At 59.8% G+C, this 461,373-nt stretch carries 412 protein-coding genes, 6 tRNA genes, 1 other RNA gene, 1 pseudogene and 1 riboswitch (1 of these 421 only partly in view); of the genes and pseudogenes, 181 read left to right on the top strand and 239 right to left on the bottom strand.

Annotated elements, in window-relative coordinates:
* Positions 1 to 247: 247 nt before the first annotated feature.
* Positions 248 to 2,524, bottom strand: a complete 2,277-nt coding sequence (locus tag NF685_RS02545) for a TonB-dependent receptor (protein ID WP_252848801.1) — start codon at positions 2,522 to 2,524, stop codon at positions 248 to 250.
* 1,029 nt (positions 2,525 to 3,553) lie between these two features.
* Positions 3,554 to 3,627: transfer RNA gene (locus NF685_RS02550), tRNA-Gln, on the bottom strand.
* Between the two features lie 203 nt (positions 3,628 to 3,830).
* Between NF685_RS02550 and NF685_RS02555 the strand changes: the two genes are divergently transcribed.
* Positions 3,831 to 4,976, top strand: coding sequence for a Ppx/GppA phosphatase family protein (locus NF685_RS02555; RefSeq protein ID WP_252848488.1), 1,146 nt, complete (start codon positions 3,831 to 3,833; stop codon positions 4,974 to 4,976).
* On the top strand, positions 4,973 to 5,770 hold the full coding sequence (locus tag NF685_RS02560; protein ID WP_252848489.1) for an RlmE family RNA methyltransferase: 798 nt from the start codon (positions 4,973 to 4,975) through the stop codon (positions 5,768 to 5,770). The genes NF685_RS02555 and NF685_RS02560 overlap by 4 nt, the downstream gene beginning before the upstream one ends.
* Before the next feature lie 30 nt (positions 5,771 to 5,800).
* Here the strand turns inward: NF685_RS02560 and NF685_RS02565 are convergent, their stop codons facing one another.
* Positions 5,801 to 6,736: an ROK family protein gene (locus NF685_RS02565; protein WP_252848490.1), complete on the bottom strand. Its 936-nt coding sequence runs from the start codon at positions 6,734 to 6,736 to the stop codon at positions 5,801 to 5,803.
* A 132-nt stretch (positions 6,737 to 6,868) separates the two neighbouring features.
* On the opposite strand from NF685_RS02565, the gene NF685_RS02570 reads away from it, so the two are divergent.
* The 9 genes from NF685_RS02570 (at position 6,869) to NF685_RS02610 (ending at position 14,833) form a co-directional block, all read left to right on the top strand.
* On the top strand, positions 6,869 to 7,138 hold the full coding sequence (locus tag NF685_RS02570) for a sulfurtransferase TusA family protein (protein ID WP_252848491.1): 270 nt from the start codon (positions 6,869 to 6,871) through the stop codon (positions 7,136 to 7,138).
* A 121-nt stretch (positions 7,139 to 7,259) separates the two neighbouring features.
* Positions 7,260 to 7,520: an exodeoxyribonuclease VII small subunit gene (locus tag NF685_RS02575; RefSeq protein WP_222547666.1), complete on the top strand. Its 261-nt coding sequence runs from the start codon at positions 7,260 to 7,262 to the stop codon at positions 7,518 to 7,520.
* Between the two features lie 80 nt (positions 7,521 to 7,600).
* Positions 7,601 to 8,437: a polyprenyl synthetase family protein gene (locus tag NF685_RS02580; protein WP_252848802.1), complete on the top strand. Its 837-nt coding sequence runs from the start codon at positions 7,601 to 7,603 to the stop codon at positions 8,435 to 8,437.
* Between the two features lie 4 nt (positions 8,438 to 8,441).
* Complete coding sequence (gene dxs, locus NF685_RS02585) at positions 8,442 to 10,436, top strand: 1-deoxy-D-xylulose-5-phosphate synthase (RefSeq protein WP_222547668.1); 1,995 nt, start codon at positions 8,442 to 8,444, stop codon at positions 10,434 to 10,436.
* Positions 10,436 to 11,173 carry a TlyA family RNA methyltransferase gene (locus NF685_RS02590; protein WP_252848492.1) on the top strand — a complete coding sequence of 246 codons (738 nt, stop codon included), beginning with the start codon at positions 10,436 to 10,438 and terminating at the stop codon, positions 11,171 to 11,173. The genes dxs and NF685_RS02590 overlap by 1 nt, the downstream gene beginning before the upstream one ends.
* A 162-nt stretch (positions 11,174 to 11,335) precedes the next feature.
* Positions 11,336 to 12,529, top strand: a complete 1,194-nt coding sequence (gene rlmN / locus NF685_RS02595; RefSeq protein WP_222547670.1) for a 23S rRNA (adenine(2503)-C(2))-methyltransferase RlmN — start codon at positions 11,336 to 11,338, stop codon at positions 12,527 to 12,529.
* Between the two features lie 96 nt (positions 12,530 to 12,625).
* Complete coding sequence (locus NF685_RS02600) at positions 12,626 to 13,855, top strand: argininosuccinate synthase (RefSeq protein WP_252848493.1); 1,230 nt, start codon at positions 12,626 to 12,628, stop codon at positions 13,853 to 13,855.
* A gap of 23 nt (positions 13,856 to 13,878) precedes the next feature.
* Positions 13,879 to 14,367 (top strand): FKBP-type peptidyl-prolyl cis-trans isomerase, encoded by a 489-nt coding sequence (locus tag NF685_RS02605; RefSeq protein WP_222547672.1) that lies wholly within the window; start codon positions 13,879 to 13,881, stop codon positions 14,365 to 14,367.
* 10 nt (positions 14,368 to 14,377) lie between these two features.
* Positions 14,378 to 14,833: a c-type cytochrome gene (locus tag NF685_RS02610; RefSeq protein ID WP_252848494.1), complete on the top strand. Its 456-nt coding sequence runs from the start codon at positions 14,378 to 14,380 to the stop codon at positions 14,831 to 14,833.
* Positions 14,834 to 14,934: 101 nt separating this feature from the next.
* Here NF685_RS02610 and NF685_RS02615 read toward each other — a convergent pair whose 3' ends face one another.
* Positions 14,935 to 15,468: a thymidine kinase gene (locus NF685_RS02615; protein ID WP_252848495.1), complete on the bottom strand. Its 534-nt coding sequence runs from the start codon at positions 15,466 to 15,468 to the stop codon at positions 14,935 to 14,937.
* A gap of 123 nt (positions 15,469 to 15,591) precedes the next feature.
* Between NF685_RS02615 and trpS the strand changes: the two genes are divergently transcribed.
* Both trpS and NF685_RS02625 read left to right on the top strand, forming a co-directional pair.
* A complete protein-coding gene (gene trpS, locus NF685_RS02620) occupies positions 15,592 to 16,587 on the top strand; it encodes a tryptophan--tRNA ligase (RefSeq protein WP_252848496.1) in 996 nt (331 codons plus the stop codon).
* A 67-nt stretch (positions 16,588 to 16,654) separates the two neighbouring features.
* Complete coding sequence (locus tag NF685_RS02625) at positions 16,655 to 17,071, top strand: secondary thiamine-phosphate synthase enzyme YjbQ (RefSeq protein WP_222547675.1); 417 nt, start codon at positions 16,655 to 16,657, stop codon at positions 17,069 to 17,071.
* A gap of 114 nt (positions 17,072 to 17,185) precedes the next feature.
* On the opposite strand, the gene NF685_RS02630 is transcribed toward NF685_RS02625, so the two are convergent.
* From NF685_RS02630 to NF685_RS02640, 3 genes are read right to left on the bottom strand one after another with little or no spacing between them, the layout of a single operon-like run.
* Positions 17,186 to 17,923, bottom strand: coding sequence for a ribonuclease T2 family protein (locus NF685_RS02630; RefSeq protein WP_252848497.1), 738 nt, complete (start codon positions 17,921 to 17,923; stop codon positions 17,186 to 17,188).
* Positions 17,920 to 18,786 carry an S-formylglutathione hydrolase gene (fghA, locus tag NF685_RS02635; protein ID WP_289847355.1) on the bottom strand — a complete coding sequence of 289 codons (867 nt, stop codon included), beginning with the start codon at positions 18,784 to 18,786 and terminating at the stop codon, positions 17,920 to 17,922. Before fghA ends, NF685_RS02630 begins: the two co-directional genes overlap by 4 nt.
* Positions 18,783 to 19,904, bottom strand: a complete 1,122-nt coding sequence (locus NF685_RS02640; protein WP_222547678.1) for an S-(hydroxymethyl)glutathione dehydrogenase/class III alcohol dehydrogenase — start codon at positions 19,902 to 19,904, stop codon at positions 18,783 to 18,785. Before NF685_RS02640 ends, fghA begins: the two co-directional genes overlap by 4 nt.
* 133 nt (positions 19,905 to 20,037) lie before the next feature.
* Here NF685_RS02640 and NF685_RS02645 point away from each other — a divergent pair, with 133 nt between their 5' ends.
* The 6 genes from NF685_RS02645 to NF685_RS02670 all read left to right on the top strand — a co-directional run bounded on the left by NF685_RS02645 (position 20,038) and on the right by NF685_RS02670 (position 25,027).
* Positions 20,038 to 20,913 carry a bestrophin family protein gene (locus tag NF685_RS02645; RefSeq protein ID WP_252848498.1) on the top strand — a complete coding sequence of 292 codons (876 nt, stop codon included), beginning with the start codon at positions 20,038 to 20,040 and terminating at the stop codon, positions 20,911 to 20,913.
* 89 nt (positions 20,914 to 21,002) lie between these two features.
* Positions 21,003 to 21,593 (top strand): CarD family transcriptional regulator, encoded by a 591-nt coding sequence (locus NF685_RS02650; protein WP_222547680.1) that lies wholly within the window; start codon positions 21,003 to 21,005, stop codon positions 21,591 to 21,593.
* A 99-nt stretch (positions 21,594 to 21,692) separates the two neighbouring features.
* Positions 21,693 to 22,493 carry a glucose 1-dehydrogenase gene (locus tag NF685_RS02655; RefSeq protein WP_222547681.1) on the top strand — a complete coding sequence of 267 codons (801 nt, stop codon included), beginning with the start codon at positions 21,693 to 21,695 and terminating at the stop codon, positions 22,491 to 22,493.
* Between the two features lie 20 nt (positions 22,494 to 22,513).
* Positions 22,514 to 22,876: a response regulator gene (locus tag NF685_RS02660; RefSeq protein WP_222547682.1), complete on the top strand. Its 363-nt coding sequence runs from the start codon at positions 22,514 to 22,516 to the stop codon at positions 22,874 to 22,876.
* 34 nt (positions 22,877 to 22,910) lie between these two features.
* Positions 22,911 to 24,392, top strand: coding sequence for a tetratricopeptide repeat protein (locus tag NF685_RS02665; protein ID WP_252848499.1), 1,482 nt, complete (start codon positions 22,911 to 22,913; stop codon positions 24,390 to 24,392).
* Positions 24,389 to 25,027: a nucleoside/nucleotide kinase family protein gene (locus tag NF685_RS02670; protein WP_252848500.1), complete on the top strand. Its 639-nt coding sequence runs from the start codon at positions 24,389 to 24,391 to the stop codon at positions 25,025 to 25,027. Before NF685_RS02665 ends, NF685_RS02670 begins: the two co-directional genes overlap by 4 nt.
* Positions 25,028 to 25,101: 74 nt before the next feature.
* Here NF685_RS02670 and NF685_RS02675 read toward each other — a convergent pair whose 3' ends face one another.
* Both NF685_RS02675 and NF685_RS02680 read right to left on the bottom strand, forming a co-directional pair.
* A complete protein-coding gene (locus NF685_RS02675; RefSeq protein WP_252848501.1) occupies positions 25,102 to 29,334 on the bottom strand; it encodes a translocation/assembly module TamB domain-containing protein in 4,233 nt (1,410 codons plus the stop codon).
* The gene (locus NF685_RS02680; RefSeq protein WP_252848502.1) at positions 29,334 to 31,550 is read right to left on the bottom strand and encodes a BamA/TamA family outer membrane protein; all 2,217 of its coding nucleotides are present in this window, start codon (positions 31,548 to 31,550) and stop codon (positions 29,334 to 29,336) included. The genes NF685_RS02675 and NF685_RS02680 overlap by 1 nt, the downstream gene beginning before the upstream one ends.
* A gap of 325 nt (positions 31,551 to 31,875) precedes the next feature.
* Between NF685_RS02680 and NF685_RS02685 the strand changes: the two genes are divergently transcribed.
* The 11 genes from NF685_RS02685 to NF685_RS02735 all read left to right on the top strand — a co-directional run bounded on the left by NF685_RS02685 (position 31,876) and on the right by NF685_RS02735 (position 45,459).
* Positions 31,876 to 32,820, top strand: a complete 945-nt coding sequence (locus NF685_RS02685) for a lysophospholipid acyltransferase family protein (RefSeq protein ID WP_252848503.1) — start codon at positions 31,876 to 31,878, stop codon at positions 32,818 to 32,820.
* Positions 32,821 to 33,057: 237 nt separating this feature from the next.
* Positions 33,058 to 34,446, top strand: a complete 1,389-nt coding sequence (miaB, locus tag NF685_RS02690; RefSeq protein WP_252848804.1) for a tRNA (N6-isopentenyl adenosine(37)-C2)-methylthiotransferase MiaB — start codon at positions 33,058 to 33,060, stop codon at positions 34,444 to 34,446.
* 131 nt (positions 34,447 to 34,577) lie between these two features.
* Positions 34,578 to 35,627: a PhoH family protein gene (locus NF685_RS02695; RefSeq protein ID WP_252848805.1), complete on the top strand. Its 1,050-nt coding sequence runs from the start codon at positions 34,578 to 34,580 to the stop codon at positions 35,625 to 35,627.
* Position 35,628: 1 nt separating this feature from the next.
* Positions 35,629 to 36,138: an rRNA maturation RNase YbeY gene (gene ybeY, locus NF685_RS02700; RefSeq protein ID WP_252848504.1), complete on the top strand. Its 510-nt coding sequence runs from the start codon at positions 35,629 to 35,631 to the stop codon at positions 36,136 to 36,138.
* Entirely contained in the window at positions 36,135 to 37,055 is a 921-nt protein-coding gene (locus NF685_RS02705) for a hemolysin family protein (RefSeq protein ID WP_222547689.1), read from the top strand. Before ybeY ends, NF685_RS02705 begins: the two co-directional genes overlap by 4 nt.
* A gap of 204 nt (positions 37,056 to 37,259) precedes the next feature.
* Entirely contained in the window at positions 37,260 to 37,862 is a 603-nt protein-coding gene (locus NF685_RS02710) for a thioredoxin domain-containing protein (protein ID WP_252848505.1), read from the top strand.
* A 23-nt stretch (positions 37,863 to 37,885) separates the two neighbouring features.
* On the top strand, positions 37,886 to 42,424 hold the full coding sequence (locus NF685_RS02715; RefSeq protein WP_252848506.1) for an AAA family ATPase: 4,539 nt from the start codon (positions 37,886 to 37,888) through the stop codon (positions 42,422 to 42,424).
* 140 nt (positions 42,425 to 42,564) lie between these two features.
* Positions 42,565 to 43,260: a metallophosphoesterase gene (locus tag NF685_RS02720; RefSeq protein WP_222547692.1), complete on the top strand. Its 696-nt coding sequence runs from the start codon at positions 42,565 to 42,567 to the stop codon at positions 43,258 to 43,260.
* Complete coding sequence (locus NF685_RS02725) at positions 43,253 to 43,555, top strand: chorismate mutase (protein WP_222547693.1); 303 nt, start codon at positions 43,253 to 43,255, stop codon at positions 43,553 to 43,555. The genes NF685_RS02720 and NF685_RS02725 overlap by 8 nt, the downstream gene beginning before the upstream one ends.
* Before the next feature lie 15 nt (positions 43,556 to 43,570).
* The gene (locus tag NF685_RS02730; RefSeq protein WP_252848507.1) at positions 43,571 to 44,086 is read left to right on the top strand and encodes a SixA phosphatase family protein; all 516 of its coding nucleotides are present in this window, start codon (positions 43,571 to 43,573) and stop codon (positions 44,084 to 44,086) included.
* 56 nt (positions 44,087 to 44,142) lie between these two features.
* On the top strand, positions 44,143 to 45,459 hold the full coding sequence (locus NF685_RS02735) for a citrate synthase (RefSeq protein WP_222547695.1): 1,317 nt from the start codon (positions 44,143 to 44,145) through the stop codon (positions 45,457 to 45,459).
* Between the two features lie 141 nt (positions 45,460 to 45,600).
* Here the strand turns inward: NF685_RS02735 and NF685_RS02740 are convergent, their stop codons facing one another.
* Entirely contained in the window at positions 45,601 to 45,837 is a 237-nt protein-coding gene (locus NF685_RS02740) for a hypothetical protein (RefSeq protein WP_188425311.1), read from the bottom strand.
* A gap of 174 nt (positions 45,838 to 46,011) precedes the next feature.
* Here NF685_RS02740 and NF685_RS02745 point away from each other — a divergent pair, with 174 nt between their 5' ends.
* Together NF685_RS02745 and NF685_RS02750 are read left to right on the top strand one after the other, a co-directional pair.
* Positions 46,012 to 46,764 carry an orotate phosphoribosyltransferase gene (locus NF685_RS02745; protein WP_222547696.1) on the top strand — a complete coding sequence of 251 codons (753 nt, stop codon included), beginning with the start codon at positions 46,012 to 46,014 and terminating at the stop codon, positions 46,762 to 46,764.
* Between the two features lies 1 nt (position 46,765).
* Positions 46,766 to 47,605, top strand: coding sequence for a glutamate racemase (locus NF685_RS02750; protein ID WP_252848508.1), 840 nt, complete (start codon positions 46,766 to 46,768; stop codon positions 47,603 to 47,605).
* Positions 47,606 to 47,694: 89 nt separating this feature from the next.
* Here NF685_RS02750 and NF685_RS02755 read toward each other — a convergent pair whose 3' ends face one another.
* Complete coding sequence (locus NF685_RS02755; protein ID WP_252848806.1) at positions 47,695 to 48,726, bottom strand: polyprenyl synthetase family protein; 1,032 nt, start codon at positions 48,724 to 48,726, stop codon at positions 47,695 to 47,697.
* 139 nt (positions 48,727 to 48,865) lie between these two features.
* On the opposite strand from NF685_RS02755, the gene NF685_RS02760 reads away from it, so the two are divergent.
* A complete protein-coding gene (locus NF685_RS02760; RefSeq protein WP_252848509.1) occupies positions 48,866 to 49,732 on the top strand; it encodes a tRNA1(Val) (adenine(37)-N6)-methyltransferase in 867 nt (288 codons plus the stop codon).
* A gap of 109 nt (positions 49,733 to 49,841) precedes the next feature.
* Here the strand turns inward: NF685_RS02760 and NF685_RS14265 are convergent, their stop codons facing one another.
* From NF685_RS14265 to NF685_RS02790, 7 genes are all read right to left on the bottom strand, one after another.
* On the bottom strand, positions 49,842 to 50,708 hold the full coding sequence (locus tag NF685_RS14265) for a CatB-related O-acetyltransferase (RefSeq protein ID WP_289847356.1): 867 nt from the start codon (positions 50,706 to 50,708) through the stop codon (positions 49,842 to 49,844).
* A 383-nt stretch (positions 50,709 to 51,091) separates the two neighbouring features.
* Positions 51,092 to 51,388 carry a transposase gene (locus NF685_RS14320; protein ID WP_222548507.1) on the bottom strand — a complete coding sequence of 99 codons (297 nt, stop codon included), beginning with the start codon at positions 51,386 to 51,388 and terminating at the stop codon, positions 51,092 to 51,094.
* 104 nt (positions 51,389 to 51,492) lie between these two features.
* A complete protein-coding gene (locus NF685_RS02775) occupies positions 51,493 to 51,654 on the bottom strand; it encodes a hypothetical protein (protein ID WP_222547697.1) in 162 nt (53 codons plus the stop codon).
* 51 nt (positions 51,655 to 51,705) lie between these two features.
* A complete protein-coding gene (locus tag NF685_RS14325) occupies positions 51,706 to 51,906 on the bottom strand; it encodes a transposase (protein ID WP_353936373.1) in 201 nt (66 codons plus the stop codon).
* A 477-nt stretch (positions 51,907 to 52,383) separates the two neighbouring features.
* Positions 52,384 to 53,409, bottom strand: coding sequence for a ribonucleotide-diphosphate reductase subunit beta (locus tag NF685_RS02780; protein WP_222547699.1), 1,026 nt, complete (start codon positions 53,407 to 53,409; stop codon positions 52,384 to 52,386).
* Entirely contained in the window at positions 53,409 to 54,248 is an 840-nt protein-coding gene (locus NF685_RS02785) for an META domain-containing protein (protein ID WP_252848511.1), read from the bottom strand. The genes NF685_RS02780 and NF685_RS02785 overlap by 1 nt, the downstream gene beginning before the upstream one ends.
* Positions 54,239 to 56,092, bottom strand: coding sequence for a ribonucleoside-diphosphate reductase subunit alpha (locus NF685_RS02790; RefSeq protein ID WP_252848807.1), 1,854 nt, complete (start codon positions 56,090 to 56,092; stop codon positions 54,239 to 54,241). The genes NF685_RS02785 and NF685_RS02790 overlap by 10 nt, the downstream gene beginning before the upstream one ends.
* Positions 56,093 to 56,496: 404 nt before the next feature.
* On the opposite strand from NF685_RS02790, the gene NF685_RS02795 reads away from it, so the two are divergent.
* Positions 56,497 to 56,925 carry an OsmC family protein gene (locus NF685_RS02795; protein ID WP_222547702.1) on the top strand — a complete coding sequence of 143 codons (429 nt, stop codon included), beginning with the start codon at positions 56,497 to 56,499 and terminating at the stop codon, positions 56,923 to 56,925.
* Positions 56,926 to 57,012: 87 nt separating this feature from the next.
* On the opposite strand, the gene aroC is transcribed toward NF685_RS02795, so the two are convergent.
* Positions 57,013 to 58,113, bottom strand: coding sequence for a chorismate synthase (gene aroC / locus NF685_RS02800; protein ID WP_252848512.1), 1,101 nt, complete (start codon positions 58,111 to 58,113; stop codon positions 57,013 to 57,015).
* 1 nt (position 58,114) lies between these two features.
* The gene (gene fabI / locus NF685_RS02805) at positions 58,115 to 58,957 is read right to left on the bottom strand and encodes an enoyl-ACP reductase FabI (RefSeq protein ID WP_252848513.1); all 843 of its coding nucleotides are present in this window, start codon (positions 58,955 to 58,957) and stop codon (positions 58,115 to 58,117) included.
* Between the two features lie 141 nt (positions 58,958 to 59,098).
* Here fabI and pdxH point away from each other — a divergent pair, with 141 nt between their 5' ends.
* From pdxH to NF685_RS02835, 6 genes are all read left to right on the top strand, one after another.
* On the top strand, positions 59,099 to 59,710 hold the full coding sequence (pdxH, locus tag NF685_RS02810) for a pyridoxamine 5'-phosphate oxidase (RefSeq protein WP_252848514.1): 612 nt from the start codon (positions 59,099 to 59,101) through the stop codon (positions 59,708 to 59,710).
* 95 nt (positions 59,711 to 59,805) lie between these two features.
* Positions 59,806 to 60,693 (top strand): universal stress protein, encoded by an 888-nt coding sequence (locus tag NF685_RS02815; protein ID WP_222547706.1) that lies wholly within the window; start codon positions 59,806 to 59,808, stop codon positions 60,691 to 60,693.
* Between the two features lie 66 nt (positions 60,694 to 60,759).
* Positions 60,760 to 62,778: a glycosyltransferase N-terminal domain-containing protein gene (locus NF685_RS02820; RefSeq protein ID WP_252848515.1), complete on the top strand. Its 2,019-nt coding sequence runs from the start codon at positions 60,760 to 60,762 to the stop codon at positions 62,776 to 62,778.
* Positions 62,769 to 63,761: a tetraacyldisaccharide 4'-kinase gene (lpxK, locus tag NF685_RS02825; protein ID WP_252848516.1), complete on the top strand. Its 993-nt coding sequence runs from the start codon at positions 62,769 to 62,771 to the stop codon at positions 63,759 to 63,761. The genes NF685_RS02820 and lpxK overlap by 10 nt, the downstream gene beginning before the upstream one ends.
* A gap of 9 nt (positions 63,762 to 63,770) precedes the next feature.
* Positions 63,771 to 64,694: an LpxL/LpxP family acyltransferase gene (locus NF685_RS02830; protein ID WP_252848517.1), complete on the top strand. Its 924-nt coding sequence runs from the start codon at positions 63,771 to 63,773 to the stop codon at positions 64,692 to 64,694.
* 186 nt (positions 64,695 to 64,880) lie between these two features.
* Positions 64,881 to 65,252, top strand: coding sequence for a hypothetical protein (locus tag NF685_RS02835; protein WP_252848518.1), 372 nt, complete (start codon positions 64,881 to 64,883; stop codon positions 65,250 to 65,252).
* Positions 65,253 to 65,352: 100 nt separating this feature from the next.
* Here the strand turns inward: NF685_RS02835 and NF685_RS02840 are convergent, their stop codons facing one another.
* Entirely contained in the window at positions 65,353 to 66,723 is a 1,371-nt protein-coding gene (locus tag NF685_RS02840; protein ID WP_252848519.1) for a penicillin-binding protein activator, read from the bottom strand.
* On the opposite strand from NF685_RS02840, the gene rsmI reads away from it, so the two are divergent.
* The gene (gene rsmI, locus NF685_RS02845; protein ID WP_252848520.1) at positions 66,708 to 67,658 is read left to right on the top strand and encodes a 16S rRNA (cytidine(1402)-2'-O)-methyltransferase; all 951 of its coding nucleotides are present in this window, start codon (positions 66,708 to 66,710) and stop codon (positions 67,656 to 67,658) included. The two genes, NF685_RS02840 and rsmI, sit on opposite strands and share 16 nt — an antisense overlap.
* 91 nt (positions 67,659 to 67,749) lie before the next feature.
* On the opposite strand, the gene NF685_RS02850 is transcribed toward rsmI, so the two are convergent.
* The 3 genes from NF685_RS02850 to NF685_RS02860 are packed head-to-tail and all read right to left on the bottom strand — an operon-like array spanning position 67,750 to position 70,563.
* Positions 67,750 to 68,418: a LolA family protein gene (locus NF685_RS02850; RefSeq protein WP_252848521.1), complete on the bottom strand. Its 669-nt coding sequence runs from the start codon at positions 68,416 to 68,418 to the stop codon at positions 67,750 to 67,752.
* A complete protein-coding gene (locus NF685_RS02855; RefSeq protein WP_252848522.1) occupies positions 68,402 to 69,784 on the bottom strand; it encodes a glutamate--cysteine ligase in 1,383 nt (460 codons plus the stop codon). Before NF685_RS02855 ends, NF685_RS02850 begins: the two co-directional genes overlap by 17 nt.
* 56 nt (positions 69,785 to 69,840) lie before the next feature.
* The gene (locus NF685_RS02860; protein ID WP_252848523.1) at positions 69,841 to 70,563 is read right to left on the bottom strand and encodes a 16S rRNA (uracil(1498)-N(3))-methyltransferase; all 723 of its coding nucleotides are present in this window, start codon (positions 70,561 to 70,563) and stop codon (positions 69,841 to 69,843) included.
* A 77-nt stretch (positions 70,564 to 70,640) separates the two neighbouring features.
* Between NF685_RS02860 and ubiA the strand changes: the two genes are divergently transcribed.
* Positions 70,641 to 71,561, top strand: coding sequence for a 4-hydroxybenzoate octaprenyltransferase (ubiA, locus tag NF685_RS02865; protein ID WP_252848524.1), 921 nt, complete (start codon positions 70,641 to 70,643; stop codon positions 71,559 to 71,561).
* Complete coding sequence (locus tag NF685_RS02870) at positions 71,558 to 72,208, top strand: class I SAM-dependent methyltransferase (protein WP_252848525.1); 651 nt, start codon at positions 71,558 to 71,560, stop codon at positions 72,206 to 72,208. Before ubiA ends, NF685_RS02870 begins: the two co-directional genes overlap by 4 nt.
* Before the next feature lie 91 nt (positions 72,209 to 72,299).
* On the opposite strand, the gene NF685_RS02875 is transcribed toward NF685_RS02870, so the two are convergent.
* Together NF685_RS02875 and NF685_RS02880 are read right to left on the bottom strand one after the other, a co-directional pair.
* A complete protein-coding gene (locus tag NF685_RS02875) occupies positions 72,300 to 73,676 on the bottom strand; it encodes an MFS transporter (protein ID WP_252848526.1) in 1,377 nt (458 codons plus the stop codon).
* 1 nt (position 73,677) lies between these two features.
* Positions 73,678 to 74,427, bottom strand: coding sequence for a dienelactone hydrolase family protein (locus NF685_RS02880; RefSeq protein ID WP_222547719.1), 750 nt, complete (start codon positions 74,425 to 74,427; stop codon positions 73,678 to 73,680).
* A 259-nt stretch (positions 74,428 to 74,686) separates the two neighbouring features.
* Between NF685_RS02880 and NF685_RS02885 the strand changes: the two genes are divergently transcribed.
* Entirely contained in the window at positions 74,687 to 76,027 is a 1,341-nt protein-coding gene (locus NF685_RS02885) for a GntT/GntP/DsdX family permease (RefSeq protein ID WP_252848527.1), read from the top strand.
* 59 nt (positions 76,028 to 76,086) lie between these two features.
* On the opposite strand, the gene NF685_RS02890 is transcribed toward NF685_RS02885, so the two are convergent.
* The 4 genes from NF685_RS02890 to NF685_RS02905 are packed head-to-tail and all read right to left on the bottom strand — an operon-like array spanning position 76,087 to position 80,173.
* Complete coding sequence (locus NF685_RS02890) at positions 76,087 to 76,683, bottom strand: isochorismatase family cysteine hydrolase (protein ID WP_222547721.1); 597 nt, start codon at positions 76,681 to 76,683, stop codon at positions 76,087 to 76,089.
* Positions 76,680 to 78,086 carry a ribosome biogenesis GTPase Der gene (gene der, locus NF685_RS02895; RefSeq protein WP_222547722.1) on the bottom strand — a complete coding sequence of 469 codons (1,407 nt, stop codon included), beginning with the start codon at positions 78,084 to 78,086 and terminating at the stop codon, positions 76,680 to 76,682. Before der ends, NF685_RS02890 begins: the two co-directional genes overlap by 4 nt.
* Positions 78,087 to 78,089: 3 nt before the next feature.
* On the bottom strand, positions 78,090 to 79,481 hold the full coding sequence (locus NF685_RS02900; RefSeq protein ID WP_252848528.1) for a PQQ-binding-like beta-propeller repeat protein: 1,392 nt from the start codon (positions 79,479 to 79,481) through the stop codon (positions 78,090 to 78,092).
* Positions 79,481 to 80,173, bottom strand: a complete 693-nt coding sequence (locus NF685_RS02905; protein ID WP_252848529.1) for a tetratricopeptide repeat protein — start codon at positions 80,171 to 80,173, stop codon at positions 79,481 to 79,483. Before NF685_RS02905 ends, NF685_RS02900 begins: the two co-directional genes overlap by 1 nt.
* Before the next feature lie 208 nt (positions 80,174 to 80,381).
* Between NF685_RS02905 and bla the strand changes: the two genes are divergently transcribed.
* On the top strand, positions 80,382 to 81,320 hold the full coding sequence (gene bla, locus NF685_RS02910; protein WP_252848530.1) for a class A beta-lactamase: 939 nt from the start codon (positions 80,382 to 80,384) through the stop codon (positions 81,318 to 81,320).
* A gap of 107 nt (positions 81,321 to 81,427) precedes the next feature.
* Here the strand turns inward: bla and NF685_RS02915 are convergent, their stop codons facing one another.
* From NF685_RS02915 to NF685_RS02955, 9 genes are read right to left on the bottom strand one after another with little or no spacing between them, the layout of a single operon-like run.
* A complete protein-coding gene (locus NF685_RS02915; protein WP_222547726.1) occupies positions 81,428 to 81,799 on the bottom strand; it encodes a hypothetical protein in 372 nt (123 codons plus the stop codon).
* Between the two features lie 48 nt (positions 81,800 to 81,847).
* Complete coding sequence (locus tag NF685_RS02920) at positions 81,848 to 83,167, bottom strand: dihydroorotase (protein ID WP_252848531.1); 1,320 nt, start codon at positions 83,165 to 83,167, stop codon at positions 81,848 to 81,850.
* A gap of 31 nt (positions 83,168 to 83,198) precedes the next feature.
* A complete protein-coding gene (gene asnB / locus NF685_RS02925) occupies positions 83,199 to 84,947 on the bottom strand; it encodes an asparagine synthase (glutamine-hydrolyzing) (protein WP_252848532.1) in 1,749 nt (582 codons plus the stop codon).
* A 3-nt stretch (positions 84,948 to 84,950) separates the two neighbouring features.
* The gene (locus NF685_RS02930; RefSeq protein ID WP_252848533.1) at positions 84,951 to 86,060 is read right to left on the bottom strand and encodes a glycosyltransferase; all 1,110 of its coding nucleotides are present in this window, start codon (positions 86,058 to 86,060) and stop codon (positions 84,951 to 84,953) included.
* Between the two features lie 7 nt (positions 86,061 to 86,067).
* Positions 86,068 to 86,991 (bottom strand): glycosyltransferase family 9 protein, encoded by a 924-nt coding sequence (locus NF685_RS02935; RefSeq protein ID WP_252848534.1) that lies wholly within the window; start codon positions 86,989 to 86,991, stop codon positions 86,068 to 86,070.
* The gene (dnaQ, locus tag NF685_RS02940) at positions 86,988 to 87,665 is read right to left on the bottom strand and encodes a DNA polymerase III subunit epsilon (protein WP_252848535.1); all 678 of its coding nucleotides are present in this window, start codon (positions 87,663 to 87,665) and stop codon (positions 86,988 to 86,990) included. Before dnaQ ends, NF685_RS02935 begins: the two co-directional genes overlap by 4 nt.
* Positions 87,662 to 88,255 (bottom strand): dephospho-CoA kinase, encoded by a 594-nt coding sequence (gene coaE, locus NF685_RS02945; protein ID WP_252848536.1) that lies wholly within the window; start codon positions 88,253 to 88,255, stop codon positions 87,662 to 87,664. Before coaE ends, dnaQ begins: the two co-directional genes overlap by 4 nt.
* Before the next feature lie 2 nt (positions 88,256 to 88,257).
* A complete protein-coding gene (locus NF685_RS02950; protein WP_289847367.1) occupies positions 88,258 to 89,130 on the bottom strand; it encodes a shikimate dehydrogenase in 873 nt (290 codons plus the stop codon).
* On the bottom strand, positions 89,127 to 89,900 hold the full coding sequence (locus tag NF685_RS02955) for an N-formylglutamate amidohydrolase (protein WP_252848537.1): 774 nt from the start codon (positions 89,898 to 89,900) through the stop codon (positions 89,127 to 89,129). Before NF685_RS02955 ends, NF685_RS02950 begins: the two co-directional genes overlap by 4 nt.
* A 72-nt stretch (positions 89,901 to 89,972) precedes the next feature.
* On the opposite strand from NF685_RS02955, the gene argH reads away from it, so the two are divergent.
* Both argH and NF685_RS02965 read left to right on the top strand, forming a co-directional pair.
* Positions 89,973 to 91,421 (top strand): argininosuccinate lyase, encoded by a 1,449-nt coding sequence (argH, locus tag NF685_RS02960; protein ID WP_373317799.1) that lies wholly within the window; start codon positions 89,973 to 89,975, stop codon positions 91,419 to 91,421.
* Positions 91,418 to 91,555: a hypothetical protein gene (locus NF685_RS02965; protein WP_252848539.1), complete on the top strand. Its 138-nt coding sequence runs from the start codon at positions 91,418 to 91,420 to the stop codon at positions 91,553 to 91,555. Before argH ends, NF685_RS02965 begins: the two co-directional genes overlap by 4 nt.
* Positions 91,556 to 91,559: 4 nt before the next feature.
* Here the strand turns inward: NF685_RS02965 and gluQRS are convergent, their stop codons facing one another.
* Positions 91,560 to 92,378 (bottom strand): tRNA glutamyl-Q(34) synthetase GluQRS, encoded by an 819-nt coding sequence (gene gluQRS, locus NF685_RS02970; protein WP_252848540.1) that lies wholly within the window; start codon positions 92,376 to 92,378, stop codon positions 91,560 to 91,562.
* Between the two features lie 138 nt (positions 92,379 to 92,516).
* Between gluQRS and NF685_RS02975 the strand changes: the two genes are divergently transcribed.
* Complete coding sequence (locus NF685_RS02975; protein WP_023978366.1) at positions 92,517 to 93,080, top strand: HNH endonuclease; 564 nt, start codon at positions 92,517 to 92,519, stop codon at positions 93,078 to 93,080.
* 28 nt (positions 93,081 to 93,108) lie between these two features.
* Here NF685_RS02975 and NF685_RS02980 read toward each other — a convergent pair whose 3' ends face one another.
* From NF685_RS02980 to guaA, 4 genes are all read right to left on the bottom strand, one after another.
* A complete protein-coding gene (locus NF685_RS02980; RefSeq protein ID WP_252848541.1) occupies positions 93,109 to 93,471 on the bottom strand; it encodes an ArsC family reductase in 363 nt (120 codons plus the stop codon).
* Between the two features lie 464 nt (positions 93,472 to 93,935).
* Positions 93,936 to 95,252, bottom strand: coding sequence for a phospholipase D family protein (locus tag NF685_RS02985; RefSeq protein WP_252848542.1), 1,317 nt, complete (start codon positions 95,250 to 95,252; stop codon positions 93,936 to 93,938).
* A gap of 253 nt (positions 95,253 to 95,505) precedes the next feature.
* Positions 95,506 to 95,862: a transposase gene (locus tag NF685_RS02990; RefSeq protein WP_252848543.1), complete on the bottom strand. Its 357-nt coding sequence runs from the start codon at positions 95,860 to 95,862 to the stop codon at positions 95,506 to 95,508.
* A gap of 573 nt (positions 95,863 to 96,435) precedes the next feature.
* A complete protein-coding gene (gene guaA, locus NF685_RS02995) occupies positions 96,436 to 98,031 on the bottom strand; it encodes a glutamine-hydrolyzing GMP synthase (protein ID WP_252848544.1) in 1,596 nt (531 codons plus the stop codon).
* A gap of 132 nt (positions 98,032 to 98,163) precedes the next feature.
* Between guaA and NF685_RS03000 the strand changes: the two genes are divergently transcribed.
* From NF685_RS03000 to NF685_RS03010, 3 genes are all read left to right on the top strand, one after another.
* Complete coding sequence (locus NF685_RS03000; RefSeq protein WP_252848545.1) at positions 98,164 to 98,565, top strand: hypothetical protein; 402 nt, start codon at positions 98,164 to 98,166, stop codon at positions 98,563 to 98,565.
* A gap of 64 nt (positions 98,566 to 98,629) precedes the next feature.
* Positions 98,630 to 98,706, top strand: a tRNA-Arg gene (locus NF685_RS03005).
* A 32-nt stretch (positions 98,707 to 98,738) separates the two neighbouring features.
* A tRNA-Arg gene (locus tag NF685_RS03010) sits at positions 98,739 to 98,815 on the top strand.
* Positions 98,816 to 99,065: 250 nt separating this feature from the next.
* On the opposite strand, the gene NF685_RS03015 is transcribed toward NF685_RS03010, so the two are convergent.
* From NF685_RS03015 to NF685_RS03025, 3 genes are all read right to left on the bottom strand, one after another.
* Positions 99,066 to 99,470, bottom strand: coding sequence for a response regulator (locus tag NF685_RS03015; protein WP_252848546.1), 405 nt, complete (start codon positions 99,468 to 99,470; stop codon positions 99,066 to 99,068).
* A 74-nt stretch (positions 99,471 to 99,544) separates the two neighbouring features.
* Positions 99,545 to 100,288: a trypsin-like serine peptidase gene (locus NF685_RS03020; protein WP_252848547.1), complete on the bottom strand. Its 744-nt coding sequence runs from the start codon at positions 100,286 to 100,288 to the stop codon at positions 99,545 to 99,547.
* Positions 100,285 to 100,737: a cytidine deaminase gene (locus NF685_RS03025; RefSeq protein WP_252848548.1), complete on the bottom strand. Its 453-nt coding sequence runs from the start codon at positions 100,735 to 100,737 to the stop codon at positions 100,285 to 100,287. The genes NF685_RS03020 and NF685_RS03025 overlap by 4 nt, the downstream gene beginning before the upstream one ends.
* A gap of 90 nt (positions 100,738 to 100,827) precedes the next feature.
* Here NF685_RS03025 and lysA point away from each other — a divergent pair, with 90 nt between their 5' ends.
* The 3 genes from lysA (at position 100,828) to NF685_RS03040 (ending at position 108,173) form a co-directional block, all read left to right on the top strand.
* Complete coding sequence (gene lysA / locus NF685_RS03030; protein WP_252848549.1) at positions 100,828 to 102,129, top strand: diaminopimelate decarboxylase; 1,302 nt, start codon at positions 100,828 to 100,830, stop codon at positions 102,127 to 102,129.
* Positions 102,126 to 104,846, top strand: a complete 2,721-nt coding sequence (locus NF685_RS03035; protein WP_252848550.1) for a DUF4175 domain-containing protein — start codon at positions 102,126 to 102,128, stop codon at positions 104,844 to 104,846. Before lysA ends, NF685_RS03035 begins: the two co-directional genes overlap by 4 nt.
* Positions 104,847 to 105,212: 366 nt before the next feature.
* Positions 105,213 to 108,173 (top strand): TonB-dependent receptor plug domain-containing protein, encoded by a 2,961-nt coding sequence (locus NF685_RS03040; RefSeq protein ID WP_252848551.1) that lies wholly within the window; start codon positions 105,213 to 105,215, stop codon positions 108,171 to 108,173.
* A gap of 127 nt (positions 108,174 to 108,300) precedes the next feature.
* Here the strand turns inward: NF685_RS03040 and uraH are convergent, their stop codons facing one another.
* The 8 genes from uraH to NF685_RS03080 are packed head-to-tail and all read right to left on the bottom strand — an operon-like array spanning position 108,301 to position 115,286.
* On the bottom strand, positions 108,301 to 108,633 hold the full coding sequence (gene uraH, locus NF685_RS03045) for a hydroxyisourate hydrolase (RefSeq protein WP_252848552.1): 333 nt from the start codon (positions 108,631 to 108,633) through the stop codon (positions 108,301 to 108,303).
* Positions 108,630 to 109,124, bottom strand: a complete 495-nt coding sequence (gene uraD, locus NF685_RS03050) for a 2-oxo-4-hydroxy-4-carboxy-5-ureidoimidazoline decarboxylase (RefSeq protein ID WP_252848553.1) — start codon at positions 109,122 to 109,124, stop codon at positions 108,630 to 108,632. Before uraD ends, uraH begins: the two co-directional genes overlap by 4 nt.
* Positions 109,121 to 110,017 (bottom strand): allantoinase PuuE, encoded by an 897-nt coding sequence (gene puuE, locus NF685_RS03055; RefSeq protein ID WP_222547748.1) that lies wholly within the window; start codon positions 110,015 to 110,017, stop codon positions 109,121 to 109,123. Before puuE ends, uraD begins: the two co-directional genes overlap by 4 nt.
* Positions 110,018 to 110,038: 21 nt before the next feature.
* Positions 110,039 to 111,616, bottom strand: coding sequence for a gamma-glutamyltransferase family protein (locus NF685_RS03060; protein WP_252848554.1), 1,578 nt, complete (start codon positions 111,614 to 111,616; stop codon positions 110,039 to 110,041).
* Positions 111,616 to 112,941, bottom strand: coding sequence for an AtzE family amidohydrolase (locus tag NF685_RS03065; RefSeq protein ID WP_252848555.1), 1,326 nt, complete (start codon positions 112,939 to 112,941; stop codon positions 111,616 to 111,618). The genes NF685_RS03060 and NF685_RS03065 overlap by 1 nt, the downstream gene beginning before the upstream one ends.
* Entirely contained in the window at positions 112,938 to 113,111 is a 174-nt protein-coding gene (locus NF685_RS03070) for a DUF4089 domain-containing protein (protein WP_222547751.1), read from the bottom strand. The genes NF685_RS03065 and NF685_RS03070 overlap by 4 nt, the downstream gene beginning before the upstream one ends.
* On the bottom strand, positions 113,108 to 114,550 hold the full coding sequence (locus tag NF685_RS03075; protein ID WP_252848556.1) for an NAD(P)-binding domain-containing protein: 1,443 nt from the start codon (positions 114,548 to 114,550) through the stop codon (positions 113,108 to 113,110). Before NF685_RS03075 ends, NF685_RS03070 begins: the two co-directional genes overlap by 4 nt.
* A 1-nt stretch (position 114,551) precedes the next feature.
* Positions 114,552 to 115,286, bottom strand: a complete 735-nt coding sequence (locus NF685_RS03080) for an HAD family acid phosphatase (protein WP_252848557.1) — start codon at positions 115,284 to 115,286, stop codon at positions 114,552 to 114,554.
* Between the two features lie 203 nt (positions 115,287 to 115,489).
* Between NF685_RS03080 and NF685_RS03085 the strand changes: the two genes are divergently transcribed.
* Entirely contained in the window at positions 115,490 to 116,092 is a 603-nt protein-coding gene (locus NF685_RS03085; protein ID WP_222547753.1) for a TetR/AcrR family transcriptional regulator, read from the top strand.
* A 216-nt stretch (positions 116,093 to 116,308) separates the two neighbouring features.
* Positions 116,309 to 117,586, top strand: coding sequence for a M20 family metallo-hydrolase (locus NF685_RS03090; RefSeq protein WP_252848558.1), 1,278 nt, complete (start codon positions 116,309 to 116,311; stop codon positions 117,584 to 117,586).
* 31 nt (positions 117,587 to 117,617) lie between these two features.
* Here the strand turns inward: NF685_RS03090 and NF685_RS03095 are convergent, their stop codons facing one another.
* Positions 117,618 to 118,781 carry an MFS transporter gene (locus NF685_RS03095; protein WP_252848559.1) on the bottom strand — a complete coding sequence of 388 codons (1,164 nt, stop codon included), beginning with the start codon at positions 118,779 to 118,781 and terminating at the stop codon, positions 117,618 to 117,620.
* Positions 118,782 to 118,890: 109 nt separating this feature from the next.
* Between NF685_RS03095 and NF685_RS03100 the strand changes: the two genes are divergently transcribed.
* Positions 118,891 to 120,210: an aspartate aminotransferase family protein gene (locus tag NF685_RS03100; RefSeq protein WP_222547756.1), complete on the top strand. Its 1,320-nt coding sequence runs from the start codon at positions 118,891 to 118,893 to the stop codon at positions 120,208 to 120,210.
* 105 nt (positions 120,211 to 120,315) lie between these two features.
* Here the strand turns inward: NF685_RS03100 and NF685_RS03105 are convergent, their stop codons facing one another.
* The 4 genes from NF685_RS03105 to NF685_RS03120 all read right to left on the bottom strand — a co-directional run bounded on the left by NF685_RS03105 (position 120,316) and on the right by NF685_RS03120 (position 125,704).
* Positions 120,316 to 121,074, bottom strand: coding sequence for a CDP-diacylglycerol diphosphatase (locus NF685_RS03105; protein WP_252848560.1), 759 nt, complete (start codon positions 121,072 to 121,074; stop codon positions 120,316 to 120,318).
* The gene (locus NF685_RS03110; protein WP_222547758.1) at positions 121,068 to 122,618 is read right to left on the bottom strand and encodes a Ppx/GppA phosphatase family protein; all 1,551 of its coding nucleotides are present in this window, start codon (positions 122,616 to 122,618) and stop codon (positions 121,068 to 121,070) included. Before NF685_RS03110 ends, NF685_RS03105 begins: the two co-directional genes overlap by 7 nt.
* Positions 122,575 to 124,872 carry an RNA degradosome polyphosphate kinase gene (locus NF685_RS03115; protein ID WP_252848562.1) on the bottom strand — a complete coding sequence of 766 codons (2,298 nt, stop codon included), beginning with the start codon at positions 124,870 to 124,872 and terminating at the stop codon, positions 122,575 to 122,577. The genes NF685_RS03110 and NF685_RS03115 overlap by 44 nt, the downstream gene beginning before the upstream one ends.
* A 100-nt stretch (positions 124,873 to 124,972) precedes the next feature.
* Complete coding sequence (locus NF685_RS03120) at positions 124,973 to 125,704, bottom strand: HdaA/DnaA family protein (RefSeq protein ID WP_252848563.1); 732 nt, start codon at positions 125,702 to 125,704, stop codon at positions 124,973 to 124,975.
* Between the two features lie 95 nt (positions 125,705 to 125,799).
* On the opposite strand from NF685_RS03120, the gene purM reads away from it, so the two are divergent.
* Positions 125,800 to 126,858, top strand: coding sequence for a phosphoribosylformylglycinamidine cyclo-ligase (purM, locus tag NF685_RS03125; protein WP_252848564.1), 1,059 nt, complete (start codon positions 125,800 to 125,802; stop codon positions 126,856 to 126,858).
* Positions 126,855 to 127,433, top strand: coding sequence for a phosphoribosylglycinamide formyltransferase (purN, locus tag NF685_RS03130; RefSeq protein WP_222547761.1), 579 nt, complete (start codon positions 126,855 to 126,857; stop codon positions 127,431 to 127,433). Before purM ends, purN begins: the two co-directional genes overlap by 4 nt.
* Positions 127,434 to 127,510: 77 nt before the next feature.
* Here purN and NF685_RS03135 read toward each other — a convergent pair whose 3' ends face one another.
* From NF685_RS03135 to NF685_RS03145, 3 genes are all read right to left on the bottom strand, one after another.
* On the bottom strand, positions 127,511 to 128,902 hold the full coding sequence (locus tag NF685_RS03135) for a DUF2142 domain-containing protein (RefSeq protein ID WP_252848565.1): 1,392 nt from the start codon (positions 128,900 to 128,902) through the stop codon (positions 127,511 to 127,513).
* Positions 128,903 to 128,963: 61 nt separating this feature from the next.
* Positions 128,964 to 129,950 (bottom strand): glycosyltransferase, encoded by a 987-nt coding sequence (locus tag NF685_RS03140; protein ID WP_252848566.1) that lies wholly within the window; start codon positions 129,948 to 129,950, stop codon positions 128,964 to 128,966.
* A 128-nt stretch (positions 129,951 to 130,078) separates the two neighbouring features.
* A complete protein-coding gene (locus NF685_RS03145) occupies positions 130,079 to 130,912 on the bottom strand; it encodes a sugar phosphate isomerase/epimerase family protein (protein WP_252848567.1) in 834 nt (277 codons plus the stop codon).
* 303 nt (positions 130,913 to 131,215) lie between these two features.
* Between NF685_RS03145 and NF685_RS03150 the strand changes: the two genes are divergently transcribed.
* The gene (locus tag NF685_RS03150) at positions 131,216 to 132,691 is read left to right on the top strand and encodes a sugar porter family MFS transporter (protein ID WP_252848568.1); all 1,476 of its coding nucleotides are present in this window, start codon (positions 131,216 to 131,218) and stop codon (positions 132,689 to 132,691) included.
* Here the strand turns inward: NF685_RS03150 and NF685_RS03155 are convergent.
* A complete protein-coding gene (locus NF685_RS03155) occupies positions 132,678 to 133,169 on the bottom strand; it encodes a P-loop NTPase family protein (protein ID WP_252848569.1) in 492 nt (163 codons plus the stop codon). The genes NF685_RS03150 and NF685_RS03155 overlap by 14 nt on opposite strands.
* 329 nt (positions 133,170 to 133,498) lie before the next feature.
* Here NF685_RS03155 and NF685_RS03160 point away from each other — a divergent pair, with 329 nt between their 5' ends.
* Positions 133,499 to 134,452 (top strand): DMT family transporter, encoded by a 954-nt coding sequence (locus tag NF685_RS03160; RefSeq protein WP_252848570.1) that lies wholly within the window; start codon positions 133,499 to 133,501, stop codon positions 134,450 to 134,452.
* Between the two features lie 70 nt (positions 134,453 to 134,522).
* On the opposite strand, the gene NF685_RS03165 is transcribed toward NF685_RS03160, so the two are convergent.
* Positions 134,523 to 135,020: a hypothetical protein gene (locus tag NF685_RS03165; RefSeq protein ID WP_252848571.1), complete on the bottom strand. Its 498-nt coding sequence runs from the start codon at positions 135,018 to 135,020 to the stop codon at positions 134,523 to 134,525.
* A gap of 314 nt (positions 135,021 to 135,334) precedes the next feature.
* Entirely contained in the window at positions 135,335 to 135,757 is a 423-nt protein-coding gene (ndk, locus tag NF685_RS03170; RefSeq protein ID WP_222547768.1) for a nucleoside-diphosphate kinase, read from the bottom strand.
* Positions 135,758 to 135,874: 117 nt separating this feature from the next.
* Between ndk and NF685_RS03175 the strand changes: the two genes are divergently transcribed.
* From NF685_RS03175 to NF685_RS03185, 3 genes are all read left to right on the top strand, one after another.
* Positions 135,875 to 137,767, top strand: a complete 1,893-nt coding sequence (locus NF685_RS03175; RefSeq protein WP_252848572.1) for an ABC-F family ATP-binding cassette domain-containing protein — start codon at positions 135,875 to 135,877, stop codon at positions 137,765 to 137,767.
* Positions 137,768 to 137,810: 43 nt separating this feature from the next.
* A complete protein-coding gene (locus tag NF685_RS03180) occupies positions 137,811 to 138,929 on the top strand; it encodes an AI-2E family transporter (protein ID WP_252848573.1) in 1,119 nt (372 codons plus the stop codon).
* A 335-nt stretch (positions 138,930 to 139,264) separates the two neighbouring features.
* Positions 139,265 to 140,080: a MerR family transcriptional regulator gene (locus tag NF685_RS03185; protein ID WP_252848574.1), complete on the top strand. Its 816-nt coding sequence runs from the start codon at positions 139,265 to 139,267 to the stop codon at positions 140,078 to 140,080.
* Between the two features lie 50 nt (positions 140,081 to 140,130).
* On the opposite strand, the gene NF685_RS03190 is transcribed toward NF685_RS03185, so the two are convergent.
* The 3 genes from NF685_RS03190 to NF685_RS03200 are packed head-to-tail and all read right to left on the bottom strand — an operon-like array spanning position 140,131 to position 143,855.
* Positions 140,131 to 140,592, bottom strand: coding sequence for a hypothetical protein (locus tag NF685_RS03190; RefSeq protein WP_222547772.1), 462 nt, complete (start codon positions 140,590 to 140,592; stop codon positions 140,131 to 140,133).
* Positions 140,589 to 141,785: a DegT/DnrJ/EryC1/StrS family aminotransferase gene (locus tag NF685_RS03195; RefSeq protein ID WP_252848575.1), complete on the bottom strand. Its 1,197-nt coding sequence runs from the start codon at positions 141,783 to 141,785 to the stop codon at positions 140,589 to 140,591. Before NF685_RS03195 ends, NF685_RS03190 begins: the two co-directional genes overlap by 4 nt.
* A gap of 51 nt (positions 141,786 to 141,836) precedes the next feature.
* Entirely contained in the window at positions 141,837 to 143,855 is a 2,019-nt protein-coding gene (locus NF685_RS03200; RefSeq protein WP_373317800.1) for a polysaccharide biosynthesis protein, read from the bottom strand.
* Between the two features lie 87 nt (positions 143,856 to 143,942).
* On the opposite strand from NF685_RS03200, the gene NF685_RS03205 reads away from it, so the two are divergent.
* The gene (locus NF685_RS03205) at positions 143,943 to 144,998 is read left to right on the top strand and encodes an MraY family glycosyltransferase (protein WP_252848576.1); all 1,056 of its coding nucleotides are present in this window, start codon (positions 143,943 to 143,945) and stop codon (positions 144,996 to 144,998) included.
* Positions 144,999 to 145,007: 9 nt separating this feature from the next.
* Here the strand turns inward: NF685_RS03205 and NF685_RS03210 are convergent, their stop codons facing one another.
* The 3 genes from NF685_RS03210 to NF685_RS03220 all read right to left on the bottom strand — a co-directional run bounded on the left by NF685_RS03210 (position 145,008) and on the right by NF685_RS03220 (position 147,760).
* A complete protein-coding gene (locus NF685_RS03210) occupies positions 145,008 to 145,541 on the bottom strand; it encodes a GNAT family N-acetyltransferase (protein WP_252848577.1) in 534 nt (177 codons plus the stop codon).
* A 140-nt stretch (positions 145,542 to 145,681) separates the two neighbouring features.
* Complete coding sequence (locus NF685_RS03215; protein ID WP_222547777.1) at positions 145,682 to 146,086, bottom strand: MarR family transcriptional regulator; 405 nt, start codon at positions 146,084 to 146,086, stop codon at positions 145,682 to 145,684.
* A gap of 258 nt (positions 146,087 to 146,344) precedes the next feature.
* Positions 146,345 to 147,760 (bottom strand): leucyl aminopeptidase family protein, encoded by a 1,416-nt coding sequence (locus tag NF685_RS03220; protein ID WP_252848578.1) that lies wholly within the window; start codon positions 147,758 to 147,760, stop codon positions 146,345 to 146,347.
* 100 nt (positions 147,761 to 147,860) lie between these two features.
* Between NF685_RS03220 and NF685_RS03225 the strand changes: the two genes are divergently transcribed.
* The 3 genes from NF685_RS03225 (at position 147,861) to fdxA (ending at position 151,232) form a co-directional block, all read left to right on the top strand.
* Positions 147,861 to 150,452, top strand: a complete 2,592-nt coding sequence (locus NF685_RS03225; protein ID WP_252848579.1) for a helicase-related protein — start codon at positions 147,861 to 147,863, stop codon at positions 150,450 to 150,452.
* Positions 150,449 to 150,733 (top strand): RNA-binding S4 domain-containing protein, encoded by a 285-nt coding sequence (locus NF685_RS03230; RefSeq protein ID WP_252848580.1) that lies wholly within the window; start codon positions 150,449 to 150,451, stop codon positions 150,731 to 150,733. The genes NF685_RS03225 and NF685_RS03230 overlap by 4 nt, the downstream gene beginning before the upstream one ends.
* 166 nt (positions 150,734 to 150,899) lie before the next feature.
* Positions 150,900 to 151,232: a ferredoxin FdxA gene (fdxA, locus tag NF685_RS03235; protein WP_222547780.1), complete on the top strand. Its 333-nt coding sequence runs from the start codon at positions 150,900 to 150,902 to the stop codon at positions 151,230 to 151,232.
* Positions 151,233 to 151,422: 190 nt separating this feature from the next.
* On the opposite strand, the gene cyoD is transcribed toward fdxA, so the two are convergent.
* From cyoD to NF685_RS03260, 5 genes are all read right to left on the bottom strand, one after another.
* A complete protein-coding gene (gene cyoD / locus NF685_RS03240) occupies positions 151,423 to 151,758 on the bottom strand; it encodes a cytochrome o ubiquinol oxidase subunit IV (RefSeq protein WP_222547781.1) in 336 nt (111 codons plus the stop codon).
* Positions 151,758 to 152,375, bottom strand: coding sequence for a cytochrome o ubiquinol oxidase subunit III (gene cyoC, locus NF685_RS03245; RefSeq protein WP_222547782.1), 618 nt, complete (start codon positions 152,373 to 152,375; stop codon positions 151,758 to 151,760). The genes cyoD and cyoC overlap by 1 nt, the downstream gene beginning before the upstream one ends.
* A gap of 2 nt (positions 152,376 to 152,377) precedes the next feature.
* Positions 152,378 to 154,366 carry a cytochrome o ubiquinol oxidase subunit I gene (gene cyoB, locus NF685_RS03250; RefSeq protein ID WP_222547783.1) on the bottom strand — a complete coding sequence of 663 codons (1,989 nt, stop codon included), beginning with the start codon at positions 154,364 to 154,366 and terminating at the stop codon, positions 152,378 to 152,380.
* A 6-nt stretch (positions 154,367 to 154,372) separates the two neighbouring features.
* A complete protein-coding gene (cyoA, locus tag NF685_RS03255) occupies positions 154,373 to 155,302 on the bottom strand; it encodes a ubiquinol oxidase subunit II (protein ID WP_222547784.1) in 930 nt (309 codons plus the stop codon).
* A 591-nt stretch (positions 155,303 to 155,893) separates the two neighbouring features.
* Positions 155,894 to 156,676, bottom strand: a complete 783-nt coding sequence (locus NF685_RS03260; protein WP_222547785.1) for a Bax inhibitor-1/YccA family protein — start codon at positions 156,674 to 156,676, stop codon at positions 155,894 to 155,896.
* Between the two features lie 326 nt (positions 156,677 to 157,002).
* On the opposite strand from NF685_RS03260, the gene thpR reads away from it, so the two are divergent.
* Positions 157,003 to 157,566 carry an RNA 2',3'-cyclic phosphodiesterase gene (thpR, locus tag NF685_RS03265; protein ID WP_252848581.1) on the top strand — a complete coding sequence of 188 codons (564 nt, stop codon included), beginning with the start codon at positions 157,003 to 157,005 and terminating at the stop codon, positions 157,564 to 157,566.
* 14 nt (positions 157,567 to 157,580) lie between these two features.
* The gene (locus NF685_RS03270) at positions 157,581 to 158,192 is read left to right on the top strand and encodes a uracil-DNA glycosylase family protein (RefSeq protein WP_252848810.1); all 612 of its coding nucleotides are present in this window, start codon (positions 157,581 to 157,583) and stop codon (positions 158,190 to 158,192) included.
* A 96-nt stretch (positions 158,193 to 158,288) separates the two neighbouring features.
* Here NF685_RS03270 and NF685_RS03275 read toward each other — a convergent pair whose 3' ends face one another.
* From NF685_RS03275 to NF685_RS03285, 3 genes are read right to left on the bottom strand one after another with little or no spacing between them, the layout of a single operon-like run.
* On the bottom strand, positions 158,289 to 159,011 hold the full coding sequence (locus NF685_RS03275; protein WP_252848582.1) for a MarC family protein: 723 nt from the start codon (positions 159,009 to 159,011) through the stop codon (positions 158,289 to 158,291).
* Entirely contained in the window at positions 159,011 to 161,101 is a 2,091-nt protein-coding gene (locus NF685_RS03280; RefSeq protein ID WP_252848583.1) for a lysylphosphatidylglycerol synthase domain-containing protein, read from the bottom strand. Before NF685_RS03280 ends, NF685_RS03275 begins: the two co-directional genes overlap by 1 nt.
* Positions 161,102 to 161,147: 46 nt before the next feature.
* Positions 161,148 to 162,797 carry a lysine--tRNA ligase gene (locus tag NF685_RS03285; protein WP_252848584.1) on the bottom strand — a complete coding sequence of 550 codons (1,650 nt, stop codon included), beginning with the start codon at positions 162,795 to 162,797 and terminating at the stop codon, positions 161,148 to 161,150.
* A 275-nt stretch (positions 162,798 to 163,072) separates the two neighbouring features.
* Between NF685_RS03285 and NF685_RS03290 the strand changes: the two genes are divergently transcribed.
* Both NF685_RS03290 and NF685_RS03295 read left to right on the top strand, forming a co-directional pair.
* Positions 163,073 to 165,961 carry an ATP-dependent DNA helicase gene (locus tag NF685_RS03290; protein ID WP_252848585.1) on the top strand — a complete coding sequence of 963 codons (2,889 nt, stop codon included), beginning with the start codon at positions 163,073 to 163,075 and terminating at the stop codon, positions 165,959 to 165,961.
* Positions 165,958 to 167,013, top strand: a complete 1,056-nt coding sequence (locus tag NF685_RS03295; protein ID WP_252848586.1) for a glycosyltransferase family 32 protein — start codon at positions 165,958 to 165,960, stop codon at positions 167,011 to 167,013. Before NF685_RS03290 ends, NF685_RS03295 begins: the two co-directional genes overlap by 4 nt.
* A gap of 109 nt (positions 167,014 to 167,122) precedes the next feature.
* On the opposite strand, the gene NF685_RS03300 is transcribed toward NF685_RS03295, so the two are convergent.
* Positions 167,123 to 170,089, bottom strand: a complete 2,967-nt coding sequence (locus NF685_RS03300) for a TonB-dependent receptor domain-containing protein (RefSeq protein ID WP_252848587.1) — start codon at positions 170,087 to 170,089, stop codon at positions 167,123 to 167,125.
* Between the two features lie 444 nt (positions 170,090 to 170,533).
* Positions 170,534 to 171,307, bottom strand: coding sequence for an SDR family NAD(P)-dependent oxidoreductase (locus tag NF685_RS03305; protein ID WP_252848588.1), 774 nt, complete (start codon positions 171,305 to 171,307; stop codon positions 170,534 to 170,536).
* A 132-nt stretch (positions 171,308 to 171,439) separates the two neighbouring features.
* On the opposite strand from NF685_RS03305, the gene NF685_RS03310 reads away from it, so the two are divergent.
* Together NF685_RS03310 and NF685_RS03315 are read left to right on the top strand one after the other, a co-directional pair.
* A complete protein-coding gene (locus NF685_RS03310; RefSeq protein ID WP_252848589.1) occupies positions 171,440 to 172,339 on the top strand; it encodes a LysR family transcriptional regulator in 900 nt (299 codons plus the stop codon).
* 99 nt (positions 172,340 to 172,438) lie between these two features.
* Complete coding sequence (locus NF685_RS03315; protein ID WP_252848590.1) at positions 172,439 to 173,509, top strand: bifunctional transcriptional activator/DNA repair enzyme AdaA; 1,071 nt, start codon at positions 172,439 to 172,441, stop codon at positions 173,507 to 173,509.
* Positions 173,510 to 173,571: 62 nt separating this feature from the next.
* Here the strand turns inward: NF685_RS03315 and groL are convergent, their stop codons facing one another.
* The 3 genes from groL to NF685_RS03330 form a co-directional block, all read right to left on the bottom strand.
* Positions 173,572 to 175,215 carry a chaperonin GroEL gene (gene groL, locus NF685_RS03320; protein ID WP_222547795.1) on the bottom strand — a complete coding sequence of 548 codons (1,644 nt, stop codon included), beginning with the start codon at positions 175,213 to 175,215 and terminating at the stop codon, positions 173,572 to 173,574.
* A gap of 50 nt (positions 175,216 to 175,265) precedes the next feature.
* Positions 175,266 to 175,556, bottom strand: coding sequence for a co-chaperone GroES (locus NF685_RS03325; RefSeq protein ID WP_222547796.1), 291 nt, complete (start codon positions 175,554 to 175,556; stop codon positions 175,266 to 175,268).
* 354 nt (positions 175,557 to 175,910) lie between these two features.
* Positions 175,911 to 176,255 carry a DUF4169 family protein gene (locus tag NF685_RS03330; RefSeq protein ID WP_252848591.1) on the bottom strand — a complete coding sequence of 115 codons (345 nt, stop codon included), beginning with the start codon at positions 176,253 to 176,255 and terminating at the stop codon, positions 175,911 to 175,913.
* Positions 176,256 to 176,306: 51 nt separating this feature from the next.
* Here NF685_RS03330 and NF685_RS03335 point away from each other — a divergent pair, with 51 nt between their 5' ends.
* Positions 176,307 to 176,981: a dienelactone hydrolase family protein gene (locus NF685_RS03335; RefSeq protein WP_252848592.1), complete on the top strand. Its 675-nt coding sequence runs from the start codon at positions 176,307 to 176,309 to the stop codon at positions 176,979 to 176,981.
* Positions 176,982 to 176,997: 16 nt separating this feature from the next.
* Positions 176,998 to 177,339: a hypothetical protein gene (locus NF685_RS03340; protein ID WP_252848593.1), complete on the top strand. Its 342-nt coding sequence runs from the start codon at positions 176,998 to 177,000 to the stop codon at positions 177,337 to 177,339.
* A 92-nt stretch (positions 177,340 to 177,431) separates the two neighbouring features.
* On the opposite strand, the gene NF685_RS03345 is transcribed toward NF685_RS03340, so the two are convergent.
* On the bottom strand, positions 177,432 to 178,352 hold the full coding sequence (locus NF685_RS03345; RefSeq protein ID WP_252848594.1) for an S-methyl-5'-thioadenosine phosphorylase: 921 nt from the start codon (positions 178,350 to 178,352) through the stop codon (positions 177,432 to 177,434).
* Between the two features lie 178 nt (positions 178,353 to 178,530).
* On the opposite strand from NF685_RS03345, the gene hemF reads away from it, so the two are divergent.
* Both hemF and NF685_RS03355 read left to right on the top strand, forming a co-directional pair.
* Positions 178,531 to 179,472 carry an oxygen-dependent coproporphyrinogen oxidase gene (gene hemF, locus NF685_RS03350; protein ID WP_252848595.1) on the top strand — a complete coding sequence of 314 codons (942 nt, stop codon included), beginning with the start codon at positions 178,531 to 178,533 and terminating at the stop codon, positions 179,470 to 179,472.
* Between the two features lie 156 nt (positions 179,473 to 179,628).
* Positions 179,629 to 180,756 carry a hypothetical protein gene (locus NF685_RS03355; RefSeq protein WP_252848596.1) on the top strand — a complete coding sequence of 376 codons (1,128 nt, stop codon included), beginning with the start codon at positions 179,629 to 179,631 and terminating at the stop codon, positions 180,754 to 180,756.
* A 67-nt stretch (positions 180,757 to 180,823) separates the two neighbouring features.
* Here the strand turns inward: NF685_RS03355 and NF685_RS03360 are convergent, their stop codons facing one another.
* From NF685_RS03360 to NF685_RS03380, 5 genes are all read right to left on the bottom strand, one after another.
* Positions 180,824 to 181,453: a Smr/MutS family protein gene (locus NF685_RS03360; protein ID WP_252848597.1), complete on the bottom strand. Its 630-nt coding sequence runs from the start codon at positions 181,451 to 181,453 to the stop codon at positions 180,824 to 180,826.
* 54 nt (positions 181,454 to 181,507) lie between these two features.
* Positions 181,508 to 182,956 (bottom strand): cytochrome-c peroxidase, encoded by a 1,449-nt coding sequence (locus NF685_RS03365; RefSeq protein ID WP_304501056.1) that lies wholly within the window; start codon positions 182,954 to 182,956, stop codon positions 181,508 to 181,510.
* 130 nt (positions 182,957 to 183,086) lie between these two features.
* Entirely contained in the window at positions 183,087 to 183,998 is a 912-nt protein-coding gene (locus tag NF685_RS03370; protein ID WP_252848599.1) for a DNA-methyltransferase, read from the bottom strand.
* Complete coding sequence (gene mltA, locus NF685_RS03375; RefSeq protein WP_252848600.1) at positions 183,995 to 185,155, bottom strand: murein transglycosylase A; 1,161 nt, start codon at positions 185,153 to 185,155, stop codon at positions 183,995 to 183,997. Before mltA ends, NF685_RS03370 begins: the two co-directional genes overlap by 4 nt.
* 92 nt (positions 185,156 to 185,247) lie before the next feature.
* Positions 185,248 to 185,931: a Tim44/TimA family putative adaptor protein gene (locus tag NF685_RS03380; protein WP_252848601.1), complete on the bottom strand. Its 684-nt coding sequence runs from the start codon at positions 185,929 to 185,931 to the stop codon at positions 185,248 to 185,250.
* Between the two features lie 220 nt (positions 185,932 to 186,151).
* On the opposite strand from NF685_RS03380, the gene secB reads away from it, so the two are divergent.
* Together secB and NF685_RS03390 are read left to right on the top strand one after the other, a co-directional pair.
* The gene (gene secB, locus NF685_RS03385) at positions 186,152 to 186,670 is read left to right on the top strand and encodes a protein-export chaperone SecB (RefSeq protein ID WP_222547807.1); all 519 of its coding nucleotides are present in this window, start codon (positions 186,152 to 186,154) and stop codon (positions 186,668 to 186,670) included.
* A gap of 122 nt (positions 186,671 to 186,792) precedes the next feature.
* A complete protein-coding gene (locus NF685_RS03390; protein WP_252848602.1) occupies positions 186,793 to 187,500 on the top strand; it encodes an HNH endonuclease in 708 nt (235 codons plus the stop codon).
* A 151-nt stretch (positions 187,501 to 187,651) separates the two neighbouring features.
* Here NF685_RS03390 and NF685_RS03395 read toward each other — a convergent pair.
* The 3 genes from NF685_RS03395 to tsaD all read right to left on the bottom strand — a co-directional run bounded on the left by NF685_RS03395 (position 187,652) and on the right by tsaD (position 189,262).
* A tRNA-Ser gene (locus NF685_RS03395) sits at positions 187,652 to 187,741 on the bottom strand.
* Between the two features lie 101 nt (positions 187,742 to 187,842).
* A complete protein-coding gene (locus NF685_RS03400; RefSeq protein WP_222547808.1) occupies positions 187,843 to 188,037 on the bottom strand; it encodes a hypothetical protein in 195 nt (64 codons plus the stop codon).
* Positions 188,038 to 188,173: 136 nt separating this feature from the next.
* Positions 188,174 to 189,262 (bottom strand): tRNA (adenosine(37)-N6)-threonylcarbamoyltransferase complex transferase subunit TsaD, encoded by a 1,089-nt coding sequence (tsaD, locus tag NF685_RS03405; protein WP_252848603.1) that lies wholly within the window; start codon positions 189,260 to 189,262, stop codon positions 188,174 to 188,176.
* Between the two features lie 88 nt (positions 189,263 to 189,350).
* Between tsaD and hemC the strand changes: the two genes are divergently transcribed.
* The 5 genes from hemC to NF685_RS03430 are packed head-to-tail and all read left to right on the top strand — an operon-like array spanning position 189,351 to position 193,739.
* On the top strand, positions 189,351 to 190,460 hold the full coding sequence (gene hemC, locus NF685_RS03410; RefSeq protein WP_222548517.1) for a hydroxymethylbilane synthase: 1,110 nt from the start codon (positions 189,351 to 189,353) through the stop codon (positions 190,458 to 190,460).
* The gene (locus tag NF685_RS03415; protein ID WP_252848604.1) at positions 190,453 to 191,205 is read left to right on the top strand and encodes a uroporphyrinogen-III synthase; all 753 of its coding nucleotides are present in this window, start codon (positions 190,453 to 190,455) and stop codon (positions 191,203 to 191,205) included. The genes hemC and NF685_RS03415 overlap by 8 nt, the downstream gene beginning before the upstream one ends.
* The gene (locus NF685_RS03420) at positions 191,202 to 192,035 is read left to right on the top strand and encodes a 23S rRNA (adenine(2030)-N(6))-methyltransferase RlmJ (protein WP_252848605.1); all 834 of its coding nucleotides are present in this window, start codon (positions 191,202 to 191,204) and stop codon (positions 192,033 to 192,035) included. Before NF685_RS03415 ends, NF685_RS03420 begins: the two co-directional genes overlap by 4 nt.
* The gene (locus NF685_RS03425; RefSeq protein ID WP_252848606.1) at positions 192,032 to 193,003 is read left to right on the top strand and encodes an NAD(P)H-dependent glycerol-3-phosphate dehydrogenase; all 972 of its coding nucleotides are present in this window, start codon (positions 192,032 to 192,034) and stop codon (positions 193,001 to 193,003) included. The genes NF685_RS03420 and NF685_RS03425 overlap by 4 nt, the downstream gene beginning before the upstream one ends.
* A 25-nt stretch (positions 193,004 to 193,028) precedes the next feature.
* On the top strand, positions 193,029 to 193,739 hold the full coding sequence (locus NF685_RS03430; protein ID WP_252848607.1) for a TylF/MycF/NovP-related O-methyltransferase: 711 nt from the start codon (positions 193,029 to 193,031) through the stop codon (positions 193,737 to 193,739).
* Positions 193,740 to 193,762: 23 nt separating this feature from the next.
* Here the strand turns inward: NF685_RS03430 and NF685_RS03435 are convergent, their stop codons facing one another.
* From NF685_RS03435 to NF685_RS03445, 3 genes are all read right to left on the bottom strand, one after another.
* Positions 193,763 to 194,065, bottom strand: a complete 303-nt coding sequence (locus NF685_RS03435) for a superinfection immunity protein (RefSeq protein WP_252848608.1) — start codon at positions 194,063 to 194,065, stop codon at positions 193,763 to 193,765.
* 113 nt (positions 194,066 to 194,178) lie between these two features.
* On the bottom strand, positions 194,179 to 195,144 hold the full coding sequence (locus NF685_RS03440; protein WP_252848609.1) for an MIP/aquaporin family protein: 966 nt from the start codon (positions 195,142 to 195,144) through the stop codon (positions 194,179 to 194,181).
* Positions 195,145 to 195,278: 134 nt separating this feature from the next.
* A complete protein-coding gene (locus NF685_RS03445; protein WP_252848811.1) occupies positions 195,279 to 196,520 on the bottom strand; it encodes a NupC/NupG family nucleoside CNT transporter in 1,242 nt (413 codons plus the stop codon).
* A gap of 208 nt (positions 196,521 to 196,728) precedes the next feature.
* Between NF685_RS03445 and NF685_RS03450 the strand changes: the two genes are divergently transcribed.
* Positions 196,729 to 197,217 carry a glutathione peroxidase gene (locus tag NF685_RS03450; RefSeq protein ID WP_252848610.1) on the top strand — a complete coding sequence of 163 codons (489 nt, stop codon included), beginning with the start codon at positions 196,729 to 196,731 and terminating at the stop codon, positions 197,215 to 197,217.
* Between the two features lie 52 nt (positions 197,218 to 197,269).
* Here the strand turns inward: NF685_RS03450 and NF685_RS03455 are convergent, their stop codons facing one another.
* Positions 197,270 to 197,908 (bottom strand): LysE family translocator, encoded by a 639-nt coding sequence (locus NF685_RS03455; RefSeq protein ID WP_252848611.1) that lies wholly within the window; start codon positions 197,906 to 197,908, stop codon positions 197,270 to 197,272.
* A gap of 372 nt (positions 197,909 to 198,280) precedes the next feature.
* Between NF685_RS03455 and murJ the strand changes: the two genes are divergently transcribed.
* From murJ to NF685_RS03470, 3 genes are all read left to right on the top strand, one after another.
* Positions 198,281 to 199,834, top strand: a complete 1,554-nt coding sequence (gene murJ, locus NF685_RS03460) for a murein biosynthesis integral membrane protein MurJ (RefSeq protein WP_252848612.1) — start codon at positions 198,281 to 198,283, stop codon at positions 199,832 to 199,834.
* 237 nt (positions 199,835 to 200,071) lie between these two features.
* Positions 200,072 to 202,678: a DNA mismatch repair protein MutS gene (mutS, locus tag NF685_RS03465; RefSeq protein ID WP_252848613.1), complete on the top strand. Its 2,607-nt coding sequence runs from the start codon at positions 200,072 to 200,074 to the stop codon at positions 202,676 to 202,678.
* 49 nt (positions 202,679 to 202,727) lie between these two features.
* On the top strand, positions 202,728 to 205,535 hold the full coding sequence (locus NF685_RS03470; RefSeq protein ID WP_373317801.1) for a [protein-PII] uridylyltransferase: 2,808 nt from the start codon (positions 202,728 to 202,730) through the stop codon (positions 205,533 to 205,535).
* Between the two features lie 21 nt (positions 205,536 to 205,556).
* On the opposite strand, the gene NF685_RS03475 is transcribed toward NF685_RS03470, so the two are convergent.
* Both NF685_RS03475 and NF685_RS03480 read right to left on the bottom strand, forming a co-directional pair.
* Positions 205,557 to 207,323, bottom strand: coding sequence for a tetratricopeptide repeat protein (locus tag NF685_RS03475; RefSeq protein ID WP_252848614.1), 1,767 nt, complete (start codon positions 207,321 to 207,323; stop codon positions 205,557 to 205,559).
* 98 nt (positions 207,324 to 207,421) lie between these two features.
* Positions 207,422 to 207,772 (bottom strand): DUF3147 family protein, encoded by a 351-nt coding sequence (locus tag NF685_RS03480; protein WP_252848615.1) that lies wholly within the window; start codon positions 207,770 to 207,772, stop codon positions 207,422 to 207,424.
* A 158-nt stretch (positions 207,773 to 207,930) separates the two neighbouring features.
* Here NF685_RS03480 and NF685_RS03485 point away from each other — a divergent pair, with 158 nt between their 5' ends.
* From NF685_RS03485 to NF685_RS03505, 5 genes are all read left to right on the top strand, one after another.
* Positions 207,931 to 209,037, top strand: a complete 1,107-nt coding sequence (locus tag NF685_RS03485; protein ID WP_252848616.1) for a major royal jelly family protein — start codon at positions 207,931 to 207,933, stop codon at positions 209,035 to 209,037.
* A gap of 131 nt (positions 209,038 to 209,168) precedes the next feature.
* Positions 209,169 to 210,575, top strand: coding sequence for a threonine synthase (thrC, locus tag NF685_RS03490; RefSeq protein ID WP_252848617.1), 1,407 nt, complete (start codon positions 209,169 to 209,171; stop codon positions 210,573 to 210,575).
* A 150-nt stretch (positions 210,576 to 210,725) separates the two neighbouring features.
* A complete protein-coding gene (locus NF685_RS03495) occupies positions 210,726 to 211,991 on the top strand; it encodes a M16 family metallopeptidase (protein WP_252848618.1) in 1,266 nt (421 codons plus the stop codon).
* Positions 211,988 to 213,331: a TldD/PmbA family protein gene (locus NF685_RS03500; RefSeq protein ID WP_252848619.1), complete on the top strand. Its 1,344-nt coding sequence runs from the start codon at positions 211,988 to 211,990 to the stop codon at positions 213,329 to 213,331. The genes NF685_RS03495 and NF685_RS03500 overlap by 4 nt, the downstream gene beginning before the upstream one ends.
* Before the next feature lie 9 nt (positions 213,332 to 213,340).
* On the top strand, positions 213,341 to 214,264 hold the full coding sequence (locus tag NF685_RS03505; RefSeq protein ID WP_252848620.1) for a Tim44 domain-containing protein: 924 nt from the start codon (positions 213,341 to 213,343) through the stop codon (positions 214,262 to 214,264).
* 691 nt (positions 214,265 to 214,955) lie between these two features.
* On the opposite strand, the gene NF685_RS03510 is transcribed toward NF685_RS03505, so the two are convergent.
* The 7 genes from NF685_RS03510 to uvrB all read right to left on the bottom strand — a co-directional run bounded on the left by NF685_RS03510 (position 214,956) and on the right by uvrB (position 223,301).
* Positions 214,956 to 215,963, bottom strand: a complete 1,008-nt coding sequence (locus tag NF685_RS03510; protein ID WP_306414240.1) for a heme o synthase — start codon at positions 215,961 to 215,963, stop codon at positions 214,956 to 214,958.
* Entirely contained in the window at positions 215,897 to 217,087 is a 1,191-nt protein-coding gene (locus NF685_RS03515; RefSeq protein WP_252848621.1) for a heme-copper oxidase family protein, read from the bottom strand. The genes NF685_RS03510 and NF685_RS03515 overlap by 67 nt, the downstream gene beginning before the upstream one ends.
* A gap of 127 nt (positions 217,088 to 217,214) precedes the next feature.
* A complete protein-coding gene (locus tag NF685_RS03520) occupies positions 217,215 to 217,913 on the bottom strand; it encodes a class I SAM-dependent methyltransferase (RefSeq protein WP_222547827.1) in 699 nt (232 codons plus the stop codon).
* Positions 217,914 to 218,572: 659 nt separating this feature from the next.
* Positions 218,573 to 219,553: a glutathione synthase gene (gene gshB / locus NF685_RS03525; protein WP_252848622.1), complete on the bottom strand. Its 981-nt coding sequence runs from the start codon at positions 219,551 to 219,553 to the stop codon at positions 218,573 to 218,575.
* 148 nt (positions 219,554 to 219,701) lie between these two features.
* Positions 219,702 to 220,199: a transcription elongation factor GreB gene (gene greB / locus NF685_RS03530; RefSeq protein ID WP_264813672.1), complete on the bottom strand. Its 498-nt coding sequence runs from the start codon at positions 220,197 to 220,199 to the stop codon at positions 219,702 to 219,704.
* Positions 220,192 to 221,085 (bottom strand): aldose 1-epimerase, encoded by an 894-nt coding sequence (locus NF685_RS03535; RefSeq protein ID WP_252848623.1) that lies wholly within the window; start codon positions 221,083 to 221,085, stop codon positions 220,192 to 220,194. The genes greB and NF685_RS03535 overlap by 8 nt, the downstream gene beginning before the upstream one ends.
* A complete protein-coding gene (uvrB, locus tag NF685_RS03540; protein WP_222548522.1) occupies positions 221,082 to 223,301 on the bottom strand; it encodes an excinuclease ABC subunit UvrB in 2,220 nt (739 codons plus the stop codon). Before uvrB ends, NF685_RS03535 begins: the two co-directional genes overlap by 4 nt.
* 154 nt (positions 223,302 to 223,455) lie before the next feature.
* Between uvrB and NF685_RS03545 the strand changes: the two genes are divergently transcribed.
* The 4 genes from NF685_RS03545 (at position 223,456) to glpK (ending at position 228,480) form a co-directional block, all read left to right on the top strand.
* Complete coding sequence (locus NF685_RS03545; RefSeq protein ID WP_252848815.1) at positions 223,456 to 224,223, top strand: DeoR/GlpR family DNA-binding transcription regulator; 768 nt, start codon at positions 223,456 to 223,458, stop codon at positions 224,221 to 224,223.
* A 117-nt stretch (positions 224,224 to 224,340) separates the two neighbouring features.
* Positions 224,341 to 225,915, top strand: a complete 1,575-nt coding sequence (gene glpD / locus NF685_RS03550; protein WP_252848624.1) for a glycerol-3-phosphate dehydrogenase — start codon at positions 224,341 to 224,343, stop codon at positions 225,913 to 225,915.
* A gap of 49 nt (positions 225,916 to 225,964) precedes the next feature.
* Complete coding sequence (locus NF685_RS03555) at positions 225,965 to 226,873, top strand: MIP/aquaporin family protein (protein ID WP_252848625.1); 909 nt, start codon at positions 225,965 to 225,967, stop codon at positions 226,871 to 226,873.
* Positions 226,874 to 226,944: 71 nt separating this feature from the next.
* Positions 226,945 to 228,480: a glycerol kinase GlpK gene (gene glpK / locus NF685_RS03560; protein ID WP_222547833.1), complete on the top strand. Its 1,536-nt coding sequence runs from the start codon at positions 226,945 to 226,947 to the stop codon at positions 228,478 to 228,480.
* Positions 228,481 to 228,541: 61 nt separating this feature from the next.
* Here the strand turns inward: glpK and NF685_RS03565 are convergent, their stop codons facing one another.
* Together NF685_RS03565 and NF685_RS03570 are read right to left on the bottom strand one after the other, a co-directional pair.
* Entirely contained in the window at positions 228,542 to 229,207 is a 666-nt protein-coding gene (locus NF685_RS03565; protein ID WP_252848626.1) for a DUF2938 family protein, read from the bottom strand.
* 52 nt (positions 229,208 to 229,259) lie between these two features.
* Entirely contained in the window at positions 229,260 to 229,406 is a 147-nt protein-coding gene (locus NF685_RS03570; protein ID WP_252848627.1) for a hypothetical protein, read from the bottom strand.
* A 193-nt stretch (positions 229,407 to 229,599) separates the two neighbouring features.
* Here NF685_RS03570 and NF685_RS03575 point away from each other — a divergent pair, with 193 nt between their 5' ends.
* From NF685_RS03575 to NF685_RS03585, 3 genes are read left to right on the top strand one after another with little or no spacing between them, the layout of a single operon-like run.
* A complete protein-coding gene (locus NF685_RS03575; RefSeq protein WP_252848628.1) occupies positions 229,600 to 230,868 on the top strand; it encodes an SMP-30/gluconolactonase/LRE family protein in 1,269 nt (422 codons plus the stop codon).
* Positions 230,865 to 232,046 carry a major royal jelly family protein gene (locus NF685_RS03580; protein WP_252848629.1) on the top strand — a complete coding sequence of 394 codons (1,182 nt, stop codon included), beginning with the start codon at positions 230,865 to 230,867 and terminating at the stop codon, positions 232,044 to 232,046. The genes NF685_RS03575 and NF685_RS03580 overlap by 4 nt, the downstream gene beginning before the upstream one ends.
* Before the next feature lie 17 nt (positions 232,047 to 232,063).
* On the top strand, positions 232,064 to 232,696 hold the full coding sequence (locus tag NF685_RS03585) for a YagU family protein (RefSeq protein ID WP_252848630.1): 633 nt from the start codon (positions 232,064 to 232,066) through the stop codon (positions 232,694 to 232,696).
* A gap of 41 nt (positions 232,697 to 232,737) precedes the next feature.
* Here NF685_RS03585 and NF685_RS03590 read toward each other — a convergent pair whose 3' ends face one another.
* The gene (locus NF685_RS03590) at positions 232,738 to 233,157 is read right to left on the bottom strand and encodes a GNAT family N-acetyltransferase (RefSeq protein WP_252848631.1); all 420 of its coding nucleotides are present in this window, start codon (positions 233,155 to 233,157) and stop codon (positions 232,738 to 232,740) included.
* A gap of 81 nt (positions 233,158 to 233,238) precedes the next feature.
* A complete protein-coding gene (locus NF685_RS03595) occupies positions 233,239 to 234,348 on the bottom strand; it encodes a zinc ribbon domain-containing protein (protein ID WP_252848632.1) in 1,110 nt (369 codons plus the stop codon).
* 157 nt (positions 234,349 to 234,505) lie between these two features.
* Here NF685_RS03595 and NF685_RS03600 point away from each other — a divergent pair, with 157 nt between their 5' ends.
* Together NF685_RS03600 and NF685_RS03605 are read left to right on the top strand one after the other, a co-directional pair.
* Entirely contained in the window at positions 234,506 to 236,128 is a 1,623-nt protein-coding gene (locus NF685_RS03600; RefSeq protein ID WP_252848633.1) for an ABC-F family ATP-binding cassette domain-containing protein, read from the top strand.
* A 142-nt stretch (positions 236,129 to 236,270) separates the two neighbouring features.
* A complete protein-coding gene (locus tag NF685_RS03605) occupies positions 236,271 to 237,371 on the top strand; it encodes a redoxin domain-containing protein (RefSeq protein WP_252848634.1) in 1,101 nt (366 codons plus the stop codon).
* Positions 237,372 to 237,412: 41 nt separating this feature from the next.
* On the opposite strand, the gene NF685_RS03610 is transcribed toward NF685_RS03605, so the two are convergent.
* Positions 237,413 to 237,928, bottom strand: coding sequence for a 2'-5' RNA ligase family protein (locus NF685_RS03610; protein WP_252848635.1), 516 nt, complete (start codon positions 237,926 to 237,928; stop codon positions 237,413 to 237,415).
* A gap of 90 nt (positions 237,929 to 238,018) precedes the next feature.
* Entirely contained in the window at positions 238,019 to 238,702 is a 684-nt protein-coding gene (locus tag NF685_RS03615; RefSeq protein WP_252848636.1) for a TetR/AcrR family transcriptional regulator, read from the bottom strand.
* Positions 238,703 to 238,778: 76 nt separating this feature from the next.
* Here NF685_RS03615 and NF685_RS03620 point away from each other — a divergent pair, with 76 nt between their 5' ends.
* Positions 238,779 to 240,188, top strand: coding sequence for a cytochrome P450 (locus NF685_RS03620; protein ID WP_252848637.1), 1,410 nt, complete (start codon positions 238,779 to 238,781; stop codon positions 240,186 to 240,188).
* 35 nt (positions 240,189 to 240,223) lie between these two features.
* On the opposite strand, the gene NF685_RS03625 is transcribed toward NF685_RS03620, so the two are convergent.
* The 4 genes from NF685_RS03625 to NF685_RS03640 all read right to left on the bottom strand — a co-directional run bounded on the left by NF685_RS03625 (position 240,224) and on the right by NF685_RS03640 (position 245,990).
* Positions 240,224 to 241,057 carry an FkbM family methyltransferase gene (locus NF685_RS03625; protein ID WP_252848638.1) on the bottom strand — a complete coding sequence of 278 codons (834 nt, stop codon included), beginning with the start codon at positions 241,055 to 241,057 and terminating at the stop codon, positions 240,224 to 240,226.
* A 182-nt stretch (positions 241,058 to 241,239) separates the two neighbouring features.
* Positions 241,240 to 242,607: an ABC1 kinase family protein gene (locus NF685_RS03630; protein WP_252848639.1), complete on the bottom strand. Its 1,368-nt coding sequence runs from the start codon at positions 242,605 to 242,607 to the stop codon at positions 241,240 to 241,242.
* Positions 242,608 to 242,610: 3 nt separating this feature from the next.
* Complete coding sequence (locus NF685_RS03635; RefSeq protein WP_252848640.1) at positions 242,611 to 244,422, bottom strand: M3 family oligoendopeptidase; 1,812 nt, start codon at positions 244,420 to 244,422, stop codon at positions 242,611 to 242,613.
* Positions 244,423 to 244,541: 119 nt separating this feature from the next.
* Positions 244,542 to 245,990: an AMP nucleosidase gene (locus NF685_RS03640; RefSeq protein WP_252848641.1), complete on the bottom strand. Its 1,449-nt coding sequence runs from the start codon at positions 245,988 to 245,990 to the stop codon at positions 244,542 to 244,544.
* A gap of 129 nt (positions 245,991 to 246,119) precedes the next feature.
* Here NF685_RS03640 and NF685_RS03645 point away from each other — a divergent pair, with 129 nt between their 5' ends.
* Positions 246,120 to 246,575: a DUF6525 family protein gene (locus tag NF685_RS03645; protein ID WP_252848642.1), complete on the top strand. Its 456-nt coding sequence runs from the start codon at positions 246,120 to 246,122 to the stop codon at positions 246,573 to 246,575.
* A gap of 390 nt (positions 246,576 to 246,965) precedes the next feature.
* Here NF685_RS03645 and NF685_RS03650 read toward each other — a convergent pair whose 3' ends face one another.
* From NF685_RS03650 to NF685_RS03670, 5 genes are all read right to left on the bottom strand, one after another.
* Positions 246,966 to 247,895, bottom strand: a complete 930-nt coding sequence (locus tag NF685_RS03650; protein WP_252848643.1) for a Gfo/Idh/MocA family protein — start codon at positions 247,893 to 247,895, stop codon at positions 246,966 to 246,968.
* Entirely contained in the window at positions 247,892 to 249,178 is a 1,287-nt protein-coding gene (locus NF685_RS03655) for a sugar MFS transporter (RefSeq protein WP_252848644.1), read from the bottom strand. Before NF685_RS03655 ends, NF685_RS03650 begins: the two co-directional genes overlap by 4 nt.
* A 180-nt stretch (positions 249,179 to 249,358) precedes the next feature.
* Positions 249,359 to 253,879, bottom strand: coding sequence for a glutamate synthase large subunit (gene gltB, locus NF685_RS03660; RefSeq protein WP_252848645.1), 4,521 nt, complete (start codon positions 253,877 to 253,879; stop codon positions 249,359 to 249,361).
* 5 nt (positions 253,880 to 253,884) lie between these two features.
* A complete protein-coding gene (locus NF685_RS03665; RefSeq protein ID WP_252848646.1) occupies positions 253,885 to 255,345 on the bottom strand; it encodes an NAD(P)-dependent oxidoreductase in 1,461 nt (486 codons plus the stop codon).
* Between the two features lie 178 nt (positions 255,346 to 255,523).
* Positions 255,524 to 256,486 carry a complex I NDUFA9 subunit family protein gene (locus tag NF685_RS03670; RefSeq protein WP_252848647.1) on the bottom strand — a complete coding sequence of 321 codons (963 nt, stop codon included), beginning with the start codon at positions 256,484 to 256,486 and terminating at the stop codon, positions 255,524 to 255,526.
* Between the two features lie 112 nt (positions 256,487 to 256,598).
* Here NF685_RS03670 and NF685_RS03675 point away from each other — a divergent pair.
* The 7 genes from NF685_RS03675 (at position 256,599) to rpoN (ending at position 262,542) form a co-directional block, all read left to right on the top strand.
* A tRNA-Leu gene (locus tag NF685_RS03675) sits at positions 256,599 to 256,685 on the top strand.
* 68 nt (positions 256,686 to 256,753) lie between these two features.
* Positions 256,754 to 257,401 (top strand): ribonuclease D, encoded by a 648-nt coding sequence (locus NF685_RS03680; RefSeq protein ID WP_252848648.1) that lies wholly within the window; start codon positions 256,754 to 256,756, stop codon positions 257,399 to 257,401.
* Positions 257,402 to 257,514: 113 nt separating this feature from the next.
* On the top strand, positions 257,515 to 258,549 hold the full coding sequence (locus NF685_RS03685) for a KpsF/GutQ family sugar-phosphate isomerase (RefSeq protein WP_222547860.1): 1,035 nt from the start codon (positions 257,515 to 257,517) through the stop codon (positions 258,547 to 258,549).
* On the top strand, positions 258,546 to 259,361 hold the full coding sequence (gene lptC, locus NF685_RS03690; RefSeq protein ID WP_252848649.1) for an LPS export ABC transporter periplasmic protein LptC: 816 nt from the start codon (positions 258,546 to 258,548) through the stop codon (positions 259,359 to 259,361). Before NF685_RS03685 ends, lptC begins: the two co-directional genes overlap by 4 nt.
* Entirely contained in the window at positions 259,361 to 260,335 is a 975-nt protein-coding gene (locus tag NF685_RS03695; protein WP_252848816.1) for an LptA/OstA family protein, read from the top strand. Before lptC ends, NF685_RS03695 begins: the two co-directional genes overlap by 1 nt.
* Positions 260,332 to 261,108, top strand: a complete 777-nt coding sequence (gene lptB, locus NF685_RS03700; protein ID WP_222547862.1) for an LPS export ABC transporter ATP-binding protein — start codon at positions 260,332 to 260,334, stop codon at positions 261,106 to 261,108. Before NF685_RS03695 ends, lptB begins: the two co-directional genes overlap by 4 nt.
* Positions 261,109 to 261,114: 6 nt before the next feature.
* Positions 261,115 to 262,542, top strand: coding sequence for an RNA polymerase factor sigma-54 (gene rpoN, locus NF685_RS03705; RefSeq protein ID WP_252848650.1), 1,428 nt, complete (start codon positions 261,115 to 261,117; stop codon positions 262,540 to 262,542).
* 91 nt (positions 262,543 to 262,633) lie between these two features.
* On the opposite strand, the gene NF685_RS03710 is transcribed toward rpoN, so the two are convergent.
* The 3 genes from NF685_RS03710 to NF685_RS03720 all read right to left on the bottom strand — a co-directional run bounded on the left by NF685_RS03710 (position 262,634) and on the right by NF685_RS03720 (position 263,963).
* Complete coding sequence (locus tag NF685_RS03710) at positions 262,634 to 262,990, bottom strand: RidA family protein (RefSeq protein WP_222547864.1); 357 nt, start codon at positions 262,988 to 262,990, stop codon at positions 262,634 to 262,636.
* A gap of 1 nt (position 262,991) precedes the next feature.
* The gene (locus NF685_RS03715) at positions 262,992 to 263,246 is read right to left on the bottom strand and encodes a DUF1150 family protein (protein WP_222547865.1); all 255 of its coding nucleotides are present in this window, start codon (positions 263,244 to 263,246) and stop codon (positions 262,992 to 262,994) included.
* Between the two features lie 219 nt (positions 263,247 to 263,465).
* Complete coding sequence (locus NF685_RS03720) at positions 263,466 to 263,963, bottom strand: Hsp20 family protein (protein ID WP_222547866.1); 498 nt, start codon at positions 263,961 to 263,963, stop codon at positions 263,466 to 263,468.
* Between the two features lie 188 nt (positions 263,964 to 264,151).
* Between NF685_RS03720 and def the strand changes: the two genes are divergently transcribed.
* From def to truA, 3 genes are read left to right on the top strand one after another with little or no spacing between them, the layout of a single operon-like run.
* Complete coding sequence (gene def, locus NF685_RS03725) at positions 264,152 to 264,697, top strand: peptide deformylase (protein ID WP_252848651.1); 546 nt, start codon at positions 264,152 to 264,154, stop codon at positions 264,695 to 264,697.
* 3 nt (positions 264,698 to 264,700) lie between these two features.
* Positions 264,701 to 265,639, top strand: a complete 939-nt coding sequence (gene fmt / locus NF685_RS03730; protein WP_252848652.1) for a methionyl-tRNA formyltransferase — start codon at positions 264,701 to 264,703, stop codon at positions 265,637 to 265,639.
* Entirely contained in the window at positions 265,636 to 266,424 is a 789-nt protein-coding gene (gene truA, locus NF685_RS03735; protein ID WP_252848653.1) for a tRNA pseudouridine(38-40) synthase TruA, read from the top strand. The genes fmt and truA overlap by 4 nt, the downstream gene beginning before the upstream one ends.
* Positions 266,425 to 266,520: 96 nt before the next feature.
* Here the strand turns inward: truA and NF685_RS03740 are convergent, their stop codons facing one another.
* Genes NF685_RS03740 through dapD form a run of 3 tightly spaced genes read right to left on the bottom strand, consistent with a single transcriptional unit; the run spans position 266,521 to position 269,110 of the window.
* Positions 266,521 to 267,150, bottom strand: a complete 630-nt coding sequence (locus tag NF685_RS03740) for a hypothetical protein (protein ID WP_222547870.1) — start codon at positions 267,148 to 267,150, stop codon at positions 266,521 to 266,523.
* Positions 267,147 to 268,283: a succinyl-diaminopimelate desuccinylase gene (gene dapE, locus NF685_RS03745; protein WP_252848817.1), complete on the bottom strand. Its 1,137-nt coding sequence runs from the start codon at positions 268,281 to 268,283 to the stop codon at positions 267,147 to 267,149. Before dapE ends, NF685_RS03740 begins: the two co-directional genes overlap by 4 nt.
* Positions 268,280 to 269,110: a 2,3,4,5-tetrahydropyridine-2,6-dicarboxylate N-succinyltransferase gene (gene dapD / locus NF685_RS03750; RefSeq protein WP_222547871.1), complete on the bottom strand. Its 831-nt coding sequence runs from the start codon at positions 269,108 to 269,110 to the stop codon at positions 268,280 to 268,282. Before dapD ends, dapE begins: the two co-directional genes overlap by 4 nt.
* 208 nt (positions 269,111 to 269,318) lie before the next feature.
* Here dapD and NF685_RS03755 point away from each other — a divergent pair, with 208 nt between their 5' ends.
* Positions 269,319 to 270,347 (top strand): GGDEF domain-containing protein, encoded by a 1,029-nt coding sequence (locus NF685_RS03755; protein ID WP_222547872.1) that lies wholly within the window; start codon positions 269,319 to 269,321, stop codon positions 270,345 to 270,347.
* Here NF685_RS03755 and argB read toward each other — a convergent pair whose 3' ends face one another.
* The 6 genes from argB to rpmH form a co-directional block, all read right to left on the bottom strand.
* Positions 270,348 to 271,271 carry an acetylglutamate kinase gene (gene argB, locus NF685_RS03760; RefSeq protein ID WP_252848654.1) on the bottom strand — a complete coding sequence of 308 codons (924 nt, stop codon included), beginning with the start codon at positions 271,269 to 271,271 and terminating at the stop codon, positions 270,348 to 270,350.
* The gene (yihA, locus tag NF685_RS03765) at positions 271,268 to 271,945 is read right to left on the bottom strand and encodes a ribosome biogenesis GTP-binding protein YihA/YsxC (RefSeq protein ID WP_252848655.1); all 678 of its coding nucleotides are present in this window, start codon (positions 271,943 to 271,945) and stop codon (positions 271,268 to 271,270) included. The genes argB and yihA overlap by 4 nt, the downstream gene beginning before the upstream one ends.
* Positions 271,942 to 273,708 carry a membrane protein insertase YidC gene (gene yidC / locus NF685_RS03770; RefSeq protein WP_252848656.1) on the bottom strand — a complete coding sequence of 589 codons (1,767 nt, stop codon included), beginning with the start codon at positions 273,706 to 273,708 and terminating at the stop codon, positions 271,942 to 271,944. Before yidC ends, yihA begins: the two co-directional genes overlap by 4 nt.
* A 138-nt stretch (positions 273,709 to 273,846) precedes the next feature.
* Positions 273,847 to 274,080 carry a membrane protein insertion efficiency factor YidD gene (gene yidD, locus NF685_RS03775; RefSeq protein ID WP_304501042.1) on the bottom strand — a complete coding sequence of 78 codons (234 nt, stop codon included), beginning with the start codon at positions 274,078 to 274,080 and terminating at the stop codon, positions 273,847 to 273,849.
* Positions 274,077 to 274,418, bottom strand: coding sequence for a ribonuclease P protein component (rnpA, locus tag NF685_RS03780; protein ID WP_252848657.1), 342 nt, complete (start codon positions 274,416 to 274,418; stop codon positions 274,077 to 274,079). Before rnpA ends, yidD begins: the two co-directional genes overlap by 4 nt.
* 7 nt (positions 274,419 to 274,425) lie before the next feature.
* Entirely contained in the window at positions 274,426 to 274,560 is a 135-nt protein-coding gene (rpmH, locus tag NF685_RS03785; RefSeq protein ID WP_023978518.1) for a 50S ribosomal protein L34, read from the bottom strand.
* Between the two features lie 148 nt (positions 274,561 to 274,708).
* On the opposite strand from rpmH, the gene NF685_RS03790 reads away from it, so the two are divergent.
* On the top strand, positions 274,709 to 274,921 hold the full coding sequence (locus tag NF685_RS03790; RefSeq protein WP_252848658.1) for a hypothetical protein: 213 nt from the start codon (positions 274,709 to 274,711) through the stop codon (positions 274,919 to 274,921).
* Between the two features lie 45 nt (positions 274,922 to 274,966).
* On the opposite strand, the gene gloA is transcribed toward NF685_RS03790, so the two are convergent.
* The 19 genes from gloA to rpoZ form a co-directional block, all read right to left on the bottom strand.
* On the bottom strand, positions 274,967 to 275,362 hold the full coding sequence (gene gloA, locus NF685_RS03795; RefSeq protein ID WP_222547877.1) for a lactoylglutathione lyase: 396 nt from the start codon (positions 275,360 to 275,362) through the stop codon (positions 274,967 to 274,969).
* Between the two features lie 65 nt (positions 275,363 to 275,427).
* Complete coding sequence (locus NF685_RS03800; RefSeq protein WP_252848659.1) at positions 275,428 to 276,285, bottom strand: LpxI family protein; 858 nt, start codon at positions 276,283 to 276,285, stop codon at positions 275,428 to 275,430.
* Complete coding sequence (lpxA, locus tag NF685_RS03805) at positions 276,282 to 277,133, bottom strand: acyl-ACP--UDP-N-acetylglucosamine O-acyltransferase (RefSeq protein WP_222547879.1); 852 nt, start codon at positions 277,131 to 277,133, stop codon at positions 276,282 to 276,284. The genes NF685_RS03800 and lpxA overlap by 4 nt, the downstream gene beginning before the upstream one ends.
* Before the next feature lie 21 nt (positions 277,134 to 277,154).
* Entirely contained in the window at positions 277,155 to 277,574 is a 420-nt protein-coding gene (fabZ, locus tag NF685_RS03810; RefSeq protein ID WP_222548529.1) for a 3-hydroxyacyl-ACP dehydratase FabZ, read from the bottom strand.
* 215 nt (positions 277,575 to 277,789) lie between these two features.
* The gene (lpxD, locus tag NF685_RS03815; protein WP_252848660.1) at positions 277,790 to 278,851 is read right to left on the bottom strand and encodes a UDP-3-O-(3-hydroxymyristoyl)glucosamine N-acyltransferase; all 1,062 of its coding nucleotides are present in this window, start codon (positions 278,849 to 278,851) and stop codon (positions 277,790 to 277,792) included.
* A 6-nt stretch (positions 278,852 to 278,857) separates the two neighbouring features.
* A complete protein-coding gene (locus NF685_RS03820; protein WP_252848661.1) occupies positions 278,858 to 279,754 on the bottom strand; it encodes an OmpH family outer membrane protein in 897 nt (298 codons plus the stop codon).
* Positions 279,755 to 279,828: 74 nt separating this feature from the next.
* Positions 279,829 to 282,135 carry an outer membrane protein assembly factor BamA gene (gene bamA, locus NF685_RS03825; RefSeq protein ID WP_373317806.1) on the bottom strand — a complete coding sequence of 769 codons (2,307 nt, stop codon included), beginning with the start codon at positions 282,133 to 282,135 and terminating at the stop codon, positions 279,829 to 279,831.
* 325 nt (positions 282,136 to 282,460) lie between these two features.
* A complete protein-coding gene (gene rseP / locus NF685_RS03830) occupies positions 282,461 to 283,546 on the bottom strand; it encodes an RIP metalloprotease RseP (RefSeq protein WP_252848663.1) in 1,086 nt (361 codons plus the stop codon).
* Positions 283,539 to 284,741: a 1-deoxy-D-xylulose-5-phosphate reductoisomerase gene (dxr, locus tag NF685_RS03835; RefSeq protein WP_252848664.1), complete on the bottom strand. Its 1,203-nt coding sequence runs from the start codon at positions 284,739 to 284,741 to the stop codon at positions 283,539 to 283,541. The genes rseP and dxr overlap by 8 nt, the downstream gene beginning before the upstream one ends.
* 37 nt (positions 284,742 to 284,778) lie before the next feature.
* The gene (locus NF685_RS03840) at positions 284,779 to 285,633 is read right to left on the bottom strand and encodes a phosphatidate cytidylyltransferase (protein WP_252848665.1); all 855 of its coding nucleotides are present in this window, start codon (positions 285,631 to 285,633) and stop codon (positions 284,779 to 284,781) included.
* Positions 285,630 to 286,400, bottom strand: a complete 771-nt coding sequence (gene uppS / locus NF685_RS03845) for a polyprenyl diphosphate synthase (protein WP_373317807.1) — start codon at positions 286,398 to 286,400, stop codon at positions 285,630 to 285,632. The genes NF685_RS03840 and uppS overlap by 4 nt, the downstream gene beginning before the upstream one ends.
* A 6-nt stretch (positions 286,401 to 286,406) precedes the next feature.
* On the bottom strand, positions 286,407 to 286,973 hold the full coding sequence (gene frr, locus NF685_RS03850) for a ribosome recycling factor (protein WP_222547886.1): 567 nt from the start codon (positions 286,971 to 286,973) through the stop codon (positions 286,407 to 286,409).
* 46 nt (positions 286,974 to 287,019) lie between these two features.
* Positions 287,020 to 287,748: a UMP kinase gene (gene pyrH, locus NF685_RS03855; protein WP_222547887.1), complete on the bottom strand. Its 729-nt coding sequence runs from the start codon at positions 287,746 to 287,748 to the stop codon at positions 287,020 to 287,022.
* A gap of 87 nt (positions 287,749 to 287,835) precedes the next feature.
* Positions 287,836 to 288,726, bottom strand: coding sequence for a GTPase Era (gene era, locus NF685_RS03860; RefSeq protein WP_222547888.1), 891 nt, complete (start codon positions 288,724 to 288,726; stop codon positions 287,836 to 287,838).
* The gene (rnc, locus tag NF685_RS03865) at positions 288,723 to 289,472 is read right to left on the bottom strand and encodes a ribonuclease III (RefSeq protein WP_222547889.1); all 750 of its coding nucleotides are present in this window, start codon (positions 289,470 to 289,472) and stop codon (positions 288,723 to 288,725) included. Before rnc ends, era begins: the two co-directional genes overlap by 4 nt.
* Before the next feature lie 9 nt (positions 289,473 to 289,481).
* On the bottom strand, positions 289,482 to 290,276 hold the full coding sequence (lepB, locus tag NF685_RS03870; protein WP_222547890.1) for a signal peptidase I: 795 nt from the start codon (positions 290,274 to 290,276) through the stop codon (positions 289,482 to 289,484).
* A 43-nt stretch (positions 290,277 to 290,319) separates the two neighbouring features.
* Positions 290,320 to 290,730, bottom strand: coding sequence for a holo-ACP synthase (acpS, locus tag NF685_RS03875; RefSeq protein ID WP_252848666.1), 411 nt, complete (start codon positions 290,728 to 290,730; stop codon positions 290,320 to 290,322).
* A gap of 7 nt (positions 290,731 to 290,737) precedes the next feature.
* Entirely contained in the window at positions 290,738 to 292,993 is a 2,256-nt protein-coding gene (locus tag NF685_RS03880) for a RelA/SpoT family protein (protein WP_252848667.1), read from the bottom strand.
* 74 nt (positions 292,994 to 293,067) lie between these two features.
* Positions 293,068 to 293,466, bottom strand: coding sequence for a DNA-directed RNA polymerase subunit omega (gene rpoZ, locus NF685_RS03885; protein WP_252848668.1), 399 nt, complete (start codon positions 293,464 to 293,466; stop codon positions 293,068 to 293,070).
* A gap of 306 nt (positions 293,467 to 293,772) precedes the next feature.
* Here rpoZ and NF685_RS03890 point away from each other — a divergent pair, with 306 nt between their 5' ends.
* The 4 genes from NF685_RS03890 (at position 293,773) to NF685_RS03905 (ending at position 296,572) form a co-directional block, all read left to right on the top strand.
* A complete protein-coding gene (locus NF685_RS03890) occupies positions 293,773 to 294,378 on the top strand; it encodes a LabA-like NYN domain-containing protein (protein WP_222547894.1) in 606 nt (201 codons plus the stop codon).
* 41 nt (positions 294,379 to 294,419) lie between these two features.
* The gene (locus tag NF685_RS03895; RefSeq protein ID WP_252848669.1) at positions 294,420 to 294,866 is read left to right on the top strand and encodes a uracil-DNA glycosylase family protein; all 447 of its coding nucleotides are present in this window, start codon (positions 294,420 to 294,422) and stop codon (positions 294,864 to 294,866) included.
* Positions 294,867 to 294,939: 73 nt separating this feature from the next.
* Positions 294,940 to 295,839, top strand: coding sequence for an NAD(P)-dependent oxidoreductase (locus tag NF685_RS03900; RefSeq protein WP_252848670.1), 900 nt, complete (start codon positions 294,940 to 294,942; stop codon positions 295,837 to 295,839).
* A 124-nt stretch (positions 295,840 to 295,963) separates the two neighbouring features.
* Entirely contained in the window at positions 295,964 to 296,572 is a 609-nt protein-coding gene (locus NF685_RS03905) for a superoxide dismutase (RefSeq protein ID WP_222547897.1), read from the top strand.
* Positions 296,573 to 296,724: 152 nt separating this feature from the next.
* On the opposite strand, the gene yajC is transcribed toward NF685_RS03905, so the two are convergent.
* Positions 296,725 to 297,039 carry a preprotein translocase subunit YajC gene (gene yajC / locus NF685_RS03910; protein WP_222547898.1) on the bottom strand — a complete coding sequence of 105 codons (315 nt, stop codon included), beginning with the start codon at positions 297,037 to 297,039 and terminating at the stop codon, positions 296,725 to 296,727.
* A 120-nt stretch (positions 297,040 to 297,159) separates the two neighbouring features.
* On the opposite strand from yajC, the gene NF685_RS03915 reads away from it, so the two are divergent.
* Positions 297,160 to 298,002, top strand: coding sequence for an ATP-binding protein (locus tag NF685_RS03915; RefSeq protein WP_252848671.1), 843 nt, complete (start codon positions 297,160 to 297,162; stop codon positions 298,000 to 298,002).
* A 117-nt stretch (positions 298,003 to 298,119) separates the two neighbouring features.
* Here the strand turns inward: NF685_RS03915 and NF685_RS03920 are convergent, their stop codons facing one another.
* Positions 298,120 to 300,636: a TonB-dependent receptor plug domain-containing protein gene (locus NF685_RS03920; protein ID WP_222547900.1), complete on the bottom strand. Its 2,517-nt coding sequence runs from the start codon at positions 300,634 to 300,636 to the stop codon at positions 298,120 to 298,122.
* 354 nt (positions 300,637 to 300,990) lie between these two features.
* Between NF685_RS03920 and NF685_RS03925 the strand changes: the two genes are divergently transcribed.
* On the top strand, positions 300,991 to 302,142 hold the full coding sequence (locus NF685_RS03925) for an aromatic ring-hydroxylating oxygenase subunit alpha (RefSeq protein ID WP_252848672.1): 1,152 nt from the start codon (positions 300,991 to 300,993) through the stop codon (positions 302,140 to 302,142).
* Between the two features lie 131 nt (positions 302,143 to 302,273).
* Positions 302,274 to 303,311 (top strand): bifunctional GNAT family N-acetyltransferase/(deoxy)nucleoside triphosphate pyrophosphohydrolase, encoded by a 1,038-nt coding sequence (locus tag NF685_RS03930; protein ID WP_252848673.1) that lies wholly within the window; start codon positions 302,274 to 302,276, stop codon positions 303,309 to 303,311.
* Positions 303,312 to 303,313: 2 nt separating this feature from the next.
* Here NF685_RS03930 and NF685_RS03935 read toward each other — a convergent pair whose 3' ends face one another.
* Positions 303,314 to 304,222: an SMP-30/gluconolactonase/LRE family protein gene (locus NF685_RS03935; RefSeq protein WP_252848674.1), complete on the bottom strand. Its 909-nt coding sequence runs from the start codon at positions 304,220 to 304,222 to the stop codon at positions 303,314 to 303,316.
* 105 nt (positions 304,223 to 304,327) lie between these two features.
* On the opposite strand from NF685_RS03935, the gene NF685_RS03940 reads away from it, so the two are divergent.
* Positions 304,328 to 305,080, top strand: coding sequence for a competence/damage-inducible protein A (locus tag NF685_RS03940; RefSeq protein WP_252848675.1), 753 nt, complete (start codon positions 304,328 to 304,330; stop codon positions 305,078 to 305,080).
* Positions 305,081 to 305,245: 165 nt separating this feature from the next.
* Here NF685_RS03940 and NF685_RS03945 read toward each other — a convergent pair whose 3' ends face one another.
* From NF685_RS03945 to NF685_RS03955, 3 genes are read right to left on the bottom strand one after another with little or no spacing between them, the layout of a single operon-like run.
* Positions 305,246 to 306,202: an acetyl-CoA carboxylase carboxyltransferase subunit alpha gene (locus NF685_RS03945; RefSeq protein ID WP_252848676.1), complete on the bottom strand. Its 957-nt coding sequence runs from the start codon at positions 306,200 to 306,202 to the stop codon at positions 305,246 to 305,248.
* Positions 306,203 to 306,247: 45 nt separating this feature from the next.
* Positions 306,248 to 307,177, bottom strand: a complete 930-nt coding sequence (locus NF685_RS03950; protein ID WP_252848677.1) for a tyrosine recombinase — start codon at positions 307,175 to 307,177, stop codon at positions 306,248 to 306,250.
* A 37-nt stretch (positions 307,178 to 307,214) separates the two neighbouring features.
* Positions 307,215 to 307,463 (bottom strand): hypothetical protein, encoded by a 249-nt coding sequence (locus NF685_RS03955; RefSeq protein WP_252848678.1) that lies wholly within the window; start codon positions 307,461 to 307,463, stop codon positions 307,215 to 307,217.
* Between the two features lie 157 nt (positions 307,464 to 307,620).
* On the opposite strand from NF685_RS03955, the gene aroB reads away from it, so the two are divergent.
* The 3 genes from aroB to NF685_RS03970 all read left to right on the top strand — a co-directional run bounded on the left by aroB (position 307,621) and on the right by NF685_RS03970 (position 311,098).
* Entirely contained in the window at positions 307,621 to 309,321 is a 1,701-nt protein-coding gene (gene aroB, locus NF685_RS03960) for a 3-dehydroquinate synthase (RefSeq protein WP_264813675.1), read from the top strand.
* A 311-nt stretch (positions 309,322 to 309,632) separates the two neighbouring features.
* Positions 309,633 to 310,772: an OmpA family protein gene (locus NF685_RS03965; RefSeq protein ID WP_222547909.1), complete on the top strand. Its 1,140-nt coding sequence runs from the start codon at positions 309,633 to 309,635 to the stop codon at positions 310,770 to 310,772.
* A 182-nt stretch (positions 310,773 to 310,954) separates the two neighbouring features.
* A complete protein-coding gene (locus NF685_RS03970) occupies positions 310,955 to 311,098 on the top strand; it encodes a hypothetical protein (protein ID WP_222547910.1) in 144 nt (47 codons plus the stop codon).
* A 126-nt stretch (positions 311,099 to 311,224) separates the two neighbouring features.
* On the opposite strand, the gene NF685_RS03975 is transcribed toward NF685_RS03970, so the two are convergent.
* Complete coding sequence (locus NF685_RS03975; RefSeq protein WP_252848679.1) at positions 311,225 to 312,787, bottom strand: peptide chain release factor 3; 1,563 nt, start codon at positions 312,785 to 312,787, stop codon at positions 311,225 to 311,227.
* Positions 312,788 to 312,891: 104 nt separating this feature from the next.
* Positions 312,892 to 313,509 (bottom strand): 30S ribosomal protein S4, encoded by a 618-nt coding sequence (gene rpsD, locus NF685_RS03980; protein ID WP_023978552.1) that lies wholly within the window; start codon positions 313,507 to 313,509, stop codon positions 312,892 to 312,894.
* A gap of 335 nt (positions 313,510 to 313,844) precedes the next feature.
* Here rpsD and NF685_RS03985 point away from each other — a divergent pair, with 335 nt between their 5' ends.
* Complete coding sequence (locus tag NF685_RS03985; protein ID WP_252848680.1) at positions 313,845 to 314,315, top strand: LysM peptidoglycan-binding domain-containing protein; 471 nt, start codon at positions 313,845 to 313,847, stop codon at positions 314,313 to 314,315.
* Positions 314,316 to 314,348: 33 nt separating this feature from the next.
* Here the strand turns inward: NF685_RS03985 and NF685_RS03990 are convergent, their stop codons facing one another.
* Positions 314,349 to 315,776, bottom strand: a complete 1,428-nt coding sequence (locus tag NF685_RS03990; protein ID WP_252848681.1) for an MATE family efflux transporter — start codon at positions 315,774 to 315,776, stop codon at positions 314,349 to 314,351.
* Between the two features lie 96 nt (positions 315,777 to 315,872).
* Between NF685_RS03990 and cysS the strand changes: the two genes are divergently transcribed.
* The 3 genes from cysS to gloA2 are packed head-to-tail and all read left to right on the top strand — an operon-like array spanning position 315,873 to position 318,395.
* Positions 315,873 to 317,228, top strand: coding sequence for a cysteine--tRNA ligase (gene cysS, locus NF685_RS03995; RefSeq protein WP_252848682.1), 1,356 nt, complete (start codon positions 315,873 to 315,875; stop codon positions 317,226 to 317,228).
* Complete coding sequence (locus NF685_RS04000; protein ID WP_252848683.1) at positions 317,225 to 318,004, top strand: RNA methyltransferase; 780 nt, start codon at positions 317,225 to 317,227, stop codon at positions 318,002 to 318,004. Before cysS ends, NF685_RS04000 begins: the two co-directional genes overlap by 4 nt.
* 7 nt (positions 318,005 to 318,011) lie before the next feature.
* Positions 318,012 to 318,395, top strand: a complete 384-nt coding sequence (gloA2, locus tag NF685_RS04005) for an SMU1112c/YaeR family gloxylase I-like metalloprotein (RefSeq protein ID WP_252848684.1) — start codon at positions 318,012 to 318,014, stop codon at positions 318,393 to 318,395.
* A gap of 32 nt (positions 318,396 to 318,427) precedes the next feature.
* Here gloA2 and NF685_RS04010 read toward each other — a convergent pair whose 3' ends face one another.
* The 10 genes from NF685_RS04010 to tkt all read right to left on the bottom strand — a co-directional run bounded on the left by NF685_RS04010 (position 318,428) and on the right by tkt (position 332,025).
* Positions 318,428 to 319,933 (bottom strand): MFS transporter, encoded by a 1,506-nt coding sequence (locus NF685_RS04010; protein WP_252848685.1) that lies wholly within the window; start codon positions 319,931 to 319,933, stop codon positions 318,428 to 318,430.
* A 116-nt stretch (positions 319,934 to 320,049) separates the two neighbouring features.
* Complete coding sequence (locus NF685_RS04015) at positions 320,050 to 320,793, bottom strand: DUF4349 domain-containing protein (protein ID WP_252848686.1); 744 nt, start codon at positions 320,791 to 320,793, stop codon at positions 320,050 to 320,052.
* A gap of 423 nt (positions 320,794 to 321,216) precedes the next feature.
* A complete protein-coding gene (locus tag NF685_RS04020; protein WP_252848687.1) occupies positions 321,217 to 321,741 on the bottom strand; it encodes a gluconokinase in 525 nt (174 codons plus the stop codon).
* Positions 321,738 to 322,457, bottom strand: coding sequence for a ribose-5-phosphate isomerase RpiA (rpiA, locus tag NF685_RS04025; RefSeq protein ID WP_222547918.1), 720 nt, complete (start codon positions 322,455 to 322,457; stop codon positions 321,738 to 321,740). The genes NF685_RS04020 and rpiA overlap by 4 nt, the downstream gene beginning before the upstream one ends.
* Complete coding sequence (gene pgl / locus NF685_RS04030) at positions 322,450 to 323,199, bottom strand: 6-phosphogluconolactonase (protein ID WP_222547919.1); 750 nt, start codon at positions 323,197 to 323,199, stop codon at positions 322,450 to 322,452. Before pgl ends, rpiA begins: the two co-directional genes overlap by 8 nt.
* Before the next feature lie 17 nt (positions 323,200 to 323,216).
* Positions 323,217 to 324,080: a Cof-type HAD-IIB family hydrolase gene (locus NF685_RS04035; RefSeq protein ID WP_252848688.1), complete on the bottom strand. Its 864-nt coding sequence runs from the start codon at positions 324,078 to 324,080 to the stop codon at positions 323,217 to 323,219.
* A 30-nt stretch (positions 324,081 to 324,110) separates the two neighbouring features.
* Positions 324,111 to 325,658, bottom strand: coding sequence for a glucose-6-phosphate dehydrogenase (gene zwf, locus NF685_RS04040; protein WP_222547921.1), 1,548 nt, complete (start codon positions 325,656 to 325,658; stop codon positions 324,111 to 324,113).
* 134 nt (positions 325,659 to 325,792) lie between these two features.
* Entirely contained in the window at positions 325,793 to 326,788 is a 996-nt protein-coding gene (gene gnd / locus NF685_RS04045) for a phosphogluconate dehydrogenase (NAD(+)-dependent, decarboxylating) (protein WP_222547922.1), read from the bottom strand.
* Between the two features lie 91 nt (positions 326,789 to 326,879).
* The gene (locus NF685_RS04050) at positions 326,880 to 329,747 is read right to left on the bottom strand and encodes a bifunctional transaldolase/phosoglucose isomerase (RefSeq protein ID WP_252848689.1); all 2,868 of its coding nucleotides are present in this window, start codon (positions 329,745 to 329,747) and stop codon (positions 326,880 to 326,882) included.
* Positions 329,748 to 329,904: 157 nt separating this feature from the next.
* Positions 329,905 to 332,025 (bottom strand): transketolase, encoded by a 2,121-nt coding sequence (tkt, locus tag NF685_RS04055; protein ID WP_222548533.1) that lies wholly within the window; start codon positions 332,023 to 332,025, stop codon positions 329,905 to 329,907.
* Positions 332,026 to 332,410: 385 nt separating this feature from the next.
* Between tkt and NF685_RS04060 the strand changes: the two genes are divergently transcribed.
* From NF685_RS04060 to NF685_RS04090, 7 genes are all read left to right on the top strand, one after another.
* Positions 332,411 to 333,421, top strand: coding sequence for an MBL fold metallo-hydrolase (locus NF685_RS04060; RefSeq protein ID WP_252848690.1), 1,011 nt, complete (start codon positions 332,411 to 332,413; stop codon positions 333,419 to 333,421).
* Positions 333,422 to 333,629: 208 nt separating this feature from the next.
* The gene (locus NF685_RS04065; protein WP_252848691.1) at positions 333,630 to 334,145 is read left to right on the top strand and encodes an ankyrin repeat domain-containing protein; all 516 of its coding nucleotides are present in this window, start codon (positions 333,630 to 333,632) and stop codon (positions 334,143 to 334,145) included.
* Complete coding sequence (locus tag NF685_RS04070; RefSeq protein WP_222547926.1) at positions 334,142 to 335,209, top strand: pyridoxal phosphate-dependent aminotransferase; 1,068 nt, start codon at positions 334,142 to 334,144, stop codon at positions 335,207 to 335,209. Before NF685_RS04065 ends, NF685_RS04070 begins: the two co-directional genes overlap by 4 nt.
* A gap of 124 nt (positions 335,210 to 335,333) precedes the next feature.
* Positions 335,334 to 335,618, top strand: a complete 285-nt coding sequence (locus NF685_RS04075; protein WP_222547927.1) for a hypothetical protein — start codon at positions 335,334 to 335,336, stop codon at positions 335,616 to 335,618.
* Positions 335,619 to 335,662: 44 nt separating this feature from the next.
* Positions 335,663 to 336,904, top strand: a complete 1,242-nt coding sequence (locus tag NF685_RS04080) for an aminopeptidase (protein ID WP_252848692.1) — start codon at positions 335,663 to 335,665, stop codon at positions 336,902 to 336,904.
* On the top strand, positions 336,904 to 337,422 hold the full coding sequence (locus NF685_RS04085; RefSeq protein ID WP_252848693.1) for a hypothetical protein: 519 nt from the start codon (positions 336,904 to 336,906) through the stop codon (positions 337,420 to 337,422). Before NF685_RS04080 ends, NF685_RS04085 begins: the two co-directional genes overlap by 1 nt.
* A 106-nt stretch (positions 337,423 to 337,528) precedes the next feature.
* Positions 337,529 to 337,954, top strand: coding sequence for a hypothetical protein (locus NF685_RS04090; protein WP_252848694.1), 426 nt, complete (start codon positions 337,529 to 337,531; stop codon positions 337,952 to 337,954).
* A gap of 74 nt (positions 337,955 to 338,028) precedes the next feature.
* Here NF685_RS04090 and NF685_RS04095 read toward each other — a convergent pair whose 3' ends face one another.
* Positions 338,029 to 338,406 (bottom strand): hypothetical protein, encoded by a 378-nt coding sequence (locus NF685_RS04095; protein WP_252848695.1) that lies wholly within the window; start codon positions 338,404 to 338,406, stop codon positions 338,029 to 338,031.
* A 487-nt stretch (positions 338,407 to 338,893) separates the two neighbouring features.
* Between NF685_RS04095 and NF685_RS04100 the strand changes: the two genes are divergently transcribed.
* The gene (locus NF685_RS04100) at positions 338,894 to 339,643 is read left to right on the top strand and encodes a response regulator transcription factor (protein ID WP_252848696.1); all 750 of its coding nucleotides are present in this window, start codon (positions 338,894 to 338,896) and stop codon (positions 339,641 to 339,643) included.
* Here NF685_RS04100 and thiD read toward each other — a convergent pair.
* The 16 genes from thiD to secA form a co-directional block, all read right to left on the bottom strand.
* A complete protein-coding gene (thiD, locus tag NF685_RS04105; RefSeq protein WP_252848697.1) occupies positions 339,635 to 340,426 on the bottom strand; it encodes a bifunctional hydroxymethylpyrimidine kinase/phosphomethylpyrimidine kinase in 792 nt (263 codons plus the stop codon). The two genes, NF685_RS04100 and thiD, sit on opposite strands and share 9 nt — an antisense overlap.
* Positions 340,426 to 341,793, bottom strand: a complete 1,368-nt coding sequence (glmM, locus tag NF685_RS04110) for a phosphoglucosamine mutase (protein WP_252848698.1) — start codon at positions 341,791 to 341,793, stop codon at positions 340,426 to 340,428. Before glmM ends, thiD begins: the two co-directional genes overlap by 1 nt.
* A 117-nt stretch (positions 341,794 to 341,910) precedes the next feature.
* Positions 341,911 to 343,833, bottom strand: a complete 1,923-nt coding sequence (gene ftsH, locus NF685_RS04115) for an ATP-dependent zinc metalloprotease FtsH (protein ID WP_222547934.1) — start codon at positions 343,831 to 343,833, stop codon at positions 341,911 to 341,913.
* Positions 343,834 to 344,000: 167 nt separating this feature from the next.
* Positions 344,001 to 345,203: a tRNA lysidine(34) synthetase TilS gene (tilS, locus tag NF685_RS04120; protein ID WP_252848820.1), complete on the bottom strand. Its 1,203-nt coding sequence runs from the start codon at positions 345,201 to 345,203 to the stop codon at positions 344,001 to 344,003.
* 41 nt (positions 345,204 to 345,244) lie between these two features.
* A complete protein-coding gene (locus NF685_RS04125; RefSeq protein ID WP_252848699.1) occupies positions 345,245 to 346,093 on the bottom strand; it encodes a tetratricopeptide repeat protein in 849 nt (282 codons plus the stop codon).
* A 231-nt stretch (positions 346,094 to 346,324) separates the two neighbouring features.
* Entirely contained in the window at positions 346,325 to 346,801 is a 477-nt protein-coding gene (gene pal, locus NF685_RS04130; protein ID WP_023978578.1) for a peptidoglycan-associated lipoprotein Pal, read from the bottom strand.
* 274 nt (positions 346,802 to 347,075) lie between these two features.
* A complete protein-coding gene (gene tolB, locus NF685_RS04135; protein ID WP_222547936.1) occupies positions 347,076 to 348,455 on the bottom strand; it encodes a Tol-Pal system beta propeller repeat protein TolB in 1,380 nt (459 codons plus the stop codon).
* Positions 348,456 to 348,501: 46 nt separating this feature from the next.
* The gene (locus tag NF685_RS04140) at positions 348,502 to 349,497 is read right to left on the bottom strand and encodes an energy transducer TonB (RefSeq protein ID WP_252848700.1); all 996 of its coding nucleotides are present in this window, start codon (positions 349,495 to 349,497) and stop codon (positions 348,502 to 348,504) included.
* A 17-nt stretch (positions 349,498 to 349,514) separates the two neighbouring features.
* Positions 349,515 to 349,949 carry a protein TolR gene (tolR, locus tag NF685_RS04145; RefSeq protein ID WP_222547938.1) on the bottom strand — a complete coding sequence of 145 codons (435 nt, stop codon included), beginning with the start codon at positions 349,947 to 349,949 and terminating at the stop codon, positions 349,515 to 349,517.
* 5 nt (positions 349,950 to 349,954) lie between these two features.
* The gene (gene tolQ / locus NF685_RS04150; protein WP_373317802.1) at positions 349,955 to 350,623 is read right to left on the bottom strand and encodes a protein TolQ; all 669 of its coding nucleotides are present in this window, start codon (positions 350,621 to 350,623) and stop codon (positions 349,955 to 349,957) included.
* Positions 350,624 to 350,770: 147 nt separating this feature from the next.
* On the bottom strand, positions 350,771 to 351,184 hold the full coding sequence (locus NF685_RS04155) for a YbgC/FadM family acyl-CoA thioesterase (protein WP_289847357.1): 414 nt from the start codon (positions 351,182 to 351,184) through the stop codon (positions 350,771 to 350,773).
* Positions 351,171 to 352,229, bottom strand: a complete 1,059-nt coding sequence (gene ruvB / locus NF685_RS04160; protein WP_222547940.1) for a Holliday junction branch migration DNA helicase RuvB — start codon at positions 352,227 to 352,229, stop codon at positions 351,171 to 351,173. The genes NF685_RS04155 and ruvB overlap by 14 nt, the downstream gene beginning before the upstream one ends.
* A 171-nt stretch (positions 352,230 to 352,400) precedes the next feature.
* On the bottom strand, positions 352,401 to 353,009 hold the full coding sequence (ruvA, locus tag NF685_RS04165) for a Holliday junction branch migration protein RuvA (RefSeq protein WP_252848701.1): 609 nt from the start codon (positions 353,007 to 353,009) through the stop codon (positions 352,401 to 352,403).
* Between the two features lie 71 nt (positions 353,010 to 353,080).
* Positions 353,081 to 353,587 carry a crossover junction endodeoxyribonuclease RuvC gene (gene ruvC / locus NF685_RS04170; protein WP_222547943.1) on the bottom strand — a complete coding sequence of 169 codons (507 nt, stop codon included), beginning with the start codon at positions 353,585 to 353,587 and terminating at the stop codon, positions 353,081 to 353,083.
* The gene (locus tag NF685_RS04175; RefSeq protein ID WP_252848702.1) at positions 353,584 to 354,333 is read right to left on the bottom strand and encodes a YebC/PmpR family DNA-binding transcriptional regulator; all 750 of its coding nucleotides are present in this window, start codon (positions 354,331 to 354,333) and stop codon (positions 353,584 to 353,586) included. The genes ruvC and NF685_RS04175 overlap by 4 nt, the downstream gene beginning before the upstream one ends.
* A gap of 54 nt (positions 354,334 to 354,387) precedes the next feature.
* Positions 354,388 to 357,132: a preprotein translocase subunit SecA gene (gene secA / locus NF685_RS04180; protein WP_252848703.1), complete on the bottom strand. Its 2,745-nt coding sequence runs from the start codon at positions 357,130 to 357,132 to the stop codon at positions 354,388 to 354,390.
* 209 nt (positions 357,133 to 357,341) lie between these two features.
* Between secA and NF685_RS14270 the strand changes: the two genes are divergently transcribed.
* From NF685_RS14270 to NF685_RS04205, 6 genes are all read left to right on the top strand, one after another.
* Complete coding sequence (locus tag NF685_RS14270; RefSeq protein WP_264813680.1) at positions 357,342 to 357,464, top strand: hypothetical protein; 123 nt, start codon at positions 357,342 to 357,344, stop codon at positions 357,462 to 357,464.
* A 31-nt stretch (positions 357,465 to 357,495) separates the two neighbouring features.
* Positions 357,496 to 358,404 (top strand): peptidylprolyl isomerase, encoded by a 909-nt coding sequence (locus NF685_RS04185; protein ID WP_252848704.1) that lies wholly within the window; start codon positions 357,496 to 357,498, stop codon positions 358,402 to 358,404.
* A 139-nt stretch (positions 358,405 to 358,543) separates the two neighbouring features.
* Positions 358,544 to 359,779, top strand: coding sequence for a bifunctional glutamate N-acetyltransferase/amino-acid acetyltransferase ArgJ (gene argJ / locus NF685_RS04190; protein WP_252848705.1), 1,236 nt, complete (start codon positions 358,544 to 358,546; stop codon positions 359,777 to 359,779).
* A gap of 363 nt (positions 359,780 to 360,142) precedes the next feature.
* Positions 360,143 to 361,378: an NAD(P)/FAD-dependent oxidoreductase gene (locus NF685_RS04195; RefSeq protein WP_222547948.1), complete on the top strand. Its 1,236-nt coding sequence runs from the start codon at positions 360,143 to 360,145 to the stop codon at positions 361,376 to 361,378.
* 26 nt (positions 361,379 to 361,404) lie between these two features.
* Positions 361,405 to 362,163, top strand: a complete 759-nt coding sequence (locus NF685_RS04200; RefSeq protein ID WP_252848706.1) for a 2OG-Fe dioxygenase family protein — start codon at positions 361,405 to 361,407, stop codon at positions 362,161 to 362,163.
* Positions 362,164 to 362,204: 41 nt separating this feature from the next.
* The gene (locus tag NF685_RS04205; RefSeq protein WP_252848707.1) at positions 362,205 to 362,759 is read left to right on the top strand and encodes a hypothetical protein; all 555 of its coding nucleotides are present in this window, start codon (positions 362,205 to 362,207) and stop codon (positions 362,757 to 362,759) included.
* A 21-nt stretch (positions 362,760 to 362,780) separates the two neighbouring features.
* Here NF685_RS04205 and NF685_RS04210 read toward each other — a convergent pair.
* Positions 362,781 to 362,854, bottom strand: a tRNA-Gly gene (locus NF685_RS04210).
* Positions 362,855 to 362,960: 106 nt separating this feature from the next.
* Positions 362,961 to 363,040: riboswitch (SAM riboswitch) on the top strand.
* A gap of 65 nt (positions 363,041 to 363,105) precedes the next feature.
* Between NF685_RS04210 and metZ the strand changes: the two genes are divergently transcribed.
* Positions 363,106 to 364,293 (top strand): O-succinylhomoserine sulfhydrylase, encoded by a 1,188-nt coding sequence (gene metZ, locus NF685_RS04215; protein ID WP_252848708.1) that lies wholly within the window; start codon positions 363,106 to 363,108, stop codon positions 364,291 to 364,293.
* Between the two features lie 36 nt (positions 364,294 to 364,329).
* Complete coding sequence (gene apaG / locus NF685_RS04220; protein WP_252848709.1) at positions 364,330 to 364,803, top strand: Co2+/Mg2+ efflux protein ApaG; 474 nt, start codon at positions 364,330 to 364,332, stop codon at positions 364,801 to 364,803.
* Here the strand turns inward: apaG and NF685_RS04225 are convergent.
* Positions 364,763 to 367,594 carry a ligand-binding sensor domain-containing diguanylate cyclase gene (locus NF685_RS04225; RefSeq protein WP_252848710.1) on the bottom strand — a complete coding sequence of 944 codons (2,832 nt, stop codon included), beginning with the start codon at positions 367,592 to 367,594 and terminating at the stop codon, positions 364,763 to 364,765. The two genes, apaG and NF685_RS04225, sit on opposite strands and share 41 nt — an antisense overlap.
* Positions 367,595 to 367,895: 301 nt before the next feature.
* A complete protein-coding gene (locus NF685_RS04230; RefSeq protein WP_252848711.1) occupies positions 367,896 to 368,333 on the bottom strand; it encodes a hypothetical protein in 438 nt (145 codons plus the stop codon).
* A 473-nt stretch (positions 368,334 to 368,806) separates the two neighbouring features.
* On the opposite strand from NF685_RS04230, the gene NF685_RS04235 reads away from it, so the two are divergent.
* Together NF685_RS04235 and NF685_RS04240 are read left to right on the top strand one after the other, a co-directional pair.
* Positions 368,807 to 370,210 (top strand): sugar porter family MFS transporter, encoded by a 1,404-nt coding sequence (locus tag NF685_RS04235; RefSeq protein ID WP_222547954.1) that lies wholly within the window; start codon positions 368,807 to 368,809, stop codon positions 370,208 to 370,210.
* 117 nt (positions 370,211 to 370,327) lie between these two features.
* Positions 370,328 to 371,491, top strand: a complete 1,164-nt coding sequence (locus NF685_RS04240; RefSeq protein ID WP_252848712.1) for a bifunctional 2-C-methyl-D-erythritol 4-phosphate cytidylyltransferase/2-C-methyl-D-erythritol 2,4-cyclodiphosphate synthase — start codon at positions 370,328 to 370,330, stop codon at positions 371,489 to 371,491.
* Positions 371,492 to 371,708: 217 nt separating this feature from the next.
* Here NF685_RS04240 and NF685_RS04245 read toward each other — a convergent pair whose 3' ends face one another.
* The 11 genes from NF685_RS04245 to aat form a co-directional block, all read right to left on the bottom strand.
* Positions 371,709 to 371,882, bottom strand: coding sequence for a hypothetical protein (locus NF685_RS04245; RefSeq protein WP_222547956.1), 174 nt, complete (start codon positions 371,880 to 371,882; stop codon positions 371,709 to 371,711).
* A 131-nt stretch (positions 371,883 to 372,013) separates the two neighbouring features.
* A complete protein-coding gene (locus NF685_RS04250) occupies positions 372,014 to 372,742 on the bottom strand; it encodes an ATP12 family protein (protein ID WP_252848713.1) in 729 nt (242 codons plus the stop codon).
* Positions 372,739 to 375,264, bottom strand: a complete 2,526-nt coding sequence (locus NF685_RS04255) for an AsmA family protein (RefSeq protein ID WP_252848714.1) — start codon at positions 375,262 to 375,264, stop codon at positions 372,739 to 372,741. Before NF685_RS04255 ends, NF685_RS04250 begins: the two co-directional genes overlap by 4 nt.
* A complete protein-coding gene (locus tag NF685_RS04260; RefSeq protein WP_252848715.1) occupies positions 375,261 to 376,256 on the bottom strand; it encodes an RluA family pseudouridine synthase in 996 nt (331 codons plus the stop codon). The genes NF685_RS04255 and NF685_RS04260 overlap by 4 nt, the downstream gene beginning before the upstream one ends.
* Complete coding sequence (locus NF685_RS04265; protein WP_373317803.1) at positions 376,253 to 377,677, bottom strand: replication-associated recombination protein A; 1,425 nt, start codon at positions 377,675 to 377,677, stop codon at positions 376,253 to 376,255. Before NF685_RS04265 ends, NF685_RS04260 begins: the two co-directional genes overlap by 4 nt.
* A gap of 82 nt (positions 377,678 to 377,759) precedes the next feature.
* Entirely contained in the window at positions 377,760 to 381,002 is a 3,243-nt protein-coding gene (locus tag NF685_RS14330; protein WP_252848716.1) for an AsmA-like C-terminal region-containing protein, read from the bottom strand.
* 14 nt (positions 381,003 to 381,016) lie between these two features.
* Positions 381,017 to 381,478, bottom strand: coding sequence for a thioredoxin-dependent thiol peroxidase (gene bcp / locus NF685_RS04275; protein ID WP_252848717.1), 462 nt, complete (start codon positions 381,476 to 381,478; stop codon positions 381,017 to 381,019).
* Between the two features lie 22 nt (positions 381,479 to 381,500).
* On the bottom strand, positions 381,501 to 381,866 hold the full coding sequence (locus NF685_RS04280; RefSeq protein ID WP_252848718.1) for a hypothetical protein: 366 nt from the start codon (positions 381,864 to 381,866) through the stop codon (positions 381,501 to 381,503).
* 201 nt (positions 381,867 to 382,067) lie between these two features.
* Positions 382,068 to 382,670, bottom strand: coding sequence for a hypothetical protein (locus NF685_RS04285; protein WP_252848719.1), 603 nt, complete (start codon positions 382,668 to 382,670; stop codon positions 382,068 to 382,070).
* Positions 382,667 to 383,323 (bottom strand): DUF4412 domain-containing protein, encoded by a 657-nt coding sequence (locus tag NF685_RS04290; RefSeq protein ID WP_222547965.1) that lies wholly within the window; start codon positions 383,321 to 383,323, stop codon positions 382,667 to 382,669. The genes NF685_RS04285 and NF685_RS04290 overlap by 4 nt, the downstream gene beginning before the upstream one ends.
* A 57-nt stretch (positions 383,324 to 383,380) precedes the next feature.
* Positions 383,381 to 384,070, bottom strand: coding sequence for a leucyl/phenylalanyl-tRNA--protein transferase (aat, locus tag NF685_RS04295; RefSeq protein WP_252848720.1), 690 nt, complete (start codon positions 384,068 to 384,070; stop codon positions 383,381 to 383,383).
* Between the two features lie 221 nt (positions 384,071 to 384,291).
* On the opposite strand from aat, the gene NF685_RS04300 reads away from it, so the two are divergent.
* Entirely contained in the window at positions 384,292 to 384,456 is a 165-nt protein-coding gene (locus tag NF685_RS04300) for a hypothetical protein (RefSeq protein ID WP_222547967.1), read from the top strand.
* 125 nt (positions 384,457 to 384,581) lie between these two features.
* On the opposite strand, the gene NF685_RS04305 is transcribed toward NF685_RS04300, so the two are convergent.
* Positions 384,582 to 385,421, bottom strand: coding sequence for an EcsC family protein (locus NF685_RS04305; RefSeq protein ID WP_252848721.1), 840 nt, complete (start codon positions 385,419 to 385,421; stop codon positions 384,582 to 384,584).
* 197 nt (positions 385,422 to 385,618) lie between these two features.
* On the opposite strand from NF685_RS04305, the gene NF685_RS04310 reads away from it, so the two are divergent.
* The 4 genes from NF685_RS04310 to NF685_RS04325 all read left to right on the top strand — a co-directional run bounded on the left by NF685_RS04310 (position 385,619) and on the right by NF685_RS04325 (position 389,398).
* A complete protein-coding gene (locus NF685_RS04310; RefSeq protein ID WP_222547969.1) occupies positions 385,619 to 386,107 on the top strand; it encodes a hypothetical protein in 489 nt (162 codons plus the stop codon).
* 17 nt (positions 386,108 to 386,124) lie between these two features.
* Entirely contained in the window at positions 386,125 to 387,507 is a 1,383-nt protein-coding gene (locus NF685_RS04315) for an NAD-dependent succinate-semialdehyde dehydrogenase (protein ID WP_252848722.1), read from the top strand.
* Positions 387,508 to 388,001: 494 nt separating this feature from the next.
* Positions 388,002 to 388,610, top strand: a complete 609-nt coding sequence (locus NF685_RS04320; RefSeq protein WP_252848723.1) for a PadR family transcriptional regulator — start codon at positions 388,002 to 388,004, stop codon at positions 388,608 to 388,610.
* A complete protein-coding gene (locus NF685_RS04325) occupies positions 388,607 to 389,398 on the top strand; it encodes a siderophore-interacting protein (protein ID WP_252848724.1) in 792 nt (263 codons plus the stop codon). The genes NF685_RS04320 and NF685_RS04325 overlap by 4 nt, the downstream gene beginning before the upstream one ends.
* A gap of 130 nt (positions 389,399 to 389,528) precedes the next feature.
* Here the strand turns inward: NF685_RS04325 and NF685_RS04330 are convergent, their stop codons facing one another.
* Complete coding sequence (locus NF685_RS04330; RefSeq protein ID WP_252848725.1) at positions 389,529 to 390,725, bottom strand: phytanoyl-CoA dioxygenase family protein; 1,197 nt, start codon at positions 390,723 to 390,725, stop codon at positions 389,529 to 389,531.
* A 141-nt stretch (positions 390,726 to 390,866) separates the two neighbouring features.
* Between NF685_RS04330 and NF685_RS04335 the strand changes: the two genes are divergently transcribed.
* Positions 390,867 to 391,910, top strand: a complete 1,044-nt coding sequence (locus NF685_RS04335) for a LacI family DNA-binding transcriptional regulator (RefSeq protein ID WP_252848726.1) — start codon at positions 390,867 to 390,869, stop codon at positions 391,908 to 391,910.
* A gap of 82 nt (positions 391,911 to 391,992) precedes the next feature.
* On the opposite strand, the gene NF685_RS04340 is transcribed toward NF685_RS04335, so the two are convergent.
* The gene (locus NF685_RS04340) at positions 391,993 to 392,631 is read right to left on the bottom strand and encodes a pyridoxamine 5'-phosphate oxidase family protein (protein WP_252848727.1); all 639 of its coding nucleotides are present in this window, start codon (positions 392,629 to 392,631) and stop codon (positions 391,993 to 391,995) included.
* 95 nt (positions 392,632 to 392,726) lie between these two features.
* Between NF685_RS04340 and pdxR the strand changes: the two genes are divergently transcribed.
* Entirely contained in the window at positions 392,727 to 394,196 is a 1,470-nt protein-coding gene (pdxR, locus tag NF685_RS04345) for a MocR-like pyridoxine biosynthesis transcription factor PdxR (protein WP_252848728.1), read from the top strand.
* A 74-nt stretch (positions 394,197 to 394,270) separates the two neighbouring features.
* Here pdxR and NF685_RS04350 read toward each other — a convergent pair whose 3' ends face one another.
* On the bottom strand, positions 394,271 to 394,687 hold the full coding sequence (locus tag NF685_RS04350) for an EVE domain-containing protein (RefSeq protein WP_222547976.1): 417 nt from the start codon (positions 394,685 to 394,687) through the stop codon (positions 394,271 to 394,273).
* A gap of 199 nt (positions 394,688 to 394,886) precedes the next feature.
* Between NF685_RS04350 and NF685_RS04355 the strand changes: the two genes are divergently transcribed.
* The 7 genes and pseudogenes from NF685_RS04355 (at position 394,887) to ccmI (ending at position 400,223) form a co-directional block, all read left to right on the top strand.
* The gene (locus tag NF685_RS04355; RefSeq protein WP_252848729.1) at positions 394,887 to 395,669 is read left to right on the top strand and encodes a heme ABC transporter permease; all 783 of its coding nucleotides are present in this window, start codon (positions 394,887 to 394,889) and stop codon (positions 395,667 to 395,669) included.
* Positions 395,666 to 395,818 carry a heme exporter protein CcmD gene (gene ccmD / locus NF685_RS04360; protein WP_252848730.1) on the top strand — a complete coding sequence of 51 codons (153 nt, stop codon included), beginning with the start codon at positions 395,666 to 395,668 and terminating at the stop codon, positions 395,816 to 395,818. The genes NF685_RS04355 and ccmD overlap by 4 nt, the downstream gene beginning before the upstream one ends.
* Before the next feature lie 35 nt (positions 395,819 to 395,853).
* Positions 395,854 to 396,345 (top strand): annotated as a pseudogene (gene ccmE / locus NF685_RS04365) (cytochrome c maturation protein CcmE); the annotation flags it as partial.
* A gap of 122 nt (positions 396,346 to 396,467) precedes the next feature.
* Entirely contained in the window at positions 396,468 to 398,462 is a 1,995-nt protein-coding gene (locus NF685_RS04370) for a heme lyase CcmF/NrfE family subunit (protein ID WP_252848824.1), read from the top strand.
* Positions 398,459 to 399,022 (top strand): redoxin domain-containing protein, encoded by a 564-nt coding sequence (locus NF685_RS04375; RefSeq protein ID WP_252848731.1) that lies wholly within the window; start codon positions 398,459 to 398,461, stop codon positions 399,020 to 399,022. The genes NF685_RS04370 and NF685_RS04375 overlap by 4 nt, the downstream gene beginning before the upstream one ends.
* Entirely contained in the window at positions 399,019 to 399,492 is a 474-nt protein-coding gene (locus tag NF685_RS04380; protein ID WP_252848732.1) for a cytochrome c-type biogenesis protein, read from the top strand. The genes NF685_RS04375 and NF685_RS04380 overlap by 4 nt, the downstream gene beginning before the upstream one ends.
* Complete coding sequence (gene ccmI, locus NF685_RS04385; protein WP_252848733.1) at positions 399,489 to 400,223, top strand: c-type cytochrome biogenesis protein CcmI; 735 nt, start codon at positions 399,489 to 399,491, stop codon at positions 400,221 to 400,223. Before NF685_RS04380 ends, ccmI begins: the two co-directional genes overlap by 4 nt.
* 33 nt (positions 400,224 to 400,256) lie before the next feature.
* Here ccmI and NF685_RS04390 read toward each other — a convergent pair whose 3' ends face one another.
* Both NF685_RS04390 and NF685_RS04395 read right to left on the bottom strand, forming a co-directional pair.
* Entirely contained in the window at positions 400,257 to 402,386 is a 2,130-nt protein-coding gene (locus NF685_RS04390) for a hypothetical protein (RefSeq protein ID WP_252848734.1), read from the bottom strand.
* Positions 402,387 to 402,417: 31 nt separating this feature from the next.
* A complete protein-coding gene (locus tag NF685_RS04395; protein ID WP_252848735.1) occupies positions 402,418 to 403,845 on the bottom strand; it encodes a DUF3142 domain-containing protein in 1,428 nt (475 codons plus the stop codon).
* Positions 403,846 to 403,889: 44 nt separating this feature from the next.
* Between NF685_RS04395 and NF685_RS04400 the strand changes: the two genes are divergently transcribed.
* From NF685_RS04400 to NF685_RS04430, 7 genes are all read left to right on the top strand, one after another.
* Positions 403,890 to 404,291, top strand: coding sequence for a hypothetical protein (locus tag NF685_RS04400; protein ID WP_252848736.1), 402 nt, complete (start codon positions 403,890 to 403,892; stop codon positions 404,289 to 404,291).
* Positions 404,292 to 404,355: 64 nt separating this feature from the next.
* Positions 404,356 to 405,507 carry an LPS export ABC transporter permease LptF gene (gene lptF, locus NF685_RS04405; protein ID WP_252848737.1) on the top strand — a complete coding sequence of 384 codons (1,152 nt, stop codon included), beginning with the start codon at positions 404,356 to 404,358 and terminating at the stop codon, positions 405,505 to 405,507.
* A complete protein-coding gene (gene lptG / locus NF685_RS04410) occupies positions 405,497 to 406,648 on the top strand; it encodes an LPS export ABC transporter permease LptG (RefSeq protein WP_252848738.1) in 1,152 nt (383 codons plus the stop codon). Before lptF ends, lptG begins: the two co-directional genes overlap by 11 nt.
* A complete protein-coding gene (locus NF685_RS04415) occupies positions 406,648 to 408,960 on the top strand; it encodes an LPS-assembly protein LptD (RefSeq protein ID WP_252848739.1) in 2,313 nt (770 codons plus the stop codon). Before lptG ends, NF685_RS04415 begins: the two co-directional genes overlap by 1 nt.
* A gap of 10 nt (positions 408,961 to 408,970) precedes the next feature.
* Entirely contained in the window at positions 408,971 to 410,479 is a 1,509-nt protein-coding gene (locus NF685_RS04420; protein WP_373317804.1) for a peptidylprolyl isomerase, read from the top strand.
* Entirely contained in the window at positions 410,476 to 411,294 is an 819-nt protein-coding gene (rsmA, locus tag NF685_RS04425; protein WP_252848740.1) for a 16S rRNA (adenine(1518)-N(6)/adenine(1519)-N(6))-dimethyltransferase RsmA, read from the top strand. The genes NF685_RS04420 and rsmA overlap by 4 nt, the downstream gene beginning before the upstream one ends.
* A 163-nt stretch (positions 411,295 to 411,457) precedes the next feature.
* Positions 411,458 to 411,664: a cold-shock protein gene (locus NF685_RS04430; RefSeq protein ID WP_222547986.1), complete on the top strand. Its 207-nt coding sequence runs from the start codon at positions 411,458 to 411,460 to the stop codon at positions 411,662 to 411,664.
* A 95-nt stretch (positions 411,665 to 411,759) separates the two neighbouring features.
* Here the strand turns inward: NF685_RS04430 and NF685_RS04435 are convergent, their stop codons facing one another.
* The 8 genes from NF685_RS04435 to NF685_RS04470 form a co-directional block, all read right to left on the bottom strand.
* On the bottom strand, positions 411,760 to 412,962 hold the full coding sequence (locus tag NF685_RS04435) for an SAM-dependent methyltransferase (protein ID WP_252848741.1): 1,203 nt from the start codon (positions 412,960 to 412,962) through the stop codon (positions 411,760 to 411,762).
* Between the two features lie 139 nt (positions 412,963 to 413,101).
* Positions 413,102 to 413,680 (bottom strand): 50S ribosomal protein L9, encoded by a 579-nt coding sequence (rplI, locus tag NF685_RS04440; RefSeq protein ID WP_222547988.1) that lies wholly within the window; start codon positions 413,678 to 413,680, stop codon positions 413,102 to 413,104.
* Positions 413,681 to 413,690: 10 nt separating this feature from the next.
* Positions 413,691 to 413,972 carry a 30S ribosomal protein S18 gene (gene rpsR, locus NF685_RS04445; protein ID WP_023977644.1) on the bottom strand — a complete coding sequence of 94 codons (282 nt, stop codon included), beginning with the start codon at positions 413,970 to 413,972 and terminating at the stop codon, positions 413,691 to 413,693.
* A 5-nt stretch (positions 413,973 to 413,977) separates the two neighbouring features.
* The gene (gene rpsF, locus NF685_RS04450) at positions 413,978 to 414,442 is read right to left on the bottom strand and encodes a 30S ribosomal protein S6 (RefSeq protein ID WP_252848742.1); all 465 of its coding nucleotides are present in this window, start codon (positions 414,440 to 414,442) and stop codon (positions 413,978 to 413,980) included.
* A gap of 220 nt (positions 414,443 to 414,662) precedes the next feature.
* Positions 414,663 to 415,253, bottom strand: coding sequence for a GNAT family N-acetyltransferase (locus tag NF685_RS04455; RefSeq protein WP_252848743.1), 591 nt, complete (start codon positions 415,251 to 415,253; stop codon positions 414,663 to 414,665).
* 16 nt (positions 415,254 to 415,269) lie between these two features.
* Positions 415,270 to 417,219 (bottom strand): RNA polymerase sigma factor RpoD, encoded by a 1,950-nt coding sequence (rpoD, locus tag NF685_RS04460; protein WP_252848744.1) that lies wholly within the window; start codon positions 417,217 to 417,219, stop codon positions 415,270 to 415,272.
* 247 nt (positions 417,220 to 417,466) lie between these two features.
* Positions 417,467 to 419,320, bottom strand: a complete 1,854-nt coding sequence (dnaG, locus tag NF685_RS04465; RefSeq protein ID WP_252848745.1) for a DNA primase — start codon at positions 419,318 to 419,320, stop codon at positions 417,467 to 417,469.
* A gap of 14 nt (positions 419,321 to 419,334) precedes the next feature.
* The gene (locus tag NF685_RS04470) at positions 419,335 to 419,787 is read right to left on the bottom strand and encodes a GatB/YqeY domain-containing protein (protein WP_252848746.1); all 453 of its coding nucleotides are present in this window, start codon (positions 419,785 to 419,787) and stop codon (positions 419,335 to 419,337) included.
* Between the two features lie 155 nt (positions 419,788 to 419,942).
* Between NF685_RS04470 and carA the strand changes: the two genes are divergently transcribed.
* From carA to NF685_RS04490, 4 genes are all read left to right on the top strand, one after another.
* Entirely contained in the window at positions 419,943 to 421,301 is a 1,359-nt protein-coding gene (gene carA, locus NF685_RS04475) for a glutamine-hydrolyzing carbamoyl-phosphate synthase small subunit (RefSeq protein WP_252848826.1), read from the top strand.
* Between the two features lie 3 nt (positions 421,302 to 421,304).
* Positions 421,305 to 424,559, top strand: a complete 3,255-nt coding sequence (carB, locus tag NF685_RS04480) for a carbamoyl-phosphate synthase large subunit (RefSeq protein ID WP_222547994.1) — start codon at positions 421,305 to 421,307, stop codon at positions 424,557 to 424,559.
* A gap of 395 nt (positions 424,560 to 424,954) precedes the next feature.
* A complete protein-coding gene (gene greA, locus NF685_RS04485; RefSeq protein WP_252848747.1) occupies positions 424,955 to 425,428 on the top strand; it encodes a transcription elongation factor GreA in 474 nt (157 codons plus the stop codon).
* 86 nt (positions 425,429 to 425,514) lie between these two features.
* Positions 425,515 to 426,711: a threonine ammonia-lyase gene (locus NF685_RS04490; RefSeq protein WP_252848827.1), complete on the top strand. Its 1,197-nt coding sequence runs from the start codon at positions 425,515 to 425,517 to the stop codon at positions 426,709 to 426,711.
* A 13-nt stretch (positions 426,712 to 426,724) separates the two neighbouring features.
* Here the strand turns inward: NF685_RS04490 and NF685_RS04495 are convergent, their stop codons facing one another.
* The 7 genes from NF685_RS04495 to aroA all read right to left on the bottom strand — a co-directional run bounded on the left by NF685_RS04495 (position 426,725) and on the right by aroA (position 439,488).
* A complete protein-coding gene (locus NF685_RS04495) occupies positions 426,725 to 427,627 on the bottom strand; it encodes a hypothetical protein (RefSeq protein ID WP_222547997.1) in 903 nt (300 codons plus the stop codon).
* A 185-nt stretch (positions 427,628 to 427,812) separates the two neighbouring features.
* Complete coding sequence (locus tag NF685_RS04500; RefSeq protein WP_252848748.1) at positions 427,813 to 428,826, bottom strand: CgeB family protein; 1,014 nt, start codon at positions 428,824 to 428,826, stop codon at positions 427,813 to 427,815.
* 59 nt (positions 428,827 to 428,885) lie between these two features.
* A complete protein-coding gene (locus NF685_RS04505; protein WP_252848749.1) occupies positions 428,886 to 431,852 on the bottom strand; it encodes a glycosyltransferase in 2,967 nt (988 codons plus the stop codon).
* A 20-nt stretch (positions 431,853 to 431,872) separates the two neighbouring features.
* Positions 431,873 to 435,229 carry a glycosyltransferase family protein gene (locus NF685_RS04510; RefSeq protein WP_252848750.1) on the bottom strand — a complete coding sequence of 1,119 codons (3,357 nt, stop codon included), beginning with the start codon at positions 435,227 to 435,229 and terminating at the stop codon, positions 431,873 to 431,875.
* A gap of 196 nt (positions 435,230 to 435,425) precedes the next feature.
* Entirely contained in the window at positions 435,426 to 437,120 is a 1,695-nt protein-coding gene (gene rpsA, locus NF685_RS04515; protein WP_023977629.1) for a 30S ribosomal protein S1, read from the bottom strand.
* A 380-nt stretch (positions 437,121 to 437,500) separates the two neighbouring features.
* On the bottom strand, positions 437,501 to 438,133 hold the full coding sequence (cmk, locus tag NF685_RS04520; RefSeq protein ID WP_252848751.1) for a (d)CMP kinase: 633 nt from the start codon (positions 438,131 to 438,133) through the stop codon (positions 437,501 to 437,503).
* On the bottom strand, positions 438,133 to 439,488 hold the full coding sequence (gene aroA, locus NF685_RS04525) for a 3-phosphoshikimate 1-carboxyvinyltransferase (RefSeq protein WP_252848752.1): 1,356 nt from the start codon (positions 439,486 to 439,488) through the stop codon (positions 438,133 to 438,135). Before aroA ends, cmk begins: the two co-directional genes overlap by 1 nt.
* 169 nt (positions 439,489 to 439,657) lie before the next feature.
* Here aroA and NF685_RS04530 point away from each other — a divergent pair, with 169 nt between their 5' ends.
* On the top strand, positions 439,658 to 439,984 hold the full coding sequence (locus NF685_RS04530) for an FYDLN acid domain-containing protein (protein ID WP_222548003.1): 327 nt from the start codon (positions 439,658 to 439,660) through the stop codon (positions 439,982 to 439,984).
* Positions 439,985 to 440,046: 62 nt separating this feature from the next.
* Positions 440,047 to 440,577, top strand: coding sequence for a hypothetical protein (locus NF685_RS04535; RefSeq protein WP_252848753.1), 531 nt, complete (start codon positions 440,047 to 440,049; stop codon positions 440,575 to 440,577).
* A gap of 27 nt (positions 440,578 to 440,604) precedes the next feature.
* Here NF685_RS04535 and NF685_RS04540 read toward each other — a convergent pair whose 3' ends face one another.
* From NF685_RS04540 to NF685_RS04580, 9 genes are all read right to left on the bottom strand, one after another.
* Positions 440,605 to 442,509: a glycosyltransferase family 2 protein gene (locus NF685_RS04540; RefSeq protein ID WP_252848754.1), complete on the bottom strand. Its 1,905-nt coding sequence runs from the start codon at positions 442,507 to 442,509 to the stop codon at positions 440,605 to 440,607.
* A gap of 29 nt (positions 442,510 to 442,538) precedes the next feature.
* Complete coding sequence (locus NF685_RS04545; RefSeq protein ID WP_252848755.1) at positions 442,539 to 443,300, bottom strand: SDR family oxidoreductase; 762 nt, start codon at positions 443,298 to 443,300, stop codon at positions 442,539 to 442,541.
* Complete coding sequence (gene recR / locus NF685_RS04550; protein ID WP_373317808.1) at positions 443,297 to 443,893, bottom strand: recombination mediator RecR; 597 nt, start codon at positions 443,891 to 443,893, stop codon at positions 443,297 to 443,299. The genes NF685_RS04545 and recR overlap by 4 nt, the downstream gene beginning before the upstream one ends.
* A gap of 28 nt (positions 443,894 to 443,921) precedes the next feature.
* Positions 443,922 to 444,245: a YbaB/EbfC family nucleoid-associated protein gene (locus NF685_RS04555; RefSeq protein ID WP_252848756.1), complete on the bottom strand. Its 324-nt coding sequence runs from the start codon at positions 444,243 to 444,245 to the stop codon at positions 443,922 to 443,924.
* Positions 444,246 to 444,311: 66 nt separating this feature from the next.
* Entirely contained in the window at positions 444,312 to 446,450 is a 2,139-nt protein-coding gene (locus tag NF685_RS04560; RefSeq protein WP_252848757.1) for a DNA polymerase III subunit gamma/tau, read from the bottom strand.
* 32 nt (positions 446,451 to 446,482) lie between these two features.
* Positions 446,483 to 446,579: signal recognition particle sRNA small type (ffs, locus tag NF685_RS04565), an RNA gene on the bottom strand.
* A 57-nt stretch (positions 446,580 to 446,636) separates the two neighbouring features.
* Positions 446,637 to 448,361 carry a gamma-glutamyltransferase gene (gene ggt / locus NF685_RS04570; protein ID WP_252848828.1) on the bottom strand — a complete coding sequence of 575 codons (1,725 nt, stop codon included), beginning with the start codon at positions 448,359 to 448,361 and terminating at the stop codon, positions 446,637 to 446,639.
* 141 nt (positions 448,362 to 448,502) lie between these two features.
* On the bottom strand, positions 448,503 to 449,297 hold the full coding sequence (gene map, locus NF685_RS04575; RefSeq protein ID WP_252848829.1) for a type I methionyl aminopeptidase: 795 nt from the start codon (positions 449,295 to 449,297) through the stop codon (positions 448,503 to 448,505).
* A gap of 122 nt (positions 449,298 to 449,419) precedes the next feature.
* Positions 449,420 to 450,430 (bottom strand): D-alanyl-D-alanine carboxypeptidase family protein, encoded by a 1,011-nt coding sequence (locus tag NF685_RS04580; protein ID WP_222548549.1) that lies wholly within the window; start codon positions 450,428 to 450,430, stop codon positions 449,420 to 449,422.
* Between the two features lie 300 nt (positions 450,431 to 450,730).
* Between NF685_RS04580 and clpS the strand changes: the two genes are divergently transcribed.
* Complete coding sequence (gene clpS / locus NF685_RS04585) at positions 450,731 to 451,159, top strand: ATP-dependent Clp protease adapter ClpS (protein ID WP_252848758.1); 429 nt, start codon at positions 450,731 to 450,733, stop codon at positions 451,157 to 451,159.
* 141 nt (positions 451,160 to 451,300) lie between these two features.
* Positions 451,301 to 453,637 carry an ATP-dependent Clp protease ATP-binding subunit ClpA gene (gene clpA / locus NF685_RS04590; protein WP_252848759.1) on the top strand — a complete coding sequence of 779 codons (2,337 nt, stop codon included), beginning with the start codon at positions 451,301 to 451,303 and terminating at the stop codon, positions 453,635 to 453,637.
* An 82-nt stretch (positions 453,638 to 453,719) separates the two neighbouring features.
* Here the strand turns inward: clpA and NF685_RS04595 are convergent, their stop codons facing one another.
* The 4 genes from NF685_RS04595 to NF685_RS04610 form a co-directional block, all read right to left on the bottom strand.
* Positions 453,720 to 454,205, bottom strand: a complete 486-nt coding sequence (locus tag NF685_RS04595) for a DUF3465 domain-containing protein (RefSeq protein ID WP_252848760.1) — start codon at positions 454,203 to 454,205, stop codon at positions 453,720 to 453,722.
* An 8-nt stretch (positions 454,206 to 454,213) separates the two neighbouring features.
* Complete coding sequence (locus NF685_RS04600; RefSeq protein ID WP_252848761.1) at positions 454,214 to 454,426, bottom strand: hypervirulence associated TUDOR domain-containing protein; 213 nt, start codon at positions 454,424 to 454,426, stop codon at positions 454,214 to 454,216.
* 127 nt (positions 454,427 to 454,553) lie between these two features.
* A complete protein-coding gene (locus NF685_RS04605; protein WP_222548013.1) occupies positions 454,554 to 455,294 on the bottom strand; it encodes an HAD family hydrolase in 741 nt (246 codons plus the stop codon).
* Positions 455,295 to 456,003: 709 nt separating this feature from the next.
* Entirely contained in the window at positions 456,004 to 456,267 is a 264-nt protein-coding gene (locus tag NF685_RS04610) for a putative hemolysin (protein WP_252848762.1), read from the bottom strand.
* Positions 456,268 to 456,704: 437 nt separating this feature from the next.
* Between NF685_RS04610 and NF685_RS04615 the strand changes: the two genes are divergently transcribed.
* Together NF685_RS04615 and NF685_RS04620 are read left to right on the top strand one after the other, a co-directional pair.
* Complete coding sequence (locus tag NF685_RS04615; RefSeq protein WP_252848763.1) at positions 456,705 to 457,496, top strand: SDR family NAD(P)-dependent oxidoreductase; 792 nt, start codon at positions 456,705 to 456,707, stop codon at positions 457,494 to 457,496.
* A 134-nt stretch (positions 457,497 to 457,630) separates the two neighbouring features.
* Positions 457,631 to 458,431 carry an SDR family NAD(P)-dependent oxidoreductase gene (locus NF685_RS04620; RefSeq protein WP_252848764.1) on the top strand — a complete coding sequence of 267 codons (801 nt, stop codon included), beginning with the start codon at positions 457,631 to 457,633 and terminating at the stop codon, positions 458,429 to 458,431.
* Positions 458,432 to 458,720: 289 nt separating this feature from the next.
* Here NF685_RS04620 and NF685_RS04625 read toward each other — a convergent pair whose 3' ends face one another.
* Entirely contained in the window at positions 458,721 to 460,226 is a 1,506-nt protein-coding gene (locus NF685_RS04625) for a Hint domain-containing protein (RefSeq protein WP_252848765.1), read from the bottom strand.
* Between the two features lie 700 nt (positions 460,227 to 460,926).
* Positions 460,927 to 461,373 carry the 3' portion of a response regulator gene (locus NF685_RS04630; protein ID WP_222548017.1) on the bottom strand. It continues 12 nt past the right edge of the window, so 447 of the gene's 459 nt are visible here — the last part of the coding sequence; the start codon falls outside the window, past its right edge; its stop codon occupies positions 460,927 to 460,929.

Here is a 461,373-nt window from a genome sequence, read left to right on the forward strand (position 1 = left end):
AATTTTCAAAGAACCCTACCTAACTCACTGATCTTACTCAGTCTTTCAGGCAGTCGCCGCGGCGTGTTCCGCTGCGGTGAACGGGCTTTTAGACCCCATACCCAACACCGTCAACATATAATTTCAGAAAAATGACACCAAACACAGAAAAACTTTCCAGTCGGTCGACTATGCAGGAGCAGACCTGACACGAAAAAAAAGGGAGGGGGCTGAGCCCCCTCCCCCGCCATGGCCATGAAGCGTCAGATCAGAAATCGACGCTCGCGGTGCCGCCGACGAAGAATGGCGAAGCAACATAATAGGTCGAGCTGCCTGCTGCGATCTTGCTACCGTAGACACCTGTGGTGGCTTTACCGTTGGCGGTCACGCCATTCACAAAACCAAGGTAGTGATTGTTCGTGATGTTCTGCAGGTTGAGCTGCAGGACCGGGTTTTTCATGAAGCCGAAGCTCCTGAAGCGATAGCCGGCATGGACATCCATCGTGACGTAGCTCGGGATCGAGGTGTCGTTGTTGAACGTGGAATACTGCTTGCCAACATATTTGAGAGCAAACCCGCTGAACAGATGCCCGTCATCGTAATCGAGGTTGAAAGCGACCTGTTGCTGCGGGGTCTGAGGGGCGAACTTGCCCTTGCTCCGCACATAGTCGCTACCACTCCCGGCGGCGACATTGCTGTCGGTACGCGCATTGATGTACTCGGCCGAGATATACGGGCGCAAATGGTAGAGGATCGGGCGTGTACCGATTTCGAAATCGACGCCATCGGCATGCGAACCGCCGCCATTGATGCTTTGCGAGTAATATGACCCGTTAGGGAGCACGACAGTCTGTGAGTAGAGACGGTTCGTGAAGTTGTAATGGAAGTAGGTGATCGTGCTGTTGAACAGCGATCCCTGATAGCGAATGCCGGCTTCTTCGGAAATCGAGATTTCCGGCTTCTGGTTCGGGTTGGCTTTGGTACTGTAACCGACACCCTTCGTATACGTGCCGGCGTCGTACAGCGACGTATTCATTGGAATACGGAAGTTGGTGGTGCCCGATGCGAAAAGCTGGAATTCATTATTGATCTTGTATCGAATCGACGCAGCAGGAAGCGGCTCGCTCCAGCTCCCGTTGATATAGGGGCCGGTTGAGGTATTCGGCAGGAAATTATGTCCCTGACGCTGGATCATCGCATATTTCAGTCCGCCTTCGAGCGTCAGACGATTGTTCAGCAGTGACAGGGAGTCATCAATGAACAGCGTATGAATGCGCGTCTGGGTCAGGGTATTGCGATATTGCGCAGTCACGCCGTTGGAAAGAACAAGGTTCGGGCCGCCGCCATATTCGTCATAAGGCTCGCCCGTTGCGGGGTTGACCAGGCTATAGGGCGAGGTCTGGATCTGTTTGGAATATTCGAACCAGTATCCGACCATCAGGCGGTTCGCCCCCGTATGAAGTGCCAGCTTGGTCACAGCACCGGGGCGGAACGTCTGCGTATTGGACGGATTATAAAGCAACAGGCTCTTTGTGTTCGACGGATTATATTGGCCGATCGAACTCGAAAGGGTCTGCGCGCCGTATTGTTGGCTGCTCAGGCTCTCATTATAGGCACCGCCACCATTGCCGTTACCATACCAGAAATACGGTGTCTCGGTCAGGGTCAGATGATCGGTCAGAGTAAACGTCGACGGAGCGCTGGCGTAGATATTTGTAAAAGGATTGGGATGGAGCTTGTAATAGTTCGCGCTTGGGCTTTTGGGGTTCCACTTTGATTCGTACGTATAGGTCGTCCCGTATTTCTGCCAGTTTGCGAGAGACATAGAGGGGAAGAGCGTGCTGTCGCTCTGATTGCCGACAATGGCCAGCGCAATACGGTTCCCCTGCCCCCACTCGTTGACCCATTTCGTCTCACCGTGCAGCTTCTTCTGCGCACCGGGTCCGCGCCATGAATCTTCATGGGCGGCTGAAAAGGATATGTAGCCTTTGAGATGGGTAGTGCCGATACGACCGGTGTCGACACGGCCGAAAATCCTGCGCGAATTATAGCTGCCATATGTTCCGTCGACATGACCGCTAAACTTGTCGGTCGGGTCGAGCAGATACATATTCACGGCGCCGCCCGAGGCACTGATATGCGGGCTGTCCAGATCGGCCGATCCCTGCTCGACATTGATCGTTCGCAGGTTCTCGGAATCGACGATCTCCTGCGGATAAACGGCGTAGTTGCCGATATCGTTAATCGGGAAGCCTTCAAGCGTGAATCCGATCTGACTCGCATTGAGGCCACGCAGGGTCAGATTGCCGCCATTGAGGCCGAGAGGATCTACCGACGTCGTGTTCACGCCCGGAAGCATCGCAATAAGCTGCATCGGGTTGAGTCCCGGCGTCTGCTTGGCGATGAATTCCTGCGTAACCGTCGAACGCGACTTAGCAGCATCTTCATGCACCATCATACCACCGCCCGGTGACGTATGACGGCTGGCGCGAACCTGCACTGTCTCGCTTCGCGCAGCATCCGTTGGCGCAGTAGACCCCATCATGGATGGACCGTCATCACTGACAGAATGCCGCTTACCGGAAGTCGACACATGCTGCGCATCGGGATTATTCTTCTTCCCCTCCTGCGCCTGGGCAATCGACACCTGCAGGGCAAGGAGAGACGTCGCACAAAGACAATAACGAGCTCTGAAACGCATTATTTTTCCTGAAATCGGTACTGGAATGATAACGAATTTTATTGGGTACTCACGGTTTCTAGCATGGTTCGTTAAAAATCGTTATGAAATTTTGATGACGATACGAACCGAGTTTTCGGTTTCATTTCAGTTACATAAGCAGGAAGACAAGAATTGTGTGATGAAAAGATCAACCGACAAACGTTAATGTCTTTTCATGGAGTAAGACGCTTACGTACGCTTTTTACGCCCGTTCCGTAGTATCCGAGACAATTCGCAAAGGCACGATATTGTGCCCAGTTCCGATAAAAGAGCTTTGCGGGAATTCCTGAACAGGAATGTTGCGGCTTTAAACGAAATTTTAGCGTGATGCCGGCGAGCAGAAGTTCTGCACAAGCTGCCGATACTGCGGCGCCCATGACACCCTCAAACGCCGCGCAACAATATCAAAGCGGGCGAATCGGATGCTCGGCGTCATCGAAACACTTTCCGCATTTCACCCCCCCCCCCCCAACTTAGAGGCGCTCACGCTTCGTTCCTGAAGCAAGCACAGTTACGACGAGTGGATACATCGAACCTCGGACTGTACAGCCGGACTGACGGCCGTCACTGCCCGTTCATCCGCCAGACAATCAACGTGGATCGGTACAAGGGTGAAAACACGCATCGTGCCCGCTGCATGTGCAAAGGAACAGATCTGAGCGTGAGCCGTCAGCAACAACCAAGCGCACGAGAAGAGAGAGCGCAAATGCACGCGACGGGCGAACGCTGACATAAGGCGCAAAAGACGCGCTCAATCAGGGCACTTTCACACAATCAGGAAAAGCACTTTTCGCACAGATCGAGTGCGTATGCATTCCTGAGAGCAGTATTTTCATTTTCAGGAAGCAAGGCTGGCTGGGGGACCTGGATTCGAACCAGGGCTGACCGGGTCAGAGCCGGTAGTTCTACCGCTAAACTATCCCCCAGCATCTTTGCAGAAGCTGTTTGCCTTGCGGTGGCGGTGAATTAGCACCCTCCCCCACCCCCTGCAACCCCCCTTCAGGCATTTTTTTTCACAAAACTGACACTGCGCGCTCACAAAGCCCTTGCTGCACCCTTCTCAGATCAGCACATTGATTTTGACACAAGATTTCCGGCGCGTTCGGACTGAACAAAGGGGGGGACGAATATGGGCTACAGCCAGAGCGATGCGACATCGTCCCTGTCTCACGATGCCACGCCGCGCCATTTTGCTGCGCTCGATCTCGGCACCAATAACTGCCGTATGATGATCGCCAGGCGCAGCGGACACGGCGTGCAGGTGCTCGACCGTCAGAATCGTATGGTCTGCCTGGGTGAAGGACTTATCCAGACCGGAGAGCTCAGTGTAAATGCGATGGATCGTGCCGTGCGTACGCTCGAAGGCTACGCTGCCCGCATGGAGGGGCTGCCGTTTCTTCAGGTCAGGGCCGTTGCCACTGAGGCGTGCCGTAGAGCGATGAACCGGGAGTCCTTTCTCTCACGGGTCAAGCAGCAGACGGGCCTCTCGCTTGAGATCATTTCTCCGCGTGAGGAAGTCGAGCTGGCAGTCGAAGGTTGCCGAACCCTGCTCCATCGTGACCGCGGCAGTAATCAACGCGCAATCGTATTCGACATAGGCGGAGGATCGACCGAAATCGCCTGGCTGCGCCTCGATCCGGAGTCTCATGAGCATGAGGTGGTGGGGCTGGTAAGCCTGCCCTATGGTGTCGTTACCCTGTCCGAGCAGTTCGGCCGTTCGCGCAATGCAGGGGCAAGATCCGATAGCGCGGCGCATTACGAAGATATGGTGCGCCTTGTGCAAGAGCCTCTTCTTGCGTTCGAGCGCGTCCATCAGATCGGGCGCGAAATGCAGCGCGGTGCCGTACAGATGCTTGGAACCAGTGGTACGGTCACGACACTTGCAAGCATGGCGCAGAATCTCCCGCGTTACAGCCGTCACGCGGTCGACGGATTCACGCTCACGTCGCGCGCGGCTCATGATGCTATCGGTCTTGTGCGACAGTCATTTGCAGGCGGAGGAGACCGCCCCGTCGGTCTTTCGGCCGACCGACAGCATTTCATGCTGCCCGGCTGCGCAATTTTCGACGCGATTCACCGTCTGTGGCCGTCGGAGCAGATCACCGTGGCCGATCGCGGCCTGAGAGACGGGATGGTTGCGCGCATGGCGCTGCAGGCACGCCACTCACGCTTGTCTGGAGCCGGAGAGGCGACACGTCGTCCTCCCCCGTCGCGGCGGCATCAGACGAATTATCGTGGCCATCCGGCATCGTCTTCCTTTATGGGACGGGCATGAGCAAAGACAGTGACAAACGCGGCCGCAAAAGCGGAAAGACAACCGAGAGACGCATCCCCGGCAAGGCTCTCAAGAGTTCGGCATCACCGGGTGAGACAGATAGCGCTCTCGATGGCAGCTCCGTGCAGACCGCGCGTAACAAGACCATCATGCTGCGCACCGCACGCGGCCGATCGACAGCCCAGCAACGCTGGCTGAACCGACAGCTGAACGATCCCTATGTTGCAGCGGCGCGCAAGCAGGGCTGGCGGTCACGCGCAGCTTTCAAGCTGATCGAGATCGACGACCGGCTCAAGCTGATCAAACCGGGTATGAAGATCATCGATCTGGGTGCTGCCCCCGGCGGATGGACGCAGGTCGCCGTCAAGCGTGGTGCCAGTGCCGTTGTCGGGCTCGATCTGCTTCCGGTCGACCCGGTGAGCGACGCCACGATCATCGAAGGTGATTTCACCGATCCGGAAATGCCTGCACGACTGATCGAGCTTCTGGGCGGTCCTGCCGATCTCGTTCTGTCGGATATGGCGCCCAACACGACAGGCCATGCCCCGACAGATCATCTGCGCATTATGGGCCTTGCCGAAGGCGCGCTCGATTTTGCGATGCAGGTTCTGGCACCCGGTGGCGGTTTTGTCGCCAAGGTGTTCCAGGGCGGGTCGGAACGTCAGATGCTCGAACCGATGAAGCTCGCATTCTCCAGCGTTCGTCATCTCAAACCCCCTGCATCGCGCAAGGAGTCGAGCGAACTCTATGTGGTGGCGACCGGATTTCGCCCCGATCGCCTCAAGCAGGACTGAAGAACGTCCTGCCGATCCCCTGACGATTGCTTATTCGGCGACATCCCACAGCCAGGCGGCACCACGCACGCCTGAGCTGTCGCCATGCTTGTTGCGCACGATCGGTGTCGTGCAGGTGGGGGTGATTACATGACGGGCGAGAAGCGGCGGTACACGCTCATAAATGCTGTCGAGATTCGACACGCCACCACCCAGCACGATGATATCGGGATCGAGGAAGTTGATCGCCATGGCGCAAGCGCGTGAGAAACGATCCATGTAACGGTCGAGCGCACCGATAGCGGCAATATCGCCATTGGCCGCAGCCTCTTCGATACCGGCTGTGTTGTGATGTCCGACGCCTTTCCAGTCCTTGGCCAGTTCCGGCCCGCACAGATAGCGCTCGAGACAACCTTCATTGCCGCAGAAGCATTTGGGCAGCGGGAACTCTTCAAGTCGCGTCCAGGGCAAGGGCGTATGACCCCACTCACCTGCAATGCTGTGACGACCGCCGATCACCTTGCCGTCCACGACAATGCCTGCCCCCATGCCCGTGCCGATAATAATACCGAACACGGTGCGATTGCCTGCACCTGCCCCATCGGCCGCCTCGGACAGTGCGAAGCAGTTCGCGTCATTCTCGACACGAACGGAGCGGTTCAGGGCACGATCGAGATCGATGCCGAAAGGCTGGTTATTGAGCCATGTCGCGTTCGCGTTCTTGATCAGGCCGGTTTCGGGGGAGATGGACCCCGGAATGCCGATACCGAGCGTCGAGCTGAGCTGGCCGGGCGCGGCGAGATGAGACGCGACACTGCCAAGACGCTGATCAACACTGGCAACCAGATCGCGCACTGCAATCACAGCGTCTTCGTAAATTCCCGGGTTCGGAACGCGTTCGCGCAGTTTCAGATCGCCTGCGCGATCGAGAACTGCGATTTCGATTTTCGTCCCACCGAAATCGATGCCGAGGCGATAATCAGCCATCTCATGCCTTACTGATGTTGCTTCTGAAAACTGCGGCGCATGTTGCGGACGAATACGGTCCGAGTAAAGATCTATCGGTCGCACAGCGCGCAACCTTGAAACACATAGGGCCGTGCGCGCATAGTCCCCACCATGACGACCTCCGCTTCAGAAACCCTGCTCGATGTGCGCGGCATGGCATGCCCGCTTCCGGTGCTGCGCGCGCATCGAAGCCTCAAAACCCTTCCGTCAGGCGCTCGCCTGCGCGTTCTCGCAACGGACCGGGCCAGTGTCGCCGAATTTCAGGCATTCTGTCGCGAAACGGGGCATGCTCTGGTTGCCTTGTCCGAAGAGGGCGAGACGCTTTCCTTCGTGATACGTCGCAAAATGGACACAGCTGTGGCGGCGACTGTCACGGAATAATCATAGTCGTCTCTTCCTTGGGCTTGGATAATGGAGTGCAACGGGTTATCCCTCCATCCCATCGCGCCGTCGCTTATGGCGGCAATTTTCCGAAACAGCGGAGCGGGACGGCAGTTACGGCATGGATGCACAGCTATCACAGCTCTCTTTCGAAGATGCTCTGTCTGAGCTCGACAGGATCGTTCGCGGTCTGGAGAGCGGCCAGATGAAACTCGAGGACGCCATCAGCGCCTATGAACGCGGGGCTGCCCTGCGCCGCCATTGTGAAACAAAACTCTCGGAAGCCGAAATGCGCGTACGCGCCATCACCCAGCGTGACGGCACAACCGCTACGACGCCTCTTTCCGAGTTCGACGAGAATTCTGGCGGAAAAGCCCAATGACGACCACCTCACCTCATCTAACAGCCTCGCCAGAGGCACTGGCCAAGTCGCTCGGCACGGCGGCGAAGGCGATCGAAGCCATGATCGATCGCCTTCTGCCCATGGTGAAAGGCGACGAATCGGTTCTGATCGAAGCGATGCGCTACGCTGCCCTTGGCGGCGGCAAGCGTTTGCGCGGCTATCTCGTTACCGAAATCGCCTCGATTTTCGGCGCCGAGCCTGAAGGGGCGCTGCGTGTAGCGGCTTCGGTCGAGATGCTTCACGCCTATAGCCTGGTGCATGACGATCTGCCCGCGATGGATGACGACGATCTGAGGCGCGGCCAGCCCTCGACGCACAAGCAGTTCGATGAGGCGATTGCCATTCTGGCGGGCGATGCACTTCAGACATCGGCTTTCGAGATCCTGGCCGATGAAGCAACGCATTCGGACCCGTCCGTGCGTATCGCGCTCGTCGCCGCCCTCGCCCAGGCATCGGGTGCGGCCGGAATGGTGGGCGGTCAGGTGGTCGATATACGCGGCGAAGGTAAATCCCTCCCGCTCGATCAGGTTCGTCGCCTCCATGCCATGAAGACGGGCGCCCTGATCCGTTACGCTGCCGAGGCCGGCGCCATTCTGGGCGGCGCCACACGCGTGCAGCGCGATGCGATCATCGCTTACGGGCGCGATATCGGTACGGCTTTCCAGGTCGCCGATGACGTGCTCGACACCACAGCAAGCGCCGAGGAACTCGGCAAGACTGCCGGCAAGGACGAAGCCGCCGGAAAATCCACCTATGTCTCCCTGCTCGGGATCGATGGCGCACGGGCGGAAGCCGCACGTCTCGTCGAGCAGGCCACACAGGCCCTGAATTCTTTCGGGACCGAAGCAGCCGCGCTCAGAGCCCTGGCACACTACATCGTCGAGCGCAGGAATTAAGAGAATGAGCGATACCACCAAACCGAACAACGCTTCGTCGATCCCGACAATGGGTCGTTTCCCTCATCTCGACCGGGTCGTCATTCCCGCCGATCTGAGAAACTTCTCGACCGATCAGCTCAAGCAGCTGGCCGAGGAACTACGCTCCGAAACGGTCGATGCCGTTTCCACCACGGGCGGGCATCTCGGTGCCTCACTCGGTGTGGTCGAACTGACCGTGGCCATGCATGCGGTGTTCAACACGCCAGACGACCGCATCATCTGGGATGTCGGCCATCAGGCCTATCCGCACAAGATCCTGACCGGTCGTCGCGATCGTATCCGTACGCTGCGTCAGCCTGAAGGTCTGTCGGGCTTCACGCGCCGGTCCGAGAGCGAATACGACCCGTTCGGTGCCGCTCACTCTTCCACCTCGATCTCGGCAGGCCTCGGCATGGCGGTCGCGCATCATCTGCGCGCCACCGACGATCCGTCGTTCGAAGAGCGCAATGTGATTGCCGTCATCGGCGACGGCTCGATTTCTGCCGGTATGGCCTATGAGGCCATGAACAATGCAGCCGTTGCAGGTCCGGGCGCCAAGCGCCTGATCGTGATCCTCAACGATAACGAGATGTCCATCGCTCCGCCGGTCGGGTCGATGTCGAACTACCTGTCGCGTCTCATGACGTCGCGCCAGTTCCTCAGCCTGCGCGATCTTGCAGGCAAGCTGGCCAAGCGCCTGCCTGCCGGTCTGGAACGCACGGCCAAGCGTGCCGACGAGCTGACGCGTGGCCTGATCACAGGTGGCACGTTGTTCGAGGAACTCGGTTTCTATTATGTCGGCCCGGTCGATGGCCATGATCTGAACCAGCTCGTACCGATCCTGCGCAACCTGCGCGATACGGATGAAGGCCCGGTCCTGCTGCATGTCATCACCGAGAAGGGTCGCGGCTACAAGCCCGCCGAATCGGCTGGCGACAAATATCACGCTGTGAGCAAGTTCAATGTGGTGACGGGCGAGCAGAAGAAGGCGCCTGCCGGCCCGCCGAGCTATACCTCGGTCATGGCACGCGAATTGCTGCGTCGTGCGGAAACAGATGAGCGCATTACCGCCATCACCGCCGCCATGCCCTCGGGCACAGGTCTGGACAAGTTCGCCCAGAAGCACCCGGAACGCTTTTTCGACGTGGGTATTGCCGAACAGCATGCCGTGACCTTTGCCGCCGGCATGGCATCAGAAGGGCTGCGCCCGTTCTGCGCCATCTACTCCACCTTCCTGCAGCGCGCCTACGATCAGGTCGTGCATGACGTCGACCTGCAGAACCTGCCGGTTCGTTTTGCGATCGATCGTGCGGGGCTGGTCGGTGCCGACGGCGCGACCCATGCAGGGTCGTTCGATCTGAACTACCTGTGCTGCCTGCCGAACATGGTCGTCATGGCACCGAGCGATGAAGTCGAACTGACCCATATGACGGCAACGGCATGCATGTACGACGCCGGTCCGATCGCCTTCCGCTATCCGCGTGGCGGTGGCACCGGGCTCGACCTGCCCGAACAGGGTGAAGTGCTCGAAATCGGCCGCGGTCGCATCGTGCGTGAAGCAACACGTCAGCCCGGCACAAAGTCCGGCGTTGCCATTCTCTCGCTCGGCACGCGTCTGACCGAATCCCTCAAGGCAGCCGATCACCTTGCTGCTCAGGGTATCGCCGTGACGGTCGCCGATGCCCGGTTTGCCAAGCCCATCGACACGGATCTTGTCGAGCGCCTTGCGCGCGAACATGACGTGCTGATCACGATCGAAGAAGGCGCAGCGGGCGGCTTCAGCAGCCTCGTTGTACGTCATCTGGCCGAGACGGCACTGCTCGATCAGGTCCGGTTCCGCCCGATGGCGCTGCCTGACAGCTATATCGACCACAACCTGCCGGAAGTGCAGTATGACGAAGCCGGGCTGAATGCGCCGCAAATCGTCGCGACCGCGTTCTCCGCGCTCGGTGCGCAGACTGCCCAGCAGACGGCTTGATGGCCAAGAAGCGGGCTGACGTCCTGTTGGTCGAGCGCGGCCTCGTCGAGAGCCGCGCTCGCGCACAGGCCCTGATCATGGCGGGACTTGTTTTCAGCAAGGACCGCCGCATTGCCAAGGCGGGCGATATGCTTGCCGAGGATGCCGCGCTCGATCTGCGCGGTCAGGACCATCCCTGGGTATCGCGCGGGGGGCTCAAGCTCGATCACGCGCTGAGCCATTTCGGCCTGGATCCGAAAGGGGCAACAGCGATCGATGTCGGTGCCTCCACTGGCGGTTTCACCGATGTGCTGCTGACCAACGGTGCTGACAAGGTCTACGCCGTGGATGTCGGCCACGGCCAGCTCGCCTGGAAAATCCGTTCTGACGAACGCGTTGTGGTCATGGAAAAGACCAATGCACGTACGCTTGACGCCGCTCTTGTTCCCGACCCGGTCTCCGTTGTCGTGTGCGATGCCAGCTTCATCGGGTTGCGCACGGTGCTTCCTCCTGCCCTGTCGCTTTGCCAGCCCGGTGGCTGGGCCGTCGCGCTGATCAAACCCCAGTTCGAGGCCGGACGGGCGGAAATCGGCGCCAAAGGCGTCGTGCGCGATCCCGAAGTACATGAACGTGTCTGTGCGGAGATACGCGCCTGGTGGGAAGGGCTCGAAGGCTGGGACGTTCTCGGTATCGAAGCCAGCCCCATTACCGGCCCTGAAGGCAATCGCGAGTTCCTGATCGCGGCCCGTCGCACCTGACCCTAAGCACAAGTAAGACGGGCTAAGGGTATTCAGCCTTCGTCCGAGAGTGAGGCGGACCTCATCCCCAGCCCGCCTGATTTTCCTGTCACAGAGGCAGCAACGCTTTCCCATAGTGGTTTTGCTTGCTTTCCCGGTGCTCATTCGTGATAGAGCACCCCCATGTCCGACATCTCGACCACACTCGACCTGAACGAGCAGGAGCGCGCGCGCATCCTCGCCAAATCCGCCCTGTTTGCCCCGCCTCCGGCTGTCCTGCCTGACGGGCGACGCGACCTAGTCGGTCTGTCGCGCGAGGAGCTGATCGCTGAAATGGCCGAATTCGGCGAAAAGCCCTTTCGCGCCAAGCAGCTCTGGCACTGGATCTATCATCAGGGTGCCACAGATTTCTCCCGCATGAGCAGCATCGCCAAGCCTCTCCAGGCACGACTGGCCGAACGCTATGTCGTTGGACGCCCGGCCACCAGCCTGGAACAGACATCGAGCGACGATACGCGCAAATTCCTCTTCCGTTTCCGTGATGGTCAGGAGGCCGAGACCGTCTACATCCCCGACCGCCGTGAGGACCGGGGCGCCGTCTGTATCTCGTCACAGGTAGGCTGCACGCTGTCCTGCACGTTCTGCCATACCGGCACGCAGAAGCTTGTGCGCAATCTCGGTGCGGCAGAGATCGTCTCGCAATTCATGGCTGCACGCGATTCCTATGGCGAATGGCCCAGCCCGAAAGGTGAGACCCCTCGTCTGCTCTCAACCATCGTCCTGATGGGCATGGGTGAGCCGCTCTACAATTACGACAACGTCGCCAAGGCCATGCGTATCGTGATGGACGGCGAGGGCATCGCCCTGTCGCGCCGGCGTATCACGCTCTCGACGTCCGGCGTGGTACCCATGATGGATCGCTGTGGCGAAGAGCTGGCAGTCAATCTTGCGATCTCCCTTCATGCCGTCACCAATGATCTGCGCGACAAGATCGTGCCGCTCAACCGGAAATACCCGATCGAGGAACTGATGGCCGCGTGCCGCCGCTATCCGGCCGCTTCGAATTCGCGCCGTATCACCTTCGAATACATCATGCTGCGCGGGATCAATGACAGTGAGGCCGATGCGCGCGAACTCGTGCGCCTCATCAAAGGCCTGCCCGCCAAGGTCAATCTGATCCCGTTCAATCCCTGGCCGGGGTCCGAGTTCAAACCCTCGACACGCGAGCAGCTCCAGAAATTCGCCGCCATTGTCATGGATGCCGGTTTTGCCTCGCCGATCCGCATGCCACGCGGGCGCGATATCCTCGCTGCCTGCGGTCAGCTCAAGACCGAGAGCGAAAGACTGCGGCGCAATACGAGCGCCGAGGTAGAATAAGCGCGGACGAGCCAGCCTCCTAGGCTGGCCTCGAAGCGTGCCGGGTGATAAGAATGACTCCTTATTTGTCATTTTATCAGAGGGAAGCCTGGCTTCATGACTGCCCGGGACGTAAAGAAAGTTGTTCTCGCCTACTCGGGCGGGCTGGATACTTCCGTCATTCTGCGCTGGCTGCAGAAGGAATATGGCTGCGAGGTGGTGACCTTCACCGCCGATCTTGGCCAGGGTGAAGAACTGGAGCCCGCACGTCGCAAGGCCGAGATGTTCGGCGTCAAGGATATCTTCGTCGAGGATCTGCGCGAGACCTTCGTCAAGGATTTCGTGTTCCCGATGTTCCGCGCCAATGCGCTGTACGAAGGCCAGTATCTGCTCGGCACGTCAATCGCGCGCCCGCTGATCGCGCAGCGCCAGATCGAAATCGCCAAGATGGTCGGCGCCGATGCCGTCGCCCATGGTGCAACGGGCAAGGGTAACGATCAGGTTCGTTTCGAACTTGGCTATTATGCGCTTCAGCCCGATATCAAGGTCATCGCGCCATGGCGTGAATGGGATCTGACGTCGCGCACGAAGCTGCTTGCTTTTGCCGAGGAAAACCAGATCCCGGTCACCAAGGACAAGCGCGGCGAAGCCCCGTTCTCGGTCGATGCGAATCTGCTGCACTCGTCGTCCGAGGGCAAGATCCTCGAAGATCCCGCAATGGCCCCCGATGAGATCGTTTTCCAGCGCACGATCTCCCCGGAAAACGCACCCGATGTCGCGACCGAAATCGCCATCGATTTCTTCGAGGGCGATCCGGTAGCGCTCAATGGCGTCACCCTCTCCCCCGCCGAACTGCTGACGCGCCTCAACAAGCTCGGTCACGATAACGGTATCGGCCGTCTCGACCTGGTCGAGAACCGCTTCGTTGGCATGAAATCACGCGGTATCTATGAAACACCGGGTGGCACGATCCTGCTTACAGCACATCGCAGCATCGAATCCATCACGCTCGACCGCGAGGCCATGCACCTCAAGGACAGCCTGATGCCGCGCTATGCCGAGATTATCTATAACGGTTTCTGGTTCTCGCCCGAGCGTCACATGCTTCAGGCACTGATCGACACCAGCCAGAAATCGGTCACCGGTCGCGTGCGTCTGAAGCTCTACAAGGGCAATGTGATCTGTGTGGGTCGTGAAAGCCCGAACAGCCTGTACGACACCCGTGTCGTCACCTTCGAGGATGACGAGGGCGCCTATAACCAGATCGACGCACAGGGCTTCATCAAGCTCAATGCGCTGCGTCTGCGTCTGGGCGGTCAGATCGGTCGTACCGGCGGCAAGCCCTGATCCGAAGCGACAAGAGGTTCATCATGCGTATCACCCGCTCCATCAAGACCCTCGTCGCCGGGGCGTCCTTCCTCGCTCTCGCGGCATGCGGCGGCCCGAAAGAAGAGCCGGAGCTGACGCCTGAGCAGTTCATGGCCAAGGTCCGTGCCGAACCCGGCGTGAAGACGCTGCCCGACGGTCTGGCCTACAAGGTCCTCAAATCCGGCCCCAAGGATGGCGAACAGCCTTCCAAGGGACGCCAGATGATGCTGATCTACGAGGGCCGCCTGCCCGATGGCGGCATTTTCGACAGCTCCGAGCAGCACGGCAATGGCGCGTATATGCAGATGACGCTGGACGGGCTGGTTCAGGGCTGGATGGAAGCCCTGCCCATGATGCATGTCGGCGATACGTGGATGCTCTACGTGCCGCCCAATCTGGGTTACGGCAAACGTTCCATGGGTATCATTCCGCCCAACAGCCCGCTCGTCTTCAAGATCCAGCTTCTGGGTCTCGGCGGTCAGGAGCAGTAAAGGCCCGATCATGCGTGCGCCTCTCGTCATCACGCTTCTTGCCGCGCTCGCCCTTACCGGGTGCGGCAAGAAGAGCCCCGGGCAAAAGCTGTACGGTCCCAATTGCGGGATCTGTCATCATGGTGGCAGTGGGTTGCCGGGGGAGGTTCCGCCTCTCGTCGGCCGCCTCGATCTGATTGCCAGAACGCCAGAGGGTCGCGACTATCTTGCACGTGTCATGCTCAACGGGCTCGATGGTCCGATCGAGGCCAATGGAAGCCGCTATAACTTTTCCATGCCAAGCTTTCGTCGTCTCAATGACGAGCAGCTCGCGCTTATTCTGAACTGGCTGATTTCACGTGGCGCGACAAAACCCGCACCGGAAATCACCCCTCAGGAACTGGCGAAGGCCAGACAGGAAGAAATCGGCTCCAATCGCGTCCACGCCATCCGTGAAGCGCTGTCCGCCAAAGGTCAGATACCATAACGCGTCGCATCGGGCTGTCTCCGCGTCAACGGAACAGCCCGGAATGCCGCGCCCCTGTTCGGGATCCGATGCGAGCCAAGCACCCTGCGTAAGGACGGTGTTTACGAGGGTGCTGTCCAGTGCCTGTCGCAGCGTGCCTCGTAAAGTTCCTCGTCCCCCGTTTCGAGAATCTGTCCTGTCTGTCGCTTTTTGGCGGTCCACATGGCGGGACCGTTGCACACATGGCAGCGCGCCTGAAGGCTGACATAGCGATCCGCCATATCGCGTAGCCGCGCCATGACAATGAAATCCTCACGCAGAAAATCCGTGTCGAGCCCTGCGACGCTGACATCGATCCCAGATGCAAGTGCTGATTCGATATCGGCCACGACATCGCCCGTATAATGCGGCGCAATCATGAAATGCCCCTCATCGAGCAAAATATGATGGAAATCCCGGCCATCTGCAGGCCACGAGGAAACGGAACGCGCAGGGCGTGTCAGACCTGTGCGGCTGTGAATACGCGCCCCGGATCGGGTGTCGAACGCAGGCGCAAGGCACAGAACGGTATCATCCTGCGGGGTGTCGGCCAGAAGATGCGCCGATTTTCCGGCAAACATCGGCCCCGCATAAACTGTCAGAATTCCCCGTCTCACCCTGTCCTCCCCCTGCATTCTCACGAAGGCCGCCTCGCATGGGGGATGCCCTTACAAGCTATTGCACGGGACGGGCAATCTTTCCCCTTGACCGTTTTCGGAGCCCATTCGACAAGAACGGTCATGCAACGCGTATTTTCCGGCATTCAGCCGACAGGTGTCCCCCAGCTTGGCAATTATCTCGGCGCGATCCGCAACTGGGTCCGCCTGCAGGACGATCATGACTGTGTGTTCTGCCTTGTGGACATGCATGCCCTCACCGTGTTCCGTGAGCCGGAACAGCTGCGTCAGGACAGTCTGGCACAGGCCGCCTGTCTGATCGCCTCGGGGATCGATCCGCAAAAGCATGTTCTGTACAATCAGTCCGCCGTGAGCGCCCATGCGCGCCTGGGATGGATTTTCAACTGTGTTGTGCGTCTGGGCTGGCTCAACCGCATGACGCAGTTCAAGGAAAAAGCCGGCAAGGACAGAGAGCAGCATTCAGCCGGGTTGTTCGTCTATCCGGCGCTCATGGCGGCGGATATCCACGCATTTCATGCCACACGCGTTCCGGTGGGCGAGGATCAGAAGCAGCATCTCGAGATCGCCAACGATATCGCAGCGAAATTCAATCACGATTACAAGGTCGATTTCTTTCCGACGATCGAACCGCTCATTCCGCCCTCTGCCGCACGCGTCATGAGCCTGCGTGACGGCACCAAGAAAATGTCCAAATCGGACCCATCCGCCCAGTCCCGTATCGAACTCACCGATACCGCCGATGACATTGCGCTCAAGATACGCAAGGCAAAGTCCGATACGGAAGCCCTGCCATCGGAAGCGGACGGCCTCGTCGAGCGGCCGGAAGCGCGCAATCTGGTAACGATCTACGCCGCGATGGCGGACCAGAGCATCGATCAGGTTCTCTCGCGCTTTGGCGGACAGGGTTTCGGACCGTTCAAGTCGGCTCTTGCCGAACTTCTGGTCGACAAGCTGGCGCCGGTTGCTGAAGAGACACGCCGTCTGCTTGAAGATCGTGCCCATCTCGAGCAGATCCTGCGCGATGGCGCACAGCGTGCCAATGCAATTGCCGAACCTATCGTCACCGAAGCCGAACGCCTTGTAGGCTATCTGCGCTGACCGCTCCTCTCTCCCCAGCCTCTGTTCCGGCACGAGGCAGGGGATCGACCCAACGACAGGAGACAACATGAAACAGGCGTTCCACCGTCTCTCCGTACGCACACGCGGCAAGGGACTGACGATGATCACATCGCCCATCGTCGAATGGGTCGCTGAAAGCGGAATACAGGATGGCTTGCTGACCCTGTGGTGCCGCCATACCTCGGCATCCCTCATCGTGCAGGAAAATGCCGATCCTACGGTGCAGCAGGATATCAACAGCTACTTCGAGGACCTCGTTCCCGAAACGCGCAGCTATCGTCACGATTATGAAGGGTCGGACGATATGCCCGCCCATATACGTTCCGTCCTGACCAATGTGCAGCTCACCATCCCCGTCATGGGTGGTCGACCTGTGCTCGGTACGTGGCAGGGAATCTATCTGTTCGAGCATCGCCGCGCGTCTCATGGACGCGAGATCGTTTTGCATCTTCTCGGGGACTGAAGCCCGGCGCGGCGCCCCCGGTATGGAACGCCTCTTGCACAGTATGCCTCTTGCCTGAAGTGCTCCCCCGTCGGGCATCCCGTCTCATGGGGAACGCCGACAGGGAAACCGGTCCTACCAGCGCTTGATCCAGAAATGCGCAGGGCAATTATCCTGTATCTGGGGTGAGGACAGATAACTTTGCGCTTCGGGGAAACGGTCCATTTTCGCAGGATCGAGCGTGAACCAGAGCTGCGTAAGAACAACACGCCCTTCATGATCGATGCCGCATTGCAGTTGCAAGGCTCTGGGTTGATCGCTCTGCGTAGCCTTGTGGAAAAACGCCATCAGCTCGTCATGCGCAGCCAGCGTGCCGGCACGACCCGCGAGATAATATGCGACAGGAGAATGTGCAAAACGCAGCCTGAGGGCACTGGCCTGCGCAAAGAACGGACCGGGCGCATAACCGAAACATGCGCCATGTTTCACCCATTCATGCTCGACCAGCGAATGCTGCGTGTGAGGCACGATACGGGCAAGCGTCGCCCGCATGGGGTCGTCCAGCACGGGCGGCGACGCCTCGGTGCCAAACAGACTGCATCCCTCGCGCCACCACTGCTCGACCGGAACATTTCGGGCCTCGAGCGTGTGAGGCTCCGACGCCCACAGACCATGTAACCCGATCAGCGGCGTTCTCGGCTGATCGGCCAGACAGCCTTGGCCAACGGTGCAAAATCCCGGCTGCCATGTGAGGGCAAGCGTGTTGTGGTCGAAATCGCCATGCGCGAGCGGCGTCAGGGCGCCGGACGGTGGGGCATTGCCGTGGCAGGCCGTCAGCGCGAGGGCAATCAGCCAGACGAGTTTGCGTTTCATGATGCGGCTCCAAGCACGCGGACATGATGCGCCACATGCTCGGCAATCACACTCTGGATGAACCAGTATGAGTGATCGTAGCCGTCATGATAGCGAAGCCTGAGAAACTGACGGGCGGCCGATGCCGCATCTTCAAACAGGTCCGGCTGCAATTCGCGTGCCAGAAACTGGTCGGCGGTCCCCTGGTCGATCAGGATCTCACAGGGGTGTTTTCTGCCCGATTGCAGCAGCGACACAGCATCCCACTCAGCCCATCTTGCCTTGTCGGTACCGAGATAGGCCGTAAACGCCTTCTCGCCCCACGGAACCACCGATGGATGAACGATCGGTGCCAACGCACTGACGGACCGCCACAACGCGGGGCGATGCAGCCCATGAACCAGCGCGCCATGTCCACCCATGGAGTGCCCCATAATACCGAAAGGCGCATCCGCAAGCCCCGGGAAAGTCCGTATGAGCGCCGGAAGCTCGTCGCTCACATAACTCCCCATACGGTAATGCGCCGACCAGGGTTTCTGCAGCGCATCCAGATAAAATCCTGCGCCGGTTCCCAGATCGTAGGATTCATCCTCGCCCGGCACATGCGCCCCTCTCGGCGAGGTGTCTGGCGCCACCAGAACGAGCCCGTACGCCGCTGCTTCGCCAATGATCGTGGATTTCTGCAGGAACGTTTCATGTGTGCAGGTCAGCCCGGCAAGCAGGAACAGCACAGGGCATTTCTCCCCCCGCAGGGCCTGCGCAGGGAGAAATACCGAGAAACTGGCCTTGAGCCCCAGAGCCGATGACTGATGGGCATAGGTTCTCACCTCGCCCTCATGACAGCGCTGGGCAGAAACAATTTCCAAGGTCGTGTCCGAACTCATGAGTCGAATTCCACGACCGAACGGATCGACTTGCCCTGACTCATCAGCTCGAACCCGTAATTGATCTCCGAGAGTTTGAGATGCTGTGTGATGAGCGAGTCGATGTTGATACGTCCCTCCATATACATATCGACAATCTTGGGGACATCCGTACGACCGCGTGCACCGCCGAAAGCGGAGCCGATCCAGCGCCTGCCCGTCACGAGCTGGAACGGGCGTGTGCTGATCTCCTGACCCGAACCGGCAACGCCGATAACGCAGGATACGCCCCAGCCGCGATGGGCACATTCCAATGCCTGGCGCATGAGCTTTACATTGCCGACGCATTCGAACGTGTAGTCGGCGCCGCCACCCGTCAGTTCGACAAGATGCCCGACAAGATCGCCATCCGGGCCGAGATCCTTCGGATTGACGAAATGCGTCATACCGAATTCGCGCGCGATCGCTGCGCGGTCGGGATTGAGATCGACGCCGACGATCTGGCGCGCACCGACCATCTTGGCACCCTGAATGACATTCAGACCGATCCCGCCGAGCCCGAACACGACAACAGTCGAGTTGGCTTCGACCTTGGCGGTAAACAGAACTGCACCGATCCCGGTGGTGACACCGCAACCGATATAACAGATCTTGTCGAGTGGCGCGTCGCTACGCACCTTGGCCAGGGCGATTTCAGGCAGCACAGTGAAATTCGCGAAGGTCGAACAGCCCATATAGTGATGAACGGGCTTGCCCTTGTATGAAAAGCGCGTGGTGCCGTCAGGCATCAGCCCCTTGCCCTGCGTGCTGCGTATGGACGTGCACAGATTGGTCTTGCGCGACAGACAGGACGGGCAGTTGCGGCATTCGGGCGTGTAGAGCGGTATCACATGGTCGCCGGGTTTGAGCGACGTCACGCCAGCGCCAACCTCGCGCACGATCCCTGCCCCTTCATGACCCAGAATGGCGGGAAAGAGACCTTCCGGATCGTCACCGGAGAGGGTGAACTTGTCGGTGTGGCATAATCCGGTTGCCTTGATCTCGACCAGAACTTCGCCTGCGCGCGGCCCTTCGAGCTGAACCGTATCGATTTCGAGGGGGCGTCCGGCTTCGAGCGCCAGAGCTGCGATCACATCCATACGGGTATTCTCCATCACTTCAGGGTGTTCACGATACGTCACACAACAGATGACGTTTTAATGAGTTTTATCACGGGCGTCCTGTCTAAGATGCCGCGATTGAAAGACCGAACAGTTTGAGGACCAAGCTACCTTGATCGTCGATAAGAATTACGGCCTCTGGATTTTGCTACGTGAAACGGCCGTTCCGCTGGGCATTCTGGCCCTGTGGGACCTCGTGGTCGTCATTCTCTATCAGGTTTACCATCAGGAGTGGATGGAACAGCCTACCCTTCCGATTTCACTCATGGGTTCCGCTCTCGCCCTGTTTCTGGGCATGCGCAACAATGCGGCGTATGCCCGCTGGTGGGAAGGCCGCTCGCTCTGGGGCCTGATCACCAATAACTGCCGTTCCTTCGCCCGCGAAACAGCCACCCTGCTTGGCGGACGTCCCGATCTGGCGCGCGCGATGGCGGCCTATCCCTATCTGCTGCGTACGGCGCTCTCCAATCTCGAGCAGGGCCCCGAGGCCAAACGCCTTCTCTCGCCCGAGATGTACGAACGCGTCATGTCACGCACCAACAAGCCTAACGCCCTTCTCTATGAAATTGGCCTGGGTGTTGCCGAGCAGGTCGCGCTCAAGAATATCGATGGCGCGGTCCATGGCACGGTCGATCGCATCCTGTCCGATCTCGCCAATGCGCAGGGCGGTCTGGAGCGTATCAAGAATACGCCGCTCCCTATCCAGTATTCCGTTCTGCCGCTGCTCGTCGTGCATGTCTTCTGTATCGTGCTGCCTCTCTCTGCGGTTCAGTCTCTCGGCTGGATCACGCCTCTGGGCTCCAGCCTTGTCGGCTTCCTGTTCCAGGCGCTCGACAAGAGCGGCCGTGACCTGCAGGAACCGTTCGTTCCCAGCAAACATGCGCTGCCGATGCTTACCATGTCGCGCAATATCGAAATCGATCTGCTTCAGCCGATCGGCGAGGCCGTCGGCAAACCCATAGCGGCAAGCCATGGCGTGCAGCCCTGACCACGCCCTCCCGGTTGCTTTGCATAACGCAGCCGGGATCGTTCACGAACACAAGACAAACTGTGGAATTTCTGATATGAGCCTGTGCCATGAGCACGTTCAAAACCCCTCCCAAGGGAGGCATGACAGACGCGATGGCGCGTAGCGCCGCAGCGCTGACCGCAACACAGGCTGACTCGCATGCCGGAGATGACGATCCCTTTCAGGAAGGGGATTCCATCGTCTATGCGGCACACGGTGTTGGCCGCGTCGACCGTATAGGCGTCGACGAAATCGCCGGAACGAAGCTGGAAATCATCCAGATCTCGTTCCCCGGCAACCAGATGACCTTGCGCATCCCCCTGTCAAAGGCACGCAAATCCGGCCTGCGCAAGATCGTCACGCGCGATATCGTCGACAAGGCGATGTCGATCATCAAGGGCAAGCCGCATGTCAGCAAAGGCATGTGGGCGCGTCGTGCGGTGGCCTATCAGGAAAAGATCAATTCCGGCGATCTGATCCAGATTGCGGAAGTTCTTCGCGACCTGCGACGCAATGTCGACAGTCTCGATGGCAGCTTCAGCGAACGCAAGCTTTTCGAGGCGGCACAGGAACGTTTCGTAAGCGAAGTTGCCGTGCTTGAGAACCGCGACCCGACGGCCGTTCTCCAGTCTCTGACCGAGACCATGAAAGCAGCCTGATCCCTCAGGCATCCTTTGCCGGTCAGCGGCGTTTGACCTTCCGATGTGACAGGCCAGCCCCCGCCGGGCCGGCATTTCAGACCGAAAGGACAACGCCGCGTGACGGAACAGACCAGCAAACGCTTTGCCAACAAGAAGATCCTCATCACGGGTGCTTCACAGGGCATAGGCGAAGATGCAGCCATGCATTTCGCCACCGAAGGCGCTCAGGTGGCCATTAACGGCCGCCATGCCGACAAGCTCAAACCTCTCCTTGAAAAACTTCCCAAGCCTGTCAGCGGCAATCATCTGATCGTGGCTGGCGACATGTCGGTTGAAGAAGATGTCGACCGCGTGATGAAAGAAACGATCGAGGGGTTCAACGGGCTTGACGTGCTTATCTGCAATGCCGGTATGCAGATTGAGTGCCCGTCCGAGGACATTTCACTCAAAGACTTCAATATGGTGATGGCCGTGAATGTCACGGGGGTTGTCCTGTGCGCGCGTGCAGCCCTGAAATACTGGCGCTCGAACGATCTCACGGGAAATATCATCGTCAACAGCTCGGTTCACCAGCAGATTCCCAAGCCGCATTATCTCGGTTATTCGGCAAGCAAGGGCGCAGTCGGTAACATCGTGCGCACGCTCGCGCTTGAATATGCCCGCTATGACATTCGCGTGAATGCTGTCGCGCCCGGCGCGATCGTGACACCGATCAACGACGCATGGACCAAGGACCCCGCGAAATACGAGGCCACCGCGAAGCATATTCCTATGCGACGCCCCGGCAAGTGCAGCGAGATCTCCGACGCTATGGCCTTTCTTGCCTCGTCGGAATCGAGCTATATTACGGGACAGACCCTGTTCGTCGATGGTGGGCTCACGCTTTATGCCGATTTCGAGCAGAACTGGTCATCCTGAATTCTGCGAGAAACGCGCCCATGCCTCTCTCCCCTACCGTCCTTGTCGTCGAGGATGACTTTCTCATCAGGTCATGCCTGATCGAGTTCCTTGAGGACAGCGATGTTCGGGTTCTTGAGGCCGATACGTGCGAGACGGCGCGCCGGTTCATCCATAGCGATGAACCGGTTGACGTCATGATCATGGATATCTCCCTGCCCGACGGTAACGGTGCCGAGCTGGGCCAGGAAAGCCGGGCACATCGCCCATCTCTTCCGATCATCTACACGACCGGTCATGGCGTGAACGTCGATCAGACATCGGGGCTGGACCGGGTTATGACCAAACCCTACCAGCTGGACGCCATTCTGAGCGTGGTACAGGAACTGGCACCGGGCGCCTGAGCGCTGCCCGGTCGTTTCGCCCTGCCTGTCAGCCATGACATCCGCTCACGCCCCCGACCTACAGACGTTGCAGGACGCCTTTCTCAAGGGCGATGACGCCCGTTGCCTTGCCATGTCCGAGGCCCTGTCACCCCGTTCGGGCATAGGGCCGCACCCCCTCGAAACCCTGCTTCCTGTCGCTGAAAGCCATGACCGTCGTGAGGCATTGCTGGCCCTGGCGCGTCTTGCATCCAGCAATGCCCCGCAGGATTGTCGTCTGATCGAGCTCGTTGCGACGCTCGAAATGCAGATCGGCGATCTCGATGCCGCCATTGCCGGGCTCAATGAAGCGCTGCGCAGAAGGCCCGGGCATCTTCCCGCTCTGGGTACCATGGCCTGTGCGCTGACGCAGGCCGGTCGTTTTGACGAGGCGCGTGACGTTCTGCGGCACATGCATGATCTCGATCCTTCCGACCCCAGCGCCTTGTCCAACATCGCCTATCTTACGGTCGCGATGGGGGACATGAACGAGGCGCTCAATCTCTATCGTCAGGCAATCCAGATCAAACCGGACCATCCTCAGATGCGTCTGAACTACTCGATTGCCCTGCTCAAGGCCGGTTACTTCCAGCAGGGATGGGCCGAGCACGAATGGCGGTTCCGCCTGCCCGGCCACACCAGTCTTCCCATGAATCGCCTGTTGCCCAACATCACAGCCGGGCTCGACCTGCGCGGCAAACACGTGCTCGTGACCCAGGAAGAAGGCTATGGCGATACGTTCATGTATCTGCGCTATCTGCCTTTACTGGCCGAAAAGGGTGCAGTCATCCGCGTCTGGGGGGCAGATACCATGGCTGACCTCTGCGCACGGGTCAGGGGAGTCGATACGGTGCAGGTCGGTGGCGATATACCGCCTTACGACTATCATTGCCCGTTCATCAGCCTTCCAAGAGCCTTCGCAGCCTCGGCACATCCCTTCGGGCTTATGCCACCCTATATCACGGCGGATCCGGTCAAATCTGCATATTGGGCCGCACGCCTGCTCCCGGACCGCAATCTGCGGGTAGGGCTCGTCTGGTCGGGTGCGCCGCGTCGCGATCAGACCGAGTCCTACATGCTCGACCAGCGACGCTCCATGAAACTCGAAACGCTGTCTCCACTTTTCGACCTGTCTCGCGTCACATTCTACAGCCTGCAAAAGGGCGATGCGGCAAGGCAGATCGAAGGATCGTCTCTGAAGATCGTCGATCATATGCCGGGGATCGCGAGCATGGACGACACTGCCGCGTTGATCGGTAATCTCGACATCGTGGTCTCGGTCGACACATCGATGGTCCATCTGGCCGGAGCGATGAACAAGCCCGTTCTGCTCATGGATCGGGTCAATCCCTGTTGGCGCTGGATGACGGACAGGGAGGACAGCCCCTGGTATCCCTCCCTGCGTATTCTGCGTCAGGAACGCGCCTGGGACTGGAGCGGCGTCGTCTCCTCGGTGCGTCGCTTCCTGGAAGACGCCGCGGAGCGCAAGACTTCATGACACCCTCATACGATAGCGCGCGTCAGCGTATCGATGCGCTGCTCAGGCGCCCGCAACGCGTCATCCTCGGCCTTGTGGGCGCACCCGGCGGCGGAAAGTCGACTTTAGCCGCCAGGATCGCTGCCGATTACCCGGATGAGGCGCAGGTTGTCCCGATGGATGGTTTCCATCTTGCCAATTGTGAACTGGCGCGGCTCGGGCGCGCAGGCAGAAAAGGTGCGCCCGACACATTCGACGCCCATGGTTTCGTCGCTCTTCTCGAGCGCATTCGGCGGCAGAATGACGACATCGTCTACGCGCCGCTTTTCGCAAGAGAGATCGAGGAGCCGGTCGCCGGCGCCATTCCGGTCCTGCCGGAGCGGAAGCTCGTTATCGTCGAAGGAAATTACCTGCTCTGCGATGGCGCTTGGCGGGGTGTGCGCGGCTTTCTCGATGAAAGCTGGTTCGTCGCAACCGATGAAACCCTGCGTAACAGCTGGCTCGAAGCGAGACATATCCGCTATGGCCGCACGCCGGAAGAGGCACGCCGCTGGATCGAAGTAACTGATGCACCCAATGCGCGCATCATTCTGCAGACAAAAGACAGGGCCGACTGGATTTATACCCCCGATCCCGAACCACAGACCGCCCATTGACGCGGTCTTGAACGGCTGGAGCCCAGCTCCGTCTCTCTGACCGGTTCTACACGGCACTCCAGAAAGCTACGGGTTCAGTAATCGAACCCGTAGCTCAGACCGATGCTCGATCCCGGGTCGTTCTCAGGGGTCGTAAACCCGGTGATCTGTCCGCCGGTGCCCACCGTCGTATTCAGCTTCAGCCGTTTGGTCAGATCGACCTGAACCTGAGCCTGCGTTCCCGAGCCGCTCGTGGCCTGTTTGGCCCCGACATAAACGCCCTTCATCACGTATTTTCCGGCCTCGACGCTGGCGCCACCGTTACCGACCGCGCTTCCCCCACCAACGGCGAGACGATCAAGGCCAAGGAAACCGCGTACCTTGTCGAGCGGATCGAAACTCGACCCCCCGGTAATCTGCGCGACCGCCGCGGCAAGACTGGCAAGCTGCGTCGGTGAGAGCGAGGCGGTGGTGCTCCCGAAAAGCAGCATGGCGAGAACCTGATCGCGCGGCAGAGACGGCTGGGAGGAAAAGTCGATTTTCGGGGCGCTGGCGTAGCCACCGACCAGCAGGCTCGCCAACGTTCCCTGAACATTGCGGTCCGCCCGAAAATCGAGAGACGGATCGAGCTTGTGATCGACGCCCGACCCATCGAACGCAACGCGCCCCTTGGTAAAGGTCAGATTGACTCCGGCCAGATTGAAGAAACCGCGCTTGAGATCGAAGCCACCCGAGATGTCGGGTGCCGTACTCACACCGCCGATATGCAGCTTGCCCGACATTTCGGCGTCCAGCCCATGCCCGCGTACGAAGAAATTCCCCGGCGAAATCACATTCATATCCAGCCCGATTACCATGGATCTCGTCACCGCCTCGCGTGTCTCGCCTGGACGGATGACCGTGAGTTGGGGGATGGAGGCCGGCATGGAACTCGGAATATTCACAATCACAGAGGGCAATCTGATATCGCCATCCACATCGATACGCGTCGAAAGCTGCCCATGGGCACGCAGATCCGTATCGATCACCGCTGTCAGCAGATCGCTCGTGACCGGCTGCGCCTTGCGTGCCGTTACATGGATATCGAGCGGCAGCCCCGGTCTGAGGGCGCCGACCGTGCCACTTAGCGCAATGGTCCCCTTGCCCGCGTGAGCAAGAATATTCTGCAGGGTCAGCGTATCGTTGGCGGCAAGGATAACGCCATTGATATCGCTCAGCCGGACACCTTGCCCGTAATGGGCGAAATTGATTTTTTCGAGTGTGACACGCCCGGATGCCATCGGTGCCGAGACAGGGCCAGACAACGCAAGATTGATCGCGGTTTTCCCCGTCAGGGACATCCCCTGTGCGCCAAGCACGGGATTGGCCACCGCGAGATCGACACCGCCATCGATCTTGAGGCCGAGCGCGCCTGTCGCACCTGTCGGGGCAGTTCCGGCAACACGCAGATTGACACTTTTACCGGCACTGGCCTGCGCCCTGATCTGCGCCATCGTCCCGGCCAAGGTGGCATTGGCCTGCATCGATAAAGGCGGCAATGCCTCTGCCGTTCCCGAGCGCATATGCAGATCGGACAGCGTAAGCGCGATCGTTCCGGCAGGACGGGCCAGATCGCCGGAAAGATCAGCCTGTGCAGCGAGCACCCCGGAAGCATCGAGACCTGGGGCAAAAGGCTTGGCCAGTGCTGGCGTCACATGGGCAAGACGTAGGTGCAGATCGAGCCTGGGCTTGAAGAACCCGGCGATGTCGATCGTCGCAGGCGAAACACCGGCAGGAGCCACGCTGGCCTGCAGGCGGTCCACTCCCATCTTGTCGCCGAAACTGATCGTGCTTGCACCGGAAAGACGCAGGGTCTCACCCTTCAGGACCGCAGCGAGACGCTCAAGACGAACATGTTTGCCGGGCAGATCGAGAAGCATTGCCGTATCGAGCGAAGCAGGTGCAGCCATGACATTGCTGAAGGCTGCCTTGGCGTTCAGGGCAAGCGCATCGAGTGGACCGCGCGCGCCGAGGGTCGCGTTGCCGGTCATCGCCTGAAAAGCGACCCCGCCAAGGACAAGCCTGAGATCGAGATCGGGTTTGTCGACAGGATTGGCAATTCTGCCAGTCAGATCGATATTGCCGATACGGGCAGGCGCAGCCTGCACGCTGCCTTTGACAGCAAGACTCATGACAGGCGGCACATTCGGCGCCGGATCGCTGGTCTTCACATCCAGCGCCACATGCCCTCCAAGAGCACGTCCAGCCAAAGCACTGAAATCGTTGAGATTTTTTGCAACGATCGACACTGTACCCAAAGGCAGCCTTGCACCCGATGCAAGGGTCAAATGCCCTTTACCCGCCAAAGAAGCCCAGTCGAGCGTGTTGAGAAGGAGATCGGCCGATCCGTCCTCATGACGCGCGAATGACGCATCGAGATCGAGCTTGCGTCCGTCTAGGCGCCCCCCTGCCGTTAGCGTTCCCTGCGGCGCATTCGGAAGGTGAAGCACGGAGAGATCCAGCGTCAGTGGTCCTGGCGGCACGTCACTGGCACCGATCTCGCCCTTGAGCTGCGCCTTTGCGGCGAGATCGTCCACGGGGCCGTCGGTATGGGCACTCAGCGCGGCATGACCATGCAGCTGGGGAGCAACGGCCTTGAGATCGGCAATGGCGAGAAGCGCATCGTTACTCAGGGCCATTTTCTGCCCGAGTGTCACGACGCCCGTGTCGTGCAGATGCAGCGCCTTGCCGTCGACTGTAATGTCATTGAGAGTCAGGGTACGCGCGCCACCGCTTTCGGGTGACGCCGCCACATCGAGTTTGATCGTCGCATTCGCGCCGAGCAATGCGACGGCCTGTTTCATCCCACCTGTCACCGCAAGGCTGTCATGCAGGGTCAGATGAGACTCCCCTTTGGGGCGATAGGTGAAATCGGCATGGGTAACGCTGTGTCCGGCCAGATCGACCTTGCCAATGGCAGCGAGCGAGGCCAGATCGGGTAGAACCAGATCCAGGGCACCCTGAATGTCGGGCTTGAGGCGCGTCGCCGCACTGAGCTGGAACAGAGGATGCGTGACCGAGAGGCTGACATTCTGTTCTGGCGTATTGGGCAGCGCCGTCATGCGGGCAAGCACCGGTGCCTGTGCCAGGAGGGCAGCCGGCACACCGGGGGCGCGCACGCCATCGGCGCGCAGGGCGAGCGTGATTTTATCGGCTTTGGCGGCTTGCCCTTCATCGCCTGTAAAGCGCAGGTTCAGATGCCCAATACCTGCATTGGCCGCGGCAAGAGAATCGATATCGAGAACGCCGCTTCCAGACGGGGCGATCAGATCGCCATGTAGCTCGGCATTGAGTGCAATGGCAGACCAGGCAATTCCCGTCATGGGTGACATGGCGGGCGTTGATGCATTGATCGCAAGATCGCCCTGATGACGGGTCAGGTCGACTGCGCCTTGCGCTTTGGCCGCAATAGCCCCCGCATGAAGCGATAGAGCAAGCGTGTTTCTTACGACAGGTCCCTTGAGGTCTAGCCTGAGCGACAGCGGATCGAGCACCGCCATTTTCGTTGCCTGCGCAACAAGCCCGTCCGCACTGTCATCGAAAGCGAGATGAAGATCGAGTGTCTTCGCCGGGGTCGCCAGCGAGAGATTTATATTGGCAGGTTTGTCCAGACGCCTGATATCGAGCCCGAGCGTTGCGACCGGCAAGGCACCGGGTTTGAGGCCATCCAGCACCGGGGCCAGATCGGAGAGCCGCATATGCCCCTGGGCGGAGGCCGATAACGGGAATCCGGCAAGATCCTTGCCCAGATCGATGCGTCCGATATCCAGACGGTCGAGATCGATCCCGTAATGCAGCGTCGACGGGGTCGATGGCGTCGATGGTGCAGGGGGTGCTGCCGGATCGGATACAGGCAGACGGTCGAAACGCAGGCTTTGTGCGGAAAGCAGCGACGCATGCACCGTCTTGTGGACAAGGGCGAATGGCGACCAGTTCAGTCTGGCATCGTCGAGCACCAGGTAAGGGCCGAGATGGTCATGAATGGTGAGGCGTCCGATATGCAGGCGGGTCGGGAAGAAACCACCCATCCCCTGTATCTCGACCATTCCGCCGGTAAGGCTGAGCGTCTGGCGTTCGATCGTGCGCTGCCCATAGGGAATATTGGCAAAGATCAGTATGCCGCATAGCGCCACAACAATCAGGCCGACAGGCAGCCCGACGAGCAGCACAAGCGCCCAGTACAGGATGCGCTTCCAGCGTGGTCGACGGGGCGGTTTGCCTGAGGGGGCGGCAGCGCGCGCCTTTTCCTGCCTTGCAGTTGCCGTTGTGTCATCGGGCTGACGGTTCATCAGAAGGTCTCCCCGAGGCCTATATAGAGCTCCCACTTATCGCCATGGGGCGGCCGGTTGGCAGGTAACGCGATATCGACACGCACAGGACCGATGGGCGTATAATATCTCACCCCGGCACCGTAACCGACGCGAAGCTTGCCCTGGAACGGGCGGCTGCCCACCCCGACCTGCCCGGCATCGACAAAAGCAGCTGCACCGAAGCTCTTGAGGAAACGCTGCCGGAACTCGACCGAACCTGCATCGAGCGATGTGCCGCCAATGCCGTATTTCCCGTTCTGCGGTCCCACACCCTGATAGCGAAAGCCTCGCACAGTCGCGGGACCACCGGCGTAAAGCCGCTGATCGGGCGGGATCTGATAGGTCGATGCTCCCTGCACGGACCCGACGATACCGCGCACGGCAAGAACCGAACGACCCGGGCGGCTCAGACCGAAATTATGAAAATCGAAATAGGTCGAGGCACCGGCGCTCATGATAGTGAAAAACGTACTGCCACTTTCGAGGGATTCCGACGGGGTGATGTTGATATTCGCCCGCACACCATGTGTCGCAGGATCGATCGGATTGGAGAGCTCGGTACTGTCATAGGTCGCACCCAATGGCAGCTGCACGATCAGATAATCCGTGGAAACACCGAACTGCTTGATGTTTTCCTGTTCGGCCAGCACGCTTCCCGAGACACTCCAGAATTTATTGAGACGCCGGATAAGCCCGCCACGCACAAGCAGCGCTGTCTGATGATAGGAATAGAGCAGCTGCCTGATACCCTCGACACGCAGGCTCAGATTCTGGTCGCGGCGCAAAAAATCCGGCTTCAGAAAATCGGCATACACGTCATAGCCCAGTCCCTGCTGCGCACTGCCCCCGACACCGGTCACCAGCGCTGTCAGTTTGAGCTGCTCTGCGCCACCCAGAAGGTTATGATGGGTCCAGCTCGCACCGACACGTCCGCCGAGATCGGTCGAATAGCCGATCTGGCCCGATACAGTGTGCCGCTTGGATTCCTGCAGCGAGAAACGCAATGGCATGGCCTGTGTCACGCCGGGGGTTCCAACGCCTTGCGCAAGTGCAACCAGCGGCGGCGCATCATGCACGGCAACCGATGAGAATATGCCGACACCGGCAAGATCCTGACGGGCTGCCTCGATCCTGCTGGGCTGGTACAACTGCCCCTCACCGATCAGAAGCCTCTTCCTCAGAAAACTCTCGCGCACATGCTTCTGGCCGGTAAAGCTGATGGGGCCGATATCGACCACCGGGCCGATACCGACCGAGACCTCGATATCGAGCGTCCGCGTGGCGGGCTTGAGATAGGCTACAGGCGTCCCGACAAGGGCCTCTGCATGTCCCTCTTCGAGCAGGGCACTTTGAAGAGAGGATTGCGACGCAAGGATATTACCCGCAATCGCTTTCTGACCGCTGGCGAGACCGAACGCCTTCTGCTCAGCGGCGCTCAGTGTCACCGGTGTGGCTGCCTGCTGTGAGGCGCCCGGTTGCGCTGCTGCGCCCCGAGAGGGTGTCTTCCCCCGATTGTCGGCCGTGCTTTTCGTCGCTTTGGCCGCATTTCCGGATGGCAACGCCTTGTTGTCGCCCGTTCCGGCACCCGGGTTGCCGCTATGCTGACCCGTCGCACCTTGGCTGGTCGCACTCTGGCTGGTCGCACTCTGGCCACTCGTGTTCTGGCCAGTGGTACCAGAACCATCGTTGAGAGGTCCCGGAACGAGAGAGACATGGCCGACATGATATTGCGGACCGGTCTCCGGCTTTATGGTGATCAGCAGCTTTTGCGTAGCATGCAGCGATGCAAGCCTGTCCGGTAGTGCAGGATTGCGTCCGTCAATCACCGTGCCGTCAGGCAGGCGCACGGTGATGATCACCTTGCCTTCATAAAAGCCCCGGCTTTCGAGAGCTGTCTGAACACGGTCATAATCGCCACGGATACGTCCAGCGAGTGCATAAGGGTCGACTGTTTTCGTTTTCTGAAGCGAGACGAGCGTCGATGCCGCCTGCACCATCGGATCGAGTTCAGGATCGGATGTGGGCTCGACGTCAACGCGATAGGCGGTATCGGAGGCGCCCGGCGCTGTCCCCGTTTTGGCACCTGCACCGGTGTTCGCCACGGCATTCGTTCCGGTGTCGGCACCGTTCCGATGCTCGTCCGCGCCAAATGCGTCCTGCCCCTGAACCCATGCGCCCACCAGCCCGAGAACCATGACAAGACGAAATGACCGCGCAGGCCTTATCGCGCCCGTCAAGGACGAGGAAAGACATCTCGCCCGATCACGGGAACGAGGGCGCGGGGCATGGTAAAACGACAGCAATACAACTCCTGCTGTTTGGTCGAACCCTGAAATCTCTGGCAGAAAACCGTGTCAGGATCATGTCACGCCTTGCCTGACAAGAAAAGACACGGAGCATTGCAAGGCGTTGCACACCATTGATCTTGAGGGACTCATCCACAGCTTTCGTTCAATCTTCATCAAAACCCCGCTGTATCGCTGTTGTCGGCCTTGCGCGTTTCGCGTTAGGTATTGTGCAATGACAGACGCGATTACGCGCCGCCGTCCTGCAAGTGACGCACCCGGCCCCGATTCATGGACCGCCCCTCTCGAGCCTGCCCTGGGGAATGGCATCATCTGCAGGCTTCGGGCAATCAGGCGCATGAGCCTGTCCTGTTTGTGGACTCTCGCTGCCTCGATACCCCAGCGCATGCTTCTCAAACGCCCGGGCGCTTCGAAGATCGTCTTCGCCCGTTTTTATTGGGCAACGATCTGCCGTATTCTAGGCCTGCATGTGCGCGTCGTGGGTGAACCGGCCGGAACGATACGCGACAGCATTGCCGTCAAACAGGGCGAGAGACCGGTCATTTTCGTGGCCAATCACTCCTCTTGGCTCGATATCGCCGTCGCAGGCGGCATTTTGCCCACTGTCTTCGTGGCCAAGCAGCAGATTGCAGACTGGCCCGTGATCGGCACGCTTGCGCGTCTCGGCCGGACGATTTTCGTCAGCAGACAGCGCAACAACACGGGTCGCGAGCTTCAGGCCATGACGGATCGCCTCAATAATGGCGATAACCTCATCCTGTTCCCCGAGGGCACATCGACCGATGGCACGCATGTCCTGCCGTTCATGTCATCGTTCTTCGCCATCGCGAAGCCGAGCCGGGTCGACCCGTCCCTGCCCTTGCCACCCTCCGTGCTGATACAGCCGGTATCGATAGTCTATGACCGTCTGGATGGCCTGCCCATTGGGCGCGCGCGACGCACGGCGCTCGCCTGGTACGGAGACATGGAGCTTGCGCCGCATATATGGTCGGTCACGCAATGGCGCTCGCTCGGCGCAACCGTCATTCTGCACCCGGCCGTCGACCCTGCCGATTATTCAAGCCGCAAGGAACTCTCGACCGCAGTGCAGGAAATCGTGTCGCTTGGCGTTGCGCAGCTTCATCACAATCCCGACCGCCCCGAGCCCGTGCATATCTGATCGCTCATATCCGATTGCGGGCACGTCATGGAGCCCGACAGGGTCGCCTGTCATCAAATATTAGCCATGCATTTACGGATCGTTTCGGCTACAAAGTCGTCTGGACAGACATCATGCACTGAGCTGACCCGGAAATGGCGCAACAGGGTTTCCCCGCTCCGTGCCGGCTCATGCAGAACAAGGCCCAAGGGCAAAAGGTAAGGACACGTGACGGTCGACGCTCCACGCGACAGCAATATCCCGGCGCAGAAAGACAGCCAGACAAATGCGCGCGGGCTGCATGTCATCACCTGGGGCTGTCAGATGAATGTCTATGACAGCGCACGCATGACCGACGTTCTGGCGCCGCTCGGCTACAAGGCCGTCACCTCGCCCGAACAGGCCGAGATGGTCATTCTCAACACCTGCCACATACGCGAACGCGCTGCCGAAAAGGTGTTTTCCGAGCTGGGACGCCTGCGCAAGATCAGCGAAGAACGTGAAGCTTCGGGGCTGGGTCGCTCGATCATCGCCGTTGCAGGATGCGTCGCCCAGGCGGAAGGCGAGGAAATTCTCGCCCGCGCGCCCTATGTCGACATCGTTCTGGGTCCGCAAACCTATCACCGCCTGCCTGAAATGGTGGCTCGCGCAGCCCGAGCCGGCGGGGCGGTGATCGATACGGATTTCCCCGTAGAGATGAAATTCGATTTCCTGCCCGAGGATTCGGCACCGCAGGTCGAAGGCAATCTCACCGCATTCCTCACCATTCAGGAAGGCTGCGACAAATTCTGCTCCTTCTGTGTCGTGCCCTATACGCGCGGCGCAGAGACCAGCCGCTCGCTGCCATCGGTGCTGGCCGAAGCACGCCGTATGGTCGAAAGCGGCGTGCGCGAAATCACGCTACTGGGCCAGAACGTCAACGCCTATCATGGTGACGACGGCAACGGCGGCGTGGCCGATCTGCCCACCCTTGCGAAAGCTCTTGCCGCCCTGCCCGGTCTCGAGCGCATACGGTACATGACCTCGCATCCGCGCGACATGGATCAGGCGCTGATCGACGCCCATCGCGACAATCCGGCGCTGATGCCTTTTCTGCATCTCCCCGTGCAATCGGGATCGGACCGCATTCTCAAAGCCATGAATCGCGGCCATACGGGCGACGAGTATCGCGCCCTGATTGCACGCCTGCGCGAGGCCTGCCCCGATCTGGCCCTGTCCTCCGACTTCATTGTCGGCCATCCCGGCGAGACCGAAGAGGATTTCGAGGCAACGATGCAGCTCGTGCGCGATATCGGTTTCGCGCAGGCCTTTTCGTTCAAATACTCGCCCCGTCCCGGCACGCCTGCTGCAGGCCAGCCCTTCCAGGTCGAGGAAGCCGTCAAGGATGCCCGCCTGCAACGCCTGCAGGCCTTGCTGCGCGAACAGCAGGATGCGTTCAACGCCGATATGGTCGGCCGGACGTTGCCCGTGCTCTTTACCGGACGCGGACGCAAACCCGGACAGATCACCGGACGTTCACCCTATCTGCAACCGGTCCATGTCGAAGGGGCCGATGATCTCATCGGTCAGACCGTTCCGGTTGTGATAACCCAGCGTCTTACCAATTCGCTGGCTGGTACACTCTTACGGGAGAGAGTCTGCGCTTGAGCCACCCCACGGCACCCCAGTCGCATCCCGAATACGGGACCAATGACCGTAACTCCAGGCGGCAGCTTCCGCCTGATACCCCTCCTCAGGATCAGGGACATCGCACCTCTGCGCTTCGCTTTGGCGATAATATCCTGCTTCAGCAGCTTCTCGGCGATCACGACCGCCATCTCATACGCCTCGAACAGGGTTTCGACGTCCGTCTCACCTGTCGCGGCAACAAGATAGCCATAACGGGTGAAGCGGCCTCCGTCGCACGTGCCCAGGCAGCCATAACGGCGCTTTACAACCAGCTCGAACATGGCGGCAAGATCGACGGTCCCGTGGTGGATAGCGTCATTCGCCTTTCCGCCCTGCCACGCCCGACACGCGCCGCTGAACATCGTTCCGCCGCCGCATCGGGCATCGAGACACGCGCAGGCGAGACCGGTCGCCCGGCATCGGAAGGCCCTGCGCCGTTCACCGATCTGCCGGCGATCAAGACCAAGCGCGGGGCGATTGCACCCCGTTCGCGCGGTCAGGCCGCCTATATGCAGATGCTGGCCAAGACCGAACTGACATTCGGCATCGGCCCCGCCGGTACGGGCAAGACCTATCTGGCCGTCGCACAGGGCGTTGCGATGCTTCAGGCCGGTCAGGTCGATCGCATCATTCTCTCGCGTCCGGCCGTTGAAGCCGGCGAACGCCTCGGCTTCCTGCCCGGCGATCTGCGGGAGAAAATCGATCCGTATCTGCGGCCGCTTTACGATGCGCTGAACGATATGCTGCCGGGCGATCAGGTCGCCCGTCGCATGGCCAATGGCGAAATCGAGGTGGCGCCGCTCGCCTTCATGCGCGGACGCACCCTTGCTCATGCCTTCGTCATTCTCGACGAGGCACAGAACACCACCCCGGCCCAGATGAAGATGTTCCTGACCCGCATGGGACAGGGCGCTCGTATGGTGATTACCGGCGATCTCAGCCAGATCGATCTGCCCTCGGGCGTCGCATCGGGCCTGCGTGAGGCGGTCGAGACCCTTGAAGGCCTGCCGGGAATTGGTATTACCCGTTTTGAGTCTGCTGATGTCGTGCGTCACCCGCTGGTGGCACGCATCGTGGACGCTTATGATCAACGAGTGGCTGCGGCACGGGATTACTCCCGAGGCAGGTCGCGCCGGGAATACAATGGAACCTCGAAGTAGTTTGACCCCATCCGCCGAAGAACCGTCCTCTATCGGGAGGGCGGCGCTTCGTTCACGTCTCGATCTCATCGTGGCCGATCGCCGCTGGCGTGCCAGCGTGCCCAATCTGGAGGCGCTCGTGGCGCGCTGCCTGGAGGCAAGCTGGCCCTGGCTGGATCGCGATCGCGTCCCTGCCTTTCTTCTGGCAGGCGATCACGCGATCAAGGCGCTTAACGCCACGTTTCGCGACAAGAACAAACCGACCAATGTTCTCACATTCGAGGAGAACGGCGCGTTCGGCGATGGCGATATCGCGCTGGCCTATGAAACTGTACGCCGGGAAGCCAAGGCGAGCGGCAAGAAATTTCCGCATCATTTCGCCCATCTGGTCATCCACGGATTGCTGCATCTGGCCGGTCACGACCATCACCGTCCCGATGAGGCACGCCTGATGGAAATGACCGAATCCCGCATTCTTGCTCGTCTGGGGATTCCCAATCCCTGGCGTCTGGGTGGAGGGCGCGGCGCATGAGCGAGAGCGACGACCATCGCCAGCGCCCGGCAAAAGGGCTTTTCGGCATTTTCAATCGCAAGGGGCGCGAACAGGGCCTGCGCCTCTCCATCGCGGCCCTTGTCGAAGAAGCCGCCACGCCCCATCCGGAAACAGGCACCCGCCCGGAGCTGGACAGGCAGGAGCGTGCGCTCATCACCAACGTGCTTCATCTGCGCGAGAAAACCGCAGATGACGTGATGGTGCCGCGTGCCGACATCGTCTCGATGCCCGCAGATATCACGCTCGATGAAGCGCTCGATTTCATGCGGCGCGAGAACCATTCGCGTGTGCCGGTCTATCGCGACCATCTCGACAACGTCATCGGGATGATCCACGTCAAGGATCTGATTGCCTATATCGGCACGTCAGACGCCTTCGATATCGAGCCTCTGCTTCGGCAGCCTCTGATGGTCGCGCCGCAGATTCCGGTACTCGACCTGCTGCTTCAGATGCGCCAGCGACGCACCCATCTGGCGCTGGTGATCGACGAATATGGCGGGGTGGACGGTCTGGTCACGATCGAGGACCTGGTCGAGACCATTGTGGGCGACATTTCCGACGAGCATGACGAGCCGGTCTCGGCCATGATCTCGGAGCGTGCCGATGGCTCATTCGATCTCGATGCCCGTCTCCCCGTAGACGAGCTCGAAGGTTTCATGGGCCCTGTCCTGACAGAGGCCGAGCGAGAGGCCGAAATCGAAACGGTCGGCGGGCTGGTTTTCCGTCTTGCCGGTCACGTGCCGATCCGGGGCGAGGTCTTCACGCATGAAAGCGGTCTGGTCTTTCGTGTCACCGATGCCGATGCACGTCATATCCGGGCACTGAGAATGCGCGTACCGGCCGACTGGGTGCGTCGCGATACGCCCTCGACCCATCGTGGTGAGGAATCACGCTAGGCATTTCCCAGGTCAATCACGCCCCTGTTCGGTCACATCCGAAGGCGAACCTGCCCGCTCCCGCAAACCGGCTTCTGCAGTCGAAGGAGAGCGGGCCGGTAAGGGGCCGACCGTGCGGTTTGCCCTTCGCGGGCACGCCGCCCCTTGACGGGGACGCGCAGACGGTTTTCAAAACTTCGATATTATCTTCGGGGAGTGTTCTTCATGTCTTTGTACCGGCGCAGTTTCCTGGCAGCCATTCCTGCCCTCGCCCTCATGCCGAAGGCTCGCGCAGAAGATGCCCGCCTGACACCGCGCACACTCGGTAATCCGAAAGCGCCGGTCACGGTCAATGAGTGGTTCTCCCTCACCTGCACCCATTGCGCCCATTTCGAGATGACGGTTTTTCAGGATGTGAAGAAAAACCTGATCGATACCGGCAAGGTATTTTACGTCTATCACGATTTCCCCCTCGACCAGATCGCCCTGCTCGGCGCCATGGTTGCGCGGTCTCTGCCCGTCGATCGCTATGTGCCGTTCGTCAATTCCATACTCTCAAGCCAGGATCGCTGGGCTTTTGCGCGTGACATCGACCCCAAGAAGCAGATCCAGCAGATGGCCGCCCTTGCCGGGATCTCGGCGGAGCAGTTCGCGAAAATCGACGGCGACGACGCTTTCCGTCAGGCGCTTGTTGCGCAGCAGGACGCCGATCAGGCCAAGTACAATATCGGGGGCACCCCCTTCTTCATGTTCAACAACCAGCCCTACAATCAGGAACTCCTGACCTATGAAGCCTTCGAGGCCGAGGTCAAGAAGGCCGGCGGCTAAGCAGAGGACCCCGCTTTTCGCGTATGTCAGCCAAGATCACGCGCCTGCGGATAGCGGGTTTCAAGAGTTTCGCCGATCCTGCCACGATAGATATCCTTCCCGGCCTGACAGGTATTGTCGGGCCGAATGGATGTGGCAAATCCAATGTTGTCGAGGCCCTTCGCTGGGCTATGGGAGAGAGCTCCGCTCGCGCGCTGCGCGGTGGGGAGCTCGATGACCTGATCTTTGCTGGGACGAGTGCCCGCCCCGCGCGTTCTCTGGCCGAGGTCACCCTCTGGCTCGACGAGGCTACGGGCCTTGCCCCACCTCCTTTCAGCGAGGCCGAGGGGCTCGAAATCTGCCGCCGTGCGGAACGAGGCTCGGGGAGCGATTTCAGGCTCAATGGCCGTGCCCTTCGCGCGCGCGATGTCACCACGATGTTTGCCGATCTCTCATCTGGCGCACGCAGCTCGTCTATCGTCAGCCAGAACCGCGTCAGCGCATTGATCAGCGCCAAACCGGAAGAACGACGCTCACTCCTGGAAGAAGCCGCCGGCATCACCGGTCTCCACGCCAGACGTCACGATGCGGAGCTCAAGCTGCGTCAGGCCGAAGCGAATATGGAGCGCTCTGAAGACCTGCGACAGCAGATCGAAGCCCGCCTTGCAACGCTCGAAGCCCAATCGGTACAGGCCCGTAGCTATCGCAGCCTGTCAGATGCCATTCGCGAGGATGAACAGCGCCTTGCCTGGCTGATCTACAGCCGCGCGCGCGATCTGGTGGACCGCACGCAGGAAATGCTCCATGCAGCCGAGAAAGAGCGCGACGACGCCGCAGCCCTGTCGCTCGAAGCGACACAGGAGGGCGAGACCGGCAAGGCACGCTGTCATGCCCTGCGCGAGACGGTCGATACCCTGCGCGAAGCGCGTGACAGGCTGCGTGTACTTGCTGAAACGACCCGCCTGTCGCTCAACCAGACGCAGGCAAAACGCGATGACAACCAGCGTCGCTGCGAACAGGATCTGAGCGATCACGCCCTGGCCCGGTCACGACGCGACGAGCTGGCCGCGCGACTGGATATGCTCACCACCGAGCAGCATCGTCTAGACGCAGCACTCGCGACCCTGCCGGACGAACTGACTGCGCTGCGCGAAGCCAGATCGGCTAGCGCTATTGCGCTTGCAAATTGCGAGACGCAGCGCGCGCAATGTGCCGAAACACTCATGACCCAGCGTCTGGCGGCCCAGAAGCTCGAAGCGGATTACGAAACGATCGATACCCGCCTGGCGGCGCTCGATGACGAAGAACAGACGCTGGCACACTCCATTACCGAGTTGCAGTCATCCCTGCCCGATGAAACCGGGCTCGCCAGCCTGGAGCAGGCGCTCGAGGCCAAACGCAGGGAACGCGATGCCTGCACGGCCGAATACGAACGTCTGACAGCTGCCGTGCAGGACGCCCGCCTTGGCTATGCCAGGGCAGGTCAGGCCGCTGCGCAGGCGCAGAATGCGGCACAGGATCACCGAGAGGCGACTGAACGCCTCGCAACCCGGCTTGCCAGCCTGACGGCCCAGCTCGACAAATATGCGGGCGAGCATGAGGCACTCCTTAAGGCGCGGCCTGGAAGCGCAGTGCTTGAAGCAGGCGAGGTGCAGGTCGAAAGCCTGCGTCAGTCATGCGATGCAGCACGCAATGCAGCAGCAGAGGCGCAATCGACCCTTACAGAAAGCGATCAGACGCTGAGACGTCATGAAGCCGATATGCAGGGAATCGATCAGCAACGTCGTTTGCTCACCAACGAACAGAAACAGGCTCAAGCGGCTGTCTCGCGCTACAGGGCCCAGATCGAGACATTACGGAGCGCACGTAACACGATCGAGGCAGGTCGCCCGGATGAGACGGCAGGCGCAGACCTCTCAACCCGTCGCAAGAGCGCTCAGGACGAAAGCGCGGACCTCGCCAATCGTATCGACATCGCGGCTCGAAACCGTGACACAGCGCGCACCGCGCATGAAAACGCTGAAAAATCCTTGCGTGAAGCCCGCGCCGCCCATCTGGCGCTGCAGGCCCGACTGGATGCCTTGCGCACGAGTCTGCCCTCGGACGGTCTGCCGGATTCACTCCTCGACGCGCTGTCGGTTCCGGTCGGACTGGAACGCGCAGTCGCCTCCGCATTCGACCAGACGCTCGAAGCCTCCCTTGACCCGGCGCAGAACCGCGCATGGCTCCAGCTCCCAGCCGTCGGGCATGCACCGCTTCCCGGTGGCGTTACGGCTCTTGCTACACTGCTCGATGCACCACCGGCTCTCTCACGCTGCCTCGCCCATATAGGGATCGTTACCGACAGCGCGCAGGGTGAGGCCCTTCACCCCCAGCTGAGCGCAGGTCAGAGTCTGGTAAGCCGCGACGGTGCGCTCTGGCGATGGGACGGGTATCGCGCTGCCGGAGATCTTCCCTCCACGGCGCTCGGTCGTGTCGAACATCTCGCTGCATTACGCACGGTAGAGGCCGAATGTGACGAAGCCTCGTCGCGTCTGCCGGCCCTCTCCGAGCTTCTGAACACAGCAAGATGTGAAGAGGAGGCGCGCGCCAACGAGCTTGCATCGCTACGCGCGCATCTTCAGCACGCCGAGAAAACCCTTTCACGTGCCCGTCAGGAGGAAGCTGCGTTTCTGGCCCAGCATGAGCGTTATCTCGGTCAGATTGCACAGAACGATCACGCTCTTGCTGAAGCCCAGGTGCAGTACGAGCAGGCCGAAAAGCGTGTTACCGCAGCCGATGAAGCCCTCTCTGCGTTACCCGACGCGCAGGCTCTCGCGGCCAAAGCCGATATCCTGCGTCAGACCCTTTCCCAGGCACGCAAGACGAACGAAGAGGCGCTGAAGGCGCTGCGTCTTGCTGAAAGCGCCTATCGTACCGCGCGCGACGAAGCCACCCGGCTACGCCTGCAGGATGAGGCGAATGCCTCGCGACTGTCGACCCTCTCCGGCGTCCTGGCGCAGGCCCGACAGGATCGTGATGGACTGGAGAACGAAAAACAGGCGCTCGAGAAAATCGATCCGGGACGCGAAGCGGAAGCAACCCACCGCGCGAAGGAAGAAGCTCATCGTGCGCTTCAGACCGTCGAGCATCTTTTCATCACCACCGACACGACACTGACTGCTCTCAGGCAGGTGATCGGGGCCGATGAGCACGCCCTTCAGGAACGTCGCGACCTCAGGCTGAGCGTATCGAGCCGCCTCTCGGCGCTGCTGCCGCGCCGCGCCGCGCTTGAACAGACACGCACGTCCCTCAGGGAGCAACGGGCCAGCCTTGCTTCCATCCCGGATCTGACACCGCTTGAACAGTCGCTGCACGATGCCCAATCGGCGGAAACCGCCCAGCGGGAGCGGAACCGCCTGTGCTACGAAGCGCAACGTCAGGCTGAGAGCGACCTGTCGCGCACCGAGCAGGAAAAGGAGCAGATCGTCCGCAGACTTGCCGAGGCAACGGCTCTGGGCGCAACGCTGGACGACGATTTCATTCGGCTGGAAACCCGTGTTCGTGCCGCTCAGGAAGAGCGCGCGAGCATCGATGCCGAACATGACAGGCTGCGAACGCAGGCAAACGAGAATACCCACGCACTTGAAGCCGCCGAACGTGATTACGACGAGGCAGCCCAGACCCTGAGTGCACTCGAAAACGCCATCGACGTTCTCGCCCGGACGAGACAGCAGGAAGACGAGCGGTGCGCGCAGGCGCGTGAAACGGTCATACGTCTTCAGGAACGTCTGGATCAGGCGCGCAAACAATTCGAAACGCTCGACGAGACGCCCCCCGCCCCCCCGACGACGGCATCCGGCCAGCCTCTTGCCGATACCGCCAGCAGCGACCAGAGCGAAAGCGCGCTCAAACGCCGCCTTGCACGCAACCAGAAGGAGCGCGAAGCACTCGGCCCGGTCAATCTCCTCGCCGAGCAGGAATATAGCGAGGCAGAAGCACAGGCCAGCCATCTTGCCCACGAGCATCAGGAACTCGATTCCGCCATCGCGCGTCTGCGTGGATCGATCAACATGCTCAAGAAAGAAGGGCGCGAGCGTCTCCAGGCCATTTTCGTTGAGGTCGACCGCCACTTCCAGTCCCTGTTCAGCCGCATGTTCAATGGTGGCAAGGCCCATCTTGGGCTTGTGGGCAGCGACGACCCACTGGAAGCCGGGCTGGAAATCTTTGCCCAGCCGCCGGGCAAGAAGCTCTCGACACTGTCACTGCTTTCGGGCGGGGAGCAGGCCCTGACGGCGCTCTCGCTGATTTTTGCGACTTTCCGCTGTCAGCCCTCGCCCTTATGTATTCTCGACGAGGTGGACGCCCCTCTCGACGACGCAAATGTCGAACGCCTGTGCAGCCTTCTCAAGGATATGGCCGAAGAGGCCCAGACACGCTTCCTCATCGTTACCCACCATCAGCTGACGATGGCCCACATGGACCGTCTGTTCGGTGTCACGATGCAGGAACGTGGCGTCAGTCAGGTCCTGTCGGTCGATCTGGCGCTCGCCGCTTCCTTTGCCGAAAACGGCGCATCGGCCGCCGGACTTGCGGGCCGCTGAACGAAACGAAGAGAGACGCACGAGGGAACCAGGTTATAACCATGTCTTTATTGTGTTTTTCCCCCGATGCGGCCCATAATGGCCGTTTCGACAGGGCAGCACACTGAAAGGCCGGACCGATTTCCTCTTCTCCCCCTCCCATGCCCGATCTGTCGCAGTTGAGTGCCGGTCGCGGATTACGCGTGGTGGGAGACGTGCATGGAGACCTCACGGCGTTCGAGCATGCCGTTGCTACGGATCGCTTTATCATCCAGCTGGGCGATCTGGTCGATCATGGGCCGGACAGTGCGGGTACGCTCCGGCTCATGCTCGATCTGATAGATGACGGGCGCGGTCTGTTCATTCTCGGCAATCACGACCGCAAGCTGGGGCGTGCGCTCGAAGGGAGACGCCTCAGGCGCGACCCGCCTCTCGAAGAAACGCTTCGTCAGCTCTCGGGCCCGGTACAGGCCGGTCTGCGCGAGCGGGCCTATGAGGCCATTGCCGATGCACCTGCCTGGATCATACACGATACGCTGATTTTCGTTCATGGCGGATTTCATACTGACATGCTTTTCGAGAGTCCGCCGCCCGCTCTTGGCCCCATGACGTCACTTCTGTCGCGCGCCCTCTTCGGCGAGACGACTGGACGCATGCAGCCCGATGGCTATCCCGAACGCAGATTGCGCTGGATCGATCATATACCTGAGGGGCATGTGGTCTATTGCGGCCATGACCGGCGCTCGACCGATGGCCGCCCCTGGATACGCGACGGTCGAAGCGGGGGACGCGCTATTTTTACTGACCTTGGCGCCGGAAAAGGCGGCCATCTTGCCTGGATTGATCTCGATGTCTGAACAAGAAACCCGTGCCCTCCTCGAACAGCACAGACAGAGCATCGACAATATCGATGCCGCCCTGATCCATATGCTCGCCGAGCGGTTTCGCCAGACGCAGGCAGTCGGGGAACTCAAGGCCAGATCCGGCCTGCCCGCAGCCGACCCGGCCCGCGAGGCGCGCCAGATCGAGCGACTGCGCCAACTGGCCGTATCCGCGCGCCTCGACCCCGACTTCGCGGAAAAGTTTCTTGCCTTCATCATACGCGAAGTGATCCGTCATCATGATTCGATCGCAGGGCGCAGCCCGCGCTAAGCGGAGATGGCTCGCATGACCACGCATCATCTCATTCTGGTCCGGCACGCCCAGGCTGCCCCCGAAACCCTGGGCGGCAGCGACCGCTTGCGACCTCTGACGACGCACGGCATGCACGATGCCGAACATCTCGGAGAAAAACTGGCGGCGCTCGATATCGATCTTGCAGGGGCGCATCTGTGGCATAGCACCGCCACGCGCACGACACAGACCGCCACAGCCATAGCGGCGCACCTGCCGGAGACGCGCGTGGTTCACGGGCTCGATGCGCTCTACGACCTCGATCCCTATGGCATTCTGGAGCTTCTGCGCGAAACGCCGGAGACGATCAGAACGCTCGTACTGATCGGCCATAATCCGGCGATCGCAGAAACCTGCCTCCACCTCGCGAGCAATGCGGTCGACGGCCCTGTCGCCCGCGAGTTGATGAGAGGCTACGAGCCGGGAACTGCGGCGGTTTTCACAATCGCTTCGGACTGGATCGGACTCTCTCCGAACACGGCAACGCTCGGAGCCGTTCTGCGACCGTGAGACTCATCACCCATATGTTGATTGCTCCCACTCGGTACAATTCGTAAGGCGTTCTTATGGCTGATCACGACACAACCGGAACCACTTCCGCAACGGCGGCCCTCAGCATAGGCGAGCGCTCGGCCGGTTTCCCCATCCTGTCGGGCACGATGGGCCCCGACGTGGTGGATATACGCAAACTCACAGCCGAAACCGGCATGTTCTCGTTCGATCCGGGATATGGCGAAACGGCTTCGTGTCGCAGTGCGATCACGTTCATCGACGGCGATGAAGGGATTCTTCTGCACAGAGGCTACCCGATCGAGCAGCTTGCCACCGAGGCCAGCTTTACCGAAACAGCCTATCTCCTTGCCTATGGAGAACTACCGAACCGCGCGGAGTACGACCGCTTCCAGCAGGATCTGAAGGAGCTGGCGCTTCTGCACGAGCAGATACGCAATTTCTTCAACGGATTCCGGCGTGATGCCCATCCCATGGCCATTCTATGCGGCACCGTGGCAGCGCTCTCCGCCTTTTATCCCGACGCCGTCGATATCTCGAACGAAGCCTCACGCGATCTCTCGACCCGCCGTCTGATCGCCAAGGTTCCGACCATCGCGGCCTGGGCCTATAAATACACGGTTGGCGAGCCCTTCGTTTACCCGGATAACAGCCTGACCTTCTCGGAAAATTTCCTGAAGATGCTGTTTGCCAAGCCGAATGCGGAATACAAGGTCAATCCGGTCCTTGCACGCGCGATCGATCGCATCCTGATCCTTCATGCCGATCATGAGCAGAATGCGTCGACATCGACCGTACGTCTTGTCGGATCGACCGGATCCAATCCTTTTGCCTGTATCGCAGCCGGTATCGCGGCTCTGTGGGGGCCGGCTCATGGCGGCGCCAACGAAGCGGTGCTGGGCATGCTGTCGCAGATCGGCTCCAAGGAGAACATCCCGGCCTTTATCGAGCAGGTCAAGAATCGCGATAGCGGCGTCAGGCTGATGGGTTTCGGCCATCGCGTTTACAAGAATTTCGACCCACGCGCGAAAATCATGGAGCAGACCTATCATGAGGTCGTGGCCGAACTCGGCCTCAAGCACGACCCCATGTTCGACCTTGCTGCCGAGCTTGAGCGCATTGCCGTCAACGACCCCTATTTTGTACAGCGTCGACTCTACCCGAATGTGGATTTCTACTCAGGGCTGATTCTCAAGGCCATGGGTATCCCGACTTCGATGTTCACCGTCCTTTTCGCCGTGGCCCGTACCGTCGGATGGGTAAGCCAGTGGCGTGAGATGATCGAGGAACCGGGCCAGCGTATCGGCCGTCCCCGTCAGCTTTATGTGGGTGAAACCAAGCGCGATTATGTAGCGCTCTGTCGTCGCGGCTGATTGTCGCGCGACAAGGTGTGATGACGCATGAAAAAAGCCGGAGCATTTGCCTCCGGCTTTTTTCATTCTGCTCTAGTGAACTTACCGTATAGGGAGCAGCCGCATGGCACACCCACGGCGCTCCATGCCGAAACTGTCAGATCAGCAATTGCAGCCCGGCGTCGCGCCCTTGTCCTGACGAACGATGTGATGATCGATCCATTCCGACACAAGACGGCGCGCCTCGTTCAGCGAGGCCTCCGGATGGTGGATGCGATAAAGGGTCGTGCAAGCGGTGAAAGCCTGAATGTCAGGCTGACCCACGTCCCGCAGCTCTTCATACGCTGTGATGACAGCGCGTTCGCACTTTCGGGAAATGCGGTTGAGATCAACAGTCACGCGGGCAGATCCTAATTGAGAATTATTTTCAACTGGCGCATTCTAAATCTTTTCCGATGGTAAATGCAAGCGCAGCCTATCGAACAACAGCGCAAGGATTTTCTCTTATTTGTCTTACTTTTCTCGCGAAGGACGGATAATCCTGCACGGCTAAAGATCATGGAGTGATAACAAATGGCTCTCAGCAACGAGATCAACGGTGGCGCGGTCCGTCAGACCCAGTGGGACCGTGATGCTGCCCTGACAACAGCGCGTATCCTGCTGGAAATCAAGGCAATCAATTTCCGTCCTGAAGACCCCTACACCCTGACCTCGGGCTGGAAATCGCCCGTCTATATCGATTGCCGCAAGATCATCTTCTTCCCCCGCGCCCGGGCCAAGATTGTCGAGCTCGCGGTCGAGAAGATCGGTCGCCATATCGGCTATGAGAGCATCGATTGCGTCGTGGGTGGTGAGACGGCCGGTATTCCTTTCGCCGCCTGGATTGCCGATCGCATGATGGCGCCCATGGCCTATGTTCGCAAAAAGCCGAAGGGTTTCGGCCGCAATGCCCAGATCGAGGGCGATGTGCCGGAATCCATGCGCACGCTGCTGGTCGAGGACCTCACGACAGACGGCGCCTCCAAGGTGCGCTTTGCCAATGCCCTGCGCGCTGCGGGAGCAATTGTCGATCATACCTTCGTGGTCTTCTTCTACGGCGTTTTCCCCGGCGCCCAGAAGACGCTGGCAGACATGAATGTGTCTCTGCATTCGCTCTGCACCTGGTGGGATGTGCTCGAAGCCTGCTCGGGCGCCAATTATTTCTCCGAGAGCGACATTCACGAGGTCCGTCGCTTCCTCGAGGATCCCTGCGGCTGGTCCAAGGCGCATGGTGGTGTCGGCAGCGCCGAGGAAGCCGCTGCTCTCAAGGCCAAGGCAGAGGGCTGATTTGCCTCTGCCTCCGGGGCGCGTGCTCGCCTTTGATTCAGGCATAGGGGGGTTGGGGGTCGTTCAGGCCCTGCGTACGACCCTGCCCCCCGAAACACGCATCGACTACCTAGCCGATAACGCGCTTTTTCCCTATGGCGAGCAGGAGGATTCCCTGCTTGTCGCGCGTATTCTCGCGCTCATGGAAGAGCACATCGCCCGGCTGCGTCCCGATGTCGTCCTGATTGCCTGCAATACGGCAAGTACCATCGCACTCGACGCCCTGCGCAAGCGGTTCGACGTTCCTTTCGTGGGGTGCGTCCCTCCTGTGCGCTGGGCGGGTCGGGTCAGCAAGACGCGTGTTTTCGGTCTGCTCTCAACACGAGGTACGGCCCGTCGCCCTTACCTGCGCAGCCTGCGCGACGATTATGCGAACGACTGCGAGATGATCGTGCATGGCGCACGCATGCTTGCGGATCTGGCGGAAAAAGCATTTCTGGGTCACTCCATTGACGATAGACTCGTCGCCGAGGAGTTACGCCACCTCTTCGATGCCCCGAATGGCGACAGGATCGATACGATCGGTCTGGGCTGCACGCATTATACTTTTCTGGCAGAGACTTTTCTGCGGCTTGGCCCCTCGGGCATAAGCTGGCTGGATCCCGCGTTGCCCGTTGCGCAGCAGGTCAGGCGTCTGCTGGATATGCGGCCGATCGGAGAGCAGGATAACAATCTCCCCGAATCGCTAAGCCTGACCGCGCCTCCCATGGACGATTACGCCCTGAGGCAGGCTGTCCTGCGCCTGGGCTACGGGGATATTTCCATTCTCGCCCCCGGCCTTGCGCGCCAGAACCCGGGTTAAACCTCGAGCCTTGGCTCTTCTCACGCTGCATGATCAAACACGCGCGCGCGCCATTCCGGTGGACGAAAGAGCGACGCGCGGTGGAAACCTCAGTTTGCGCGGCTGACCGTGTAGGACGCCGCGTCGATCATCAGCTGGCGTATCGGGCTGTCCGGGAAGATCGACAGGGCCTCGATGGCCGCATCGGCATAGACCTGGGCGCGATCCAGAGTGGTCTGAATCGCTCCCGTCTTGGCAATCAGATCGAGCGCATGCGGCAGGTCTTCGTCGGTCTGCTCGCCGGTTTCGATCACGCGCAGCCAGAAAGCACGCTCCGCCTCATCACCAGCCTGAAACGCGGCCAGAACCGGCAGGGTGATCTTGCCCTCACGCATGTCGTCACCGACCGTCTTGCCCAGAACCTGCTGATCGGCCGCATAATCGAGCGCGTCATCGACAAGCTGGAACGCCATGCCAAGATTCGTCCCGTAAGCCTCCAGAGCTGCCTCTTCCTCCTCCGGCCGCTCAGCCACCACGGCCCCCACGCGACACGCTGCTGCGAACAGGGCAGCAGTCTTTCCATGAATGACTTCGAGATATTTCTCGATCGGGGTGGACAGGTCGTTCTGGGTCGCCATCTGCAACACCTCGCCCTCGGCGATGGTGGCAGATGCCGCAGAGAGAATGGCCATGACCTTGAGCGAGCCATCTGCTGTCATGAGCTGGAACGAGCGCGCAAACAGGAAATCGCCCACAAGGACGGAGGCCTTGTTGCCGAAAACAGCATTGGCAGATGCCAGACCGCGACGCAGCGTGCTTTCATCGACCACATCGTCATGCAGCAGGGTCGCTGTATGAATAAATTCCACGCAGGCGGCCAGCCCGACATGGCGCTGGTTTTCGGGCGAAGGGCGATAACCGCAAAGTCTTGCAGAGGCGAGCGTCAGAAGTGGGCGAAGACGCTTGCCCCCTGCCGCGACAAGATGGGCCCCAAGCTGCGGGATAAGCGGAACCGGGCTCTGCATGCGGGAGACGATTTCCCGGTTACAGGCTTCCATGTCATCCCTGAGGAATGCCGATAAGGCATTCAGGGCCGAACCGTCCTTCTCAACAGCGTGTGTCGCGGGGCTTGCGCCCTGCATGTTCGTCTCTGTCGAGCTGTCGGCACCACCCAAGGCAATTCTCCACTTCCTACTTGGCCACTGACGACCCTGATGCAGTATAAGGCACGAGCCGGCGGTCCTGCCGGCGCAGGGAACACCAAGGCAGAAACCGAACTTCATGCACGAGCCAGACAGACCGGAGAACCAGCCCTCTGACAGTCAAATCCATATGAGCGGCGGGACGGCCCCGGTCAACCCGGCCTCCCTAAAAGCTGACGCCGCGCAGGTGAAAACCACCGAAACGATGGACGGCTACCTGCTCGATGGTCGCGTGCGCTACAAGCAGTTCAGGCATGGTTATCGCACGGGCATCGAGCCGGTTCTCATGGCGGCGTTCGTTCCTGCCAGAAAAGGCCAGAGTGTGCTCGAAGCCGGATGCGGTGCGGGCGCCGGCCTGTTGTGCCTTGCCGCACGCTGTCCTGAAATTCGCGGTGTGGGGATCGAGGCCGATGCAGCGACTGCCCGGCTTGCGTCTATGAACATGCAGGAGAACGCGTTCGAGACACGCATCGCCATCGTGCATGGCAGCCTGCCCGATATACCCCCCTCCCTGCGCACAATGACACCGGGAGCCAATGGACGCTTCCATCATGCCATGGCAAACCCGCCCTGGCACCCGGCAGATCATACAGGTGCCAACGATCCCCGACGTCGCCTCGCCATGACCATGCCCGCAGGCGGATGGCACGAGTGGATCGCAGCACTGTCACGCTGGATCCTGCCGGGCGGGACGCTCACCCTTGCCCTCCCCGCCTTTGTGGTCGATCAGGCGAGCGAGGTCCTGCGCCTTTCCGGATTCGGAAGTCTGACCCTTTATCCGCTATGGCCGAAACAGGGGCGTGCAGCGAAGATCGTCCTGCTTCAGGCTGTCTGGGCTGGCAAGGGATCGTTCAGACTACCACACGGCCTCATCTTGCACCGCAACGAAGGAGGCTACACGCCGGAATGCGAAGCCATTCTGCGCGACGCACTCCAGATAGCGTGAACCTTCGAAGGAATTGGACATGATTGCAAAATGTCGCCACCATCAACCATAGCGCTTGGTGGCGTCTGCTTGAAGATTATCCAAACAACCTGCGATATCCAGCGATGAATCAACCAAATTTCGAGATAAAACGATCGATATCATCTGACATGATATCCTCCAGATTCTCGTTAATTTTTTCGTCCTCCCAGTCCCACCACCTGATGGACAGCATTTTCTGTATCTGCTCTTCATCGAACCTCATTTTAAGGACCTTGGCAGGGAAACCACCGACGATTGCGTAAGGAGGTACGTCCTTGGTCACCATGGCTCCAGCCGCGATAACCGCGCCGTCATGAATGGTGACGCCACCCTTCAGGATTACGCTATGACCGATCCAGACGTCATTTCCAATAACCGTGGTGCCGTTATATAAATGATCGTTCACCTCATCGAGCGGCTTCCAGAAGTGATTATCTATCGATTTGAAAGGATAATTTGAGACAAACTTATAGTTATGATTGCCACAAATAATCTTCAGACAAGGACCTATACTTACGAACTTTCCAAGTTCGACATCGTTATCGCCGCTTGAGTCAATAACCTCCATCGACCCATAAGTATGAGTTCCAATCTTTCTCTGCGGGTATTCGTTTTTTGTAGGTGAAAACGGCCTAGGAACATAGTCCGCGTCTTGCGACTCGAGGAAAAAGGCCGGTCCGCTCGCACCATGCAAAACATGTCTGCCGACCATATGGATCTTATCGCCGATTAGCTTGATTTCGGTAAACTCGGCGGACAGGCTCCTGTACTTGTCGAATATCTTGAGTTTCTTGTCCGAAAACTCCCAAAATCGCTCATTCTGGTTTCTGTATCCGGCGATGCTGCCGTCGCTCAAAAACCGAACACTTTCGGACATCCGGACGTTGTTTTCCTGGTACAGGTTCCAGAACTTGCTTTGCAGTTCTTTGATTAGCAATATGTCAAAGTTTTCCAATGATCTTATCCTAATGGGTTTTTATACTATTATTTTTTACATACTAGACAGTCAACAGACGCAAAAACTCAAATGATGTCACTTCGAAACAGGTCACGATGGCGTCTATCACCTGAGAGTGAAAAGCCTCCGCACGACTATCGCGAATATCATAGCAATAACAATACTACACCTCCCGGAATACAAATAATTATCGTCACAATAAAGCCTTTCACCGACCATCCTGTACGAGTACATGATATAAATATCATAAGCATGTAAATATTTATGATAAGTATTTATCTGTGTCTATTGTCACGTAATAAAATGATCATTTTATTGTTATGCCATATATGTTGTCAGAATTACCCTTCAATCACAAATCCACGGTGCGTGGTCTGGCTCTAGGTTCTGTGGACAAAGCTGACCCACAGGAACGTTGAAGCGATAGAGGCGAAGCCAGGATAGGACTGTGCGGTCTTGTCGTATCTGGTGGCGACCCTCCGCCAGTTCTTGAGCCTGTTGAACATGCGCTCGATGCGGTTCCTCAGCTTGTAGGCGTGCCGATCATGACTGGCAGGGTTCCGCCTCCCGGGTTTGGCCGGGATCACCGGACGGGCACCGGTGCAGGCGATGTCGGCGCGGATCTGGTTGGCGTCGTAGCCGCGATCCGCCAGGAGCTTGTCGAGACGGCCGCTGATCGCTCGGAATAGCGGGACAAATCCCTGCTGATCATAAGCCTGTCAGGACGTCAGGATGAAGGCGAGCGGTAGCCCCCGGGCGTCGCAGCGGGCATGGATTTGGGTTATAAACCCTCCCCACGATCGGCCGAGCGCCTCGGTCGGCTCAACACCTTTTTTATCCCGGCAGCGCCGTGATGGCCCCAGGCCACGGTGCTGTCGATCATGTCTGCCGACTGGTCGCGGCCAACCAGCTCCGTCAGCGTTTCCAGCAGCGCATCGAACACATCCAGCTCGACCCAGCGGCGATAGCGCCGGAATACAGTGTTCCACTTGCCTTAGCAGGGCGGAAGATGACGCCATTGCGCGCCTGTCCGCGCCATCCACATCACGCCGTCAAAAAACCGACGATTGTCGCCAGCTGGATAGCAGCCACGTCTCGTCTCAGCCGGCAGCAGCGGGCCGATCAACGCCCGCTCCGCATCCGTCGCCCCAATCGTCTCGTCCAATGCCGCCTCCAGATGGCAGCGTTGAATCAATCTTGCTCAATCCCGTCAAGCTTTGCCCACGGAACCTAATACAGACAACGGGGACGGAATATCCACCGCATAGGTGAACCCACGACTTTCCAGTTTCGGCGTCGATCTTTCCAATTCGGTCATAAGCCATGAATGGAAAGGACAACAAAAACGAAGTGAATTGAGTCACTGTAAAACCGGAGATACCCAGGAAAAAGGTCTCAGACCGCAAGGACACCTCTGAGTGCCGTGAGGACGCCTGCTCGAAACTTCACATTTGTGCGAATATGACAATGTCACAATACGCGCAGCCGAGATGATTACGGTCATGCGAAAACCGTGTTGCCGAGTTGATGGAGCTTTCGGGCACGAGAGGCTTTTGGACCCGTCAAATACCGTCGGTCGGTCCGACTACCTCCCGTCTCAACGAGAGGTAGCCCTTGTTTATTGGAGAAGAAAAGTCCGATGCGAGACGCGAAGCCTCGCATCGGCACACGATCAGGAAGCGAAAACGTCTGCTTCGAACGCTTCTTCCCATGACCCTGTGGTGGAAGCGCGTGAATATTCTGTCGAGCGGTTCTCGAAGAAATTGGCGTGCTCGACCGCGTTGAGCATGTCATCGAGCCAGGGCAGCGGGTTTTCCTCGATGCCATAGAACGGATCGAGCCCAAGCTGCGTCATGCGACGATCTGCAATGAAGCGGATGTAGCGCTTGACCTGATCGGCGCTCAACCCTTCGACATCGCCCATTTCGAAAGCGAGATCGATAAACGCGTCTTCATGCTCGACCGTGGTAGCGCAGATTTCTGCCAGTTCGGCGCGGAAATCCTCGGTCCAGATTTCGCTGTTCTCGCGCACGAAGGTGCGGAACAGGCGAATCATCGACAGGCAGTGAAGCGTCTCATCGCGCACCGACCATGAGACGATCTGCCCCATGCCCTTGAGCTTGTTGAAGCGCGGAAAGTTCAGCAGGATCGCGAAGGACGCGAAAAGCTGAAGCCCTTCCATGAACGCACCGAAAGCCGCCATGGTCTTGGCGATCTCGCGCTTGTTGTCGATATTGAAGGACTGCATGAAATCATACTTGTCCTTCATCTCCTTGTATTTCAGAAATGCCGAGTATTCAGTCTCGGGCATACCGATCGTATCGAGGAGATGCGAATAGGCCGCGATATGAATCGTCTCGATATTCGAGAACGACGAGAGCATCATCAGCACTTCGGTCGGTTTGAAGACCTGGCTGTAATACTTCATGTAGGCCGAATTCACCTCGACATCCGCCTGGGTGAAGAAACGGAAAATCTGGGTCACCAGATGGCGCTCGCCTTCGCTGAGCGTGCGATGCCAGTCCTTGACGTCGTCGGCCAGCGGCACTTCCTCGGGCAGCCAGTGAACGCGCTGCTGAATCAGCCAGGCATCGTAGGCCCACGGATAGCGAAACGGCTTGTAGACCGGATTAGCGGTCATGAGGTCGAAATGCTGTTCCTCGGCGAGCGGCGCGCCGGCGTTCTGTGACTCGCTCATTAGCTTTTCCTGCTCGGTTCGGTATGGGCGGCCGAAGCCTTGTGATCCGGTATTTTCTGAAGCGTGAGGGTCAGTGCCGGAGTACCCTGCTCGTCTTTCAGAATCAGGCGATTGCTTTCGCGCTTCCAGCTACGCACAGCCTGCATCGCTTTGAATACGGCATCTTCCTGAGTCATGCGCACACCGGGACATGCCATGCGTGTGCCAGCCGTTGGACCGAAAGTGAAATGCGTGGCATCGACGCTCACACGACCCATCATGCGATTGCAGCCGCCCGTGCCGGACAGTCCGCCATCGGCGCGTATCATCATGAAGGCGGGCGCGGCAGGATCGGTCTTCCTGTTGCCGATATGCGTCAGGGTCCAGGCTCCGACGACAGACGCGGGAACGGCCTGCGCCACGGCGTCGACACTCACCTTCGTATCGGCAGGCACAGCCCCTTCCTGCATTGGTGTCGTCTTGCTCAGGGCGATAAGCTTGCCTGCATCCCGGATTTCGGCACGAAGCGCGTAGCGATGACCCGGCTGGATCAGGCTCGGATCGTAGCGAAGAGCATAGGCATAAGGCCCCTTGCCGACCGGTGCGAATTCGCTTTTGCCAAGCGTGATTGCCGGAGCGTCGGCCAGGCTGACATCTTCGAGCGACACGGCAATCGTGGCATCGGGTGAAATTTCGGCGCTGCCCGTCGGGGCGATCACACCATTGACTGTAGCGCTACCCGCCTCTGCCGCGCTTGATCCGGAAGGCGCCGTCATCGCGGGCTCGGCGGCAAGAGCGACTGGTGTAGCGAGTATCGTCGTTGCGAATACCGAAGCATAAAAAGCGTGTCTCACTGACATGACAGACATTCCTCGTAGCTTGTGGTCGCTGCGGGCTTCCTGGCAGCCTCGGCAGCGTTGCTGCTGTAATCCTCGTCCTCAAGAATGTTGTTCTTGAGCGCCATATCGCTAACGGCATCGGCGCGCTGGATCGAGAGCGAGCGGCAGTAATAGAGCGACTTCACACCGCGTTTCCAGGCCAGGAAATGGATCTGGTGAAGATCGCGCTTGTGGATGTCGGCAGGCAGGAACACATTGATCGACTGCGCCTGACAGATAAATCCTGCACGGTCAGCCGCATGCTCGATCACCCAGCGCTGGTCGAGCTCGAAGGCTGTCTTGTAAACATCCTTCTCGTCCTGCGTCAGGAAATCCAGGTGCTGGACCGATCCCTTGTTCAGTGTGATGGACGACCATACTGCATCGTTGTTCTGCCCCTTCTGCTCGAGCAGCTTGAGCAGGTGACGGTTACGCACCGTGAACGAGCCCGACAGTGTTTTCTGCAGGAACACATTGGCCGAAATCGGTTCGATACCCGGGCTCGCATTGCCGGCAATAATCGAGATCGATGCGGTAGGAGCAATAGCCATCTTGTTCGAGAAGCGCTCCATGATGCCGTATTCCTCGGCATCGGGGCACGGACCGAGCAGTTCAGCCAGATGCTTGGAGGCAGCATCGGCCTGAAGCTTTATGTGCTGGAAAATGCGCTTGTTCCATACCCGCGCCATCACACTCTCGAACGGTATGTTGCGCGCCTGCAAGAAGGAATGGAACCCCATAACCCCAAGCCCGACCGAGCGCTCGCGCATGGCGGCATAACGGGCACGCTCCATATCGTCTGGCGCACGATCGATGAAGTCCTGCAACACGCGGTCGAGGAAAAGCATCACGTCTTCGATGAACTGGGGATTGTCTTTCCACTCTTCCCAGGTTTCGAGATTGAGCGAGGACAGGCAGCATACGGCCGTGCGGTTCTTGCCGTGATGATCGAGACCCGTTGGCAGGGTGATTTCCGCGCAGAGATTGGACGTCTTGACCTCAAGCCCGGCCAGCTTGTGATGCTCGGGACGCGCCTTGTTCACATGATCCGAATAGATGATGTAGGGCTCGCCCTGCTCCATACGGGCCGTAAGAATACGGATCCAGAGCTGACGTGCAGACACGCTGCGAATGACGGACATGTCCTTGGGCGAACGCAGGCCCCATTCCTCGTCCTTTTCGACAGCGCGCATGAAATCGTCTGTCAGCAGCACGCCATGATGAAGGTTCAGCGCCTTACGGTTCGGATCGCCACCCGTAGGGCGTCGCATCTCGACGAATTCCTCGATCTCGGGATGCCACACAGGGAGATAGACTGCCGCCGATCCGCGACGCAGCGACCCCTGGGAAATGGCGAGGGTCAGACTGTCCATCACACGAATGAACGGTATGACACCCGACGTCTTGCCGTTCTTGCCGACATTCTCGCCGATCGACCGCAGGTTGCCCCAGTAGGAACCGATTCCGCCGCCCTTGGACGCCAGCCAGACATTTTCGTTCCACAAATCGACAATCCCGCGAAGGCTGTCATCGGCTTCGTTGAGAAAGCACGAGATAGGCAGACCGCGCGACGTGCCGCCATTGGAAAGCACGGGGGTGGCAGGCATGAACCAGTGCTGCGAGATGTAATCGTACAGGCGCTGCGCATGAGCCGCATCGGCGCCGTAATAGGACGCCACACGACCGAACAGATCCTGATAGTGCTCGCCGGGCAGAAGATAGCGGTTATCGAGAGTCGCACGGCCGAAATCGGTCAGAAGGGCATCGCGCGAGCGGTTGACGCGTACCGGATGATGCCCCTCCAGCTGCACGACATCGTCGAACATGTCCGGCTCGGCCTCGATCTCCTGGGGCGCACGGTCGCAGGGCTCGGGCAGCGTATCGACAGAGGCTGAAACAGGCTCACGGATCGTGTCGTCTAGCAGGCTCACGGGCCATCTCCCCAAGGTCAAATCGAGATCGATCATGTAAATTACGAGTGTCCTCTTGGCGCAATTCCGGCTGCACAGACAAGCAATATATCGGGTTAAATTTCACACCGGACACTACATATGGTGTTGACAGGGCCAGAAGCCCTTGGAGAACCTAGAGTTCCTTCACACGGTCTTTTTCGTCATCGTCGTGCATCGTGGCCACGATGACACAGCACCGGGGTTGAACAATCCTGCACCTCCCGCGTTGGCTGAACAGCCGACCCCAAACGGGTTCGCAAATGCAGGAGATCTGACCCATGACGATCAAGAAATCAGCAAGTGCCAAGTGGAGCGGCGGCCTCAAGGACGGCAAGGGCTTCATCTCGACCCAGAGCGGTGCGCTGTCCGATCAGCCCTATGGTTTCAACACGCGATTCGAAGACAAGCCGGGTACCAATCCGGAAGAACTGATCGGTGCTGCCCATGCCGGATGCTTCACCATGGCCCTGTCCATGATCCTCGGTGACGCAGGCCTGACCGCCACGTCGCTTGAGACGAAAGCGACCGTCTCCCTCGACAAGACGGAAGGCGGCTTCGAAATTTCAGCCATTCACCTCGATCTCAAGGGCAGCGTCCCCGGGGCCGATCAGGCCAAATTCGAAGAACTTGCCACCAAGGCGAAAAATGGCTGTCCGGTCTCGAAGCTCTTCAAGGCCGATATCACCCTGTCCGCTACCCTGGTCTGAGAATCATCGTCGGATGAGCTCAGGAATATGGCCGCCCAACTGGGCGGCCATATAAAAGCAACAGCTCTCGACGCAGACTGACGTGGATCAGCGCTCGTCGCGTGTCCAGCCGTTCTGCGCATGGTCGCGCAACAGGTGATCCACCAGCAGGCAGGCCACCATTGCTTCCGCAACAGGCACGGCGCGGATGCCGATACAGGGATCGTGACGTCCCTTGGTTGTCACGTCGATGTTCTCCCCCTGCCGGTTTACGGACGGGACCGGGACCAAAATAGAGCTTGTCGGCTTGATGGCAAAACGTGCGGTGATCGGCTGTCCTGTCGAGATCCCACCCAGAATCCCGCCAGCCCGATTGCCTTCGAAATGGAGGGCACCATCGCGCATACGCATAGGGTCGGCATTATCCTCGCCCCTGAGCACTGCAACGCCAAAGCCTTCACCGATTTCAACCGCCTTGACGCCGTTGATCCCCATGAGTGCCGATGCCAGATCGGCATCGAGCTTGCCGTAAAGCGGGGCGCCCAGCCCGGCAGGAAAATTCTCGGCAACGACCTCGACCAGCGCCCCGATCGAAGACCCGTCCTTGCGCACAGCCGAGAGGAGGCCTTCCCACTCTATGGCGGTGATCGCATCGGGACAGAAAAAAGGATTGTTGTTGACTTCGTCCCAATCCCAGCGCGACCGATCGATGCCGAGGCCGCCAACCTGGATCAGCGCCGCACGGATGATTGCCGTATCGCCAATGAGCGTGTCGATCACGCGGCGTGCAACACCACCGGCTGCAACGCGGCAGGCCGTTTCACGCGCCGATGAGCGACCGCCACCACGATAGTCACGATGACCGTATTTCAGATCATAAGTAACATCGGCATGGCCGGGGCGATAGCGTGTGGCGATCTCGGAGTAATCCTTTGATCGCTGATCCGTATTCTCGATCATGAGCGAGATCGGAGTACCCGTTGTCCTGCCTTCGAACACGCCGGAGAGAATGCGGACCTGATCCGCCTCCTGACGCTGCGTCGTGAACTTCGACAGGCCGGGCCGGCGGCGATCCAGCCAGGGCTGGATATCCGTTTCGCTCAGGGAGATACCGGGCGGGCAGCCGTCGATCACACAGCCTATGGCTGGCCCATGACTTTCGCCCCAGGTGGTAACCCTGAAGAGGGTTCCAAAACTGTTATCCGACATCTCAGCCTTCTGAAGAAGCGACCGCGATATCCGGCGCTGCGGGGTTTTTCATGCCTACGAGATGATAGCCGCAATCGACGTGATGAATTTCACCCGTGGTGCCCGACGAGAGATCGGACAGGAAGTAGAGGCCGGAGCCGCCGACGTCCTTGAGCGTCACATTGCGCTCCATCGGAGCGTTGAGCTGGTTCCAGCGCAGGATATAGCGGAAATCGCCGATGCCGTTTGCCGCAAGCGTCATGATCGGCCCGGCAGAGATGGCATTGACGCGTATGTTGTCCTTGCCGAGATCGGCAGCCATATAGCGCACCGAAGCTTCCAGAGCTGCCTTGGCCACGCCCATCACGTTATAATGAGGCATGACACGCTCCGCCCCCAGATAGGACAGGGTAAGCAGCGAGCCACCATCCTTCATGAGTGCTGCGGCCCTGCGTGCAACAGCGGTGAAGGAAAAGCACGAAATGTCCATTGCCTTGAGAAACGCATCACGCGGCGTGTCGACATAGCGCCCGCGCAGGAACTGCTTGTCCGCCCAACCAATCGCATGCACCACGAAATCGATCTTGCCCCAGACCTTCTCGATCTCATCGAACGTCCGGTCGATATCCGCATCGTCGCTCACATCGCAGGGCAGGACGAGACTTGCGCCCACGCTCTCTGCCAGCGGCTTCACGCGCTTGCCAAGTGCCTCTCCCTGATAGGTAAAGGCAAGTTCAGCCCCCTGTGCGGCGCAGGCAGAAGCGATGGCCCAGGCAATGGAGCGGTCGTTGGCGACGCCCATCACGAGGCCGCGCTTGCCCGCCATCAGCGTCCCGGCAGGGAGATCGAACGAAGCGGTGGACATGAGGCAGATCCCGGTTAATGTCAGACAAAGAAATAATTACGCTCCGCTTCGTCGCACATGCCCGCCGCGCAAACAAGTGTCGAGATGACACGTTAGGAAGGCAACGAAGATGGACCGAAGTGACGCAGGAGACACCCTGTCATGGCAAACGACACCACCCTCCCCCTCATCCCGCTCGATGCAGATCCGTTCGCGCTTTTCGCCGAATGGATGAAAGACGCCGAGGCGAGCGAACCGAACGATCCGAACGCCATGGCGCTAGCAACGGCCTCGCCGGAGGGCATTCCCTCGGTGCGCATGATCCTGCTCAAGGGCGCGGACGAGCGCGGTTTCGTGTTCTACACCAACCTTGAATCGAGAAAGGGCGGCGAGCTTCTCGCCAACCCTCATGCCGCGCTGCTGTTCCACTGGAAATCCCTGCGCCGGCAGATACGCATCGAAGGCCCCGTCGAAGCCGTCAGCGATGAAGAGGCAGACCGCTACTTCGCAAGCCGCAGCCGTAATTCACGCATAGGCGCCATCGCCTCCGATCAGTCGCGCCCCCTGGCAGACCGCGCTGAATTCGAGGCCCGTATCGAGGCGGTCATGGAACGTTTCGAGGGGAAGGAACCGGTTCGCCCACCCAACTGGTCGGGTTTTCGCGTCGTACCGCAGATGATCGAGTTCTGGCAGGACCGTCCCTACCGCATGCATGATCGTGCGACCTGGACCCGTCAGGAAAACGACTGGGCGGTAACCAGACTCTACCCCTGAGAGCCCTCTCCGCTCCCTCATTCGCAGGCATCGCGCGGCCGGACGCCGGTCGCCGGTTGCGCTTTATCCTTCATGCTCGTCAAGCGAGACCTCCCATGGCAAACGACGTCAGAAACATCCTCGTTCCGCTCAACGGCGCAGGCAACATCGATGCCGTTCTGCGTGTGGGCCTGCTCCATGCCCAGACCTTCAACGCCCATCTCTCAACCGTTCTCGTCGGCGACGACCCGAACGAGATGGCCGCACTGACCGGAGAAGGCCTGTCGAGCTCGATGATCAACGAGATGATGGAGGCCGCCGAACATGAGGCCCATCGTCGCATGCTTCAGGTACGCCTGAAATTCGATGCCTTCATTCGCGATAATGCCATTCAGCCGAAAAAGGGTTTTCTGGAAAACGACCCTCTTTCACATGCGCAGCTCAGCGCCTCTCTGGAATTCCTGACCGGTTCCGAGCACGAGGCCGTAACCTGGCGCGCGCGCCTGTCCGACCTGACCCTGATGCCCCATCTGGGGCCGAACGATAATGCCCGGGCGTCCGAGGTGCTGCATGCCGTGCTTTACGACAGCGGCTGCCCACTTGTGATTGCACCGCCAACGCCGCCTGCAACATCCGGCACGCGCCTGTGCATTGCCTGGAACGGCACATCGGAGGCGGCTTCGGCGCTCAAGGGCGCGCTCCCCTATGCCGAGCGGGCCGAGGCGGTGCAGATCCTGACCAGCCCGGATTATCATCGTCGTGGCCCCGAGGCCGAAACGGTTCAGGACTATCTCAAACTGCATGGGGTGGATGCAGAGATACGCGTCTTCAAGGCGATCGATCGCGATGTGGGCGCGGGTATTCTCGCAGCATGTAGCGATTTCGGGGCCGACATGCTATCGATGGGCGCCTATTCCCATTCACGCCTGAGGCAGATGATACTCGGCGGAGCAACACGGCATATTCTCGAACATGCAACAATCACGGTGCTCATGAGCCGCTGAGCTTTTTGCCATGACGCGCCGGACATGCTACCGGCGCGTCATGGGTGATTTCCTTTCAGACGCCGAATGAGCCGCCTCAGCCTGAAACGCCCCGCTGCCCGCCTTCTGCTTGTTCTGGGGCGCGGCTATCTGGGTCTGGCCCTGCGCACGACGCGGTGGACCATGACGGGTAATCCCTCCGCCCTGCCCGTTCTGCTGCAACCGAACAGGAGCGCTCCCCACAATCACGACATCGACGGTCACACCGTGGACGATGACGGGGGCCGCACCGACGATGCCAGAGGTTGCATTGTCGGCTGCTGGCATCGCGCACTCCTCATGCTTCCGGCCATGTGCGCCTGGGGTCACGTCCATAATCCTGCCCTCATCTACAAGGTCATGATCAGCCGCAATCGCGACGGCCGCTTCATCAACGATCTTGTCGCGCCTTGGGGCATTACGGGCGTCGAGGGCTCCAGCGACCGTCAGGGCAAGAACAAGGGTGGAAGCCGCGCCTTGCGTCAGGCTTGTGCTGACATCAAGGCCGGCGCGGTTTTCGCCATCACTCCCGATGGGCCGAGAGGCCCCGCCGAGACCGTTCAGCCGGGCGCCTCGGCGCTGACGAGACTGACTGGGCGCCCACTGGTTCCTGTAGGGGGGGCATGCTCGTCCGTCAGACTGCCCAGCTGGGATGGGCTACGCATTCCGCTTCCTTTCGGGCGCGGCTATATGATCTATGGCGCACCGCTCGCGGGCGAGGTCGCTCCCTCGACGATCGAGACGGAGCTAAAACGGCTTTCGGCCCGCGCTGAACGAAGTCTCGCTTCGGGCCGAACCACGCTGGCCGACAGGATCTGGCAAGGTCTGGGCACGATGCTCATGCCGCTTCTGCGCGCCATGATGCTCGTACGCCTCAGGCGCGGCAAGGAACGCCTGAACCGCCTGCCGGAGCGACGCGGCCGTGCCAGCCTGCCACGGCCATCAGGGCAGCTTCTCTGGATTCATGCTGCAAGCGTCGGGGAAACGCATTCGGTCCTGCCCCTGATCGATACCCTTGCTGCAAAGGACCCTTCCCGGTCGTTCCTGCTCACCACAGCCACGACTGGAGGTGCGGATATTGTCGCGCAATATCAGGCCCATGGCGGCCAGGGCGCGCAACGGACAAGCCACCAGTTCATCCCCTATGACACACCGCTCTGGACACGGCGTTTCCTGGATCACTGGCGTCCGTCCGCTCTCCTGCTGACCGATAGCGAGCTATGGCCGGGACTCGTTCTGGCCTGCACGCGACGCGCCATTCCTGTGGGTGTTCTGAACGGTCGCCTTTCCACGCGTTCGTGGCAGAGGTGGAAAAAACTGCGCCGCTACGCCCCTCCCCTGTTCGAACGTCTGGACTTCATCGCAGCGCGAGGTGAGGAAGATGCCGCCCATTTCCGCGCTCTGGGAGTTGGAGACGTCCTCTGTTTTGGCGATCTCAAGCAGAATGCGCCGCCTCCACCCGTCGACGAAACGGTGTTGGCCGAGCTGAGAGCCCATATCGGGTCGCGCCACGTTTTCCTTGCCGCCTCCACCCATGAGGGCGAAGACGAGATCATCCTTCGCGCTGCGAGCCGTGTACGAGAAAGATATCCAGACCTGCTGACGGTGATCGCACCGCGACATCCGGTGCGCGGTAGCACGGTTGCCAAGCTATCTTCGCCCCATGCGCCACGGCGTGCGGCAGGGCAACTTCCTGAGGCATCGGACCCCGTCTGGATTGCCGATACGCTGGGAGAAATGGGACTGTTCTACCGACTGGCACATTGTGCGCTGATCGGTCATTCACTGATCGCACCCGGTGGAGGACATAACCCGTTCGAAGCCGTCCACCTCGACGTGCCTCTGGCCACCGGCATTCATTGCGGTAATTTCAGTCCAGCATTCAGGCAACTGGAAGGGTGCGTCATGAGTATAGAAGATGAGACGCAGCTGGCTGGATGGATCATCGATGTGACGGAACACCCCGAACTCTGGGCAGATCGTGCCGACCGCGCGAAAAAGGCCATACAGACCGAGGGTGTCATACCGGATGGGCTGATCGCACGAATCGATGCGCTATGCGCGTGAAGCTTACGCCTCCTTCTTTCTGGAACGAGCCGACGCCCGGCTGGCAGGCGAAAATACTCTCGCCCGTGTCGTGGGCACTGACCGGGCTGAGTTCGATACGCGCCATGCGCGCCAGCCCCTACAAGGCCGGTGTCCCGGTCCTGTGCTGCGGCAATCTCAGTGTGGGCGGCACAGGAAAAACCATCCTCGTGCGCGATCTGGCCAACCGTCTGAAACAGCGCGGAGAGGCGCCCCATATCCTCAGCCGTGGCTATGAGGGGCGTCTGGCTGGGCCGATACGGGTCGACCCCGTGCATCATACCGCTCGCGACGTGGGCGACGAGCCATTCATGCTGGCTCAGGATTTTCCTGTCTGGATCGGGGCGGACCGTGGGGAGACCGCGCGTCTGGCGACCGAGTCAGGAGCAACCTGCCTGATCATGGATGACGGGCTGCAGAATCTCTCGCTCGGACAGACATGTCGCGTGGTCACCATCGACGGTGCCGTAGGGCTTGGCAACGGTCTCACGCTGCCTGCTGGGCCATTGCGCGAGCCAGCGGCAAAGGGGCTCGGCCGGGTGAACGCGGCCATCGTCATCGGGCGCAATGCCACGGATCTGTCTCACACCCTTCCCGCCGGTCTCGCAAGGTACGATGCGAAACTCATTCCCTCTGCGGCTATCAGACGATTACAGGGCAAACAGGTCATTGCCTTTGCAGGCATCGGTCGTCCCGCCAAGTTTTTCGACATGTTGACCGAGGCGGGCTTACCACCCATGCGCAGCATCGCCTTCGACGACCATCATGATTACAGCGAGCGCGATTGTCGCCGGCTTTCAGTCCTCGCGCGCCAGCCTGGCGCCGTACTGGTCACGACGCGCAAGGACTGGGTCAAGCTTCCCGACTGGCTGCGTGAGGATGTAACGGTCATCGACGTGGAGCTGCTCTGGGCCGAACCGGATGCCCCCGAACGCCTGCTGGACCGGGTCATGGCGAGCGTGTAGAGCCGCCCGATGAGCGATAAACCTGCCATCACCCTAGCGCATCGCGCAGAGTATTTCATAGCGAAGCTGGCCCTTATCGGGTTCTCATGCCTTCCTCCGTCAACCGCCTCGAACCTCGGCGGATGGCTCGCACGACGGATCGGGCCGCGCCTGCCTGTTTCGCGACTGGCCGATATCAATCTTTCCATGGCCCTGCCGCGCATGAAAGAGCATGAGCGCGCCGAGACCGTCGCACAGGTCTGGGAAAATCTGGGACGCACCGCCGCCGAGTTCCCTCATCTTGCGCGCCTCGAACAGAATACGCCAAGCGGGCCGGGCTGGAGCATTACCAACGCCGAGGCGCTGGATGCAGTGCGCGAAACCGGCAAGCCGGTCATCTTCTTTTCAGGCCATATCGGCAACTGGGAGATGCTTCCCCCCATCGTCGCACGCCACGGCCTGCCTTTTGCCTCGTTTTACAGAGCTGCCGGCAATCCGCTCATCGATAACATGATCACCCGGCTGCGCCTGCGCGCAATGGGGACCGATGTCCCCATGTTCGCGAAAGGGGCGAAGGGCGCGCGTGCAGCATTGCGCCATCTGTCCACCGGCCATCATCTTGGCATACTGGGCGATCAGAAAATGAATGACGGCATCGAATGCCGCTTTTTCAATCTTCCAGCCATGACAGCCTCGGCTGCGGCGAGCTTCGCCATAAAATATGACTGCCCGATCGTAACGGGTCGTATCGTCCGTCTTGGCCCTGCCCGTCTGCATCTCGAGGTGGGTCCCGTCCTGATACCCGACCAGAATGCCCCGAGGCAGATCGAAATCGGCAGCCTGACACAGCAGCTCAACGATCAGCTGGAGCGGTGGATCACCGAAATCCCCGGTAGCTGGTTATGGCTGCATCGTCGCTGGCCAAAAGAATTGTATACAAGAAAAAAAGGCTGAATTGCACCTCATAGACGCCCAAAACAGCGTTTTCAACCTCTGCACGTCCGCGAAACGAAGCATTGCTTTTGTGCAACACTATCTGTTTTTGATGACCGGAAAGGACCTTTGCGCGCAATTTTACATTGAGACTGCGCGCTTTTGCCGTTTAGCCTCGGTGCTGCACCAGAAATGAGGACGCATCGTATGGCCCAGACGCTGCCGTTTCCCAAGAACGAAACTCCAGCACCTCTCAGCAATGTGATTCCACTGCGCTTTAATGTCCTGCCCCGCCATCGCGAGTATCTCTCGCAGTGGCTTCGGGCCGGGCTCGCGATGGGTTTATGTGACGCGGATATCGAGACGGAATGTCCCGATGGACGTGACGAAGCTGTCGCTCACATCCTGATCTGGGTGCGTGAAAACGCAGACCCGGCCTATATGATCAGACCGCGCGGCCTGCGCTGGGTCCTGATCGACCATATTCGCGACCACGAACTTGGCGTTTATCCCAGTCTCGAGCTTGCCCTCAATACCGTACGCCCCGTCCTGCCGCTGAAATCGATCGCCGCAGCCTGACTCTTGCGTCCCCCGTTCCGACATGGGTGATGAACGAACATCCCCCAACGCCGGACCAGATCAGGCCGATCCCGGATCGGCCCTGTTAAGGGGAAGCGGATTAGGGGGTCGCGCGTGAGAGACGGCGCGGCGCAGGCAACGCGGTTTTAACTCCGCCTCCCGGCATGATTTCGAAGACTGCGAGCCCGCGCGCCACGCTTCCATCCGCGCGGAGCGCAAAGGTTCCATCCGCACCGGCAAAGCCGTCGGGGCGCAGCAGGGAATTCTGCGAAAACCCATCGGGCTGCTGGCTCAGGACGGCCGCCATTGTCGCGGTGTCGTATGCCACATCGGCCAGTACAGACGGCGCGTAGCCGTACCGTGCGCGATAGCGCTGCACAAAATCCGTGCGAGCCGCCGGATCGGGGGCAGCGAACCATCCACCCTGCAAAGCTGCCAGCTTGCTTGAGAATGCGCTCCAGAGCGCGGGCCCCATAAGCCGCGTCTGATGCGGGTCCACCGAAGCCTGTTTGAGACCATCGATCACGGTTGCAAGCTGCAGACCCGTATCGCCGAGCAAAAGCGCGTCGAAAGGCGGCGGCGGCATCGGGACCGACGGTGCCGGTGTCGACGTGCCTGCTGCGTTTGGCACTGGTGCGTTCTGGCCTGTTGCAGTTTGGACAGGAGACGTATCGGCTTCGCTGCCGAGCGGGTTGATCGCGTCCGGTTCGGCTGGCTTGGCTGCCTGCGCCTGTTGCGCAACCTGATCCTGACGGCTCTGGATATTCGCAAGCGTTTTCAGGCCAGAAACGATGGAATCGGCTGCTCCCGTGTGGAACACGATCTGTGGCGACTCGAGCCCCTTGGCGGCACAGGCCTTCACCAGAGCGTCGCCCAGCGCATGACCGAGCGCGCTTTCGGGCAGAAACGCCGCAAAATTCTTGCGCCCTTCTCCGGCCGCTGCATCGACAAGACGATTGACCTGCTGCTCGACTGTCACGCCCATGACCCAGACGCCCGGATGAGCCTGTGCCTGATCGCTGGTATAGGCAAATTCGGGAACGCCTGCCGGTTGCGCCAGTGTCGCGACAGAGGCCGTCTGAGAAGCGGTAAGCGGCCCGAGAATTACCCTGTCGCCCTGATCGATTGCTGCGCGCGCCGTTGTTGCCGCCGTCTGGCCGGGCGCATCCGTATCGCGGATATCGAGTGTGACACCATGTCCGTCAGGCACAGCAATATGGGCCGCATTGGCCATCTGCTGACCGAGCTTGCCGAAACGCCCCGAGAGCGGCAACAACATGCCAATCTTTTTGATGCCGGCATCGGGCTGCGGGCCCACGGCGCCAACAGGAGGTGCGGTTCCCGGGCCGCTACAGGCATTGAGTGCAAGAAGCGCGACACCGGCCAGAGCGGAAACCTTGCATGCAGTGGCCGACCTGAGCGATGTGAAGGAAACCACGCGCTGACGGGGACCGAATGTCCGACCTAACATCTTACACCCATACTCCTGTTGACGATTCGATCCATGAGGATCCGCAGCATGCTTATGATACTTCCGGGAATACTGCGACCCTTCCCCCGGGAAGCCTGACCCTCGTGGCAACGCCGATCGGCAATCTGGGCGATATAAGCATACGCGCCCTTGCCGCACTCAAGGCTGCCGATGTGATCCTGTGCGAGGATACCCGGGTAACAGCCAAACTGCTCAAAGCCTATAATGTTTCCACACCGACACAAATTCTTCACGACCATAACGAGGAAGACCGCATTCTCGGGTTGCTGGAAAGATTACGCTCCGGCGCACGGATGGTTCTCGTCTCGGACGCTGGAACACCGCTCGTATCCGATCCCGGCTTTCGCCTTGTACGCGCAGCGCTGGCCCAGGATCTGCGCGTGGACGCGGTGCCGGGCGCCAATGCTGCAACACTTGCCCTGACCCTTTCGGGCCTGCCGCCTCATCCTTCACTATTCAGCGGTTTTGCCGCTCCGCGTTCGAGCGCCCGCAAAGGACAGTTTGCCGTCTTACGCGCTGCAGAACAGGCTGGCCTGTCTGCTACCCTGATCTGGTACGAGGCGCCCCATCGTCTGCTCGACATGATCGAGGATCTGATTGCCGTATTCGGCCCCGACCGGCAGGGAGCGGTCGCACGCGAGCTGACAAAGAAATTCGAAGAAATCCGACGCGGCACCCTGGCCGAGTTGCAAAGCCATTTTCTCGCAACGGCGCCACGCGGCGAGATCACGATCCTCGTCGGACCACCGGGCGACGAGCCTGCGCTGGGCGAGGAAGATCTCGACACACGCCTGCGCACAGCTCTCGAAACCCACTCGGTGAAGGATGCGGCAGCTCTGGTAGCAGGGGCCGTCAACCTGCCCAAACGCGTGGTCTACGCCCGTGCCCTGGAGCTGGGGAAACAGAAGGACTGAGCCGCAACCGCCCACCGGTCGGACGCCACAGGCTTGTCTCTCATGCGTCCAACCGCTCATGCACCAGCGCGACCATTCGCGCTGCGAGGTGTCAGTCCTGCTCTTTGGGTAGCGCGAACAATGTATCCGGCAAGCTGGGATTGGCGACGATATTGAACAGATCGATCTGCGTTTCGCGCCCCTGGGCGTCCTTCACGACCCATGAGCGCAGCGCAAGCGGCGAATCATTGAAGATAAGCGTCAGGCTTCCCTCGGACGGTGTCGCCGTGCGCACCAGCGTTACCTGAACCAGCCCGCGTTCATGCTGGAACCCGGTAACGGTGACATCGCCGGCCAAGCGCAGATCGGGACGCAGAAGAAGCCCCAGCGGTGTACGATCAAGCGGGAGCGTGGTGACCTGCCCAAGCTCGCGGTCCTGATAAACGATCTGCCCCTGATTGGCGATCAGAAGCAGAGGGCTCGGCTTGTCATAATCGAAACGCATGCGACCAGGTCGGTCCAGCCATGCCTGCCCTGTCGAACGGGCGCCATCCGGAGCAATCTGCTGGAAGCGCGCCTTGATCGTGTGCGTCGCATTCAGTGCGTCCTGAACGCGGGCGACCCAGCCCGCATCGGCGGGGGACAAGGCAGCAGCTCCTGTCTGGGTCTGTATCTGGTTCTGGGCCAGTGCTGGCACAGGGAGAAATGCCAGCCCCGTCAGGGCTGCAAAAAGGCAGGAAACAGGTTTGATCATCGGGGAATTATCAGACTGCCGCTTCATCGAAAATGAACCTTACATCGCCCTTCCAGGGACCGTGGTACCGGTCGAGCCAGTACTCTGCCTGTGTCTGTCCGCCATCGGCAATTTTCATCAGAGGGGCGAGATAGATTTCCTCACCCAGACCACGCGCGCGCAATCCCTGCTCTGCCAACGAAACGACACGTTTGGCAAGATTGCGCAGCCCACCGGGGAACGCAGCGTCCATCGCCTTGCCCGGCACTTCTGCACGCAGTGCCTCATAAACCGACCACGTTTGCTCCTTGACCAGCTTTTCGGCCTCCACAAGGGTTGCCGGATCGTAAAGCAGGCCAACCCAGAGGGCCGATTGCGCCAACATCATTTCGGGGCTTCCGGCATCGGCCCCGCGCATTTCAAGAAACTGCTTCAGTCTCACATCCGGGAAGACCGTCGTGAGATGATCTTCGAAATCGCCCAGCGTGGGGGTGAACCCTGCAAGCTGGGGCTGAGGCCTGCCTTCAAGCCAGTCCCGGAATGAGGCACCGGCCACATCATGAATCTGCCCATCGCGCATGATGAAATACATCGGCACATCGAGCACCCAGTCGACATAGCTCTCGAAGCCGAAATCGTCTTCGAAACAGCAGGCCGGCATGCCAGAGCGCGCATTGTCGGTGTCGGTCCAGACATTCGCCCTGTTCGACAGAAATCCGTTCGGCTTGCCCTCGTAGAAGGGCGAATTGGCAAAGAGCGCCGTGGCGAGCGGCTGGAGTGCGAGAGAGACACGCATCTTGCGCGCCATATCTTCCTCGGACCCGAAATCCAGATTGACCTGTACCGTGCAGGTACGTGTCATCATATCCAGTCCCATGCTCCCTACGAGCGGCATATAACGACGCATGATCGCATAGCGGCTCTTGGGCATGATCGGCATGGCGTCACGCGGCCACAACGGCTGGAAGCCCAAGGGAGCGAACCCGAGACCGAGCGCTTTTGCAGGCTCGCGCAGGGCTTCGAAATGGGCCGCCATCTCGGATCTTGTTTCATGAAGCGTGGCAACCGGTTTGCCCGACAGCTCGAACTGACCGGCAGGTTCGAGCGATATGGATTCGCCCTTGTGCGCACCCTGCCCCTTCAGCCCGATCAGCTGCTCCTTGTCTTCAATCGCCTGCCAGGACGATCCATCGCCTTTCAGTGCCTCAAGAAGAGCTTCAATTCCTTCAGGCTTGTAGGCGGGTGGTGAATAGGCTTCGCGACCGGATCGATCACCGGGCAGAACGAAGCCGAATTTTTCATGTTCCGTACCAATGCGCCAGGCAGTTTGCGGCTTTGCACCGTCAGCGAGAATCGCGACGAGCTGGGCCTTGCTCTCTATGGGCGTATCGTTCAGGTCACCGGGATTAGACATGGGCGGTACTGGAGCCTCGGAGGGATTTCTGGAAAAAGAAACTGTTGAGTTTCTCTCTATATGGACTGTGCAGCGCGAAACGCCAAATGGGCAAGTCCGGCAACCACCGCAGTATCGGCTCTCAGGATCAACGGCCCAAGCGACACGGAACGAACGGCGCCATGCTGGTCCAGAAAGCGACGCTCATTTCCAGAGAATCCACCTTCAGGTCCGATAAGCAGGGCATAGTCTGCCGGAACAGGTTCAACGTTCTCGCTATCCTGTCGTTCCAGCGCCGCGAAAACCGGACAATCGACCGGCCATTCCTGCATCAGCTGTGCCATCGGTCGCAGGGGATCGATCTGCGGGATATCAAGCCTTTCGCATTGCTCGGCCGCCTCGATCGCAATGGCCCTGAACCGTTCCGCATTGATCCTGTGCGTGTTTGTGCGCTCCGTGATAACCGGACAGAATCGGGTAACACCCATCTCGGTCCCCATGCGCAGCACGAGATCCGTCGCATCGCGTTTAAGCGGCGCGAACAACAGAACGGGCCCGTGAACGGGTACGGCTGGACGGATCGACGCTGTCAGCACGGCACGCCCGCGATCCTTGCGCTCCATCTCGAGACGGGCAGCCCATTCTCCTGTGCCATCGCCGAAGACGTGGAGCGTATCCCCATCGGCCAGACGAAGCACACTGGCCAGATAACGCATGTGCCCGGGGTCCAGGCTAATCGTCTCGCCTGCTCCCATGCCCGGTAGCAGTCCTTCCAGATAGAGCCGTGGCGCGTCCTGCATGGGGTCCCCTCTCGATGCGCGATTGACGTTCGTCGTTCATAGACGCAATGAACCGGGATGACGACATGGAGAGCCAGATGACGCGCCAGAGCGTGCCCCATACCGATATACGCGCGCATGGCTGGGTCGCACGCCTGCCGGATAGCCTGCGTCCCTACGTGCTGCTCGCCCGTCTCGACCGTCCGGTCGGTACATGGCTGCTCCTGCTGCCAGGCATATGGGGAATCGAACTGGCCCAAGGCGCGACGCCCGCGCGACAGGCTGTGCTCATCGTGCTTTTCGCACTCGGCTCTCTGGCCATGCGTTCGGCGGGCTGTGTGGTCAACGATATCTGGGATCGCAAGATCGATGCACAGGTTGCCAGAACGGCCGGTCGTCCGCTCGCCAGCGGCGCCCTTTCGGTACGACAGGCGCTAATCGCTCTTGCCCTGCTTCTGGCCATCGGTGCGTTCGTTCTCTTTCAGCTTCCTCCGATCTGCTGGGCTCTCGCCCCGGTCGCACTCCTTCTCGTCGGGCTTTATCCTGCGGCCAAGAGAGTCACATGGTGGCCTCAACTGGTCATGGGATTTACCTTCGGTTTTGGCGCTCCCATGGGCTATGCGGCAAGTGCTGGCAGGCTCGATGGCGTATGTGCGCTTCTCTACGCGGGTACCATTCTGTGGCAGCTTGGCTTCGATACGATCTACGGCTTTCAGGACATGGATGACGATGCGCGTATCGGTGTGCGTTCCACCTCACGCCTGTGGGCCAGCCGGGCCCGTCCGTTCATTGCCTCATGCTATGGCGCAGCGATTATATGTATTACCGCTGCCATGGCGCTTGCAGGGCTGCACTGGAGCGCATGGCCCATCGCCGCACTGGCGTTTGTGCTGCTCCTGCGCCAGATCGGCCAGATCGATATTCATAACCCGGCCCTCTGCCTGAAGCTGTTTCGTCAGAACGTTCCTTTCGGCATGCTCCTCGCTCTTGCTCTGATCTGCGGGCGTCTCTTCCAGTGAAGAACCCGGCAGCATTCATCACCGGGCAGACGATCGTCGAAACCGCACCACTGGTGCCGGAATTGCGCCTTCACCTCGCAAGTGAGATCACACCCATCTGGCAGGCGACCGAAACGCATCTTGCCGAGATGAATATCGAGCCGCCCTTCTGGGCCTTCGCATGGCCGGGCAGTCAGCTTCTCGCCCGATGGATCCTCGATCATCCCCAGAGCGTGTCAGGCAGGAAAGTACTGGATTTCGCCTGTGGCGGCGGACTGGCCGGCATTGCCTGCGCCCATGCCGGGGCCGATGAAGTATTCGTCAACGATATCGATCCCCTTGCTCTTGAGGCTGCCTGCCTCAACGCCTTGCTGAACGGTCTCACGGTCATACCGCGCGCAGGCGATCTCGTTGGACGCGTGCCGGAAGGGATCGATCTGCTGTTATGCGGCGATGTCTGTTACAACCAGCAGATGGCAGACAGGATCGTTCCCTGGCTTCGCGATTGTGCAAGGACGATGGAAGTCTGGATGGCCGATCCCGGACGCCCCTACGCCCCCAGGGAGGGCGTGGAAATACTCACTCTATCGGTTCTGCCCACCACAATGGAGCTGGAGGGCAAGACAGCACGCGAAACGCGCCTCTGCCGTATCCTGCCTGACGCCTGATATTTCCACCGATACGGGGAATATAGACATCACTCAATCGGCTATCGGTGCGCCCGGATCGGGCACGAAACAGCGATAACCGGACCTATACTCAAACCGGGGATATCTCGGCCTTTTTCCTCTTGAGACCTCGTGCGAGGCTCAGAGCGGCCCCCAGCCACGCAATCAGCATGGCGCAGAACAGACAGAGCGTGGAGGCATGGGTGCTGAAACGGAACACGCTCGCAACCAGCAACGCGCCCAGTGTCTGGCCACCCAGACGGGCCACGGAAACGAGCCCGCTCGCACTCCCCTCGCGGCCGCGTGGGGCTGCAAGCATCATGACCCTGTTATTGGGCGGCTGGAACATGCCGAAACCCGACCCGGCCAGCCAGGTACGCCAGATAATATTGAGGCTCGAGGCGTCGGGCGGCAGGGACCACAAAAGCGCGAAGCCGCACCCCGTAATCGCGAGCCCGATACTGGAGAGCAGCACCGCCGGCACGCGATCGGTCCACCGACCGATCAGGAACGACATTCCGGCCACACCGACAGCCCATGGCGTGATGAGAAATCCGGTCACCGTTGCAGGCCGGTGAAATACGGTCTCAAGCGTGAACGGCATGGCGATGATAAAGAAATTCGATGCCACAAAGCCGATCAGCCCGACGATGAACGCGATAAGAAAGGTCGGTATTCCAAGCAGATCCACAGGCACGACGGGCTCGCTGCGACCGCGCTGATAATGCAGAAGCGCCATCCAGCAGGCGACCCCCAGCCCCGAAAGCGCCAGAGCGCTCAGCAGACCGCCATGCACGGCGTCGTCTACGCCGATCACTGTCAGGGTGAACGCCGCGATCGTCAGCACGACAGCCGGCAGATCGACCGGTTTTTCCGATTTCGGCGTAACCGGCAGCGCAACGCTGGCCAGACCGAGTGCAGCAAGACCAAGCGGCACATTGATCCAGAAAATCCACGGCCATGGGGCCACAGACATGACGAGCGATCCGACGGTCGGCCCCAGTGCGACGCCCGTGCCGATGATCAGCCCGTTCAGCGACAGCCCTTTGCCCAGCGCCTCCTTGGGATAGATAAAGCGGATCAGGGCGATGGCGACGCTCATGATGCTCGCGCCACCGACACCCTGAAGGGCGCGCGATAGCGCCAGTTCGAGCAGGGTATGCGACATGGCGCATAATACAGAGGCCACAAGAAATATCGCTATTCCCAGACGGCACATGCGCGCAAAGCCGATACGCGCCCCGATGGATGCGAGGGGCAAAAGCATCGAGAGCGAGGCGAGCTGATAGGCATTGATCACCCAGATCGATTGCGAAGACGCAATATGCAGATCATGCGCGATACTGGGGAGCGCCACATTGGCAACGGCGTAATCGAGCACCGACAGAAGCACGGCCAGAGCGACGGCAAGCATCGCCCTGACACGTTCGGCACCGTATAATCCATCTCCTGTCGGTGCGTTGCTCATTTCAGGGCTGGGCGATGAAAACACGCTGGAAGAGCGCGTTGGTCCAGAGCATCCCCTGCAGGAAAAGAGCCGCATCGAAACGCGGCGCGCCATCGCGCAGGAAGGCATGCTGGCCATCGACCTCATGCCATTCGAGCGCCACCGAGGCTTCCTCAAGCGCATCACGTATCTGGCGTCGTCCCTCATAAGGCACATGCGGGTCGTGGCGCCCCCAGACCATCATGAGTTCACCGCTGATTTCGCCTGCGCGTGCAAGCGTCTTGTCCTCGCGTTCTCCGCCAAGTGTTCCGGTGTGAAGATCGGTCGCATAGAAACAGGCCGTGGCCTCGATGGACGGATGCAGCGCCGCACGAAACGCAAGATGGCCACCAAGACAGACACCGAAGGCGCCGAAACGACCGCTACAGGCCTCATGCACGCTCAGCCAGTTCATCAGCGCCTCGTTGTCGCTGTCGAACTGTCCGATCGGCTTGGTATATTTGAGTTCGTTTCCACGATCCGTCCCCGGCTTGTCATAGGCCAGAACGCAACCGGGCGCTTCGTACTCGTGATAGACTTCAGGCACGGCGACGAGATAGCCCTGCCCTGCAATCATCGATGCAAGGCGTTCGATCGGCGCCGTAACCTGGTAGATTTCCGAAAACAGCAGAATAGCCGGAAACCGCCCGGGGCGCGTCGGGCGGAACAGGTGCACGCGCATCTTCCCTGTCGGGGTGTCGATATCGATATCTTCATCGGTACGGATCAGCACGGAAAGCTCCTATGGCAGTGTGCGAGTCGGTAAAACCGGCATCTGTAGGACCTCGTGCATAATGCGTCTGTCAGGGCCGCGCCATGCCTTGCCCGATTTGCGACTCGCGGCAGTGCGTTTTGCGCCTTTGGATCGATCCAGAATTAACCTCAGGAAAGATCAGGCGTGGCGCGGTCTGTAAGATTTCTGCCCAATATGTGAACATGCAGAACGTATCCGCAGCGTTGACAGAACCCCCTGCCAGTCCCGAGATCGCGTCATGTCTGCGCTCTTCGCCATCTCACTCGCCACCGCCGCGATCGTCGCGATCGTCGTTCTCATCGCCTTTCTCAGGCTCAACCCGTTCATCGTCCTGTTCACGACATCGCTGGCTCTGGCTCTGGCCGCTGGCATGCCTGCGGACAAGGTCGTGAAATCCTTCGAAGAAGGCGCGGGCCATGTGCTCGGCCATGTCGGCACCGTCATCGCGCTGGGCACCATGCTCGGCAAGATGCTGGCTGAATCGGGCGGTGCGGACAGAATCGCGCTGACCATCTCGAACAGGGCCGGACGGTCGCGCGTCGACTGGGCCATGATGATCATCGGCCTGCTGATCGGTCTGCCGGTGTTTTTCGAGGTCGGCTTCGTCCTGCTTATCCCGCTTGCCTTCGTTCTCGCCGCACGCACCGACACGCCGCTTTTACGCGTGGCCCTGCCCATGGGCGCTGCGCTGTCGGTCACACACGCCATGATCCCGCCTCATCCGGCGACACTGCTGGCGCTCTCGGCCTATCATGCCAATACCGGCCATACGATCTTTCTCGGCATTCTGATCGGCACGCCGATTGCGATTATCGCCGGGCCGCTTTTTGCACGCTTCATCGCACCGCGTGTGCCTCTGACCGAGGCGAACCCGCTGGCCGAGCAATTCGTGAACCGTGAGCCACCCAAGAACATGCCGGGCTTCGGGATCACGGTCTTCACCATTCTCTCCCCTGTCGTGCTCATGCTGATCGCCTCGATAGCCGATCGCGTTTCCACACCGGGCACCGGGCTGAACACCGCACTGCACTTCGTGGGCAATACCGATATCGCGCTCGTGCTCGCCGTCATTCTTTCTTTCTATGTGCTGGGTCTGGCACGGGGTTTCTCGCGCGAGACGATCCTGCGCTTTACCAATGAGTGTCTGGGCCCGACTGCCCTCATCATGCTGCTGGTGGGGGCTGGCGGCGGTTTCGGGCGTGAACTGGTCGATAGCGGCGTGTCCAAGGTCATCACCGATACAGCGCTCAACTTCCATGTTCCCATACTGGTGCTTGGCTGGCTTCTGGCCGTGATCGTTCGCGTGGCCTGTGGGTCGGCAACTGTCGCCATGAGCACGGCATCGAGCATAGCAGGGCCGATCCTGCTCAAGAGCCACGGTGTCTCGCCCGAACTCATGGTGCTTGTCACCGGCGCCGGATCGGTGGCTTTCGGCCCGATGAACGATGCAGGGTTCTGGCAGATCAAGGAGTATCTGGGTCTGACGGTCCCGCAGACCATCAAGACATGGTGCACGATCGAAACCCTCATCGCCTTTCTGGGGCTCGGTTTCTGCCTCGTGGCATCGATGTTCGTCTGATACGACACGAGGCGGGATTACCCCGCCTCGTCATACCGCAGGTCGGCAGTCCGCCTTTGTCAGTTCCCGACTGTGTCGAGAAAGGCCGATGCAGTCATCGGGCGCGAGAACATGGGATAGGTATAGGCGATTGCGGCTTCATGCTGCTCTTTGGAGAGAGTCGCCGTACAATCCGTCAGAGTCACCACATCGTAGCCAAGCTCGTAGGCGGTACGCATGGTGGATTCCACGCAGCAATCCGTCAGAAATCCCCCCAGGGCGACACGGGTGATGCCGTTATGGCGGAGAATGAAATCCAGATTGGTGCTGGCAAAGCTGCACAGACCACGCTTGCCGGAAACGATCAGATCTTCCGGTGCGGGTGCAAGCGCATCGATAATCTGCGCGCCCCACTCTCCTTCGATAAAAGCGTTCGTGGCCTTCACCCCGGCGAGAATACCGTACGGCTCGGCAGGGAGTTCCGGATATCCTTTGGCGAACGCAATAGGCACCCAGACGATCTTCACACCTTTCGCACGCGCCTCCCTGACCAGAGCGATCGTGCGGTCGATCATGCCGGTCCGGGCAATCTCGGCCTTCACGCCGTCATGCAGCGCACCGCCCTCCGTGACGAAATCGTTCTGATATTCGATCAGCACAAGAGCGGTCTGGCTCACGACTTGTTCTCCGCATAAGGATTCTTGGTGCCACGCAGCTGCAGGCGGATCGGGGTGCCGGGCAGATGGAAGGTTTCACGCAGCCCGTTCACCAGATAGCGTTTGTACGCATCCGGCAGCAGTTCGGCGCGCGTGCCGAACAGGATGAAGGTCGGGGGCCGCGACTTGGCCTGCGTCATGTAACGCAACTTGAGGCGTCGACCATCGACCAGAGGCGGCTGGTGACGCTCGAGAGCCGCTTCGAACCAGCGATTGAGCTCACCTGTCGTCACGCGGCTGTTCCAGACTTCATGAGCACGACGCACGGCGGGGAGAAGCTTGTTTACCCCGGCACCGGTCAGGGCGGAGAACGTCACAACCGGAATACCGCGCATCTGGGCGAGCGATGTCTCGATGCGATCCGCAATGGCCTGACGCGTGGCGGCGCGGTCTTCGACGGCATCCCATTTGTTCAGGGCCAGAACGCAGGCGCGTCCTTCGCGCTCGATCAGTCGGGCAATCTGCAGGTCCTGCTCATGCACACCGAGTGTTGCATCGAGCGTAAGGACCACCACCTCGGCCATTTTCAGCGCCTCGATGGACGCCGAAACGGACATGCGTTCCAGATCTTTCTCGATACGCGCCTTGCGACGCAATCCGGCCGTATCGACAAGCTGGATCGGGCCGACATCGTCATGAAGCGAGACGGAAATGGAATCGCGCGTCAGTCCAGGCTCAGGACCCGTGATCATACGCTCTTCACCGAGCAGACAGTTCAGGAGCGTCGACTTGCCTGCATTCGGCCGACCGACAATGGCAAGACGCAGCGGTCCGGCGGGACGCTCTTCGATTTCCTCGCCATCCTCATCGAGCGGCTTGGCACGGGATCTCGGCTTTTCGCGCACGCGCTCGCCTTCCGGCAGACGGTCGGCAATTTCACCCATGAGATGGGCAATGCCCTCGCCATGCTCGGCGGACAGGGCAAGCGGCGTGCCCAGACCCAGCGAATAGGCTTCGAGCACTTCATTAGAAGCCGAAGACCCTTCTGCCTTGTTGGCCAGCAGCAGCACCTTCTTGTTCTGCTTGCGCAGCCAGGCGGCGAAATGCTTGTCGGCAGGTGTCACACCGGCACGGGCATCGATGCAGAACAGGACCAGATCGGCCTGCGCCACAGCAGATTCGGAAGAAGCACGCATACGACCGAACAGCGTATCGGGTGCGGCCTCTTCAAGCCCTGCCGTATCGATCAGGCGCACCTTGCGCCCGCGTAGCAGGGCTTCTCCTTCCTTGCGATCGCGTGTCACGCCCGGCATGTCAGACACGATGGCCTGACGCCGCCCTACAAGTCGGTTGAAGAGAGTCGATTTACCGACATTGGGTCGCCCGGCGATAACAACGAGCGGAAGAGAAGAAGTGTCAGTCACGGATTAACCATATGCATTGAGATTGCCATCCGTGGACAGCACAAGAACCTTGCCGTCACAGATGATGGGTTCGACCAGAGTCGGGGTTTTCGTCTTGAGTGCCGTATCGGCCTTGCCCGTCACAGCATCGACGACCTGCATACCTGTCTCTTCGAAAGAAGACACGCAAACAAGTTTGCCGTCGGCCATCACCGGTCCGAACCAGGTGATGGCGTTTTTCTGCTTCGCCTCGTCCTTGAAACGACGCAGATCATGAATCCAGCGCACATGGCCGGACAGACGATCGACGCAGGCAAGCTGCTGATCGGAAGAGACGATATAGAGCCAGTCGCCCACGATCAGCGGCGTATTCTGTCCGCTCGCCTCACGTTCCCACAGACGACGGCCCGAGCGCATGTCGATCGCAACCAGCACCTTGGACAGCGAAATGGCGTAGGCCGTACCGTCCTTGATGACCGGTGCACCGCGCACGCAGGCCAGATCGAGCATCGCACCGCGTCCGTTCGAGCCGCCAAGACTGTCGCTCCAGACCAGTTCGCCCGATTCCGCACGCAGCGCCACGAGATCGCCGCTGCCGAAACCGGCCACGACCACACCGTTGGACACCGCAGGGGCGGACTGACCGAACATGACCGTATCGGCCTCGGTCGCCTGATAGGTCCAGATCTGCTCGCCGGTCTCGGCGTTCAGCGCGAAAAGACGCTCGTCGATGGTCCCGAAGAACACACGACCATCGACGATTGTCGGCGCCGAACGGCCCGGCACAACCGTCTCGGCCCGCCATTTGACCTTGCCCGTCTCGGCTCCGACGGCCACGACCTGACCGACACCATCAACGATATAGAGCGTGTCGCCCGACAGCCCCATGCCACCACCGATATCGCTCGAACGCGACTTTCTGCCTTTGGGAATGAACGTCCAGAGCGGGTTCATGGCAGGCCAGGTCCAGGCCTTGACGGTGCCTGCGCCATCGCGTGTGTAGATACGCCCGGCATCGATCACCGGCGGAGACTGAATGGCACCGCGCCCATTGGGGCCGAGCGCCACGAAATGCAGGAAAGCCGGCTCCGAGATGCCATGACCGATGGAACGGGACCATGCGAGGGTTGGACCGGCCCAGTTCGTGTTGAGGGCGATATGGTCGGGCACGCGACCGACAAGCGGCCATGTGGAAATGGCTTGCGGCGCAGGCAGATTGATCGGCGTATGGTCTTCCGCATCGACCACGAGCCCTGCACCTGTAGACAGCACATCGTAGCGCTTGCCTGCCAGAATGGGCTTGGGATCATCCTTGAAGATGCCGCAGCCTGTCAGCATGGCCGTGGAGGCGAGTGTCGAGCCGAGAAAGAAGCGTCGGCCGGGCTGACGCAAGGTGTTCCTGTTTTTGGTAAGCATCAGCCGGCTCCCCCGAATGTTTGTAGAAGAATGGACGCACGCTGCCTGACGCCATCCGGCGCATCGGGCGACTGGGCCAGCCCCATAAGAAGGCTGCGCGCCTCGTCATGCTGCTTGGGTGTCGCATCGGGCCGGAGGTCGAGCGCAGCCAGTCCTTCCTGAGCGAAGGCGCGCCACGGACCGGCATTGGCCGCAAGCAGCTCGAACCCCTTGCGGGTTTCAGTCGGATCGCGGTCGTCGATATGGCTGTTCAGAAGCATCAGTCTGGCCAGCGCCTGTAGCGAGGGATTCTCGTCCTTGTCGTCAACCACTCCCTGCCAGGCCTTGCGTGCGCCATCGAGATCGCCTGACTGCGCCCGGAGCTGGGCCAGCCTGATGGCGGCAAAGCCACGCGTCGCACCAAGTGCATCCTTGGCGAGGTCCGCCAGAATGGCCTCGTTCGCCTTTTCGGATTGTGCACGTGCAGCCGCATCGGGCTGCGGAGCCTGAAGCGCTTCCATGGCGGTATAATACCGTCCCGACGCTTCCGCCTGGGCCTGGTGATGGCGGTGAACCTGCCATTGCCAGCCACCCACACCGATCAGCGCAACAAGTGCAATACCGACCGCAACACCTCCGAAACGCCGGGCGGTCGCGCGCATTTCAGCTGCGCGCATTTCCGCCTGGGCCTGACTGAAAAACTCGTCTGCCACCGTGATCCTCTTGAGACACTAATATTTCGACCATACAGGCGCTGCGACCCTGCGGCAAATCGCTTTGTCACTGCGTTCCATACAGGACCGCAAGCACACGCGGGAACCTGTGATGAGGATATGATTTCGTACCCGACACGGTGCGAACAAACTTCAGCCACAACCGGACGTCAGAACTGGGTCCAACCCCTTATGGAGACTGCGTTTCATGCATTCAGATCCCGTTTTTCCAATTGCAAGACGGCGTCTGCTGCTCGGTCTTCCTCTGATCGCCCCGCTGATCGGGGCTGTAGCCCGCACGGCCTTTGCCGACGCGCTTCCCGTCCTGTCCCCTGCAACCCACGACACCCTGTCGAAAATCGCAAACGGGTATGAAAAAGGCTGCGGTGGACGCCTTGGTGTTCATCTTTTCTGTCCGCAGACCGGTGCGGCACTTTCATGGCGCGGTGAAGAACGCTTCAGAATGTGCAGCAGCTTCAAGGCCTCGCTGGTCGGCTGCGTTCTGTCACGATGCGATCGGGGCGAGGATGCGCTGACACGTCGTATCGCTTTCAGCGACGCCGATTTCACCCTGCCGTTCTGGGCACCGGTTGCGCAGAAAAACCGTGATGCAGGCAGCCTGAGCCTCGCGGCACTCTGTGCCGGTGCCGTGACCATGAGCGACAATGTCTGCGCCAACATGCTCTTGCGTCACATAGGCGGTCCTGCCGCTCTGACCCGTTTCTGGCGCGACAGTGGCGACGAGATTTCCCGCCTTGATGCCTATGAGCCGGAACTGAACCGTCCCTCGTCCGATCCCGACGCCAATACGACGACGCCCATCGCCATGGCGCGTACCCTCCACCGCCTGATTCATGGCACGCTCCTGCATCCTCAGTCTGCTGCCTTGCTGCGCAGCTGGATGATCGATTGCACCACAGGCACGCAAAGACTGCGTGCCGGCCTGCCGCCTCACTGGATTGCGGGCGACAAGACGGGCAATAACGGCAAGGATATTGCAGCCGATATTGCTTTCGCCTCGCCGCCCGATGCGCCCGGAAAATCGGTCATCATCGCGGCCTATACTGCCGGGGGCACCCCGAATGAGGCCCGCTTCCGCAGTGTTTTCCACGATATTGGCACCCTCGCCCCGCTTCTGCTCGGCTAATCCCGGCTAATGAAAAAAGGGGGACAAGCCTTTGCTCGCCCCCCCTCTTTCATGCTGTCTGCCACGGCAGCGACATAAGCGCATATGTGTTCTGCGCTCAGCTTCCTTCAGTGCTTGGCCAGCTTCTTGCCGGCCGTTGTGAGCTCTGCCGAGATATGGCTGAAATTTGCTGCTATACGCTGCTGAACGCCCGTGCTCACCGCGTGAATCTTGGCGATACGGTCGCGGGCGTCCTCGCTGATGGCCTGCTCTTCCTTTTGCGCCTGCGTTGCAACGCAGCTGTTATAGGCGCGGGCCTCCTTCTCATAAGCCTGGAACTTGTCGACGCTCGCATTGTAATGCGCGGTGTCGGTCGCCGTGACCGAAGGGGCACTCGGTTCCTGTCCGCATTTGGCGCGCGGATCAGCCATGGCAGCGCTCACAGTAAGGCTGCCAAGAACGAGCGAGGACGAGAGAAGCGTAAGAGCGATGCGTTTCATGATCGGACGATCTGCTTGAGGAAAACGAAATGCCGGATTGCGCAAGAATTACGGCGCAAATCGGGCTAAACGGCCAACAGGTGCAGAAGTGATCTCGTCGTCCTGCATTACCACGTGCCCGCGCACGATGGTCGCCATCGGCCAGCCCGTGACGTGCTTGCCGTCGAAAGGCGTCCAGCCCACGGGGCTCGCAATCCAGTCATTGCGGATTTCACGGCTCGCCCTCATGTCCACCAAGGTCAGATCCGCATCGAACCCGACAGCCAGACGCCCCTTTGTCTGCAACCCGTAAATACGGGCAGGCCCAGCAGCCATCAGATCGACAAGGCGTGACAGGCTCAGTCTTCCGGCATTCACATGGTCGAGCATCAAGGGCAGGATCGTCTGCACCCCTGTTAGACCGGCCGGGCATTGCGGCCAGGGCTTTTCCTTGGCTTCACGCGGATGGGGAGCATGGTCGGACGACACCACATCCACGCGTCCATCGCGCACAGCCGCCCAGCAGGCATCGTAATGACGACGGTCGCGTATCGGCGGGTTCATGACCGCATAAGCCCCGAGCGTCTCGTAGCATTCCGGACCGACCTGGGTGAGATGATTGACGAGCACCTCGACACTGACATGAGCGCGATGAGCGGCAAGCCAGTCGAGTTCTTCTGCGGTTGACGTATGCAGAATATGGACAGGTCGATTGGTTTTCCGGGCCAGAGCGGTGATACGTCGCGTGCCGAGAAATGCGCACTCCTCATCACGCCAGATCATGTGGTTCACATGCGGCATGCCGACCTCGAACATCGGTTTGCGCGCCTGCAGGCGATATTCGTCTTCCGAATGAAAGGCCACGCGACGATGCCCGCTGCGCAGAACGGCCTCGATCCCGTCATCGTCCTCGATCATCAGATCCCCGGTCGATGATCCTGCGAAAACCTTGATGGCGCACACGCCCTCTTCCTGCTCCAGCCTGGCAAGATCGGGCGTATTCGCGCGCGTTGCACCGACATAGAGACCCATGTCGATCAGGGCGTTCTCGGCAACCGTGCGACGCTTGTCCGCAATCGTTTCCGACGACGTGATGGACGGCGACGTGTTGGGCATGTCGAAGACCATGGTGATGCCGCCCAGGGCCGCTGCACGCGTTCCCGTCGCAATCGATTCGATTGCGGCATTCCCGGGATCGCGCAGATGGACGTGCGAATCGATCATGCCGGGCAGCACGTGCAGGCCAGCGGCATCGATCTCACGCTCGGCCGTGTCGGAGGAGGCAACGCTCAGGCTGGCGATGCGACCGTCGACAATCCCCAGATCGGCCTGCGCTTCTCCCCAGGGAAAAACGCAAAGACCGCGCCTGATGATCAGATCGTAATGCATGGAAATCTCCTTGGGGGCTCAGGGTTGGGGATCAGGGTCGGGGAGCCGACAGAACGTCGAACACGTCGCCCCCTGACTGGACAGTCTCGATATGGATGCGGTGCCACAGGGCATAGAAAAGCAGAACCCAGGCTGCATGGCGCTCCCGCCGTCCTGTCGCGCGGGTGAAAATTCCTGTGATCGTCTCTTCGGCAATCACGCCCTGAAAAGCCGCGCATCGCGCCACGAGCGGGCCGAGCCTGCTTCCCTGTCCGGCAATCCACTGACCGACAGGAACGGTGAAGCCCTGTTTGGGTGCAAATGGCGCCGAACCGGGGACATTCTGCTCCACCCAGCGACGCAGCAGATATTTGCCGTGCTTGCCCCTGACCTTGAGACGATCCGGTAATGTCCAGGCCAGAGCGCTTATGACCGGGTCGAGCAAAGGCGTGCGCCCCTCTATGGCATGAGCCATGAGGCAGCGGTCGAGCTTGACCAGCAGATCGTTCGGCAACCATTGATCGATATCGATGGCCTGCACCGAGCGCAGACGCGACCCTTCGTCATGCGACACGAAATCCCGGCGCCACGCCTTGCCGGTCGGCAGGCGGCAAAGCCCGTCGAGAGTGCCACGGCGCCATGGCATACGCCCGCCCAGCCACCAGGGGCGCATGGCGCGTCTGTAGCGCCCGTAACCGCCGAACAGCTCGTCTCCGCCCTCACCGCTGAGAATGACGGTGACATCCTTTCGCGCCTCGCGTGCGAGAAACCAGCTTGGAATCACGGCATAGTCGGCAACCGGATCATCCAGTGCGGCCACGATCTGCGGCAGATGCGCCCAGACCATCTCCTGCGTGACAGTCAGGATACGGTGACGCGCGCCCAGTGTCGCAGCGATCTGCGCTGCCTGTGCGCTCTCATCCACCGCACCCGTATCGAACCGCGCGGTCCAGGCAAGCGGTGCCCCATTGCCCAGACGGGTCATGGCGGCGAGGACGGCAGTACTGTCGATACCGCCCGACAGGAACATGCCGAAAGGCACATCGGCCCTCTCATGCGCGGCGACACTATCCATCAGCGCGGCATCGAGCCGGGAAAGTGCAAGAGCCTCTGTCAGGTTTTCCGCGATTGCCCCGTGGCACGCAGGCCGTTTTCTTGCATCGTCGAGCACGCCATTGACGAAACGCAGCGTCTCACCGGGCAGAACACGCATGATACCGGGATAGATCGTCTCGCGCCCGGCCACGAACTGGACCTGCAAAAGCTGGTCACGTGCCTGCGGACGTATGGCACGCGATACGAGGCCCGTCGCCAGCAGGGCTTGCGGCTCCGACGCGAAAATCACGCCCTGGTCGGTCTCGGAAAAGTAAAGCGGTTTGATACCGAAAGGATCGCGGCTGAGTGCCAGCACGACATCCGGACCTGTCTCGTCCAGCAGGGCGATGGCATACATGCCGCGCAATTCGAGGGTATAATTCGTGTTGCATTCAGGCCAGAGAAAAAGCGGCGCCTCGCAATCGCTACGCGTTCTGAAAGGCGCTTCCGGCAACGCCTTGCGCAAGGCAGGATCGTTGTAGATCTCTCCATTGGCCACCAGCGCGACCGGCCCCTGAACAAGCGGCTGCGCCCCACCTTCGAGATCGACGATCGACAGTCGCCTATGCACGAGGGCAGCCGACCCCGCCTCTAAAAAACCCTCGCCATCGGGGCCGCGATGCGCCAGCGCCTCGGCCATGCGACCCAAGAGCGCCTCGTCGGGTCGATAACCGGGAAGACAGGCTATACCTGCAATACCGCACATCGACTAAATGCCCCGCCCCGACGCCGCACCATGGCGCGACACGATGTCGCGCAGGAAAACATTCCAGCGCGCCAGCACCGTCGGGGCGGCGAACTCACGTTCGAAACGCGCGCGTCCGTTCGTTCCCAGACGTGCCGCAAGATCGCTGTCATGAAGTACCCTGCCTATGGCCTCGGCCAGAGCTGTCGGATCCTCGACAGGAACGAGCAGACCGTCCTGCGTGCCGGAAAGCACTTCCTGCGGCCCCTGTATGGCACTGGCCACAACAGGGCGCCCGGCAGAAAGCGCCTCGATCACGACATTGCCGAGCGGCTCGATGCGTGAGGGACAAACCAGCAGATCGCAGGCCTTGAGCCACGCGCCGCTATCCTGAACCCAGCCTGGCATATGAACCCGATCGCTGACCCCCTCATCCCGCGAGAGGGACTCCAGCGCTTCACGCTCCTGCCCCTCGCCTGCGATGACCAGATGCACACCGGGGAGCGCTTTCATGGCGCGTATGAGAACATCGAACGCCTTGTTGCGATGCAGGCGCCCGAGCGCGAGAATGAACGGTCGCCCCTGCGGCACGCAATCGGGGCGAACCGGCACCGCCCCGGCAAGGTCGGTGGCGAAATTGGGCAGATAATGCACATGCTCGGCTGGCCAGCCCTGTGCGATCATCCAGCGCGCAAGACCCATCGTATTGCCGATGAGGTCGGAGCATCGTCTGTAGTTGCCGAGGTCGTAATAGCCCCCGAGCCGACCGGCAATCGGCCAGTCTCCCTTGGGGATCATGCGCGCAGCACGGCTCATCCAGGCAATCGCAATATCGGGGCGGAACTCCGTCAGCTTCCGGCGCAGACGAGGCGTCGTCAGCAGATCCAGCCGGCCGCCGAAACGCAGCGCATGGGTCGTAACGCCGCTTTTTTGCAGCCTGGCCTCACGCCCTGCATCGCGGCGCAGCACACCCAGAACATTATGGCCTTCCTCGTGCTGCGCCATGCAAAGCCGCTCATAGAACAGTTCCGCTCCCCCGCTGGGCGCGCCCGCCATGACATGCGCGATACGAAGCGGCCTGAGATCATCGATACGGGATGCTGAGGTCAGTCGTTCGGTGCCTGCCAAAGGCATGATGGGCTTATCCTTCATTCGCCAGAAGTGATGCAGCAGCCTGCCACACCGTTTCGATTGTCAGACCGGCAATAGGGGCTTCGCCCTCCGGGCCGGGCGCAGACACGAAGCATGCCCGCGGTCCTGTGGGCGCATATTCGGAAGCGCGGCTCGGCCCGAACAGCCCCAGCGTTGGCGTTCCCGCTGCTGCTGCAAGATGCATGAGGCCGGAATCGTTACCGACGAACAGCGAACAACGCGCCAGAAGTGCTGCCACCATCCCGAGGCTGTATTGACCGCCCAGATCGCGAACCATCTCCCGATCCGACGGCATATCCTGAGCAAGAGCTTCCAGCACGGGGCGTGCCAGAGCCTTTTCCTCATCACCAGGACCGTAAAAGACGACAGGCATCAGGCCCTGCGCCCGCATTCGACGGGCAACCTCGATGAAATTTGCAGCCGGCCAGATTTTTCCTTCCCAGTTTGCGGTCGGGGCAATCGCACCGTAACGGCGCGTCGGGGGAAGGATTTCGGCGGCAAGTCGCGTCTGTTCCGGGCGGCTCCATGTCCGTGGCATCAGCGTCACATCGCCCTGAAACAACCCGGCGAGATGACCGATACGAGCCCCCGGACGACGCCCGCCCCGCAGGATGCGCCGGCGCATGGCTGGCAGGAACAAAGAAAGCCCCGATCCACGCAGGTCGATCACCAGATCCCAGAACACGCGAGCGCATGTCCACCACAGGCCCAGCCAGTGCAGATCATAGGGTTTCTTCGTCAGGACAATGACCCGATCCACGGCGGGACAAGGCGCGAAAAAACCCGCAGCGACCGGTCCGCAGGCCACCGTGATACGCGCTTTGGGGTAACGGCGCATCAGCTCTGCCAGAACGCCAGATGAAATAACCGCGTCGCCCAATCGGTTCGCCGTAATGAAAAGGATACGTTTCATTGCAGCCAGATCGGCTCCTTGAGACCGGTCACGAATTTCTCGTGGGCGGCTCGCGTTTCTTCATCCGGAGGCGACATGGGGCGCGGCCTGCGCTCGGGATTGGTACGGTAGGTCGCAACACCCCCATGACTGCCGGAGACAGCCAGACCGAGACCGCGCTGTCGCCCGCCCATCAGTTCGAGATAAACCTCAGAGAGAAGTTTGCAGTCGAGCAATGCGTTATGAGTCATACGTGCCGACAGATCGATATCGTGTCGACGACAGAGCGCATCGAGCGAATTCGGCAGGCCGGGATAGCGCTTCTTGGCCATTTCCAACGTATCGACCATGCGCCCGCGATCCAGAGGCGGTTTGCCGCAGGCCTTGAGCTCGGCATTGATAAAGCCGAAATCGAACGGCGCATTATGGGCGATCATCTCGTCATCGGCGATGAAATCGAGAAAACCGTCCACGATCTCGACAAATCTGGGCTTGTCGAGCAGATCGTCCAGCGTGAACCCATGCACCCGGCTTGCCTCAGCCGGCACATCGCGCTCGGGATTGATCAGAACATGAAAGCTTTCGCCGGTCGGCAGATCGTCGATCAGTTCGAGTGCGGCGATTTCGATCACGCGATCGCCCGTCTTCGGGTCGAGACCTGTCGTCTCCGTATCGAAAAGGATCGACCGTTTCATGGCATGGTCTCCAGCTGAGAGATCAGACGTTTCATCTGTCGGGCGGTATGGCCGCGGGAGAGACCATTATGCAACAGGTGATCGGCACGTCTGTTGCGTTCCTTGTCGCTCATCTGTCGCGCCAGCAGCGCGCGCGCCTGCTCCTCGCTGAGCGAACGCCTGCGCATGATGCGGCGCAGTCTGACCGCAAGCGGCGCCGTAACTACAATCACGGCATCGCAGTCGCGATCGGCACCGATCTCGAACAAAAGCGGAATATCCAGCAGGCACGTCCTGACACCGCGCCGTCGCATACGGCTGAGAAATCGCCATCGCGCCTGTCGCACAAGCGGATGCATGATGGCCTCAAGCGCGGCAATCTGGTCGGGGGAGCCGATGACAGCACGACGAAGCGCCTTACGGTCGACCGCGCCATCCCTGACGGTCTGGGGCCAGAGTCGGGCAATTTCCGGTACCGCGGCCCCGCCTTTCGCCTGAAGGGAATGAACGACAAGATCCGCATCGAAAACGGGCCAGCCCGCACGGCGGAAAAAACGTGCAACCGTGCTCTTGCCTGCTCCCATTCCGCCAGTGAGACCCAGAACGCGCATGATCAGTCGATCGTCTCGATCAGTTTGTCGCGCAAGGTCTCGTCCACCTGAGGTTCACGCCCGAACCAGGCACGAAACCCCGGACGTGCCTGAAAAATGAGCATGCCGAGACCGTCGATCGTCGCAAGGCCCTGTGCCCGTGCGGCGGCGAGCAGAGGCGTTTCGAGGGGCATATAGACAATATCCGATACGACGAGCGATTTCTGCGCCTTTCCAAGGGAGCCTGCCCAGTCGAACCCATCCTGACCGGCCATGCCGAGAGAGGTGGTGTTGGTCAGCAGTTCGGCCTCCGAGAGCGCCTGTGGCCAGTCATGCCAATCGATCACGCAGCCTCCGTTGAGCGCACTTACAAGTGCCTCGGCGCGGCTGCGGGTGCGATTGGCGAGGGTAACCCCACAGCCTGCATCGAGCAGCGCAGCGCACACCGCACGGGACGCACCACCCGCGCCAAGCACGAGCGCGTGACGCGGCAGGCTGACACCCGCCTCACGCAGGGAATCGAGATAGCCGACACCGTCGGTGCAATCCCCAAGGATCGAACCGTCCTGGGAAAAAACGAGCGTGTTGACTGCGCCCGCGCGCTGCGCCTCATGGCTGTGACGATCTGCCAGAGCATAGGCGGCTTCCTTGTGCGGGATCGTGACATTGAGCCCGGCAAAACCCAGAGCCTGAAGCGCACGCACACCTGCCTCGAATGCATCGGGTGCCAGAGGCAGACGCAGGTAGAGACCGTCTATTCCATATTCCTTGCACCAGTAATTATGCAGGATGGGCGAGCGCGTATAGGCAAGCGGCCAGCCCGTTACCGCCGCCAGACGGGGCACACCGTGAGGGTAAAGCGTATGGAGTGCCTCTTTTGCCTCATCGAGGCTCAGTGCCCCGCCGAGATAGCGTTCCAGTAGAGCGGCAATAGCCGCGCCAGTCTCTGTGCCCAAGATCGCTGTCCTGCCTCGTGTTCGATCAGATCCTGACGGATCTCTATCTCCAGATAGGGCAAACCGCCCCGTTCCGCATGATAGGGCACGGTATAATCCGATGTCGCCGTTAGCACATAGGGTTCATTATCGCCCACGCACAGATCGCCCTCGCTGCGCAGCAGGTCGAGCATGATACGGGCCGAGCGCGTATCGCGATGATGCAGGATGCCGACATGCCACGGGCGCGCAACCCCGTTCATGAGCGGGGTAAAGCTGTGCAGGGCTATCAAGGCAGTCGGCTGTCTGCGCGCCTCAAGCAGAGCCGCGATCCGGTCGTGATAAGGACGGAGAATTTCGTTTTCACGACGTGCGCGGCAGGCCGCGCTGAGCGCCACATTGGCCGCGATCGTGGTCTTGTCTGACACGGAAGGGATCGAGGTAGGATGGCCGGGCGCGCGATTGCTGTCGATGACGAGGCGGGAATAGATCTGCTCGATCAGATCGGCGCCCAGAAGCGCCTGCAACTGCGCACCGACGCCATGAATGCCGATATCCCAGGCAATATGGCGCTCCCAATCGGCCTCCGGCACACCCAAGCGCCCCAGCGCACGCGGCACGGCACGGCCTGCATGGTCGCTCACCAGAACGAAGGGAGAAGCGGCCGTCGCCTGCATCACCCGATAGGGTGGCGGGTCCTGCGGGCCGAGAAGAGGGGTAAGCTCGCTCATGAATTGCGCGCACCTTGCTGACTGACTAGGTTAGCGCAGCTTGACCACAATCCCTATGCCATGGACAACCCTGTGACCGAGACCAAGACCGCACCCGAGAGCGAAACAGCCAGCCAGACCGAGACCCGTCTGGCCAATCCGCAATGGGGCGGCCGCTTCGCCGCCGGCCCTGCTGCCATCATGGCCGACATCAATGCCTCGATCGATTTCGACCGCAAACTGTGGCGACAGGACATCCGGGGTTCTCTGGCCCATGCTGCCATGCTGGCTCGTGTCGGTCTTCTGACCAACGCCGAAGAGCAGGAAATCCGTGACGGTCTGCACGGTATTGCGCGCGATATCGAAGCCGGCAATTTTCCCTTCTCCCAGGATCTCGAAGATATTCACATGAATATCGAGGCCCGTCTTTCGGAACGCATCGGCGAGGCCGGCAAGCGCCTGCACACGGCGCGCTCACGCAACGATCAGGTCGCGACCGATTTCCGTCTGTGGGTACGCGATGCCATTGACGGGATCAGCGGACAGATCACGGCGCTCATGCGCTCTCTGGCTACGCGCGCACTGGAGCACGCAGCCGATGCCATGCCGGGCTTTACTCATCTGCAGGTGGCCCAGCCTGTCACTTTCGGCCATCATCTTCTGGCTTATGTGGAAATGCTGTCGCGCGATCGCGACCGCCTGCGTGACGCCAGAGCGAGGCTGAACGAATGTCCGCTCGGCTCAGCCGCCCTTGCAGGCACGTCCTTCCCGATCGATCGCCGCTTTACCGCTGAGGCGCTCGGCTTCGACCGCCCCACAGCCAATTCGCTCGACTCAGTTTCCGACCGCGATTTTGCGCTGGAATATCTCTCGGCGCTTTCCCTGCTCGGCATGCATCTTTCACGCCTGTCCGAGGAACTGGTTCTGTGGTGCTCGGCGCCCTTCAGCTTCGTGCGTCTGTCCGATGGATTTACCACCGGTTCCTCCATCATGCCGCAGAAGAAAAACCCCGACGCCGCTGAGCTGGTACGCGCCAAGGTGGGCCGCATCACAGGCGATTTCATGGGGCTGCTGATTGTCATGAAAGGCCTGCCCCTCGCCTATGCCAAGGACACGCAGGAAGACAAGGAGCCTGTTTTCGACGCAACCGAGGCAGCCACCCTGTCTCTGGCAGCCATGGACGGCATGATCCGTGACCTGAGCGCCAATACCGACAAGATGCGCGCCCTTGCCGGTGCCGGTTTTGCCACAGCCACCGACCTTGCAGACTGGCTGGTGCGCGTGCCCCGCCTGCCTTTCCGTACGGCGCATCATGTGACCGGGCGTCTTGTCGGCATGGCCGAAGCCAAGGGCTGCGATCTTGCCGATCTCAGCCTTGAGGAAATGCAGACTGTCGAACCGAAGATCGATGCCAGTATTTTCGATGTACTGACCGTTGAATCATCTCTCGCCTCACGTACCAGCGAAGGCGGAACGGCCCCTGATAACGTGCGACGTGCGGCTCAGTCCTGGCTGTCACGCCTTGAGGAAAACGCAGCATGAAGACCCCTGCCCGTCTGCTCTGCCTGCTTGTGATCGGCAGCGTCATGCTGACCGCCTGCGGCAAAAAGGGTGCCCCCCACGCGCCCGGTCCGGCCAGCAAGATCACCTATCCGCATAGTTACCCGCCGGAATAGCCGGTCAGCCGCCAATCGAGGCCCGCGCGAGCGCGATAATCTCGCGCGGGCTCATGCCTTTTTCCCTGAGCGCACGCAAACTCTCCGCCCCGTCGCGCTTCGAGAGTTTACGCCCCGCTTCGTCACATATCAGCCCATGATGCGCATAAAGCGGCTCCGGATAGCGCAGGAGCGCCTGAAGCACGCGATGCACGGCTGTTGCATCGAACAGGTCCTGCCCCCGGGTAACAAGCGTCACACCCTGTCGGGCATCGTCGCAGGTCACGCATAGATGGTAGGAAACACCATTATCGCGCCTGCCGATCACCACATCGCCAAATGCTGCGGCATCTCCTTCAACAACGCGACCATCCAGCTCGGTCCAGGCTGGGGCACCGCCCAGACGATCCAGCGCCTTTTTCATATCGAGGCGCCAGACATAAGGGCGCGCCCCATCGACGTGACGTCCCCTGCACGCCCCTCCATAGATAGCGCTGCCGTCAGGCGCGCGCCCCAAGGCATTTGCCTGAACCTGGGCGCGCGAGCAGGCGCAGCGGTAAAGCAGCCCCATGGCATGAAGCCGCTCGCGCTGCTCACGGTAAAAAGACAGATGATCGGACTGGCGCAGGACCGGCGTCGCACTCTCGAAGCCAAGCCAGTGGAGATCGTCACGCAGGGCCTGCTCGTAGACCGGCAGACAGCGTTGCGGGTCGATATCCTCGATACGGATGAGGAACGCCCCTTTTGGGCCCGCGCAGTCTCGCGCATGACAGGCCGAGGCGACATGACCGAGATGCAGGTAGCCGGTCGGGCTCGGCGCGAAACGTGTACGAAATCCTGTCATCAAACCTTAGCTTGCCCTGATCACCCAAAGCTGAAATAGTCGAAGCCATCAGACAGACGGCGCGTATCTATAGGCGCTGGTTTTCCGTCGCGCTTGAGATAATCCGATCGTGCCGCCCTGTAAAAGAGGATGCGATCGATGCTTGCCAGCGCCCAGCATTTCCCCGCCCTTGTATTGAATGCGGATTTTCGTCCGCTTTCATATTTCCCGCTTTCGCTATGGTCCTGGCAGGAAAGCGTCAAGGCGGTGTTTCTCGACCGCGTGTCGGTTCTAAGCGAATATGATGACATCGAGGTTCACTCACCGAGCTGCGTCATGCGCGTGCCCAGCGTCATTGCGCTCAAGGAATATATTCCGACAGCACGGCGGCCTGCCTTCACGCGCTTCAACGTCTTTCTGCGCGACAATTTCTCCTGCCAGTACTGCCATGACCGGTTGCCGACGCATGAACTGACATTCGATCATGTCATCCCACGCGCCAAGGGCGGACGCACCACGTGGGAGAACGTCGTGACGGCGTGCAGCCCCTGCAACCTGATCAAGGGCTCCAAACTTCCTGCGGAGATCGGCATGCATCCACGCATCAGGCCCGTGCAGCCCTCAACACGGCGCCTGCAGGAAAACGGTCGCAGCTTTCCGCCCAACTACCTGCATGAAAGCTGGCGCGACTATCTGTACTGGGACAGCGAACTGGAGGGCTGACCCTCTCCTCCATCCGCCGCTCGGTCAATCAGGCTTTCGAGGCGAAAAGCGCCTCGTAACGCTCGGGCTTGAAGCCCAGCGTGACCACGCCGTCACATACAAGAACAGGCCGCTTGATGACGGTAGGATGCCCCAGCATGAGCGCGACTGCCTGCGCCTCTGTATCGATCTGCTTTTCAGCATCCGGGAGCTTGCGAAACGTCGTGCCAGATTTGTTGAGCAGCGCCTCCCATCCGGCGGATTTCACCCAAATCGCCAGATGGGAGGCGCTCAATCCATCCTTGCGAAGATCGTGATAGCGATAGGCAACCCCAACCCCTTCCAGCCAACGTCGTGCCTTACGCACCGTGTCGCAGGTGGTAATCCCATAAAGTATTAGAACGCTGCTCACGTGTCATCCTCCACCCCTTAACCTCCCCAAATTTACCCATCATCATGTAGGATTTTGGAATGGCAATTCCTGCATCGTCCATTAAATTCTCATTGCTTTCAAGCAGCATATAAGGATCGAGATCGGCATCGGGTAGATACTTGAAATGCAAATGAGCCTATCACGACAATCAATATTGCCACAGCACTTTTTAGCCCCGAATGTTACCATTGAAAATCGACCTACGGAGTAATTATGTTCCACAAACAGAGCTTCGAGGCACCATGTTTCGCACAAAAATATATGAAAATTATACATAATATACGCTAGTTAATATTGACAAACATCCTCTGAGAAAAATTTTTACCGAACACGAATACTACATACACTCGCCACAACCGCCACCAAAAAATTCAGCCTCGACGATGAGAGAATCAGCGCCCCACCTTAAATACACACACAGATTACCAATAATTCGGAAGGTCTTATTCACCAGAGATCCAGTGTTCCACATCGAATCCCAAGAAGCGGATACCGCGAATGGAACGGTTATTGAATGGTGGCCTTTTATTATCGCCCCAACCAAGTAATTCCATCACACAAGCTTCGCCAAAACCTTCGAGCTTATAACTGCCGTATATGCAATCATAAGCTCGTTCAATTGCATCCCCCGATCCAGAAAGGAGATATTTGATGGTTCGCACAACCTTTTCACGTGTATTTTTTCTCTGGAAGTCAAGACGCAAACGCTCAATTCCAGTTAAGTCCTCACCGATATCTCGGGGCGCAAATCGCAAACGATCATGAAAAGCATGACAACCGGCTAAGTATTCGAATATTTCATCAAAATTCAAGTTATTCAACTTGTTTTGATCGCACAAATAAGTTCGAATATTTGATATATTTTCTATTTCCCTTGATGCATGATATGAATCACCTTTGATAATATCCTCTGCAGACTGCCATATCTGTACATATTCCGAGATTCGCCGCGCCCGAGCTTCGCGATGACGAAGTAAAGATATTTCGCGCCATCCATCACCTCCTCCCTGAGTTAGTCGTAGCCATCCAAGAAATCTCCCCATTTCGATTTGAGGATCCTGACCTATATACTCTGGCCGCCCGAACCCCGAGTGTTGGGCCACTTCTAGGATTTCATGATGAGCGGGCACCAAAATCTCATCGTACTTCCTCCGAAACTGTTGGATAAAATTTCTTTCTCTAGATTTTTTTTTGCTGCCTACGACAATGCTCGTAGGATTAGCAGGATGGATATATTGCTGAATAAATTGCTCAAAAGCATTTTCATTCGTCGGCTTTGACGGCAAATTAAATGCTTTCTCGTATTCGTCGAGTACTTTCTCATTTAAAACATCCGCATCGTTCCACAGCTCATCAAACAGGCTAGGCAGTGTGGAAAAGGCCTCGTCTCGACCATGTTCTAATAAAACAGAAAGCTCTCGATTTGCCTTCAATCCACTATCGGTAAGATTAGCTGAGCCGACCAATGCAACATTGTCTATTATATAAAGCTTTGTATGAAATTTTACATCTGTGAAATAACGAATTTTAACCAGAGGATTTTTAAACGCATCCCGGAGAGCTTGGGGCGTTGTGATCGGCGAGAACCTAACAATCAGCCGAACATCGCATCCTTTACTGGTAAGGGCAAGAATGGGTTCATTTGTGGTAAAGAACGGTGCGGCCAGCAGACCCAGTTTGGGCTCTTTTCCTGTGTTCAAGAAGAAATTGAGCGTGAAGCCCGTGGCACTCGTATTCGCATATAGATTTGATAACACCATTAGGAACTGAACCTCCGATAATTCGCCAATCTCACCCCTACAAATTATCAACAGTCTAACGAAAAAGAGAATGTCTGATCACCATAACAAAGCGTTATATCGTTAACCCACGGTTTTGTGGCCGGTCACAATTCCACCGCGCGGATTCCCGTCTGGATGAACAAATAAATGAGAATATGGTAGCGCTTATTTATTAAGCCATTGGTTTTTCTTTTTAGTAAATGACAACTATGAAGTGATTTGTCACCATAAATCAACTCAGAAGAAAGATGGATTTCTTATAGTCCACGCTGACAAAAGATCTGATCCAGTGTCTTACGGCGGCGAGATAGAGGAAACTCGTGAAAGACAAGGCGGTCTTATCGTAGCGGATTGCGATACGACGCATCTGCTTGAGCCTGTTGAACATCCGCTCGACACGATTTCGGTCTTGATAGCGTTGCCAGTCTGTTTGCTGGGGAACCTTACTGCCTTTACGTGATGGAGTAACCGGCAGGATCCCGTGGATCACAAGCGCCTGACGGAAACAGCCGCTGTCATAGCCCCGATCAGCCCGCATGGCCTGGGGTCTGGGATAGGCAACATCATCAGGGAGGCTCTGGCTTTGCAACCTAGGATCTGGTCTCGGGCAGGATAAAGCCGAAACGACGTCCTTAATTGTCGCATCGAGCGTGGGTTTTGCTCGTGACGCCGCCGCGTGATCAACCAAACCCCTCCGAATGAGCCCCCCCTTTTTTTCCGCCAGTAACTTAAGGATGGGCACGAATCACGGTGCTGTCGAGCATATGCTGCCAGTTATCGGTTAGCCCCAAGAGCTACTAGGGTTTGCAGCAGGACATCCCAGACACCCTGTTCGGCCCAACGCCGAAACCGGAGTTCCATTTGCCGTGGCGCTCATGCATGTCGCGCCAAGAACAGCCTATGTGCAGAACATACAGCATGCCTTTTAGAAATTAGGCGGCTGTCTCCAGAGGGGCGGACCCAACGTCCACGCTGAGGCGGCAGAAGCCGACCAATCATGATCCGTCAGATCGCCTCGTGCCATACCCGTTCTCTCTGCCTGTTACTCCACAGGCAGGAATTGCAACAGGTCTCGCCACTAACCGATAGGCGTTTTGTCAGTGTTATCTTGACGGCTGATAAGCTAACGACGTCCCCTTACAGAAACCAGAGGGAAGGAGGTTTACTCCCACTCGATCGTGCCCGGCGGCTTGGACGTGATGTCGTAGGTGACGCGATTGACGCCACGCACTTCGTTGACGATGCGTCCCGCCACGCGGTTCAGGAAGGCGAAGTCGAAGGGATAGACTTCTGCCGTCATGCCGTCCGTGCTGGTCACGGCGCGCAGGGCGCAGGCCTGATCGTAGGTGCGGCCATCGCCCATAACGCCGACGGTGCGCACAGGCAGAAGCACCGCAAATGCCTGCCAGATGGCATCGTAAAGTCCGGCATTACGGATTTCTTCGAGATAGATCGCATCGACCTTGCGCAGCAGGTCGAGCTTTTCGCGATCGATGGCACCCGGAATACGGATCGCCAGCCCCGGACCGGGGAAAGGATGACGGCCCACAATGGCTTCGGGAATACCAAGCTCACGGCCAAGAGCGCGAACCTCGTCCTTGAACAGCTCGCGCAGCGGCTCGACGAGCTTCATGTTCATGCGCTCAGGCAGACCGCCCACGTTATGATGCGACTTGATCGTGACCGACGGGCCACCTGTAAAGCTGACCGATTCGATGACGTCAGGATAGAGCGTCCCCTGTGCAAGGAACTGCGCTCCGCCGAGCTTGGTCGCTTCTTCCTCGAACACCTCGATAAACAGACGTCCGATGGTTTTGCGCTTCACTTCCGGGTCCGTGACGCCAGCCAATGCGTTCAGGAACAGATCGGATGCATCGCGATGGACGAGACGGATATTGAAGCGTCCACGGAAGGTCTTGACCACCTCATCGGCTTCACCGGCACGCAGAATGCCCGGATCGACGAAAATGCAGGTCAGCTGATCGCCAATGGCATCATGAATCAGCTTGGCAGCCACGGAAGAATCCACACCGCCCGAAAGACCGCAGATCACACGACCTGAACCGACCTGCTCGCGAATGCGCGCGATTTCGAGATCGCGGAACCCGGCCATGGTCCAGGTCCCCTTGCAGCCCGCAACATCATGCGTGAAGTTCTTGATCAGCGCCGCACCGTGCGGGGTATGGACGACCTCAGGATGGAACTGCACACCGTAAAGGCGACGGCCTTCATCGGCGATGATGGCGAACGGTGCACCTTCCGACCAGGCCACGGCGCGGAAGCCGGGGGGAAGCGCCGTTACGCGGTCGCCATGGCTCATCCAGACCTGTTCACGATGACCGCGCGACCACGCGCCACGGAACAGGGCACAATCTTCAGCGATTTCGATATGAGCGCGGCCGAACTCGCGATGCTCGTGCGTTTCGACCTTTCCGCCCAGACGGGCACACATGGCCTGCTGACCGTAGCAGATACCGAGGACCGGCACGTTCAGATCGAACACGACCTCAGGGATCCGCGGGGCATTCTCATCATGAACGCTGGCCGGGCTACCGGAGAGGATAATGCCGCGCGGATGGAAACCACGGATCTTCTCTTCGGTTGCTGTGAAGGGCCAGATTTCGCAATAGACGCCGCTCTCACGCACGCGTCGGGCAATGAGCTGCGTGACCTGGCTGCCGAAGTCGAGGATCAGGATACGATCCTCATGAAGCTGATGGTCGAGATTATCGGCGTTCTGCGGGGCGGTTTCGGTCATGGCGCTCTTTCATCACGTCGTGCATGGGCAAGTTCTGTGGGCATCGTATAGGATGTTCGCAGGGCAGCGTCATCCCAAAGCACCATCTGCCCCACGCAAAATGTCATCATTTCTTCACTCGGATAGAGAACCATGCCCCATCTGCGCCCCTTACCACTCCCCTGTGCAGCTCTGGTCGGGTTTACCCTCGCCCTTGGAGCGTGCTCCTCCCCCGCTCCGCCAAGCAAGGATCCGGTCGGCATCTGGACCGGCGCATTGGTGACCGACCAGGGGAGCTGCCCGACCACCAACGATTCCACGCTGCAGATCGGCACTAAAGCCATCAGCTTCACGCCGGGGGACAATGCGCTCGTGCTTAAAGGTGCACGCGGCAACGACCCGCATCATTATCATGCGCAGCTCGATATGAAGGATGCCCAGCGCAAACCCTATAGTCTTGTGTTCAACGGCTACCCGGTGGGCAATGCCATTGGCGGAATATACGGGTCGCCAACATGCCGCGCCCATATCGTTATGACGCGGCCAAATCATTGATTGAAAAAAATTCTTTTTCCCTCTTGCGGGGTTGGGAAACTCGCAGTAGAACCCGCCCCACGACGCACCCGTAGCTCAATTGGATAGAGCACCAGACTACGAATCTGGGGGTTAGAGGTTCGAGTCCTTTCGGGTGCGCCAGTATACATCGTGATCGGTCAAACGATCACTACGCACCCGTAGCTCAATTGGATAGAGCACCAGACTACGAATCTGGGGGTTAGAGGTTCGAGTCCTTTCGGGTGCGCCATATCTTCTCAAAATTTACTACGTTCAGTCATGCGGCCAAGCTTCTGGCGCACAGTGTTTCGTGCATGCTTTGCAACCTGTGGAAGTCACTCGCCGGTGGGCAGAGAATCCCGGTCATCTGCCCGGTCGATTTATTCCCAAGCCTTCACTTTTCCGCGCCGATGAAGCCCAACGCCCCACATCCCTCGCGAACCAGACGTCCGGCGCACAATGCCCCAAACACAACCTTGAAGCAGTTCGTCCGCCTGGGTTCAGTGGACCAGCTGAGCCAGCGCGGCGCAGACGTCGCTTTCCAGAAACGGTTTCGAGACGAAAAGGCTTTTCGGCGGCAGCGCGAAACTGCCCGGCACCTGACGGCCTGAGGTCAGAACGAACGCAATATCGGGGCGCGTGCGCGACAGGTGATAGCCCAGATCGAGTCCGGTCATGACACTTGGCATCTCGAAATCGGAAAACACGGCGCGTATCTGCGGGTTGTTCTTCATGACCTGAAGCGCCTCATCGGCATCCTCGGCAGAGAGCACGACATAGCCTGCCTGCTCGATCATCTCGGCAACATAAAGGCGCAGCACCGCCTGGTCCTCAACGACCAGCACGGTCGGTGCCGAAGGGACTGCCCGGATCGCTCCAGTATTGATAAATGTATCGACAGACATAACCGAGATGTCTCCTGAGAGAGCCTTGAACTCTATCAACGACGCGGCATGTTTCGGGTTCATCTATATTAATGTTACTCCGGGCTAACAGATTCGTTATCTGAATCCGCGTGTGCGAGACCGACAGCGGTCCCGCCCTGCCCATCGCGTGCCGTGACGTCGATTCCCGCAATCCCCCAATGGTCGCCCTCGCATACGAGAAGCGGCGCACCGCTAACGCCCCGGGTTGCTGCACAATCATGATCGATCAGCTGCCCACGCACCGCGGTCACGTGGCAAGCCATATCGCCCATTGCCAGCTCCTTGCGGTCCTGTTGATAGCCACCGAGCATCGCGGGCATTCCGGGCATCGCCCTGATGACCGGAAGAAGCTCATTCTTTCCGATCACGGGATGATCCAGAACGATCGTTGCATGATCAGCCTGACTGGTCCTGAGCGGGTGAAACGGATCGTAGGCCGGAGCGATCACCACATGCACGGCACGCGCAGTCGCACGCCAGGCCCCCGTATCGTAACCGAGCATGAAATGGATCGAGGAGGGCTGAACGAAATTCGCGGCCTCGTCTCGCCACAGGCAATGCGCTGCGGTCATGATGACCGATGGCGCAACCAGAAAACCAGTGCAGCGCGCACCCAGTTCGGTCTGTACCCGCCCAAGAATGCGCCAGGGTTGCTGCGCCACATCGATAACATGGCGCGTCCCCTGCCCTATCCCCGGCAGAACCGGCGGAACTGCAAAAGCATTCTGCGTGCCACAGACAGCCATCAGGCCGAGCACGCCTGCAAGCACCCGATCGCGCACGAAACCAGATTTCATGCTGCGCTCTCCGCATTTTCCCCGGTCGGGCTATCCCCGGTCATGTCTCCCGTAACCGGCGTGAGATGATCGGGCCCGAATGACCACGGCAACAGCGCCTCCAATGTTGTCTCAAGCAGGATCGCACCCTCGCCATTCACAATCCTGACGGGCAGATCGGGTGCACCGAACTCACGCAATCTCTGCCGGCATCCGCCGCAGGGCGTACAGGGAGCATCGCCTGAACCGACGATCACGATCTCGTCGATATGACGACCGCCCCCCAGAACCATCGCAGCAATCGCACCCGCTTCTGCGCAACTGCCTTGCGGATAGGCCGCGTTTTCGACATTGCAGCCGGAATAGATCACGCCGTCGCACCGAAGCGCAGCCCCGACCAGAAAGCGCGAATAGGGTGCATAGGCCTTAAGCCGCGCCGACAAAGCCGCGTCGATCAGCGTCTTGCTCATAAATATCCCTCTCCCTTGCCCAATCCTGTCTTGGAAGCGACAGATTGCCCTTGTAGTCTGTCACGTATGACACGCCACGATCCTGATATCATGAACCTTCTTGCATCCCGCCCATCCCTTCACATGGATGGTCAGGACGGTCTGCTTTTCGAGGGCGTTCCCCTGCAGACCATTGCAAGCGCAGTCGGCACGCCCTGCTGGGTTACCGGCGCGGGCACGCTCAGGCGCCGCACGCGCAATCTGCGCAAGGCCTTTACCGAGCGTGGTATCGATATCGCCCTGCATTATGCGCTCAAGGCGAACGATCACCTCTCCACCCTGACCGTGCTGCATCAGGAAGGATGCGGGGCCGATGTCGTCAGTGGCGGCGAACTGCGCAAAGCCTGCGCGGCAGGCATCGACCCCGCCCACATCGTGTTCTCTGGCGTCGGCAAGACCGATGCCGAGCTGATGCTGGCGCTTCAGGAACAGATCGGGCAGATCAATGTCGAAAGCGCCGAGGAGCTGCGACGTCTGTCACGCCTGGCACGGGCTTCCGGCCTGACCGCACGCGTGGCGCTGCGCGTCAATCCGCATATCGACGCCGAAACCCATGACAAGATCAGTACAGGCCGGCTTGGCGACAAGTTCGGCATCGACTGGTCGGATGCACCTGCACTCTATCGCGAGGCCAGCACGCTGCCGGGGATAGAGATCATGGGACTGGCAACCCATATCGGCAGCCAGATTCTCTCGCCTGCACCGTTCAAGGCTGCCTATGCGCGTATCGCCGATCTTGTATCCGGACTGCGCAATGAGGGCCTGACGGTATCGGTCGTCGATTGCGGCGGAGGGCTCGGCGTGCGCTATCGTGACGAACTGGCTCCACCGCCCGCAGCACTTGCGGGCGCCATCGCCGAGACACTCGGTGCGCTCGACCTCAGGCTCGCCATAGAACCCGGACGCTGGATTGCAGCACCGGCCGGGGTTCTCCTGACTTCGGTGATCGACCTCAAGGCCCAGCGCGAAGGCATATCCGATTTCGTCATCGTCGATGCGGCGATGAACGATCTGGCACGCCCAAGCCTTTACGGGGCATGGCATGGGCTGATCCCGCTTGCGCCCGATCTTGCCTATGCCGAAACAGCCCCGCAAACCGTTGTCGGACCAGTATGCGAATCGAGCGACATTCTCGCAAAGGATCGCCTTCTGCCCGCGTTACGCGCCGGCGATCAGATCGCCGTACTCGATACGGGCGCTTATGGCGCAGTCATGAGCTCGACCTATAACAGTCGCCCCCTTGCCGCACAGGTCATGATCGAGAACGGTCAGTGGCAGGTTGTGCGTAACAGGCAGCGCGTTGAGTCGCTCTGGAGCGAAGACAGCATCCCGGAGTGGCTGGATAGCGAATGAGCATCGCGCCGCCCGCCCCAGCGAAAGCCTCTCTGCCCACTCTGGAGATGCGGGTCAGTCGGGCCCGTCACAGGGCCCGACGCGTGCTGTGGCTGGAATCCGCATGGTCCGCCGTGCAAGGTCCGCTGGCGCTCGTTGGCGGATATGCACTTGCAGGGCTGGCACGTCTGCCACAATCCCTGCCCGATACGCTTCATGCTTTTCTGCTCGCCGGAGTGGCAGGGGGTGCCATCGCACTGACCGCACGCAATCTTTCACGCGTGCATCCCCCGAGGATGTCGACAATCGATCGCCTGATCGAGCGTCGGTCCGGTCTGCGCCACCAACCTCTGGCCGTGCTGGACGACCTTCCGGCCAATGGTGACGAAACGGCCCTGTGGCGCGTCCATATGGACCGATTGCGTGACAGTATCGGCACGTTGCACACAGGTCTGCCGAGGCTTTCATGGAGCAGAAAACGCAAGCTCGGCTGGTCGGGATTCGGTCTGTGCCTTCTTGCGGCTGTCATCATGGCAGGCCCCGCAGCACCGTCACGCCTCGAAGCGGCATTTTTACCCGGTGTCGACGATGCGGACGTGCCACTGCCGCAGATAGAAGCCTGGGTCGATCTGCCATCCTACGCTCCGGGTGCGCCGGTTTTTCTGAATTCCCATACTGCGCCGCCCCGTATTCCGCAGGATGCCACACTGACCCTTCATGTCAGCAATGCGCGCTCTGCACCTCATCTGCTGGGCGTGGATACCAGCGAAGTGACCGTCAGACAGCTTGACCCCGGCAGCTGGAGTTTTGTCACGCATCTCGCCCATAGCGGCACGATCGCAATACGCTCGCGCGGCCGTACAGTCGGTGAATGGACTTTCGACGTCGAGCCCGATCTGGCGCCGGAAATCGCGTGGTCGTCGCCACCCCATGTGGAGAAAGACAGTACCGAGATCGCCTTGCCATGGCGCGTCGCGCAGGCGCATGGCGTGACCAGTCTGGATGCCCAGATCACCCTCAAAGCGCGTCCCGATCTTCCGCCTCTCGCCCTGACCATTCCACTCAAAGGCGCCCCCAAAAAGGCGGAGGGTGTTTACGATAGCGATCTCACCGACTCACTCTGGGCAGGCGAAGAGGTTCTGATACGCCTGCATGCCACTAGTCGCAGTGGGCGCAGTGCCACCAGCAAGCCAGAAACAGTCAGACTGCCCAGCCGCGTCTTCCACGATCCGACGGCGCGGGCGCTGGTCAGCCTGCGTCATCGCTTCGGCCTGCAACAGGAAACCCCTGAACAGACCGCCGAAGACCTTGCAGCACTGGCGCAAACCCTGCCCGACACTGAAAAAGGCAGCATGCTCGCCCTGCTCTATGCAGCGGCACAGCTCAACGACCCCGATGCCGAGGGCGCACGCGATAATGCGCTCGGACTATGCTGGGCGGTTGCACTCTATCTTGAAGACCTGAGCAGCAGTGACCGGGAAACAGCCCTCGCCAATCTGGAAATCAGGGCCGCCCAGAAATCGGTCCAGAACCAGATCGCCCATATGCGCGCGCTTGGCGATGCCGGACAGAGCGAGGCTGAACAGCAGGAACTTGCCACGCGTATCAAGACACTTCGCGAAGCTCTCGACCGTCGCATGCAGGCCCTGATGCAGCGAAGCATGCAGCTCGGCACCGTTATTCCCGATATCGGTGAGGCACCTGGAGACGGAAACGATCCGGTTTCGCGCCTCATGAGACGGCTTCAATCCGATGCCGCAGGCGGTAAAGGCGACGATGCGCTCAAGCGCCTTGAGGATCTGTCCAAAATGACGGAGCGCATGCGCACCGCAACTCCGCAGGATCTCGCGCAGATTGCCCAGCAAATGCAGGCTCGTGCGCGTGCACAGGCGCAAAAAGCAACGCTACACGACCTCGTGCGACGCGAGACGACATTGCTCGATCATGTGCAGTCGCGCCTTAATCCCGGCCAGCGGAAAAAAAGAGAAGCGCAACTCAACCAGAATACCCCGGGGCAGGATGTCAGCACCATGTCGACCGCAGAACTCCTGCGGCGTCTTGGCATGAACCCGCCACCCGACATGGATGAAACACCTTCGGGCGAAGCAACCGGCAACAGTGCCTCCAGCGGCACGGCCGCTCTCTCGCCCGAGGAAGCGATCGCACAGCATGAGCAGCGACGCGACGATCACGCGGTTCAGCGTGCCCTACAGTCGGTGGCGCGCCTGCTGAACGACGATATCAAATCCCTGACCGGCAAGACGATGGACGGGCTCGTCAAGGCCGACAGGGACATGAAAGCGGCTCGGCAGGCTCTGGCCAGTGCACAGGACGAACCGACCGAGATTGCCATACGCAAGGTGCTGAAGGACCTCGCCGAGACGGGCCAGCAGATGAGCGAAGCGCAGAAGGGCAAGGCACATGGGGGCGGCCCTCTCGCCCTGTTGCCAACCATGGGAACTGGCGGCCATGAGCAGGGTGGAGCGCATAAGCGTGGCACCAGCCAGTCCGAGGGCGATGAGTCCGACGGTCAGTCAGGCGACAAGAGCGATCGCGATCCACTCGGTCGCAAAATGGGCAAAGGTCACAGCGGCGCTGACACTGACGGGACCGTGCCCGATGCAGATAGCCGCGAAAAAGCCCGCAAAATTGAGCGTGAGCTAAGACGACGCGATGCCGACCGCACGCGCCCCCAGAGCGAGCTGGACTATCTGGACCGGCTGCTGAAATCCTACTGATATCCCGGGCGACAGGCCGACACGTCGATAAGCCGGTCCTGCAACCCGGCCCCGAACGAGACGCCATGCCTGCCCTTGATAGGCAGCAGAAACAATCCGGTGACGAATCGTCTGAGGCGGTTCTGAACAGGCTGGGTGACAACCCATTCAAGCAGGCACGAGACAGATGACGATCATTACCTTAGTGAGCGAGAACCGCCGTTAATATATCGTCACCAATTCCCTGACCGGAAGCGAAACGATGCAAATATGCAACATGAATTGCGTTGCCACTGCAATGAAGCGTCACAAAACGATAACGCCCTTGCAATGAAATGACAGAAACCGCAGCCTCGTGAAACAAAGAGATTCCGAGGGTTAACTTTCATGAAAAACGTTATTTTTCATAGGCGAGGACGATGGCTGCTGGGCGCGGCAATCTTTCTCTCCCCTACTGTCACCGGTCTTGCTGCGCATGCACAGACTGCGGCTGCGACCACCCATCACCGCAAGCCGGTCAAGCACAGCAAGACAACCGGTCACCCGGCAAACGGCCCTCAGCTCAGTGCCCAGACCGCACCTGCCGCGACGATGGTCCCGACCCGTTCGCAAAACGCCCTGCGTAACGTTGCCCCCGCGAACACCGTTTCCTTCGCACAGGGTGGCAAGTCTGAAGAACTGATCGTTGTCGGTTCGGCCCTGAGCACGGCTCATAACACGAGTGCCAATCCGGTACAGATCGTTACAGCCAAGCAGATCCAGCAGACGGGCGCGACGAACCTTAACGACTTCCTGTCGCGTCTGCCCTCCATCGGCTCAAGCGGCACGACGAACAACAACACCAATGGTTACGGCGGCGCTGCCTGCGTCGATTTGCGCAACCTTGGCCAGAACCGCGTTCTCGTCCTGATCGACGGCAAGCGCACGACACCAAATGGCAATAACGACTGTATCGATCTCAACACCATCCCGGTACAGATGGTCCAGTCAGTCGAAATCCTGAAGGATGGTGGCTCGGAACTCTACGGTGCCGATGCTGTCTCGGGCGTGCTCAATATCAAGCTGCGTCACGACATCAATACGGGCAGCGTGACCATCCGCGGCGGCATCACCGGTCATGGCGATAACCGCACTGGCATGATTTCCGCCATGAAGGGCTGGAACTTCGATCATGGCAAGGGCAACCTGACGCTCGGCGGCAGCTACATGACCCAGGGTGGCATCCAGCAGCGTAACCGCTCTTGGTCCGCGACCTCGCTTGGCGCTTCAGGCACCTACCCCAACCAGTCGGGCCTGCAAGTCGGATCAATCATCACGCCGGGCGGTACGTATTTCGGCCTCGATAGCGGCAATGCCTATGTCGGCAATCTCGATAACGGCTCGCTAAGCCCCTACAGCAAAAGCAAACGATACAATTACGCCCAGAACCAGTGGCTGATGAATGCCCTGCAGGATTCTACTCTCTCAGGTGATCTGCATTACGAGGTCAACAAGCATTTCGACCTGTACTCTAACGTGCTCTATGCCCATCGCTCGTCCAAAGCCGGACTCGCGCCTGAGCCCGCAACCGGTAGCGTTCCCCCCTCGCCACTGCCGAACTCGATCATCCTCGGCGCCGATTATCCGGGCAATCCAACGGGCGAAGATCTCCAGCTCTATCGCCGTCTGAACGAATTCGGCCCTCGTATCAGCAACAATACGAGTGACACCGTCACGGGCATGTTCGGCGTGCGCGGCGATATCGTGCATGACTGGAAATACGATCTTTCCTACACCTATGGCGTGAGCCAGGATACCGATGAGCTTCAGGGCGTTGGCAGCTACTCCAATCTGTTGCAGGAATGGGGCCTTGAAAATGCGGTCGATCCGAATGACCCGAATGGCGCGCTGATCTATAACCCGAACAGCTGTGCAGGCTCACCGGGCTGCGTGCAGTCCAACGCCTTCACGCGCCTCTCTCCAGATGCGGCAAAATACGCCAACTACACCACCTATCAGCACACCATGTACCAGCTGCGCGACCTGAACCTGCGTATCCATAACAACCATATTGTTCACATGCCCTGGAAGGGCGGCGGCGATTTCGGCGTAGCGCTCGGCATGGAACATCGCGGTGAGCAGCTCTCCAACAACCCCGATCCGCTGGTACAGAGCGGTTATTCGCTGACCAACACGGTGCAGTCGACCTCGGGCGGCTTCAACGTGACAGAAGGCTATATCCAGGGTCATGCGCAGCTTCTGAAAGATGTTGCTTTCGCCAAGGATCTGTCGATCGACGGTCAGGGTCGTTATTCGTCCTACAACACGTTTGGTGGCGCCAAGAACTGGAAGGTCGGTATCGACTGGGCACCAATACGCGATATCCGCTTCCGCGGTACGCTAGGTACATCCTTCCGCCAGCCGAACGTCTATGAGCTTTATGGCGGTGTCGGCCTTGGCTATCCTGCCGCATCCGATCCCTGTGCCGGTGCCACGAGTCCTACGCTTGTTGCGAACTGCATAAAGGGTGGCGTTGCGAACCCCCAGAATTTCGTCTCTGCAAACTCAGGACAGGTTCCAACGCTGTCCGGTGGCAACAAAGCTCTTCATCCAGAGACAGGACGCACCTATACCTTCGGCACGATCCTTACCCCGCGATGGGTACCGGGTCTTTCAGCCTCGGTTGAATACTGGCATTACACGATTGGCGGCCTGATCGGCTCGCTGCCCACGCAATACATCCTGAACCAGTGCTATGAGAACAGTGTCCAGTCCTACTGCAGCGATATCACCCGCCTGCCGAATGGCCAGATCAACACGGTTTCAGCGCTTGACCAGAACCTTGGCGACCTGATCACCAGCGGTATCGATTTCGATCTGAACTACCGCTTCCGTGTCACCCGTCATGATTCGTTCATCGTCGACAACAACTTCCAGCAGCTGGTCAAGTACAAGCAGCAGCAGCAGCCCGGCGGTGCATATCTGAACCAGACAGGTGCCCTGTTCTATCAGAACGGCTCCAGCAACCCGCGTGTGCGTGATTACGCAACGCTCACATGGCAGCACGATGCTTTCCGCGTGTCCTACATGTTCCAGTATATCGGCGGCATGAGCTGGAATGACGGTGGCGCATTCCTCAGCGAAGAAAATCCTGCAGCCAATGCACGCATCAAGACACCTGCGATGGTCCAGCAGGATATCTCGATCGGCTACACCTGGAAGCGCTGGAACTTCGAAGGCGGCGTGCAGAACATTGCCGGCAAGAACCCACCTTTCGTGCTCAACGCAGCCTCGAATTCGGCTGACAGCACCTATGGCGGCTTCTACATGGGTCGTTACATCTTCCTGCAGGCCGGTCTCAATTTCTGATCGACGCTGCTGACCGGGGCACTGTTTCTGCCCCGCGTTACGGATAAAAAAGGGAGGAGGGTTTTGAACCCTCCTCCCTTTTTGATTCTGCCCGAAACAGGGCCGTGACAAATACTGGCAGCGTCTCTCAGCTGCCCCGATAGGTCGAATAACCGAACGGAGAGACCAGAAGCGGAACGTGATAGTGCCCGTTATCCGTCATGCCGAAATCGATCTGCACAACGTCGAGGAACGGCGGATCGGGCAGGTTCTGGCCGTGCGCGAGGAAGTAGGTGGCAACATCGAAACGCAACACATAGGCTCCAGCAGAGACATCGATATCCTGCAGACCGGCACAGCGTCCGTCGGAATCGGTCACGCCTGAATACAGAACCCGGTCGTCGTGAAGCAGGGTAACGCCCATGCCCACCGCGGGCTTACCGGCGGCGGTATCAAGCACATGTGTGGAGAGGCTGGTCATGATCCTGTCTTGTCCTTCAGTCTGAGAAGCGCGATCTGGTCGATCTGGTCGAGCGCCTCCATCAGTTCATCCCGGGGAGACTGCTTAAGGCGACGCTCGATTTCCTGACGTATAATGTCCTTTGTTGCCCGTCGGACGCAAATGACGAAGGGCATGTCAAAGCGCGCCTGATAGGCATCATTGAGGGCGCGAAACGCCTTGAATTCGTCTTCACTCAACCGGTCGAGACCGGCCCCTTCCTGCTCGGCGGCTGAAAGCGCACCGAGATCGGGGTCGACGCCGAATTTGCGCGCCAGCTCCGGATGCGCCTGGACCAGCGCAAGCTGCGGCTCGCGGCCCGCCTCGCGTACGATGCGCGAAGTAACACGGATCATGGCCTCGGGATTATCGAAAGGTGCCTCTTTCCATGCGGCCTCGACGATCCACGGCGTATGCTCGTAAATATCGCCATACAGAGCGACAAATTCAGCGGGTGTTTTCGCGCCGATCATGCGGGATGAACCTCCAGCCAGTGACGTGCAATATCCAGACGCGTTGCAACCCATGCTTTCTCGTGTGCCTGTACATGGGCAATAAAGCGTTTTACCGCCAGCGCACGGGCGGGGCGGCCAGCCAGACGGCAATGCAGCCCGACTGACATCATGCGTCCCCCTTCCTGATAGAGCATATCGAACGTGTCGCGCAGGTAGCGAAAGAACTGCTCCCCTTCGGTAAAGCCGTTCAATGCGACGAGCTTCATATCGTTCACATCGAGCGTGTAGGGCACGATCAGCTGCTTTCTGCCGTAACGCGTATCGTAATAGGGCAGATCATCCGCATAGGAATCCGCATCGTAAACGAAGCAACCTTCCTCGGCGACCAGACGGGCTGTGTTGGGGCTTGTGCGCCCCTGATACCATCCCAGCGGGGCATCTCCCGTCACGGCGCGGTGCAACCGGATTGCCTCGCGTATGTGCTCCCGCTCGACGGCTTCGGGAATGTCCTGATAATCGATCCAGCGCAACCCGTGAGAAGCGATCTCCCATCCGGCGTCTTTCATGGCGTCAACCACTGCCGGATTACGCGCCAGTGCCATCGCCACACCGAACACGGTCAGGGGAAGGCCTGCCTCGGTGAAAATGCGGTGCAGGCGCCAGAAACCGGCGCGCGCGCCATATTCGTACAGACTTTCCATCTGTATGCACCGGCTGCCGGCAATCGAGCGCGTGCCAACCATTTCCGACAGGAAAGCTTCCGAACCGGCATCGCCATGAAGCACGCTGTTTTCTGCGCCCTCTTCGTAATTGAGGACGAACTGCACAGCGATCCGTGCGCCCTCAGGCCATTGCGGATCGGGGGGATTGGCGCCGTATCCCGTCAGGTCGCGCGGATAATCCTGTGTCATGACTGTCTTGCCTCTCACCTGTCAGAGCGCCGCGACACCGCCATCGCTTCTCGGGTCGGTCGCCCCCTCCATCGTGCCATCGTCATAGCGCCGAATGGCACCTGCATGACCCATCGCCGTCGCAAAAGGCGTCAGGCTCTCGACGTCGTGACCGAGCGCGCGCAGACCTTCGACAATCGCCGGGTCGAAGCGTGTCTCCATCTTGAGCGTGGTCGTCGTCTCGCCCCATGTACGCCCGAGCAGCCAGCGCGGCGCAGTGATCGCCTCCTGAAGGCCGAGCCCGGCAAAAACGTGTCGAGCCACGATCGCCGCCTGCGTCTGCGGCTGCCCCTCACCGCCCATCGTGCCATAAGCCAGGAGACTGCCATCGTTCAGGGCCGCCATGGCCGGGTTGAGCGTATGGAAGGGCTTGCGTCCCGGCACGAGGCTTCTCAATCGCCCGGGCACCAGATCGAAACTCGCACCGCGGTTCTGCCAGACGATTCCTGTCTCGGGTAGAACGACCCCCGATCCGAACTCGAAATACAGGCTCTGGATCATACTGACCGCCCAGCCTTGGGAGTCCATGACGCCGAACCAGGTCGTATCGCCCTGCTGAGCCGGATGCGGCCAGGGTGCTGCGCTGCCTGGGTCGATCCCCTCTGCAATCACATCGAGTGCCGCGCTGTCAGACAGGAGTATCTGCGGCGATTCCACCATGATGGACGGATCGGCTATGACATGGTCGCGCCAGCGGAAGGCAATTTTCGTGGCTTCAACCCAGCGATGAATGTCATCCACCGTATCGGCACCGGTCACACCAAGACGCTCGGCCAGAGCAAGGATGAGAAGCGACGCAGCTCCCTGTGTGGGCGGGACCATGTTGTAGAACCGACCGTGATGGAGGTCGGTCCAGAGCGGGGCAGCAACTTTTGCCCTGTGATGGTTGAGATCGTCCAGACTGACGGGCGAGCCGGATGCGGCCAGCTCCGATGCAATCAGATCGGCAAGTTTGCCATGATAGAAATCGCCCAGCCCTGCCGAAGCCAGCCGCCTGAGCGTCCGCCCCAGCGCCGGATTGCGATGGATATCGCCAGCAATCGGCATATCGCCATGCGGCAGAAAGAGCGCACTGAAATTCGGGATATAGCTCAGAACGTTGAGATGGGCGGCCATGAGACCCGCCATGCTCTCGGTTACCACCATGCCCTGTTCCGCGTGATCGATCGCATCGGCAAGGAGGGCGGCGAGCGGCATCGTCCCTCCGGCATAGGCCAGAGCACGCGCCCAGCCAGCCACCGTTCCGGCTACGGTATTGGCGGCAAGTCCACCGCGCCACGGCACGGCATCGAGACCCGCATAAAGCGCAGGTGTGGCGTTATGGGCCAGTCTGCCGCAGGCATCGATGGCAATCGTCTCGCCGTCGGGGCGGCGGATAAGCCAGAAACCATCGCCCCCAAGGCCCGTCATGTGAGGGTAGACAGCCGACAGCGTCGCCGCGACAGCGACGGCCGCCTCTACAGCGTTGCCCCCGGCCTTGAGAATGTCCCTCCCCGCCTGCGCGGCAAGATGATGCGGGGCCGTGACCATTCCCTTGCGGGAGCGAGCGCTGAAAAGCATCAGTCCTCCAGTAGACGCGCACGGGCCAGACCGGTGCGTTCGAGCATTTCACCATAGGCGATCAGGCGATCTTCCCGCCCGGGAGGTGCCACGAGCTGCAGGCCGAGCGGCAATCCCTCCACCGCCAGAGGAACGGTGAGCACAGGGAAACCTGCAAGCGTAAGAGGCTGGGTGTAAAGCCCGAGATTTGCCCTGGCCGGAACGCTTCGCCCGCCAATTTCGAGCATGGGGCTATCGATGCGCGGTGCCTCGCCGATCACGGCGGGTGCTACGAGGATATCTGTCTGCGTGAAGGCCTCGTGCAGACGGTCGCGGAACCAGCGGCGGAGCTTGTGCGCGCGAAACACGTTCGGTGCGGGAACAAGCGCCCCGGCAAGCAACCGGTCACGCACGGCGGGGTCGTAAAGTTCCGGCTGGCTGCGCAAACGGTCGAGATGCAGCGCGCCCCCTTCAGAGGCACTGATCACAAAAGCCGCCGCTCGCGCCTCTTCAACACCGGGCACGACAATCTCATCGTATATGGAAAGCGTCTTGCAAAAACCGCTGAGGGCCGCAGCCATTTCGGCAGAGAGGTCTTTTGCAAACCAGCCGCCCAACAGACTCAGGCGCAACGTATCCGGATCGACGGCGTCGAGCGGTGCGCCGCCCAGAACCTCGATAACGGTACGCATATCGGCGGCGCTGGCGGTAAAAGGACCGACCGTGTCGAGACTCGCGACGAATGGGTACGACCCCTCGACCGGAAGAAGGCCCTGTGTCGTCCTCAAACCCCAGATACCGCAGAGCGATGCCGGCACACGGATCGACCCGTTCGTATCCGAGCCCAGAGAGAGAGGAAAATACCCTGCCGCGACACCTGCCGCCGATCCGCCCGACGACCCTCCCGCAAGGCGTGCGGTGTCATGGGGGTTACGTGTCTGGCCGTAATGGACGTTGTCGGTTGCAAACCCGTAGGCGAACTCATCCATATTGGTGGTCGCAAGCGGGATCGCCCCTGCGCTCACCAGACGACTGACGAGAACGGCATCGCAATCGGCTGGCGCATTACCGGCCAGAACACGCGAACCTGCTGTCGTGACAAGCCCTTCGACATCGAAGAGATCCTTGATACCGAAAGGGACACCGGCAAGCGGACCCGGATCGATCCCCTCGGCGACCAGCGCATCCACACGCCGCGCCTGATCGAGCGCGCGTTCGGCCAGGAGTCGCGTGATGGCATTGGTTGCGCCATCACGCTGCGTCACGCGATCGAGACAGGTCTCGACAATCCGGACAGCAGAGCGCTCTCCGGATCTGACCGCGCTGGCGATCCCGTTCGCATTCATGGACGATACTCGTAGGCCGGTTCCATTCGCTCAGGCAGAGCGAACGACAGAACGAGCTTTTCGTACCCTCCGATCAGGTCGAGATTGGAGAGCACCGCGGAACGATATTCCTCCGGAATGACAAGATCGAGAGCAGCCGCGCGGGCTGCCAGACTGTCCTCTTTCGTCATGCCTGCTCCTCACCTTCACGTCCCAGGCTGACAAGCTCCTCAGCATCATAGGAGAGAAGGCTTTCGAGATGTTTCTCACCATCCTGCACGAACAGATCGCAGGCGATCGAGCGTGCCAGACGATCCACACCGTAGCGCATGCCACTGATGGACGCACCTGAAAGCCCCATGCTCGGCGTCGCAGCGAAGGTGAAATTGTAAATCGCACCCAGCATGGCCGCATCCGGATGATCCGCATCGCGCGGCAGGAACTGGCTCTGCGGTCCCAGATAGGGATAGGAATCCAGTACGGCGCTTTCCTCTCCTTCGGGGGCGTCGAACCGATCGCGCCACAGGGCGATATTCTCGGCGAAGGCTGCTGTTTCCGGACGCTTGGTAAAGTCGATGACAAACCCGGTTCCGATAATCAGGTAATCGAACACCATATCGCCATGTGGCGTGGCTACCTTCACCTGCTCGCCGTCGCTACGCGCATCGAGCCAGGGCGTATCGCCATGGAAACTGAACCCGTCATGACGGCTGCAACGCCAGAACGTATCCTGCGGCGGCGGCTGGTTGAGGTCGAAAATACGACGCATGAAACGCCAGCGCGTCAGATCCGGCAACGACGGAAAATGCGCGAGGAATCCGGCATTTTCCATCCAGCGGTACGGATTGATTCTGGGCAGGGTCTTGCGCCGTATACAGACAGCCACCGAGGCCGCGCCCGCCTCGAGTGCCGTGGCGGCATTATCGAAAGCCGAGGCTCCCCCACCGAGCACGCCCACGCGCTTGCCGCGCAGGGCTTCAAAATCGATTTCCTGATGCGTGTGGGCATAAAGATGTGCGGGCACCGATTCACGGATGAATTCGGGCACATGCCACGCACCGCTTCCCTCGATCCCTGTCGCAAGCACGATGCGGCGCGCCCATACACTCGACAGGGCCCCGTCCTGCGCCTTGAACTGAAGATGCAGGAGTCCATCCTGCCAGACGATATCGACCAGCTCGCGGTCATGCTCCACGGGCAGAGCCAGTGTCTCTTCATACCAGTCCAGATAGTCCTGCCAGTCACGACGGTCGATCTTGTCGAGGTCGCGCCATGCATCGTGACCGTAGCGCGCCTCGAACCAGGACCGCGGCGTAAGCGAGGGAATGCCGAGATCGGGGCCTGTCACATGTTTGGGTGTGCGCAGGGTGATCATGCGCGCAAAGGTAACCCAGGGGCCGGCCTGACCTTTCTTCGCACGTTCGAACACACGCACGTTGTGCACACCGATACGACGCAGCGCGAAGGATGTCGCCAGGCCGCCCTGACCGCCGCCGATCACCGCAACATCGAGCACCGGTGCACCGTGGTGGGTCGTAACCGAGGAAACCCACGGACCTGAGGCATAGGCGATCTTTTCAAGATCTTCGTGAACCTGTCTGGTGAGGGCTTCGAGCGCTTTGTTCTTCATGTCAGGGTACCCGATAGAAAGGGTTGGGAAGGAGGAAGCCACGCTCGGCATGACCTCCTGCAAGGTCCGAGGGCTGATCGCCTATCGTTGCGATGATCCGATAGCCGTCCCCCTCGATTTTCTGGCGTGCCAGAGATTTGTAATCGGATGCCGAGGGCGTATGGCTTCCCTCAGGGCGCAGGACCAGCCCCGCCCAGTTGCGATATCCCGCAGTTTCGAGATTTCGAACCGTATCCGCCCGCTCGTCTTCAGAGCGGCCCGTGACGAAAAAAACAGCAACGCCATGCTGCTGTGCCATACGATAAAGCGCAAGCGTCGAGGGAAAAGCCTCAGCCTTCGCGCTCAGTTCCCACGCCATCACACCGCAAGGCCCCTTGGGCAGGGCGTCGCAGCGTCCATCATGAAAATACGCAAAATGATTGGCCTCGATTTCAGGCCAGTTCGACAGTGCGGTCTCGTCGATATCGAGTATCAGGGCGGGCTTTTTCACATGGCTGGACCGCAGGCGGACCCATTCCGAGGCCTCCTGTATCACCGCGTCGAAATCGCGATCATAGGAACCGTTATCGTGATAAGCGGTCGCCGCAATCATCGCATCGCCCACATTGGCGGGGGCGGCCTGCGCAAGCACCGGCATCCCGCCACAAGCAAGAAACACGATACCCACGACAAGACGGGCGGCCCGGCCAGGTGTCGGACGTGACCTATGTCCTGATCGTGGGTGCTCACAAGTCATACCTGCCTCGTCCTGTATTGATATCTCGTTCCCTAAATGAAACAGATAGTTCATCGCGCGTCCATCCCTTTCCGTGACAGATTTTGCGAACAGCGCCGTTGAAATCAGTCCATTAGACCCACGAATAGCATTGCAACTACTTGCATATACCCGCCCGCACCATTAGTTCTGGTCGTATACAAAGACCCTGTCAGGAGCGGAATTTGGGTGCCCCACGCGATATAGCCGTCGTAGCCATTCTGGAGGCGGCACAGAAAATCTTTTCCGAGCACGGTTTCAGTGGTGCGAGCATTGCTGCCGTCGCGCGTGAAGCGGGAATACCCAAGGCCAATATCCATTATTACTTCTCGACCAAGGAGGTCCTGTATCAGGAAGTGCTGCATCGCACGGTGCAGGAATGGCTCAAGGACTGCGAAACCTGGCTTCGTCCCGATCTGAGGGCGAGCGATGCGCTTCGTGGCTACATCCGGGCAAAACTCGCCTTCTCGCGCACGCACTCCCATGCCTCGCGTCTTTTTGCACACGAGATCATCGGCGGCGCCAAACATCTGCAGAACTACCTCGCCACAACCCTGCGTGACGCTGTCATGCCCTTTACCCGGACATTCGTGATCTGGATGGAGCGTGGCGAGATACCCGAGGTCGACCCGACCCACTTCCTGTTCTGCCTGTGGGCGATGACGCAATGGTACGCGGATATGCAGCCTCAGGTGACCGCTCTTCTGGGCAGAAATCCGCTCGATGAGAGCGATTTCGAGACGGCGGCACAAACGATCCTGGCGCTGGTTCTCTCCCGCAAATCCTGATGGTCGCCCGCCAGACATCGTTATTGCGTGCGACCCACGACTGATGCCCGCCTGCCCCCGTTCCTGAACGGGGCGTAACACGTCGCGTCTTTTCCCTCGCCTGTCCCCATTGCCAAGACAAGCCCACGCGCCCATCGTCCGGCGCGGGGGAGCGGTACGGCCGACTTTGAACGCTGCGTGATACCGCTCCTGTCCTGGTAAAAGAGGAGTACGGGAATGATCGATCAGCCGGGTTCTGTTATGGGAAATGGCACGATCGATGCCGATGCCCTTTGGCACGACATCATGGAAACGGCGCAGATCGGCGCAACACCCAAAGGCGGTATCTGCCGCCTCGCCCTGTCTGAAGAGGACAGGCAGGTGCGCGACTGGTTCACCCGCACATGCTCGGCTCTGGGGGCCACGGTCACCCATGATTCGATGGGAAACCAGTTTGCGCGCGTGGAGGGCGAAGATCCTTCTCTTCCCCCTATCGCAATCGGCAGCCATCTCGATACGCAGCCCACAGGCGGCAAATTCGACGGGATTGTCGGTGTGCTTTCCGGTATCGCCATTTTGCGCACACTTCACGAGACAGGGCGGCGCACACGTCATCCGATCGAAATCGTGAACTGGACCAATGAGGAAGGGGCGCGTTTCGCCCCGGCGATGCTGAGCTCAGGCGTTTTCGCCAGAATCTTCACCCCGGAATTTACCATGGGTCGGACCGATCCCGATGGCATGCGTTTCGACAAGGCGCTCGAGGCCATAGGCGCCGCGGGAGAAGAGCGTTGCGGTGCACATCCCCTGGCAGCCTATCTCGAGCTCCATATCGAGCAGGGGCCGGTTCTTGAAGCCGAGCACTGCACGATCGGTATCGTCACGGGTGTCCAGGGTATGCGCTGGTACGAGGTGACCGTGACGGGGCGCGACTCCCATGCCGGGACCACACCCATGTCCATGCGCGCCGATGCGTTGCAGGCCGCTGCACGTCTCATGGCTTCGGTGCAGGATATCGCTCTCAACCGACCGCCGCACGCTGTCGGCACGGTGGGTATGGTGTCGGTCAGACCTAACAGCCGCAACACCATTCCCGGGGAGGTATGTTTCAGCGTCGATTTTCGCGACCCGAATGACGAGGTCGTCTCTGCCATGGAAAACAGCTTCCGCGATCGTGCCGGCGCATTAGCGCGCGCCCATGACGTCAATATCGGCATACGCGAAATCTGGGATTCTCCGGCCGTCCATTTCGACCAGCGTCTGATCGATGCAGTGTCACACGCGGCACGCAGCGCACATCTGCCTGCACGCGAAATCACCTCAGGTGCAGGTCATGATGCCGCTTATCTGGCGCGTATTGTCCCCACCACCATGATTTTCGTCCCCTGTGCGGGCGGGATCAGTCATAACGAAAGCGAATCGGCAACGCGTGACGATATCGCTGCCGGAGCGACCGTTCTGCTTCACACCCTGCTTCAGGCAGATCGTCAGCTCGCCCCGGCATCGCGGGACTGACTCTCCGCCCCGCAAGCGGGAAACGAGGAAACTACTGCGCGTCCTGATCCCGTACCGGCGCGCGGTAGAAATAGACAATCAGCCCGGCGATCAGCGCAAGGAACGCACCACTCATCGAAACCGCGCCATAGCCCAGCCCCTGGGACAGCACGACACCGCCAAGCCACGCTCCGAGTGCGTTGCCGAGATTGAACGCGCCGATATTGACCGAAGAAGCCAGAGCTGGCGCACCACGCGCTGCCTGCATCGTGCGCATTTGCAGGGCAGGCATGATCGCAAACGACGCCGCACTCCACACCAGTATCCCGATAATCGCGCCAAAGGATGAGACAGCGATGAAAGGATAGACAAGCATGATGCCGCCAAGCACAGGCAGCATGAGCAGAAGAGCGAAACGCGTCGAACGGTCGGCCAGTCGCCCACCGAGCGCCGCACCGATGCTGAAGCCAACACCGATCGTCATGAGAGCCAGCGTAACGAGGCCGTCGCCCGCATGGGTAATGCTGTGCAGGAACGGGGCAATATAGGTGTAGAGCATGAACATGATGCCAGCCCCGAGCGTGGTGACGGCGAGCGCAAGCAACACCTCTGTGCCCATGAGAACACGCAGCTCGCCCATGATATCGGGTCGCACGGAACGCCCTCTTGGTGGCAGGGCCAGGCTGAGTGCCAGCACTGCCACGGCACCCAGAAGCGCCGTAACGAGAAAGGCGCTACGCCAGCCCATCGTATCGCCAAGCCAGGTCGCCGCCGGGACACCGAAAATATTGGCAATCGTCAGCCCCATGAACATTGACGCCACCGCAGAGGCACGGCGCTCCGGCGCGACCACGCTCGAGGCCTCAACCGCGCCCAGACCGAAAAATGCTCCATGAGACAGCGACGTGACGACGCGCCATATCATGAGCATCGTGTAGCTATGACTGAGACCGGACCCGAGATTACCGACGATATAAAGCCCCATCAGCCCGATCAGCGCGGCCTTGCGCGATACCGCACCGAGCAGCAATGTCATGATGGGTGCGCCGATCATGACACCGAACGCATAGGCACTGACCAGGCTACCCGCCTTGGGCACACTGATATGCAGATCCTGGGCGATGACAGGCAAAAGCCCCATCGGGGTAAATTCTGTCGTGCCGATGGCGAAAGCGCCCACGGCCAGTGCGAGAAGCGCATTACGTGCGGATCCCATTATACCCCCTGTTGAATTAAAGCTTGCGCAAGTTCTTCTTACTTTGCAGATCCCGCCCGCCATGGCACGAGTTTATCCTTGTATTTCCACAAGGAGCCCGAGCGAGACCATGACGACGCCCTTTGCCGATAGCAATCACGATGCCCTCTGGCTTCCGTTCACCGCCAATCGCCAGTTCCGCGACGCACCGCGCATGCTGGTTTCGGCCAAGGGCATGTATTACCGCGACGATAAAGGGCGCGAGATCCTCGATGGCTGCGCCGGCCTGTGGTGCGTCAATGCAGGTCACGGTCAGCCGCGTATCGTCGAAGCCGTCCAGAAAACGGTCGCGACACTCGATTTCGCCCCGGCCTTTCAGATGGCCCATCCGCTGGCATTCGAGGCTGCCGATCGCGTAGCGCGTCTGGCCCCCAACCCGCTCAATCACGTCTTTTTCTGCAATTCCGGCTCGGAAGCGGGTGACACCGCTCTGAAAATCGCCATCGCCTATCATCGCCTGCGTGGCGAGGGCACACGCACACGCCTGATCGGTCGCGAACGCGCCTATCACGGGGTTGGATTCGGCGGCATTTCCGTTGGCGGCATCTCAGGCAACCGCAAGCTTTACGGATCGCTGCTGACCGGTGTGGATCATCTGCCTCACACACTCGATCTGCGTCGTAACGCCTTCTCGCGTGGTCTGCCGGAACACGGCGCGGAGCTTGCAGACGATCTGGAGCGCATCGTGGCGCTCCACGATGCGTCGAATATCGCCGCCGTCATTGTCGAGCCCATGGCGGGATCGACCGGCGTTCTTCCTGCTCCAAAAGGCTATCTCAAACGCCTGCGCGAAATCTGCACGAAACATGGAATCGTGCTGATCTTCGACGAGGTCATTACCGGATTCGGCCGTCTCGGCGCGTCTTTCGCTGCCGAAAAATACGGTGTCGTGCCCGACATCATGACCGTGGCGAAAGGCATCACCAACGGTACCATTCCCATGGGTGCCAATATCGTCTCGGACGAGATTTTCGAGGCCTTCATGCAGGGGCCGCGCGAAGCCATCGATCTGCCTCATGGCTACACCTATACGGCGCATCCCGTTGCCTGTGCCGCTGCCATTGCAACGCTCGACACCTATGCGCACGACCATCTTTTCGAACGCGCCGCCGCTCTATCGCCCTATTTCGAAGAAGCGGCCCATTCCCTGCGCGGCGCCCCGCATGTGGTCGATATCCGCAATGAGGGCCTGGTAGCCGGAATCGAGCTTGCCCCGCGCGTCGCCAAGACCACACGGGCCTATGAGGTGTTCGAGCGGGCTTTCCACGAAGGGGTTCTGCTGCGCTACACAGGCGATATCATCGCTGTTTCACCGCCGCTCATCATCGAAAAGAACGAGATCGATCGTATTTTCGAGACGATCGGCCGCATTCTCAAATCGGTCGACTGAAAAAAGACCCGGCTCAGCCCTGTTTGCGCCGGGTCTTTCCAGGCATTCCAGATCCGTCGGGAAGCGTGGATACGTGCCTTCGCGATCCGACCCGTAACGTGCGGATCAGTGTGCGTTCGGGGTGTGGGCTTCCTGAGACAGAAGACCATGGCAGGCATGATCCTGTATTTCCTCACCGGAAGCGCGATCGTCGTCATGCGCCACGTCGTCAAGCAGGGCATAGCCCCTGCCCAGCGGCGCCAGAACAAGGGTGTGATCGCCCATCTCGCGCTCGGGTTGCGCCAGCGAGGCGGCCAGAATTCGAAATGGCGAACCATTCAGCGTGGCCAGATACAGGGCCCGGTACGCATGACCGTTGATCGGCTCAGGCAGATAAGACCATGACGGCCCGATACGATCGGCATAACGGTCGAGCAGCGCTCTGACCGAAGGGTCGATACAGTCGAGATGGATATGAAGCTGGTTCTGCGACCGCCCTTTCGAGGAGTTGATCGCCAGAGACAGCATGGTCTCTGGAATCTCCTGCCCGTAATCGGTCGCGACGCGCGTGCGATAGGTCCAGGCTTGCGCAAAATAGTTCGGCGCATCCTCACGCAAAAGCGCCACGCTCTCCATACCCGTCACCTTGTCGGTCGGGATCAGCAGATATTGCCCACGCCCCTCGATCGAGTGCAGCAGGGCAAAACCGTGGCCTTGGTCATAGACTGTGCAGGGCTTAAGCCCGGCAGCGCATTTCTGATGTACCAGCTTCCACAAAATGTCAGGATCACGATCCTTGTGGATAACAGTCGCCGCATGAGCGGGCAGAACGGCGATGCTTCCGGCCCCGAACAGAACAGCCAGAACGCGCAACGCCCTCAGCATGAACGCGTCATCGCCGGCAAATTCATGCTCTGCCCCAGACGTTCGAGACGGCGTTTGACACCGCCGCCCGCAGCGAAGCTGCTCTGCTCATTATGGTTCAGGCACAGAACGCCATCATCGATCTCGAGCGACGTGTTTTTCAGCAGGGCTGCCGTTCCGCCACAGATCGTATAGGCAAGACGCAGCGCGAAACCGAGCTGGACCGCACGATCGCAATCCTCAGGCGGCAACAACCGGCGCGACACCTCCATCAGAGGATCGGCGGGATCGGCTTCATAACGTACGGCGAGAGTCAACGCCACGAAAGCGCGGGCCTGATGATCGAACCCCACGCCATGCATGCGCATAACGCGAAGATAGGTCTGTGCGGCGCGGTATTCGGGATGATCGAATGAGCCGATATCGGACATGCGACAGGCCATATCGCGCAACGCAGTTTCTGAGGGCGTCTCGTGCTGGAAAATCGGTGCAGTCCAGCGCACAAGATCGCCCGGCAGCTCGATGCTGCGGCTCAGACGCTGGGCCGTTTCATCGGCCAGCGCACGGCAGGGGTCGAGCGAGGCCACAGCCTGACCGACCTTGCGCATATACCAGCCTTCACGCAGGCCATCGACGCTGAACACGATCTGCGAGGGCTGCACGATACGCATCAGACGGCGCAGAACGGTGGCCGAGAACGGCACGTCATCCAGACGCTTGCGCGGAAAACCTGGCACCTTCTCAAGCATCTTGCGCGGCGTGTCGATCAGCCAGGTGACCATCTCGCGCGCTTCATCGGCACCCATGGTGTAAAGATGAACGATGTTGAGCGGATAATGCGTGCGTGCAATCTGTAGACGCGCCAGCGCACGGAACGCCCCGCCCACGAGATAGAGCGGCTTGCCTTTCAATGCAGGCAGCCAGTCTACATCGTCCAGATCGGCTTCAACGATTTCACGTGCCCGTTTGAGGTCCCCGCCCGAACGGTCGGACAGGCGAATAACGCCCAGCGGCTTGGTGCAGGCCTCATGATGACGGCCGCCAGCCACACGGATCAGTTCGAGCGAACCGCCCCCGATATCGGCCACGACGCCATCGGCATCCGGCAGACCGCAGAGCACGCCGGTCGCTGCGTAATCGGCTTCTTCCTCACCGGAAAGGATGCGGATCGGCACATCGGGCATGCATTCGTGCAGGGTCTCGACAAACTCATGACCGTTGCTGGCATCGCGCACGGCGGCAGTGGCGAGCACCTCGAAAGGGTGTGCATCCATGGCGCGCGCAATGGCGTTGAACCGCGTCATCACATCGCGCGCAAGAACGAGGCCATCCTCATTGAGGCGACCGGTCTGCTCCAGACCGCGCCCCAGACGAAGCGTCGCCTTTTCGTTGAAGATCGGAATAGGGTTGCGTGTGACGCCCTCGAACACGACCAGTCGAACGGAGTTCGACCCCAGATCGACAATCGCTGCGCGGTGATGGCCTTGCGGAACGTCAGAACCCGTCACTCTACCCTCTTTCTCAATCTTCCCGGATACGCTCCGGTCGTTCGCGGCGACCCGCATCCTTGTCCTGCGGTTTCTCCCTGGCCGCCGAGCCACGCCCGGAAAGCGAGGGATTATGCATGAAATACTCATGCGCCGAGAAGGGATTAGCCCCCGGAGATACACGATGCCAATCCCCCCGGGCAGAAAGCACCCAGCTTTGCAGCGTGTCGCGCAGATCCATGGTCATGATCTGGCCCAGTATCTGGGCATGAACGGTCGGATTGAAGATGGGCACCATGGCTTCGACACGGCGATCCATGTTTCGCCCCATCCAGTCTGCCGACGAAATGAACACCTTGGCCTTGTGCGACGGCATGCGATGACCGTTGCCAAAAGCGAAGATACGCGCATGTTCGAGAAAGCGCCCGACAATCGAGCGTATCTCGATATTTTCCGACAGGCCCGGCACACCGGGGCGCAGGCAGCATATTCCGCGTATGATCCCGACCACCTTCACCCCGGCGCGCGACGCGCGATAAAGCGCATCGATCAGTGACGGATCGACCAAGGAATTCATCTTGAGCCAGATCTTTGCCGGTCGCCCTGCCTTGGCGTGGGCTATCTCGCCGTCGATCAGATCCATGAGCGTATCACGCAGGGTGATGGGGGCGAAAGCGAGCGCCTCCATATCCACCGGCGTCGCATAGCCCGTCATATAGTTGAAAAGCTTGGCGGAATCGCTGGCGAGCTGCGGGTCGCAGGTGAAAAACGACAGGTCGGTATAAATACGCGCGGTGATCGGATGGTAATTACCCGTCCCGAAATGCGCATAGGACCGCAGTCCGCCCGCTTCGCGGCGTACGATCAGGCTTAGCTTCGCATGGGTCTTGAGATGGGTGAAGCCGAATACGACCTGTACCCCTGCCGATTCGAGCGACCGGGCCAGACGTATATTGGCCTCTTCATCGAAACGCGCGCGCAACTCCACCATGGCCGTGACGGATTTACCGAGCTCCGCCGCCTCGATCAGCGCCCGCACGATCGGACTATCGCGTGAGGTACGATAAAGCGTCTGCTTGATCGCTACGACATTCGGATCGAGCGCAGCCTGTTTGAGGAACTGCACCACCACATCGAAGCTCTCGAACGGGTGGTGAACCACGATGTCCTTGGCGCGTATGGCAGCAAAGCAATCGCCGTCATAATCGCGGATGCGCTCAGGGAAGCGCGGCGTGTAGGGCTTGAACAGAAGATCGGGACGGTCCGAGACGATCATCTGCTTGAGGTCGACAACACCGATGATATCGGGCTGAACCACGACATCATCCTTGGCAACATCGAGCTCCTCGGCAAACTCACGCCCCATGCTTTCCGGAATGGAGGCATCGAGCGCGAGATGGATCCCGACGCCACGACGACGCTGCTTGAGTGCCGTTTCGTAAGACAGAACCAGATCTTCCGCCTCATCCTCGAATTCGACATCCGAGTCACGGATGATGCGCAGAACGCCGCCTTCGGCAATTTCCATACCGGGAAACAGGCGATCGATATGCAGACGGATCACGTCTTCCAGCGCCACGAAGCGGACATCCGGCCGGATATCGGGTTCTTCCTTATGAGGTGCAGGCAAACGGATGAAGCGGTCGATCTGCTGGGGCAGCAATATCAGTGCGTCCATCGAAAAACCGGGAACGGACGGATCGTGCAGCCGCAATGCAAGCGCCATGCCCAGATTGGGAATGAAGGGCATGGGATGCGACGGATCGATCGCGAGCGGCGTGAGAACCGGATAGATCTCGCTCTCGAATTTCGCAGCGATGCTCTCGCGTTCGGCCTCGGTCAGTTCTTCCCGCGTGCACAGGCGTAGTCCAGCAGACGCAAGTTCGCTGCGGAGCATGCGCCAGATGCGCTGCTGTGCTGCAAAAAGCTTGGCGGCGCTGCGTCTCACACTTGTTAGCTGACGCGCCGGGGTCAGTCCGTCAGCCGACGGAACGACAAGTCCCTCGCGCACCTGTCCAACCAGCCCGGCCACACGCACAGAATAGAATTCATCGAGATTGCTGGCGCTGATGGAAAGGAAGCGCAGGCGCTCAAGCAGCGGATGACGGCTGTTTTCAGCCTCTTCAATAACGCGCTGGTTGAAATCGAGCCATGACAGCTCCCGATTGATGAAGCGTGAGGGCGAAGTCACAATCCCCGGGTCGGGAATACGCGCCACAGCACGCGTGGAACGAGGTGATCTCGCTTTCCTGGGGGCAGTGGTTCGGGTTGCCTTGGGAGGAGCTGCCTCTGGAGCCTTTGCTGGCGACTCCTTGTCCGACGTCGACGTCACGCGATGCATTTCCTGTTTCTGACCAATACGTAAACGCAGCATCCGCTCCGGAGCGCCCTACGTCAAACCCCTTCACCCAATCATCACAAACTTGTCGCGTTCAGCCCTCTTCCTCGGAGGTTTCGTGCAGAAGACCCGAAAGAACCGCACGCGCCATAGCGCGCGTGAGTGGCTTCTTCTGGGCAAGTCCTGCCTGATCGAGCCTGTCCACGGCGGCCACGATCGCATCGCCCGTGCGCGGAAGATGACAGAGCAACCAGTCCAGAATCGGGTTGGAGACGATCATCTGGCGCTCGGCGATCAGACGAAGAAGCAGCGCAAACCGCAGTCTGTCTTCAGGTGGCAGAACCGGCACGACGGTCACAGCACGCAAACGACTGGCCAGATCGGGCAGGATAATACCCATGCGGCTCGGTGCGGTCCGCGAAGCCATAAGCAGCGTGATGCGCTGCTCGCGTGCAAGGTTGAGCAGATGCAGCAATGCCCGCTCCGATGTCACCCTGTCCAGATGATCCAGGGCGAGCGCCGCAGGCAGGGAGTCGGTCAGCTGCGCGATATCGGGCTCATCGAGCTGGGCAGCATCGATCACACGTGTATGACGTCGCGCGGCCCATATATGCAGGAGATGGGTTTTGCCGCAGCTATCCGCCCCGCAAAGCAGCAGGCGTCGATCGGGCCAGCCCGTCTGATTGAGCCAGTGGCGCGCCTGTGCATTCGACGATGCTGGGATAAAATGCTGTGCCGCAACGCTTGCCGGCGGCTTGAGAGCAAGCGCAAGCTGGGCAGAAGCGCTCAGCGACGCCAATCCGTCATTTCCCGCTTCTTTGTCCATCCAATAGCCGTTCCGGTCCTTTCCGAGCCGGGTCGGCTCCTTTAGAAGGACAGATACTAACGCAACTGGCCAGGTTTTTCGAGCGAGGCGACAGCATGACCGATCCAATCTCTCCTTCAGCAAGCTATCGCCAGTCCGGTGTCGATATCGAAGCTGGCGATGCCCTGGTCGAGGCGATCAAGCCCGCCGCAAAATCGACCGACCGGCCCGGCACGATGGGCGGCCTGGGTGGCTTTGGCGCATTGTTCGATCTCAAGGCCGCGGGTTTCACCGATCCTGTTCTTGTGAGCTGCACCGACGGTGTCGGCACCAAGCTCATGGTTGCCATCGAGAGCGGCCAGCATGACACGGTCGGTATCGATCTCGTGGCCATGTGCGTGAACGACCTGGTGGTACAGGGCGCACAGCCTCTGTTCTTCCTCGATTATCTCGCGACAGGCAAACTCTCCGTCGAGGATGCTGCGCGTGTGATCCAGGGCATTGCGCAGGCCTGCCGCGAAACGGACTGTGCCCTTGTCGGGGGGGAAACCGCGGAAATGCCCGGCATGTACGAAGCCGGCCATTACGATCTCGCCGGTTTCAGTGTCGGAGCCGCCGAACGCTCGGCACTTCTGCCTTCCGGTATTGCAGAAGGCGATACGCTGATCGCGCTGCCCTCTTCCGGCGTGCACTCCAACGGCTATTCTCTTGTGCGCAGCATCAAGACGATGAGCGGCCTGGAATGGAACAGCGAAGCGCCTTTCGAACCGGGCAGCACATTGGCCGAAGCACTTCTTCGTCCCACCGCACTTTACGTGCGTACAGTCATGGCGCTGCATCGTGCCGGCCTGCTGCATGGCTGCGCACATATCACGGGCGGCGGTTTGCCGGGCAATCTGCCGCGCGTCCTGCCCGAAGGACTGGGTGTGCAGATCGAAGCCGATACCTGGCCTGTGCCGCCCGTGTTCCGCTGGCTCGCCACTGCAGGCAACGTCACGCAGGACGAAATGCTCAAGGTTTTCAACTGCGGCATCGGCATGGTGCTGATTACCCCAGAGCCCGACAAGGTTCTGGCAATGCTCGAAGAGCGTGGCGAAAAGGGATACCGCATCGGTGACGTCACCGCGAGCGGCCCGCGCTTCGTACTCGATGGCAAGGTCGATTTCGCTCTATGACCAAGACGCCTGTCGCCATTCTTATCAGCGGGCGTGGCAGCAACATGAAAGCGCTGATCGAGGCCTGTGCACAGCCGGACTATCCGGCACGCATTGCGCTCGTGCTCAGCAATAACCCCGATGCGCCCGGGCTCGAAACCGCACGGGCAGCAGGGCTCGACACTTGCGCGATCGATCATCGCCTCTACCCGAAAGACCGGGAAGGCCATGAAAAGGCGATCGACGATGCGTTGCGCAGGGCGGGAGTCGAGGTGATCTGCCTGGCCGGGTACATGCGTGTGCTCACCCCATGGCTTGTCGAGCGCTGGGCGGGTCATATGCTCAACATTCACCCGAGCCTGCTTCCTGCCTATCCCGGTCTCGACACGCACGAGCGCGCTCTCGCTGCCGGTGAGGCATTTCACGGCTGCACCGTCCATCTGGTGACGGATGGCGTGGATGAAGGGCCGATTCTCAAACAGGCCCGCGTACCGGTGCACGCCGACGATACGCCGCAAAGTCTTGCCGCGAGGGTGCTCGATCAGGAGCACCATCTCTACCCTGCCGCACTGGCGGAATTTCTGAAAAACCCTTGAAAAAAGCCCGGCTTGGACCGGGCCTTTTTACAGAGCTGGTATGGACGCGCTCTTTATCGGCCCGGGCCCTTCAGATCTCACCAGTAACGCGACGCCAGCTCGCATGTGAGGGTCACAACATCCACGATCAGAAAGAGGCTGAAACCCAGCATTGCCACCTGATGCATCGGCTTTTTATCTGCCACCTGCCCGGCCGTGCAGACACGCGGAAAGACCAGCGCCAGAAAAGGCGCGATTGGCAGGAAGTAGCGCCCCTGCACGCCATCGATAATCGGCGCCCCCACAGGGGTCCAGATCACATAGAGCGAGAAATAGACGGCCCCCACGGCAAGCAGCATGGCGAGCACCGTCACGAACGCCGTCTTCGCATTCTGGGCAAGCGCTCTGTTTGCAAACGCAGGATACAAACAAAAGCAGAGTGTTCCGGCGATCGTAAGGTAGACAATGCGATAAAACCAGGCCGGGAACAGGGTATCCAACCAGCCAAGTACTCCGATGAACTCGTGGATATTATGCCCTAGATTCACTTTGAGTGTTGTGTAGGCCAACATCGGCAGCGAAAGGGGATGTGTCAGCACCCAATGTACCTGCCCGCTATCCGAGGTTCCCGATCCGTCGAGAAACTGTATTTTCGTGGGGTTGAGGCCGATCTTCTGCCAGACCAGAAATGCCAGCGCGCTCGCGAGGAAGGGCATAGCCCGGTCAAGCATTTTGCCCGGCAAACGAAAACCGAGAGGAATAAGACTGCACAAGAGCAAGGGCGGTTTGCTCACAGTCAGAACGGCGAACAGACAGGATATCGCGATCCAGAAGTGCCGTGACCCGGGGTTCTGGGCATCGAGACGAGTCAGCAAAGCCGCCGTCACGATAGACAGGCCGATCAATATACCGTCCTGCGAACACGACGCCCCTACAGCGATGACCATCGGCAGGCTCGCAAGGACCGCCAGATACAGCGTGCCACGACGCGCAAGTCCGATACCGAGCGCGCAGAGTGCTATCGTAAAGACAACATTGACCGTTCTGACCGCATAGCTGGTCTGGAGAATCGTTGCATTCCAAGCCCGCGCGAGCGCCGTGGTAATCGCGCCGGGAATATAGGTGATCGGAGCATAGATCACGGTATTGGGGAACGACACCCAGATTCGTTTCTGATCCCAGCGCCTTTCGGACAGGGCGAGAAGCTCGTTCATCTGCACCTTGGCCTGCGCATTGAAACGCAGTGAGTTCAGAAGTTCAGACTCAGCTGGGAAATCCGCCGGGAGATAGCCTCCCGCATCGTTCGTGCCCAGCTTGAGCCCGATCAGCCCCCCTTGGGAAATCTGTGTAATCCGTGCGAGATGATTGCGTTCATCGGGCGTCTGGCCTGGCGGCGTAAGAAGCACGCAGGCCATTCCCATAAGGGCCGCGAAGAACACATAGACCAGTGCGGGGGAGACGGGCAGACCCGCCTTGAAGCTGCGTAACAAGACATATTCCCGAAATTATGGGCACACCGTCCCATAGAGCGAACTAAACCCGATAGCGCGGTTACAGGTCGATGCGCGGGGGAGCCGAAAGCGCCAGATAAGCCAGTCTTTTGCTTTCCTGCCTCCCAAGTGCGACGCTGTTCAGGATAAGCCCGCAAACAAGTGAGAGCGCAGCCAGAAGCTCCAGCCCCGTCGCCAGAACGGCAGACGGAAGATGCGGCACCGTATGCGTTTCAATAAAGTCCAGAACCGAACGCAGGCCGACGAGACCGCCAAGAAGAGCAAGCACGACCCCGATCGAACCAAAAAACAGGAAGGGCCGCTCCTGCTTGAGAAGATTGACGATCGTACCGAGAATCCGGAACCCGTCCTTATAGGTATTAAGCTTGGAGAAAGACCCCTCCGGTCGCTCGCTATAGCGCGTCTGAACCTCGCCCATCGACATGTTCAGCTCGAGCGTATGGACGGTAAACTCCGTTTCCGTTTCGAAACCCGATGAAAGAGCGGGGAAGGATTTGACGAAGCGGCGGCTGAACACGCGATAGCCCGACAGCATATCCGATTGCCCACGGCCAAAAAGGCTCACAACAAGACCGGTCAGAACCTTGTTGCCAAGGACATGCCCAGGTCGATAAGCCGCGGCTTCTTCATGGTTACGCACGCCCATGACTGTATCGTGGCCGTTTTCGAGCGCCATGCGTACCATTTTCGGCGCAGCGGCTGCCTCATATGTTCCATCGCCATCGATCAGCACATAGAAATCGGCTTCGATATCGGCGAACATACGCCGTATGACATGACCCTTGCCCTGCAAGCGCTCTCGTCGGGTAATTGCCCCTGCATCTCTGGCGAATGCCATCGTTCGATCGGTCGAATTATTGTCGTAAACATAGATTGCCGAATCGGGCAGGGCAGCACGCATATCACGCACGACCCCGGCAATCGTGACCTCTTCGTTATAACAGGGAATCAGCACTGCGATCCGATAGGCTGAGAGTGAAGTCACGTTTTCAGCGACCTGATCCTGACGGAGAAACTCAGTCTGCATTACTCTCTCTATACGAAACGGTCATTACAGTTCGCTCCTAGCATTATGGCGGTCAGGAGACCAGATCGCATCCGTTACGATAGACAACATTGCGCAACCAATGTGAGATAGCGGGACTGGACACCGCTCTAACGCAACGCGTTCGTCCCATGCTCCTGTAGTACCTTCCGGAGTTCCGGCAGAAGCTCGGCGGGATCGCGCTCCCAGAGCCGAGGGCTGATCAGTTCGATCGACCATGGACCATCATAACCACTCAGCCGCACCGCTTCAGACCAGGCTGGAAGGTCGATCTCCCCTCTCCCCGGCATGCAATCGCGCAGAACTGTTTCATCCCAGCCCTCACCCTGCCTCGGTACACGGCCATCGCAGAAATGCACACCGAAGATACGCCTTGGATCGAGAAGGGCAATATCGTCCGGCACCGCGCCCGAAGCATGAAAATGCCAGAAATCCACGACGACACCGACATTCTCCGATTCGACACGCTCCATAATCTCCTGTGCCTGCGCCAGCGTCCGGAATTGTGTGAAGGCAGGAAGCTCGATCATGTAACGCATGCCGTACTCACGGCCTATGGCAGCAATCGCGCCTATATTGCGCGTCATGATATCCATGATCTGCTCGTACGGCAGATGATCGATGCCATTGCGAGGCAGCACCATGACGGTTTGCGCTCCAAGCTCACAGGCTTCGACCGTAATCCTGCGCGCTTCGGCAAGTAACGCTTCGAAGGCCTGCGGCTCATGACGCTCGATATGATCCAGAGCACTTACATGGCTCACGCGCAGTCCAGCGTCATTTACGGCGCAGCGGAGTGCCTCGATCGATCCGCCACAGGCAAGGTACCGAGCAAGCTTCGGATAGAAAATTTCCAGATCGGTAAACCCGGCCTCGCGAGCAAGCCGGATATCCATCATCAGATTGGTGTGGAAGCTCGATATGCCGTGCAGAGCCATACGCATGGTGTAGGTCCTTTCCGAATTCCCTGCGGGTCTATCCCCTCTGGATATGCCGCCGATGAACCCCATCGTGCCTTACCCTGCGCACGGCATGAGAGCGCGCCCTTGATGGAAAACCATCGGATTAGCGATACGCTTTCGCACGGACGCGCTTACGCTTCGAAGGTTACATAAATGTCACGTTCGAGGTTTCATCATGATTGACTCTCTCCTGCCCCCCTGTGCGCCGAAGGCGGAGTATCGACCCGCAGCGCGTTTTCGCATCCGGCATATCGGCTTCAATCGCAACAGCGACGGAGCATCGTCATGAACCGGATAAAAGATCTGGTCGGCGTCGCCTCGGAACGTCACGATGTCGGCTATGTACTGCGTCTTTGCGCCGTTGCCGCGCTGGGCGGAATTCTGTTCGGCTACGATACTTCGGTGATCTCGGGCGCAATCGGGCCAATCAGAGCCTATTTCCACCTGGGCGATGCTGCGACAGGCTGGGCAGTCTCGAGTGTCATTCTGGGCTGCATTCTCGGCGCCTTCTGCTCAGGATGGCTGGCACAGACACTGGGACGACGTCTGACCCTGTTCGTCTGCGCCATACTCTTTTCGGTGCAATCCATCGGTGCTGCGCTCGCACCGGATTTCCTCCAATTCGTGGTTTATCGCATTCTCGGCGGGCTGGCGGTTGGCATCGCTTCGGCAGTATCGCCCATGTATATGTCCGAGGTCTCACCGAAAGACATGCGCGGCCGTGCCCTGTCGATGGAGCAGTTCGCAATCGTGCTCGGCGCCTTGATTGTCTATATCGTGAATTATCTCATTGCCGCGCATTCCAGCGCATCATGGCTCGAAACGACAGGCTGGCGCTGGATGCTGGGGTCGGAAATCGTCCCTTGCCTCATTTTCTGCACCACGATTTTCCTCATTCCCGAATCCCCACGCTGGCACATGATCAAGGGCAAGGAAGACCGTGCATTCAGGACATTGAGCCGTATCTCCAACCCGACCCATGCCCGCTCCCTGATGGAGGAGATACGCAACTCACTGAGCGAACATGGCGTCAAAGGTCACGGTCTGCGCACGATCCTGCACGATCGTCGCGCACGCTGGATCGTCTTTATCGGTGCGATGATCGCAGGTCTGCAGCAATTCACCGGGATCAATATCGTCGTCTATTACGCCCCGATGTTACTGAGCAATTCGAGCGGCAGCCTGAAAAACGCTCTGTTCCAGACCATCTGGATCGGCGTTGCCAATCTGATAGGCGGTATGATCGGCGCCTGGATCGTCGATAGAAAAGGTCGACGTCCCCTGATCCTGTGGGGATCGCTGGGCATGACTCTGGGTCTGCTCGCCTCGTCCATCGCGCTCTATACGCAGGATACGGGACTGCTCGCCCTGTTCGGCCTACTGTTCTACATGCTGATGTTCGGACTTTCCTGGGGGCCGGTCGCCTGGATCCTCGTCTCGGAAATATTCCCCAATCACATCCGCTCGGTCGGTATGAGCCTTGCTGTCGCGGCGAACTGGGTGATGAATTTCGTCGTAGCGCAAAGCTTTCCGATGCTTGCCGGCAATCGCTTTCTGAACGAGGCATTCCACGGTGCTTTTTCGATGTGGCTTTTTGCCCTGCTCTGCCTCGGGTCGATGGCCTTCGTTCTGCGCTTCGTCCCGGAAACACGTGGTGTGTCGCTTGAAAAAATAGAGGCCTGTATGGTTGGATCGCCCGATCCTGTCCGGCAACGACCGATGTCCCAGCCGCTGGAACCCTCCCCCGTCAATCGTGCCTGAGCACCAGGCCGTTGCTGACACCCTGAAATGACAGCCCCTCGCTCTGACAGAAAACGCGATAAGCACGTGGCGAAAGCAGAGCGAGGCGTGGTTTCGTCATCGCGTCGAAAACCAGGCGATAACGTTGCCTGTTTTGGCGCGTCGGGCCGATGATATGACGCAACATTGTCCAGCGTACCGGCTCGCATGCAAGCCCCGGAACACCACCAGCACGTGTGCCGGCATGACGACACCGTTTTACGTAGCGAACGAGGCTGCGGAGCATGGAGCACTCAAGCAGGATAAGGCCTGTTGCCCGGTCGATACGCGACGCCAGACAAGATGAATAATTTCCGTCCATTACCCATTCATCACGTGCAATCAGCACGGCATGGTCCGCAATAAAATCGTTCTCCTGCCTGAGGGTATCGAAGCCCCCCGTTTCATAACGCAGTTGATCCAGGTGAAAGACCGGCAGTCCGGTTTTACCCCCTATCATTCGGGCCAGAGTCGACTTGCCACTATTAGAAGGACCGATGATACAAATCCGTGGTCCAAGATCAGAAAGGCCAGGCAAGCTTCTGCCTCCCAGGTACGAAACATCGATCGTTACAAGCTTGCAGGCAACAGCTTTTGCCCGATGCGGCCAAGCATTCGCGCAGCGGCTGAGGCGCAATTCATCCTGCCTGTCATCCCGCGCCTGTTTCTCATCATGCATGATGACAGGATCCGTGGCACAGAGGATTTTTGCGGCACTGCCGTGACTGTAACCCCGATATAGGTCTGGACCGGAGCGGCACCTGTCCCGACATGTGAAAAGAGATAGCAATGCAACACGTCCCGGAGCGTACGATGAATCTGGGAGAATGGGCGCTGCTTCTGGCTCTTGCCGCCCTCTGGGGCGGATCGTTCTTCTTCTTCAAGGTGCTGGTTGCCGTTATACCGCCTTTCACCGTTGTTCTGGGTCGTGTCGGGATTGCCGCATTGGCGCTGAACCTGCTGCTCCTTGCCAGAAAAGATGTTCTGTCGCTCACGCCCGCCTTATGGTTACGCCTTGGCCTTCTCGGCCTCCTGAACAACGTCATCCCGTTCTCGGCAATCGCATTTGGAGAAACGAGGATTGCCAGTGGCGTGGCCGCGATCCTCAATGCCACGACACCGGTCTTTACGATTATCGTTGCTCATTTCCTGACCCATGACGAAAAAATGCGCTGGGGCAAAGTCGTCGGCATCACCCTCGGCTTTTGTGGCGTCGGGCTTCTGATCGGACCGGCCCTGCTTGGGCATTCTTCGGATCGTGGCACTGCAGTCGGAGAAATCGCCTGCCTTGGGGCCGCACTGAGTTACGGTTTCGGCGGCGTTTATGGCCGCCGGTTCAGGGGAATGCCCCCCATGAAAATTGCAGCGGGTCAGCTCGGCGCAAGCACCCTGATTGTCCTGCCCTTATCGTTGGCCTTCGATCGCCCTTGGACGCTGCTACCCTTTACACTGTCCATCTGGGGAGCATTTTGCGGTATCGCCCTGCTCAGCACGGCGCTCGCATTCATTCTCTATTTCAGGCTGCTTGCAACGACGGGCGCCACGAACCTCTCGCTCGTGACATTTCTGCTTCCCGTCATGGCTCTGATACTGGGTGTCTGCTTCCTCGGAGAAACTCTGAACTGGAATGCGCTTGCAGGTCTCTGCGTGATAGGTCTCGGACTGGCAGCGATCGACGGACGCCCCTGGAAAAAACTCCGAAGCCGGAAAAAATTACAACGCCAGCGTGCCATTTCGGGCTGACCAGAGATGCCTCGCCAACAAGAGACTGGGGCCGCCGGAAAATCCGGTCAGTGGATGCGCTGCGTCAGGATTACCCTGAAAGGGTATCCAGCCTGGCAAATTTGACCGAGAGCATCGCGACATATTCCGGTGCATGACGTGCAAGATAAAGCGCGCGGCCCGGTTCGACCCAATGCGTTTCCGACTCATCCTCTGGACGGCCAGTGCACGACTCTTCGACATCCATACCGATTTCGGTAACGGCGGCAGATTCGGAGAGAATGACGCGTATGGGAACCAGACGGGCGGGTTCCACTTCTCCTGCCTCGATTTCCGGGGCCCCCATGCTTGCCGATAGTCGAATAAATGTAACATGAGGCGGCAGAATATAGCAGCATTCATCGCCGGACATACCAAGCTTGTCCAGAACGCGCCCGTCTTTCGTAGTGATAGATAGGCACGGATCTATAATTGTTCTGTTTTTTATATCTATTTTACAGTTTTTTTTCGGAAATGCAATTACATTACCACTATACACAAAATCACCGCCATCTTTTTGCAGTTTTTTACCTTTATTCGAGACTTTCATCGGATTCTCTACTAACTAATGAATTTTGATAATTACTCAGATCAAAATACCATATCATCCATTCATGACACTTATTTATCAAATTGCATGGAAGACACCATCATGTAGAGAATAATGCTGTAGAAAACGTTAAAGCGCGCCACAGGCAAGGATACAATGCGTCAACTTTCATCACACTGGGCCGCTGGTCTGCCACTGAGGCGATAGCCCCTGTCCAGCGTCCAGGAAACGCCCTCGCACCATGTCTTCAGATGCCTGACGCCAAAAAAAAGGCGGCCAGAGGCCGCCTTTTCACGATCGAAACCGTATCCGCCTTACGGCAGGATTTCGGTCTCTGCAAAGAAGAATGCAATTTCGTTCTTCGCGTTTTCGAGGCTGTCCGATCCGTGAACCGAGTTGGCTTCGATGCTCTCGGCATAGAGCTTGCGCACGGTGCCGTCAGCAGCCTGCGCCGGGTTGGTGGCGCCCATGACTTCGCGATGATGTGCTACGGCATTGTCACCCTGCAGCACCTGCACGACGACCGGCTCGGACAGCATGGAAGCAACGAGGCTGCCATAGAAAGGACGCTCTGCATGCACAGCGTAGAAGGCCTTGGCCTGGTCTTCGGTCAGCTTGATGCGCTTCTGGGCAACGATACGCAGACCGGCATCTTCGAACACGGCATTGATCTTGCCGGTCAGGTTGCGACGGGTCGCGTCAGGCTTGATGATCGAAAGGGTGCGTTCCAGGGCCATAAGGCATCTCCTGCATGAAAAAAGAAAAGCGGTGAACGCCCTTCCCCTAGAGCAAAACGGGAGTTCCTGATAGTCCGCTTGGCATCAAAACGCGTCCATTCTGCCCGGGAAGATATTGTGAGCCTGCTGACCATCACCGACCTGACCCTGCGCATCGCCGGACGCGTCCTGCTCGACAACGCCTCACTCAGTGTCGATCCGGGGCGCAAGGTCGGTCTGGTTGGGCGAAACGGTGCGGGAAAATCGACGCTACTTGCTGCAATTGCAGGCGATCTGCATCCCGATGGCGGCACCATCCAGCTCTCGAACCGCGCCAGTATGGGACGGGTCAAACAGGAAACGCCGGAGGGCGACGCCTCGCTGATCGAGACCGTTCTGGCGGGCGATCTGGAACGCGCGCGTCTGCTGCATGAGGCCGAAACCGCACAGGACCCGTCCCGCCTTGCGGATATCCATGAACGTTTGCTGGTTATCGACGCGCACACGGCGCCCGCGCGTGCGGCCAGTATTCTGTCAGGGCTGGGCTTCGATCACGCGGCGCAGCAACGCCCGGTTTCCTCTTTCTCAGGCGGCTGGCGCATGCGTGTGGCCCTTGCCACAGCGCTGTTTCTCAATCCGGATCTTCTTCTGCTCGATGAGCCAACGAACCATCTCGACATCGAAGCCACGATCTGGCTCGAGAACTGGCTGAAATCATTCTCCGGCGCCGCCATCGTCGTCAGCCATGACAGATCGCTGCTCGACAGCGTGGTAGACTCCATTGCGCATCTCGACAAAGGCAAGCTCAGCCTGACACCGGGTGGCTATAACGAGTTCATACGCATACGCACCGAGCAGGCCCTTCAGCAGAACCGTGCGGCTGAGCGTCTTGCGGCACAGCGTGCCCACATGCAGTCTTTCGTCGACCGGTTCCGCGCCAAGGCAACCAAGGCCAGACAGGCACAGGCCCGCCTCAAGGCGCTCGCCCGCCTGCCCCAGATCGACTCGGTCGTCGAGGACAGCCCGACACGTTTCTCCTTTCCCGAGCCCTCACCCCTTCCCCCGCCAATGCTTTCCCTAGACAAGGTGAGTGTTGGCTATGACGGGCGCGCCGTGCTGTCGAACCTGTCCTGCAGGCTCGACCTCGACGATCGCATCGCCCTTCTCGGCCAGAACGGCAAAGGCAAATCGACCTTTGCAAAGCTGCTTGCCGGAAGGCTGGAGCCGCTTTCAGGAAGCGTGAACCACTCCTCACGCCTGCGTATCGGCTATTTCGCCCAGCATCAGGGTGACGAACTGGTCCTGACAGACACGCCGATCGATCATATGAGCCGCGCCATGCCCGATGCGACACCGGTCGCCGTGCGTGCTCAGCTCGACCGTTTCGGTCTGGATTCCGGTAAAGCCGAGTCACGCGTCGGCGATCTATCCGGGGGAGAGAAGGCCCGCCTGCTTCTGGCTCTTGCCACACGCAACGCCCCCCATCTTCTCCTGCTCGATGAGCCGACAAACCATCTGGATCTCGACGCACGTGACGCACTCATTCGCGCGCTGTGCGATTTCGAGGGGGCTGTCGTGCTGATCAGCCATGACTCGCATCTGGTCGAATCCGTCGCAGACCGTCTCTGGCTGGTGGATGACGGCACGATTACGCCGTTCGAAGACGATATGGACGGCTACCGCGCCTGGCTGACCGATCGCGCGCGCAAAGCCGCAAACGAAATGCGCGTCGATAACGACGCGGATAGTGCCGGCAGAAAAGACCAAAGACGCGACCGCGCAGAACAGCGTCGCGCCCTCGCCCCGCTCCGCAAGGAGGCCAAGGCCGCCGAGCATCTGCTCGAACAGCTCGGCAAGGAACGGCAGAAAATCGAGGCGCGTCTTGCAGACCCGGCTCTCTATGCCAAAAGCGACGCCAACGAACTTACCAAGCTCAATACGCGCCTCGCCGCGCTTACAGCAGAAGAACACGCCGCAGAAGAACGGTGGCTGCGTGCCGAAGCCGAGATCGACGAGGCGAACCGAAGCTGACCCCTTTCGTTACAGGGGGATCGATGACCGAGAACGAGAGACAATGTCCGAAACGCAAAAAGACGATGCCCGGGACGCTGGGTACGAACTGACCAGGATTTTCAGAATCCTGCGTTTTACCCTGATCGTCACGATTGTCGTGCTGGCCCTCTGGCTGCTTGGCGATGTGTTGATGGTGGTATTCGCATCCACGCTTTTCGCCGTCATCCTGCACGGTCTGGCGCGCATACTGCGTGACAGGGCGCGTGTGCCTTACCAGCTCGCCGTAGGTCTCGTTGCGCTGACCGTTCTCCTTGCCATCGCAGCGCTGTTCTATTTCAGCGGCCCACAGATCGGCGATCAGTTCGTCAAGCTCAAGCAGGCCCTGATCACGCAATACGGTCAGGTGCGCAGCCAGATGGGCACGAGCACCTGGGGTCAGTTCGTCATGGACCACCTGCCCAAATCGCTGGGTGGCAACGAAACGGGAAGTGGCCCGTCACTCGGGGCCGGTCTCGCCAATTCCGTCACAGGTATTCTGAGCAGTGCGTTCGGTCTGCTCGGCACGATAGCAGTCATCCTGATCGCCGGTCTCTACTTTGCCATGTCACCGGCTATCTATGTCGACGGGATGCTGCGTCTCGTGCCTGAAAACCACAGGCCTGCAGCGCGCACGCTGTTCCTCACGGCGGGCACGACGCTATGGTCATGGACGATCGGTCAGGCCTTCGACATGCTTGCCGTGGGTCTCGCCTCCGGCATTGGCCTTGCCATACTCGGCGTCCCTCTGGCTATGGCGCTCGGTGTTGTGGCAGGGCTTTGCAACTTCATTCCCTATATCGGCGCCATTCTGGGTGCTGTCCCGGCCGTGCTGATTGCTTTGTCGCAGGGCTCGCGCACCGGGTTGATGGTCGCTGGCCTTTACTGCGTGATCCAGTTTCTCGAAGGCAATGTGCTGGCACCCCTTATCCAGCGTCATGCCGTCCATATGCCCCCGGCTCTTGCCATTCTGGCCCAGACCGTGTTCGGCACCATCCTGGGCGTCCCGGGTCTGATCCTTGCATCGCCCCTCACTGCTGCCCTGCTCGCAATCGGCGACAAGGGCACCGCCCCCCTCGCAGAGGATATGCGCACGGGCGAAACAATGGGCGATGCCCCTCTCGGCAAAGCTGAAACGGCCTGATCTGCAACGTTCCAAAAGCCCGGGATCACGACCCGGGCTTCATTTTATCCGGGCGCATCGAGATAGCCTCTCTTTGCCGACTGCCAGCGCCTCGTTTGAGGTTCGTTCCTCGCAACAGGAATGCGAGCCCCTGCCGTAGCTCACTGAAAAATCGACACGGCAGTTCAATTTCGAGGTGCCCCCCCATTCGTGCCTGTCATGATGCCTGCTTCCGGCCGCATGTCTTCCCGAACGGCACGGACACTTCGTTCAGGAATCGCGCCGGCATTTTTCTCTTGCTCCTGACATAGTGTGAGCACCGCATGGTGGTGCCGGAAGACAGAGAGTGGAGCCCCATGACACGAGACCGATCCATAGGCGAGGTTGCGGCCCTGACAGGGCTATCGATACGCAGCCTCCGCCATCTGGAAACGAAAAACCTGATCCGCCCCCGCCGAAGCGAGGCAGGGCGACGCGTTTATGGCGAAGCGGACATGCAGCGCATCACCCGCGTGCTGCTTTTACGTCAGGCCGGATATCGTCTGACAGAAATTTCGTCGGTCATGATCGCCCCCTCTCTCGACGCCCGGAGCCTGGTCGAAAGCCAGATCCTGCATCTCGGGGCCCGCCACAGGCAGCTCGGTCTCATGCTTCGTCGTCTCGAAGAGACACTGATTCTGCTCGATACGCGTGACGCTCCGGATGCGGATCGGCTCTGTTCCCTGATCAACGAGGCACAAACCATCATGACAAGAAACGAACTCAAAACCGTAGCCAGTCAGTATTTTACTGAAGCTGAATGGGAGCGATGGCAGACGCTGGGAGCAGAGTTGTTTCCGGACAGCGAACGCTCGCGCTACGAACGGGACTGGAGTGAACTGATTGCACAGGTGGAAGCGGCTATAGACCGGGGCGTGGAACCCGGTTCAGCACAAGCCCGAACACTTCTGGATCGCTGGATGGCACTGCAAGCGCCCATGGTTGAGGCACTGGGACGCGAGCATTGGGTTAAAGCGGCAAAGATGTATGAGAATATTGAAAGCTGGGAGAGCGACACGGTCAAGGCACCGTTCAGCGCCGCCGTCTATCGCTTCATGGCTGAAACAGGGCGGATCGTCCGGGAAGCCGCACCAGCCTGCAAACCCCGTCTGGTCCCGCGTTCCGGCGGTTGATGCCCCCGGAACGCGCGCCCGCAAAACCCTTTGTCCGAAAATCCGTCCTCTCAGGGGACGTCGGTTTTTTCGAAACCCTGCCCCTCAATGAGATAACGCAACGGAGCCCAGTCCGAATCGCTGAAGCTTCGCACCTTGAAGCGTGCCTTCGGATTGGTTCTGGTAATGGCGGTATTGTTCCAGTCCGCGCCGCTGATCCCGGTCCAGAGCGCCAGCTCGAATGCCTGACCGTCTTCCAGACGCCCCTTGATCACCACATCTCCGGTCGAGGGCGCCGGTGAGGTCAGCGGTGCCCAGCCACGCGTATGGGTCTGAAGCCACTCATTCAGACGCGCCGTCTCATTGGCATTGAGCGTACGGGTCTGATCGGTCTGAGCAATGGTCAGCGTGACATTCGACACCTTTTCGAACCGGATCGGTCGCAGGGCGGGGAGCGCAAAAAACCATATGACGGCAACAGTCGATAGAACGACTGCAAAAATACCGAGAATAAGAAGTGTTTCTTTTCTCACGCGTCGCGCTCCTGCGTCGCAGATGCACCGTTTTTGTCCATCGTTGCAGATTTTTCGAAAAACGATACCACGCCGTCGATCACGCGCGAGACATCGTCTTCTGTCAGTTCGGGATGCAACGGCAGCGCAAGGATACGCGCTCCAAGCCCTTCCGATACAGGCAGCGACACCGTCTCGTCATGATGCTCGGCATAGGCTGGCTGCTCGTGCAGCGGCTTTGGATAATAGACCACGCTCGGAACGCCCTGCGCCTTGAGATGGGCCTGAAGCGCATCGCGCGTCCCGGCATCGGGCAGAAGAATGGAATAGATTGCCCAGGCACTCTCTCCTCCGGCAACACGCGACGGAACCTGGACGAGCTTCGACAGAGCCCGGTCATAGCGCGTGGCAATCGCCTCACGCCGGGCGAGCTCCTCATCGAACTGATCGAGCTTGGCAAGCAGAACCGCAGCCTGCAACGTATCCAGACGTCCGTTCAGGCCAATACGCAGCACCTCATAACGCGTTTTGCCCTCGCCATGACTGCGCAGCGAGCGATAAAGCGCCGCGCGCTCCGGATCGTCGGTCAGTATTGCTCCACCATCGCCATAGGCGCCGAGCGGCTTGGACGGAAAGAACGACAATGTGGTTGCAAGCGCCTCACGCCCGAGCTTGTGCCCATCGAGCGAAGCACCGAAGGCCTGTGCGCAATCCGAAACAAGGAGAAGCCCCTCCTCCTGTGCGATCGTGCGCAGCGTGTTCCAGGGTGCAGGCTGCCCGAACAGATCGACCCCAATGATCACGCGCGGTTCGAGCTCTTCCTGTGCGCGTATGGAGGCGATGCGACTGCGCAGATTATCGCAATCGATCTGGAAGGTACGGGGATCGACATCCACGAACACCGGCGTTGCCCCGAGAAGAAGAACGACTTCTGCTGTCGCCGTGTAGGTAAAGGCAGGCAGAAACACCGCGTCGCCCGGGCCGATCTCCTCGGCCATGAGCACCATCAGCAGGGCATCCGTGCCGGATGACACGCTGACAGCGTGTTTCGCGCCGCTATAGGCGCACAGTCTGGATTCCAGCTCCTCGACTTCCGGCCCCATCACGAACTTGCAGTGATCCAGTACCGTGTCGATACGCTGCTTCAGGGCCGCACCAAGGCGAAGCTGCTGCCTTGGCAGGTCGAGAAAGGAGATGGGGGCTTTTTCGCTCATGACATTCTTCCCTAATCGGCCCCGAGAGGCCCGGTCCTGTATCGACCCGCGTTATGACACAGGGGTCGCGTTTTCCGAAGTCGCTGGCTGCACGGCCGAAACCTGCGGAGCCCGCGTGTGACGTACCTCGCCCAGAGGGTTGTGGGCGAATTCCGGCACCAGCTCGTTGATGATCGCCAGAGACTGTCCGACATCGTCAACAAGGCTTGCCGCTTCGAGCTGTTCGAGCAGCGCGCGCGCTGCCAGAAGGTCGATCAGGCGCGGTGTCGCCATTTTGAGGCCCGGCGCATCTGTCGGCACCGGCGCTTCGCGCCCATGAAAAAGCTCCTCATAGAGTTTCTCCCCCGGACGCAGCCCGGTAAAACGTATGGCGACATCCTCATCGGGAGTAAGCCCGGCCAGACGGATCATCTGCCGTGCAAGATCGAGAATGCGCACGGGCTCGCCCATGTCGAGAACGAATATGCCGCCCTGCTGCAAAAGCGCATCGGTCTCGTCCCGCAGGCGTCTCATGGCCGTTCCACGCACACTGGCCTGAAGCACCAGCCCGACAGCCTCGGGCACCGTCATGAAATAGCGCGTCATGTCCGGATGGGTGACGGTCAGCGGCCCACCCTGTTCGAGCTGGCGGCGAAACAGCGGCACGACGGATCCGGTCGAGCCAAGCACATTGCCGAAGCGCACCGTCACGCAGCGAAAGGCAGAGCCTCGCGACTCAGCCTCGGCGGCCAGTGCCTGACAATAGATTTCGGCACAGCGTTTGGTCGCCCCCATGATGCTCGACGGATTGACCGCCTTGTCACTGGAGATGAGCACCATGGCCTGCGCGGCGTGACGGATCGCCGCATCGGCCACGATACGCGTACCGATAACATTGGTCAGCACACCTTCGCAGGGATTGGCCTCCACGATCGGCACATGCTTGAGCGCTGCTGCATGAAATACGAGAGCGGGCCGATAAAGCGCAAACACCTCATCGATACGCTGCGCATCGCGGATATTGGCCACGATCACGCGACGCGGTACCTGCGGGTACAGCTCCGACAATTCGAGATCGATCTGCCAGAGAGCGAATTCGCCATGATCGAGCAAAAGCAGTGTAGCAGGGCCGAACTGGGCAACCTGCCTTGCCAGCTCGGATCCGATCGTCCCTCCGGCCCCCGTTACCAGAACGACCTGTCCCTGGATAAGGCGCGCCATGCCTTCGCGGTCCAGCGGCACCTCGGGCCGGTTGAGGAGATCTTCCAGTGCAATCGGTCGCATCTGAATCTCTTCTGCCGGGGTCAGACGTGTAAGCGAGGGCGCACGCTGCACGGCAATGCCATGGGCCTGACCCGCATCCAGCACCACCGAAAGAGGTGAGCCACGCCATTCGGGATCGGTCACGATCACACTGTCAGGCAGGGTATCGCTGGCCGCCATCGCATCGAGTACGGATGAAAGATCTTCCGGCACACCGAGAATCGGCACGCCATGCAGCCGCCGCCCCTGCTGACCGGGCGAGCGCGTGACGAGACCAAGAACCTGATATTGTGCATCCGATGCCCGTTCGAGCGCACGCAGGAAAAGATCGGCGCTCTGGTCCGAGCCTGCGAGCAGAACGCGGCTTTTATGCCCCTGTGCCTGCTGGCGCATGGTGCTGACAAGACGTGTCATCAGCCTGCTTCCGCCCAGTCCCACGAGCAGCACCAGAGCATAGATGAAAGGAAAGGTCGGCGATGGAAGGGGAAAGCCGGAAACCCAGAGCATGAGCGAGAAAAGCGCGGCCCCCCCGACCGAGGCCGCTGCGATTCCGCGCAGATCCGCGACACCCGAAAACCGCCAGTATTGCTGTGGAATGCGGAAGGGCAATCCACTGACGAGAAGTGTGACCGCACCCCCGGCGATAAACCAGAGAGGATGCAACAAGCCATCATGCGGAGCAGCCAGAAAACGCGCTACGGGCGCTGCAATGCCGGAGATCAGCCCGTCAGCCAGGACGTTGACGGCGATTCTTCCACGTGACCGGTGGCGATGCGCCAGCGATCGGGATTGCAGGGACGGGCTATGAGGATGTTGCTTCTCGTTCACACGCCACTTATAGCCCCGAAACCCTGCGCGTTGCGATGGCCTGATAACGGGCGCGCATCCTGTTTGTGAAAAAAAGCGGATCTGACGATGATACCCCTGATCGCCTGCTGTCTGGGCGCCGCCTGCATCAGCGCTGCCCTGATACGACACATGATCCGCGTCGGGGTGATGGATGTGCCGGTCGAGCGCAGCTCGCACACACGCCCCACCCCCAAGGGCGGCGGAATCGGTGTCGTCATTGCTTTCCTGCTGGTCTTTCCGATCTCGCAACTCTGGACTCAGGGCGACCTTCCGGGAGCCTCCCTTCTCCTGCCTCTCATGGGGGCCGCCCTTCTCAGCCTTTTCTCGTGGCTGGACGATATCCATTCCTACCGTGCGACACTGAAACTTGGCGTACAGGGCGCCGCCTCGATGATGGTTCTGGCAGGCGTCGCTCTGGCAGGCCCGTTCATAAACCAGAATTTTCACGCATTGCAGACGCTGCTGACCGCGTTTCTACCCGGCGCAATGGCCGCTTTGATTTGCACGCTGATACTGGTCGCAACAGGGTTTTTGTGGCTCGTCTACACGACCAATGCGCTGAATTTCATCGACGGTCTGAACGGCCTTGCATCCGGCGTCATGATCGTTGCCGCTCTGACGCTTGCATTGGTCTTTTATCACGCACAAGCGCCGGCCTTCACCCATGCGGCGCTCATACTCGCTGTCGCTCTGCTGGCATTTATGCCCTTCAATTATCCCAAAGCGCGTATTTTCATGGGAGATGTCGGCAGTCAGGGGGCCGGGCTGGTCATTGCATGGCTCGGTATCGAGGCTGCCTGCACAACACGTTATCCCCTTATCGCGCCCTTTGTCCTCAGTGGCGTTCTCTACGATGTCGGGTTCACACTCGTCCGTCGCGCACTGGCAGGCGACGCGCTGGCACAGGCGCATCGCAGTCATCTTTATCAGCTTGCCGCACGTAGCGGCATCGCGCCCGTGATCATCGCGCCCATCCACTGGGCTTTCGCCATATGGGGCGGCCTTGTCTGCATCCAGCCAGCCCCTCTGGCCCTGCGTCTGGGGCTCATTCTCACCCCTCAGCTCTCCTGGACCGCACTGGTGATCCTCAGGGCGCGTGCTCGCGATCTGGGCAAGTGGTAACCCGCGCGCCTAAGTCGACAGGTCTGGCCGAAGACGCTCGAACACCTCGATTTCAGTGTTTAGATAGACTGCCCGCGCAAGAGACTTGAAGCCGTTCCGCGCAGCAATGCGCATGGAAGCGAGATTTCTCGGATCGATGATACAACGCGTCTGGCGATGCTCTGTATGCGTGTCGATCCAGGCAAGCGCGCTGGCTACAGCCTCGCCACCATATCCCATACCGTGACACCATGATGCCAGAACCCAGCCCGCCTCCGGAAAACCGTCGAGCGACGGCGTGATCCCGCGGCGCGCTTCACCGAACCCGACCGTGCCGACAAACCGCCCTGTATCGCGCTCTCGCACGCACCAGTAACCGAAACCCAGTATCTCCCAGTATCCGCGATAACGCATCAGCCGGTCCCAGGAATCGGTATGTGATGCAGGATGGCCAGACGTATATCGCGCAACGACCGGATCGGCGCGCATCGCAGCGAGATCGTCGTAATCTGCCTTCTCGGGAAGACGGAGGCTTAATCTCCGCGTCTCAAACTCACGCTTCAAAGCGCTCCCTCCCTCTCGGCGCCAGATCTTTACGACAAGCTCAGCACGGAGAGTGCCAGACCATAAAAAAAACCGCCATCCTTGCGGAGGGCGGTTTTTCTGTCCGTCGGGGACGAGCCCCTTTGGCAAACTTACCGGCTTCAGCCGGCAGCGCGACGCACCGTCATGCGCTCTACCGTGCCGCGACCGGTCTTGGCAGCGGGCTTGGCCGTGCCGGAGGCTTCGCTCATCAGCGAACGCATCTCACGCAGGAAGGCCGAACCCTTGAGCGTGCGCTGTACCAGCACCGAGCGACGATCCAGCGGATCGACCTTGCGACGGGCAAGATCAAGCTCACCCAGACGATCGAGCGCGCGAGTGATGGCAGGCTTCGAAACGTTGAGCTCCTGGGCAAGACCACGCACCGTGTGGGCCCCATCCTGAAGATAGCAGGTCAGGAAGACACCGAGCTGGCGTGCAGAAAGATCGGGACCGTCCTTGCGGACGAGCGAAACGATCGTGTCGCGCAGAAGGTTGAGCATCTGGTCATTCTGTGCCTGGGCCATCGAAAAAACTCCTCAATGCAGCGCGCTCTCGGCGCGGCGAATGGTCTTACCCGTCGCCCAAGTAAGCCACTCCGGAATACCTTGACGATATTGCGAAACGCCACGCCTTGGGTGCGTGTCCTGACGGCGCTTGCTTTAGGAATGAGGCGGGTTGCTTCCCGATTAGCGTTGCATTCCTACAACATGCGTCGAACGATACGCAGTCATATAGGTTCGTTTTTGCAATCGGTTTAGTATCTTTTTGTTGAAACTCAGGGGCTAAGCCGCCCCCGACATATCATACTCATTAATCATTCGTAATGTTGCGTCCACAAGCGCGCGAAGTGCGAGTGTTTCTCCCCCCTCGGGACGACCCGGTCTCGCGCTGTCATTCCATGCATAAGTGTCGATATGTGCCCATTTTACAGGGGGTTCGACAAATCGCTGAAGAAAGAGTGCCGCTGTAATCGCCCCGGCCATCGGCTTGTCGGTCACATTGCCAAGATGGGCATTTTTGCGGCCGAGCCATGCGTCATAGCCATGCCAGAGTGGCAATTGCCACATGGCATCGCCGGCATTTTCCGCCGCATCGAGCAGCAGATGACTCCAGTTCCGGTCGTTGCAGAACAACGCAGGCAGATCCGGACCGAGAGCAACGCGTGCCGCTCCTGTCAGAGTCGCGGCATCGAGCAGCCAGTCCGGAGCGCTTTCGCAGGCTTCGCTCAGCAGGTCGCTCAGAACGAGGCGCCCCTCGGCATCGGTATTACCTACCTCCACCGTGAGGCCTGACCGGGTCGTCAGGATGTCACCGGGACGCATGGCATGACCTGAAATGCTGTTCTCGACGCATCCGATACGCAGTTCGAGCCGCAAAGGCAGGTCCTGCGCCATGATGACATGCGCGAGAGCCAGCATCAGGGCTGCACCGCCCATATCCTTCTTCATGCGCAGCATGCCGCTGGCGGGCTTGATGTCGTACCCTCCGGTATCGAAACAAACGCCTTTGCCCACAAGGGAGAGGAGCGGTGCATTCTCCTGCGCCTTGCTGCCACGCCAGACCATTTTTACCACGCGTGCAGGACGATCCGATCCGGCGCCTACTGCGGCAAGACAGGGATAGGCAGACGTCAGTGTCTGCCCGGCCACGATCTCGATTGCAGCACCATGCTTCTCCGCAAGATCGGCTGCCGCCTGGGCCAGTTCAACAGGACCGAGAAGATTGGCCGGCATATTCACCAGATCGCGCCCCAGCCACACGGCCTGTGCAATATGACGTTCCTTCGCGTGCCCCGCGGGTACGACCAGCCGCACCGGAAAGAGGCACTCAGGGCCGACCGCATAGCGATAGGCCCCCATGCAGAAACCCAGAAGCACCTCTCCTTCCAGCCCGGCACGCTCCGCCCTGAGCCGGTCAGAAACATTCATCGACCAGTCGCCTTTGGGCAAGCCGGTTGCCAGGCTGCCAAAACGCGCGGCGTCCTTCTCCGCAGCGTCGACAACGAAGACAGCACGATCCACACCCTGCGGACCGGGAACCAGATAGAGGCGCCCGGGTGCGGGCTCACCGGCAATTTCGAAAAGTCCCGCGCGATGCGCGCCCAGAACCTTGTGGAAATCATCCTGCGGCGAGACGAGATGAACGATGCGCGCGTTATCCGAGCGATCGATGAGGCAGAGTGTATCGGGCAAGCGCATGGTTATAAGCCTCTCTTAGTCGATCCGAGACGCCCGATGACGCATCGGGCAATGATGAGCATGTCTTGCAATTCCATCGCTCATGCACAAGCATCGCGTCATGACGTCCCAGCACCATTTCATGCCTCGCCGTACCCGTGCCGTGCTCGGACCGACCAATACGGGCAAGACTCATTATGCTCTCGAACGCATGCTCGCTCATGCTTCGGGGATTATCGGTTTTCCGCTCAGGCTTCTGGCGCGCGAGAACTACGAACGCATGGTGCGCATCAAGGGCGCACGGCATGTCGCACTCATCACAGGTGAGGAGAAAATCGTCCCGCCCGACGCCAGGTGGTTTTCCTGCACGACAGAGGCCATGCCCCTTACGCGCCGAGTGGAATTCGTGGCGGTCGACGAAATCCAGTTGAGCAGCGATCCCGATCGCGGCCATGTTTTCACCGACCGTCTGCTTCATGCGCGCGGCGCCGTCGAGACCCTCTTTCTTGGTGCCGAGACGATCCGCCCCCTGCTCCAACGCCTTGTGCCGGGCATAGAAATCGAAACACGACCACGCCTCTCAAGCCTGTCCTATACGGGTCATATGAAGCTCTCGCGTCTGCCTGCGCGCTCGGCCATCGTCGCTTTTTCCGCAGCTGAGGTTTACGCCATCGCCGAAATCATACGCCGTCGGCGTGGTGGCTGTGCGTTGATCATGGGTCAGCTCTCCCCGCGCACGCGCAATGCCCAGGTTGAACTCTATCAGAACAAGGATGTCGATTATCTGGTGGCGACCGATGCCATCGGCATGGGTCTCAACATGGACGTCAACCATGTCGCGCTGGCCTCGCTCACCAAATTCGACGGCTCGACCCTGCGACCGCTCACCGCGCAGGAATGCGCCCAGATCGCCGGGCGCGCCGGGCGCGGCATGAAAGACGGCACATTCGGAACGACAGCAGAAGCGCGTCCCATGTCGGAAGCCATGGTGGACGCGATAGAAGCCCATCGTTTCGACCCGATCGAACGCGTCAGCTGGCGCAACGCCACGCTGGACTATTCATCGCCGGACAGGCTTTTCGCAAGCCTGAATGCCCCGCCCCCGCAACGCGGACTCGTTGCGGGCAGACCAGCCTCGGACATTCTGACGCTCGAAAGCCTCTCCGGCGAGCGCGATATCCGCGACGCCGTGCACGGCAGGAAATCGACGGCGTTGTTGTGGGATGTCTGCCAGATTCCCGATTTTCGCAAACTCGGCGATGACTCGCATATACGTCTGTGTCATCGCCTCTTTTTCCATCTGCTGAATGATGGCGGCATCCCGGCCCAGTGGTTCGAGTCCCATATTGCCGGGTTTTCGCGCATCGACGGCGATATCGACACGCTGATGCATCGCCTGACCGGGATCAGGGTCTGTGCTTATGTGGCGGCCCGTACGGAATGGAGCGACCGGGCGACGCATTGGCAGGAGCGCACGCGCGAGGCCGAGGACCTCTTGTCGGACGCACTTCACGAACGACTGACAGCGCGTTTTGTCGACCGTCGCGCCACGTCTCTTCTTCGACGTCTCGACAGCGATGGATCGCGCGATCTGCTCTCAGCCGTCACGCGCGACGGACAGGTGATTGTGGAAGGTCATCCGGTTGGCACGATCGAGGGTTTCACGCTCAAACCCGACCGCGAAGATACCCTGCCAGAGAAGAAGCTCATGCTTCGCGCAGGCCGTCGCGCCCTGCTCCATGAAATTCCGCGACGCGTTCAGGTCTTGTCGAACGCGCCCGATGACGATCTTGCTCTCGACCAGGTGAGCGGCAAACTGTTCTGGGAGGGCAATGCGATAGCCCGCCTCTCCAGAGGGACGTCCCTGCTCAATCCGACAGTCCAGATCCTCGGTGGGGAATTCTCCGACACGAAGCAACGCGATGTGGTGCAGGAGCGCTTTCAGACATTCGTGCAAACCCGCCTCAGGCAGAAGCTTGCGCCCCTTTACGCTCTGGCGGCTCAGCCCCGCACCAACCCGACCTTGCGCGGCCTGGCTCACCGCCTGATGGAATCGGGCGGTGTGACGCCCCTTCTGCCCGACGAGCCTTTCAGCATCGATCCCCAGACCCTGCGCCACCTCAGGCGACTGGGGATCGTCTTCTGTCCACAGGGCGTATTCATGCCATCGCTGCTCAAACCGGGTCCCATGGCTTTGCGGGCCTTGCTGGTTGGGCTCTGGTACGGTGTCACGCTGCCTGTTCTGGATGCGACACAGGTGACCCTTACGCTCGATATCGCCCCAACTCCGAAACGCCGACAGGCAGCGGGGGATGAAAACGCGATCGATACAGCCCTGTCGTCGCTCGGCTGGACCCATGTCGGGTCCGTCTGGCTCAGGCTCGATCGCGCGGAGAGACTGCTCAGCGATCTGCATCGCCTGCTACGTGTGGGCCCCTGCCCTGCACCGCTCGACCTCGCGTCACGTCTTGGCGTGCCCAGGGCAAGCCTTGCGGCCATCCTGCCCGAACTGGGGATACGCATACGACCTCCGCAAGCACAGGACGCACGACTTGTCGGCCCACCGGCTCCGCTCATGCTCCTGGGTGCAGCATCGACACGACGCCGGGAGCGCCAGAAGCGCGCGCAACCCATGAACAGGGTTCGCATGGCGCCGGATAGCCCGTTCGCGGCGCTGGCCCATCTCGGAAGCAACAGGCAGTCTCACCGATGAGCCAGGAAGAGCGTTCGGCGCAGCGTCTCGACCTATGGTTATGGCATGCGCGTGTATGCCGACAGCGGCAGGATTGCGCCGCACTGATCGAAAAAGGTGCGGTGCGCATCAATCGTCAGGTCACGACCAAACCTCATAGCAGAATACGCGTCGGAGACGTTCTGGGCCTTCCCGGACATCCCCGCCCGGCTGTTCGCATCTGGCGCGTAGTGGCGCTGGCAGAACGACGCGGATCGGCCTCGGATGCCGCAACGCTCTATGAGGTGATCGAGGAAAACTGATGCGTGGGGGCAAGTTTGCCGAGACGCAATGAAACTCAGGCTTGCCAGAGATAGAAACTTCCGCCTATCTGCGGCATCCCTTTGTGTAAAATCCCAGATGGCGTCTCTCAAGCCTCGCGGGATCCTCTCGGGCCGTGCCGGCCCCAGCTTAAGATCGGAGACACCCATGGCCTATGTGGTCACCGAAAACTGCATACGCTGCAAATACACCGATTGCGTCGAGGTCTGCCCGGTCGACTGCTTCTATGCAGGCGAGAACTTCCTCGTCATCAATCCGGATGAATGCATCGATTGCGGCGTGTGCGAACCTGAATGCCCGGCAGAAGCCATCGTGCCGGATAGCGACGATCGCGCAACGCCCTGGCTCGAAGTGAACAGCAAATACGCTGCGGTCTGGCCCAACATCACGCGCAAGATCGATGCGATGCCCGACGCCGATGAGTGGAAAGACAAACCGGGCAAGGAAGCGATGCTTTCGCCCGAACCCCATAAGGACTGACGCACCGCTTCTCTCGGTGTCGCAAAAAAGCCCGGTCCCTGACCGGGCTTTTTTGTTGGTCGTCCATCGTAAAACCAACCATCAGACAAAAGAAAAGGCCCGGGGGATTTCTCCTCCGGGCCTTTTCCGTTCGAGAGGCATTGCTGGCTCCGATCCTGCCCCGAAGGGCGGATCGGAGCCAACGGATGGCTCAGCGAGACATCATGTTCATGCTGACGTCGTGGATGATGAAGATCGTTCCACCGACGATGATCAGCACGCAGATGACCGCAAAGGCAAATGCCGTGTTGTTCCAGGACTGGCTCGAGCTGCTGTTCATGTGCAGGAAGTAGACCAGATGCACGATGATCTGGACGACTGCCAGCGCCGCGATGACACCGAAGGTCACGCTGGGGGACATGAGGTGCATCTCAACGATAGCGAAAGCCGCTACCGTCAGGATGGCCGCAATCACGAAGCCGATTATGTACGAGGCGAAGCTGCCGTGAGACTCGCCCTCGAGTTGATGGGTCGAAGCTTGGCTCATCAGATCACACTCATCAGATAAACGAAGGTGAACACGCAGATCCAGACGATATCCAGGAAGTGCCAGAAGAGGCTCAGGCACTGGAGCTTGTCCATGTAGCGTGTGGTGAAAACCTGCGAGCTGAAGCTCTGGACCATGATAACTGCGATCCAGACCAGACCACAGGTCACATGAAGACCATGCGTTGCCACCAGCGTGAAGAAGGCGGACAGGAACGCGGAGCGATCCGGACCGGCACCTTCATGAATGAGGTGAGCGAACTCGCGAAGTTCGAGAACGAGGAAGCCGAGGCCGAGCAGGAAGGTAATGGCGAGCCATGCGAGCATGGCGCCCTGCTTGCGGGCAAAAGCCGAAAGCATACCGAAACCGAAGGTGATCGAGCTGAGGAGGAGGAGGGCTGTTTCCAGCCCTACCCCGTTCAGATCAAACAACTCCTTGCCCGTCGGGCCACCAGCGAACTGGGTGCGCATGACAGCGAAGGTGGCGAACAGCGTTCCGAAAAGGATGCAGTCCGTCATCAGGTAGATCCAGAACCCGAACACGTTATTCGTGTTGTGGTGCTCGTGATCGTCGATGCCGTGTGCGGTGCCGTGCGGCGTTGCTGAGATATTTGCCATTGTTATTCTGCCGCCTGTGCTGTCAGCGAGCGGACATAGTTGGCCTGGTCGCGTTCGATTTCGCTGACCGGGACATAGTAGTCCACATCATTGTTGAAGCTGCGCAGGATGACCGTAGCGAACACGCCAACCAGGGCGAGCGCTGCGAGCCACCAGATCCACCAGATCGCTGCGAAACCAAGCACGAAGCTGAAGGCACCGACGAAGAAGCCGGCCGCCGTATTCTTCGGCATATGGATCGGTGCGAGCACCTTGCCCTCATAGCTACGACGGCCGCTCTGCTTCTCGGTATGGAACGTATCGATACCGTGAATGTCAGGGAGGACGGCGAAGTTATAAGCAGGCGGAGGCGACGACATCGACCATTCGAGCGTACGTGCATTCCACGGATCACCCGTGAAGTCGCGGTTCTCGGGCAGGTTGCGGTCGCGGATCGAAACATAGATCTGCGTCAGCTGGCAGACAACACCCACTGCGATGACGGCGGCGCCGACAGCAGCGATGAGCATCTGAGCATGCCAGTCAGCATTGTCGTAATGGTTCATACGACGGGTCATGCCTTCGAAGCCGGCAACATAGAGCGGCACGAATGCAAGATAGAAGCCGACAAACCAGCACCAGAAGGCGCGCTTGCCCCAGGACTGGTTCATCTTGAAGCCGAGAACCTTCGGCCACCAGAAGTTCAGACCTGCAACGTAACCGAAATACACACCGCCGATGATGACGTTGTGGAAGTGGGCGATCAGGAAGAGCGAGTTATGCAGCACGAAGTCGGCTGCGGGCATCGCCATCATCACGCCGGTCATGCCACCGATGGAGAAGGTGATCATGAAGCCGACAACCCAGTACATGATGCCGTTGAACTCGATACGGCCCTTGTACATGGTGAACAGCCAGTTGAAGATCTTCACGCCCGTCGGGACGGCGATGATCATCGTGGCGACGCCGAAGAAGGCGTTGACGTTCGGGCCTGCGCCCATGGTGAAGAAGTGGTGAGCCCAGACGATCAGGGACAGAACGCCGATCGCGAGCGTGGCGTAGACCATCACGCGATAGCCGAAGAGAGGCTTGCGCGAGAATGTCTGGGTGATTTCCGAGAACACACCGAAAGCCGGCAGAACCAGAATGTAAACTTCCGGGTGACCCCACGTCCAGATGAGCGAGAGATACAGCTGAACGCTGCCGCCGCCATCATTGGTGAAGAAGTGCATACCCAGATAACGGTCGAGTGCGAGCTCGGCCAGGGTAACCGTCAGAACCGGGAAGACAGCCATGATCAGAACGACCGTGACGAAAGCTGCCCAGGTGAACACCGGAAGCTGCATCCAGCCCATGCCAGGTGCGCGCATTTTCACGATGGTGACGAAGAAGTTCACACCCGTGAGCAACGTACCGACACCGGCCAGCTGCACTGCCCAGATATAGTAGTCGACACCGACACCGGGGCTGAACTGCTGCTCGGACAGAGGCGGGTAGACCAGCCAGCCGCACTGAGCGAATTCACCGATGAAGAGCGAGACGTTGATCAGAACGGCGCTGATCGTGGTCATCCAGAAGCTCAGCGAGTTCAGGAACGGGAAGGCAACGTCACGGGCGCCGATCTGCAGCGGCACGACAACGTTGAGAAGACCCGTCATGAATGCCATGGCCATGAAGAAGATCATGATCGTGCCATGGGCGGAGAAGATCTGGTCGTAATGGTGCGGCGGCAGATAGCCGGGGTTACCATTATAGGCCAGGGCAAGCTGGCTACGCATCATGATGGCGTCGGCAAAGCCGCGGAACAGCATGACGAGAGCAAGCACGATATACATGATGCCCAGACGCTTGTGGTCGACCGAGGTCAGCCATTCACGCCAGAGATAGCCCCATTTGCCGAAATAGGTGATGGCACCCAGAACGGCCAGTGCGACAATAACGACGCCACAGAATGTGCCAACAAGAATAGGCACATCCAACGGTATCGCTGAAAGTGTTAACTTACCTAGCATGTGTCCCTATTCCTTCATCTGCATGTCGGACATGGCGGACTGCATGTGCATGACCTGACCCGTCGACTTGTCGATGACCGTACCGTCATTGTACTTGGCCACGATGCTGTCGAAGAGGTTAGGCTGGACATGCGCGAAATACTTGACCGGCGCAGCTTCCTGCGGCGCGGCAACCTGCGGGTAATCGGCTGCATCGAGCGTATCTGACGCGCCCTTGACCTTGTCTACCCACTGGCTGAAATCGTCATCCGTCATCGCAAGGGTACGGAACTTCATGTCAGAGAAGCCACGGCCCGTGTACTGCGCTGCCTCACCCAGATAATCGCCAGGCGCACTAGCCAGAAGATGGAGCTGGGTCTGCATGCCGGCCATCGCATAGATCTGCGAGCCGAGACGCGGAATGAAGAACGACGTCATGACCGCGTCAGATGTGATGCGGAAATTGACCGGCGTGTTGACCGGAATCGCCAGCTGATTGACCGTTGCAATACCCTGGTCAGGGTAGATGAACAGCCACTTCCAATCCAGCGCCACGACCTCGACGTTCAGAGGCTTGCGCCCTGCGGCTTCAGCCGTATGCAGAGGACGATAGGGGTCGAGCGTATAGCTCGTCCAGATCGCGATCGCACCCAGAATGACGATCACAACAGCAGGGATGCCCCAGACGAAGAATTCGATCTTCGTGGAGTGATCCCAATCCGGCAGGTATTCTGCCGCCTTGTTGCTCTCGCGATACTTCCAGGCAAAGAACAGCGTCATGATGATCACCGGGATCACGATGCAAAGCATCACACCCAGTTCGAGCAAAATAACGTTGCGGTTCTCAACCCCGACCGGGCCACGCGGATCCAGAAGATCGATCGTACACCCGGAAAGGAAAAGTGCCGGCGCCAGCGGCAGGAGCCGCCGCAACTTCGGCAAGAGTCTATTATTCATTGTCTGCCCCGCTCGTTGAACCGACCGTCAAGCTTTGTGGCTGCGCTACGCTGCCGCTCAACCCGACCACGGCTTGGTCGAACATGGCGACAACACCTTCAGGGGATGTCATCCATCTCTCCTATTCCAGTCGACCATACGTTCCGTGTCGCAACATGACATCATCATACGAGTCCTTCGTATGAAGACGTAACGTTACGCCAGTCGGTGACTTCAATCGTTCCGACCACGTCACGCATAGTCCTTGCCTCGCCTCGCTTCAGCGGAACACTTGACCGTTCGATCAACCGCCCGCCTGCACGCTGGGCATCAGTGCCCAGCTCTGTCCTGTTGTTTCCGCCTGATTGAGTTCCAAAGCAAGCACTGATACGGAGGTTTCAAGGGGCTGTTCATAATTTGACCACAACTATAACCGTTGCGAATCAATAGTTTAGCTAGGCACGGCCAAATTCTGCCGCAATTCATTGCCGATTTTTTAGATTCAGTTCAGATAGAAAAGGCAAGTTAATTAGACCGAATTAGTCTGGATAAACAAAAAGGGGCGCGCTCGAAGCGCACCCCATGTAATAAAACTACAGAATATCCGACTACTTAGCTGTTGTTATTATTACGCACGCCCATGAACTGGAGCAGGAAGGTGAAGAGGTTGATGAAGTTAAGATAAAGCGTAAGCGCATCGTAAACACTGCGCTTACCCATTTCCTCGGGACCGACATAGGAGAGGTAATACTGATAGGTTGCACGAATGCGCTGTGTGTCGAATGCAGTGAGAACCGTAAACAGCGCCACACCGATCAGACTGACCATGAACGAGACAGCGGGGCTGTGCAGGAACATGTTGACCAGGCTCGCAATAATCAGGCCGATCAGCCCCATGAAAAGGAACGAGCCGAGCGAGCTGAGATCACGCTTGGTCGTGTACCCCCAGAGCGACATCGCAGCGAACGTTGCAGCCGTGATGAAGAACGTGCTGGCAACCGACGTGTGGGTATAGACGATCAGGATGTTCGACAGACTTGCCCCCATAACAGCGCAGAAAGCCCAGAAAAGACCCTGCGCTGCCTGGCGCGACAGTTTGTTGACCCCAAAAGACATGACCATAACGAATGCCAGCGGCGCAAAGATCGTGATCATGCCAAGGCCGGTCGGACGTGTGATGATACCGCCCGGCGTAAACACCTGATGAAAGAACAGATCGCGCAGCGATGTCTCGGCGACGCCGTAAGCAACAACACCTGTCAGAACGAGACCGGCAGTCATCCAGTTATAGACGCTGAGCATATAGGCGCGCAGACCGGCATCGACCGTACCGAAACTGGCAGTCCCTGCTTTGCCGGGCGTGTTGCCAGAACGAGAATTGGGAACGAAAGCCATGACACCCTTTCCTGAAAAAATGGCCAGACCGGCCTTTTGTTGTTTCAATGTGGCGCTTTTAACATAGCGGTCAAGTCGGGCGTGCTTCCCTGACATTCTACGATACATTCATCGCTTCTCGCGAAACTGACGCGAGGCCGCACGTTAGGAACGATGACTTTACGACAGAACCGCACCGGCGCGCCATCGAATTGACTCAGCCCGTCCATCATCTACCGTCGCACCTCAGGGCCAATGCCTTGGGGTCAGGCTCTTCCGACTGCGGTGCCAACCGGTCCGGCGCGGAAAAGCCCCCTCTCCCGCCCAGCCGAGATGCAGGATACTTCATGCGCTTATTCATTGCTCTGGACCTCCCCAGCGAACACAAGCGCCTTCTATCTGCCCTGCGCCGATCGCTGGTCGGCGTGACATGGTATCCGCCCCAGACCTATCATCTCACCCTGCGCTTTATCGGCGAGGTGCGATCGCGCCCCGCGATGGAAGAGATCGACCACGCTCTCTCCGCGATCCCCGTGGACCCGTTCGACTTCGCCCCGGCCACGGTTGGCGTCGATGATCTGGGGCCTCGTCCCCGTTTATGGGCCGGCATTGCTCCCTCACCCGGTCTCGTGACGCTTCAGGGCAGGATCGAAGCGGCATTGCGTCGTTGCGGTATCGCTCCGGAGAAACGACGCTTTCAGCCGCGTATCGCATTGGGATCGACGAACGGCGAGACTGGCATCGATATCGTACGCTGGATACAGGCCCATAATCTGCTTCGTGGCAAACCTGTCACGATGGAGCGTTTCACCCTCTTCCGGTCCCATCGTACGCCCGATGCCCCCCATTACGAGGCCTGTGCCGAATATCCACTCGATGCCATGACATTCGACAGCGTGGAGGCCTGGTGAGAGCTTCAGCTGAAATGCCTGTCGTTCAGAGCGATGATTCCTCTCCTGACGGCGAGTCACTCGACGCCCTCGTGCGACGCGTGCGCAACTGTACGCTTTGTGCCGAGCATCTACCGCTCGGTCCCAAGCCGCTCATTCATGTCTCGACAGCCTCACGCATCCTGATCGCCAGTCAGGCCCCCGGCACCATTGCACATGAGAGCGGTAAATCGTTCTACGATCCATCCGGCAGGCGGCTTCGTAGCTGGATGGGGCTCACAGAAGATGAGTTCTACGACACCTCGAAGGTTGCCATTCTGCCCATGGGGCTGTGCTACCCGGGCCGCCTGCCCAATGGTGGCGACAAGCCACCCCGCCCGGAATGCGCTCCGACATGGCGCAATCAGGTGCTCGGCCATCTGACCGATCTTCGGCTCATTCTGCTCGTGGGTTCCTATAGTCAGCATTACACACTCGGGCGCGGCGCTGTTACCGAGCGCGTCAGGAATTTCCGAAGCTATCTGCCGCGCTATTTTCCGCTGCCGCATCCGTCCTGGCGAACCGGCGTATGGGAGAAACGTGCGCCATGGTTCCAGGCCGATGTCATCCCTGCGTTGAGGGAGGAAATCCGCAAGGCTCTCCTGTGATCGTTATCCAGGCCGGTCGTTGCCCGGCACCTCGCGGCGAACACGGTTTGTAAGGTGAACCGATCCGTTGCCACCTAATGTCGGGTAATGTCGCCTCTATCCCAGCTGACGCACATGTTTGAATGTCGAGATCACGAATCCGTCCAGACCGGCAAACAGGATCTGTATGCCAATACAGAGCAGTATGAGCGCGGCGAGACGACTGACGATACGTGCGCCCGTACGCCCCAACGAATTCACGATACGCTCTGCATAGGTGTAAAGAATGACAACCGTCAGAGAGACAGCAAGCACAGCGAGCGAGAGCCCGATGATATAGCTCGCCGCCGACGCCCCGAGGGTGCGTCCCGTGCTTAACGCAATCGCCACAGCAATACTGCCCGGCCCCACCGTGAAAGGCATGGCGAGAGGGAAAAAGGCCCGATCTCCAAGATCGCTATCTTGTGTATCCCCTTCGTGATCCAGAACCTGACGCTCCTTTCGTGCTTCACTTGCCTCTGGCGCGAGAAGAAGCGCCCAGGCACGCGAGGCCACAACAAGACCACCGGACACACGGAGCGCATCGATCGTGATGCGGAAAAAGCTGAGGATCCACCCGCCCAGCCAGATCGACACCATCAGGATAATGAAGGAATAAAACCCCACCAGTCGCGCCAGCGTGACGACCTCACGTCTCGGCTGACCGAGCGTCGTCTGCGCAAAAATCAGCGATGCGCCAAGCGGATTGACGATGGAAAACAACGCCGAATAGGCCATCAGCCAGATAGCCGTTACGTCGCTCAGCCGTACCTGTTGCGTCAGCACATGAGGCAGGTGCATTACCCGGCCCGATCGGCACGGGCCTTGACGCTCAGAAAATTCTTTGTGTTCAGCAGGCGCTTGAGGCGCCTGTGCTCACTGCCGAGAACAGCCTTGACCGCCTGAAGGTCCTGAGCAAGGCAGCACAGGGCGCCGCTTTCCCCCGGGCCGTTCGGACAGACGGTCATGCCGATATCATGATAGACACCGAGAAGGGCCTGACCGACCTTGATGAAGACCGGGTGGCGCCCTTCTTCGAGCGCAAGATCGCGCAACCGCCAGATCGCTGCGATGCATTCGGTTTCCGCACCGGCAGGATCGCCCACCCCGATAATGAATTGCCCCGTCCGCAGGAACGGGATACCCGCGCGCCCGTTATCGTCGAGAATGAGCCCGCTGGGGCGTCTCGGCCCAAGCTCTTCCAGAGCATGCGCAAGATTGCGATAGAGAGTCTCGCTCTCCCTGTCCCAGGGGCGCACGAGCACATGGCTTCGTCTCAGCATCTGGATGACGGCAAAAATACCGAGCAGCGCAGAAACACCTAGGGCCCAACGCACGACCGATGTATGCGCGTCATAAATCAACGAGCGCCACCAGGCGTGGCCGAGATGATGGCGCAGCGCAAACAGGCCGACACTCGCAAGACTGATAATCCAGAGCGTGACGGGTGCCATCAAAGCCGGACTCAGTGGCTCTGAAAACAGCCGGGCCTTGCGATAGTAGCACGCACGAAACGGCGCGATCAGAAACATGACCATCATCAGGCAAAGCGGTATCGCCAGAGGGCCTTCCCTGAGGATCACAAGAGGAATGGCAAGTCCGAGCAGTGTCAGCGCAGCGCGCCACGCAGCTGTTACACGCTGGGCAAGCCCGGCAGCCACTCCCACAAGCATCACCCCCGTCAGGCAAAGCAGAAATTCGGCGATCTGGAGCATGAGATGCGCGAAGGGTGTACCGCGCAACGGTGCCGGCACCGCAACGGCATAGAAGACGAGCAGGATACCCGTTCCTGCAACAACGCCCGTGGCGACGGTTACGGAGAAATCGGCCTCGGATTCACGTACTACCTGACTGGGGCGACGGATCGCATCCGCTGCGGCTGCGCCATGGCGCCGTGCCCAGGCTGCATCGCCGCGCAGAAACAGTTCATGAGCGGCAAACATGCCACCCGCCAGAAAAAGCGGGATAATGTAGTAGAACAGGCGGAAAGTGAGCACGACGCCGAGGATCTGAGGCGCAGGAAGATAAGGACCAAGCGCCAGCAGCATTGCCCCGTCGAACACGCCAAGACCGCCAGGGACGCTGGCCACAAGACCTGCCGTGTATGAGGCAATATAAATCGCGAGAAAGGCCGGAAAACCGATCGCAGCTTCCGGCGGCAGCAGGACGAACGCGATAAGGGCCGTCATCGCCATATCGGCGGCGCTGACGACAACCTGCGCGACCGCCACACCGAAACCGGGCACGTCGAGCGTATAGCGCCAGATGCGCATCTGACGAAAACGCAGGGATACGACCAGATAGGCCAGCACAGCCAGCCATGCCACAGCGCCGCCTATCTGCAGGGCGATATGGGGAAGATGACCGACAAGCGGGATATGCCCGGGCTCGAACAGGAAAACGCCACCGATCAGCGCCAGCGCGCCCAGAAGATAGGTGGTCGAACAGAAGGCGATGATCTGGGCTATGCCGCCCGGTGAAACGCCCCAGTTCCGGTAGAGCCGAAAACGGACGGCGGCACCCGAAATGGCTGAGCAGCCGAGATTGTGCGAAAGCACATAGGAGCAGAACGAAGCGAACGCCGTGCGCAGAAACGACTGCTTCGTACCGATATGATAGCAGGCCAGCCGGTCATAAAACGACAGGATGAAATAAGACAGAACCGTGCAGAGAACGCCAGCAAGCAGCGCCTGAGCCGGAATTGCCTGAAACGCAGAGCGTATCTCGGACAAAGAGAGCGTTTTGAGCTCTTTCTGGATGACATAGATCGCTGCCACCAGAAGAACGAGCCCCAACAGCGCAGGCAGGCGCGAAGCCACGCGACGCCATCCACTGGCAGGTTTGGCCTCGCCTTCTTCACAGCAGTCGGTGGTTTGTTCCTGAACGGTCATGAACCCTCAATCAAATCAAGGCAGCTGATCGTCTTTGTCTCGACTATTATCCGGCTTCGCCCGGTGCAGCGTCGCTTTTTGCGCTTTCCGCAGCATCGTCACGCGCAAGGGCATTCTCAATCAGCGCAACCGTCTCGGGAAGACCGAAAAGCGATGCGAAAATACCGAAACGCGGTCCTTCCGTCTGGCCGAGCAATACCTCGTACAGGCAACCGAACCAGGCGCGCAGCGGCTGGATCTGGTGCTTTTTACCAATTTCGAAGACGATATCCTGAACCTCGACAGGAGATAGTCCGGGATCGGCCAGTTTCAAGGCGTCAGCCAGATCCTGAAGCGCTACACGTTCGAGCTCGGTAGGCGCACGGAACGTTTTGGCGGGACGCACGAATTCCTTGAAATAAACCAGCGCATGACCGATCAGACGATCCACATAGGGATGGGTCTCCGGCGAAAGGCTCGGGTCGTAACGACGAAGGAATTTCCACAGGGTCTCGCTGTTCTCAGCATTCGCCACCGAGGCCAGGTTCAGCAGCGCCGTAAACGACACCGGGCTGGAAAGCCCCGTGTCGAGCGTGCCGCCATGAATGAACCATGCTGGATTGGCACGCAGCGTCGTTTCGTCCTCGGTCGCTACCGCCTTGTCCAGATTGGCGAGATATTCGTCCATTGCGCGCGGGATGACGTCAAAAAACAGACGCTTGGCGCGTGTCGGCTGATTGAACATGTATTGTGCGAGGCTCTCTGGCGGCGCGTAGTGCAACCATTCCTCGATCGACAGACCGTTCCCCTTGGACTTGCTGATTTTCTGGGCGTTCTGATCGAGAAAGAGTTCGTAGGTCAGACCGGCCGGAGGGGCCTTGCCCAGAATACGACAGATCTTGCTCGAAAGCTTGACGCTGTCGATCAGGTCCTTGCCGGACATTTCGTAATCGACGCCCAGTGCGTACCAGCGCATGGCCCAGTCGGCCTTCCACTGCATCTTGGCATGGCCACCCAGCACAGAGGTCTCGAACGCCTCCCCCGTTTCCGGGTCTTTCCACTGCACGGTTGCCGCAACAGGGTCGACCTTCAGCACAGGCACCTGCATGACGCGGCCCGTGCGCGGATGGATGGGCAACACGGGCGAGTAGGTCGCCCGACGCTCAGCGCCAAGCGTCGGGATAATGGTCGCCACCACCTCGTCATGCACTTCAAGCATCCGGCGCAACGCCGCATCGAAACGGCCAGAGGTATAATAATCGGTCGCCGAAGCGAATTCGTACTCGAAGCCGAAACGGTCGAGGAATTCGCACAGCATGGCATTGTTATGTGCCGAGAAACTCTCGAAACGGCCGAAAGGATCCGGGATACGGCTCAGCGGAAGCCCCAGATGCTCGGCCAGCATCTCCTGGTTGGGAACATTGGTCGGCACCTTGCGCAGGGCGTCCATATCGTCGCTGAACGCCAGAAGGCGCGTCTTGCGCCCGGTCAGGCGCTCATAGGCCAGACGCACCCAGGTTGTGCGCGCCACCTCGCCGAACGTACCGATATGCGGCAGACCGGAGGGTCCATAACCCGTTTCGAGCAGAGCCGGCTCTTCACCACCACGCGCCTCGACATGGGCCGCAATTTTTCGCGCCTCCTCGAACGGCCAGGCTTTCGGCAGAGCAGGAGCGTCGGGAGGGAGGATGCTGGTGTTGTGTGCAGAGTCAGACATGATTGGACGAAAACTAGAAATAGTTCCGTCCCGGGTCAAGCAAGTTGGCATGTGCCATACGGATCGACTGCGACGCGTGACCGGTCCCCCTAGGTTTCACGACCCTGCATTGCCTGACACACAAAGGGCGGAAGGCCTCCCCCGCCTCTTCGTTCCCTGTCCTTATCGTTCCGACGCCCATGCGGAGCCTGCGCCTTGGGTACATGGCATTTGGGCAGACGTTCGATGCAAGAGCTTGCTGGCGGGCCGGGGCAACTCCGTCTATGCTGGCGGCGATGCCCACTCCTTCACGTGCCTCGCCTTATGACGCTCCCGCCCTGATCACCACGCGGGCGCAGGCATCGATCCTGACACCGGATGGCGAATTGCTTGCACTCGGAGCGCAGGATGCAGCGGCCATGCTGGCAACCCTGCCCCCGCCGATGCTGATCCACGGGCCTGCCACGATCAGGCGCCTCAATCTGACGCCCCCGGGACAACCGGTACCCTGGTTCGATCTGCTCGAACTCTTCCTGTTCATTTTCCCCACCCGTCCTGTCGTCCCCACGGCACGCGGTATGGGCATGGCACTCGGCCTGACGGTACCCGATCCGTGCGAGGCCGATTTCCTTCGCCTCATTCTGGAGCGTCTGCGCGCCGCCCTCGTCGCACTGACAGAAACGCGCGAAGCCGATACCCTCTCCGCATTGCTCCCGCTGCTTTCGCGTGCCGGGTGGGCATGGGCCGGCTTTGTCGAAGACGTACTCCAGACAAGCCCGAGCCAGCAGCGTCACCCCTACGAGGCCCTGCGCGTATGGCGTCGCCTGCCACGGTGGGAGGAAATGGCCCAGCGCCCACCGCCGGGCAGTCGACCGGTCAGCCCGTCCGAGGCACGCCTTCGCCTGACGCGCATTCTCGGCGAGGGTGCCGAGACGCGTCCGGGCCAGGCCGATTATGCCTCTGCCGTCACCCATGCGCTTGCCCCACGCGAAGGCGCAGGCATTCCAGAAATCGTGCTGGCCGAGGCCGGTACCGGAACCGGCAAGACACTGGGCTATATTGCACCGGCCAGTGTCTGGGCCGAGCAGAATGACGGCCCCGTCTGGATTTCGACCTATACGCGTCATCTGCAACGCCAGATCGAGCAGGAATTGCGACGCCTCTATCCGGACGATGCCGAACGGCGCGAAACCGTCGTGCTGCGCAAGGGCCGGGAAAACTATCTCTGCCTTCTGAACATGGAAGACGCCGTCAATACGCTGGCCTCGCGCCCCAGCCCCTCGCCCACCGCCCTGATCGGCCTTTCCATGCTGGCACGCTGGGCCGAAGCCACGGAAGACGGCGATCTCATGGGCGGCGATCTGCCGGGCTGGTTCGGCGACATCTTCGGCAGCAGCACGCTTTACGGCATGGCCGATCGTCGCGGCGAATGCATTCACGGTGCCTGTCCGCATTACCAGACCTGTTTTGTCGAGCATTCCATACGTCGCGCACGCGGCGCACGTCTGGTTATCGCCAATCATGCCCTTGTGCTGTCCCAGGCCAGCTGGTCCAGCCTCGCGCGCGACGACGTGCCCGACGAGGACCAGCTTCCCACGCGCTATTTCTTCGACGAAGGGCACCACCTGCCCGAGGCCGCGGACAGCGCCTTCTCTCTCGCCCTGTCGGGGCTGGAAGCCGCAGAACTGCGACGCTGGCTGCTCGGCGCGGAAGGCAGTCGTTCGCGCGCACGCGGGCTTCGACGTCGTCTTGAGGATCTCGTTGCCACTTCCCCCGCACTGGAAGCCCCTCTGGATGCCATCCTGACCGCTGCTCACGCCCTGCCCGCACCCGGCTGGCTCGGGCGCCTGAATGGCGAGGACGATTCCGATCAGCCGGTCGTGCCCGATCTGGTCGTCAATGCATCGGAACAGTTCTTCCGCGCATTGCGGGCCCAGCTTGAGGCCCGCCGGATCGGCTCGCCCCGGCAGGATGCGTCGGAATGCGAGCTGCATCCCGCGGGTGAAGTCCTGCAAGAAGCGACATATCCACTCGATACCGCGCTCAGGCGCCTGCTCTCGCCGCTGGAAACACTTGTCGAGCGTCTCAAGGCCCTGCTCAGCGAGCCCGATGACGCGCTCGAAGCCGCCCAGCGCCTGCGTATCGAGGCGATGATACGCTCGATACGCAGGCGCGCCATTTCACGGGTGGAGGGCTGGATCGCGATGCTCGACACCGTGCTCGAACCGGACGATGCCAAAGGCAAGGCGTTTATCGACCTGATACGCGCCGAGTTTCTGCCCGGCCGTCAGGGCGAGACCGATATAGGGCTGCACCGGCACTGGCGCGACCCGACCATTCCTTTCGCCTCGGTCATGCAGGGACCGGCACATGGCATGCTGATCACCTCGGCCACGTTGCGCGACCAGACCCCGATTGGCGGCGAAAGCGGCCCGGATCCGCGTCTTGTCGAGCAAAGCTGGCAATCGGCAGAAACCCGTCTCGGTACGCCCCATTTCATCAAGCCGCCGCTGCGGGCTTCGCTGCTCAGTCCGTTCGACTACGCCCATCAGACACGTGCGCTGATCGTGACCGATGTGCCGCCAAACGATCTCGATGCACTGGCAAGCGCTTATCGATTGCTGTTTCTGGCGTCTGAAGGTGGCGCACTGGGTCTGTTTACCGCCATCTCGCGCCTGCGCGCCGTGCATCAGCGCATTGCCGCGCCTCTGGAAGAGTCCGGTCTGCCGCTCTATGCGCAGCATGTCGACACAATGGACAATGCCACGCTGGTCGATATCTTCCGAACGGAGCTGCATTCCTGCCTGCTCGGAACGGATGCGATGCGCGATGGGGTGGATGTACCGGGACAGGCCCTGAGGCTGGTGGTGTTCGAACGCACACCCTGGCCACGCCCCGATATCCTGCATCGCGAACGGCGCAAGGCGCTTTCACCGGACGATCCACGCGATTACGACGATCGCCTGACACGCATGAAGCTGCGTCAGGCTTTCGGTCGGCTCATACGCAAAGGGGACGATCGCGGTGTGTTTGTCATACTCGACCGCCGCATGCCATCGCGCCTGCTATCCGCCTTCCCCGACGGTGTCTCGGTCGAGCGGGTCAGTCTGGCCGAGGCCGTCAGGCAGATCGGCGCGTTCTTGCCGCACACGCCCACTCTGGAGGCAGAGGAGCCCCGAACATGACGGAAACGGCGCTCATCACCCTGTTCGGCGATGCGCTCGAGCCAGACGGGCCGCTTCTGCGTGGAACGGTTCTGGAAGATACGGATCGGCCCCTGATCGGGATCGATCCGTCGCGGCGCGTCATGATCAATTCTCCGGCAGGTCTGACATTGTTCCAGATCGCTCCCGCCCTGTATCAACTGCGCGATGCCTCCGGCCTGCCATGGTCTCATGCGCCCGATGGCTCGCGCGACCTCGTTATGGAACGGGCCAGCTGGAGCGAACTGACCTGCCTTGCCCTGAAGCGCTTTCCTGTCATCGCTCCCGCACGGCATGATTTTTCTCCCATTCCGCGCAGACTGCACTTCATCTGCAATGACGCGGCGACGCTGGATCCCGAAATCAGAGCCAATATTGCCCGCACAGCACAGCTCAATCCCGGATGGGAGACGACCCTGTGGGACGAGGCCGCACGCTACCAGTTCGTCTCGGACGAATATGGCTGGGACGTGCTGAAACTCTATCTCATGATCGGGGCGGAATACGGCGCGGCAAAAGCTGATTTCTTCCGCTATCTGCTGATCTATCGACTGGGCGGCGTCTATCTCGACCTGAAATCGACCATGACCCGACCGCTCAATACGATCATGCGTTCCGATGATGAATATCTGATCTCGCAATGGAACATGTCAGGCTCGGGCCAGCATAAGGGCTGGGGCTTGGGCACTTCGATTGCCTATGTGCCGGGTGGCGAATACCAGCAATGGTTCCTGATCGCGCGGCCCCGTCACCCCTTTCTGCGACGCGTCATACAGCTGGTCATGACCAAGATCGCGACCTATCGCCCGGAGGTCCACGGTGTTGGGGCGGTAACCACGTTCAACATCACCGGTCCGCATGCCTATACCAAGGCCATCTATCCGGTGCGCAGCCTTTTCGCTCACAGGGTCTTCGATGCCGAAAGCGAGGGGCTGGTCTATTCGGTGATCGACAATCACCGTGCGCGAAGCGGCAGCAATTATCGTGAGGCGCAAACGCCCATCGTGACCGGGCATGAATCCTATCGCCTCTAACCTCTGAAGCGAGCGGTTTCGCACAGCCGGGAACGCTCATGCGACCGCAGGTCTAATCGGGCGCGACCCTGTGGCACGAACTGCGCCACAGGGCCACAGGTTTTCAGGATCAGAAATTGACCCCGGCCTGAAGGAACACATAACGACCCATATACAGATCGCCATAGAGTCCTGCGGCGCTGTTCGTCGAGGCATCGGCCACGAACGGCGGCTGCTTGTCGAGCAGATTGTTTACGCCAGCCGTGAAGTTCCAGCGGTTCAGGCGATAATTGACCGAGACGTCATGCGAGAAGATACCCGGCGTCTTGTAGCGGCCGTAGCCAAGCGCCGTGCTGAGATCCTGCGATCCGTTATTCCAGACCATGCCACCCGTATATTTCATCATATAGGTGACGCCCCAGTTGCCATGCTGCCAGTTGACCGTGGCATAGTCACGCACGCGCGGCTGACCCGTTCCCGACTGGTACATCAGGCGACCGGCATAGTTATACCACTGGCCGCCCGGCTCGTTCTGCTGCAGATAGCTGATAAGCTGCTGAAAATTGTTGCCCAGCGTCACCACGTCCCTGCGCGTTACGCGAATACGATAATCGAGATCGAAATCGATACCGCTCGTCCGCAGACCGCCGATATTGGCGTAGTAATCGGTGACCGAATTCAGCTGGTTCGTGCTCGAAACGCGCGTAATGTTGTTGCAGTAGTTCGAACTGGCTCCCGTGTAGCACTGGTCGAGAATGTATTGCGAGCTCAGATACGAGATCATGTTCTTGATCGTATAGTGCCAGTATTCGACCGAGGCCGAAAGACCCGGCACCCAGCGCGGGGTGATGACCGTACCCACAGTATAGGTGCGGCCCGTTTCAGGCTTCAGCGCAGCGTTACCGCCGTAAAGCGTCGGCACCTGCCCGGAATTGGCCGCAACGAATGTAGAGGTATTGATACCCTGCTTGGCGCAATTTGCCACGACATTGGCCGAAAGCGAGCCGTAGGAACCAGCCTGTGCGCAGGGATCGGTGGCCGAGGCGTAACCGAGGCTGCCGCCTGAATAGAGTTCATACACGTTCGGCTGACGATAGGACGTGCCGATGGTGGCGCGGAAGCGGATATCCTGAATAGGGGCCCAGTTGATCGAAGCCTTCCAGTTCTTGGTGCCACCGAAGGTGCTGTAGGACGAGTAACGCCCCTGCGCATCGATCGTCAGATCCTTGGCCAGAAACACATCGCGCAGCAACGTGGCCTTGCCTTCCAGATAGCCTTCCGTGACGTTGAACCCACCGCCCGTGTAGGAGGCAGAATTGGTCAGCGTATCGCCGGAGGCCACGACGGCATCGGGATGATAGGCCAGCTGCTCGCCACGATGTTCCATACCAAGCGCGAAACCGAGATCGCCACCGCCCTTCCAGGGCATGGACGCGACATGGTTGTTATGCATACGCAGGTTCAGGTCACGCAGCTGGTAGTAATAGTGATCGTGACTTGTGTAGTTCGAATAGGCCGCAGCCGCTGATGAGAGTGGCTTGAACGGATCGGACAGAACGCAACCCGAAGAAGCCTGACAGACGGACGGGTTATAGACGAGCGCCGAATTGGCATCGGTCGGATCGACCTGCTGCAACCCGTATTCCTGCAGGAGCTTCGCGTAATTGCCCACGCCGGACATCTGCGAGGTCACCTGGTTCCAGCCATAGGTATAAGACAGGTCGTACATCCAGCCATGGGTGATCTCACCCTTGGCACCTGCGATGGCCGTATAGGTGTCGGTAGCCGTTTCGGTGCGACGATTGCCCCATTCGCCATAGCGCTTGTACATCAGCACGTCCTCGCCGAACGTGTTGTAGGGCGCATTGGCCGGAATGGTCAGGCTGGACGGCAGGGTGGACGGATAGATGCTGCCCGTCATCGGCTCCGGCGCCAGCGTGGTGCTGGATGAGCGATGGCTGTACTGGAAATTCGCATAAGGCGTGAAATGCGGGTTCACGTCGTAATGCGCGTCGAAGGTCAGCGTGGAATTCTGCAGCGAGTTGGTCAGCGACTGCTGGGAGCCGTAATTGTAGCGATCGGCAGATGTGGCCGAATGATAGCCCGACCCGCTGGCATTGGGGATATAGGTGCCGGAATCCGTAAAATACTTGCCCGATGTCGGAATGGACGAACCGAACAGCAGATCCGATGAATCGACCGGATCGTTGGTCTGCACATTGCGCGACCACGCCCTGTTGCGCTGCATGATCCCGCTCTGGGTCATGTAGGATCCGAACAGGGTAACATTGCCCTTGCCGTGATCGAAGTTCCAGCCCTTATAGCCCGAAATCTGCCCAGTCTGCCCGTCGCCAAGATCGGTGATCCCGCCCTTGACCGTGATATTGGCGTCGTTGAGGTCATGACGCATCTTGATGTTGATGACACCGGCCACGGCATCTGCGCCGTAGAGTTCCGAACCGCCATCCTTCAGGATTTCGATGCTTGCCACCTGAAACACGTTGATGGTGTTCAGATCCACACAGCTGTTATTGCCGTTGAGCGTCGTGCGCTTGCCATCGATCAGCACCAGCGTGCGGTTCTGGCCGAGATTGCGCAGATCGACGCAGGACGACCCGCCTGTGCCGTTGGTCTGGGAGTTATAGGTGCCCGATGAACCGACCGAAGGCAGGCGCTGCAGATAATCGCCCACCGTGCTCGCACCCGTCTGCATGATCTGCTTTGCCGTAATGATCTGCACGGGATTGGCATTGGCGTTGTTGGACGTACTCAGCGCCGAACCCGTGACCACGATGTTCTCGCTACCGCCGCGCGCTGCACCGTCGGAGACGGGCGCGAAGGACGAGGACTGTGCCGTTGCCGAGCGGGCCGAGGGTCGAACAAGCGGCGCTGCCGAGGCGGCGGGGGCAGTCGTCGCCGCGTTGCGCGATGCGGCCGCTGTCGTGGTTCTTTTGCCCTTCTGGACAGCCTTGTGCGATGCGGTTTTATGCGTTGCCGAAGTCTGGGTTGCGGCCAGAGCGCTCCCCTGCCCCAAAGCAAGCCCGGCGCTGAGCGCCGAGGCGAACAGAAGCTTTCGTCTGTTGCCGATACTGATCATGTGTTTCCTACCTCCATCAGGCGTTCTGATGTCAGAAAGATTTCACAATCGAAATCAGGTCCAGCGCTTTATTGTCGGGAAACTATGGCGCCTTTTTCCTGTTGCATAACAGCAACCCTGTTACTTACTCAGGACACAGTCAAAAAGACATAATTACGGTTTGATTGTTTATCGATACATTGAGTGACATTGGATACGTAACGCGAAACAGAGGCTTCAATCCTGTAACGATGCGATGCGCCCTGGCGATACCAGCCACACATCCGGCACGAATCGCGACAAAACGCCTTTTCGATCAGGATGTTCTGCTGGACCATCGCAGACGTGCCGTCGCGATACCCATGGAAGGACGCCGTAGCTCGCTCCTGCGATGCCCCCATGGAAAACAGAGTATCCGGACACTTCGCTCCGAATATCCAGAGCGGAATGTCCGGACGTAGCAGGTCAGATAGACTGCCCGCCAGAAACCTCGATGCGCTGCGCGTTGACCCAGCGATTATCGTCAGAAAGCAGCGACGCAATCATGGGACCGATATCGTCAGGCATACCGACACGACCGAGCGCCGTAAGCTGGGCGATATGACGGCCGATCTCCGGGTTGTCACGCACCATCCCACCTGAGAAATCGGTCTGAATGGCCCCAGGTGCCACGACATTGACCGTGATACCCCTCGCCCCCAGTTCCTTCGCCATATAGCGTGTCATGGTTTCGACGGCGGTTTTCATCGAGGCATAAACAACGCGTCCGGGGAAGGTGAAGCGTGTCAGACCGCTACTGATATTGATGATACGCCCGCCATCGGCCAGAAGCGGAAGCAGCGCCTGCGTCAGGAAAAACGGCCCCTTGAGATGCTCGCGATACATGCGATCGAAGTCATCCTCGGTCGTATCTGCAAGGCCGCCATTATGGGCGCTGCCCGCGTTGTTCACCAGATAGTTGAAATGCGTTGCACCCCAGCCGGCGAGAATGGCCTTCACGCTCTCGGCAAAGGCCGGGAATGTGTCGCTGCGGGCTACATCGAGTTGCAGGATCGCGGCTTTTACGCCCGCGGCCTCGGCATGCTCCCTGACTGCTTCAGCCGCCTCACGATTGCCATGATAGGTCAGAATAACGCTCACGCCCTTATGGGCCAGCGCCTCGACCGTTGCGCGCCCGAGGCCACGGCTTCCACCGGTGATCAGGGCAATTGGCTGTGTCTGTGTGTGTGTCTGGGTCATGACCGTTTTCCTCGTCCTTGTGATGAGGCAGAGAACACCATGAACACGCGCTTGCGATAAGCCGGTTACTCCTGTCATCATTGTTCACTCAGGCTGAACAATGTCGTGGCCTGTTTCGGCGGGTGAGTGATCATGGACAGACTGGCCAGTATCGAGCTTTTCCTGCGTATCATCGAACGCGGCAGCTTCACGGCGGCGGCCGCGTCCTGCGGCGTCTCGCGTGCGGCCGCAACGGCAGCCATTCAGGCGCTCGAAACGCGGCTCGGCACCCGCCTGCTCCAGCGTTCCACACGTCATGTCCAGCCCACACAGGAAGGGCAGCTCTATTACGAGCATTGCCTCGCAGCACTCTCCGCACTGGAGGAAGCCGATCGCACGATCGGTACAGCCCTGACTGGCACGATACGTCTCGACACGGTTGGGCATCTTGCGCGAACGATCATCCTGCCGGCTCTGCCGGAATTTCTCGCCCGCCATCCGGGGCTGAATGTCCATCTTGGCGAAGGGGAGCGGCTTGTTGACCTGCTGCGCGAAGGTGTGGATTGCGTCGTCCGCGGCGGCCCGCTTCCCGATAGCGATATGATCGCCCGTCCACTGGGCGTCCTGCAGGAAGTCACGGTCGCAAGCCCCGCCTATCTGCAACAGCACGGTATACCGGATACGCCGGACGATCTGGAGGGACATGAAATGATCGGTTTCGCCTCGTCACGCACCAGGCAGGTTCTGCCACTCGAATTCACACGCGATGGCGCAGTCATAGAGCGCACCCTGCCCGCCAGACTGATCGTCTCCGGAGCGGAATCCTGCGCAGCCGCGGCCCGCCTCGGTATCGGACTGGCACAGGCACCGCGCTATCGCTTCGAGGACGACCTCGCTGCCGGCACGCTTGTCGAGATTCTAGCTGCGTTCCCGCCCATCCCGACACCGCTCACTTTGCTCTATCCGAGCAATCGCCAGCTTGCGCCGCGCGTGCGCGTTTTCATGGACTGGCTTATCGAGATCTTCACGCCTGTGACGCACAGAACTACGTAGCCATGAGGCACTCGAATAACGCGACACCGCCGCCCTGCCTGAAAATGAAACGCCCGTTTTCCGACGCCTCGTGCATGCGGTCCCTGATAAAATCCTGCGATGCTATTCGATCTTCCTTCTCACGACATACTTTATGCTGCCTTGATTGCGCGCGATTCACGTTATGAAGGGCGTGCGTTTGTCTGTGTCGGCACAACGGGTATTTTCTGCCGCCTGACCTGTCCTGCGCGCAAACCGCTCACTACAAACTGCATATTCCACGGATCGGTGCGATCATGCATCGAAGCCGGTTTTCGACCGTGCAAGCGCTGCGATCCGCTCGGACAAGCGGTAGCGAGCGATCCCGTCATAGCCTCCCTACTTAACAGGCTCGAAGCAGCGCCGGAACGACGCTGGTGCGAGGCCGATATTACGGCGCTCGGCCTCGATTGCTCGACTGTCAGACGCAGTTTCCAACGCCATTTCGATATGACATTTCTCGAAATGGCCAGACAGCGCCGCCTGCGCGACGGCTTTCTTTCCCTGATGGAAGGCGAAAAGGTCATTACCGCCCAACTCGATGCAGGCTTCGATTCACCGAGTGCCTTTCGCGAGGCGTTTTCCCGTCTGTTGGGCTGTCCGCCAGCTGCGCTCCAGCCGGGTGGCATGCTTCAGGCAAGCTGGATCCCGACCCCGCTGGGAGACATGATCGTGGTCGCGAGCACAACCCGGATCCATCTGCTCGAATTTGTCGATCGCAGGGCTCTCCCGACAGAGCTCCGTGCCCTGCAGGCAGCTCTAAAATCGCCTCTTGGCCTCGGGATGACAGATGCGACCGCTCAGGCAAGGGCGGAACTCGAGGCCTATTTTGCCGGTAACAAGGCTCAGTTCACAACACCCCTTGCCCCGCAGGGATCGTCCTTTACCCGCCGCGTTCATCATGCCCTGTGCACGATCCCTGCGGGAGAAACGCGCAGCTATGCCGAAATTGCACAAGCCATCGGTCAGCCTTCGGCCGTCAGGGCCGTTGCACGCGCCAACGGCGCCAATCGTATTGCACTTATGATATCGTGCCATCGTGTCATCGGGGCGGATGGCAGCCTGACCGGCTACGGAGGCGGTTTATGGCGCAAGCAGCGGCTGATCGATATCGAGCAGCGTTATCTGCCTTCGGTCAAAGCGCAGACATAAAAAAAACCGCCCTGTCTTTCGACAGGGCGGCTCTTTCGTCACCTTGAGGGACAGGCGCTGGATCAGAAATCCATATCGCCCATGCCACCCATGCCACCCGGGCCACCGGCCGGAGCGGCCTTCTTCTCGGGCTTCTCGGCAACCATGGCTTCCGTGGTGATCAGCAGGCCGGCAACCGAAGCTGCGTCCTGAAGGGCCGTACGGACAACCTTGGTCGGATCGATGATGCCAGCGGCAACCAGATCCTTGTATTCGGCATTCTGCGCATCGAAGCCGTGCGTGTACTCGGGGATCTCGAGCACCTTGCCAGCAATGACGGCACCGTCTTCACCAGCGTTGAATGCGATCTGACGCAGCGGAGCCTGCAGGGCCTTGCGGATGATATCCGCACCGACGCGCTGGTCGTCGTTCTGGAAGGACAGGTTCGTCAGCGCACCGGAAGCGCGCGCCAGAGCCGTGCCACCGCCCGGAACGATGCCTTCTTCAACTGCAGCGCGGGTTGCATGCAGAGCATCGTCAACGCGGTCCTTGCGCTCCTTCACCTCGACTTCGGTGCTGCCACCGACGCGGATCACGGCAACGCCACCGGCCAGCTTGGCCAGACGTTCCTGCAGCTTCTCACGATCGTAGTCCGAGGTGGTTTCCTCGATCTGCGCGCGGATCTGTGCACAACGGCCCTTGATGTCGTCCGTGTTACCGGCGCCTTCAACGATCGTGGTGTTTTCCTTCTCGATATGCACCTTCTTGGCGCGACCGAGCATGTCGAGCGTCACGGTTTCGAGCTTGATGCCGATGTCTTCGCTGATAACCTGGCCGCCCGTGAGGATGGCGATGTCTTCCAGCATGGCCTTGCGACGGTCACCGAAGCCAGGAGCCTTGACGGCGGCGATCTTCAGGCCACCACGCAGCTTGTTGACAACCAGCGTGGCCAGAGCCTCGCCATCGACGTCTTCAGCGATGATCATGAGCGGGCGGCCGGACTGGACGACGCTCTCGAGCAGCGGCAGCATGGGCTGAAGCGAGGACAGCTTCTTCTCATGGATCAGGATATAGGGGTTATCCAGATCTGCCGTCATCTTCTCGGCATTGGTCACGAAATACGGCGAGATGTAGCCGCGGTCGAACTGCATGCCCTCGACAACGTCGAGCTCGGTGTGCAGGCCCTTGGCTTCTTCAACCGTGATCACGCCCTCAGAGCCGACCTTCTGCATGGCCTGCGAGATCATTTCGCCGATTTCGCTCTCGCCATTGGCGGAAATCGTGCCGACCTGAGCCGTTTCGGCCGGGGTCGTAATCTTGCGGGTGTTCTTCTTCAGCTCTTCAACGACGGCTGCAACAGCCTTGTCGATGCCGCGCTTCAGATCCATCGGGTTCATGCCAGCAGCAACAGCCTTGGCGCCCTCACGGATGATAGCCTGAGCCAGCACCGTTGCCGTGGTCGTGCCGTCACCGGCAACGTCATTGGTCTTCGAGGCCACTTCGCGCACCATCTGGGCGCCCATGTTCTCGAACTTGTCGGCCAGCTCGATTTCCTTGGCAACGGAAACGCCGTCCTTGGTGATGCGCGGTGCGCCGAAGCTCTTGTCCAGAACAACGTTGCGACCCTTCGGGCCCAGCGTGACCTTCACAGCGTCAGCCAGAATATCCACGCCACGCAGCATGCGCTGGCGTGCATCAGCGCCGAATCTTACGTCTTTGGCAGCCATAATCTTATCTCCAGTAGAGGTTCAGTGTGCGAGAATGGGGAGGCTGGAAATCAGCCGATTACACCCATGATGTCGCTTTCCTTCATGATCAGCAGCTCTTCGCTACCGATCTTCACCTCGGTGCCGGACCATTTACCGAACAGCACGCGGTCGCCAGCCTTGACGTCCAGTGCTACGAGCTGACCCTGCTCATTGCGGGCACCGGGACCGGTGGCGACGACTTCGCCTTCCATCGGCTTTTCCTTGGCGGTGTCCGGAATGATGATGCCACCGACCGTCTTCTGCTCGCCCTCAAGGCGGCGAACGACGACACGGTCATGCAAAGGCCGAAAATTTGTCATAATGGATCGCTCCACTTTTCTCTAAGGCGACGCCCTTGATCAAAAGCAACGCCGCCGGTTTGCGCGCCCGCTAAGCCGCAGCGCGTTAGCACTCTCATTGCGAGAGTGCCAAAGAGGTAGGAGAGGCCCGGTCCATCGTCAAGACCCTCCCTCTCCCGAACCATGCAGTTTTCACCCGAACATCACGAAAACATCATACTGGCCATAAGGCGGCTTCCGCCTCGACCCGGCATGCGTGTTGTCCGCAGGTAGAACACCGCCACCGGTATAACATCGCCACAGGGCAGATCTTTCCGTCCGCCGACCCGGATTTGTGCTTTATGACACCGTTTTCACCTTGCTGCCCTAGCTGCCCTATCTGTCGGACAGCCCGTCTTCATGCTTGCTCTCACGCACTTCGTTCCCGCTCGAACCGCCTTTCTCTCCCACGCCCCGGCGGTCGATGGGTGAACCTGTCTCTGCAACGCGATTCACGGGTTGAGCGCTCGATGGAGCAGGCTCGTCATCCGCCTGTTTGGGCACGGCATGCTCCAGCCGGGCGTGATCGAGCCCCCGTTCAAGCTGTGCTTTTTCCAGCGCATTCTGCTTACGCTCCGCTTTGGTCCTGCCGTGCAGAAAGCGGTTTTCCTCAGCATGGCGGGCATCCTTCTCACGCGCCAGACGTTTGCGTACGCGTCGCAGGTTGACGATTTCTGCCATGACGATCGTTGCTCCTGAAGGAAATGACCAAGAAAGAAGGAGGGTAGTTCCATGGGACGCCTGATATCCCTGACCGCATCGGATACCCATCATTTTTCGGCTTATGAAGCCGGAGACGCCAATGCGAAACGCGCCCTTGTCGTTGTACAGGAAATTTTCGGACTGACCCACTGGATGCGCGCCGTATGCGACGAACTGGCCGACCATCACGGCTATCATGTCATCGCCCCGGCGCTTTTCGACCGGGCAGAGCGCGATGTCGTTCTGCCTTACGATTCCTCAGGCATGGCCAAGGGCCTTGCCCTGCGCGAAAAGATCAGTCCGGACGGTCTGCTCGCCGATGTGACGGCAGCGGCCCACGCGCTCAATCACCATGGCCATAGCCGCGTCGGCATTCTCGGCTTCTGCTGGGGTGGGCTTGTCGCCTGGGAAGCTGCGACACGCAGCCGGGAATTTGCCGCTGCCTGCGCATGGTATGGCGGTGGAATCGCTGCAGTCAGCCATGAAAAACCCCACTGCCCCGTACAGCTTCATTTCGGCGGTGAAGACGATCACATCCCGCATACCGACATCACGACCATCCGGGAAAACCGGCCCGAGGTTGAAATCTTCGTTTACGACGATGCAGGACACGGCTTCGGGTGCAGCGATCGACCCAGCTTCAACAAGCCTGCTCGCGACCTCGCCCATGAGCGCACCATGGCGTTTTTCGATTCACATCTCTGATTTTCAGGAAGTCCCAATGGCACAGCCCCCGAATTCACCTTCTGCTAACGACAGCAACCCACTGATCGACAGCCCGAAGCGCGACGCACGCATTGCCGCAAAAGCGAAGGCACTCTGGGAAGCGGACGGTAAGCCCGAATGCGGGGCTGAGGCCTATCTTGAGAATGCTTCGGATATCATCGGCATGGAGGAACATCCCCATGCCGGCGAAATCCCGGTGAAGGATCTTCCGGACCCGCAATTTGCCGATGTGCAGGTGGAGAATGCCGAGATCCAGCAGAATCTCGGCGAATTCCCTGAGCGCCAGACTGACCAGGGCGATCACGAACACTTCCCTGAACATCAGCCCACATCCTGAAATAACGGCGTTGCTGCAAATGGCGGATCGTCCATTCTGTGCGATCCGCCCCTTCGCAGAAAAATGCGCCTGCCTAGACCATCCTGCGTGGCCTATGTGGCTTTGCCTATGTGGCTTTCCTTGACTGGCCGCAGGACACGTCCGGCCACGGCATCGAGCTTCGCCAGCATCTCGGGGCTCCGCGCCGACGGTGCCGTAATAATGGCATGATCGAGCGCTCGCTCCGCACCCGAAGAACACAGACCACGCTTCTTGCCGAGTTCGGGGATGATGGCCTTGACCAGTGCCTTGGCCTTCGCCGCATTCTGCGTCATCACGGCCACGACGGCATCGACCGTCACTGAGTCGTGGTCGTCATGCCAGCAGTCATAATCGGTGACCATGGCGATGCTTGCATAGCACATCTCGGCTTCACGGGCGAGTTTGGCCTCGGGCATATTGGTCATACCGATAACCGAACACCCCCACTGACGATACAGCTCGCTCTCGGCACGCGTCGAGAATTGCGGCCCCTCCATCACCAGATAGGTACCGCCGCGCGTCATCTCCACACCGATCCGCTCGGCCTGGGCCGCGATTACGTCACCCATACGCCCGGAGACGGGATCGGCCATGCCTACGTGAGCCACGCAGCCGCGACCGAAAAAGCTCTTCTCGCGTGCGAACGACCGGTCGATGAACTGGTCGACGAGCACAAAGCGGCCCGGTGGCAGATCCTCACGCAGCGAGCCCACAGCGGAAAGCGAGACGATATCCGTCACGCCCGAACGCTTGAGCGCATCGATATTGGCGCGAAAATTCAGATCCGACGGTGGGATGGGATGGCCACGCCCATGACGGGGCAGAAACACGCAGCGCACGCCATCAAGCTTGCCGAAAAGCAGCGCATCCGAAGGTTCGCCCCAGGGCGTTTCGACACGCCGCCATTCTTTTTCCTCCAGCCCATCAATATCGTACAGGCCCGATCCGCCGATAAGCCCGATCACAGGTTCGATAATCACGTCTTCACTCATGGTGCCCAGCCCTCACGGTTTGTCTGACAACAGCGCGATCAGGAACACCATAATGGACGGCTTCGCAACCTGTCCTTGTTTTCATTCTAGCCCTGATGGTTTCGGTGCTCTGTGTCTGGTATGAGCGAGGGCACGCAGGCTGGCGGAAGACCGGCCGGAACAGAATGTGGAGCTTGCCATGAGCGAGACCTTGGATCCAAAGACCTTCGGCTCTCTAGTCCGGGACCATGTACCCCACGATTCCCTCAAGGAAAAAGCCCGTGTCTGGTTCGAGACACTGCGCGACAGGATCTGCGCCTCCTACGAAGCGATAGAAGACGAGGCCGTCGCCCAGGATTCTCCTGTGCTGCGCGACAAGAGTGCGGCAGGGCGGTTCGAACGCACGGCCTGGAGCCGCAGTGAAGATCCTGACAGTGCATTGCAGGGAAGCGGTGTCATGTCCGTCATGCGCGGACGTGTGTTCGAAAAGGTTGGGGTCAATGTCTCGACGGTCTGGGGTGAATTCTCACCGGAATTCCGCAAGAACATGCCCGGCGCCGATGTGGATCCGCGGTTTTTCGCAACGGGTATTTCGCTCGTCGCCCATCCCTGCAACCCCCATGTCAGTGCGGCGCATTTCAACACACGCATGATCATCACCAGCAGTGGCTGGTTCGGCGGCGGTGGCGACATTACCCCCATGTTCCCCGAAAGCCCGGCCGCAAAGGAAGACGCAGCCGCGTTCCACGATACGTTCCGCACAGCCTGCGACCGTCACGACCCGGCCTATTACGAACGCTTCAAGACCTGGTGCGACGAGTATTTCTATCTGCATCATCGCAATGAACCGCGCGGCCTCGGCGGAATATTCTACGATCATTTCCATAGTGGCGATGTCGAGAAGGATTTTGCCTTCACCAAAGACGTCGGACTGGCTTTTCTCGAAGCCTATCCCCGTGCCGTGCGTAACCGCTTCATGCAGAGCTGGACCGACGCCGATCGCGAAGCCCAGCTGATCCGTCGCGGCCGCTACGTCGAGTTCAACCTCATTCATGATCGCGGAACGATTTTCGGCCTGAAAACGGGCGGAAATACGGAAGCTATCCTCATGAGCATGCCGCCGGAAGTGAAATGGCCTTGAAACGGGCCGCCCGATCCACGAGATTGCCCCGCTGAAAGAGGCAATCCGAAGCGACACCGTCGAGAGACCAGTCGCTTCATGGTCGGGAACACGATTTAGCCGCAATCATCTGGCTTACCAGCGCGGGTAAGCCGACAGGGCGGCAGAGGGGAAAAAGTGCGCTACAGGTTGACGTCTCAGGGGGCGGGTTTCAGACCGTCCCGCCGCAGCTTTCTCTCTGCCCTTGTCGCGACAAACCTCGCCGCCGCCATGCCTGCGCGCGCCTGGACAGACGATATGGATGCAGGCTCGACCTCAACCCTGATCGACTCTCCCCGCCTTATCGTCGGTGGCGGACCGGACTCCCTGCCCGGTCAGGTCGCCCCTATTCTTGCCAATGCGCTCGCCATCGGCCTGACGACACCACCCCCTATCGCAGTCCATTACGACGCGGGTCATGACGGGGTGACGGCTGCCAATCTGTTCGACAATGTTGCGCCGGATGCCGATGGCGGTACCGCCATTCTGACACCGGGTGCGGCACTGATCGCTTCTCTTTCAGGCGACGGGCGCGTTCACTTCGATTTCTCCCGCTGGGCTGCCCTTATCATGGCGCGCCGACCTGTCGTCACCCTTGCCAGAGCGGAACTGCACCGCACCATACGTGCGCGCCTGAGCGGCCTGTTTCACGATCGGCCCGTGCGTGTTGCGGTCTCGCAGCCTACAGGGGTCGAACTGTCCAGCCTTCTCGGCCTCTCCCTTCTCGGGCTTCACCCCCTGCCCGTTCCCGGCTTCGCCAGCAAGGAGGCTGCGCTTCAGGCTCTCAAATCCGGCCAGGTCGATGCGGTCCAGCTCACACCGGGGCCGGGTGACGATCTCGCCGCCGATATCGCATCGGCGCCCGACGGTATCAAACCTATTTTCTGCTCCGGTCCTTCGGTCGCCGGGGTGCCGGGATTCGAGGCGACCTATCAGATGGCGCGCGGTCATGCACCGAGTGGCGCGCTGTATCAGGCGTGGCTGGCCGTATCGAGCGCCGCAGCATCTGCGCTTGTCGTCGCCCTGCCGATGCTGACGCCCCCGCTTGCAATCGCGCGCTGGCGTCATGCTTCTCAGGAAGCCATACTCGACCCGGCACTCAAAGGCTGGAACGACACGCAGCATCTCGATGTCGTGGCCGGCAACGCGGCTGCACCGCTGCTCAACCAGTGCATGCCGGAACTGACATCGCTCCTCGCACTGAGGCGCTGGATCAACAATAATCAGCCGCGCTGGCGTCAGGGACAGGAAACCCGCCCCACCTGACCGGAAGCGACCGCGAAAGGTACGAGCCCCTGTCGCCGGTCAGGATCGTGCCTGAGCCGTAATTTTTTCAGAGTCTGCCCCGCGCACGAAGCAGAATGCGCACCGCACCTTTGTTTTTCTTGTGCGTATGCACTACGGCCAGAATGAGCGGACGCAAATCGCCCCTTTCAAGCCAATGGGGCAGCTCCTGACGGATCACACCGCCCTCTTGCCCGCTGCCCAGGCCGGTAATGACCTCGACACACCTGACCCCCTGTTTGCTTGCAGCATGAAGGAAGTGGTGCAGCTTGTGAAAAGCATCCTGAGCGAAATGACCATGCAGATCGAGCCGCTTTTGCGGCTTCATCTTGCCCGTCGCCAGCGCATTCCATGAGGTCGTATCGAGACCCGGCTGTCGGCCGTTGATTTCAAGGCGCTCGTGCACGCGTCTCGAACGCGTAACGGGAGGCGCGGTACGCATGACCTCACGGACCGTGAAAGCCCCCATACGCGCCGTTCCGACAGGCGCCCCCTCATCCTGGCCCGGGCGCCTCTTGCCGGGAGCGACCTGAGCGGCTCCCTCAGATACTGCCACGACGCTTTGCGCTGCTGCCTTGGACGGCGGCTTCCTGCCATGGCGCGCGCGCAGTGGCAGGATCGTGCGGGCGAAAGCCTGCCACAGCGTTTCGTCTTCGGTACTCAGTGAGCGTCGGGCCACGTTTTTTCCTTCCCGGCGCGCGGCGAAACGCGACCCTGTGACGATGTCCCCGACTTATTGCGGCGCGTCGGGCGCCTTCAGCGGCGGCTCTGCCACGACCTGCTGCAAGGGCACACCCTGATACTTGCCTGTGAGGGTTTTGAGGAAGGCGACAATATCGTCAACATCCTGCTGCGACAATGTGTGATAGGGCGTCTGATAACGGGCCATCTGACGCACAGCGTCATCCAGAGTTGCAGCACTGCCGTCGTGGAAATAGGGCGCCGTAAGCGCAACATTGCGCAGGTTGGGCACCTTGAACTTCTGACGGTCGTCGAGCGCATGGGTAAAGCCTTCACGACCCGAATCCACGGCCGTGAGCGCAGCCTTGCGATCCGAGAAGTAAGGCCCTTCGAGCCCCATGACCTCATAGGCATCGCCGCCGACGGCAACACCGCTATGGCAACCGGAACAGCCGATCTCCTTGAAGCGCTCGTAACCGCGCTTTTCCTGTGCGGTGATCGCGTTGTTATCGCCCTTGAGATAAAGATCGAAGGGGCTGTCCGGGGTGATCAGCGTTTTCTCATATTCGGCAATCGCATTGGTCACCGTCTTCTCATTGACGGCATTGGGGCCGTACAGGCTCTCGAACGCCGTATGATATTCGGGCACCGCAGCAATAAGCGCCGCAACAGCCGGCCAGTCATGAGAGCCCATCTCGACGGGGTTGGTCACCGGGCCGGCAGCCTGCGCGGCGAGATCGACTGCACGACCGTTCCAGAACTGCGAGACATTGAACACTGCATTATAGACACTGGGTACGTTGATCGGCCCCTTTTGTCCGTTGATGCCTGTGGCCGTGACAAGATTATCCACGCCCCCCTTGTCCAGTCCATGACAGCTCGCGCAGTTCAGCTTGCCATCTCCCGACAGACGACGGTCGAAAAACAGCTGACGTCCCAGTTCCGCTTTTGTCCAGTCGACAGGCAGGCTTTCGGGAATAGGCTGTATGACCTCTCCGGCAAATTGCGGGGCGACACCCGGCGTTGCGTAGTAACGACGGCGCTGATCGGCCACCCAGGCAAGCACATCGGCCCTGCCCTTTTCGGTGATGTAGGCATGCGGATGCATCAACAGATAGGCAGCGGGCGGCATACGGTTCTGGCGAATGACCTCCTCGATACGCGAAAGCTGCTCGACAGAAGGCGGTTTGCCTGCCTGGAACGCGGCAAGAATGGGCTCGAACCGGAAGTGACGCTGCCCTTCAGCCAGATCGCGATGCATGATCTGATTCGCGAGCGGCAGCTTGAAATAGAAAGGCAGATCCGCATTGCGCGTATGGCAGTAATCGCAGCGCGTTTCCTGAAACACATGGAACGCAGCCAGTGCCTTCGGGTCATGCCATGTCGCGCTGCTCGTCGGCAGTTTCGGCGCACCCTGATGGTCGAAGTGGGTCAGGTACGCGACCGTCCCGCCATAGGCTGCAAGACCCGCAACCGCCAGCCCGGCAATTATTTTTTTTATTGGCTTTTTACGAACTGGCGTAGACGACAACCGACATTCTCCAACTGACATAGATTCTGGCAACATGTCCAAACCATGTGAGGCTGTCAAAGAAATGTTACCGATCAAATTGATCGGTTTTTCCTTTTTGTCACTCCGTTCGGTCGGTTGAGAGGCCTTCGTCCGCAGGAACTTCTCCCGACAAGCAGGAACCGTCGTCCCCAAACGCCTCACGATCGTCCATGATCTCGCCAAGCGCCTCACGCAAACGCCGGCGGGCCACGGCAACGTAACGGGTGTCGATATCGATCCCTATGCCCTGCACACCCAGTTCCTGTGCGGCAACGAGACTGGTCCCTGTTCCCATGAACGGGTCGAGCAGAACGGTATGGTCGTCATAACCATGCAGCGTCATGCATGCCGTGGGCAGAGCGACGGGAAACGTCGCAGGATGGAGGAATTTCTCCTTGCGGTGACGTATGGTCTCGTAAGGGATGAACCAGGTATTTCCCCTGCATCGCCTGTCGATCGCGTGGCGTCTTCTGTTGATGTTCGTCTTGTCGGTAAAAGGCACCCCCGCCGCGAGACGCTGCAGGGGTACATCGCCCTTATGGGTCAGATGAAATACATGTTCATGATTGTGGTTGACGAAGCGCGTCGAATTGACCGGCTTGAAGTGGCCGTAGGTCTTTTCCTCGATCGAGACCGACTTGATCCACACGATATGATTTTGCAGCACGAACAAATCGCGCAGCTGGGTGATCAGCTCGAAAGGCAGCCAGGGCTGCGATGACGAGCCCGCTATATTGAGAAAAAACGACCCGCCGGGCTTCAGCACTCTTGCGATCTGGGTGCAGATCACCCGCATCCAGCCGATATAATCCTGCTCGTCCAGACGGTCGTTATAGCTGCGATAGGCAAGGCCGATGTTATAGGGCGGCGATGTAACGACGATATCGACCGATGCATTCTGCATCCGTCGCATGACGTTGAGCGCATCGCCACGGATCAGGGCATGGGGGCCGATCGCCTCCCGACGTGCCCTGACTTTTTCCTGCTTCATTCGGAAGATGGATGAGGCAGCAAGACCACCATGCGCCCGCGGCTGCGCAACCTGCCTGCCACCTGTTCGGCCGGTGCGCCCCAGCCGGTGAACAGATCGGCGCGCCCGACACCCTTGATGTCGCTGCCTACATCCTGCGCGAATGTCAGGTGCGTCCAGTGCCCCTCTCCGCCATTGGCCAGCGGCACCTTAGTATCGAGCCATAGCGGCACGCCCAGAGGCAGCACGTCGCGGTCTATCGCGACCGACCGTCCCGGCGTGAGCGGGATACCCATGGAGCCCGGCGCACCGCGATCGAGCGGAACGGTATCGACACGCCTGAAGAACACGTAATTCGGGTTCTGCTCCATCAGCGTCTGGGCGCGATCCGGATGCGCGGCAAGCCAGTTGCGCAGCGATGATAGCGACACATCCTGTGCTGCCATTTCGTTATCATGGACCAGCACACGCCCGATCGGCACATAGGCCGCGCCGTTTTTCGCGGCAAAACCCACGCGACGTACCGATCCGTCGGTCATGACCAGACGGCCTGCACCCTGTATCTGCAAAAAGAACAGGTCTTCAGGCGAACGCAGCCAGGCAATTTCGAGCCCACGTCCATCGAGCGCGCCCCGGTCGATCTCGGCACGCGTATAATACGGAACGAACTGGCCACCCTCCCATCGCCCCGTCACCCAGTTGCCTGCGGTATCCTTCGTATGAATGAGGTCAGCAGGCTGGCCATAGAGAGGCGTCTGGAATTCCGGTGTCCTGACTGCCGAGGCATAGATCTGCGGTTCGTAATAGCCGGTTGTCAGCCCGTCATTCGAAACGAGATAGGGTGCAAACCACGTCTCGAAATAGGCGCGCGCGGCCTCGGGTGTCGCCCCGACGCTTTGCGCGGCTGTGCAGGCGCCGCGCCATTCGCCGGCCTTGCTGCCATTGGGTATAAGCGACGCATCGCCACCCAACCGGGTTTCGGCGGGTAGACGCATGATCCGCTGGCATTCGCCGCGCAACAGCGGCAGGAGTGCCTCCGGCGTTTCAGCCTGCCACCCGTCGAGCATGGCATAGGTGACGGGCGTCAGGCTCAGACGCTGATCGTCCTGCTGCGGCTCAGCACAGGAGGACAGGAGCGCAAGGCTTAACCCAAAGGAGAGGCGGGTAAAAATCTTCATCGCTAACCGGTTTGCTCATATCTCTGTTCTCAACACATAGACCGATGCCCCATAAATGAGGCATCGGCACGGCGAGACAGGTCACTGAAAGATCAGGCCGCCCGCGCTGCGGCAAGTCGCCAGCTGGGCACGGGGGTGTTCAGGCCCGTTTCGCTCTCGAACTGCCAGAGGTCCGAGAACTCCGTCACGGACTCAGTCCCCACCAGAGGCTGACCGCCAAGATCGTTGAGAATACTGATCTGCCGCGAGACGATCTGGACATCGATACGTGAGGTCTCACGCGCGTCGAAACGGGTAAAGAACGCATCGACAATGGACAGGGAGTTGATTCCTACAATCTCGGTGCGCTGCTGCTCTTTGGCTGCCTCACGCGCCGTGATCGCCGCATCGAACCCGGCAAAGGCCTCTGGCGTGAGATATCTGCGCAGCGTGTCGCGATCTCCGATAGCGAAGGCCGTGACGATATCGCGGAACGCCTTTTGCGCATTCTGCAAGAAGGCTTCCGGCTTGAAACCGGGCTGCGAGGCTTCGATCTCGGCAAGGATCTGCCCGACACGTGTAGCAGGCTGGGGAATATCGAATTTCGCGCTCGGTTCCTCGACAGGGGCTGGCGGTGCCTCGGCCTTCTGCTGGTGCATGGCCACGGGAACGGGCGCGAGTGCGGGCCCCTCCACATCGACACGACGGCCCAGAACCGCCCGCAGGCGCCAGACCAGAACGAGCGTCAAGAGCGCAAAGATGACGATGTCATACGGGATATGTGAAAGGACTGACATCAGGATTTCAGCTTCCTGCTATTCTTTTCTCGAAGGCCATGGCTTCTAGGTAGAGCGGCTGGCATCCCGGCACAACACCCAAGCCCGCGCCGCAAACCCAAAACATGGTCACTTTTATGCCGGACCGGGGCTGTTGGCGTGCGTTGGCGATCATGCTACCGCGTTGGGGTACAGATATGGCCAGTCCAGGCCGTATTCCCGACTCCCATTGCGAGGCTTCATGTCCGATACCGCTCAGAACCCGGCCAACGACCAGGGCAATCCGCCCGCCCTGCCCCTGTCGGTCAATCTGCAATACACGAAGGACCTCTCCTTCGAGGTACCCGCCGGCGCCGCCATTTTCGCGAGCCTGCGCGCTGCACCGCAGATCTCGGTCAATATCGATGTGCAGGCGAACCGCCTCGAAGAAGCACAGCCGGTCTTCGAAGTGGCTCTCGCCATTCGTGCGGAAGCCACCGAATCGCCGGAAACCGAAGGCGGCGCCGCTGGCCGCACGGTGTTCATCGCCGAGCTGACCTATGCCGCCATCGTCACCCTCACCGATGCGCCGGCCGAGCTGGTCGAGCCCATTCTGCTGGTCGAAGTACCACGCCTGATCTTCCCATATGTTCGCAGCATCATCAGCGATGTCACGCGTGACGGCGGCTTCCCCCCGATCGTGCTTCAACCGATCGATTTCGTGGCACTGTGGCAGGCCAAGCGCGCCCAGCAGTTCCCGGCAACCGAAGGCAACGCCTGATTCCCGTTCCGGAAAGCCCAGGCTTTCCGGAACTTGGCATTGCCGGGCTTTCCACCCCGGCAACAGCCCGACCGCGATCCGTCATGCGACGATGATCCTCTAATAAACCGGGAACTCTGCCCATGACACTTCGGTCAGAAATGATCGTCGACGCTCTGAAAGCGCTCGGGAAACCCGCAACAGCTCCACAGATATACAAACAAATCAGCTTAACGCTTCCTTACGAACCCTTGGGCAATACCCCGGTTGCGACAATTCGCGCACGGCTACAGGAAGCTTGCCCGCAATCCATCCAATTCCAACATCGGTCGAGACTGTTTCGGCGCGTTTCTCCCGTAGAGTCACGGCAGGGCTTATGGAGCTTACTGGAACAGGCCGACATACCAGCCATCGACTATACGCTGCCTGATCTGGCAGCGGTTGCGAATGACGATGTGGTGAGCGAGACCCAACGGCAAATTTTGGCACAAGCACGCATTGGACAGGGAGAATTTCGACGCAAGCTCTGTGTGATGTGGGACAGCGCATGTGCCGTAACTAACGTCACAGTTCCCCACCTGCTTCGGGCATCACACATAAAACCTTGGAAAGATTCCACGAACGTCGAGCGTCTTGATCCAAACAACGGCCTTCTGTTGATCGCAAATCTCGATGCCGCATTCGATAAAAATATTATTTCCTTCAAGGATGATGGGACAATTATTTTTTCATCATCACTCGGCGAAGATCCCCGCGCAACACTCGGGATCCAGAAGGATTCCTCGATCAGGCGAAAGCTTAACTGCCAACAGAAAGCTTATCTACGCTCTCATCGGGAAAAACTTAAATAGGGTCTACTGGGAGTCAAATCAGCAGCGTACAGTGGAAGTAATTTCTGGCAGAAGTAGTCGTATGTTTTTTGTATGATCTAAGCTGTCGCTTCACATCAGCTATGACTGATCATGATCTTCGCGCAGTGAGCCTCCAGATCAATCGGCGCACTGGCGGAGAGGGTGGGATTCGAACCCACGGTACGCTTACACGCACGGCGGTTTTCAAGACCGCTGCCTTCAACCACTCGGCCACCTCTCCTGCGCGCCTGCGAAACAGGTCCACAGCGCGGGAGCCGCCTCTTTGCCCGGTTTCAGGACACGATGCAAGAGGGGGTCCCGCATCGCAGTCCGGGCGCTCTTTCAGCCGAGAAGATGAAAATAGGAGATCAGCAGCCAAAGCGCGCAGATCAGGAACACCCCCATTGCAATACAGGGCAGAACGATCGACCACAGAAAGCCGCGCGTGGTCTGGGCCGGTTCGGCTATGCCCGCCTGACGTTCGAGTTTGCTGGCTTCTTTGTCTGCATCGAACCAGGCATCATCTTGTTTGGTCATGTGATTTCCCCGATATGTCCCACCTTGTTACACGCAGGAAGAGAGTCGGCGCCAGTCAGCTCTTCGCGCGCAGCACAATCACCCGCCCTTACGTGCTGGATCGAACCGACGCAGCCACATACTGAACCGTCATGGATCAGGCGTTCTGTCGCAAAGCGGGGGCCGCGATCTCACCCAGAGGCCAACGCGGACGTGGCGCAACGGGGATGCCGTCTTCAAGCGCCACTCCTGCTGCTGCGCAGGCCCTGATAGTCTCGATAGCAGACCATCCGACCATGACCGCATTATCGGTGCAAAGACGCAAGGGCGGCGCAACGAACGGGATATCGGCTTCGTGGGCGACCTGCTCCAGCGCTGCACGTATGGTTGCGTTCGCAGCAACGCCGCCCGCCACAACCAGCGTTCCGGCTTCAGGCATCATCGCAAGTGCGTGGCGGACACGATCAACCATCACGTCGCAGACACAGCGCTGAAAACTCGCCGCGATATCGGCAGCAACCTGACGCGGCAATGCGTCCATGCCATAGGGCTCGATATGACGGGCCACGGCAGTCTTGAGGCCGGAGAACGAAAAATCGCACCCGTCACGCCCCAGAAGCGGACGCGGGAGCGACACGGCGCGATCGTCGCCTTCAGCAGCCAGTTTCTCGAGTGCCGGCCCACCGGGCCACCCCAATCCGAGGAGCTTCGCCACCTTGTCGAAAGCCTCACCCGCGGCATCGTCGATGGTCCCGCCCAGCTTCTCGTACTGGCCAATGCCCCTCACCGCGATACACTGGCAGTGCCCACCCGAGACGAGAAGCAAAAGATACGGAAATTTAATATCGTATTCCACCAGTCCGGGAAGCCGTGCTGTCAGGGCGTGCGCCTCGATATGATTGACCGCAACGAAGGGCCGATCCATGGCCACGGCAAGGCCCTTCGCATAGCTGCTGCCAACGATGAGCCCTCCGATCAGACCCGGTCCGGTGCAAGCGGCGAAAGCCCCCATATCGCGCAGGGAAAGACCGGATTTTTCCAGTGTTTGCGTCACGATATCAGGCAGCAGGTTCAAATGGGCTCTGGCTGCGATTTCCGGCACGACCCCACCGAGCGCGGCATGGCCCGACTGCGTGTGAACGGTTTCAGCCAGCACGGCACCATCGGGCGAGAGGATCGCACAGGCGGTCTCGTCACAGCTCGATTCAATAGCCAGAACGGGGGCAGTCAGCGAAAAAATAGCCATATTCCCTGATAACGCGATGCAACGCTTCAGGCGAGCCATCTCTTTTCACGGATCACGCGGTGGAGTAGCAAGATCAGCCATGAAACAGATGACGATGCCAGAAGCGCTCATGACACAGAGCCTGCAGTTGCAGCAGGTCGCTGCCGAAGCCATGCGCCGACAGGCCTCGCCCCATCCACCGACGTCACGACACTCCCTGCCCCTGCGTGTCGGCACGCGCGGGTCGCCACTCGCTCTGGTTCAGACGCGCGCCTTTCTGACACGCCTGACACGGTTCTGCCCCCTGTTGCGTGACATGGGCGCGTTCCAGGAACACCCGATCAACACCACAGGCGACCAGGTCCAGTCACGACGTCTTGCCGAGATCGGGGGCAAGGGCCTGTTTGCCAAGGAAATCCACGAATCCCTCCTTGCAAGGCAGATCGATTTTGCAGTGCACAGCCTGAAGGATCTGGAAACAGTTCTGCCGCCCGGCCTGACGCTTGCCTGTACGCTCAAGCGCGAAGATGCGCGCGACGTGCTGATCCTGAGCCCGGCCCTGCGTGAGAAGGCCAAGGCACTGGTTGCGGCCGGACATTCGCCGCTCGATGCCCTGCCCTTCGGAGCCTATATCGGCTGCGCCTCCGTGCGACGTCAGGCACAGCTGCTCCACAGACGCCCCGATCTGCGCTTTGGCCTGCTGCGCGGCAATGTGCAGACCAGGCTCGACAAGCTTGCTGGCGGAGCGTGCGATGCAACGCTGCTCGCACTGGCAGGACTGCGCCGCCTGGGCATGGAAGATCGCGCCGATCTCATTCTCGACCCGGAGCTGATGATCCCGGCCGCAGGGCAGGGAATTGTGGGGGTTACGGTGCGCGAGGAAGACCGTGAACTGCTCGATCTGCTCTCCGCGATCGAAGACCCGGAAGCCCGCGCTGTTGCGACCGCCGAGCGGGCCCTGCTGGACGTACTCGACGGCTCCTGCCGCACACCTATCGGTGGCTATGCAAGACTGCGCGCCAAGGCCCAGCCGAGCGGGCGCAGTCATTTCGGCGACCGGGAGCTGGTCCTGACCGGGCTCGTCGCCCGCGAGGACGGGTCGTTCTTCCTTCAGCGCGAAATCTGCGGCGAACCGACCGAAGCATTGCGTCTCGGGCGCGAACTGGGGCTCTCGCTTCGTGCCGACTCTCCTGCCGATATCTTCGAGGACCATGGCTGAGGCCCTCGCCCGTACGGTTCTGGTTACACGCCCCGAACCGGGGCTGAGCGACACCCGTGCCGCCCTGGAGACCCTGGGATGGGAGCCACATCTGGCCCCCATGCTTAAAATCAGCAGCGTGCCCATGCATCCCGCCCGTCATGTCGGGCGGGTCATCGTGACAAGCAGTCAGAGTCTCGAAGGTCTGCGCGACGCGATACCGCTCTCGACGCCACTGACTGCCGTGGGTGAGCGCACGGCGGCTCGCGCCCGCGCAGCAGGCTTTACCTGCGTCGATCATGCCGCTGGCAATGCGGCCTCGCTAGTGCGCCATCTGGGACAGCCGGAACACGGCGCGTCGCTTCTGCTGGCCACCGGTGAAGGTCTCGGTGTGGAGCTGGCGGCCGATCTGCGCAACCATGGCTGGCGTGTCACGCGTCGCGTGGTTTATCGCACGGCAGCGACACCGACCCTCGATGCGTCGACCCGCGATCTGCTGTCCGGCGACCGCGTTGCTGCAGTCCTGTTCTACTCCGCCGTAACGGCTCGATCGTTCCTCGATGCACTCGGGTCGGAACGCGCCATGCTCACGCGTATCCGGGCGCTCGCTCTATCCAGCCGTATCGGCGATGCACTGCGCGATGCGCCTTTTGCAGATATCGGCGTTGCTGCCCGCCCGAGCCAGAACGCCCTTCTTTCTCTTCTGGGGCCATCCCCTTCGATGCCTGCACCCCCTGCCTCTCCACGGAGGAAAGCCACTCCTTGAACTACAGACACGCCTACCATGCCGGTAATTTCGCCGACATGATGAAGCACGGGCTGCTTCTCGTCATTCTGCGCCATCTTCTGCGCAAACCTGCCGGTTTCTGCGTTCTCGACACGCATTCCGGCTGCGGGCTTTACGACCTAAGCGGAACCGAAGCCCAGAAAACAGGCGAATGGCGCGAAGGGATCGGCCTGTTTCCGGAAATTCTGCAGGAGCCGGAAGAGCTCAGGGATTATCTGACGCTCGCGCGCAGCTTTCACAGGCCGGATCTCTATCCCGGTTCGCCAAGCCTGATCGCGTCGGTTCTGCGTCCGCAGGACAGGCTGATCTGCTGCGAACTTCATCCCGAAGATGCCAGCATTCTGAGAAGGAATTTTCGTTTCAACAGTCAGGTCGCTGTTCACGAACGCGACGGATACGACGCGTTGAAGGCTTTTCTGCCCCCGCGCGATCTCAAACGCGGTCTTGTGCTGATGGACCCGCCATTCGAGAAAACCGATGAGTTCGACACATTGGCCAAGGCCATAGCGACATCGCGCCGTCTTTTCCCGATGGGGATCGTCGCCGCCTGGTACCCGATCAAGCATCGCACGCCGGTGCGCCGTTTTCATGACATGCTGCGCGATTCAGGCCTGCGCGATATCGTCGATTGCAGCCTGTATCTGCGCCAGCCGACAGACCCGACACGCCTGAATGGCTGCGGCCTGACCGTCGTTGCGCCGCCCTACCGCTTCGAAGACCAGGCAAAGCGCTTTCTCGATGCTTTAACCCCTGTTCTCTCGAAGAATGACGAGGCCTTTGCCGAAGTGACGAGGATCGTGGAAGAATGACAGATCATCCGTCCTCCCCCCATATCGCTGTGATTGGCGCGGGTGCCTGGGGCATCGCCCTTGCCTGCGCCAGCGCGCGCGCCGGTGCCAGAGTCACGCTATGGTCGCGTTCACCGGTACCGGCAGGGTGTCGCAATCTTCCGCGTCTGCCCGCCGTCACCCTGCCAGACAGCATCGAGGTAACTTCAGAGCTGCCGGAAGATGCCGATCTCACACTGCTCGTCGTCCCCATGCAGACATTGCGGCAGATTGCACCGCGCCTTCGTGGTCATTCCCCGCTGATCGCCTGCTGCAAGGGGCTCGAACTCGGCACGGGCGATCTGCCGCTCGATATTCTGCAGCAGACGCAACCCGATCGACCTCATGCCGTGCTCTCGGGGCCAAATTTTGCCATCGAAGTCGCTATGGAGGCGCCTGCGGCAGCGACGATCGCAGCCCCTTCGCTCGATGACGCCCATCGATATGTCGAGCAGCTTTCCTCACCCTCGTTCAGGCTTTACGCCAGTGACGACCCGATCGGTGTGCAGATTGCAGGCGCTGCGAAAAACGTCGTCGCCATAGGTGCCGGTATCGCAATCGGAGCAGGTCTGGGCGAAAATGCCCGCGCGGCACTGATCACCCGTGCCATTGTCGAGATCGGTCGTCTTGCTGCTGCAATGGACGGCCGACCGGCCACGATTTCCGGCCTCAGCGGACTGGGTGACCTGATCCTGACCTGTACGGGCGCGGGATCGCGCAATTACAGCCTCGGACTTGAGCTCGGCAGAGGAACGAGCCTTGCGGAAATTCTTGCCACGCGCAGCACGGTCGCCGAGGGCGTGGCCACAGCCCCCGCTCTGGCCGAACGCGCGAAAGCACTCGGCATTGCCATGCCAATTACAGAGACCGTCTCGGCTTTTCTTGCAGGTGAAATCGATCTGGCTCAGGCCAGACGCTTCCTGCTCGAGCGTCCCATCACCGTAGAATAAGATCTCAGCAAGGACAGACTGCACCATGTGGATGCGCAATGAAGCCATGCGTCGCCTCGTCAGCCGGAACCGTTTCGTCCGTTTCGTGACTTTCGGCATACATAGCGCCATGCAGATGAAGCTGCTCGGTGGGCACAAACACCCGGTCACGCTGCGTCGCCTGCAAAAGGCGCGCGCAGGGACGCATTCCCTGCTCAGCAGCGATGAGGCTTTCGTGCTGCACGAGCTTGCCCAGGCGCAGGCGGTCTATGATGGCGATATGGCCGAATTCGGCGTCTATCGCGGGGCCTCGGCCGAGCTGCTCTGCATGGTCAAGAACAATCGTATGCTGCACCTTTTCGACACGTTCGAAGGTCTGCCTTCACCCGGGGGCAAGGAAGGCAAGGTGTTCGAAAAGGGTGAATTCTCCGGATCGCTCGACAGCGTACAGCGCAAACTGGCCGGTTATGACAATGTTCTCTTCCATCCCGGCTTCTTTCCTGCTTCAGCTTCGGGCATGGGTAACGAGCGCTACAGCTTCGTGCATCTCGACGTGGATCTCTATGAGGCGACGCTTGCGGGGCTCGCCTATTTTTATCCGCGCATGATCCCGGGCGGCATCATCCTTACCCATGACTATTCGATCATCGAAGGTGTCTCGCAGGCTTTCCTCGAATTCCTGGCCGACAAGCCCGAACATGTCATCGAGCTACCCACTACACAGGCGATGATCATACGCCACCCACGCGAAGCATAAGCGGGGACCTGCCATCGGCGCGCCTACCGGCTGCGCCTGCTTCCCTGTAGTACATTCCGGATTCTGCCGCCAAGCCGCTCGAAGCGGGCGACCAGCGCGTCGCCCGGTCGATCCATGAAAGCCCATGCCATGAGCGGCACCCACATCCAGAACTCCCAGAAAAAGACCAGGTTGATCAGCGCAATCAACCTGAACGAGGGATGACGGCGCAGGCCGGCTATCAGGGTCGGCAGAAATACCCAGATAAAACCGGCAATTCCCACCAGGGCCAAAGCCAGTGGATCGTGCTCATGCAGACGGTGCAAAAGCTCGTTTTTTCCGATCATAGCGGCTCCACTCATAACGATACGATAACGTTATGAGGTGTTCGAAGGCCGGGCAAGGGGCAGAGACCAAACTGGAGATCATAATCATGCGCCCTTCCCATGAACGCACGGCGCTAGGTGTCGGCGTTCGATGCACCGGCTTTGTGTCGCAGCCATCTCCACCAGAAGTAGGGGGCTCTTCCCCCATGACCGAAATAGGACAGGCGCGCCTCGTGAAGATGAACCCGCCCGAAGGTCTCGGCCCGGATCAGGGCGATCATGATGGCTGCGCCGCAGAACGGTCCGGTCAGATAGACCCAGAAATCGCCCCATGCGCCAGATATGAGAGCCGGTCCGAAACTGCGTGCAAGATTGGTGCTGTCACCTGAAAGCCAGGCCTCGAACGGATTGAGCATGAAAAAGACAGGCCCCGCTGCCCAGGCGGCAAACGGACGCAAATGAGGCCGGGCACCGCAGAGCAGCACGACAGAAACAAGAATGGCGGTTGTCGTTACTTCGCCAACGAAAGCCCACCAGGGGGGTACGAATGGCGATGGCATGGTAGCCGCAAAATGCATAGCAACGCACCATCGTCCCCAATGCGGCCATATCAGCCCGCTCGCTGCCACAAGCCCCGCTCCGAATACCGCCCCGGACATCTGGGCCAGCATGTAGAAGATTGTGTCGGTCAGAGCGAGACGCTTACCCAGACAAAAGGCAAAGCTGATGGATGGGCTGAGGTGAGCACCGCTGACACGACCGAACGGCGAAAGCGCGGCCAGGGTCGAACTCAACCCGAACAGCAGCCCCTCAAGGGCAGTCAGAAGATTGGGCCAGTTGGAGAGTGCCTTGCCGATCGGGCTGAGTGGAGAGCCGATCGCAACATTGGTGCAGATGCCTCCAATCAGCAGAAGCGCCGTTGCCCAGAATTCGCACATGTAGAGGCGGGGGTGGAAATATCGCCCGGCGGCCGGTTTGCCGACAAGAGGGCGATCCTCAGGATGCGGATAGAGCGCTTCCAGACGATCCCCGCATACCGGTTCTTCTGCCTCCACGCTTCTCCCCTCTCCCTGCCGGATATGGCCATTATCGACGGCCAATCCAGTGCGATGCGTCCTGCGCCCTCATTGCACGGCGTTCTGTCCCGCTCCCTCAGACCGACCAGGCCCCGGCAACCCGGACATGGCGTGCTCGGAAGGACCGGTGGTCAGTGAGCACTCTGCGCCGCAGACTGTCAGACGGCAACAAACAGACCGGTGATGGCTGCACTCATGAGGTTGGATAACGTTCCGGCAATCACGCAGCGTGAGGCGATGGTCGCGATCTCGGCCCGACGCTCGGGCGCCACGCTACCGAAACCGCCAATCAGAATACCGACGCTGGAGAAATTCGAAAAACCGCACAGGGCAACGGAAACGATCGCCAGACTATGCACCGAAAGGGCATGAGCATGGATCAGCGGTGAGAGCCCGACATAGGCCACGAATTCGTTGAAGGCGATTTTCTGCCCGAGCAGACCACCAACAAGATGAGCCTCCCCCCATGGAATGCCGATCAGCCAGGCAAGGGGTGCCATGACCACGCCGAGAATTGCTGACAGGGTAAGATCGGGCATATGCAACGCGCTCCCCAGGCCGTGCAGCAAGCCGTCAAGCAGTGCCGTCAGGCCCACGAACGCCACCAGAACGGCTCCAACAGCCAAGGCCACGCGTGCGCCACTCATGGCCCCTTCAGCCAGGGCATCGAACACACCGTTCGTTTCGAGCTCCGCTCTGGGCATGGGTGCCCCGGCATATGCGGCATCCTCAGGCGTCGGCCAGAGAATTTTGGCAAAGAGCAGACCACCGGGTATGGCCATGAACGATGCTGCAAGCAGGTAATGCATGGGCACACCGAGACCCGCATAGCCTGCCAGCACCGATCCCGATACGGATGCCGTTCCGGAGCTCATGATGGTGAACAGTTCGGCGCGTCGCAGTTTCATGACATAGGGACGCAGCACCACGGGCATTTCGCTCTGCCCGAGAAACACGGTCATCACGGCAGAGAATGATTCGATGGGCGTGGTGCCCAGCAGGCGGCACAGGCCCTGACCGATCAGCCGCGCCAGTCCCTGCATGACACCCCAATGGTAGAACAGCGCAATCAGGGCGGAGACATAGACAATGGCGGGAAGGACCTGAAACGCGAAGATAAAGCCGTCTTCGCCGAAAAGCGTCCCCATTCTCGGGCCTGCCAGCCCCCCGAACAGAAAATGCGTGCCGACCTGACCGTAGGAGAGAACCGCACCGACGCCATCGGACAGCGCACCGAAAGCACGACGCCCCCAGGGAACGAACAGCGCAAGGGCGCCTATGGCAGCCTGCAAGGCAAGCGCCGTGCCGACCAGCCGTATGTTGATCGCCCTGCGATTGGTCGAAAAAAGAACACCCAGCGCCAGAAGAACGACGATGCCTAACAAACCGCGCAGATACATTAACGGGCCTTCATCACTCATCTCCCATCGAACCGGCTATAAGGTGCGAGGGAGGCCATTGGACGCTGCGTTACCGCGAAGAGCCCTGCAAAGCAAAACCGGGAACCGTTCCAGACGCGGAAGGTTCTGAGTTTGTCGGGATGCTTGCACGGTGTCCAGCACAAAGCCACATTCCCGACAGGCACATCACGAGGCATGACGGACTATCATGACAACACGCTTTTACGATTTGCATATCCCCGCCTTGTGTGGCGAACCCATCTCCATGGCGGATTTCCGTGGAAAGGTCGTGCTGATCGCCAATACCGCCTCAAAATGCGGCTTCACCCCGCAATATGAGGGGCTTCAGTATCTCTGGAGCCATTATGCGAAATCCGGGCTCGTCGTTCTCGGTGTACCGAGCAACGATTTCGGTCAGCAGGAGCCCGGTTCAGCGTCTGAAATCCAGTCGACCTGCTCGCGCAATTACGGTGTCAGTTTCCCCATGGCAGCCAAGTCTCACGTGAAGGGACCGCACGCCATTCCGCTTTTCCGCTGGCTTGCCCATGAGGGCGGCATATTGTCGCGCCCACGCTGGAATTTCTACAAATACATCGTCTCGCGCGAGGGAAAGCTGCTGGCTTGGTATACCCCGCTCACCTCGCCCGATTCAGGCCGCTTCAAGGCCAGCCTGATGCGCGCGATCATGGATCGTTGACAGAAACGATGGTCCGGTTTACGGCCCGGGCCATCGCTCGAAGCGCCTGTGCCTATCCCTGGCGTTCGAGAGCGAGTTTCAGACCGAACGCCATGAAAATACCCCCTGTGACACGGTCGAGAACAGCGACCGTGCTTGGACGGGCCAGGAATGCACCCAGCGGCACCGTCATCATGATGAGCAGCGAAAACCAGCTGAGTGTCAGAGCCACCTGAATACCTGCGAGAAGCAAGGAAAATGCCACGAAATTCACCCCGTGCGGGATGAATTGTGGCAGGAAAGTAATAAAGAAAATACCGACTTTGGGATTGAGCAGATTGGTGGTCAGGCCCTGACGAAAACTCTGAACCCCCGTGAGACGCGTCAGTCTCACACCGTTCTCCGATGAGGCAAGGTGCGCACGCGGTTGCAGAAGCAGGCGTATCCCGACACTGAAGAGATAGATCGCGCCCGCCCATTTGACGACGGTAAAGCCGATCTTTGAAGCCGCCAGAAGGGCCGTAAGTCCGAAAGCCGCACTGACACCCCAGACGAGAAGCCCGAGCGTAATCCCTAAAGCCGCACAAAAGCCGGTTCGCGGTCCGGACACGGTCGCACTGCGCAGAACGAAGGCCGTGTCCAGACCCGGCACGAGCGTGAACACACCGGCAGCCAGCACAAAGCTGGTGAGAGAGAGAATCACTGGGCTCATCGGTCTGCCTCGTCACCTGAAAGGATGGCGGATCGATCAGGCCTGAAAGAGCCCTGAGGCGATGCGCCATTTCGGTATTTTCTGAAAGTCGTTCGGGTGACGCTTCTAACGCGCTCAATCGACGGGCGACAAGGCTCGGTACCCCCGTCCTGCCATGCCCGCAGCGCAGACCTTACCGGACGGAGACAGACTGAAAACCGAAAATTGACAGGCCGTAATCTGTCGGGATCGCCGATGCTGAATCGGCACCGCCACAGTAATGCCATGCTGACCCATGAGGGAGCAGGATCTGGCGCACCCGATGGCGCTTTGTCACGCTTGCGTCTAAAGAGGCGCGTTGTTTTTTGCTCGTTCTCTGACTGGAAGCCCGGAATGCTCCGAAACCTGATCACCGTCGGTGGTTGGACCATGCTGTCCCGTATCCTTGGACTGGTACGCGACCAGTTGCTGGCAGCTTTCCTCGGGGCCGGCCCCGTTCAGGACGCGTACCAGATTGCCTTTCGTCTGCCGAACATGTTTCGGCGTCTGTTCGGTGAAGGTGCGTTCAACGCGGCATTCGTTCCCCTCTTCACCGAACGTCTGACAAAGCATGGCCCCGAGGACGCGCGCCGCTTCGCCTCACAGGCGCTGAGCTGCCTGAGCGCCTGGCTTTTGGGCATCACGATCCTTGGCGAAGTGTTCATGCCATGGATCATCGAAATCATCGCGCCGGGCTTCGATCATGGGGGCGGTCGTTTCGATATGGCCGTCACATTCACCCGGATCACCTTCCCCTATCTCATCCTGATCTGCACAGCGGCCCTTGTGGCCGGTGTTCTGAACGGCCTGCACAAATTCTCCATGGCGGCAGGCGCCTATGTGTCGTTCAACATCGTCGGAATTGCCGCAATCCTTCTCGGGGCGCTCGTCTTTCACAATACGGCGCTCTGGACTTCCATAGGCATTACGATCTCGGGCTTTGTGCAACTCGGGCTTCTGCTCTGGTCAGTGCGACGTGCCGGCATGCGTCTGTCGCTACCGAGACCGCGCCTCACGCCTGAAATGCGCGACATGCTGCGTCGTCTCTGGCCCGGCCTCATGGGATCGGGGGCCACGCAGCTCAATCTGACGGTCGATACGCTCATCTCGACCCTGCTGCCTGCGGGGTCGATTTCATGGCTGTATTTTGCCGATCGCGTGAATCAGCTGCCTCTTGGTGTTCTGGGAGCCGCTGCCGGTACGACGCTTCTGCCCGTGCTGACGCGACACGTGGCCGCACGCGATGAAGCAGGCGGCCAGCAGACGCTCAACCGCGCCATCGATTACGCCTCGATCCTCACTTTTCCTGCCTGTTTCGGGCTGCTTGCTCTGGCACCGGAGATCATGGCCACGCTTTTCGGCTACGGAAAATTCTCGACCGAGGATGCGCTTCTTTCAGCCCAGTCCCTGCGCGCCTACGCGTTGGGTCTGCCAGCCTTCATCCTGATCAAGGTGCTATCGCCGGGATTTTTCGCCCATGGCGATACGCGCACCCCAGTCAGGATCGGCTTTTTCACCCTCGCGCTGAATCTGGCGCTCAACCTCGCCCTGTATCGCCCCCTGGCTCATGTCGGGCCGCCTTTGGCCAGCACCATTGCCGCTCTGGTCAATCTTGCCTTCCTTGCCGTCATTCTGCGCCGACGCGCCGTTTTCCGCCCCGACCGTGTGCTGATGCTGCGTCTGGTCAAGATCGTCATCGCTTCTTTCGTCATGGCGGTCGTGACCCTGATCCTGACGCGCATGATCGCCCCCGGGCTGGTGATGTGGCACGGCCTCATGCGTGCCTCCATGCTCGGCATGCTCATGATGCTGGCAGGCGTCGTCTATATGGCCGCTCTCTGGGCTCTCGGCATTGCGCAGCCGGAGCGTCTGATACGTCGCATTCTTCGACGTGGCCGCAGCAACTGAAGAACATCTCACACTGCGGTCAGGCGAAACGGGGATTTTCCTGACCGCATCGTCAAGCGTTGCGAAATTATCATGGCCCGTACGCGATCGGCGTCCGGATCTTTACCGGGTGTTCACACAGGCACCGGACGCGGTTACGATACTGGACATGTGGCGTGCCAATTTTCCTCTTTCTGCATTATGACGACCCCTGACATCACAGGCCGAATTCCGTCTGCCGAAGGGGCGACGCCTGCCATGGCGCAATGGTTTGCCCTCAAGGCGCAGGAGCCTGACGCGCTTCTCTTTTTCCGTATGGGCGATTTCTACGAACTGTTTTTCGCCGATGCGGAAACGGCAGCCATGGCGCTCGATATCAGTCTCACCACACGCGGCAAGCATAACGATATGCCGATCCCGATGTGCGGTGTGCCGGTTGCCGCTGCGCCTGCCTATCTCGCACGGCTGATACGACGCGGCTTCCGCGTTGCCGTGGCTGAACAGACGGAACAGGCGCGAAAACCGGGTGAACCGCCACAGAAAGGACCGCTTTCACGCGCCATCGTACGCCTTGTCACCGCCGGGACCCTGACCGAAGAAGAACTTCTTGAGGCAGGGCGGCAAAACCTCCTTTTCGCCGTCGTCGCCCCCTCGAAAAAGACACGCGCTAGCGATCGCTGCGGCGCAGCCTGGATCGATATTTCGACAGGCTCATTCGAGACAGCCACCCTGCCGAAATCGCAGATCGAGGAATTACTCGCCCGTCTCGATCCGTCGGAAATCCTGGCTGACCCGTCTCTCATCCCCGATCCTTACAGTGCGCGCGTGGCTCCCAACGTTTCCCAACCGGGCATAGAAAGTGCGCGCGCGCGTATGGCGCAGGTTTTCGAGGTGCCGCAGATCGCCATACTTGGCGATTTCACCGAAGAGGAAATCCGGGCGGCGACGCTGGTTCTGGACTACGTCAAGCGCAGTCAGGCTGGTGCCATGCCGCGTATTGCGCGCCCGCTGCGTCGCGGCGAGGCCGAGTGTCTGGGGCTCGATCCTGCTACCCGTGCAAGCCTCGATCTGGTTCAGGCTCGAGACGGTACAACCACCCACACCCTTCTCTCTGCAGTCGACCGATGCGTGAGCGCAGCCGGTCAACGGCTGCTGGCCCAGTGGATCGCAGCGCCCTCAACCGACCTCACCCTGATACAGGACCGTCAGGCAGCATGGCGCTGGATAGGGGCTCAACCGGGACTGATGGAGTCGCTCACGCCCGTGCTCAGGCGTGCCCCCGATCTGGCGCGTGCTTTGGGCAGACTGTCTTCAGGGCGCGGTCTGCCGCGCGATCTGGCCGCTGCCCGCGATCTGCTCCAGGCGGCCGATGCGCTGGTCGCGCTGCTTGAGCCGATCTGTACCGATACCACACCGGCGCTGATACGCGCGCTGTTCGCGGGCCTTTACGGCCGGGCCGACAGCCTGCTGGCAACGCTCGAGAAAGCGCTCTCCGAAACGCTTCCCGCCCGTATCGAGGATGGCGGGGCGATTGCCACAGGTTACCATCCGGATCTTGATCGCTATCGTGGCCTGCGTGACGACAGCAAACGCATGCTCGCAGCCCTTCAGCAGCGCTATGCCGAGCGTTTCAACGTCGCCACACTGAAAATCCGCCATCATGCCCAGCTCGGTTATATCATCGAGACATCGGCCCTTCATGCCGCGAAGCTGAAGGACTTTCCTGAGCTTTCCTTCCGCCAGGGTACGGCCAATCTCGTCCGCTTCACGACCGAGGAGCTGCTCGATCTCGACCGGGCCATTCTCGAAGCGGCCGACAAGGCCAGCGCACTCGAACGACGTCTGTTTGCCGCACTCGTAGCGGAGACGGTGGCGCATCCGGCACTGCCCGAGCTGGCCACACTCTTCGCCATGGCCGATGTGCTGGCCGGTAGCGCAAAGCTGGCGCAGGGCGGCAACTGGTGCAGCCCTGAAATGACGCAGGACCAGAGCTTCGAGCTCAAATCCTGCCGTCATCCTGTGGTCGAGGCCGCACTCGACAAAACCACACGCTTCATTCCCAATGACTGCCACCTGCCCCCCGACCAGCGCGTCATGCTGCTGACCGGGCCGAATATGGCAGGTAAATCGACTTTTCTGAGACAGACGGCTCTGGCTGTCATTCTCGCTCAGGCCGGGCTGCCGATCCCCGCAGCGAAAGCGCGTATCGGTATCGTGGACAGGCTTTTCTCACGTGTTGGCGCCGCAGACGATCTGGCACGCGGAAGGTCGACGTTCATGGTCGAAATGACCGAAACGGCCGCCATCCTGCGTCAGGCTGGTCCACGCTCGCTGGTGGTCGTGGATGAAATCGGTCGCGGCACATCCACGCTCGACGGGCTTGCCATCGCCTGGGCCACGCTGGAGGCGCTCCATTCGCAGCTTGGCGCACGCACCATTTTTGCCACCCATTTTCACGAGCTGTGCAGCCTGTCCGATTCGATGCCACGACTTACGCCCTATACGATGGCTGTGCGCGAATGGCAGGGCGAGGTGATCTTCCAGCATGAGGTGCGAAAAGGCGCGGCACGCAAGAGCTGGGGCGTTCACGTGGCCCAGCTGGCCGGCGTACCGATGCCCGTCGTGCAGCGTGCCACGCGTCTTCTGGCGGCGCTCGAACGCGACCAGAGCCGGTCCGGCCCCCAGCTGCCGCTCTTCAAGGCTGCCGAGGCCGCACCCGCATGCGGATCGTCGCATGACGAACCGGATCGCCTGCGCGATGCGCTCGAAGCCCTGGACCCCGATGCGCTCTCGCCCAGAGACGCGCTCGAGACACTCTATGCCCTGCGCAAACTTGCGCTTGAAACAAAGAACGATTTGACCTGAAGATAGAGTCTTCAGGTATCCTGCAACGCCTCCTCCTCGACGGATCTTAATGCGCGAACCCATCTCCCTTCATGAAAACGACATGCAGACGGCTCTTGCGACGGCACTCGACCGCGCCCGTCAGCCAGATGGCAGCGTGTCGCGCGAGGATGCCGTCAGTTTGTTTCGCCGTCATATCGGGCGGCATCATGGCGAGATACGACGCCTGTTCGAGGGGCGTCAGCTCAAGGGGATCGCAGCCGCTGCGACACTCGCCCAGCTCATGGACGGTGCGATAGACAGCCTGTTTCATCTTGCCCAGGCGGTCACAGGAGCGCCGGATGGTGGTCTGTGTCTTTGCGCAACAGGTGGATATGGCGGTGGCCTGCTTGCCCCGTACAGCGATATCGACCTTCTTTTCCTGACCGTAGCGGACCCCACGCCCCAGACCACAGCGCAAGTGGAATACATGCTGTATTTCCTGTGGGATCTTGGCGTGCGTGTCGGCCATGCAACCCGTTCCATCGAAGGCTGTCTCGAAGCCGCGCGTGAGGATCTGACCATACGCACCACCCTGCTCGATGCCAGACGCATCGTCGGGGCAGGAGACCTGTTTTCGGAGTTCGGCGCACGCTTCAGCGAAGGCGATGAGAGCGCGCTGTCCTTTATCCATGACAAGATAGACGAACGCGAAAAACGTCACAAACGCTTCGGCGACAATCCTTACATGGTCGAGCCGAACATCAAGGAAGGCCGGGGCGGTCTACGCGATCTCCAGACGCTCAACTGGATGACACGCGTCCTGCAGGACACAAACGGCCTCAATCCTGCAAACAAACATCGCCTGCACGAACCCGCATTCACCACTTTGGGTCTGCTGACCGATCAGGAAGCCAACCGCGCAAGACGTGCATGGAACTTCCTCTGGACGATCAGGCTGCACCTCCACTACATCGCCGGACGTGCCGATGAACGTCTGGCTTTCGATGTCCAGCCCGTTATTGGCGGTCGCATGGGCTATGCCGGGCACGGTCGCCAGCAGGGCGTCGAGCGCTTCATGCGCCATTATTTTCTGACCACGCGCGAGGTCATGAGGCTCAGCCGTATTCTCGAGCCCAGCATCATGCAGCGCCTTCAGGGGCCCATACGTGAAGCTCCCTATCGAGGCACCACGCTGAATGCCGATGAAGCGACACATTTCCGGCTGATCAACGAGCAGATCGCCCCGGCCGACACACAGTGTTTCGACAGCGACCCGCGCCTTATGGTCAGAATGCTCGACGCCGCCTGTCGCGACAATCTGGCCCTGCACCCGACAGCCATCCAGCAGCTGATACGCAATGAACGCCGTATTGCCTCGCTGCGTGAAGACCCTATGACGATGCGGGTCTTCCTCAATCTTCTCATGCGCCCGACCGAGATGAACCGCGAGAATGCCCAGCCCAGCGGTGCGGACTGGCTGACCATACTCAACGATACGGGCTTTCTGGGCGCCCTGCTGCCGGACTGGTCCCGCATCGTGGGCCAGATGCAGTTCGATACCTATCATATCTACACGGTCGATGAGCATAATATCGAGGCCGTGCGCATGCTCGGCTGGATTGAAGCCGGGGCCATGGCCGACGAAATTCCACTGGCCTACGATCTTGCGCGCGACATGCAGTCACGCCGCGCCATGTACGTCGCCACGCTTCTGCACGACATTGCCAAAGGTCGCGGTGGCGATCACTCGGTTCTCGGTGCGGAAGTCGCCCAGCATGTCTGCCCGCAGCTCGGACTCGATGCGGAAGAAACAGAGACCGTTTCCTGGCTGATCCTGCATCATCTCCTGCTCAGTCAGACCGCCTTCCGACGCGATATCGACGACCCCAGAACCATTCTCGACCTGGCTGATATCATCCAGTCGCCCGAGAGACTGCGCCTTCTGCTCCTTCTTACGATCGCCGATATGCGCGCCGTGAGCCCCAATGTCTGGAATGCATGGAAAGCGACCCTGCTACGCGAGCTTTACAGCCGCGTCGCCGAGGTGCTCGAAGGCGGTCTGGCCGCCACGGAGCGCGACGAACGCGTCAGCCATGCGAAGGAGCTGGTACGCGACGGTCTGCTTCAGCAGGGCGTGCCTCAGGAACAGTCGGATCATTTCCTGACGCTGGGTTACGCCGGGTACTGGCTGGGTTTCGACGCCGATACGCATATGCGCCATGCACGTCTGGTGCTGGATTCCGAGACGCATGCAGCCCCCCTGACAATCGAAGCGACGCCCATTCCACAGCGCGACGTGACTGAGATCACGATTTTCAGTGCCGATCACTCGGGGCTTTTTTCGCAGATCGCAGGGGGACTCGCCGTTGCCGGCGCCTCCATCGTCGATGCCCGTATCCACACGCTCAGCGATGGCATGGCACTCGATACATTCTGGGTGCAGGACGGAAACGGTCGCGCCTTCGATACGCCGCTTCAGCTCGCGCGGCTGAACAGCCTGATCGAGCAGTCCCTTTCCAGCCGACTGCCTGTCGATGCCGAGCTCGACCGCATGACCGACCAGCGCGCCACGCGTCGCATGCGTGCCATTCATGTGCCTTCACGTGTGGTGATCGATAACCGTGCGTCCGAGCGTCATACGATCATCGAGATCAACGGGCGCGATCGCCCTGGGCTGCTTCACGATATCACGCGCACGCTGAGCGAACAGTCGCTGCAGATCTCCTCTGCCCATATCACCACCTACGGCATGCGGGCTGTCGACGTGTTCTACGTGCGCGATCTGGTCGGGACGAAAGTAACCTCTGAGACGCGGATGGCTGAAATTCGCGCTGCCCTGCTTGCAACGATGAGCCGCGACGACACCGCACAGCCGGTCAAACCCGTGGCCGCCTGATACTCGGCGGGCGGCCCAGGCTCAGGCTCTGGCTCCGGGGCGCTGAGCGATGTGCTGACGCAGGGCTTCCGACACGCGGGCGATCACCAGCGGCCAGGCCTGTTCAGGTGGGCAGTAATCGTCCGGACGGAAAACACGCAGGGCCTCGTACCAGTCAGGCCCCTGCCAGCGCCAGTCCCCGCCCTGACGATCGAGAAGCCAGAGCGGCACGCCGCACGACCCGGCAAGATGGGCCAGCATCGTGTCGACACCTATAACCAGTTCGCAACGCGCCATGGCCCGGGCCGTATCGAGGAGCGTATCGCCCACGCCCTGCTCCATACAGGCCGGTGCGTCACCGAGCTGGAAATTCACGAAACGACATTCTGTCGTATCTAGAAGCGGCGTCAGCATCGTTGCGGGCAGGGAGCGCCGGGCGTTGAAACGATAGGCAGGATTACCGGCGCGGAACAGGCCGATGCGCCCCTTCTCCACCTTCATGCCCAGATCGAGGATCGGTGACGGATCGATTGTCGAAAGCTGCAAAAGCCGAGGCAGACTCAACAAGGAACAGGCCAGTTTCGCCTCGCCCTCAAGCCTTACACGCCCCGATCGCATCAGGGCGGCAAGACGCGGCATGAAAGCGAGCAGCGGATGAAGCACGGTCGGAATGACAAGGATCAGGGGCGCGCGTAACGCTGCGAGAGGGACGAAACGCAGGAATTGCAGGCAATCCCCAAGCCCCTGCTCCGCTCGCACGCATACCGGTTCATCTGTCGCTTCACCTTGCCATGACGCTTCGGGGGCTGGCTGGCCCAAAAGGAAGAGTCGCGATTCGAAATTGTCCCAGCCTTCCGCAAACGCGCCCTGTGCAAGCTGGATCGTGGCAAGGTTGAAACGGGCCTGATGATACTGCCGCTCACCGACCACCGGATCGCCGGCCCCACGGCTGTTCTCCCCCTGTCCGGCAACGCTTTGCATGATGTCGCGGAAAACGGTTTGCGCTTCCATGACGTGTCCGGTTTCGGCCCGAAGCATGGCACGGTTGGACATTATCCCGGTATCGTCCGATGCCAGGGCCAGTGCCCGGTCGAACGCGTCGCTGGCATGGTCGAGCGCCCCTAGGGCCTGATAAACGAGACCAAGCGTATTCAGTGTCTGCGCTGTTGGCGCATCGAGGGCAATCGCCCGTTGCAAGGCTGTCAGGGCGTCGCTCATCCTGCCGGCTTCGAAGCAGGCCGTCCCGAAATTGGCATGGGCCTCGGCCCTATCCGGCAGATGCGCCACGAGTGACGAAAAAACCGGACAGGCATCGCTAAAGGCACGCCTTTCCATGAGAAACATGCCGCGTCGCATCAGGAGCGGCACGGGATCGGCTGCAAGCCGGACTGCCTCGTCGAATTCTTGCGCACTCTCCTGTGTCTTCCCGTCACGATAATAGAGTTCGGAAAGAAAGGCCTTCGCGCGAAAATCGCGCGGTTCCAGCAGGACAGCCACGCGACAGGCCGATACGGCCTCGCGAAAATGACCTGCCTCATCGAGTGCTGCGGCCAGCGTGAGATGGAACCGCGCCTTCTCGCTATCGTCACCTGTCAATGTGAGTGCATGCGCGACCATGGCGATGGCTGTGCGCGGTTGTCCGGTTTCACGCGCGACGCAGGCAAGGCCGTGCCAGGCTCCCGCGCAATGAGAGTCTTCTGCAAGGACTGCCTTCAGAAGCGCCTCGGCACGCGCTGAATCGCCTCCCGCAAGATGAGCGAGAGCCGTGTCGATACGCGACGGGGAGATGTGAGGACGGGACAGGGTCATGACCCGGATCATGACCCGAGCGATGCGTGCTTACAACCGATCCTGCGAACGGGCCCGGAGCACAAAGATCCATCGCAGGTTTTCGGCCTCGATGCGCCTCAAAGCACCAGGCCGAATCTTGGGCCGATGAGTGTCACGCCGCAGTAAAGGCCGATAGTCAGCACGCAGCCGCAGGAAAGAGCAGGCCAGAACCCGACCCCGTGGCGCAGCAAAGCCGGTATAAGCAGAAACATCGGCAATGAAGGCAGAACGTACCAGAAGGTCGCACCCGCATGATCGGCCATGTTCCGGGCATCCGGCCTGTCGCGCCATAACCAGATCATGCCCATGACCGAAACCAGAGGCAGGGAAGCGATCAGAGCCCCGAAACCGGGAAAGCGCCGTGCCACCATGGAAGCGCAGGCAATGAGTATTCCCGAGATCAGGGAGCGAACGAACAAAGCAAGCATGAAAAGCCCCTCTGGCGAGAAAGTAATCCTGGTGAGGAACCGCAACCCGCCTGCAAAGACAAGCCCGGAAGCAACCAACCGGGGAGACATAAGGCGACGAATGCCCCGGCCGACACTGTCGCGCGAAATCGAACCCGGTTGTTTTGCATGAAAGCCGATTGAGCCTAAAAGACCTTATGGCCGCATTCCTCCCTTCCCTCCGGTCCGGATACCGGTTTCTTCTGCCCACCGTCGCATTGGCGCTGGCAGGATATCTTTCCCCTGCGCAAGCCGCTCATGAGCGGCCCTGGCTGGCCGATACGGCTCAGGGCGCAATCGTCCAGACAATTCCCCTGCCCGGACAAGCCCAGTGGCGTCAGGCTCTGACCATGCCGGACGGGTCGGTAATCCTGCTGCGCGATCAGGATGCGCAGGAGAAAACTGCCTTCCTTGCACGGCTTGGTCCGGGGGCAGATACGGTTACCTCCCTCGTTCCCGACTGGTCGGGCATCGGTACGGCCCGAAAGAGCGCAGAGGGTGTCGCCCGAGATGCGTTTACGCCAGTCGCCCTGGCGCATGATGAAAAGGGCGCACTATGGGTGGTCGATGAGGGGGCCGACCGCAAATCCGCGCGCCTTCTTCAGCTCGACCCGCAAACGGGCAAGGTGCTGGCCGTTATCCCGCTGCCCGCAGAGGCCGTGACACCCACAAGCCGGTTTACCGCTCTCGCCCTGCATAACGATACGGCGTATCTCGCCGATGAAGGCGGCATTGCCCTCACCGTCGTCGATCTGCGCCGTCATGCAGCAACGCGCTTCTTCGCCGGATATCCCTCCGCGCGCGGACATAGCCCGCTGATCGTCGATAATCAGGTTGTGCAAGGCAAGGACGGTCACCCGCTTACGCGCGATATCGCCTATCTCGCTCTCGAGAACGATGGCGCATGGCTCTATGAACTGGCACCGACAGGCCCGATCTACCGCCTGTCGACCGCACTGCTCACCGATCCTTCGGTAACCCCTGCCGAGTTGATGGAAGGCGTCACGCAATGGCGTGGAACGCCGACCGTGGGCGGTCTGACGATCGACAACAAGGCGACACTCTATCTGACCGATGTCACGCGGGGCCGTCTGCTGAGCTTCGACACGGGACGTCACCCGCATGTGTTGCTCGTGTCTCCCCTGCTGGTGCAGGCCGGTATTCCCGGCTGGGCACCTGATACACGGGGCGCGGGGCAGATCTATGTTCCGGCAGGTCACAGCCTGTTACGCATTGCCCTGCCCTGAAAATCGCGTCATGTCTTGCGTCTCTTTTCCTGTCCTGTCTTTCTGCGTAGCCGCCCCTTGCCATGATGGGATGCGGCATTCGCTGGCAGACCGGAGCCCGCTCCTGTAGCCCCTCAACCGTGAAGGCCATCATGCAGTACCGTTCCACGCGCGGCGACGCGCAGCCGCGCTCCTTTTCAGACATTCTTCTGGCCGGTCTGGCCGAAGACGGTGGACTGTACATGCCCGAAACATGGCCGCAGTTTACGCCCCAGGAATGGCGCGAAATGCGCAAACTGTCCTATCCGGATCTTGCCGCGAGAATACTGTCGGTATTTGCCGAAGGCAGCATCGACCTGCCCACCCTGCAGACACTTTGTGCACGGGCCTATGCAGGCTTCTCCCATGCCGCCATCGCGCCGCTGGTCGAGGTCGAGAACGGCCTGTTCTCGATGGAGCTGTTCCACGGTCCGACGCTTGCTTTCAAGGACATGGCCATGCAGCTGCTGGGGCAGCTGTTCGAGCATGTGCTGACGGAACGCAACCAGCGCGTGACCATTGTCGGCGCGACATCGGGAGACACGGGCTCCGCCGCGATCGAGGCTTTCCGCGGTAGCCCGCATCTGTCTGTCGCCATCCTGCATCCCATGGGCCGCACATCCGATGTGCAGCGCCGCCAGATGACGACGGTGAAAGACGACAATATCCTCAATATCGCCGTCGAAGGCACGTTCGATGACTGCCAGGATCTGGTCAAGGCGATGTTCGCGGATACGCAGTTTCGCAACGAGATCAACCTTTCGGCTGTCAACTCGATCAACTGGGCGCGTATCGCGGCCCAGATCCCGTATTACGTACGCGCTGCCCTGATGATGGGGGCACCCGATCGCGAGGTGTCGTTTGCTGTGCCAACCGGCAATTTCGGCAATGTGCTCGCAGCATGGGCCGCCAGCAAAATGGGCCTGCCGGTACGGCGCCTGTGCATCGGGTCGAACCGCAACGACATTCTGACCCGGTTCCTCACGAGCAACGACATGAGCATGCGCGCGGTCGAGCCGAGCTATTCGCCATCGATGGACATCCAGATTTCCTCGAACTTCGAACGTCTGCTGTTCGAGCTGCTGGATCGCGACGCAGAGGCGTGCCGCAACACGATGCTGGCATTCAGGCAGACAGGCCGCATGACGGTCGATCCGGCTGTCTGGCAGCGCGCGAAAGACCGCTTCGGTGCCCTGATGCTGGACGACGAGGCAACACTGGCGGAAATGCAGACCCTCTGGGAAAGATCGCTTTATCTGGCCGATCCTCACAGTGCCATCGGCCTTGCTGCGGGACGACAGGAGCAGGAGCCGGGCATTCCGATGATCGTCGCTGCCACGGCGCATCCTGCCAAATTCCCCGATGCCGTGCGTCGTGCCACAGGAATCGATCCTGCCCTGCCGCCACACCTCGCCGATCTGTTCACGCGCGAGGAACGCTACGAAACGCAACCCAATGAGCTCAATATCATTGAGGACTCTGTAAGGCGTCATCTGGCAGGCCATACGCACAAGGCCTGATCCGATTTCGTTTTCCAAGACCGCGCTGTCTCTGTCCGGCTGGCATCTCGCCAGCCGAAACTGATGCAGAGAGCGGGGGCTAGGATTTTGCCTGCCCCGTCGCCATCTGTTCAGAACCCCTTACCATGTTGCCAGGACCATCACCGCTCGATGACCGATCCGATCACCGTCACCACTCTGCCAAATGGCCTTACTGTCGTCACCGAGAGGATGGAACGGGTCGAGACCGTTTCGTTCGGCGCTTATGTCGCTACAGGAACGCGTAACGAAACTGCCGAGGAAAACGGGGTCTCGCATTTTCTCGAACATATGGCGTTCAAGGGCACACAGCGCCGCAGTGCCGCGCGCATTGCCGAGGAAATCGAGAATGTGGGCGGGCATATCAATGCCTATACCGCGCGCGAGCAGACTGCCTATTACGTCAAGCTGCTGAAAGAGGATCTCCCTCTCGGCATCGATATCATCGGCGATATCCTGACCCACAGCACCTTTCTGGATCAGGAGGTCGAGCGCGAGCGCGGCGTGATTCTGCAGGAGATCGGACAGGCCAACGATACGCCTGACGACATTATTTTCGACCACTTCCAGGAAACGGCGTTTCGCGACCAGCCCATGGGCCGTCCCACGCTGGGTACGGAAAAACTCATCGCCTCCATGAAGCGTGAGTCGATGATGCGCTACATGCAAACGCATTATACCACGCAGAACATGGTCATCGCCGCTGCCGGCAATCTGCACCACGAGGCGGTGCTCGATCTGGTGGAGGAGCATTTCCGAGATCTGCCCGATCATCAGCCTCCTGCGCGTGAAGGCTGCACCTATCTGGGCGGCGAGCATCGCGAATCCCGTGATCTGGATCAGGCCCATCTGGTGCTTGGCTTCCCGTCGGTCAGCTATAACGACCCCGCCTATCACGCGACCATGCTGCTCTCGACCGTGCTCGGCGGCGGCATGTCGTCTCGCCTGTTTCAGGAAATCCGTGAAAAGCGCGGGCTGGTCTACTCCGTCTATTCCTTCGCCCTGCCCTTCCTCGATAGCGGGCTGTTCGGGATTTATGCCGGAACAGGCGAGCAGGAAGCGGCAGAACTCGTGCCTGTCCTGCTCGACGAACTGCGCCGCATCGGCGACGGGATCAGCCCGGAGGAAATCGCCCGCGCCCGCGCGCAGGTAAAATCCTCGCTTCTCATGTCGCTTGAGAGCACCGGCAGTCGCTGCGAGCAGATCGCCCGTCAGATGCAGCTCTTCGGACGCATTATCGATACGCAGGAAACCGTAGCGAAGATCGATGCAGTCGATGAAGCCTCGATGATACGGGCAGCAGAAACCCTGTTCCGCTCGCGGCCGACACTCGCAACCATCGGCCCTGTGGGGTCCATTCCCTCCTTCGAGGCGATCAGCCAGAGGCTTGTGGCATGAGTGCAGAACAGGACCGTCTTGCCGATCTGATCAAGGCGGCGAAGCAGGCAGGCGCCGACCGTGCCGATGCGCTTGTCGTCTCCTCCCGTTCCGTTTCGGCCATGTGTCGACGCGGTGTGCCTGAAGGACTGGAGCACTCCGAGACGATCCAGCTCGGTCTGCGGGTGTTTGTTGGCAAACGGGCGGCGAATGTTTCTGCCACCGCGATCGACCCGAGCCGCTTCGAGGCTCTCGCCCAGCAAGCCGTTGCCATGGCGCGCGTCGTGCCCGAAGACGCCCATGCAAGCCAGGTCGACCCGGACAGCCAGGGCAGCTACGATATCGCATCGCTCGATCTCGTCGATCCGTCCGAGGCGCCGTCTCTCGACCAGTTGCTTGCACGTGCACGCGAAGCGGAAGAGACGGCTCTGGGGTATGCGGGCATCACAAACAGCAACGGGGCATCGGCGGCATATGGCCGCGTCGATATCACGCTCGCTGAAAGCAGTGGGTTTTCCGGACAGTACGCCCAGACCAGCCACAGCACCGGTGTCAGCGTTCTGGCTGGCGATGGTCCTGCCATGCAGCGCGACTATGCAGGTCACAGCGCACGCTATCTGAGCGATCTCGATGCGCCTGCAGTTCTGGGCCGCGAGGCGGCGGAGCGCGTTCTGGCACGACTGAACCCGGTCAAGCCGCGCACGGGGAGCTTCCCTGTGGTGTTCGACAAGCGCGTGTCGTCAAGCCTGCTCGGCCATCTGGCCGGGGCGATCAACGGCGCATCGATTGCACGCGGCACGTCGTTTCTCTCGAATCATCTGGGAAAGCCCGTTCTTCCCGAGGCGCTCAGCATCATAGACGATCCAACCCGCCGTCGCGGTCTGCGCTCCAAGCCCTTCGATGCGGAAGGATTTCTGCCCCGCAGGTTGTCCTTCGTCGAAAACGGCATTTTGCGCGAGTGGATACTCGACAGCCGCTCGGCCGGCCAGCTTGGTCTGCCGAATAATGGCCGTGCCTCACGCAGCGTTGGTGGGCCGCCCTCGCCCGCCGTCAGCAATTTCTACCTGACTGGTGGAACGGGCTCGCGCGATGCGCTGATGGCCGATATTGTCGAGGGTATCTACATCACCGAAATGATGGGATCCTCGATCAACGGCCTCACCGGCGATTACAGCCGCGGGGCCTCAGGATATATGATCCGTCATGGCGTTCTGGCCGAGCCCGTGGCCGAACTGACCATTGCGGGTAATCTCATCGAAATGTTCGCCTCTCTGCGTGCGGCGGACGATCTCGAATTCCGCCATGGTGTCGATGCCCCGACCCTGCGTATCGACGCCATGAGCGTTGCCGGAAGCCAGTAAGGAGTTTTCATGTCACGCCGCCTCTTCCGCGCCTCTCTTCTGCTTCTCGCCCTCGCTCCGCTCATGGCCGCTCCGGCCGATGCGCGCCCGGGCGGTGGACGCTCAATGGGGAGCCGCGGCAGCCGCACCTACTCCCCGCCGCCCATGACCCAGACGGCGCCATATCAGGCGCGTCCGATGGAGCGCAGCTATGCGCCCCCATCTTCTCCCTCTCCGGGTTACAGCAACCCGATGCAGCGCCCGATGGGGCAGCCTTACGGGTTTGCACAGCGTCGCCCGTTCATGACGGGGTTTGTAGGCGGTCTGCTGGGTGCAGGCCTGTTCGGCATGCTCTCCGGCCATGGTTTCCTCGGGGGAGTCGGCGGCTTCGTATCGTTTATCGGGCTGCTGTTCCAGATCGCCCTGATAGGCTTCATCATCGTGATGGTATTGCGCTGGCTCGGCAACCGCCGGTCTGGCAATGGGCAGTCCAGCGGGATTGGCGCGCGCCCCGGTCAGGCTTTCTCCAGCAATGCCGGAGCCCCTTCCGTGACGCTCTCCAACGCCGATTATCAGACATTCCAGCAGCTTCTACTGGACATTCAGGCTGCGTGGAGCGCGCAGAACATGCGCGCGCTGGCAAGCATGGCAACACCCGAAATGGTGTCCTATTTCAACGAGCAGCTTGCCGATTACGCAAGCCGCGGTGCGCGCAACATCGTCTCGGACGTCCAGTTCATCAGCGGCGATCTGTCCGAAGCCTGGCGCGAGGGCAATCTGACCTACGCAACTGTCGCCATGAAGTACTCTCTCTATGACGTCACGACAGACCAGTTCGGCAATGTCATCGATGGCAGCAAGACTGAACGTCAGGTCGTGACCGAACTCTGGACCTTCGTACGCGCCGATGGCCGCGGCAACTGGGTTCTTTCTGCTATACAGCAGGTTGGCTAAGGCCATCCTTCCAGTCAGATCCCTTATAAGGATCTGACTGGGCTAAAGACTGGCCCGTGAGGCCACAGCCATAACGGAATGACGAAATATCGCTCCTCGGTCGGGACTCATTGCCTTCTCCGACTGGACGATACCGTAGCCGGGTATTCTGACGCTGTGCGGAGGTCTCTTCAGCGTCGCTCGCAGATAGATCGAACCTATAATATCGACCACAGAGCGAGACGCTGATGCTCCGTGACCGTATTGGCATCAGCCATGAAAAAACGCCATCTGCTCCTTGGAGACGCGTCCCCAGACCTGTTCCAGCAGGTTATCGAGCGCGTTCAGGGTGTACAGAGGATGAGGCGCGAGGTCGTCACGTTGCGTAACCTCACGGGCGCACGCAGGGACGCCCTGTCTCGGATAGTGAAACCCCAGATTATATTTCGTAGAACGGTAAGCGGTCCGAGGTTCCGATGCGAGTTCCGCAATACGGAAAATTGCCTTGAAAGACTCTGACCTCAGTCAATGCCGAACTATGCAGCCCGAGACGGCAGAAACGACATATCGATCGATGGGAGGGCGGCAGCACCGTGCCACTTCGGTCAGAGACGAAGATAGGTCAGCGCAAAGAGTGAAATCATAACCACTGACAGACCGCCGACCAGCCCGACGATGCGTCCCTGACGTCTGGACAAGTGATCGATCTTCATCATGGGAACAACACCCGGTCAATAAGAAGGGCCGAAAACAGCAGGAACAGATAAGCCAGCGAATAACGAAACGCATAGCGCGCAGGCTTGTCCGCATCCAGACTGACGCCGCTTGCGTCCTGACGGTCCATCAGAACACGCAGGGCAAACCAGACAAAACCCAGGCCGAGCAGTGTGGCACTGACCGTGTAGATCATGCCGCACAGATGCAGAAAGGACGGCACCAGGGAAACCGCGAACAGAATAAGCGTATAGACGAAGATATTCCAACGCGTATGACGCGCGCCCTTGACCACGGGAAGCATGGGAATGCCAGCCTTCGTGTAGTCCTTGCACGCATAGAGCGAGAGCGACCAGAAATGCGGTGGCGTCCACAGGAACACGATCGCAAACATGACCACTGGCAGGACGCTCATCGAGCCCGTCGCAGCGGCCCAGCCGATCATGGGAGGGAACGCCCCTGCCGCCCCGCCAATAACGATATTCTGGGGCGTGCTACGCTTGAGCCACATCGTATAGATGACGGAATAGAAGAAGATCGAAAAGGCGAGAATACCGGCAGCAAGGGCATTGCTCGCAAGCCAGAGCAGCGCAACCGAGGCCAACGACAGAACGATTCCGTAAATCAGCGCTCCATCGGCATCCATACGCGCGTCAGGGATCGGACGCACCGATGTGCGCTTCATGACAGCGTCGATGTCGCGATCGTACCACATATTGATAGCGCCTGCGGCACCTGCGCCGATGCATATGCACAGCATATCGATCAGGCCGAGCGGTACGGATGGCCATTGCGGCGCAACAGCCATGCCGGCAACACCCGTGAAGACCACCAGTGAAATCACGCGCGGCTTAAGCAGAGCCAGCCAGTCGCGAAGTGTCGCGCCTTGCGTTTTGTCGAAGACCGACTCTCCGGATGTCACGCTCTGCGAGGCGCTCATCAGCGTGTCGCCCTGGCCAGTTGGCGCATGGGCATAAGCAGTCGCATGCCGAGAAAAGCCACGCATATGAGCGACATCGTCATCCCCCCCTCACCGATGCGCTGCAAAACCGGCAATGCGGGCATCATGGCAAGCAACGCCACGCCCATCGAAACGAGATGAATGCGACAAAGCGAAGACGGCGCGGCAATTTCCGGGAATACCGCCTGCCATTTGTAGTAGCATCCGAACAGGGCGAAAACGGCACCGAACATCATAGCCGAGTGAAATGCTTCCGGACGTGTCGGGAAAAGCCCGAGCACCCAGCCTGCGGAGAGCAGGAGCATCGCCGGAAAACTCCAGGAAAGCGCATAGGTCATGACGAAGCTGCGTCTCCAGAGCGATGCGCAGATCATGACCATAATGGCGAGGCTTGGCACCGCAACGCCCACACCAAGAAGCCAGCCGTCAGAGAGCCCTGGAACAGTCACTCCATGGGCCCAGACAACCGAAACCCCAAGCGAGGCGATCGCCATCAGCACAGGCAGGACAATTCTGGAACGAAGCGACTGGAATGCGACAAGATTGGCAATCGCCCCCAGCGCAAGCTGAACGACAAGAGCAAGCACCGGAACCTGCGCCCGCCCAAGCCAGTATTGTGCTGTCGGCAGAGCGTCACGCCCAGCCACGACATCATGAGCAAGACCAGCGAGAAGCACCGGCGTCACAACGATCAGTCCAAGCGAGGCAAGCAATTGCGACCATGCAAACGGGGTAAGATCCCGAAAACGCACATCGCGGCATTCAAGGCATTTGATGACCGTCGTTACCGCCAGAAGAGCGGATCCGACACACCAGAGCGCCAGCGACGCGATAAAGGCTGCCGGCACATGGGCGCCCCAGACGGCCGCGAACGCTCCGAGAAGAAGGGCAAGAAAAGCGATCCGGTCGAAACAGATCATGGCTGGGGGCAATGGGGTCAGCTCGTTCGGCAGAACCAGACGCCCCATACCACCGATGAAAGCAGGAACAAGAACAAAGAGATCGAGAAGCAGACCGTGGCTCAGGCTATGAAACGGTCCGGCTCTCTGGGCGAACAATCCAAGAAATCCCCCAGCCAGACCGCAGAAAAGCGAAAGGCCGAGAAAAGCTGCGCCATCCCCACGAAAACCGGCGGCCTCGCTGTGTCTCGAAATCGGTGAATGTAACAAGACCCGTTCCTTATTCCGTTCCTGAGGTCCCGATACCACCGGTATCGTCATGGAACCCTGAAATCGAGGCCGGTCTGGTATGAACTGTCGGGCACGTATGTGTCAGGCAACCAGGGCCGTCTCGGTTTTACTTATCCTTCTCGAGCGGCAAAGTCACGAGTGTAAACAATCCGGCAGGCGGTACTGGCGTGATGGTTGCACGCGCCAGATCCTCAGGCGGCAGCAGGGATTCCATTGCGAAATCGGGATGCCATCCGAGAGAACGCGAGGCTCGTGCCATGCCCTTCTCTACAGCGAGACGCACACCGCCCGTTGCAAGAAAGTGGTTGACGAACAGGATATGCCCGCCCGGCTTGACCACACGCTTGAGTTCACCCAGCAGGCGACGCGGGCTGGGCACAACAGAGGCCACGAACATCGCAACAGCAATATCGAAACTGCCTGCCTCGAAACTGGTCGCTTCTGCATCCATTTCCAGCAGGTCATCGACGTTGCCGAGCTGCTGGTTGATCACACGCTGACGGGCACGTTCCAGCATCGCCTCCGAAAGGTCGATACCGGTGATGTGCTTGTCGCGATTATAGTGCGGCAGGGCGAGCCCCGTTCCCACACCAACCTCGAGCACCCTCTGGCCAGGAAGAGCGTTGACAGCAGCGACTGCACGACGTCGACCGAAAGCAGAGATACCGCCGAAAACGGAGTCGTATACCCGGGCCCAGCGACGATACGCCGCCCGAACCGCATCGGCATCGAGAGCCGAACGTGGCCGGGGATGGGCGTCGTCCAAAGAGGCAGTCGGGTCGATCAAGGGGTCCGGTCGTGTCATCAGGCTTCGTTCGTCTGGTCGCGAAAAATCATCTGTTCCGTCCTGATACCTGCATGCAGCCCGGAGGTAAAACCGGACCAGTCGTAAATCGCCTGACGTCAGCCAGCATGGCAGGCATCGAATTACCGCAAGGGTCTTATCCTATCTCCCCGCCACTGGCGAGAGCTGGTTTGCATTTCGTCACAGCCGAAGCCTAGAAGATCGGTAATAACAAGAGGCATCGAAAGCGCTTTACAGCGCTGGAACCGTCCAGGGGAGGTAAAGCTCAAAAATGTCGCATCTGAACATATATCTGTTCATTCTGGCGCTGGGCCTTTGGTCGTCAATTTATATCCTCAAGTTCAGAGAGGAAATAAAGCGGTGGTACCTGAACAAGTTCGACAACACCCCACCGCCCCTCCCTCCGGACGGAAAAATCCCGGAAGTGTCGCTTCCCTTCAATTATGCACCACCGCCCCCGGCGGACGAGTCCGGATCAAACGAAAGCGAAACCACAGGAGCGGGCGCCCCACCGGGCAAACCCGAAGAAGCGAGGCATGATAGCCCGCACCCCACGCGCGCGGCCGAGGCATCATCCGGAACGGGAACGGCCGGTTAAGCTTCCCCCGCTGAACACAGGGGAATGCCAGATCACGCCGGTTCCCGGGCCGCGTATTGTCTCAGGCCAGTCTTTTCTCGATTGCATCCCAGACGAGGCCTGCGCTGTTCATCGCGTTGAAGCGATCAAGCTCCTGCAGGCCGGTTGGCGAGGTCACGTTGATCTCGGTCAGCCAGTCGCCAATCACATCGATCCCGACAAAAATGAGCCCGCTATCACGCAGATGTGACCCGATGCGAGCGCAGATCTCCTTGTCGCGCGCCGTAAGCGCGACCGCCTCCGCTCTTCCGCCGACATGCATGTTCGACCGCGCCTCGCCTGTTGCGGGTACGCGGTTGATTGCCCCGATAGGCTCGCCATCGACAAGAATGATCCGCTTATCGCCCTTGCGTACGAGCGGCTCGTAACGCTGGATCATCAGGGGTTCGCGCGAACGGCTGAAATGCAGCTCGAGCAGCGAGGCAAAATTCTCGTCGCCTTCGCGGATACGAAAGATACCTGCGCCACCATTGCCGTAAAGCGGCTTGAGAATGACATCGCCGTAGCGCGAACGGAATTCGGCCAGTGCGTCCTTGTCCCAGGTCACCAGTGTGGGCGGCATAAGATCGGGAAAATGTGTGACCAGAAGCTTTTCCGGTGCATCGCGTACGGATTTCGGGTCGTTGACCACGAGCGTCTTGCCCGGCCCCACCCCGTGGACATGCTCGAGCATATGCGTCGCGGTAATATAGCCCATGTCGAACGGCGGATCCTGACGCATGAGAACGACATCGGTCTCGCCCAGATCAAGACGCGTCGGCTCGCCGAAACGAGCATGGTCACCCTTCACACGCTGAACGCGCACCGGACGCGCCAAAGCGGAAAGACGCCCATGGTGAAGCGTCGATTCCGCGCCGCCCTCACCCAGAACCAGCGATTCGACAGGATAGACGAAGAGCTCGTGCCCCCGGTTCTGCGCCTCCAGCATCAACGCGAAAGTCGAGTCCCCGTCGATATTGACGTGCTCAAGCGGGTCCATCTGTACGGCAATTTTCAGCGCCATCGTCCTAGTCCTTTTCACCCACGAAACACGCGGTCTGTTCATATAAGGAATAAAGGCATCTTGACCGGTCTGGACGCTCAAGGCCAGCCGGTCAGCAAGTATCTGCAACGATCGCACGCCGGATGCGCCACGGTTTGCAGCGTGTCGTTCAGTCCGGATAAGCGATCGACAGGATTTCCAGAATCACCGTTCCGTTCGGCGTCTGTAAATTGACCTCATCGCCAACACGACCGCGCATCAGGGCCCGCGCAACCGGCGATACCAGGGATATCTCGCGTCGTGTCAGATCGGCCTCGTCGCAACCGACGATCGTTACCTTATGGGTTTGATCGTTATCATCGACATAGGCAACCTGCGCCCCGAAAAACACGCGATCGCGCGTCGTCTGCGTCGCAGGATCGACGATGATCGCGTGCTCCAGCCGTTTGCCCAGAAAGCGCGCCCGCCTGTCGATTTCGCGCAGACGTCTTTTCCCATACAGGTAATCGCCATTCTCCGAGCGATCCCCGTTTCCTGCTGCCCAGGAAACGATCTCCACAATCTTGGGGCGCTCCACCTGCATCAACTCGCGCAGCTCTTCACGCATACGCGCAGCCCCGCTAGGTGTCAGATACTGCGACAGCGCATTACGCTTTTCCTCAGCCACGCCGTTCAGCAATCCTGTAGCGAATGACACCGGAAATGCGCGCGCCGGGTGGCAGAACATGCAGCCCGTTTTCAAGCAGCTCGGGATGATTGAGCGCATTATTCATGTTCGAAACCGCTTCTACCGCAACAAACGGCTTTTCCGGCGCGGTGAATACGACCAGATGCTGGAAGATCGGGTCCGCAGTCATATGGAGTTCGTAGCCGGCCGATGGATAGCCCAGCGTGGCACTGCCCGACCAACCTGCAAAGCAGTTATCGAGACGTAGCGCCCCGATCTCGCGCGTCTTGTCGAAATCGAAGTCGCCTGTACAGGGAACCTGATCGACAGGGAGCATATCCGGGCCGTTCTCCCACATGGAGCGTGCGGTAAAACGCAAGGTCATATCGTCGCTGCGCGCGAAAAACGGGTGAAACCCCATACCGACGGGCTGCGGCCTGTTGTCGCGGTTAGCGATCAGAATCTCCACATCGAGCCCATCCGGCCTGAGAACGAAGGAGAGCACCGAACGATAGGCGAATGGCCATTGCGAGGCGTTGTCGCCTTTGGACGGATCATGATCGAGGACAAGAATGGCGCGTTCCGCATCGCTTTGCGCGACGGTCCACTCCCTCTCCCAGCCATTGCCATGGATGGCATGCGCTTCCGCCACAAAATTCCGGGCCAGCGTATAATCGACGCCCTCGAAGCTGAAATGCCCCTGCGCAACGCGGTTGGAGAACGGCACGAGCGGATAGCCCGCGACCGGCGTATTTTTCTGCGCAGCAAGATTTGGGTCGGCCGTCGGCACAAGAAGATCACGTCCGCGCAGACGCCAGAAAGCAAGACTGCCCCCAAGGGCGGGCAAAAGCCCGATATGCGCTTCGCCGATTCTGAGTTCGATCATCCCGCTTTTCTCCTGCCACCGCCACGCTTCTTGGCCGGGTCGTAACCGCCGCCGCCCGGACCGAGAGGACGCGGTGTCTTGTCCTTGCTTCTGAAACCGCTACGCCCTGCCGTCGAACTGGGCAAGGGAGGCGGTTCAAGACCGAGATCGATGGCTTCAAGCCGCTTGATCTCGTCACGCAGACGCGCAGCCTGTTCGAAATCGAGATCAGCAGCAGCGGCGCGCATGCGTTTTTCGAGATCCTGAATCGAAGCTGCCAGCGATTTACCGACGAATTCCTGCGTATCGCCCGCTTCATCAGGACCGACCGTGACGTAATCCTGCTCGAAAACAGACGACAGCGCATCGCCAATACGCGACCGCACCGTTTGTGGCGTAATACCATGCGCCTCGTTCCATTCGACCTGACGCGCACGGCGACGCGCTGTCTCTTCAATCGCAAATTCGAGCGATCCGGTCATTTTGTCGGCATAAAGCAGCACACGCCCGTCGACATTACGGGCAGCGCGTCCGATCGTCTGAATGAGCGATGTGCGACTGCGCAAAAAGCCTTCCTTGTCCGCGTCGAGAATGGCGACCAATGCACATTCCGGGATGTCGAGTCCCTCACGCAGCAGGTTGATCCCGACCAGCACATCGAATGCCCCGAGACGCAGATCGCGTATGATCTCGATACGCTCCAGCGTATCCACATCGGAATGGAGGTAGCGCACCTTGATGCCCGCCTCGCCCATATACTCCGTCAGATCCTCGGCCATACGCTTGGTCAGGGTCGTGACAAGCACGCGCCCGCCTGCATTGATCGTATCGCGTGCCTCGGCCAGAAGGTCGTCCACCTGCCCTTCGACGGGACGCACGATGGTGACCGGATCGATCAGCCCGGTCGGACGAATGATCTGCTCGGCAAAAACTCCGCTCGTGCGCTGCATTTCCCAGGGGCCGGGCGTTGCTGAAACGAACACGCTTTGCGGGCGCAGGGCCTGCCATTCCTCGAACTTGAGCGGTCGGTTGTCCAGACAGGACGGCAGACGAAAACCGTATTCGGCCAGCACGGATTTGCGCGCATGGTCTCCTCGCGCCATGCCGCCAATCTGCGGCACGGTCACATGACTTTCATCCACAATCAGCAAGGCATCTTCGGGCAGGTATTCGAACAGGGTGGGCGGCGGATCGCCCGGCCCGCGTCCCGACAGATACCGTGAATAGTTCTCGATTCCCTTACAGGCGCCTGTGGTCTCGATCATCTCCAGATCGAAGATCGTGCGCTGCTGAAGACGCTCCGCCTCAAGGAGCTTACCTGCGGCATTCAGCTCATCGAGACGCTGACGCAACTCGGCCTTGATGCCGATCATGGCCTGATTGAGCGTCGGGCGAGGCGTCACATAATGCGAGTTGGCGTAAACGCTGATTTCCGAAAGATCGGCCGTCTTGTTGCCGGTCAGAGGATCGAATTCCGTTATCGCCTCGATCTCATCGCCAAAAAGCGAAACGCGCCATGCGCGATCCTCGTTCTGCACCGGGAAAATATCGATCTGCTCACCACGCACACGAAACGTGCCGCGCTCGAACGCAGCGTCGTTGCGACGGTATTGCAGTTCGACCAGCGCCTTGATCAGCTGGTCACGATCGATGGCACCACCTGCCTCGAGCTTGACCACCATACGCGAGTAGGTCTCGACAGAACCGATACCGTAGATACACGACACCGACGCCACGATGATCACATCGTTACGCTCAAGCAGGGCCTGTGTCGCGGCGTGGCGCATACGGTCGATCTGCTCGTTTATCTGGCTGTCTTTCTCGATATACGTATCCGAGCGCGGCACATAGGCTTCGGGCTGATAGTAATCGTAGTACGAAACGAAATACTCGACCGCATTATCAGGAAAGAACTGCTTCATCTCACCATAGAGCTGGGCAGCGAGCGTCTTGTTGGGCGCAAGGATGAGCGTCGGCTTCTGCGTTGCCTCGATAACCTTGGCCATGGTGAAGGTCTTGCCCGACCCGGTCACGCCCAGAAGGACCTGATCGACCTCGCCGTCATTCACGCCCTGTGTCAGTTCGGCAATGGCGGTAGGCTGATCGCCCGCGGGCTCGTAATCCGATTTGACCACAAGACGCCGAAGCTTCTCCTTGACCGGTTGGCGTTCGGGTCTGAACCCCATGAGCCGGTGCTCGGGGATTGCTTCCATCGTGGATCGTGATGCTGTCGACATGGCTGTGAAATGGGCTTTCGAAAGGGCTGTCACAAGAGCTGGACCGGAAGCGGATGAGGATGACCGGAACAAGATGCCCGGGTAGGGTAAAAGGGCAGGATTGTCGTAACCGATGCTGCATGACAGAACGCCTCATGACAGACAGGGGTTCATGATGCAGGATATCCTCAATTCTCCCCGGCACAGGCAGATCGTCGCCCTGGTTCAGGCGCATGGTTTCATGTCGAACGAGGATCTGGCTCAGCGCCTCGGTGTGACCGTGCAGACCATAAGGCGTGACCTCAACGCCCTGTCGGAAGCCGGTCATGTCGCGCGTTATCATGGGGGCGCGAGCCCGGCTTCTTCAACCGAGAACATTGCCTATGGTGAGCGCCAGACGCTTCATTCGCGCGCCAAGGAGGCCATAGGTCAATGCGCCGCCCGGCTCATTCCCGATGGCAGCTCACTGTTCATCAATATCGGCACCACGACCGAGGCCTTCGCGCGCGCCCTGACCGCCCATCGGGACCTGCATGTCATCACCAATAACCTGCATGTTGCTGTCGCCCTCTCGCCCAGACGGGATTTCCGGACCGTTCTGGCGGGCGGCCTTGTACGCCCGCAGGATGGCGGGATTGTCGGTGCGGGGGCGACAGAATCGCTGTCGGGTTTCAGAGCCGATTTCGGGGTAATCGGCATAAGCGGCATCGAGGAGGACGGGACCCTGCTCGATTTCGATCTGGACGAAATCCAGTGTGCCCGTGCGATCATGCGCCATGCCAGACGGGTCATCCTGCTGGCCGATCATACCAAATTCACGCGCAGCCCCGTCGGTCGCGTCGGCGATCTGAGCGCCATCGATGATTTCGTGACAGATCGCGCGCCCTCACCCGCATTTCAGACCAGCCTCGCCGCCGCCAATGTGACACTTCACATCGCCTGACCCACATTTTGCGATCCGATAACACGAATGCGTTATTACTAACGTTTCATGTTCGCTTTTTTTCGTTTTGGTTCTATCCAGACCTTCGACTTCGTTCCCTTCGAAAGGTCTCATGCCATGTCCGGCGTTTCCCCCAGCAAGACGACAGCGGCTTCCGGTCCGATCGATCATGACCTGCTGATTGTAGGAGGCGGGATCAACGGCGCAGGTATTGCACGCGATGCCGCAGGCCGTGGCCAGAACGTGCTGCTGGTCGAAAAGGACGATCTGGCCAGTCACACCTCATCGGCCAGCACGAAGCTGATCCATGGCGGATTACGCTATCTTGAATATTATGAGTTTCGCCTGGTGCGTGAGGCACTCAATGAGCGCGAAAATCTTCTGCGCATCGCGCCGCACATCATCTGGCCCATGCGATTCATCCTCCCGCATTCCACCATGCTGCGCCCGGCCTGGCTGCTTCGTACCGGTCTGTTCCTGTACGACAATCTATGCCGGGTCATGACGCTGCCGAAAACGCGCATTCTGAAACTGCAGCAGGACCCCGCCGGAAAGATCCTCCGGTCCGAGTACAAGAAGGGGTTCGAATATTCGGATGGCTGGGTGCAGGACAGCCGTCTGGTCGTGCTTAACGCCATGGATGCCGCAAGGCGTGGTGCCACTATCTGCACACGCACAAAACTCGTCTCGGCCGAGCGTCTGGCAGATCGCTGGATCGCAACACTGGAAGACGTGTCCACAGGCGAGACACGTCACGTCACGGCGCGTGCTCTCGTCAATGCGGCAGGCCCTTGGGTGGCCGAACTGCTGCAGGACAAGCTTGCGGTCAGAAGCCGCAATCATGTCCGCCTCATCAAGGGCAGCCATATTATCGTGCCACGCCTCTTCGAAACCGAGCAGGCCTATATCCTGCAGAATCCCGATCGTCGTATCGTCTTTGCCATTCCCTACGAAAAAGATTTTACCCTCATCGGCACAACCGACATTCCGTGGGAGCAGGATCCGGGTTCGGTGACGATCTCCCCCGAGGAAGTGACGTATCTCTGCGACAGCGTGAACCGCTATTTCAGGCACAGCATTTCCCCGAAAGACGTGGTCTGGAGCTATGCCGGTGTACGCCCGCTCTATGACGATCATTCGGGTAGCGCTTCTGCCGTCACACGCGATTATGTGCTCGATCTCGATCACAGCGCCGCACCCGTTCTGTCCGTTTTCGGCGGCAAGATCACCACCTATCGCAAGCTGGCCGAGCACGCGCTCGAAAAGCTCGCACCACACCTGAAAAATCTGTCGGTCACGTCATGGACCGCCACCGCCCCTCTGCCCGGTGGAGATTTTGCACGGGCAGATTTCGACGCGAAAGTGCGGTCCCTGATGATGCACCATCCGGACCTCACCCGCGACACGGCAACCCGCCTCATGCGCAATTATGGCACGCTGGCGGAGACATCGATCCTCGCAAGCGGAACGTCACTGGGCGCATGTCTGGGGGCGGATCTTTATGAGGCCGAACTGACCTATCTGATCGATCATGAATGGGCGCGCAGTGCAGAGGATATTCTCTGGCGACGCTCGAAACTCGGCCTGCGCTTTTCCCCTGAGGAAACGCGCGCGCTTGAAGATCATATCAACCGGCATCTGCACCGAAACAGCTCATCCATCGAGGCTAGGCCCGCGCACGCGCTCGCCTGAACGCCTCTCCCGCTTTTCCCCCTCCCCTCTGGCTGACGGACATGCTCTCATGTCAGAAAGAAAGCGTTTTCTCGGCGAACTGATTTCAGAATTCATCGCCGTCCTCATCATCATCATTTTCGGCGACAGCGTCGCGGCAATGATCGTGCTCTATGACCCCAACCCCTATCAGAACGCCTATTGGGGCGTTGCCATTGTCTGGGGGCTTGGCGTCACTTTTGCCATTTATGCGACAGGTGCCGTCTCCGGCACCCATGCCAATCCGGCCGTTACGCTGGCACTTGCCCTGTATCGCGGCTTTTCATGGAAAAAGGTCCTGCCTTATTGCGCAGCGCAAGTCCTGGGCGGCATTGCGGGAGCCGCCGTCGTCTATCTCAACTTTCACCCGGTCATCGATCATTACAACATGACCCATCACTTCACCCGTGCGGGCGATGGCGGGGCGGCTGGCGTGTTCTTTACCCATCCCGGCCTTGCGGTGACGGCCATGCATTCCTTCGTGGTACAGATCGTCCTGACCGCCGTGCTCGTCTTCGGTATTTTCGCCATCACCTGCCAGTATAATACACAGGCCCCGCAAGCGAATTCGGGGGCACTGATCATCGGGCTTCTGGTTGCGGCCATCGGTGCTTCTTCAGGATTTCTCGACGCCTGGGCCATCAATCCCGCCCGTGATTTCGGCCCCCGTACATTTGCCTATTTCGCGGGCTGGGGCGCATCGGCCTTTCCCTCGCCGCAGCATTACTGGTGGGTGCCTATTGCAGGGCCGCTCGTCGGCGGGGTTGTCGGCGCAGGAATTTACCAGTTCACGCTGCGCCCCTTCATGCCCAACTACAATCCCGGTACGGCTTTACCCGGCAGCGACGTGACACCTGAACTGTCCTCGCCAAAGGTAACGACAGTCAAACCCGCGCCCGTCTTTACCCCGACAGGGGGTGAGGCAACGCCTCTGCCCTGATCCTTCGGCCGATTTCCGATTATCCTGCTCTTTATTACAGGCTCCCATGGAGCGCTCTGAGGACCATTATCATGACCCGGAAAACCCATATTCTCGCCATCGATCAGGGCACGACATCGACACGCAGCATCGTGTTCGACAACAGGGCCAAGGCACTCTCGCTGTCCCGCCGCGAGTTTACCCAGCATTACCCCAGTCCCGGCTGGGTCGAGCACGATGTCGAGGATATCTGGCGCGATGCCCTCGATACCGCGCGGGAGGCCATCGACCAGTCCGGGGGCATCGACGCCATCGCCGGTCTGGGCATCACCAGCCAGCGTGAAACCATCGTGCTCTGGGAGCGCGCAACCGGCAAACCGGTTCACCGTGCCATTGTCTGGCAGGATCGCCGCACGGCGCAGTTCTGCGCCGAGCTCAAGCGCGATGGCGCCGAAGACATGGTGCGCGACAAAACCGGCCTGCTGCTCGACCCCTATTTTTCTGCCAGCAAAATCACCTGGCTGCTCGATAACGTGCCGGGGCTGCGTGACCGTGCCGAAGCGGGCGAGATCGCCATGGGAACGATCGACTGCTTCCTGCTCTGGCGCCTGACCGGCGGCAAGGTTCATGCCACCGATGTGACCAATGCCAGCCGTACCGCGCTTTTCAATATTCATACGCAGGAATGGGACCGTGACCTTCTGGCCCTGTTCAATGTGCCTGCGGCCCTTTTACCTGCCGTGTGCGACAACAGTGGCGATCTGGGAATGACCGACCCGGCGCTTTTCGGCAAATCCATTCCCATTGGCGGCATGGCCGGCGACCAGCATGCCGCACTTGTCGGACAGGCCTGTTTCAGGCCGGGCATGGCGAAGGCCACTTATGGCACGGGCTGCTTCATGCTGCTCAACACCGGTGAGAAACCTGTCACCTCCCATCACAGACTGCTCACCACGATCGGCTATCGCATCAACGGACGCACCACCTATGCGCTCGAAGGTTCGATCTTCGTCGCCGGTGCCGCCATCAAATGGCTTCGCGACGGGTTGCATCTGATCACCCACGCCTCACAGACCGACGATATGGCGACACGCGTGCCCGACAGTCATGGGGTATATATGGTACCGGGATTCGTTGGGCTGGGCGCTCCGCACTGGGACCCCGACGCACGCGGTCTGATCTGCGGTCTGACCCTTGGCTCGACCGAAGCCCATATTGCCCGGGCTGCTCTGGAATCCGTCGCCTACCAGACATTCGATCTGGCGCATGCCATGCGCGAGGATGGTGCCATGCAGGCACAGACCCTGCGTATCGATGGTGGCATGTCGGCCAATGACTGGTTTTCGCAATTTCTGGCCAATATTCTCGACACCGATGTGCAACGCCCGGCCGATCTCGAAACGACAGCGCTTGGCGCCGCTTTTCTGGCGGGACTTGCAACAGGCGTCTGGCAGTCTCTGGAAGAAATCGGCACGATCTGGAAGCAGGAGCGCCTGTTCACCCCGGATATCGATCCTGCCCTGCGCCTTACCCTGCTCCACGGCTGGCAGGATGCAGTGCGACGCACACTGACACCACCGTCCGATCTCGCCGCCCCGTCAACAGCGCATCACGTCAGAGCGGCCTGAACGTTTCCCCCAAGGGCGGCAGGATTGTTCTGCCGCCCTCAAGGCGTGTTCGACTGCCTTTTCAGAAGCAGGCAGCGAAGGCCGAGGCGGCGGCATACTGGCCGATTGTGAAAACGGCATGTGCCAGAAGGACCAGACCGTACAGCTTGAGCGGGTTCGGTGTTTTCAGCCCCAGAAAACCGCCGCCCATACCCGGGACCATTAGCGTCAAACCGGCAATCGTGGTCAGGACGAAGCCGATGAGAATGACAGGTATCCAGCCGGGTGCGGCGATATAGCCGGTGCCCCAGAACACGGGAAGCATAGCGGCATAGGCGCACCCTACGACATAGTGGAACAACCATCCGAGACCGTGTTCGCCCGGTGTGTAGACGCCGCTGGAAGTGGGTGAAAAGAAGAATTGCCCCCGAGTCATACCAAGCAGCCAGTGCCCCACGGCTCCCCAGTTGCTCTGGGGAATGCCGACCGCTTTTTCGAGAACAAGCGCATAAAGATCGAGAATCAGGGTCGACACGACACCGACCACAATCGTGAAAACGAGAATGGCGCCCAAGGGGTGCGAGAGAAAACTGTCCATCAAGGTCATCCTGCAAAAACCACCATGGAAATCGCACAGGGCCATCTCGTCAGCGGCTGAAGCGCCCTGAATGACAGATCCGTCATCTACCAGCCAGATCGCAACAGGCGAGCAGGCCGTCACGCAAGCAATAGTGATCGTTCGGCTCATGATGGCGACGCCAGGGGGATGACATGAGGCTGAAGAGACAATCTGCCGGCGATCAACAGATCGGGTAGAAAATGCGGCTACTGGCCGAGCCAGCAGTCAAATACGGTCGTGCCTCAAAGCCTGTCCCCGAACAGAGAAAGCCTGTCTGCTCAGGGCGCACATAGAGCGGCAGGGCGATCACGAATAGTGATCGGGTCATTCGTGAATACTCATAGCCTTGAGCATGTCTGTTTCTTAATGTGATTTCTAACGTCATTATCACAGTTTTGAACAGAGGCGTTATTATCGGCATTGAGACGCCGGGCAAACAACCGGAAGCCGGATCTGCTCGTTTGCAGAACGCAGGTTCGCGGAACCGGATTCACCCTTTCAGCAGGAAGATACGTATCGTCATGACCAGCCCCACTCTTCCTCCTCATGGCTCTACCCGGCATACGAGAAGACGGATGCTCAGTCTGGGAGGTGCGATGATTAGCGGAGCCCTCCTGACGGCGCTTCCACGCTCGCGTGCTCTGGCTGCACAAGCAGGACGCACTACCGCCGACGCGCCAATCGACCCGCCAAGCGTTGTCAGCACACCCGCACGCATATGGGGCCCCGATGCACCGGTAGCCTTCACTCCGGACCCCGATATCATTTTCTACGACCCTGAATTTTCGGCTGTTATTCTGGATAATGCTCCCCTCACTCAGGCGTGGAAAGGCAAAGTCCTGTGGCTTGAGGGGCCGGCCTGGTCGAGTGATGGGCGCTTCATGGTGGTCAGCGATGTCATGGGAAGCACGCAATATCGCTATCTCCCCGAGGAACGGCTGCTCACTGTATTCCGCAAGGAAAGCTATCATTCGAACGGGAATACGTTCGACCGTGAAGGGCGGCTCATTACCTGCGAGCATGGCATGCGACGGGTCATACGATGGGAGCATGACGGGCGCTGCACCGTGCTCGCAGAGTTTTTCGAAGGCAAGCGTCTCAACTCACCCAACGATATCGTGGTCGATAGCGACGGCGGCATCTGGTTTACCGACCCACCTTACGGCGACAGGTTATGGGAAGGCCATCCGGATGCGCCGCGCGAGAATGCGCCGACAAAGGGCAATCTCACATGGAACCTCGATCTTGAAGCGACGGAACAGATAGGCGGACAGCAGGGTCAGGCAACCCATGTTTTCCACCTGGATCCTGAAACGCGCAAACTGACGGCCGTGCTCGACGGCAATGCACTCGCCGGACCGAACGGCCTGTGTTTCTCGCCAGACCAGAGGACGCTCTATATCGTCTCCAGCGAGAAAGCAGCATTCAGCCCCAAAGGGGGCGGATACCGCAATATCTACGCTTTCGACGTACAGAAGACAGGCGACGGCGGGCCCGCGCTGACGAACCAGCGTGTCCTGGCCGACATGACACTAGGCGGTCACAAGCTCATGCCGGACGGCATCAAGGCCGACCGGCTGGGCAATCTCTGGGTCGCGGCCAATGGCCCGCTCGGGCTGTGTGGCGTGTTTGTCTATAATTCAAAAGGCAAAATGATCGGGCGGCTGCGCCTGCCACGCAGCGTCTCCAATCTGTGTTTCGGCGGCACACAGCGCGATCGCCTGTTCATGTGCGCCGAAAACACGATTTTCACTCTGGATGTCGCCACACAGGGAGCCGGTCTGTCATGAAATTCGTTACCCTCACCATGAGCACGTGCGCTGCACTGACCGTCGCCGCTTTTGCGGTTGCGCCAGTTCAGGCGGCACCGCCGCCAGCCGATACGCCAATCGCTGCGCCGCAAGCTGCGAAACCCGATCTGGAAGTAGTCAAACGCTTTCCAGCCGATTTCAACATGATTGGCGTTGGCGTGTCGCATTCCGGTCTGGTCTATGCCTCGGCCCCCGCGACCATGAAGCGGTACAGCGCAAGCGTCGTGAAAATCGACCCGAAAACGAAAGACCTTCTGCCGTTTCCCGATGCGGGCTGGAACCGGTTCGACCCTCATCCGGTCAACAAGGAGGTCTGGGTTTCGGTTCCGGCTCTGTGGGTAGACGATCGCAACCATCTCTGGGTTCTCGATTCCTCCCTGCCCTCAGTCGACCAGAAAATCCTTCCGCCCAAGCTTGTGGAATTCGATGCGGAAACCGGTCAGCTTTACCAGATCTATCATTTCGGCCCGGATATCACGCCTGAGGACTCACTGAACGATGTCCGCGTCGATACGCGCACGCGTACGGCCTATATCACCAATGAGTGGGGGCGCGGCGGGCTTGTGGTCATGGACCTCGATACCGGCGCCTACCGTCTGGTTCTGGCCAATACGCGTTCGGGGGTGGCAGATCCCAAGCAGCACCTGCATATCTATGGTGAACTCGCCCGCAAGAAAAACGGCGATCTGCCAGTGACACAGGATGACGGCATTGCCCTCTCTCCCGATCGCAAGTGGCTCTATTATCGCCCTCTGACCGATCATCATTACTGGCGTATCGCCACAGCCGATCTTCGCAATGCGAAACTGAGCGATGCCGAGCTCGACAAGCGGGCACAATATCTCGGTCAGTCCGTCATGAGCGGCGGCATCGAAATGGACGCATGCAAGAGGCTCTGGGTTGGCGATATCGAAGATCACGGCCTTTACGCCCTGAGCTTTCCGCCAGAAGCAAAGGAGCCGAAAATCGACTTTGCCTATCGTGACCCTGCAATCCTCGACTGGGCGGATGGCTTCGCGATTGCCAATAACTGGCTCTACATTTCCGATTCACATCTCGATGAGCTGGCTTTCAGCAACAGCCGCCCTGTGTCAGGACCGACCACGATTTATCGTATGAAACTCCCTGCCTGCACGACAGGGACGGCCAACCCGTAGAGACAAGATCAATAACAATGACCCCGACCGGGAACGAGACTGCAATTCCCTCCCTGCGCGCCGCCCTAGGGGCCGCCCTGTGGGCCGGTTTTATCGGTGGGAATCTTTCAAGCTTCGTCAAATGGGGGACGGAAGTTCCCCTACCGCCCCGCACACCCGACCGGCCCAGTCCCCCTGCGGAGATGCTGCGCGATTTCGGGATCGATGTGCATGGGCTGGTCTATCACTACTCGGATCATCTTGTGCAGGGCGGCGTCCTGCTTGTGCACCACCTGTTCTCGATCGTTTTCGCGCTTCTCTATTGCGTGATCTGGCTGCGCTACCCGCGTATTGCCATGGGTCAGGGCATTGTGTTCGGGCTTGTCGTCACCGTGGTCTTTCACGGCATGGTCCTTCCGCTCGGTCACTGGGCTCCGGCACTATGGAATCTGCCGCGCGCCGAAATCCTGTCGGAGACGGTCGGTCACATGCTCTGGGCCTGGGCGATCGAGCTTGTACGCAGACAATTCATGCCCCAACAATTCGTAACCGGGCAGTTCGCAACCGGACAGTTCACGAGCGGGCATTCCGATACCAATGCCCCGTCTTCGCACTTATCGTCGCCGGGCGGCGTATTATCCCCTGCCCAGGCCCGGGATGCGAAAATCTGATGATGACAAAAGCAGTCTACTCATAAGCAGGGTGGCGAAAATCAGAGCATCAGCGCCAGACGCTGATGCTCTATCGGCCCCTTGAAAAACACGGTGCCCATAGGCTCCATGCCGAACCGGGCGTAAAATCCGAGTGCAGTGCTGCGCGCATCGAGTTCCAGACGCGCAATACCAAGAGTACGGCATGTCTGTATGGCCTCGCGCATCAGAACGCTTCCAACCCCCTGCCCCTGACAATCGGCAGTGACAGCAAATTTTCGCAGCTGATACAGCCCGGGCCCGATGGGACAGAGGGAAAGGCACCCAACCAGTCGCTCGCCCAGAAAAGCACCCAGATGTGTCGCTTCCGGATCCTGCGGAACGCGACATTCATCTTCGCTGAGGCTGGGCCAAAGCACTTCACGCCGCAGGGGCAGGCATTGCTCGGTTGAAATCGGAGCGATGCGCAACGCGTTCAGCATGATCGGTTCTCCTTGCAACAAATCCAGATCGAAAAACGAGGACCAGTAAATAAAGACCAGTAATGGCGGGAATACGGTTTCTTAGGGTGCCGAATGCGGCTCGATGGGTGAGACACCGGTATCGGGTGGGACGACAGGGGTACTTGTTGTGCCCTCGATGTCCTGACCGAGGTCTTCCGCGCCACAGCTCATGCAGTACCGGTTGAACGCCATGTTGCGCGTGTCGCATCGCGCGCAGTGCTGAAACAGCGTCAATCCGCAATGAACGCAGAAATTCGTATCGATCCCTTCACCCAGCACGATCGGGCGATCGCAATCGGGGCAGATTTTCTTTTCGATCTTGGCATAGGCCTGCTCGCGATCGACACGCTGCCGGCGCTCCTTTTCAGACTCTGCTTCTGCTGCGCGACGGCGCGAAAGATAAGCCTGCATGTTCCGTATGAGCACGACGCACACCAGTATGGTGAGAAGCGCACCCACACCATAACGGACATACCCGCCATAGCTCGGCAGATAAGGCACAAGCTCGATAAAGAACGCATAGAGCGAGGCCAGGACGAAACCACGATAAAGCGGCCAATAGGCACTCTGCCGCCGGCGCAGAACAAGAAAACCCGCAATGGCCAGAAGGGGCAGCGTGAAGGCCAGGCGCATCATAAAAACGCGGAGCTGCGCCATGAAAATGGCACGCATGTAAACCGGGTGATAGGCGTTTCTCACGCCCTCGATTTCTCCCTCGACCGCTGCGTTCTGACTGTCGAGATCATGATCGCGCTGATCGAGCGCGTCGACCTTGCGTTTTGCCGCGTATTCCGCCTGTTGCAGGTGTTCGAGTGCCTGCGTGCGGTTCAGCAGTTCGGTATCCTGACGCGGATCGGTAATCGCCTTGCGCGTTTCCACCCAAGCCTGAAAGGCTTCCTTCGCATTGCTTGTCGCGCTACGCGCCGCCTGCAGCGCGATCTCGTCGATTTCGCGCTCGGCCCGCAATGCATCGCGCTGCGCCTTGATCGTGCCGATCCGCTGCGTCAGCTCGGCTGGATAGGTCGGAGCATAGTCGACATCGCCCGCATTCCTGGGCAGATCACCGATAATCCGACCGCCGAGCCCGACCAGAAAAACGGCAAAAGCAGCCGAGACCACCCACATCGCGAGGGCATAAAGGCGCTCCGGAAGACGATTTCCTTTTTTCATTTTGTTCTATCCATCATCCTGCACGCAGATAGCGGCGCATCACGATGAAGGAAGCGCGATCCTGCATCGGCGTCAAATTGAACCCTCGTGATCGCAATTGCACAATATGAAGCAAGACCGTATCACCCCCTCATTCTCCCGAAGACCCAGAGGTTCCATGATCCGTCTTGATTCGATCAGCAAACAGAATGGCCAGCGCGTCATCTTTATCGAGACCAGCGCAGCGATTCAGAAAGGCGAGAAGATCGGCCTTGTTGGACCCAATGGTGCAGGCAAGACAACACTCTTCAGGTTGATCACGAAGCAGGAAGTGCCCGATGAAGGTCAGGTCTTTCAGGATCGTGGCACCACGATCGGGTTTTTCAGCCAGGATGTTGGCGAGATGGAAGGCCGCTCGGTCGTGGCCGAGGTCATGGACGGCGCAGGAGAAGTCGCAAAAATCGCCGCAGAACTGGCCGAGCTGGAAGCCGCCCTGTGCGACCCCAATAAAATGGACCAGATGGAAGCCATTCTCGAACGCTTCGGTGACGTTCAGGCGCGCTTTGAGGAACTGGGCGGATACGGTCTGGACAGCCGCGCACGCGAAGTGCTGCACGGTCTCGGTTTCTCACAGGAAATGATGGCAGGCGATGTCGGGCTGCTTTCCGGCGGGTGGAAAATGCGTGTCGCTCTGGCGCGCATCCTGCTCATGCAGCCCGATATCATGCTGCTTGACGAGCCGAGCAACCATCTCGATCTGGAGAGCCTGATCTGGCTTGAGCAATTCCTCAAGACCTATGAGGGCGCCTTGCTCATGACGTCGCATGACCGTGCCTTCATGAACCGCGTGGTCAACAAGATCCTCGAAATCGATGGCGGCACGCTGACTTCCTATACGGGCGATTACGAATTCTACGAGCAGCAGCGTGCGCTGAACGAAAAGCAGCAGCAGGCCCAGTTCGATCGTCAGCAGGCCATGCTGGCCAAGGAAATTGCCTTTATCGAGCGCTTCAAGGCGCGTGCGTCTCATGCCGCGCAGGTGCAGAGCCGCGTCAAGAAACTCGACAAGATCGACCGTGTCGAACCGCCGCGCCGCCGACAGACGCTGTCTTTCGATTTTGCCCCTGCCCCGCGCTCGGGCGATGCCGTGGCAACGCTTAAACAGGTCAGCAAGGCCTATGGCACGCGGACGATCTATCAGGATCTCGATCTGATGATACGACGTCAGGAGCGCTGCTGTATTCTTGGCGTCAACGGTGCCGGCAAATCCACGCTGCTCAAGCTGATTGCCGGTGTGAGCGAACCCGATACGGGCACGGTCAATATCGGCGCCAGCGTGAAGATGGGCTATTTCGCCCAGCACGCGATGGATCTGCTTGATGGCAGCCGCACGATTTTCGAGACGCTCGAACATGAATTCCCGCTCGCCGCGCAGGGCACGCTTCGTGCACTTGCCGGTGGGTTCGGCTTTTCGGGTGACGATGTCGATAAATATGTAAGCGTGCTGTCAGGGGGCGAAAAAGCCCGTCTGGTCATGGCGCTCATGCTGTTCGATCCGCCGAATTTCCTCGTGCTCGATGAACCGACAAACCATCTCGATATCGACACGAAAGAAATGCTGATACGCGCCCTGTCGAATTACGAGGGCACGATGCTGTTCGTTTCGCATGACAGACATTTCCTCGGTTCCCTCTCCAACCGCGTTCTTGAAGTCACGCCTGAGGGGCTGCACCGCTACGATGGCGGCTATCACGAATATGTTGCTGCAACCGGTCAGGAAGCCCCCGGCCTGCATGTATGATCGGTCGCTCATGGCCGACCTGACGGAGCTGAGCGCGCGTGCCCAATACGGGCACGTCTCTCAATCTGCCTTACCCCTTTAATACGCCGCTCATTTCATCACCGCATTTTTTGAAACCGCACAATTGCGGTCAGGATTTCCATTGTCTCATTTTTCTTACGCACCCCCTGTCGACCGCCCCGTCGCACGCCTGGGCGCCGCACTGGTTGCCTCAGTCCTGCTCTGTCTGGGCACACGGCACGCCACATACGCGGCCGGACAGGCCAATGCGTCGGCGCAACCGGATACAAACAGCCCCGCCTATATCGCCGAAGATCCGGCTCTCGCAGGACTGATAGGCAGGCCGGCTCCTGCTCTCGTCTACACGACCCTTTCGGGGCAAAATCTCGACCTGAGCCAGATCTACGGGCGCAAGCCGGTCTATCTCAAGCTCTGGGCCACCTATTGCATCCCATGCCGTGCCCAGATGCCTGGGTTCGAGGCAATGTACAAAACCTATGGCGACCGTCTTTCGATTGTTGCTGTGGATATCGGCTTTGGTGAAACACCAGACAAGGTCAGGGCTTTCGTCCAGCGCACAGGGCTGACAATGCCTGTTGTGATGGATGACGGAAGGCTTGGCGACTGGCTCGGCATACGCGCCACGCCGCTGCACGTGCTGATCGACCGCAATGGGCGTATTGCCTATGCAGGCCATCAGGATGGTCCAGCCCTGCTGGCGGCCATACAGCATGTCATCGACATGCCGCGCGACAGGAAAACGCTCCTGCTCTCAAGACCAGGCGCCGCAGTTGTCCTGAAAAAAGGCGACGTTGTCCCTGTTTTCGCATCCGGTGAAAACGGCTCTCCCCTTGTTTCGAACCATGCGGACAAGGCGCAGGCGCTTTATTTCACGGCACCCTGGTGCGAGACCTATCTGAAAGATCTGGAGCCCAAGGTTGCGCAATCCTGCGCGGTCATGCGGCAGCGTGTTAAGGCCAGCGCATCCACGGGCAAGCTGATCTGGAAAGCCGTGGCGGCCCGTTTATGGACCGAGCCAGGCGATATGGCCCCCTATCAGGCAGAGCTTGGCAACCGTATCCCGCTTGTGCTGGACACGGACGGCACGATTTTCAACCGCTTTGGCATAAGGCAGATCCCGGCCATCGCGCTGATCGACCGTACCGGGCATCTGCGACAGATCGTCGACGGCTCGGACAGTCAGGCGCAGGCTAAAATCGCAGCTTTTGCCAAGGAGAACTGAACCGAAGTGCGAACTGAACCGGCTAACGCGCACGGGCAGCTTTATCGGACCGTCAATGCAGTCCGCGCAAGCAAGGTCCATGGGCCGCCGTCATAGCGCCAGACGCGCAGAGCCGCAGCATGGCATTGTTCTGGATGCGATTGCTGGCTGAGCGTCTCCAGCAGGCTGCGCGCCTGTTCGGGAGTGACCTTGTTCTGGACTGTCAGATGCGGCCGCCAGGGGGCCGCGTCCTGTCTCGTCAGCCTCTCCTGTCCGACCAGAGACACCAGCTCGTCGCGTAACACGGCAAGAGCGGGGCTACGCACGGTATAGGCAACACCACGCCCGAGAAGATAGGGCGCTCCTATCGTGACTTCAGGAGCAGGACGTGGCTGATCGAGATGCGCGCACACGCTCCCCCGATAATCGGCAGGCAAGGCATGAAACAGGGTCACATGCGCCGGGACGATATTCCGTTCTGGCGGAAAATGGGCTTCGCGCATCCGCTGCGCCCATTCCTGCGTCGATGCATCGAATTCGAGCGTCACGATAAGAGGGCGTGCATCCTGCTGGTTCATGCTGGTTTCGACGCTCCTGCGGTCATGGCGTAACCCAGGAGACGCGCGATCCTGCACGCAGGTTGCGTGGCAAACGCCCCCTCTCCCGTTTCAGCCACCAGCTGGCGCAGTATAGGCGAGCAATTCGGGGTGCCGCTTCATGATCAGCCGTGTCAGCCAGGTGCGATAGGGCGCAACCAGCGCCATGATCTGCCCGAAACCCCAGGCAAGATGCGTGTCATCAGGATCGGCAATACCCGTTTGATGAACCACGTAACCGAGCCAGTAACTCGACACGATAAAGATATTGGCGACGAGGGGCGGTATGGCTTCGTCATCGATCGAAAGCGCTTTTACGTGCCGCAACTCTCGGATCATGGTGGTGACCTGTGCCGACAGCGTGGCGTTCAACGCCATGGCCGCGTCCTGACACTCAGGTGCGAGCCTGAAAAGGGCGTTGCCGTCACGCATGAGCGCCCGATAACGCCAGCTGAGCGTGCACCACGCTCTCAGCAGGCCTGTAGAATATCCGATGAGTGAGTTCAGTTCCACCCGGGTGACGGGGCGGCCGCTGGCAGGCCTTGTCTGAAACAGGGTTCGGGCCTCGGCATCGAACAAGGCGAACAGGGCAGTGACCAACTGCCCCTTTGTCTTGAAGTAATAATAGAGATTGCCCTCATTGAGGCCGCATCGCTCAGCGAGTTCGCGCGTGGTCAGACGATCAAACCCGACCTCGTTCGAGAAGCAGCGTGCTTCCTCAAGAATTCGTGATCGTGTCGTGCTTACACGGGCCATTATGGGTCTCGCAATCTAAGGTGTTCACCTTATATGGTTCTAAGGTATAAACCTTAGATACTGGAGTGCGCTGACCATGTCATCCATGCTCGGCAGGATTGCCGCCTTTCCCGCCCAGATCCACGCCCTGCGCAGCCTGTTCGACAATCCGGTCGATGCACTGCCCGAGGCCGTCTTCAGCGAGCGCATTGTCGAACGCCACCTGATGCGCCAGCATATTGTCTATGTCTGCGCGCCCGATCTCGTGCGCGAGGCGCTGGTCACGCACAGCGCATTTCTGGACAAGGGCGAGGGTCTGCGCAGAGCCATCGGGCCTGGGCTGGGTCAGGGTCTGCTGTCGGCGGAAGGTGATCAGTGGCGCTGGCAGAGGCAGGCGCTCGCGCCTGTTTTCCGCCCTGCCGGTACTGCCGCTTTCCTTCCTGCCATGCTCCGTGCGACGGATCGCTGCGTACAGGATCTCGCTCTGTCGGAAGGCAAGGTCGAAATCGATCAGGTGATGATGCGTCTGACGGGACGGATCATTGTCGAGACCATGCTGAGCGATCCCGAAGCGGTCGATGCCGATGGTCTTGCCACAGGGCTTGCCACTTTTCTGAAGCAGACGCGCTGGAGCCTGCTTGGCGATATGCTCGGAACACCCGAATGGCTTCCCCATCCGGGCAAGGTCGAAGGAATGCGCGCAGCACGCGCTTTGCGGCGTGCAGCCATGGCGCAGATTGGCCGCAGACGGGCGGCACTGTCCCCCGCCCCGGACGATCTGCTATCGCGGCTGCTGCAGGCAAGGGACCCGGAAACCGGACGCGCCATGAACGATGAGGAGATCGTCGATAACCTGCTGACCTTCCTGACCGCAGGTCATGAAACCACTGCGCTCGCGCTGGCCTGGACGTTCGACAGGCTTGGGCGACACCCCGAAACCCTGCGCGCCGTCCAGGCCGAAATCGATGCCTGCTTCGCACAGATCGATCCCGATGCGACCGGTCCTGTCGAGAGTTCTTCCGCAGACGTCCCGAACGCAACAACACTGACGATGGACCATCTGCAGGACCTCGACTTCACGCGTGCCGTCCTGCGTGAGTCGATGCGCCTCACCCCGCCAGCGCCTATCATCGTTCGTGAGGTACGAGAGAATTTCACGCTCGACTCTGTTCGCCTCACGCGCGGAACGCGGCTCGTCGTGCCTATCTATGCGATCCATCGCCATCATGCTCTGTGGGAGGCCCCGGAAATTTTCGATCCCTCCCGCTTTCTGGGAGCGAACAGTGCCGGCAAGGGAATGGATCGCTATGCCTATCTTCCGTTTGGCGCGGGGCCACGTATCTGCATCGGCGCGCATTTTGCTGAAACCGAGGCGCTCGTCATTCTCGCGACCATGCTGCGCCGCCTCAAGCTGACCCCCCTGCTGCGCGACGCTCCTCCCGGGAAGATGGAAATCACTTTCCGACCCGCAAAGCCGCTCCTCATGGCCGTCCAGCGTCGTGCCTGACAGCCCGACCGGGCAGGATATTGCCGGACTGACTGTCAGATCGTTTTCATGCGTTTGTCGGGCATGGGGTGCCGGTCTGCATCCACGATTTCGGGCAGGCCGCGAATATCCATCTCCAACCTGCGCGGAATGCAGAGCATGTTGCAGGAATACAGGCGAGGGTAGATATTTTCCCGCTCACCTCTGAAATTGGCTTCATTGAACAGAGGTGTGACATGCCACCAAAGCCGGTAATCAAGTTGCCAGAGATATCTGATCAGGGCAGCTGACTGATCCAGCCTGTCATTCTCCATATAAATGACTGGCTGGTTCACCTCGATCGTCTCAGCGGCACCGCGCAGGACCTCCATCTCGAAGCCCTCCACATCGATCTTCATCAAACGGACAGGCCTGTCCCTCACCCAGTCATCGAGCCTGACACAGGGCACCTTTACAGTGTTGCTACCCTGGGTTCGACTCAGCGACACCCCGCCGAAATTACCCAGATGATGATAATCGGGTTTTTCGAAAGAAAGCGTTCCCGGCTCCGACGCGCAGGCAAAATTCCATGCCGACACATTGTCGAGCGCGTTAAGCGCAAGGTTTGCGCACAGATTCTGGAACAGGAAGGGCTGCGGTTCGAACACGACCAGATCGCCCCCGACAGCACGCGCAGCCTGTGCCAGGGCTACGGTCTGGCTGCCGTTATTACCCCCTATTTCCACCACTGTTCCCGGCTCTGCAATGAAGAACCTGAGCAGCTCGACCTCGTGTTCGCAGTATTCTCCGTATCTGAGCAGAGCCTGCCCGATATAGTAATCGAAACGATTGATAAGCATGGTGCCGTAGCGGCACTGTGCCATGTCGTAAGGTGAGGAAGGCTGCTTCATAGGCGCTGTCTGAACCGATCCGTGGCGGGTCTGCTGGCAGTAGCCCAAATACCTTGCCTGCAGAACGCAGCCTGCGCTCACAAAACCGGAAGGCTGCTTTCAGACGATGTCGTGGCACAAACTTGGAACAGATACGCCAAGCTGCGCCCGCTCCTGTTGCATGGTGAACGGGCTGTGCGTCCTCAGAGGCTTTCGAGCGGCGGCGGAACGCGTGCGTCAGCAAGGGCGATCTGCTGGCGCTCGGCAAGGGCTACCTCGTCGAAATCCGCGATGAGTTCCTGAAACAGCTTGTGCCAGTTCAGTTTGGCCTTGAGACGCAGGAACACACTCCCGAGCCCGATGGCAGAACGATCGACAAGGACGAACTCACGAGACGGACGCACACCGCCGGTACGCTTGAGACCTTCGTAAACACGCTCTGCTATGTCGCGCCCGAAATTGGGGTCGTCGCTTTCCTGAATGAAGCGCTCGCGGTCATCCATGAGCGGACCGTAGATGAAACGGGCCCATTCATTCAGCACGGCCGCGGTGTCGCGTGAGATCCCCTTGAAACCCCAGGCTTCATAGGCCGCAAAGGCCATCTCTTCGTTGTTGTCACGCAGCGCATTGAAGAGGTCGATGATACCCTTGATGAAATGGGGCGGGAAAATACGGATTGCCCCGAAATCGAGCAGGTTCAGCCCCCAATCCGGCCGTACCGTGAAATTGCCCATATGCGGATCGCCATGGATGATCCCGTAGCGATAGACCGGGGTGTACCAGGCCTTGAACAGGGCGGTCGCAATGGCATTGCGCTCTTCCTGGCTCGGATTGGTATCGAGAATTTTCTGTATACCCCGGCCGGAGACCCATTCCATGGTCAGCAGACGGCGTGTGGAAAGTGCCTCGACCGGAAGTGGCACGGTCACTTCGGTAATATGCTGGAGCATATCGTGATAAAGGCGCATATGGGACGCCTCGCGCTCGTAATCGAGCTCCTCGCGCAGGCGTTCCTCAAGCTCGCGCACCACCTCATCCTGCTTGATGGCAGGCAGGAACTGCTGCACCAGCCCCACAACGACACGGAACTGGCGCAGATCGGATTCCACGGCCGCATTCATATCCGGATATTGCAGTTTGCAGGCCACATCCTGCCCGTCTGCCGTCACCGCGCGATGCACCTGACCGAGACTGGCAGCCGCCATGGCCTGGTGGGAAAACGACCGGAACTGACGCTCCCAGTTCACGCCAAGCTCCGTCACCATGCGGCGGCGTACGAAGCTCCATGCCATCGGCGGCGCATTGGCCTGGAGCTCGGCAAGCTGGTTGGCGTATTCCTCAGGCAAGGCGCCGGGAATGGTCGAGAGGATCTGAGCGCCCTTCATGAGCGGTCCCTTGAGACCACCGAGGGCTGCACGCAGATCATTGGCGTGAATGGCCTGATTGGATTTGAAGCCAAGCTTGTTGCCGATCACGCGGGTAGCGATACCGCCCACGGTTCCCGAGGCACGCGCCATACGCTTGAATTCGCCGAACAGGCCGGTCTGGTCCAGATCTTTGGGGGTGCTCATCGGTTAAGCGCTCTTGTCCTGTTTTTCCTGAGCTTCAAGCTCGTCGATGAAACCTGAAATCACGTCCAGCCCCTTGCGCCAGAAACCGGGATCGGTCGCATCGAGCCCGAAAGGCGCCAGCAGCTCGGCATGACGTTTGGTGCCACCAGCCTCCAGCATGGCCAGATAACGATCCTGGAACCCGGCTGTTCCACCCTGCTCGTTCTGCTCGCCCTGATACACGCCATAAAGCGCATTCACGAGGCAATCGCCAAAAGCATAGGCATAAACATAAAACGGCGAGTGGACGAAATGCGGCACGTAAGACCAGTAGGTGTCGTAATCGGGTGTGAAGTCGAAAGCCGGGCCAAGGCTGCGCGTCTGCACTTCACGCCAGATTTCACCCAGACGCTCCGGTGACAGCTCGCCCTTGCGACGCTCGTCATGCACCTTCACCTCAAACTGGTAAAAGGCAATCTGGCGCACGACCGTGTTCAGCATGTCCTCGACCTTGCCAGCCAGCATGCGGCGGCGGCGGGCCGGGTCCGTTTCGGCGTCGAGCAATGCCTGAAAGGTCAGCATTTCACCGAAGACTGAAGCAGTCTCGGCAAGGGTAAGCGGCGTCGACGACTGCAGATATCCCTGTCTTGCCGCCAGAAGCTGATGGGCACCATGGCCCAGCTCATGGGCCAGCGTCATCACATCGCGTGTACGCCCGTGGTAGTTGAGCAGCACATAAGGATGGGTATCCGGTGTCACGGGATGGGCGAACGCCCCCGATGACTTGCCCGGCACGGGCGGCACATCGATCCAGTCATTCTCCATGAACTGCCCGACCAGCGCGCCAAGGCGCGGGTCGAAGCGATCATAGGCCGTGCGCACGATCGTCTTGGCCTCTTCCCAGGGGATGAGACGGTCCTCATCACCGGGGAGCGGCGCATTGCGGTCCCAGTGTTGGAGCTTGTCCAGACCAAGCCACCCGGCCTTGAGCGCATAATAGCGATGCGCCAGACGGGCATAATCGGCATCGACGGCCGCTACGAGCGCGTCCACCACCTCGTCCTCGACCATGTTGGCACGGTTGCGGCTCGAGGTCGGGCGCGGAAAGCCACGCAGCCCGTCCTCGATCGCCTTGTCCTTGGCCAGCGTATTGGTGATCAGGACGAGAAGTCGCTGGTTCGCCCCCAGAACACGGCTGACTTCGGCGGCAGCAACACGACGCTTCTCGCGATCCGGGCTCGACATGAGGTTGAGCGCATCACCAAGGGGTCGCTCCTCACCGTCCAGCATAACGGTGAGCGACGCCATCGTTTCATCGAACAGGCGGTTCCAGGAAGCGCGGCCCGTCACCGATTTCTCGGACAGTACCTGCTCGACCTCGTCGGTCAGCTGATAGGGCCGCCAGACACGCAGATCGCGCAGGAAGGGCGACCAGCGGGCCAGTTCGGCATCCTCGAGCAACCGTTCGAGATGCGCATCTTCCAGACGATTGAGCTCCAGGGTGAAGAACAGCATATGCGATGAAATAGCGGTCAGGCGTTCGGTCATGCCCTGCGAGAAACGCCCGGTTGCCGGGTCGGTCGTGCGTGCCGCAAAACCGAGCTGGGCAAACGCGCCGAGACGACCCATGCGCTGATCGATCTCTTCATACTGTGCAATAACCGAAGCGAGATCGCTGGCGCTTGCACCGGCCAGCTTGCCTTTCCAGCGTTCGGCAAATGCCTTCGCCTGCGCGTCACACCATGCGAGATCGCGCTCTATGGCGGGATCGTCGAGGCCTGCATACAGATCCGATAGATCCCAGCGGGGCAAGGTGGGGCTGTCGGCTTGGGCCATGAATTCGGGTCCTTGTTGTCTTTGTCCGTCCTGTCTCATCTGGTGACGATCGGATGAGACAGAAAGAGGGGCTTTCCCCCCTCTCGTGAAATGCCGGGGCTGTTGTCCGCAAAAAACGTCTACCGAAAGGCGGGCTCGTCAAATCCGCGCAGTTTGCGAGAGTGAAGGCTGTCCACACCCCGTGCGCGCAAAAGCCTCATGGTCTCTATCCCGACCATGAGATGCTGGCTGACACGCTCGCGATAGAAGGCATTGGCCATGCCGCGCAGCTTGAGTTCGCCATGAAGCGGCTTGTCGGACACGCAAAGCAGCGTGCCATAAGGCACGCGGAACCGGAAACCGTTCGCCGCAATCGTGGCCGATTCCATATCCACGGCAATCGACCGGCTCATATTGATCTGCGTGAACAGCGCACGCAGACGCAACTCCCAGTTGCGATTATCGGTTGTCAGCACCGTGCCCGTCCGCAGACGCGTCTTGATTTCGTGCTCCTGAAGGCCCGTCACGCGTTCCATGGCTTCCTGAAGGGCCACCTGCACCTCGGCAATGGGTGGGACAGGCACCCAGGTCGGCAGATCGTCGTCAAGCACATGATCGTCACGAACATAGCCATGAGCCAGAACGTAATCGCCAAGCAGCTGCGTGCGTCGCAGGCCTGCGCAATGCCCTACCATCAGCCAGCAATGCGGGCGCAACACGGCAAGATGATCGGTGATGGTTTTTGCGTTGGAGGGACCGACGCCGATATTGATGAGCGTGATCCCGTCGCCGTCGGGGCGACAGAGATGATAGGCAGGCATCTGCGGCAGTGAAACGGCAGGCTGCCCCTCCTGCCCCTGCGCCGTATAGACGGCGTCGCCCGGCTCGACGAAAGCCGTGTATTCGCTGCCCTCATCGACCTGCGCGCGGGCATAGTCGCGAAACCCGTCGACATAACGCTGGTAATTGGTGAGCAGGATGAAACGCTGGAAATGGCGCGGTGCCGTGCCCGTATAATGATGCAGGCGCGCCAGCGAATAATCCGTCCGCTCAGCCGTAAAAAGCGCGAGGGCGCGAGGCGCATCGGGGTCAGGAATGATCTCGCAATTGGCGATCCTGTCATCCGTCGCATGCAGATCGGGCAGGGCATAATTATCCTGCAGGATCTTGAGATCCGCTTCTGTCAGTCCGGTGACTGCCTCTTCCATCACATAAGGCAAAGGCATGGGGCGTTTGGAAAGACCGACGAAAACAGGCTGACGATAGCAGGCAATCAGGTTTTCGATCTGTGCCTTCCAGTAGCTCCGGAACAGGCTGGGGCGTGTCAGCGTGGTGCCATAGAAACCCGGCTCCAGAAGAACCCCGAAACGTGGTTTGACATCGTGGGGGATGGAGCCGCGCGTCAGAGGAAACGCAAGGTAGGGATAATAGCAGTCGGCCGGCTGCCTCGCTGCAAACGCATCGCGCAGTCGTGTTGCCTGCTCGTCATACAGCGCCTCGATACGATCGAGCGCTGCCTCGGCATCGTGGAATGGCGTGAAGCCTGAGCCGACCTGTTCGAAAACGCTGTCCTGTGCCGCTGTGCTCATCTGCGTGCCTCGCCCGTTCTGTCCCTGTTTTAGGCACAGGCTAGCCTGAAGCGCGACACGGCGATAGACGGCCTTATCGATACGTTATAACATACGGTGTGGACCTTATCAGTACCCGGACTTCGTCTCATGCATCCAGCGCTCTTCCATCGTTCCGGCCCCCTCGCCCACCAGACAATGCACGCCGCAAAAGAAACAGGGCGATCCAGTCACCGCAAACGTCATGCGAGCAACAGCCGCGCGGGCAATGTCGGAGCGGGCAACGATAATGACGGGACATGTCGCAAAACATTGTGGAAGCGCCTCGAAGGGGATTCGTGGGAAGCATTCGACGCCTTGCCTCGCTCGATAAGACTACGCCTGACGGAACATGTTTATGACGCGTGGTCGGTCAATACCCTTGCCCTGTGGCAGCATTACAAGAGAGTGCATGGGGCCAATGAGCGCGCCGAGCGGGCGTTGATACGCTATCTCGATTATTGCGAACGGCTCGAGCAACAGGCTTTCGCCGAACGCCACGGTGCCCTGCCCCATCAGGCCGCTGGCGCCACCCCGTTGCGTTACGGGCCCATCAGTCAGGACTGATCCGACCGGTCGAGTGATTCTACCGTGCCTCGTTCGCGACGCGTTTGTGGATCTGGAACTGATTGTGTGGAAACGGAAACCTCATCCGGCCACCGCGGAAAAAGTCGCGAAAGAGGACTTTCTATGGCTTGAGCGGTGGCCAGATAGCTTCTTCGGTACCGCTAAGTCCTGAAGAGCCATTATGGGCCGCTCCTCGATAAGCGCCGGAGGTCAGGTGTACGGCGCGGCAGGGCAGGAACACACAAGAAGCAACAAACAATCAGGCACTCCCTAATAATCCTCAGAGGTTCGCGTGACACTGGTAAATGACGGCAAACAGACTTCTGCCACTCTTGCCGTTCTCTGCCAGTCACAAACCATGATCGTTCGTACGTAGTTGAATGCTGTCGTTCATCCAGTGCTGTCATAAAAATGAACACGCGTTCCGAGAGCCAGAGCCTCCGTCACGAGATCAAGAGGACGTAAGTCGAGAAGTGAGGTGCCCGATGCGATCAGTGCGGCAAAATGATCGTAGACGCCTGCATATTCCCTGACATGCGGCAGCGCGACAGGCTTGCCGCCATCAGCAAGACATGCCCCGCCCTGAGTTAACGTAAGATCCCGCCCGTCTGACATGGTCCAGCATATGGTCCATATTTCGCTGGACGGATCATGCCGCCAGTCGAACACAGCCTGCACAGGACAGGCCGTATAACCACCGGCAAGATCGAGCACTGCTCTTGCGGGCGCCTGCTGACCTCCGAAAAAATCGAGCTTGGCTGCGCAATAAACGATCGGTTCCGCACTCACGGCACAGAGGATCGACAATGCATTGATGCCGGCATCGAACACGCCAAGCGCGCCTGGCCTCCACAGCCATTCGGCACCCGGATGCCATTTATCGGCGTTTTCTTTCCACGCGACTTTCACAGCGATTGGATCGTGCTCGCGCAATATCGTCTGCAGGGGAGCGATTGCCGCGGCATAGACTGAATGCCATGCCGAAAACAGCGTGCACCTTTTCTGCTTCGCAAGGTCGCTCAATATCTGCCCCTGCGAGCGCGTGAGTGTTGGCGGTTTTTCGAGCAGGACATGCCACCCCGCTGCAATTGCCTTGCAGGCGAGGTCGTAGCGACAATCGGGCGGGGTGCAGATCGAGACAGCATCGATGGCCGTCCTGCTTTCGATCAAGGCCTCGATGGACGTAAAAACTGGAAGATCAAGCGAGACAGGTACGGGCGAAACGACCGCGACGACCCGAAAAGCCGGATGATCGCGCAGGGCCGGCAAATGCTCATGACGTGCGATATGACCGACACCGACAAGGGCAATTCTGATCATGGGCTCTGTTCCTGTACGGCGGTAATGAAGAGGCCCGGCTTCGATCCCCAGCCTGCATAGAACAGCAGATAGAGATAGCAGGCGAATGGAAGGAGATAAGACAGGGACAGCCCAACCCAATCGGCAAGGACACCTTGGAATATGGCGGCCGCACCTCCTGCTATCGCCATGATAAGCCAGCCCGCTCCCTGCTCGGTCTGGGGACCGAGCCCAGCAATGCCAAGGGAGAAGATGGTGGGAAACATGATCGAGTGACACAGCCCCGTCAGGATCAGCGCCCACATGGCAAGATGCCCGGTTGAAGCGATAACCACGAGCACGAGCATAGCTCCAGACAGACTGACCAGGGCCAGAAGCAGATGAGGGCTGATGCGTCGCATCAGGAAAGCACCGAGAAAACGCCCGGCCATAGCTCCTCCCCAGAAGAACGCCACGTAATGCGCTGCCTCGGCATGCGACATGTCGCCAATCGATTTCTGCGAGATGAAACTGACAAGTGTGCTGCCAATGCCGATTTCGCAAATCATGTAGAGAAAAATGGCCGGCACGCCCCAGAAGAGATTGCGATGACGCCATATGCTGCGCTTATCGCCCCGGTTTACCGATCTGTTTTCACCGGGTGAAATCGCAGGCAGCGGAAAACGCCATACGATTACGGCCATCAGCAAAAGCACGGCAGCAATCAGCGCATAAGGGAGTTGCACCATCTGGGCGTCCTGCATTCGCTGGCCGATTGTCTCCACAACTCTGCCTGCACCACCCGTCTCGTGACTGCGTGCAAAAATCAGAACGCCGCCGAAGAGCGGTGCCAGCGTTGTGCCGAGGGCGTTGAAAGCCTGCACGAGGGTCAGCCGGCTCGAAGCGGAGCCAGCATCTCCGATCACCACGATATAAGGATTGGCCGCCACCTGGAGCAGCGTGATAGCGGCCGCAAGCAGAAACAGCGCAACGAGGAAAAACCCGTATGAGAAAAAAGCGCTGGCCGGGATGAAAAGCAGACAGGATACGGCCATGCCCACAAGGCCCAGAATAACGGACGCCTTGTATCCCAATACTGAAACCAGCCTCGATGCCGGCAGCGAAATCACCAGATAACCGAGATAGAAACAGAACTGGACCAGCAACGAAGCCGTGTAATTGAGCGAAAAGGCCGCCTTGAGGTGAGGTACGAGAATGTCGTTCAGGACAGTCGCAAAGCCCCACATAAAAAAAACGCTGGCAAGTAAAGCGAGTGCCGCGACAGACGAGCCTGCACGCCCCTGCGACGATGATGGGAAAGACATCGATACCCCTCGATAAACCGGTCCCGCGACCGGTTGATCGGGGGAGAAAGCCCGAGCCTATCGGATGAATTTCATGTAATATAATAGATATTCAGGCATTTTATATGGCGATTCGATTATCTTTCCCGAAGGGGCAGACAGGATACGCTTCCCATCTGTCCCTTCGAAACCGCCGCCTTGTCAGGCAGAGAGCGCCTGTTCGACCTTGGGCAGTTCATAGCCGATGATGCGTGCATAATCGCGCGGAACGACCTGCCAGAACTGCGACACTACGCGATCCCAGCGATGAAGCAGTTCAGCGGCAAAGGCGCTGCCTGTTTCATCGGCATGACGCTGAACCAGCGCGCGCAGCTTTTCCTCCCATTCGCTCCCCTGCTCGACACGCCCCCAGAGGAGTGTGTCCGGATTGACGCGGCGTTCGAACGCGTTGTCCTTGTCCAGAACGAACGCCATGCCACCCGTGAAACCGGCGCCGAAATTATCGCCGATCTGCCCAAGGATCACGACCGTACCCCCGGTCATGTATTCGCAGCCGTTCGACCCGCATCCTTCGACCACGGCCGTTGCACCCGAGTTACGTACGGCAAAGCGCTCACCCGCCTGACCGGCCGCAAAAAGCGTCCCGGCAGTCGCGCCGTAAAGCACGGTATTGCCGATGATCGCATTATCTTCAGACCGCCAGGGCGCGGTCGGTGACGGGCGCACGACAATCGTGCCGCCCGAAAGCCCCTTGCCCACGTAGTCGTTCGCGTCGCCCACCACGTCGAGCTTGAGACCCTGCACCGCGAAAGCCCCGAGCGACTGACCGGCCGATCCACGCAGACGCAGGGTCAGATGACCTTCCGGCAGGGTTTTCATGCCGAATTTACGCGTGATCAGCGAAGAGACACGCGTCCCGATCGCGCGATGCGTGTTCTGCACCGTGTAATGCAGATGCAGCTTCTCGCGATGGTCGAAAAGCGGTGTCGCATCGGCAATGACCTGCGCATCCAGCGTTTCGGGCACCTCATTGCGGCCATCACGGGTGCAATAACGTGCGTCCGGCCCCGGATCGGCCTGAACCAGAAGGGAGTTCAGATCCAGATCGTCCAGATATTCAGCGCCGCGCGATACCTGACGAAGAAGATCGGTACGTCCGATAATCTCTTCCATGCTCCTGAAGCCGAGCTCGGCCAGAATATTGCGCACATCTTCTGCGATGAAAGAGAAGAGGTTGATCACCTTCTCCGGCGTGCCTTCGAACTTGGCACGCAGCGCTTCGTCCTGAACGCACACGCCAACCGGGCAGGTATTGGAGTGACACTGACGCACCATGATGCAGCCCATGGCGACAAGCGCTGCCGTACCGATGCCGAATTCCTCGGCACCCAGCATGGCTGCCATCACCACATCGCGCCCGGTCTTGAGACCGCCATCGGTACGCAGGGTGACCCTATGGCGCAATCGATTGAGCGTCAGCACCTGGTTGGCCTCAGTCAGCCCCATTTCCCAGGGCAGGCCTGCATATTTGATCGAGGATTGCGGGCTGGCCCCCGTGCCACCGCAATGGCCCGAAATCATGATGGCATCCGCCTTGGCCTTGGCCACGCCAGCGGCAATCGTGCCGATACCGGTGCGGGCCACAAGCTTGACCGTCACGGTTGCTTCCGGATTGATCTGCTTCAGATCGTAGATGAGCTGCGCCAGATCCTCGATGGAATAGATATCGTGATGCGGCGGCGGCGAAATGAGGGTCACACCCGGCGTGGCATGGCGCAGCTTGCCGATGAGCTCCGTCACCTTGAAACCGGGCAACTGCCCGCCCTCACCCGGCTTGGCACCCTGAGCGACCTTGATCTCGATCTCGCTGCAGTTGTTCAGATATTCTGCCGTAACACCGAAGCGTCCAGAGGCCACCTGCTTGATTTTCGAGCTGGCGTTATCGCCATTCTCGCGCGGCGTGAAACGTGACGCATCCTCACCGCCCTCACCCGAATCAGACTTCGCGCCGATACGGTTCATGGCAATGGCCAGCGTCTCATGCGCTTCGGGGCTGAGTGCGCCCAGCGAAATACCGGGCGCCACCAGACGACGACGGATCGCCGTGATGCTCTCAACATCCTCCACCGGGATCGGCTCGCGCACGCGGCGGAAATCGAGCAGATCGCGCAAAGCTGTCGGCGGCTGGCGACGCACAGCGTCGGCATAGCGCTTGAACAGCGAGAAGCTGTCGGTCGAGACGGCTGTCTGCAGCATATGGATGAGCTGGCCGTTGAACGCGTGGACCTCGCCCTTTCGGCGCAACTTGTACAGACCGCCGATGGGCAGTGCATCGACACCGCCTGCATAGGCCGTTTCATGGGCGCGCAGCACATTGCGTGCCAGACCGGGCAGACCGATACCCGAGATGCGCGACGGCATACCGGGGAAGAACTCAGCTACCAGCGCACGCGACAGGCCGATCGCCTCGAAATTATATCCGCCACGATAGGCCGACACGATCGAAATGCCGGATTTCGACATGATCTTGAGCAGGCCCTTGTCGAGCGCCTTGCGGTAACGCTCTACGGCCTCGCGCAGGGTCAGATCACCGAACAGGCCGCGCTGCAGACGGTCTGCGATACATTCCTGAGCAAGATACGGATTTACCGTGGTGGCCCCCACGCCAACCGTCACCGCCATGCCATGCACGTCCATCACATCTGAGGAACGGACATTGAGCGAGGTGAAGGTGCGCAGCGACTGGCGAACGAGGTGGATATGCACGGCAGCCGTTGCGAGAACCATCGGAATCGCAACACGCTCTTCATTCTGTCCCTCATCCGAAAGGAAGAGATGCGTGCAACCGCCGCGCACATAATCTTCAGCCTCATGGCGGATGCGTGCAATAGCGTCGCGCAACCCGGCTTCGCCATCGGCAGCGCGGAAGGTGCAATCGACCGTTGCTCCGTCCTTGCCGCAGAAATTGCGCAGCGCCTCGAACTCACCCGTGGTGAGGACCGGGCTCGGCAGTTGCAGCAGATCGCACTGTTCGGGTGACTGATCGAGGATATTGCCCAGATTGCCGAGGCGCGTGACGAGGCTCATCACGTTCATTTCGCGCAGGGAATCGATGGGCGGGTTCGTGACCTGGCTGAAGCCCTGACGGAAGTAATGCGCAAGCCCGCGATAGGTGCTCGACAGAACCTGAAGCGGCGTGTCGTCGCCCATCGAACCGATCGCCTCTGCCGAGGTCTCGACCATGGGGTGGAGAATGGTCTCCATTTCCTCATGGGTCAGGCTCATCGCCAGCTGACGACGACGCAGCTGATCGGGCGTGAACAGCACCGGCTCGGCCACATCGGCACGCACCACCGAGCTGATATTGCGGATGTTCTTGGTCCAGGACGTGAAGTCCTGACGTCCGGCAAGCAGATCGAGCAGTTCCTGCGGCGCGTAGAGCCTGGCCTCCTGCAGGTCCAGACCCAGCGTCTCGCCCGGCCCGAGGCGCCCCTTCATGCGTGTATTGGCATCCTGCACCCGAACCATACCGGCTTCGGAGCCCACAATCAGCAGGTCATCCTGCGTGATGGTATAGCGCAGAGGGCGCAGACCGGCGCGGTCGAGACCCGCCACGACCCAGCGGCCATCGGTTGCACAGATTGCAGCCGGACCGTCCCAGGGCTCCATCACCGCATTGCAATACGAAAACAGGGCACGATGCTTGTCGGTCATGGCCGAATTGCCACCGGCGCTGGCCGGGACCATCAGCGTCTTGGCCATGGGCGCATCGCGCCCGGCATGGGTCAGCAGCTCGAACACGTTGTCGAACATGGCCGTGTCGGAGCCCGCTGCCTGAACGACCGGCTTGAGGTCGCTCATATAGGGGTCGAGCTCGGCATTCGCGAGACGCGTCTCGTGACTGCGCATCCAGTTCACATTGCCCGAAAGCGTATTGATCTCGCCATTATGCGCCAGACGACGGAAGGGCTGGGCCAGCTTCCATGTCGGGAAGGTGTTGGTCGAATAGCGCTGATGGTAGATCGCAAAGCGCGAGACGAAACGCTCATCGAGAAGATCGGGATAGAAATCCGTCAGGTTCTCGGCGAGGAACATACCCTTGTAGATGAGCGAGCGGCAGGACAGCGAACACACATAGAGATCGACCTGCGCCGCCGCGGCAGCCTTTTCGATACGACGACGGATCACATAGAGATCGCGCTCGAAATCGGCTTCGGAACTGCCCAGACGGTTACGCACCATGATCTGTTCGATCTCGGGACGCGTCGCATTGGCCTTCTCACCGATACAGGCCGTGTCGATCGGCACCTGACGCCAGCCATAGATGCCATAGCCAAAATCGAGAATCTCGCTTTCAATGATCGCCCGTCCGGCTTCCTGCGACGCCAGATCGGTCTTGGGCAGGAAGATCATGCCAACGGCAATGCGACCCTCGATATGGTCGTCACCCGCGCTGTGAATGGCCTCGGCAAAGAAATCCTGCGGGATTTCGACATGGATACCGGCGCCATCGCCGGTCTTGCCATCGGCATCGACCGCGCCACGATGCCACAGGGCTTTCAGCGCCGCGATACCGGCAAGCACGACATCGCGACGACGCTTGCCGTCCAGCGCTGCCACGAGACCGACACCGCAGGCATCACGCTCCATGGTCGGATCGTAAAGGCCTTCGAGGGCGCGGACATTATCCTGATAGGACTGGATGAAGCTCTTCTCGGTCATGGCCCTTACTCCGCCGCCACTGCGCGTGCGGCCTGATCTGCTGTCATGCTCTCATGTGCTGAAAGATACTGGTGCATTTCTGCTGCGGCTTCGCGCCCGTCACGTATGGCCCAGACGACCAGAGACGCGCCGCGCACGATATCGCCACCGGCAAACACGCCCGGCACGCTGGTTTCAAATCGTCCTGGCGTAACCTTGAGCGTGCCCCATTTGGTCACTGCCAGCTCAGGCGCGTTCCAGTCGCCCGGCAGGTCCTCGGGGTCGAAACCCAGTGCCTTGATGACCAGATCGGCCTCGATCGTGAAGCTGCTGTCCGGCACGGCCTCGACCGACTGGCGACCGGATGCGTCAGGCAGGCTCAGGCGCATTTTGTGGGCGCGTACACCCGTCACCGTTGTGTCGCCCAGAAATGCTTCTGGCGCGGCCAGCCAGGCGAAATTCACGCCTTCTTCCTCGGCATTTTTCACTTCCTGGACCGAGCCCGGCATATTGGCGCGGTCGCGTCGGTAGAGACAGGTTACCTTCTCGGCCCCCTGACGAATGGAGGTGCGCACGCAATCCATGGCCGTGTCGCCACCACCGATCACAACCACATGCTTGCCTTTCGCATGCAGCACGGCGTCATCGCCTGGCGTTTCATGATAACCGCGACGGTTGGAGGCGGTAAGGAAGTCGAGCGCCTGAACCACGCCCCCCAGACCGCTACCCGGCACGGAAACCTCACGCGAACGGTAGACGCCGGTGCCGAGAAAGACCGCGTCATGCTTCTCACGCAGCGCCTCGAAAGACAGGCCACTCTCACCCTCACCGATAGGGGTGGAGAGATGGAACACGATGCCCTGCTCTTCCATCAACGCATGACGGCGGGCCAGAACGTGCTTTTCAAGCTTGAAGCTCGGAATTCCGTACACCATCAGCCCGCCGACACGGTCATGACGATCATAGACATGAACCTGATAGCCGAGTGCGCGCAGCCATTCCGCGGCAGCCAGACCGGCCGGGCCTGCCCCGACCACACCGATGCTCTGCGCCCGCTCGCGCGATGGCATACGTGGCTTGACCCAACCCTGATCGAAGGCGGTCTCGGTAATGAATTTCTCGACCGCACCGATGGTCACGCTCTCGAAATCCCTCTCGATCACGCAATTACCCTCGCAAAGGCGGTCCTGGGGGCAGATACGTCCGCAGATTTCCGGAAAGGTATTGGTGGCAGAGGATAGCCGATAGGCTTCTTCCAGACGGTTCTCGGCCGTGAGCTTCAGCCAGTCGGGAATATTATTGCCGAGCGGACAATGAACCGAGCAGAAGGGCACACCGCACTGGGAGCATCGGCTGGCCTGACGTTCGGCATGCTCGACAGCGAAACCGCGATAGATTTCACCGAAATCCTCGCGTCGTTCGGCGGCCGCGCGCTTTTCAGGCATCTCTTGCGGCAATGAGACAAACTGCAGCATCCGTTCGGCCACGTCGCGTTCTCCCCTGGGCGAGCCGGCACGTCGCGCGCCGCTCTAAAAAACATGACGGACAGGTAAGACAAGCGCACCAACCACATAAGTCAGCAATACTTACCTTTACCCGCTCATATTCACGGGTTCGAGAAAAATTTCGCGTTATATGTCCAATAATAGGACCGTTTCGGACCTTTTATTTGCGAATAGTTCTCAACGCCCTAATTTTGCTGAGATAGGGAGTGGCGACATCATACAGGCTGTCCGGCACGATTCCGAGGGTTTCGAGCGTCTCGGCACCGGTTGTCACAACATTGTCTTGCGACAGCATGGCAAGCTGATCGCGGGTCAGCACCTTACCCGGGAGCTTCTCCAGAACGCGCGCCTGCAATCCGGCCAGCGCTTCGGGCACGGCAACAAGGCGCGGCGTGCGACCGACCGCCTCAGCGACGAAACGCATGATATCTTCCATTGCAAGACTGTCGGGACCGCCCAGCTCGAACACCCTCCCCGCATACGCATCCTGCGTCAGGCACAGCATCGCCGCGCGCGCCACATTCTCCACAAAGACGGGTTGCAGATGCGTTCTGGGGAAATAGACAGGCAATACGGGCAATACGCGCGCCATCAGCCCGAACAGCGTGAGAAAACTGTCTCCCGGGCCGAAAACGACACTGGGCCGCAAGATCGCCGCCTTCCCGAAAGCCTCACGAACAAGACGTTCGCCCTCGGCCTTGCTTCTTCCATAAAGCGAGGGCGCGTGACGCGACGCGCCAATGGCCGATACCTGCACTAAGCGTTCGACACCGGCCTCGGCCGCCTGCTGCGCGACCATGCCGGGCGCCTCGGCATTCATCTGGCTGAAGGTCGCACCGTTCTTTTCGGTCAGGATGGAAACAAGATTGATTGCAGCCTGTGCCCCCTGCAGGGCAGCGCGCACCGATTGCGCATCTGTGACAGACGCATAGACAGGCAGAACGCTTCCCGTCCTCGCTGCGCTGTCTCCACCGACGCCCTGTAGCGAGGCAGCTTTTTGCGGGGCACGCGAAGCCACCCGCACCGTATAGCCGCCTTTCACCAGTTGTCTGACCAGCGCGCGGCCTATGAAACCGTTCCCACCGAAAACCGTGACGACAGAACCTTCCGGAGTGCGTTCCATAAAAAATTCCTCTTTTTTTTCAAAGGGGGTGTTGACGCCCCCGGTCAGGACCGGTAAACGCCACCTCACCGAACGGGATGCCTAAAAAAAAGGCGCCCCGGACAGCCTCTGAGCCCAGATGGCGGAATTGGTAGACGCGCAGGTTTCAGGTACCTGTGTCCGCAAGGACGTGGAAGTTCGAGTCTTCTTCTGGGCACCATACGAAAAACGGAAAAGCCGACGAGAAATCGTCGGCTTCCGTTTTTTCTAGCCCCAGGGTTTCCGAACATGGCAGCACCGAGCGCTTCAATTTATCTCTATGATGGCGATCTGCCCGATAATTTCGATCTGGGTCCGGTTGTTGCGGTCGATACCGAAGCCATGGGTCTCAATCCTCATCGTGACCGACTCTGCCTCGTGCAGCTCTCTGCAGGCGATGGCGAGGCCCATCTCGTTCAGATACGCCCGAAATCGCTTGGCGGGCGCTATGAGGACTGCCCGAACCTGAAGGCTCTTCTTTCGGATGAGAGCGTCACCAAGCTCATGCATTTCGCCCGGTTCGATGTAGCCCTGCTCCAGCATGCTCTGGGAATCACCGTGGCGCCGGTGATCTGCACGAAAATCGCCGCGCGTCTCGTACGCACGTTCACAGACCGCCACGGTCTGGCTCATCTATGCCGCGAAATGCTGGGGGTCGATCTGGCCAAGCAGCAGCAGACATCGGATTGGGGTGCCGAAACCCTGACGCCCGAACAGCTGAGCTATGCAGCGTCGGATGTCCTGCATCTTCATGCTCTGTGGGCCAAACTCGAAGCCCTGCTCATTCGCGAAGGTCGTCGCGATCTTGCTCAGGCCTGCTACGATTTCCTCCCCGCGCGCGGGCGTCTCGACATTCTCGGCTATGAAGAACCCGACATCTTTTCGCACCGCGCCTGAGACGCTTTTCCCACGGCTCCACATACCTGCCCATGCGCTGCGATGCCCTTAAAAGGCCGCGGTCGGGGTGGCAGGGTGATTGACCTGAGACCAGCAAAGCGGGAAGAGAACGCATGATCGAGCTCCCCTCCTCCAGCTCCGACGTCGTGACCGAGGGCCAGACCGGGCATCGCACCGCTCTGGACAGCGCCCAGGCCACGCTCGCTGCAGAAGCAAGCGGCCTGTCCGCCCTGCAATCCGCCCTCGCCACGCCCGATGCCATGGGTGACGCCTTCACGAAGGCCGTTGCCTGCATCGCAGCCACAGAAGGGCGCGTCGTCGTCGCAGGTATCGGCAAATCCGGTCATATCGGCCGCAAAATCCAGGCAACGCTCGCGTCGACCGGCACATCGGCCATTTTCGTGCATCCTGCCGAAGCCGCTCACGGCGATCTGGGCATGATCGAAGCACGCGATGTGATGCTGCTTCTCTCCCAGTCGGGTGAAACGAGCGAACTCGCCGCACTTCTCGAACATGCAGCGCGCCATGCCCTGCCCGTTATCGGCATGACATCATCGCCAGCCTCGACCCTTGCGCGCGCAAGCACCGTTGTTCTGTGCCTGCCACGCACCAAGGAGGCCTGCCCCATGGGGCTCGCCCCCACAACCAGCACGATCATGCAGCTTGCGCTGGGCGATGCCCTTGCAATCGCCCTGTTGGAACGTCGCGGCTTCACCGCGCATGATTTCAGCGCCTTCCATCCCGGTGGATCGCTTGGCGCCCTGTTGCGCCCGGTGCGCAGGCTGATGCACGATGGCCCGGCCATGCCTCTGGGTACGGCTGACATGACCCTGTCCAGCGTCATTATCGAGATGACGCGCAAGGCCTTCGGCTGCATCGGCATTCTTGACGATCAGGGCGTACTGATCGGGCTGGTCAGCGATGGCGATCTTCGTCCTGCATTGATGCGCGATCTGGACAGAACGACAGCAGGTGAAATCATGAACAGGGCGCCCATCACCACACGAGGCGAGGTACTTGCCCAGGAGGTCATTCATCTGATGACGGCACGACGCAAGGCGATCAACAGCCTCTTTGTGGTGGATGAATGCCATCGCCCTGTCGGCATCATCCATCTTCACGATCTGCTGCGGACAGGCATCGCATGACGCAGACCGGAAACGACACATCATCCGGCCAGAAGCCGGGCAATCCTCCCGGCGCAGCGCCCTCCGACGCGACGCGCAAACCACAGCGCGAGGACTTCGCGCGGGATGCCGCAAAACTTGCCGCACTTCGCGAGGCGATGCGCGAACAGGGCCAGTCCCGACAGCGCAATATCCCGACTTCGTCGGACCTTGCGTCACGGCGACGCCTGCTCGATACGGCAAAATGGGCATTACCGCTCTGTGCTGCGCTGCTTCTCGGGTCTATCGCCGTCTGGCCGGAAATTGCCCGATGGCTGAGCGCCAACAAGGCCGTTATGCGTGAAATGGCCCAGATGCATGTCGAAAGCGGCAATCTGGAAGGCGCCGTCTATCGTGGACTCGACGCCCATAACCGCCCTTACATGATCACGTCGCGTATCGCCCATCAGAATGGACCCGATCGGGTCGATCTGGTGGATCCGGTTGCCGATACCCATATGGCCGGTGGCGGGTGGGCAGAAATCAGGGCCGACAAGGGCGTCTACATGCAGCATGAGCAGACGCTCAATCTGACGGGGCATGTGGTTCTCTATCGCGATGATGGAACCCTTCTCAACGGACTGACGGCCGATATCGACCTCCATCGCAGTGTGATCGCCTCGAATGACTGGGTCCATGCCGAGGGACCATTTGGCATCCTCGACGCGCAAGGCTATTTTATCGATCAGCACGCGAATCTCCTGCAATTCGTCGGACCGCAGCGTGTCATCCGTCATGATGACCGTCAGGATGCCATGCCGTCTCTCACTTCACCTGCACACAAGGCTCCATGATGCGTCGCCTCCTCCCTGCCCTGGCCCTGACTTCGTTGCTGACAGGCCTCCCCCTTCCCGGCGCACCGTCTCTTGGCCTTGCGGGATCGCAGGCTTTCGCCCAGGCGCTGGACATGTCTCATGGCGAGCAGGTGACGATCAGCTCGGCCGGCCCCCAGACCTACGATCACGATGCGCAGACCGTGACATTCGTGGATCGCGCGCGCGCCGTGCGTGGCGATGTGACGATCGATGCCGATCAGCTCATCGGGTTCCTGCGCAAGAAGGCCCCCGATCCGAATGCCCCCCAACCCGCGCCGGATGAAAAGAAATCGGGCGATGACGGTGCCATGGGTGGCTCGATGGAGCTCTACCGCATGGAAGCCATCGGCCACGTCCATATCTATACCAGCACGGATCAGGCCTGGGGTGACAAGGCGCTCTACGATATCGATCAGGCTGTCATGGTCATGACAGGCAAGGCGCTCAGGCTTACCACGCCTCAGGACGTGATGACGGCACGCGATGTCATGGAATACCATGCCAATACACGCATGTCGGTCGGCCGTGGCGATGCGACCGTCACCACCAATGACGGCAAACGCATCAAGGCAGATGTTCTGGTTGCCTTCAGCAAACCCGACTCCACACAGCCCGCCGGCTCCAAACCCGCGGCCACCCCTGCATCGGGCGGCGACGGAACGGCGCGCAGCTCGAAGCTGGACCGCGCCTATGCGTGGGGACATGTGGTGCTGCGTACGCCGAACGAGACCGCAACGGGTGACAGAGGGGTTTATGTGTTCGATACGCAAATGGCCCGTCTGATCGGCCATGTGCATGTCACGAGTGGTCAGAACCAGAATAACGGGGCTTCGGCCATCGTGAACATGAAGACCGGTGTTGCCATCATGAACCCCGCCCCGGGACAGCGCATCGAAGGACTTGTGATCCCCAATGAAGCCGCAAGCAGCAAGCCCGGAGATGCGCATCCATGAGCGATAACGAGACCCTTATCCTGCAGGAAGTGCATGACGATCCCGCGCTGGTAACCGGACTGATCGCTCATGGCATCGGCAAGAGCTACAAAAAGCGTCAGGTGGTGCGGAATGTTTCGCTTCAGGTGCAGCGTGGCGAGGCCGTGGGGCTGCTCGGCCCAAACGGCGCCGGCAAGACGACCAGCTTCTACATGATCGTCGGGCTGGTTCAGCCCGATACCGGCACGATCACCCTCGACGGAGCCGATATCACACAGCTGCCCATGTATCGACGTGCCCGGCTGGGGATCGGCTATCTGCCTCAGGAAGCGAGCATCTTCCGCGGACTGAATGTCGAGCAGAATATTCTGGCCGCTCTTGAAGTGGTCGAACCCGATTACGAGCGGCGCCAGACCATGCTCGACGGTCTGCTTGCCGAGTTCGGCATATCGCATCTGCGCCATTCGCCGTCTCTCGCCCTGTCGGGTGGCGAACGCCGCCGTCTGGAAATTGCACGTGCTCTGGCAAGCCAGCCGAACTACATCCTGCTCGATGAACCTCTGGCCGGCATCGACCCGATCGCCGTGGGCGAAATACGCGATCTCGTGTCGCATCTGAAGGATCGCGGGATCGGCGTGCTGATTACCGATCACAACGTTCGCGAAACGCTTGAGGTCATCGATCGGGCCTATATCATGCATTCGGGTCAGGTGCTGATGGAAGGCATCCCCGAGGAGATCGTGGCGAATGAGGACGTGCGGCGCGTCTATCTGGGAGAAAACTTCTCCCTCTGATTTACTGTGACGCGCCTTTCCCTTCAGGCGCGTCAGACCACCGGTCTGGTCATGACGGCGGAGCTGCAACAGGCGATCGGCCTGCTGCAGCTTTCCAATCAGGAATTACTTACCGAACTGACTGCACTGGCTGAGGCCAACCCGCTTCTGGTGGTCGGCCCTTCCGATGGTGAGGCAGCCTCGCCCGAAAGCCCCCTTGCCTACGCAGAGGAGATGCGTGGCGAGGATTTGCCCGATGATCTCACGCGCGACGAGTCCGACTGGCGTGAGGCCTCTGCCTGGGAGGACGACCCTCTGCTCCGTCACGGCACCTGTGACAGCGAGGAGGCGGAACATCAGGACCCGGCTTCACGCCCCGAATCGGGAACCGGCCTGTTTCTCGAACAGATCCGCTTCGCTTTTACCGATGAAACGGATCGCGCGATCGCTCTGGCATTGCTGGAGGCTCTGGATGAGACGGGCCGACTGGATACGACAATCGCCCAGCTTGCCGGAACGCTGCGCGTATCGCCCACGCGTATCGATAGCGTGCGAAGCCGGATGCTCGCTTTCGAACCGCCGGGCTGCTTTGCGTTCACGCTGGCAGAGTGTCTTGCGGCGCAGTTTCGAGCGCGCAACCGTTATGACCCGGCGGTCGCGACGATGCTCGATCATCTCGACTGGCTGGCACGTGGCGAGCATGAGAAACTGCGCAAGGCATGTGGGCTCGATGCGCAGGATTATGCCGAGCTTCTGCGGGAGTTGCGCAGTTGCGACCCGCGTCCAGGGACAGGACTTGGCCCACACACGCCCGAGGCCGAGCCGGATCTCTTTATCCATCAGACGCGCGATGGTCCCGTCGTGACACTCAACCAAGCAACATGGCCGAGCCTGACCGTTGACGAGCGCCTGTACCAGCGCCTGATGCAGGCGGATGCGCAGGCGCGGTCATGGACGGATGAAAAACATGCGCAGGCGCGCAGCATCCTGCGTGCTGTCGAGCAACGGGCGCGCTCGCTTCTTCTGGTCTGTCAGGCTATCGCAACGCATCAGAGCGGCTTCCTGTCGGACGGGGCATCCTGCCTGCGCCCCCTGACACTATCGCAGGTTGCAATGTCGACAGGGCTGCATGAAAGCACCGTGAGCCGTGTGACGGCAACACGCAGCATCGGAACGCCTCTGGGCGTGCTACCCCTTCGTCGCTTCTTCTCGACAGGTCTTGGAGAGAGTCAGGATCAGACGAGCGCTGAAAGCGTCAGGAGCCGCATCAGACAGATCATCTCGACCGAGACAGGAGAAGCGATCATGTCGGACGAAGCCATCACGCAGCAGCTACAGGAGAGTGGCATCGCCATTCAGCGCCGCACGGTCGCAAAGTATCGCGAGGCGCTCGGTATAGCCGGATCGGCGCAGCGCCGACGGGAGTTCAGAATGAAATCCCGACTGACTGGCTGATCACCCCTGAGAGGGCGGGCATGCCCCGCGGACACGTCCGGCGGATACGAAAGGCAGCTGCCTGAGAGGCGTCCCGCCGAGGCAAGCGCGATCAGATGGCAGCGATGGCCGTAATCTCGACCGACCAGTCCGGGTTGACGAGCCTCGCCTCGACGGTCGCGCGCGCAGGCTTATGGTCGTGATCCATCCACGCATCCCAGGCACGGTTCATCGAGTCGATCTCGGTGATGTCGGTCATGAAGATCTGAACGGAGAGCAGACGGGTCTTGTCTGTACCTGCCTCGGCCAGCAGCGCATCGATCTGACGCAGGATATCCGCCGTCTGCCCCTCTGTATCCAGAGAGGCATCGTCGGCAACCTGCCCGGCGAGATAAAGCGTGTTGCCGTGCCGAACCGCGCCACTCAGGCGATGCTCTTCAGCAAAACGCTGGATATCGGCACCGGTCATATCAGTGCACCCATGCCGGGATCATCTCATGATCCACAATCGCCTCGAATGCGCTCGAACGGTCTTCGGCCAGCGCCATGGGGGTGCCATCGGCAGCGTGGATCGCAAAAGCGGCCTCGCCCTCGTACATAACGGGTTTCACATAAGCCACATGGCTCATGCCGAATTCCTTGAGGTCCTGATGGGACATGCGGCGCAGATCGGCAACGGGCGCCACTCCGGGGCTCTTTTCGGCATCGCGAACGGTTTTTCTCATAAAATACTCTCTTTCTCGCACGCAACAGGGCGGTCGGCACCCGCTGCGGCAGTCTTGTCGATGATATCGCGTCGGTGAGGTCTCACAGTCATGACACACAACACATCCGGCATGATCGCCCTGCGAAATGCGCCCAGAGCCCGGACGAATTCATGTTTCCGCCCGATCCTGTTTCCCGTGTGACCTCACTCCCTGCGCCGCTTTACGCCCAATCCTCGCTCATTCGTCGTCGAGGTCGCGTATGGCCCGCGTACGGCGGGGTTTGGGGACCTCGATATGGGTCGCACGCGGAACGGTATGATCGCGTCGGCCCGAGCTGATCTCGATGCGCTTGACCCTCACCTCGGGCTGAGGGCGGAACAGGTCGATATGCAACAGGCCGTTATCGAGCCACGCCTCGCCAATCTCGATATTCTCTGCCAGAACGAACGCCTTCTGGAACTGTCGGGCAGCAATGCCGCGATGCAGGAAAACGCGCCCCTGACTGTCATCGGTCTGGCGCCCGCGGATCACAAGCTGGTTGTCTTCCTGCGTGATATGCAGATCGTCCATGACGAAGCCGGCAACGGCAAGCGTGATGCGCAGTGTCGTCTGGTTAAGCTGTTCGATATTATAGGGCGGGTATCCGTCCGAAGCCGTTTTGGAGGCCCGTTCGAGCATTTGTTCGAGGTGGTCGAAACCGAGAAACATGGGTGACGTAAACAGACGGCCTGACATGAAGCCTCCTCATGGAGCGAGACGGTAAAGCGATCGAGCCCATTGAGCGGCACAGGATCGTGTGTCCGATATGGTCATGTTTTCAGCCAGGTGCAAGCGATGCAGGGGCATGCAAAGGTGGTTCTTTAGGCAATTGCCCAGGTTTTGAACTGGTTTTCCGTTGGGCGACCGATTACATCCGCATCATCATGACAGCGCTCTCCTTTCTTGCGGACATCGATTCCGTTGCCCCCACGCCGATCCTCGTTGCGCCCCAGCCCGTGCTGCGCGCCGTAGCCCGCGAGGTCACACCCGATGACATGGCGCTGGTGAAGTCTCACCTGCCGGGCATGTTCTCCGCGATGTACAAAGCACCGGGGATCGGTCTTGCCGCACCGCAAATCGGTCTCGGACTGCGTTTTGCCCTGGTTGACGTCGCCGATGAAGGCGAACGCAACCCGATGGTGCTGATCAATCCGGAGATCATCGAGGAATCCGAACAGCTTGCCGCGCGCGAGGAAGGCTGCCTCTCCCTGCCCAACCAGTATGCCGAGGTCATCCGCCCGCTCAGCGTGCGCATGCGTTATCGCACGATCGAGGGGACAGTCGAGGAAATGGAAGCCGACGATCTGCTCGCAACCTGCCTGCAACACGAGATCGATCATCTCGATGGCATCCTGTTCGTCGACCATCTGTCAAAGCTCAAGCGCAACATGATCATGCGTCGCCTCGCCAAGGAACAGAAAGGCCGCTGAACCATGCGTGTGGTTTTCATGGGAACACCGGACTTCTCGGTTCCCGTTCTGGAAGCCCTGCGTCAGGCCGGGCATGACATCGTACAGGTCTACACCCAGCCCCCGCGCCCTGCCGGGCGCGGCAAGGCCCTGCGCCCCTCCCCCGTGCAGAACGCTGCGGAACAGGCCGGAATTCCCGTACGCTCACCGGTGCGAATCAGAAACAATGAGGACGAGCTCGCATTTTTCGAGTCCCTCAAGCCGGATATCGCCATCGTCGTGGCATACGGGCTCATCCTGCCCCAGCGCATGCTCGATGCCCCTGCACTGGGCTGTCTGAACATCCATGCAAGCCTCTTGCCGCGCTGGCGCGGCGCGTCACCGATCCAGTCCGCCATACTGGCGGGTGACAGACGCTCGGGTGTGGCGATCATGCAGATGGATGCCGGGCTGGATACAGGCGATGTTCTTGCCGAAGCCGCCATCGATCTTGCCGCCGACGAAACGGCGTCGTCCCTTCATGACCGGCTGAGCCTGCTCGGAGCGGAGCTACTGATCGAGACCCTGACACGGCCCTTCGCTCCTGTGCCGCAGCCGGACCAGGGTGTGACTTACGCGGAAAAACTGACGCGTGAGACGGGGCGTATCGACTGGTCGCGCCCCGCGGCAGAAATCGACAGGCAGATACGTGGGCTCACACCGTGGCCCGGGGCATTCACCACGCAGGACGGCGTCGTGATCAAGATCGGTGAAGCGCGCCTTGTTCCCATGGCTGCAAATGACGCCGCAGACGCGCTTCCCGCAGGCACTGCGTGTGACGATGCTCTTACAATCCGTTGCGGCAAGAATGCGATCCAGATCCTGCGTCTGCAACGTCCCGGCAAGGCCATGATGTCTGCCTCGGACTATCTGCGCGGCACGCCCGTGCCGAAAGGGACCGCTTTCGGGGGCGCGTCACGATGAACGATGGACCGGCCAGCTTCTATCGTCGCTGGGCGCTGAAAATCGAATATGACGGTACCGGCCTTGTAGGCTGGCAGCGGCAGAATAACGGCCTGTCCGTTCAGGAACTGCTTGAAGAGGCGGCCTCGCGTCTCGTGGGCGATGCGCCGGTGATGAGTGCTACGGCAGGTCGTACCGATGCCGGCGTCCATGCTTCTGCCATGGTCGTACAGCTCGACCTGCCGGACGATCCCCGTCTCGATGCCAGACAGATACGCGATGGCATCAGCTTTCATCTCAAGCCGCATCGTGTTGCCATTTGCGCAGCCGTCGCAGCCCCTGAGAACTGGCATGCCCGGTTCTCTGCCATATCGCGTCGCTATTGCTACACGATCCTCAATCGCCCGACACGTCCAGTGCTCGATCTCAACCATGTCTGGCATGTCAAACGCCCCCTCGACGCCAGCGCCATGCATGAGGCGGGGCAGAGCCTTCTGGGACGGCACGATTTCTCTTCGTTCAGAGCCGCGTCATGCCAGGCGAGCGGGCCCATCCGAACGCTCGACAGACTGGATGTTGCAAGAGACGGCGATCACATACGTATTGATGTTGAGGCGCGCTCATTCCTGCACCATCAGGTGCGCAACCTTGCAGGGTCGCTGCAACTGGTCGGCAGCGGGCAATGGCCGGTTGCGAAACTGAAAGAGGTACTGGACGCCTGCGACCGTCGTCTGGCAGGCCCTACGGCACCGCCGGAAGGACTGTGCCTCACCCATGTCGGCTATCCGGAAGATCCATTCGTCTGAGGCCATCGCGCCCCAGACAGGCCAGACAGACGAGTAGATCCGTATGGAAAGCAAGGCTTGTGGAAGGCACCGTGCTACGGCACCTTCCCGGTGGTCTCAGGGCTTGGGCAGAGGCCCCATAAGCTCCTTGAGCGCGTTGTAATGCGGCGGCAGAAGCAATGCGATCAGGTAGAGCGAGGCCACTGCAAGGTTGATGACAATCACCAGCACTGCCGACTTGCCGCCACCGATGCGCAACCCGCTTTTCGCGACAAACCAGGCCAGCCAGAACTCATAGATCTCGATACCGATCATGATAACGGCCAGAGCCGGACGCGACTTCACGATGCCCGGCATAACGATCTGCGCAAAACTCAGGACGAGCAGCGACAGGATCATCGGGAGCCATGCGGCCCAGAGCTGGGCCGTCGCATAGCGCAGCCAGATCCGGTCGCGCTTCCATAATGTCGCCAGCAGCTGGGACACCACCAGACGCACCAGAAGCGCAGAGACGAGAATGAGGACCTTCGTCACCTCGGTCGCATCGTAGCCCTGTACGAATTGCGAGAGTGCAAGCACAAGGAACAGGGCCGCACTGGGCGCGATGGCGGACAAGAGGGCCTCAGGCGTGTTGCGAAACGCCGCCATTCCCTGGGCATCGCCACGTCCGAGTTGCAGGACGCCGCGCATGATACGCGCGGCAGCCGCCGAAGGTGTTTCTGTCGGTGTCGGTGATGCAGGTTTCACAATCCGAAAGCCTCAAGAAAATCGCGATAGATCCTGACGAGCGCCTCAAGATCGGCAACAGCCACGCACTCATCCGCCTTGTGCATCGTCGCACCGACAAGACCGAACTCGGCAACCGGGAAATACGAGGCGATAAACCGCGCATCCGACGTCCCGCCACCGGTATCGAGCTTCGGTTTGCGCCCCGTATGGCGCTCGATCACTTCCGAGAGGGAGGCGACCGCCTGGCCGGGTGCCGTCAGGAAAGCCTCACCGCTGATGCTGGCTTTTACATGCGCATTGGGCGCATGGCGCGCCACGCACGCCTCGATCCAGCGCACCAGCGCCTCGCCACGATGCTCGGTGTTGAACCGGATATTCAGCAGCGCGCTCGCCTTGGCAGGAATGATATTGGTTGCTGCATTGCCCACATCGACACTGACCACCTGCAGCGACGACGGGGCAAAATGCGCGTTCCCCTCATCCAGTACGCGGCCGGTCAGTTCACTGAGGATCGCAAGCAGGCGGTGAACGGGGTTATCGGCAAGATGGGGGTAAGCCACATGACCCTGAACCCCTTCCACAGTGATCCAGACATTCAGGCTACCGCGTCGGCCGATCTTGATGACCTCGCCCATCTGCGACGGGTTGGTCGGTTCGCCCAGAAGACAGAAATCGGGGCGATGCCCATGGTCCATCATCCAGAGCAGCACTTCTTTCGTGCCGAAATTGGCAGGGCCTTCCTCATCGCCTGTAATCAGGAGACTGATCGACCCTCTGAGAGGACGCTCGGCCAGCAGGGAGGCCGTAGCGGCAACAAAGGCGGCGATACCGCCCTTCATGTCTGCGATGCCGCGCCCATAGAGCATTCCGGCTTCGCTTATCCCGGCAAATGGATCATGTGCCCAGCCGGAACCGGGGGGCACCACGTCGGTATGCCCTGCGAAACACAGATGCGGCCCGTCATTGCCCAGACGCGCAAAGAGATTGGGCGTCTGGGCCCCTGCTGGCCCACGATCCACACGCTCGGTCTTGAAACCGAGCGCGCTGAGGGCGTCGGTCAGTACCGCCATGGCCCCGTCATCGGCAGGAGTCACGGATTGGCAGGCAATCAGCTTGCCTGCCAGGGTCACGACATCGATGCTCACGATCAGTCGCGCAGCAATTCGTTGATGGAGGTCTTGGAACGCGTACGCTCATCCACACGCTTGACGATCACGGCGCAGGCGAGATGCGGCGCATCGGGCGTACGACCGGGAAGTGTGCCCGGCACAACGACCGAATAGGCCGGCACGCGCCCCATGAAGATCTCGCCCGTGGCGCGGTCGACGATCTTGGTGCTGGCCCCGATGAACACACCCATGGACAGCACGGACCCGCGCTCGACCACCACGCCTTCGGCCACTTCCGAACGGGCACCGATAAAGCAGTCATCCTCGATAATGACGGGAGCGGCCTGGAGGGGTTCGAGCACGCCACCGATACCGGCACCGCCGCTGATATGCACGTTCTTGCCGATCTGGGCGCAGGAGCCGACCGTGGCCCATGTATCGACCATGGTGCCGCTATCGACACGCGCACCGACATTGACGAAGCTCGGCATCAGCACCACGCCGGGAGCGATATAGGCCGAACGACGCACGATGGCGCCGGGCACTGCGCGAAAGCCTGCCTCGGCAAAACGGAACTGGTCCCAGCCGTCGAATTTCAGCGGCACCTTGTCAAAGCCCGGCACGCCACCGCAGGCCCGCTCTGCCACGCGGCTGTCGGTGATACGGAAAGAGAGCAGAACCGCCTTCTTCAGCCACTCATGAACGACCCAGCCTTTTTCCGACGGCTCGGCAACACGCAGTCGGCCTTCATCGAGCGCAGTCAGAGCCTTTTCGATCGCTTCGCGTGCCTCGCCTTCCGTATGGGCGTTGAGCGTATCACGACGCTCCCACAGGGAGTCGATCACGGTGCGCAGATCGGAAACGGGCATTGGCGGCCATCCTTTGACAGGGTTACTCGAGTGAGCGGACCATGCTCAGGACGCATGAGGAAGTCAACGACTCTTCCTGACACGAGATGTTAAGGAGTAATTAAATACCGGCCTTTATACTCGTGCCGATCTGTTGACGGTGGCCCGGCAACGTCGGTCGGATGCCTCTGCCGGTCGTTTCCCACCTTTTTCCCTGTCAGGACAATGCATGTTGGACGCTGCTTTTTCCGGTCTCATGCACCTTGTTCGCTCTTCGTCCGACCGGGAACGCGATACAGGCTGGCGGCCCAGACACTACTCCCCCGGTCGGGAAGCTGCTTTTCTGGATAGCCTTCTTGAAACGCTCCGCTCCGCAATATCGGTCCCGGACGGGCTCAAGCGGGCTTTCGACCAGTTCTGTCAGGCCACCACGCCCGAGCGCGGGCTGATCATGAGCTCGGGTCCGCTTGTCATCCCCATCCCTACGGAACCGCAGCTGCATATCCTGCACTCCTGGCCCGTGCGCGATGGAAACATACGCAGCCGGCTTGGCGGGATACGAACGACCACCAATCTGTGCCTGCGGGCCATTGCCGAAATCAGGCACCAGGGCGAAATCGGGCTGATCGCCTATTACCCGCGCGGTTTTTCAAGGCGAGCAGCAGATTCATGCCGCCGTATTCTCAACACCCTCGTCCAGACGGCGGCCGCCATGATCGAGGTCGATCATCGCTATCGCGTTCTGTTGCGCGCCCTGCCCTTCGACCCCCTGACCCATCTGCCGGTCTGGGCCCTGTTCAAGGAAAAAGCGGAGCGTCGTTTTGCCCGACTGGATCAGGAAAGCCTTCCTGCCACGCTGATGCTGGTCTGCTTCTCGGGACTGCTTACAACACCGAGCGATATTGTGGAGGCCGAAGAGGCCGTAGAACAGATCGCCCATGTCCGCGATGCGATCAATTTCCTGCAAAGAGCCATACGACCGACCGATCTGATCGGACAACTCGACCGCGAAAGCTATGTACTCTGGCTGGATGGCGGTGACCGTTTTGCATCAGTCGAACGCGCCGAGATGATCTGCAAGCGCAGATACATGTGTTCAGCGGGGGCCAATCCGCTCGTCTCGGTCAAGATCGGCCTCGTCACACGCGAACCGGGCTCGACCGACCCGCTGGATGTGTTTTTCGAGAGAGCCAGACTGGCCCTCTCGATTGCACAGGAAGACGGGGTCGACTGGCACTTCGCCCATGAGAGCGCGTAATCAGGACGCGCGTATCAGCGTCCCCGAGCCCTTGTGGGTGAAGAGTTCGAGCAGGCAGGCATGAGGAACGCGTCCATCGAGAATGACCGCAGCGCTCGCCCCGGCCTTGACCGCAGCAAGGCAGGTCTCGACCTTGGGTATCATACCACCTGAAATCGAACCGTCGGCAATGCGTCGGCGCGCCTCATCGGCGGTCAGTTCGGGGATGAGCTTGCCATTTTCGTCGAGAACGCCCGCGACATCAGTCAGCATCAGGAGACGCGATGCATTGACGCTGCCGGCGATAGCGCCCGCTGCCGTATCCGCATTGATATTATAGGTCTCGCCGTTCTCGCCCACGCCGACAGGCGCAATGACCGGAATAAGCCCCGAGCCGAGAAGAGAGAACAGCACGCGCGGGTCGATCTTGACCGGCTCACCCACAAAACCGAGATCCTGCGGTGCCTCTGCTCCGGAGCGCGCGTCGCGGCTGGTGTGCAGCAGCTTGCGCGCCTGGAGCAATCCACCGTCCTTGCCCGAAATGCCCACGGCAAGCGCACCGGCACGATTGATCAGATTGGCCACCTGCTTGTTGACGCTGCCCGACAGGACCATCTCGATCACATCGATCGCGGCCTGATCGGTCACACGCAGCCCGTCGACGAACCGGGATTCAATATTCAGACGCTTGAGCATGGCGCTGATCTGCGGGCCGCCGCCATGCACGACGATGGGATTGATACCCACGAGTTTGAGCAGGGCAATGTCACGCCCGAAGGCGCTCGACAGATGATCCTTGCCCATGGCGTTTCCGCCGTATTTCACAACGATCGTATCGCCTGCGTAGCGCCGCAGAAACGGCAGGGCACTGGCAAGGAGGGCTGCCTGCTGCTGGCCCTCGTCATTCATATCGGGGAGCGACAGCTCCGTCAGATCCTTTGTCATCCCTGCATCCCCTCCGGTGAGGTCCCGCCGATCAGCCGTGCAATCTCGGCGCGCAATGTATCGATGCCGAGGCCGGTCTCGCTGCTTGTCGTTGCGATATGCGGATAGGCGGCAGCATGTCTGGAAAGCACGGCCTGAACCTCAGCCATCTTCGCCTTGAGCTTGTTCGGCCCCATCGAATCAGCCTTGGTCAGCACGACCTGAAACAGCACTGCCGCACGGTCGAGCATTTCCATCACATCGCGATCGGCCTGTTTGAGCTCTATGCGTGAGTCCAGCAGCAGAAAAACGCGCGTCAGGGTCGGACGACCGCGCAGATAGGCAAACATCATCGTCTGCCATTCTTCCTTGACCGACTTGGCTGCCTTGGCAAAGCCATAGCCGGGCATGTCGACAAGAGCGAGACGACCGCCGAGATTGAAGAAATTGAGCTGCTTCGTCCGTCCCGGTTCCGATGAAGCGCGTGCCAGGCGGTTACGTCCCGTCAGCGCATTGATCAGGCTCGACTTTCCGACATTTGACCGTCCGGCAAAGGCGATTTCGGGGCCAGCAAGGGGGGGCAGCTGATCGAGCTTCTGCGCCCCGAAGAAAAACTCGCATTCCGACGCGAACAGCAGGCGACCGTCCTCGATCTGCTGTTCGCTGAAAACTGTCGGATCTTCTTTTTCACTCACGACTTGCTGACGGCCTTTCCGCCTTTTTTCTGGGCACGATCGATCTGGCTCTGGATCAGCTTCTGCTGACCGTAGCTGAGAACGTTGTTCCATGTGTAATAGATGATGATGCCTGCCGAGATACGTCCCAGGAAGATCGTATAGATAACCGGCATGAACTGCATGATCTTCTGCTGCGCCGGGTCCATGCTCACCATGCTCTGACGCTGCATCAGCCAGATGGTAAAGCCGAACAGGATAGGCCAGATGCCGATGTGCAGCATCTCGGGCATGAAGCTCGGGTTGAAAGGCAGCAGACCGAACAGGTTGAAGATATTGGTCGGATCGGGTGCAGAAAGGTCACGTATCCAGCCATAGAACGGTGCGTGACGCATCTCGATGGTGATGTTCAGCACCTTGTAGAGGCAGAACGCCACAGGAGCCTGAATCAGCAGCGGCAGACAGCCACCGGCCGGGTTGACACCCTCTTCCTTGTACAGCGCCATGATCTGCTGGTTCTGTGCCAGCTGATCGCCCTTGTTATGCTCGCGAATGGCCTGGATACGCGGGGCCAGCGTGCGCATACGTGCCATTGAGGCAAAGGATTTGGTCGCAAGCGGATACAGGATCAGCTTGATGATAAGCGTCAGGATCAGCAGCGCGATGCCAAAATTGCCGACATGGCTGTAAAGCCAGTGCAGCACATGGAACATCGGGCGCGTCAGGAACGCGAACCAGCCGAAATCCACTGCCTTGTAGAAATAGGGAATGTGCAGATCGTCGGTGTACTGATCGAGAAGATTGACTTCCTTCGCACCCGCAAAAACCATGCTGGTCGTCGCAACGGTCGAACCCGGCGCGATCTGGATCGGCTGGCTCGACGAGGTATCGACGATATAGGCCCCTTCCTTCGCATCCGGCACGAAGCGATAACGGACGCTCACAGCAGCTTTCTGATCGGGGATGATGGCGGTGAGCCAGTACTTGTCCGTGATCCCGGCCCAGCCGCCGACACCGTCAGCGGACCAGGCCGTGTTATCCGGCTTGGTCGCGCCCTTGCGCATCGTCTTGTAGGATTCCTCGTCCAGCCGGTTGTTCACAACCGAAAGCGGGCCTTCCTGCACAATCATGCCACCGGTCTCGACCGGCTTGTAATCGCGCTCGACGCGCTGGAACGGGGTCAGCGCCACAGGAGCGCCCGCCTTGTTCTCGACGCTCTGCGTGATGGCGAAGAGATAGCGACGGTCGAGTTTGATCTCGATTCTGAATACCAGACCCTGACCGTTATCCCATTGCATGAATACCGGATGACCGGGTGAGAGCGTCTTGTCGTCGCTCGACCAGTCCGTATTCGAATCAGGCAGTTTCAGCGTCGATCCGGCAGGAGCCTGCCACCCGAGCTGAACGAAGCTGGGCTGGGGCCCCTCGCCTGACTCGAGCAGACGCACGAGCGGCGAGTTCTTGTCCAGTGTCTCGCGATAATGGGTGAGCACCAGGTTATCGAACCGTGCGCCACGCAGATTGAACGAGCCGGTTGCATCCGGCCCCTCGATTGCGATCTGCCCAGCCGGTCCGGCCGGAACAGCGGGCCCGTTTGCAGGCGCCCCACCGGGTGCCGCGACCGGGAGCGTGGATACCTTGCCTGCCTCAGGCTTCTTGCCCTGGGTCTGCTCGGAGGTCTGGGTCTCGGCGTCCTTCTTTGCGTGCTGAGGCACGAAATAGTCGAAGCCGATCAAGATCGCGGCCGAGAGACTGGTTGCCACGAGGATGCGCTTGATATCCATCAGCCGAATGCCGGTCTTTCCATAAGGATTGAACAAAAAGATGCGACAGACAGTAAACCCTGCCATCGCAGCCGTTGAAGTGACCGAAATCCGGGCACAAAACAATAGGGCGGGACGGAATTCGATATTTTATGCCCTTCAGGGCACAGGATCGATTCCCCCGCTGCAATAGGGATGGCACCGCAACAGGCGCCGTATCGTCAGCCATGCGCCCTTGAGAATACCGTGCCGAAGCAGGGCTTCTTGCGCATAAGCACTACAGGATGGGTGGAAGCGGCAGTTATTGCCAAGCTGCGGGCTGATGTAACGCCTGTAGATATGCAGACAGATCAGAAGGCAGGAAAGCAGGGCCTTTCTGCCGAATGCGATCACAGGGCCTGCCCTTTTTTCAGAGCATGGGCAAGATCGCCTATCAGCTTGTCGAAAGGGCGACCTCTGGTCGAATCGCGTCCGATCAGAACGAGATCGACAGCGCTGAGATCGACTTCGCTGGCCACGCGGGCCAGAGCCGCCCTGAGACGGCGGCGTGTACGGTTACGCACCACGGCGTTCCCGACTTTCTTGGTAACCGTATAGCCTACGCGGGCCGGCGCTTCCTCGTCGGTCTTCAGAACCTGAAGAACGAGACCGGGTGTAGCGACTTTACGCCCCCGGCTCGCGACGCGGAGAAACTCCGGTCTTTTCCGGAGCTTGGAAGGCTGGCCCGCCAAATCAGGCTCAGGCCGAGAGCTTCTTGCGGCCCTTGGCTCGACGGTTGTTGATGACGCGACGGCCACCGACGGTTTCCATACGGGCGCGGAAGCCGTGGCGACGCTTGCGGACGAGCTTGGACGGTTGGTAAGTACGCTTCATGGCGTCATTCCTCAAGGCAATGAATGATGGTGAAGCGTCTTGCACCTCACCCTGACAAGAAGACGACACGAGCTGACGCCATCTTCCTCTGTGCGCGGGCTTTTACGGTCCTGGAACCGCCCTGTCAATCAAATCAAGGAGTCCGTCCATGACGGTCGAAAACGATCCGGCAGATCATGACGCCGAAACGAGACTGAAGACCCTGCGTCACGATCTGCGCAACGATCTGGCAACGGCACTTCTGGCTGCCGATCTTCTGGCTGCCAGCAAGGACGAAACCGTCAAACGCCACGCAGGTACAATTGTCGCAGCGCTTGAAAAAGCCACCCAGCGACTCAAGCGATCGAAACAGGGTCACTAGGCAGGAGATCTGCCCGGGGCGGAACCCGGGCAGATGCATTCAGGATCAGAAGCTGTCTTTCTGTATGATCTCGATCTTGTAGCCGTCGGGATCTTCCACAAAAGCGATGATCGTCGTGCCGAACTTTACCGGCCCCGCCTCGCGCGTAACCTTGCCACCGGCGCCGCGCACGGTCTCGACCGTCTTGGCCGCATCAGGCACGCCGATTGCAAAATGACCGAAACCGGTGCCGAGTTCATAAGGGGTTTTCTGATCCCAGTTATAGGTCAGCTCGATTTCAGCCTCGCCATGGGCGTTGTCGTTAAAGCCCATGTAAACAAGGGTGTATCGGCCATCGGGCACTTCGCGCCGGCGGATTTCACGCATGCCGAGCACCTTGTAGAAAGCGACACTCCGGTCGAGGTCGTAAACACGAATCATCGTGTGCATATAGGTTGCCATGGGCTTTCTCCTGGAAAATGGGGGCATTGCCGTACCCCGTGACCTGTGAAGGTCGATATACCGGATCAGTCGGCGATATGCAGGGGGTCGCCCGCCACTTCCGCACTGCTCAGTCCGTAGAGAAACAGCCCTGACCGGTCGGCGGTTTCTTCGCATTCTTCCGGATCGGTCAGAAGTGTTCCGCCGGTTTCGAAAGCGATGCCGCGCAAGCCTGCTGCGGCCGCATTGAGAACGGTCTGCGGACCGATCGTCGGCATATCGGCGCGTTTTTCCTGACCGGGCTTGAGCATCTTGATCAGAACGCCCCCCGGCCCCGGCTGACGCAACCCCGATGCACGCGCCAGCATGGCATCTGTGCCCTCGATGGCTTCCACAGCCAGAACGAGACTGTCCTGCACAACGCAACCCTGCCCGATATCCAGCGCGCCCAGACCGCGAATGACGGCAACGCCGCGTGCGATATCACTCCGCGCAAGATCGTCCGGAGAGAAACGACCGAGTGCTCCAAGGCGTCCGAGCGAGCGGGTCAGAAACTCATGCGCCCCACGCACCCTGAAGCCTTCTTCACCAAAGATTCGAACGAGCGCTCCGAGCAGTCCATCATCGCCGGAGAACAACGCACGCCCCACACGCGCCAGAAGTCTGGTCCCTTCCGCATCGGGACGCAGATCGCGCAGGGCCGGTCGTTTGACAGGCCCGATGAGAACGATGTCGCGACATCCTGCCTCGCGCAGCGCACGCAGAATCTCGCCTGCAGCAGCGAGACGAACGATTCTGTGCGGCCAGCCCCCGATAAGGGACTGATCGACAAAGTCCTGGAATCCTATGATGAAAACGTCGCCGCCCTGACGGCGTACTGCCTCGGCCACCTGAGAAGGGAGCGGGCCGCCCCCTGCCAGTATCCCGACAGGGGTGCGTGTCACGCGCCCTCCGTCTCGGCGGAAAGCTGTGACGGGCTGGCAGCGCGCACAAGCCCACGTCGGCTCTGCACTTCCATGAAAGCGATGATTTCCTGAATACGCGCGCTGTCGGGGAAATCGCGTTTGACCATTGCCAGGCGCGCTTCAAGAACGGCCTCGTGCTTGCCCGTACGCGGGTACAGAATGCGAAATGCGCGACGCATCTGCTGGATCTCTTCGGCACTTACGCCCTGTCGGCGCAGCCAGATCCAGTGTAACCCCACTAGACGTGCACGATTGCCGAGCACGCTGCCATAGGGAATGACATCGGCTTCCACGCCACATACACCACCCACCAGCGCCCCACGGCCGATACGAACGAACTGATGCAGCGCCGCGGCACCCATAATGCGCGCGCCATCGCCAATCTCGACATGGCCACCCATGACGACATTATTGACGATAATCACCCCGTCGCCGATGAGGCAGTCATGGGCAACATGCGCATTGGCCATGATCAGGCAATGCGCGCCGACCTTCGTCAAAGCCGTGCCCTGCGCCGTGCCACGGTGAATGGTCACGTTCTCACGAATGACCGTATGTTCCCCGACAACGCAGCGCGTCGGCTCTCCCTTGTATTTGAGATCCTGAGGCGCAAGACCGACGGTGACGAACGGATAGATTTCGACCTGAGCGCCGATATCCGTCAGGCCATCGATAATGACGCTGGCGTGAAGACGCACACCATCACCAAGCGAGACATCGGGACCGACCGAGCACCAGGGCCCGATCGTGACATTCTCGCCTAATGTCGCTTCAGGAGCGACAAGAGCGCTGGGATGGATGCTGACGCTGCTGGGCCATTTTGACACGGGACGATCCACGAAGCTGTATTAACCCATGATCATGGCGCTGAAGGTTGCCTCGGCAACCGAGACACCATCGACGCGTGCCACACCCTTGAAACGCCAGACATTGGCGCGGGCGCGCTCCTTGACCACCGTGATATGCAGCTGGTCACCAGGACCGACGGGACGTCGGAACTTGGCATTCTCGATCGTCATGAAATAGACGAGCTTGCCCTCGAAGGCCTCGCCCAGCGTCAGCACAACGAGTGTCGCTGCCGTCTGCGCCATGGCCTCGACGATAAGTACGCCCGGCATGACCGGCTGCGCGGGAAAATGCCCGGTAAAGAACGGCTCGTTAATGGTGACGTTCTTGATGCCGGTCGCCGATTCACCGAGCTTGATATCGACCATCTTGTCGATCATCAGGAAGGGATAACGATGCGGGATCGCTTCCATGATACGCATGATATCGATGGCTTCGATATCGACCGCTTGGGTCTGTGCCGTCACTTCCTTGTTTTTATCTTCCGCAGGCGCGTCCAATTTTCCGCTCACTTCCAGTCTGTGGGGAGAGCCCGGTTCCGGCCCTCACCCAGCCATCATTTGCATGACGGTATGTTTAACCTGTCCGCCTGCTACTAGCAAAACTCTGTAGCTGTGGCCACCGCTGCGGAACGCCCTTATCCTTCAGCCTTGCCATCCTTCTTCGCCATACGGCGCAGGAAAGCCACATTCCGGAAAAACTCCCGGAACGGCATGGCCGGGCTGCCTATCACATCGGCACCGGCCTCGACATCGGACATCACGCCGCATTGTGCTCCGACGCGCGCCTTGTCGCCGATCTTGATGTGACCGATCAGCCCCGCCTGTGCGGCAATGGTCACGAAATCGCCCAGCTCGGTCGAGCCGGAGATACCCGCCTGCGAGACGACGATACAGCAACGCCCGAGCTGGGCATTATGACCGATCTGGACAAGATTATCGATGCGGGTACCCGCACCGATAACCGTGTCGCGCATGGACCCACGATCGATGGTGGAATTTGCACCGATCTCGACATCATGACCGAGAACGACACGCCCGAGCTGCGGCACGGTCTCGAACCCTGCGGGTCCGACGGCAAATCCGAACCCGTCCTGACCGATCCGTGCCCCCGGATAGAGCGTCACCCGATCCGCGAGGATCGCATGCGATAGCGACACATGCGCGCCAACCCGGTTATGCGCCCCAAGTACGACGCCATCGCCAATCGCTGCATGCGCCCCGACAACGCTACCCGCACCGATTTCAGCATGGGCACCGATCGTAACGTAGGGACCGATTTCGACCCCCTCACCCAGAACGGCCGTCTCGTCGACCAGGGCTGTAGGATGTACACCCGGTCGCGCGGAAGGCACAGGATGAAAGCGCGAGGCAATGCGCGCCCAGGCAAGATAAGGTGACTTGCTGACCAGGCCGATCACGCCTTCGGGGAGCTTGTCCTTGAAAGCAGGCCCCAGAATGACCGCACCGGCTTTCGTCTCGGAAAGCAGGGGCAGATAACGCCTGTTATCCAGAAAGCTGACTTCCTGCGGTGTGGCAGCCTGCAAAGGTGCCACACCACGCAGCATGAGATCCTGCGCACCCTCTCTACCGACGATCTCAGCCTCGGCCCATTCGGCCAGCGCCCTGACGGAGAAAGGACCCTGACGACCGAAAAAACGGGGATCGCCGGGAAGTGCGTCGGGAAGTAGAGCGCTCATGTCGAATCAGTGCTTCCGGAGGATCGAGGCTGGGGCCTGAGCTGCGGGCGCGGCCGGGCCGGGACCAACCTGCGAGGTCGAGTCTTCATCGGCGGTCGTCGGCATCTTGCCGGACTTTGCCAGCACTTCCGGGTCCACATCCTCTGCAGGAATGAAGACATGCGGCAGGACCTTGTTCAGAACTTTCGCGGTTTCTTCCGTGATATCCTGTCCATCGACATGCAACGCAACCTGCTCGCTATGTAAAACGAGGTTCATCGTGTGCGATGCAGCAACCTGACGAACGATACGCACGAGTTCACGCTCGATCTGGTTGAGCGACACGTTTGCCGCTTCCTGGATGATACGTGCACGATTGGCGAAGTCACGCTGGGCCTTTGCACGACGCTCCTGCAGATGACGCTCACGCAGCTGGATCTGTTCGGAGGTCAGCGTGCGGGCGCTTTCCTGCAGCTTCTGCTGCTCGGCGCGCCAGCCCGCCTGTTCCTTCTGCGCCGCTGCAGCAAGCTTGTCGCGACGCTCACCCAGCACACGCTGTGCTTCAGCTGCGGCGCTGGACAGACGCATTACCGTGGGGATGCTGATCACACCGATCAGAGCAGCCGGCGGCGGTGCTGCCTTAGGCAGATCCGGTGAGTCGGGAATAGGCGGCTGAGGCAGAACCGGCGGTGCTTCCGGCTGCTGCATAGGCTCTTCGCCCTCCTGCGCCATGGGCTGCGCGACCGGCGCACGACGCACTGGGCGCGGTGCAGGCGCTGCGGCTGGCTGGGCCGTCTTGGGAACGAACCAGCCCCCGTTACCGGAGGAATTCTGGGCGGATTGCGCCTGTGCAAGGCTCGGCAGGCTGACAGATGCGAGCAGTGCCGAAGCAGCCATAAGACGGGCTGCCGAGAAAATGGACATGAAAACCTCTGTTCAAGACCGGGTGGTCATTGCACCCGGTAACGGGGCAATGACGCGAGACGGTAAGGCTGAGATCAGAATTGCTGCCCGAAGCCAAAACGGATCGGGTAGAGGCGGTCGTTGCGCGATTTGCGGATCGGCACAGCGGCGTCGATATTCACGAGACCGAACGGGCTCTTCCAGGAAATACCGAGACCCGTGGTCACACGCGGCGTCAGGGTATCGCCCGTCACAGGCGTATATTTATCACCGTCTGTCGCAGCATTCGTATAGAGATGCTTTACACGGAGACCGGCGAGACTACCGGCATCGACAAAGTAACGACCCGAAATACCCACATCGTCACCCATGGGCAGCGGGAAGTTGAGCTGCGCAGAAGCCGTATAGATGAAGCGCCCACCGATAAGATCTTCCTGACCCGGTTTCGGTGTAGTCTCATTCAGATGGCCTGAACGCGGGCCTGCACCACCCTGAAGGAAGCCGCGCAGGTTTTCACCACCAAGATAGAAGTTATCGATGATGCTGACATTGCTGCTCTTGGACCAGTCGCCCATATAGCCCGCACCGCCCTTGAACTGGAGACCCCAGTCATGGCTGCCGGTGATCGAGTCCAGCGGAACGTAATACTGCACGTCGGCTTTGGCACGCAGATACTTCACGTTACCGCCTAGACCAGCGAAATCACCACTCACATTGATGACGAAGCCCTTGCGCGGACGCATGCGGTTATCGCGACGGTCATAAGTCAGTGTCGTGCTGAGCTGTGACAGCAGCGACCAACCGGCAGAATCCTGAACATAGTAGGACGGCACATAAGCATAGCCATAGCTTTCGATATCACTCTGGCTGAAGATATTGCCAACGTGACGGTCGATCAGCGAGTAGCTCCAGGACTGCGACAGGTAGTTATTATACGAATAACCCATACGCAGCGTCGCGCCGTACCGGCCTTCCTTATAGGACTGGTAGGTCTGGTAGTTGTTTTCGATACCGAAAATGTCGATACCGGCCACGATATTGCGGTTCAGGAAGTAGGGATCCGTCAACGAGAGATCGACCTGCTTCTGATAATACGCAACCGTTCCCGAAATACCGGCATCCATGCCGGTACCGAGCAGATTATGCTGCTTGACCGAGCCGTTACCCAGAATGCCCACGTCGGTCGAGTAACCGCCACCGAGCGAGAATTCACCCGTGGGCTTTTCGACCACATTGGCAGAAACGTTCACCCTGTCAGGCGCCGAACCCTGCGTCTGATCGACGGAGACGGTGCTGAAATAGCCCAGATCCTGCAGGGCAGCCTTGGAATATTTGCGATCGAACGGGGTGTACGGGTCGCCCTCTGCCATCGGCAGGGCACGACGGATCACCTTGTCCTTTGTCACCGTATTACCGTTGATGTCGATGCGCTCGACATAGACATGCGGCCCCTCGTTCACGTCGAACAGCAGATCGACGATACGCTTCTCGGGGTTACGCGCAATCTCGGAGCGCACCATGGCAAAGGGATGACCGGTAGCCTGCAGGCGCTCCTGCATGCCGGTCACGTTATTCTGGATCGCCGTGCCGTCGTACCACTGGTGCGGGAACAGATCGATATACTTCTTGAGATCCTTCGCCTCGACATGACGCAGGCTGGAACGGACATCCATCTTGCCGATGCGATAGCGCGGTCCTTCATCGACGGTGAAAGTAATGATGAAGTTCTTGCGATCGGGCGAAAGCTCGCCTGTCGCATTGATCATGTGGAAATCCACATAGCCATTATGCAGGTAGAAGCGACGCAGCAGTTCCGCATCGTACTTCACACGCTCGGGGTTATACTCGTCCGACGAGGAGAAGAAACGATACCATTCCGTCTCTTTCGACGAGATCACCGAAGCCAGACGGGCTTCGCTGAAGGCCTTGTTCCCGACGAAAACGACCTTGTTGATCAGGGTCTGACGCGCTTCATTGATCTTGAAAATCACGTCGACGCGGTTATGCGACAGCTTGATGATCTGCGGCGTTACCGTTGCGCCGAAACGTGCCTTCGACGCGTAGAGATCGAGCAGCTTCTGACGATCGGCCGCGGCAGCCTGCGAGGAGAAGACAGCGCGGGGGCGCATGGCGATCTCCTTGCGGAGATCCTCGTCCTTGACCGCATGATTGCCTTCAAAGGCAATACGGTTGACGATCGGGTTCTCGACCAGATCGACCACCAGCGTGCCGCCCGAGCGGCGTAGCGTCACGTCCTTGAACAGGCCGGTCGCATAAAGCGTCTTGAGGGACCGATCGAGATCGTCCTGGTTGAAACGGTCACCGGGCTGCACCACCATATAGGAGAGCACGGTGCTGGTTTCGATGCGCGTATTGCCCTTCACATCGATCGCTTCGATCATCTGCCCATTGGCAGAGTGCTGCTCGGCAGCGTGATGATGCGCGGGACGGCGGGTTTTCTGAGCCTCGGCCTTCCCTGCCCAGACAGGGAGAATGCATACCGAAGCAAGCAGAACGAGACGTTTACCTGACAAGACGGACGTTCCTTAACTTCATCAACCCGACGTGAAGGTTTATTTCAGACAATTTAATTGTGCGCAACGAAGCTCACGCCGCAGATTTTTCTTATACCTGTCGGACGTATCCGACTTGGACCCCGTGAGCAAGCACTCCGCCGCATGAACTGTCGTAACACTCTGTGTCACGCAGCGGAGATTTCCGCGTTTTCTAACGGAACAGACCGAGATTCGAAAGATCGTTGAAGGTCGAAAACAGAAAGAGCGCGGCGATAATCGCGAAACCCGCCTGATAGCTGATTTCCTGCACACGGCGTGAAACGGGCTTACCGCGCACGGCCTCGGCAACATAGAACACGAGACGACCACCATCGAGCAGCGGAATCGGGAACAGGTTGATCAGACCGAGATTGATCGACAGCAGCGCCATGAAAGACAGGATGCTGGCAAAGCCGTAATGGGCCACCTGCCCCGACAGCTGGGCAATCCTGATCGTGCCGCCAAGCTCCTTTGCACTGCGGTGACCTGTCACGATCTGCCAGACGCCCTGAAGGGTCTGGACGGAAACCATCCAGGTTTCCTGCACGCCAGCCTTGACCGCCTGACCGAGACCCATCGGCTTGCCGGGCACAAGCTGGGCCATCACACCGATACTGCCCGTATCGGGCGCACCGTTTTTACCCGGCACCCGGTCGAGCGTAATGGGCAGGCTGAGGTCGTGACCGTCGCGCCTGATTCCCAGCGTCGTGTGTTCTCCCGGCATTTTGACGGCATGCGCCTGAATATCGGCAAAATTGAAAACATCCAGCGACCCGAGGCGGGTGATGACGTCACCCTTTTGCAGCCCGGCCTTTTCTGCGGCGCTGTGCGGCGCGACCTGGGCAATCTCGTTTTTCAGCTCCGGCTTGCCCACGGAAACATAAAGCACCGTGAACAGCAGCAGAGCGAAAATGAAGTTGAACACCGGCCCCATGACAATGACCAGCATGCGCGAGCCAACGGGCTTGTCATGAAAGGTCTGACCGGGAACCCAGGCAGCTTTCTGCTCCGGTGTTGCATCCTCAGGATCTTCAAAACCATGAGGCTTGACGAAGCCACCCAGCGGAATGGCTGCAATACGCCATTCCGTGCCAGTACGGTCGTGCCAGCGATAAAGCGCGGGGCCGAAACCGATGGAAAAAGTATCGACCTTCACGCCTCGCCAGCGTGCGGCGAGGTAATGCCCCATTTCATGCACGAAAACCAGGACGCCGAGAATCAGGGCGAAGGCCAGGATCGTGACGGCAAATTCATGCATGAAGCGTCTCCGTGCTGCTCGGGGAATTGCTGCGCTCGCGTGAGACGAAAATCTCGGCCACGCGTCGGGCTTCGTTATCCCAGTGCAGCACGTCGTCGAGCGTGTCGAGCGTAGGAGCACCGAGCTTGTCCATGGCATAGGCGATCGTATCGCCAATGCCGAGGAAACCGATGCGACGGGTCAGGAAAGCCTCGACGGCGATCTCGTTTGCGGCAGAGAAAATGGTAGGTGAGGCCGCCCCCGCACAAAGAGCTTCACGAGCCAGACGGAGCGCGGGGAAACGCACCTCGTCCGGTGCCTCGAAATCCAGACGGGCCAGCGCCGCCAGATCGAGGCGGGGCGCGTTTGTCTGCATACGATCCGGCCAGGCCAGGGTGTTTGCAATCGGCACGCGCATGTCCGGCGCGCCCAGCTGGGCGATCAGGCTGCCGTCACGAAACTGAACCATGCCATGCACAGCCGATTGCGGATGAACAAGCACGTCGATCTGCTCGTTCGTCAGGCCGAAAATGCGCGCAGCCTCGATAACCTCAAGTCCCTTATTGGCCATCGATGCGGAGTCGATGGTGATCTTTGCGCCCATGCTCCAGGTCGGATGCTTGAGGGCATGTTCCGGCGTTGCGGCACGCATGGTTTCGATCGACGCGCAGCGGAACGGACCGCCGGATGCCGTAAGAACGATCTTCTCGACGCTGTCGATAGGGCTGCCCGTCAGGCTCTGGAATATGGCGTTATGCTCGGAATCGACCGGGAGCAGCGTTGCCCCGGCTGCCGCAACCTCACGCAGCATGACGTCGCCCGCGCTCACCAGCGCTTCCTTGTTCGCGAGAGCGATCGACCTGCCGTTGCGTGTCGCAGCCAGTGTAGGCTCCAGACCGGCGGCCCCGGTGATAGCGGCCATGGTCCAGTCTGCCTCCATGGCAGCAGCCTCGATCACCGCCTGACGTCCGCCGGCGGCACGGACACCGCTCCCGCTCAGGCGGTCCCTCAGCTCGTCCAGCAGGCTCTCGTCATTGATCACCGCGACTTCTGCACGCAGCGCGATTGCCTGCTCGGCCAGGAGCGCGACGTTACGACCGCCGACCAGAGCCCGGATACGGAAGCGCTCCGGCTCGGCGAGCAGAAGGTCGATCGTCGAGCAGCCAATGCTGCCGGTGCTGCCAAGAACGGTAATGCTGCGCGGTGAAGCGGTCATGATCCCAGGATACTCCAGATCAATACGGATAAGCGGATTAGGGAGAAACGAAAAAGTGCAGGAATGCTGTCAGGATATCGTCCGGCCGGGTCTTCCAGAATACCTGCCCCGGTACGCAAAGCGAAACCAGCGCGGCAAGTGGCGCAGCAGCCAGAAGACCGTCGAAACGATCCAGCAAACCGCCATGCCCCGGTATAAGCTTGCCTGAGTCCTTGATACCGACACGGCGCTTTGCAGCACTCTCGGCGAGATCGCCCGACTGAGAGGCACAACCGAGGATCATACCCCAGATCAGCCCACCCAGAGGCGTGCCGCTCCCAAAGAAGACTGCGATGGCCATCCCGGCAAGCCCAGCGCAAACCAGACCGCCCAGCGCGCCGGAGCGCGTCTTGCCGGGCGATATACGCGGCGCCAGCTTCGGACCACCGAATATACGGCCACTGATATAGGCGCCGCTATCGCTCGCAATTACAACGGCAACGATAAACAGAACGACGACAGCTCCGAACGACGGCTCCCTGAGCCATAGCAGGGAAAGTCCTCCCAGACTCGCCACAGCGACACTGGCCCATTGAGCAGGGCCGAACACCACGGCCGACAGCATGAGTGCCAGGGCTGCACGCCACTCGTTTCTGATAGCGCAGACAAGGCCGACCACGGGCCAGAGCAACAGCAATGCGCCACGCCAAGTGTATTGCCCCCTGCCCGATGCAACGCCTGCCATGGCCATGCCCTCATAGACGAGGCCGAGACTGACAAGAAGCAGCATCGCCTCATAGGCGACACCACCCATGACGATGCAGAAAACTGCAACCGGGACGATCACGGCGGCTGAAATCAGCCGCAGGCGAAGATCGGACCAGCGCGCATTACGATTGGATGAGGTGTTCACAGAGCGCCATCCGGTGCAAGACGCTTGCCGAAACGACGCTCGCGACGTGAGAAATCGAGCATCAGGGTCTCGAAATGCGTTTCATCGAAATCCGGCCACATTACGTCCAGAAAAGCGAGTTCGGCATAAGCCGATTCCCAGAGCAGGAAGTTGGACAGGCGACGCTCACCGCTCGTGCGGACAATCAGATCGGGATCAGGAAAAGGTGAGGTCTGGAGGAAATCGCCAAAAGCCTCCTCCCCTATCGTTTCGGGGTCGATCTCGCCGCGCATCGCCGCAGCAGCGAGGCTCTTGGCCGCCTTGAGCATGTCGTGGCGCGCGCCGTAAGACAGGGCGAGAATCATGGTGAGCCGTGTATTACGCGCTGTCAGGGTACGAGCCCGGTCGATTTCTGCCCTCAGACCTGAATCGAAACGACTGAGATCGCCAATGAACTCCAGCCTCACATTCTGCTCGTGAAGCTCTGCAACCTTGTGCCGCAGATAGAAACGCAGCAGCGATGTCAGATCGGAAACTTCCTCGGTTGTCCGGTTCCAGTTCTCCGAGGAGAAGGCATAGAGCGTCAGATAGCGCACATGCGCAGCGATGGCCGCTTTGACACAACGACGCACCGCCTCGGCTCCCGCGCGATGACCGGCCATGACCGGCTTGCCACGCGCCTGCGCCCAACGCCCGTTGCCGTCCATGATGACGGCAACATGGCGCGGTGCAAGGGCGGGATCAGTATTCGCGGCGGGGGCCGGATGGGCGCGAGAGGATGACACGATTGCGGATCAGACCTGCTTGATCTCGCGTTCCTTGTCCGCGAGCATATCGTCAACTTTCTTGACGTACTGATCCGTCAGTTTCTGCACACCGTCGGACCAGACCTTCATATCGTCCTGGCTGATCTCGCTCTTTTTCTCATGGGTCTTGATCTGATCCATGCCATCGCGACGCACATTGCGCACCGCAATCTTGCCGTTCTCGGCATAGCGCCCTGCAGCACGTGCCAGCTCGTTGCGGCGCTCTTCGGTCAGCTGGGGAATGGGCACGCGTACGGTCTGACCGTCGGCAGCCGGATTAAGACCGAGCCCGGCATCGCGAATGGCTCGCTCGACAGCACCGACCAGCCCCCGATCCCAGACGGATACGGTAAGCATGCGCGCTTCGGGTACGGCAATCGATCCGACCTGTGCCAGAGGCACTTCGCTGCCATAGGCCTCGACGCGCACGGGCTCCAGCAGGTTCGGGCTGGCGCGGCCCGAACGCAGACCGGAGAGATCACGACGCAGGCTTTCCATCGCACCGTCCATACGGCGGGTCAGGTCTTCCAGCAGGTCATTCAGCTCAGCAGGCATTGTTCTCTCCCTAATCGATACTCAAAGACTGGTGATTGTGTCCGGCTCAGGCCGTTTCGATGATACGCGTAAACCGGCCTTCGCCACGCATGACGCTGGCAAAGGCTCCGGGAGCGTGAATATTGAAGACGATGATCGGCAGACGGTTCTCGCGTGCCAGCGAAATGGCCGTGGCATCCATCACGTTCAGGTCGCGCGAGAGCACATCCATATAGGACAGCTCGTCATAACGCTCTGCATCGGGCACGCGTCGCGGATCGGCGGAGTAAACGCCATCGACCTGTGTGCCCTTGAGGAGCACATCGCATTCCATTTCGTTGGCGCGCAGGGCGGCCGCCGTATCGGTGGTGAAGAAAGGGTTGCCCGTACCGGCCGCAAAAATCACGACGCGCCCCTTCTCCATATGACGCACGGCGCGACGTCGGATATAGGGCTCGGCAATCGATGACATCTGGATGGCGGACATCACACGGGTATCGATACCGGCTTTTTCAAGCGCATTCTGCATCATCAACGCGTTGATGACGGTCGCCAGCATGCCGGCATAATCGCCCTGCGCACGGTCCATACCCTTGGCGGCGGCTGCCACACCACGGAAGATATTACCTCCGCCGATCACCAGACAGACCTGAACGCCGCTACGCGAGACCGACGCCACGTCATTGGCGATTTCCTCGACGATCTGCGGCTCTATCCCGAAAGAACCCTTGCCCATCAGGGCTTCGCCCGAAACCTTGAGAAGAACGCGCTTGTAGCGTGCTGAAGTTTCGGTCATCGCTTCCTCTTTCGCTGCTGCCTCATGAAGGCCATTTCACAACCCGCGCCCCTCTTATAGGGCGCGGCGTGTCCTCACAAGAACTTCTCAGGCGTCATCCAGGCCGATAGCCCGCAGGCGCGCCTTTTCTTCATCCCACCCGGCGCGCTCACGCACATTCAGAAACAGATGACAGGGCCGCTCCAGCAAACGCCCGAGATCGAGACGTGCGCGTTCGCCGATACTGCGAATCTTGCGCCCCCCCTCACCGATGAGAATAGCCTTGTGTCCGGGACGCGAGACATAGATCGTCGCATCGATGCGCACCGATCCATCAGGACGTTCCTTGAAGCTCTCGGTCTCGACCGTTGCCTGATACGGAATTTCCTCATGCGTCTGCATGAAAATCTGTTCGCGCACCAGCTCCGCCGCCAGCAGACGGTCAGGCAGGTCGGTCAGGTCGTCCTCGGGGTACAGATACGGTCCCTCAGGCAACTCAGCGGCGAGATAATCGAGCAGATCCTCCACCCCGTCACCTGAGCGCGCGCTGAGCATGAACACATGCTCGACCGAAAGCTGATCGGTGATCGACTTCGTGAGCGGCAGAAGCTGCTGTGCCCCGACGAGATCGGTCTTGTTCAGCACGAGCCAGACCCGTCGCTTCTGCTTGGCCAGCGTGTCGATCACCGCCTGCGCCTCTTCACGCAGCCCGGCCTTGGCATCGATCAGCAGGAGCGAGATATCGGCATCCTGCGAACCGGTCCAGGCGGCGGCAACCATGGCGCGATCGAGCTTGCGCCGCGGCTTGAAAATGCCCGGTGTGTCGACAAGCAGGATCTGTGTGGTCTGACGCATGAGAATGCCCAGCACACGAAAACGCGTCGTCTGCGCCTTGGGGCTTACAATCGAGAGCTTCGCGCCCGTCATGCGATTGATCAGAGTGGATTTACCGGCATTCGGCGCCCCGACGAGGGCGACGAAACCACAACGTGTCGTCATTTTCTGTCCTTCGTGCCTTTGCGGCTACGGTTCAATCGCCGGAGCAGGACAGTCGCTGCCTCGCTCTCGGCCTGGCGTTTGCTCCCAGCAACGCCCTCACCCGTCTCACCCATAGCAGAAACCGCTACGGTAAAGCGCGGGGCATGAGACGGCCCCTCCATGGAAAGCGTCTCGTAATCCGGCAGCTTGTAGCCACGCGCCAGAACATATTCCTGAAGTGTCGTCTTGGGATCCTTGGGCGGCGTGATCTGCGATGTCAGCAGATCCTTCCATTTCTCCCGCACGAAACGACGCGCAGGCTCAAGTCCGGCATCGAGATAGAGCGCCCCCAAAAGGGCCTCCATCGCATCGGCCTGCACATTGGCCAGACTGCGTATACCGGCCTGCTCTTCATGCTCTGCAATACGCAGCGCGCTGGCAATACCGATGCTCTCGGCAATAGGCGCAAGGGCATTGCGTGAAACCAGGGAAGCATGACGTGGCCCGAGAGCCCCCTCAGGCTCATCGGGAAACTGTTCGAGCAGCCACTCGGCCATCAACAGACCCAGCACGCGATCGCCCATGAATTCCAGACGCTCGTTCGAGCCCGCCTCGGCAGGACGTGGGGCATTGCGTGGCGCACGCCTACCCTGGCGAGACGACACAGCTGAACGATGCGTCAGCGCCTGACGCAGCAGGCCCTGATCGGCAAAGCGATGCCCGAGTGCCTCCTGAATCGCTTCGAGATAATTATCCTGACCGCTCATTGCCCGTTCTCAGTGCATCGTCGCAAAAAGATGGCTCCACCGGATTTCGAAAGGCCATTGCCAGAACTGCCAGAGCGGATGCACGGCATCGTAGGAGAAGAATACGAAACGCGCCTTGCCCACCAGATTGACCATAGGCACATAGCCGAGATCCACACCGTTATCGCGCTGGAAACGGCTATCGCCACTATTATCGCGATTATCGCCCATTGCGAAGAAATAGCCATCGGGTACGACGTATTCGCGGGTGTCGTTCTGCTCGCCCTCATCGGTCTGCTTCAGGATCTGATGCGTGACAGGTGGCGCGCCAGCACTGCCGGGGAGCGTTTCGAGATAGCGTATTCCCGCCTGCGGATAGCGGTTTTCATCCATGGCCGAATAGACACCCAGGGATTTGCGCGGCACCAGGGTGCCATTCAGGTAAAGCTCGCCCGCGCGCATCTGGACATGATCGCCCGGCAGACCGATGACGCGCTTGATGTAATCGATCGAGTTGTTCTGCGTGTAGCGAAAAACAACAACGTCGCCGCGATGAGGCGTCGACGCCCAGATACGCCCATCGAACAGATGAGGCGAGAACGGGATCGAGAAACGCGACCAGCCATAATCGTATTTGGTAACGACAATATAGTCTCCGACCTGAAGGGTCGGCATCATCGAGGCGCTCGGGATATTGAACGGCTCCACGAAGATCGTCCGTATCGCCATCAGGACCACAATCCAGATGACGACAAAGCGTACGATCTCGAGTGGGGTGTCTTCTTTTCGCCTGGAGGCCGTCGCCTCCTGATTTACATCGGTCATTCTCGGGTCTTAGCGCAGGAGGTGGGGTATTGGCGACAGAGTATCATGAAGTTCGGGGAACTGACTGCACGATCACATAGGCAAGGGCATAGGGCGCTTCATCGCTCAGACTGAGCATGATCTCCGCCTGCTGCTCCGGCAGAGCCAGTGCCGCAAGGCAGATTGCTGCCTGACCGCTCAGATGCAGCAGGGGTTTACCCATATCGTCATGACGCACCTCGATGTCCGTCAGATGGATACCATCGCGAAACCCGGTACCCAGCGCCTTGACGCAAGCCTCCTTGGCGGCCCAGCGCTTGGCAAAAATGCCGATACGCCCCTCCCCCTGCCGCGTCTGTGCATAGGCGATTTCAGATGTCGTAAAGCTTCTGGTCAGAAAGCGATCGCCTGAGCGTTCGATCGCACGCGCAATACGACGCATGTCGCACAGATCGGTCCCTATGCCCCGTATCATCGATCGGTCAGTTCCGTGCGCGCTCGACCTGCATCACACCCTGCGCGGAACGCAGGGCTGCGATCATCGCCGAAAGATGACGTACGTCGCGCACTTCGAGATCGACCAGGATCTCCATGAAATCGAGCTGCCTGTTGAGGATGCGCAGATTGACGACGCTGCCATTATGTTTCGACGCCGTGTTGGTCAGCGTCGTCAGCACGCTCGATTCATTGGCAGCAATCACGCTTACACGACCGATATGCGGGGCCGAACGCTCACCCTGCGAGAGGGCTTCGTAATCCCAGTCGATCTCGAGGAAGCGCTCCGGAGTCGAGGAAAAGGCGCTCAGATTCTGGCAGGCGCGCTGATGGATCGTGACACCCTTTCCCTGAGCGATAATCCCGACGATCGGATCGCCGGGCAGCGGGTGACAGCACCCGGCAAAATGCGTCGCGATACCGGAGCCGATTCCGGTAATGATCGATCCGGTTTTGGTCCCGTAACGTGGCGCCGTTCCGACGCCACCAGCAAGACGTCCCGACAGTCCGGGCACCATGCGCGGTGCACGATGGGTCTGTCGGAGCTCCGGATAGGCGGCATTGACGACATCGCGCGGTCCGAGCTGACCGTTGCCAACTGCCACATAAAGATCGTCGATGCTCGGCTGACGCAGATCGCGCAGCAGGGTCTCGAGCACTTTTTCGCTGCCATCGACACCTTCCTGACGGAAGGCTTTGGCCAGCGCCGTGCGGCCTGTATCGAGATTGACCTGACGCTGCTGCAGGGCAACGTGACGCCGGATACGCGCACGCGCCTTACCGGTAACGACAAAACGTTCCCACGAGGCGGATGGCGTGCCGCCTCGCGCGGTCATGATCTCGACCTGATCGCCATTCTGCAGTTCGTGGCGCAGGGGCATCAGACGACCGTTGATCTTTGCGCCAACGCAGGCGTCGCCAACCTGACTGTGCACAGCATAAGCAAAATCGACCGGCGTTGCCCGACGCGGCAGGGAAATCAGCTGGCCTTTGGGCGTGAAGCAGAAAACCTGGTCCTGATAGAGTTCAAGCTTTGTGTTTTCCAGGAACTCGTCAGGTGCCTCGGAATCCTCGAGAATTTCGAGCAGATCCTGCACCCAGCGCAGCTTGTTGAGCCCAAGTGCATTGACTTCGGTATTCGACGCCTCGGCATCGTCGCGCTCTTTATACGCCCAATGCGCCGCGACGCCGTTTTCGGCGAAATTATGCATATCCGCCGTGCGGATCTGGATCTCGATTTTCTGATTGCGCGGCTGACGAAGCGTAACGCCCGTATGAAGACTCTGATAGCCGTTGGCCTTGGGCGTCGAGATGTAATCCTTGAAGCGCCCGGCAATCATCGGATACGCGCCATGAATGGCACCAAGCGCCGCATAACAGGCATCGCGGCTCGGCACGATCACACGAAATGCCATGATATCGGACAGCTGCTCGAACGCCACATTGCGTTTCTGCATTTTGGCCCAGATGGAATAGGGCGATTTTTCGCGGCCAGTGATATCGACATGAGGCAGCCCCACCTCGGCACAGAGTGCTTTGAGCTCCTGCTTGATCTGCTCGATAATATCCGCGCCATGGCCGCGCAGAAAGTTGAGACGTGCCCGAATGGTGGCATCGGCCTCCGGTTCGAGCTGTTCGAACGACAGGTTCTGCAACTCTGTCTTGACGCGGTCCATACCTATGCGCTCAGCCAGAGGCGCGTAGATATCCATGGTCTCGCGCGCAATGCGAAGGCGCCTGTCCTGACGCTGCACGTAATGGAGCGTGCGCATGTTATGCAGCCGGTCTGCCAGCTTGACGATCAGAACGCGTATGTCACGCGACATGGCCAGAACGAGCTTGCGGAAGTTTTCGGCCTGCTTGGTTCTGTCCGACTGCAGTTCGAGACGGGTGAGCTTGGTTACGCCATCGACCAGACTGGCCACCGTCTCGCCAAAACGTTCCTTGAGGAACGCATGGGTAATTCCGGTATCCTCGACCGTGTCATGAAGCAAGCCAACCATGATGGAAGGCACATCCATGCGAAACCCGGCAAGGATATTGGCAACCGCGATAGGATGAATGATGTAGGGCTCGCCGTTATCGCGCTTCTGTTCACGATGGGCCTTCTCGGCCACGGCATAGGCTTCTTCGATGCGGGAAAGATCCGCCTGTGGATCGTAAGCCGCGACGCGGCGCAGCAAACCGCTGATCGAGGGTATGGCTGGAGCCGTATCGGCGCCGGGGAGAAGGGTGTCAGACATGCCGGTACTCTCTCCCGTTCAGAACGTCATCTCGTATCGATGCCGGGCCCCGAAACGGCCCGGCAGATGCAAACTCAGCGGCGACCACGTCCCCCGAATTCGGCTTCGAACGAAGCATCGAGCTCGGCAGACGACATGGTCTCGGCCATATGCGCGTGCTCTTCTTCGGAAGACACATCCTGCAGACCGAAGATGTTCTGATCGGTCGGGATCAGATCCATGACTTCCTCGTCTACAGGCTCGGGCTCGGGTGCACGGGCGAGCGAACGCACGATACCGTCCTTGAGGGCGCCGAGATTGACCTTGTCTTCAGCGATTTCGCGCAGGGCGACGACAGGGTTCTTGTCATTATCGCGGTCGATCGTCATTTCCTCACCGCGCGACAGGGCACGGGCGCGCTGTGCAGCAAGGAGAACGAGCTCGAAACGGTTCGGGACCTTCTCGATGCAGTCTTCGACGGTTACGCGTGCCATAAATTCTTCCCAATCAATATCCGCGGAGCGACGTGAATTGGGCAAACTATCATAACGCCATCGCCGGAGCAAACATTCCCGTCCATGGGCAATTCCGGGTCGCGCTGAAAGCCACTCCCGCAAGCATAGTGCGTCAGGGACTTCCGTATCATCTGCCGGTTGCGGGCATAAGGAGAATTACACAAAGTCAATATTATCCAACCTGTGGGTCACTATATTAATGATTCAGTTTTCGTTAAGCTTTCCACGAAGATTTGGATGCCTATTCAAACGGTTCGCACTACCGATTTTACAAATGGATCTGACATGTTAGACAAAAATGAAAAAACCTCAGTATTTATCGATGGGTCCAGCCTGTATTACACAGCAAAATCCCTCGGGTTTGAGGTCGACTATCGCAGACTTCTTAGATACTTCAAGTCAGGAACCCGCCTTCTTAGGGCTCATTACTATGCCGCGATTCCAGAGACCGAGGATTACTCGCCACTGAAACCTCTGACGGACTGGTTGGCCTATAACGGTTACATGCTGGTCACCAAAACAGCGCGCGAATTCACCGATCAGTCCGGGCGTCGGCGCCTCAAGGGCAATATGGATGTCGAGCTCGCCATCGACCTGATGGAGCTTGCAGACCATATGGATCACGCCGTGATTTTCAGCGGGGATGCCGATCTGCGTCGTGCAGTAGAAGCCATACAGCGCCGCGGCGTACGCGTGACGGCCATCTCCTCGCTGCGCGCCTCGCCCTCTCTGATCGGTGACGATCTACGGCGTCAGGTCGACCAGTTTGTCGAACTGGGCGATATTGCGAGCGAATTCACCCGTCGTCAGGCAGAAAACCAGGCGAGACCGCGCTCAGCCCCCGTACGGCATCCGGCCGATGTCATGCTCGACGATGAAATGGACGACTGACGTCCAGACCAAAACGAACCAAGTCCGCTGCCATGGACAGCATGCCCCCCCTATCCGGCGATACCGCCGTCCTCGTCGTAAGCCTCGAAAAGCTCACGGCGTCCCAGCGTCTTAAACTGCTAGGGCATATCACCCGGCCCAGCGCGTCCGGAAAGAGCAACGCCATGCTCTGCCATCACCTCAACCGGTGCACAGCAACGGGTCCGGCCTCCCTCCTGCCCGATGCGCTGGAAAAACTTTCCTGCCTGCTCAAAACAGTCACCAATCTTGAAATGGTCGTGACTTTCGGAGTGAGCGCCCATCTTGCGACTGTCGAGGCTTACGGCATGTCCTGGGCTCGTGTGCCTTTCAGACCGGGAAAAATCACGGTTCTTCCCGACGGACTTATGCTCGCCAATCTGGCTGCACCGGTTCGGCAACACATTGACACATTAAAGGCGCTCATCGCAGAAACAGTCCCGGTTTCCGAACCGGTGCCGACGGTCTGATCCCGCCTGTCCGCAACTCGCGGCACTCTCCGGGCTTTACTGTTCGGCATGAGGCAGTGAGAGGACATTTCGCATGAGCGAGCGCAATTCAGGTAAGATCGGTTTTGTCGGCTACGGCGCCATGGGCGCGCTGATGGGATGCAACCTGCGACAGGCAGGGTTCGAGGTCAGCGCCTATACGCCGTCCGGGCGACAGCAGGATGAGGCAACGCCAGTGGCCAAGACGGCACGCGCTCTCGCCGAGGCATCTGACATACTCGTTCTCTGCGTGCCCAATGATGCGGCCGTTTTCGCATCAGCAGAGGGCGAGGACGGCTTTCTTGCTGGCGCGCGCCCGGGCACGCTCGTGATCAACTGCAGTACCGTGTCTCCCGAGGCGACAGCAAAACTGAGCGAGCTTGCACAGGACAAGAGCCTGCATTTCGTCGATGCCCCCATGTCAGGAAGCACGCCGGAAGCCGAAAAGGGGGAACTGGTGATGCTGGTCGGCGCAACGTCACAGGATCTCGACCGCGCGCGCCCGGTGCTCGACGCCATTGGCAAGCTGACGATTCATGCCGGTGAGGTCGGTGCAGGCACACGCCTGAAGCTCGTCATCAACGGCATCATGGGTGCGACGCTCAATGTCATTGCCGAGGCCGTCGGTTACGGTCTGAGCAGCGGTTTGAACCGCGATATGCTCTATGAGGCACTGTCTCAGGTTGCCGTCATTTCACCCCATCACAAGCGCAAGCTGGGCGCCGCCCAGAAAGGCGATTTCAGCCCGCAATTCCCGACGCGTCTGATGTCGAAGGATATGGGCCTGCTCATCGACGCTGCGCGTCGCACGCACAGTTTCTGCCCCGCCATTGCCATCGCCGATCAGGCACTTGCCCTTTCGGCAAAGCGTCATGCCAATGACGACTACGCCGCATTACTGGGAGCGATCGAGAAAAGCGTCGTGCAGAGCCATGACGATACCGGCACCCCCTGAAATCGCACCCCTAAATCACTTCACCTGCCGAACGGGTTGACGAAACCCATTCGGCACCATAGCTGGCTTTTGTGACCAAGCAGCCTCGCTTGATCCTCACCATGACAGTCCAGGAGACGAGACCATGGCTTTCGAACTGCCGCCCCTCCCTTACAGCTACAATGCACTCGCCACCTCCGGCATGTGCCAGGAAACGCTTGAGCTGCACCATGACAAGCATCATCAGGCTTATGTCACGGCGCTGAACGGTTTTGTCGAAGCCAAACCCGAGCTTCAGGGCAAGAGCCTCGAAGAGATCATTCTTGCCGTGAAGGGCGATGCATCCCAGGCGCCTGTGTTCAACAATGCTGGTCAGCACTGGAACCACACCCTGTTCTGGCAGAACCTTGCCCCGAACGGTGGACAGGTGCCGACGAAGCTGGCTGCGAAGATCGATGAAGATCTCGGCGGTCTCGACGCGTTCAAGACGGCATTCAAGCAGGCTGCCATCTCGCAGTTCGGCTCCGGCTGGGCCTGGCTCGTTCTCGGCAATGACGGCAAGCTGGCCGTGACCAAGACCGCCAACGGATCCAACCCGCTGGCAGAAGGCCAGGGTCGCGCGCTCCTGGGCCTGGATGTGTGGGAGCACGCTTATTACCTGGACTTCCGTAACCGTCGTCCGGATTACATCACCAACTACCTCGACAAGCTTGCCAATTACGAGTTCGCCGAAGCCGAGCTTCTCTCGGCCTGATTTCCTCCGGTTGCGCGGTCCGTTCCAGCCAGGATCGGACGCGCATTAGTCGGATATGAAACAAGCTGGAGATGAAAAAGGACCGGTCTCCCGCAGGGGGCCGGTCCTTTTTCATTCCGGATCTGTCCCGCCCGGTGGCGGAGCAGTTCTTCTTACTTTGCTGGCTTTCCGCCATCATTGGCAGGCTTGGCCGTGCTGGTCAGAACCTGCGACACATTTTCGCGCATGAGCTGGATCTTTACGCCCGGTGCGATTTCGATCTCGATTTCCTTGGTCCCTTCGCGGGCAAGCTGCACCACACCGATAATACCGCCGCTGGTCACGATGCGATCGCCACGGCGCAGGGCATTCAGCTGTGATTTGAGCTCTTTCTGGCGCGCCTGCTGGGGACGGATGAGCACGAAATAGAATACGACGAACACGAGGATCATCGGGAGGAATGAGATAATCCCGCTGTTGGCGAGCATGCGTTTATTCCATATGTCGATAGATAAGGGACCGGACGCGCCCGAAAGCCACCCGATTGGCCCGGACCATAATTGGTCGCGCCCGCACGTCAAGCATAGCCAAGGAGCAAGGGCTTAATCATGGACCCCGTTCTTCTCGAAAAACTCGAACGCATTGCCAGTGCGCTGGAACGCCTCTCCCCTGCCCCCGCAAGCCCTTCGAGCCTTGAAGGCAGCGATGCATTCATGTGGCAGGGTGCCTCATCCACGCTGCGCGCAGTGGATCATGTACAGGGCGTCGACCTGTCTCTGTTACGCGGCATTGACAGGCAAACACGCCTCGTACTTGAGAACACACGACATTTTGCATCCGGACGCCCCGGCAATAATGTGATGCTCTGGGGCGCGCGTGGCATGGGAAAATCATCGCTGGTGAAAGCCTGCTTCGGCGAGGCCAATCGCGAACATCCCCATGCTCTGGTGCTGATCGAAATCCAGCGTGACGATCTATCCACCCTGCCCCGTCTGCTCGATATTCTGCGTGCCCAGTCCCGACGCTGCATCGTGTTCTGCGACGACCTCTCTTTCGAAACGCAGGACGCCGATTACAAATCGCTGAAATCGGTGCTGGATGGCGGCATCATGGGTCGCCCCGAGAATGTGCTGTTCTATGCCACGTCCAACCGTCGCCATCTCATGCCGCGCGACATGATGGAGAACGAGAGCGGCAGCGCCATCAATCCGCAGGAAGCCGTGGAAGAGAAGGTCTCTCTCTCGGACCGCTTCGGGCTATGGATCGGCGTACATGGCTGCAATCAGGAAACCTATCTCGCCATCGTCGATGGCTACGCCGCGCATCGCAAGCTGGAAATCTCGCCCGAGGCGCTTCATCGCCATGCCCTCGAATGGGCCATGGAACGCGGAGGCCGCTCCGGACGTGTCGCATCGCAATTCATCGACCATCTGAGCGCAACGCTGGGATAGGGCAACACTGGGATCGCGCAAAAGCCGGGCTGACGAAGCGCCAGCCCGGCTTTTGCGGAAGATGGAAACAGGTAGGGCCTGCCAGGGGAAAAGCTCCCGGCAAAACCATCCGTTCGATCAGAATGTCGCGTTCAGACGCCCGTAGTAATAGGCGCCATAGATGGGGATACCGGAAGAATCGGTATCGTATACCTTAGGACCCAGATAGTTGTTGATCGGGTTCACGTGGCGCGGGCGCTGATTGAAGATATTGTTCGCGCCAATCGCAAGATGCCAGTGCTCGGTGAACCGGTATCCGACTTCAAGATCGGTCAGCCAGACCGGGGTATTCTTGAACTCAGCCCATTGCGTGTTCGAGTATTTCAGGTTCGCCGGAGCGAGATCTTCATAGCTCAGAAGCGATTTGGTTTCCCCATAACGGGTCTGACGCAGGTTCACATCCCACTGATGATAGGTCCAGTAGGCATTCAGGATCAGCTTGCTGCGCGGCGAGCCTGTGGTGAGATACCCGATGGTCTGGGCATTGGCGGCGGGTTCGCCAAATGCATTGGTGTTGATATGGCTGATACGCGTGCGGTTGAGGTTGAGCATCGCACTCAGATTGAGCGTGCCGTATTTGTGCAGATGGACCAGATAATCGGTCTGCAGATCGAGACCCTGCGTACGCGTGCTGGCGACGTTCGCAAAGTAGTTTGCCGTCACATTGTCCAGATCGATGCCGCTCGGCAGATTTACGCCCGTCAGTGCAATGGCATCGAGCGCGGTCTGACCGTTGACCGTGGCCGAGCCGATAATGCGATCGCGTATGTTGATCTGATAGACGTCGACCGAGACATGCCAGTTCTTCAGCGGCTCGGCGATGATACCGCCTTCTGCGCTCGTCGATCTTTCAGGTTTCAGGCGCTGGGCGCCAATCGTCTTGCCCGCTGCACCGACGGTCTGAAGCAGTCCGGTCGCCCCGGTCGGTGACACGTTGAGTGCCGAATAATACTGCTCCGCCATGGTCGGCGCACGGAAACCGTTGCTGATGGTCGCGCGCACGGCCAGCTTGCTTGTGATGTCGTAACGCGTGGTGACCTTGCCGTTCTCGGTATTGCCGACATCGGTGTAGTGCTCGAAACGGCCTGCGAAATCGAGATCCCAGTGCGGCAGCGGGTGGAAATCGCCATCCAGATAACCGGCCCAGATATTGCGCTGCCACTGACCCGCATTCTGGGGCGTCAGGCCCGCAAAACCCTGCGTACCGCCCAGCTCGTAGGAGGCCGGTTCACCCGCCTTGATGTGGTACATTTCAAGACGATGCTCAGCACCGAAGGCCAGAGTCATCGGCACTACGTCCGCGATGCGGAAATTACGTCTTGCGTCGAAATTGCTGGTCCACTGGGCAAGCGAATAGCTTTGACCGCGAACCGTGGTCGGCGAGAAGCCATACGCCTTGTAGTAATTCGGGTTGAATGTGTTCTTGTTCCCGATGTCGTCGTCATCCTGGCCGTAAAGCGTGCTTAGATCCCAGCTGAAACCGAGAAGGTTATCGCCCTTCAGACCCAGATTGGCCTGAAAGTCGTTTTCCTCAATGGTTTCGAGCGGCGAGAAGCCATAGGGATAGGCACTCGGAGCCACAGTCGGCACGCGGTAGTTCTCGTAAGCCTCGGAGTGGCGATGCGCATAGGTAATCAGACCATAGGTCTCGATGCCTTCGGTAATCCCCTTGCCCCATTCGATGGAAAGATTCTCGCGTGTTTCCTCGGGGTTGGAGAGAATGTTGTTGGAGTTGGCTGGCCAGCTCGAGCTGGGTGTCCAGCGATGGTCGTCGGTGCTCTTGAGCTTCGAGACCCAGTGATCGGTATGATAGACCTGACCGCTCAGGTGCACGAAGCCGTCATTGCCCCATTTGAGACCGCCATCGGCCCCGATCAGATACTGCCAGCCTGTCCCGTTATAGGCATTCGCGCCGGTCTGGGCGACGGTATTGATGCCATGACTGGTTTTCTTGGTGATGATGTTCACCACACCTGCGATGGCGTCCGATCCGTACAGCGCTGCCGCACCGTCACGCAGAATTTCGATATGATCGATGGCACCAGCCGGGATCATGTTCAGATCGACCGGGGTAGAGCCCTGCTGCGGACCCGCATCGGCATAGATATTCGCTGTGGTGTTGCGGCGCTTGCCGTCAACCAGGACCAGAACCTCGTTCGGGTTGAGACCACGCATACGAATTGCCGATGTCAGCGCGCCTGCATCCGCGCCGTTGGCCGTAACGGTAATCGACGGATCGACGCGGGTGATGGCGTCGGCCAGATTGAGCTGGCCCGAACGGCGTAGGGTTGCCGAAGAAACGACGGTTACCGGCACCGAGCTGTCACGCGCCTTGCGGTTAAAGGCGTGCGTTCCCGTCACGATCACCGATTCACCGCTATCGCCACTCGCATCGCGCGCCTTGCGTGTGCGGATTTTGGGAACGGAATGCAAAGCCTGATCGGAACCGATGGAGGTTCTGTGATGAATACCCTCTGCCTTCTTTGCCTTGTGCGTGGGCTGCTCCGCGGTTTGTGTTTCGGCCAGCGCATAACCGAAGCCGAACGGAAAGGAGAGAAGGGTCGCGGCCGCCAGTATTCTTCGTTTCGTGAGCATTTTCTGAGCTGTCTCTCCATGGGAACTTGAACCATGGCCAGTCTAGGCAGCTTCCAAAAAACGTTACAACATCGAAAAGATATTTTCTTTCGGTATCGGATCGAATGAGGCAAAAAAAACACAGTTTGTCGCATGAAGCCAGCGAAAACACGGTCAGAAACGAAACTATCTTCCGGTCTTTGCGCATTTTGCGCATCGAAATTCCATATTGGAGCAAGCCAGCAGAAAGGCGCTGTTCCCTCCCGCCTCAAGCCTGCTAAAGTTCACCTCAGGAACTTTACAGACGGATTCAGAGCCACGCCCGGGGCCACCAATCGCGATACCTGGCCGTGGGCGGTGCAAACAGGGAAGCTTATGACGGACAGCCTAACCAACGCCATTCCCCCAATCGCAGATGCCGGCCCGCGCTGCTCAGATGCCACAAGGCTGGGCGAGGACGTTGTCGATCTGCGCCGCGTGAAATGCGATCCCGATTACTGGTATCCTGTCGCCTGGTCGCACGAACTCAAGAAGGGCAAGACCATCGCCACGCGGTTTGCCGGCCAGCCCATCGCCCTGGTCAGACCGCAGGAAGGAAGCGTTTTCGCTCTTGAAGACCGCTGCGCGCACAGACAGGTCCCCCTGAGCAAGGGGCGTGTCGAAGGAGAAGCCGTGCAGTGCTGCTATCACGGCTGGGCCTATGGGCGCTCGGGGCGCTGCATCGATGTCCCCTATCTCGGCAAAGGCAAGCTGCCCAATGGCGTGCGCACCTATCCCTGTCGCGAAGTCGAAGGGCTCATCTTCGTGTTCCCCGGCGACCCCGCCAAGGCTGAGACCACCCCTTTTCCCAAACTCGGTTCGGTCGCCGATCCTGCCTACAAGACGCGTCGTTTCGGCGAGCATGTGAACTGCCACTACAGCTTCATGCATGAAAACCTGATGGATATGAATCATCAGTTCATGCACTCCAAACAGATGGGCAAGATGAAGCCCCGTTATCTGGGTGGCGAAAACGAGCCCCGGATGGTCGAGGCGCGCTACAGCTTTGCCCGCGTGGGCGGTAAGCAGCCCTGGGGTGAAACCCTGATTTTCGGTGAGCGACGCGATGCGAGCGCGAAATATGCCCATCGCGATGTCATGACCATTCGCACCGAATATCCCTATCAGACGCTGCGTATCCGTACCGGCGACGAGCCCCCGGTCATGGATCTGTGGATCGTCTATGTGCCGCAGGACAAGGACCATCTGTCCTGTCGTGTTTTCGGCCTGCTGTCGATCCGTCGTCCCAAGCTCAAGGGCGCGCTCGAACTCGCCTGGCCTCTTCTCGTTGGCTTCACGAACCGCATTTTCGCCGAGGATCGCGAAATCGTGGAACTCGAGCAGCAGGCCTGGCGCGACCTTGGCGGCGACCGTAATCAGGAAGTGTTCCCGGTGATCAACGCATTGCGCGATCTCCTGCGCCGCGCCGGTATCCAGCCCGATGCCGAGGCGCCCGAAGCATCGCCGGAGACGCAGGCCGCCGAATAACGGGGGCTATACGCCGGTAATCGTCGTCGGGTAAGTCTGCAATCGATCCGTTCTTACCCGACGCACACTTGCATGATGCTGTTGCATCATGCTGCTTCGGCAATCCCGTCAACTCAGGAGATGGGGCCTATATGGCACTCACCCTTTCCGTTCCACCTTACACGCTTCGTCCGCTTCGCCTGCCCGATGGGGCCGACGTGCATCGTCTGGTCAATGACTGGAGCGTGGTGCGGATGCTGAGCCACCTGCCCTTTCCCTATCCCAGAGAACTGGCCGATCAGTGGATTGCCAGTACGATCGAAAGGCAGACAGCCGGCAAGGCGTGGCATTTCGCCATCTGCGAGGGCGAGACCCTGATCGGCTGTATCGGTCTTTCGATCGGTCATTCCGGTGATAGCCTCAAGGGCCAGACTGCAAGGATCGGTTACTGGGTAGGACGCCCCTACTGGCGACGCGGAATTGCCCGTGCCTGTGTGGGTCATGTCGTGCGCTGGGCTTTCGACACGCTTTCGGTGGCTGAAATCGTCGCCGATGTCGCAGAGGACAATCTGGCGTCTCTCGCCCTGCTCGACCGCCTTGGCTTTACCCATGCGGGGGCTACACGCGTTCCGTTTCTGTCGCGCGGTCAGGACCCCTATCCTGTTCTGACCTATCGGCTCGACCGATCAGCCTGCCCGCCTGCCGAAGAAACCGTCGATCCCCCCCAGGAAACGATACGACCGGAAAGCGCTGCGCCTGAGCGTCCTGCAATCAGCCAGCCAGCCTCACGCATTCTCCTTATCGTGGCAGGCGTGCTGGTTGATCGGGAGCAACGCATTCTTCTCGCCCGTCGCCCGCCCGGCAAACCGATGGCGGGTCTGTGGGAGTTCCCGGGAGGGAAAGTCGAATCTCATGAATCGCCCGAGCAGGCGCTCATACGCGAACTCGATGAAGAGCTTGGGATCGATATCGCCGCGGGCTGCATCGCCCCCTTCACCTTCGTTTCGGAAAATATCGGGGCACGGCATCTGTTGATGCCGCTTTATCTCTGCACGCGATGGCGCGGCACGCCCCTACCGAAAGAAGGTCAGGAACTCGCCTGGGTCAAAGCGGGGAAGCTGGGCGATTATCCCATGCCTGCCCCGGATCGTCCTCTCGTACCACTCCTCAGGGAGCTGTTCCCCGAATAGGATCAGGATGCCTTCGAAAGCGCGATCTTGTGCTGGGGCAAGCCGGCCTTGTCAGCGCGGAAGGTGAACAGACTGCCCGATTGCGGGTGACGGGCGAGATCTTCAGCTGAAAGCCCCTTGCGAGCGGTCGTCACATAGGCGGTCCTGCGATCATCGCCACCGAACGCCATCTTGGTCACATTCGCCGCCGGTATGGCGAAAGCCGCCCGCTCGACGCCGTCCGGCGCGAAAGAGCGAACATGCCCGCCACCCCAGGTTGAACACCAGACATTGCCTTCGCAATCTGTCACCACGCCATCCGGATAGCCCTTTTCTTCCGGTAGACGCGCGAAAATACGCTTGTTCGAGAGTGTACCGTCCGCGCCGATATCGAAGCGGTAGATCACACCGAGCGGCGTATCGCAGACATAAAGGAACTTGCCATCCGGCGAGACAGCAGGACCATTCGTCACACTGTATCCCGTATCGTGCTGTCGCAGCACAAACCCGTCCGGACTGTGCTCGATGCTGTAAAGCGATCCACTCGCTGCCTTTTCCGAGTCATCCATCGTCCCGAACCAGCCACGTCCGTACAGATCGACGCAGCCATCGTTCAGCCGGTTGCCGGGTTTGTCGCTCTCCACCTCGAGGATTTTATCGAATGTCCCTGTCTTCGGATCGAAGCGATACAGTCCATCGGGAAGCCCCGCCAGAAAGGTCCCGTCATCGACAGGCATCAGAAAGGCAACCTTGTTCGGCGCGGCCCAGTGATGCGCCTCGCCCAGTTCGGGCACGAACCGATGGACTTTTCGTCCGTTGATATCGACGAAATAGACGGCGTTTTCGTCCGAGATCCAGACCGGCCCCTCGCCAAGTTCAGCCCGCACATCGTAAGCGCATGTCGCGCAAGGCTCGTTTGTGGGTTCAGCCATCATCTCTCTCCCGCGAAAAAGTCATTCTAACATCAGGGCGTAACGCAACGTCACCCCGTATGGTTGACGATATCGAACCCGCTTACAGAACAGAGGGATATTCCCATGACACCGACCGCCTGCCTTCTGATTATCGGCAATGAAATCCTCTCCGGACGTACGCAGGATGCCAATATACGCTTCATCGCGACTGGCCTCGCCCAGGCCGGGATCTCACTCGAGGAAGTTCGTGTCATTCCAGACCGGGCAAGGCGTATCATCGATACTGTGGTGACCTGTCGTGCCCAGTTTGATCATGTCTTCACCACAGGCGGCATCGGACCGACCCATGACGACATCACGGCAGCCTGTGTCGCTGAGGCGATCGGCGTGCCTCTGGAAATCCATGCCGAGACCTACGCAAAACTGGAGGCCTATCTTGGCAAGGAAAAGTTCAACAAGGCGCGTCAGCGCATGGCCTGGCTTCCCCGCGGCGCCATACCGATCGAAAACAGTGTTTCGATCGCGCCGGGCTTTACCATCGCCAATGTACATGTGATGGCAGGCGTTCCCTCGATCATGCAATCGATGTTCAACGCCCTGCTCCCCACCCTTAAAGGCGGCGCGCCCCTCTGCTCGGTCGCGTGGCACGCCGATCTTCGTGAAGGCACCCTCGCCGAAGGGCTGGAACTGATCCAGCATGATTTTCCGGAACTCGACCTCGGCTCCTATCCCTTCGAGAGACCCGATGGGCGAAAAGGCGTCTCTCTCGTTGCCAAAGGCTACGAGCAGGACAAGGTCGCCGAGGCGGGAGCGCGCATATATGCGCTTATCGACTCGCTGGGGGTCACACCGGTCGAGGGCGAACCTGCCCCCTGAACGGAAGCCTTGAAGGCTCAGGTTCGAAATCCCGGTTCAGAAACGACAAACCGCCCGGCCTTGAAGACCGGGCGGTTTGCATGTTGAGGGAAAAACCCACCCTCACAATTTCCGGATCCATGTTGCCGTCTCGCTCTCTCGATGCGGCAACATGGAGCGATCAGGTCACAGAGCGTCGCGACCCATTGCAAGGAACTTCTCGCGACGCTTGGCCACAAGCTTCTCGCCCTCGAACGGAATCAGTTCGGCGAGTGTCTCACTGATGGCATCGCCGACTGCCGAGATCGCCTCATCCGGAAAACGCTGTGCGCCACCAATAGGCTCGGGGATGATACGATCGATCAGCTTGAGCTTGAGCAGATCCTGCGCCGTGAGCTTGAGCGCTTCAGCGGCGGTCGAAGCCTGTTTCGGATCGCGCCATAGAATCGATGCTGCACCTTCCGGGGCAATGACCGAATAAATCGAATGCTCGAGCATCAGAACGCGGTCACCCGCGCCAAGGGCCACAGCACCACCCGATCCGCCTTCGCCGATAATGATCGCCACCAGCGGAACAGGCGCGCGCAGGCAGCAATCGGTGGAGCGTGCAATCGCCTGAGCCTGACCGCGCTCTTCGGCATCGATTCCCGGCCAGGCACCGGATGTGTCGATAAAGGTCAGGATAGGCAGACTGAAACGACCGGCCATTTCAACCAGACGCTGTGCCTTGCGATAGCCTTCGGGCTTGGGCATGCCGAAATTGTGACGCAGACGCGATTCCATGTCGAAACCGCGCTCCGTGCCAATCACCATGACGGCCTGACCGCGAAAACGTGCAAGACCGCCGACAATGGCCTGATCGTCATGGCCAAGGCGATCGCCAGCCAGCGGCGTATAGTCCTCAAGCAGACCCCGGAAATAATCGAGGGCACGAGGACGCTGCGCATGGCGTGCAACCATGACTTTCTGCCACGGCGTCAGCTTGGTGTAAGCCGCACGCAGCTGCTTTTCCGCCTTGTCGGACAGCTTGCCGATTTCGTCGGCAATGTTGATGCCTTCGCCGTCCTTGGCCATCTGGCGAAGTTCGGCAATCTTGTTTTCAAGCTCGGCAACCGGCTTTTCGAAATCGAGATACTGACGCATGCCCCGCCGATAGCACGGCTTAAGGTTGCACAACAATCCGTTGCTTTATGCTGTTGTCTCATCCGAAAGCGGATGATGTCGGGTCAGAACCTGTCTGAGCCTTTCCTGCATCACATGGGTATAGATCTGGGTCGTCGCGATATCGGCATGACCGAGCAGCATCTGCAGGGCGCGCAGATCGGCACCGCGTTCCAGAAGATGGGTAGCAAACGAGTGTCGCAGAACATGGGGCGAGACCTGTTCAGGATCGAGCCCGGCCCGAAGCGATGCCTGAAAAAGGATCTTGTCGAAACCCTGACGCGTCAGAGGACGCGAGGGATTACGCCCCGGAAAGAGATAGGGGCTGTCGATATCGCGATCATGATGCAGAAGAGCCAGCGCTGCCTCTCTTGCTGCATGCGACACAGGTATCAGGCGTTCACGCCCCCCCTTGCCGCGTATCAGCACCATCGGGGCATCGCGCAGGAACAGGCGCCCCGGCAGGGAAAGCAGTTCCGAGACGCGCAGCCCCGTTGTGTAGAGAAGCTCGAGAGCAGCGCGGCAGACGAGATCGCGCCGGGGATCGTCATGGCCGGCACAGCCCTTTTCAAGAAGATCCGTTACCTGCGCTTCCGACAGAAGTTTGGGTAGCGGCGCGTCGAGGCGCGGCATCTGGATGCTCTCGGTCGGATCGGAAGCACACCAGTTCTCACGCAGGGCAAAACGATAGAACTGTCGCAGGCAGGAAAGACGCCTTGCCGCTGTGCGGGCCGAAAGCCCTGCACTCCCCATAGAGGCGGCGTAGGCGGATACCGCGTCGCGCTTTGCATCCAGAAGCGCAACGGGATGGCCCGGCACCCAATGGGTCAGGAAACCGATAAAATCCTCGAGATCGGCCATATAGGCCAGTCGTGTGCGAGGGGCAGCATTACGCTCGGCGGCGAGCATTTCAAGAAAGGCCTCTCCGGCGGGCGGCAGGGCCTTGTCCCGACTCATGCCACTTCCAGGGGCGCAGTCAGGGTTAAAGACCCGTTCAGTGCTGCAGTCCGGGCGCAGCAGCCGGTTCCGGCAGGGCCGGCAATGCAGGCATCGCACCCGGTGCGCCCGACGTCGCCGGAGACGCGGTCGAGGCAGCGAATTGCGCGCCGGGCAGATCCTTGTGAACGATCGTCTGGACCGGCAAAGGCGGATTCATGCCCAGCTTCAGAAATGCCCCGCCGAGGACCAGCACAACCAGTACGAGAACTGCGGCGGCAATTCTGGGCAAGCTCAACGTCGACATGAAAGCTCCTGCAATAACGAGCGGATAAAAGAGGCAGACCCGATACGCCCCGTGTGAAGCCTGTCCGGCAAGGCCTGCTCGGTGGCGAGCTGCTTTCCTCTATGTTAGCCTTGCATGAATGTCACGCCCCACCTTTTTCTCCGATCGATCCGAAACGATGCCAGATTTACCTGATCCCACACCGGGATCGGCTTTTCTCACACCGTCCCAGCCTGCGGGACTGACCCCGTCCTCAGGAATTATCGTTCTCGTCGGCCTGATGGGTGCTGGAAAGACGACAATCGGACGTCGCCTTGCGGCTCGACTCGGCCTCGATTTCGTCGATGCCGATCATGAAATCGAACGCGCAGCTGGGTGCACCATTGCCGAAATTTTTGCCCGTCATGGTGAACCGGCCTTCAGGGATGGGGAGCGTCGCGTCATCCAGCGCCTGCTTCAGGGACCGCCCAAGGTGCTCGCGACCGGCGGGGGCGCCTTTATCGATGCCCAGACACGCCATCTGGTCAAGACATCGGCCCGATCGATCTGGCTGCGCTGCCCGTTGCCTGTCCTCGTCCGACGCGTCTCAGGACGAACCGGCCGCCCCCTTCTCGACAAGGGCAATGTCGAATCCACCCTTGCCGCGCTTCAGGCGCAGCGCCACCCCATTTATGCAGAGGCCGATATCATCGTGGATTGCGGAGATGACAGCATCGATCACGGTGCCCAACGTATTGTGGAAGCCCTCGACTCCTACGCTCACCCCCTCAGAGTGCCCGTCACCCTGGATGCGCATCGCTATGAGGTTCTGATAGGCCCGGATCTGATCAGTCGCGCAGGCGCCTATCTTGCCCCGATCCTGCCCCAGAAGCGTGTCGTGGTGGTGACAGATGAAACCGTCGCGTCCCTCCATCTTCCCCGACTGATGACCGCTCTGGATGAGACCGGCATTCAGGCCAAGGCCTTTGTCGTGCCGGTCGGCGAGGAATCGAAGTCGCTCACCCGCTATGCCGCTCTGATCAATGACATTCTCGATTACGGCATCGAACGCCATACGACCGTGATCGGACTCGGTGGCGGGGTCGTGGGCGATCTCTCCGGATTTGTAGCCTCGAGCCTGTTGCGCGGCGTGCCTTTCGTGCAGATTCCCACAACCCTTCTCTCTCAGGTCGATAGTTCCGTAGGGGGCAAGACCGGCCTGAATGCCCGTGCTGGCAAGAATCTGGTCGGGGCGTTCTATCAGCCGCAGATTGTTCTCGCCGACAGCTCTGCCCTGGCAACACTGTCACGCCGCGAGCGCGTGGCGGGCTATGCCGAAATCGTCAAGGCTGGACTGATCGCTGACCCTGCCCTGTTCGACTGGTGCGAAACCCATGGCGAACTCATCCTCGACGGCGATCCTGCCGCACTGAGCGAAGCCGTGCAGCGCGCCTGTGCTTTCAAGGCCAGGGTCGTTATGGAAGATGAAAAGGAGACCGCCGCGCAGGACGGTCGCGCACTTCTCAATCTCGGTCATTCCTTCGGTCACGCTCTGGAGGCCCATTACCGTTATGACGGTCGCCTGCTCCATGGGGAGGCGGTGTCTGTAGGGCTGTGCCTGGCCGGCGCGCTTTCGGTTGCGCTGGGTTACTGTCCGCAAGCCGATCTCGACCGCGTCGAAGCGCATCTGCGCAGTCTGGGCATGCCTGCCGGGCTCGACTGGTTCGATGAAACCCTGAGCGCAGAAGAGCTGATCGCGTCGATGGCGCGCGACAAAAAGGTGAAGGACGGACGTCTGTCATTCGTGCTGATGCGCGGAATCGGCAAGGCCTTCACCACCCGTGATGTTGAAATGGACACGGTGCGTGACGTTTTGGTCCAGGCAGGATGCAGCAAGTGAAATAAGCAGGGCAACAAGGGCTGTTTTCCTTACAAAACAGCCATTCTCCTCACGATCCGTTGATGACACTAATTCCAGTCAAACCCGCTAGAACAAGTTGCAGCATAAGAAATTGTTAATGAGACGGAATGGAGTGTTGCAGTTTGGACACGGCTATTTCGTCTAATCGTCAAATACCTATGGAACTCACTTCCTGAACCGGAACTGACGGCTCTATACGCACTTATGCATCGCGCTGAGCTTGTTGTCGCTTCGCCTCTTCGGAGGGAACACAGCAAGCTTGAATGGATGAATTTATGAGGACGAAACTAATGCGTCTCCGCACGGCACTTCTGGCCATGACGTCGATGGCAGCCGCCCCGACGATCGCCATGGCGAGCACCATCACCGGCCCGTATGTCAATATCGGCGGTGGCTACAACTTGGTCCAGCAGCAGCACGGCCGCTTCGCGCCGACCACGCAGGCTGATGGCACGGGCAGCAACAACGCGAGCAGCTCACGCTTCCGTCACAAGGACGGCTTCACGGGCTTCGGTTCGTTCGGCTGGGGCTTCGGCAACGGTCTGCGCGCTGAAGTTGAAGGCGTTTACAACTACTCGCAGATCAACCATCGCACGCCGACCGCTGTGCCTGGTTCGACCAGCGGTTCCGACCAGTCCTACGGTGGCTTCATCAACGTCCTGTACGACATTGATCTGGCCCAGTTCGGCATCAATGCTCCTGTCACGCCGTTCGTCGGTGTCGGTGCAGGTTACCTGTGGCAGCATTACAACCCGATCACCACGGCTTACAGCAACGGCGCTGTGAACCGCGTTGGCGGCACGCAGGGTGGCTTCGCCTATCAGGGCATCGTCGGTGCAGCTTACGACATTCCGGGTGTTCCGGGTCTCGCGCTCACCACCGAATACCGCATGATCGGCCAGACGTTCTCGGACGGCGCATACCGCTCCACCTCCTGGAACAGCAGCGGCCTGCATAAGGGTCATGTGAACTTCGATCAGCGCTTCAACCACCAGTTCATCCTGGGTCTGCGCTATGCGTTCGATACGGCTCCCCCGCCGCCGCCGCCGGTTGCAGTCGTTGCTCCGCCTGCAGTTCAGCCTGCCCGCACCTACCTGGTGTTCTTCGATTGGGACAAGTCGAACCTGACGGGCCGCGCTCGTGAGATCGTTGCCCAGGCAGCTCAGGCTTCCACGCACGTCCAGACGACGCGCATCGAAGTCAACGGCTACACCGACAACTCTGCTGCTCACCCCGGTGCACGCGGCCAGAAGTACAACATGGGCCTTTCGGTCCGTCGCGCACAGTCGGTCAAGGCTGAGCTGATCCGTGACGGCGTTCCTGCCGCTGCGATCGACATCCACGGCTATGGCGAGCAGCATCCGCTGGTCCCGACGGGTCCGAACACCCGTGAGCCGCAGAACCGTCGCGTCGAAATCATCCTTCGCTGATTTCGGCCTGAGAAAGAGGCCTCTTGGGAGGTCTCTTGATCGGTTCCAGAAAAAAGGCCTCCGGCATTCGTGCCGGAGGCCTTTTTCTTTGCCTGCCTCTTGTATTGACGATCCATGGATTACACGTATGTAATGTATGACAGATGATACTCTCCCGACATCGGGCTTCAAGGAGGTTGGTTATGGCTCAGACATATCATATCGACCGTTCGGACCGCATCGGCTTCACGCCCTCGGATCGTTCCGACGGAAATATCTTCCTTATGCTGGGTGCGATCGTGGGCGGTCTCTTTGCCATTGGGGCCATTGCCCTGCTGACGCTCTGAACGAAGCAGTTCAATTCTACTGACCTTACAAAAAAGCCCCGGCATGCCGGGTTTTTTTTGCTTGCCTTCGTCACATCGAAGACAAGGCAACGGCAATACGGTCATGAGACCGCAAGGCGCTGACGATCAGCCAATCAGACCGATCTGCTTGATGTCGTGAAAAGCCAGATCGGGGTTCATTTCGACCATGCGGCGCATCATGAAGTTCGAGCTTGCCAGAAAAACCGGATCGCCATCGAGATCGTCCGCCATGGCCGAGCGATTGGCCATCGAGAATGCCTCGATCTTTGCACGCTCACCGGTTACCCAGCGTGCAATGGTGTAAGGCGTCGATTCAAACCCGATAGCCACGCCGTATTCACCCTGAAGTCGGGACTGTAGCACGTCGAGCTGAAGCGTTCCGACAACACCGACAATGGGGGGCAGGCCGTCCTGAGGGCGGAATAGCTGTACCACGCCCTCCTCGGCCAACTCGACCAGGGCCTGACGCAGCTTCTTGGCCTTCATGGCATCGTCCAGACGGACGCGGCGCAGGATTTCGGGCGCGAAATGAGGTACGCCAGTAAAGCGAAGTTCTTCACTTTCGGAAAGTGTATCGCCGATACGCAATGTGCCGTGATTGGGCAGCCCCACTACGTCCCCGGCAAACGCTTCTTCCGCCAACTGACGATCGCGCGCAAAAAAGAACTGCGGCGTGTGAAGCGCGAACTGCTTGCCGGTACGCACATGCTTCAGGCGCATACCGCGCGTCAGGCGCCCTGAGCAGACGCGTGCAAATGCCATGCGGTCGCGATGGTTCGGATCCATATTGGCCTGAATCTTGAAGATCAGCGCCGTGACCTGTTCCTCATCCGCCCTGACCTCACGCGTTTCACTCGGCTGGGCGCGCGGCTCGGGGCCGTAAGCCACGAGCGCATCCAGCAGATCGGTCACACCGATCTCTTTCATGGCGCTACCGAAGAACACAGGCGTCAGGTGCCCGGCATCGAAAGACTCACGATCGAAAAGCGGCAGTGCCGCCTCGACGAGTTCGAGCTCCTCGGACAGCGCAACCATGCGGGAATCCGACTGCGGCAGTCCGGCAGCATCGCCCCTGATTTCGCGTGTACGCATATCGTACGTTCCGGCAAAATGAGCCGCGCGACCGATCGGCCAGGTAGCGGGAGACGTGTCCAGCGCAAGCGTCGAGGCGATTTCGTCGAGCAGCCCGAAGCAGTCCTGCGCCTCGCGGTCCATCTTGTTGATAAACGTCACAATCGGGATATCGCGCAGGCGACAGATCTCGAACAGCTTGCGCGTACGATCTTCGATACCCTTGGCTGCATCGATCACCATCACCGCACAATCGACAGCCGTGAGCGTCCGATAGGTATCCTCGGAGAAGTCCTCATGGCCCGGTGTGTCGAGCAGATTGAAAACGCAGCCGCCATATTCGAACGTCATGACGGATGTCACGACCGAGATGCCGCGATCGCGCTCGATGCCCATCCAGTCGGATTTGGTACGACGGCGCTCACCTTTGGCCCGCACGTTGCCTGCAAGCTGAATGGCACCGCCAGCGCGCAGGATACGCTCAGTCAGGGTCGTCTTACCGGCGTCCGGATGGGAAATAATGGCAAACGTCCGGCGTCGGCGGATCTCGCTGGCAAGACCGGTGGCGGAAACGGGGGCGGACGCGGCTTCGGACATCGGGAAGACCTTCGCTTGAATTCAGGGACCAGAAATGACGAATGCCGGACCAGGGTGACCCCGATCCGGCATTGGCCGAAAAACACCCGGTAGAGACGGGTCTTTTAGCGCGAGTAGAACTCGACCACGAGGTTCGGTTCCATCTGCACGGGGTACGGCACATCGGACAGACGCGGGCTGCGAACGAACTTGCCCTTCATCTGGCGATGATCGACCTCGATGTATTCCGGCACGTCACGCTCGGCGGACTGTGCGGCATCGAGAACGACAGCAAGCTGCTTGGACTTCTCACGCACTTCGATGACGTCACCGTCACGAACGAGGTAGGAAGGAATGTTCACCTTGCGGCCGTTGACCGTCACGTGACCGTGGCTGACGAACTGACGAGCAGCGAACGGGGTAATCGCGAACTTGAGGCGGTAGATCACCGCATCCAGGCGACGCTCCAGCAGGTCGATCAGGTTCTCTGACGTATCGCCCTTACGACGGACGGCTTCGTCATAGTACTTGCGGAACTGCTTCTCGCTGATGTTGCCGTAATAGCCCTTGAGCTTCTGCTTGGCCATCAGCTGGATCGAGAAGTCGGAGGGCTTCTGCTTGCGGCGCTGGCCATGCTGACCGGGTCCGTATTCCCGCTTGTTGACCGGCGACTTGGCGCGGCCCCACAGGTTTACGCCCAGACGGCGATTGATTTTGTACTTGCTCTCTTGGCGCTTGCTCATATGCAAGGACTCGCTTCGACTTCGGGCTGTCCTGACGCTGCGCGACAGCCGCATGTTGCGCCGGTAGGCCTTTCCCCGAATTGAGAAAGACGGGCGCATCCCTCGAACCGATGTCACGGGATGCAGAACCCGATATGACAACGGCCGGCATGTCCACGTTCCCGGCAATAGCGGCGGCTCGTATAGGACCCCCCTTCTCCTGTCAATCGAAATCCCGTCGGGGGATCACCGGCGCGGGAGCGGGAGCGGGCAAAAACGCGTGTATGGGGAACGTCCCGTGTTGTGATGCGTCTGCATGACATGTCATTATATTCGACGTTCATGGAGCTGTAATCATGGCTATTTTCAAGTTCAATCGCGCCGCCGGGCGCAAACTCAACGATCAGGCCGAAGTCACGGCAATCAATCCGGCAGGTGCGCCTGCTCCCAAAGCCCCCCATGAAAACCTGATCAAACGGGCGTTCAAGAGCTACGGCATGTCCCAGCTCGCGGTTTCGCACATCACCGTGCGCGATACCACGATTGCCGTGAAGGGCAAGGCAGGGAGCGGGGCCGAACGCGACGCCATCATTCTTGCTGCTGGCAATATCGCAGGCATCGATACGGTTCATGCCGATATCGCCGTTCCGGAGGGAACACCTGCCCCGGTCTTTCATCAGGTGTCACCGGGGGAAGATCTTCATGCCATCGCCGAAAAGACCGATGCCGACGTAACGGCTGCCGATCTGCACAAGGCGAATGAAGCCGAACTCGCCCATCATGACGGCGTGTATCCCGGTCAGACGATCCGTATCCCGGAAGCCTGAGCCGTCATGACTCCCGCTGCCTGCAGGACGCATTCAGGCAGTCTCTGCAAGCGCGGGCACCGGCAAGGTATTCCCTTCACGCAGTTTCCGACGCATCGTAAAAACGAGGCGTATCGAGAGTAGTACCGCAAGGATCCCGAGCCCCGTTGCCAGGCCGATCCATAGCCCCGCTGCACCGTATCCCCCGTGGAAAGCCAGCCAGTCCCCACCGAAAATGGAGATGGGCACATAAGTAGCGATCATCAGGACCATGGGCATGAACGTGTCGTGACATCCGCGCAGCGCGCCTGAACAGACACATTGTACTCCATCGAGTATCTGGAAAATCCCGGCAATTTTGAGCAGCGTTACAGCCAGAGGAATCACCTCGGCGGCATCATGGCTGTGAACATCGATATAGAATGCGGCGATATGCTCGGGAAAGAACAGCAGGATTGCTGCCGTAAAACTCGTCCAGACCAGAACGAGCGCCATGGCGCCCAAGGTGGAGCGTAACGCTGCCACAGGCGACCCTGCACCCAGCCAGTAAGCCACGCGTATGTTGACGGCCTGCGACAAGGCCAGACTGATCATGAAAGCCGTACTGGTAACGCTCAGGGCAATCTGATGAGCCGCAGAAGAGACCGCTCCCAGAGCACCTGCATGAAGACCGGTCATCTGAAAGGCCAGAATTTCAGCGCCTGTCGCGCCCATCATGGGCAGCCCAAGCCTGAGCATTTCACGTATCGCTGCCCCGTTCGGGCGTGTCAGACGCAAATGCGGCCTCAGATGGGCTTGGCGTCTTGCAAGCAGCACGAGCAGAAACGCAACGGACCAGCCCGTTACGATCGTGGCGCATGCCGATCCCCACAGACCCATTTTCGGTAGACCGAAACGGCCATGGATGAGCCCGGCATTCAGAAAGCCGTTCATTACGGCCATGCCAGGCATGGTCCAGAGCAACAGACGTTCGCTGCCGAACGCAGGCAGGATGATACGCAACAGCCCGATGATGACGAGATTGGGCAAGAGCGCCCAGAGCAGCAGATGCATGAAGCGGCTGCCCTGATGCACGATCACCGAGGGCTCGTTGAAGAACAGAAGCAATGATCCGGCTGGCAGGAGAATGGCCAGCACAGGCAAACAGAGAAGCAGGGCTAGCAGAACGCCTGACGTCACGATGCCTGACATATCGTCCAGCGCATTCTGCGAGGCAAAGGCCCGCCCACGCGCCCGAGCGATCAGGATGCTCGCACCGCCCAAGGCGGACTGGAACGTGATGAAAGTGCAGAAAAACAGATTGGTCGTCATGCCGCCCACAGCGAGCGCCGTAGCCCCCAGACTGCCCAGCAGAACCGTATCGGTCACGTTCATGGCCATCTCGCTCAGCTGCGAAAAACTGAGCGGTGCAGCAATGCGCAGTAGCGCACGAAAATGATCCCCCCAGCGCGGGAGGGCCGATGTGGCAGGCGTTTGTGTCATGACAGCCTGCTTACAGCAGTGCCGGGGGAAAACCAGCACGCAAAGCCGTAAATTAGAGTTGCACGAAGCGCGGGGCTGACGCATCTACTCTGTCTTATGGCCACCCCTCCCTATTCCCTGTCCCTTCATGACAGCCAGACAAGGCAGAAGCAGGTTTTCACACCGCTGGATCCTGCCAATGTGCGTGTCTATTACTGTGGACCCACGGTTTATGACGCCGTGCATATCGGCAATCTGCGCGCAATGCTCAGCGCCGACATTCTCGTGCGCCTTCTGCGCGCCGTTTTTCCGCGCGTGACCTTCGTACGCAATATCACCGATGTCGATGACAAGATCACGACCCGTGCGCGGGAGAACGGTGAAGGTATAGAGGCCCTGACAGCACGCACGACAGAGGCCTTTCACGAGGATGTCGCGGCGCTCGGCATCCTCCCCCCCGATATCGAGCCACGCGCCACGCATCATATCGACGATATGCTGGCCATGATCGCCCAGCTTATCGCCAATGGTCACGCCTACGAGGCGGAGGGCCATGTCCTGTTCGCCGTGGATCGCTGCGCCAGCTATGGCAGCCTGTCGGGACGCACGCCGGACGACCTTCTGGCAGGTGCGCGGGTCGAGATTGCGCCCTACAAGCGTCACCCCGGCGACTTCGTCCTGTGGAAGCCCTCGACACCTGAGCAGCCGGGATGGGACAGCCCCTATGGGCGCGGCCGCCCGGGCTGGCATATCGAATGCTCTGCCATGTCGCGTCGCTATCTTGGAGAGAGCTTCGACATCCATGGCGGCGGCGACGATCTGCTGTTCCCCCATCATGAGAACGAGCGGGCACAATCCCTGTGCTGCAATCCCGGCAGCAGTTTTGCACGCTACTGGCTGCATAATGCGATGCTGCTGTCGAATGGCGAGAAAATGTCCAAATCCCTGGGCAATTTCTTCACCATACGCGAAGTGCTGACCCGTGCGCCCGCCGAAGCTCTGCGCCTGCTGATGCTCGGCACGCATTACCGTTCCGTGCTCGACTTCACATGGGACAAGCTGGACGAATCAAAGCGCACGCTCGACCGCTTTTATCGCGCCCTGGAAAAGACGCCCGCAGAGTCGGCTGGAACGGTCACGCCGGCTTTCATGCAGGCCCTGTGCGATGACATGAACACACCGCTGGCCATTTCCTGCCTCCATCCGCTGGCAGATGCGGCACTCGCAGGCGATGCTGAGGCCGCTGCCTCTCTGAAGGCCTGCGCCAACATGATCGGCCTGCTTGGCCTTTCACCCGACGAATGGTTCCGCGCGGGTTCGGACGATGAAGCGATCGATGCGCTCATCATCCAGCGTGCAGAAGCCAAGAAAACACGCAATTTCGCTCTCGCAGACTCAATACGTGCCCAGCTCGCCGAGCAGGGGATCATTCTTGAAGACACGGCTCAGGGCACGACATGGAGGCGCGCATGACAGGTCGCGATGGTGGGGCCGATATCGGACCGATCGGGGAATTCAGCCCAGTCGTCATTCTGGTTCGCCCCCAGCTTGCCGAGAATGTCGGCACAACGGCGCGCGCCATGGCCAATGGTGGACTGTTTCATCTGCGTCTTGTCGCCCCACGGGACGGCTGGCCGCAGGAACGGGCCTGGTATGCCTCCTCCGGTGCAGACCGCATTCTCGATGCGGCGCAGGTTTTCGATACCGTCGACGAGGCCGTTGCCGACCTCCACCACGTCATGGCGACCTGCCCGCGCCCCCGGCATATCGTCAAGACGGTCATGACAGCGCGTGGTGCGGCCTCCGAGCTGCGCGCGATCGCCGATCGCGGTCTGCGTGCCGGATTGCTGTTCGGCCCCGAGCGTGCCGGGCTCGATAACGAGGATATGGCGCGTGCCGATATTCTCATACGCTATCCGCTCAATCCGGATTTCATGTCGCTCAATCTGGCGCAGGCCGTTCTGATCATGGCGTATGAATGGTGGATGGCCTGTGAAACCACACCACCCCGCACATTGATGACCAATGAGACCCATGTCGCGACAAAAGGCGAACTCGAGAATTTCCTCGGTCATCTGACACGCGATCTCGACGAATGCGGATTTCTGCGCAACGAGCAAAAGCGGCCCGGCATGGTGCGTAACCTGCGTCATCTGTTCCAGCGCGGGGAAGTGACCGAACAGGAACTGCGCACCATGCATGGCGTGGTAACAGAACTGTCCAACGGGCGTCGCGCCCGCCAGAAATAGGCGTCAGATGTTGTTTCAGGGCATTCATCATGTGGCGATCATCGCCTCTGATTATCAGAAATCACGCGCTTTCTATACCGAGACGCTGGGGCTGAAGATCATACGTGAAGTCTGGCGCGCCCAGCGCCAGTCGTGGAAATGCGACATCGCAGCGGGTAACACCCAGATCGAGCTGTTCTCTTTTCCGACCCCGCCATCCCGTCCGAGCCATCCCGAGGCAGCGGGCCTGCGTCACCTCGCTTTCGAAGTGCAGGACATGCAAAAAGCGGTCGAGCATCTGACCGGCCATGGTGTCCCCTGCGAGCCGATCAGGACGGATCCCTATACCGGCAAGCTGTACACCTTCTTCAGCGATCCCGACGGACTGCCGCTCGAACTCTATCAGAGCTGAGGCCGCGAACTGCGCTCGCGACAGGCCTGTCTTCACAGGCGGGCCACCTCGCCTTCCTCTACGGCATAATAGGATGACAGAGGGGGCGCGACCTCCTCAAGCGAGCGGTTCTCCGCATCCACCCCCCAGATCCAGGCCACCACACTTGCGACGAGCATCAGGACAGCTGCGATATCGTAGCCTATGACCAGAAGCGACAGGCGCCCGGTTCCGATGAGATGACCGAAAATGACAGGGGCTGCCACACCGCCGAACAGTGTTCCGAGCGCATAGAAAACGGCAATGGCAAAGGCGCGCATTTCGAGCGGAAAGAGTTCGCTTGCCGTCAGATAGGCCGATGACGCTGCGGCGGAGGCAAAAAAGAAAATAGCGCACCATGACAGGGTCTGGGTCGACGCTGTCAGCTCATGCGCCCCCATGGCCCAGGCCACAACGAGCATCAGCACACCCGAAATGGCGTAGCTCAGCCCGATCATACGACGACGCCCCCAGGTATCGAACCAGCGCGCAAGAACCAGCGGCCCAATCAGGTTACCGATAGCCAGCGGCAGGATATACCAGCCGACCGCGCGCGGCGAAACGCCGTGGTACTGGGTAAGCACCATGCCGTAGGTGAAAAACACGGCATTATACAGAAACGCCTGCGAGATCATGAGTACCAGCACATAGAGCGACCGCCCCCGATAACGCTGGGCCATGATCCTGATCATTTCCATCGGGCTGAACACGCCTGCCGGGTAGATCAGGACTGTGGGCAGCTTGCGCGCCCATCCGCCTTCCGGCTCGGTGCAGTGCGATTCAACCGTGCTGACAATGGCATTCGCCTCCTCGACACGACGATGTGTCATCAGCCAGCGCGGGCTTTCGGGCACGAATGTGCGCAGAAACAGAACCGCCACGCCGAGCAGGGCGCCCAACGCAAAAGCGACGCGCCATGCCAGCCATACGGGGATGATGGCCGAATTGAGCAGCCAGACCGAGCCGATTGCGCCAAATGCCGCCCCGGCCCAGAATGTTCCATTCACCATCACATCAACGCGCCCGCGCAGACGAGCCGGAACAAGCTCGTCAATGGCAGAGTTGATTGCCGAGTACTCTCCTCCGATCCCCATTCCGGTCAGAAAGCGGGCGACGGCAAAACTGGTGAGATTCCACGAAAATGCCGATGCACCGACGCCGACAACATAAAGAGCCAGTGTCAGAAAGAAGATCTGTTTGCGCCCCAGCTGATCCGTCATCCAGCCGAAGACGAGCGCGCCGAGCACGGCACCGGCCACATAGGCGGAAGACGCAAAACCGATCCCGTCGGGCGACAGACCGAGCGTGTCGCTGCGCTCCAGAGAGGGCGCAAGCGAGCCGATGATCGTTACCTCCAGACCGTCGAGGATCCAGGTGATACCCAGAGCCACGACGATGAGCATATGGAAACGTGACCATGGCAAACGGTCGAGACGTGCAGGAATATCGGTTGCAATCGGCTTGCCGTGGCTTTTCATACGGTCTGGTCGGCTATGCGTGTTGTTTGTCAGATTCACCATGCAGACCTCGCACCGATTACAGAATGTTTAATCTTCGATATCGGCACTGACGTCCGAGGGCCGCAAGGGTTCGCCCCCTCACGTTTCCCTGAGCACTCCACGGCTCCGCGCGCGCTTCAGGAACGGGAGAACCAGCCTCTTCTGATCGCGCGGCGCACCATATAGAGCCCGAGAATAACGAGCGGCGCCCATACCAGGGCCTGGATCAGGAAGAACCAGACATCGCCCAGCGTCTCCATGAAAATCCGGGTACTCTCGTTCCATCTCTGTCGCACAGGCGCAGCGGTCGATCTGGCCCCTTCGTAGCTGACATCCACTCTCTCGGTATCGATACGCTTTGCCAGCCCGTTCTTCTCTTTCTGGGTATCTTCAAGCGAAGACTGCACTTCGGACAGCTCTTTGGCGACCTTGATCAGATCGTCCGTGCGGCCGGCGCTCTGGGCTTCAAGTGCTTCCAGCCGGTCGCGATAGGCTGTCATCTGGGCCAGGCGGCGGTCCACATCCATGACCTCGTTACGCAGATCGGTTTCGTCCGTCATCGCCTCACGCGTGACGATATCGCGGGTTTTCTCGCCCGGTAATGGTGCTGAGACAGCTTTTAGAAATGTTTCCACACGATCATGGGGTAAATGCACGGCAATACGGGCAAAATGCTGTGAAATACCCTGCCCCAGATCGCTTGCGTTCTCGTTCGCCGAAACGAGTTCGCACGCATCCGCCGTTGCACAAGCCGAGCGTGCCGCATCGAGATGAGCCCCGACCAGCGCATCGGGTACGGTAAGATCGAGCCTGTGTTCATAGGCCATGAACCCCTGCCCCATCTTCTGGCTTACGGCGCGGCGAGAAAACCGAATGCTCATCGCTGCAGCGGGGGCCGGGGCTACGACAGGCATAGGGGGCGGAGGTGGCACCGCATCGTCCTGGCTTACATGGCGGTGCCTGCATCCCGGTAACAGTATCAGGGTCAATGCGACAGCTGACAGGGAAAGCAACCGCACAACATGTCTGGCAGAATTCATAATGCTCGTTATCCCTCAGGCTCGATGTCAGTAACGACATGACGCTCGGTCAGGCTGCCGGCCAAATCGGGCAGAATTCCGTATCCGATAAAACAGGCAGGCATCTGGGACGGGATAACGAAGAGCGAGTTATCCCCAGATTCGAGGAACAACTCTGCGGATCAGGATGTGCATAAGCTGTTGATGAGCGGGGATATCAAACCGTGCCCTTCTTTGGATCGATCCAGCGCACAGGACCGGATCGACCCACAAAGGAGCCAGACCCTAGATTGCGCGGGCTTCGATTTCCTTGATCAGCTCCGCCATGACGATTTCCGGCGTACCTGCACTATCCACAACGACGACATTCTCGTCCGAGCCCGGGGGCTCCAGCGTGGCAAGCTGGCTTGGCAGCAATGACGGCGGCATGAAATGCCCGAGGCGATGCTTCAGGCGTTCCGCAATAGTCAGCTCGCTTGTCTCGAGATAGACGAATGTGACTTTCAGCCCCTGACGCAGCGTATCGCGATACTTGCGCTTGAGGGCCGAACACGTCAGCACCCCTCCGGTCGCCTCATGCATGCGCAACCACTCATGGCAGATCTGGAGCCAGGGTGCGCGATCCGCATCGTCCAGCGGCGTGCCGCTATGCATCTTCTCGACATTGGCTCTGGGATGGAGATCATCCCCTTCCTGAAACGGCCAGCCGAAATGAGCCGCCAGCCCCTCGGCAACGGTCGTCTTGCCGCAGCCAGACACACCCATGACGACAAACAGCCCGGGTGCGATCTTCTTCGTCATCTCGCTCATGCCGTCAGCCTTTGCAGTCCCGAAGCCCCGGCGACGAGAACCTCGGAAGTGATATCGAGAAACAGTCCATGATCCACCACACCGGTGATCGAGATCACCAGATCGGCAAGAGCGCGCGGATCGTCGATCTTCTCGTAATCGCAATCGATGATGATGTTGTGATTATCGGTCATGTAGAGCGATCCGTCGTCATTGCGACGGGGTATGCACGTCTTCGCGCCGGTCTTGCGCAACAGGTTCTCCACACGCTCCCAACCCCAGGGGATGATCTCCACAGGGACCGGCATATGGGTGCCGAGATCGGTCACGAGCTTGCTCTCATCCACGATCACGATGAACTTGCGCGCGGATACTGCAACGATTTTCTCGCGCAGCAGGGCACCACCACGCCCCTTGATCAGGAAGAGCGAGCCGATCTGCACCTCGTCGGCGCCATCGATCGCAACATCGAGATAAGGATCGTCAGCGAAATTCGTGATGGGGATATTCAGGCTCAGCGCCTGCGCCTCGCTCGCTTCCGATGTCGGAATCGCGCGAATTTTCAGCCCTTCACGACGGACGCGCTCGCCAAGCGCGTCGATCATGAATTTTGCTGTGCTGCCCGTTCCAAGACCGACCGCCATGCCATCCTCGATATAGGAAATGGCATGGACCGCCGCCTTGCGTTTGAGTTCCGCCACGCGCGCCGCAGCGTCCTGTGCGCTGTTCTCAGCCATGAGCCAGATCCCCTGCCGCTGCCTTGTCTGTCAGAAAGATGACCTCACCTTCCGACGTGATGTGAGAGGCAGGCAGCTCCGGATCGCCCGCACGGACGCGCGCCAGCATTTCCGCCTTGCCTGCTCCCTCGACCAGGAACACCACGGCACGACTGGAATTGATTGCCGTATAAGTCAGCGACACGCGATCATGGGGTGCATTATCGGGCGTACAGGCGGCGACCCATTTCTCGCGTTCCTTCAGGATCGGCTGACGCGGGAAGAGCGATGCCGTATGCCCGTCCGGCCCCATGCCGAGCATGACCACATCGAAAAGCGGCTGACCGGGAATGAGGTGATGGCTGCCATACACATCCTGCAGGGCCGCCTGATAGAGAGCCGCATCGTGCTCGGGCGTGCCGTCGGCTGGGATGGGATGGACATTCTCCGGCGGGAGATCGACCTCATCGATCAGGATCTCGCTCGTCATGCGGTAATTGCTGTCGTCATGGGTGAAAGGCACATGCCTGTCATCACCGAAGAAGATCTGCGTGCGGCGCCAGGGAAACTGCGCAGCGTAAGCCGGCTCGGCCATGATCTTGAACAGCCGCTTGGGCGTCGAGCCGCCAGACAGCGCGATAACGAACTGACCCTCTGTCTTGGCAAGTGCCTGATCGAGAAGCCACTGTGCCATCTTGCGTGCAACGGCTTCGCCATCCTCAAGGACCACAAGACGGGCCGAGGTTACGTCATGTCCACTCATATTCTCAATCCTTCCTGTCAGGCTGCGCCGGGGGCTCGTGGCAGAACGTAATGCTGCATGGCATGGGCCCAGCCATCGGCATCATTGCGTTCTGTCGTCACATGAGCATGTGCGCTTACCTCGGCACCGGCATTGCCCATGGCGATTCCGAGCCCGGCAATGCTGAGCATCGGCACATCATTGGACATGTCTCCGATGCACGCAACCTCACTCATGGGAATGCCCATGCGCTCGGCAAGCGCCCTGGCGGCGAACCCTTTATTGGCATCTTTATGGGTAATATCGAGATAGTAATCCGAAGAACGGTGTACGCTCGCCTGCCCCCTGAGCATGGCCCCTATTTCCACTTCCATGCGCTGAAGCAGCGGATAGTTGCTGCTGGCTGCCATGATCTTGCCAACCCCACCCATATAGGGGCGCAGGTCGGGCACCACGACCGGTTCGATACCGACCGCACGGCGCTCGTGCTCCACGTAATAAGCGCCGGGGTCACGGATCAGCCAGTCGTGATCGCGGAAAATCCACGTATCGACATGATGAACGGCAAGCGTGTCGCAGGCCGATATCGTGCAGGATTCCGGCAGCACAAGATTGGAGAGAATCTCGTCATCGGGGCCGACGATCATGCCCCCGTTCAGTGCACCGAACGGTGTGTCGAGATCGAGCTCACGATGATAGCGCAGAATGCCTTCTGCCGAGCGCGAGCTCACCAGACAGAGCGCAATGCCATGCCTGCGCAGGGCATGCGCCGCTTCCAGCGTCGATTTCGCAATAGCCTTGTCAGGCCCTATCAGCGTGCCATCGATATCCGAAACGACGAGACGAATTCTGGACGCCATGGGCGGCAGGGCATCGTGAATGGCATCCAGTTCGACGGTCATGCAATCTCCTGTCGTTTCGAAATGACGATCTTAGTTATTGAGGTCGAGCCAGCGACGACCCGAACGTGCCAGCAGTTCGTCGGCTTCGCGCGGGCCGTCCAGACCGCCCGGGTAGAAACAGAGCGGGGATTTGTCGGCAATATTCTGCGTGAAGGCGGGCTCGACGATGCGCCAGCCCTCTTCGATCGTATCTGCACGCTGGTAGAGCGTCTGGTCACCGATCATGCAGTCATAGATCAGCGTTTCGTACCCCGTGCTCGGCCCTTCGCTGAACCAGTCGGAGTAGTCGAACTTCATGCGTACGCCACCGAGGCGCACCGACGGACCGGGCACCTTGGCAGAGAACTGCATGGTCACGCCTTCGGTCGGCTGGATATGCAGCACCATGATGTTCGGTGTGAGTTTGTCCACCGGCGTATCGCGGAACAGGGCAAACGGCGCCTGCTTGAAGTGAATGGCAATCTCGGTCTTGCGACGACGCAGACGCTTGCCCGTGCGCAGATAGAAAGGCACGCCCGCCCAGCGCCAGTTGTCGATACGCAGCTTCATGGCCACATAGGTTTCGGTCTGGCTGCCCATGGCAACATCGGGCTCTTCGCGGTAACCGCGGAGGGCTTCGGCCTCGTCTCCCACGCCGAACGATCCGCTGACATACTGGCCGCGCACCACCTGCGACAGGTCGATAGGCTGGATGGCGCTCAGCACCTTGGCCTTCTCATCACGCACGGCCTCGGCATCGAATGATGTCGGTGCTTCCATGGCGACCATGGACAGGAGCTGCATCAGATGGTTTGGCACCATGTCACGAATGGCGCCCGTGCTTTCGTAAAAGCGCCCGCGACGTTCGACACCCACGGTCTCGGCTGCCGTGATCTGCACATGATCGATGTTCTGACGGTTCCAGAGCGGCTCGAAAAACCCGTTGGAGAAACGCAGCGCCAGAATGTTCTGGACGGTTTCTTTGCCCAGATAATGGTCGATACGATAGATCTGGTTTTCATCGAGCGAGCGCAGCAGACGGGCGTTCAGCGCCTTGGCCGATTCGAGATCGGCACCGAAAGGCTTTTCGATAATCACGCGACGCGAGATGGTATCGGTCTGGTGGGCCAGCCCGGACTCGCCGAGCAGATCGACGATCGGGCCGAAAAAGCGTGCAGCCACGGCGAGGTAAAACACGGCATTACGATCGCCAAGACGCTCCTTGAGTGCCTCGAAGGTCGAAAGCTCTTCGAACGATCCGCGCAGATAGCTGATGCTCTTGGACAGGCGATCCCACACATCCTGACGAAGCTGGGTGGCGTTGGTGCCGCGCTTGCTGACGAAGTCGTCCAGCGCACTCTTGAGCTGCTCCAGCAGCCCTTCTGTCGTCATCTCGGCCCAGTCGACCACGATGATCGAGAAATCCTCACTGAGCAGGCCCGCACAATCCAGATTGTAGATAGCCGGGACGAGCAGACGTTTGGTCAGATCACCACCACCGCCGAAAATGACCATGGAGCCCGGAGGCGCCTGGCGTACCCCACGCGTTGTCTCGTTATTGGACAATGCCGCATGTGCTGAAGCGGAAACGTCGACCATATGCCAAACCTTTTTAGTCGATAATCGGAAAGCCGGAGTGCGAGCAGGAGCCTGGATCACTCCCGCTGGCATTCAGGCAGACAGCCTGTAGAAAGAAAAAGGGCCGGGACCAGATAAGGTCCCGGCCCGGAATGTCACTTCTTCTCGACGTGACCGCCGAAGCCGAAGCGCATGGCAGAGAGGATCTTCTCTGCGTAGTTGTTGCCGCTGCGCGAGCGGAAACGCGTAAACAGCGATGCCGTCATGACCGGCACCGGCACCGATTCCTCGATGGCAGCTTCGATCGTCCAGCGGCCTTCGCCGGAATCGCCAACCTCGCCTGTGAATTCGGACAGGGATTCGTTCTTGGACAGCGCATCGGCCGTCAGGTCGAGCAGCCAGGACGACACGACACTGCCGCGACGCCAGACTTCGGCGATGTCGGCCATGTTCAGGTCGAAACGCTGGTCTTCCGGCAGAACGGTCGAGTTCTTGGACTTCATGACGTCGAAGCCTTCGGCGAAGGCCTGCATCATGCCGTATTCGATGCCGTTATGGACCATCTTGACGAAGTGACCCGAACCGGCCGGGCCGCAATGCAGATAGCCTTCCTCGGCGCGCGGATCGAGACCTTCACGGTCACGACCGACAGTGCGCACCACATCGCCCTTGCCCGGAGCCAGAGCCTTCAGGATCGGATCGATATGATCGGTCGAGTCCTTTGTGCCGCCATACATCATGCAATAGCCGCGCTCGAGGCCCCACACGCCGCCGGACGTACCGACATCGATGTAATGAATGCCCTTTTCCATCAGCTCCTGGGCACGACGGACGTCATCCTTGTAGTAGCTGTTGCCACCGTCGATCACGATGTCGTCCTTGCCGAGCAGGCCGCGCAGTTCCTGCACGCAGGCTTCGGTGATTTCACCCGCCGGCAGCATGACCCATACGATCTTGCGATCTGCGGTCAGCTTGCTGACCAGATCGGCCACGGAGCTGGCTGCGGTCGCACGGCCCTTTTCGGCACGGTCGAACGTCTTGGTCACAACATCAGGCGTACGGTCGAACAGCACGACATCATGACCGTGACGGGTCAGGCGTACTGCAATGTTGCCACCCATACGGCCAAGGCCAACAATACCGATTTGCATCTCTAAAACTCCTGCACAGTTTTCCTGTGCCCTCTAACTACCACGTCAAAAAACAATCCGCCCCGTCGGAGCGGGGCGGATTGCGTCAGTCTCAGACGGCCTTCTTGATGACCGTCGCCAGTTCGGCGAGGCCAGCTTCAAGCGGTCCCTTGATATGCACGCGAAGGGCGCGACGTCCACGCTCGGAGAGCACATCGAAATCGCCACGCGCCTGAGCGGCCTTGACGATACCGAAAGTGAAGCGCTCACCCGGCACGGCGAGATCGGCATGATCGTCAGCCGTGATCTGCAGGAACACGCCGCTATCGGGGCCACCCTTATAGGCCTGGCCGGTCGAATGCAGGAAGCGCGGTCCGAACTCGGCTGCCGTCGCGACCTTGAGCTGGTCGCGCAGGTTCAGGCGTACGTTCTGGATCCACTCGCGTGTCTTCAGATCGCGCTCGATATAGGCCAGAACGCCCACATAGTCGCTAGCCTTCACACGGCCGAAATGCGCCTTGAGGATTGCGAGCGCATCACCATGACCCAGTGCTTTTGCATTGGCATCATCTGCAAAGAACTCGAATGCACCCGAAGTTGCAAACGGCGTTTCAGGCGGCAGCTTGCCCGTCTCGTTGAAGGCGGTCGTGAGCTTCTTGGTCTCGATCTTGCTGAACTCGACATCCGGCTGATCGAACGGGTCGATCTCCAGAACCGAGCCCGCAACGGCCGTGGCATATTCCCAGTGGAAAAACGCCTGGGCGATATCGAGCTTGTCGGCCAGATCGATCGTCACCACCGGCTCGCCAGCAGCGATCAGGGCAGCAATCGCCTTTTCCTGGTTCGGACAGGCTTCGCCCTTCAGACGCAGATAGGCGAAAACACGATCCTTGCCATAAACACCTGGCGCACCAAGCGTTTCGTCGTCGATCGGGATCAGACCCGTGCCCTTCTTGCCGGTCGATTCAGCCAGAAGCTGTTCGAGCCAGGCGCCGAGATCGTAGATCGCGGGTGAGGCAATGATCGTGACCTTGTCACGGCCGAACTTGGTAGCCGCTGCGCCGAGAATGGCACCGAGCTGCATGGCAGGATTCTGTGCCGGCGGCGTGCTGGCAGAGGATTCCTTGACCGAACGCAGGGCGGATTCGAGGAATGCGCGAACGTTCAGACCGGCTGCGGCCGCGGGCACGAGACCGAAATTGGACAGAACGGAGAAACGCCCGCCAATCTGCTTCTCACCGTAGAAGATCTTCCAGAACCCGTCCTTCTTGGCCACATCTTCCATATGCGAACCGGGATCGGTCACGGCAACGAAATGCTTGCCGGGCGCCGAACCGAGTGCCTTTTCGGCAGCAGCGAAGAAATAGGCCTTGAGGATATTCGGCTCCAGCGTGCCGCCCGACTTGGACGAAACGATGAAGAGCGTGTTCTTCAGATCAACGGCGTTCTCGAAGGTTTTCACCTGCTGCGGATCCGTGCTGTCGAGCACGTGCAGCTTGGGGAAACCGGCGATCTGGCCAAACGTCTCGGCAATCACTTCCGGACCGAGGCTCGAACCGCCCATACCGAGCAGCAGCACATCGCTGAATCCCTTGGCCTTCACTTCGCTGGCGAAAGCTTCCAGCTCGGACACATGCGCCAGACGGTCATCGACGATATCGAGCCATTTGAGCCACTTGCCTTCGTCGCCACCCGTCCAGACGGAAGCGTCCTTGGCCCAGAGCTTGCGACCCTTGCCGGTCCTGCGCCAGTCTTCGAGAACGGCGTCGGCAGCCGCTTTCAGATCGGCCGGAAGGTCGGCCTTCTGCTCGATCAGTTTGGACCCGAGAAACGTGGCCTGCTTGTTTGCTACCGCCCCAAGCAGCTGGTCGAAAGCGTCGCAGAACGAAGCGCAGCCTTCTGTTACGAGAGTCTTGGTCACGCCATCGAGATCGAGGCCGAGCTTGGCCTGCTGATCGAGCACCTTGTATGCATCCTCGACATTCTCGGTCAGGCTGGCACGCAGCTTGCCGTGATCGCGGAAGGCATCGAAGGTTGCGGGCGGAATGGTGTTGACCGTGTCTGCACCGATCAGCTCTTCAACGTACAACACGTCGGAGAACGTCTTGTCCTTGGTGCCGGTCGAGGCCCAGAGCAGACGCTGCGGATTGGCGCCGGCGGCTGCCAGCTTCTTCCAGCGCTCGGAAGCCGTGACTTCGAGATAATGCTGATAGGCGACCTTGGCATTTGCAATGGCAACCTTGCCACGCAGAGCCTTGAGGGCCTCGGCATCCTTGTCGCCTTCCTTCACGCGACGGTCGATGGCACCATCGATCTTGCCGTCGATACGCGAGACGAAGAACGACGCCACGCTGGCGATCTTGCTGATGTCCTCACCCGCTGCGTGGCGGATCTCAAGGCCCTTGATGTAGGCTTCGAGAACGTTCTTGTACGCTTCGAGCGAGAAAAGCAGCGTCACGTTGACGCTGATGCCCTGGGACGTCACTTCCTGGAATGCCGGAACACCTTCAGGCGTGCCCGGAATCTTGATCATCAGGTTTTCTTCGCCAACGGCATCCCAGAGGCGGCGCGCCTCGTCGGCCGTGCCCTTGGTATCGAAAGCGAGGTAAGGCGAGACTTCAAGGCTCACATAGCCATCCAGACCCTTGGTCTGAACGAAAACCGGATGCATGACCTTGGCGGTCGCCTTGATGTCCGTGATGGCCAGCTTTTCGTAAAGCTCGCCGGGCGAAAGGATTTCGTGAGCGAGCAGATCCTTGATCTGTGCGTCATAATCCGTGCCGTAGCCCATCGCCTTCTCGAAGATGGCGGGGTTGGAGGTGACGCCACGCAGGCCGTCTTCGTCCACCAGCTTCTTCAGGCTGCCGTCGGCAGTATAGGATCTCTGGATGAAGTCCAGCCAGGGTGACTGGCCATAATTGGAAAGATCACGCAGCGGGTTCCCGCTCGTGGCGGCACCCTGCTTCTGTTCGACGTCCATGACGTACTCCTGTCTGTCCACCTGACGGGCTCCCTGTGGACACCCGTCTCAGCTCAGGTCGGCCTTCCGACCCTGACCTCATTGAGAGGGGGCCAAAGCACGCTATGGCCCCGAAAGACCCGACCGCCGAGGCAGCGGTCAGGCCCCGGTAGTCGTCTTATTTGCGAGCAGCCTGCTCGCGTGCGGCGTCGTACACCTTCTCCGGCGTAAAGCCGAACTTGGTGAGGAGGCTCTTCAGCGGGGCCGAGGCACCGAAGCTGTTCATCGCAATGATCGAACCGCCGATACCGGTGTAGCGATCCCAGCCGAAAGCGGCTGCCTGCTCCACGGCCACACGTCCCTTGACGTCCGGCGGAAGCACGCTGTCCTTGTAGGCCTGGTCCTGCTCTTCGAACAGATCGAAGGACGGGAAGGACACGACACGGGCCTTGATGCCTTCTGCCGTCAGCTTCTCATAGGCGTCGACCACCAGAGACACTTCCGAACCCGAAGCCATCAGGATCACATCCGGCTTGCCTTCACAGCTTGCCAAGACATAGGCGCCCTTGGCGAGGCCCGAAGCACATGCATACTTGGTGCGATCCAGCGTCGGCAGGTTCTGACGGCTGAGAACCAGCACGGCAGGCTTGTGCGTCTGCGGGATCAGCGTGCGCCAGGCTTCAGACACTTCGTTGGCATCGGCCGGACGAATGGTCATGAGGCCAGGCGTGGCACGCAGCTGGGCCAGCTGTTCGATCGGCTGATGGGTCGGTCCATCTTCACCGACACCGATGGAGTCATGGGTGAAGATGTAGATGACCGGCAGCTCCATGAGAGCCGACAGACGGATCGGTGCCTTCATGTAATCGGAGAAGATCAGGAAGCCCGAACCGTAAGCGCGCAGACCGGCGAGCGCCATACCGTTGCAGATCGAGCCCATCGCGTGTTCGCGAATGCCGAAATGAACGTTGCGGCCGCCATAGGTGCCACCCCACTGAGGCGGCTGGAACGAACCGGCACCCTCGAAGGTGAGATTGGTCTTGGTCGAAGGCGACAGATCCGCGGAACCACCGATCATCCACGGCAGGTTCTTGGCAACGGCGTTGATCAGCTTGCCCGAGCTTGCACGCGAAGCGACACCCTTGGGATCAGCCTCCCACTTCGGAATATCCTTGTCCCAGCCTTCCGGCAGACGACGCTCGAAGATCGCGCGCAGCTCTGCGGCTTCCTTCGGATATTCGTTGGTGTAACGGTCGAACAGCGCATGCCATTCCGCACGAGCCTTGGCGCCGCGCTTGCCGATACCTTCCTGGAAATGTTCCAGAACGCCTTCAGGCACATGGAATGCATCGGTCCAGGGCCAGTGATAGGCCTTCTTTGCACCCGCGATTTCCTCTTCACCGAGCGGCTCACCATGTGCAGAGGCTGTACCGGCCTTCTTGGGCGCACCGTAGCCGATAACCGTGTGCATGACGATCAGGCTCGGACGGTCCTTGACCGAACGGGCTTCTTCGAGCGCCTTGCTGACAGCGGCCAGATCGTTCACATCATCGACGGTCACGACATGCCACTTATAGGCGCGGAAACGCTCTGCCACGTTTTCGGTAAAGGCGAGATCGGTCGAGCCTTCGATCGAAATCTGGTTGGAGTCATACATCCAGATCAGGTTGCCCAGACCCAGGTGACCTGCCATCGAAGCCGCTTCGGACGAAACGCCTTCCATCATGTCACCGTCACCACAGAACACATAGGTGTGGTAGTCGAACAGATCGAAGCCGGGACGGTTGTAATGGGCAGCGAGAAACTTCTCTGCCATTGCCATACCGACCGAGTTGCCACAGCCCTGACCCAGCGGACCGGTTGTGGTCTCGACGCCGGCAGTGTGACGGAATTCCGGATGACCAGGGGTCTTGGAATTCATCTGGCGGAACTGCTTGAGGTCCTCAAGCGTCAGCGATGGGCTGTCGAGAACCTTGTCCTTCACCACGTCGCGAATGCCCGTAAGGTAGATCGTCGAATACAGCAGCATCGACGCGTGACCGACGGACAGCACAAAGCGGTCGCGGCCCGGCCAGAGCGGATCTGCCGGATCGTATTTCAGATCGTTCTGCCAAAGAGCGTACATGACGGGAGCCAGCGCCATGGCTGTTCCCGGATGGCCGGAATCGGCCTTTTCCACACCATCCATCGACAGGGTGCGGATGGTGTTGATGCTCAGCTGCGCGATGTCTGAGACACTGGCGCCGGCCGCTCCACCGGTTTCCGCGCCGAACGCGGACGGGTTGCTACAAGAACGCATCAAAAATCGACCTCCGAATTAACTCTCTGCGATGGAAAACCATCAGCCGGAAAGACACCAATGTTCAAGACCGGTTTCCTGCCCGAGACAACCCCGTCGGGGATCCTTTTTGTTCGGCGACCATGCAGAGTCAGCGACCACTCTCGATCTCACACGGCGTACCGTGGGGAAGTGGTTTCGTGAACACTCTAACATACGCCCTGCACGTGGCGATGTTCCGCTGGACCGCATATATTGCCTCAAATTCCCGACAGCATTGACACCAGACTGAAGCCCACCGGCCAGGCAATACATTGCGTTGCGCATAAGACGCCGATTGCCCACATTGTGCTAGGGTCAAATCAATCACGACTGCTCGACTACACGAAAATTTGCGGGGGTTGCCGTGCAACGTTTTCCAGTTTCGGACCACTCGAATGGTCGGACCTTTCATAACCCGTCCGCTTATCGCCTCTCCCCGGCAGAACAGCCTCGCTCAGGCGATCCCGCAACCGATCCCGGCTTCAGCTCGATTCTTGCCTGGCAGACAAGCCTGCGACCGCGCTGGCCGAATGATTTTCCGGCGCGAAAAGCCGATCCTTTACCCGCGCTCCAGCCCGGACAAATTTCAGCGAGCTTCATTAACCATTCGAGTTTCGTGCTGCGCATAGGCCGTAAAGACCAGCGTCCCCTCGTCATCCTGACGGACCCGATCCTTTCCGAACGATGCTCCCCGTTCCGTCATTTCGGTCCGAAACGGGTGATCGCACCGGGGTTCGACCTCAGCGATATTCCCAAAGTCGACCTCGTTCTGGTGTCACATTGCCATTATGACCATCTCGATCGTCCGACCCTGCGGCAGATCGCACGGCGCGATCGACCACTCTGTCTCGCGCCACTCGGTAACAGACGTCATCTGCGCGGGCTTCCCTTCTCCGCCATCGTGACCAGAGACTGGTGGGAAACGGTTCAGTTCGACGCAATAACTGTGACCGTCACGCCCGCCCTTCATGGATCGGCACGCACGCCTTTCGATACGGACCGCGCATTATGGGGCGGTTTCATGCTCGACACCGGAGCAAGACGCGTTTTCTTTGCAGGCGATACAGCGCATGGGCACCACTGGGCGGACATGGAACATCGCCTCGCGACGCCCGATCTCGCCCTTCTGCCGATCGGTGCATATGAGCCGGTCTCCCTGATGCGGGATGTGCACATGACACCGGAACAGGCCGTCGAGGCCGCAATCATCCTGAAGGCAAAGCGGGCGCTTGCCATGCATTTCGGTACGTTCCAGCTGACCGACGAAGGATACTGGGAACCGGGCGGGCGACTAGCGAATTGCCTGAACACGATCGGAAGGGGATCCGACTGGTTTACCCTCCCTCATCCCGGAGAGAGTCTCGTTATTCCCTGAACGATGCCCGGGGTTCTCTTAACAATGCCTGGGTGAACGCTTCATCCTGCCCGGATGGCAGGAGCGGAAGAAACAAAGCCATGAGCAACAACGCCCTCTCCAATCTGTCGTCTCGCCCGAGCCAGCCCGATACCTCGCGGAACTGCACCTTCCGGATCGGGCAGCGCTCGGCTATCATCCGTGAACCATGACAGTTTCAGGCTCTTCCATGACAGACATGATGCCAGCAGGCAGTTTCTCGCCAGAGCAGATTACAGCGCTCTTCATCGATGCTGCCCGGCTCGGCGATACGGACATGCTGATGCAGTTTCTCGATGCGGGCATGGCGGTCGATGCACAGGACAGCCGCGGCTATACCGCGCTGATCGTGGCGGCCTATAATGGCGTCCTTCCTGCGACGGCATTGCTGCTGGAGCGCGGTGCCAATCCGGATATGCAGGACGCCAAGGGCGCGACCGCCCTGTCAGGCGTTGCATTCAAGGGGCATCTTGCGGTTGCCGAATTGCTTGTCAGTGCGGGCGCCAGTCTCGATATCCCGAGCCATCTCGGACGCACGCCGCTTATGTTCGCCGTCATGTTCGGCAGGCAGGATATGGTGCGCTTCCTGCTTTCAAAGGGTGCGGATCCCAGCCATCGCGACGCCGAGGGACTCTCGGTGTTCGAGATCGCCGACTCACACGGCCAGAGCCATCTGTTCGATACCGATGCCGAGAGCCTGAGATGAGCCGCTTCTGGAACCCGCTGGTTGCCGATCTGCACCCCTATATCCCGGGCGAGCAACCGCATTACACGGATATCCTGAAGCTCAACACCAATGAGCTGCCTTACGGCCCGAGCCCCTCGGCACTCGCTGTCATGAAGCAGAGCTGCGACGATACGCTGCGCCTCTATCCCGACCCGACGGCACGCGATCTGCGCCACACCATCGCGACCACATACAACACGACACCGGATCGCGTTTTCGTCGGCAACGGCTCGGATGAAGTGCTGGCCCATGCCTTTCGTGCCCTGGTTTCGCCCGAAGCGCCCATGCTGTTTGCCGATGTCAGCTATGGCTTCTATCCCGTCTATTGCGGGCTTTTCGGGCAGCCTTATGAGGAAGTTCCGCTCAACGACCGGTTCGAGATCGATATCGACGCCTATGACCGGCCCTGCGGCGGCATTGCCATTGCCAATCCGAACGCCAACACCGGCCATGCCCTTTCGCTCGATACGCTGTCGCGCCTTGCGCAACGCCATCCTGACCGGACTGTGATCATCGACGAGGCCTATGTCGATTTCGGTGCCCAGTCTGCCATTACACTGACCGAAACACACGACAACGTGCTGGTCGTGCAGACTCTTTCGAAATCCCGCGCCCTCGCGGGGCTACGCGTCGGTTATGCCATCGGTCACCCGGACCTGATCGAGGGGCTGGTGCGGGTCAAGGATAGCTTCAATTCCTATCCGTTGAGCCGCATTGCTCAGGCGGGGGCGGCAGCAGCAATTGCCGATCAGGCATGGCTGACACAGACCACCCGTCAGGTCATGGCGACACGGGCACGCTTCGTCCAGTCCATGAGCGGGTTGGGCTTTGACATTCTGCCGTCCTGTGCCAATTTTGTTCTTGTGCATCATCCTGCGCATGACGCAGGAACGCTGCTCGCCGGGCTTCGCGAACGCCACATCATCGTGCGTCAGCTCAGTGCACCGCGCATACGCGACTGGCTGCGCATCACGATCGGTACGGATGACGAAATGAACCGGCTGATCGATGCACTGACCACTATGGGACTGACATCGCCCTGAAACAGGGCGCAATCGTCTCATACCATCATTATTCAGGGCTGCCGCAGCGCATTTCGCGCTGCCTGTCCGCCTGACACATCCTTATCCCGGGTGCGCCCCGGTGTTCGAATAAAGAGATCTGACCATGCGTTCCTACACAGGACAGCTTTCCGACAACCAGCCGATCAAACGTAATCTGGCGGAAAAGCAAAAGCAGCTTCGTGACCTCAAGGAAACGCTGGGTGCCATGAAGCCCCACACCTCGCCCTCGCTGAAAGAAAGCGTGCAGCGTCGTATCAGAGAGCTGGAAGTCGAGATCCGTACGGCGTCTCGTACCGACAAGCCTGCAGTGCAGGACAGAATGCCGCGCAATGAGCGCCCTCGTCGCGCGCCGCGCCGCGCGCATCACGCCGAGACATTCGGCGAATAACGCTACAGAATTTCGTCCCTCGACGCCCCTTCGGAGGAAACGCAATGTCCAATCCCACCCTGTCCTTTACCGACCGTCTTGATAGACTGGGCGAAGTTGCCGTTCGCATCGGGCTCAATCTGCAGCCAGGTCAGGAACTTGTCGTTTCCGCACCGCTCGAGGCGGTTCCGCTTGTTCGCCGCATTACGGAGCATGCCTATCGCGCCGGTGCCAGCCTGGTGACGACGCAATACAGCGACGACGAAACCACACTTGCCCGCTATCGCTTTGCAACCGATGACGCGCTGGACAAGAGCGCCCAATGGATGGCCGATGGCATCGCCCGGGCCTATCGCGAAGGCGCGGCCCGACTGGCCGTGACGGGAAGCAACCCGACACTGCTCAACGGGCAGGATCCTGCCCGCGTCTCGCGCGCCAGCCGCGCCGTCTCGCGTGCCAATCGTGAGGCGATGGAGATCATCACCCGCTTCGACACCAACTGGACGATCGTCGCCTATGCCACAACGAGCTGGGCGCAGCAGGTCTTCCCGGATCTTCCCGCCGATGAGGCGCAGTCCCGCCTGTGGGACGCGATTTTTGCATCATCCCGACTGGACGCGCCCGATCCCGTCCTCGCCTGGTCGCAGCACAATGCGGCTCTGCATGCAAAAGCGGCCATGCTCAATGCACGTCGTTTCCATGCGCTGCACTTCACCGGCCCCGGAACGGACCTCATCGTAGGGCTCGCCGATGGACATGCATGGGCCGGAGGGGCAGAGCGCACGACAAATGGCATCGAATGCAACCCGAACATACCGACCGAGGAAGTCTTCACCACGCCGCACAGCCATCGCGTGAGCGGCTATGTGTCGAGCACGAAGCCCCTGTTCCATCAGGGCACGCTGATCGATGAGATACGCGTCACCTTCGAAGGCGGTCGTATCGCCGAATTCCATGCCGGCAAGGGAGAAGACGCCCTGCGTCGTATCCTCGATACGGATGAAGGGGCAGCGCGTCTGGGCGAAGTCGCTCTCGTGCCGCATGCCTCGCCGATTTCCGACACGGGCATTCTGTTCCGCAACACGCTGTTCGATGAAAATGCATCGAGCCATATCGCTTTGGGTCAGGCCTATACGAAGTGTCTGTTCGACACCGAAGGCGCAACGCCTGAGGCGCTCGCCGCTCGCGGCGCCAACACAAGCATGATTCATATCGACTGGATGATCGGTTCGGACCAGATCGATCTCGACGGCCTCGATGAGGACGGCACAAGAACGCCGCTGATGCGCAAGGGAGAATGGGTCTGATGGCACGACTGACTTTTACGGCCCTCACGGGTATCGCCCTGTTGGCGGGCGCAGCCCTCCCTGGCCTCGTATCACCCGCTCTGGCCCAGACGGCCAACCAGGCTCAGCAAGGCGCCCCGCAGCGCAATATCCCGCCTGCCATGATGCAGGACATCGCTGCAGGGCTGCGTTACCCCCTGCCTGCGGATTTCATGCCGCGTGCAGCCGAGACGCTCAAGGCCCTGCAGGCTGCCAACATACGCCCCCCGGATTCGACGCAGCTTTCCCTTCAGGCGACGATCGCCCAGATCGCCTCCGTTCCCGGCGTGACGCAAATTCTCAGCGCGCACGGCTTCACGCCTGAGACCTTCACTATGGGCATGACCGCTTTCGGAATGACGCTGGCCGCCACCAATGGCCAGACCCTGCCCACAGGCCTTCCTGCTCCAAATCCTGCAAATGTGGCTCAGTTCCACGCGCATCCGGAACAGGTGACCGCGCTCATGCAAGCCATGGGCGCCCCACCGGGACAGAACTGATTCTTCCGCCAACCACAGATACTGATCTGATCTGCCGCCCGAGCGCCAAAAGACCGGAGAAGCCAGGTTTCCGGGCGCGGGAAACGGGCGGCAGCTTCGAGACCTCATGAAAGCCGCTCCGACAATGAAGGAATTCGCCCTCGATCCCGCAACGCTACCGGAAGCGGAAATCATTGCTCTGGCCCAGAAAGGCTTATTGCTGCGGGTCGTACGCGACACGTCCGAAAACGGCGTTCCTGCCTTCATGACGCGCGACGACTGGGACGCCATGGAAGCCCGCTATCTGCACCAGAAGGGAGCACCGGGCGATTTCTTACCCGCGGTCGAACGGGCTATACACCGCTTGCTCGGTCATGCCGCAGAAACACTCGCATCACGTCCTGCGGGCACGATAAGCGCCACGCTCAGCGCTACTACCGATCTGTTCGAGGATAACGGGCAGACCTATCTTTCATTCGTACGCGATACCACCTATCCCGTCGCGTGCGTCATTATTGGAAGACGTCCCTGGACCGGCAATAGCGCCTCCTGAATACCAGACAGGCGCAGACCGCTTCCGGTCTCGTCGTCCTCAGCCCCGACAACAGCCATCCCCTTCCGGGCTTGTCATGACGATACGTCGTGCGACGACCCTTGCGGTCGTGGCCCCTGCTGCGCCTCTTTACCCTGTCCCGGATCTTCGCCGTCCGAGGGCCGCCCGGCCGTGACACGCGTCCCCTTGGCCGCTGCCTTGGCCTGAATGAACGCCTGATAGGCAACCGCGACGTCGATGGCGACTTCCCGCTCTGCCACACGTGCCCGCTCGATGGCAGCCCGTGCCTCGGGGAGCCAGTTGACGAATCCTTCGACGGCGCTGTCCTCATCATTCGAAGCAAGTATGGAGCGCTCTGCAGAGACGATATCCGCCTCAGCAGAGCGGCGCTGCCGGCGCACACCAGTCTCACGCCTGAGAACCGCGGTAAGCGCCTGCGCACGATCCACCATTTCATGCCACCTCTGCAGCCTGCTGCTTCGCCTGATGCGCATGATAATTGCCTTCTGTTAATGTCGATCAACGATCCTCTACGGATCATTAACATTATGTCTCATGCGTGGCTGCATCGATGCCATCAGAAATTCCGAACTGAAAATCGTTCCGTTTTTCGCGAATACCGGGCGTTCGATACAACCTGTACGCGCATTATGCCTATGAGGCTCTCCATCAAAAGACAAGGCCATGCAATCGCACGTTAATCGACGTTAAATATTTTCGGCGTTAGTGTACAGAAAACAGACGACATCTTCTCAAGACATGGCACGTAACCTTGTCTGTAGCCAGAAACCAGATGGCTGTTTCAAAGAAATTGTAAGGTTAATACGTTAAAGACTCGTTACTTATTGGAGGAAATCTTTCGTCGTTAAGCAAGTATTTTTCTTGCGGGCAGCAACCTTAGGTAGTAACAGATGATCATCAACCCTGGAGATCGATGAGATGCGCCTCCTTCTTGCGGAAAGCGATCAAGCTACGGCTCACGCGCTAATCAAAACCTTAAGACAGGGCGGTATTACTGTTGATCATGCTCATACAGGGCATGAGGCAATCGATATGCTGCGCCACTATGATTACGATCTTGCCCTGACGGAACTCACACTCGAAGATCTCGAAGGGTATGAAGTCATTCGGCGAGCCCGTAATACTCAAATACAAACGCCCATTATTGTTCTGAGCGGCATGAGTCGGGCGCAAGCCAAAATCAAGGCATTCCATGCGGGTGCTGACGATTACATTACCAAACCGTTCGATACGGATGAACTACTGGCTCGACTTCAGGCCGTCTTGCGCAGGTCGCGGGGCTTCAGCACTACCGTGATGACGGTGGGACCTCTTTCGCTGGACCTGAACGCAAAATCCGCCTCCGTCGATGGCAACATGGTTCAGCTTACCGGAAAGGAATACGCCATACTCGAACTGCTGGTTCTGCGGCGCGGGAACGTCCTGACCAAGGATGCATTTCTCAACCACCTCTATGGTGGCATCGATGAGCCCGAAATGAAGATCATCGATGTCTTCATCTGCAAGCTGCGCCGCAAGCTGCAGCAGTTCGGTGCCGGCCATCTGATCGGCACCGTCTGGGGGCGTGGTTATGTTCTGCGAGACGACAGCAAGTCGCCCCTCCCCCTCAGCGCAACTGCCGAGCAGGGCCGACAACACAATCTGGGGGCATTGCAGCCCTCACTCTAGGATCGGCAGATGGTTCATGGGACGGGCTTGTCCGGTCCCATAACGGGGAGCCTGTAGAATGGCCTGCCTTACATAGGAGCGTGCGCGCTGTACGGCGGGCGCGACTTCCATTCCCTGTGCCAGCGAAACCGCGATTGCACTCGCGAGTGTGCAGCCGGTTCCGTGAGTGTGCAGTGTATCGATCTTGCGGTCGCTATAGCGCGTCTCGCTGTCCCGTCCGATCAGCGTATCGACAACATCGGGCCCATGCAGATGGCCCCCCTTCGCCAGAAGCCAGTCAATCCCACGGGCGGCGCGAAGCGTCCTTCCCGCACGACTGAGATCGAATTCCGAACGAATGGTCTCACCGGTGAGAACTTCCAGTTCCGGCAGATTCGGCGTCAGCATGAAGCAGCGCGCGTAAAGCCGCTCGAAAGCCTGCTGGCCGTCATCTGTCATCAGCCTGGCCCCGCTGGTTGCCACCATGACGGGATCGATCACACAACGCTGACCGGGATAACGTGCAAGCGTGTGATCTACGGCCTCCATGATTTCGGCATTTCCAAGCATACCTAGCTTGACCACATCGGCCCCAAAATCGTCCAGTACCGCGCGCATCTGGTCAGCAACCATACCGGGCGTCATGAACGCAACAGCTTGCACGCCGCAGCTGTTCTGCGCGGTCACCGCCGTGATGGCAGTCATGGCAAACCCACCCAGGGCCGTTACAGCCTTGATATCCGCCTGAATGCCTGCCCCACCACCGGAATCGCTCCCGGCGACAATCAGGACACGCCCTTTCATTATCCCGCCACCGCTTTCTGAACGGCCTCGCAGATGAGGCTGACGACACGCTCGACCAGAACAGGATCCTCCGCCTCCGCCATGACACGTATCAGGGGTTCGGTTCCGCTCTCGCGCAAGACAAGCCGACCACGATTGCCCAGCATTTCTTCGGCTTCACGTCGTGCGGCGGCAAGGGTCTCTGTCGCCAGAGGATCGCCCCCGGCATAGCGTACATTGCGCAGAAGCTGCGGATAGGGCTCGAAAATTCTCAGTATCTCGCTTGCAGGACGCCCCTCTTCGACAAGAACAGCGAGGATCTGCAACGCGGCGATAAGCCCGTCTCCGGTCGTGGCAAAATCCGACAGGATCATATGCCCGGACTGCTCACCACCGAGACGAATACCCTGCTCCCGCATTTTCTCGACGACATACCGGTCACCGACAGCTGTGCGATGAAGCGTGATCCCCCGCGTAGCCAGGGCTTTTTCCAGCCCGAGATTGGACATGATGGTCGCCACGGCATCGTTGCCGCCCAGCCGATCGTTTTTCTGCAGGAACAGGACGATCAGGCCGAGGATCTGATCGCCGTCGACGATCTGGCCTTTCTCATCGACAATGATGACACGGTCTGCATCGCCATCGAGCGCGATACCGAGATGGGCCTTGTTGGCGAGCACGGCTTTCTGCAGGGCTTCGGGATGGGTCGACCCGCACTCTGCATTGATGTTGACCCCATTCGGCTCGCAGCCGATCTTGATCACTTCTGCGCCCAGTTCCCACAACGCCGTGGGGGCGACGCGATAGGCCGCGCCATTGGCGCAATCGAGCACGATGCGGAGGCCATCGAGCCGTGACTTCTTTGGGAAGGAAGCTTTGGCCGCCTCGATATAGCGTCCCGCAGCGTCATTGAGACGCGACGCCCGCCCCACTGATTCGGGAGGAGCCATACGCGCATTGAGATCCTCTGTCATCAGGGCTTCGATCTCTGCCTCATCCTCATCCGAGAGCTTGAATCCGTCCGGGCCGAAGAGCTTGATCCCGTTATCGCCGAAAGGGTTGTGCGAGGCAGAAATCATCACGCCAAGATCGGCGCGCAGTGAACGGGTCAACATCGCGATGGCGGGCGTCGGCAACGGGCCGACCAGAATGACATCCATCCCGGCAGACAGAAAGCCGGAGACGAGCGCACTCTCGATCATATAGCCGGAGAGGCGCGTATCCTTTCCCAGCACCACACTGTGTCGATGGGCACCGCGGCGGAAATAGAGCCCGGCAGCCTGACCGAGGCGAAGAGCAACATCGACCGTCATGGGAAAGCTGTTGGCTTTGCCTCTTATGCCGTCAGTGCCGAACAGCTTGCGGCCTGCGTTCCGGTCTTTGCTCATGATTGCCCTTCCTGTCGTTTGTCCTCGATCAGGACATCCCTGTTCTTCAAGCACAGCACGCCATACGAAAAAAGGGGGCTTGCGCCCCCTCTTTTCTTTACGTGATCCGCTTCGCGCTCATCCCGCCTGAGGCGAAGGATCCAGCGCTTCCGTTCCGGCAGACGGTTCCGGCTTGACGGTCGGGACCGAGGCACGACGGTTCTCGGGTGCCGCGTCATCGACCACAACACGCTCGACAGGCTCGCCACGAATGACCTTGCCAACCTCATCGCCACTCAGCGTCTCGAATTCCAGCAACGCCTTGGCCAGACGATGCAGATCATCAATATGTTCGAGAAGCAGGCGATGGGCGCGACCATAGGCCTCGTCAACCAGCTCCTTGACCTCGCGATCGATCTCACGCGCCGTCTGCTCAGAGACATTCTTGTTCTGGGTGACGGAATGTCCGAGGAAGACTTCCTGACCGTTATCGCCATAGGCGATCATGCCAAGCTTCTCGCTCATGCCCCATTCGGTCACCATGCGCCGGGCAAGATTGGTCGCCATCTTGATATCGCCCGAAGCACCCGTGCAGACATTATCCGCACCGAAGACCAGCTCCTCAGCCACACGCCCGCCCATGGCCAGAACGAGATCGGCCTTGCACTGCGCCTTGCTCTTTGAGTAGCGGTCGCTCTCGGGGAGACTCATCACCATACCCAGAGCACGGCCACGCGGGATAATCGTCGCCTTGTGAACAGGATCGCAGCCCGGGGTCAGGATTGCGCAGATCGCATGTCCGCCTTCGTGATAAGCCGTGTTGCGCTTCTCACTATCGCTCATCACCAGCGACCGCCTTTCAGCGCCCATCAGCACCTTGTCCTTGGCATTTTCGAACTCGAGCATGGCCACCGTACGCTTGCCCAGACGGGCCGCAAGGAGAGCCGCCTCGTTCACAAGGTTGGCCAGATCGGCACCCGAGAAGCCTGGCGTACCCCGTGCGATAACCTTGGGATCGACATCGGAGGCCAGAGGGACCTTGCGCATATGCACACGCAGGATCTTCTCACGACCGGCCACGTCGGGGTTAGGCACCACGACCTGACGATCGAAACGTCCCGGACGCAACAAGGCAGGATCCAGCACATCGGGACGGTTGGTCGCCGCAATCAGGATCACACCCTCATTGCTCTCAAAGCCATCCATCTCGACCAGCATCTGGTTGAGAGTCTGCTCGCGCTCATCGTTACCGCCGCCGAGACCGGCACCGCGATGACGGCCCACAGCATCGATTTCGTCGATGAATATGATGCAGGGTGCCGATTTCTTGCCCTGTTCGAACATGTCGCGCACACGGGAGGCACCGACACCGACAAACATTTCCACAAAATCCGAACCGGAGATCGTGAAGAAAGGCACATTGGCCTCGCCTGCGATGGCGCGCGCCAGAAGCGTCTTACCCGTGCCGGGAGGCCCCACGAGCAACGCACCCTTGGGAATCTTGCCCCCAAGGCGCGTGAACTTCTGGGGATCCTTCAGGAACTCGACGATTTCTTCAAGTTCCGACTTCGCCTCGTCGATGCCTGCGACATCGTCAAACGTGACGCGTCCCTGCTTTTCGGTCAGCAGGCGGGCGCGCGACTTGCCGAATCCCATGGCTCTTCCGCTGCCGGACTGCATCTGACGGAAGAACAGAATGCCAATACCGAGAAGGAAGACCATCGGCAGCCAGCTCGTCACGGCACGCAGAATGGGGCTGCCATCTGCATCGAGGGGCTTTGCAACAACTTCGATGCCCTTGCCTGTCATTCTGGGCACGAGGCCCGGATCGACCGGCGCATAGGTTTCGAAGGAGGTGCCATCCTTGAGGGTGCCAGTGATGTTCTGGTTCTGCACGACAACGGAACGAACCTTGCCGCCATCGACATCGGTGACGAAGTCGGAATAGGCGAGTTGCTGTGCCGCGTGCTGACCTCCCGTTGGCTGGAACGCCAGGAAGAGCAGCAACGCCAGAACGATGATGATCACCCAGAGTGCCAGGTTACGGCCAAAATTGTTCATCACGGTCTCTATTGTTTCCAAATACCAGATCTGGGGCCAGGCGACGGAGAGACGACAGGCCCGGCTGCCTGCCATAGACCGGCAGCCGCTTCATTGATCGTTCTAACATAAGCATTCGGGGGGACGTTCCCACCCCCCGGCGATCAAGTTTTCAGGCTCACAGCCGTTTACACCCATAAAGACCGGTCGGTGAGCGTCTGCCGGGGCGAAAATTGCAGCGTGACAGGCTCATGCTCCTGCGCAATCGTCTCATTCAGCGGGGGCACGGCAATCAGTTGCGCGCCGCGCCACACACCGGGCAGTCCTGCGAGAATACGGGAAGGCAGGGCATGATGGCGAAATCTTTTCGATTCTGCGCCCAGACAGGCAATCTCCAGTTCTCCATCCCGAGGGGCGTCGGCAATACGAAAACGCCCGTCCCAGATGGTCCCGGAGTGTGCGGCACAACGTGCGCGGATCGCGCCGGCTTCGCGGGCGAGACACCAGCCCCCTTCCCGCTGACCGCGCAGCCGACCAGCAGCAAACAGCATTCCCCCAGCCAATGTACACGGCCCAGGTTTTGCGATCAGCGCTTTCAGAGCGGCAGGAGCCGGGGCATAGCCCTGACCCGAGACCATCTGCCAGAGCTGCCCCAGAAGCACGGGGTCATCCGGAAGCGCAGGCATGACAACGAAACCGAGCGGATCGATACACAGCTGCGATAAGTCCCGGGCGCGTCTGGCACTCTGTGCAAGGCGTGCCTGCCCATGGGAGCGAACCTGCACCAGAGCCTCATAGAGGGAGAGGCCGGAGCCCAGAGCATTTCTGATCCGCACGCGCTCGAATGCCATATTCTGATTGCTCGGATCCTCGATCCATTCGAGGCCATGAGCCGTCAGCGTTGCCCTCAGACGGGCCGGATCGGTGGAGAGCAACGGCCGGATATAACGCACTGACGGCGTTTCTCGAGCGAGTGCCATGGCGGCGAGTCCATGGGGCGTACTGCCATGCGCCCGTCTCAGGTAAAACGTCTCCGCCTGATCGCGCGCATGATGACCAAGGGCCAGATCGAGCGCACCATGTTCGGCGCAGGCTCTAGATAGAACCTCGTAGCGCGCCTGACGGGCGTTCTCCTGTAACCGCCTGGTCTTGCTGAGACCGCTCAGTGTAAGGATTCTGGCTGGAATATCGAGTGTCGCAAGACGTTCGGCCGTCTGCCCCGCTTCGCTCGCAGAGGCCTCACGCAGACCGTGATCGACCACAAAAGCAATGACGGCGCGGCGCCAGCGGCGCAACAGGAAAGCGAGCCCAAGACTGTCTGCGCCCCCTGATACCGCAATCGCTATCGGAAAACGGGGCTCATCCGCAGGGAAAGGACCGAGCTTCCGCATCAAAGCGGCAAATTCGTCCTCTCCAATCGGCTGATGTCCGCTCAGTGGCAGTTTGCCCGCCCCTTGAAGCTGGTCACAGCGGCTTTCACACGCGGCGTCGGAGTCGGGAATTCGGAGTCGAGTTTCTGAAGAGCCTGACACGCGGAATTCTTGTCTCCCAAAGCGAGCATTGAGGCCGAGACACCAAGCAGGGCCTCCTGCGCACGCGGCGATTTGGGCGAGCGATTATACGCGTCATAATAGGCGACCGCAGAGGCCTGATACTGCTTTTGCCCGGCAAGCGACTGAGCCAGCAGGAACTGCGACTCAAGCTTGCCATTGGCGGTCTTTGCCAGCTTCAAGGCCTGTTCGGCATTGCCCTGCGCCGTCGCGTAATCACGCCCCTTAAGAGCCGCCTGACCGCTTTTGAGCAGTTCGAGCGCCGTTACGGGCTTCTCGACTGGCGTTGCCGGAGACGCGGCCGCGGGTGTCGCCGTCTCATTGCCACCGGAAGACGGCGCTGCACCCCCACCGCCATTCTGCGCAGCGAACTGCATGTCGCCAATCTGCTTGGTCAGTGTCGCATTCTGTGTCTGGACCTGATTGCTCAGCTGGTCGAGCTCGCCACGCATCTCGCGATTCTCGTTTTCGAGCGTCGAGACGCGCTGAAGAAGCTGCGAGACCAGATCGCTGTTTCCGGCGCTGACAGCGGGACCGGAAGCGACGGATGAAGGCGCCGAAGCCGCATTGTTCTGCACCTGCTGCAGTTGCTGGCTCAGCTGCTGGATCTGGTTCTGCAGAGCGATTCCCTCACGGCTCGTGACCTGGGCCCGAGCCGATGAAGCCCCGAACCCCGTCAGGATCGCGACAGAAGAGAGGATGAAGAAGCGGGAAACTCGGGCACCGCGCATGGCGCATCCTTCAGACAGAATGTGGGGGCGTGGCATCGGGCCGCGCAAAACAGGAATAGCATAAAACAAAACCGGCCGACGCATAAGCGCCGACCGGTTTTGAGAAACCGTATTGCCACAAGACCTTTCCATGAAGCCAGGCCTTATGGATTTACAGAGAGCCCGATACCGGGACCACGCATCCAGCGATTTACACCGCACGCGCAGCTTGTCCCGGTTCAGACGAACCGATTACTTGACCGAGGTGATCGCGTTACGGTTCTGGGCCCATGCCTGCTCGTCGTCACCATCGGCCGTCGGACGATCCTTACCATAGGAAATCGTCGTGATGCGCGAAGGAGCAACGCCCTTGGCAACCAGATAGTCGCGCGCGGCATTGGCACGACGCTGGCCGAGAGCAATGTTGTACTCTTCCGTGCCGCGGTCATCGCAGTTACCGGCGATTTCGACGCTGACCTGCGGGTAGCGGGCAAGCCATGCAGCCTGCTTGTCGAGGGTTGCCTGCGCATCGCTGGAGAGCGTGTTGCGGTTCAGGTCGAAGAAGACGCGATCGCCGACATTGGCGACCAGATCGGCTTCGCTACCGGGCGCAGCGCCGGTTTCCTGAGCCGTTGCGCCTGCACCGGTCGATGCACCCTTGTTAGATTCATCCGAGCATGCAGCCAGAACGACTGCAAGGCCAAGCGCACCGAGAAGCTTGAAATTCATTTTTGCCAACCCTGAATATAGTCCCCATCCGGGACCAGGAAGCGTGACGACAACTAATTACGAAGGTCGGAGTTCCCGTTTTGCTTGCTGGTTACCATAACCATTGGGCCTTAGCGATCCCGACGACCAAGATCGGCCATACTCATTCCCGAGAAGAACGGTCAAGCGGGATGAGTACCATCGTGATCCAAGTCGCGTGGATTTCATGAGAAAGACAGATTTAGTGTCTCTGCCGCCACAAAAACGGGCAGCAGAGACACAGGTCAGAGGCGTTTTAGCCCTGTGACGGCGACCATGCCGGGTCGGATGCGCCGGTAGCGGTGCGAATGGGTCGTTCGTGGAAGCCCGTGATATCGATCGTCCCGATTCCGCTAGAGAATCCGGCGCCCCCCGCCCCTGCCGCCGACTGACGACAGAAAGCGATGACACGCCCGTTCGGGCAGAAAGTGGGACTTTCGACCGTGAAGCCCTCTGTCAGGATTCGCTCGCCCGTTCCGTCGGGTCCCATCACGCCCAGCGAGAAACGCCCGTTGGCGATACGCGTGAACGCGATCACATCGCCACGCGGCGACCATACGGGGGAACCATAGGTGCCGTGACCGTAGGAAATGCGGCGCGCACCGCCACCGGAAGCACTCATGATGTAGAGCTGCGGCGATCCACCACGATCGGAGTTGAACACGATCTGGCTGCCATCCGGGCTGAAGCACGGGCTGGTATCGATCGCGCCGGAATTGGTGATCTGGTGCTTGGCGCCCGAACCGAGATCGACCACGAAGATGTCGGACCCGCCCCCGCGCGTGGCCGAGAGAACGACCTGGCTGCCATTGGGCGAGAAACGCGGCGCGAAGGAGATGCCTTCGAACTCACCAAGCATACGCTGGCTGCCCGATCCCAAATCGAAGGTGTAAACACGCGGCCGGTTATTGGCATAGGACATGAACGCAATCTGGTCGCGCACCGGATTGAAGCGCGGCGTAAGCGTCAGCCACTGCCCCGAGGTCAGCATGTGGCTGTTGGCGCCATCCTGATCCATGACGGCCAGACGGGTGATCTGATGATGGCGAGGGCCGGTACGGGCGATATAGGCGATACGCGTATCGAAATAGCCCTTCTCGCCCAGCATGCGCTCATAGATCACATCGGCAATCGTATGGGCGATACGACGCCAGTTCCCGGCAGAGGCCGTGTAGGCCGTTCCCTGGATCTGTTCGCCGGTCAGTACATTCCACAGACGCATTTCCACACGGGTGCTGCTGGAGCCTGCCGCGCTTCCGGTCACGACAGCGCGTGCGCCCTGCGCCTTGAGGGCTGCAAAGTCGGGCGAGCCCGAGGGGCCCGGCAGGATCGTGAACAGACCGGTGCTGTCGAGATCGGCGGACACCACGCTTGTGATCTGTTCGCCCAGTCCGGGACCGAAAGAGGGAATGGCGATGGGAATCGGCGCCGTGCGCGCCTGATCGACCGTGATTTCGGCTTCGCCCGGCGCACTCGCGGCGGCGCTCTGCGCGAAGGCACCGATCGGCGTTGCCAGCAGACCGCCAGCGGCTATGGACGCCCCGAGAACCGTGCGTCGTGAAAACAGGGAGGAAAGGCTCTGCGCCTGATCGTCGGTCAGCAGGGGCCTATCGAAACGGGACGTATCGCGTGACATGAATTCGAGTCTCTTGCGCTCTGAAAAGGTCATGATCTGGAAAACCTCAGGGTCTGAACACGAATTTGAGTTCGTGTGTCTTGCCCAGAAGGCTTGAGGGGATGGGGAGTTTCGAGCATGTCGGGCTCAGCACGGCATCGCGCGCACGCTCGGCCAACGCCCGATAAGACGGGTCGGCTGCTGCCTTCGCCTGGGTATCGGGGGCAAAACGCGCCATCCTGGCCTCTCCGGTCGCATCGATCGTTACGATCAGATGCGCGCTAAATGAGGCATAATTACGCGCTTCGGTATCCTCCGAATAACAGCGGCGCACCGAACCACCGATCGCCTTCTGCTGGGCAGAGCTGAGCGCATTGGTGATGTCGCCATTCGGCGCCCCTCCCCCGTTCGGTGCACCACCCTGCTGCGGGTTGGCACGCGCCTTGGGTGGATGCGTCTGCTTCTGGTCCGCGCGCATGGCATCGAGCGTCGCGAGCAGGGAATGCGAGTCCGCCTGCGTCTTCTTCGCCGCATTGGGTTGCGTGATGTGCGAGAACGTCGGCGTTTCAGGCAGCTTGTCCACTGGCTGCGTCTGCGGCGAAGGCGGCGCAACCTGTTTCGACGCGGATGGCGGAGACGGTTTGGGCGGTGAGGCCTTGATAGGCTCAGCCGAGTCGTCGACCATCTTCTCCGGCGTCTTCACGTCGGGCAGCGGTGGGGTCTTGCTCTCTGCCGGGGGCGGAATGGGCGGCGGCGGCGGTGCAGGCGGCGGCGGCTCTTCCACAGGCTGAGGCGTAGGCGGCGTCGGTGCCGGCGGTGCATCCGTCGGTGTGGGCGCAGGCGCCGGTGCCGGTTTGGGCGCTGGCGTGTCCGCCTTGTGCGGCGTGGCAGGAGGACCGGAATCCTCGAACGCCATTTCGATCGGCGGGGGTTCGGGGGGCTCGGGCGGCTTGCTCATGGGCAAGCGCACGAGAAGGAAGCCGATGAACAGCGCATGCGCTGCAACCGACGCTCCCAGCGCGTAGCGGAAGCGCCGGACATCGGACCGACGGGGACGCAGCAAGGCTGCTTCTCCTCTGGTTACTGGCCCGCGGCGGGCTGCTGGGCGAGCAGCGCCACGTGCGTGAAGCCACCTGAGGTAATTTTCCCCATGATGTCCATCACCTGTCCGTAATTGATATGGGCATCGGCGCGGACGAAAATGCGATGCTCCTTGTCGTTCTGCGCAGCCTGCTGAAGCTGGGCCACGAGCTGATCGGCCGAAACCGGATCATCCCCCAGATAGATGCCGCCATCGGCCTTGATCGAAACCGTGATGGGTTTCGTATCGGCATTGAGCGGGCTGGCATCGGTCTTGGGGAGATCGACGTTCACGCCGCTCGTCATCATGGGGGCTGTCACCATGAAAATGATGAGCAGCACCAGCATGACGTCCACCAGAGGCGTAACGTTGATTTCCGACGCCGGGCGTCGCCTGCGGCCGCGCGCGGGGCCGCCCCCTGCAGACATGCCCATGGCGCTTAGCTCCGCTCTTCCGACTGGCGCGACAGGATCGCGGCGAATTCGGTGCCGAAGGATTCCATGCGATCGGCAAAGTGGTCGAGGGCGGAGCTGGTGACGTTATAGGCCACATAGGCCGGTATTGCCGTCACAAGACCGATTGCCGTGGCGAAAAGAGCCTCGGAAATACCCGGGGCGACCACCGAAAGGTTGGTGTTGTGCATGGCTGCAATCGACCCGAAAGCATGCATGATGCCCCATACGGTGCCGAACAGCCCGACGAAAGGCGCGACAGGCCCGATCGTGGCAAGAGCCACTACGCGACGGCCAAGACGATCCATCTCACGCATGATCGTGATATTGATCGCGCGATCCACACGATCGCGCACACCGCCACGGGCAAGGTCGATGCCTGTAATCCGTGCAGAGCGGCGCCATTCGCCCATCGCTGCACCGAAAACGGCAGCCATGGGATGAAGCGGCTTGGCCCCATCGGTGTCGTACAGATCTTCAAGGCTGCCACCGGACCAGAAACGATCCTCGAACTCCGTTGCCTCGCGATTGACGCGACGGATCAGGATGATCTTCTCGATGATCACGGCCCAGACGAAGGCGCTGCACAAGATCAGCCCAACCATGACCAGCTGCACCACAAAGGATGCATGCAGGAACAAGTCCAACGGTGACAAACCAGAAGCGGCGGCCCCAAGGTCAGCCGCATTTACCGCTCGATCCAAAAAAACCTCCTGAGGCTTCGTTCTGCGTCACGCCTATACAGTGCATGTCTCATGCGCGCCTATCCCGAATCGTCACGCATCATCACATGCCGCCTGTCCTCAGGCCGGGCTCGATAATGCTTCCAGAGAGGCACGCCATCGCGGCGGAATTCGGGCAGGCCGCCCGGAACTCTGCATGATACATGCCAGCTCGACGATCAGCGTGGCGGCATGCATGTCGCCACACGACACGATCTGACGCAACTGGCAACGTGCAGGCCCCGCAGAATCAATCGTTGTTGTGATCTCGGCCCAGTCATCCAGGCGCAAGGGACGATGATACTCTATCGACAGTTTCGTTACGACAAAGACCAGACCGGACTCTTCCTGCAGGACCGAAACCGGCGTGCCGGCCATACGGAGCGCTTCCGTGCGAGCACGTTCCGCCAGAGCAAGGTAGCGGGCGTGGTACACGATCCCGCCTGCATCCGTATCCTCGTAATAGATACGAAAACCGATCTTATGGGCTTTCATCGCTTTCTTTCAGCAAATCGAACTGTGCAGCACTCGCCGAGGCCGGTGCCGTCAGGCCCAGATGGGCCCACCCGCGCTCACCCAGCATACGGCCTCGGGACGTACGCAGGACCAACCCCTCCTGGATCAGATAGGGCTCGATGACGTCCTCGAGCGTATCGCGCGCTTCGGCCAGAGCGGCCGCGAGGGTCTCGACACCGACAGGACCACCGTGATGATGCTCGGCAATACGTGTGAGGTAACGTCTGTCCATCGCATCGAGCCCAACCGAATCGACTTCGAGACGATTGAGTGCCGCATCGGCCATCACGCGCGTGATGGCGCGATCATGCGGAGCACCTACGGCCGCGAAATCGCGCACGCGGCGCAGAAGACGACCGGCAATACGCGGTGTCCCGCGCGAGCGTTTGGCAATCTCCTCGGCGCCTTCCTCGGTCAGGTTCATTCCGAGCTTGGCGGCGCCGCGTGAAACGATCAGGCGGAGCTCTTCCGGGGTGTAGAACACCAGGCGCAGCGGGATACCGAAGCGGTCGCGCAGGGGCGTGGCCAGCAATCCGGCCCGTGTCGTTGCAGCAACCAGCGTGAAAGGTGCGAGGTCGATCCGGACCGAGCGTGCTGCCGGCCCCTCGCCGATGATCAGATCGAGCTGGAAATCCTCCATCGCAGGATAGAGAACTTCCTCGATTGCCGGTTGCAACCGATGGATTTCGTCGATGAACAGCACGTCATTGGGCTGAAGATTGGTCAGAATGGCAGCAAGATCACCCGCACGCTGAATGACCGGCCCGGACGTCGCACGGAACCCGACACCCAGCTCACGGGCCACGATCTGGGCAAGCGTCGTCTTGCCCAGCCCCGGCGGTCCGTGCAGCAGCACGTGATCGAGCGCCTCGCCACGGCTACGCGCCGCCTGGATGAACACCGAGAGATTTTCCCGGCTTGTGCGCTGACCGGTAAAGTCATCCAGCGTCTGAGGGCGCAGCCCGTGATCGCTGTCCTCCATCCTGCGCCCGGGATCGAGTGGGCCTCTATCCGTGTCACTCATTGTCGTATCCCGCTTTTTCCTGCACCGGCAGTCCGTGTGCGGACAGTAAATATGTCCCGAAATATACCGCGTTCGACCGTCCCGGATCCTGCGCTTCGGGATTCAGATTCCCCAGACCTGAAGCTGCGTAACCAGCAAAAAGGCGAATAGCCGGGTACGTCGAGAGGTGGGTCATCGCGCCAGATCTTTCAGCGCCAGACGGATGACCTTGTCCAGCGTTGCGCCCTCGTGTTCGACAAGAATACGGCTGAGCACAGGCCATGCCTCGGCCCGTCGAAAACCAAGGCCCGCGAGCGCCTGCAAGGCATCGTTCTCGACCGAGGCCGCCGCATGGCTCGAAACACTGCGACCGGCTGGCGTTGCACCACCTGCGGGCATTTTGCCCACCTTGCTCTTGAGTTCCGTCACGATACGCTCAGCCAGACGGGCACCGACCCCTGCGGCCCTCGTCAGCGCCGCCTTGTCGCCTGCACTGATGGACAATAACAGATCGCCGGGCGTCGCCACGGACAGGATAGCGAGCGCAACCTTGGCACCAACGCCCTGAACCGTCGTCAGCAGACGAAACCATTCCTGCTCGTCCGAGGTCAGAAAGCCGAAAAGCTGGATTGCATCCTCACGCACGACCGTTTCGATCAGCAGACGCGTCTTTTCCGGTGCGGCCGGGAGATTGGCGAGCGTCCGGCTCGATGCCGATACGAGATAGCCCACCCCGTTTACATCGAGAATGCAGCGATCCGCATCCGTACTGACCACAATCCCCGTCAGAAGTCCGATCATGCCCAGTCCCTCACGCGCAGATGCGCTCTCATGATACTCGTCGGTGATACTTGCCGGTACTAACTGCCGTTTCAGGCCATACGCCTGCCGGAAGAGACCTGTCTTGCCGTTTCGCGATGATGGGCGTGGCAGATTGCCACCGCCAGCGCATCGGACGCATCAGCCTTGTGAATGACCGCGCCCGGCAGCAGACGCTTGACCATCATCGTGACCTGCTCCTTCGTGGCGGAGCCAGTACCGACGACGGATTTCTTGACCATCATGGCACCGTATTCCGCAACCGGCAGGCCCTCATAAGCAGGGGTAAGCAGAGCCACACCGCGCGCATAGCCCAGCTTGAGCGTTGAAGAGCCGTTCCGGTTGACATAGGTCTCTTCAACCGCAGCCTCAGCCGGGCCGTACTCACGTATCAGTTTCTGCAGGGCGCCGTGGAGTTCGCACAAACGCAGAGGCACGGATTCCGCCCCATCAGTGGCGATGACCCCGGAGGCAACATGCTGAATCCTGTTGCCTTCAACGTCGATCAGTCCCCAGCCCATGAAACGCAGGCCAGGATCGATACCGAGAAGACGGATCAAGCAGCGAGAGCCTGGGCGACGTCGTCGGGAATATCGAAATTCGCATAGACCGCCTGGATATCATCATTGTCTTCCAGCACGTCGATGAGCTTGAGCACGGAGCGTGCCTTTTCCTCGTCCAGCGTCACTGTGTTCTCGGGGCGCCAGTCCAGCTTGGCAGAGCTCGGCTCGCCAAAGCGGGCTTCGAGCGCATCGCGCACTGCAAAAAGATTTTCCATCGCGCAGGTAATTTCATGACCTTCTTCGGTCATCTCGGCGTTATCCGCACCTGCCTCGATAGCTGCTTCGAGCATGTCTTCCTCAGAGGCCGCTGCAACCGGATAGGTGACCACACCCAGACGCTGGAACATGAACGAGACCGAATTGCTCTCGCCCATCGAACCGCCATGCTTCGAGAACGCCGCGCGCACTTCGCTTGCCGTGCGGTTGCGGTTATCGGTCAGCCCTTCCACGATCACGGCGACACCTGCGGGACCATAGCCCTCGTAGCGCACTTCCACGTAATCCTCGCCACCGCCTGCACCGCTTGCCTTCTTGATGGCGCGCTCGACATTGTCCTTGGGCATATTGGCTTCACGCGCAGCAATCATGGCTGCACGAAGGCGCGGGTTCGAGGCGGGATCGGGCAGGCCGGAACGCGCTGCAACGGTGATTTCACGCAGGATCTTCGCAAACTGCTTGGCCCGCTTGGCGTCCTGCGCACCTTTGCGATGCATGATGTTCTTGAATTGCGAATGACCGGCCATCAGAGCCTCCTAAACCGAAAGACTGTTCGTTTTTCCGAAATTGTTCGTTTTTCTTCAGGCCAGGCGGCCGTGACAATGCTTGAACTTCTTGCCCGATCCGCATGGGCAGGGTGCATTGCGCGGCGTTTCCGGCGAGAACCCCTGCAGCTCGGATGCCATCGCCCCTGAGGGTGATTGCGCCTGGAAGGCACCACCCGGCTGCATCCCCACCTGTCTCGGCTCCAGACCTGCAGCAGAGAACCCCTCGTCATTGGGGGCAATCGTCTGCTGCCCCTCAAATCCCGCATGTCCGTCGAAACCGGGGAACGGGTCGGCCTGCTGCACGACCTCGATGCGCGACATGGTCGATGTGGCACGGATGCGCATGTCGTCGAGCATGGCGGTAAAGAGCTGGAATGCCTCGTGCTTGTACTCGTTCAGCGGATCGCGCTGACCGTAGGCACGCAGACCGATGCCCTGACGCAGCTGGTCGAGCGCATGGAGATGCTCTTTCCACACGCCATCGAACGACGTGAGCAGCACCTGCTTTTCGATATGACGCATGATGGTCGGGCCGATATTGGCCGAGCGCGCTGCCTGAGCCTGTGCGGCAGCTTCTTCCACACGCTGGATGATCAGATCGGCATCCATGCCGTCTTCCTTCGCCCAGTCCCGTATCGGCAGGTTCAGGTTCAGCAGGGAATGCAGATCGGTCTCGAGCGCCTCGCTCTCCCACTGCTCGGCGAATGATTTTTCAGGGATGCGGGCATGAACCATCTCTTCGATGCTCTGCTCGCGAAGTTCCTGAAGAATGCCGGACACGTCTTCCATCGCCATGTAGTCGCGGCGCTGTGCGTACACTTCCTTGCGCTGGTCGTTCATCACGTCATCGTATTTGAGGACGTTCTTACGCATGTCGAAATTGCGCGCCTCGACCTTCTTCTGGGCGCGCTCGAGCGCCTTGTTCAGCCAGGGATGAACGATGGCCTCGCCTTCCTTCATGCCCAGCTTGGTCCAGAAGGCCCCCATGCGTTCGCCGCCATAGATGCGCATCAGGTCGTCTTCCAGCGACAGGAAGAAGCGGGACGCACCCGGATCGCCCTGTCGGCCCGAACGGCCGCGCAGCTGGTTGTCGATACGACGGCTCTCATGGCGCTCGGTACCGATCACATACAGGCCGCCAAGCTCCTTGACCTTGCCATGATTGGCCGAGATTTCCTCACGCAGGCGCAGGATTTCGGCCTCATGTGCCGCCTCGTCCTCGATCTTTTCGAGGCTCTGGCGAATGAGCATGTCCAGATTGCCACCGAGTTTGATGTCGGTACCACGACCGGCCATGTTGGTGGCGATGGTGATGGCGCCCGGTGCACCGGCCTGTGCCACGATCTGCGATTCCATTTCATGGAAGCGCGCATTCAGAACCGAATGCGGGATTTTCTTGGAGCTGAGCAGATTGGACAGATGCTCGCTCTTCTCGATGGAGGTCGTTCCCACCAGAACCGGCTGCCCCGATTTGGAGACCTCCTGGATCAGGTTCGCGACGGCCTCGAATTTCTCACGGGCCGTGATGTAGACCTCGTCATCCGTATCCTTGCGCGCGACGGGGAGATTGGTGGGAATCTCGACCACATCGAGCTTGTATATCTCGGCAAACTCGTCGGCCTCGGTCATGGCCGTGCCGGTCATGCCGGAAAGCTTCGGATAGAGGCGGAAATAATTCTGGAAGGTGATCGAGGCCAGCGTCTGGTTTTCGGGCTGGATCTCGACATGCTCCTTGGCTTCGAGTGCCTGATGCAGACCATCGGAGTAGCGACGGCCGTCCATCATGCGACCCGTGAACTCATCGATGATGATCACCTTGCCGCCACGCACGATATATTCGACGTCACGGGCAAAAAGCGTGTGCGCACGCAGGGATTGCTGCACATGATGCATGACGGCGATGTTGTGCACGTCGTACAGGCCGCCTTCATGAAGCACCCCGGCTTCACGCAGCATTTCCTCGACCAGATCGGAGCCCTGTTCGGTCAGGATGACCGAGCGCAGCTTCTCGTCTTTCTCGAAGGCTTCAGGATGCTTGACGAGCTGGACGACCACATCGTCCACACCGCGATACAGTTCCGAACTGTCATCGGCGGGGCCGGAAATAATGAGCGGTGTCCGGGCTTCGTCGATCAGGATCGAGTCCACTTCGTCGACGATCGCATGGTAGAAAGGACGCTGGACCATTTCTTCCAGCGTGTATTTCATGTTGTCGCGCAGGTAGTCGAAGCCGAATTCGTTATTCGTGCCATAGGTGATATCCGCACCATAAGCCGCACGACGCTCGTCATCGGACAGGTTTGGAATGATCACACCGGTCGTCAGGCCGAGAAAGCTGTAGAGCTTGCTCATTTCCTCGGCGTCGCGCTTGGCCAGATAATCGTTCACCGTGACCACATGCACGCCCTTGCCCGCCAGCGCGCTCAGATAGACGGCGAGTGTGGCGACGAGAGTCTTGCCTTCACCTGTGCGCATTTCGGCAATACGGCCGGAATGCAGCACCATGCCGCCCACAAGCTGCACATCGAAATGACGCATGCCCAGAACGCGTCGCGACGCCTCGCGGCAGACAGCGAAGGCTTCAGGCATGATCTTGTCGAGGCTTTCACCCCCGGCAATACGGCCTTTGAACTCCTCGGTCTTTGCGCGCAGTGCATTGTCGTCCAGAGCCTTTATGGAAGGCTCGAGCGCATTGATTTCAGGCAAGCGCTTCTGATAGCCCTTGAGCGAGCGATCATTGGCGGTGCCGAACACGGCGCGGGCGATACGAGCGAACATGACTGTCCTTCTGGCGAACTGGTCCGTGAACAAACAGGACCGCGAACTGGAGGGCGGATCTTCCCGACCCGCCCATATCCACTGCCCCGTCGCATGATGCGCCGGGAAGCGGGCTGGGCGGTGACGCGAAACATCCGCCGAAGCAGGATCGGGATCGTCCACGCGGGAAATGAGATAAGGCGCGCCCTTGCCTCGGTCAACCGAGCAGCATGGCGTTCGGCAGTGCCGAACGGACGACAATGCACGAATTCTTCATGAAGACGACACGCAAAACCGGCAATACAGCCGTAACCGGCCTTGCCGATAAGCCAAGCCTGCGCCATGCTGGCTAAAGTTCCACGAGTTTTTCGAGGTTGTTTATCCATGCGGCTTACCCGCCCGGCTCTTTTCTGCGCCGCTCTCATTTCCGGCACGACTCTGGTGGCTCCGGCCTTTGCTGCCCCAGCCCCTGCCGCTCCGGCAAATGCGGCTCCGGCTGCAGCCCCGGCCGATGCCAACCCGCTGATCGCTTCGGTCAATGGCCAGAAGATCTATCTGGATGACGTCAAGCACGCGGCCGCCAGCCTGCCGCCGCAGGCCCGTCAGCTGCCGCCGAACACGCTGGTCAATATCCTGCTGAACCAGATCGTCAGCCAGAAGGCCATCCAGATCGACGCCCTCAAGGAAGGCCTCGACAAGAAGCCTGAAGTGAAGGCGCAGATGCAGGAAGCAGCGGATAACGCGCTGCAGAATGCGTATCTGCAGGAAAAGGTCGCTCCGATGGTGACGGAAGACGCCATCAAGCAGACCTATCAGGCGAATTACGCCTCCAAGAAGGGTGAGCAGGAAATCCATGCCCGCCATATTCTTGTAGCCGACGAAGCGACCGCCAAGGACATCATCAAGCAGCTCGACAAGGGCGCGAAGTTCGAGGATCTCGCCAAGAAGCTGTCGACCGACAAGGGGTCGGGCGCAAGCGGTGGCGATCTGGGCTGGTTCAAGAAAGACGATATGCTGCCGGAATTCTCCAAGGCCGCTTTCGCCATGAAGCCCGGCACGATCAGCCAGACACCGGTCAAGACCCAGTATGGCTGGCACGTCATTCAGGTTCTGGCCTCGCGTGAGGCGCCCGTGCCGCCGCTCGATCAGGTGCATGACGAAATCCGTCAGCAGCTGATCCGCGACAATGTGCGCAAGATCGTCGACGACGCGCAGAAGAAGGTCAAGATCGTGCGTTACGATGCTCAGGGCAAGCCGATCGCCGATGCGCCAGCCACCCCGGCAAAGAAGTAAAAACCTGACTGGAGTGAGCGTCTAACGCTCACTTTTTACTCAGAATTCCGGTCTTTTCGCCCCTTCACGGGGCGAAGGGCTGGACCTGAGCTCCAAGCCGTGCATCCTCCTTCCGACGTTCCACGTTCGGAGACAGACCATGGCAAAAGCCCTCCCCCTCTCCCCGCTTGCCCAGCCCCTGCCGCGCCTTGCGCCGGTAGCCGGTGTCCGGCTGGGCGCTGTCGCCGCGCAGATCCGCTACAAGGATCGCACCGACCTCATGATGATGGAATTCGTACCCGGTACAACGGCTGCTGGCGTATTCACACGCAGCAAATGCCCCGGTGCGCCCATCGACTGGAGCCGCGCTGCGCTGGCACAGGGCAAGGCACGGGCTCTTGTCGTCAATTCGGGCAATGCCAATGTCTTCACCGGGCGTGCAGGCGTGCTTGCCACCCAGATCTCCGCAGCAGCGGCCGCACGCGTGGTGCACTGCCCTGCAACCGAGGTCTTCCTTGCTTCGACGGGCGTGATCGGCGAGCCGCTGAATGCAGAGAAGATCAGCGATGCGATGCCCGCCCTTTACGAGGCCCTTACGCCAGAAGGCTGGGAAGATGCCGCCCGCGCCATCATGACGACCGACACGTTTCCCAAGGCGGCCACACGCCAGGTCGAGCTTGTCGGCAAAACGGTGACAATTCAGGGCATTGCAAAAGGGAGCGGCATGATCGCTCCCGATATGGCAACCATGCTCGGCTTTGTCGTTACCGATGCTGCAATTTCGCAGGATGTGCTGCAGTCGCTTCTGAGTGATGGCACCGAACGCAGCTTCAATGCGATTACAGTCGATTCCGATACATCGACTTCGGACATGGTGCTGGTTTTCGCAACCGGACAGGCCGGCAATGCGGAAATCACCTCGGCCACCGATACGGCGCTGACCGCCTTCCGTGAAGCCTTCGACTCCCTGCTGCTTGAACTTGCACTCATGGTCGTGCGTGATGGCGAAGGCGCTACGAAAATGTTCACCGTGCGCGTCAACGGTGCGGTTTCGGATGAGTCGGCCAAGAAGATTGCGCTTGCGGTTGGCAATTCGCCGCTGGTCAAAACCGCCATCGCCGGTGAAGACGCAAACTGGGGCCGCGTGGTCATGGCCGTTGGCAAGAGCGGCGAACCAGCCAATCGCGATACACTCTCCGTTGCCATAGGCGGCACATGGATCGCCCGCCAGGGAACGGTTGTCGAAGGTTATGACGAGAGTCCTGTCGTGGCGCACATGAAGGGTCAGGAAATCGAGATCCAGATCGATCTCGGCCTTGCCAATGGCCATGCCCAGATCTGGAGCTGCGATCTGACCCATGGCTATATCGACATCAACGGCTCCTACAGAAGCTGAAGATCAGAGGCTGCCCGCGCCAGACAGACGCTCTGTCAGTCTGGCCGCTTTCCAAGCCGGTTATCCGCAAGGGTCGCCGGTTTTTTCTTTTAGGCGCCTGCTCCGCCCCCCTTCATTCGTCTCGCCGCTCCCATTCAAAACACCCTTTATCCCAGCCGATCGATCCTTGCATTGTGCTGTATCCTGATTTAGCACTGCTCTTGTCCTTTTTTGATCGCGATAGGGCATCCTGCGTCTGGACGGATGCGTTGATTGCACCCACATTGTGGGTCACGAGTCGAAGCGACTCACGACAAAGGTAATTATATCAGCGTTGTAGGAATGGCCGGGCGAGAGCCCCCGCGACGCTGCGGAGGAACAGGCATGGCAAATGGATTGCGCGTAGTCATCATCGGTGGCGGTGTCGCCGGGATGGAAACAGCGATGACTCTCGGTCGCAGCCGTCATCGCGATATCGAGACTACGCTGATCGACAAAGGCGCCGTGCATTACTGGAAACCCATGCTGCATGAGTTCGCAGCAGGCACCGGTGAGGAGTCGCGCGACTGTACCACCTTTGTCGAGGCGAGCCGCCGCTTCGGGTTCCGGTTCATCCAGAGTTCGCTGAGCAGCGTCGATCGTGAGAAGCATGAAATCCGCCTCGCGAACGATGAAATCGTGCCTTACGACATGCTTGTGGTCGCGCTCGGTTCACGCTCGAACGATTTCGGGATCGAAGGCGTCATGCAGAACTGCACCTTCATCGATTCCCTGCCCGATGCCAGCTCGTTCCATGAAAAATTCCGCGCGGCCTTCCGCGACGCGGTCGCCAACAACCGCACACTCGAGGTCGGCATTGTCGGTGGCGGTGCCACAGGCACGCAGCTGGCCGCAGAACTTTGCAGCGCAATCGACATGGCCCCCGGCTATGGCAAGGAGGCGCGGCGCAATGTGCTGCGCCTTTCCCTGATCGAAACCGGCAAGCGTATTCTGCCTGCCTTCCCCGAGCGGGTTTCGAATGACGCGCGCAAACAGCTCGAAGCTCTGGGCGTAAGCGTTCTTACCGAAGCCATGGTGACATCGGTCGACGAACAGGGCTTCCACCTCAAGGACGGGCGCGTCATACCGGCAGAGTTGCGCGTCTGGGCGGCAGGCGTGCGCGCCAGTGCGGCTACCGAACTGTTCGAAGGTCTGGAAATTGCACGCGGCGGTCAGATCGTGGTCAATCACCATATGCAGTCGACCAGCGACACCTCGATTTTTGCCCTTGGCGATTGCGCCCGCATCAACGATGAGCCGCTTCCTGCCACCGCGCAGGTTGCCCGTCAGCAGGGCATCTATCTCGGTCGCGCCATACCGGTCATTGCGCAGGGACGCGAGCCCTCGACATTTGTTTACCGCGATCGTGGTGCGGTTGTCTCGCTGGGGGACTATAACGGATGGGGCATGGTCGGCACCTCGACAAGCTTCGGCGGTGGCTTCCTGCGCGGTCTGGCCCCAAGATGGCTGCATGATCTGATCTTCCGTCAGCATCAGATTGGTGTCATGGGTCTTGCACGCGGGACAGCTGCTTTTCTGAAAGCCCATCTGAGCCCGACCCGGCCACGACTGGACCAATAACATCCGATCAACGGTAAGCGCGCGTCATGCCTCTACAGCGGTCTCTCTCACTCCCTCCTTCCGAAGCCGAGCGCCTCGATACGCTCGTGGCGACCTTGCAGGCCGATGGGTTTGCATTCGAACCGGGGGCGGGAATGCGCGCGTTCCTGGAATCCTTCGGCTTCGAGGACTGGGAGCATTTTGCCGAGAGCTGGAACCGGCTCGGGCTTGACCGCTACATGGCCGATGGCGGGCGTTATCGCAAAAGACGCTATGCCACCTACGCGCTTACCGGTGGGCGCATCGACCGCAAGCGTCATCAGCCGCATTATCAGAGCCGTGACTACAATCTGCTCAATGGCGGAATAGAACGCTGGTTCGGTCCTATAGAGGATGCCATCGCCACACACCCCGTCATGCTCTCCATTCTCAATGCCGCGCATCTCGTCGCGTTGCGTATGACACCCGCCTCGACCCAGCCCGATAGCTGGCATGCCGAGGTGCATCAGTTCCGTATCGAGGCTCAGGCTGGCAACAAGGGGCGCCCCACGCCGGAAGGCATGCATCGCGACGGGGTGGACTGGGTGTTCGTCCTGATGGTCAATCGCGAGAACGTCGCCTCGGGCGTCACGACCATTCATGACGACCATCGCCGTGAAATCGGCTCCTTCACGCTCAAGGCGCCGCTCGATACTGCCCTTGTCGATGATCACAAGGTTTATCACGGGGTTACGCCGGTGGAACCGATCGACCCGGCACGCCCTGCCTATCGCGATGTACTGGTCGTTACACTCCGACACGCGTAAAAGCTGCCGACCGAGATCCATGCTGCATTGAGGCAGAGGCAATGAAAGACAAGGCGATGCGTTTTACCCGGATACTGACCTGTGCTGCCATCATGGGGCTTGTTGCCTCTCCAGCCACAGCCCGTACGCATCGGGCATCGTCTGCCTCAGCCAAACCCGTAATTCTGAGTGCCTTGCCCGGAACCAATCTGGATCAGGAGGCCCGCCAGCTTAGCGCCGCCGATTTGGCCGATGCTGCAAAACACAACGACCAGCCCGTCGTGCTCGTCGCCTCTGCGCCACTCTCCTCCGACAGGAGCGATATGGCACTTTTCGTGCAGTTGCAGTCAGCCCGTCTCTGCGGATCTGCCGGATGCTCGACATCGGTTTATCTGCGACACAAGGGCGGCTGGAAGCTGGTACTCGACTCGGTAAGCGGCGCCATATCGGTGCTGCCGAGCGTGCATAACGGCATGCACGATCTGATGATCGACAAGAGCGATCGCTGGAGCTGGAACGGGACGAGCTATCAGGACGGTGTGCCTGCCTCCCCGGCGCCGAAACCCGGCAAGAGCAAGGCCGAAGACACCCCTAAGAAGAAACTTCTTCGCGGTTAGACAACGGATCCGAGATGCGGCTGGAGCGGGTGAAGGGAATCGAACCCTCGTATGCAGCTTGGGAAGCTGCCGTTCTACCATTGAACTACACCCGCATGAGCGTCTCCTTATCCCAGTCCGCAGGGCGATGCAATCGCCCCTCACGCAGTTGACGACCGGGTCAGGCTTTGCGCATAGTCCTGCTCGTGACTGCCCCGCCCGGGGTAACACCCTCGCGATTTGGAAGGCCGGATTGCGGCGAGGCTAAACAACAGCGCTAAAGAGGCCCGGGATGAGTTTTCTCACCCAGGTTTTCCACGGCCAGAATCGCACCTTTTCCTTCGGTGCATTTTGGAGTGTCTCCCCCATGACCGATAACGATCTTGGTCCTTCGACCCGCCTGCTCCACCAGGATGTCAGCCGCACCGAACATGGTGAAACCAGCGAAGCCATCTTTCTGACTTCCGGATTCGTTTACGATAACGCCGAGCAGGCCGCTGCGACCTTTACCGGCGACGTCAACCATTACCAGTATTCCCGCTTCGGTAATCCGACGACTGATGCCCTGCAGGCCCGTCTCGCCCTTCTCGAGGGGGCCGAGGCCTGCATCGTCACAGCCAGCGGCATGGGCGCTGTGTCCTCTGCCCTGCTTTCGCACCTCAAACAGGGCGACCGGGTTGTGGCCTCGCGTGCGCTGTTCGGCTCATGCTACTGGATCGTCACCACCCTTTTGCCCCGCTACGGCATCGAGACCGTTCTGGTCGATGGCGATGACTGGGCAGGCTGGGAAGCGGCCCTTTCGCAGCCCACCGGGGCAGTGCTCATCGAGAGCCCGTCCAACCCGATGCTCGACGTACTCGATATCGAACGCATTGCCGATCTGGCCCACAAGGCCGGTGCGCTTCTGATGGTCGATAACGTGTTTGCCTCGCCCGTGGGACAGAAGCCTCTCGCGCTCGGCGCCGATGTGGTGCTGTATTCCTGCACCAAGCATATCGACGGTCAGGGTCGTGTACTCGGTGGAGCAGTGCTCGGGCGCAAACAGTGGATAGAGGAAGTGCTTCAGCCCTTTACCCGCAATACGGGCAATGCTCTCTCACCGTTCAATGCATGGGTTCTGCTCAAGGGACTCGAAACGCTTCCTCTGCGCGTCAATGCCATGGCAGCCAATGCCAGAGCTGTGGCGGAATTCCTCGAAAACAAGCCAGGCATTCTTCGTGTGTCCTACCCTGGCCTTGCATCGCACCCGCAGCGGGCTCTGGTGGAGAAGCAGATGAGCAATGGTGGCTCTCTGGTCGCATTCGAAGTGGCGGGCGGGCGTGAGGGCGCATTCCGTTTTCTGAATGCATTCAAACTGATCGCCATCTCCAACAATCTCGGCGATGCACGGTCTCTGGCCACCCACCCGGCGACGACCACCCATTCCAAGGTCGATGCAGCAGAACGGGCCAGACTGGGCATCACCGATGGCGCCATTCGCCTGTCGGTCGGGCTCGAAGACGCAAAAGATCTTATCACAGATCTTGGCCGGGCCCTCGACGCCCTCAAAGCCTGATTGCTTTAGGGTCCACCATCGGCCTACAAGGCGGGCATGACGCAAAAGCCCGCCCCTCCCCGTCTTGTCGCCGACCCGGAATCCGGACTTTTCGAAGCCATGGAAGCCGCGCCACGCTACGAAGCCGTGACGCGCGACATCACGGTGTCGGTACGCACCTTCTGGCTTGAGGACCAGTCCCAGCCAGAAGACCATCATTTTGCATGGGCCTATCATATCAGGATCGAGAATGGTGGCAGCGAAACCGTGCAGCTTCTCAGCCGGTTCTGGGAAGTCACCGACGGTCGCGGCAAGACGGATCATATCCACGGTGAGGGCGTGATCGGCGAGCAGCCGATCCTCGTTGCGCAGGAAGTCTATGAATATACCTCAGGCGTGGCCCTACCCACGCCGTGCGGCTTCATGCGTGGCACGTATCATATGATCGTTCCAGCCACCGGCGAGCGTTTCGAGGTGACGATCCCGGCGTTCAGTCTCGATAGCCCTCATCGCCTCGGCCTTGTTCACTGATCACGATACGTCCGCGCCCTTCGAGCTTGGCACGGTATAGCGCCTGATCGGCCCGCTCCAGCGCCTCGATCCAGATTTCACGGGTTGGAATCGTACCCGTCAGGGTCTGGGCGATACCGGCACTGCATCCTACGGTCAGAGCACCGACCTTGGTCTCGAACGGCACGGTCGTGAGAGCGGAAAGCAGTAAATCGATACGTATGCAGGCCTGTGCAAAATCGCCCTGCACGACGATCAGGAACTCCTCGCCGCCATAACGACCGATCAACTCGTCCTGGGTCTTGTCCCGCAGGAGGCGGCTGCCGATTTCGGCGAGTATCTCATCGCCGATCGTATGGCCGAACGTGTCGTTGATCGATTTGAAATAATCGACGTCGAACAAGGCGATGGTGAGCGCACGATGCTGGCCCTCGAATCCGGGCTGGAGCATTTTATCGAGAAGGCGCAGCACGCTTGCTTCCACCGTGCGCCGGTTCATCAGACGGGTCAGACCGTCCTGGCGTGCCTGCTGCTCAAGAGCGTTCTGCGCGGCACGCATCTCCTCAGTGCGCTCCAGAACGAGACTTTCGAGGCGCTTTTGTCTTTTGAGCAGATAGCTGAAGCGCATCCGGTTGAAGATGTAAGGCAGCATGACCACTGCAACGACGTAGAATACGATGAGCGGCCATGCCATCCACCAAGGTCTACGCATACGAATTTCAAGCACGATAGGCTTCGATATGATGTTCCGGTTGTCGTTGATTGCCTGAACGACAAGCTTTGTGTGGCCGGGCGGAACGAAGTTGTAGCGTATCTCACCGGTCGTCGTTTTTACCCAGTCCTGATCCACCCCCTCAAGGCGGTATCTGAAATAGGTCGATGGCGCCAGGTCGGTATTGAGCGTGCCCAGCGTAACCGTCAACGGATCGCGCGTGAAGGGAACTGCGCGCTCAGGTAACAATGCATCGCCAAGCTTGACCCGAATAAAAACAGGATTGAGGTCCGGCTTTTCGAAGAAGTGTTCAGGGTGGACAAGATGGGCAACACCTCTGGTCGTCGTGATCCAGATCGACCCGTCCGGGTCCTGCACCAAGCCCTTCTGGTTGATGTTCGCAGAAACCAGACCGTCGTCTTTGGTCAGGCGTATCCACTCATGACCGTCAAACACAGCCAGACCGTTTTCAGTACCGACCCAGAGATGATGATTGCGATCGTAAAGAAGGCTGAAAATGATCTGAGAGCCTGTCAGCGCCGGGCCGACAGGCATGACACGGTCGATTTCCGCGTCTTTGAGCCTGACATGAACAAGCCCAACGGGCGCGCGGACACCGCCGACCCAGAGATCGTCATGCGATGAGAAAACCATCGCGGCTGGAGAGAATTTCCCCCCATTCGGCCAGTGATCGAGTGTTTTCTTCCAGTGCCCGTCTTTTTCGCGCCGATACAGGGCATCGCCGAGAATTGCCCATGGCGTTCCGTCATCACGCAAAGCGATCGTTGTGGCCGGGCTGGTCAAAAGATTGCCGCGATCGTCCTCGACCGTCGATGGCGGGTCCGAAGAAGCCGGATCGTACTGGAAAAGACCGTAGTCGGAAGCAATCCACAACCGGTCCATCTGCACTGCCTCGGCGATATCCATCACGCGTCCGACTGTCAGTTTCCGGTCACAGAAGAATTTCCCGTCATGATCGACGCAATGCAGCAGGAAACGGTCATCCACAGGGGCCCAGTAGCCTGAATGACGATCTCTGATGCCGAAAAAGAAATTACCGTCTTTCAGGCGCTCGCCGATCTCGTTTTTATCGAGAGGGAAGAGCCCCTGATCCGTGAAAAGCAGCTCCCTGTCCGGTCCCACCCCCTCTCCTTCACGGGGCAGAACAGACCAGACCGAGCGGATGCTCTGGGGTTCGATGTTTTCCCACACACCCCACCCGACCAGCTTGTCGAGTTCGACTGCGTCCTGCACGGTCCAGAACTGCCTGTTGCGATCGACAAAGGCGAAATACATATCCTGCTCGCGTCCTAGAGCATGGTTAGGATAGCTCCAGTAGTGACCGTTGAATGAGCGCAGGTGGCTGCCATCGAAAAATGCCGCTGCATCCGAGGTTGCCACCACAAACGTGGGATATGTCTCAAGCGACGACTGATCGTATTCCCGCTCCAGCAGCAGCCCCGCCCAACCGCCCCTGATGACAGGAGCGATAAGAAACCGGTTTTCAATCGCGAAAAACTGCCGGTCGATATTCCCTGCCGGAGGTTCGGGAATAGAGACGATATGGGACAGGCGAAGCGCTGCCCTTCCTTCGATATCGCGCAGCACGGTCTCGTAGCGCCTGTGGAAATAAACACGGTCGCCCATCTGGAACAGACGCATCGCCCGACCGCCCACCCGACTGTCGCGATGACAGACGAGCCTCAGCTCATCGACGATCATGCATGAATGAATACCTGCTTCATCCGTAACGATAACCGTCGATCCGTCGAGATAGACTTTCGCAATTCTGCCAATTCCCGCAGTGACGAGCATGTGGAAGGAGAGAGAGATGGGCGATCGTCTCGCACTGGGCGCCTCCGAAGACAGAAGCAAGGCACCATGACGCAGTGCCAGAATACGGCCATCCGGTAGAAAACGAATCATGTTCACATGACCGGTCTGCCCAGGTACGGAAGGGAGGGAGACCTCGTGGAAGTTCTGTCCGGAAAAGAAATAGAGAGATCGTTGGGTGAGGACGTAGAGATAACCCTGCCTGTCCTGAGCCATGCCGAATATGTAGGAGCTATCGATGCCGTCACGTTGCGAAAATGTTCGCATCGGCAGGTCCAGATCACGCGCTGATGCGCTGTGACAAAGCGCAAGGGTAACGATCACTATAGCGAGTACAGGGCGCAGGTCGAGAAATGCCCGAACATGGTTGAGGCAACACAGCAGAAGAAAGTGCTTCTTCCCTGGCAAACCTGAAATGACGTCATCTCTCTTCAGAATCTTGCCCTCAGGACCGTGGCACTATTGCCTTCAGCTATTCTAGAATACCCCAAGGGCATGGTCGTTAAAAATACGCAATAGCAGAACGATTGCCCGACCCATTTACGTGGTCGGGCCGTCGATAACCCGATCAGCCGAAAGAGGGCGAGAAGGGGGCGAGAGCAACATGCTGGGCTCTGTTTACGACACAATCGCCATCCATTGCACAGGGATCCCAGGACTGGCCCGGCGGGGGACGAGGACCGGCAAGAGCGATGCTATCCACATTCTTCACGACACAGTCGCCATCCATCGCGCAGGGATCCCAGGACTGGCCCGGCGGGGGACGAGGACCGGCAAGGGCGATGCTATCCACATTCTTCACGACACAATCGCCATCCATCGCGCAGGGATCCCAGGACTGGCCCGGCGGGGGACGAGGACCGGCAAGGGCAATCGACGTCTGATCGGAAGGGATAGTTACCGACGTCGCCTGCGAAGAAGCGAAAGCTGTACCGGTAACCGTTGCGATCGAGCCAGCGATCATCATGATCGAAAAAGTATTGGATACTAAATTGCGAATAGACATGGTGACAATCCATTTACAGACGCAAGCGTTATTGCTTGCGAAATGGATGCACCAATAAATCCCATAAGTCTCGACTAGATTGAGAATGATATAATGGAGAAGCTATAATACTTAATCATAAATAGTAATTATTTTATTTAATCAACGCTGAATATTTATCGATTATTCATATATGAGATACTTCTATAGAAGTTTTACTATTTGTAATATCATAATTATATTATTATCAGACCCTGTTACTTGCATAATTTCACGATAAATTAACCTGCTATTTTGTCCCGAAACGCCACACGACGGACCGACAGGTCGTCTCCCTACGCTTGGCGTTGACCCAATATATGGATCACAACGAATTTGGTTTGAATTAACGTGACAAACGCTTAAAGATCACACGCACTTTGGGATTTCTCGCGTGATACCGATGATCCCTCGGCAGGCCCTGCGCCAGGTTTTCTCGACTAAGGTCTCTTCATATGAGTAACGTTTCCTCTCCCACACCAGCAGAAACCAAAATGCCTCTGGTCGGGAAAATGATGCTTGCTGCCATTCTTGCAGCTGTTGCCGGACTGATGTTCGGTCTGGATATCGGCGTTATTTCCGGTGCGCTGGGGTTCATCGCCAAGGAGTTCCACGCCAGCGATACCGCGCAGGAGTGGATCGTCTCGTCCATGATGCTCGGCGCGGCTCTGGGCGCGCTCGCAGCTGGCCGTCTGTCCTATAGTCTGGGACGAAAGAAGGCCCTTGTCTTCAGCGCAGCCCTTTTTGTTGTCGGCGCGCTTTGTTGCGTTCTTGCCCACTCGGTCGCGGTCCTTATCATCGCCCGGGCGATTCTTGGGCTGGCCATCGGCATCGCCAGCTTCGTGGCCCCCCTCTATATTTCGGAAGTGGCGGACGACCAGCGGCGGGGTGGTCTGATTTCGGTCTATCAGCTGATGATCACGATCGGCATTCTTCTGGCCTTCATATCCGACGCCCTTTTTTCCTATTCGGGCTCATGGCGCTGGATGCTCGGAATTGTCGCGATCCCCGGTGCCGTATTCCTTGCCGGCTCGCTCTTTCTGCCTGAGAGCCCGCGCTGGCTGATGCTGCGCGGACGTGACCGCGAGGCACTCGAAACCCTTTCGACCCTTCGCCCCTCGCAGAAAGAAGCTGCGAGCGAGATCAACGATATCTCGCAGGGCCTGCAGCAGAAGCAGCGCGGCTTCTCGCTCTTCCTCGAAAATCCGAACTTCCGCCGCTCCGTTATGCTGGGGATCGGACTTCAGATCGTTCAGCAGCTGACCGGCATCAATGTCGTGATGTATTACGCGCCGCGCATTTTCGAAGTGGCCGGTTTCGGTCAGGACGGACAGATGTGGGGCACCGCCATTGTCGGCCTCGTGAATATGCTGGCCACGTTCATCGCCATCAGCTTTGTCGACCGCTGGGGACGCCGCCCCATGTTGATCGCCGGTTTCGCCATCATGGCGGTCGGCATGGGCGCACTCGCTATCCTGCTCTCACTGGGACAGGAATCGAGCACGATGATGCATTATCTGTCGGTCGCGGTTCTGCTGCTGTTCATCACAGGATTTGCCTTCTCCGCCGGTCCGCTGATCTGGGTTCTGTGCGCCGAGGTTCAGCCTCTTCAGGGACGCGATTTCGGTATCGCCTGCTCCACCTTCACCAACTGGATTGCGAACATGGCAGTGGGCGCAACCTTCCTGACCCTGCTGGGCACTCTGGGCGCGTCGCACACATTCTGGCTGTATGCTGCACTGAATGCCGTGTTCATTCTGGTCACACTCGCTTTCGTGCCGGAAACACGTGGCGTGTCGCTCGAGTCCCTCGAGCACAAGCTCAACCAGGGCATTCGTCTGCGCGATATCGGGCGCTAACGCTGTCGCCCACGCGATACAGACCGTCCTGCATCGTTGTCACGAGGCCCCGCAGATCCTGCGGGGCCTTTTTCTTGGCTTGACGCTCGGGAGACAAATCCGCATGTCCTGAACATCATGCGTATTGCTGCCATTCTCCTCGCTGCCGGTTCAGGTCGCCGCTTTGCTGATGCCAGCACGGCCCCCGTCTCCAGCCCCGCCGCCACACCGAAGCAGTATATGCTGCTCGGTGGCAAACCGGTCATTCGTCACGCGGCAGAAGCCCTGCGTGATCATGTGACCCTGATCCAGCCCGTCGGTGACGATCCCCTGCTCGTTCAGGCCCTTGATGGAATCGACACGCTTCCTCCGGTCACCGGTGGGCGCGAGCGCCAGGACAGTGTGCGTGCGGGACTCGAAGCCCTCGCCAAGCTGCCCGAGCCACCCGATCTCGTGCTCGTCCATGATGGCGCACGACCCTATGTGCCTGCCGATGTCGTACGTAACGTGCTCGACGCGCTGGCCCAACATCCGGGTGCCATCCCCGCCGTAGCCGTGGCCGATACACTCAAGCGCGGGCGGGACGGGCTGGTCGATACGACCGTATCGCGCGAATCGCTCTGGCGCGCCCAGACGCCGCAGGGGTTCCATTTCCCCCTGCTTCTCGCCCTGCATCGCACACATCAGGGCCCGGTGACCGACGACGCGGCCCTGCTGGAAGCTGCCGGTCACCCTGTCGCGCTCGTTCAGGGTGCGGAAGACAATATCAAACTGACCTTGCCGGAGGATCTCGTGCGTCTGGAACGACTGCTTGGCTCGACCCCGCTTCCTCGCACCGGCCTTGGCTATGACGTTCATGCCTTCGAGGCCGGACGTCCGCTGATCCTGTGCGGCATCACAATTCCCCATGATCGCGGGCTCGCCGGACATTCAGACGCCGATGTCGGCATCCACACCCTGTGCGATGCCATCTACGGTGCGCTTGCAGAGGGCGATATCGGTCGGCATTTCCCGCCCACGGATAATGAGTGGAAGGACATGGACTCGGCGCGTTTCCTTATTCATGCAGGCGAGCGTATCCGCCAGCGTGGGGGAATGCTGATCAATGCTGACGTCACGCTGATCTGCGAACGCCCGAAAATAGGCCCCCATGCACAGGCAATGCGCGAGCGTCTTGCCGCCCTGCTCCGGGTCGACGTGGATCGTATTTCTGTCAAGGCAACGACCTCGGAACGTCTCGGCTTTACGGGACGCGAGGAAGGTATCGCGGCAACAGCCGTGGCTACCGTTCTCGTTCCCTGAGCGAGAGGCCATTGCCACACACAATAAAGGCCCGGCGTTATTGCCGGGCCTTTTCTGTTTTTATCCCGATCCTGCCTGGCACCGCGACTTGCCGTCCGCCCTTCTTATCGTCCCGGCATACCGGAAAATGCTCAATCGAGACTATCCGAAGCGTCGAGATCCCATGACACGGATGAGATCCCGTTCCCAACCGCCTGTGTGGCGAAAGGGATATACTCTACCCCTTGATGGCGCAGATAATGACGATGACAGGCGTCGCGGCAAGGAGCAGCCACACATTCTGCACGCAACGTGCCAGAAAATGGGCCGAGCGAACCTTGAAAGGAATGCGGCGGATGAGATTTGCGGCTACGGCTTGCTCATTCAGAACGGCCTGAATACGTGAAGACATACCTTATCCTTGCACGAGTTCATCTGATTACCCGACTTTCTTAAGTTCTGATGAACAGGATCGTCCAGTAACCAATGGTCACCGAATGTGATGACCTATGAACTCATTGCTAAAAGCCAATCATGGCCAAATCATGCCTGATTTGTCTCAATCCCGTAGCAAAGTGCCAGATAACGCAAGGCCACGTCGATATCGTTACCGCTTTTCTCTATCTCGTGCATAAGGGCTTCATCCTCGCCCCATTGTGCCATCTGATGGCGTTCTTCCACGCTCGCCATGCTCAGCGCCGATACCGGATCGACCCAGCCCTCCGCGAGCCCTATCGCCAGAATCAGGCTGCCTGTGGCAGGCGCACAGATCGAGGCGCAGGTCAGCGCGGAGTCGTCCATCCGCTCCAGCGCTTTGGCAAAGACCTGTTGCAGGGATGCTGTCATGACGAGCGGCAGCAGGCTTCGGGTGACTTCGGGGCAAACGCCATGTCGCTGCGCGAACGCCTCCAGCACAGGATCGAACAGCAGATCCTGTTCGCGTCCGAGCGATCCGGTTGCACGGTAACAAAGCAGATCGCTCTCACCGTAGGCCAGTAGCCCGCCAATGATCTGATCGCGGTCATTTCCGATACGTTCGAGCTGAGTACCCGCCATCTGCGTCATCGGCAGGTCGGATGTCCTGAACCCTGCAGCGGGCGGAATGGCGCGCCATTCCTCTGCAATCGCTTCTGCCAGAGGCAGGGAGGTCACAACCAGAGGCGTCCCCCCCGGCAAGCGGAATGCGCGCCCGTCCAGTTCCACGGCGTAGCCCCCATCATCGACGGGGGCGACCTGGACCTCTTTCCAGAAGCGTTTGATGACCTGGCTCAATGCAGTATTCCCAGACCGTGAAGCAGTTCAGAAGCCTGCGAGTGCTTTTTGGGCGCTGCTGCGGCCTCTCCGGGTATACCTTCCCGGGAAGCGGCGAGGATATCGGGACATGTATCGGGGGCACTTCCCCCTATCGTTACCTCGAAGCGCCCACCTGCGCTTGCTTCCTGATGCGCCTGGGGAGAATCGACGGTGCCGGTCACAAGAACCGGAGTCGATGCCCCCGTACCGCCAAAACCGATGCGCGGCAGAAGATGCAGATCGAGCGCGCCCTGTGCGAGCCCGTAACGCCCGTGACCGGAAAGGCTGAGTGCACCGGCTTCCATCCCGATCGTATCGAGATCGGCCTGTCCGTCAGCGAAACGGGCATGAAGCCCGAGGCAACGCACATTCAGGTCGCGATGAGACACAACGGCCCGCGCGGCGTCACCCAGATACGGACCGAGCCTGGTTGCGTCGATCGATCCACCGACCATCGAAAGGCCGAGCGTGCCCGCCAGGCTCTCGCGCAGCGCGGCGCGCGTGTCTCCACGGGCTTCGATCTGTCCCACAAGCATGACCGGACCACGAAACAGATCGGGAATTGAAAGCAGGTTCTGTGCCAGCGTCGCAGGAACGAGCAAAGGCGAGAATGTTACCTTGACCAGAGCCGGGTCGAGTGTGCTGTCGTAAAGACCGTGACCGGCAAGGGTCAGGCCATTGCCTTCGCCCTTGATCGACTCGATGGTCACCTTACCCGCATCGACACCGATATGGCCCGATACCTGCGTATAGTCGGCACCGTTGAAGCGCAGCGTGTCGGCCGAAAGGTCGATCGCGCCGTGCCCGTTTCGCACAAATCGATGCAGATCGTTCAACAGATAAGACGGCTGCGTCACTTCACTCTTGCGATCGACCGACGACGACGCGGCTGACGAATTCTTGTCCGTCTGGGGAGCACTCGTATGGGTGAGAGCGGCAATCGGTGACGCGACGCCGGCTGTTGGCGCAGCCGCACCGGCTTCTGCCTTCGGAGCCGAAACTGGACCGCGCCACAGACCGCTGAGCGCATCCAGATCCAGCCGGTCGAAATGAAGCCTGCCGTCGACAGATGAAAGAAGGGGGGCGGCTGCTTTTGCCTCGACCGATCCGGCAGCCTCGTGACTAGCGAACGTCATGCCACTGATCTGCACTGTGCCGGATGCATCGCGCTCAACATGCCCCTTGAGCGTGACATCGTGCAGGGCGGCCTGCAGGACCGACACGGTCTGAGCCTGCCCCTCAAGCGAGAGAGAGGATGATTTTGCGCCGATTTCGCCCGCAAGATGGGCCGTGAGCCCCGCCCCGCTCAGTCTTGCGGCATCCCGCAAATCGACTGAAACCGGGAGCGGCGTGACAAAACCGGACTGCCAGGCCGTCCCGGCCTGCGCCAGGGTACCGAACTGCCCCTGCATGGACAGCGCGATGCTGCTGCTCTGCATCGTGGCGCTTAGTGTCAGAGCCGAGGAGAGCGTGTCGGCGTCGGCATGGATCGCGTCAAGCGTCATCCCATGCCAGGCAGGTGCATCATTTACATGAAGATGCAGATGATTCACCCCCAGGCGGGTCAGAATATGCTGCAGGCTTTCCTCCTGCAGCGAACGCACTGGCTCCGCCGAGCGTGGATCCGCGTCATATATGCCGATTTCGCCGCCTACCCCTTCGAGTGCGGGCAGGTTGGCATTGGGAAAAAGCACATCGAGATCGGCAAGCGATGCCATTTCGCCGCGTACCACACCCGAAAAGCCACGCAGGTGGCGGGTGTCGGTGATCTGCCCGTCGATATTCATCCAGTCCTGCTGCTTGCCATCATTGCCAAGCGTCGCGCCCAGACTGATGGCCCAGGGCGGGTTCTGTCCCTGAAACAGGGTCAGCGGGCCGACATGACCGTTCACGCGAAAAGGCGTGTTGCCTCGTCGACCATGGATATCCAGATAGGGCGCTGCAGCCGAAAGACCGTCGAATTCCGCATGATCGATCATGACGGTGCCCGAGCGATGCGCATAGGTATCGTAAAGATCGAATTGCATCGCGTCGAGCTTCGCCGATCCGACCTTGAGCGCCCAGTGCGCAGTCGGTCGAGCAGGCGATCGGGACGACGAGGCAGGCATCGATGGCTGAGGGTCGAATTCCCAGCTGGCGATCCCTTCATCATCACGATGCAGGAATACGCTGCCATGCCCTATGGTCAGATTCTCGAGGCGTATTTCGCGCCACAGAAGCGGCATCAGGGCAATCGAGGCGCGAATATCGCGCGCCCTGAGTGTGGGCTCTCCCTGCATGCCGTAGCGACCGTGCAAAACCACGTTGCGCGCGCTGAAATAGGGCCAGGGCAGAATACCGACCGAGAACCGCGCCATGGTCAGATCGCGCCCGGTCTGACGCTTGACCGCGGTAATGACCTCTTCCTTGAGATTCGAACGGTCGATCAGGATATGAGCCGAAACAGCCAGCCCGGCCCCAAGCAGAAGAATAACGATCAGTGCCGCAGTCAGACGTCTCATTTCCGGCCTCCCTTGCCCCCTATACGTTCAGGCCGAGGTGTCTCGCCGGCCGTAAAGCCCAGATCCTTGAAGGTATGACGCATATGCGGCGGCAGCGGGGCCGCAACGCGCAGTCTTCCACCGGCGGGATGAGGAAAATCGAGCGCACGGGCGTGAAGATGAAGCCTGTCGGTAAAGCCCTCCAGATGCGCAGCTTTGCCGCCGTATTTCGGATCCCCGAGTATGGGGGTTCCCAGGGTCTCGCAATGGACGCGCAACTGATGCGTACGCCCCGTCAGCGGCTTGAGCGCAAGCCAAGACAGACGCTTGCCGGCCGCATCGACCACTTCGTAATCGGTCTTGGCCACGACGGCATCTTCGTCATCGCGTGTTGCGGCAATCATGAGAGCGCCATTGCCTGCCCCGAGCTTGGCAAGCGGCTGATCGATCACGCCCGAACCAGGCATGGGACGCCCGACGACAATGGCCCAGTAGGTTTTCTCGACATCGCGGCCGCGAAAGGCCGCAGCGAGCTTTGCCGCAACGCCCGGTGTACGCGCAACGAGCAGAAGCCCGGACGTATCGCGGTCTATACGATGAACGAGGCGCGGCCTGTCGGTATAATCGCCACGAAGCCCGTCGAGCATCATATCGATATGCTTGGTAATTCCGGGGCCACCCTGCGTGGGCAGACCGGAGGGTTTATCGAGCACGATTACCTGATCGTCGCGATAGAGCACCATGCGCTGGATTTCACGGGCAAGCTGCGGATCGAGCTGGACCGGGCGATCGGGCTGCGCTGCCATGGGCGCAGGCAAGGGCGGGATGCGAAGGCTCTGCCCGGGAGCAAGACGGCTTGCCCCTGTCGCGCGCTTGCCATCGAGGCGCACCTGTCCGGTGCGGCACAATTTCTGCAAGGCGCCCTGGGTAAGATCGGGATAATGGCGGCGAAACCAGCGATCGAGGCGCATATCGGCCTCATCTTCACTGACAATACGGGTCGTTACACTCATGGGCGACGGCTTGCCCGTATTGCGGCCTGCCTGTCCAGATTTTTTCTGATCTCGCGCTCCTGGCCGCGATCCGTCGGCTGATAAAGCGCAACACGTTCCATCTCATCGGGGAAGTAGTTCTGACCCGAAAATCCCTCCTCGGTGTCATGATCGTACTGGTAGCCCTTGCCGTATCCGATATCTTTCATCAGACGCGTCGGCGCATTGCGTATATGGTGCGGCGGTCCGAGGCTGCCGGTTTCACGCGCCAGAGTACGAGCCTGTTTATAGGCGCGATAAACCGCGTTCGATTTGGGGGCGGTCGCCAGATGCACAACGAGTTGCGCCAGAGCCAGCTCCCCCTCAGGGCTGCCGAGCCGCTCATAGGTCTCCCATGCAGCGACGGCGAGAGGCAGGGCCGAGGGATCAGCCATGCCCACATCCTCGGCGGCAAATCGTGTCAGACGACGTGCGATATAGCGCGGATCCTCGCCCCCTTCGAGCATGCGGGCAAACCAGTAAAGCCCGGCATCGGGGTCGGAACCGCGCAGCGATTTATGCAGTGCAGAAATCAGGTTGTAGTGTTCTTCGCGATCCTTGTCGTACAGGGCGGCGCGACGGGCCACGACGGTTGCAAGCTCGGTCGTATCGAGCGCCTCTCCCTCAGGCAGGGCCTGTATCTGCTCGACCAGATTGAGCAGATAGCGCCCGTCCCCATCGGCCATTGCACGAAGCGACGCACGGGCATCTTCTGTAAGAGGCAGCGGGCGCCCGCTTTCGGCCTCGGCTCGCTGGAGCAGCTTTTCGAGCCCCTCATCGTCAAGGCGGTTGAGAACGAGAACCTGACAACGTGAGAGCAGCGCCCCATTAAGCGCGAAAGACGGGTTCTCGGTTGTGGCGCCGATCAGGATAACCGTACCCCGCTCGACATAGGGCAGGAATCCGTCCTGCTGCGCGCGGTTGAACCGGTGAATCTCATCGACGAATAACAGGGTGCCACGTCCGGTCTCCTGCTGGAAACGCGATGCCGTTTCGAACGCCTTTTTCAGATCGGCCACACCGGAGAAAACAGCGGAAATCTGCTCGAAACGCAGCTTGGCCTCACGCGCGAGCAGACGTGCAATTGTCGTCTTGCCGCATCCCGGTCCGCCCCAGAGAATAAGGCTGGGCAAGGTATTGCGCCGGAGCATCTGGCTCAGCAGACCGCGCTCCCCAAGGAGATGATCCTGCCCGACCACCTCAGACAGGGCGCGCGGTCGCAGACGGTCGGCCAGAGGCTGTGTCTGGCGCTCATGACCGAACGATGCCATGCGAGACGCTTTCTCCTGCGTCGAATCATGGCCCTGCATGGGCGCTGTCGTCGCAGGGCGGCTGCTTCTGGAGGTTGCCTGACTGCGTTCGGGCGGGCTGCCGAACAGATCTGCATTTGCATCGTGGCTCATGACCGAACGCCCTTCATCCTGTTCTTTATCCCTCTGCCATGCGTATCGACACTGAAGGTCGAGAAATGGCTGAGAGTCGTTTTTACTTGGCCAGCTGGCGCATCACACCCGGTAATAGCATGGCAAAGGGGTTGACCGAGAGCTCCGGATTGCCTGCATCGCCCTTGACCGTGAATGTCGCGGCCAGAACGCCCCCTCCTTTTTCGGGGGAGAACAGTTTGCCGACATTGGGCAGACGCCCCGGCGCGGCGTTCAGGCCGAAGACGGGAACGACCGTACCGCGCAGATCGAGGGTTCCCTTGTCCAGACCGATCCTGCCTTCAAGCGTCGCGCCCAGTGCAGGATTGCCAAGATGGCCCTCATGGATCGTCATGATATCGTTGCTCACCCGGACCGGCAGATAGAGATGCTGCACCTCGAACCGGTCATGGCTGGCCTGCGACCAGTTGAACACAGAAAGATGCGTGGCCGCGGTCAAGGCAGCGGGAGGCTGACGGAACGTAAAAGGCGAGACCGTTATCGTGCCTTCAAAAGGCGGCAGGCTGCCGGTTCCGCCATCACCGACACGGCCTTTGACACGCGCGGTTCCGCCGCACAGACGCGTTGTCATACCGGTTTCGGTCAGGAACGTGCCCAGATTGTCGATACGCAGATCGAGGTGACGCCCATCGACATGCGGTGACAGATCGACCACCACGCCCACCGGGCGCATGGCGGTAATACGTGCACGATCAAGACGGTCGTTCCGATGTTCGAGATGGGCCGTCACCCGCGCGAAATATTTCTGCGGACCGTAGAACAGGCGATCCGTCGCCAGATCGACCGACCAGTCCAGACCATGCGGGGCTTTTGCGCTTTGCCCCGGTTTGTCCCCGGCACGTGTCCGGGTCTGCCTGGCTTCCTTACCCGACAATACAGAGGCCGATGGACCGCCTTCGTGATGAAACAGGGGAGACAGGTCCAGATCCTGTGCATGAACATGCACGTTGACCGGCGCAGTCTCGCTGCTGGGCAGTTCCACCACGGCATCGCCGCGCGAACGCCCCACCTCGAAGCCGTCGAGCACAATGGCCCTGACATGCCCGTCTGCAATCCTGCCACTGCCCATTACATGCAGATCGGGCCCCTCGGCCTCCACCGAGTCGAGGGTCACGATGCTGCCATTGCGAAGCCCTATATGCGCCGACGCCGAGGCAGGCCGGGACGCATCCTTGTGCCATACCGGAATGGTAAGGGCCGAGTCGGTCAGGTCGAGCGCGAGCCTGACATCGGCGCGGCCATTGAAACCGGCACGATAATCGGTAACCAGCTTTGCCTGCCCCTTGAACAGGCCATGATTGCTGATCTGCGCTCGATCCAGTGCGGCTTCGTCGAAATCCGAAACGGCATGAACCGTCTCGCGCACCCCGCCAGCCCGACTGATGAAGTTCTCCTCGAAACTGGCGCGGGTCGGCACGCCGCCCAGCAGCCCTTCGCCTGTCAGGTTCAGATTCTTTTCCGTGGCCGCGAGCGTTCCCGAGGCTTCGGTCAGATCGCGGCCCAGTACAACATTGCCGAGAGTGACATGACGAAACCGTGCCGTTGCATCCACATGGATCTGATCGTTCTCGATATGCGACGAAAGCGGCAGGCTCAGCACATCGTGCACGCTCACCGCACCGGAGAGATGCGTGAATGGAAGGGGATGCCGCGACAGAAGATGCAGCCGCGGATGCGCAAGAAGACGGGCGCAGTCACCGAGATCGCAGGAGAGATCGAGAGCGATCACACCGGTCTGGTCCTTGGCATACAGATCCTTGATCAGCATCGACCCGCCGTCCAGATGGATCGGCCCTGCTGATGGCCTGTCTCCGCTCGGCTGGAGTCCATGCAGAAATTCTATGGCGAGCGTATCGGGTGACGGGAAACTGAACCGGGCCGAGACGTCCTGTGCCGGCGGAACCGGGCGCAACCAGTGCACGGTTGCATGCTCCACCTGAAAAGACGCATCGACATGGGTTGGACGCACACTGTCCCACCCGGCATCGCCACCGAGTGACGCATCGATATGAAGCCCCTCACCCGTGCCTGCCGTCATGTTATGCGTCACCCAGCGACGCGCGCCCTTCATGAGAAACTGCGGCCATATCGCCGCAAGATGCGCCACATCGAGCGTCGTGGCCGACAGCACGACATGCCCAGCGATATGCTTCGCCTTGAGTGCAGAATCGGCATCGACAGAGGCTTGCGTCGAAAAGTGCGAGGTTCTGCCCTGATCATCGATCAGCCCGATATCGGCCTCTGCCCCGGGGATCGAGAGATGCCCGTCGACCAGCCGGAACGGGACCACAAGGTGCCCGTCGGCAACGCTCAATGTTCCGGCGTTCTTCTGATCGATTTTCCCCGCCCCGAACGACAGGGCAATTCTGCCCTCACTTTGCGTCGTGAGCGATGACAGATCCGGCAGAGGATGGCGCGCCGATCCCGATGACGTGGTGAAAACGGCACCGATTCTGGCAGGGAGATGCCAGTCCCCTGCATAGGGCACCAGACCGTCGAGCCGGTCAGGAACCAAATCGTCGCCATGCAACTGCCAGGTCACTTTGCGATCGACGGTCGTGGCTGTGATACGAAACGGAATGACCGGGGCCTGTCCCGGGATTGCATAACCGTCGATCGCGCCGTTCCACCCCAGCAGACCCGCGTTCGCAGGACGTGTCAGCGCCGCGTGCTGCACATCGACCGAAATGGCGTGCGATGACGCATTGCCATCATGCGACGGAATGGCATGTCGGAGCATGACACCGACATGATCAAGAGCAATATCGTGCAGGTGAATGAACGTGACCGGTAGCGGCTTGGAGCCACCATGTCGCGCATCGATAAAGTCGAGATCCACTGAGCCATTGCTCTGACGGCTGGTGATAATGCGTCCATCGCTGACAGCGAGCCGTGTTGGCTCGATATGACCGCGCCATAGAGGCCCCATGCGCACACCGAGTGCGACGTGACCAAGCGCAAGCGTGGCGCTGCCATCCTGCCGCAGAATGCGCAGATCTCTGGCTTCAAGGCCCAGTTCGGGATGGAAATGGTTCAGCCCCGGTTGCCAGCTGAGCAGAAGTCTCTGCCAGACAAGCCGGCCCGCAGGATGGGCCTGATCGACGCCCTTCTGGATAACAACAGGAGAAAACCGGTCGGCCAGACGGGTGATGTCCAGCGGACCGAGAGAAAGACGCCAGAGCAGCCCCATTGCCGTAACCGACACCAGGGCAATGGGCGTTCCGATAACAAGCGCCCCGAGACGTAACACCCGCCAGGACGCACGATGAAAGGGATCGTGCGGCACTATTCCTGCAAATTCTAGAGTTCCGCGGCAGCTTCAGTCACAAGCGCCACGTGATCCGCAGGTTTCACCTTGCGCCACAGCGCCCGGATTACGCCATCGGCATCCACGAGGAAAGAGCTACGCTCCATGCCGAAATAGGTTTTGCCGTACATGGATTTTTCCACCCATGTTCCATAAGCATCGGCAAGGCGATGCTCTGAATCGCTCACAAGCGTGAAGTCGAGTCCGTATTTGCGGGCAAAGCGCTCCAGCTTTTCCACCGGATCGGGGCTGACCCCGATCACGCGCAGACTCAGAGATGCCAGCGTCTGTTTCTGGTCCCGCAGATCGCAGGCCTGCGTGGTGCAGCCCGGCGTATCTGCCTTCGGATAGAAATAAAGGAGATAGGGCTGACCCTTCAGCGCTGCACTCTCGACCAGTTCTCCATTCGAAGAGGGCAGCGAGAACGAAGGCGCCCTGTCACCTATGGCTATCATGATGGAAACGGAACCTCTGCAATCAATATGCCGGATAGGCGGGATAAGACGGATAGACTGCAACAGGTGGCGGGTAAACCACACGCGGCGGCGGCTGATACACAACCGGCGGCGGGGGGGGGGCATACACGACGGGCGGCGGGGGCGCGACATAAGGGCGTGCAATAGCGCCTATGACAGCCCCACCGACAAGGCCGCCTACCAGACCGCCGACGAAGGCATTGCCGCCGCCACGATGCCAGCCACGATCGCCACGCCAGCCGCCGCCATGCCAGCCGGGACCACCGCCCCAGCCCGGGCCATAAGGGTGAGCCTGTGCAAGCGGTGCGCCTCCCAGAAGACCTGCAAGAGGCAGAGCCGCGAGGCCAATTTTCAGGATATGACGCATAAGAAACCTCCTCGTCGGATCGGGCTGAACAACGCAACCGATCCGATAATCAGCTTATACACGCCATATGGTGTCGATTTTGGGACGGAACAGGACGAAAAGCAGGCGGTATTGTAACAAAATAGCGCAGAAAACTGCTGCGCTATCCGTCACGGTTCATTCGACCTTCTGCCGTGAGGTCGGCCTGTAGGCGAAGCCGGTTCAGCGATCCAGCTTCAGGGCTTTCGTTTCCTTGAACCCTTCAGGCTCTCTGAAGACTTCAGGCCCCTGTGGGGTCGCTGCATAGGAAATCGCCTTGATGACCTGCGTCCCGTCATGCTGCGCCGAGAGCAACACGCCATTCGCATCATAGCAGAAATCACCCGTCTGCCCGTCCGTATCGGTAGTGGTCCAGTGCGTACAGGGCTGACCGGCCACAGTCTCTTCGGCACCGCGCTGCCATTGCCCCGCCGCGCGTGATCCGGGCGGCGCGAATTGCGCATCGGGCGCCCCGGAGACTGTGAATGTTCTGGCGTGGGTATCGACGACCGAAAGACGATGCGCCCGGTAATCGGTGAGCATCATCAGCCCCGTCGTTTCCATATCGAGGCGCTGCTGCCAATGCGCGGCATTCCAGCGCATACGCTGGCGATAGAGCCGCCCATCCGGACCGGAAGCCTCATAGGTCACATCCACGTCGATACGCGGTGTCACATATGGCGTTGCGCCATCATCGGGAGGGGCTGCCTGTGCCTGTGCCGACAAGCCGGCAAGGCACAGAGCGGAAACACACAGGGAAACGCGAAAAGCAGAACCGGACATCATTGGGCCGCAGGATGCGCCGGCGTCATGGAGCTTTGCGGACCGGCACCGTGGGGAATCGGCATCTGCGCCGTGATCTGCTGATAATCTGCCGGTGGCTGGAACTGGCTTTCGGCCAGCGGTCCATAGGTCACGGTCTGGGCTTCGAGCTTGCCGTGCAGGCCGTCGGCATCTACCCCTTCCTCACTCAGGATCACGCCATCTTCGGTGACGCAGGCCGTGGCTTTTCCATGAGGCGAGGTAATCGTCCATTTATTGCAGGCGAGACCCGCAACCATGCCCGTTCCATCGGGGGCATATTGCATGGTCATGTCGAGCATGAACGGATTGCGCAGCCCGTGTTTGGGGGCGAAGCTCGTATAAACGCGCTGCTTGTGCATGATCAGCGTCACGCGCTGTGCCGGACGGTCCAGAATGGTCGATCCTGCACGATCGGCGGCATCGATACGCAGCTTGTCGCCTTCGGCCTTGAACTGGACGGTGGCCTGAACCGGCTTGGGCAGCTTCTCGGGCTGCACGGAATAGACAACCGTTACATCGCGTGCGGGCGACAGGCGCGGATGCGGCCCGATAGAGCCCTGCGCAAGCGCCGGCAGCGCTGTGGACATGATCGTGACACCCAGCGACAGAAGCGTCGCACGTTTGATCTGGACCATCGACATTGTCTTTCCTCCAATACGCCTACCGGGCACCATACCTATAGGGCAACACGCCTAGCTGGCATCCGCGCGGTTATGTCCCGCATTACTGCCCGTGCCGTCACGAAGCGCCATCACCTCATGACGAAGCCCGTCCAGCGAAACATCCTCGTTCCACGATGCCTCAATTTTCAGGGCCCGGTCCAGCAGCAACCTGTATGCGTCATCAGGAACGGTGAGACAGCCGAACGTTTCCAGATGCGCGGTGGGAAACTGGGCATCGAGCAGGGCGAACCCGGCCTTGCGCAAAGCGGCCACGAGATGAACCAGCGCCGTTTTCGAGGCATCGCTGCGTAGCGAAAACATGCTCTCGCCGAAAAAGGCACCGCCGATCTGCACGCCATAAAGGCCACCCACCAGAACATTGTCATGCCATGTTTCGACCGAATGGGCATGGCCCAGCCTGTGCAGCAGGCTGTATCGCGCCTGCAGACGGCCACTGATCCATGTTTCGTTGCGCCCTGGCGTCTCGGCGCAGAAACGTATGACATCATCGAAACAGCGGTTGCTCGTTACGTCGAAATGACCGCCGAGCACCTTTCTCGCAAATCGCTTCGCCAGATGAAACCGCGAGTCGAGTGGGATGACGCCGCGTTCGAGAGGCCGGTGCCAGGATATCTCTTCGGCCTCCCGACCGTCGGACATCGGAAAAATACCGCGTCGATAGGCATCGAGCAGCAGATCGGGGGTTATCGGGTCGGTCATGCGAGTCCCCCCGACAACAATACGCCCTGCGATTCTATCGCCGCTCTTCCCGAAACGGCTTCCGGCATTCCGGTATCAAGCCGCTTCATGCTCCGAGGCGCGGAATGTCCATGGAACGAAAGCTGTTCGGGCACGGACGGTCGAACCCCTGTTTCCGAGACTGCCACGCCACGCGCCACGTGATAGGCTTGTCTCCCAGATATCAGACCCGGAACGAATTCATGCCCCTGACCTTTGTCTATGTGATCGGTATTGCCCTGAGCGGCATTCTGGCAATCATGGCGCCCCATTACCGGGTTCTTTCCTTTGTCATGACGGCGATCTTCTCGTTGCAGATCATCCCCGTCGGCATTCTGGAAGCCTTTAGCGCGTCCCGCTCGCGATAGGCCTGAACGACACCGGATCGTATCGCCTCGCGCCGCCGCATATCGATGCACCAGTGCGAGGCATGCGGTGACGCCCGACTGCGTGCGGGCATCACGGGATCGGGTAACGGACGCGTATGAAACGCTCAGTGCGCGGCTGCATCCGTCGCGCCCGTCCGGCGCATATGCTGTGCCGTATCGCGCACGATCGGGCCGTGCTGACGCTCCAGACGACGTATGGTGAAGTGAGCGCGCGCCAGAGCGCGATAATGCGACAGGAAGGCCGCATTCAGCGAAGCGCCGCAAAGAGCCCCGGCGACAGGCACCATCTGCAGGGCAAACTTGCGCGACAGACCGATACCGTAATGCGACGCGACCTCGGCAATCAGCAGAACGATCGGCTTGCCGCGCATCAGGGCACGGGCCGAGAAAAAGCCGAGTTCGCTTTCTTCACCGGTCTGCCCGGCAAGGAAGCTGCGCAGCGCAAAGACCTCCAGACAGGCACGACGCGTTTCCTCGTCGTTGAGGTCCTCGCCCTCCTCGCGAGCAACGCGGGCAATTTCACGCATGATGGTGAGCGTGGTGAACCCGATATCGGGCATAAGTCCGACGACACCGCCGAAACCGCCCAGAGCCCCCGAGACTGCCACGGCGGCCTGCGCCGCAGGATCGCGCCATTTGGGCGCCTTGGACGGTGTGCCATGTGTCATACCGAGAATGGCAATGTCGAATGCACGTGCGATGGATGCTTCGGCGAGCCCCTGAATCTTGGACTGGATGTTGGGGGCCATTCCCAGCCCCTGCAGACCGAGGCGCGTAGCCTGCCCCACGGCACCGCCCATGAGATCGGCAAGACGGACAAGCACGCCCTTGCCATGCTCGACCTTGGCGAGCGCAGCCTGAAGTTGTGCAAGCGACTCGCTATCGAGTGCAAGTGGTGCGATCTCGCCGATTCCGGGGATCGTCGATCCGTTTGCGGTAGCCATTGAAATGCTCTCCCTGCATTGGGGGCTCCTCGCAAGAAGCCTGAAACGCGTAAGTGTCAGCGGATGCAACGCCCGATGCTGACGGCAGTCACCAATTATTGTGACAAAGCCTGTTTTTTTACATCCTACAGGTTCATAGGAAAACGAAACAGACGCGGCCCTGTTAGGAACGCACAGATGCAGGCGGGAGCCCCAATATGCCTTTCATACGCTTTTCCGACATGACCGCTTTACGCAATGTCGCGCTGGTTGCCGGGCTTGCGCTCGGTCTCGGTGCCCAGACGGCCAAGGCCGATCCGGCATCGCAGATGAAAACCATCGATCGTCCTCTCACACCGGTCGAGAAAGTGGCTCTGCCCGATGGCGGTGCACCGCCGCCGCCGCACGGCTATACCGTGACCGAGGATTTCGACACCTCGCTGCGCGGCTATTCCTACAAGGTGCGGGCGCATCCCGCGCTCGGCCTTCCCAATTCGGAAGCGCATCAGAGCACCCAGCTTCCCAACGATGCGCCTTCTCATTTCACGTTTCTCGGCTGGCCGGTAAAATTCAACGCACCGGTGCGACCGCCTTATGAGAATTCGGCCTACCATAATTATGCAGGCTCCCCCGGCAACGGCCAGACAGATGTCGTGGCCCAGTCCGACGCGGCGGGTACCGCCCAGTGGAACAATAACCAGCGGTAAAACCCGGAGGTAAGACGATGACCAGGCTTTCTTCAGACAACGGTGTCACCACGGTCAATCCGGCGACGGGTGAGGATCTGGCAGCCTATCCTTTCCAGACCGATCAGGAGGTAACGGAGCTGCTCGATCGCGCCGAGCGGGGTTTCCTTGCCTGGAGAGCCACGCCATTGGCCGAGAGGCTGGACCGGCTGCGTCGTTTCGGCGCGCAGCTTCGCGCGCGCAAGGAGGAGCTTGCCCGTCTCGCCGTAATGGAAATGGGCAAGACCATTACCTCTGCACGGGCCGAGGTCGAAAAATGCGCCTCGGTCATCGACTGGTACGGCATCAATGCCCCGGCCCTGCTGCGCGATCGCCCTATGGAAACCCCGCAGGGCAAGGCTCATCTGAGCTACGATCCGACTGGAACGGTTCTGGCTGTCATGCCTTGGAATTTCCCCTACTGGCAGATCATCCGCGCCGCAGCACCGATCCTGACGGGCGGCAACGGATTTATTGTCAAACCGGCAGAAAACACGATCGGCTGCGGTCTGCTGCTCAATGAAATTGCGAGCGAAGCCGGGCTGGACGACGTGTTCATCAGCGCCAATCTGGCACGTGAACAGACTGCGCGCCTGATTGCCGCTCCCGCAATTACTGGCGTTACGGTGACAGGCAGCGTGCGTGTCGGGCGTATTCTGGCAGGCAAGGCTGGCGAGAACGGGAAGAAGACCGTTCTCGAACTTGGCGGCTCGGACCCGTTCATCGTTCTGGCCGATGCCGACATCGACAAGGCCGTCGATGCTGCGGTGACAGCACGTTTCGCGAATTGCGGTCAGGTCTGCATTGCTGCCAAGCGGATTATTCTCGAAGCGCCGATTGCCGAGGCCTTTACGGAGAAATTCCTCGGAAAAGTGCGTGCGCTCCGACTTGAGGACCCGATGAATGAATCGTCGTTCATCGGTCCCATGGCCCGTTCGGATCTGCGCGACGGGCTGCACAATCAGGTGCAGAAAAGCATTGCGGAAGGCGCGCGCCTTGTTGTGGGGGGCGAGCCGGTAGACCGCCCCGGCGCCTGGTATGAGCCGACTGTCCTGCTGGATGTCACACCCGAGATGACGGCTTTTCGCGAGGAGCTGTTCGGCCCCGTGGCATGCCTGATTACAGCGCGCGATGTCGATCATGCCATCGCGCTGGCCAATGACAGCGAATACGGTCTGGGTGCGAGCTTGTGGACGAACGACAGAACGCTTGCCAACGTGCTTTCCAGAAAAATCGAGTCGGGCGGAGTTTTCATCAACCGCATCACGGCTTCCGACCCTGCCCTCCCCATCGGGGGCGTAAAAGCCAGTGGCTATGGCCGTGAGCTGACCGAGCTCGGCCTTTATGAGTTCATGAATATCAAGACCGTCTGGGCATCCTGATCCTCAGATCGCCTCAATACACCTGGCGAACAGAGATATCGCTTGCGAACACCTCCGTGTTCTCAGGCGATATTGCTCTGCCCGACGACCCACGGTGACCGGATGCCGGATCGACCCGTGTCGAACCCGGAGACGAGTCCATTGCTCTCTGCTCGCAGATGCCGCTCAAATCCGCTGCGAGATACATCCCTGATCGCTACAGAACCGGGCTATGCCACGGGAAGGTCATGCAGGGGCGCGCCGCCTCATTCTACCCTTGCTGCAGGCTGAAAGTTCAAGTGTCCCTCGGGCGCAATCAGCCACGCTCGATAGGCAGAATCTTCGGGCAATAAAGATCCTGCCCAGCGGTCTCCAACCCGATGCACGCCCTTGCGCACAAGACGCGACAGCCGGCTGGGACACGGGTCCAATTCCCCATCAAGAAAGCTCAAACGAAATAGCTTGCGTTATATCTTAAGATAGAACACTCTTAAGATATAACAGGAGATACAAGAATGTTTCGTCATCATCTGCGTCATGTGTTCAACCGTCATGACGGATTCGGTCATGGCGGCGGCCATCGGTTTGGCGGTCGTTTCGGGAGGCATCGTGGGAACGATATTCCCGGTGGCCGCAAGCTGAGCGCCGAGGAATTGCAGCTTGTCATACTGGCGCTTCTGGCTGAGGCGCCCGCGCATGGGTATGAGATCATCCGCCGCCTTGAGGAGCGCTCGAACGGCTTCTACAAACCAAGCCCCGGCATGGTTTACCCGGCCCTTACCTATCTTGAGGAAATCGGCCAGGCAGAAGTTACTCCGGTCGGCACACGCAAGCTCTATACCCTTACCGAACCGGGCCAGGCCCATCTGGCCGCCAACCGTGCCGAAGCGGAGCGCATTCTGGATATCCTCATGCGCATCGGCAGCCGCATGAGCGAAGTACGCGAGGCTTTTGCCGGGTTGAACGATCTGGACCCCGAGGCTGTGGACGGCCTGCACAAAGCGCGTCATCTACTCAAGACCGCACTTTACCGCATGCGCGGTTGCGGGCCCGATGAGGCGCGACGCATCGCAGCCATTCTCCAGCGTGCCGCTGCTGAAATCGCGAAAAAGGATCCCGCATGACGCAGCCTCATCATGCCCCGACCAAGATACGTCATGCATTGAAACTGCGTCGGATCGAGGTTGCGCAGGTCATTCCCCTTTCCGCCACGATGCAGCGCGTTATCTTCACCGGTGCCGACCTGCATGATTTCGTCACGTCAGGGCCGGACGATCATGTGAAGCTCTTCTTCCCCAGGCCGGGCAGCACAGAACCTGTTCTTCCGGATCTCGATGCCGACCGTTCAGCCCCCCGCAATCCCGATCTTATCGCCCGGGATTACACGCCGCGTCGCTTCGATGAGGAAACAGGCGAGCTGACCATCGATTTCGTGCTGCACGAGACCGGGCCTGCAACACAATGGGCAGCGCAGGCCCGACCCGGGCAATCTCTCGGCATGGGCGGTCCCAAAGCCTCGCATCGCCCTTCTGATTTCTTTACCCGTCACCTTCTCATCGGTGACGATACGGCCCTGCCCGCCATCGGCCGGATACTGGAGGAATTACCGCCCCATCACAGGGCTGTCGTCGTGCTCGACACACGCGAGACAGACAAGACCTACACATTGCAAAGCCATGGTCGGGTCGACATTTTTCGCTGCGCGCCGGAGCAGGATCTGACGGGGCTGCTGCGTCTGGTCGTGCTGCCCGCAGCTGAGAAGCTCAATGTATGGATTGCTGCCGAGATCGATCAGGTCCGTGCGCTGCGCGACCATCTGATAAACGAGGAAGCAATCCCCCGCACCCGGATCCGCGCGGCCGGTTACTGGCGTCGGGGTGCCGCAGCCGGTGGTACGCGGATCGAGGACTGAGCATACGCCATCGTGCCGCAACCGGGTGCCAAGGTGTTTTTCCGGCAGCCCGGCTCACCCGGCATTCTGGCTTTCCTGGCACTCTGGCTTTCTTGGCAGTCTGGCGGTTCGAAAGCCCTTATGGGTGCTTTCAGGTCTGCATGCAGCGCACACGCTCGTTCAGCAGCGCGATGAATCGGGCCTCATCGAGGTTCTCATCGAGCGCCTGACGCATGAGCGCCTGCTGGTTCTGGGGCGCAAGACCGCCCAGAGGCGGATCGCGGTCCAGATTTGTAGGGAAAGCATACCCTTCAGCGCAGGCTGCAATCACCCGGTCGATTGCCGAAGAGGCCATGGTGTTCTCCTGCATCAGACGAAGCAGAACCGGATACACAGAACGTGCCATGCGTGCCCGGTCCATGCTTTCCATAGCTCTGCCGAATGCCGAGGAAACCTGAAGAAGATTGGCCATGCGCCGGATGGAAGTCGAGCGGTTCTGTCCTGCTGCATGAAAGAGAGCAGGGCTGAAAAACACCGCATCGCCCTTTTGCAGAGGCAGTTGCACGGCATTTGCTGCAAACCACTCCCGTATCGACTCATCCTGCGTAGCGAGATAGCCCGGCCCATAGGATTGCGTGAAAGGCATATAAAGGGTGGGTCCGCTTTCTATGGGCATATCGCAATGGGCCACGGCCCCCTGCAATGTCAGCATGGGCGAAAGTGCGTGAACATGCACCGGATACCGGCTCACCTGCTCCACGGACTGAAAACCGAGATGATAATCGCGATGGACGATCTGCGCCTGACCGCCCGGATTGACCACATTGACCTGTGACGTGATCTGATAGGCCGGCCCGAGCCACGCCTCACTGACGAGCGCGATCATTTCGTTGCTGTAGTATCGCGCAAACCCGTCCGGATCGAGCAGGCACAGTTTCTCCAGAGCATTCCAGACACGGTCATTCGCCCCGGCTTTGGCGAAGTGATCGCCCGACTCCATGCCGTTGCGCTTCTGGTTGCTGATAAGCTTTTCGAACTGGACCGTGACATGATCGAGCGCGTCGAGATCATCGAAAGCCTGTTTCAGAACAATGATCCCGGGGCCATTCTTCAGGGCCTCGACCCATTCGGCCATGATCGCGCGACGTCCGTCCTGCTCTTTCGACAACTTGCGCAGGGTATCGCAGTGATAAAGCGGCACCTGACCTGCCCCTATATCTGCAGCAAGCGGGTAATCGCTCAGCGCAATACGCTGGCTTGCGCGTTTCTTCAGGTCTTCGAGAGATGAAGACGCCGATCCGTACCAGTTTCTGGCCGCCCTTGAGGCGCAAAGAGTGTCGTTTTTCACGTGTCGATCTCCGTCAAAACGGTCGCCTCGGCTCCCTCGACGTCCCTTCGGGGGCTATCCAGCGACACCCTGCGGAGATTACGGTTATGTAATTCCTCAAACAGGTATCAAACACCTCAAAAACACCTCAGGACGAACCGCATGGCGTTTCAGCACCCGATGAAGGATATCGCCCGTCAGGCGGGTGTCGGTCTGGCAACGGTCGATCGCGTGCTGCATGACAGGCCGGGCGTGCGTGCGGGGACAAGACGACGCGTGCTTCAGGCGATAGACGAGCTGTCACGTCAGACCCTCGAACTCTCCCTGAATGGGAGCCGCCTCGTCATCGATCTTGTGATGGAAGCCCCCGAGCGCTTTTCTTCAGCCGTAAAGAGCGCTCTCGAAGCCCAGCTGCCCTCTCTCATGCCAATTGCCCTGCGCGTCCGTTTCCACCTTGGAGAGACTGCAACAGGCGAGGAAATCGCTGCCATTATCGCGCGTATCCGTCAGCGCGGGTCGAATGGCATTCTCCTCAAGGCTCCCGATCACCCTGCGGTCAGGGCAGAAATTCTGGCCTGTGTTGCATCGCGTATTCCGGTGATCACCCTTGTGACCGATCTGCCGGAAAGCGGGCGCCTGACCTATGTGGGAATGGACAATCATGCCGCCGGGGGTACCGCTGCCTGGCTCACCGCAGGCTGGATGCCGGCACAGACCCATAAGGACAAGGCGGTCCTCGTTGTCATATCGAGCTACCGTTTTGTCGGGGAAGAAGAGCGCGAGGCCGGATTTCGCGCGCTGCTTGCACAACACGCCTCCCATCTGTCGATCGTCTCGCTCGGAGAAGGGCGCGGGCTGGACTGGCAGACCTATAATCTGGTCGAACATGCCTTGCTTGCTCACCCCGAAATCGAGGGGATTTATTCCATCGGCGGCGGCAACAGGGCCATTGCAAGGGCCTTGCGCCAGTGCGGACGACAGCCACGGATCTTCATCGCGCACGATCTCGATCACGATAATCGCGGCCTTCTTGCCGACCATACCCTGACCGCCGTGCTGCATCACGATCTGGGAGCGGACATGCTTCTGGCCTGCCAGCTTTTCATACAGGCCAACCGGCTTCGCCCGGCGACCCTGGTCGCCCAGCCGAGCCCGGCCCAGATCATCACCCCCATGAATATGCCCCATAGCAACAGGCATGACTGAGACGAGCCGTACAGCCGGACCGATGCCCGGAACAGATTCGCTGCGTCAGGCATGTCCGTCATTGCGCGCGCCATGAACGACGTCAGGCGAGAAATTTCATCTGGGCCTTGCGCAGGGAAGCCGGTGCAGCCGTATTGTCCGGCGTGTGTCCGTCCTGCACGCCGGTGCCGAGTGCGGTCACCACGGGCACGACCCCGCCCCATGATGTCGAAGGCAGATCGGCCGCGTCATCGACCGGTGGGCCTGTCCGTATCTTGGCGCTGGCAGCCTCGATTTCGATGGCAATGACACCCGTCGCCTTGAGCTCCTGAGAAGTCATGGGTCTTACCTCTGCACTTCTGCCGGGCAGAAGATGATCGGTAATCGCATCGAGTGCCTCTGCGTGCTCGTTATCGCGCAGTTTTCGCGCATAACCATGCACGATTGCGCATCGGTAATTGACCGAGTGATGAAATGACGACCGCGCGACGACAATGCCGGTCAGCTGTGTAACGGTCAGGCAGAGTTTCTGACCATCGAGCCCCATGATCCGCGTCTTGGACGCCCCGTGCAGATAAAGCGTCGACCCGACACGGGCATAGGCCATCGGGATCACCATGGGTCGCGCATCGGCCACGAATCCGACATGCCCGACAAGCCCTGAATCGAGAATCGCATGAATGGTCGCCTCATCGTACGCGGCGCGTTTTCCCTGACGGGCTCTGGCATAATCCGGAACCATGATCTCACTCCCCCAGCCGGTTCATTCCGCTTGACGTCCTGACCGATAGCGCCTGAACTGGACTGGGCCGAGATCCGGTTTTTCGGGAATATTCCATGCCAGTTTTCCTCCCAGCGTTTTTCCCATCCGACCGCGACAGTCCCGGGAAGCGACATCCCGGAGCCGAACGCAACGATCCTCTTCCAACGCGCCTGTTTGCCGCCCTGGGGGCGGCGATACGCGACGGGAAAATACGTGAGGGAGAGACACTGCCATCCACACGCCAGGCGGCAGAACTGCTTGGCCTGTCACGCAGCACTGTGACGATCGCCTACGATCTGCTTCGGGCAGAGGGGCTGATTGTCATGCAGCCCGGCAAACGCCCCTCCATCTGCCTGCCCGTCGCGCGCCCCTCCCCCGAACGCTCATCGGCAGCGCCTACACTCTCGCGCAGAGGCGATCAGCTCTCACGCGATCTTCGTGCGCAGAGCTATGTGACTCCACAGGGCAGGCTGTCGCCCGGTGTGCCGGACGAAACGCGCTTTCCTGCCGATCTATGGGCACAGACCCTGCGCCGTCATGCAAGGCAGGCCCATGGCGATGAGGCAGGCTATGGCGCCTATCACGGGACACGCGCCCTGCGTGAGGCCCTGAGCGAAAGGCTGGCGCAGGATCGCGGGTGCCGGATCGACCCGGACCAGATCGTGATCACACCCGGCACGCAGGCATCTCTTTCCCTGATTGCACAGGTCATGACCGACCCGGGCGATTACGTGGCAATGGAAGACCCCGGTTATCTCGGCGCACGGACCAGCTTCATCGCTGCCGGCAATCGTATCCTACCCGTTCCCATCGATCATGAAGGCATGATGGTCGAGCATCTGCCCGACCATGCGCGCCTTGTTTACATCACGCCCTCGAACCAGTTCCCTGTGGGTGGCCGTATGGGTCTCAGCCGTCGCCTCGCCCTTCTGGAGCAGGCCCGCGCACAGAACGCACTCATTCTGGAAGACGATTATGACAGCGAATTCCTGTGGCATGGCCGTGAAATCGCGTCACTCGCAGCACATAGCCGTGGGACGGAATGCCTCTATCTGGGCTCCGCTTCGAAAACCCTGATACCGGGGCTCAGACTGGGCTGGATCGCTGCCCCTGCCTCTCTCGTGGCTCCTTTGCAGGCGGCCCATCGCACATTTGGCTATGCCGCCAACCTGCATGCCCAGCTGGCGCTCGCTTCGCTGATGCGATCGGGCCAGTATCGCATTCATCTGCGACGGATCGCACGTATCTATCAGCAGCGCGGTCTGGCGCTATACGAGGCGCTTCGGTGCGTGGACGGGGTACGTGTGACGCCACCTTATGGCGGCGTCCAGCTCGGACTTTCACTGACACGCACGGGATATGAACGAGCCTGCCTGAATGCACTTGCCATGGCCGGATATCGTGCGGGAGGTCTCTCGGCACTCTGTCTCAAGACCTCCCGGGAGGGGCTGATCATAGGGTTTGCAACCCTGCGACCTGACGACCCCGGACGGATTGCCGGTATTCTCGCCAACTGCCTTCGGGGCCCCATGAGAAAGACGTGAGGGCGAAATAAAAGAGGCAGGAGAGAATGACGGGACGAACGCCACTCATGAATAAAATGAATAAAAGGACCGTTTCAGGGTTTCTGCCAGTGACCCATTTTACACAGATGCGTCCATTCGGCCTCGGTGACGGGTGCAACCGACAGGCGTGACTGTTTGAGAAGCGCCATATCTGCCAGCGCTGGATCGGCCTTGATCGTCGCCAGGGAAACCGGACTTGCAAAGGCACCCTGTGCCTCGACATCGACACAGACCCATTTGCCGCTCTCGGCTGTCGGGTCGGGATAGGCCTCACGCACGACCTTGACGACGCCGACGATCTCCTTGTCCGAAACGGAGTGGTAAAAGAAAGCGAGGTCGCCGCAGCGCATGGCAGAGAGGTTGTTGCGTGCCTGATAGTTGCGCACACCCGTCCAGGGCTCGACCCTGTTATGGACCTGTTGTTGCCAGGAAAAACTCTCCGGCTCGGATTTGATCAACCAGTACTGCATCGTCACCTCTTGCTTACTGGCTTTGCCTGTCACGTTAATCGGCAAAAACAGCGCTTTGCTGCCTCCCTTCTCCATCGGGATTGTCGTATCAGGACGGCTTTCGATCAAAACCCGCATTGGATGGAGGCAGGACCGGGCTATATCATGCCCGCACGCCGAAGGAGAGAGGCACAGAGTGTCCATAGTCGCAGGAGAAAACATGCCCGACCCCGCAAGGCCAGGTCAGCCACCGATGCGCGGTGCTCTGCTGCATCGCTTTGCCAATCCCGGCCGCTTCCTGCGTCTGTCGCGCTGGCTCCTGCCCCTGCTCGGGGGAAGTGCCTTTGTCTTTCTCGCGATCGGGCTCGTCTGGGCGCTGTTCTTTTCGCCTGCAGACTGGCAGCAGGGCGATGCCGTCAGGATCATGTATCTGCATGTTCCCATGGCTATCCTTGCCTCTGCGGGATATGCGGCTCTCGCTGTGTGCGGTGTGCTTTCGCTTGTCTGGAAACATCCTCTGGCCGATCTGGCAGCTGTCGAGATCGGACCCGTAGGGGCTGTCGTTACCGCGCTCTGCCTTGTGACGGGATCGCTCTGGGGCAAGCCCATGTGGGGCACATGGTGGGTGTGGGATGCCCGGCTGACATCGGTGCTCGTGCTGTTTTTTCTCTATCTTGGGCATATTGCCCTGATCCATGCTTTCGACGATCCGCAGCGCGGCTATCGCGCCGCCGCAGTTCTGGCCATCGCCGGCGTGATCGATCTTCCGATCATCAAGTTCAGCGTCAGCTGGTGGAATACGCTTCATCAACCCGACAGCATCACCCTGACCCATGCGCCAGCCATGCCCCCTTCCATGCTTCTCCCGCTGATGATGTGCATGGCCGGTTTCACGCTGGGCTTTGCCGCGCTGGTTACGGGACGACTCAAAGCCGCCATACTGGAGGCAAGAGCAAGACAGATCCTGACGCGCACGCCGCGCAATGCCGGAAGCGCCTTATGACCCACCTCCCCTACGTTGCCGCGTCCTATCTGCTCGTTCTTGCGGCGATCCTGATCCTGACCGGGCAGCTCGTTCTGCGCCTGCGCAAGGCCAATGCCCGCCTCGCCCTTCTCGAACGGCGCACCCCCATACGGGGGAACGGCTCTTGAGCACGACACGCCTTGCTCCGCAGCCGAAACGACGCATGACACGCAAGACCCGTCGTCTGTGGCTGGTGCTCAGCTGTCTTGCCTGTTTCGCGGTCGCGACGATGCTGGTCCTGAACGCATTTTCGTCGAGCATCGTCTTTTTCATGGCGCCGTCGCAGATGCTCAAGACACCGCCCGCACCGGACAGAACGATCCGTCTTGGCGGCATGGTCGTGGCCGGGTCGTTGCATCGCACCGTGGACGGGCGCGTGCCGGTCAATCTGTTCCAGATTACCGACGGTCAGGCCGCTGTCGATGTCCGGTTCGAGGGCATTCTTCCCGATCTGTTTCGCGAGGGGCAGAGCGTGGTGGCACTCGGCACCTATCGCAGGGGGCAGGCCTTCATGGCGTCTGAAGTGCTCGCCAAACATGACGAGACCTATATGCCCAAGGAGGTTGCCGAGGCGCTGCAGAAAAGCGGCCAATGGGATCCGCGCTTTGGCAAACCGCCCTCATCCGCCAGCTGGAACAGCATGATACGGGGCGATGGCACCACGCATGCACCGGGTGAGCGGGCTGGCTCATCAAAGACAGATACGATGCCGACGGCCCCTGTGCAGGCCCAGACTCCGGACGTGCAGGTTGGAAAGCGGACAGAGCCATGATGCTGATCTTTGGCGCAGAAGAAGGGCATTACGCTCTGGCTCTGGCCTGCGTGCTTGCTCTTGCGCAGTTTGTGCTTCCCCTCTGGGGAGCGGCGCGTCACCGGCGCTTCCTGCTCGATCTTGCCCCGCGTCTGGCCTGTGCACAGCTTGTTGCCTTGGTCTTTTCGTTTCTCAGCCTGATCGTCTGCGCCATAGAAGATGATTTCTCTGTGCAGAATGTGGCGGCCAATTCGGCACTCAGCAAACCGCTGCTTTATAAAATCACGGGCGTATGGGGCAATCACGAAGGATCGGTCCTGCTCTGGGCGCTCATACTCGCCCTGTGCGGCGGTGCCGTCGCCCTGTTCGGGCGGAGGTTGCCGCTCCTGCTCAAGGCACGTGTTCTGGCTATTCTCGGCGGTGTCTCGACAGGGTTTCAGCTGTTCTGCCTGCTGACCTCGAACCCGTTCGACAGGGTCTGGCCCGCCCCCGAAGACGGTCAGGGCATGAACCCGCTTCTGCAGGATCCCGGCCTCGCCTTTCATCCGCCCGTTCTCTACACGGGCTATGTCGGCTTCGCCGTTCCCTTCGCCTTTGCTGTCGCAGCGCTGATCGAGGGGCGTGTCGATGCGGCCTGGGGGCGCTGGGTCAGGCCATGGGCTGTTGCCGCCTGGTGCTTTCTGACATGCGGCATCGCCATGGGATCATGGTGGTCGTACTACGTGCTGGGCTGGGGCGGCTACTGGTTCTGGGATCCTGTGGAAAATGCCTCGCTCATTCCATGGCTGACGGGCACGGCACTCGTGCATTCCGCCATCGTGGTCGAAAAACGCGATTCACTGCGCATCTGGACCGTACTTCTGGCCATCGCCAGCTTCTCGTTTTCCCTCTCCGGCACGTTTCTGGTGCGCTCGGGCATTCTCAATTCGGTGCATGCCTTTGCCAATGATCCGGCGCGCGGTGTGTTCATTCTGGCGCTTCTGGCGCTCGTCATCGGCGGGTCGCTTCTGCTGTTTGCATGGCGCGCACCCTCTCTGACATCGGGAGGCGTTTTCGCCCCTGTATCGCGCGAGGGCGGCCTGGTGCTGAACAATATCCTGCTCTGCGCCCTGTGCGCTGTGGTCGTGACCGGCACGATGTACCCGCCTTTCATGCAGATCCTGACCGGGCGTACGCTTTCGGTCGGCAAGCCGTTCTTCGATGCTACAACTATTCCGCTTGCCTTGCCTCTTCTTATCGCCATGGGGATCGGGCCGCTTCTGCCTTGGAAACGGGCCCGTCTGGCACCTGTCCTGCGCCGCCTGAAACCGGCCCTGTTCGCTGCATTGCTGACGCTCGGTGCGGGAGCCTACGCAACCGGGAGCCTTCTGCCTGTGTTGTGTGCTGCCGCGGCAGTATGGGTCATCGCCGCAAGCCTTACCGATCTGGCATCGCGCCTCGGTGCCGGTCAGGGTATGGCCGTTCTGCGCCAGCGTATGCGCGGCCTGCCACGCGCAGTCTGGGGAAGCGCCATCGCCCATATAGGCGTCGGGATAACCGTTCTTGGCATCACGGGCATGTCTCAGGCCAGTCATGCCGTTGTGGAACTGGGGATCGGTGAGACGGTGCCGCAGGGCGCTCTGACCTGGACGCTTATATCAGTCCATGAAGCGAACGGGCCGAATTACCATGCCGTAATCGCCGATCTGACCGTCTCGCGCGATGGCCGTGTCATTGCCACCCTCCATCCCTCACGCCGCGATTTTGCAAGCCAGCATCAGGTCACCACCGATGTGGCGATACGTACGAACCTGATGCGCGATCTCTATGCCGCCCTTGGCGAAAGCCATGGAGAAGGCGGAACAGCGCGCTATGTCCTGCGTCTGCACAATAATCCGCTCGCCCCGTGGATCTGGCTCGGCGGTCTGGTGATGGCATTTGGCGGCGCCCTGTCGCTGAGCGACCGACGTCATCGTATGGGAGCGCCGCGAAAAGCACACACTGCCACTGCCCCCGATATAGCCAAGGGAGCCGCCTCATGAACCTCATGACCAGACGTCGCCTGCTTATGGCCCTTCCTGTCGCCGGCGCCGGAATTGCTGGCTTTGGATGCTGGAAAATGCTGTCGGCCATGCAGGACGGTTCGTTCGATCCGCGCGCCATACGCAACGATCAGGCAAGCACGATCATTCCGGATTTCTCCCTCCCCGGATTGCCGGGCGACGAAGCCCAGGGCGTCTCCTCGGACATTCTGCGTGGCACGACTTATCCCGTTCTCGTCAATTTCTTTGCCTCATGGTGCATTCCCTGCGTCGCAGAAATGGCTGCGCTGAGACAGATCGGAACGAAAATCGCGCTTTGGGGAATTGCTTACAAAGACAAGCCTGAAGACGCGCAGCGCTTCGTCACGAGAGATGGATCGCCCTATGCCCGCATTGGCCTCGACCATTCGGGCATGACTGCCATCGACTGGGGGGTGAGCGGTGTGCCTGAGAGTTTTCTGGTCATGCCCGGCGGGCACATTGTCTGGCATGGTGCCTCGGCACTCGATGAGGCCACTTTCCGGCGCGATATCGCGCCTCGTCTGGAGCACGCATCGTGAGGCGCCTGCTCCCTGTGCTGGCCGCTTTCTGCTGGCTGGGCCTGTCGATCGTCCCGGCACTGGCCCTGGACGATCCGTCGGAAATGCTCCCCGATCCTGCTCAGGAGAAACGTGCGGCTGCCATAGGCGCACAGCTGCGCTGTCTCGTCTGTCAGAACGAGTCGATTGAGGATAGCAGCGCCGGTCTGGCCCGCGACCTGCGTCACGTCGTGCGTGAACATGTCGCCAGAGGCGAGAGCGATACACAGATCATGCAGTGGATGACCCAACGCTATGGCGAGTTCATCCGTCTGAAGCCACGCCTGTCGCTTTCTACCGTTTTTCTCTGGTCCATGCCGGTTCTGGCCCTGATCCTCGGCTTTGGTGCGGCATGGGGCATGATGCGCAAACGCCCGTCCCTCACCCCGCTGGACAGTGATGACGCGGAACGTCTGGCCCGTCTGCTGCATGAAGGAGAGGATGCACGATGAGCTGGATCGGTTTTCTGGTCGTGACTTTCATGGCCGCCCTTCCGCTTCTGACAATGCTGCGGCGTGGAACACTAACAGCTCTTCCGGCTGTCACTGCGCGCCAGTCCGCCATCGCCCTCTACCGACGCCAGCTCGACGATCTGGACCGGGACGGTGAGGTCGGCCTGCTGCCTCCGCAGGAACGCGAGGCCGCCCGTCTGGAAATCCAGCGCCGTCTCCTGCTTGCAGACAAGCTGGAAGAACCCGTTCCGGTATCGAAGGGCAGACACCTGCTAGGGCTGTTCGCTCTGATTTTCTGCCTGACGGTTTGCGGCTTTGGTCTCTATCTCACCAACGGACATCCGTCCCTTCCTCCCCAGCCGCACCATGACGTGCACAAGGCAATCAGCCCGGAAATGCGCGCCCTGTTCGAAAAGCTGGAAAAACAGGTCGCGACTCTTTCGCCGCAGGACCCGAACTACGTCAGCCAGTCCATATTGCTGGGTCAGGTCGACGAGGCCACAGGCCGCACAGACGATGCGCTGCGCGCCTATCGTCAGGCCCTTGCCGTGCGTTTCATTCCTGAGCTTGCCGTTCAGATTGCAGAACTACAGGTCAGGCGCGACGGCCATATCTCGCCGGATAGTCTGGCGCTGTATCGCAAGGCGCTCGACGCCGCACCGGCAGATGCCCCCTGGCGCCTTGCCGTCGAAGCACGCATTGCGACAGGCGAACACGAAGGAACGCCTTGAAGCCAGGTCCATCAACCGCTTTGAGGGGCGCGATCAGAGGTGACGTGCGATCATGCCCCGCAAATGCGCCCATGACCTGCGCAGCCGGTAAAAACGTGTCGCTTCGAAATCGGGTTTGACCGTACAGTCATTGCCGAACCTGACTGCAAAATCGACCAGAGCCCCGTCATGAACGTAGCGTCGATAAAGCGCTTCGGTCTGGTCGGTCTGCCATCCCGCCGCCTGACACAGGACCGCGGCAAAGGCCTGCGAACGAGGCGGTAGAAGATCGGCAGCCTTCGACGCATAGCTCACTGCAAGCCAGCGATAATGATAGCGTTCATTGGGGGTTACGGCACTGCTCTGAAAGCGCGCGACTTCCTGCGCCTGAATGAAAGGTCGTGAGGCCGCAGCCAGCTCTCCTGAGATCGTCCCTTCAGCACCGGATTTTGCTGCTGTCGGATCGATGTCCGCTCCACCCGCGTAGGTCCCTCCCCAGATATAATAATCCGGGGCGAGCTCCGTACCGGTCAACTCCATACCGTAAAGTCTGGCGATACGCGCTGCCGCGAACCAGGCTTTGGCCCGGCCCGTTCGGGTCCAGCGTGTCTTCGCCTCCGAGAGGGCTGTGGCATAGGCGTGGATAAGCTGATCATAGGTCAGCGTTGTCACCTGGCCACTCTCAAGTTCCAGCTCAAAGGCTGCGTTCGGGTTGTGGTTCGTATAGGCCAGCGCCTCACTGAAGCGATTGTCGCGAATGAGACGACGCACCAGAAGATGGCGCATGACATCGGACATCGTCTCGGGCGGGACCTGATCGGAAGTATCTTCCTGTCCTGCGTTCTGCCCATTTCCACTCTGCAGACGCTTTTCGCGTTTCGGTGGAGGCGGCTCGGCTGGAACATGGGCATCGACGAAGCCCTTGAGTTCATCGACAGTCAGAACGCGCTCGGCAATATAAGAGGCATCGATGGCCACATCGCTTTGCGGTCCGTTCTGCTGTGCAGCGGAATAAAGCCAAACGAGCGCCTGAACATACTCGCCGCGCGATAGCGCCAACACGCCCTGCTCGCCACGCATACGCGCGGCAATAACAGGATCCTGCGTCACGGAGAGGGTGGGAAATCCCTTTGTCGCCTCGGCATAAGCCTGTGCGGCGGCCGGCATGTCGCCTGCGCGTACGGCAAGCTTCGCCCTTACCCAGGCGGCCAACGGCGATTGCGTGTTTGCGGCGAAATCCCGAGCCAGATCGAACTGACCCTGACGATAGGCGGCGGCGGCAAGAAGATCGGTGCCGTCATCGGGTCTGGTACCCTGCTGACGCACCGCAAGGGCCAGGCTTCTGAGAGCCGAATGCGCAAGCGCTTCATCGTAATCGTATGACAGCGCATAAAGGCTGAGCAGTTTACGCGAGAACGGATCTGCGGCCAATGCCGTGACCAGATCGGGGCGCTGGGACAGCCAGCCCAGAACATAACGCAGGGAATCCTCACCCGCGTAAGACCCTGCTTCCATCTGATGCAGATAAAGCGTCAGTGCCTTACCTGCGAGATCGACCATGAATGTGTTCGTGCAGAGCGCATGGCTCTCCATTTCCCGCCAGCCGCACAGCCCGTCCGCCCCTCTCAGATAGAGTCGGGCTTCCTCACCCCATGAGGCCTGACTCAGGAAATCCGGATCGTATCCGCCAGCATTGACCACAGAGCGCGTCAGGGCAAAGGCTCGCGCAGCTTCGGCAAGGTCGTGATCGGGCCCGGCAGCCGCTTCATAAGCCGAAGCCATGTGGGCCTTACCCAGCATAAACGCCGCAGCGGTTTTTTCATGGGCATTGGCGTTATCGGGAAGCGCAATGACCGCTGCGAAAAAGGCGCTTCCATGATCGGTGCTATTGGGGTCGCCGTAGGCCTGCACGCCACTCTGATAGAGCTGCCGTGCCTGCGCTTCCGCCGGGTCGTTCTCTTCTTCCGATGTGTTGGCGGATGTTCCTGTGTTCAGGTCGGGCGCAATATGCTGTCCGGGATAGAGGTGCCTGATGGCGTAGGAAAAAGAGAACACGGGCAGCTTGTCGAGCGTCTGGGTCCGGTCGGCCAGCAAGGGCTCAGGAAAAAACGGTCCGCAGGCCATGACTCCCGCAAAGCTCACGGGCGCAAGAATGAGCACGCCCAGTAAAACCTTTCTTTTCACGCTAAAGCGTGGCCGGAGGATCACCTTTGCTCTATCGGCGTGTTGTGGCGTTCTGCGCTGAGACATCGATCTGGTCTTTCTTTTTCTGGCATGTCAGCCAGCCCGCAACGATTTGCTGCCCGACCGGCAGCAGGGCCTCTGCCGTTCTGACCAGAACCGGCCCTTGCGCGTCGTAATCGAGACGATAGGGCGACTGGGCCCCGATCCCGGCGCATTGCCTGTCGCCATGAATGACAAGGGGCAGCGCTGCGTCAATCGTTCCGGTATTGCGCAACACGATATGATACAAAACCGGGCTCTGAGGCGTCAGCGTCAGGTCCATGGAGGTCGATAAAGGCTCATGCCTGACCAGAGTGAGCCAGGATGACAGGCTCCAGGCACGCCGGTCGCCATCGACAGGCAGACGAAACCAGATCCACCCGGTGAGCCCTGCCGGTGGCGCATGATCGATGCGTTTCATGTACCCGGCAATTTCCACAGGCGAAACGGTCAGTTCCTGTCCCGCACTTTGCGAAAAGCCTCGCGCCATTTCGCTTTCGACGTTTGCAGGACGACCATCCGGGCCCCAGACGATTCTCGTGCCATAGCTTGGCAGCGCAATCTGCCAGGGAACGGGCGACAGGGCCCCAAATCTTGCCGCCGCACGTAACGCCTCGGCGGGTTTGAACAGCCCCCCGGCCGGATTGGTGACGGCATGAAGCTGAAGCACGACGCCCTGCACATGCGACAGCACCGCAGTAAGACCGGCAGCGCCGATCCACGTCGGCAGAGCGGTGACGATCAGCGGGTACTGTCCATGCAGCCCGGTATGGATCGTCTCGAGCAGCGATGCATATTCGGCAAGGCGGGCGGTCGGGCAATCGTGATCGATCTCGATGGCTTCAGGAGCGATACCGAGACGATGCCAGTCAGCCAGAACCCGATCGATATGCGCAGCAATCTGGCGCGCATCCAGGCTTCCGAGTCTGCCGCTCAGCCGAAACACGGCGATGACCCGATGAGAGGCGAGGCTCCGGGGACCATCGGCCAGAAGCGCAATCTGCCATTGTCCTGCCTGATCGAGCTCAGCCGCCAGAACATGCCAGATGCGTATGGCGGCAGACGCCTTGTCGAGCGATTGGACAACCGACGCGTTCCACTGCCTTTGCCAGATATAGGCATCGGACGGGAGGGGAAGGTTCGGCCGGCTTCGGGACTGCCATAAGGCGATCCCGAGACCGCTCCCGAGACAGATCGAAACGGCGCAGATCGCCAGCAAAAGTGCATGCCTGTGCCCGTGCCTCACTTTGCGTAGCGTCATCTTCATGAAACCGGCTTTTGCCTCCTGCCTTGCCTCTCGGATATCTGCCGCATAGCGGGTACGATCGGTAGACCCGTAGCGCACGCGCAACGCGAAGCACGCCCTCTCCGAGCTGGCCGTTACGGGGGCGGATGGCCTGACCGGGCCGCCTTCCAGCACATGGAGACCCAGCTTCGCTATCCGTGAGGCAGATTCTACACAGCATGTTTTTCATGTTGCGCTTGGCACAGGCTTCAAGGCATGTGCAGCGCATGGTGCGTCTTTCTCCCCAGCCCCGGCAACGCTCTGTCCTGACCGGCAATTATCTGCCTGTTCCGCGCCCTCCGGCGCAGGACTCGGTCGTGCTATGCCCAGTCTGTCACGGCAAGATGCAACGCACGGACGAACAATGCCCGCACTGCCATGCCGAGCGCCATTTCGGGCCGACTCTGACCGAAACCGTACTCAGCACCGTTATCGGTCTCGTGGCGGCTCCGGCGCTGTCCCTGCTTCTCATCCGTCCTTCCTGGTGGACGGGAGCCTTCGCCGTGGCGGGTTTGCTGGCCGGGTTTTTCGTGGCGCATAGCCGCCATACCGGCGACCGCTGGCTGCGCAATCCGCGCTAGGGACTGAACTTCGTAACAAGATGCAGCTTTCGGCAAGTCTGGCGAAACGCTAAAGGCAGTACTTATGTCTGCTTCGGCGCCACGCCCAAAACATCGTTCGTTTCTGCTCCTGCGCGAGCATTACATCCTGCGCCAGCTTTTTCTGGGGCTGGTTGGAATCACGAGCGGTGCGATCGCCCTGATCTGGCTTATGCAATCGCTGCGCTTCGTTTCTCTGGTGGTAGATCGTGGGCTGTCACTCAGGGTATTCCTGCAGCTTACATCGCTGATGATCCCTTCCTTTCTGGCTGTGATCCTGCCGATCACGACCTTTCTGGTCATCCTGTTCGGCTATCAGCGCATGTCCGGCGATCGGGAGCTGACCGTCATGCAGGCTGCAGGACTGTCGCCGTTCCAGCTTGCCCGACCGGCCATGGCCTGCGCCCTGATCACGGCCATACTGGGCTATATCCTCAATCTGTGGCTCGTCCCGGTCTCCTATCACGCCTTCAGGCGTTATGAATTCGAGATCCGAAACCGCATGGCCGCCTTCCTTCTTCAGGACGGTGTTTTCGCCCAGCTGTCGAAAGACATGACCGTCTATGTGCGCAAACGCGATCGCGACGGCCAGATGCATGGCGTGTTCGTCGAGGACGATCGCCAGCCGACAGCGCGCGCCACGATCATCGCCGAACGCGGAACGATGGTCGTTGTCGATAATCAGCCACGCGTGGTGTTGTTCAACGGGTCGCGTCAGGAAATCGATCACCACACGGGGCGCCTCAATGTCCTGACGTTCGACCGCAACTCGATCGATCTGTCGAGCAGCAAACAGGCGGATACCGAAGTGCGCGATGCCTCGGAAATGTCACTCTCGGAGTTGTTTCATCCCGACCCACGTCTCGTCTCGCAACGCGACTGGGGAAAATTCGCCGTCGAGGGATGGCGACGCCTGACATCACCACTCACAACGCTGTCTTTTTCCATGATCGCCCTTGTGGCTGTGCTGAGCGGTGCCTTTTCGCGTCACGGCAATATCAAACGACCGATGGCCGCCATTCTCTCCGTAGTCGGGTTGATGGCCATGTCACTCATGCTCCAGAATCTGGCAGGACGTAATCTCGCCCTTGTTCCGCTGCTCTGGGCAGTCGCCATTCTGCCCGCCATAGGCTGTGCAGTCTGGCTGTTCCTGCCCAGAGGGCGGTTTGCAGGACGAAAGACCAATCATGGCGCGTAAAGCTCTCTCCCTGTTCAAGGGATCGTCAGCAGGGGTCTCCGTCACGCTGTCGCTCTATATCTCGCGTATCTTCACCCTGTTTTCGCTCGCGATGATCGCGGCACTGACCGGCCTCGTCTCGCTTTTCGATTTCATCGATCTGCTGAGACGCGTTGCAACAAAACCGGATGTACCGACCAGCCTTGTGACGGAAATTGCAGGGCTTCATGTGCCGTATTTCATGATCATGATCATGCCGTTCGGCATATTGCTTGGCGGCATTGTCTGTTTCTGGCGGCTCACGCGTTCCTCCGAGCTGATCGTCGCGCGCGCGGCGGGTATTTCGGCATGGCAGTTCCTGGCTGCGCCACTGGCCTGCGCCCTTCTGATGGGGGCGTTCGGCACCATGGCGCTGTCGCCTCTGTCGTCCTCCATGTTCCGCAAAGCCGAGTTGCTGGACGAGGCCTATCTCAAGACAGGCGGCGGTCCGCTCTCACTCAATGGGGGGGCCCTGTGGCTGCGACAGCTCGATGACGAGGGCGGCGGACAAGGCGTTGCCATTCTCCATGCCCGTCATGTCTTTCTGAAAGAAGGCCATCTGCGCATCAACGACATCAGCATTTTCCGTCTGGATGCGCATGATCAGCTCGTGGTGCGTATCGAAGCGCCAAAAGGCGAACTGGTCGAGGGCGCATGGAAGCTCGAAGACGCGGCAACAGTGCGGCCCAATCATCTGCCCTTGCATATCGGTGATTATCTTCTGCCGACCAATCTTTCGCTTCGTCGTGTCGAACAGAGCTTTGCTTCGCCCGATACGCTGTCGATCTGGTCCCTGCCCGGGTTCATTCATCTTCTCGAACGTTCCGGTTTTTCCTCCATACGGCATCGACTGCACTTCCAGACTCTGTTAGCTCTTCCGATCCTGTGCGGTACGATGGCACTCGTCTCGGCCGGCTTCTCGATGCGTCCTTCGCGACGCGGTGGCGTGGCGCGAATGCTGGGCTCGGGAATCGCCGCGGGCTTCGCGCTATTCACCATCTCGAAGGTGGCGGCGCAATTTGGTGAATCTGGTGCGTTGCCGCCTGTCATGGCGGCATGGGCACCGACTGGCGCGGGTCTTTGCTTGGCGGTAGCCTTGCTTCTGCATCTGGAGGATGGTTGATGTCGAAACGGCGCGTGGCGCATCAAAGGCGCAGGTCCTGGCTTGCCGCCTCCATGCTGGCAGGCAGTGCGACGTTCGGCGCTATGCCCGAGGCCGATGCAACGATGCAGCGCCAGACGGGCCCGAAAGTTGCCGTGGGCAAGCCTTCATCGCAATCCGACCCCGTCACCTATCTGGCCGATAACGAGAGCTATACCAGGAGCGGCGTCGCGACCTGGACGGGCAATGTGCAGGTCTGGCAGGGCGAACATGCTCTGCGCGCCGACAAGATCGTATTCGACCGCAATACCGGCGTCATGACGGCTTCGGGTCATGTCGCCATGGTCGAGCCCGATGGCAGCACGAGCTTTGCCGATTACGTCGAACTCAGCAATGGCATGCATGACGGCATTGCGCGCGGCATTTTCGTGCGCATGGAAGACAATGCCAAGCTTGCGGCCAACGGCATGAGACGCACGAACGGCAAGATCAATGACATGACCAAGGCCGTGTATACGGCCTGCGAGATCTGCGCCAAGGACCCGTCGCGCCCACCCTTCTGGCAACTGCGCGCCTATAACGCGACGCAGGATGCCGAACACAAGCGTATCGAGTTCAGTCATGCCTACCTCGACATGCTCGGTCTGCCGATCGTGTATCTCCCGATCTTCTCGATGACCGATCCGAGCGTGAAGCGTCAGAGCGGTTTTCTTATGCCGGGCATCAACCCGCATGACCGCTATCTCGGCACGTATTTCACCATCCCCTATTTCTGGGCCATCGACGATCAGCAGGATCTGACGGTCCAGGGGCTCGTCTCGACCCGTACCGGCCCGCAGATCAGCGGCCAGTACAGAAACCAGCTCAATTTCGGCAAGATCAACTTCACCGGAGGCGTGGCATACAGCACACGCAAGGAAGGCAGTTACGTCAACACCTTCGGTAATACGGTGAGTGGCACGAACGATAACGGCATACAGGGTTATGTACGTGGCGGCGCTGTGTTCGATCTTGACGACCACTGGCGTGCGGGCGCGAATGTGAACCTGGCCTCATCGGCCAACTACATGCGCGACTACCGCATTACCGGTTACGGTAACGAAACGCTGGCGTCGAACGCCTATATCGATGGGTTCGGTGTCGGGTCGTACACACGTCTTGACGGGCAGTTCTATCAGGGCCTCAACCAGGGCGTTATCCGCAACTCGAACCTGCCGTTCGTCCTGCCGCGCTTTACCTATGCCTTTCAGGGCGAGACCGATCCGCTGGGCGGCACGTTCTCCCTGAGCACGAACGACTTCAACGTCTATCGTCCCGAAGGCACGCGCGACCAGCGTGGACAGATCCAGATGAACTGGAACCGCCCGTTCCATAACGTTCTGGGCCAGATCTGGCTTCTGACGGCGCGTCTGGATGCCACGGTCTATCAGGCGAGCCATCTGACGGAACAGCCGACCTACTATACCGATACAGGCACGCACACGACCGGATGGGTACTGCCGACCGTTGCGTTGAAAATGAACTGGCCGTTCATGCGCAGCTTTGCCCATGGCCATGGTTCGCAGATTCTCGAACCCATCGTGCAGGCAATTGCTGCACCCAATATGGGCAACAGCGCCACACGCATGATCCCGAATGAAGACTCGCTTCAGTACGAGTTTACCGACAGCACGCTGTTCTCGCTCAACCGCTATACCGGCACAGATCGTCTGGATGGCGGCTTACGCGGCAATGTGGGTGTTCACGGCAACTGGACCTGGCGCGGCCATGTGGTCGATTTTCTGGTGGGTGAGAGCATCCAGCAGCACGTTACCCAGAACCGCATCGCCTATTCGGGGCTGTCGCATCACCTCTCCTCGCCTGTCGCGCGTGTGCGCGTCAGCCCCAACCAGTATCTCGATCTGACTGCGCGCGGCCGCTACGATCCCTGGCGCAAGAAATTCGACTACGGTGAAGGTCTGGTCAGCGTCGGTGTTCCGGTATTTCATGTAAATGCAGGCTATATCTACGAGCCGGTCACCCCCTATTACTTCTATGCCACGAATTATCGTCTGAACGGGCCGACGCAGGTTTATTATACCCCGACGAACGAAGTGACTGCAGGCGTTTCGACCGCCTACAAGCAGTATCACGCATCGGTCTATGGGCGTCGTTCGCTGTCACGTCATGAATTCGTCAGTCTCGGTGGCGATATCGGCTATTCGAATGACTGCTTCGGCTTGGACATCCTTGCGATCAAGCAATATACCTCGATCGGTGGGCAGCAGCGTAATACGACTGTGCTGTTCAACCTCACTTTCAAGACGATCGGTACCTTCGGAATCAATGGCTGACGGACGCGCAATGACCCTTTCCGCCCCCTTCCTTCGGGCTGCCCCGCAGGCCGGCTCCTCCCGGTCCTTGCGTGCGATGCTTCTGGGCTTTGCAACCTGCCTCGCCTTGCCCGCGCTTGCCGCTCAGGCAGCGCCTGCGCATCATGCCCAGCGCGCGCATCCCGGTCATGGCAGCGTCGCTCCGGCCGCCATTCCGCCAGAGGATGCCATTCTCGGCACCATCAACGGTCAGGTTCTGACCGAGCGCGATGTCGATAACCGCGGCAAGCTGTTCGCCCTGTCGACCGGGCTCAATATCAGCCCCGATCTGATGCAGCGCCTGCGTCCGCAGATCATTCGCCAGCTGGTCGATGAGCGCATCAAGACGCAGGAAATCCTCAAGCGTCACATCAATGTCGAGCCACAGCAGATTGCGCAGGCGATCAACAACATCGAAGCGCGCAATGGCATGCCCAAGAATGCCCTGCGCGACCGCCTGGCTCAGGATGGCGTGTCCCTCACGACGCTGATCGACCAGATACGCGTGCAGATCGGCTGGATGCAGGTGCTTCGCGAAGAGATTTCCGGACGTGGACGTATCACGGCACGCGAGATCGCCCAGCGCGAGGAGGCACTACGCGCCGAAGAAGGCCGCCCGCAGTATAATGTGAGCGAGATCTTCATTCCCGTGGCCGATCCGCGCCACTCGGAGGCAGAGCTCGAATTTACCAAGACAATCATCACCCAGCTGCGCAACGGGGCACCCTTCCCGATCGTGGCAGCCCAGTTCTCGCAGGCACAGACAGCGCTCGACGGCGGTACGATGGGCTGGGTGCAGGAAGACAGCCTCGACCCGCCCGTGGTCGATATCGTGCGCCAGATGCCGATCGGAGCCATTTCGAACCCGGTCAAGGTGGCAGGCGGTTATGTCATCGTCACGGTGAACGGCAAGCGTACCATCGGTCATCAGAACGTCACCATGGTGAGCGTGCGTCAGGCCTTTTTCCCGTTCTCGTCGCCGCTTAACCCGCAGGCACCGACCGATCAGCAGAAGCTCACCCTGCAAAAAGCCACCGCTGCGGCCCAGTCGATCCATGGTTGCGATGCCATGGAGGCGCTCAATCATTCCCTAGGCGAGAAGCATCCATCCGATCCGGGTGGTCAGCTGGTTCTGGAACGCCTGAACCCGCAGATGCGGCAGGTGCTGTCCGAACTGCCGATCGGTCAGTCAAGCCGACCGCTCGTTTCGGCTGACGGTATCGCCCTTCTGGTCGTCTGCACAAAGGGACAGAAGAATATCGCCCAGCAGAGCCCGAGCGAGATTGCGGACAGCCTGATGAATGAACGCGTCGAACAGGCGTCACGTCAGCTCGAACGCGACCTCGAACGCCGTTCGGTCATCGAGATGCGCAAGGACGACAAGGCTGCGCCCGTCAAGACGACAGCAGATGACAGCGACGAAGACGCGCCTGCTGGCAAGACCGTGAACAAAAAGCCCCAGGGCAAGTCGCACGACAAAGCGGCATCCGATCAGGGATGACGCTTCCTTCCCTGCGCGATGCGATACGCATCCACGGTCTCGACGCCAAAAAATCTTTCGGGCAGCATTTCCTTCTCGATCCGGGCATTGTGGCCCGGATCGCCTCACTCGCCGGCGATATGACCGGCCGTCATGTGGTTGAAATCGGTCCCGGACCGGGGGGACTGACGCGCGCACTCCTCGATACCAAGGCAGAATCGGTCTACGCGGTCGAGATCGATCAGCGCGCCTGGCCGCTACTCGACGAGCTCGTGGCCCATGCCGGGGGCAGACTGCATCTGGTCAAGGCCGACGCAACGACTCTCGACTGTGCCACGCTGACCCCGGCACCGCGCAAGATCGTCGCCAATCTTCCGTATAATGTCGGCACGCCTCTTCTGATCGCATGGCTGCGTCAGGCGGCATCGTGGGAACGTCTGACGCTCATGTTCCAGCTTGAGGTAGCAGAACGTATCTGTGCGGCACCTGACACTTCTGCCTATGGACGGCTTGGCGTGCTGGCCCAGTGGTGTGCGAGCTGCAATGTGGTCATGAAAGTGCCTGCGGGCGCGTTCTCTCCTCCGCCCAAGGTCGAGTCGGCTGTGGTCGACCTCGTACCCAGGGCTGATCAGCCCTCCCCTGCGCTGTTCAAGGCCATGGAACATGTGACGCATCTTGCCTTCGGGCAGAGGCGTAAAATGCTTCGTGCCTCACTGCGACCCATCGGTGGTGAAGCTCTGCTTGAAAAAGCCGGTATTGTCGCGACGCGCCGTGCCGAAACGCTGACGGTTGAAGAATTTGCAACCTTGGCTTCGCTGGTTTGTCGTCAGAACTGAGGGCAGCCACCCTTGCAACGGACAGAACAAAGGCCCATATAGGACCCAGGCAGGTGCTTTTACCTGGGACTGATGGCGCATGTGGCGTCTTATCCAGCTTGGTAAAAGCATGTTGCACGCATAATTCTTCTGCGTGACTGCCGTACTATCAAGGAGCCTCGTTATGGCAACAGGCACCGTCAAGTGGTTCAACTCAACAAAGGGTTTCGGCTTCATCAAGCCGGATGCCGGTGGCGACGATGTGTTCGTGCACATTTCAGCTGTTGAAAAGGCCAATCTCCCCACCCTGAACGATGGCCAGGCCGTTTCCTACGAAACGGAAGTTGGACGCAATGGCAAGACTTCAGCGGTTTCGCTCAAGGTCTCCTGAGCCTGCTGGCGCGATAAGCTCCTAAGCAAGCTGAAAAAGCTGCCCCAACCGGGCAGCTTTTTTTTATGTCTGCTCCCCGGCATAGCGGGCCGGAGCTACCCCTCCCGGCAGAGATAGTCACGCGTCAGTGGCACGGCGTTGATATCCGGCGTCAGCTGAAGCTGGAAATTCATATGTCCCTGCAGGCGGAATGAAAGCTCGGCACCCACAAGATAGAATTCGAACATCCTGCAGAAGCGCTCATCGTATAGCGCCTTGATCTTTTCGCGATTGGCAGCGAAACGCTCGCGCCACAGCTTGATCGTCTTGGCATAATGCAGTCTGAGGATCTCGCAATCGGCCACCCATAGCCCCGCACGTTCGACGGAGGGAATGACCTCGCTCAGGGCCGGAGAATAACCACCGGGGAAGATATATTTGTTGATCCACGGATTGGTCGATCCCGGGCCGTCCATGCGTCCGATCGAATGGATCAGGGCCACACCATCCGGCTTGAGCACACGCCGTACCGTACGGAAAAACGTGTCGTACTGACCGATTCCGACATGCTCGAACATGCCAACGGATACGATACGGTCGAATGAACGGTTCAGCTTGCGGTAATCCAGCAGCTGGAACTGTACCTGTCCCTCCAGACCGGCAGCTCTGGCACGCTCGCGAGCGACCTGCAGCTGCTCCTGCGACAAGGTGATACCGGTGACCTTCGCCCCATATTCCTTCGCCAGTGTGAGGGCCATACCACCCCAGCCGCAGCCTATGTCGAGCACTTCGAGTCCCGGACGATCAAGCAGGAGCTTGGCGGCGATATGGTGTTTCTTGGCCCGTTGCGCTTCCTCCAGGCTCATGTCATCCGAGGTGAAATAAGCGCAGGAATACTGGCGATCCTCATCCAGAAAGAGGTCGTAAAGAGCGCCATTGAGGTCGTAATGGTGAGCCACATTGCGGCGCGAGCGCCTTTGGCTGTTCCATTGGCGGAAAAACCGTGTGACGAAACGCGCCTTTTCCTCGATCCGGTTGAGAAGGTGGTGATTGTCCTGAATGTTGAGCATGAGCACGCCCAGCACGTCCTCAAGCGTACAATCGACGGCGACGATATCGCCATCCATCCATCCCTCGCCAAAAGCGAGTCCGGAGTTCAGCATGAGCGCCTTGAGCGCCTTATCGGTCCGGACATGGATCGTGGCGCTGGGGCCGGGCTGCCTGCCTTTGTAATGACGCTTGGATCCGTCAGGGAGAATGACATCGAGTGCACCGGCACTGATGAAATGTTTCAGGATCCGGTCCAACAGGAAAATCATGGTTCGTCCCAGTCTTTTGTCTTTAAGTTCAGGTATTTGAACGTCCAAAAGAGCGGGCCGTCAACCGGCGCAGGCAAAACAAAACCCGGCAGTCAGAGACTGCCGGGTTTTGCATTCAATCGCAGGGCGATGCGTCTTTTCAGACAGCGGCGCCTTCGACTTCACCTGCGGTCTCGGACTCTTCGCCCTCGACTTCGGTTTCGAGAACGTACTCGTCCTCTTCAGCGACGATGGCTTCGCCACGTGCCTGACGCTCGGCTTCTTCTTCCGAACGGGCGACGTTGACTGTCACCGGGATCGACACTTCCGGGTGGAGAGCCACGCGGGCCTCGACCAGACCCAGCAGCTTGATCGGCTCAGCCAGAACGACCTGGTTGCGGCTGACGGTCAGGCCAGCAGCCGTTACGGCCATGGCGATGTCGCGTGTCGTCACGGAGCCGTACAGGCTGCCGCTGTCACCAGCCTGACGGATGATGACGACGCTCAGGCCATGCATACGCTCGGCAAGGCGCTCGGCCTCTTCACGACGCTTGAGGTTCTGGGCCTCAAGCTGCGCACGCTCGGTCTCGAAGCGCTGACGGTTCTGGGCGTTGGCGCGGAGCGCCTTGCCCTGCGGCAGCAGGAAGTTACGGGCATAGCCGGGCTTGACGCGGACGATATCGCCCATCTGGCCCAGATGCTCAACGCGCTGCAGCAGGATGACTTCAGTCTGTGACATGCCTGTCTCCTCAGTTCATCACGTAGGGGAGCAGGGCAAGGAAACGGGCGCGCTTGATCGCCTGTGCCAGCTCACGCTGCTTCTTGGCCGAAACCGCCGTGATGCGGCTCGGAACGATCTTGCCGCGCTCGGAGAGGAAGCGGCTCAGCAGACGCACGTCCTTGTAGTCGATCTTCGGCGCGTTGGGGCCGGAGAACGGGCAGGACTTGCGGCGGCGATAGAACGGACGACGGGCGCCGACGGCAATGCGACGGGCGGCCGGGTTGATTTCGTTGGTGTTCTCGTCAGACATCGCGATTACTCCGCATCCATCTCTGCGCCCTCACGGGCGCGGTATTCTTCACGGTCATCGCTACGACGGCCGCCACGTCCGCTGTCGAAACGACCAGCAGGCTTGGAGTTGCCACCACGGAAATTGCCGCGATCGCCACGATCGTCGCCCTTGCGGGACAGGATCGGAGACGGGTCCTGGGTGATTTCCTCAACGCGCAGCGTGAGAACGCGCAGAACGTCTTCGTTCAGGCTCAGCTGACGCTCCAGTTCGCGGATCTGGTCCGGACGGGCATTCAGACCGAGAAGGACGTAATGGCCCTTGCGGTTCTTCTTGATGCGGTATGCGAGTGAACGCAGACCCCAGAATTCGCGCTTCTCGATGGAACCGCCATCCTGGGTGAGGAGGGTTTCGATCTGCTCGACGATGGTTTCGACCTGCGCCTGCGAGATATCGTTACGTGCAATGAGCACGCTTTCGTACAACGGCATATGAGCTCCCTTCGGATTGCTTCAACCCAACCATCCAACCGGGACCGGTCGGATCAGCGCCTCTTCCACAAGGCTCGGGTATAGCCGGGACGATGCCTTCGTCCGGCAGGGAAAGGCGGGGTAAAGCACATACGTCCATGCAGGGGCAAGAGTTTTCCCGTATTTTCGTGCTCGGCTTGCCAAAAGAACGACCTCGTATCTCGCGACCCCGCTCCGGAGCTCAGTCTTTCGACGCCATCAGGTGTGCAGGAAAGACCAGGCCAAGATCGTTCGGCACGGCCCAGTGTTCCTGCTCCACCATGACCGGCACGAAGCCCGCAGCCTTGTAGGTGGGCAGCGCATTGGGATGATCGGCGGTGCAGGTATTGACGCGCAGCACGCGCGTTTCTTTCTGCCAGGCATAACGAATGGCCTGTTCGAGCAGCTTTCGCCCGAGCCCCTTGCCCTGCGCAGCGGGTACGAGGCCCAGATAGGACAGGTAAGGCGTTTCAGGCTTGTGCAGGTCGAGTTCGAAAAAACCGGCGACGCCATCCGGCCCCATGAGGCGCCAGATCTGGGTACGTGACGAACCGATGATATGCTGCAGCGACTCTGCCGACATCATATAGCGCATCCACCAGCAATGCGGCGCACCGACGAGGCGATAGAGCGCAAGATACGCGGCACTGTCGGGATACCAGCGAGACAGGCTGTACCCCTCGGGCCAGAATACGCGGCCCGGCGGCGGTGGCCTGAGGCGTTCGAGGAACGTCACGTCAACCGTTATCCCGGTTGTCGGACGCTCCGGAACGACCTTGAGCCACCTGTCCATGATCGGGTAACGCCGATCAGTTATCGTCTAGGAACGAACGCAGCTTGCGGCTGCGGCTCGGGTGCTTGAGCTTGCGAAGCGCCTTCGCCTCGATCTGACGGATACGCTCACGGGTCACGTTGAACTGCTGCCCAACCTCCTCGAGCGTATGATCGGTATTCATGCCGATACCGAAGCGCATGCGCAGCACGCGTTCTTCACGCGGCGTGAGCGAAGCCAGAACGCGCGTCGTGGCTTCACGCAGATTGGTCTGGATCGCGGCATCGAGCGGAATGACCGCCGTCTTGTCCTCGATGAAATCACCCAGATGGCTATCTTCCTCGTCGCCGATCGGCGTTTCGAGAGAGATAGGCTCCTTGGCGATCTTGAGCACCTTGCGCACTTTCTCAAGCGGCATGCCAAGCTTCTCTGCCAGTTCCTCGGGCGCGGGCTCGCGACCGATTTCATGCAGCATCTGACGTGAGGTGCGCACCAGCTTGTTGATCGTCTCGATCATATGCACCGGAATACGAATGGTGCGTGCCTGATCGGCAATCGAGCGCGTGATGGCCTGACGGATCCACCACGTGGCATAGGTCGAGAACTTGTAGCCGCGGCGGTACTCGAACTTGTCGACAGCCTTCATGAGGCCGATATTGCCTTCCTGAATCAGATCCAGAAACTGCAGGCCACGATTGGTGTATTTCTTGGCAATCGAAATCACGAGACGCAGATTAGCCTCGATCATTTCCTTCTTGGCGCGCGTCGTATCGCGCTCGCCACGCGAAACCACCGCGTAGACGCGACGGAATTCGCCCACCGGCAATCCAGTGCTATGCGCCAGATCGGCCACCTGATTGCGCAGGTCGATAATCTGCTCGGCATAGCGCGTAGTAAAGTTCTTCCAGGACTTGCCTGTCAGGGCCGAAACCGAGGCGAGCCAGTTGGGGTCGAGTTCGTAGCCGCGATATTTCTGCAGGAAGTCGTCACGCGACACACGGCAGCTTTCGGCCATGCGCAGCATGCGCCCTTCGAGATTGTTCAGGCGCTGGAACTGGACCTTGAGCTGCGTCACAAGCTCTTCGATGCGATTGTTGTGCAGATGGACCTGCTCAACCATCTTCACCAGTTCGGTGCGCAGCGTCTCATATTCCGCTTCGGATGAGTTGCTGGTTTCCGCACCGCTGGTCAGCATCTCGATACGACGGACCTGAAGCGCACGCAGCGTATCGTAGAGCGGTTCGATGGCTTCGAAATGCGCCAGAATTTCAGGCTTCAGCTTTTCTTCGAGCGCAGAGAGAGACAGACCGGAGTTCTCCGTGTCTCCGCCCTCTTCGTTCGCGGGCTCTTCATCGAGGTTGTCGTCGTTTTCCTCGGCGTTCTCGCTCTCTGCAGTTTCCTCTTCCGAAGGACCGCCCTGCATGGCTTCAAGATCGACGATGTCGCGCAGCAACATCTCGCCTTCCTTGAGCTTGTCATGCCAGGAGATGATGGCGCGGAACGTCAGCGGGCTTTCGCACAGGCCGCCGATCATCTCGTCGCGACCGGCTTCGATGCGCTTGGCGATGGCAATTTCGCCTTCGCGCGACAGCAGCTCGACCGAGCCCATCTCGCGCAGATACATGCGCACCGGGTCGTCGGTACGTCCGGCGCTTTCGCTGACGTTGCCTGTCGGAGATTCCTCGGACTCTTCGGCCTCTTCCTTTTCCTCGGCCTTTTCCTCGGCCTCGTCGGAGTCCTCGTTTTCCTCGTTCTCGACGACCTGGATCCCCATTTCGGAGAAGATCGCCATGATATCCTCAATCTGCTCGGAGGACATCTGGTCCTGCGGCAGAACGGCGTTCAGCTCATCGAAGGTGATATGGCCGCGCTCACGTCCCTTGGCGATGAGCCGCTTGACCGCACCGGACTGCGTGTCGAGGACATTGGTATCGCCGTCCTGGTCCTGCGCGTTCCGCTCCGTTCCCGTGGCTGCTTTCGTCGCCATACCCTACTCCCTGCATCCGCACGCCCTATCGAACGCCACGCTTAAAACCAGCCATGGAAGAAACGCGCATACCCAGCGCTCTGCACACACAGAGCGCCGACCGGCCCGTCAGCCTGTGGGCTGACCTTTCTTCCAACTGCGATCCACCAGCGCTCGCGCCAGCAATTTCGGCATCGTGCAGGTGGGCGATCCAGGACACGAAGTCAAGGGCGACAGCCTTTCTTTTCGATTCGTTAAGCGCAGAGCATCACTCTGCGTCATCTCCGGCTTCACCCCGTTTCAGACGCTCCAGCGTATTGAGTCGCACCAGCAATGCCTCAGGCAGGCCCTCGAGCGCGGGATTGGCGAGAGCCGCCTGCATATCCTGCTCGACCTCACGCTTGAAGGCAGGAAAATTCACCAGCCCGAAGAAGTGCCACCATTGATGAATGGGGTCGAGACTGAACAGACCGCCTTTTTCCGACTGCGCAGGAGGAACGAGATTGTGGGCCAGCAAGAGCCGCACTTCTTCCCCCAACCCCTCATTCTCGAGTGCCGCAAGACATGCCTCCTCCGTAAGTGCGTCCGAGGAGGAAAGGTCTGCAAACCAGTCCAGCACGCCATCGCGTATATCATCGAGCGGGTGCGGCAATTCCAGTCGGCCGAACGGATCCTCGATCTCGGGCAGAAGTGCCGGATAACGCAGCACCAGCACCGTCAGCAGACGCAAACGCTCGATGGCGCCCGTCTCCACAGTCCCGCCCCGATTGACGGAGTTCGCGCCCGCTTGCGGGAAACGCCCGGCCTCGCTGCGCCCCAGCCCGCCACGCCCGAAACCACCGCGCCCTTTGGCCGCCCCACGACGGGACGACGCAAAGAAGCGATCCATCAGGGCACGGCGATATTCCGATGCCAGATCCTTGTCGGCAATCAGGGCTGCCGAGGCTTCGAGGCGCTTTTTCAGGGCCGCGCGCTGCTCCGGCACATCATGCTGCACCCCGGACTGCATGAGCTGGAAAAGCTCTTCCGCAAGCGAGGTCGCACCATCGAGCACGCGATTCATGGCCGAGGGGCCATCACGACGGATCAGACTATCGGGATCGTCTTTAGGGTCGAGCCTGCAGAATTTCAGACTGCGCTCAGGGGTGAGAAGCGGCAGGGCGATCTCTGCCACACGCAACGCTGCGCGCGCGCCTGCCGCATCGCCGTCGAGACATAATATGGGGTGGGATGCCTCCCGCCACAGCAATTCGAGCTGTTCGACCCCCATTGCCGTTCCAAGCGGCGCGACAGCGGCTTCGAACCCGGCCTGAGCGAGCGCGATCACGTCCATATAGCCTTCGGCCACAACCAGACGCTGCGCAGGATCCCTGAGGGCTGCACGTGCCTGATCGAGATTGTAAAGAGCGCGACGCTTGGAGAACAGGGCCGTCTCAGGACCGTTGACATATTTGGGCTGGGCGTCGCCAAGCGTACGCCCACCGAAGGAAATCAGGCGACCGCGACGATCGCGTATGGGGAACATCACACGCGAAAAGAACAGCTCGCCCTTGGGCATGCCGCGCTCATCGACGCGCATGAGCCCAGCCTGCACCAGCTGCTCGGTCTCGATCCCCTTGCCGCGCAAGGCTTCGACAAGCGCCCCCCGCCCCTCACCTGCCCAACCGAGACCGAAACGCTCGATCGTGGCATCGGTCAGACCGCGCCGCCTCAGATAGGCCAGGGCCTGACGGCCCTCAGATGCATAGAGAGCCTGACGATACACGGTCTGAACGGCTTCGAGCACATCGCCAAGCGAGCGCGCCTCCTGGGCACGTGCCTCCTGACGCGGGTCCTGGCGCGGCATATCGAGCCCGGCTTCATTGGCCAGCTGCTCGACCGCCTCGGGAAAGCTGCGCCCCTCGCTTTGCATGACGAAGGAAATGACATCGCCATGCACACCGCAACCGAAGCAGTGGAAGTGATCGTCATAGACATAGAAAGATGGCGTCTTTTCCCCATGGAAGGGGCAGCATGCCTTCCAGTTGCGGCCTGAACGGCTGAGCTTGGTCCGTCGCCCGATAACCGCCGCTATGGGAGTACGGGCACGCAGCTCATCCAGAAAACCGGGGTCTAACGCCATCTTCAGAGCTTACCTCAGGACAGGCGCGCTTTGACGACAGGGTTCACGCGCCCCATGTCGAGGGCTGAGCCGAACTTCGCCTTGAGCACACCCATCACCTTGCCCATTTCCTTCATGCTGGTCGCGCCCGCCTCTGCTATGGCAGCGTCGATTTCGGCATTGAGTGTGGCGTCGTCCATTTCGGGCGGGAGATAGGCCCTGATTGTCTCGATCTCGGCCTCTTCCTTTTCCGCCAGCTCGGGACGGCCACCCTCGCGATACATGGTGGCAGATTCGGTGCGCGACTTGATCATGCTGCGCAGCATGGGAAGGATATCCTCGTCACCGATTTCCTTGCCATTGGCGCGCGCCGCCACATCCAGATCCTTGATTCGGGCCGTAATGCCGCGGATCTGGGCCACGCGATCCATTTCCTTCGCCTTCATGGCCGTCTTCAGATCGTTCGAGATCGTCTCTCTCAGGGACATTGCTTTTCCTCTCTGTGGCTCGCCCGCCCCGAAATTGGGAATGTTTTTCCCACTCTCAGAACAGTTCTCAGGGAGTGGGAAAAAACTTCCCAATCCTTTCTCAAACGCCTATCTAGCATCAAGACCACGAGCGTCCGAGAGAAAAGGACGGGAGGATACGCATGGACATCGAAGAGATCATCGAGAAGGCAGGCGGTGCAGAGGCACTGGCCAGCCTTACCGGCGTCGGCACCGAGGCCATCCGCAAATGGCGGCAGTCGCGCGCCATTCCCGGCAAGCACTGGGCGGCGCTGCTGCGCCTGCCCGGCATTTCCCTTTCGGACCTCGATCCGCAGACGCCTCAGGAGGAAAATCCGACCATGATAGAGACCTGCCCTGAAGGTGCCAACGCGGCCCTTGTTCTTGCCGACGGTACCGTCTTGTGGGGTGTCGGCTTCGGCGCGCACACCGATGGTGCCGCCATTGGCGAGCTTTGCTTCAATACCGGCATGACCGGCTATCAGGAAACGCTCACCGATCCGTCTTTTGCCGGTCAGATCGTAACCTTCACTTTTCCCCATATCGGCAATGTCGGCACGAATGCCGAGGATGACGAGGCCCAGCGCGTGGCCGCACGCGGTGTGGTGGTCAAGGAAGACGTGACACTGCCTGCCAACTGGCGCGCCACCGAAAAGCTGGCACAGTGGATGATCGGCCATAATCTGCCGGGCATTGCAGGCATCGATACACGCCTGATCACCCGTCGCCTGCGCGATGGCGGCCCCCAGACGGCTGTTCTTGCTTTCCCGAAAGATCGCCAGTTCGATCTCGCCGCCCTGCGTGCCCAGGCCGTTTCATGGCCGGGGCTGGAAGGCATGGATCTGGCCAAGGACGTGACCTGCAGCCAGAGCTTCACCTGGGATCTGGGCGTTTGGCAGAAGCCTGCCGTAGAGCGCAGCACGCGCCGTCGTGTGGTGGCGGTCGATTACGGCGCCAAGCGCAACATCCTGCGCTGCCTTGTCACCGCAGGCTGCGACGTGACCGTGGTGCCTGCGACCGCAACGGCGGAAGAGATCCTGCGCCACAACCCGGAAGGCGTGTTCCTTTCCAACGGTCCCGGCGATCCGGCTGCAACCGGCGTTTATGCCGTGCCTGCCATCAAGGGCGTGCTGGATGCGAATATTCCCGTTTTCGGGATCTGCCTCGGCCATCAGCTTCTGGCGCAGGCACTGGGAGCAAAAACCTACAAGCTCGAGCGCGGCCATCGCGGCGCCAACCAGCCGGTCAAGGATCTCGCTTCGGGTCGCGTGGAAATCACCAGCCAGAATCACGGCTTTGCAGTCGATGACAAATCCCTGCCTGAAGACGTGATCATCACCCATACCAGCCTGTTCGACGGCTCGAACGAGGGCATACGCAGCACGAAGCTGGACGCCTTCTCGGTTCAGTATCACCCCGAGGCCAGCCCTGGCCCGTCGGATTCATTCTATCTTTTCGAGCGTTTCGTCGCGCTCATGGACAAGAAGGCAGCCTGATCCATGCCGAAACGTACAGATATCTCGTCGATCCTCATCATCGGCGCCGGCCCCATCGTGATCGGTCAGGCCTGCGAATTCGACTATTCCGGCACACAGGCCTGCAAGGCACTGAAAGAGGAAGGCTATCGCGTCATCCTCATCAACTCCAACCCGGCCACGATCATGACCGATCCGGGTCTGGCCGATGCCACCTATGTCGAGCCGATCACCCCGGAATTCGTCGAGCGCATCATCCTCAAGGAAAAGCCCGACGCCGTTCTGCCGACAATGGGCGGACAGACGGCGCTGAACGCCGCCATGGCGCTCGACAAGTCGGGTTTCCTCAAGAAGCATAATGTCGAGCTGATCGGTGCCAATGCCGAAGTCATCGACCGCGCCGAGGACCGTCAGAAATTCCGCGAAGCGATGGACGAAATTGGTGTGGAATCCCCACGCAGCACCATCGCCCATACGCTTGAAGAAGCCCGTGCGGCACTTGATACGGTCGGCCTGCCCGCCATTATCCGCCCCTCCTTCACCATGGGTGGCGCCGGTGGCGGCATTGCCTATAACCGTGAGGAATTCGACCAGATCGTCGCTGGCGGTCTCGATGCCTCCCCCACGACCGAGGTTCTGATCGAGGAATCCGTGCTGGGCTGGAAGGAATTCGAGATGGAGGTCGTCCGCGACAAGGCGGATAACTGCATCATCGTCTGCTCCATCGAGAATATCGATCCGATGGGCGTGCATACCGGTGACTCCATCACCGTTGCCCCGGCCCTGACGCTGACCGACAAGGAGTATCAGAAGCTCCGCGATATCTCGATTGCCTGTCTGCGCAAGATCGGTGTCGAAACCGGCGGGTCGAACGTGCAGTTCGGTATCAATCCCGAAGACGGCCGTATCGTCGTTATCGAGATGAACCCGCGCGTGTCGCGTTCCTCGGCGCTGGCCTCGAAAGCCACAGGTTTCCCCATCGCCAAGATCGCGGCCAAGCTGGCCGTGGGCTACACGCTGGACGAACTCGCCAACGACATCACCGGCACGACACCCGCCAGTTTCGAGCCGACCATCGATTATGTCGTGGTCAAGATCCCGCGCTTCACCTTCGAGAAATTCCCCGGCGCCCCCGCCCTGCTGTCGACTTCGATGAAGTCGGTGGGCGAAGCCATGTCGGTGGGTCGTTCCTTCGCAGAGGCCCTGCAGAAGGGTCTGCGCTCGATGGAAACCGGGCTGACAGGACTCGACCCCGTCGAAGCACCGGGCGATGGCTCGCTCGACGCCTATCGCGCCGCGCTTTCCGAGCCGCGCCCGGAGCGTATTCTCATGGCCGCACAGGCCATGCGTGCCGGGCTCTCGCTGGAAGATATCAACGCGGCCTGCCGTTTCGAGCCGTGGTTCCTGCGCCAGCTGCACGACCTGATCGTGACCGAAAACGAAATTGCGGCCAATGGTCTGCCCAAGGATGCCCGCAACCTGCGTCGTATCAAGGCGCAGGGCTTCTCCGATCGCCAGCTTGCCCGTCTGACGGGTCGGAGCGTCGAGGACGTTGCCGCATTCCGCCTCGGTCTGGGCGTCACCCCCGCTTACAAGCGTATCGACACCTGCGCGGGTGAATTTGCCTCCGATACGCCCTATCTCTACTCGACCTATGAAGGCGGGTTCGGTGTGCCGGAATGCGAAAGCCGCCCCACCGACCGGAAGAAGATCGTCATTCTCGGTGGCGGTCCGAACCGTATCGGCCAGGGTATCGAGTTCGATTACTGCTGCGTTCATGCTGCCTATGCGCTGCGTGAAGCCGGGTTCGAGACCATTATGGTCAACTGCAACCCCGAGACCGTCTCGACCGATTACGACACCTCGGACCGTCTCTATTTCGAACCGCTGACCGATGAGGATGTGATTTCGCTCATCCGCACCGAGCAGGCCGGTGGCGAAATTCTGGGCTGTATCGTGCAGTATGGCGGCCAGACCCCGCTCAAGCTGTCACGCGCGCTCGAAGCGGCGAGCATTCCGCTGCTCGGCACACCAGCCGATGCGATCGACCGCGCGGAAGACCGCGAGCGCTTCCAGGCGCTGCTGCGCAAGCTCGGCCTGCGCCAGCCGGAAAATGGCATTGCCCGCACGCCTGCCGAAGCCGAAGCCGTGGCAGAAAAAGTGGGCTATCCCGTCGTGGTTCGCCCGTCCTATGTGCTGGGCGGCCGGGCTATGGAGATCGTGTACGATCCGGCAGGGCTGCAGCGTTATCTGCGCAACACGCTGGTCCTGGCCGGGGCTGAGGTCTCGTCCGGGCCGATCCTGCTCGACCGCTACCTGAACGACGCCATCGAAGCCGACGTGGACTGCATCTGCGACGGTCAGGACGTGTATGTCGCAGGGGTCATGGAGCATATCGAAGAAGCCGGCATCCATTCCGGTGACTCCGCCTGCTCGCTGCCGCCCTACACCCTCTCCCCCGCCATCGTGACCGAACTGAAAGCACAGACGGAAGCCATGGCGCGCGAGCTGGGCATTGTGGGCCTGATGAACGTGCAGTACGCCATCAAGGACTCGGAAGTCTTCGTGCTCGAAGTCAACCCGCGTGCCTCGCGTACGGTGCCCTTCGTCGCCAAGGCGACCGGTGTGCCGGTGGCCAAGATCGGCGCCTGCGTCATGGCCGGTGCCAAGCTTTCGAGCTTCAAGCTCGATGGCGATGCCATTGCACCACATGTCGCGGTCAAGGAAGCCGTCTTCCCGTTCCATCGCTTTGCCGACACCGACACCATTCTCGGTCCGGAAATGCGCTCGACAGGTGAGGTTATCGGCCTCGACAGCAGCTTCGAGCGTGCTTTTGCCAAATCCCAGCTCGCTGCCGGCGTGGTGCTTCCCCAGTCGGGTGCTGTCCTGCTTTCGGTCCGTGACGGTCACAAGACGCAGGTTCAGGCTCTTGGCCGCAAGCTGATCGAGATGGGCTTCAGCATTCTCGCCACACGCGGCACGGCAGCCCGCCTTGAAGAGGCAGGCATTCCCGTCAAGCGTGTGAACAAGGTGCTGGAAGGCCGTCCGAACTGCGTGGATGCCATCCGCTCCGGCGATGTGCAGCTTGTCATCAACACGGCGCAGGGTGCACAGGCCGTACGCGACAGCTTCGATATCCGTCGCTCCTCGCTGCTCGGCGGTGTACCGCACTTCACCACGCTTGCCGGGGCGCGCGCGGCCATCTACGCCATCTCCGCCATCAAGGATGGCGGTTTGGATGTGGCGCCGCTTCAGTCCTACTTCAAACGCGCGTTCTGACGCGAAGAGCTTTCCCCCACCCGGCCGTCATAGCCGGGCGGGGGTTCGCTGCGGCTCTGCCACCACGCCGGGACAAAGTTTACCCTTTTCATCCATACGTCCATGGTCTCATGCGCTCGCACCCATTACGTCGGAATAATGGGTTACCGGAGAGCGACCGTTCTTTGGCGGGTCACCGGGCAGAGCCCTGAAACCCCCGTTCAATACGATCAACTCTGCATAAATCAGGCTCGCCTTTTCAGGCCTGCCTTGAATTCACCCCACGGAAGACCTAGTTTATCTGATCGAATTGCGGGCTGGGATTGTCCCATGTCCGGCTTTGCCCCGTGCAGGGCCCCGGGATGATGTGTCCCGAGGCTCTGCGCGTGGGCCAAACTCGTTTTGGGGAATGCGCTGTGCAGAAGATTCCGATGACCGGTGAAGGTTTGACCCGTCTAGAAGATGAACTGCGTCGGCTGAAAAGCGAAGATCGTCCGGCCGTCATCCGTGCGATTGCCGAAGCACGCGCACATGGCGATCTTTCGGAAAATGCCGAGTATCACGCGGCACGCGACCGTCAGTCCTTCATCGAGGGGCGCGTTCTCGAGCTCGAAGAGCTGATTTCAACTGCGGAAGTCATCGATCCTTCGCAGCTTTCAGGCGATACCGTGAAATTCGGCGCCCATGTCGAACTCGTGGATGAGGAAACAGACAAGGAAAGCAGCTATCAGATCGTGGGTGTCCATGAAGCCGATATCAAGCTTGGCCGTCTTTCCGTTTCCTCTCCGCTCGCCAAGGCCCTTATCGGCAAGTCGGTGGGAGACAGCGTGACCGTGCCGACGCCCGGTGGCGACAAGAGCTACGAAATCCTGACCGTCACTTTCAAGTAAGCGGAACAGATTCGGGACAGGCTGGCTCAGGCCTTTTCGGTCATCCAGCCCTCAAGCAAGAAAAGAAGACCGTGTCCGACAGCCTCATACTCTCCTTCGCCGATATCCTTGCCGCTCATGAGCGGATTGCCCCTCATATCGTGCGCACGCCGAGCATTCGCTGTGCAGCACTATCGAAAATGACGGGTGCAGATATCTGGCTGAAGCTGGAGAATTTGCAGGCTGTCGCCTCGTTCAAGGAGCGTGGCGCCGCGAATAAGCTGGCACTGCTGAGTGACGAGGAGAAGAGGCGCGGTGTGATTGCCGTTTCGGCAGGCAATCACTCGCAGGGTGTCGCGCGTCATGCCAGCCTGCTCGGCATTGACGCGACCATCGTCATGCCGCGCCATACGCCCTCGGCCAAGGTCGAACGCACGCGTGGCTGGGGTGCGCATGTCGTTACAGAAGGAGAGGACTTTGCTGAAGCCTCTCTGGTTGCGGAAGAAATCCGCAAGAAAAACGGTCTTGTACTCGTCCATCCCTTCAACGACGTCGCCGTGATGGCCGGTCAGGGCACGTTCGCCATTGAGCTGATCGAGGATGCACCGCCCCTCGATTATCTGGTGCTTCCCATCGGTGGCGGCGGTCTGATCAGCGGCTCTGCCATCGCGGCTGCAGCGCTCAGCCCGAATACGAAAATCATCGGTGTGCAGGTCGAGAGCCATGCCTCGCTCTCTGCCTTTCCCGAAGCCGCCGTTCAGGCGCGTGGGGGCTCGACCATTGCCGAAGGGATCGCCGTCATGCAGATCGGCAATACCTGTCTGGAAACAGTACGACCGCTCCTCGATCGTGTTCTGGTGGTGACCGAGTTGCAGGTTGAATCGGCCATCGCGCATCTGGCTGAGCAGGCCAAACAGGTATCCGAAGGTGCCGGTGCGGCAGCTCTGGCAGCAGTCATGGCCTATCCCGAAATTTTCGGGGGCAAGCGTGTGGCTCTCCCGATCACAGGCGGGAACATCGGCACACGCATTTTCGCCAATACCCTGCTACGCGCCCTGCGTCGCGATGGACGCCTGTTGTCGCTTACCTTGCAGATACCCGATCGCCCCGGCGTTCTTGCCGATATTTCAACGCGCATCGGCAATGCAGGCGGCAATATCATCGAAGTATCGCATCAGCGCCTGTTTGCAGCGCCCTCGGTCCAGACGGCAGAGCTGGAAATCATGATCGAAGCCCGTGATGGCGCCCATGCAGACCAGATCGAAGCCGATCTGCGCAGCCATTATCATCTGACGCGCGGCTGAACCTGCTGCCCGATCAGTGCGAGCGGGCCTCGGGGGAGAAATGACTGGCCATCCAATTCAGGCCATCTGACTGGTCGTAGTCGTCCGGGAGGGCATAAAGCGTTGCCAGAACGGCTCTGTCATAGGGGAGCATCTCGCCGGTCGGCCCTTCAAGGATCTCGGCTTGCGTGTATCTGAGCAGGCTCCGGTCGTCGTAACCGTCGCGGAGATGCGGCGCTGCAAAAGCAACGAGCGAGAGCAGATCACCCAGCATGCCCCAGGATTCATTTCTGAGGCGGTTTATGTCGATGATAATCAGAACAATCGTCAGGTCCCGCCGGGTTGTCACATTCCCCAGAGCGCTATCCCCTACCGGCGCAGCATATCGAACCGGAAAGCCCGATGGCATGATGATCGGGGGCATATCGCTCTTGTTGCGCATGGACGACGATGCAAGCCACCTGACAGCACGTGGCTTGAGAAACTGTCTGACCTCATCGCGGGTCGCTTCGACCTTGCTCTCCTGATATTCCTGCGCATTATCCAGACCGACGAACAGATCGGGGTTCAGTTTGTGTATTCCGGCAGCCAGCGCATCGGACTGATCGGTAAAGAAGACGAAAAGCTGCTTCGCCCTGCAATCACGCGACAGAGACAGCCCCAGACTACGCCCTGTATTCCTGAGGTGAGCGAACAGCATTTTGTCGAACTGCTCCTGCACGCCATGAATATCGACGCAGACCTGCTGATGCCATCGTGGCAGCGTGTCGAACTGACGTTCCCCCAGTTCGAAAATCAGATGATCCTCAAGAGCGTCGTGGGTCATGCCATGCACGGTCAGATGCTCCTGACAAAGAGCAGGATTTGCGGCCGGCAGCCCCGTCAACCCGAAGACGGCCAGGATAGCAAAGCGACGTAACAGGCTGGCAGTACGCATAAACCCTCCCGGAAAACGGACGTGACAAACTGTATCATCCGTTTCGAGGAGGAAAAGACGCTGACGTACTCAAGTGCAATCACATATCGATTATTTCAATAGCGCGAGCGGGCCTGCCGCATCGTGCCATCCGGCCTGCTTCGATCTGAACAGGCCGGATCGATCGCCGGCTATTGCGCAGGATTTCAGTCCTGCATGAAGCCCTCGCGCTTCAGCACTTCAATGGCGGCACGAATGCGATGGCCGTATGTATGCTCGTTCATGGTGCGTGCCTGGGCGCGACGGGCCATCTCGATACAAAGCGACGTGTCGTCGATATAGCGGGAAACAAGATTGTCGAAATCGATCTTGTTCGAGAACGTCGGAATTTCTTCCGGCGTGAAGTAACGACGCAGCTCATATGTATCTTCATGGAAGACCTGGAAAGCGCCGGCTGCAGCAGCCTCGAAGGTACGCGGTCCGGGCGTCGAAGGCGCAATCATGAAGCGCTTGTTCTCGAAATGGAGCGAACGACCGAGATTGAGCACCAGCTTCGACCGGCGATAAAGCTCGATCAGCTGCGCCTTTTCGATACGCGCGTCGGAGAAGCCGATGCCGAACTCGCCCCAGCCCGGACCGATGATCTTGACGTTCAGGTTTCGCAGGGTGGGCATCAGGTTGCGCACGATATCCTTGCGGCTCGTAAAGGCCACACCGCAGAAAAGGACATCGATCGATTTTTCGACGGTCTCTTCGATCGGCGCGTAATGCAACTTGCGGCTGGCAGCCAGCGGAAGATGATAGACACGCTCACGCTGATAGAAATTATGCCCCCAGCGGTCGCAGGAGAAAATCACGTCGAAATCATCGGTGATCCGGTAATTCGCATCCTGCTCGTAGGGATCTTCCGTTGCCCAGAAAACGGTCGTGGCACCGATTTTCCTAGCTTCGCGGCAGACCTCGCCAAAATAGGTACTCTCGGGCAGATAGGAACCGATGGCGAAAACGATGGTCGGTTGCAGGCGTGCAATGGAGGCTGCAGCACCGCTGATATGGACGGCAATCACGTTTTCCTCGCCGAAGCACTCGGCCCAGCCGTCCATGATCGACTCACGAATCTGGGCATTGGCCTGGGATTCGTAGCGACCGCCACTGCAAATGAGGACACGCTGCGTCCTGCCAGCAGCCTGTGATCCCGTGATGTTCTTCTCTGCTGACATGGTCTTTTCCGTCCATCTCTTGTTTTCTCTCCCGGCATTTGCGTGCCGGGGAGCGTTGTTCAAACGTGGCTGCCGACAGGCGCCACACTTGCCTCAATGATATCGCCAAGGGCAGCGGTAAACCGTGCCGGGTTGCAATCGCGCTCGACAGCACGCAGGGCACCGGAGCGGATCATGGTCCATTTCTCCTCATTGCCGTACAGCTCGGCCATTGCGAAGGCGAAGGTGATCGGGTCTTCGCTTGAGGCGCTGACGATCTCCAGCCCATCCTCCCAGCCCATCTGCTGGCATAGCAGTCGGGTTGCCACGACAGGCAGTCCGTGAGCGGCAGCCTCATGGATCTTGTAGGGCAATCCTCCCGCATAGCGCGTCGGCGCAATGAACAGTCGGTGCGATCTGTAAAGGGCGTCGAGATCGTCGACAGCGCCGATCCAGTTCACCCGGTTGGCCCCGCGCAGGGATGACACATCCACCGAAGGATGAACGAAACCGGCCACCGTAATGCGCACATCAGGCGGGAGGTGTTCATCGAGTTCGGGCAGGACATCGTGGATCAGCCAGAACAGGCTATCGTAATTGGGTGCATCGACATCGTGAAGCGCACCCACGAACAGCATGTCCCGACGCTCTGCAAAACCGGCACGATCGGGACGCAGAGACAGGGCATGGCCGAGAACGGAAACGTTGTCGTACCCTGCCTTGCGCACCAGTGCAGCATCGTGTTCCGAAACAACGATGATCTGCTGACAGTAATGCGCGGCTTCCAGTTCGTTCGCGACCATCTCATCCAGCGAGGCAAGCTTCTTCTGGGGTGGATGAAAGCGCGCCTTCTCGATCGTCCGAGGTGCTGCAATGACTTCCGTGTCGAGAATGACGCTGTCGACCGGCAGATGACGGCTCTGCTCTGTCAGGACCGGGAGCAGACGCGTCAGATTATGCGTGCGACCGATCCAGATCGCATCGTAATATCCTGCGCGTTCTTCGATAAACGCGTTGAGCTGACTGAGGTCGCTATGCGCCATCAACTCGATATCGTCGGGAAAGTCATTGGCGAGATCGAGGGGGCCGGTCGGTCGTGGCAAAACCGGAAACACCGTAACCTGATAATCGAGCGCGCTCATGGCCCAGAGCAGATCGTTGGACCGCACATAGCCCGAACCGAGAGCACGCACGGGAATACGGTCCTCGATAAACAGGATCCTGCGTTTCGTGCCGCGTTGCGAACGGGCAAGCACCGCATTACGCACATGAGCGGGAAGCTGCTGGCGCAGATAATCCTGATGCTGACGCCCGAACACGCGATGATTGATCTTGATCTGGGCCTGCGACCCGATCGTTCCGGAACTGCCGAACTCCAGATGCTCGACCACGACGCTTGGATCGTAGACGATACGCTTGCCCGAACGCACGATGCGCAGACAGAAATCCGTATCCTCGAAATAGGCAGGCCGATAAAGCGTGTCGAACCCGCCAAGTGCTCTGGCCACGGCGCTACGCACCATGAGAAAAGCAGCCGAACAGTAATCGACGTCGCGTACGAAATTCGCTTCCGGTATCGTGGGATTGTCCTGACGGCGATAGCCGTAGGTCGCACCGTCACGCCAGATGATCGAGCCCGCTTCCTGAAGCCACATATTGCTGCGGATCAGCTTGGCGCCGACCGCAGCTACGTCTGGTGCACTATGCAACCGGCTTAACGCATTGCGTATTGCATGAGGATAGAGGCGCAGATCGTTGTTCAGATAAAGAACCGATGAGGCACGCACTTTTTCGAGTGCCGCATTACACCCATCGAGATAGCCGATATTATAGCGGTATCTCAGAACCTCAGCGCCACGTACGACCTGCTCGATATGTCTGGTTTCGTCATTCGACGCAGAGTCGACAAGAACAAGCTGTATTGCGCCCGAATAATTCCCCCTCAACGAGGCAAGCGCCTGGAGCGTCAGCGCGAATTTATCGTGCAGTACCATGATGACGGAGAGCTCGGGTTCACCCTCATAGGTAAAATCCGGTCCGCGTCGTGCGGTAATACGGCTCTGTATTCTGGCTTCGGCCTCGAAGAGACGACGGGTCTGATCTTCATCGGGAGGGGGCGCGTCGCCTCCCTCGCCATAACGTATTCTGCGCGCTACCCAACAAGTATAAAGGTTGTCATATATTCCGGCGTCGAGAAGCGCACGCGTCTGCGGCCTTTCTGCAAAAAGCCGCAGATTGACTCCCTCGGCGGGGCTACGCCCTTCGGAAGCGCCACACAGCACGAAATGCGCATAACCATTACGAAATGCCCCGTTTTCAATGCTCGGAAGCACATCGCCGTTCACCCGCAGATAATACTGCTCGTCGAACCATTCCTGCGGATTGAACTGACGCGGGGTCTGGTTGGTAAGATAGTGATGCAGGCAGGAAACATAGCGCCCCGCCTCGATCTCACGCGCGACTTCAGGATAGATGGCACGATACCAGACAGGATCGAAATACCATGAAATCCTGTAGTGATCGGCGAGATCGGGTCGATCGAACACGATAGTGCCGAACAGACCTTTTTCACCAAACAGCGCGACTATATCGTCGGGGCAGGTGAAGGAAAGGGTCGAGGGATCGGCAAACCAGTGGCCGGCCAATCCCTGCAGATCTCCCGTCTCGAGAAAATGGTCGTACCCGTTCTCGTAAAGACCGTCTGCAATAGCCTCGCTTACGATCTCGGCGTAGCGGGTGCGATAATAGCTCTCGCTGAACAGCCAATGCGGTGCTCGCGTGCGATATCCTGTTTCGCAGTAATGATCGAATCCCGAAGCCAGTTCGCCACGGCAGATTTCGGCGTAGATTTCTGGAAAAGCCTGCCTGTACCAGGTTTCATCGAAATAGCGGTTGGGAGAAAAACCAAAGGATTTTCCGATCGTCTCATAATGCTCGGCGGCATCGCGCAGGCCATTGTCAGCGATTTCCGCTGCTGCCTCAGGATGCTGGTCGAGATACCAGGTCTCGTCGACCAGGCGCCATTTCGCGATGCGCGCTTGTTCCATGAGAAGCTCTCTCGCTCGCGTCAGGCTACCGGTTCGGCGGTATAGCTCGCCTCTACAGCCGCATAGGCATGCTGCACGACAGCCTCGGTGACCGCCTCATGTCGGACGGCCGTAATGATCCCGTCCTTGACACTCACGACCACATCCAGCGGCTTGATGCCAACCAGCTCGCCGACCGTATTGACCAGACACAGACGGTACGCCCCTTCCATCTCGGCCGCATAACCGGAGGTAATGGAAAGCCATCCTTCGAACCCGACACAGAGGGGGGCATCGTCAAAGATCGTTTTCACATCATGACGCAGGAAACGGCTGAGCGCGAAGAAAAACGCGTCGTTGGTCCCCTCGCCCACCAGAGCGACCGACATGCTACCCGCACGCTCGAGATGACGCAGGAAACCCCATCCACGGATGAAAAGATTTCCATCGTCGGTCAGCAAAGGCGCCGGATCGCCGATCAGGCCGCTCAGGGAGTCGATGTAATGCTGGAAATCGTTGTCGGCACGATGCACGGATCCGGCACGATGCAGACGATCGCGCTTGATACCGCGCAAATGACCGTCGGCGTGGGAGACGCGAACGAAGTCGCGCATGATCTGATCGTTCGACGGGCGCCCGACCTGGATTTCGTCGATCTTGCCACCCTCGACCGAGATCTCGACCGAGGTCACCATGAAGGCACCCGCCCCATTGACGATATTGACGAGCGCCACACGGAACCGGCCTTCGCACCATTTGCCACGCAGAGCCGCCTGGCCTGCAAAACCCGACCGACGCGGCGCATTGGGGTAGCTCGAAAGCACATCACCACGTGCTTCGCGGACGCATGGCAGGAAAATCATCGGCGTGTTGTCGTCGCCGATAAGCACGGCATACATCGATCCCGCCGAACTCACCCCCGGCAGCACATGCCAGCCGCGGATATGGAATTCGTACGATCCGGCGAAATCCTCAGGCTCGTTTTCAGCGAATACGAAGTGACAGACGTCGTCGATATAATATTCGGCGCCCTGGATCGCGTACCAGTCCGATACCGGTTCGGGCAATTCTACCGAGAGATCGCGGATGGTCGGCGGATCGAAGATATGACGCGGCGGCGCCTGATGGCGCCATGAAGCATGCGGCAGAAGGTGAACCTGACCGGCATCGATCTGCATCTCTGCCGTACCGAGCTCGCGTACAGGCGCAGCCTCGCGATAGACGTCGCGCATGTCATTGGCGTAGGCATCGGCCTGGGTCCACAGAGCGGGCGAGATATTGCCCATGATTTCGCGCCGGATACCTTCGGAAGACCGAAGCAGCTCGAGACGTTCAAGCACCATATTGGCGCGGCCGATCGGCACCTTGAATCCGTTGACGCCATCCCTGACGCGGTCGCCCAGCGCACCGACATCGGTCACGATAGGAATAAGGCCGTTCTGCCAGGCTTCGGACAGCGAGATGCAATAGGTTTCGGGCCAGATGGACAGATTGAGCGCCACATCGGCCACCTGGAGGGCCGCAATGTCGCCCGCGGAATAGCGTCCGTAAACCTTCACATTAGGCCGCGGCTTGCCGTTGATGACCGCGTCGTATTCCGGGTGGATATAGCCGAAGATATGAAACTCGAAATGATCGGGATGCGCGATCTCGATCAGATTGAGAATGGTATCGGCCCCCTTCGTGCGCAGGAAATTGCCGACAATCGCGACCTTGAGCGGCCGCTCACCGAGCGGCTCATAGGCTTTCGGCACGATGGGAATGGTGTTCTCAGGCGAAGGAATACCGAGGATCAGGCTGCTTTTCTGATCCAGGATCGGATAGATCTCATGGGTCAGATTGCGCGAATGCTCCGTGCCGAACAGGATCAGATCCACCGAATGCAACATCTTGGCAATGAAGGCGCGACGCGTCTGTTCGCCACCATATTCGATATTCTCGGCAACCTTGAGAATGATGTCGCTGGCAACCACCGACTTCACTTCATCTTCGATATAACGAAGGTCCTGGTTAAGCAGGTTGTAGCGCGAAGAAATCAGCCAGAAATCATGGGCAGAGAAAACGACACCCGCACCGCAGGCCTTTGCGATGATCGGCAGCGACAGCGCGTGATGGCCGAGATGCTGGAAATGGACGATATCGAAATTGTACTGGCTGATCGCATTCGAGAATGCCATTTCCTCCGGGCCGTCGCACATCGCGTCCATCCAGCCCACTTCCGGCACATCGTAACGTTCGACTTCCTGCCCGTTGGCGGTGGTGAGACGGCAATGCGGACCACGACGCAACCAGTAGAAAAATTCGATCTCGCGCCCCAGCATCGAGCACAAGGTCTGCTGATAGACTTCGACCCCGCCCCATGCAGCTTCGTGAATGGTCGAATGCGTGCACATCAGAACGCGCAGACGACGGCGACGCGGGGCCAGTTCGGTCCCCGGACGGGTGCGTCCGAAATTGGCCTTGGTCACTTCAGCCATATAGCGCAGGCGATGTTCGTAAAGATGGCCTTCCAGAACGGATCCCTGCCCGGCGAGCGCCGCATTGCGACGCAGCTCACGATCGCTCAGAAGAGCGGCGACGGCACTGACGACACCATCGACATCCCGCGCAAGAAATGTACCTTCGATCTCGGCGAAATATTTGGTGTCCATGCTTTCAGGCGCTTCGACCACCTGCGCCGCACCGGCCAGGGCCAGTTCGTAGAAACGCGGCCCCGGCGCTGTCGCCTGACTGACATCGCCATGGCTGGCATAATCGCGGAACATGGTAAGCGTCACGGCGCTGGCATTAGCGAAATCGATGAACGCCTCATGGCTCACAGGGCGCTGTATGGCCAGTTCTGCCAGATCGGCAGGAAGCGGCGGCAGATATTCGTTACCCGGGCAGATCAGCTTGAGACGGGCCTTGGGGAAAGCTGCGATGATACGACGCAGCGTTTCAACACGATTGGGCCACATCGTGCCGGCAAAGAAGATATCGTAATCGAGATCTTCGCTATCTTTCACGTCGCGCTGGTGGATCGTCCGGCTCGCCGCGAGCGGGAGGTAGAAACCCTTGCCACGATAATATTCGGCGCAGGACGGATCGTTAGTAAAGACGTAGTCGAAAAGGCTGGAATTATCGACATTGAAGTCACGCATGAACGGATCTTCGAACGTCCAGAGGATCATCGTCTTGAAGGCGGGGCGTATACGGCGCATCAACTGCGTGTTGATGCGCTGACCATCGATGCAGATCAGCGTATCATGCTCACCTGAAGCCGCTGCTGCCGCAAGGGTCATGTTATCGGCAAGCAGAACCTGATCATGCCCGAACAGCGCGCGTGCAGCACGCTCAACCGCAAGCGTCAGATACGAATTCGGGTTATGGGTGTAGTTCGTATTGTAAATAACAGCCATGAAGTTCCCGCCTGCGCATCTCACCAACAAACGGGCAACCCCCGTCCGTCCATTGATCTGCCTTTAGCCTAATCGCCTGTCGGGAAAAAGTGTTCAGGTGTGATTTTATAATTAAGTTGAATGTCAATTTAACAAGAAAAAATAAAAGGGCTGCCGAAGCAGCCCTTTCATAGTGTTTCTACGTTTTAACCGCAGATTACACTTCGGTATTACGACGACGAATGGCAGCGCCGAGGATGTCACCGAGCGATGCACCGCTATCGGACGAACCGTATTCGTTGATAGCAGCCTTGTCTTCCTCGACCTCACGGCCGCGGATGGTCAGAGCCAGCTTGCGCGAAGCACGATCGACGGAAACGACCTTCGCATCCACCTTTTCGCCGACCGCGAAGCGCTCGGGGCGCTGCTCGGCCTTGTCACGAGCCAGTTCGGCACGACGGATGAAGCCGGTCAGGACGTCGTCCACCTTCACTTCGATGCCGTTGGTCTGAACCGAGGTCACGAGGCAGGTCACGATGTCGCCCTTGTGAACGCGCGACAGGGTATCGGCTGCAGGATCTTCCTGAAGCTGCTTGATACCGAGCGAGATGCGCTCCTTCTCGGGATCCACATCGAGCACCTTGGCCTGAACGACCTGACCCTTCTCGAACTTCGCCATGGCTGCTTCGCCAGCTTCGTCCCAGGAAAGATCGGACATGTGCACCATGCCGTCGATATCGGCAGAGAGACCCACGAACAGACCGAACTCGGTGATGTTGCGGATTTCACCTTCGATGGTCGAACCGACCTTGTGCTCTTCGGCGAACTGCTCCCAGGGGTTGCGCTGAACCTGCTTCAGGCCGAGCGAGATACGACGCTTGGCGCTGTCCACGTCGAGAACCATGACGTCGACTTCCTGCGAGGTCGCAACAAGCTTGCCCGGATGGACGTTCTTCTTCGTCCAGGACATCTCGGAAACGTGCACCAGACCTTCAACGCCGGGCTCGAGCTCAACGAATGCACCGTAATCGGTGATGTTCGTGACGCGACCGGAGTAGCGGGCACCCGGCGGATACTTGATCGCCACGTTCTCCCACGGATCAGCTTCAAGCTGCTTCATGCCCAGCGAGATACGCTGCGTGTCGGAGTTGAAGCGGATGACCTGAACGCGAACCGGCATGCCGATCTGCAGGGCTTCGGACGGGTGGTTGATACGCTTCCAGGCAATGTCGGTGACATGCAGGAGGCCATCGACACCGCCGAGATCGACGAACGCACCGTAATCGGTGATGTTCTTGACCACGCCGTCGAGGATCATGCCTTCCTTCAGGCCCTGGATCAGCTCGGAGCGCTGCTCTGCACGGGTCTCTTCAAGAACGGCACGACGCGAGACAACGATATTGCCACGGGCGCGATCCATCTTGAGGATCTGGAAAGGCTGGGGCTGACCCATGAGCGGCGCGACATCGCGTACGGGGCGGATATCGACCTGGCTGCCCGGAAGGAACGCCATGGCGCCGCCCAGATCAACCGTGAAGCCGCCCTTGACGCGACCGTAGATCGTGCCGTTGACGCGCTGGTTGTTCGCGAATGCACGCTCGAGCGAGGTCCATGCCTCTTCACGACGGGCCTTCTCGCGCGACAGCACGATGGAGCCGTCACGGTCTTCGTAGCGCTCGACATAAAGCTCGATCACGTCGCCCGGACGCACGTCAGGCGCAGTGCCCGGCGGTCCGAATTCCTTGAGCGACACGCGACCTTCGCTCTTGAGGCCGACATCGACAATAGCATACTCGTCCGTCAGACGGATAACGCGACCGGTGACAACCGAGCCGTCAAAGCCCGTGTCTTGGCCGAGGGTCTCGTCGAGAAGAGCAGCAAAGTCTTCGACGGTGTTGGTGGCTGAAGCCATGTGTTTTCGTAATCCTGGGCCGATCGTTAAGATCGGGCCAATGTCTGCGCCCGGCATTCTGTCCGGACGGCTTGCTCATGATCTCTGGCCACCCATGAGCCTTCAAGGGAAATGCACCCGCAAAAAGCAGGCAAGCGGACAGCGCAGGTGGCATTGCGCTGCCCGTGGTCAGACACCCGTGGCGGGGTCATTGTCAACAAAAACCTGAGTTTCCGGACGATTTTCCGCAGTGGAGTCGCGGCTGAGGCCCTGAGACAGGATGCATTCCTCTGCAATGGAAAGGGTGCCGCTGTGTAAGGTGCGCCCCGTCGAGCCGGGAAAGCCCTTCCCTGACGCGCAGGACTCCAGGTTGCTTACGAAGCTGCGCGCCAGCCATGCGTTCAGGACGGGAAACGGACCCTGACAACAGACAGCGCATAAGCCAGCACCGCTTCTGCGTCCATGCTGTCCGTTTCGACCAGAACAGCATCCTCGGCTTGGCGCAAGGGAGAGACAGCACGCTCGGCATCCTTGCGGTCTCTCGCCTCGATCTCTGCTGTCAGGGCGGCAAGCACTGCCTTGTCGCAGGCTTCACTGCCGTTGAGCTGCTGATAGCGACGCAGCGCACGCACACCCGCGCTGGCCGTAACGAAGAATTTGATATCGGCATCGGGGAAAACCACGGTGCCGATATCGCGCCCGTCGATTACTGCACCGCTTGCCGTCGCAAATTCACGCTGGCGCTTTAGCAAGGCGGAACGCACGGGGGGCTGGGTCGCGATCGAACTTGCCCCGCGATCGATTTCCGGCACACGCAGATCGTCGCGCAGCAGATCTTCCGGCTGGAGCGCCTGCGCTGTCTGTTCGCCGTCATCGCATGCCGGATCGAGACCGGACAGGATCATCTGTCGCGCGACGGCACGATAGAGCAGACCGGTATCCAGATGAGGCAGGCCCAAAGCCGCGGCCAGCGATTTCGCAAGAGTTCCCTTACCCGCAGCAGCAGGCCCATCAACCGCAATGATAAGGCGCATCAGAGCGCTGCCCCGAGTGCAGCCATCAGGGAAACGAAACCCGGAAAGCTCGTATTGATGAAGCCCGTATCGTCTACCATCACCGGCTTCTCAGCGGCGAGACCGAACACGATGGCACTCATGGCAAGACGATGATCCATTTTCGTTTCGACAAGGCCGCCACCGAGCCCCTCGGCGCTCCCCCTGCCCTCGATGATCATATCGTCGCCCTCAACGCGCACCTTTGCACCATTCGCCTTGAGCAGCGCAACCGTGGCGGAAAGACGGTCGCTCTCCTTGACGCGAAGCTCTTCCAGGCCGCGCAGACGCGAGGTACCGTTTGCAAAGGCGCAGGCGACAGCCAGAACGGGATATTCATCGATCATGGATGGCGCGCGATTGGCTGGCACATCCACACCGTGCAGCGCACTGGCACGCACGATGAGATCGCCCACGGGTTCGCCGCCCTCGACACGTTCGTTCTCGATTTCGAGCGAGGCGCCCATTTCGCGCAGGGTCGTGAACAGGCCCGTACGCAAGGGGTTCAGACCGATACCCGGCAGACGTACCTCCGACCCTGGCACCAGGCAGGCGGCCACGATGGGAAAGGCTGCCGATGAAGGATCGGCGGGCACAACGACATCGCGTGCTGTGAGACGCGCAGGCCCCTGAAGCGTAATGACGCGTCCGCCATTAGGTGTCAGGCCGACATCGACCTCGACACCGAAATGACACAGCATGTTTTCGGTATGGTCGCGCGTCGCAACAGGCTCTTCCACCTTCGTCTTGCCCTGCGCGTTGAGACCGGCAAGCAGTATGGCGGATTTGACCTGCGCCGAAGCGACGGGGAGGCAATAGCTGATAGGGGTAGCCTCGCCTGTGCCGATAATCGCCATGGGGAGCTTTTCGCCATGGCGCGTTGCGTAGACCGAACCGTTGGCTGAGAGCGGCTGTGTCACGCGACGCATGGGGCGGCCGCGCAGACTGGCATCGCCCGTCATGAAACTCGTGATCGGATGGCTCGACAGAATACCAGACAGCAGACGGGCAGCCGTACCCGAATTGCCCATATCCAGAACATCGGCAGGTTCGTCGAGCGCACCCACGCCCTTGCCCTCGATCACCCAACGCTCTGCCTCACGGACGATGGTTGCGCCGAGTGCGCGCATGGCATCGGCTGTGCGCAGCACGTCCTCGCCTTCCAGGAGACCGGTCACAACGGTACGCCCCTTGGCGAGAGATGCCAGCATCAGGGCGCGATGACTGATCGACTTGTCGCCGGGGACACGAATCGAACCCCGTAGCGGGCCGGGATTACGCGCTACGGAAAGAGGAATGACGGGGGCAGAAGGATGATGTTCCATGATAGCGTTCATTCCGATGCAAGCCCCTTCCTGTCAATCGCCATGCCCTGATTCCTGTCGGGTTTTAACATCAAATCCAATGCTTGCATTTGACATTGCTGGCACAAGCTGGCATGGCCCCGTGCTTCGCGGCGCAAGCCGTTTTCCTTTTCAACCGGTTCAGGATCGACAGGTAGTCATCATGGCAAAACCAGAACTCGGTCTGAAGCGCGTCTGCGTCTCGTGTGGTGCGCGTTTCTACGACCTGAATCGCGTCCCCGCGATTTGCCCGAAATGCGGCGCAGAACAGCCCAGCGATCTGCCCCAGCCCAAGCGCGGTGGGGATATCCCCGCCGATCAGACCAAGAAAGATCCCAAGAACGACGAAGACGATATCGACGTCGATCTCGATACGGATGATGATGGCGATGACGACGTCATGGAAGATACATCCGATCTGGATGACGATGACGACGATCTCGGTGCAGAAATCGAAGTCAGCACCGATAACGACGACAACGAGAATTGATTACCCTGAGAAAAGCCGGTCTGACCGGCTTTTTTCTTTTGAGCATGGCCCCTTCTTTTGCAATGGCAGAAACCGCTGCTCATTTGAATCTTGCATTGCGCGCGGAGCCCAGCGCAACGCGGGTGCTCCAGGCTTATTGCCAGCGCATCGCCCCCGGCGTGGCCATCACCGCCATTTCACTTCCGACAGATGACAGACCCGCGCCTGCCCTGTTGCATGCGCGTTTCGCACTCGCTCCCGGCGAGACGATACGTACACGTCACGTCAGCCTGCGCTGCGGAACGCTCGTCCTCTCGGATGCGTGGAACTGGTATATTCCCGAGCGGCTGACACCCGAAATGAACCGGGAGCTCGGTACGAGCACCACACCTTTCGGCCGCGTGGTCGCGGCACTGCGTTTCCACAGGGAACATATCAGCAGCGAAACCACGTCTCTGCCCGCCGGCATCCTGTTGCGCAACACCGCCATGCTCAGGCGCGGCCGGGACAACCTTCCGTTTTCACTGGTTGTCGAGAATTATCTGACGCAGGGCTTTTCCGCTTTTCAAGCTCCGACGACAACGAACGTACCGCGAGGCGACGAAACGCCATAAAGCCCCTCGCCTCCCGGGCAGCAAAGATCAGTCCGGATTGTGATCGGCTGCATCGACGCCCCGTGCCTCGCGCCAGAGATCCACGAGGGCACACCACCTTGCACGCGTCTCCGGGGCAATACGGTCGTCTTCCTTCATGATGGCTGCACTCTGCTCCACGAATGCGACCGACTGTCTGGCGAATTGCGCCTCGATGTTTCTCTGAGCCTCCGAAACGCCGGGAAGGCGCAGGAGACGACGCATGCCGCGCCTGATGTCCTCGGCAATCGGCAGGGCCGGCTTCGGTCCGCCGGCGTCGAAGCGGCTTGTGAACAGCTCGAAAATCCCGGGATTGTTGTAACGAAAATGCTTGGTCGTCAGGACGCCATTTCCATCGTTCTCGCCACGCGCGAATTTCCAGACATATTCCTCTAGCGAGCGCACGTGATAATGGCAGACAACCGCATTGACCGTCGCCCGCGTCGCGAAATTGATGTCATGGGTTCCCAGATCGCCCTCCCGATGCGCTTCTCCATCGATCGTCAGAAACGGGATTGTCTGACGCTGTATCGAAACCGGATGATGCGCCGCGGAGCCGGAAAACAGTCCTGTGCGAAAGACGCTTTTGATAAGGGGATGGCGTTCGGTCTCGACGAAACGCTCGGATGACAGACCCGGCGTCCAGGTAAGATGACCGCTTGAATTGAAGACACGCCACGACATGGCCACAGCGTCGGCCCCTTCCTGCTCACGCGCGTCGAGAAGCGGCGGCAGGCGATAATCCACATGGGGCCCGGGCAGAACCATTTCATCGAGATCGACAACCAGACACCAGCGATAGTCGAGCAGTTCGGGTACAACCGTCAGCGCGTGATAATAAGCCTTGTCCTGCATATTGATGCGCGCAGGCGAATCCCCGCTATTATCGATCCAGACGATCTCGCCAGCCTCGGCAAGACGACGCAGGAGGACGTCCGATCCGTCCGTCAGGTCATTCGTATAGATAAAGAACTGCTCGACGCCGATACGCCTGTGATGCGCGATCCACTCGAGCAGATACAACCCTTCATCCCGCGCGGTGGCCAGCAACGCAAGATTGCGACGCGGCACGACGGCACGACGGGCCTCTTCAAGCAGGCGTGCCCCCCTGTGATAGGATGTGCCTGCCACGCGCTGTGCCGACAGACCCATGAAATCGTAATTCGGCCCCGCACGCAGGATCGAGCGGGTTTTTCCGCTTTTCCAGTCATGCAGATCCTGCAACGCGTCTGCGACCCACTGCCCTTGTGGAAGCGTGGCGAGCAGACGTGAAACATCGCGCGTAGCCAGATCATGACCGTCACGCAGATCGGCAACAAAAAGACCGATGAATTCAGACCGTATACGGGGATGAAGAATCGTCAGAACGATTTCGAGCAGATCGGGCTGAAAGGCAGTCGGGCAATCGAGAAGCGCCGCCAGAACCGCGCGTGCATCGTGGCGCGCAGACAGGACCGCTGCAAACTGCTCGGCGAAATCGCTGAGAAGAAGAGGTGGCGAGTTCCGGAGCGGTTCAAAATCGAACAACTCCCAGTCCGAAATCGCCTTCCTGTCCTGCAGCACGCGACCCGTATCGACCTCAGCAGTCAGAAATGCAGCACTGCCATATGGTTTAAGGGCACGACGTCCGGCCTGCATATCGATCGATGCAAGTGGAAAAAAACCGGGAGACCATGTTTCGGCCTGCGCCATATCCTCAGGCCAGTCTCCCCGGCTCGACACAAGCAACGCGAATTCGGGCAGGAGCGACCATGTCAGAACAAAGGTTTCATGCCGAACAGCCGATGCAGGGCGATGGGAAATTTCTCTCGAGACCGGATCGAAATCCAGATAGGTCTGATGATCGGATCGTATTCTGGCAACCAGACAGGTCGTACGCTCTCCATTGGCCAGACGGCAAGTCAGTGGTGTCATGGGGAGATACACGCCTCTTTATTCTGATGTTATGGCCGCCATTGTAAATGCTGACCACCGTCGAGTGCAATCATTTGGCCAGTCACTGAAGGCATTCGCAATAAAGCTGTCAGTGCTGTGACTATTTCAGCGGGCTCAGCGCCGGTCTGTAACGGGGTATTACGGCACATGGCCTCGAAATGCTCGGGCGACTGTCCCTGGGCCGGCAGAACCGGGCCGGGGCCGATTGCATTGACCCTTATGCGCGGCGCCAGAGCGAGGGCCATCGTCTGCGTCAATGTCCAGAGCCCTGCTTTGGAAAGCGTATAGCTTACGAAATGAGGCGTGAGATTCCAGACACGCTGGTCGAGCAGATTGAGAATCATACCCTGCGCATCATCCGGCAGGGCTTGGGCGAAAGCCTGCATCAGGACGAAGGGCGCACGCAGATTGGTCTCCAGGTGACGATCCCATGAGTCGCGACTGGAGGTCTGCCATTCATCACGCTCGAAAACAGAAGCATTATTGATCAGCACCCCGACAGGACCGAGCGCCTTTGTCGCATCTTCTATCAGGCGCGCCGTCTCTTGCTCATGCATCAGGTCGGCCTGAAGCACGCAACCCGTAACATCAAGAGTGGACAAAAGGGCACGCGCCTCATCCGCATGGCTGCGGCAATGAAGCGCGATCGCAAATCCTTCATGCGCCAGCGCTTCGACAAGCGCTTTGCCGATGCGTCTGACGCCGCCAGTCACCAGAGCGACACGCGGGATCGATCCGGGAATGGATGCAATATGCGCTGACGACCTCATTGCGCCGGACGCCTTGCCGAGAGGGCCGCCGCAAGGGTGCCATCGTCGAGCACGTCGAGCGCGCCACCTATCGGCACACCGTGGCCGACACGCGTGACAGTCACATCGTAAGCGGCAAGCTTCTCCTGCAGCCAATGCGCGGTACTGGCGCCCTCAACGGTCGCGCCGAGAGCCAGAATAACTTCGCGCACATCGCCTGAGGCAACGCGCGACAGCAGCGAGGCTGTATTGAGATCTTCCGGCCCCGTGCCAGAAAGCGCCGACAGGACGCCGCCGAGAACCTGATAGGTTCCCGGATGCAGTCTCGATCGTTCCAGCGCCCAGAGATCGCCCACTGTCTCGACCACACAGATCAGTCCCCGGTCGCGTGCCGGATCGGCGCAGATGCTGCACGGGTCGCTGCTGTCGAGCGTCCCGCATATGGAGCAGCTGCGTACCGAGTGGGCGGCTGCTTCCATCGCTTCGGCAAGCGGCAGGAGTCTCGTCTGCGGCGAGCGCAGAAGCACGAGCGCCGCACGACGTGCGGAACGCGGCCCCAATCCGGGCAGGCGGGACAAAAGCTGGATCAGCCTCTCGACATCGCCACCACCCATCATGGCTGTGCTCTCCTGCTTCGGATGATCAGAACGGAAATTTCAGACCGGCAGGCAGATCGATCCCGCCGGTAACCTTGCGCATTTCTTCTGCACTGGCGGCTTCCACCTTCGTACGCGCATCGGCGAATGCTGCGATAATCAGGTCCTGAAGCATTTCGACTTCATTCGGATCGGCCAGTTTGGGATCGATGCGCAGACCGCGCATATCGCCCTTGCCCGTCAGCGTAACGCCGACCAGACCGGCACCCGAGGAACCCTCGACCGTAAGAGCGTTCAGCGTGTTTTGAACCTCCTCCATACGCGACTGCATCTGTGAGGCCTGCTTCATCAGTCCTGCAAGATTTTTCATTGGGTAATGTCCTTCAGATAAGAGAAGAGCCAGATAGAAAGACCCGCCGCCCTCAACGAGGCGCGGTCAGAAGGATGTGCTGCCACCGAAATCGTGCCAGTCATCGTCATCCATCAGATCGGCATCGAGTGGCGCAAAGTCCAGATCGGGTGCTGAAGGTTCCGTACCCCAGCTCTCCGGTTCTTCCAGCTCTTCAGGGGGGAGACCGTATTCGTCGAGCGACAGATCCTTGGGTTCGCCGACACGGGCATCGGGAAAGACATCGAGTATGGCGCGCAACAGCGGATGAGCATGCAGCTCCTCGCGTCGCAAAGCCACGATTTCGGCTCCCTGCTCATCCAGTGTCGGCTCCCCCTCTTCGGACGAGGCTTCGATCTGCCATTGTCCGGGATAGGTTCTTTCGAGCAATGCCTGCAGACGCGTCTCTGTGCGCGGTGGGGTGCCGCGTGCCATGCGTATGGCGACACGAGGCGGCTCGAAACAGACCAGATGGGCGGAGTGACGCAGAAGACCATGCAGCATGGCCTCTGACTGTCGTGCAACGAACGCCACCATCTCGCGCCATGAACGCAGAGGAGGCAGCGACGCTTGTGCATTATCGCCCTCGGGAACAGGATAGGCTGGCGTCAGGACTGGCTCAGCCGCATGTTCCGGCGGGGTCGTATCGAACGCGACACCGCCATTGGCAACAAGGCGCAGTGCGGCGCGTGGCCTATGATCGCCTGTATCGTGCCCCGTATCGTGCGCCCGACCCTGCGCTATCTCGCTGTTTTGCGGGCTGGTCATCCCCTCGCGACTGACCGTACCATGGCCTTGAGCCCCCTGGGTCTGGGGTTTCTGGTTACCCGGCCCGGCATCGTCCGGACGTGAGGGAGATGCGCCATCGCCCTGCATCTGCATGACCAGACGCGCCAGACGATCAGGGGTCGGCAAGGTGCTCGCATAGCACAAGCGTATCAGTACCATTTCCGCAGCGGCGCGCCGATCCGGAGCCTGTTCGACCTCCTGAATGCCCTTGAGGAGAATCTGCCAGGCCCGACCGAGTTCCGCATTGGGCAACCGGTCCGCCAGCGATGCGCCCCTGTCCCGCTCTGCCTCGGGGAGTTCGCGGCTCTCTCGCAATGAGGGAATCGCCTTCAGGCGCGAAATGACGTGAATCAGGTCGAGCAGATCGGTCAGGAGTATGCCCAGATCGGCACCCTGCGCGTAGGCCTCTGCGCTGATGGCAAGCGCCTGATCGGCCTTACCCTGCATGAGAACCTCGAACAGGTCGAAAATGAGCTGACGGTCTGCAAGACCGAGCATGGCGCTGACCATGGGCGCCTCGATCTGCGCCGCCCCCTCGCCTTCTCCCTGTGCAATCGCCTGATCGAGCAGGGAGAGCCCGTCACGCACCGATCCGTCGGCGGCACGTGCAATGAGATACAGAGCCTCATCCGAAAACGCGACAGCTTCCTTTTGCGCGATATCGGCAAAATGCTGCATCAGCATGTCCTGTGGGACACGACGAAGGTCGAAGCGCTGGCAGCGCGACAGGACCGTTACCGGCACCTTGCGCAGCTCGGTTGTCGCAAAAACGAATGTGACCTGCTCGGGCGGTTCTTCGAGCGTTTTCAGCAGAGCGTTGAATGCATTGCGCGAAAGCATATGCACTTCATCGATGATGAAGACTTTCATACGCCCCTGCATCGGGCGAAAACGTGTCGCCTCGATAATCTCGCGTATGTCATCCACACCGGTACGCGAAGCCGCGTCCATCTCGAGCACATCGGGATGACGATCTGCCAGAATGGCCGTGCAATTGGCACAGACACCGCAGGGATCGGCGGTCGGGCCACCTTTGCCATCCACCCCGATACAGTTGAGCGCGCGGGCGATAATGCGCGCCGTGGTGGTCTTGCCGACGCCACGTACCCCGGTGAGCATGAAAGCATGCGCGACACGCCCGAGCTGGAACGCACGTCGCAGAATGCGCACCGTGGCGTCCTGCCCGATCAGATCGTCGAAATGCTGGGGGCGGTATTTGCGCGCCAGAACACGATAAGGGCCGCTTCGCTCCGGAGTCGCCTGCACGGATGCGCTGGCCGTCACGGGCTGTGCACCCTGTGCGACAGATGTGTCGTCAACCGCATCGAAAAATCCGCCCGACTCGACGGGAGGAAGCGGCATATCGTCTGGCATCTGGGGAGAGTCTGAAGGGGTCATGCGAAACGCAACGGGACCGGCTGCTTCAAAGGGTGGGAGGCCGAACACATGACCCGAACAAAACTCACTGCGGCTGCTTCCTTCCGGACCTGACCGGGTTCGCAAGCCGTCCGTCCAAGGCCGACCTCCCGGTGCAGGGTTAACACCATTCTGCCTCTTCTGCGCAAGAGGCAGGATCAGGTTTTTTTATAATCCGCTCGCGCTGCCGCCCTCATGACGACGATCCCAGCCCCCGTAGAGCTTGCCCGTGGCCGGTGCCGCTACGGAAGGACGACCGAACAGAATTCCCTCGGCGACGCCCCAGGGACGATGTGGCGAGAGCGCATAGCCTTCGATCTGAAGCTGCTGCATCACATCGGGGCTGAGTGCACGCGGCTCCAGTTCGATAGCCGATGGCTTCCACTGTTCATGGATACGCGGAAGATCGACCGCCTGCTGGATATCCAGACCACCGTCGATGACGCCGAGGACCACAGAAAGGATAATGGTGGGAATACGCGAACCACCCGGGCTGCCAATCACCATGAAGGGTTTGCCCTCATGACTGATGATCGTCGGCGCCATGGATGAGAGTGGCGTTTTGCCCGGCGCAATGGCATTGGCCTCGGAGCCGACAATGCCAAACATATTGGCGCTACCGGGCTTTGCCGAGAAATCATCCATCTCGTCATTGAGGAAGAAACCGGTATCGCCACCGATCACCCCTGCGCCGAACCAGCCATTGAGCGTATAGGTGGCAGAAATTGCGAAACCCGACCGGTCAGCGACAGAGAACTGGGTGGTTTCATGCTTTTCGTGCATGTCCCCCTGCGCATTCTGCACGACAGCCGGCAGGGCCACACCGGCGACGAGCGCATCCGAATTCAGCGCGTGATCGAGCGGAATACCCTGACGTATCGCAGCCGCATAAGACGGATCGATCAGATGCGACACGGGGTTTTTAACGAAATCCGGATCGCCCAGATCGCGCCGGTCGGAATAGGCGTGACGCATGGCCTCGACCTGACGCTGCACACCCGCAACACTGCGCAGACCGAGCTGCTTCATGTCATAGCCCGAGAGAATATCGAGCATCTCGCACAGGGCGACACCACCACCGCTGGGCGGTGGGGCCGTATCGATATCATAGCCACGATAGCTGCAATGGATCGGCTTGAACTCGCGCGGATGATAGGCCGCGAAATCGGCAAGGCTCAGAATACCGCCGTTCTGCTTGCTGGCAGCCACCACGCGCCGGGCGATATCGCCCTTATAGAAGACGTCCTCTCCCTTATCGGCAATACTGCGCAGCGTACGCGCCAGTTCGGTCTGTACCAGCCTGTCGCCGGGCTGGAGCGGCGTGCCGTCGGGACGCAGGAAAATCTTCGCTGCGTGCGGATCCTTCTGAAACGCCTCTGTGCTGGTATGCAGCAGATCCGCATCGCCCTGTCCGAGAACGAAGCCTTTTTCAGCAAGCTCGATAGCAGGTGCCATGACGGCAGCACGACTCAGCTTGCCCCAGCGATGATGGATTTCCTCAAGACCGGCCACGGTTCCCGGCACGCCGATCGCGCGCCACCCCTCTATGGAGGCCTTGGGATCGACCTTGCCCTGCGCGTCCTGATACATGGTGGCCGTCGCCGCATGAGGAGCGCGCTCGCGGAAATCGATGAACGTCGTTTTACCGTCCGGCAAACGGAGGGTCATGAACCCGCCACCGCCGATATTGCCTGCAGCCGGATAAACCACTGCAAGGGCATAACCGACCGCCACGGCAGCATCGGCCGCATTGCCGCCGGAAGCCATGATGCGACGACCGGCTTCAGAGGCCAGATGCTGTGCCGAAACGACCATACCCCGGCTACCCTCAACCGGTTTGGCCGGCTTCAGATCGGGATTGACCGTACCGAAAGCGAGCGGATCGTAGGGCATGGCCGAAGGACCCGCCTGAGCGAAGCTCGGGAGCGAAATTCCGGCGAGAAGGAGCGACAGGGCTGCCGCTCGTGTGCAGACACGCTTCACGTGACTTGATTCCTTGCAGATCGGGCTGTAGCGCAAAGCTTCAGGCGTGCTTCAGACGTAAGGCGGCTTGGTAAAGCCTGCGGGAGAGAGCGTGAAAATCTCGCATCCATCGTGGGTCACGGCAAGCATATGTTCGAACTGCGCTGACAGTGAACGGTCGCGCGTCACGGCTGTCCAGCCATCTTCGAGAGTCTTGGTCCCTTCCTTGCCGAGATTCAGCATCGGCTCGATGGTGAATACCATACCTTCGCGCAGCTTGAGGCCCTTGCCCGGCTTGCCGTAATGCACGACCTGAGGCTCGGCGTGGAATTCGCGGCCGATTCCGTGACCGCAGAAATCGCGCACAACCGACAGACGCTGGCCCTCGGCAAAGCTCTGTATGGCATGGCCGACGTCACCGAGCGTCTTGCCGGGCGCAACCTCCGCAATGCCCAGCATCAGCGCCTTGTAGGTCGCATCCACCAGATTGACCGCTTTGCGCGGCACGTTATCGCCCACCAGATACATGCGCGACGTATCGCCGTACCAGCCATCGAGGATGGAGGTCACATCGATATTGACGATATCGCCGTCCTTGAGGCAGCGCTCGCCCGGAATACCGTGACAGACGACATGATTGATCGAAATGCAGCAGGATTTGGGAAATCCGCGATAATTCAGAGGGGCCGGAACGGCTCCGTGTTCGAGCGTGAAGTCATGGATCAGGCGATTGAGATCGTCGGTCTTGGCACCGGGAACGATATAGGGCGTGATCATGTCCAGAGTGGCGGCAGCCAGCTGGCCAGCCTTTCTCAACCCGACAAAATCCTCTTCGGTGTATATCGTGATGCCCTGATCGTACGCCATGCTGTCCATGCCCTGCTTCTGCTCCCGTTCGTTCTGTCTGTAGTAACAGATAATGCAGGGAAAATGCGCCCCAAGGGCGTCAGGAGCAAGGGAGAGCGCGCGTTTTTTACGCGCTCTTCTGATCAGCCCTTCTGATGTCGGGTGGTTTTCTTGGCTGAAACGACATGTCGTGACGTCGCCATACGCAGCTTGGCAGATGCGACGCTATGATGCTTTGCCCCATGAGAGACCGGCTGATAGCGACGCGGACCGGTCGGCGCTTCGGCCACCTCAACCACGGCACCGGCGCCGCTTGCTGTATGACCACGGCGACGCACATTGCGTGCAAGTACCACCGGCGGGTGCAGAGGAGCCATGGGAGCCACGCCTTCGGCTGCAAAACCCTGATCGAGAATATTGGCCATCATCGCATTACGCTGCGGATTCGAACGCGCACCCAGCACCACACCGACGAGACGTACATTGCTTCTCTGGGCCGAGGTGATGAGATTGTGACCGGCCAGATCGGTATAGCCGGTCTTCATTCCGTCTGCTCCGGCATAGGTTTTGAGCATCGGGTTATGATTGGGGATCATACGCCCATGGAATGCGAACATGGGCGTGGAAAAATAGTGATAATATTCAGGAAAATCCTGAACCAGATGCTGGGCCAGCATCGACAGGTCGCGCGCAGTCGTCACCTGATCGGGATCAGGCAAACCGGAGGCATTGCGGAATGTCGTATTGGACATGCCAAGCGCACGCGCCTGCTGCGTCATCATATTGGCAAAACGCACTTCGTCGCCACCACCCAGCAATTCGCCCAATGCGCAGGCGGCATCATTGGCCGATTTCGTCACAAGGCCAAGAATGGCCTGCTGCACGACGAAACGCGTGCCCGGAACCAGCCCCAGCTTGGACGGAGCCTGTGTGGACGCATGAATGGAGACCGGCACAGGAGTATCGGGGGTGATCTCACCCGCACGCATGGCACGAAACGCCATATACAGGGTCATGAGCTTTGTCAGGGATGCCGGATAGCGCTGCAGATCGGGATCGACCTGAGACAGAACGGCACCGCTGTTCACATCCACAACGTAGGAGCTGACATGGCCGGCATATTGTGCATGAGCCAGACGGGGGCTCACCACCATCCCGAAACTGAGGCAAAGTCCGAGCGCGGCCTTTGTGAACACGGTTCGCTTACGCACCTCGCCCGCCTGCTTTCCTCCTGCCTGTTTCACCTTGGACAGGTTTTTGTTCTTGTCGGACTGCATGCAGTAGGTCACTCGTGCCCCCGGGCTTGTGCGGTTTTGTTATCATAGACAGACACATTTCCTGCCGTCCACGATCATCTGATCCAAATGGGGGAAAAATAAGGTAAAGACCGCCTTCGCGGTAATTTTGCCTGCCCTGCCCGCCTTACCTCTTTGCGAACGCTGTTGCGATCCCATATGCTCGCAATCATGCAGTATCGCGATGCCGTTTCTGACCCCCTGCCGCTGCCCGGCCTCCGAGGCCGGACGCACGTCACCCCGTATTCTGCAAACGCGGACGATCCCCCGCGCAAGGAAGGTGGCAATGACGACTCGCATATCAGCGTCGTCATACAGGCCCGACCCGAGACCCGTCGCCCCGCGATGTACAAGGTGTTGATGCTGAATGACGATTACACGCCGATGGAATTCGTCGTTCATGTGCTTGAGCGCTTTTTCTCGAAGTCGAGAGAGGAAGCTACCAATATAATGCTCAATGTCCACAAGAAGGGCGTCGGCGTTTGCGGCGTCTTCACCTTCGAGGTGGCAGAAAGCAAGGTGACGCAGGTTATGGATCTGGCCCGACAGAACCAGCACCCGCTGCAATGCATGATTGAGAAGGCCTGAACGAACAGGCCTGACGGCTCTTCACTCCTCACCCTTAACCCTGCTGTGGTGTCAGCAGACAGAGAGACCCTTTTACAAAATCATATCCTGCCTACATCCTATCCTTCCGGCCTGTGCGGCCCGATCCAAAGGAGCGCTCCCATGTTATCTCGTATGCTTGAACAGACGCTCCATCGCGCCCTCACCCTTGCAGGTGAACGCCGCCACGAATACGCCACGCTCGAGCATCTCCTTCTTGCCCTGACCGAAGACACGGACTCCGTAACCGTGTTCAAGGCCTGCGGGATCGATCTCGACAAGCTGCGCAGCGACCTGACCGAGTTCCTCGACAAGGATCTGGCCGGACTCGCCTCGGACCGTCCTACCGAACCCAAACCGACGGCAGCCTTCCAGCGCGTCATTCAGCGCGCCGCAATTCATGTCCAGTCGACCGGACGCGATGAAGTGACCGGAGCCAACGTGCTTGTTGCCCTTTTTGCCGAGCGCGAAAGCCATGCCGTGTATTTCCTGCAGCTGCAGGACATGACGCGTCTCGATGCCGTCAACTTCATCTCCCACGGCATTGCCAAGGCGCCCGATCGCACCACGCGCAGGAGCCCGACAGGGTCGCGCGACAAGGATGAGGGCGAGCGTGAAGAAAAGCAGGGCAAGGCCGCCAAGCCGCAAGAGGCTCTGGCCGCCTACTGCGTCGATCTGAACAAGCGCGCCGAAGAGGGCAAGATCGACCCTCTTATCGGTCGTGACGGCGAGGTCGAACGCACCATTCAGATCCTGTGCCGCCGCACGAAGAACAACCCGCTTTATGTGGGCGATCCAGGCGTAGGCAAAACCGCGATTGCAGAAGGCTTGGCGAAACGCATCGTCGAAGGCGATGTGCCTGAGGTTCTGCTCGACGCCACGATTTTCTCGCTCGATATGGGCGCGCTTCTGGCGGGCACACGCTACCGGGGCGATTTCGAGGAGCGACTCAAGGCAGTCGTTACCGAACTCGACCAGACGCCGGGCGCGATCCTGTTCATCGATGAAATCCATACTGTCATAGGTGCCGGTGCGACATCCGGCGGCGCTATGGATGCATCGAACCTGCTTAAGCCAGCTCTGGCTGCAGGAACGCTGCGCTGCATCGGCTCGACGACCTACAAGGAATATCGCCAGCATTTCGAAAAGGATCGCGCTCTCGTGCGCCGGTTCCAGAAAATCGATGTGCCGGAACCCTCGGTCAGCGACACGATCAAGATCCTGCGTGGGCTCAAGGGCAATTACGAGCGCCATCACAAGGTGCGTTATACCGATGACGCCCTGAAAGCCGCTGTCGAGCTTTCGGCAAAGTACATGCATGACCGCAAGCTGCCGGATAAGGCCATCGACATCATCGATGAAGCCGGTGCATCGCGTATGCTCCTGCCCGAAAGCAAGCGCCGCAAGACGGTGACGCTCAAGGATATCGAAGAGATCGTCGCGAAAATTGCCCGCATCCCGCCCAAATCGGTTTCGACCGACGATCGCGAAACTCTCCGGCTGCTGTCACGCGACCTGCGTAACATGGTATTCGGTCAGGATCGCGCCATCGAAGCCCTCAGCTCGGCCATCAAACTGGCACGCGCCGGGCTGCGCGACCCGGAAAAGCCGATCGGCAATTACCTGTTTTCCGGTCCGACCGGTGTGGGCAAGACGGAAGTCGCCAAGCAGCTGGCAGCCTCTCTTGGCGTCGAGCTGATCCGTTTCGATATGTCGGAATACATGGAGCGTCACTCCATTTCGCGCCTCATCGGGGCACCGCCGGGCTATGTCGGCTTCGACCAGGGCGGCTTGCTGACCGATGCCATCGACCAGCATCCCCACGCGGTGCTGCTGCTCGATGAAATCGAGAAAGCGCATCCTGAGCTTTATAACATCCTGCTTCAGGTTATGGACCACGGCCGTCTGACCGATCACAACGGCAAGACGATCGACTTCCGTAATGTCATTCTGATCATGACGACCAATGCCGGTGCGGCCGATCTCAGCAAGGAGGCTGTCGGTTTCGGACGTACGGATCGTGTCGGCGAGGATGAGGATGCAATCAAGCGTCTGTTCACGCCGGAATTCCGCAACCGTCTCGATGCCATCATTCCCTTTGCCAATCTCACACCCGAAACCGTCGGGCGTGTGGTCGAGAAATTCATCCTGCAACTGGAAGCGCAGCTCGCCGACCGCCACGTCACCATCGAAATCACCTCGGCCGCCAAGGAGTGGCTGGCTGAGCGCGGCTACGATCGCCACTATGGTGCCCGCCCGCTTGGGCGCGTCATTCAGGATACGATCAAGAAGCCGCTGGCAGAGGAGCTGCTTTTCGGTGCGCTTGCCAATGGGGGAGCCGTGCGTATCGGGCTGAAGGACAATGCCCTTCATTTCGATTTCCTCGAAGCCACTCCGACCGCGAGCAAAAATGGCGAGGAAGATTCGGATGAGAAATCCGAAGCAACCAGCGATAACTGACAGCCCGGTTATCGACCAGCCAAAGCCTCGATTGGCCAGTTGGTCGATCCAAAAAAAGCGGTGGGATCCCCCACCGCTTTTTTTATTCGTAACGCGTTCCGTTGACAGTCACTGAACCCGGCGTCGACCAGTGACGCCCTGTGCCATGATGGGTCCAGTCTATGCCCTGACTGCGGGCTGAATCGAAATAATAGCGACCGACGATTTCCACCTGGTCACCCTTTTGCACCCACGGCCAGAGAGGAGCATTCATACGATCGAGATCGGAAACGATGCGTATCGTACGTCCCGGCGCGACTTCCATAATGAAATAGCCATGCACACCGCTATGAGTCCGGCGCGCCCGTCTGGTGACAGAGAAAACCTGCCCGCACACATGTTCGGGAAGATCGACCCGGGTCGGTCCCGTTTGCATGAAACCGGCCTGATCGGTCATGAACTTCTGATTATCGCAGGCCCCTCCCCCAGACTGGATCTGGCCCTGTGCCTGCGCCGGCGCGATGAACAGCGCGGCAAGAAGCCCATAAAGGGCAACCGCGCTGGATTGCTTGAGAGACGGAATACGCACTGGACAGCTCATTTCTTGTGCAAAGCATCGGGTTTATGGGCGGCCTTGGCGCCAGTCTTGTCGCTCTCGACAAGAACTTTCGGATCGTCCTTCGACGCCTTGACCTTGTTATTCTTGATTTTCATTGGCTCGGTCACAGTCTTGACCACATGCCCTTCGGTCTCGCCGTTACGCGTATTCCAGGTGACATCGTCACCCTTCCTGAATTTACTCGATGCCATGACGCCGGTCCTTTTTCGTGAGTCAGGCGAACGCGGCAGATAATATCGATGTTGCGTATAGGCGGTTCAAAAGCAAAAAAAAACCGCCCCTATGGGGCGGTTTTCAGCACGTGGCGCATTGGCCAGCTCAGGCTTGGACAGGAGCCTTGGCAGACTGCTTGTCGAGAATGGTCTTGAGCAGCGCAGGGAACTCGGACAGATGCCCGATGCGCAGAAGACCGGGCCAGCTCGGAGCCGGCTTGCTCAGATCACGCAGCAGAACACAGGCCATCCCGGCCCGTCGAGCAGCTTCCGCACCTGTATCCGAGTCTTCCAGCACGATGCACTGCTCAGGCGGCACGCCTTCGAGTTCTGCCGCATGAAGATAGAGATCGGGCCGCGGCTTGGGCATATCGAGATCGCGTCCGGAGTGGATGCGCTCTTCCTCCAGAAGCTCATCCAGCCCCGTGCTGGAGAATTTCGCTTCCATTTCGGCGCCTGAAGAGTTCGAGCCGATCCGGATGGGAAGGCCCAGGTCATGCACGCGCTGCAGCATTTCATGCGCGCCATCGATGGTCTCGGCTTCGGTTTCCATCATTTTGACAATGCGGTCCTGCATCATCATGTCCCAGTTGTCGGGCATTTCCTTACCGGTCTCGCGTCCGATGCGCTCGCCAATTTTCACCAGCTCGCCGCCCGTGAAAATCTTGTGTGCTTCGGCATTGGAGATGTCCCAGCCATAATGACGGGCTTCTTCAGCCATCTTGGCCGTGGAGAGATGCTCTCCGTCGACGAGCACGCCATCGCAATCGAAAATGACGAGTTTAAGCGTGCCGTCCTCGCGCAGGGCGGCGGGAATCTCGGTAGCCGTTGCAGGAGCTACTGTCATGGTATTGTCCTCTCTCGTTGTGTGCGGGCACCAGCAGGCGCTTCCTGCACTCAGGGTTTGGGCAATCACGAAATCGTGTGTATGACTTCAAGATAGGGATGCAAACGTGAATTGCAAGGATAAAATGACAAAAAATGTCTGGGACAGCAGATAATGCGCCTGACAATCCTCAATTGGTGGAAGCCCCGACAATATCATGAGAGATAACATTTTGCGTGTTATTCGTGTGAATAATGGTCATTCTTCCAGATGAATGACAGATAGATGGCAGCATCTGAAATTGTCATTCAGATACTTTGTTTTTCATATTGTTGTTCTAATAAATGCAAATATCTATTGTATAGGCCATGCATTTCTCAGTAACCCCATGAGGGTCGGCAGATCTAGAAGCGATCAGTGCATGATTGCGTTGCCCTTGCGTGAGATCGCGCTCAAGGCTTTGCGGTTTCGAAACGATCGGTTAAATTTCCTGTAGTATTCCCCGCCCGAGAGCCCTTCGCTTTTATCGCGCCCCTTCCCCGGCACACGAAACGTCTACCGTGACAATCACCCCACCGCAGAAACATCCCCCTGCACACCGAGTGCGATATTTCTGAATGGCGCGGCGACTCCCTGACGGCGCAATGCAACCGGCTTCAAACATCCTTCCCTGACGCGGCACCCTTGCATCGTGCTGCCTTGGTTGCGGGCATCCTGATGTTTGCATCTTTTATTTTGCCGCGTCTTTCTTATGGGCAGCCCGATATAACACCCATTCTTCGACGACCCGTCCGTATGCGAGATGGCAATAGCCAACATCACCATCTTTCTCATGGCGGATTTCGAGTTTTCCGCCCTGTTTTTCGCAATAGACCGAAGCTGGATTGGCAAGCATCGCCCGATGTCTCGGTGCATGATCGGCACCGCATCCGGTGAGCAGCGATCCCATCGTCATGACAGGAGCCAGAGCCAATGCCGTACGCCAGAATTTCATCGTTATCATCCTCCCTGCAGCGTGCTCGAACAGGCCATCGTCATGACAAATAGAGAACCAGACGTCGAGACCACAGGATGCCCCTTCTTCCAAAGACGGACCATATTCCCTGAGCAGGCATGACATCGGATCTGAGAGCGACTGTTCCTTTCGGCCATGAAAGCGCATGACTGCTGAGACGAGACCATGCCCTGACGCGGTTGATCGCGTCACCTTGTCGGTAGCGCTGCGCGGTATAACTGCGGAGCCGGAATACGTTGCACCCGGATTGCCTTAGAGGGCATCCCTGACGGAGCTTTTGCTCACCATAGCGTGTTCAAGCACACTCAAACTTGCACGCTCCCCCTCCTTCCCCATGCCTGAATTCCCCCGTCTTGTGTGCCATCCCGCCCTGCCCATTCCGGTTTGCAGGCGCGCTGACAAGGAAAGTCGAAACTATGGATATGGGTCTCAAGGATAAGGTCGCGGTCATCACAGGCGGCAGCGTCGGCATCGGTCTGGCAGTGGCGGAAGGTCTCGCCCGGGAAGGCGCACATATCGTGATGGTCGCCCGTGACGAGGCACGCCTGAACGACGCGGCAAGCCGGCTCGCCAGCGATTTCGGGGTACGCTGCCTGCCTGTTTCCGCAGATGTCGCAACGCCCGAGGGAATTGCGCATATCGTAAACGAAACAGAGTCCGCTTTCGGCGGCGCTGATATTCTCGTCAATAATGCGGGCACGGGATCGAATGAAACGATCATGGAGGCCAGCGACGAGAAATGGCAGTTCTACTGGGATCTGCATGTCATGGCTGCAATCCGTCTTGCGCGGGGCCTTGTGCCGGGCATGAAGCGTCGCGGCGGCGGGGCCATCATTCACAATGCGTCCATCTGCGCTGCCCAGCCACTGTGGTATGAACCGATCTATAATGTGACCAAGGCGGCGCTGATGATGTTCTCCAAGACGCTATCGACTGAGGTCATCAAGGATAATATTCGCGTCAATTGCATCAATCCCGGTCTTATCCTGACACCGGACTGGATCAAGACAGCCAAACAGCTGACGCAGGAGAGTGGCGGAGACTGGGAAAACTACCTGCAATCCGTTGCTGACGAACATGCACCGATCAAGCGTTTCGGCTCGCCTGAAGAACTGGCGAATTTCTTTGTCTTCCTCTGTTCAGACAAGGCCTCCTACAGCGTAGGGTCTTCCTGTTTCGTCGATGGCGGAATGCTTAAAACCCTTTGATGCATAGCAATGCGACGTTACCCGTATTGTGAGAAAATCATGCCAGCCAGTCTCTCCCGGCGCTTGGGAGAGACGTGCCCGGCGCTGCACCGCGCAACACGAAAATCCGGTGCGATCGTGAAGGATATTGAACGATGAGTGATACGAAACGCTTTGCAGGCAAGACGGCCCTCGTGACCGGCGCTGGGGGTAATATCGGCCTCGCCGTAGCGCGGCGCCTCGCGAAGGAGGGGAGCCACGTCGTGCTGCTGGACCTCGACCAGGCCAAGCTCGACGAGGCTGCGAAGAGTCTCGCCGGCCTCGGGGTCAAGATCGGGACCGCCCTGTGCGACGTCACCGATTATGCCAGCGTCGAAAAAGCGGTCGATGACGCCGAGAAGACGGTCGGCCCCATCGACATGCTGTTCAACAACGCCGGGTATCAGGGCGCATTCGCACCGATCCAGGATTACCCGGTTGAGGATTTTCAGCGCGTCGTCAACATCGATCTGGTCGGCGCTTTCCATGTTCTGCGCGCCGTGTCACGTCGCATGGTCGCACGACGCACGGGCAGCATCGTGAACACGGCCAGCATGGCTGGCTTGCAGGGTCCGCCGAATATGGGGGCCTATGGATCGTCGAAGTTCGGCGTCGTGGGTCTCACGCAGGTGGCTTCGAAGGACCTTGCACCGCATAATATCCGCGTCAACGGCATCGCCCCCGCCCTTATGGGGCCGGGCTTCATGTGGGATCGTCAGACAGAGCTGCAGGCCAAGACCAATACCCAGTATTTTTCGACAGATCCCGAGACTGTGAAAAAAGAGATGATCTCCAGCGTTCCGATGCGTCGCCTGGGCGATATCGAAGAAATCCCGGGCACGGTCGCCTTTCTGCTGAGTGACGATGCAAGCTACATCACCGGCGTCACCATGCCGATCTCCGGCGGTATTCTCTAAAGTCTTCGAAAACCCATGCGCAGTGCTGCTGCGCATGGGGGCGTTATCAAGCAGCGCCATGATGCGACTGCCCCACGTACGGAGATCGACTCCCCAGACCGTTTCCTTTCGACGCGCACAGGGATGACATGCGCCATTTACGAAAACCGGCCTGAAGCTTTGCATCGATTGCGCGGGAACAGCCATCCCGCCCCGCTCTGTCTATCAGGTCATGACAATGTTGCAGATATCTGCGCCGGTTCACGGCATGACTGCCGCATGACTGATGCAACTGCAGTCATGAGCTGCTTCAGGACGCCATAGCAAGCAAAGAGCTGGCCAGACATTCTTCCTCTGCTTGTTCGAGATAGGGGCCGGCTGCGAGTATAGTCACCATCATCAAAGAGGGCGAGGTGTCGCAAACCCCATCCAGATCGAGCCGCGCCCGCCCGGCCGTCCAGCGGCACAGGCTGTTTTCGTAGCCGTGCCATCCACCGACCGGCCGTTGAGCAAGATGATACTTACAGGCTCGCGTTCCTCTGCTTCCGTATACCGTGATTTCGCCGATCAGAACACCCAGATCACGACGATCATCGACAAAGGGCCCTATCGTCGTGCTCGGCTTTCCTGTGCGTGAACAAATCCAGACGGTTCTGACACCTGCTGGAAGTTCGAAAACATATCCCTTATCGGTCCGCCGCAGGGGGCGGATGAAGATCTTCGGGCCGATTTCCAGGTGAAGATCGGGGTCCTCTGTCATCGCGATGGGCTTCCTTCCGACCGCCATGCTCAGGCTCTGCGCACGCGCGCGCAGCTTGTCGTACAGAGGCTCAACCAGCGATCGCGCGATACCGAGGGGTGCAGCAGCATCGGTCTCCCATCGTTTCAGAGGCTTGAACGTCGCGCCGATAACATCTCCCGACTGGGAGTAACCGGACCGATTTCCCGTATCGAGAAATGTCTCGGTAAATGCACCATTTGCCTTGATGACGGCATGGTGCTCCGTTTCGATATGGTACACATCGAAGGTCACATTGGGATCGATGACGATACTGCTGCCATTGACGAGCATTCTCACCGGAACGAAATGCCGTTCGAGATAAAGACAATGCTCTGGCGTAATGAGCAGATCGCTGGAAGGAACATTATCAGCCAGTGCATGAGCACGCACCCTGACAGGACGCTCGGCATCAGAATAAGCGTGGACCGTCCGCTTTCCGACCCAGCATAACGGCTCGTTCGTGATGCTGCCTTCCCGATATGCAACAACCTTGTCGCCGATCGATAATGTCTCGACCGGAACCGGCCCATCAGGAGTTTCGATCAACGTACCCCTCAGAAAACAGGCAACCGCAGTGAGGGCGCCTATATAAATCGTCGTTCCGTTGACATTCTGGAGTTCGACGCGCTTGTTCAAAGGGTATCCGAACGGATTTCCATCGAACACGATATTGACAGTCCGCTGGTCACGAACGAATTTTATAAAAAACGAGATCGTCGTAGTTGAGCCATCGAAAAACGCAGTCATGCGTATCGTGCCATACTGTGCGAACAGCATATATTCCAGTTTACTGCCCACCTCCACGGGAGAAACTACCCTGAAGGTCTTTACTTCACCCGGCCGGGTATAGGGCGATGATCCAATGATACTTACTTTTACGGTTCCGTTCGTAAAGTAAGCCTCGCCGTCTCCGTAACAATCATCGTTGACGCGAGACGTCATGTCCGATGCTGAGAGCATTGCCAATTCACTCTCGCCCGAAGAAGAAAAGATTTCCGCCGGATTCATTGAATCTTCATTGTCGTTTTCTGACATATGTATAGCCCCACGCTGCAATCTATCAGAATTTCCTATCATACAGGGTGATTTTATCAACTCTTTATTAATATAAATCCTCAATCTATCCAGTTTTGTTATTATCTATACTTGCAGATGTTGTTTGCATTGAATAAATAATCGTTTTTTATTTAGCAACCGAGACCATTAAAAAACCTCTTATGCGCCTGAGTGGTCGAATGAAGGGTAGATCCCAGGGGTCTTGCTCCTCCCGCCGATCCAATAAGCGCAGTGCCGCATGATCGGACATCGAGTTGGGATAATCCGGAACCGATGCCAGCATTTTTTCCGACGGAAGCTTACGGCCTCGTGCAGGAATGCGAGACTAATCCTGCATGCCCCGCACAGAGAGGGATATGCCATGCACTGTCTCTGCAGTATTCAGCTTGCCAGACTATCGCCATCAATAGCGGCCCTGAGCGACGCATCCTGCCTTGATGAATCAAGCCTGCGAGCAGCACAGGAATGAATAGACTGCCGTATTAGTCGGATCGTCCATGCATCCATACAGAGCTGAGCAAAGCTGATGCGCAGAGACGTATGTTAGCCAGAGTATATTTTTCGTAGCGACCAGTCGCTTCCGCAGGCAGAGAGCAGTTTACTGGCCCTTCCCTGCTCAAAAAAGTCCCGTCTGGCCAACAGGTGTTTACCCGGAACAGTTGCGCTCTGTACTCCAGCACTATGTCGGAAACTGGGTCGGCGTACGAGTTGCAGCCCATCGGCGGCGCAGATTATCCGAAGCCTGCAGGCTCGACGGCCGAGGCATCGTTGGAGGCGGATCGAAAACCCCCTCAGACAGATAGCGCAATGCGCTGATTACCCCTGCGTGCGAAAACGGCTTGGCAATGACCCCATGCGCACCCGAGAAATCCTCCGGAATTTTGGACACATTCGCGGTAAGGAATACGATCAGCGCTTCAGGCCAGCGTTGCTGGATATGAGCACAGACGTCGAGCCCGCTAGACCCTTGAGCAAGGTGCAAATCGACGAGCGCCAGCTGGGGGTTGAGTTCGGCAGGGAGAGCCTCGACCTCGTCCAGCGAGGCTGCCGTGCCTACAACATCATGACCGCTATCGCTGATAAGCGCTTCCATATCCATCGCGATGATCATTTCATCCTCGACAAT

Origin of the sequence: Asaia lannensis NBRC 102526 (genome assembly GCF_024054035.1) — a bacterium.
Taxonomy (GTDB): domain Bacteria; phylum Pseudomonadota; class Alphaproteobacteria; order Acetobacterales; family Acetobacteraceae; genus Asaia; species Asaia lannensis.

Excerpts from the sequence above, each read along its gene's own strand:
- ruvA (WP_252848701.1), bottom strand. The coding sequence starts at position 353,009 with ATGATCGGACTTCTGACGGGGATTGTGGTCAGTACGGATGCGGATCGC.
- NF685_RS03615 (WP_252848636.1), bottom strand. The coding sequence starts at position 238,702 with ATGGCCCGTGTAAGCACGACACGATCACGAATTCTTGAGGAAGCACGC.
- tolB (WP_222547936.1), bottom strand. The coding sequence starts at position 348,455 with ATGTCACGCGATACGTCCCGTTTCGATAGGCCCCTGCTGACCGACGAT.
- era (WP_222547888.1), bottom strand. The coding sequence starts at position 288,726 with ATGACGACACGTTGTGGTTTCGTCGCCCTCGTCGGGGCGCCGAATGCC.
- NF685_RS03340 (WP_252848593.1), top strand. The coding sequence starts at position 176,998 with ATGGCACAGCCCCCGAATTCACCTTCTGCTAACGACAGCAACCCACTG.
- tkt (WP_222548533.1), bottom strand. The coding sequence starts at position 332,025 with ATGCGTTCTTGTAGCAACCCGTCCGCGTTCGGCGCGGAAACCGGTGGA.
- NF685_RS02935 (WP_252848534.1), bottom strand. The coding sequence starts at position 86,991 with ATGAAACGTATCCTTTTCATTACGGCGAACCGATTGGGCGACGCGGTT.
- NF685_RS03325 (WP_222547796.1), bottom strand. The coding sequence starts at position 175,556 with ATGACAAATTTTCGGCCTTTGCATGACCGTGTCGTCGTTCGCCGCCTT.
- tsaD (WP_252848603.1), bottom strand. The coding sequence starts at position 189,262 with ATGGCTATTTTTTCGCTGACTGCCCCCGTTCTGGCTATTGAATCGAGC.
- lptG (WP_252848738.1), top strand. The coding sequence starts at position 405,497 with ATGGCGCGTAAAGCTCTCTCCCTGTTCAAGGGATCGTCAGCAGGGGTC.
- NF685_RS04620 (WP_252848764.1), top strand. The coding sequence starts at position 457,631 with ATGAGTGATACGAAACGCTTTGCAGGCAAGACGGCCCTCGTGACCGGC.
- ubiA (WP_252848524.1), top strand. The coding sequence starts at position 70,641 with ATGACGCGCCAGAGCGTGCCCCATACCGATATACGCGCGCATGGCTGG.
- cyoB (WP_222547783.1), bottom strand. The coding sequence starts at position 154,366 with ATGCTAGGTAAGTTAACACTTTCAGCGATACCGTTGGATGTGCCTATT.
- NF685_RS02725 (WP_222547693.1), top strand. The coding sequence starts at position 43,253 with ATGTCTGAACAAGAAACCCGTGCCCTCCTCGAACAGCACAGACAGAGC.
- NF685_RS02660 (WP_222547682.1), top strand. The coding sequence starts at position 22,514 with ATGCCTCTCTCCCCTACCGTCCTTGTCGTCGAGGATGACTTTCTCATC.
- NF685_RS03035 (WP_252848550.1), top strand. The coding sequence starts at position 102,126 with ATGAGCATCGCGCCGCCCGCCCCAGCGAAAGCCTCTCTGCCCACTCTG.
- NF685_RS04020 (WP_252848687.1), bottom strand. The coding sequence starts at position 321,741 with ATGAGCGAGATGACGAAGAAGATCGCACCCGGGCTGTTTGTCGTCATG.
- NF685_RS03685 (WP_222547860.1), top strand. The coding sequence starts at position 257,515 with ATGATCGAGCTCCCCTCCTCCAGCTCCGACGTCGTGACCGAGGGCCAG.
- dnaG (WP_252848745.1), bottom strand. The coding sequence starts at position 419,320 with ATGGCGTTAGACCCCGGTTTTCTGGATGAGCTGCGTGCCCGTACTCCC.
- NF685_RS04080 (WP_252848692.1), top strand. The coding sequence starts at position 335,663 with ATGTCCAATCCCACCCTGTCCTTTACCGACCGTCTTGATAGACTGGGC.
- NF685_RS04100 (WP_252848696.1), top strand. The coding sequence starts at position 338,894 with ATGCGCCTCCTTCTTGCGGAAAGCGATCAAGCTACGGCTCACGCGCTA.
- NF685_RS03600 (WP_252848633.1), top strand. The coding sequence starts at position 234,506 with ATGATCCGTCTTGATTCGATCAGCAAACAGAATGGCCAGCGCGTCATC.
- NF685_RS03025 (WP_252848548.1), bottom strand. The coding sequence starts at position 100,737 with ATGAGCAAGACGCTGATCGACGCGGCTTTGTCGGCGCGGCTTAAGGCC.
- NF685_RS04415 (WP_252848739.1), top strand. The coding sequence starts at position 406,648 with ATGTCGAAACGGCGCGTGGCGCATCAAAGGCGCAGGTCCTGGCTTGCC.
- trpS (WP_252848496.1), top strand. The coding sequence starts at position 15,592 with ATGCAACGCGTATTTTCCGGCATTCAGCCGACAGGTGTCCCCCAGCTT.
- rpoZ (WP_252848668.1), bottom strand. The coding sequence starts at position 293,466 with ATGGCACGCGTAACCGTCGAAGACTGCATCGAGAAGGTCCCGAACCGT.
- NF685_RS04015 (WP_252848686.1), bottom strand. The coding sequence starts at position 320,793 with ATGAGCATTCGGTTTTCTCGCCGCGCCGTAAGCCAGAAGATGGGGCAG.
- NF685_RS03680 (WP_252848648.1), top strand. The coding sequence starts at position 256,754 with ATGGCAGCACCGAGCGCTTCAATTTATCTCTATGATGGCGATCTGCCC.
- NF685_RS03450 (WP_252848610.1), top strand. The coding sequence starts at position 196,729 with ATGACAACACGCTTTTACGATTTGCATATCCCCGCCTTGTGTGGCGAA.
- yidC (WP_252848656.1), bottom strand. The coding sequence starts at position 273,708 with ATGGATATCAAGCGCATCCTCGTGGCAACCAGTCTCTCGGCCGCGATC.
- NF685_RS03535 (WP_252848623.1), bottom strand. The coding sequence starts at position 221,085 with ATGATCGAACTCAGAATCGGCGAAGCGCATATCGGGCTTTTGCCCGCC.
- lptF (WP_252848737.1), top strand. The coding sequence starts at position 404,356 with ATGTCTGCTTCGGCGCCACGCCCAAAACATCGTTCGTTTCTGCTCCTG.
- NF685_RS03205 (WP_252848576.1), top strand. The coding sequence starts at position 143,943 with ATGATACCCCTGATCGCCTGCTGTCTGGGCGCCGCCTGCATCAGCGCT.
- NF685_RS03145 (WP_252848567.1), bottom strand. The coding sequence starts at position 130,912 with ATGCGTATGGCTCTGCACGGCATATCGAGCTTCCACACCAATCTGATG.
- NF685_RS03400 (WP_222547808.1), bottom strand. The coding sequence starts at position 188,037 with ATGACCAAACAAGATGATGCCTGGTTCGATGCAGACAAAGAAGCCAGC.
- NF685_RS03935 (WP_252848674.1), bottom strand. The coding sequence starts at position 304,222 with ATGGCTGAACCCACAAACGAGCCTTGCGCGACATGCGCTTACGATGTG.
- NF685_RS02665 (WP_252848499.1), top strand. The coding sequence starts at position 22,911 with ATGACATCCGCTCACGCCCCCGACCTACAGACGTTGCAGGACGCCTTT.
- NF685_RS02545 (WP_252848801.1), bottom strand. The coding sequence starts at position 2,524 with ATGATGGGGTCTACTGCGCCAACGGATGCTGCGCGAAGCGAGACAGTG.
- NF685_RS04435 (WP_252848741.1), bottom strand. The coding sequence starts at position 412,962 with ATGATTTTCCTGTTGGACCGGATCCTGAAACATTTCATCAGTGCCGGT.
- NF685_RS03150 (WP_252848568.1), top strand. The coding sequence starts at position 131,216 with ATGAACCGGATAAAAGATCTGGTCGGCGTCGCCTCGGAACGTCACGAT.
- NF685_RS03220 (WP_252848578.1), bottom strand. The coding sequence starts at position 147,760 with ATGCGCTTGCCCGATACACTCTGCCTCATCGATCGCTCGGATAACGCG.
- apaG (WP_252848709.1), top strand. The coding sequence starts at position 364,330 with ATGACGCAAAAGCCCGCCCCTCCCCGTCTTGTCGCCGACCCGGAATCC.
- NF685_RS04615 (WP_252848763.1), top strand. The coding sequence starts at position 456,705 with ATGGATATGGGTCTCAAGGATAAGGTCGCGGTCATCACAGGCGGCAGC.
- NF685_RS03100 (WP_222547756.1), top strand. The coding sequence starts at position 118,891 with ATGACGACGCCCTTTGCCGATAGCAATCACGATGCCCTCTGGCTTCCG.
- rpsD (WP_023978552.1), bottom strand. The coding sequence starts at position 313,509 with ATGAGCAAGCGCCAAGAGAGCAAGTACAAAATCAATCGCCGTCTGGGC.
- NF685_RS04230 (WP_252848711.1), bottom strand. The coding sequence starts at position 368,333 with ATGTCTATTCGCAATTTAGTATCCAATACTTTTTCGATCATGATGATC.
- dxr (WP_252848664.1), bottom strand. The coding sequence starts at position 284,741 with ATGACCGCTTCACCGCGCAGCATTACCGTTCTTGGCAGCACCGGCAGC.
- NF685_RS03315 (WP_252848590.1), top strand. The coding sequence starts at position 172,439 with ATGCTATTCGATCTTCCTTCTCACGACATACTTTATGCTGCCTTGATT.
- NF685_RS04495 (WP_222547997.1), bottom strand. The coding sequence starts at position 427,627 with ATGCGTACTGCCAGCCTGTTACGTCGCTTTGCTATCCTGGCCGTCTTC.
- zwf (WP_222547921.1), bottom strand. The coding sequence starts at position 325,658 with ATGGTCGACGTTTCCGCTTCAGCACATGCGGCATTGTCCAATAACGAG.
- NF685_RS04320 (WP_252848723.1), top strand. The coding sequence starts at position 388,002 with ATGTTTCGTCATCATCTGCGTCATGTGTTCAACCGTCATGACGGATTC.
- NF685_RS04535 (WP_252848753.1), top strand. The coding sequence starts at position 440,047 with ATGGCAGAAACCGCTGCTCATTTGAATCTTGCATTGCGCGCGGAGCCC.
- truA (WP_252848653.1), top strand. The coding sequence starts at position 265,636 with ATGAACGATGGACCGGCCAGCTTCTATCGTCGCTGGGCGCTGAAAATC.
- NF685_RS04610 (WP_252848762.1), bottom strand. The coding sequence starts at position 456,267 with ATGAAATTCTGGCGTACGGCATTGGCTCTGGCTCCTGTCATGACGATG.
- NF685_RS04625 (WP_252848765.1), bottom strand. The coding sequence starts at position 460,226 with ATGTCAGAAAACGACAATGAAGATTCAATGAATCCGGCGGAAATCTTT.
- NF685_RS04075 (WP_222547927.1), top strand. The coding sequence starts at position 335,334 with ATGCGTTCCTACACAGGACAGCTTTCCGACAACCAGCCGATCAAACGT.
- NF685_RS02570 (WP_252848491.1), top strand. The coding sequence starts at position 6,869 with ATGACGACCTCCGCTTCAGAAACCCTGCTCGATGTGCGCGGCATGGCA.
- NF685_RS02850 (WP_252848521.1), bottom strand. The coding sequence starts at position 68,418 with ATGAAGCGGCAGTCTGATAATTCCCCGATGATCAAACCTGTTTCCTGC.
- NF685_RS03585 (WP_252848630.1), top strand. The coding sequence starts at position 232,064 with ATGACCCCGACCGGGAACGAGACTGCAATTCCCTCCCTGCGCGCCGCC.
- NF685_RS02640 (WP_222547678.1), bottom strand. The coding sequence starts at position 19,904 with ATGGATGTGATCGCAGCTCTGGCGCTCGAAGCCGGACGCCCCCTCGAA.
- fabI (WP_252848513.1), bottom strand. The coding sequence starts at position 58,957 with ATGTCCACCGCTTCGTTCGATCTCCCTGCCGGGACGCTGATGGCGGGC.
- cmk (WP_252848751.1), bottom strand. The coding sequence starts at position 438,133 with ATGCGCCTTATCATTGCGGTTGATGGGCCTGCTGCTGCGGGTAAGGGA.
- clpA (WP_252848759.1), top strand. The coding sequence starts at position 451,301 with ATGTTATCTCGTATGCTTGAACAGACGCTCCATCGCGCCCTCACCCTT.
- NF685_RS03120 (WP_252848563.1), bottom strand. The coding sequence starts at position 125,704 with ATGGACAAAGAAGCGGGAAATGACGGATTGGCGTCGCTGAGCGCTTCT.
- argB (WP_252848654.1), bottom strand. The coding sequence starts at position 271,271 with ATGACAAAGGATCTGACGGAGCTGTCGCTCCCCGATATGAATGACGAG.
- NF685_RS03270 (WP_252848810.1), top strand. The coding sequence starts at position 157,581 with ATGCCTGTCGTTCAGAGCGATGATTCCTCTCCTGACGGCGAGTCACTC.
- NF685_RS03575 (WP_252848628.1), top strand. The coding sequence starts at position 229,600 with ATGACCAGCCCCACTCTTCCTCCTCATGGCTCTACCCGGCATACGAGA.
- pgl (WP_222547919.1), bottom strand. The coding sequence starts at position 323,199 with ATGAGTGGACATGACGTAACCTCGGCCCGTCTTGTGGTCCTTGAGGAT.
- fdxA (WP_222547780.1), top strand. The coding sequence starts at position 150,900 with ATGGCCTATGTGGTCACCGAAAACTGCATACGCTGCAAATACACCGAT.
- cyoD (WP_222547781.1), bottom strand. The coding sequence starts at position 151,758 with ATGAGCCAAGCTTCGACCCATCAACTCGAGGGCGAGTCTCACGGCAGC.
- NF685_RS02575 (WP_222547666.1), top strand. The coding sequence starts at position 7,260 with ATGGATGCACAGCTATCACAGCTCTCTTTCGAAGATGCTCTGTCTGAG.
- ftsH (WP_222547934.1), bottom strand. The coding sequence starts at position 343,833 with ATGAACAATTTTGGCCGTAACCTGGCACTCTGGGTGATCATCATCGTT.
- NF685_RS03455 (WP_252848611.1), bottom strand. The coding sequence starts at position 197,908 with ATGAGCCCAGTGATTCTCTCTCTCACCAGCTTTGTGCTGGCTGCCGGT.
- NF685_RS04300 (WP_222547967.1), top strand. The coding sequence starts at position 384,292 with ATGCCCCTGACCTTTGTCTATGTGATCGGTATTGCCCTGAGCGGCATT.
- NF685_RS03110 (WP_222547758.1), bottom strand. The coding sequence starts at position 122,618 with ATGCGGGTCGCCGCGAACGACCGGAGCGTATCCGGGAAGATTGAGAAA.
- NF685_RS03670 (WP_252848647.1), bottom strand. The coding sequence starts at position 256,486 with ATGGAACGCACTCCGGAAGGTTCTGTCGTCACGGTTTTCGGTGGGAAC.
- NF685_RS03390 (WP_252848602.1), top strand. The coding sequence starts at position 186,793 with ATGACACTTCGGTCAGAAATGATCGTCGACGCTCTGAAAGCGCTCGGG.
- thrC (WP_252848617.1), top strand. The coding sequence starts at position 209,169 with ATGCAGTACCGTTCCACGCGCGGCGACGCGCAGCCGCGCTCCTTTTCA.
- rnc (WP_222547889.1), bottom strand. The coding sequence starts at position 289,472 with ATGAGCGGTCAGGATAATTATCTCGAAGCGATTCAGGAGGCACTCGGG.
- NF685_RS02790 (WP_252848807.1), bottom strand. The coding sequence starts at position 56,092 with ATGTTCGACGATGTCGTGCAGCTGGAGGGGCATCATCCGGTACGCGTC.
- gloA (WP_222547877.1), bottom strand. The coding sequence starts at position 275,362 with ATGGCAACCTATATGCACACGATGATTCGTGTTTACGACCTCGACCGG.
- def (WP_252848651.1), top strand. The coding sequence starts at position 264,152 with ATGACAGCGCTCTCCTTTCTTGCGGACATCGATTCCGTTGCCCCCACG.
- NF685_RS02730 (WP_252848507.1), top strand. The coding sequence starts at position 43,571 with ATGACCACGCATCATCTCATTCTGGTCCGGCACGCCCAGGCTGCCCCC.
- NF685_RS03160 (WP_252848570.1), top strand. The coding sequence starts at position 133,499 with ATGCAACACGTCCCGGAGCGTACGATGAATCTGGGAGAATGGGCGCTG.
- map (WP_252848829.1), bottom strand. The coding sequence starts at position 449,297 with ATGGCGTACGATCAGGGCATCACGATATACACCGAAGAGGATTTTGTC.
- ndk (WP_222547768.1), bottom strand. The coding sequence starts at position 135,757 with ATGGCCCTGGAACGCACCCTTTCGATCATCAAGCCTGACGCGACCCGT.
- NF685_RS02685 (WP_252848503.1), top strand. The coding sequence starts at position 31,876 with ATGACAGACGCGATTACGCGCCGCCGTCCTGCAAGTGACGCACCCGGC.
- dxs (WP_222547668.1), top strand. The coding sequence starts at position 8,442 with ATGAGCGATACCACCAAACCGAACAACGCTTCGTCGATCCCGACAATG.
- NF685_RS03180 (WP_252848573.1), top strand. The coding sequence starts at position 137,811 with ATGTCCGAAACGCAAAAAGACGATGCCCGGGACGCTGGGTACGAACTG.
- NF685_RS02830 (WP_252848517.1), top strand. The coding sequence starts at position 63,771 with ATGAGCGATAAACCTGCCATCACCCTAGCGCATCGCGCAGAGTATTTC.
- ccmI (WP_252848733.1), top strand. The coding sequence starts at position 399,489 with ATGAGCTGGATCGGTTTTCTGGTCGTGACTTTCATGGCCGCCCTTCCG.
- NF685_RS03475 (WP_252848614.1), bottom strand. The coding sequence starts at position 207,323 with ATGACCCTGTCCCGTCCTCACATCTCCCCGTCGCGTATCGACACGGCT.
- NF685_RS04240 (WP_252848712.1), top strand. The coding sequence starts at position 370,328 with ATGCGTATTGCTGCCATTCTCCTCGCTGCCGGTTCAGGTCGCCGCTTT.
- secA (WP_252848703.1), bottom strand. The coding sequence starts at position 357,132 with ATGTTCGCTCGTATCGCCCGCGCCGTGTTCGGCACCGCCAATGATCGC.
- NF685_RS03500 (WP_252848619.1), top strand. The coding sequence starts at position 211,988 with ATGAGTGCAGAACAGGACCGTCTTGCCGATCTGATCAAGGCGGCGAAG.
- aat (WP_252848720.1), bottom strand. The coding sequence starts at position 384,070 with ATGACCGACCCGATAACCCCCGATCTGCTGCTCGATGCCTATCGACGC.
- NF685_RS03650 (WP_252848643.1), bottom strand. The coding sequence starts at position 247,895 with ATGATCAGAATTGCCCTTGTCGGTGTCGGTCATATCGCACGTCATGAG.
- argJ (WP_252848705.1), top strand. The coding sequence starts at position 358,544 with ATGGCAAAAGCCCTCCCCCTCTCCCCGCTTGCCCAGCCCCTGCCGCGC.
- NF685_RS04305 (WP_252848721.1), bottom strand. The coding sequence starts at position 385,421 with ATGGCTACCGCAAACGGATCGACGATCCCCGGAATCGGCGAGATCGCA.
- NF685_RS03040 (WP_252848551.1), top strand. The coding sequence starts at position 105,213 with ATGAAAAACGTTATTTTTCATAGGCGAGGACGATGGCTGCTGGGCGCG.
- ccmD (WP_252848730.1), top strand. The coding sequence starts at position 395,666 with ATGACCCACCTCCCCTACGTTGCCGCGTCCTATCTGCTCGTTCTTGCG.
- NF685_RS04205 (WP_252848707.1), top strand. The coding sequence starts at position 362,205 with ATGAAAGACAAGGCGATGCGTTTTACCCGGATACTGACCTGTGCTGCC.
- thpR (WP_252848581.1), top strand. The coding sequence starts at position 157,003 with ATGCGCTTATTCATTGCTCTGGACCTCCCCAGCGAACACAAGCGCCTT.
- NF685_RS04350 (WP_222547976.1), bottom strand. The coding sequence starts at position 394,687 with ATGCAGTACTGGTTGATCAAATCCGAGCCGGAGAGTTTTTCCTGGCAA.
- NF685_RS04290 (WP_222547965.1), bottom strand. The coding sequence starts at position 383,323 with ATGGTCCAGATCAAACGTGCGACGCTTCTGTCGCTGGGTGTCACGATC.
- dapD (WP_222547871.1), bottom strand. The coding sequence starts at position 269,110 with ATGCCCGTTTCCGATCTGCGCACCGTGATCGACTCCCTGTGGGAGCGT.
- rlmN (WP_222547670.1), top strand. The coding sequence starts at position 11,336 with ATGTCCGACATCTCGACCACACTCGACCTGAACGAGCAGGAGCGCGCG.
- NF685_RS04560 (WP_252848757.1), bottom strand. The coding sequence starts at position 446,450 with ATGACCCCTTCAGACTCTCCCCAGATGCCAGACGATATGCCGCTTCCT.
- rpsA (WP_023977629.1), bottom strand. The coding sequence starts at position 437,120 with ATGGCTTCAGCCACCAACACCGTCGAAGACTTTGCTGCTCTTCTCGAC.
- NF685_RS04530 (WP_222548003.1), top strand. The coding sequence starts at position 439,658 with ATGGCAAAACCAGAACTCGGTCTGAAGCGCGTCTGCGTCTCGTGTGGT.
- NF685_RS02760 (WP_252848509.1), top strand. The coding sequence starts at position 48,866 with ATGCACGAGCCAGACAGACCGGAGAACCAGCCCTCTGACAGTCAAATC.
- tilS (WP_252848820.1), bottom strand. The coding sequence starts at position 345,203 with ATGCGGAAGCTCGGTCCTTTCCCTGCGGATGAGCCCCGTTTTCCGATA.
- glpK (WP_222547833.1), top strand. The coding sequence starts at position 226,945 with ATGACCCGGAAAACCCATATTCTCGCCATCGATCAGGGCACGACATCG.
- NF685_RS04185 (WP_252848704.1), top strand. The coding sequence starts at position 357,496 with ATGCGGCTTACCCGCCCGGCTCTTTTCTGCGCCGCTCTCATTTCCGGC.
- aroB (WP_264813675.1), top strand. The coding sequence starts at position 307,621 with ATGCCAGATTTACCTGATCCCACACCGGGATCGGCTTTTCTCACACCG.
- NF685_RS02875 (WP_252848526.1), bottom strand. The coding sequence starts at position 73,676 with ATGAGCAACGCACCGACAGGAGATGGATTATACGGTGCCGAACGTGTC.
- fghA (WP_289847355.1), bottom strand. The coding sequence starts at position 18,786 with ATGAGTTCGGACACGACCTTGGAAATTGTTTCTGCCCAGCGCTGTCAT.
- NF685_RS03555 (WP_252848625.1), top strand. The coding sequence starts at position 225,965 with ATGTCAGAAAGAAAGCGTTTTCTCGGCGAACTGATTTCAGAATTCATC.
- NF685_RS03415 (WP_252848604.1), top strand. The coding sequence starts at position 190,453 with ATGGCTGAGGCCCTCGCCCGTACGGTTCTGGTTACACGCCCCGAACCG.
- pal (WP_023978578.1), bottom strand. The coding sequence starts at position 346,801 with ATGAATTTCAAGCTTCTCGGTGCGCTTGGCCTTGCAGTCGTTCTGGCT.
- NF685_RS04470 (WP_252848746.1), bottom strand. The coding sequence starts at position 419,787 with ATGTCCCTGAGAGAGACGATCTCGAACGATCTGAAGACGGCCATGAAG.
- NF685_RS03070 (WP_222547751.1), bottom strand. The coding sequence starts at position 113,111 with ATGACGAAAGAGGACAGTCTGGCAGCCCGCGCGGCTGCTCTCGATCTT.
- NF685_RS03305 (WP_252848588.1), bottom strand. The coding sequence starts at position 171,307 with ATGACCCAGACACACACACAGACACAGCCAATTGCCCTGATCACCGGT.
- NF685_RS02915 (WP_222547726.1), bottom strand. The coding sequence starts at position 81,799 with ATGAAACGCATCGCTCTTACGCTTCTCTCGTCCTCGCTCGTTCTTGGC.
- NF685_RS03140 (WP_252848566.1), bottom strand. The coding sequence starts at position 129,950 with ATGCAGACTGAGTTTCTCCGTCAGGATCAGGTCGCTGAAAACGTGACT.
- NF685_RS02985 (WP_252848542.1), bottom strand. The coding sequence starts at position 95,252 with ATGGTGTTATCAAATCTATATGCGAATACGAGTGCCACGGGCTTCACG.
- aroA (WP_252848752.1), bottom strand. The coding sequence starts at position 439,488 with ATGAACGCTATCATGGAACATCATCCTTCTGCCCCCGTCATTCCTCTT.
- mutS (WP_252848613.1), top strand. The coding sequence starts at position 200,072 with ATGGCGCAATGGTTTGCCCTCAAGGCGCAGGAGCCTGACGCGCTTCTC.
- NF685_RS03380 (WP_252848601.1), bottom strand. The coding sequence starts at position 185,931 with ATGTCAGTCCTTTCACATATCCCGTATGACATCGTCATCTTTGCGCTC.
- NF685_RS03715 (WP_222547865.1), bottom strand. The coding sequence starts at position 263,246 with ATGAGAAAAACCGTTCGCGATGCCGAAAAGAGCCCCGGAGTGGCGCCC.
- pdxH (WP_252848514.1), top strand. The coding sequence starts at position 59,099 with ATGGCAAACGACACCACCCTCCCCCTCATCCCGCTCGATGCAGATCCG.
- lptC (WP_252848649.1), top strand. The coding sequence starts at position 258,546 with ATGACGCAGACCGGAAACGACACATCATCCGGCCAGAAGCCGGGCAAT.
- NF685_RS02965 (WP_252848539.1), top strand. The coding sequence starts at position 91,418 with ATGAAGACCCCTGCCCGTCTGCTCTGCCTGCTTGTGATCGGCAGCGTC.
- uraH (WP_252848552.1), bottom strand. The coding sequence starts at position 108,633 with ATGACCAGCCTCTCCACACATGTGCTTGATACCGCCGCCGGTAAGCCC.
- groL (WP_222547795.1), bottom strand. The coding sequence starts at position 175,215 with ATGGCTGCCAAAGACGTAAGATTCGGCGCTGATGCACGCCAGCGCATG.
- NF685_RS03080 (WP_252848557.1), bottom strand. The coding sequence starts at position 115,286 with ATGACTTGTGAGCACCCACGATCAGGACATAGGTCACGTCCGACACCT.
- NF685_RS03520 (WP_222547827.1), bottom strand. The coding sequence starts at position 217,913 with ATGACACGACCGGACCCCTTGATCGACCCGACTGCCTCTTTGGACGAC.
- NF685_RS03790 (WP_252848658.1), top strand. The coding sequence starts at position 274,709 with ATGACGGTCGAAAACGATCCGGCAGATCATGACGCCGAAACGAGACTG.
- NF685_RS03955 (WP_252848678.1), bottom strand. The coding sequence starts at position 307,463 with ATGTCGACGTTGAGCTTGCCCAGAATTGCCGCCGCAGTTCTCGTACTG.
- lysA (WP_252848549.1), top strand. The coding sequence starts at position 100,828 with ATGAACCTTCTTGCATCCCGCCCATCCCTTCACATGGATGGTCAGGAC.
- carB (WP_222547994.1), top strand. The coding sequence starts at position 421,305 with ATGCCGAAACGTACAGATATCTCGTCGATCCTCATCATCGGCGCCGGC.
- NF685_RS02605 (WP_222547672.1), top strand. The coding sequence starts at position 13,879 with ATGCGTATCACCCGCTCCATCAAGACCCTCGTCGCCGGGGCGTCCTTC.
- gluQRS (WP_252848540.1), bottom strand. The coding sequence starts at position 92,378 with ATGACAGGATTTCGTACACGTTTCGCGCCGAGCCCGACCGGCTACCTG.
- NF685_RS03565 (WP_252848626.1), bottom strand. The coding sequence starts at position 229,207 with ATGAGCCGAACGATCACTATTGCTTGCGTGACGGCCTGCTCGCCTGTT.
- NF685_RS03155 (WP_252848569.1), bottom strand. The coding sequence starts at position 133,169 with ATGATAGGGGGTAAAACCGGACTGCCGGTCTTTCACCTGGATCAACTG.
- rsmI (WP_252848520.1), top strand. The coding sequence starts at position 66,708 with ATGTCCGACCTAACATCTTACACCCATACTCCTGTTGACGATTCGATC.
- NF685_RS03020 (WP_252848547.1), bottom strand. The coding sequence starts at position 100,288 with ATGAAATCTGGTTTCGTGCGCGATCGGGTGCTTGCAGGCGTGCTCGGC.
- NF685_RS02630 (WP_252848497.1), bottom strand. The coding sequence starts at position 17,923 with ATGAAACGCAAACTCGTCTGGCTGATTGCCCTCGCGCTGACGGCCTGC.
- NF685_RS03105 (WP_252848560.1), bottom strand. The coding sequence starts at position 121,074 with ATGCTGAGGGCGTTGCGCGTTCTGGCTGTTCTGTTCGGGGCCGGAAGC.
- NF685_RS04430 (WP_222547986.1), top strand. The coding sequence starts at position 411,458 with ATGGCAACAGGCACCGTCAAGTGGTTCAACTCAACAAAGGGTTTCGGC.
- NF685_RS03620 (WP_252848637.1), top strand. The coding sequence starts at position 238,779 with ATGTCATCCATGCTCGGCAGGATTGCCGCCTTTCCCGCCCAGATCCAC.
- NF685_RS02650 (WP_222547680.1), top strand. The coding sequence starts at position 21,003 with ATGAGCACGTTCAAAACCCCTCCCAAGGGAGGCATGACAGACGCGATG.
- NF685_RS03755 (WP_222547872.1), top strand. The coding sequence starts at position 269,319 with ATGTTGGACGCTGCTTTTTCCGGTCTCATGCACCTTGTTCGCTCTTCG.
- NF685_RS04245 (WP_222547956.1), bottom strand. The coding sequence starts at position 371,882 with ATGTCTTCACGTATTCAGGCCGTTCTGAATGAGCAAGCCGTAGCCGCA.
- NF685_RS02565 (WP_252848490.1), bottom strand. The coding sequence starts at position 6,736 with ATGGCTGATTATCGCCTCGGCATCGATTTCGGTGGGACGAAAATCGAA.
- NF685_RS03225 (WP_252848579.1), top strand. The coding sequence starts at position 147,861 with ATGACGTCCCAGCACCATTTCATGCCTCGCCGTACCCGTGCCGTGCTC.
- lpxD (WP_252848660.1), bottom strand. The coding sequence starts at position 278,851 with ATGAGCGCTCTACTTCCCGACGCACTTCCCGGCGATCCCCGTTTTTTC.
- NF685_RS03570 (WP_252848627.1), bottom strand. The coding sequence starts at position 229,406 with ATGACCCGATCACTATTCGTGATCGCCCTGCCGCTCTATGTGCGCCCT.
- NF685_RS02680 (WP_252848502.1), bottom strand. The coding sequence starts at position 31,550 with ATGGTTCTCGGGCTGGTGGGCGCATGGGTTCAGGGGCAGGACGCATTT.
- NF685_RS02735 (WP_222547695.1), top strand. The coding sequence starts at position 44,143 with ATGGCTGATCACGACACAACCGGAACCACTTCCGCAACGGCGGCCCTC.
- NF685_RS03990 (WP_252848681.1), bottom strand. The coding sequence starts at position 315,776 with ATGACACAAACGCCTGCCACATCGGCCCTCCCGCGCTGGGGGGATCAT.
- bla (WP_252848530.1), top strand. The coding sequence starts at position 80,382 with ATGCATTCAGATCCCGTTTTTCCAATTGCAAGACGGCGTCTGCTGCTC.
- NF685_RS02715 (WP_252848506.1), top strand. The coding sequence starts at position 37,886 with ATGTCAGCCAAGATCACGCGCCTGCGGATAGCGGGTTTCAAGAGTTTC.
- NF685_RS03345 (WP_252848594.1), bottom strand. The coding sequence starts at position 178,352 with ATGAGTGAAGACGTGATTATCGAACCTGTGATCGGGCTTATCGGCGGA.
- NF685_RS03230 (WP_252848580.1), top strand. The coding sequence starts at position 150,449 with ATGAGCCAGGAAGAGCGTTCGGCGCAGCGTCTCGACCTATGGTTATGG.
- NF685_RS03630 (WP_252848639.1), bottom strand. The coding sequence starts at position 242,607 with ATGAGCACCCCCAAAGATCTGGACCAGACCGGCCTGTTCGGCGAATTC.
- NF685_RS03065 (WP_252848555.1), bottom strand. The coding sequence starts at position 112,941 with ATGAATGCGAACGGGATCGCCAGCGCGGTCAGATCCGGAGAGCGCTCT.
- ruvB (WP_222547940.1), bottom strand. The coding sequence starts at position 352,229 with ATGAGTGACACGGATAGAGGCCCACTCGATCCCGGGCGCAGGATGGAG.
- NF685_RS03285 (WP_252848584.1), bottom strand. The coding sequence starts at position 162,797 with ATGTCTGACTCTGCACACAACACCAGCATCCTCCCTCCCGACGCTCCT.
- secB (WP_222547807.1), top strand. The coding sequence starts at position 186,152 with ATGTCCGATACCGCTCAGAACCCGGCCAACGACCAGGGCAATCCGCCC.
- NF685_RS04325 (WP_252848724.1), top strand. The coding sequence starts at position 388,607 with ATGACGCAGCCTCATCATGCCCCGACCAAGATACGTCATGCATTGAAA.
- NF685_RS02600 (WP_252848493.1), top strand. The coding sequence starts at position 12,626 with ATGACTGCCCGGGACGTAAAGAAAGTTGTTCTCGCCTACTCGGGCGGG.
- NF685_RS03915 (WP_252848671.1), top strand. The coding sequence starts at position 297,160 with ATGGACCCCGTTCTTCTCGAAAAACTCGAACGCATTGCCAGTGCGCTG.
- uraD (WP_252848553.1), bottom strand. The coding sequence starts at position 109,124 with ATGATCGGCGCGAAAACACCCGCTGAATTTGTCGCTCTGTATGGCGAT.
- lepB (WP_222547890.1), bottom strand. The coding sequence starts at position 290,276 with ATGACCGATGTAAATCAGGAGGCGACGGCCTCCAGGCGAAAAGAAGAC.
- uvrB (WP_222548522.1), bottom strand. The coding sequence starts at position 223,301 with ATGTCGACAGCATCACGATCCACGATGGAAGCAATCCCCGAGCACCGG.
- NF685_RS04555 (WP_252848756.1), bottom strand. The coding sequence starts at position 444,245 with ATGAAAAATCTTGCAGGACTGATGAAGCAGGCCTCACAGATGCAGTCG.
- NF685_RS03480 (WP_252848615.1), bottom strand. The coding sequence starts at position 207,772 with ATGCTTGCTTTGTTCGTTCGCTCCCTGATCTCGGGAATACTCATTGCC.
- NF685_RS03895 (WP_252848669.1), top strand. The coding sequence starts at position 294,420 with ATGCCCCCCCTATCCGGCGATACCGCCGTCCTCGTCGTAAGCCTCGAA.
- NF685_RS02860 (WP_252848523.1), bottom strand. The coding sequence starts at position 70,563 with ATGCAGGACGCGCCACGGCTCTATCTGGAAGGACTGCTACCGGGCATG.
- NF685_RS02900 (WP_252848528.1), bottom strand. The coding sequence starts at position 79,481 with ATGCTTACCAAAAACAGGAACACCTTGCGTCAGCCCGGCCGACGCTTC.
- NF685_RS03015 (WP_252848546.1), bottom strand. The coding sequence starts at position 99,470 with ATGTCTGTCGATACATTTATCAATACTGGAGCGATCCGGGCAGTCCCT.
- NF685_RS02555 (WP_252848488.1), top strand. The coding sequence starts at position 3,831 with ATGGGCTACAGCCAGAGCGATGCGACATCGTCCCTGTCTCACGATGCC.
- NF685_RS04540 (WP_252848754.1), bottom strand. The coding sequence starts at position 442,509 with ATGACACCACTGACTTGCCGTCTGGCCAATGGAGAGCGTACGACCTGT.
- NF685_RS04070 (WP_222547926.1), top strand. The coding sequence starts at position 334,142 with ATGAGCCGCTTCTGGAACCCGCTGGTTGCCGATCTGCACCCCTATATC.
- NF685_RS03945 (WP_252848676.1), bottom strand. The coding sequence starts at position 306,202 with ATGCGTCAGTATCTCGATTTCGAAAAGCCGGTTGCCGAGCTTGAAAAC.
- NF685_RS04195 (WP_222547948.1), top strand. The coding sequence starts at position 360,143 with ATGGCAAATGGATTGCGCGTAGTCATCATCGGTGGCGGTGTCGCCGGG.
- NF685_RS02580 (WP_252848802.1), top strand. The coding sequence starts at position 7,601 with ATGATCGATCGCCTTCTGCCCATGGTGAAAGGCGACGAATCGGTTCTG.
- metZ (WP_252848708.1), top strand. The coding sequence starts at position 363,106 with ATGACCGATAACGATCTTGGTCCTTCGACCCGCCTGCTCCACCAGGAT.
- NF685_RS03900 (WP_252848670.1), top strand. The coding sequence starts at position 294,940 with ATGAGCGAGCGCAATTCAGGTAAGATCGGTTTTGTCGGCTACGGCGCC.
- NF685_RS02610 (WP_252848494.1), top strand. The coding sequence starts at position 14,378 with ATGCGTGCGCCTCTCGTCATCACGCTTCTTGCCGCGCTCGCCCTTACC.
- cyoA (WP_222547784.1), bottom strand. The coding sequence starts at position 155,302 with ATGAATAATAGACTCTTGCCGAAGTTGCGGCGGCTCCTGCCGCTGGCG.
- rpsF (WP_252848742.1), bottom strand. The coding sequence starts at position 414,442 with ATGCCGTTGTACGAAAGCGTGCTCATTGCACGTAACGATATCTCGCAG.
- NF685_RS04125 (WP_252848699.1), bottom strand. The coding sequence starts at position 346,093 with ATGCGCGGTGCCCGAGTTTCCCGCTTCTTCATCCTCTCTTCTGTCGCG.
- NF685_RS04090 (WP_252848694.1), top strand. The coding sequence starts at position 337,529 with ATGAAAGCCGCTCCGACAATGAAGGAATTCGCCCTCGATCCCGCAACG.
- NF685_RS03720 (WP_222547866.1), bottom strand. The coding sequence starts at position 263,963 with ATGTCAGGCCGTCTGTTTACGTCACCCATGTTTCTCGGTTTCGACCAC.
- NF685_RS03505 (WP_252848620.1), top strand. The coding sequence starts at position 213,341 with ATGTCACGCCGCCTCTTCCGCGCCTCTCTTCTGCTTCTCGCCCTCGCT.
- NF685_RS03590 (WP_252848631.1), bottom strand. The coding sequence starts at position 233,157 with ATGCTGAACGCGTTGCGCATCGCTCCGATTTCAACCGAGCAATGCCTG.
- glmM (WP_252848698.1), bottom strand. The coding sequence starts at position 341,793 with ATGAGCAAAGACCGGAACGCAGGCCGCAAGCTGTTCGGCACTGACGGC.
- thiD (WP_252848697.1), bottom strand. The coding sequence starts at position 340,426 with ATGAAAGGGCGTGTCCTGATTGTCGCCGGGAGCGATTCCGGTGGTGGG.
- gshB (WP_252848622.1), bottom strand. The coding sequence starts at position 219,553 with ATGGCGCTGAAAATTGCCGTACAGATGGACCCGCTTGAGCACGTCAAT.
- NF685_RS03215 (WP_222547777.1), bottom strand. The coding sequence starts at position 146,086 with ATGGCCCAGGCACAGAATGACCAGATGCTCAACCTTCTGCGCGACACG.
- NF685_RS03095 (WP_252848559.1), bottom strand. The coding sequence starts at position 118,781 with ATGGGATCCGCACGTAATGCGCTTCTCGCACTGGCCGTGGGCGCTTTC.
- NF685_RS03510 (WP_306414240.1), bottom strand. The coding sequence starts at position 215,963 with ATGCGTGGCTTTTCTCGGCATGCGACTGCTTATGCCCATGCGCCAACT.
- NF685_RS03820 (WP_252848661.1), bottom strand. The coding sequence starts at position 279,754 with ATGTCCATTTTCTCGGCAGCCCGTCTTATGGCTGCTTCGGCACTGCTC.
- frr (WP_222547886.1), bottom strand. The coding sequence starts at position 286,973 with ATGCCTGCTGAGCTGAATGACCTGCTGGAAGACCTGACCCGCCGTATG.
- NF685_RS03695 (WP_252848816.1), top strand. The coding sequence starts at position 259,361 with ATGCGTCGCCTCCTCCCTGCCCTGGCCCTGACTTCGTTGCTGACAGGC.
- NF685_RS03435 (WP_252848608.1), bottom strand. The coding sequence starts at position 194,065 with ATGATCGGAAAAAACGAGCTTTTGCACCGTCTGCATGAGCACGATCCA.
- yajC (WP_222547898.1), bottom strand. The coding sequence starts at position 297,039 with ATGCTCGCCAACAGCGGGATTATCTCATTCCTCCCGATGATCCTCGTG.
- rseP (WP_252848663.1), bottom strand. The coding sequence starts at position 283,546 with ATGCATGAATTTGCCGTCACGATCCTGGCCTTCGCCCTGATTCTCGGC.
- NF685_RS02710 (WP_252848505.1), top strand. The coding sequence starts at position 37,260 with ATGTCTTTGTACCGGCGCAGTTTCCTGGCAGCCATTCCTGCCCTCGCC.
- purN (WP_222547761.1), top strand. The coding sequence starts at position 126,855 with ATGACCAAGACGCCTGTCGCCATTCTTATCAGCGGGCGTGGCAGCAAC.
- NF685_RS04315 (WP_252848722.1), top strand. The coding sequence starts at position 386,125 with ATGACCAGGCTTTCTTCAGACAACGGTGTCACCACGGTCAATCCGGCG.
- lptB (WP_222547862.1), top strand. The coding sequence starts at position 260,332 with ATGAGCGATAACGAGACCCTTATCCTGCAGGAAGTGCATGACGATCCC.
- NF685_RS03430 (WP_252848607.1), top strand. The coding sequence starts at position 193,029 with ATGTGGATGCGCAATGAAGCCATGCGTCGCCTCGTCAGCCGGAACCGT.
- NF685_RS03635 (WP_252848640.1), bottom strand. The coding sequence starts at position 244,422 with ATGGCCCAAGCCGACAGCCCCACCTTGCCCCGCTGGGATCTATCGGAT.
- NF685_RS04500 (WP_252848748.1), bottom strand. The coding sequence starts at position 428,826 with ATGTCAGCAGAGAAGAACATCACGGGATCACAGGCTGCTGGCAGGACG.
- NF685_RS03300 (WP_252848587.1), bottom strand. The coding sequence starts at position 170,089 with ATGATCAGTATCGGCAACAGACGAAAGCTTCTGTTCGCCTCGGCGCTC.
- NF685_RS02755 (WP_252848806.1), bottom strand. The coding sequence starts at position 48,726 with ATGCAGGGCGCAAGCCCCGCGACACACGCTGTTGAGAAGGACGGTTCG.
- NF685_RS04400 (WP_252848736.1), top strand. The coding sequence starts at position 403,890 with ATGTTTTTCATGTTGCGCTTGGCACAGGCTTCAAGGCATGTGCAGCGC.
- rpoD (WP_252848744.1), bottom strand. The coding sequence starts at position 417,219 with ATGGCGACGAAAGCAGCCACGGGAACGGAGCGGAACGCGCAGGACCAG.
- NF685_RS04235 (WP_222547954.1), top strand. The coding sequence starts at position 368,807 with ATGAGTAACGTTTCCTCTCCCACACCAGCAGAAACCAAAATGCCTCTG.
- NF685_RS04285 (WP_252848719.1), bottom strand. The coding sequence starts at position 382,670 with ATGATGTCCGGTTCTGCTTTTCGCGTTTCCCTGTGTGTTTCCGCTCTG.
- NF685_RS02625 (WP_222547675.1), top strand. The coding sequence starts at position 16,655 with ATGAAACAGGCGTTCCACCGTCTCTCCGTACGCACACGCGGCAAGGGA.
- NF685_RS04260 (WP_252848715.1), bottom strand. The coding sequence starts at position 376,256 with ATGAGTGTAACGACCCGTATTGTCAGTGAAGATGAGGCCGATATGCGC.
- NF685_RS03655 (WP_252848644.1), bottom strand. The coding sequence starts at position 249,178 with ATGTCTTTCCCATCATCGTCGCAGGGGCGTGCAGGCTCGTCTGTCGCG.
- mltA (WP_252848600.1), bottom strand. The coding sequence starts at position 185,155 with ATGAAGATTTTTACCCGCCTCTCCTTTGGGTTAAGCCTTGCGCTCCTG.
- acpS (WP_252848666.1), bottom strand. The coding sequence starts at position 290,730 with ATGATACGGGGCATAGGGACCGATCTGTGCGACATGCGTCGTATTGCG.
- NF685_RS04065 (WP_252848691.1), top strand. The coding sequence starts at position 333,630 with ATGACAGACATGATGCCAGCAGGCAGTTTCTCGCCAGAGCAGATTACA.
- NF685_RS04420 (WP_373317804.1), top strand. The coding sequence starts at position 408,971 with ATGACCCTTTCCGCCCCCTTCCTTCGGGCTGCCCCGCAGGCCGGCTCC.
- rpmH (WP_023978518.1), bottom strand. The coding sequence starts at position 274,560 with ATGAAGCGTACTTACCAACCGTCCAAGCTCGTCCGCAAGCGTCGCCAC.
- NF685_RS03470 (WP_373317801.1), top strand. The coding sequence starts at position 202,728 with ATGCGCGAACCCATCTCCCTTCATGAAAACGACATGCAGACGGCTCTT.
- NF685_RS03710 (WP_222547864.1), bottom strand. The coding sequence starts at position 262,990 with ATGACCGGTGCCGATATCCAGCGTTTTGCTGAAGAGCATCGCCTGAGT.
- NF685_RS03890 (WP_222547894.1), top strand. The coding sequence starts at position 293,773 with ATGTTAGACAAAAATGAAAAAACCTCAGTATTTATCGATGGGTCCAGC.
- NF685_RS02590 (WP_252848492.1), top strand. The coding sequence starts at position 10,436 with ATGGCCAAGAAGCGGGCTGACGTCCTGTTGGTCGAGCGCGGCCTCGTC.
- NF685_RS04225 (WP_252848710.1), bottom strand. The coding sequence starts at position 367,594 with ATGCGAACATTTTCGCAACGTGACGGCATCGATAGCTCCTACATATTC.
- NF685_RS03195 (WP_252848575.1), bottom strand. The coding sequence starts at position 141,785 with ATGAGCGAAAAAGCCCCCATCTCCTTTCTCGACCTGCCAAGGCAGCAG.
- rpiA (WP_222547918.1), bottom strand. The coding sequence starts at position 322,457 with ATGGCTGAGAACAGCGCACAGGACGCTGCGGCGCGCGTGGCGGAACTC.
- NF685_RS02920 (WP_252848531.1), bottom strand. The coding sequence starts at position 83,167 with ATGCATTACGATCTGATCATCAGGCGCGGTCTTTGCGTTTTTCCCTGG.
- glpD (WP_252848624.1), top strand. The coding sequence starts at position 224,341 with ATGTCCGGCGTTTCCCCCAGCAAGACGACAGCGGCTTCCGGTCCGATC.
- asnB (WP_252848532.1), bottom strand. The coding sequence starts at position 84,947 with ATGTGCGGTATTGCAGGTATAGCCTGTCTTCCCGGTTATCGACCCGAC.
- gnd (WP_222547922.1), bottom strand. The coding sequence starts at position 326,788 with ATGCAAATCGGTATTGTTGGCCTTGGCCGTATGGGTGGCAACATTGCA.
- NF685_RS02785 (WP_252848511.1), bottom strand. The coding sequence starts at position 54,248 with ATGTCAGTGAGACACGCTTTTTATGCTTCGGTATTCGCAACGACGATA.
- dnaQ (WP_252848535.1), bottom strand. The coding sequence starts at position 87,665 with ATGAAACGGTCGATCCTTTTCGATACGGAGACGACAGGTCTCGACCCG.
- NF685_RS02815 (WP_222547706.1), top strand. The coding sequence starts at position 59,806 with ATGGCAAACGACGTCAGAAACATCCTCGTTCCGCTCAACGGCGCAGGC.
- NF685_RS03950 (WP_252848677.1), bottom strand. The coding sequence starts at position 307,177 with ATGAGTCGGGACAAGGCCCTGCCGCCCGCCGGAGAGGCCTTTCTTGAA.
- NF685_RS04310 (WP_222547969.1), top strand. The coding sequence starts at position 385,619 with ATGCCTTTCATACGCTTTTCCGACATGACCGCTTTACGCAATGTCGCG.
- NF685_RS03610 (WP_252848635.1), bottom strand. The coding sequence starts at position 237,928 with ATGAACCAGCAGGATGCACGCCCTCTTATCGTGACGCTCGAATTCGAT.
- NF685_RS02780 (WP_222547699.1), bottom strand. The coding sequence starts at position 53,409 with ATGAGCGAGTCACAGAACGCCGGCGCGCCGCTCGCCGAGGAACAGCAT.
- NF685_RS02560 (WP_252848489.1), top strand. The coding sequence starts at position 4,973 with ATGAGCAAAGACAGTGACAAACGCGGCCGCAAAAGCGGAAAGACAACC.
- NF685_RS03310 (WP_252848589.1), top strand. The coding sequence starts at position 171,440 with ATGGACAGACTGGCCAGTATCGAGCTTTTCCTGCGTATCATCGAACGC.
- pyrH (WP_222547887.1), bottom strand. The coding sequence starts at position 287,748 with ATGACCGAAACTTCAGCACGCTACAAGCGCGTTCTTCTCAAGGTTTCG.
- NF685_RS03985 (WP_252848680.1), top strand. The coding sequence starts at position 313,845 with ATGGCTATTTTCAAGTTCAATCGCGCCGCCGGGCGCAAACTCAACGAT.
- NF685_RS03545 (WP_252848815.1), top strand. The coding sequence starts at position 223,456 with ATGCAGGATATCCTCAATTCTCCCCGGCACAGGCAGATCGTCGCCCTG.
- NF685_RS03975 (WP_252848679.1), bottom strand. The coding sequence starts at position 312,787 with ATGTCCGAAGCCGCGTCCGCCCCCGTTTCCGCCACCGGTCTTGCCAGC.
- NF685_RS03445 (WP_252848811.1), bottom strand. The coding sequence starts at position 196,520 with ATGTATCTGCGCGGTTTGTTAGGCATCGTCGTTCTTCTGGCGCTGGGT.
- NF685_RS03290 (WP_252848585.1), top strand. The coding sequence starts at position 163,073 with ATGCCCACTCCTTCACGTGCCTCGCCTTATGACGCTCCCGCCCTGATC.
- NF685_RS03495 (WP_252848618.1), top strand. The coding sequence starts at position 210,726 with ATGACCGATCCGATCACCGTCACCACTCTGCCAAATGGCCTTACTGTC.
- aroC (WP_252848512.1), bottom strand. The coding sequence starts at position 58,113 with ATGTCGGATAACAGTTTTGGAACCCTCTTCAGGGTTACCACCTGGGGC.
- ggt (WP_252848828.1), bottom strand. The coding sequence starts at position 448,361 with ATGCCCTACGATCCGCTCGCTTTCGGTACGGTCAATCCCGATCTGAAG.
- NF685_RS03965 (WP_222547909.1), top strand. The coding sequence starts at position 309,633 with ATGCGTCTCCGCACGGCACTTCTGGCCATGACGTCGATGGCAGCCGCC.
- rsmA (WP_252848740.1), top strand. The coding sequence starts at position 410,476 with ATGACGCTTCCTTCCCTGCGCGATGCGATACGCATCCACGGTCTCGAC.
- NF685_RS04340 (WP_252848727.1), bottom strand. The coding sequence starts at position 392,631 with ATGGTTCCGGATTATGCCAGAGCCCGTCAGGGAAAACGCGCCGCGTAC.
- NF685_RS03000 (WP_252848545.1), top strand. The coding sequence starts at position 98,164 with ATGCCCCATCTGCGCCCCTTACCACTCCCCTGTGCAGCTCTGGTCGGG.
- NF685_RS02705 (WP_222547689.1), top strand. The coding sequence starts at position 36,135 with ATGAGCGAGAGCGACGACCATCGCCAGCGCCCGGCAAAAGGGCTTTTC.
- NF685_RS03330 (WP_252848591.1), bottom strand. The coding sequence starts at position 176,255 with ATGGCAGAAATCGTCAACCTGCGACGCGTACGCAAACGTCTGGCGCGT.
- lpxK (WP_252848516.1), top strand. The coding sequence starts at position 62,769 with ATGCGCGTGAAGCTTACGCCTCCTTCTTTCTGGAACGAGCCGACGCCC.
- NF685_RS02930 (WP_252848533.1), bottom strand. The coding sequence starts at position 86,060 with ATGCCTTTGGCAGGCACCGAACGACTGACCTCAGCATCCCGTATCGAT.
- bcp (WP_252848717.1), bottom strand. The coding sequence starts at position 381,478 with ATGATAGCCATAGGTGACAGGGCGCCTTCGTTCTCGCTGCCCTCTTCG.
- NF685_RS03275 (WP_252848582.1), bottom strand. The coding sequence starts at position 159,011 with ATGCACCTGCCTCATGTGCTGACGCAACAGGTACGGCTGAGCGACGTA.
- NF685_RS03920 (WP_222547900.1), bottom strand. The coding sequence starts at position 300,636 with ATGCTCACGAAACGAAGAATACTGGCGGCCGCGACCCTTCTCTCCTTT.
- gltB (WP_252848645.1), bottom strand. The coding sequence starts at position 253,879 with ATGACCGAGAAGAGCTTCATCCAGTCCTATCAGGATAATGTCCGCGCC.
- murJ (WP_252848612.1), top strand. The coding sequence starts at position 198,281 with ATGCTCCGAAACCTGATCACCGTCGGTGGTTGGACCATGCTGTCCCGT.
- NF685_RS04010 (WP_252848685.1), bottom strand. The coding sequence starts at position 319,933 with ATGGTGAATCTGACAAACAACACGCATAGCCGACCAGACCGTATGAAA.
- rpsR (WP_023977644.1), bottom strand. The coding sequence starts at position 413,972 with ATGTCTGACGAGAACACCAACGAAATCAACCCGGCCGCCCGTCGCATT.
- NF685_RS03970 (WP_222547910.1), top strand. The coding sequence starts at position 310,955 with ATGGCTCAGACATATCATATCGACCGTTCGGACCGCATCGGCTTCACG.
- NF685_RS14270 (WP_264813680.1), top strand. The coding sequence starts at position 357,342 with ATGGCGTTCGGCAGTGCCGAACGGACGACAATGCACGAATTCTTCATG.
- pdxR (WP_252848728.1), top strand. The coding sequence starts at position 392,727 with ATGCCAGTTTTCCTCCCAGCGTTTTTCCCATCCGACCGCGACAGTCCC.
- NF685_RS02670 (WP_252848500.1), top strand. The coding sequence starts at position 24,389 with ATGACACCCTCATACGATAGCGCGCGTCAGCGTATCGATGCGCTGCTC.
- NF685_RS04265 (WP_373317803.1), bottom strand. The coding sequence starts at position 377,677 with ATGAGCCACGATGCAAATGCAGATCTGTTCGGCAGCCCGCCCGAACGC.
- NF685_RS03295 (WP_252848586.1), top strand. The coding sequence starts at position 165,958 with ATGACGGAAACGGCGCTCATCACCCTGTTCGGCGATGCGCTCGAGCCA.
- NF685_RS03625 (WP_252848638.1), bottom strand. The coding sequence starts at position 241,057 with ATGAAGCAGCCTTCCTCACCTTACGACATGGCACAGTGCCGCTACGGC.
- cysS (WP_252848682.1), top strand. The coding sequence starts at position 315,873 with ATGGCCACCCCTCCCTATTCCCTGTCCCTTCATGACAGCCAGACAAGG.
- hemC (WP_222548517.1), top strand. The coding sequence starts at position 189,351 with ATGACGATGCCAGAAGCGCTCATGACACAGAGCCTGCAGTTGCAGCAG.
- NF685_RS04000 (WP_252848683.1), top strand. The coding sequence starts at position 317,225 with ATGACAGGTCGCGATGGTGGGGCCGATATCGGACCGATCGGGGAATTC.
- NF685_RS04545 (WP_252848755.1), bottom strand. The coding sequence starts at position 443,300 with ATGAGGTCGTCAGCGCATATTGCATCCATTCCCGGATCGATCCCGCGT.
- gloA2 (WP_252848684.1), top strand. The coding sequence starts at position 318,012 with ATGTTGTTTCAGGGCATTCATCATGTGGCGATCATCGCCTCTGATTAT.
- NF685_RS04355 (WP_252848729.1), top strand. The coding sequence starts at position 394,887 with ATGCCCGACCCCGCAAGGCCAGGTCAGCCACCGATGCGCGGTGCTCTG.
- cyoC (WP_222547782.1), bottom strand. The coding sequence starts at position 152,375 with ATGGCAAATATCTCAGCAACGCCGCACGGCACCGCACACGGCATCGAC.
- NF685_RS04050 (WP_252848689.1), bottom strand. The coding sequence starts at position 329,747 with ATGGACGTCGAACAGAAGCAGGGTGCCGCCACGAGCGGGAACCCGCTG.
- NF685_RS04085 (WP_252848693.1), top strand. The coding sequence starts at position 336,904 with ATGGCACGACTGACTTTTACGGCCCTCACGGGTATCGCCCTGTTGGCG.
- NF685_RS04600 (WP_252848761.1), bottom strand. The coding sequence starts at position 454,426 with ATGGCATCGAGTAAATTCAGGAAGGGTGACGATGTCACCTGGAATACG.
- NF685_RS03425 (WP_252848606.1), top strand. The coding sequence starts at position 192,032 with ATGACAGATCATCCGTCCTCCCCCCATATCGCTGTGATTGGCGCGGGT.
- fmt (WP_252848652.1), top strand. The coding sequence starts at position 264,701 with ATGCGTGTGGTTTTCATGGGAACACCGGACTTCTCGGTTCCCGTTCTG.
- NF685_RS04255 (WP_252848714.1), bottom strand. The coding sequence starts at position 375,264 with ATGAGACGTCTGACTGCGGCACTGATCGTTATTCTTCTGCTTGGGGCC.
- NF685_RS03940 (WP_252848675.1), top strand. The coding sequence starts at position 304,328 with ATGACACCGACCGCCTGCCTTCTGATTATCGGCAATGAAATCCTCTCC.
- NF685_RS03925 (WP_252848672.1), top strand. The coding sequence starts at position 300,991 with ATGACGGACAGCCTAACCAACGCCATTCCCCCAATCGCAGATGCCGGC.
- NF685_RS03185 (WP_252848574.1), top strand. The coding sequence starts at position 139,265 with ATGACACGAGACCGATCCATAGGCGAGGTTGCGGCCCTGACAGGGCTA.
- NF685_RS03075 (WP_252848556.1), bottom strand. The coding sequence starts at position 114,550 with ATGAAGAACAAAGCGCTCGAAGCCCTCACCAGACAGGTTCACGAAGAT.
- NF685_RS04280 (WP_252848718.1), bottom strand. The coding sequence starts at position 381,866 with ATGCGTCATATCCTGAAAATTGGCCTCGCGGCTCTGCCTCTTGCAGGT.
- NF685_RS03880 (WP_252848667.1), bottom strand. The coding sequence starts at position 292,993 with ATGTCTGACACCCTTCTCCCCGGCGCCGATACGGCTCCAGCCATACCC.
- tolR (WP_222547938.1), bottom strand. The coding sequence starts at position 349,949 with ATGGGCATGTCTGCAGGGGGCGGCCCCGCGCGCGGCCGCAGGCGACGC.
- NF685_RS04375 (WP_252848731.1), top strand. The coding sequence starts at position 398,459 with ATGAACCTCATGACCAGACGTCGCCTGCTTATGGCCCTTCCTGTCGCC.
- NF685_RS03645 (WP_252848642.1), top strand. The coding sequence starts at position 246,120 with ATGCATCCAGCGCTCTTCCATCGTTCCGGCCCCCTCGCCCACCAGACA.
- NF685_RS03090 (WP_252848558.1), top strand. The coding sequence starts at position 116,309 with ATGATCGATCAGCCGGGTTCTGTTATGGGAAATGGCACGATCGATGCC.
- NF685_RS02720 (WP_222547692.1), top strand. The coding sequence starts at position 42,565 with ATGCCCGATCTGTCGCAGTTGAGTGCCGGTCGCGGATTACGCGTGGTG.
- NF685_RS04035 (WP_252848688.1), bottom strand. The coding sequence starts at position 324,080 with ATGACCGTCGAACTGGATGCCATTCACGATGCCCTGCCGCCCATGGCG.
- recR (WP_373317808.1), bottom strand. The coding sequence starts at position 443,893 with ATGGGTGGTGGCGATGTCGAGAGGCTGATCCAGCTTTTGTCCCGCCTG.
- NF685_RS02975 (WP_023978366.1), top strand. The coding sequence starts at position 92,517 with ATGCTTGCCAGCGCCCAGCATTTCCCCGCCCTTGTATTGAATGCGGAT.
- bamA (WP_373317806.1), bottom strand. The coding sequence starts at position 282,135 with ATGATCGAAGCGATCGATGTGAAGGGCAATACGCGCATCGAAACCAGC.
- coaE (WP_252848536.1), bottom strand. The coding sequence starts at position 88,255 with ATGCGCGTTCTGGGTCTCACTGGCGGAATGGGAGCAGGCAAGAGCACG.
- NF685_RS03580 (WP_252848629.1), top strand. The coding sequence starts at position 230,865 with ATGAAATTCGTTACCCTCACCATGAGCACGTGCGCTGCACTGACCGTC.
- NF685_RS02675 (WP_252848501.1), bottom strand. The coding sequence starts at position 29,334 with ATGAACCGTCAGCCCGATGACACAACGGCAACTGCAAGGCAGGAAAAG.
- NF685_RS04510 (WP_252848750.1), bottom strand. The coding sequence starts at position 435,229 with ATGGCTGTTATTTACAATACGAACTACACCCATAACCCGAATTCGTAT.
- NF685_RS04505 (WP_252848749.1), bottom strand. The coding sequence starts at position 431,852 with ATGGAACAAGCGCGCATCGCGAAATGGCGCCTGGTCGACGAGACCTGG.
- NF685_RS04155 (WP_289847357.1), bottom strand. The coding sequence starts at position 351,184 with ATGAAAGCCCATAAGATCGGTTTTCGTATCTATTACGAGGATACGGAT.
- NF685_RS03370 (WP_252848599.1), bottom strand. The coding sequence starts at position 183,998 with ATGAAGCAGGAAAAAGTCAGGGCACGTCGGGAGGCGATCGGCCCCCAT.
- fabZ (WP_222548529.1), bottom strand. The coding sequence starts at position 277,574 with ATGCGTATCATGGAAGCGATCCCGCATCGTTATCCCTTCCTGATGATC.
- purM (WP_252848564.1), top strand. The coding sequence starts at position 125,800 with ATGACCGATCCAATCTCTCCTTCAGCAAGCTATCGCCAGTCCGGTGTC.
- NF685_RS04605 (WP_222548013.1), bottom strand. The coding sequence starts at position 455,294 with ATGACAGTAGCTCCTGCAACGGCTACCGAGATTCCCGCCGCCCTGCGC.
- NF685_RS04095 (WP_252848695.1), bottom strand. The coding sequence starts at position 338,406 with ATGGTGGATCGTGCGCAGGCGCTTACCGCGGTTCTCAGGCGTGAGACT.
- NF685_RS03060 (WP_252848554.1), bottom strand. The coding sequence starts at position 111,616 with ATGCTTTTCAGCGCTCGCTCCCGCAAGGGAATGGTCACGGCCCCGCAT.
- NF685_RS03640 (WP_252848641.1), bottom strand. The coding sequence starts at position 245,990 with ATGAGCACAGCGGCACAGGACAGCGTTTTCGAACAGGTCGGCTCAGGC.
- NF685_RS03905 (WP_222547897.1), top strand. The coding sequence starts at position 295,964 with ATGGCTTTCGAACTGCCGCCCCTCCCTTACAGCTACAATGCACTCGCC.
- NF685_RS02820 (WP_252848515.1), top strand. The coding sequence starts at position 60,760 with ATGAGCCGCCTCAGCCTGAAACGCCCCGCTGCCCGCCTTCTGCTTGTT.
- NF685_RS02745 (WP_222547696.1), top strand. The coding sequence starts at position 46,012 with ATGGCTCTCAGCAACGAGATCAACGGTGGCGCGGTCCGTCAGACCCAG.
- NF685_RS04200 (WP_252848706.1), top strand. The coding sequence starts at position 361,405 with ATGCCTCTACAGCGGTCTCTCTCACTCCCTCCTTCCGAAGCCGAGCGC.
- NF685_RS03595 (WP_252848632.1), bottom strand. The coding sequence starts at position 234,348 with ATGAAAAAAGGAAATCGTCTTCCGGAGCGCCTTTATGCCCTCGCGATG.
- NF685_RS02885 (WP_252848527.1), top strand. The coding sequence starts at position 74,687 with ATGTCTGCGCTCTTCGCCATCTCACTCGCCACCGCCGCGATCGTCGCG.
- clpS (WP_252848758.1), top strand. The coding sequence starts at position 450,731 with ATGCTCGCAATCATGCAGTATCGCGATGCCGTTTCTGACCCCCTGCCG.
- NF685_RS02795 (WP_222547702.1), top strand. The coding sequence starts at position 56,497 with ATGACGATCAAGAAATCAGCAAGTGCCAAGTGGAGCGGCGGCCTCAAG.
- puuE (WP_222547748.1), bottom strand. The coding sequence starts at position 110,017 with ATGACACAGGATTATCCGCGCGACCTGACGGGATACGGCGCCAATCCC.
- NF685_RS03260 (WP_222547785.1), bottom strand. The coding sequence starts at position 156,676 with ATGGCTTTCGTTCCCAATTCTCGTTCTGGCAACACGCCCGGCAAAGCA.
- NF685_RS03165 (WP_252848571.1), bottom strand. The coding sequence starts at position 135,020 with ATGAAAGTCTCGAATAAAGGTAAAAAACTGCAAAAAGATGGCGGTGAT.
- NF685_RS02955 (WP_252848537.1), bottom strand. The coding sequence starts at position 89,900 with ATGAGCGAGCTTACCCCTCTTCTCGGCCCGCAGGACCCGCCACCCTAT.
- NF685_RS04455 (WP_252848743.1), bottom strand. The coding sequence starts at position 415,253 with ATGGACAGGTGGCTCAAGGTCGTTCCGGAGCGTCCGACAACCGGGATA.
- rplI (WP_222547988.1), bottom strand. The coding sequence starts at position 413,680 with ATGTCACAGACTGAAGTCATCCTGCTGCAGCGCGTTGAGCATCTGGGC.
- NF685_RS03930 (WP_252848673.1), top strand. The coding sequence starts at position 302,274 with ATGGCACTCACCCTTTCCGTTCCACCTTACACGCTTCGTCCGCTTCGC.
- hemF (WP_252848595.1), top strand. The coding sequence starts at position 178,531 with ATGAGCGAGACCTTGGATCCAAAGACCTTCGGCTCTCTAGTCCGGGAC.
- NF685_RS02835 (WP_252848518.1), top strand. The coding sequence starts at position 64,881 with ATGGCCCAGACGCTGCCGTTTCCCAAGAACGAAACTCCAGCACCTCTC.
- NF685_RS02855 (WP_252848522.1), bottom strand. The coding sequence starts at position 69,784 with ATGTCTAATCCCGGTGACCTGAACGATACGCCCATAGAGAGCAAGGCC.
- NF685_RS04580 (WP_222548549.1), bottom strand. The coding sequence starts at position 450,430 with ATGGTGGTGAGCCCCCGTCTGGCTCATGCACAATATGCCGGCCATGTC.
- NF685_RS02840 (WP_252848519.1), bottom strand. The coding sequence starts at position 66,723 with ATGTTAGGTCGGACATTCGGTCCCCGTCAGCGCGTGGTTTCCTTCACA.
- NF685_RS04175 (WP_252848702.1), bottom strand. The coding sequence starts at position 354,333 with ATGGCCGGTCATTCGCAATTCAAGAACATCATGCATCGCAAAGGTGCG.
- NF685_RS03335 (WP_252848592.1), top strand. The coding sequence starts at position 176,307 with ATGGGACGCCTGATATCCCTGACCGCATCGGATACCCATCATTTTTCG.
- guaA (WP_252848544.1), bottom strand. The coding sequence starts at position 98,031 with ATGACCGAAACCGCCCCGCAGAACGCCGATAATCTCGACCATCAGCTT.
- NF685_RS03280 (WP_252848583.1), bottom strand. The coding sequence starts at position 161,101 with ATGACCGTTCAGGAACAAACCACCGACTGCTGTGAAGAAGGCGAGGCC.
- NF685_RS04335 (WP_252848726.1), top strand. The coding sequence starts at position 390,867 with ATGGCGTTTCAGCACCCGATGAAGGATATCGCCCGTCAGGCGGGTGTC.